The sequence below is a fragment of the Trichodesmium erythraeum IMS101 genome (genome assembly GCF_000014265.1).
GTDB classification, from domain to species: Bacteria; Cyanobacteriota; Cyanobacteriia; order Cyanobacteriales; family Microcoleaceae; genus Trichodesmium; species Trichodesmium erythraeum.
The window spans coordinates 5,695,759-6,157,131 of record NC_008312.1; the positions used below are offsets into that span (position 1 = coordinate 5,695,759).

269 protein-coding genes, 4 tRNA genes and 16 pseudogenes (2 of these 289 cut by a window edge) are annotated in these 461,373 nt (G+C 33.6%); 163 read left to right on the forward strand and 126 right to left on the reverse strand.

What is annotated here, in order from left to right:
* Window positions 1-314 carry the 3' end of an acetyl-CoA carboxylase biotin carboxylase subunit gene (gene accC / locus TERY_RS17810; protein ID WP_011613097.1) on the forward strand. 1,042 nt of this gene lie to the left of the window's left edge, so the window shows 314 of its 1,356 coding nt (coding positions 1,043-1,356); the start codon falls outside the window, past its left edge; the stop codon is at window positions 312-314.
* Between the two features lie 508 nt (window positions 315-822).
* Here the strand turns inward: accC and TERY_RS17815 are convergent.
* Window positions 823-1,107 (reverse strand): YggT family protein, encoded by a 285-nt coding sequence (locus tag TERY_RS17815; RefSeq protein ID WP_011613098.1) that lies wholly within the window; start codon window positions 1,105-1,107, stop codon window positions 823-825.
* A gap of 428 nt (window positions 1,108-1,535) precedes the next feature.
* Here TERY_RS17815 and psbX point away from each other — a divergent pair, with 428 nt between their 5' ends.
* The 11 genes from psbX to TERY_RS17865 all read left to right on the forward strand — a co-directional run bounded on the left by psbX (window position 1,536) and on the right by TERY_RS17865 (window position 13,672).
* Window positions 1,536-1,655, forward strand: coding sequence for a photosystem II reaction center protein PsbX (gene psbX, locus TERY_RS28615; RefSeq protein WP_071820701.1), 120 nt, complete (start codon window positions 1,536-1,538; stop codon window positions 1,653-1,655).
* 297 nt (window positions 1,656-1,952) lie between these two features.
* Window positions 1,953-2,840, forward strand: coding sequence for a Ycf66 family protein (locus TERY_RS17820; protein ID WP_011613099.1), 888 nt, complete (start codon window positions 1,953-1,955; stop codon window positions 2,838-2,840).
* A gap of 809 nt (window positions 2,841-3,649) precedes the next feature.
* On the forward strand, window positions 3,650-4,834 hold the full coding sequence (locus TERY_RS17825) for a trypsin-like peptidase domain-containing protein (protein WP_011613100.1): 1,185 nt from the start codon (window positions 3,650-3,652) through the stop codon (window positions 4,832-4,834).
* A 655-nt stretch (window positions 4,835-5,489) separates the two neighbouring features.
* Window positions 5,490-6,188, forward strand: coding sequence for a pre-peptidase C-terminal domain-containing protein (locus TERY_RS17830; RefSeq protein WP_011613101.1), 699 nt, complete (start codon window positions 5,490-5,492; stop codon window positions 6,186-6,188).
* A gap of 564 nt (window positions 6,189-6,752) precedes the next feature.
* Window positions 6,753-7,097 (forward strand): CU044_2847 family protein, encoded by a 345-nt coding sequence (locus TERY_RS17835; RefSeq protein WP_011613102.1) that lies wholly within the window; start codon window positions 6,753-6,755, stop codon window positions 7,095-7,097.
* The gene (locus tag TERY_RS17840; RefSeq protein WP_011613103.1) at window positions 7,094-8,017 is read left to right on the forward strand and encodes a trypsin-like peptidase domain-containing protein; all 924 of its coding nucleotides are present in this window, start codon (window positions 7,094-7,096) and stop codon (window positions 8,015-8,017) included. The genes TERY_RS17835 and TERY_RS17840 overlap by 4 nt, the downstream gene beginning before the upstream one ends.
* Window positions 8,018-8,046: 29 nt before the next feature.
* Entirely contained in the window at window positions 8,047-8,283 is a 237-nt protein-coding gene (locus TERY_RS17845; RefSeq protein WP_011613104.1) for a hypothetical protein, read from the forward strand.
* A gap of 566 nt (window positions 8,284-8,849) precedes the next feature.
* Complete coding sequence (locus TERY_RS17850) at window positions 8,850-9,935, forward strand: hypothetical protein (RefSeq protein ID WP_011613105.1); 1,086 nt, start codon at window positions 8,850-8,852, stop codon at window positions 9,933-9,935.
* Window positions 9,936-9,953: 18 nt separating this feature from the next.
* Complete coding sequence (locus tag TERY_RS17855) at window positions 9,954-10,949, forward strand: AAA family ATPase (RefSeq protein WP_011613106.1); 996 nt, start codon at window positions 9,954-9,956, stop codon at window positions 10,947-10,949.
* Between the two features lie 67 nt (window positions 10,950-11,016).
* Window positions 11,017-12,081, forward strand: a complete 1,065-nt coding sequence (locus TERY_RS17860; RefSeq protein WP_011613107.1) for a hypothetical protein — start codon at window positions 11,017-11,019, stop codon at window positions 12,079-12,081.
* Between the two features lie 7 nt (window positions 12,082-12,088).
* Window positions 12,089-13,672, forward strand: a complete 1,584-nt coding sequence (locus tag TERY_RS17865; RefSeq protein WP_011613108.1) for an SUMF1/EgtB/PvdO family nonheme iron enzyme — start codon at window positions 12,089-12,091, stop codon at window positions 13,670-13,672.
* 3,482 nt (window positions 13,673-17,154) lie between these two features.
* Here TERY_RS17865 and nagZ read toward each other — a convergent pair.
* Window positions 17,155-18,081, reverse strand: coding sequence for a beta-N-acetylhexosaminidase (gene nagZ / locus TERY_RS17870; RefSeq protein WP_011613112.1), 927 nt, complete (start codon window positions 18,079-18,081; stop codon window positions 17,155-17,157).
* A gap of 463 nt (window positions 18,082-18,544) precedes the next feature.
* Complete coding sequence (locus TERY_RS17875) at window positions 18,545-19,585, reverse strand: succinate dehydrogenase/fumarate reductase iron-sulfur subunit (protein WP_011613113.1); 1,041 nt, start codon at window positions 19,583-19,585, stop codon at window positions 18,545-18,547.
* Window positions 19,586-20,238: 653 nt separating this feature from the next.
* Here TERY_RS17875 and TERY_RS17880 point away from each other — a divergent pair.
* The 4 genes from TERY_RS17880 (at window position 20,239) to TERY_RS17890 (ending at window position 23,778) form a co-directional block, all read left to right on the forward strand.
* Entirely contained in the window at window positions 20,239-20,772 is a 534-nt protein-coding gene (locus tag TERY_RS17880) for an RDD family protein (protein ID WP_011613114.1), read from the forward strand.
* A 38-nt stretch (window positions 20,773-20,810) separates the two neighbouring features.
* On the forward strand, window positions 20,811-20,999 hold the full coding sequence (gene rpmG, locus TERY_RS28620; RefSeq protein WP_011613115.1) for a 50S ribosomal protein L33: 189 nt from the start codon (window positions 20,811-20,813) through the stop codon (window positions 20,997-20,999).
* A 162-nt stretch (window positions 21,000-21,161) separates the two neighbouring features.
* On the forward strand, window positions 21,162-21,380 hold the full coding sequence (gene rpsR / locus TERY_RS17885; RefSeq protein ID WP_011613116.1) for a 30S ribosomal protein S18: 219 nt from the start codon (window positions 21,162-21,164) through the stop codon (window positions 21,378-21,380).
* A 373-nt stretch (window positions 21,381-21,753) separates the two neighbouring features.
* Window positions 21,754-23,778, forward strand: coding sequence for an RNB domain-containing ribonuclease (locus TERY_RS17890; RefSeq protein WP_011613117.1), 2,025 nt, complete (start codon window positions 21,754-21,756; stop codon window positions 23,776-23,778).
* Between the two features lie 1,085 nt (window positions 23,779-24,863).
* On the opposite strand, the gene TERY_RS35320 is transcribed toward TERY_RS17890, so the two are convergent.
* The 3 genes from TERY_RS35320 to TERY_RS17900 form a co-directional block, all read right to left on the reverse strand.
* Window positions 24,864-25,019, reverse strand: coding sequence for a hypothetical protein (locus TERY_RS35320; RefSeq protein ID WP_196797107.1), 156 nt, complete (start codon window positions 25,017-25,019; stop codon window positions 24,864-24,866).
* Between the two features lie 1,386 nt (window positions 25,020-26,405).
* A complete protein-coding gene (gene hisA / locus TERY_RS17895; RefSeq protein WP_011613118.1) occupies window positions 26,406-27,179 on the reverse strand; it encodes a 1-(5-phosphoribosyl)-5-[(5-phosphoribosylamino)methylideneamino]imidazole-4-carboxamide isomerase in 774 nt (257 codons plus the stop codon).
* A 3,401-nt stretch (window positions 27,180-30,580) separates the two neighbouring features.
* The gene (locus TERY_RS17900; protein ID WP_011613119.1) at window positions 30,581-32,068 is read right to left on the reverse strand and encodes a DEAD/DEAH box helicase; all 1,488 of its coding nucleotides are present in this window, start codon (window positions 32,066-32,068) and stop codon (window positions 30,581-30,583) included.
* Window positions 32,069-32,190: 122 nt separating this feature from the next.
* Between TERY_RS17900 and TERY_RS37365 the strand changes: the two genes are divergently transcribed.
* Complete coding sequence (locus tag TERY_RS37365; protein ID WP_155994479.1) at window positions 32,191-32,343, forward strand: hypothetical protein; 153 nt, start codon at window positions 32,191-32,193, stop codon at window positions 32,341-32,343.
* A gap of 2,026 nt (window positions 32,344-34,369) precedes the next feature.
* Here TERY_RS37365 and rimO read toward each other — a convergent pair.
* A complete protein-coding gene (rimO, locus tag TERY_RS17905) occupies window positions 34,370-35,695 on the reverse strand; it encodes a 30S ribosomal protein S12 methylthiotransferase RimO (protein WP_011613120.1) in 1,326 nt (441 codons plus the stop codon).
* A 1,335-nt stretch (window positions 35,696-37,030) separates the two neighbouring features.
* Between rimO and TERY_RS17910 the strand changes: the two genes are divergently transcribed.
* Entirely contained in the window at window positions 37,031-37,939 is a 909-nt protein-coding gene (locus tag TERY_RS17910; RefSeq protein ID WP_011613121.1) for an OmpA family protein, read from the forward strand.
* 298 nt (window positions 37,940-38,237) lie between these two features.
* Entirely contained in the window at window positions 38,238-38,675 is a 438-nt protein-coding gene (locus TERY_RS17915; protein ID WP_011613122.1) for an NUDIX domain-containing protein, read from the forward strand.
* Between the two features lie 1,148 nt (window positions 38,676-39,823).
* On the opposite strand, the pseudogene TERY_RS35325 reads toward TERY_RS17915, so the two are convergent.
* The 4 genes and pseudogenes from TERY_RS35325 to TERY_RS37375 form a co-directional block, all read right to left on the reverse strand.
* Window positions 39,824-40,159 (reverse strand): annotated as a pseudogene (locus TERY_RS35325) (IS630 family transposase); the annotation flags it as partial.
* A gap of 205 nt (window positions 40,160-40,364) precedes the next feature.
* Window positions 40,365-40,652: a transposase family protein gene (locus TERY_RS37370; protein ID WP_370497270.1), complete on the reverse strand. Its 288-nt coding sequence runs from the start codon at window positions 40,650-40,652 to the stop codon at window positions 40,365-40,367.
* Window positions 40,653-40,858: 206 nt separating this feature from the next.
* Window positions 40,859-41,233 carry a transposase family protein gene (locus tag TERY_RS17930; RefSeq protein ID WP_011613123.1) on the reverse strand — a complete coding sequence of 125 codons (375 nt, stop codon included), beginning with the start codon at window positions 41,231-41,233 and terminating at the stop codon, window positions 40,859-40,861.
* 115 nt (window positions 41,234-41,348) lie between these two features.
* A pseudogene (locus tag TERY_RS37375) lies at window positions 41,349-42,092 on the reverse strand (transposase); the annotation flags it as partial.
* A gap of 127 nt (window positions 42,093-42,219) precedes the next feature.
* Between TERY_RS37375 and TERY_RS33475 the strand changes: the two are divergent.
* From TERY_RS33475 to TERY_RS35330, 3 genes and pseudogenes are all read left to right on the forward strand, one after another.
* Entirely contained in the window at window positions 42,220-42,348 is a 129-nt protein-coding gene (locus TERY_RS33475; RefSeq protein ID WP_370497272.1) for a hypothetical protein, read from the forward strand.
* Between the two features lie 22 nt (window positions 42,349-42,370).
* Window positions 42,371-42,796, forward strand: a pseudogene (locus TERY_RS33480) (formylglycine-generating enzyme family protein).
* Window positions 42,777-42,977, forward strand: a complete 201-nt coding sequence (locus TERY_RS35330) for a hypothetical protein (protein WP_196797109.1) — start codon at window positions 42,777-42,779, stop codon at window positions 42,975-42,977. The pseudogene TERY_RS33480 and the gene TERY_RS35330 overlap by 20 nt, the downstream one beginning before the upstream one ends.
* Window positions 42,978-43,335: 358 nt before the next feature.
* Here the strand turns inward: TERY_RS35330 and TERY_RS33485 are convergent.
* A pseudogene (locus tag TERY_RS33485) lies at window positions 43,336-43,659 on the reverse strand (C-terminal helicase domain-containing protein); the annotation flags it as partial.
* A 612-nt stretch (window positions 43,660-44,271) separates the two neighbouring features.
* Between TERY_RS33485 and TERY_RS33490 the strand changes: the two are divergent.
* From TERY_RS33490 to TERY_RS17970, 7 genes are all read left to right on the forward strand, one after another.
* Window positions 44,272-44,409: a hypothetical protein gene (locus TERY_RS33490; RefSeq protein WP_155994714.1), complete on the forward strand. Its 138-nt coding sequence runs from the start codon at window positions 44,272-44,274 to the stop codon at window positions 44,407-44,409.
* Window positions 44,410-44,731: 322 nt separating this feature from the next.
* Entirely contained in the window at window positions 44,732-44,830 is a 99-nt protein-coding gene (locus TERY_RS33495; protein ID WP_196797111.1) for a transposase, read from the forward strand.
* 892 nt (window positions 44,831-45,722) lie between these two features.
* A tRNA-Tyr gene (locus TERY_RS17950) sits at window positions 45,723-45,804 on the forward strand.
* 25 nt (window positions 45,805-45,829) lie between these two features.
* Window positions 45,830-45,901, forward strand: a tRNA-Thr gene (locus tag TERY_RS17955).
* Window positions 45,902-48,223: 2,322 nt separating this feature from the next.
* Window positions 48,224-49,174: a hypothetical protein gene (locus tag TERY_RS17960; protein ID WP_011613127.1), complete on the forward strand. Its 951-nt coding sequence runs from the start codon at window positions 48,224-48,226 to the stop codon at window positions 49,172-49,174.
* Between the two features lie 75 nt (window positions 49,175-49,249).
* Complete coding sequence (locus tag TERY_RS17965) at window positions 49,250-49,456, forward strand: hypothetical protein (protein WP_044136905.1); 207 nt, start codon at window positions 49,250-49,252, stop codon at window positions 49,454-49,456.
* Between the two features lie 479 nt (window positions 49,457-49,935).
* A complete protein-coding gene (locus tag TERY_RS17970; protein WP_011613128.1) occupies window positions 49,936-50,625 on the forward strand; it encodes a hypothetical protein in 690 nt (229 codons plus the stop codon).
* A 619-nt stretch (window positions 50,626-51,244) separates the two neighbouring features.
* Here the strand turns inward: TERY_RS17970 and TERY_RS17975 are convergent.
* Window positions 51,245-51,871 (reverse strand): precorrin-8X methylmutase, encoded by a 627-nt coding sequence (locus TERY_RS17975; RefSeq protein ID WP_011613129.1) that lies wholly within the window; start codon window positions 51,869-51,871, stop codon window positions 51,245-51,247.
* Window positions 51,872-52,177: 306 nt separating this feature from the next.
* Here TERY_RS17975 and TERY_RS33500 point away from each other — a divergent pair, with 306 nt between their 5' ends.
* Entirely contained in the window at window positions 52,178-52,315 is a 138-nt protein-coding gene (locus tag TERY_RS33500; protein ID WP_155994480.1) for a hypothetical protein, read from the forward strand.
* A 547-nt stretch (window positions 52,316-52,862) separates the two neighbouring features.
* Here the strand turns inward: TERY_RS33500 and TERY_RS17980 are convergent.
* Window positions 52,863-53,516, reverse strand: coding sequence for an ATP-binding cassette domain-containing protein (locus tag TERY_RS17980; RefSeq protein ID WP_011613130.1), 654 nt, complete (start codon window positions 53,514-53,516; stop codon window positions 52,863-52,865).
* 524 nt (window positions 53,517-54,040) lie between these two features.
* Between TERY_RS17980 and TERY_RS17985 the strand changes: the two genes are divergently transcribed.
* From TERY_RS17985 to TERY_RS18005, 5 genes are all read left to right on the forward strand, one after another.
* Complete coding sequence (locus TERY_RS17985; protein WP_011613131.1) at window positions 54,041-55,051, forward strand: Sll0314/Alr1548 family TPR repeat-containing protein; 1,011 nt, start codon at window positions 54,041-54,043, stop codon at window positions 55,049-55,051.
* Window positions 55,052-55,528: 477 nt separating this feature from the next.
* Window positions 55,529-55,981 (forward strand): DUF3531 family protein, encoded by a 453-nt coding sequence (locus tag TERY_RS17990; RefSeq protein ID WP_011613132.1) that lies wholly within the window; start codon window positions 55,529-55,531, stop codon window positions 55,979-55,981.
* Between the two features lie 33 nt (window positions 55,982-56,014).
* Window positions 56,015-56,446, forward strand: coding sequence for an NUDIX domain-containing protein (locus TERY_RS17995; RefSeq protein WP_011613133.1), 432 nt, complete (start codon window positions 56,015-56,017; stop codon window positions 56,444-56,446).
* A gap of 3 nt (window positions 56,447-56,449) precedes the next feature.
* On the forward strand, window positions 56,450-57,064 hold the full coding sequence (locus tag TERY_RS18000) for a tetratricopeptide repeat protein (RefSeq protein ID WP_011613134.1): 615 nt from the start codon (window positions 56,450-56,452) through the stop codon (window positions 57,062-57,064).
* 171 nt (window positions 57,065-57,235) lie between these two features.
* Complete coding sequence (locus TERY_RS18005) at window positions 57,236-57,517, forward strand: DUF3288 family protein (RefSeq protein WP_011613135.1); 282 nt, start codon at window positions 57,236-57,238, stop codon at window positions 57,515-57,517.
* 1,441 nt (window positions 57,518-58,958) lie between these two features.
* Here the strand turns inward: TERY_RS18005 and TERY_RS37380 are convergent.
* Together TERY_RS37380 and TERY_RS25670 are read right to left on the reverse strand one after the other, a co-directional pair.
* Complete coding sequence (locus tag TERY_RS37380) at window positions 58,959-66,431, reverse strand: methyltransferase domain-containing protein (protein WP_011613136.1); 7,473 nt, start codon at window positions 66,429-66,431, stop codon at window positions 58,959-58,961.
* A 140-nt stretch (window positions 66,432-66,571) separates the two neighbouring features.
* Window positions 66,572-68,281, reverse strand: a complete 1,710-nt coding sequence (locus TERY_RS25670) for an FkbM family methyltransferase (RefSeq protein ID WP_011613137.1) — start codon at window positions 68,279-68,281, stop codon at window positions 66,572-66,574.
* Between the two features lie 246 nt (window positions 68,282-68,527).
* Here TERY_RS25670 and ftsH3 point away from each other — a divergent pair, with 246 nt between their 5' ends.
* From ftsH3 to TERY_RS37385, 4 genes are all read left to right on the forward strand, one after another.
* Window positions 68,528-70,369, forward strand: coding sequence for an ATP-dependent zinc metalloprotease FtsH3 (gene ftsH3 / locus TERY_RS18025; protein WP_011613138.1), 1,842 nt, complete (start codon window positions 68,528-68,530; stop codon window positions 70,367-70,369).
* Window positions 70,370-70,540: 171 nt separating this feature from the next.
* The gene (locus tag TERY_RS33505) at window positions 70,541-70,681 is read left to right on the forward strand and encodes a zinc ribbon domain-containing protein (protein WP_155994481.1); all 141 of its coding nucleotides are present in this window, start codon (window positions 70,541-70,543) and stop codon (window positions 70,679-70,681) included.
* A gap of 4,059 nt (window positions 70,682-74,740) precedes the next feature.
* Window positions 74,741-74,956 carry a hypothetical protein gene (locus TERY_RS18030; RefSeq protein ID WP_044136906.1) on the forward strand — a complete coding sequence of 72 codons (216 nt, stop codon included), beginning with the start codon at window positions 74,741-74,743 and terminating at the stop codon, window positions 74,954-74,956.
* The gene (locus tag TERY_RS37385; RefSeq protein WP_081432561.1) at window positions 74,946-75,833 is read left to right on the forward strand and encodes a choice-of-anchor K domain-containing protein; all 888 of its coding nucleotides are present in this window, start codon (window positions 74,946-74,948) and stop codon (window positions 75,831-75,833) included. The genes TERY_RS18030 and TERY_RS37385 overlap by 11 nt, the downstream gene beginning before the upstream one ends.
* Window positions 75,834-76,221: 388 nt before the next feature.
* On the opposite strand, the gene TERY_RS33510 is transcribed toward TERY_RS37385, so the two are convergent.
* The 5 genes and pseudogenes from TERY_RS33510 to TERY_RS37395 all read right to left on the reverse strand — a co-directional run bounded on the left by TERY_RS33510 (window position 76,222) and on the right by TERY_RS37395 (window position 82,811).
* A complete protein-coding gene (locus tag TERY_RS33510) occupies window positions 76,222-76,374 on the reverse strand; it encodes a hypothetical protein (RefSeq protein ID WP_155994482.1) in 153 nt (50 codons plus the stop codon).
* Between the two features lie 126 nt (window positions 76,375-76,500).
* Entirely contained in the window at window positions 76,501-77,889 is a 1,389-nt protein-coding gene (locus TERY_RS18040; RefSeq protein WP_011613140.1) for a LeuA family protein, read from the reverse strand.
* A gap of 125 nt (window positions 77,890-78,014) precedes the next feature.
* Window positions 78,015-78,614, reverse strand: a pseudogene (locus tag TERY_RS37390) (SDR family oxidoreductase).
* 1,034 nt (window positions 78,615-79,648) lie between these two features.
* Window positions 79,649-81,391, reverse strand: coding sequence for a hypothetical protein (locus TERY_RS18050; protein WP_011613142.1), 1,743 nt, complete (start codon window positions 81,389-81,391; stop codon window positions 79,649-79,651).
* A 1,148-nt stretch (window positions 81,392-82,539) separates the two neighbouring features.
* Window positions 82,540-82,811, reverse strand: a pseudogene (locus tag TERY_RS37395) (transposase family protein).
* Between the two features lie 539 nt (window positions 82,812-83,350).
* Between TERY_RS37395 and TERY_RS37400 the strand changes: the two are divergent.
* The 4 genes from TERY_RS37400 (at window position 83,351) to TERY_RS33515 (ending at window position 90,299) form a co-directional block, all read left to right on the forward strand.
* Complete coding sequence (locus tag TERY_RS37400; RefSeq protein ID WP_370495792.1) at window positions 83,351-83,482, forward strand: hypothetical protein; 132 nt, start codon at window positions 83,351-83,353, stop codon at window positions 83,480-83,482.
* Window positions 83,483-86,961: 3,479 nt separating this feature from the next.
* Entirely contained in the window at window positions 86,962-87,999 is a 1,038-nt protein-coding gene (locus TERY_RS18060; RefSeq protein ID WP_011610772.1) for an IS630 family transposase, read from the forward strand.
* 393 nt (window positions 88,000-88,392) lie between these two features.
* Window positions 88,393-88,779: a DNA sulfur modification protein DndE gene (dndE, locus tag TERY_RS18065; RefSeq protein ID WP_011613143.1), complete on the forward strand. Its 387-nt coding sequence runs from the start codon at window positions 88,393-88,395 to the stop codon at window positions 88,777-88,779.
* Between the two features lie 1,376 nt (window positions 88,780-90,155).
* Entirely contained in the window at window positions 90,156-90,299 is a 144-nt protein-coding gene (locus tag TERY_RS33515) for a hypothetical protein (RefSeq protein ID WP_155994484.1), read from the forward strand.
* A 1,270-nt stretch (window positions 90,300-91,569) separates the two neighbouring features.
* Here TERY_RS33515 and thiD read toward each other — a convergent pair.
* From thiD to TERY_RS18085, 3 genes are all read right to left on the reverse strand, one after another.
* Window positions 91,570-92,406 carry a bifunctional hydroxymethylpyrimidine kinase/phosphomethylpyrimidine kinase gene (gene thiD / locus TERY_RS18075; RefSeq protein ID WP_011613144.1) on the reverse strand — a complete coding sequence of 279 codons (837 nt, stop codon included), beginning with the start codon at window positions 92,404-92,406 and terminating at the stop codon, window positions 91,570-91,572.
* Window positions 92,407-92,463: 57 nt separating this feature from the next.
* Window positions 92,464-93,735: a cell division protein FtsZ gene (ftsZ, locus tag TERY_RS18080; protein ID WP_011613145.1), complete on the reverse strand. Its 1,272-nt coding sequence runs from the start codon at window positions 93,733-93,735 to the stop codon at window positions 92,464-92,466.
* 189 nt (window positions 93,736-93,924) lie between these two features.
* A complete protein-coding gene (locus TERY_RS18085) occupies window positions 93,925-94,761 on the reverse strand; it encodes an FtsQ-type POTRA domain-containing protein (RefSeq protein ID WP_011613146.1) in 837 nt (278 codons plus the stop codon).
* Between the two features lie 582 nt (window positions 94,762-95,343).
* Here TERY_RS18085 and TERY_RS31185 point away from each other — a divergent pair.
* The 4 genes and pseudogenes from TERY_RS31185 to rsmG all read left to right on the forward strand — a co-directional run bounded on the left by TERY_RS31185 (window position 95,344) and on the right by rsmG (window position 105,927).
* Window positions 95,344-96,175 (forward strand): annotated as a pseudogene (locus TERY_RS31185) (IS630 transposase-related protein).
* Between the two features lie 535 nt (window positions 96,176-96,710).
* A complete protein-coding gene (locus TERY_RS18095; RefSeq protein WP_011613148.1) occupies window positions 96,711-98,078 on the forward strand; it encodes a P-loop NTPase fold protein in 1,368 nt (455 codons plus the stop codon).
* Window positions 98,079-98,186: 108 nt separating this feature from the next.
* Entirely contained in the window at window positions 98,187-103,781 is a 5,595-nt protein-coding gene (locus TERY_RS25675; RefSeq protein WP_196797113.1) for a hypothetical protein, read from the forward strand.
* A 1,378-nt stretch (window positions 103,782-105,159) separates the two neighbouring features.
* Complete coding sequence (gene rsmG / locus TERY_RS18105) at window positions 105,160-105,927, forward strand: 16S rRNA (guanine(527)-N(7))-methyltransferase RsmG (protein ID WP_011613150.1); 768 nt, start codon at window positions 105,160-105,162, stop codon at window positions 105,925-105,927.
* 697 nt (window positions 105,928-106,624) lie between these two features.
* On the opposite strand, the gene TERY_RS18110 is transcribed toward rsmG, so the two are convergent.
* Window positions 106,625-107,059 carry an ArsC/Spx/MgsR family protein gene (locus tag TERY_RS18110; RefSeq protein ID WP_011613151.1) on the reverse strand — a complete coding sequence of 145 codons (435 nt, stop codon included), beginning with the start codon at window positions 107,057-107,059 and terminating at the stop codon, window positions 106,625-106,627.
* Window positions 107,060-108,421: 1,362 nt separating this feature from the next.
* On the opposite strand from TERY_RS18110, the gene TERY_RS18115 reads away from it, so the two are divergent.
* Both TERY_RS18115 and TERY_RS18120 read left to right on the forward strand, forming a co-directional pair.
* The gene (locus TERY_RS18115; protein ID WP_011613152.1) at window positions 108,422-109,105 is read left to right on the forward strand and encodes a pentapeptide repeat-containing protein; all 684 of its coding nucleotides are present in this window, start codon (window positions 108,422-108,424) and stop codon (window positions 109,103-109,105) included.
* A gap of 677 nt (window positions 109,106-109,782) precedes the next feature.
* The gene (locus TERY_RS18120) at window positions 109,783-110,550 is read left to right on the forward strand and encodes a pentapeptide repeat-containing protein (RefSeq protein ID WP_011613153.1); all 768 of its coding nucleotides are present in this window, start codon (window positions 109,783-109,785) and stop codon (window positions 110,548-110,550) included.
* 481 nt (window positions 110,551-111,031) lie between these two features.
* Here TERY_RS18120 and TERY_RS18125 read toward each other — a convergent pair whose 3' ends face one another.
* The 4 genes from TERY_RS18125 to speB form a co-directional block, all read right to left on the reverse strand.
* Complete coding sequence (locus tag TERY_RS18125; protein ID WP_011613154.1) at window positions 111,032-112,138, reverse strand: geranylgeranyl reductase family protein; 1,107 nt, start codon at window positions 112,136-112,138, stop codon at window positions 111,032-111,034.
* A gap of 357 nt (window positions 112,139-112,495) precedes the next feature.
* Complete coding sequence (frr, locus tag TERY_RS18130) at window positions 112,496-113,044, reverse strand: ribosome recycling factor (protein WP_011613155.1); 549 nt, start codon at window positions 113,042-113,044, stop codon at window positions 112,496-112,498.
* Window positions 113,025-113,759, reverse strand: coding sequence for a UMP kinase (gene pyrH / locus TERY_RS18135; protein WP_011613156.1), 735 nt, complete (start codon window positions 113,757-113,759; stop codon window positions 113,025-113,027). The genes frr and pyrH overlap by 20 nt, the downstream gene beginning before the upstream one ends.
* A gap of 555 nt (window positions 113,760-114,314) precedes the next feature.
* Entirely contained in the window at window positions 114,315-115,226 is a 912-nt protein-coding gene (speB, locus tag TERY_RS18140) for an agmatinase (RefSeq protein WP_011613157.1), read from the reverse strand.
* Window positions 115,227-115,475: 249 nt separating this feature from the next.
* Between speB and TERY_RS18145 the strand changes: the two genes are divergently transcribed.
* Window positions 115,476-116,357 (forward strand): alpha/beta fold hydrolase, encoded by an 882-nt coding sequence (locus TERY_RS18145; protein WP_011613158.1) that lies wholly within the window; start codon window positions 115,476-115,478, stop codon window positions 116,355-116,357.
* 958 nt (window positions 116,358-117,315) lie between these two features.
* On the opposite strand, the gene TERY_RS18150 is transcribed toward TERY_RS18145, so the two are convergent.
* From TERY_RS18150 to TERY_RS18165, 4 genes are all read right to left on the reverse strand, one after another.
* Window positions 117,316-119,346 carry an ABC transporter ATP-binding protein gene (locus TERY_RS18150; protein ID WP_011613159.1) on the reverse strand — a complete coding sequence of 677 codons (2,031 nt, stop codon included), beginning with the start codon at window positions 119,344-119,346 and terminating at the stop codon, window positions 117,316-117,318.
* Between the two features lie 63 nt (window positions 119,347-119,409).
* Complete coding sequence (locus TERY_RS18155; protein WP_011613160.1) at window positions 119,410-120,594, reverse strand: glycosyltransferase; 1,185 nt, start codon at window positions 120,592-120,594, stop codon at window positions 119,410-119,412.
* Window positions 120,595-121,146: 552 nt separating this feature from the next.
* The gene (locus TERY_RS37405) at window positions 121,147-121,914 is read right to left on the reverse strand and encodes a polyprenol monophosphomannose synthase (RefSeq protein ID WP_370495800.1); all 768 of its coding nucleotides are present in this window, start codon (window positions 121,912-121,914) and stop codon (window positions 121,147-121,149) included.
* A gap of 325 nt (window positions 121,915-122,239) precedes the next feature.
* Window positions 122,240-122,452, reverse strand: coding sequence for a hypothetical protein (locus TERY_RS18165; protein WP_011613162.1), 213 nt, complete (start codon window positions 122,450-122,452; stop codon window positions 122,240-122,242).
* Between the two features lie 288 nt (window positions 122,453-122,740).
* Here TERY_RS18165 and gloB point away from each other — a divergent pair, with 288 nt between their 5' ends.
* On the forward strand, window positions 122,741-123,514 hold the full coding sequence (gene gloB / locus TERY_RS18170; protein WP_011613163.1) for a hydroxyacylglutathione hydrolase: 774 nt from the start codon (window positions 122,741-122,743) through the stop codon (window positions 123,512-123,514).
* Between the two features lie 583 nt (window positions 123,515-124,097).
* On the opposite strand, the pseudogene TERY_RS37410 reads toward gloB, so the two are convergent.
* Window positions 124,098-124,423, reverse strand: a pseudogene (locus TERY_RS37410) (transposase); the annotation flags it as partial.
* A gap of 669 nt (window positions 124,424-125,092) precedes the next feature.
* Between TERY_RS37410 and TERY_RS18185 the strand changes: the two are divergent.
* From TERY_RS18185 to TERY_RS18210, 7 genes are all read left to right on the forward strand, one after another.
* The gene (locus TERY_RS18185; RefSeq protein ID WP_011613164.1) at window positions 125,093-125,410 is read left to right on the forward strand and encodes a DUF2605 family protein; all 318 of its coding nucleotides are present in this window, start codon (window positions 125,093-125,095) and stop codon (window positions 125,408-125,410) included.
* A gap of 411 nt (window positions 125,411-125,821) precedes the next feature.
* Complete coding sequence (locus TERY_RS18190; protein ID WP_011613165.1) at window positions 125,822-126,139, forward strand: DUF2973 domain-containing protein; 318 nt, start codon at window positions 125,822-125,824, stop codon at window positions 126,137-126,139.
* Between the two features lie 187 nt (window positions 126,140-126,326).
* Window positions 126,327-126,464 carry a hypothetical protein gene (locus TERY_RS33520; RefSeq protein WP_155994485.1) on the forward strand — a complete coding sequence of 46 codons (138 nt, stop codon included), beginning with the start codon at window positions 126,327-126,329 and terminating at the stop codon, window positions 126,462-126,464.
* Window positions 126,465-127,703: 1,239 nt separating this feature from the next.
* Complete coding sequence (locus TERY_RS18195; RefSeq protein ID WP_011613166.1) at window positions 127,704-129,773, forward strand: DICT sensory domain-containing protein; 2,070 nt, start codon at window positions 127,704-127,706, stop codon at window positions 129,771-129,773.
* Between the two features lie 452 nt (window positions 129,774-130,225).
* Window positions 130,226-130,654, forward strand: coding sequence for a photosystem I reaction center subunit II (locus TERY_RS18200; RefSeq protein WP_011613167.1), 429 nt, complete (start codon window positions 130,226-130,228; stop codon window positions 130,652-130,654).
* Window positions 130,655-131,046: 392 nt separating this feature from the next.
* Window positions 131,047-132,582 (forward strand): anthranilate synthase component I, encoded by a 1,536-nt coding sequence (gene trpE, locus TERY_RS18205; RefSeq protein ID WP_011613168.1) that lies wholly within the window; start codon window positions 131,047-131,049, stop codon window positions 132,580-132,582.
* 144 nt (window positions 132,583-132,726) lie between these two features.
* A complete protein-coding gene (locus tag TERY_RS18210) occupies window positions 132,727-134,058 on the forward strand; it encodes a Rieske 2Fe-2S domain-containing protein (protein WP_011613169.1) in 1,332 nt (443 codons plus the stop codon).
* A 775-nt stretch (window positions 134,059-134,833) separates the two neighbouring features.
* Here TERY_RS18210 and TERY_RS18215 read toward each other — a convergent pair.
* Window positions 134,834-136,228: a carotenoid oxygenase family protein gene (locus TERY_RS18215; RefSeq protein WP_011613170.1), complete on the reverse strand. Its 1,395-nt coding sequence runs from the start codon at window positions 136,226-136,228 to the stop codon at window positions 134,834-134,836.
* A 285-nt stretch (window positions 136,229-136,513) separates the two neighbouring features.
* Window positions 136,514-136,840 carry a YbjQ family protein gene (locus tag TERY_RS18220; protein ID WP_011613171.1) on the reverse strand — a complete coding sequence of 109 codons (327 nt, stop codon included), beginning with the start codon at window positions 136,838-136,840 and terminating at the stop codon, window positions 136,514-136,516.
* A gap of 1,094 nt (window positions 136,841-137,934) precedes the next feature.
* Between TERY_RS18220 and TERY_RS18225 the strand changes: the two genes are divergently transcribed.
* Window positions 137,935-139,053, forward strand: coding sequence for a tetratricopeptide repeat protein (locus TERY_RS18225; protein WP_196797114.1), 1,119 nt, complete (start codon window positions 137,935-137,937; stop codon window positions 139,051-139,053).
* A gap of 361 nt (window positions 139,054-139,414) precedes the next feature.
* On the opposite strand, the pseudogene TERY_RS31190 reads toward TERY_RS18225, so the two are convergent.
* The 3 genes and pseudogenes from TERY_RS31190 to TERY_RS33525 form a co-directional block, all read right to left on the reverse strand.
* Window positions 139,415-139,732, reverse strand: a pseudogene (locus tag TERY_RS31190) (transposase); the annotation flags it as partial.
* A 302-nt stretch (window positions 139,733-140,034) separates the two neighbouring features.
* On the reverse strand, window positions 140,035-140,205 hold the full coding sequence (locus tag TERY_RS35365) for a hypothetical protein (RefSeq protein ID WP_196797115.1): 171 nt from the start codon (window positions 140,203-140,205) through the stop codon (window positions 140,035-140,037).
* Window positions 140,206-140,346, reverse strand: a pseudogene (locus TERY_RS33525) (RNA-guided endonuclease TnpB family protein); the annotation flags it as partial. It abuts the gene before it with no gap.
* 590 nt (window positions 140,347-140,936) lie between these two features.
* On the opposite strand from TERY_RS33525, the gene TERY_RS18235 reads away from it, so the two are divergent.
* A complete protein-coding gene (locus TERY_RS18235) occupies window positions 140,937-144,062 on the forward strand; it encodes a COR domain-containing protein (protein WP_011613173.1) in 3,126 nt (1,041 codons plus the stop codon).
* Window positions 144,063-144,233: 171 nt separating this feature from the next.
* Here the strand turns inward: TERY_RS18235 and TERY_RS18240 are convergent, their stop codons facing one another.
* Window positions 144,234-145,304, reverse strand: a complete 1,071-nt coding sequence (locus tag TERY_RS18240) for a glycerate kinase (protein ID WP_011613174.1) — start codon at window positions 145,302-145,304, stop codon at window positions 144,234-144,236.
* 360 nt (window positions 145,305-145,664) lie between these two features.
* Complete coding sequence (locus TERY_RS18245; protein ID WP_011613175.1) at window positions 145,665-145,997, reverse strand: DUF565 domain-containing protein; 333 nt, start codon at window positions 145,995-145,997, stop codon at window positions 145,665-145,667.
* 515 nt (window positions 145,998-146,512) lie between these two features.
* Between TERY_RS18245 and TERY_RS18250 the strand changes: the two genes are divergently transcribed.
* Window positions 146,513-148,513 carry a glycosyltransferase family 39 protein gene (locus TERY_RS18250; RefSeq protein ID WP_011613176.1) on the forward strand — a complete coding sequence of 667 codons (2,001 nt, stop codon included), beginning with the start codon at window positions 146,513-146,515 and terminating at the stop codon, window positions 148,511-148,513.
* A 314-nt stretch (window positions 148,514-148,827) separates the two neighbouring features.
* Here TERY_RS18250 and TERY_RS18255 read toward each other — a convergent pair whose 3' ends face one another.
* Window positions 148,828-152,193 carry an ATP-binding protein gene (locus TERY_RS18255; protein WP_011613177.1) on the reverse strand — a complete coding sequence of 1,122 codons (3,366 nt, stop codon included), beginning with the start codon at window positions 152,191-152,193 and terminating at the stop codon, window positions 148,828-148,830.
* Between the two features lie 402 nt (window positions 152,194-152,595).
* On the opposite strand from TERY_RS18255, the gene TERY_RS18260 reads away from it, so the two are divergent.
* The 3 genes from TERY_RS18260 (at window position 152,596) to kaiC (ending at window position 155,962) form a co-directional block, all read left to right on the forward strand.
* Window positions 152,596-153,573, forward strand: a complete 978-nt coding sequence (locus TERY_RS18260) for an Orn/Lys/Arg decarboxylase N-terminal domain-containing protein (RefSeq protein WP_011613178.1) — start codon at window positions 152,596-152,598, stop codon at window positions 153,571-153,573.
* 373 nt (window positions 153,574-153,946) lie between these two features.
* Window positions 153,947-154,261, forward strand: coding sequence for a circadian clock protein KaiB (gene kaiB, locus TERY_RS18265; RefSeq protein WP_011613179.1), 315 nt, complete (start codon window positions 153,947-153,949; stop codon window positions 154,259-154,261).
* Between the two features lie 141 nt (window positions 154,262-154,402).
* Window positions 154,403-155,962 carry a circadian clock protein KaiC gene (gene kaiC, locus TERY_RS18270; protein ID WP_011613180.1) on the forward strand — a complete coding sequence of 520 codons (1,560 nt, stop codon included), beginning with the start codon at window positions 154,403-154,405 and terminating at the stop codon, window positions 155,960-155,962.
* 800 nt (window positions 155,963-156,762) lie between these two features.
* Here kaiC and TERY_RS18275 read toward each other — a convergent pair.
* Window positions 156,763-156,834, reverse strand: a tRNA-Val gene (locus tag TERY_RS18275).
* A 113-nt stretch (window positions 156,835-156,947) separates the two neighbouring features.
* Here TERY_RS18275 and TERY_RS18280 point away from each other — a divergent pair.
* The 6 genes from TERY_RS18280 (at window position 156,948) to clpS (ending at window position 165,545) form a co-directional block, all read left to right on the forward strand.
* A complete protein-coding gene (locus TERY_RS18280) occupies window positions 156,948-157,565 on the forward strand; it encodes a DUF2227 family putative metal-binding protein (protein ID WP_011613181.1) in 618 nt (205 codons plus the stop codon).
* A gap of 893 nt (window positions 157,566-158,458) precedes the next feature.
* Window positions 158,459-159,547 (forward strand): permease, encoded by a 1,089-nt coding sequence (locus TERY_RS18285; protein WP_011613182.1) that lies wholly within the window; start codon window positions 158,459-158,461, stop codon window positions 159,545-159,547.
* Between the two features lie 34 nt (window positions 159,548-159,581).
* Window positions 159,582-160,388, forward strand: a complete 807-nt coding sequence (locus TERY_RS18290) for a TIGR03943 family putative permease subunit (RefSeq protein ID WP_011613183.1) — start codon at window positions 159,582-159,584, stop codon at window positions 160,386-160,388.
* A gap of 230 nt (window positions 160,389-160,618) precedes the next feature.
* The gene (locus TERY_RS18295; RefSeq protein WP_044136910.1) at window positions 160,619-162,175 is read left to right on the forward strand and encodes an ArnT family glycosyltransferase; all 1,557 of its coding nucleotides are present in this window, start codon (window positions 160,619-160,621) and stop codon (window positions 162,173-162,175) included.
* A gap of 820 nt (window positions 162,176-162,995) precedes the next feature.
* Window positions 162,996-164,510 carry a glycerol kinase GlpK gene (glpK, locus tag TERY_RS18300; protein WP_011613185.1) on the forward strand — a complete coding sequence of 505 codons (1,515 nt, stop codon included), beginning with the start codon at window positions 162,996-162,998 and terminating at the stop codon, window positions 164,508-164,510.
* A gap of 684 nt (window positions 164,511-165,194) precedes the next feature.
* Window positions 165,195-165,545 carry an ATP-dependent Clp protease adapter ClpS gene (gene clpS / locus TERY_RS18305; protein WP_011613186.1) on the forward strand — a complete coding sequence of 117 codons (351 nt, stop codon included), beginning with the start codon at window positions 165,195-165,197 and terminating at the stop codon, window positions 165,543-165,545.
* Between the two features lie 522 nt (window positions 165,546-166,067).
* Here clpS and bchB read toward each other — a convergent pair.
* A complete protein-coding gene (bchB, locus tag TERY_RS18310) occupies window positions 166,068-167,594 on the reverse strand; it encodes a ferredoxin:protochlorophyllide reductase (ATP-dependent) subunit B (protein WP_011613187.1) in 1,527 nt (508 codons plus the stop codon).
* Window positions 167,595-168,109: 515 nt separating this feature from the next.
* Here bchB and TERY_RS18315 point away from each other — a divergent pair.
* The 15 genes from TERY_RS18315 (at window position 168,110) to TERY_RS18395 (ending at window position 203,967) form a co-directional block, all read left to right on the forward strand.
* Complete coding sequence (locus tag TERY_RS18315; protein WP_011613188.1) at window positions 168,110-168,790, forward strand: methyltransferase domain-containing protein; 681 nt, start codon at window positions 168,110-168,112, stop codon at window positions 168,788-168,790.
* Window positions 168,791-169,114: 324 nt separating this feature from the next.
* Window positions 169,115-169,330, forward strand: coding sequence for a transposase (locus TERY_RS18320; protein ID WP_052845836.1), 216 nt, complete (start codon window positions 169,115-169,117; stop codon window positions 169,328-169,330).
* 733 nt (window positions 169,331-170,063) lie between these two features.
* Window positions 170,064-170,354, forward strand: a complete 291-nt coding sequence (locus TERY_RS18330; RefSeq protein WP_011613189.1) for a hypothetical protein — start codon at window positions 170,064-170,066, stop codon at window positions 170,352-170,354.
* A 986-nt stretch (window positions 170,355-171,340) separates the two neighbouring features.
* On the forward strand, window positions 171,341-171,526 hold the full coding sequence (locus tag TERY_RS18335) for a hypothetical protein (RefSeq protein WP_155994487.1): 186 nt from the start codon (window positions 171,341-171,343) through the stop codon (window positions 171,524-171,526).
* Between the two features lie 365 nt (window positions 171,527-171,891).
* Complete coding sequence (locus TERY_RS18340) at window positions 171,892-172,098, forward strand: hypothetical protein (protein WP_011613191.1); 207 nt, start codon at window positions 171,892-171,894, stop codon at window positions 172,096-172,098.
* 170 nt (window positions 172,099-172,268) lie between these two features.
* A complete protein-coding gene (locus tag TERY_RS18345) occupies window positions 172,269-173,462 on the forward strand; it encodes a glycosyltransferase (protein ID WP_011613192.1) in 1,194 nt (397 codons plus the stop codon).
* Between the two features lie 95 nt (window positions 173,463-173,557).
* A complete protein-coding gene (locus TERY_RS26450; RefSeq protein WP_011613193.1) occupies window positions 173,558-181,213 on the forward strand; it encodes a type I polyketide synthase in 7,656 nt (2,551 codons plus the stop codon).
* Entirely contained in the window at window positions 181,210-185,571 is a 4,362-nt protein-coding gene (locus TERY_RS25685) for a condensation domain-containing protein (protein ID WP_011613194.1), read from the forward strand. The genes TERY_RS26450 and TERY_RS25685 overlap by 4 nt, the downstream gene beginning before the upstream one ends.
* A gap of 113 nt (window positions 185,572-185,684) precedes the next feature.
* On the forward strand, window positions 185,685-191,414 hold the full coding sequence (locus tag TERY_RS18360) for a type I polyketide synthase (protein ID WP_011613195.1): 5,730 nt from the start codon (window positions 185,685-185,687) through the stop codon (window positions 191,412-191,414).
* A 164-nt stretch (window positions 191,415-191,578) separates the two neighbouring features.
* On the forward strand, window positions 191,579-195,643 hold the full coding sequence (locus TERY_RS18365) for a type I polyketide synthase (RefSeq protein WP_011613196.1): 4,065 nt from the start codon (window positions 191,579-191,581) through the stop codon (window positions 195,641-195,643).
* A 366-nt stretch (window positions 195,644-196,009) separates the two neighbouring features.
* Window positions 196,010-196,498 carry a lipocalin-like domain-containing protein gene (locus TERY_RS18370; protein ID WP_011613197.1) on the forward strand — a complete coding sequence of 163 codons (489 nt, stop codon included), beginning with the start codon at window positions 196,010-196,012 and terminating at the stop codon, window positions 196,496-196,498.
* A gap of 143 nt (window positions 196,499-196,641) precedes the next feature.
* On the forward strand, window positions 196,642-198,123 hold the full coding sequence (locus TERY_RS18375) for an NAD(P)-binding domain-containing protein (protein ID WP_011613198.1): 1,482 nt from the start codon (window positions 196,642-196,644) through the stop codon (window positions 198,121-198,123).
* A gap of 249 nt (window positions 198,124-198,372) precedes the next feature.
* Window positions 198,373-200,058, forward strand: coding sequence for a lipase family protein (locus tag TERY_RS18380; protein ID WP_011613199.1), 1,686 nt, complete (start codon window positions 198,373-198,375; stop codon window positions 200,056-200,058).
* A gap of 1,272 nt (window positions 200,059-201,330) precedes the next feature.
* A complete protein-coding gene (locus TERY_RS18390; protein WP_011613200.1) occupies window positions 201,331-203,247 on the forward strand; it encodes an NAD(P)-binding domain-containing protein in 1,917 nt (638 codons plus the stop codon).
* Window positions 203,248-203,763: 516 nt separating this feature from the next.
* Entirely contained in the window at window positions 203,764-203,967 is a 204-nt protein-coding gene (locus TERY_RS18395; RefSeq protein ID WP_044136913.1) for a hypothetical protein, read from the forward strand.
* A gap of 492 nt (window positions 203,968-204,459) precedes the next feature.
* Here TERY_RS18395 and TERY_RS18400 read toward each other — a convergent pair whose 3' ends face one another.
* Both TERY_RS18400 and TERY_RS18405 read right to left on the reverse strand, forming a co-directional pair.
* Complete coding sequence (locus TERY_RS18400; RefSeq protein ID WP_011613201.1) at window positions 204,460-206,235, reverse strand: AarF/UbiB family protein; 1,776 nt, start codon at window positions 206,233-206,235, stop codon at window positions 204,460-204,462.
* A 2,045-nt stretch (window positions 206,236-208,280) separates the two neighbouring features.
* Window positions 208,281-209,606 carry a hypothetical protein gene (locus TERY_RS18405; protein ID WP_011613202.1) on the reverse strand — a complete coding sequence of 442 codons (1,326 nt, stop codon included), beginning with the start codon at window positions 209,604-209,606 and terminating at the stop codon, window positions 208,281-208,283.
* Window positions 209,607-210,548: 942 nt separating this feature from the next.
* Here TERY_RS18405 and TERY_RS18410 point away from each other — a divergent pair.
* Window positions 210,549-221,162 (forward strand): CHAT domain-containing protein, encoded by a 10,614-nt coding sequence (locus TERY_RS18410; protein ID WP_011613203.1) that lies wholly within the window; start codon window positions 210,549-210,551, stop codon window positions 221,160-221,162.
* A gap of 345 nt (window positions 221,163-221,507) precedes the next feature.
* On the opposite strand, the gene TERY_RS18415 is transcribed toward TERY_RS18410, so the two are convergent.
* The 4 genes from TERY_RS18415 to glnA form a co-directional block, all read right to left on the reverse strand.
* Window positions 221,508-222,266, reverse strand: coding sequence for a lipoyl protein ligase domain-containing protein (locus TERY_RS18415; RefSeq protein WP_011613204.1), 759 nt, complete (start codon window positions 222,264-222,266; stop codon window positions 221,508-221,510).
* Between the two features lie 561 nt (window positions 222,267-222,827).
* A complete protein-coding gene (locus tag TERY_RS18420) occupies window positions 222,828-223,322 on the reverse strand; it encodes a YbjN domain-containing protein (protein ID WP_011613205.1) in 495 nt (164 codons plus the stop codon).
* A 96-nt stretch (window positions 223,323-223,418) separates the two neighbouring features.
* Complete coding sequence (locus TERY_RS18425) at window positions 223,419-224,510, reverse strand: methyltransferase domain-containing protein (protein ID WP_011613206.1); 1,092 nt, start codon at window positions 224,508-224,510, stop codon at window positions 223,419-223,421.
* Between the two features lie 501 nt (window positions 224,511-225,011).
* Window positions 225,012-226,433, reverse strand: coding sequence for a type I glutamate--ammonia ligase (glnA, locus tag TERY_RS18430; RefSeq protein ID WP_011613207.1), 1,422 nt, complete (start codon window positions 226,431-226,433; stop codon window positions 225,012-225,014).
* Between the two features lie 768 nt (window positions 226,434-227,201).
* On the opposite strand from glnA, the gene apcB reads away from it, so the two are divergent.
* The 5 genes from apcB to TERY_RS18450 all read left to right on the forward strand — a co-directional run bounded on the left by apcB (window position 227,202) and on the right by TERY_RS18450 (window position 231,361).
* Window positions 227,202-227,711, forward strand: a complete 510-nt coding sequence (apcB, locus tag TERY_RS18435; RefSeq protein ID WP_011613208.1) for an allophycocyanin subunit beta — start codon at window positions 227,202-227,204, stop codon at window positions 227,709-227,711.
* A gap of 274 nt (window positions 227,712-227,985) precedes the next feature.
* A complete protein-coding gene (locus tag TERY_RS18440; protein ID WP_011613209.1) occupies window positions 227,986-228,840 on the forward strand; it encodes a TlyA family rRNA (cytidine-2'-O)-methyltransferase in 855 nt (284 codons plus the stop codon).
* Window positions 228,841-229,156: 316 nt separating this feature from the next.
* Window positions 229,157-229,285: a hypothetical protein gene (locus tag TERY_RS37415; RefSeq protein WP_370495817.1), complete on the forward strand. Its 129-nt coding sequence runs from the start codon at window positions 229,157-229,159 to the stop codon at window positions 229,283-229,285.
* Window positions 229,286-229,459: 174 nt separating this feature from the next.
* Entirely contained in the window at window positions 229,460-229,912 is a 453-nt protein-coding gene (locus TERY_RS37420; RefSeq protein WP_370497275.1) for a TauD/TfdA dioxygenase family protein, read from the forward strand.
* Window positions 229,913-230,893: 981 nt separating this feature from the next.
* Window positions 230,894-231,361 (forward strand): hypothetical protein, encoded by a 468-nt coding sequence (locus TERY_RS18450; protein WP_370495819.1) that lies wholly within the window; start codon window positions 230,894-230,896, stop codon window positions 231,359-231,361.
* A 128-nt stretch (window positions 231,362-231,489) separates the two neighbouring features.
* On the opposite strand, the gene TERY_RS18455 is transcribed toward TERY_RS18450, so the two are convergent.
* The 4 genes from TERY_RS18455 to TERY_RS18470 all read right to left on the reverse strand — a co-directional run bounded on the left by TERY_RS18455 (window position 231,490) and on the right by TERY_RS18470 (window position 240,143).
* Window positions 231,490-232,935 carry a DUF697 domain-containing protein gene (locus TERY_RS18455; protein WP_011613211.1) on the reverse strand — a complete coding sequence of 482 codons (1,446 nt, stop codon included), beginning with the start codon at window positions 232,933-232,935 and terminating at the stop codon, window positions 231,490-231,492.
* A gap of 3,226 nt (window positions 232,936-236,161) precedes the next feature.
* Window positions 236,162-237,640, reverse strand: a complete 1,479-nt coding sequence (locus tag TERY_RS18460) for a slr1306 family protein (protein WP_011613212.1) — start codon at window positions 237,638-237,640, stop codon at window positions 236,162-236,164.
* Window positions 237,641-238,929: 1,289 nt separating this feature from the next.
* Window positions 238,930-239,085, reverse strand: a complete 156-nt coding sequence (locus tag TERY_RS33530) for a hypothetical protein (protein WP_155994489.1) — start codon at window positions 239,083-239,085, stop codon at window positions 238,930-238,932.
* A 476-nt stretch (window positions 239,086-239,561) separates the two neighbouring features.
* Window positions 239,562-240,143: a redoxin domain-containing protein gene (locus tag TERY_RS18470; protein ID WP_011613214.1), complete on the reverse strand. Its 582-nt coding sequence runs from the start codon at window positions 240,141-240,143 to the stop codon at window positions 239,562-239,564.
* Between the two features lie 128 nt (window positions 240,144-240,271).
* On the opposite strand from TERY_RS18470, the gene gatB reads away from it, so the two are divergent.
* The 3 genes from gatB to TERY_RS18485 all read left to right on the forward strand — a co-directional run bounded on the left by gatB (window position 240,272) and on the right by TERY_RS18485 (window position 247,164).
* Entirely contained in the window at window positions 240,272-241,756 is a 1,485-nt protein-coding gene (gatB, locus tag TERY_RS18475) for an Asp-tRNA(Asn)/Glu-tRNA(Gln) amidotransferase subunit GatB (RefSeq protein ID WP_011613215.1), read from the forward strand.
* 557 nt (window positions 241,757-242,313) lie between these two features.
* On the forward strand, window positions 242,314-242,799 hold the full coding sequence (locus tag TERY_RS25690) for a hypothetical protein (protein ID WP_052845838.1): 486 nt from the start codon (window positions 242,314-242,316) through the stop codon (window positions 242,797-242,799).
* 2,004 nt (window positions 242,800-244,803) lie between these two features.
* Window positions 244,804-247,164 (forward strand): alkaline phosphatase PhoX, encoded by a 2,361-nt coding sequence (locus TERY_RS18485; protein WP_011613217.1) that lies wholly within the window; start codon window positions 244,804-244,806, stop codon window positions 247,162-247,164.
* Between the two features lie 727 nt (window positions 247,165-247,891).
* On the opposite strand, the gene TERY_RS18490 is transcribed toward TERY_RS18485, so the two are convergent.
* The 8 genes from TERY_RS18490 to TERY_RS28690 all read right to left on the reverse strand — a co-directional run bounded on the left by TERY_RS18490 (window position 247,892) and on the right by TERY_RS28690 (window position 256,509).
* Window positions 247,892-248,668: a BMC domain-containing protein gene (locus tag TERY_RS18490; RefSeq protein ID WP_011613218.1), complete on the reverse strand. Its 777-nt coding sequence runs from the start codon at window positions 248,666-248,668 to the stop codon at window positions 247,892-247,894.
* 575 nt (window positions 248,669-249,243) lie between these two features.
* Complete coding sequence (locus TERY_RS25695) at window positions 249,244-250,158, reverse strand: hexapeptide repeat-containing transferase (RefSeq protein ID WP_011613219.1); 915 nt, start codon at window positions 250,156-250,158, stop codon at window positions 249,244-249,246.
* 222 nt (window positions 250,159-250,380) lie between these two features.
* Window positions 250,381-250,815 carry a low molecular weight phosphatase family protein gene (locus TERY_RS18500; RefSeq protein ID WP_011613220.1) on the reverse strand — a complete coding sequence of 145 codons (435 nt, stop codon included), beginning with the start codon at window positions 250,813-250,815 and terminating at the stop codon, window positions 250,381-250,383.
* Between the two features lie 394 nt (window positions 250,816-251,209).
* A complete protein-coding gene (locus TERY_RS18505) occupies window positions 251,210-253,228 on the reverse strand; it encodes a ribulose bisphosphate carboxylase small subunit (protein WP_011613221.1) in 2,019 nt (672 codons plus the stop codon).
* A gap of 132 nt (window positions 253,229-253,360) precedes the next feature.
* Window positions 253,361-253,663 carry a EutN/CcmL family microcompartment protein gene (locus TERY_RS18510; RefSeq protein ID WP_011613222.1) on the reverse strand — a complete coding sequence of 101 codons (303 nt, stop codon included), beginning with the start codon at window positions 253,661-253,663 and terminating at the stop codon, window positions 253,361-253,363.
* 527 nt (window positions 253,664-254,190) lie between these two features.
* The gene (locus TERY_RS18515; protein WP_011613223.1) at window positions 254,191-254,529 is read right to left on the reverse strand and encodes a BMC domain-containing protein; all 339 of its coding nucleotides are present in this window, start codon (window positions 254,527-254,529) and stop codon (window positions 254,191-254,193) included.
* Between the two features lie 872 nt (window positions 254,530-255,401).
* Entirely contained in the window at window positions 255,402-255,713 is a 312-nt protein-coding gene (locus tag TERY_RS18520; protein ID WP_011613224.1) for a carbon dioxide-concentrating mechanism protein CcmK, read from the reverse strand.
* Between the two features lie 580 nt (window positions 255,714-256,293).
* Complete coding sequence (locus TERY_RS28690) at window positions 256,294-256,509, reverse strand: zinc ribbon domain-containing protein (protein ID WP_081432488.1); 216 nt, start codon at window positions 256,507-256,509, stop codon at window positions 256,294-256,296.
* A gap of 361 nt (window positions 256,510-256,870) precedes the next feature.
* On the opposite strand from TERY_RS28690, the gene TERY_RS18525 reads away from it, so the two are divergent.
* The 9 genes and pseudogenes from TERY_RS18525 (at window position 256,871) to TERY_RS18555 (ending at window position 268,878) form a co-directional block, all read left to right on the forward strand.
* Entirely contained in the window at window positions 256,871-258,715 is a 1,845-nt protein-coding gene (locus TERY_RS18525; protein ID WP_011613225.1) for an NAD(P)H-quinone oxidoreductase subunit F, read from the forward strand.
* A 474-nt stretch (window positions 258,716-259,189) separates the two neighbouring features.
* The gene (locus tag TERY_RS18530) at window positions 259,190-259,471 is read left to right on the forward strand and encodes a helix-turn-helix domain-containing protein (protein ID WP_011613226.1); all 282 of its coding nucleotides are present in this window, start codon (window positions 259,190-259,192) and stop codon (window positions 259,469-259,471) included.
* 23 nt (window positions 259,472-259,494) lie between these two features.
* Window positions 259,495-259,665 carry a winged helix-turn-helix domain-containing protein gene (locus TERY_RS28695; RefSeq protein WP_370497277.1) on the forward strand — a complete coding sequence of 57 codons (171 nt, stop codon included), beginning with the start codon at window positions 259,495-259,497 and terminating at the stop codon, window positions 259,663-259,665.
* Window positions 259,666-261,122: 1,457 nt separating this feature from the next.
* Complete coding sequence (locus tag TERY_RS18535; RefSeq protein WP_044136917.1) at window positions 261,123-261,311, forward strand: hypothetical protein; 189 nt, start codon at window positions 261,123-261,125, stop codon at window positions 261,309-261,311.
* A gap of 755 nt (window positions 261,312-262,066) precedes the next feature.
* Window positions 262,067-262,912: pseudogene (locus TERY_RS31195) on the forward strand (IS1 family transposase).
* A gap of 856 nt (window positions 262,913-263,768) precedes the next feature.
* Complete coding sequence (locus TERY_RS18545; protein WP_011613228.1) at window positions 263,769-265,178, forward strand: glycoside-pentoside-hexuronide (GPH):cation symporter; 1,410 nt, start codon at window positions 263,769-263,771, stop codon at window positions 265,176-265,178.
* Between the two features lie 1,362 nt (window positions 265,179-266,540).
* Window positions 266,541-266,981: a hypothetical protein gene (locus tag TERY_RS18550; protein ID WP_155994490.1), complete on the forward strand. Its 441-nt coding sequence runs from the start codon at window positions 266,541-266,543 to the stop codon at window positions 266,979-266,981.
* A gap of 137 nt (window positions 266,982-267,118) precedes the next feature.
* Complete coding sequence (locus tag TERY_RS33535; protein WP_155994491.1) at window positions 267,119-267,277, forward strand: hypothetical protein; 159 nt, start codon at window positions 267,119-267,121, stop codon at window positions 267,275-267,277.
* Between the two features lie 740 nt (window positions 267,278-268,017).
* Complete coding sequence (locus TERY_RS18555) at window positions 268,018-268,878, forward strand: alpha/beta fold hydrolase (RefSeq protein ID WP_011613230.1); 861 nt, start codon at window positions 268,018-268,020, stop codon at window positions 268,876-268,878.
* 1,498 nt (window positions 268,879-270,376) lie between these two features.
* Here TERY_RS18555 and TERY_RS18560 read toward each other — a convergent pair.
* Entirely contained in the window at window positions 270,377-271,729 is a 1,353-nt protein-coding gene (locus TERY_RS18560) for an AAA-like domain-containing protein (protein WP_011613231.1), read from the reverse strand.
* 1,167 nt (window positions 271,730-272,896) lie between these two features.
* Here TERY_RS18560 and TERY_RS18565 point away from each other — a divergent pair.
* Entirely contained in the window at window positions 272,897-278,695 is a 5,799-nt protein-coding gene (locus tag TERY_RS18565) for an AAA family ATPase (RefSeq protein ID WP_011613232.1), read from the forward strand.
* Window positions 278,696-278,866: 171 nt separating this feature from the next.
* On the opposite strand, the gene TERY_RS18570 is transcribed toward TERY_RS18565, so the two are convergent.
* The 4 genes from TERY_RS18570 to glyQ form a co-directional block, all read right to left on the reverse strand.
* A tRNA-Ser gene (locus TERY_RS18570) sits at window positions 278,867-278,951 on the reverse strand.
* A 102-nt stretch (window positions 278,952-279,053) separates the two neighbouring features.
* On the reverse strand, window positions 279,054-281,504 hold the full coding sequence (locus TERY_RS18575; protein ID WP_011613233.1) for a ComEC/Rec2 family competence protein: 2,451 nt from the start codon (window positions 281,502-281,504) through the stop codon (window positions 279,054-279,056).
* Window positions 281,505-281,674: 170 nt separating this feature from the next.
* Complete coding sequence (locus tag TERY_RS18580; RefSeq protein WP_011613234.1) at window positions 281,675-282,151, reverse strand: DUF4079 family protein; 477 nt, start codon at window positions 282,149-282,151, stop codon at window positions 281,675-281,677.
* Window positions 282,152-282,302: 151 nt separating this feature from the next.
* Window positions 282,303-283,187: a glycine--tRNA ligase subunit alpha gene (gene glyQ / locus TERY_RS18585; protein ID WP_011613235.1), complete on the reverse strand. Its 885-nt coding sequence runs from the start codon at window positions 283,185-283,187 to the stop codon at window positions 282,303-282,305.
* Between the two features lie 294 nt (window positions 283,188-283,481).
* Between glyQ and TERY_RS37425 the strand changes: the two genes are divergently transcribed.
* Entirely contained in the window at window positions 283,482-283,748 is a 267-nt protein-coding gene (locus tag TERY_RS37425; RefSeq protein WP_011613236.1) for a hypothetical protein, read from the forward strand.
* Between the two features lie 3 nt (window positions 283,749-283,751).
* Entirely contained in the window at window positions 283,752-283,913 is a 162-nt protein-coding gene (locus TERY_RS37430; protein WP_370495830.1) for a hypothetical protein, read from the forward strand.
* A gap of 294 nt (window positions 283,914-284,207) precedes the next feature.
* Here TERY_RS37430 and TERY_RS18595 read toward each other — a convergent pair whose 3' ends face one another.
* Both TERY_RS18595 and TERY_RS18600 read right to left on the reverse strand, forming a co-directional pair.
* The gene (locus tag TERY_RS18595) at window positions 284,208-284,525 is read right to left on the reverse strand and encodes a tetratricopeptide repeat protein (protein WP_011613237.1); all 318 of its coding nucleotides are present in this window, start codon (window positions 284,523-284,525) and stop codon (window positions 284,208-284,210) included.
* A 255-nt stretch (window positions 284,526-284,780) separates the two neighbouring features.
* The gene (locus TERY_RS18600; protein WP_011613238.1) at window positions 284,781-289,442 is read right to left on the reverse strand and encodes an eIF2A-related protein; all 4,662 of its coding nucleotides are present in this window, start codon (window positions 289,440-289,442) and stop codon (window positions 284,781-284,783) included.
* A 634-nt stretch (window positions 289,443-290,076) separates the two neighbouring features.
* On the opposite strand from TERY_RS18600, the gene TERY_RS18605 reads away from it, so the two are divergent.
* Window positions 290,077-290,550 carry a hypothetical protein gene (locus TERY_RS18605; protein ID WP_011613239.1) on the forward strand — a complete coding sequence of 158 codons (474 nt, stop codon included), beginning with the start codon at window positions 290,077-290,079 and terminating at the stop codon, window positions 290,548-290,550.
* A 2,397-nt stretch (window positions 290,551-292,947) separates the two neighbouring features.
* Window positions 292,948-293,574: a PAP/fibrillin family protein gene (locus tag TERY_RS18610; protein WP_011613240.1), complete on the forward strand. Its 627-nt coding sequence runs from the start codon at window positions 292,948-292,950 to the stop codon at window positions 293,572-293,574.
* A gap of 257 nt (window positions 293,575-293,831) precedes the next feature.
* Here TERY_RS18610 and TERY_RS18615 read toward each other — a convergent pair whose 3' ends face one another.
* Window positions 293,832-294,308: a GNAT family N-acetyltransferase gene (locus TERY_RS18615; RefSeq protein WP_011613241.1), complete on the reverse strand. Its 477-nt coding sequence runs from the start codon at window positions 294,306-294,308 to the stop codon at window positions 293,832-293,834.
* Between the two features lie 119 nt (window positions 294,309-294,427).
* Here TERY_RS18615 and TERY_RS18620 point away from each other — a divergent pair, with 119 nt between their 5' ends.
* From TERY_RS18620 to sbcC, 4 genes are all read left to right on the forward strand, one after another.
* Window positions 294,428-295,210: an HAD-IIB family hydrolase gene (locus tag TERY_RS18620; protein ID WP_011613242.1), complete on the forward strand. Its 783-nt coding sequence runs from the start codon at window positions 294,428-294,430 to the stop codon at window positions 295,208-295,210.
* Between the two features lie 283 nt (window positions 295,211-295,493).
* Entirely contained in the window at window positions 295,494-296,240 is a 747-nt protein-coding gene (locus tag TERY_RS18625) for a TrmJ/YjtD family RNA methyltransferase (protein ID WP_011613243.1), read from the forward strand.
* Between the two features lie 848 nt (window positions 296,241-297,088).
* On the forward strand, window positions 297,089-298,495 hold the full coding sequence (locus tag TERY_RS18630) for a serine hydrolase (protein ID WP_011613244.1): 1,407 nt from the start codon (window positions 297,089-297,091) through the stop codon (window positions 298,493-298,495).
* A 1,384-nt stretch (window positions 298,496-299,879) separates the two neighbouring features.
* The gene (gene sbcC / locus TERY_RS18635; RefSeq protein WP_011613245.1) at window positions 299,880-302,930 is read left to right on the forward strand and encodes an exonuclease subunit SbcC; all 3,051 of its coding nucleotides are present in this window, start codon (window positions 299,880-299,882) and stop codon (window positions 302,928-302,930) included.
* Window positions 302,931-303,364: 434 nt separating this feature from the next.
* Here sbcC and TERY_RS18640 read toward each other — a convergent pair whose 3' ends face one another.
* The 6 genes from TERY_RS18640 to TERY_RS18660 form a co-directional block, all read right to left on the reverse strand.
* Window positions 303,365-305,494, reverse strand: a complete 2,130-nt coding sequence (locus TERY_RS18640) for a PLAT/LH2 domain-containing protein (RefSeq protein WP_011613246.1) — start codon at window positions 305,492-305,494, stop codon at window positions 303,365-303,367.
* A gap of 577 nt (window positions 305,495-306,071) precedes the next feature.
* Window positions 306,072-306,227 carry a hypothetical protein gene (locus TERY_RS33540; protein WP_155994492.1) on the reverse strand — a complete coding sequence of 52 codons (156 nt, stop codon included), beginning with the start codon at window positions 306,225-306,227 and terminating at the stop codon, window positions 306,072-306,074.
* Entirely contained in the window at window positions 306,209-306,619 is a 411-nt protein-coding gene (locus tag TERY_RS25705; RefSeq protein WP_155994493.1) for a hypothetical protein, read from the reverse strand. The genes TERY_RS33540 and TERY_RS25705 overlap by 19 nt, the downstream gene beginning before the upstream one ends.
* 598 nt (window positions 306,620-307,217) lie before the next feature.
* A complete protein-coding gene (locus TERY_RS18650) occupies window positions 307,218-308,267 on the reverse strand; it encodes a homogentisate phytyltransferase (RefSeq protein WP_011613248.1) in 1,050 nt (349 codons plus the stop codon).
* A gap of 432 nt (window positions 308,268-308,699) precedes the next feature.
* Complete coding sequence (locus TERY_RS18655) at window positions 308,700-309,398, reverse strand: NAD-binding protein (RefSeq protein WP_011613249.1); 699 nt, start codon at window positions 309,396-309,398, stop codon at window positions 308,700-308,702.
* Window positions 309,399-310,657: 1,259 nt separating this feature from the next.
* Window positions 310,658-311,989: a TrkH family potassium uptake protein gene (locus tag TERY_RS18660; RefSeq protein WP_011613250.1), complete on the reverse strand. Its 1,332-nt coding sequence runs from the start codon at window positions 311,987-311,989 to the stop codon at window positions 310,658-310,660.
* Between the two features lie 828 nt (window positions 311,990-312,817).
* Here TERY_RS18660 and TERY_RS18665 point away from each other — a divergent pair.
* From TERY_RS18665 to TERY_RS18690, 7 genes are all read left to right on the forward strand, one after another.
* On the forward strand, window positions 312,818-313,699 hold the full coding sequence (locus TERY_RS18665) for a methyltransferase domain-containing protein (protein WP_011613251.1): 882 nt from the start codon (window positions 312,818-312,820) through the stop codon (window positions 313,697-313,699).
* Window positions 313,700-313,927: 228 nt separating this feature from the next.
* Window positions 313,928-314,125, forward strand: a complete 198-nt coding sequence (locus TERY_RS18670; RefSeq protein ID WP_011613252.1) for a hypothetical protein — start codon at window positions 313,928-313,930, stop codon at window positions 314,123-314,125.
* Window positions 314,126-314,866: 741 nt separating this feature from the next.
* On the forward strand, window positions 314,867-315,340 hold the full coding sequence (locus tag TERY_RS18675) for a Tic20 family protein (RefSeq protein WP_011613253.1): 474 nt from the start codon (window positions 314,867-314,869) through the stop codon (window positions 315,338-315,340).
* Window positions 315,341-315,457: 117 nt separating this feature from the next.
* Window positions 315,458-315,811, forward strand: a complete 354-nt coding sequence (gene rpsF / locus TERY_RS18680; RefSeq protein WP_011613254.1) for a 30S ribosomal protein S6 — start codon at window positions 315,458-315,460, stop codon at window positions 315,809-315,811.
* A 776-nt stretch (window positions 315,812-316,587) separates the two neighbouring features.
* The gene (locus TERY_RS31200; protein WP_063823350.1) at window positions 316,588-316,866 is read left to right on the forward strand and encodes a hypothetical protein; all 279 of its coding nucleotides are present in this window, start codon (window positions 316,588-316,590) and stop codon (window positions 316,864-316,866) included.
* 110 nt (window positions 316,867-316,976) lie between these two features.
* Entirely contained in the window at window positions 316,977-317,138 is a 162-nt protein-coding gene (locus TERY_RS31205) for a transposase (RefSeq protein WP_081432489.1), read from the forward strand.
* Between the two features lie 868 nt (window positions 317,139-318,006).
* A complete protein-coding gene (locus TERY_RS18690) occupies window positions 318,007-318,564 on the forward strand; it encodes an Npun_F5560 family protein (RefSeq protein WP_370495839.1) in 558 nt (185 codons plus the stop codon).
* 462 nt (window positions 318,565-319,026) lie between these two features.
* On the opposite strand, the gene TERY_RS18695 is transcribed toward TERY_RS18690, so the two are convergent.
* Entirely contained in the window at window positions 319,027-319,380 is a 354-nt protein-coding gene (locus TERY_RS18695) for an STAS domain-containing protein (protein WP_052845840.1), read from the reverse strand.
* 1,233 nt (window positions 319,381-320,613) lie between these two features.
* Between TERY_RS18695 and TERY_RS31210 the strand changes: the two genes are divergently transcribed.
* On the forward strand, window positions 320,614-320,796 hold the full coding sequence (locus TERY_RS31210; protein WP_011613257.1) for a hypothetical protein: 183 nt from the start codon (window positions 320,614-320,616) through the stop codon (window positions 320,794-320,796).
* Window positions 320,797-321,115: 319 nt separating this feature from the next.
* On the forward strand, window positions 321,116-321,253 hold the full coding sequence (locus TERY_RS18705) for a photosystem II reaction center protein K (RefSeq protein ID WP_011613258.1): 138 nt from the start codon (window positions 321,116-321,118) through the stop codon (window positions 321,251-321,253).
* A 430-nt stretch (window positions 321,254-321,683) separates the two neighbouring features.
* On the opposite strand, the gene TERY_RS35375 is transcribed toward TERY_RS18705, so the two are convergent.
* The 5 genes from TERY_RS35375 to TERY_RS18725 form a co-directional block, all read right to left on the reverse strand.
* Window positions 321,684-322,112, reverse strand: coding sequence for a saccharopine dehydrogenase family protein (locus TERY_RS35375; RefSeq protein ID WP_196797119.1), 429 nt, complete (start codon window positions 322,110-322,112; stop codon window positions 321,684-321,686).
* A complete protein-coding gene (locus tag TERY_RS35380) occupies window positions 322,099-322,704 on the reverse strand; it encodes a saccharopine dehydrogenase family protein (protein ID WP_196797120.1) in 606 nt (201 codons plus the stop codon). Before TERY_RS35380 ends, TERY_RS35375 begins: the two co-directional genes overlap by 14 nt.
* Window positions 322,705-322,793: 89 nt before the next feature.
* Window positions 322,794-323,813 carry an alpha/beta fold hydrolase gene (locus TERY_RS18715; RefSeq protein WP_011613259.1) on the reverse strand — a complete coding sequence of 340 codons (1,020 nt, stop codon included), beginning with the start codon at window positions 323,811-323,813 and terminating at the stop codon, window positions 322,794-322,796.
* Window positions 323,814-324,694: 881 nt separating this feature from the next.
* Complete coding sequence (locus TERY_RS18720; RefSeq protein ID WP_011613260.1) at window positions 324,695-325,159, reverse strand: hypothetical protein; 465 nt, start codon at window positions 325,157-325,159, stop codon at window positions 324,695-324,697.
* Between the two features lie 15 nt (window positions 325,160-325,174).
* Complete coding sequence (locus tag TERY_RS18725) at window positions 325,175-325,798, reverse strand: MBL fold metallo-hydrolase (RefSeq protein WP_011613261.1); 624 nt, start codon at window positions 325,796-325,798, stop codon at window positions 325,175-325,177.
* A 71-nt stretch (window positions 325,799-325,869) separates the two neighbouring features.
* On the opposite strand from TERY_RS18725, the gene TERY_RS18730 reads away from it, so the two are divergent.
* Window positions 325,870-327,369 carry a site-2 protease family protein gene (locus TERY_RS18730; RefSeq protein ID WP_011613262.1) on the forward strand — a complete coding sequence of 500 codons (1,500 nt, stop codon included), beginning with the start codon at window positions 325,870-325,872 and terminating at the stop codon, window positions 327,367-327,369.
* 729 nt (window positions 327,370-328,098) lie between these two features.
* Here the strand turns inward: TERY_RS18730 and TERY_RS37435 are convergent.
* Window positions 328,099-328,308 (reverse strand): annotated as a pseudogene (locus tag TERY_RS37435) (ISKra4 family transposase); the annotation flags it as partial.
* Between the two features lie 226 nt (window positions 328,309-328,534).
* Entirely contained in the window at window positions 328,535-329,584 is a 1,050-nt protein-coding gene (locus tag TERY_RS18735; RefSeq protein WP_011613263.1) for a fatty acid desaturase, read from the reverse strand.
* 252 nt (window positions 329,585-329,836) lie between these two features.
* Here TERY_RS18735 and TERY_RS18740 point away from each other — a divergent pair, with 252 nt between their 5' ends.
* Window positions 329,837-330,400 (forward strand): NUDIX domain-containing protein, encoded by a 564-nt coding sequence (locus tag TERY_RS18740; protein WP_011613264.1) that lies wholly within the window; start codon window positions 329,837-329,839, stop codon window positions 330,398-330,400.
* 286 nt (window positions 330,401-330,686) lie between these two features.
* On the opposite strand, the gene TERY_RS18745 is transcribed toward TERY_RS18740, so the two are convergent.
* Window positions 330,687-330,989, reverse strand: a complete 303-nt coding sequence (locus tag TERY_RS18745) for a DUF6464 family protein (RefSeq protein ID WP_063823351.1) — start codon at window positions 330,987-330,989, stop codon at window positions 330,687-330,689.
* A 140-nt stretch (window positions 330,990-331,129) separates the two neighbouring features.
* On the opposite strand from TERY_RS18745, the gene TERY_RS37440 reads away from it, so the two are divergent.
* From TERY_RS37440 to TERY_RS18790, 10 genes and pseudogenes are all read left to right on the forward strand, one after another.
* Window positions 331,130-331,222 carry a hypothetical protein gene (locus TERY_RS37440; protein WP_370497280.1) on the forward strand — a complete coding sequence of 31 codons (93 nt, stop codon included), beginning with the start codon at window positions 331,130-331,132 and terminating at the stop codon, window positions 331,220-331,222.
* 178 nt (window positions 331,223-331,400) lie between these two features.
* Window positions 331,401-332,549, forward strand: coding sequence for a Ycf66 family protein (locus TERY_RS31215; protein WP_011613266.1), 1,149 nt, complete (start codon window positions 331,401-331,403; stop codon window positions 332,547-332,549).
* 2,472 nt (window positions 332,550-335,021) lie between these two features.
* Entirely contained in the window at window positions 335,022-335,171 is a 150-nt protein-coding gene (locus tag TERY_RS35385; RefSeq protein ID WP_196797121.1) for a hypothetical protein, read from the forward strand.
* A gap of 36 nt (window positions 335,172-335,207) precedes the next feature.
* Window positions 335,208-337,637, forward strand: coding sequence for a CHAT domain-containing protein (locus TERY_RS18760; RefSeq protein ID WP_011613267.1), 2,430 nt, complete (start codon window positions 335,208-335,210; stop codon window positions 337,635-337,637).
* A 2,007-nt stretch (window positions 337,638-339,644) separates the two neighbouring features.
* A complete protein-coding gene (locus TERY_RS18765) occupies window positions 339,645-341,144 on the forward strand; it encodes a reverse transcriptase N-terminal domain-containing protein (protein ID WP_052845841.1) in 1,500 nt (499 codons plus the stop codon).
* A gap of 310 nt (window positions 341,145-341,454) precedes the next feature.
* Window positions 341,455-342,252 (forward strand): annotated as a pseudogene (locus tag TERY_RS18770) (DNA adenine methylase); the annotation flags it as partial.
* Between the two features lie 990 nt (window positions 342,253-343,242).
* Window positions 343,243-344,502: a type II restriction enzyme gene (locus TERY_RS18775; RefSeq protein WP_011613269.1), complete on the forward strand. Its 1,260-nt coding sequence runs from the start codon at window positions 343,243-343,245 to the stop codon at window positions 344,500-344,502.
* 55 nt (window positions 344,503-344,557) lie between these two features.
* Window positions 344,558-344,761, forward strand: coding sequence for a DUF751 family protein (locus tag TERY_RS18780; RefSeq protein WP_044137813.1), 204 nt, complete (start codon window positions 344,558-344,560; stop codon window positions 344,759-344,761).
* A 434-nt stretch (window positions 344,762-345,195) separates the two neighbouring features.
* On the forward strand, window positions 345,196-345,786 hold the full coding sequence (locus TERY_RS18785) for a phycobiliprotein lyase (protein WP_011613271.1): 591 nt from the start codon (window positions 345,196-345,198) through the stop codon (window positions 345,784-345,786).
* A 289-nt stretch (window positions 345,787-346,075) separates the two neighbouring features.
* A complete protein-coding gene (locus tag TERY_RS18790; protein WP_011613272.1) occupies window positions 346,076-346,834 on the forward strand; it encodes a phycobilisome rod-core linker polypeptide in 759 nt (252 codons plus the stop codon).
* 603 nt (window positions 346,835-347,437) lie between these two features.
* Here the strand turns inward: TERY_RS18790 and TERY_RS37445 are convergent.
* The 3 genes and pseudogenes from TERY_RS37445 to TERY_RS18805 form a co-directional block, all read right to left on the reverse strand.
* Window positions 347,438-347,566, reverse strand: coding sequence for a hypothetical protein (locus tag TERY_RS37445; protein WP_370495847.1), 129 nt, complete (start codon window positions 347,564-347,566; stop codon window positions 347,438-347,440).
* A gap of 245 nt (window positions 347,567-347,811) precedes the next feature.
* A pseudogene (locus TERY_RS31220) lies at window positions 347,812-348,603 on the reverse strand (IS630 family transposase).
* A 339-nt stretch (window positions 348,604-348,942) separates the two neighbouring features.
* A complete protein-coding gene (locus TERY_RS18805) occupies window positions 348,943-350,331 on the reverse strand; it encodes an ATP-binding protein (RefSeq protein ID WP_011613274.1) in 1,389 nt (462 codons plus the stop codon).
* Window positions 350,332-350,516: 185 nt separating this feature from the next.
* On the opposite strand from TERY_RS18805, the gene TERY_RS18810 reads away from it, so the two are divergent.
* Complete coding sequence (locus tag TERY_RS18810; RefSeq protein WP_011613275.1) at window positions 350,517-350,855, forward strand: DUF3155 domain-containing protein; 339 nt, start codon at window positions 350,517-350,519, stop codon at window positions 350,853-350,855.
* A gap of 1,983 nt (window positions 350,856-352,838) precedes the next feature.
* Here the strand turns inward: TERY_RS18810 and TERY_RS18820 are convergent.
* The 4 genes from TERY_RS18820 to TERY_RS18840 form a co-directional block, all read right to left on the reverse strand.
* Window positions 352,839-353,372 (reverse strand): cofactor assembly of complex C subunit B, encoded by a 534-nt coding sequence (locus TERY_RS18820; protein WP_011613276.1) that lies wholly within the window; start codon window positions 353,370-353,372, stop codon window positions 352,839-352,841.
* Between the two features lie 231 nt (window positions 353,373-353,603).
* Window positions 353,604-353,966 (reverse strand): helix-turn-helix transcriptional regulator, encoded by a 363-nt coding sequence (locus TERY_RS18825; RefSeq protein WP_011613277.1) that lies wholly within the window; start codon window positions 353,964-353,966, stop codon window positions 353,604-353,606.
* A gap of 679 nt (window positions 353,967-354,645) precedes the next feature.
* Window positions 354,646-355,410 (reverse strand): sigma-70 family RNA polymerase sigma factor, encoded by a 765-nt coding sequence (locus TERY_RS18830; RefSeq protein WP_011613278.1) that lies wholly within the window; start codon window positions 355,408-355,410, stop codon window positions 354,646-354,648.
* 1,002 nt (window positions 355,411-356,412) lie between these two features.
* Window positions 356,413-357,249, reverse strand: a complete 837-nt coding sequence (locus TERY_RS18840; RefSeq protein ID WP_011613279.1) for a photosystem II manganese-stabilizing polypeptide — start codon at window positions 357,247-357,249, stop codon at window positions 356,413-356,415.
* Between the two features lie 562 nt (window positions 357,250-357,811).
* Here TERY_RS18840 and TERY_RS18845 point away from each other — a divergent pair.
* Window positions 357,812-358,123, forward strand: coding sequence for a hypothetical protein (locus tag TERY_RS18845; RefSeq protein WP_011613280.1), 312 nt, complete (start codon window positions 357,812-357,814; stop codon window positions 358,121-358,123).
* 132 nt (window positions 358,124-358,255) lie between these two features.
* On the opposite strand, the gene TERY_RS18850 is transcribed toward TERY_RS18845, so the two are convergent.
* Together TERY_RS18850 and TERY_RS18855 are read right to left on the reverse strand one after the other, a co-directional pair.
* Window positions 358,256-359,437 (reverse strand): calcium-binding protein, encoded by a 1,182-nt coding sequence (locus TERY_RS18850; protein ID WP_011613281.1) that lies wholly within the window; start codon window positions 359,435-359,437, stop codon window positions 358,256-358,258.
* 1,069 nt (window positions 359,438-360,506) lie between these two features.
* Window positions 360,507-361,199: a phosphoribosylanthranilate isomerase gene (locus tag TERY_RS18855; RefSeq protein ID WP_011613282.1), complete on the reverse strand. Its 693-nt coding sequence runs from the start codon at window positions 361,197-361,199 to the stop codon at window positions 360,507-360,509.
* Between the two features lie 185 nt (window positions 361,200-361,384).
* Between TERY_RS18855 and psaK the strand changes: the two genes are divergently transcribed.
* Together psaK and TERY_RS18865 are read left to right on the forward strand one after the other, a co-directional pair.
* On the forward strand, window positions 361,385-361,666 hold the full coding sequence (gene psaK / locus TERY_RS18860; RefSeq protein WP_011613283.1) for a photosystem I reaction center subunit PsaK: 282 nt from the start codon (window positions 361,385-361,387) through the stop codon (window positions 361,664-361,666).
* 544 nt (window positions 361,667-362,210) lie between these two features.
* The gene (locus TERY_RS18865; protein ID WP_011613284.1) at window positions 362,211-363,368 is read left to right on the forward strand and encodes a site-2 protease family protein; all 1,158 of its coding nucleotides are present in this window, start codon (window positions 362,211-362,213) and stop codon (window positions 363,366-363,368) included.
* 139 nt (window positions 363,369-363,507) lie between these two features.
* On the opposite strand, the gene TERY_RS18870 is transcribed toward TERY_RS18865, so the two are convergent.
* The 3 genes from TERY_RS18870 to TERY_RS18880 form a co-directional block, all read right to left on the reverse strand.
* Window positions 363,508-368,877, reverse strand: coding sequence for an eIF2A-related protein (locus TERY_RS18870; RefSeq protein WP_011613285.1), 5,370 nt, complete (start codon window positions 368,875-368,877; stop codon window positions 363,508-363,510).
* Window positions 368,874-370,190 (reverse strand): ATP-binding protein, encoded by a 1,317-nt coding sequence (locus TERY_RS18875; protein WP_011613286.1) that lies wholly within the window; start codon window positions 370,188-370,190, stop codon window positions 368,874-368,876. The genes TERY_RS18870 and TERY_RS18875 overlap by 4 nt, the downstream gene beginning before the upstream one ends.
* A 165-nt stretch (window positions 370,191-370,355) precedes the next feature.
* Window positions 370,356-371,786: a cryptochrome/photolyase family protein gene (locus tag TERY_RS18880; RefSeq protein WP_011613287.1), complete on the reverse strand. Its 1,431-nt coding sequence runs from the start codon at window positions 371,784-371,786 to the stop codon at window positions 370,356-370,358.
* A 399-nt stretch (window positions 371,787-372,185) separates the two neighbouring features.
* Here TERY_RS18880 and TERY_RS33550 point away from each other — a divergent pair, with 399 nt between their 5' ends.
* Together TERY_RS33550 and TERY_RS18890 are read left to right on the forward strand one after the other, a co-directional pair.
* A complete protein-coding gene (locus TERY_RS33550) occupies window positions 372,186-372,362 on the forward strand; it encodes a hypothetical protein (protein WP_155994495.1) in 177 nt (58 codons plus the stop codon).
* 161 nt (window positions 372,363-372,523) lie between these two features.
* Window positions 372,524-372,712: a hypothetical protein gene (locus TERY_RS18890; protein WP_044136924.1), complete on the forward strand. Its 189-nt coding sequence runs from the start codon at window positions 372,524-372,526 to the stop codon at window positions 372,710-372,712.
* Between the two features lie 768 nt (window positions 372,713-373,480).
* Here the strand turns inward: TERY_RS18890 and TERY_RS18895 are convergent.
* From TERY_RS18895 to rd, 4 genes are all read right to left on the reverse strand, one after another.
* Window positions 373,481-374,188 (reverse strand): SDR family NAD(P)-dependent oxidoreductase, encoded by a 708-nt coding sequence (locus TERY_RS18895; RefSeq protein WP_011613288.1) that lies wholly within the window; start codon window positions 374,186-374,188, stop codon window positions 373,481-373,483.
* A gap of 575 nt (window positions 374,189-374,763) precedes the next feature.
* Window positions 374,764-376,173 carry an NYN domain-containing protein gene (locus TERY_RS18900; RefSeq protein ID WP_011613289.1) on the reverse strand — a complete coding sequence of 470 codons (1,410 nt, stop codon included), beginning with the start codon at window positions 376,171-376,173 and terminating at the stop codon, window positions 374,764-374,766.
* Window positions 376,174-376,291: 118 nt separating this feature from the next.
* Window positions 376,292-377,533 (reverse strand): aminoacetone oxidase family FAD-binding enzyme, encoded by a 1,242-nt coding sequence (locus TERY_RS18905; RefSeq protein WP_011613290.1) that lies wholly within the window; start codon window positions 377,531-377,533, stop codon window positions 376,292-376,294.
* A 17-nt stretch (window positions 377,534-377,550) separates the two neighbouring features.
* On the reverse strand, window positions 377,551-377,712 hold the full coding sequence (gene rd, locus TERY_RS18910; RefSeq protein WP_011613291.1) for a rubredoxin: 162 nt from the start codon (window positions 377,710-377,712) through the stop codon (window positions 377,551-377,553).
* A gap of 976 nt (window positions 377,713-378,688) precedes the next feature.
* Between rd and TERY_RS35390 the strand changes: the two are divergent.
* From TERY_RS35390 to TERY_RS18935, 5 genes and pseudogenes are all read left to right on the forward strand, one after another.
* A pseudogene (locus tag TERY_RS35390) lies at window positions 378,689-378,811 on the forward strand (hypothetical protein); the annotation flags it as partial.
* Between the two features lie 107 nt (window positions 378,812-378,918).
* A complete protein-coding gene (locus TERY_RS18915) occupies window positions 378,919-379,593 on the forward strand; it encodes a polysaccharide deacetylase family protein (protein ID WP_011613292.1) in 675 nt (224 codons plus the stop codon).
* Between the two features lie 699 nt (window positions 379,594-380,292).
* Complete coding sequence (locus tag TERY_RS18925) at window positions 380,293-383,037, forward strand: S-layer homology domain-containing protein (RefSeq protein WP_011613293.1); 2,745 nt, start codon at window positions 380,293-380,295, stop codon at window positions 383,035-383,037.
* A 325-nt stretch (window positions 383,038-383,362) separates the two neighbouring features.
* Window positions 383,363-384,802 carry an ATP-binding protein gene (locus TERY_RS18930; protein ID WP_011613294.1) on the forward strand — a complete coding sequence of 480 codons (1,440 nt, stop codon included), beginning with the start codon at window positions 383,363-383,365 and terminating at the stop codon, window positions 384,800-384,802.
* A gap of 53 nt (window positions 384,803-384,855) precedes the next feature.
* Window positions 384,856-389,655, forward strand: coding sequence for a hypothetical protein (locus tag TERY_RS18935; protein ID WP_011613295.1), 4,800 nt, complete (start codon window positions 384,856-384,858; stop codon window positions 389,653-389,655).
* Window positions 389,656-389,910: 255 nt separating this feature from the next.
* Here TERY_RS18935 and TERY_RS18940 read toward each other — a convergent pair whose 3' ends face one another.
* Window positions 389,911-390,996: a retroviral-like aspartic protease family protein gene (locus tag TERY_RS18940; RefSeq protein WP_011613296.1), complete on the reverse strand. Its 1,086-nt coding sequence runs from the start codon at window positions 390,994-390,996 to the stop codon at window positions 389,911-389,913.
* Window positions 390,997-391,589: 593 nt separating this feature from the next.
* Window positions 391,590-394,619: a Calx-beta domain-containing protein gene (locus tag TERY_RS25710; protein ID WP_011613297.1), complete on the reverse strand. Its 3,030-nt coding sequence runs from the start codon at window positions 394,617-394,619 to the stop codon at window positions 391,590-391,592.
* 458 nt (window positions 394,620-395,077) lie between these two features.
* On the opposite strand from TERY_RS25710, the gene TERY_RS18950 reads away from it, so the two are divergent.
* Window positions 395,078-397,771 (forward strand): phospholipid carrier-dependent glycosyltransferase, encoded by a 2,694-nt coding sequence (locus TERY_RS18950; RefSeq protein ID WP_011613298.1) that lies wholly within the window; start codon window positions 395,078-395,080, stop codon window positions 397,769-397,771.
* 539 nt (window positions 397,772-398,310) lie between these two features.
* Window positions 398,311-398,538, forward strand: coding sequence for a photosystem II protein, Psb35-related (locus TERY_RS18955; protein ID WP_011613299.1), 228 nt, complete (start codon window positions 398,311-398,313; stop codon window positions 398,536-398,538).
* Window positions 398,539-402,151: 3,613 nt separating this feature from the next.
* Here TERY_RS18955 and TERY_RS33560 read toward each other — a convergent pair.
* Window positions 402,152-402,304 (reverse strand): hypothetical protein, encoded by a 153-nt coding sequence (locus tag TERY_RS33560; RefSeq protein WP_155994496.1) that lies wholly within the window; start codon window positions 402,302-402,304, stop codon window positions 402,152-402,154.
* Between the two features lie 799 nt (window positions 402,305-403,103).
* Between TERY_RS33560 and TERY_RS18960 the strand changes: the two genes are divergently transcribed.
* From TERY_RS18960 to TERY_RS18970, 3 genes are all read left to right on the forward strand, one after another.
* Window positions 403,104-404,033: an ABC transporter substrate-binding protein gene (locus TERY_RS18960; RefSeq protein WP_011613302.1), complete on the forward strand. Its 930-nt coding sequence runs from the start codon at window positions 403,104-403,106 to the stop codon at window positions 404,031-404,033.
* A 449-nt stretch (window positions 404,034-404,482) separates the two neighbouring features.
* Window positions 404,483-405,526: a glycoside hydrolase family 104 protein gene (locus TERY_RS25715; protein ID WP_011613303.1), complete on the forward strand. Its 1,044-nt coding sequence runs from the start codon at window positions 404,483-404,485 to the stop codon at window positions 405,524-405,526.
* 585 nt (window positions 405,527-406,111) lie between these two features.
* A complete protein-coding gene (locus TERY_RS18970; protein ID WP_011613304.1) occupies window positions 406,112-407,029 on the forward strand; it encodes a GUN4 domain-containing protein in 918 nt (305 codons plus the stop codon).
* A gap of 1,001 nt (window positions 407,030-408,030) precedes the next feature.
* Here the strand turns inward: TERY_RS18970 and TERY_RS31235 are convergent.
* Window positions 408,031-408,850: pseudogene (locus TERY_RS31235) on the reverse strand (transposase).
* 1,055 nt (window positions 408,851-409,905) lie between these two features.
* Between TERY_RS31235 and TERY_RS18975 the strand changes: the two are divergent.
* Window positions 409,906-410,829 (forward strand): thylakoid membrane protein ThyD, encoded by a 924-nt coding sequence (locus tag TERY_RS18975; protein WP_011613306.1) that lies wholly within the window; start codon window positions 409,906-409,908, stop codon window positions 410,827-410,829.
* Window positions 410,830-410,927: 98 nt separating this feature from the next.
* Here TERY_RS18975 and TERY_RS18980 read toward each other — a convergent pair whose 3' ends face one another.
* The 3 genes from TERY_RS18980 to TERY_RS18990 form a co-directional block, all read right to left on the reverse strand.
* Entirely contained in the window at window positions 410,928-411,146 is a 219-nt protein-coding gene (locus tag TERY_RS18980) for a hypothetical protein (RefSeq protein ID WP_011613307.1), read from the reverse strand.
* Window positions 411,147-411,801: 655 nt separating this feature from the next.
* Window positions 411,802-412,224 (reverse strand): hypothetical protein, encoded by a 423-nt coding sequence (locus TERY_RS18985; RefSeq protein WP_011613308.1) that lies wholly within the window; start codon window positions 412,222-412,224, stop codon window positions 411,802-411,804.
* 586 nt (window positions 412,225-412,810) lie between these two features.
* Complete coding sequence (locus TERY_RS18990; RefSeq protein WP_011613309.1) at window positions 412,811-413,167, reverse strand: iron-sulfur cluster assembly accessory protein; 357 nt, start codon at window positions 413,165-413,167, stop codon at window positions 412,811-412,813.
* A gap of 2,479 nt (window positions 413,168-415,646) precedes the next feature.
* Between TERY_RS18990 and TERY_RS18995 the strand changes: the two genes are divergently transcribed.
* The 4 genes from TERY_RS18995 to TERY_RS19010 all read left to right on the forward strand — a co-directional run bounded on the left by TERY_RS18995 (window position 415,647) and on the right by TERY_RS19010 (window position 421,991).
* A complete protein-coding gene (locus TERY_RS18995; RefSeq protein WP_011613310.1) occupies window positions 415,647-417,275 on the forward strand; it encodes a DUF6930 domain-containing protein in 1,629 nt (542 codons plus the stop codon).
* Window positions 417,276-418,222: 947 nt separating this feature from the next.
* Entirely contained in the window at window positions 418,223-419,674 is a 1,452-nt protein-coding gene (zds, locus tag TERY_RS19000; RefSeq protein WP_011613311.1) for a 9,9'-di-cis-zeta-carotene desaturase, read from the forward strand.
* A gap of 912 nt (window positions 419,675-420,586) precedes the next feature.
* Entirely contained in the window at window positions 420,587-420,757 is a 171-nt protein-coding gene (locus TERY_RS33565; protein ID WP_155994497.1) for a hypothetical protein, read from the forward strand.
* Between the two features lie 775 nt (window positions 420,758-421,532).
* Window positions 421,533-421,991 carry an SRPBCC family protein gene (locus TERY_RS19010; protein ID WP_011613312.1) on the forward strand — a complete coding sequence of 153 codons (459 nt, stop codon included), beginning with the start codon at window positions 421,533-421,535 and terminating at the stop codon, window positions 421,989-421,991.
* Between the two features lie 37 nt (window positions 421,992-422,028).
* Here TERY_RS19010 and TERY_RS19015 read toward each other — a convergent pair whose 3' ends face one another.
* The 4 genes from TERY_RS19015 to TERY_RS37450 form a co-directional block, all read right to left on the reverse strand.
* Window positions 422,029-422,262 (reverse strand): 2Fe-2S iron-sulfur cluster-binding protein, encoded by a 234-nt coding sequence (locus tag TERY_RS19015; RefSeq protein ID WP_011613313.1) that lies wholly within the window; start codon window positions 422,260-422,262, stop codon window positions 422,029-422,031.
* Window positions 422,237-422,377 carry a hypothetical protein gene (locus tag TERY_RS33570; protein WP_155994498.1) on the reverse strand — a complete coding sequence of 47 codons (141 nt, stop codon included), beginning with the start codon at window positions 422,375-422,377 and terminating at the stop codon, window positions 422,237-422,239. The genes TERY_RS19015 and TERY_RS33570 overlap by 26 nt, the downstream gene beginning before the upstream one ends.
* 182 nt (window positions 422,378-422,559) lie before the next feature.
* Complete coding sequence (cobQ, locus tag TERY_RS19020; RefSeq protein WP_011613314.1) at window positions 422,560-424,026, reverse strand: cobyric acid synthase CobQ; 1,467 nt, start codon at window positions 424,024-424,026, stop codon at window positions 422,560-422,562.
* An 83-nt stretch (window positions 424,027-424,109) separates the two neighbouring features.
* Window positions 424,110-424,289 carry an Npun_F0494 family protein gene (locus TERY_RS37450; protein WP_370497282.1) on the reverse strand — a complete coding sequence of 60 codons (180 nt, stop codon included), beginning with the start codon at window positions 424,287-424,289 and terminating at the stop codon, window positions 424,110-424,112.
* A gap of 573 nt (window positions 424,290-424,862) precedes the next feature.
* Between TERY_RS37450 and TERY_RS19030 the strand changes: the two genes are divergently transcribed.
* On the forward strand, window positions 424,863-425,303 hold the full coding sequence (locus tag TERY_RS19030) for a redoxin domain-containing protein (protein ID WP_011613315.1): 441 nt from the start codon (window positions 424,863-424,865) through the stop codon (window positions 425,301-425,303).
* A 1,071-nt stretch (window positions 425,304-426,374) separates the two neighbouring features.
* Here TERY_RS19030 and gyrB read toward each other — a convergent pair.
* Window positions 426,375-429,050, reverse strand: coding sequence for a DNA topoisomerase (ATP-hydrolyzing) subunit B (gene gyrB / locus TERY_RS19040; RefSeq protein WP_011613316.1), 2,676 nt, complete (start codon window positions 429,048-429,050; stop codon window positions 426,375-426,377).
* Window positions 429,051-429,424: 374 nt separating this feature from the next.
* Here gyrB and miaA point away from each other — a divergent pair, with 374 nt between their 5' ends.
* Together miaA and TERY_RS19050 are read left to right on the forward strand one after the other, a co-directional pair.
* Window positions 429,425-430,354, forward strand: coding sequence for a tRNA (adenosine(37)-N6)-dimethylallyltransferase MiaA (gene miaA, locus TERY_RS19045; protein ID WP_011613317.1), 930 nt, complete (start codon window positions 429,425-429,427; stop codon window positions 430,352-430,354).
* 257 nt (window positions 430,355-430,611) lie between these two features.
* Window positions 430,612-431,472 (forward strand): aldose 1-epimerase, encoded by an 861-nt coding sequence (locus TERY_RS19050; protein WP_011613318.1) that lies wholly within the window; start codon window positions 430,612-430,614, stop codon window positions 431,470-431,472.
* 428 nt (window positions 431,473-431,900) lie between these two features.
* On the opposite strand, the gene TERY_RS25725 is transcribed toward TERY_RS19050, so the two are convergent.
* The 4 genes from TERY_RS25725 to TERY_RS19075 all read right to left on the reverse strand — a co-directional run bounded on the left by TERY_RS25725 (window position 431,901) and on the right by TERY_RS19075 (window position 439,953).
* Entirely contained in the window at window positions 431,901-434,723 is a 2,823-nt protein-coding gene (locus TERY_RS25725; RefSeq protein WP_011613319.1) for a DUF4347 domain-containing protein, read from the reverse strand.
* 1,018 nt (window positions 434,724-435,741) lie between these two features.
* The gene (locus TERY_RS19065; RefSeq protein WP_011613320.1) at window positions 435,742-437,019 is read right to left on the reverse strand and encodes a tetratricopeptide repeat protein; all 1,278 of its coding nucleotides are present in this window, start codon (window positions 437,017-437,019) and stop codon (window positions 435,742-435,744) included.
* 1,068 nt (window positions 437,020-438,087) lie between these two features.
* Window positions 438,088-438,522 (reverse strand): hypothetical protein, encoded by a 435-nt coding sequence (locus tag TERY_RS19070; protein WP_011613321.1) that lies wholly within the window; start codon window positions 438,520-438,522, stop codon window positions 438,088-438,090.
* A 3-nt stretch (window positions 438,523-438,525) separates the two neighbouring features.
* Entirely contained in the window at window positions 438,526-439,953 is a 1,428-nt protein-coding gene (locus tag TERY_RS19075; protein ID WP_011613322.1) for a DASS family sodium-coupled anion symporter, read from the reverse strand.
* 510 nt (window positions 439,954-440,463) lie between these two features.
* Between TERY_RS19075 and cysC the strand changes: the two genes are divergently transcribed.
* The gene (gene cysC / locus TERY_RS19080) at window positions 440,464-441,045 is read left to right on the forward strand and encodes an adenylyl-sulfate kinase (protein ID WP_011613323.1); all 582 of its coding nucleotides are present in this window, start codon (window positions 440,464-440,466) and stop codon (window positions 441,043-441,045) included.
* 133 nt (window positions 441,046-441,178) lie between these two features.
* Here cysC and TERY_RS19085 read toward each other — a convergent pair whose 3' ends face one another.
* The 3 genes from TERY_RS19085 to TERY_RS19095 form a co-directional block, all read right to left on the reverse strand.
* Entirely contained in the window at window positions 441,179-442,327 is a 1,149-nt protein-coding gene (locus TERY_RS19085) for a phytanoyl-CoA dioxygenase family protein (protein WP_011613324.1), read from the reverse strand.
* A gap of 755 nt (window positions 442,328-443,082) precedes the next feature.
* Window positions 443,083-444,201 (reverse strand): RuBisCO accumulation factor 1, encoded by a 1,119-nt coding sequence (locus TERY_RS19090; RefSeq protein WP_011613325.1) that lies wholly within the window; start codon window positions 444,199-444,201, stop codon window positions 443,083-443,085.
* A gap of 244 nt (window positions 444,202-444,445) precedes the next feature.
* Complete coding sequence (locus TERY_RS19095) at window positions 444,446-444,619, reverse strand: hypothetical protein (RefSeq protein ID WP_155994499.1); 174 nt, start codon at window positions 444,617-444,619, stop codon at window positions 444,446-444,448.
* 1,523 nt (window positions 444,620-446,142) lie between these two features.
* Here TERY_RS19095 and TERY_RS19100 point away from each other — a divergent pair.
* The 4 genes from TERY_RS19100 to TERY_RS19115 all read left to right on the forward strand — a co-directional run bounded on the left by TERY_RS19100 (window position 446,143) and on the right by TERY_RS19115 (window position 449,578).
* Window positions 446,143-447,081, forward strand: a complete 939-nt coding sequence (locus TERY_RS19100) for a response regulator (RefSeq protein WP_011613326.1) — start codon at window positions 446,143-446,145, stop codon at window positions 447,079-447,081.
* A gap of 30 nt (window positions 447,082-447,111) precedes the next feature.
* Window positions 447,112-447,813, forward strand: a complete 702-nt coding sequence (ubiE, locus tag TERY_RS19105; protein ID WP_011613327.1) for a bifunctional demethylmenaquinone methyltransferase/2-methoxy-6-polyprenyl-1,4-benzoquinol methylase UbiE — start codon at window positions 447,112-447,114, stop codon at window positions 447,811-447,813.
* A 63-nt stretch (window positions 447,814-447,876) separates the two neighbouring features.
* Window positions 447,877-449,103, forward strand: coding sequence for a DUF445 domain-containing protein (locus TERY_RS19110; RefSeq protein WP_011613328.1), 1,227 nt, complete (start codon window positions 447,877-447,879; stop codon window positions 449,101-449,103).
* A 211-nt stretch (window positions 449,104-449,314) separates the two neighbouring features.
* Window positions 449,315-449,578 carry a photosystem II assembly family protein gene (locus TERY_RS19115; RefSeq protein WP_011613329.1) on the forward strand — a complete coding sequence of 88 codons (264 nt, stop codon included), beginning with the start codon at window positions 449,315-449,317 and terminating at the stop codon, window positions 449,576-449,578.
* Window positions 449,579-450,576: 998 nt separating this feature from the next.
* Here the strand turns inward: TERY_RS19115 and TERY_RS19120 are convergent.
* The 6 genes from TERY_RS19120 to TERY_RS19145 all read right to left on the reverse strand — a co-directional run bounded on the left by TERY_RS19120 (window position 450,577) and on the right by TERY_RS19145 (window position 461,154).
* Window positions 450,577-450,762, reverse strand: coding sequence for a hypothetical protein (locus TERY_RS19120; protein ID WP_011613330.1), 186 nt, complete (start codon window positions 450,760-450,762; stop codon window positions 450,577-450,579).
* 188 nt (window positions 450,763-450,950) lie between these two features.
* Entirely contained in the window at window positions 450,951-454,130 is a 3,180-nt protein-coding gene (gene infB, locus TERY_RS19125) for a translation initiation factor IF-2 (protein ID WP_011613331.1), read from the reverse strand.
* Window positions 454,131-455,518: 1,388 nt separating this feature from the next.
* The gene (locus tag TERY_RS19130; RefSeq protein WP_011613332.1) at window positions 455,519-455,773 is read right to left on the reverse strand and encodes a DUF448 domain-containing protein; all 255 of its coding nucleotides are present in this window, start codon (window positions 455,771-455,773) and stop codon (window positions 455,519-455,521) included.
* A 526-nt stretch (window positions 455,774-456,299) separates the two neighbouring features.
* Window positions 456,300-457,580 (reverse strand): transcription termination factor NusA, encoded by a 1,281-nt coding sequence (gene nusA / locus TERY_RS19135; RefSeq protein WP_011613333.1) that lies wholly within the window; start codon window positions 457,578-457,580, stop codon window positions 456,300-456,302.
* A gap of 840 nt (window positions 457,581-458,420) precedes the next feature.
* The gene (gene rimP / locus TERY_RS19140) at window positions 458,421-458,882 is read right to left on the reverse strand and encodes a ribosome maturation factor RimP (RefSeq protein WP_044137827.1); all 462 of its coding nucleotides are present in this window, start codon (window positions 458,880-458,882) and stop codon (window positions 458,421-458,423) included.
* An 838-nt stretch (window positions 458,883-459,720) separates the two neighbouring features.
* Complete coding sequence (locus TERY_RS19145) at window positions 459,721-461,154, reverse strand: hypothetical protein (RefSeq protein ID WP_011613335.1); 1,434 nt, start codon at window positions 461,152-461,154, stop codon at window positions 459,721-459,723.
* A 146-nt stretch (window positions 461,155-461,300) separates the two neighbouring features.
* On the opposite strand from TERY_RS19145, the gene TERY_RS19150 reads away from it, so the two are divergent.
* A protein-coding gene (locus TERY_RS19150; RefSeq protein ID WP_011613336.1) for a PEP-CTERM sorting domain-containing protein crosses the window boundary here: on the forward strand, window positions 461,301-461,373 show its 5' end (the start). 653 nt of this gene lie beyond the right edge of the window; 73 of the gene's 726 nt are visible here — the first part of the coding sequence; its start codon is at window positions 461,301-461,303; the stop codon falls past the right edge of the window.

Genomic DNA, 461,373 nt, shown 5'->3' on the forward strand with positions numbered 1-461,373 from the left:
ATTTTCGCCCCCATCCAGGTCGTATTAGTGGATATCTACCACCAGGAGGCCCTGGAGTCAGGATGGACTCTCATGTTTATACAGATTACGAGATTCCACCCTACTATGATTCTTTGATTGGTAAATTAATAGTTTGGGGGCACAACCGTCCCACTGCTATCCAGAGAATGAAACGTGCTTTAAGGGAATGTGCTGTTACGGGAGTTCCAACTACCATAGGTTTTCATCAAAGAATTTTAGAAACTCCTGAATTTGTTGATGGGGAAGTCTATACCAATTTTGTTGAAAATATTATGAACCAAGACCCAAAATAATTCCCAAATAATTGCTTGGAGTTGTCTTAAATGAGCTACTCAAATAAGTAGGTATTATATTGCCTTTCCATAAAGGCATTAAGATATTTTCAGGGAGATAAACTTTGATAGAGCTACTTTTATTCACCCATACTATAAGTGCTAAAAATTTTTAATAATGCAGAGTAAAACGTGTCTTAAATTGGGGGTATGTCGCAATGCCTATTGTGAAAACCTGTAGATGCTTTTAAGTATTTAGATCGCCTTGGTGCCTTGGTGCTTAAATAATTTTAATTATAAGGCCCAGCGGTTAGGCAACTTATCAGGAATTCTCTTGCTTAGTAGGTTGCTTCTACACTACAGTAGTTACTCTTACTATCTGAATTTTACTGCAATTAGTTAAGCTTGATAAGTATAGCCATATCAATATATATAAAGTTATATCAATAAAATTTCAGGAAATCAGTAATAGTTAAATAGCTCCTTCATAATTTCCGCAACGTTGAAAATAACTTTACTGTTCTTTTCGCTACAGCATGATTTTCAATAAACCTTGCTGACCTAAAAGCATCTCTCGCAGCAAGCTAAAAATAGCTACCCAAATAATTGGGCTAATATCTACCCCTCCCAAAGGGGGTACAATTTTTCTTGTGGGAGCTAAGAATGGTTCCGTAGGTAAAAATATCAAATTAAATGGAAATTGATTAATATTTACTTGAGGATACCATGTCAGAACAATTCGGAAAATAAATAAGAAAGTCATCAACCCTAGGGTAATGCTCAGAGTCCAATTAACTAATGTCATATAGTCCATAAAGCTAGAAATTAACTTTTGTAAAGAAAACTAATATTATTGTATTGCAAATTATTAAGCCATAACAATATAGCCAGGACTTACGAATGTCTTACAAAAAAACAAATTTATGCCCCTAATTGTGTTTTTTCCCTCTCGCTAAATTTCCTTAAGTAACCCAGTTTTTAGGATTTTAGCTGTATCGGTCCTACTAGCCTATCCATCACAACGAAGTTATAGAAGTAGTAAATTAAGCTAATATGCATTTAATTCTTATGTTTTTTTGTGTTCCTAGTTAATCGGCCAACGTTTATGACTTCTGATTTTTAAATCATGACAAAAGTCATAATTATAGATAATAGTAGATACTAGGGAAAAATTTTAAGTAAATGATAAATTAATATAGAGAAATAAGAGAAATCAATTTTTGTAACTAAGGGTAATAATTTATGACTCCTTCTTTATTAAACTTCGTCTTCAGTCTGTTGGCAGGAATTTTAATTGTAGTTATTCCAGCTACAGTTTTTTTGATCTTCGTCAGTCAAAAGGACAAAGTTAGCCGTTCTTAGGCTCCAAATATTTTTTTTTATAATTCAAAGGTTGATTATACAGTAATGTAGAAGACTTTCTTCTTTCAAATTAGCCTGCTCTTTATTTGAAACCTCAGCTAAAGTAGAGGGAAGACAGTAATAAAATTGTCAAATCCCAACAAACTGAGGTTTTTCTTTGTTAAGTTGAGAATGTATGATCAAACAAAGATTAAGTGTAATTTATATATAAGAAAACCTTAAAGCCCTAATAACTGCTCTGTTGGTAGAAATTGTCGACTTTAAAAGTTAACTTAATGACTGGTTAGGAGATTTATAATGGTAAATTTAGGATTTGGATTTCAGACTCTCATGGGAGTTATTTTGGCCTTAGCTGGAGCTGGCCTCTACTTTATGCGTGCATGGCGTCCGAAGTTAGCAAGAGATCATGATATTTTCTTTGCGGCAATTGGTCTATTATCTGGAGGTATTTTAATATTTCAAGGCTGGCGACTAGACCCAATTTTAGCTTTTGGTCAGTTCTTATTAACCGGTTCTACTATGTTCTTTGCAGCAGAAGCCATAAGTTTAAGGGGACTAACAACTAAGCAAGCGAAAGAACGCACATCTCCTATAGTAGATGAAGAACGCTCAGTTAGTCCTTTTTATAGCTATGGAGAAACAGGGTTTGATGAACTAGAGCCATTAGAAGAATATCCGCCCAAACGTCGCATTAGAGGCGCGCGAGATGATGGCTATTCTCGATCAGATTATTATGAAGATGACTACCGCCGTCGTCCGACTCGCAGAAGCAATTACGATCAACCAGGAGAACCAAAACCAAAATTACGCAAGCGTAGTACTCGTTCTGAAGATTATTCTAGATCATATCAAGATTGGGAAACTTCTGTAGATCCAGAAAATAGAGGACCTCGTTATGATAGTCGAGAGAACTTTCGTGATGACAATGGGCAGGAAAATATATCTTCTCCTTATAGAAGTCGAGATAGCTGGGAAACTTCAACTTATGAAGAAAAAGTATCCCGTAACCGTAGTGGTCAGTCTACGCCCATAGCAAGTTATTCAGAAGAAAAAACTCCTAGAACCAGAAAAATTCGTCCTCCAGAAGCATCATCTACTAGTAGAGAAGCGAACCCTACAAATTATGTAGAGTATACTCCCATGGACTATACTGATAATGATGTTGATGGTTCTACAAACTCTTAATAATAGTAGGAATAAGGCTAGGGTAGTTATAGCTATTAATGACAAAACTTTGTATAAGGGATATCTTAGGAAAACTTTAGCTCACTTTTGATGAAGTGTACCTTATTTTCATTGGCATTTCACTAGGGAAGTCAAAAGAAAAGTTTTTAGTTTCCTTATTCCTTGTATTGAAAAGCTAGCTTAATAGGAAGTTTTATTACTTAGATTGAGAATGACAAATGCTCAGAAATATAACTGAGTCATTTAGATTTAAATTATGATTTAGTTAAAGCTAACTAAAGATACCTTCTACATCCATAATAGTTATAATTCCAATTTTTCTAATCACTAAAACTATTTATATTTTATGAATTCCGTAAATCCTTATTTATTGAGATAAAAGAACTATTAGAAGGTAAATGACAGCAGAGTAAATATTGAAAATTATGTAGTTTGGGCATCTTTATCCCGTAGCTGTAATTTATAACAACAGAAAATGCTGTAATATATAGTTGATAGCAAGAAAAAATTTAATATAACTGGAAGAAAAATTGTATTTATTACTAACATCAGCCGCGATAAATTTTTGCTATAAATATTTAGTGCTGATTAGGAGTTAGGTATCAAACATTTGGAATTGCTGAGCTAAAGTTAGAAGGAATAGAATCGTAAATTCAAGCATTTTTTCTTTTTATGTTGATTATCTATTTTTACTCAAAGTAAAGATTAAAAGAAAATTATTTGATGGCTCAAGCTTGTTTGTCATATTATTTTTTAACCCTTAGTATAACAAAACAATTAGTTGTTTAAATTAGATTCCACTAGGAACAATGAAGGTCAAATTTTTGCAAAAAGCTACATCAAGAATATTAGCACTAGGGATAGGAGTAAGTGTAAATTTCACTAACTTTTCTGTTGTCAATGCTCAAATAAGAGCAGATAAAACTATAAAAATTCGGTACAAAAACCAAATAGAATCAATATTTGTTCAGAGTATAGAAGAACAAACTAATATTCGTGTTTATCAACAAACAAATCAAGCAGTAGTCTCCATAGATACAGATAAAGCAAACGGTAGTGGTACGATTATTTCCCGCGATGGAATGGTACTAACTAATGCTCATGTCGTGTCCCAAGGTGGTATTGTAAAAATCACTTTAGCAGATGGAAGAAAAGTTGAAGCAGATGTCATAGGTTTTGGTGAAAAAGGTTTAGACTTAGCAGTTCTAAAAATTAGAGGAGAAACAAATCTTCCTACCATTAGGATAGCTAGCTCTGGTGATATAAAAGTAGGTCAGCGAGCTTTTGCTATAGGTAATCCTTTTGGTAGATTTCAAGGTACTCTTACTGTAGGAATAGTTAGTCGTATAGATGAAGAAAGAGGTTTGATTCAAACAGATGCAGCTATTAATCCTGGTAACTCTGGGGGACCATTGTTAAATAGTGCTGGAGAACTCATCGGTGTTAATACTGCTATACTTACTCCTAGTCAATTAGGGGGTAATATTGGTATTGGCTTTGCTATATCTATAGATAAAGTCCCAGAGTTGCTCAAGGCAGTTCGAGAAAGACGAGCACCTTTAGTCGCTCAACATTCAAGAAGTAGGATGTTTGATGAGGACTTTGCTAAAAAATTAGACTTTGATGCTTTAATTGAAGTTCAAGGCAATTTAGATGGAGAATCTAATGTATTACCTGTAGATAATAGTTACTATGATCTTTATGCTTTTAAAGGTAGAGCAGGTCAAAAAATTTCTATTGATATGAGTAGTAATCAAATAGATTCTTACTTGATTTTATTAAACTCAGAAGATCAAGAATTAGCTCAAGATGATGATAGTGGGGAAGACAAAAATGCTAGGATTATAATTATATTACCAAAGGATGGAACTTATAAGTTATTAGCAAATTCTTATGAAGCAGGAGAGTCAGGAAAGTATGAGTTGAAAATTGAAGCAATTTCACCTAAAATGAGAATTTTATTTGAGCAAGAAAAGAGTAACTTTTATAGATAAATTGGATGATTTTTTCTCGAATACTTATTTATTAGGAAGAGAATATAACATTCAGAGAATAGAGTGGAGGTTGATTACTGATACCCAGTATCTCCATTGATGATTTTTTTTCAAGTTATAGCTATTGTTAAATAAATGATTGCGGGATAAGAAGATTATACTTTTAGTTTTAGATTTTATCTCAACTAAAAATATAATATATAGAAAAAATTTAATATATAATATATAGAAAAAAAATTTATAATTAACTAAGTTACGATAAATTTTTTCATAATTTGATTTTTAATAAGACTTAGGTAAGCATCTAAAATTATACACAAGAAGTATATGTTAAGGTTGTTCCCTCTACTAGATAAAGTGATGGATATGTATCCCACTTTTATTCATATTTAAACATTGATTTTAAACTCTGTTCTACTGATGAAGACAGTGTACCTATTGTGTAATTATCTTCATTGAATAACTTAATTTATGTTGAATGTTATTTTTTCCAGCTTATAATTACTAGGCTTATGTATAGGAATATTTTTAATAATTGTTATACATACTAACTAAAATCTTCAATAATGTTTTTTAGTTAATAATTATTTGTGGTTATTTCCTACTATGCTAGTAGACTAGTTGGATAATTTAATTAATATATTTGAGGTGATTAATGCATCAAACAAAATTTTGGGCGATCGCTCCTTTTGGTCTACTAACTATTTTGGGAAAACCTTTACTTTCCCCCGCACTTCCAATTCATCAGGCCGTTGTTAATTTTAGCTATGTAGATGAAAGTTCAACGAAGTCTGAAATTTTTGCCCAGGATACTTCATTTCCCAAAGTGACTCCATCACCAGAAATGACTCCGACTTTAGAGGACAGTCCATCACCAGAAATGACTCCGACTTTAGAGGACAGTCCATCACCAGAAATGACTCCGACTTTAGAGGACAGTCCATCACCAGAAATGACTCCGACTTTAGAAGACAGTCCATCACCAGAAATGATCCCTCCCACCCAAGAACCAGAAATAATCTTACAGCAACCAGGAATGCTTAGTGATGATGATTTAGTACTTCCATCTGATGAAAGTGTTTACGATGAACATACTTTTGAAGGGACAGAAGGTCAGGTAGTAACTGTAACTGTAGAAAGTCCTGATTTTGATACTTACTTAGCAGTTTTTAGTCCTGATACTAAACTACTGGGAGAACATGATGATATTAGTAAGAAAAATACAAACTCTCAACTAACAATTACTTTACCTATGACAGGTAAATACCGTGTAATAGTTAACTCTTACGATAAAACAGGTAGAGGTGAGTATAATTTACAAGTAATTCAATCAGGGCAAACATCAGATTTTTGAAGTTCTTCCCAAAGAAGCGTATTATTTACTGAATATTTTTGGCGTTGCTGAAGACAAGGGCTGAAAATAAGATTTGCTCTTCAAGCACTTTTTCCCTGCCAAGATCATGTTCTGTTGAATACACATAATAAAAGTTTTGTGTACACAAGTGTTGCTAAATTTATTCTGGGATAAGCTTTGTGGTGATTTATCATAATTAGATCTCTCGGAAAATTAATCTCAAATTTTTAAATTTACTAGGCTAAAACTTAGTTTACCCAGAGATCTATTTAATTCTGGTCAATGATAAGCACTTAGGTGAGAGCGATCGCGATGATCTAAAAACATCCTTACTCTAAAAGTAGTACGATCATATTTTTTTTTTCAACAACATTTTCACCAAATATTATTTTATCCTATTTGCTCTCTTTGTGCAACAAAGCTTTTGACTTGGTAAATTGAATTAGTAACTTGCTTGCTTTACAAGGCGATCACTACAGCTTTAAGTACGCTTTTGGTTAAACATTAGATTTTCATCATCTCACCAAAACTATTGAAAATAAAACCATAAGGATATATCAAACAATGGATAATGATTTAAATATTCAGGTTGTACCTGTAGAGTTAGAGAATGGCAATGTAGTAAGAGTTGAAGCTACTGTTCTTAATGCATCAGGAGATACTTCTGATCAAGAAATTGAATCAGATGTGGCAGCTAATATCAGACCGCTCAAAGAAGTAACTGATACAGTAAAGGAAATTGCTGCAACTGTGAAAGCTTCCATAGATCAAGTTAAACCAACTAAAGCTTCTGTTGAATTTGGCTTAGAATTTGGTTATGAGTCAGGAAAGCTAACAGCTATGATCGTGAAAGGAACGGCAAAAGCAAATCTAAAAATTACTCTACATTGGGAAAATATTTCAAAATGAGGAATAGTATAGATGCCGGACGCTTGTACGAGTTATTTCGTAGTTGCATAGTACGAATTAAAACCTCAAAGAGTTTTGGTACAGGCTTTTGGGTCACTCCTGGACATATTCTTACCTGTGTTCATGTTATTGAGGGGAATGATCACGATAGTATTGAAATTGTCTGGAAGCAAAATAATTATCAGTGTACAGAGATTAATATTTTTCAAGATGCTGACCTGGCTTTACTTAAGGTTGAAATAGAAAGTCATCCTTGTGTGTTTTTGGATGAAGACGCTTTACCAGGAGATGAGCTCTATAGTTATGGTTATCCTGAGCAAAAGCGAGATGGGGCTTCAATTACAATGATTTGTGAAGGGCCTACAGATAATAAGAGGTTTTTGACGGTTAAGGATGAGAATGTTAGACCTGGGTTTAGTGGCGCTCCTTTATTTAATCAAAGAACGTTCATGGTTTGTGGTGTGCTCAAGAGTGAACGTAAGTTTCCTGTTAATGGTAATGTACTACGGGCTTTGGGTGGACAAGCAATTCCAACTGCGAGAATTTTTGATAAGTGGCCTAATTTAAAAATATCTAATCAGGAGTTCCATCAAAAGTATCAAAGTTGGAGAAAAGAACTGGAAGTAACTAAACAGCAAGAACAAAATTCACCACAATATTCGGCACAATATTCTATAAATAGTTCTTCTGAAAATCCGAGAATTCAATCTTTAAAAAATCAGAAACAAAGAATAGAGTCTCAGATAGCTGAACTAGAAAAACTAAGTCATTTATGTAATCAAGATATAAAGGCAGAAACTAATTTGGCTAAAAGAAATCAGCTTCATACACAAATGGATAATTATTCGACAGAAATTAACGAGTTATATGACAAGGTTCAGCAAATTATAGCTCAAATTAATAAGTTTCAAAATACTTAGTTTATACAAGTAATTAAAAAGTTATTTAAATGTCAGATATTCAGAAATTAAAAAGTTTAGAAAATCGGCAACAAAGAATAGAGTCTCAGATAGCTGAACTAGAAAAACTAAGTCATTTATGTAATCAAGATATAAAGGCAGAAACTAATTTGGCTAAAAGAAATCAGCTTCATACACAAATGGATAATTATTCGACAGAAATTAACGAGTTATATGACAAGGTTCAGCAAATTATAGCTCAAATTAATAAGTTTCAAAATACTTAGTTTATACAAGTAATTAAAAAGTTATTTAAATGTCAGATAGTCAGAAATTAAAAAGTTTAGAAAATCGGCAACAAAGAATAGAGTTTTAAATAGCTGAACCAGAAAAATTAAGTAATTTATCTAATCAAGACATAAAGGCAGAAAGTAATTTGGTTAAAAGAACTCAGCTTCATACACAAATGGATAATTATTCGACAAAAATTAATGAATTATATGATAAATTTCAGCAAATTATAGCTCAAATTAATAAGTTTCAAAATACTTAGTTTATACAAGTAATTAAAAAGTTATTTAAATGTCAGATAGTCAGAAATTAAAAAGTTTGGAAAATCGGCAACAAAGAATAGAGTTTTAAATAGCATAGCTGAACCAGAAAAATTAAGTAATTTATCTAATCAAGACATAAAGGCAGAAAGTAATTTGGTTAAAAGAACTCAGCTTCATACACAAATGGATAATTATTCGACAAAAATTAATGAATTATATGATAAATTTCAGCAAATTATAGCTCAAATTAATAAGTTTCAAAATACTTAGTTTATACAAGTAATTAAAAAGTTATCTAAATGTCATATATTCAGAAATTAAAAAGTTTGGAAAATCAGAAACAAAGAATAGAGTCTCAAATAGCTGGACTAGAACAACTAAGCAATAAATGTAATCAAGAGATAAAGGCAGAAACTAGTTTAGCTCAAAGAACTCAGCTTAATACACAAATGGATAACTATTCGACAGAAATTAATGAACTATATAACAAACTTGATCATATTGAAAATGAAATTGAAAATCTCAAGTTAAAGGAGAAAAGTTTGAGTTCAAACGATTATTTAGACAACCCTAAAAATCAGCAATTATTAAAATTTGAGCAATACTTGTATGATATCGATTTTGAAAAAGCTTTAAAAACTTTTCAAAGAATTACATCTCAGTTTAATAAGGAGGGAGATGTAGCTTTGTTTTTCATAGAAAAATGTTTGACTAATCGAGGAGATTTATGTTTAAAAAGACTAAAAGATGACTTATTTTCAGAGACTTATAATATTCACAGGCAACATTTTCGTCCCTGTTTTGTCACATATACTTTAGGAAATTTAGAAGGAGTAATACAAGGAATAGCTAAATTTTTTGACGTTAAAAAAGAAGAAATGACTGTAGAATTAGTTATCAATAAAATAGGTAATTCTTTACAAAATAATTCGGTTTTGTTTATAGAAATTAATTGTGATATTAGTCAGCCTAGTGACATAGATCCATTAATACCTTGGTTTATTAATGTTTTTTGGAAACCTTTGAGAGAAAAAGTAAACGAAGTAGCTAAGGATTATGAAGGTATTAAAGTTGTAGCTGTAATAACTTCTAATCTATTACTTAATTCCAGATTTTCAAACTCAGAATTATCCTCCTACTATAATCGCAAAAGTAGAATTTTTTCTAGAGATAAATTAGTCAAAATACCTTTAGAAAAATGGAAAAAAGAAGATATTAAAAAATGGTTGACTAAATATGGTAATCCTCGTTTAAAAAACACAGATAAAGATACTATAGCTGAAAAAATTTATAATGCAACTGACAAAGGAAGACCTACAGATGTTTGCCTAGCTTTACAACAAAAACAATGGCAAAACTTAATATATTCAAACCCTACCTATTAAACAATTATAAGTTCAAAGATGAATTACCATTTTGAAAATAATCCTAAAAATCGTCCTTCTAAACCTCATTCTGATTCACCTAAAAAAGTTGAACCCTACATTGCGCCAGATGAGTTAATTGATGCAGTAAACTTAGCAATTTTTCTGCGCCGTCCTCTCTTATTAGAAGGAGAAGCAGGCTGTGGAAAAACTCGATTACCACTCGCAGTTGCTTATGAATTAGGATTACCTTTTTATCGTTGGAATATTCGTTCAACTGCTAAAGCACAAGAAGGTTTATATGAATATGATGCTATCCTCAGACTCCATGATGTTCAAACTCAAAAATTAGAAATAAAAAATAATAATCAAGACAAAGATAAAACTTATAGAAATCCTAGTAACCCTGAAAATTATCGAACTTTTGGAGCAATTGGTAATGCTTTTCTTTCAAATTGCCCGGCAATAGTTTTAATTGATGAAATAGATAAAGCTGACGTAGATTTTCCTAATGATTTACTAACAGTTTTAGATGAACCTTGGGAATTTAAAATTAGAGAAACTGGAGAAACAATTACCGCTAAAACTAATTGTCAGCCAATTGTAATTATTACTAGTAATAAAGAAAAAGGAAACTTACCAGCTCCTTTTCTACGTCGTTGTATTTATTATTATCTGAAATTTCCAGATGACCCTAAACAACTTCAAAAAATTGTTGATATTCACTATCAATATAAACCAGACTCAGAAATTCTCAAAAAAATTAATTCCTCAAATAATGAATTAGTACAACAAGCTGCTCAACTATTTATTAAAATTAGAGAAAATAAAGGCTTATTTAAAATTCCAGGTACAAGTGAATTTTTAGATTGGTTATATGCACTTTGTAGTTGTCAGACAAAACAAAATCCTCAGCTTCCTTATCCTCTTGAGAAATTAAAAGAAGGAGAATTAATTCCTTATCGAGAATTAATTTTTAAAATTCGTCAAGATTGGCAAAAAAATACCACTTTTCCTCAAACTAGTGATTTATAAAATATCTCAAACTTCAACTTATTTGAACTACATTTTATTCACTTAAGCACAAAACTTTCAACCACTCATGTTTGAACCTAACTCTTATTTAACAACTCTTTTTTATCATTTGCGTCAAGCAGGTTTTAATCTGAGTATTAAAGAATACTTTTCGGTAAAAGATGCAATTAAAGGAGGTTGGGGAACAAAAAATCAAGAAGACTTAAAAAAACTCCTACGCTTACTATGGTGTAACTCTTGGGAGCAACAACAGCATTTATCCCTAATATTTGATAGGATTTTTGAATCTGAAAAAACTCAAGAAACAACACCAAACCCCTCCACAAAAAATCAAAAAAATTTAAATTATGAACAACTTGAATCAGACTCATCAACTCCTATTTCTCCTACTACAAAATTTCAATCTTCTTCAACAGAAATAACTAAACCAACCACTGAAAAACTATCCCCACTACCTATCACTAATATTCAACCAATACGAGAACATGAAAACGACGCCGAATTTTATACTTATTATCCCATTTCTCGCCGTTTTATGGTTTATAGTTGGCGATATTTACGTCGCCCCATTGCTGACGGACTTAGAGATGTTTTAGATATTAAAATGACTGTTGAACAAGCTACAAAACAAGGATTTTTCTTACAACCAGTCTACCGTCGACGAGAAAAAAATCATGCTCATTTACTAATTTTCGTAGATCAAGAAGGTTCCATGACTCCCTTTCATCATTTCAGTCAAGACTTAGTAGAAACAGCTAAATATGAAAGCTCTATAGAAACAGTAGACGTTGCTTATTTTCATAACTTACCAGCAAAATATATTTATCAAGATCCTTTTTTGACTGATAAAATTTCCTTAGAAACTGTCTTAAATAAATGTGATAGTGAAACTAGAATTTTAATCATTAGTGATGCAGGTGCTGCTAGGGGGTATCGTCAGCGAACAAGAGTTTCAGGCACAACTGAAGTAATATGGGAAATTCAACAGCATACTAACTTAGTAGCATGGCTTAACCCAGTTCCAAAAATGCGTTGGAATAACACTACAGCTAGTATTATCTCTCATTTAATACCTATGTTTCCTATGGATCAAGAAGGTTTAAGACAAGCTATTTTGACTTTACAAAGATAATATAGAAATGACAGAAATAACAGATAAAATTATCGCTCAGAATAAAGTAGAACAATTTGTAAGTCGTTTTGAAGATTCCTATTTCTTATTAGCTTCCCATGTCGCTTTACCTCTAGTATTAACTCCAGAATTAGTCAATTATCTCAGAATTGAATTTCTCAAAAGTGAAAAAGTTCCTTGGATTTCTGAAGCTGATTTATTGTTATCTAATTTGTGTCGTCCAGTTGGTTATGAACTTTATGTAATGGATGAAGGAGTAAGAATTTATTTACTCCAAAAATTAGCAGAAAACCCAAAGTTTGGTCAGAAAAGAATTAAAGAAATTGCCCGTTTATTACTGAGCTATATTAAATATTTAGCTAAAACTAATCATTTTATTGGAGACAAAGAACTACAACTTCAGACATGGGGTGCAATGTTGTATTTAGATACAGAGAAAACTGTCAAGGAAATAGCTTTTGCTATCTCTCAATGTATAGATAAAGCAGAGTTAGCTCGTTTACTAAAAATTACCCAAGATTTTAAACAACAAATAGCTTCATCAGGACAATTTCAAGACTTTTTAGACTATGCTCAACTTTGTAATGAATTACTTAGAGAACCTGAAAAAGTAACCCTAGAAAAAATAACACATTCATACCAGGTCGCAAAGCTTGAATTAACTATACCAAAAATAGTTTTATCAAAAGAATTAGATCTAGGGGAATTATTTTATTTTGAAGTTGTAAAAGTTGATAATTTTGGCAATATTATTGAGCGTAGTCAGGAAAGCGCTAGGCAGAAAATAGAATATTTGGGTAATGAAATTAAATTGGAAATGGTTTATATTCCTGGGGGTACTTTTACCATGGGTTCTCCTAAAAGTGAAGTGGATAGCAGAGATAATGAACGGCCCCAACATCAGGTAACTGTTCCTTCCTTTTTTATGGGCAAATATCCAGTAACTCAAGGACAGTGGAAAGCGATCGCCTCTCGAACAGAATTAAAAGTAGAACGAGACCTAGACCCAGAGCCATCATATTTTAAAGAACCATACGAAAGTATAGATAGATGGCAGAGACCAGTGGAGCTGGTTAGTTGGAACCAAGCAGTAGAATTTTGTCAAAGACTATCAAAACTAACAGGAAGAAAGTACAGGTTACCCAGTGAAGCCGAATGGGAATATGCTTGTCGTGCAGGAACGAGTACACCATTCTACTTTGGAGAAACCATAACATCTGAGTTAGCTAACTATGATGGCAACCATACTTACGGCAAAGGGCCAAAAGGAGAAAATAGAGAGCAAACAACTCCTGTAGGTAAATTTCCACCAAATGCTTTTGGTTTATATGATATGCACGGAAACGTTGATGAATGGTGTGCTGACGACTGGTATGATAATTATGTAGGAGCTCCTACAGATGGAAGTGCTAGGATTAATAGTAATAAAAATAGTAATACTAATAGTACAAAAGTATTTCGTGGCGGCTCCTGGATCTACTATCCTTGGTGGTGTCGCTCTGCGCTCCGCGGCAACTTTAACTCGGACGAGGCGGACAGCATCTCTTTTGGTTTTCGTCTTGTGAGTTTCCCCCCCAGGACTTTTGAATAGCCCTTTGCCCTCTTGCCCTCTTGCCCTATTTAGTCTCGCCTTTGGCGAGCCGAATTTTTTTGAGAAATTATCAAATGGCCACCAAATCAATAGATTTAATAGATATAACAATAGAAAAAAGCTCAGAACACTAAATTATGCAAAATTTTGTTTAAAAGCCGAAATTAATGACTTAAACTGTGCTTCGACTGGTATCATAAATATGAAGCTTAGGCTCAAAAACCTAAAATTTAGGGCAGGAAGAAAATTCCCAGAAAATTTATCCTCTTATCCCGTAATTAAATAAAGACACCCAGGTTTAAACCCGTAGTCAAAGTCTGGAATGCTAGTGTCTACTTGCAAAAAATAGTAGTATTATTTTTAGGTTGAATTTCCTTAAGTTCAAGTTTTTTGTTTTACCTTAGCAAGCATATTAATTTATACAACTAGATAATAGTGTTGCTTCTCAGGAAAATTTCTGAATACTTGATTATCTCTTACTAACGAATTTTTGTTGAATAAAAAGTCATGTATATAGGCAAGTTTCTCCATCTAATCTTATAATATCACAAAAAAAAATCTGAGAAGGGGAGGAAAGATTTTGCGCCGCGTCGCTTTTTCGGAGCTCCAGAAAATGAAATAAAAGTTGGCGATTTTCTACTGAGGAAGAATAAATGGAAAAATTCGACTATGGGAAAAAAATAGAGGGGTGCTTCACAGAATGAGTTAAATAAATTAGTCTTACTTTTGGGAAAATTATTAAATGCTTGATTCTATTTTCCTAAAAAAAAGAGTTGAATAAAAAGTCATGTATATAGGCAAGTTTCTCCATCTAATCTTATAATATCACAAAAAAAATCTGAGAAGGGGAGGAAAGATTTTGCGCCGCGCCTCTTTTTCGGAGCTTCAGAAAATGAAAAAAAAAGTTGTTGATTTTCTACTGAGGAAGAATAAATGGAAAAGTTCGGCGGTGGGAAAGAATATTGGAGTGCTTCACAGAATGAGTTAAATGAATTAGTCTTGCTTTTGGGAAAATTATTAAATCCTTGATTGTATTTTCCTGAAAAAAAAGAGCTGAATAAAAAGTCATGTATATAGGCAAGCTTCTCCATCTAATCTTATAATATCACAAAAAAAATCTGAGAAGGGGAGAAAAATTTCTGCGCCGCGCCGTTTTTTCGGAGCCCCAGAAGATGAAATAAAAGTTGGCGATTTTCTACTAAGGAAGAATAAATGGAAAATTTCCGCGATGGGAAAGAATATTGGAGTGCTTCAGAACATGAGCTAAATGAGTTAAATGAATTAGCCTTGCTTTTGGGAAAATTATTAAATCCTTGATTGTATTTTCCTGAAAAAAAAGAGTTGAATAAAAAGTCATGTATATAGGCAAGCTTTTCCATCTAATCTTATAATATCACAAAAAAAATCTGAGAAGGGGAGAAAAATTTCTGCGCCGCGCCGCTTTTTTGGAGCCTCAGAAGATGAAATAAAAGTTGGTGATTTTCTACTAAGGAAGAATAAATGGAAAAATTCGGCGATGGGAAAGAATATTGGAGTGCTTCAGAACATGAGCTAAATGAGTTAAATGAATTAGCCTTGCTTTTGGGAAAATTATTAAATGCTTGATTGTATTTTCCTGAAAAAAAAGAGTTGAATAAAAAGTCATATATATAGGCAAGCTTCTCCATCTAATCTTATAATATCACAAAAAAAATCTGAGAAGGGGAGAAAAATTTCTGCGCCGCGCCTCTTTTTCGGAGCTCCATAAGATGAAATAAAAGTTGGTGATTTTCCGCTGAGGAAGAATAAATGGAAAAATTCGGCGAAGGGAAAGAATAGCGGAGTGCTTTACAGGATGAGTTAAATGATCTGAATGAGCTAAATAAATTAGTCTTGCTTTTGGGAAAATTATTAAATCCTTGATTGTATTTTCCTAAAAAAAAAGAGTTGAATAAAAAGTCATATATATAGGCAGGCTTCTCCATCTAATAAGATCACAAAAAAAATCTGAGAAGGGGAGGAAAGATTTTGCGCCGCGCCGCTTTTTCGGAGCCTCAGAAGATGAAATAAAAGTTGGTGATTTTCTACTAAGGAAGAATAAATGGAAAAATTCGGCGATGGGAAAGAATATTGGAGTGCTTCAGAACATGAGCTAAATGATCTAAATGAATTAGCCTTGCTTTTGGGAAAATTATTAAATGCTTGATTGTATTTTCCTAAAAAAAAAGAGTTGAATAAAAAGTCATATATATAGGCAAGTTTCTCCATCTAATCTTATAATATCACAAAAAAAATCTGAGAAGGGGAGAAAAATTTCTGCGCCGCGCCTCTTTTTCGGAGCTCCAGAAAATGAAAAAAAAGTTGGTGATTTTCTACTAAAGAAGAATAAATGGAAAATTTCGGCGATGGGAAAGGATATTGGAGTGCTTCACAAAATGAGTTAAATGAATTAGTCTTGCTTTTGGGAAAATTATTAAATGCTTGATTATATTTTCCTAAAAAAAAGAGTTGAATAAAAAGTCATACATATAGGCAAGGTTCCACATCTAATCTTATAGTATCACAAAAAAATCTGAGGAGGGGAGGGAAAATTTTGCGTCGCGTCGCTTTTTCAGAGCTCCAGAAAATGAAGCCAAAATGGTGATCTCCTCTGAGGAAGAATATGTGAGAGAGAATAGCGGAGTGCTTCACAGGATAAGCCAAATGAATTAGTCTTGCTTTTGGGAAAACTATTAAATCCTTGATTGTATTTTCCTAAAAAAAAGAGTTGAATAAAAAGTCATGTATATAGGCAAGCTTCCTATTTAATCTTATATTATCACAAAAAATCTGAGAAGGGGAGGAAAGATTTTTCGACGCGCTACTTTCCCGGAGCTCCAGAGAATGAAATAAAATGGTTTGTGACTTTTCACTAAAGAAGAATAAATGAAAAAATTCGACTATGGGAAAAAAATAGAGGGGTGCTTCACAGAATGAGTTAAATAAATTAGTCTTACTTTTGGGAAAATTATTAAATGCTTGATTCTATTTTCCTAAAAAAAAGAGTTGAATAAAAAGTCATGTATATAGGCAAGCTTTCCATCTAACCTTATAATATCACAAAAAAATCTGAGAAGAGGAGGAAAGACTTTGCGCCGCGCCTCTTTTTCGGAGCCACAGAAGATGAAATAAAAGTTGATGATTTTCTACTAAGGAAGAATAAATGGAAAATTCGACCATGGGAAAGAATAGCTAAGTGCTTCACAGAATGAGCCAAAAGAATGGGAAAATTATTAAATCCTTGATTGTATTTTCCTAAAAAAAAGAGTTGAATAAAAAGTCATGTATATAGGCAATATTCCCCATCTAATCTTATATTATCATAAAAAATCTGAAAATGGAAGGGAAATTTCTGTAGCGCGCCGCTTTTTTTTTTGGAGCTTCAGAGAATGAAAAAAAATCATTTGTGACTTTTCATTAAAGAGGAATAGATAGAAAAATTCGACTATAATTCTCCCCTTAATTTAAGATATTTTTGAACTAAATAATATCGGTTTTACAGGAGTAATATTATCTGCTAAAAATTCCATATCTTCTAACTTGCCATCACAATATAATGCTAAATCGCAACCTGCTTTTAATGAGCGATTAACTTTCGTAACTAAATCTCCTGATAAAGCCTTCATAGTTAAGTCATCAGTAACTAATATACCTTCAAAACCAATTTGCTTACGGATAATTTCTTGTATAATAGTAGGTGAAACAGTAGCACAATTTTCAGAATCAATAGCAGTATAAATAACATGAGCGCTCATGGCCCAAGTAACAGATTTTGCTAAAGCTTTAAAAGGTAAAAAATCACATTCAGATAATTCTTTTAGAGAAGTTTCAACCACTGGTAAAGCTTTATGACTATCTACTAAAGCACGACCATGACCGGGGATGTGTTTAATTACAGGCATAACTCCTTCCTCTTGAAAACCTTCAATAACAGCTTTAGCCATTGTGATAATTTCTGAAGGTGAATTACTATAAGCTCTTGTACCAATTACTAGATCCGCTTCAGGTATAGGACAATCAAGTACAGGAGAACAATTAACATTAATACCAATGTTTTGTAAATCTTGAGCTATGTGTTTAGCATCTATTTTTGCTCTATGTGCAGCATCATTAAGATCATTAATTTCTTGAAGATAAGAGGAAGCAGAAGGTGCAACCCACCAATGGGGAGGCTGTAAACGAGCAACTCGACCTCCTTCTTGATCAATTAAGATAGGAATGTCTTTTTGGTTAATACATTTTCTCAAAGTATCAGTTAATTGTTTAACTTGAGTAGGGTGTTCACAGTTGCGTTGAAATAGAATAAAACCAGCAGGTTGAGAGCGAGTAAATAATTGTTTTTCAGCCTCAGATAAAATTGTTCCAGCGAGTGAAAAAATTATAGGTAACATATTTGTTTGAGAATTCGATATAAGAAAAGAGTGCTTGAAAAGTTTAAATTATCCCTTTAATTTCCAAAATTCAACCTGAAAAGCTCCTAATTTTTTGATAATTTTAATCAAAGATTGATAGGTTTTTGTGTCATGTTTTAATAATCTATTAGTTATAGGTGCTAGTGGTTTAGGAAATTGGTAATATATTAGTAAGAAATATTTGATATTTTGTTGAAAATAAGTCTTACATATATCATCTTAGTGTAAATTTAGAATACGAAAAAATAAGAAACGTTCGACCATCAAAATATTTCCTTTTTCCGTCTTATTATGATCATATTAGGATCAAGATTTTAGTACATCAAATACTGAATCTTTTGAAGGATTATTAAATGGATGATTTCTATCCTTCAGTTTTCAGAAGGTAGATGAACAAAATAACTACTTTTTTAGTGCTACCAAAAACCAAAAAATATAAAAATTATTGCTTGCTCCCAGTAAATTTATTATCTAAGCTTTTAACTGATTCAATCAGCGATCGCACAGTTTCAGTTCCTTGAGAAGGTTCAAAAATCAAAGGAAACTTACCTTTAGCCAACATCCTTAATCCTAAAGGGCCCAAACTATATAAACCTTTAAGATCTCGAAAATAATTACCCACTACTTGAATACCAAATTTTCTTTCATCAATCCAACCTCCATTCTTAACCAAATCAATTAAAACTTTTCGGTGGCGAATAGAACGACTAGCTTGTTGATCTTTACGAGCCAGAACCTCCTGCTTAATCTTACCTATTTGATCCATAGGTGAAACTTCCATGGGGCAGACAGAATTACAATAATAACAACGAGTACAGCCCCAAACTCCAGCAGTATCAAGATTATATTTTTCTAATCTTTCTGTTGTTTGGTTGTCCCGTGAATCAGCTATCATCCTATAAGCTTTCCCTAAGGCGTGTGGCCCTACAAAATCTGGATTTACTTCACGAGCATTACATTCAGAATAACAAGCCCCACAGAGAATACAATTACCTGTTTGATTGAGTTTATCCCGTTCACTAGGAGTCTGTAAAAATTCCCGTTCTGGAATCTTTCGTGCTTCTGTACTTACATAAGGTTGAACCGCTTCTAGATTTTGCCAAAAGCTGTTCATATCTACAATCAAATCTTTAATTACTGGCATATTTCCCATAGGAGAAATAGTGATTTCTGGAATAGATTTTACAGTAGTATTGGTGACATAATCATGATGATTGTTAGTTGCTATTTTTTCGAGTCTAGCTAATTCATTTCTAATATTTTCTTTGCAAGCTAAAGCTGAACGACCGTTGATTCGCATTGCACAACTACCACAAATAGTATTTCGGCAGTTTTTCCTAAAAGCTAAACTTCCATCTTGCTCCCACTTAATCCGGTTTAGGCATTCTAAAATTGTATTGCCTGGTTCAATTTCTAGGGTGTAACTTTGAATTTTTGGCTGAGTATTTTGATTTTGCCTAACAATATTAAAATTAACTTTCATAAGTAATAATTTTACTGAAGTTTTCTATACTATCTAAGTTTTAGTTTAATTATCTTTATTCTGCATTCTGTTAAAGTTTTTTCATAACTTATGCAAAAACTATATATATGAATTAAAGTTTTTGCCAATTATCTTTCATAAGTTAGGTTAATTAATCAGTTTTCAAGCAATATTAATCACTTGCTATATTTACTTTCTCCTAAAAAATGACTATTTACAGCATATTTCGGGTCTATAAGGTACAAGATGAATACTGAAAATTATATAGCACAGGTATCTTGCTCACGTTAGTGTACCTTATCAGAATGTCAAGTTCTGTATATACCACTAGGAAATTAACAACAGTAATTTATAATAGAAAAACAGTAAATAAAACATTTATACAGCATATTTCGACCATATAACTGCAGGGTAAATATTGAAAATTATGTGTTGCAGGCATCTTGTCCGCCTGGGTGTACTTCATAACAAGGTCAAGCGCTGTATTTATAGCTGCATTTAAAAGGCACAAAGTCACAAGTCAGAAGGCGCAAAGTTAAATTTGTAGCAAGGACTAAATTTGAGAAGTGGGAGATTCTCTTGATAAGTGACATGGTAACTGTTGTAAATATTGCTAAAAAGACAAAATAATTGAAGCAGATAAATATAACATAATGAGAGACTATATTGTACCCCAATTGCCAAAAGCTCCTCTATCTCGTCGTGCACTAGCATTCAGTATAGATGCAGGAATAGTTTGGTTCCTTAGTGCCATTATTAGTAATAATTGGTTCACATTTATTTTATTTTTTGTGGTATTTTGGATAGCTATACGAGTTGTAATGGTCTACAAAAATCAAGGTCAGAGCATCGGCCATTTTGCTCTGGATATGAAAGTTTTAGATAGTAAGTACCAAAGAGCTCCTGATATCCTAGAATTATCAAAGCGAGAAGGAATTTTAGCACTAGCTGGATCATTAGCAATGCTAGGCATGAGTAATTTGACATCTGGAAATGCTGCTGTTTTACTACTAATAATGCCCTTGTTTTTAGATTTTACAGTAGCTTTGGTAGATATTGAAAGGTATCAGCAAGCTTTCCATGACAGAATATCTCATACGATAGTAGTGGGAACTATGCGTGGTTATTCCCTAGATATTAAGCTTAGATGGTTACTTGACGAAGCCAAGCGTTATATGATAAAATAAAGTTTTGGTTTGTGTTTAGCATTAATGGAAAGTGACATATGGCTAAAGGAGTAAGAATTATTATTACACTAGAGTGTACAGAGTGTAGAACTAATCCTAATAAACGTTCACAAGGTGTTTCTAGGTACACAAGTACTAAAAACCGTAGGAATACAACATCAAGATTAGAGTTGAAGAAATTTTGTACTCACTGTAATAGACATACAGTTCATAAAGAAATTAAGTAAAAATTTAGTGAGTATTAAACTATAGTAAAGTGCTTAATAAGCTATAAACAAAGTGTTAGGAGTTTGATACAATTTAGACTTTTATAGGTAAAAGTTTTGATTGATATGAATTCTGAATTAAGTTAAAACGTAAATAAAAATTATTAGCAGATAATACGCGCTATGGCAAATTACTACCGGAAAAGAGTATCACCTATTAAACCAGGAGATCCCATTGATTACAAAGATGTTGAGTTACTCAAAAAATATATTACTGAAAGAGGAAAAATTATGCCAAGAAGAATTACAGGTTTAACATCTAAACAGCAAAGAGATTTGACAAAAAGTATTAAAAGAGCCAGATTAGTGGCATTATTGCCTTACGTTAATAAAGAAAGCTAAGGCTAGGACTGTGTGAAATTTCATAATGTTGGGAAAAATGATCAAGTCTTTTGAGTGAGGCATCTAGTTAAGGAATAGTTGAGCATTTAAGGGCTGAGGAGTTGTCAGCTCTTGAAATAGAGAGCTGAATTATCAAACAAATAATTGATTGTAAAAATTATTATAAAGGTTAATTTTTAGTTAAGATTTAAAATCTTTTGAGTTAAGAGAGACCAAATGCTAGCAAAGATGAATGGGCAAGGGGGCTACTCTTAAGATGGTAAGAGCCATTACTTTAATCAGTGATGCTACATTGATTCAACGTGCAGAGCTTTGAGTAGGTTGAAGATTGCACAAAGCTCAAGAAAACTTAAACTATATACATTAAGAGCAAGTGGAGAAGGGAAAATTAATAGAATTTAGACTGCACGGAGAGCGTAGACTAGCTGTGGCAGATCGTCCAGACGGTAAAAAAAATTGGGTCGTGATAGAAGCAAATGGTAAGTCTAATAGTATACCCCCAAAGCAAATAAGTTATGAAGTAGGAGGAGAAAGTTATCAATCATCAGAAATTCCCCAGTTTATTCAGGAGGTAAAAACTTACCTGGATCCTTCTAGTTTAGAAGTAGCATGGGAATTGCTAGTAGAAGAAGCAGAAGCAGTAAATCCAGAAGAAATGGCCCTATTGCTATTTTCAGAACAAACACCGATCCAATGTTATGCAGCTTATATATTATTATCGGATGATAAACTCTACTTTAAGCAAAAAGGCGATCGTTACGAACCCCGCTCTGTAGCCCAAGTAGCAGAAATTAAACATCAACAAGAAGTCCAAAAACAACGAAAAGAAGAATTAGAGAACTTTTTACTGCGGGTGCATAACCGACTAGCAGGGGAAAAGGTAGAATGGGAACAAAGTGATTATAACCGCCTAGACATCATAGAAAAATTTGCGACTCATGGAGAAGAAACTTCCCATCGTAGTCAGGCCATGGAAACTTTGGCTACCTTAAAAGTACCAGAAACTTCAGAAGCAGCATTTAAACTATTAGTGGATCTAGGTATATGGAGTGAGCATGAAAATCTATATTTGCGACGTAGCCAGATCCCAAAATGTTTTTCTACCAAGGTACTAGAAGTGGCCAAAAGCTGCCTGCAATCCCTCCCACCAGATCCAGAAACAAACCGTTTGGATTTAACTCATTTAAAAGTCTATACAATTGATGATGAAAGTACCCAAGAAATAGATGATGGCCTGAGCATAGAATTTTTAGAAGATGGTCAACACAGGATATGGGTACATATAGCTGACCCAACTCGTTTACTTATTCCTGGTGATGAGTTAGACCTAGAGGCCAGACGCAGAACGACTACTTTATATTTACCTACTGGTATGGTTCCTATGTTTCCCCCAGAGTTGGCCACAGGGCCAATGAGTCTAATTCAGGGACAAGTGTGCAGAGCTTTGAGTTTTGGCATTCTTTTAGATGAAAGTGGGGCAGTTATAGATTATATAATTCATGCCAGCTTAATCAAACCGACTTACCGTCTTACTTATGATGATGTGGATGAAATGCTACAGTTGAAGATTAAGCTAGAACCAGAAATTCATGCTCTGAATGATTGGGCTAAACAAAGATTTAAGTGGCGACAGTCACAAGGCTCGATTAGTATTTATATGCCAGAGTCGGTAATTAAAGTGAAAGGTGAAGGTGAAGAAATTACGGTAGAAGTATTGGATGATTCACCTTCAAGACAGCTAGTAGCGGAAATGATGATTTTGGCAGGGGAAGTGGGGGCAAAATATGGTCAAGAAAATAATATTCCTCTACCCTATCGTAGTCAACCTCAACCTGAACTTCCACCAGATGCAGAACTAATGTTGTTGCCAGCAGGACCAGTTCGTTCTACAGCTATGCGTCGATGTATGCCTAAAAGTGAAATGGGTACTATACCAGCTCGTCATGCAAGTTTGGCTTTAGAAACTTATGTTCAGGTTACTTCTCCTATTCGGCGTTATAGTGATTTATTGGCCCACTTTCAGATTAAGGCTCATTTGCGGGGTGATCCGTTACCTTTTACTCTAGAACAAATGCAAGAAATGGTAATGAGTTTAGTTCCGGCGGTGAAGGAAGCTTCTAGTGTGGAAAGGTTTACTAACCGTTATTGGGGTTTGGAATATTTACGCCGTAATTCTGGTGAGGTTTGGCAGGCATTGGTAATTCGGTGGTTGAAAGAAGAAATTAATTTAGGGTTGGTGTTGTTGGAAGAGTTGGGGTTAGAGTTGGCTATGCGGTTTGGTAGATCAGTTGAAGTGGGCGATCGCTTAGAGGTAAAGGTTGCTCATGCTGACCCTCGTAGAGATGAGATTGTATTTCAAGAAATTGTGAATAACGTTGCAGAAAAAGTTAATAATTAAGCAAATCAAAAGTCAGAAGTTAAAATTTAAATTATTCAGAAACTGGGTTTGTCGGAGACGGAGATGGCTATGGTAGGGCATTTAATACAAACCCGGTTTCTATGCTTTAGTTATATCCTAGATTTATACTACAAAAAGTAGTATGTAACAGAGAAAAAATTTGAGTAAGTATTTAGACTTAACCGAAAAAATCTTGAACTATACAACAGAATCAACTCTATGTCTAAAATATTTTATTGTTCTTTCTGATACCAATTTTCTATGAAGCTGTGCTTAATATAAATTAACAAGATGTAATAGTGAAGAAAATAATAGAGCGATCGCCAGCCTAAACATTGGCCATTAATAAAGTATTGGTAATAAATTCCCAGCCAGTTATTTGAGATATTACTTTTTGAGTTAATTTATTTAAACTCTTAGTCAGAGCAATTTGTCATTTTTCTATACTGTCAAAATTAATTAACTTAAAATCTTCTTTAATGTATCACCACAATCTCTCTATATAATTAACTTGTGGACTATATGGTAGTTGAAATAATAGAATAATATTCTCAGGAAGATTTAAGTTTAAAGCTTTGTGTAAACGACTTATTTAAACTCTTAGTCAGAGCAATTTGTCATTTTTCTATACTGTCAAAATTAATTAACTTAAAATTTTCTTTAATGTATCACCACAATCTCTCTATATAATTAACTTGTGGACTATATGGTGGTTGAAATAATAGAATAATATTCTCAGGAAGATTTAAGTTTAAAGCTTTGTGTAAACGACTATTCTCTAACTAAATTATGTATATTTTATGAATTCAATTGCTATCCAAATAATTCAAAAAACTTTTCAAAGCCAATACAATTAATGAGAGTAAATTCCCAAAAAAAGCTTTCTCCTTTTAATGGTTATACTAACTATTATAACCATCTATATCAAAATTTTCATTGTTCTTTTCCTATCGATTTTACTCTTTTGAAAGTCACCTTTTATCCAGAAAAAGTTTTAATCTCAAAACGACTTTGATCCTGACACCAATCACGAATTTTTATACTATCTTTCAACATTTATTGATTTTTATCTAACAGAGATTGAATTAGACCTGGTAGTTTTTTTTCCAGTTATTTACAGCATCTTTTTCTTGTTTGATATTAACTGGACGTGGAACTGTGAGTTTGGTTTTTAATTGATAATGAGCTATTTTAGATATAGTTCCATAACTTGCTGGGATATTATAAACACTCAATACCATTTATAAATTTCAGTATAACTATAAAAACCTTCTGGACCTTCTAATTCTCCTTTTAATTAATCTTTAAATATTTCTGGAATTAAAGATTGACGACCATAACTGGTATCAATTGTTAATAGTTTTTCTATTCTACCTTTACAGTAACTTAACTATCTAGAATTTGCTTATGATATTTTTTTTTCAAGGGGATAGGAAAATACTGTGAAGTGCTCTACTTGCTGTGAGGATTATTTTGTATTTTTTTTAGAAGTTTAAAGATAGGATATATTACTACTAGTTGTTATCTTAAATTACTAGCCCCTTTATAAGTCAAAATATTTCAATATACAGGTGAAACTTTCTTGTTACAATATACTAACCATTAATATATTGATATTCTAGTATTGAGCCTTATCCAAAATCAGGACTAATCCTGAAGTAAGGCGGAATAAATTTTCTGTCATTATTTTCAATAAAGGAAACTAGAATAAAAGTCAGCTTAACTCCTTGAAACTCAAAAATATTTATATGTCTTTGCGTTTACTTTTTGATTTTATTAGCAGGATAAAATAATTACTGAATTTTGATATTTTTACAATTTTATGTACTAATACTCATGTATAATAATATTTATAATATTTCTACTTGAGATGAACTCAAATTTTGCTTAATATGGTTTTTATAAAACCCTAATATCTTCACTTTTATTGATTTTTATTTGTAATTACTAACCATTTTTTATCTTAATATTTAAGTCTTTCAAAAGTTCCCGAAATAAGTAAATAATCAACCAAAAGTAGTAGTGTAGTGTGTTTTCTCCGCAAACGCACTACACCTCAAAATTTCTCAATAAGCGTTGTCTTTTAGTTGAATTACTATTAAGTTATCGAAAGTAAATCTATTTCTAGATATAGCTTTCAGCTAGCTTTTCACATCATAAGGATATTAATCTTAACCAAGTCTGGAAATAATGGTGTATTTTTTCTTCAACTTGAGCAAGTAAATATATTTACAGCTATTTTAAATAAGTACTGCTTCACTGGAGAATGGATGTTGCTGAACCAAGGGATGAGTTTTTTGCAGAATTTGCAGAAAAGGTCAATCCTATATTTGACTTCCTCTTTCTCTAAAACTGTAATTAATCTCGTAAATATGCAAAGCCCGAGAATAGGGTTTAAAATTTTTTGAGAAATGGTAGAGTATCTCCAGTGTATAAGGTATAACCAACAATCGGACCTTTAACACAAATAATTTTTCATGCTATGAAACTGAACAAATTGGTAATTTAATTAATACTACCAGAAACCATCACACTGAATACCGACCACAATAACTAACTCCTTGAATGCTTTTATCAAAGGAAGTATTACAAACTACCCATGAGCAACACCAATTATCTGATTAGGATTAGACAAATGTAGAAGAGCCCAAATTTGGAGGTACATCTTGCCAACGCCCTTGACCTACTGCTTGATTTGCTTCTTTAAGACTAATACCTCCAGTATACAAGGCACGACCAACAATCGCACCTTTAACGCCAATGGTTTCTAATGCTAGTAAATTTAATAAATCGTTAATTGAACTAATTCCGCCAGAAGCAATTACTGGAATACTAACCGCAGTAGCTAACTCCCTTAATGCTTCTATATTAGGTCCTTTGAGAGTACCATCCCGGTGAATATCAGTATAGATAATTGCTGCAACTTTCAATTTGGCCATTTGAAGTGCTAGGTCAGTTGCTAACACTTGTGAAGTTTCTAACCAACCTTTAGTGGCAACCTTGCCATCTCTAGCATCAATACCTACAATAATTTGACCAGGAAACTTTTGGCAAAAATCAGAAACTAACTCAGGTTGTTCTATAGCAACAGTACCCAAAATAGCCTGCTGTACTCCAAGAGCAAGTAGACTCGCAACTGTGGAATAGTTCCGTAACCCACCGCCTACTTGTATTGGTATATCTACTGCTTTGATGATTGCTTCAATAGTCTTTTGATTGACAGGTTGACCTACTTTAGCAGCGTCTAAGTCTACTAGGTGTAGCTTAGTTGCCCCTTCATCTGCCCACCTTTTTGCTACATCAACTGGATTATCATTAAAGATTTGGGTTTGCTTATAATCTCCTTGATACAATCTTACACAACGTCCACCTAATATGTCGATCGCTGGAATTATATTCATAGATTCTATGTTTTGTATACAAAACTACTAACTTTGTCAATAGTTGCACCGACTGTTAACATAATACACAATCGAAACTATAAAGAAATTTTTACTCCTGCTCACATCAAAACTTTTGTAGTCCAATTATTGACAGCTCTTAAAATTGAATAAGTATCTTTTGCTCCATAAAAATCAAATAATCAAGGTTTATAGTTATACTTTTGAGATTTTCTTGAGTATAAAAATGGGAATAATTATTAGACTTGTCGCTAAATAAAACTCTGAAAGTGGGACTCGCAAAATTATAGTTTTACTTCATCCACCTATGCTGGCATTCGATAGAAATTATAGAATCCTACAAAAGTTAATATGAAGCGAATAAAAAAACGCATACACTGATTTTTTGGCTGCCTTAAGTGCTGTTGTACCGAGTAAAAGACATAAAGCATTAGGAAAAGAAATAGGAGAGACTTTTTGCATTAAGCGATTGAATAATACCATTTTGATAAAGGTTATCTAGGCCTTTGGGAAAAGCTTTGTTTTTGGGAGAGTGGTTTGTGTAAGGGAGCAATTGTGGCAGCTATATCCCCACCTTAGTGCAAAAAAGCCAGAAAAAGATATAAGCTTTTTGATTTCCCAATGATTAAAATTAAGGATTTTGAGGCTTTTCAGGGATAAAAATTGAAAGAAAAGACATCAGTACAGGACAAAACATTTTAAAACGTTATGAAAATCAGCTATTTTGCTAGGTATATTCAAGAAAATATTACCCAAAAATATTCTGACTTCACCAACGGCTAAATTGCTAAAAATCACTCTTAAAGGTAAATATCAGCTTCCATCAACAATTAAGTCTGTGTGATAAATCCTGATAGAAAACCCCCAATTAAACGAAAGATATTTAAACCATTGTTTACATAGAAATTCTCTATATCCTGTTAGGTATGCTGTTAGGTATGCTACTCACTCCTTACTTAATAGGGCAGCAAATTTCTCCATTACATTTATTCGTTTAGTAGTTTGGGAACTTCCTTTTTTCGGCAAAGTCTCCCAAATTATGGGAATTGCCAAGCCATGCTTAGAAATTCCTAATATGATAATTTTGTATGTTTTCAAGCTACTATTGAGTTCAGTAATTACTCAAAACCCATTTTTATGAGCAGTTCATAATGGTGATCAAAGTCTAGAGGAATTTTCTGGTATCTATGTCAAAGTTAGGGAAAACCTTTGTAAGGGTTTGTAATTAGAACTTACTTGGGCATTAGATGAGAATGCAGTTGCTATTTGTACCTGGTTAATACTTTTGACTTGAAATATAACCTAGATAAATAAAAGAAGAAATTTGACTCTGGCTTCATGCTAATAAAAGTAGTGTTTAAAGTTTTTTGTAGTCAACTCTGGAGGGGTAATAGGCAAGACTAAAAAGCTGACATAAAATGGTTTGTAGCTTTTATAATTCTCTGATAATTGAGCCATTTTTGAGAGTTATTGGCTATCAATTCCTCTGTTTATTCTGCAAACATGAACAAGGAATTTAACCAATATTGACCTCTATTTCCTGTATAAATATAGCTATTTTGTTTATATTTTATTCCTTTTTAAATTGGATAATTTACATAATTTACGACTCTTTTTTGACAATGTATTTTTCAAAAATTAATAATTAATAGGAAGCTAAAGTCATCAATAATATGATAGAAATTAATATTTTACCTTAACTTTAGTTACTTCCAAATTATAGCCTATTGTATTAAGAAATGGGAACATTTATTCAATACCTATTCGTTTTTTATAGGTATTTATTTTCATTTATAAATCCCATAAATTTGTAATTATAAATTATGGCTGTTTTACTATATTTTTTTCGATTTTAAGACAATATTGATTGATATAAAATACTTAGATTGATTGATTTTTTTATTGTAAATATATAGATATATTCAGCTTTATTTATAATAATATTATAGCTATATATAGTTATATTTATATATACAATCTTTTTTTTCTCTAAAATAAAAACATGTCTTTTATTGATTTTTAACTATTTAGCTAGTTCCATAATATAGAATAATCTATTTCATAAAGCTACTTTTTGGCAATCATCAAATCGAGCTAAAACTATCGGGATAAAACTTTAGATAAATATTCTTGCTTTCCTCTAAAATTACTATTACTTTTTTTGTCAATATTAGTAATATAAAATTGACTTACATATATCGCAATTGTTGATATTTATCTATATTTTTTTCTATTTTAAGACAATATTTATTGATATAAAATACTTAGATTTATTGATTTTTTTTTATTGTAAATATATAGATATATTCGGCTTTATTCATAATTATATTATAGCTATATATAGTTATAGTTATATTTATATATACAATCTTTTTTTTCTCTAAAATAAAAACATGTCTTTTATTGATTTTTAACTATTTAGCTAGTTCCATAATATAGAATAATCTATTTCATAAAGCTACTTTTTGGCAATCATCAAATCGAGCTAAAACTATCGGGATAAAACTTTAGATAAATATTCTTGCTTTCCTCTAAAATTACTATTACTTTTTTTGTCAATATTAGTAATATAAATCGGCATACTATTAAGTTTATAAATTAGGCTTATTAATAATAAATTTACCCAATTAAATTGACTTACATATATCGCAATTGTTGGTATTTATCTAGCTTCAAAGTTTGATTAAAAAAAATATTTGAAAATTAGAAAACATAAAGTTTAAAATATTAGTATTTTTAATGATAAAAACCTTTGCATAGAACGAAGACAGCTCTCAAAATTTATATATTTTGGTATTTTATTTGCCAGAGTTTCTCAAGGTATTCATCGAGATTATTGAATGATAGCAATCAAAGCTTTCAACATTAACCAAAATTGAATTTTGATTGACTTTTTAAATGTTTATGGTGGGATAAAGGTAGTTTATTAGTTATTATTAAATAAGCCTTGTTGAGAATATCTAGGCTCATCTTTTTTGATCATTTTTTGGTTAATTCTTGATACTGAAGACTTTTTAACCTTTTTGTCATTCCCCCAGGTAGTAAACTAATCTCCCAAATCTTTAGGTTTCATGGACATTATGCTTTAAGTTATATGAAACCTTTTCCCCCATTAGAAAGTCAAGCTTTTTGTCCTGTACTTAGAGAAAATACTTTCAACTACATCCTCTGTTATTCCCATTTATCCTAACTTCGGATCTTTGTAACAACCTTCTTGCTAATTCCGTGCCGACCTACCTCTTACCATTACCAATAAAACTTATTCAACAAAGCCTAATTAAAATAAGTAAATATTTTTGCACAGACACTTATTTATATAACGAGATTCTATATAAAAAAATTAGAGACGTTGGCAATAGCGTCTCTAAAAATCCTATTCGACCATTTGAGTCACAAATAACTTAATTATTCTGTGGCAGAGATGCTTCTTCTACATATATTTCATCCTTTAAATTCTTATTTTTATCAGAATAACTTTTATTATTAGACTTCTTAGGTAACTGCTTTTTCAACCTTGGTTTAGGAGTTTCGTACATAGGCTCATCTTCCTCCTGAGAATAATCAAGTCCCATCCAAGCAGGACGAGTTTCATCATAAGCTATCTGTAAAGCTGCAGCCGCGATCGCATGGGGATCATATTCTTTACCTAACTGAGAAATTAAGGGCAAGAAAGAAGCCATCCGCTCACCACTCAGAGCACTTCGCACTTTATCCTGTAATTTCTGTAACTGTCGAGCTTCAATTTGAGACCGCTTAGGAATTGAACGAGTGTTCAAACGTTGACGTAAATGACGTTCTATTAACCGCAACTTCCGCTTATCTACAGGATGAATCAAGGAAATTGCTGTTCCTTCCCGACCTGCACGACCTGTACGACCAATGCGATGAACATAACTATCTACACTATCAGGCAAATCGTAATTAATCACATGAGTTAAATGATCTACATCTAAACCACGAGCTGCAATATCAGTTGCCACAACCCAACGTACCTGTTGATTCCGAAAGCGAGTTAACAACCGTTCTCGTTGAGACTGGTTTAAGTTACCGTGATACTCATCAACACTATGACCTGCTGATTGTAATTGATTTGTTAGTTCTGCTGCAGCTTGCCTTGTGCGGACAAATATCAAAGCTGCTTCTGGGTCTTCTAGTTCTAAAATTGGCTGTAGAGCTTTTCCTTTAGACCAACCACGAGGTAATATGTATACAGTTTGAGTGATGCGCTTAGGAGTAGTTTTTTGTTGGGCAACTTTAACTGTTACTGGTGATTGCAAATACTTATTAACTAGTTTCCGGATTGAATAATCCATAGTAGCGGAAAAGAAAGCTGTTTGACGTTCAGCAGGTGCTGCTTCCAGAATTTTTTCCACATCTTGAATAAAACCCATGCTCAACATTTCATCAGCTTCGTCTAAAACCATCATTTTCAAATGATCTAGTTTCAAGCTATTTCGATTCAGCATATCTATAATTCGCCCTGGTGTTCCCACTACAATATGAACACCCTTTTGCAGACGCTGGCTCTGACGTTCAATAGACTGACCACCATAAACCGTTAAAACAAATAACCGCCGTTTAGTAGGACCTTTACTATTAATTCCAGTAAATTGACGAATCGCTTCTGTCACTTGCAGTGCTAACTCACGAGTGGGAGTTAAAATTAATGCTTGAACTGCATTAGTATCTATATCAATTTGCTCCAATATTGGTAACGAAAACGCTGCAGTTTTACCTGTTCCTGTTTGAGCTTGACCCACAATATCCTTTCCCTCTAGCAAAGGGGGTATTGCTTGAGCTTGGATAGGGGTAGGTTCAGTAAAACCAATTGTTTCCAGATGATTTGCACGTTCCTCTGAAATTCCTAAACTTGCAAATGACAAATCCATTCATTCTGCTCCATAAAACTTATACAAAACCTCACAACATGACAATTTGATGTTTACTTCCTGCTTCAAACGAGACTATTGGCAGCACTTTGTCTACAGGCGTTAACGGCTAAGCAAACCGTATGAACTTAATTGATAAAAGCATTCAAGTTTCTTGTTTATCCGGTTGTGACGTTACGTTAATTCAATCTCTGGTTCCTGAGTCACCCAACTTGGAGGCGGATTTACCTTCAACCATAAGCGATCATAAACCCTTGCTAACTATCAACTATTAGACCATAGTTATAGATAATAGATAACATCTTGGTAGGGCAATATGCCTTTGCCGCCAACAATTTCCACTAAACTGATAGCACCAGAGTTAACTATTACCAGTTAAGCGGTGTCTGTGTATTCTCTCAAAGAGACATAATTTTTGGCCCAATGCCCTTTTCCTTTTTCCCTAGTTGGGTAGAGTTAAATACCCATTTGTTGAAATCTTAAGTTGGAACCTCTATTTAAGAATAGTTGCCTGTGATGAATCTTAAAATCGCCCATTGGAAGAATTTAGTTTCAACGAGCACTTCAGATAATCTACAGTTTACTGTTAGTGGCCTTTCTTAAGCTTTATAATCATTTACATAATAACAAATGACTTAACATTAAGTGTATTGTTTAAACATTTTTCTTAGTGTACCTTTTTTGTGATATAGTTTTACATCCAAAAAATACATTATATTAAATCTGGTAATATTAGTTGGTATAAATAGGATGTGCTCAAAAAGTATTTTTAGGGATTAGGGAGTCGGGAGAATCATACATGAGGTAACACTAAAAATTATCCCTTAATCTTTTTACCCAAATTTTTCCAAAATGCTAGTGGCTTTTCGGACTTACAACTAGGCATTTTTCACACTTCCATAAAATTAAAACCTTTCTATATTTAAATGCTTTTAGAGTTAATCACCTAGCCATAAATAAAATATGGAAACCGAGGAAAGTACTAGATGGCCTACTATACTAACATCTGTATCCGATAAACTCCTTTTCTTATAAGATTTCAAAGCAAGTAGATTTAATCTTATCCAATTTTTGGACTCACATGTCTTTATTCGATATTAAATTCAGATAGCTACCAATTTAAGCCTGGACAGCCTAATAAAGGTTTAGGCCCACAGTGATAGAAGCTATTTGCAGAGGGGAACTTGTCCAGTGTTAGGTTGGTAACCGTTAAAATAATTAGGGTTTACTGAAAAACTCAACAGTACAAAGTTATCCTAAAAAAAACCAGTAGTTTTAAAGGCTGAAAGTATTATAGGAATTTGCTTACAGCATTTATATTTGTTTTGAGAAAGTTTCTAACCTTGAAATAGCTGTAAGCCAAAGCTCGCAAAGTTATTCCCATAATTTCCCGCAATAAAAGTGAAAAAGTATTTTTAGGGAGTAGAGAGTCAAGAGAAATATAGAATAGGTAAGAGTAATAATTATCCCTTAATCTTTCTGCGCAAGTATATCCAAAATAATAACTTTATGTGAGCTTTTTGAACTTAAAAGCTGAGGATATTTTCATTCCCAGACGGCTCAAGCTTTTATCTTTAAATCCTTTGATAGTTAATTAGCAAGCCAAGTCTCATTGATAATGAGAAGCAGGAGGGTACAAATAAATAGCCTATATGTATAAAATCTTAAAAGCCTTACCCACCAATTTTTTCATTTTTTATTTCCTAGTAGTGGAATTAAACTAACTTGATGATTTTTGATTACCTCAAAAGTATATACAAAAAAGACTTAATGACTTGGAACCTTCGGAGTCTTTTCACCTTTTAATTTAATAAAATCTACAAACTACCCGTACTACCTTAGTAGGAACTTACCAGAGAAGATTATACCCTAATTAGGATTATTAGCGATCGCTTTACAGAAAAATTTGGTTTAGAGCCTTACTCAATAGGGGACAACTTTATTTTATGGTCACCAAAAGTAGAAAAGCTCATGGGAAATATCTGAGCAACAGGTACAAGAGAACCAACTTTTTTTTTAGTTTGAACTGTATCCTTGTATTCTCTAAAAGTTGATTTAATAATTAATCTATTAAATGTCCCCCCAAATATAATCAATTTAGTTTCAACCCATAATTTTAAAATTTAAAAACCACTAAGAGAATTTGGGAAAAGACTTTTAGAATGAACCAAAACATACAGAAAATTAATATTTCCAGATTAGATATATCAAGGTCTTTAATCTCAGTGGACTCAATGAATAAATAATCCCAGTCAATTAATAAATAATCTAAAGTTTCAGCAAAATCTCTGGGCTCCGCCTTTAGGCCGCAGAGCTTATCAAACAACCATACAAATCGTAAATATCAGCATCTGTAATCATCACTGGAACAATACATCCTAACCTAGCTTCCCCTTTCACATAAATAAGTCCATCAACTTCTGGAGAAAACCGTGGGGATCGACCAATTAACTCTCCTGTTTGAGGATTTTCTTGTTCAATCAATACATCAACTAATTGCCCCACTAATTTTTGATTCTGTTGCCAAGATATGGACTGCTGAACTTCCATAATTTCTTGACGACGAGCGTCCATAACTTCTTGGGGCAACTGATTGGGCAAATTATAAGCAGGAGTTCCCTCTTCTGGAGAAAAAGTAAAGACTCCGACATGATCAAACTCATGACGCTTGACAAATTCCACTAAGTGTGAGTGATGTTCTTCAGTTTCACCAGGAAAACCTACTATAAAACTTGTCCGTAATACAGCATTAGGCATAGCTGTTTTTATTCTTTTAATTATATCATCATTAACCTGACCTTGCCAAGGTCTATTCATAGCCCTGAGAATTTCGGGATGAGAATGTTGTAGAGGTAAATCAAGATAAGGTAAAATATTGGGAGTATCTTGGATGGCAGTTATAACCTTGGGTGTCAAACCAGTGGGATAAGCATAGTGCATTCTAATCCAGGGTATATCAACTTTTCCGAGGGCCTCAAGCAGATCTGCCAATTTAGGTTGACCGTAAATATCAATTCCATAATTAGTTGTTATTTGGGAAATGAGGATGATTTCTTTCACACCCTGGTCCGCTAGTTTTTGAGCTTCGACGACAATAGATTCTATGGTGCGTGATCGTGCTTTCCCCCGGAGATGAGGAATAATACAGAAAGCGCAACGATAATCACATCCTTCGGCGATCCGCACATAAGCAACACCTTCAGATGTTGTGCGGTACCGGGGGGTAGTTTCGTCAGCGATGTAAGTAGGTTCTGCAGTAACTTCTTTGACACGATCCCCTTTTTCTACCCGTTGCATCACATCTACTATTTTATGATAATCACCAGTCCCCACCAGTGCTATTGCTTCTGGCAACTCAGCTAGTAATTCTTCAGGGAAGTGTTGTGCCATACAACCTGCGATGACTATTTTTTTATTAGCTTCAGCTAATTCTACTAAAGTTTTGACAGACTCTTCTCTAGCAGCTTGGATAAAACTACAAGTATTGACAACAACATAATCTGCTAATTCTTCGTTAGCATCTACTTCATAACCTGCCTGTACAAGTAAACCAATGATATGTTCAGTATCAATGCGGTTTTTTTCGCATCCCAGGTGAGTAAATGCAATAGTAGGTTTTGTCGACATTTCCGTTATATATCTCTATTAGCAACAGTTTTTTAATATAGCACATTTATCACATCAAAGTACTGAATTTTATCCTGAAGTAAAGCATTCAATTAAGTTAATTTACTTTGACTAAATTTTCCCAAAACAGTAATTTTAAATTTTGGTAATTGTCTTTTTTTGAAAATTTTATCTATTTCAAGTGTTAATGTATTGGGGAGTAAATTTTATTGCAACTATTTGATAGTTTTGATATCAGATAAGCACCATTATACTTATTATTTACCTACTCTATTTTGACGTGAAATATATAGTATAAGAGGTTTAGTCTCAAATATAGGTGTAATTAATTTTGTATACCTGCTTATTATCTAGGATAACTTCAACAAAATCAAGCCATAGATAGGTAAAATCTTTGATATCAAAAAGGAATAAATTCAAGGATATTAGCAGTTATAAGCATTTTTAGGGATTGAGGTAATTTTTATGTTCTTGAGTGACTTTGGCTGTTTTTTGTTTAGCTATAAAATCTTTAATTACTACTAGTTAATGTCTATATTTTTAATTTTTTTTTACTTCTAATTAACCATGTTTTTTTATATAAAAATTTATTTTTTTTATTAATTATTAGATAAAAATGAATTATTTTTTTTCATTTGTAACGTAAAAAAAGTATTATTTATTAGATAAAAAAATGCTGGGATTAATAAATATAAAATTTAGCTATAGATTGTTTAAGATTGCTTATAAAGATTGTATTTATGGATAAATAAATATAGCTTTTAAAATTTGTAATATTTTAGTTTTAAAACCTAAACTTTAACCACAATTTATAGATATTTTTATCCTGTATATTCATATATCTATAAGCTACATACATTTCATAACCCAAGCTAATTAATAACAATTTTTCAAGCAGTATAAAGAGATAAAATTAATCTCAAAATAGTCTCTAATTTTTTCTAAAGCTTTTGCTTATATAGAATTCTACAAAGACTTACAATAGCATATATATCTGACAATTATCAAAAATATTTAGTCAAAAGACGAAATGACTTCGACAATTTTTGGAGAGGTCAAATGCATAATTTTCTTGAATTGGTATAATAGCGTTTCACTATTTCAGGAGAGCAAAATTCAATGGAATATAAAGAACTTAAAAAAATACATTACGGTTTATATAGCTTCTCATAAAATCTTGCTATAAATGTTATAAACAAGGTCAAGAATCTTCAAGTTTTAACCACTACTAAAATTTGGTTTAATTGGGAGATTCTATCAACCCCAATCATTATATTGTCAGGTTAGTTCAATAAAAACAATAATACTAATCTATTTTGGAGTTATATTTTAGATATGAGTACAGAAAAACAAATAGATGACCAAACAGATGACCAACAAGTTTTAGGCCCTATAATTTTAACACTGTTTATGGGCTTGATGATCATTTGTGCCTGGGCTTTTGCTCGTCCTAACGCTTTTAAACGTCCCGATATTGATGTTCAATTAACTGAAAATATAGATTCGGAAAATGTAAATTCTCAAACAGAAGAAAATCAAGTAACAGAAACCTTAGAAACTGAAACAACTAAAACTACAACCATAGAAACAAAAGACGCCGAAACAACAACAACTGCTAAAATTATATATAAACCCTCAAAGGTAAACATAGAAACAACAACCTCTACAAAAAACCCTGCTACTGATAGGACAGAAACAACAACTTCTGCCCAACAACCTACTGCTAATACGAATAGGATAGAGACAAGAACTTCTAGGGATACCGAACAACCTACCACTGATAAGATAGAAACTACTACTAACACTATAGAATCAACTGCTGCATCACAAGCAAAACCTGAAACAGTCAGCGGTCAAACAGATATAGTGGCAACATCTGACTCACAAGAAAAATATTTAACTGAAGCAAAAACTTTAGGTCAAATTAAATTTGAGATCAATGAAGTTGAATTATCTTCCCCAGCAAAGCAAACTGTAAATAGTCTCATTCCAGAAATTAATAAATACGATCCTAATAGAGTTACCATTAAAGTTGAAGGTCATACATCTAGGGTTGGTGATGCTCAGTTAAATAAAGAAATTTCTCAAGACCGAGCAAATGTCGTAGTCGCATATTTAAAAGAGAAGAATTTACCACATCAGGTTATTAGCGAAGGAATGGGTTATTCTCAACCATTGCCTAATAGTAATCCTGCTAGCGATATAAATCAACGCACAGTAATTATTTTAATACCTGCTAATTAACTTGATCCTTTTCTGATCAAATAAATATTAATTCTTGACTAATAAATAAGGTCTCAAACTTCTGCTATTTCAAGAAGATTAAAAAAAATCAGATTTCAAGCCTGGGGTTTTAATGGTAAGTACTGATAACTGATAATTAATAATTAGAGAAATTAGAGAAATTAGATAACTGAAATAACTCTTATTTTGAAGCTGGCAGATTCCAATTTTTAGGATTTTTGCCAGTTTTTTTATGTTTAAATTTTATATAATTTAAAGCTGAATACTAGTTGCTAAATAGATAGGTATATTAAATTAAATGACTCGCAAAAAACCTTTTTCTCCAGAAGAGTTTAAACTTTTATATTCTCAAGTTCCCAGACTTGTTGTAGAAGTAATTGTGAAAACTGAAATAGGTGTGGCATTAACTCTTAGAAAAGATACTGCTTGGAATAATCTTTGGCATATTCCAGGAGGTACGGTTTTTTATCAAGAATATATTGAGGATGCTATTAAGAGAATTGCTGAAGAAGAGTTGAGTATTACAGTTGTAAAACAAAAGTTATTAGGATATTTAGAATATCCTAGTGAAGTAAAACAAAGGGGTTTTGGTTGGTCGGTAGGGTTAGTATTTTTATGTACTACTAATTCTCTCCTTCCTTCAGAAAATCAAGAAGGAGAAAAAATTCAACTTTTTGATTATATTCCCGAAAATATTGTTGAAGAACACAAAAATATATTAAATCAGCTTTTTTAGTTAAGTTGTACAAACTCCCCATCAAATAAAACAAACTTTTAAAATAGTTAGTAATAGTCAAAGGAGCGGTAATAAGAGCATCTAAATTAGCTAAAGTAAAATTCTAAATTATCAGTAATAGCCTGGTTAATTTTCTTACCTACTTACTCACTCCTATTATCAACTATTGGACTATCTTGGTCAAAATTCAAGGAGTTTCTCGGTTCTTGTAAAGCTCGAACGCAAGAAGAAATAAATCAAGTTATGAAAGAGGCGATCGCTTCACTTTACTGAAGATAATATCTTATGAAAGAAGCGATCGCTTTACTTTACTGACTAGTTGATAAAATATTCAATAAGATAGATCGATATCAAAACAAGTCCTTAACCATTGCTGAATTTAACCATAGTTTTAGAAACCTTCCGGGTTATGCTATTGTGCTTCTAATTTTTCGATTACATTTAGTGGAATTTAACTTAGCTTTCCTCCTAGATTTTTCTTTGGTTGTAGTAAAATATTTAGTCCACCTGTAGGATATTTACCTAACAATTTTTTTACTTTTACTCAATTGGGTTTTAATATTATCCCAATTTCTTTTACTATTTCTACTGTTTGAGTTTTCAACTAGTAAATAGCTTGAATTCTTTCCTTTTCTTGAGCTGTACTCGAACTTTTTCAAATTTTTTTGAGAGTTTCTACTGACCCATTGATCTCAATTTTTATTACTCCTGATATGGGGATACTTTCTATAATAAATAACTTCTAAAAATGTAGCCGAAGTTTATTAAATTGGTATTATATGATTTATCTAGATAATTTTATAACTAAGAATTAAAATGACTCAATATTTAAATCATAACTGTTTAAAAGTTAATGAGCCACAAGCAAATTTATGTACTGTGGTAAAAGATTAGTTTTAATAAAGCGTTATCGTGCTTTAAAAATCATTAGCCAAGGAATTTTTGGCAGGAATTTTAAATGCATAGATGAATCTAAATCTTCAAATAATTTTTGTATAATAAAACAATTTTTTCTTCTTTCAAAAGGAAGCAAAGATTTAGAAATAGGTACTAATCTATTTTTTCAAAAGTATGAATTTTTCTATTATTTTAGTATTGCTTAAATAATCCCTGAAGTTTTAGACTATTTTACTAGTAATATAGCAATCCTATTTAAGTTGTGGCAAAATTCCATACTGAAAAAGTTTTGGAAAATCAAAGATTTGAACGTCTGCAAAAAAAATTAAATTGCCACTTAACTATTTTAAAAGAACTACAAAGATGATAAAATTGCCTAATGAAGTTTTTGGTTTGTAACTAAATATCTTCTACAAAGTTTTTTATGGGGCATTCGGAGCAAATTTTAGACAATTTATCAACCATTTTTCTTCGGGTTTTTCTTAATTAATTAACATCAAATATTCTCGAAAATATTGAGAGTTATAATAACTTGCACCGACCCAAAATATTGCCAATCTTTTTCCCGGTCTTTGCTCTTTTAAATATTAGACATCTCCAAAAATTAACAAAGCCTTTCCTTGACTTGATCTTAGCCTAGTTGCCATATCAAGCATCTTTGGTCCTAAAATACGCAATCATAAATCTTTGAGATATTTTCTCTTACTAATTCAACATTTATTTCCCCCCATTTTCACTTTATTCTCTTAATTTATTATCTTCTTTTTATACTAAAATTAATGCTCCTATTCTTCATCTCACTAATCCACATACTACCATTATTACTTTCTCATAACTTTTCTCTTTTAATCTAAATCTTTCTCTCGCAATTCCAAATATTTTTAGTAATCTAATTACATGTTCTACGAATATTCTTTTTTGGGCTTTTTGTTGATTTTTCTCTTTTATTTCTTCTGGCATTTCTTTTTTTCTTGGTTTCTTTTTTGGTTTGCTTGTTCTTTCTGCTCCTTGATCTGCTTTATCCCCTTGAAAATATTGATTATCCTTAAATTTTTCCCGTTGTTTGTTTAATAAATTTATATCACTTAATGGTCCCCTTTATCCGATAATTACATCCACTATTTCTGTTCCTTTTGGCGTCGTTATTATTTGATTTTTAAAGGTATGATTTTTCTTGTTTCCTGAATAATATTTTTCTGGTTTTTCAGATTATTTTGGTCTTTCTCTACTTTGTTCTGAGCTATCTACTATTAATTCTAATTCCATTAACGCTTCTTTTACCCATTCTAATTCATCTTCTTTTTTTTGACTTGTTCTAATAAACTAGCTGGTAATAAATCTGGTAAAATATTTATCCAGTAATGGAATATATTATTGGCTGTTGATTCACTAACTCCAAAATTTATTCCTAATAATTGAAAACTTGGTATATGATGTAAATAATATAGCGTTAAAAATATTTCGTCTGTTTTAGTTAAAGTCTTTTTTCTGCCTCCACCTGGTTTAATTAATCTTATTTCTTTCTCGGCAATTACCTGGAAATTTTCTGATTCTTTGATAATTGCATTTTCTATTAATTGTGTTAGCTGTTCATAAGTAATCCCTATAATTCTTTTTATTTCTTTCGGATAATTATGAATGTACTCTAAAGTTTTATTCATTGGTATAGCTACCTAAATAAAATTATAAATGAACATGACAATCTTATCTTATTTTCTATTTTGGAGATGTCTATTTAACAAACTCCATAGTATTTTCAGTCTTTCCACTTCTTTAATTATTGCACAATAAATTCCTCAGTTTAATAATAATTTGCTCCATAATAAGTTTGTCTTTCTCTTTCATTTTTAATAGGAATTTCTATTTGTTTATCTTTTATTCCCCAAGAAGAATTTAGGAGATAAACCCATAATAAATGACATTCGTGAACCATAAATATTACAAACTTTTCAGCTTTTATTTATGATTGCCATGTGACCAATAGTTTCTCTATTTCTTTTTTTTTGCTTTCACTAATTCATCATTTTTAGCCGGATTTATATGAGTGAGTTTTTTTCCAAGTTATTCCCGCTTCTTTGAGTAAGTTATAATAACTTTGATTAGACTAAAAAAACACATCATATTGCTTCTTTAAATATTTTTCAAATCTTATAATCTTAAGTAACCTTGTATCCTCATCCACTCAATTATTTGCTCTTTTTCGACAACTTTTAAGTAACCTTGTATTCCAATATAATTGAAGCTTTAAACTTTCTACACAATGAAACATTACTTGATTTTTCCATTCACTAATAAAACTGCTGAGTTACATTTAATAATTCTTTAATTTCACGGTAGGATTTTCCCGAAAAAATCATTTTGACATGCCTTGGCTCTTTTTATTTCTTTTGACTATGCATGTTTTATTTATAAAATCGTCTAGTTCATCTAAAATATTCATTTTTTGTCTAGTGAAGTGGATATATTATTATTATATCTGTTGCGACCTATGCGCGGATTACTATAGTACACAATATATATTTCAATAATTTATTGAAAGAAAAAGTTTAAAAAATGAAATAGAAAAGTCATGTGCTTTTAATCAAAATTAAATATTAGAGTTGTTAATAAATATATTGCCTGTTTTAAAATTTATTTATTACAAATTATTCATAGAGATATTAAGTATAAAAATATTATAAGGAGAAGTAAAAATAATAAATTGTTATTAGTAGATTTTGGTTATACTAAATATCCTACAACGACCGCCATATCAAAAATAGGAACTGCAAAATAAAGTAATTATTCAGACTTTTTATATGAGCAAATACCCTGTTACTCAAGAACAATACCAAATCATTATGGGTAAAAATATTTCATATTTTAAAAGAGAAAACCGCCCTATAGAAAAAGTTAGTTGGAATGATGCTACAGAGTTTTATCAAAAGTTATCTAAGAAAATGGGTGAAAAATACAGTTTACCAAGTGAGAGTCAGTGAGAATATGCTTGCCATGCAAGAAGAACTACACCATTCTATTTTGGAGAAACTATAACATCTGATTGAGTTAACTACTATGGGCATTATACTTATGGCAACAGTTCTAAGGGAGAATTTAGAAGACAAACAACTCCTCGATGTCAATTTCCACCAAATGTTTTTGGTTTATATGATATGCATGGGAATATCTCGGAATTCTGTACTGATGATTTCCATCACAATTACAATGGTGATCCTAATAGATGAAACTTTTTGGATTATTAGTAATAAAAAAGATAATACTAAAATTTATAAAGTAATTTGTGATGGGTCCTGGGACGTTCTTCCTTTGAGGTATCGCTCTGCGAGTCGCAACGTCTATATCTCCGTCGAGGACGACTTCGATATTGGTTTTCGTCTTGTGAGTGTTCCCCCCCAGGACTCTTGAATAGCCCTCTTGCCCTCTTGCTCTTTTGCCCTATTTAGTCTCACCTAAGGCGAGTCGAAAATTTTTCCATAGAGCCGTATTGCTTATGTAGTATATGCTTGTTTTAGAGCAATTAGTGACTGTTAAATTTAGTGCTTTTCTTCATAGTACTTAGTTATTTGTTTTTGAAGTTTAGCAAGTTTATTGCTTTCAAAAGTGATGTTTTTTCCAGACAAAATAATATCAACAGTCTTAGACTTTGACTGAAGCAAAGCATCAACTACTTTGTCTATTTATCCTAGCTGAGGCTAGTAAATATTAGCAGTTTTTGTCTGACCAATAAAGCATCAACTACTTTGTCTATTTATCCTAGCTAAAGCTAGTAAATATTAGCAGTTTTTGTCTGACCAATTCGGTGAATTATGTCTTCTGCTTGTTCAGTGTCTCCAGAAGTCCAAGGCATGTCAAGAACAATTAAATTGCTAAAATTAGTTAAAGTTAGCCCAACACCACCAGCTTTCGTACTTCCTATGAATACCTCATACTTGCTTTTTTGAAAATCTTGAATATCTTGTGTAGGAATTAATATAGAAGAAGCACCTGTTAATTTTCTACAAGAAATATTTGCTTTCCTCAGTTTAGAATAAACGTCATTTATACTAGATAAAAATTCGCAAAAAACGACTACTTTGTGACATTCTGAAACTAAATATTCTACAGCTTCTAAGCACTAATCAACTTTAAGCTCAGAGTTACACTGTCTAAGAATATTAGTTTTAACTAAAGCTTAAGTACCTACCTTGATTTAATTAAAACTTACATTTTTTTGATGTAAACTCCAGATAAAAAAGTATTTAGAAAAATATTTTTTTTCACATAAAAGTTGTAGTAATAACAATTTAATAAACTTCAGCTAAACTTTTAAAATTTATTTGAGGTAGAAAACAACCATTTCAGGAGTAGTAAAAATTGAGATAAATGAATCAGTATAAACTCTCAAAAAAAATGAAAAAGTTATATTATATTTCAAGAAAAGGAAAGACTTTAAATTATTTACTGCTCGAAAAATTAAACATTATAAATAGTAAAAAAAATTGAGATAATTTTAGGATATAATCAAGTAACAGTACAAAAATAGTTAGGTAAACATCCTACAGGTAGACTCAAGTTTTTACTATAACCAGAGAAAAATATAGGAAAGAGACTAAGTTAAATTTCACCAAATGTCATCGAAAAATTAGGACCACAATTATAAATCCCAGAAGGTTTTCAAAGCTGTGGTGAAATCCAGAAGTAGTTAACAACTTATTTTGACATCTATCTATCTTATAGAACAGTTCATCAACTAGTCAGATATAAATTAAAAAGTAAATTAAAAGTTCCACATCCAAATCACATCAAACAAAATAAAGAAGCTCAAGAAAACTTTAAAAAAAACTCTCATCTCAACTAGAAGATAAAATTGCTGTTTCCCTATTAGTTTCAAGACGCAACTTTAATGAGATTAAAAACTATAACAGCTAAAGTCATTAATGCTTGTAGTGTTAAGCCCATTAGCTTATATCAATAGTTATTTAAATATCTATGGATTTATGGTGTAGTAGAACCAAAAATAGGAGATTCCTTCTTTGATAAATTTATTTATCCAGATACCCCTTGCATTGAAAAATTTTTAGAGCTTTTTTATCAAAAATATCCAGCCAGAAATTCTAATTACTTAACTAGATAGCAGGGGAGATTATCTAGGCAATAATTTAGGAAGTAATAATATTATTTTGCTATTCCAAACTCCTTATTTTCCAGAATTTAATCCCATTGAAAGACTGTGGAAAGACGTGAAAAAAATCTGGAAAAATAGATCTTTCAATTCCTGAGATTTCTTACGCATAATTCTAAGAAATAGATTAACTAAATTTAGTCAAAAATATATTGTTTCTTGTACAAGATATAATTTTATTCTTGAAGCATTATCTGTAGTTGGACTTTAAGAAATTAATATTAGAATCTAGTTTTTCCTAATTGAAGAGACAAAGACGTAGGGAAAGAAACAGGTTTAACGCCTAAAAAGCAAAAGATTAAAGAACACTTGAGGTCAAAGAATTTCTCGGTTAGTCAGAAAGAATACTTGTCCTTTAGCTTAACCAGCTCATAAGATAAGTCCCAAAAACTAGGGATAACTAAATGTAATCATGCAGGTTAAATTCCCGCCCTTCGGGATAGGTCCTTGACTTCAGTTGTTCAGAATTCGGTCAGTAACAACTTGGTCTAGAGTTGCTAGGAGGCTAACTGCAACAAGAAATGATATGCTGGAGATGAAATAACCCCAAATAACTCTCAGACCTCAAGCTCTGAGTAGGAAAAGTTTAACATAAGTCTTCTAGGGACAAAGATTACCCAAGCAAGCTTGTCTGAATAAATGTTCAAAATATTTAGACGTGGGGAGGTAAGAAGGTTGGTGGGAAACAGAAACTGTTGGAAAGGCAAATTTAGCGTCCAAGGTGTGAAGTAGAAGCTTTGCCCACTATAAATCAAAAATAAATGTCTTACAGGTCAAAATCCACCGTACTAAAATGTAAAACCCTAGAACTATTGAAACAAAGGTTTTTGAAGGGAGTATAGGACCCATATATTTATAGAAAAAAATCAACTCAAAAGTCGATCTATAAGGGCGAGACAATAGAGGTCCAATTTTTTATAAAATATTTTTTTCATAAAACTGTTGCAATAAATATTTTTTGTGTTATTATATATAGATGTGAATAACAAGGGTCGATGCCCGAGTGGTTAATGGGGGCGGACTGTAAATCCGCTGGCTACGCCTACGCTGGTTCAAATCCAGCTCGGCCCATTCACTAAAAGGATTGAAGAAAAACGCCCGTGTGGCTCAGTGGTAGAGCACACCCTTGGTAAGGGTGAGGTCACGAGTTCAATCCTCGTCACGGGCTTTGATATATATATGTATGAAGTTATTTCAAATTTGTAGTCTTTACTTATTTAATTGATCATCATAAATTTGTGAAGTATCAAAAAGTAATTTTTATTATGAATACTAATTCTGAAAGCTTTGATTACTTTATTCAAAGACCTTTGAAATACCAAAATTTTATTAATAAACTTAGGAAGCAATACTCATAGCATAAGTGTAAATCATAAATAGGATAGCTTCAACTAAAAATAATAAATTAGTCCCGCTCAAGAACCAAGAAAAAAGAAATAAGAAATATTATCTAATAACTGGGTACTTGATTAGCCGATAAAATTTCTAACTTATAAATAATTTGTGTTGCAAGGATTTAAAGCAATATTAATTAGTTGAGTCTATGCTCATTAAAATTGCCATAAATGTCTATTTATAAATCTAACAAAAGAAACTTTATATTGGAAAGGTTAAATTTTTCATTGTAAATACTTTAGCTATAAGGGATATTGCTATTATAATGGCGCCAACAAAATTTTGAGATTAAATTTGTTGAATAGTACAAGAAAAGTTATAAAGAGATTTAGGCAAATATAGTTCAAGTATTGACCTATGTCTTCATTGGTTTTTACTAGACATCAACTAAATATTTGACAAAACTTAATCATTAAGTTATTAAGTTTAATGGTACAGTAAAGACACCTGAAAGTTTAAGGCTAAATAACGATAATAAAGATTAATTAATGCTCGAATCAATCATGTAATTTTAGCTTATTGATTTACAAGATTAATACTGGAAGCTCATAATTCAACAAAATCATCGGTTATATCGTGAAATTCACCGACTGTGTTTCTGCTATAAAAATCTTTATCAATATGCTTATTATTTAATTCTTTAGTATTTTGTTTTTGAGAAAAATTATTATTAATTACAAAAACTGTACAAAACAGTAAACCCTATAAAGCTTCCAGCCAAAACCTCTCTACAAATATTGATAATTTTAGAGAGAAACTCGAAGACTTTTTCACCCAATTTATAAAGCTTATAAATAAAACCTATCAAAGTTGAAAAGCTAGCCTTGTCTATCTAGATATAAAAATAAAATAATAGGGATAAACATCCTAGTTTATACTGTACTTGGTCTTAGTAAACTTTAATTAAAACAAGGAATAATCAACTCTAGTAAAAATGAGATTTATTTGCCAACTAAAGTTGATACTTGAGAATTCAAACAAGTCCGCATCCTTTCTTGGCTTAAGTATAAGGAATAATCAACTATAGTAAAAATGAATGAGATTTATTTGCCAACTAAAGTTGATACTTGAGAATTCAAACAAGCCCGCATCCTTTCTTGGGTTAAATATTATGTGATTAAGGTAATTTATAAAGCTAAAAAAATAATATCTCTTAGAACAAAACCGTGTTGCTAGTATTGATATTGGATTAAAAAATTTAGCTAAATTTTTATGGAGTCTACAGCCGAAACTTATAATATAAGAGGAATTAATCCACTATTGATAAGTTGAAAATAGCTAAAATATATTAATCAAGACACTTAAATATTGTTAAAAATTTCCTACAATCTCTTATATCATAAAATTGATTAAGTAAGAGAATGAAAAACTTTATAATTAAATAAAATTTAAAATCAATGATTATCTCACTCATGGCGTCCCATTTAATTATTGAGAACCTAATGAATAAAATATAGAGGAACTTCGATAATTGGCTATAGTCCAGACTCGAAATAGAATGTTAACCGACTCGTATAATTAAGTAGATACGCATTAAAATTTTTTCCTATGTAAAAAACTGTCAATTTACTCTTAAATTAATTGTCTAGAGGAGCTTGTGGTTACTTGATAAAATTTTATATAGTTAAGCAATTTCTATGCCTACCTACTGAGGTTAATTGATTGGGTTATCTTATCAAGTTAAAATGGTAGAAATTAAAGTAATTATAACTAAGAAATCTTGTACCTCTAAATTCCATTTTATAGAGAAAAAAAAATTCAAGTTGATAAAAAAGGTAAGAAAAATCAAGCTACTTATTTACTATCTTTAGAGTAAAAAGAGGTTTTTACTGTCACACAAGCAAAGAATTAATCAAAGAGTAGTGTGAACGTTTAAGAGAGTATTATGAGAAAATTATTCGCAAACGCCTTTAATTATGGGAATTAGGAGGCAGTAACTAGGCCGGTTTCCCTGACTTAAAACTGTTGTGGTATCGTGGTATTGTAGTTAACACAATCAGGTTAATACCTGCAAAATAAGGATATGTCTTATGTGACTATATTTTTATAAACTATAGCAAAATAAATAAATAAACTATTTGTTGGGGAAGGTGGTATGACGCCTACAAAGTTGTCAGATTCAGAAAAATTAGAAATTATTGAACTGTATCAAACTACACAAGAGAATACTATTACTCTAGCAGACCGCTATGGAGTGAGTAGTTCTACAATTAGAAGGATATTACAAAGTAGCATACCAGAATATGAATATAAAGAGCTAGTTCAACAGAAGCAAAAGCGTCCATCTCGTTCCCCAAGAAATATCGGTCATGATACTGAGGAGAACTTGGATGAATCAGTAGATGGGGGTAATTTAGAGTTAGAAGAATCAGGTTATAGGGCAAATGAAGTAGATGGGATGGTAAAAAGACGACGCCGACGTTCTTCTTCATCTAGTGATGCTGAAACTGAAGAACTAACAGAATTGCCCAAATTGTCTTTGACTTCTGAATATACTGAGAAATCAAACAATGCATTTGAGGGTAGTTATGATTCCCCTACTAAAGAAATACAAGAGATTTTAGCAGTAGATTTACGAGAGAAACCTCAAAATTTAGATGATTTTGAGAATGATGATTTAGAAGATTTTGATGAGGAGTTTGATGATGAAGATAAGGATAAGCTTGAAGGAGAAGTTGAAGTTGAAGAAGTAGTAGACACTTCTTATAATATATCTATTCAGAATTCTAGTTACTCTGAAGTTAAAGTATATAATCTGACTGAGGCAGTTCTGCCAAAAATTTGTTACTTGGTAGTAGATAAATTTACAGAGTTAGTGACTAAACCGTTGATAGCTTTTGGGGAATTAGGACAAATACCTGTGGAAGAGTCTCAGAAAAAAACTTTACCAGTTTTTAACAATCATCGAGTAGCTCATCGATTTTCAGCCCGCAACCAAAGGGTTCTGAAGGTTCCTGATGGTAGAATGTTACAAAAAACTACCGTCTATTTGCAAGCGAAAGGAATTACTCGACTACTAATTGATGGTCAAGTGTACAAGTTATAATGAGAACTAAAGAAGTGTTGAGGAAAAATCAATTAATCGTGAATTCAAAAAATCCTGCTTTGTAGCTAAAGCATTATGTCTGCAGCATATCATTTTGGTGATTACCTGATCAGCTTATCAGTTTTTCCGACTGAAGTTAAAGACTTGATAGCAAGTCTGGGCATAAAAGCAGGCTGGTCCTATCTACCAATACCTTATTTAGAGAAAGGCTGTAACTTGAAAAAAGACCTTCTCACATTTGGTGGATTTGATATGAGACTTGATGTTTTTTTTCAGTACTAAAACTAAGCCAAATTTATAGTTTCTCCTAAAATCAAAAATTTTTTTGATGATCTTTTATTTGTTCAAGATGAAATAAGGATGGCAAGATAATTGAACTAATGATAACTCCTATACTCACGCTAAAGGACAATATTACTCCTATAGGAATCTCGATAGATTGGAAACTGAGAAATTTTAAAGATATTGGCGTAGCATTCTGAACTGAGAGTATTGCAATAGAGCTCACCCAAAGTGCCAGGATTATACTGCTGATAATTGGCGGGATCAACTTTTGCATAAGGTATTTGTTTGATTAATATAAATAATTATAATTTAATCCTACCATGAATAATCAAAACAATTAAACCAATTTTACCTTAAGAATATATAGTTTCCCAATCCTCCAATCCTACTCCCTAATATGTGTATTTACTTAATTGAGTAAGAAACTGCTGTAAATTACATATAAATTTAATTAATCTACACTTTTAAACTGAGAAATGCTAGTTCCTTTAACACGTAAAACATTTGAACAATTAATTCCAATTGTAGCTACAGGCGATCAATATAAATATTATTGGGGTAGGTTATCTGAAGTTTTGAAACGAGCTTTAATTTCTGCTGTTTCAGTTTTGGTAATTGTTTTAATTAATGTGCTTGTTCATGATGATGGTGATCCTTTATTCTTATTGGTTGGTATTACTGCTGGTCTTTATTGGTTCTGGGGACCTGTTTTATTAGCTAGTTTTCAGAATGTTGAATTGAGAAGATACCCATATAGTGGTTTATGGCAAGGAAAGGTTTTCGATGTATATCTTAGTGAAGAAGTAGTCGGTCAAGAAGAAAAAGTTAATAAAAAGGGGGAATTAATAATAGTAGAAAATTTAGAGCAACGAATAAATTTAGAATTGCAGGATAAAACAGGGTTTAAAGTTGAAATACAAGCTCCTCTACGTCGTTATCATCAAGGTATTTCTCGAGGTCAGATAGCTGTAATGTTGGTAATGTCTTATCAACAAGATTTAGAGAAAATTGCTAAATATTCAGATGTTTATCTTCCTACTGTAAATTTATGGGTTAGTAATTATCCATATCTTAGAAAAGATGTGTTTGTTGAGGTAATTAATCAGGTGCGTTCATCTCGCAGAAAAAATAAACAACATCAACAACCTAATTTTAAATTTGAGTAATAAATGCTAAGTAAGCATTCAGCTATTAGCTGTCAGCTTTCAGTTTTTTTTTAGTGAATAAAGCAAGCTTTCCCATTCACTTATACTACATTTAACTAATTATTATAAATCTCTCAATTGCTTTTTCCTCCTTTTAGGATAAATATTGCGCATAGCGAATAAATGATCGCTGAATGCTTATAATGCCCTAAATATTTCTGATAGTTGAGTGCTGAATAAGTAAGTCGGTGTTGAAATTGGTTGCTATGTAACAAAATGTAAATTGACTTCAAATCAACTCTGTAGAGGAACTTGAAGTCAGTCTACAAACCTTAATATAGCTAATTTTTTCATGCCTACCTACTTACTTGCTATTAATTAAGAGTTACTGATTAAATCTAAAAGCATTGACTGATATTGAATTCAGCTTTTTTTTAGCCTTTAAAAATTTCCTGGTTGTCGGTATCTTGAGCTGAAAAAGTTATCATTTTTTTTTGCCGAAAATGGCAGAGGTAAGCCAGGGGAAAATAGATCCGACTACCTCCTCCATAAATTCCCCGTTTCTCTTAATTGTAGGGACTTTAGATGCCAAGTTCCTACCTATTCCTCTACTCCTTAAAAAGACAAAGAAGAGCACATCCTAATTACCTGGACTTTTTTGGCCATAAGCCTGCCAGGCCAAGTCTACTAAACCATTAATAATAGCAACTGCTACCACAGCACTACCCTTACGGCCATCAATTCTAATGTGAGGAATCATCGAATCATATAAACGTGACTTAGCTACATCCACCCCTACAAAACCAGAAGGAGTCCCAATAACTAAAGCCGGTCTAATTTCGTCGGCTTCAATTAAATCAACAATTGCACAGAGAGCAGTTTGAGCCTGACCAATAACAAAGATGCCTTCTGGATAACGTCTAGCTAAAGTTTCAATTCCCCAGGCAGCGGTAGTTTTTTCCTTCTGGGGTCTAGTAATAGCATCCATTGAACAGTAAACAGGGTTAACAAAGGTATTTTGGATAACTGGGGTAATACCCACTTGTAACATTGGCACATCCACTACAATGGTTGTACGGGCTGCTAAAGCAGCAGCTCCAGACTGTAAAGCATGTTCAGAAAAACTAACCAGAGACTTATATTCAAAGTCTGCCGTAGCATATATTACCCGTTTAACTATCTCATACTCTGCGGGAGATAAAGTATGAAGACCGATTTCCTTGTCAATAATTCTTAAGCTTTGGGCGTCTGTAATATGCCATTCCATATCAGATTAATCCCCTATATTATAGTTATAGTTAGAATAGTTAGATAGAGTTTTAATTGGGCTATCGTCAACTATACTTCACTTAAACTAAACTAATATATAAATGCTCAACTGTTGTAGATTTTTACTAATCTCTACCTTGGTTGATAGTAGGTTAGTCCCTAATAATTCATTCTTAGTTGTGGCTAAATAGAGGAAAAAAAATAGCCCCAACCTAGACATAGCAATAATTTCAAGTCTTTTTTTACTTGCTAATGGCTAAAACTTTTACAAAACAAGCTTTTTGGTAATTTTTCAAGTGATAAAGTGACAAGTCTAATACTAAAATCAAAAGCCAACTCATTACCTGCACCAGGAATTATTATTTTAGACAAGATTTATCAAATTTTCTATGAAGTTGCTAGTGGAGATATTTTTGCTAGAAGAAGGAAGAGCGCTAATTAGAAGTCGGAGCTAAAATTTCGCTGCTAAAATTTCGCTGGCTATAATGTATTTGATTTTTTTCTTCCTGCTCCTACCAGATAGATCCCCAACCAGACGGCTAATCTTGTTGCCAGAACTATGTCCACAAGCATTGACAGTTAAGCCAACTATTAGCAGGATAGGGATTTAATTTGAGCGATCAGCTTCTGATTACCTTTAACTTTTAACTTTTATCTAAAAGGACTTACCAAGAGCTACTTTATATCTGATTAATTAACGGTCGTTGACCACTAAATATAGTATATGATTTGATATTTGGGATATTACCCTAAATCAATAACTCCTGTAATAAATTTAGGAGATATTTATAATAGTAAAAGACTAACTCCATTAACTTCAGAATTAGATTATTAACTTCAGAATTAGATTTAATTGAATAACTTAAAGCTAAGGAGGAGTTAAAAATAAATACTATTAGATAGTAGGAATTTGATTTGAGCGATCGCCTTGATAAATTTTAACTTTTATATAAATTTTAGGAGATATCTATAAAAAAATACTACCTCCATTAACTTTTAATTTCTAATTTATCCTGTGACTTTTCCTCCAAATGACCCTTATTTAAGATCCAGTATTTATCTGCTATTGATAAAAGGTCACTAGAATCATGAGTGACAACCAATAAACTCCAATGATTTTTTAGTTTAGCTAATAAATTTACTAGTTGTTTTCGTATTGACCAATCTAATCCAGCAGTTGGTTCATCTAACATTAAAAGATGAGGTTGCCTAATTAATTGTACTGCCAAAGCGAGACGTCTTTGCTGACCCCCACTTAATGCTTGGGGCGAAGTGCTTAATGGCAACTCCTGAAGTCCTACTTCTTCTAAAGCGGAAGATATTTGTTCTAATCGTAATTCTGGATGACCTAATCGTAATTCTTCTAAAATAGTACTGCCACAAAAATGTCTTTCTGGGAATTGAAATACTAAACCACCTAGTTGTTGTAAATTTTCGGAGGTTAATTTTTGCTCTCGCCAGTATATTTCTCCTTGGGAGCATTTAGCTAGGCCGGCTAATATTTCTAATAATGTAGTTTTGCCCGAACCACTACGACCGATAATTAAACCCATTTCTTTGGGTGCTAGTTCCATATTAATGTTTTCGAGGATAGGGATAAGGCTAGCTGCTGGATGATAATATAGGTTTTTTAGATGTAGCATTTATAAGTCAAAGGGTCTTTTAGTTTGAAGATATGTGGAAGTTACTGCTCGACGAACTCAAATGAATTATGCTCATCGAACTGGAAATATTTAGTCGATGAGAATTTGTCTCAAGCTCAGAAGATTAAAGTTGTTTAAGATAACTTCAATACTCATGTGAAGGTATCTCTCTACAAAGCATTTATCCCATCTGAAACCTGTAGGATTTTAAACTTGTTGAAATTTTATTATACTCCCAAACATGGCAGTTGGTTGAAGATGAAAGAAATAGAGTTAAGTGCATATTACCGATAATGCTTAGGGGGAAGAATTTATTCTCCAGAAGTTTTCAAAGAGGAAGTGACAGCTTGGGAAAATTGAAGAAATGAAAGGGCTTCGGTGGTAGATTGGTAATTTATCTCCAAGGAGGCTCAGGTTAAATTGAAGCAGTTATATCTGTCAATTACTTTTGACAGACCAATAGCCTAGCTGAAGTAATAACAATTTGTTCAATTGAAAATCATAGTTAGTATTAAATAGGACTTATGCTAAAAACATTATTTAGCTGGTGTAAAAATTTTCCAGTATTGAAGAAAATATCAGTTTTTTATAGTGTAACTTTAGTTGGTTTCAACTTTTGGGTAACTCCAGCTATAGGAGATCCATTTCGTAAAATAAATCCTATTGAAATAGGAGAAAAAACCGAAGCAGCTTTTGAAGCTATGTTTGAAGAAGGAAATTATAAAGAAGCAAGAGACTATCTTAAAATAGCTGAATGTGAAGAGATAGGTGAGCCTCTTATTTATGCTATGATTTCTTCCTTGCATTACTTAGATAAAAATTGGGATTCACTAAAATTATATGCTCAAAAAACTACTGAGGTAGCAGAAAATTTAATTGCAATTGATCCAGTTCGTGGTAATATTTATGCTGCAACAGGTTACTTTCTAGAAGGTGCTTATATTATATCTACTGAAGGTACATTAAAGGGAGCCCCAAAAGCTTTAGAAAAACTTAGAAAAGTTTTGAGTCATTTTGAGTCAGCAGAAAGAATAAATTCATCGGACCCAGAGTTAAATTTGCTCAAGGGATATATGGATTTAATGTTAGCAGTAAATTTGCCATTTTCTGACATTAGTAAAGCAATAGAAATATTAGAAAATAAAGCTTATCCTCATCATTTAGCTTATCGGGGATTGGCAGTAGCTCATCGAGATTTAGATGATTTCAAAAAAGCTCTACAATATGTAGATAAAGCTTTGTCAGAAGTTCCAGAAAATCCAGAGGTACATTACCTAAAAGCACAAATTTTAGTTGCTCAGGCTCGGGAGAAAGATAACAATTTATCTCTTAGAAAAAAAGCTAAAAAAAACTTTGATAAAGCTTTGGCAAAGTCAGAACAAATGCCGAGACGTTTGGTAGCACAAATATTTTTTGAACAATGTAAAAATATTAATAATATAGATGATAGAAAACGAAGTTGTGACTCAATGCGAGATATAATTAGAGATGGTTCAGGTACATGGGGGCCTCAAGAGTTACCAGCTCTTCGCTAATTCTAAATTTAATTAAAATTAATTTATCATAAATTTTTATACTGGTGAGCTAGACATCTCCAGTTTTTAGGAAACAGAAAATAGAGAATAGGAGAAACAAAATAATAAAAATAAATTTATACTCAAAAAATGAGTAAGTTTATATCTTAACTCAATAGTTTGTAGCTAGAAAGTTTGATTTATATTGGTCAGGTTTCTGTTTTTTTATACGTCTATCTATGGAAGTATAAACAAATTTTGGCTAATTACTTTGTAAGTTTAATACAGGAGTTATAGTAAATTGTCTGAAAAACTTTAGAGTTTAATTGCAGACTTAAAAAACTATTTAAAAATCTAGTTTTCTCTATTTCATAAATCACTGAATTATCTGTAAAATTTATAGAAAATTTTATATAAGTTAAGTACAATATTATCAGAAAAAATGTCGGTAGGATAGAGTTGTCTCTATTAATTAGGAAATTTATTTGTTAAATATTTATGGAAGTACAATTTCGGGAATTTAATCCTTTTGATGTGTGGATTTGGTTAGAGTTTAGTACTGTTCCTTCTATGGCAGAAAAACATTACATAGAAGAACTATTTGATTCATGGTTTTTATTAGGTAAATTGGGTGGTTTTAATGCTGAAAATTTACAAGTTCAAGAGGTAGGAATAGAGATTAGTTATATGGAATATAGTTATAATGTTGCTAGTCAAAGTATGATGGCTGTTATGCACAATATGGGAGATGTAGAATATGAAGGATTATGGGGTCGTTGTTGGTTTGACTTGGGAACTAGCGATGCTTTAGCAATTGATATTTTGGTGAATAGTTTTCAACAGTTAAGTAAAGAGTTGGTCAAGATAGAAAAACTGATTATTGGTGGTCAAAATGAAGATTGGCTAGTACCAGAAAATAATTATGAAAAGGGCTGGTTTGATGAAAATTAATTGTATTGTCTCTTTTATTTATATGATAAAATTATGAGTAAAAAGAATAAAATTAGGGTGCTAGCTTTGGGGTTAATTAGGGATGGTGATCGCTTGTTTATTTCTCAAGGTTATGATTCTATAAAACAGGAAACTTTTTATCGGGTTATGGGTGGAGGTGTTGATTTTGGAGAATATAGTCGCGATGCTTTACAAAGAGAGTTTAAAGAAGAGATTGAAGCTGAGTTGACTAATATTAAATATTTGGGTTGTATGGAAAATATTTTTATGTTTGATGGAGAGGAAAGACATGAATTAATTCAATTATATAAGTGTGATTTTGCTGACTTTAAGTTTTATCAAATAGAGGAGTTAACTTTTTGGGAAAAGGAACGAAAAAAAAAGGCGCTCTGGGTTTCAATAGATAGATTTAAATCGAGAGAGTTGAAAATAGTTCCAGAAAATTTTTTAGAATACTGCGATTAGAATATGAATCAAAATTTACAAGATAAAAACACTTTTCAACAGAATAATAAATCTCAAAATTATAGCGAATTAAGTCAAGTAACAAACTATTACTCAGAGTTAAGTAAATATGAACAAGATGATGTTGATACTATTAATAAGTTAGCGGAGACTTATTATAATAAAAGAAATTTTACATCAGCGATCGCTCTTTGTCACAAAGCATTAAAAAAACAAGCAAATTTTGCTCCAGTCTACAAAACTTTGGGAAATATTCTACAAGCACAAAATAAAATAGATGCTGCTATTCGTGCTTATTCATTAGCCATAAAAATTAATCCAAATTTTATTGAAGCTATTGTCAATTTAGCCAGTATGTTTTATAAGAAAGGGCAAATTGATGCAGCAATGATTAATTATAGAAAAGCAATTAAAATAAAACCTGATTTCGGGGTAGCTTATTGGAATTTAGGGAAGGTTTTAGAGCAAGAGGGCAGATTTTATGAGGCATTTTTTTTTCAAGAAAAAGCTTTAAAACTCCAGCCAAGTTTAGTTGATAATACTCAAAATAATCATCAAGATAGTCATTTTCAAAAGTGGAATAATTTAGAAGGTAAAATAGGTGGTGGTACATTTTAATGGAAGTCTATTATAATTATTTTGCTCAAGAACAAAGGAAGTATCCTTTGCGGTAGTGTTGTTCATCAATATCTAGCATTTTGCGAGTAGGAGAGCCGAATAGGTTTTCTTAGAAATTTGAAGGACTCATAATTGAATTACTCTTACTCTTTTTCTTTCTTCCTTAGTTTTATGAAATCAGAAGAACAACAGCATCCTCAATATCATAAAGATAGAGAAATAGTTAATACCCTATTAGCAGAAGAAAATACTTCTTATAACTTAGCAGAATTAGCAAGATTAAAAATTCGTTATCAAGGTTTTCCTGGAGCAAAAGATATTCAGAAAGATCTAGAGGAAGTATTAGCAAAGTGGAAAATAACTGAAGAAAAACTTTATGAAAAAACTCGTGATATTCATCGGAAAGGTAAGGCATATAAACAGAAAAATACTGACAAAGAAGATTGGCTTTAGGTCAGCTATCAGCTATCAGCTATCAGCTTAAAATAGATTTTTTTGATTTTTAAAAATTTAAAATTATCAAAATTTTACTCTATCTTACTAGATAGTATTTTTAGTATTTTAAGACTGAAAAAAACTATAAATTCTGACTGAATTTTGGTTTTAGTCTTTTTTTTCTTAATTCCCAAAAATTCTAATAACTATAGCAATATACAAATAGAGTAGAAACATTTATATAGCATTTTTCAAGGAACAGTCAGTACAGTTTTTTTATTCTTTTTTCTACCCTATTTTCCTTATTTTACTTGCTTACTATTCTTTAAGGGATGTTGCATACAGCTTCCCTACTAAAACAAATAAATTTTGTACCTTAACAGTGTGGAAACTGCTATATAGTAAAGTGTGCTTGTATATTTACAATTTTTGTTATAAAGACTTACTTTAGAGGGTTTAAACTGTCTTTAGAGAATTTGAACCAATATGCCAGATATCACTGCTATAAATACTCATACTTATAGCAGCGACTTCTAACTTCTGACTTACGTGTCGCTCTATATTTTTGATTTGAGCAGACCTGAAGATTTATTTTTGTAGATACCTTCCTGAAGATTTATTTTTATAGATACCTTCTTATCAATTCTATTTTTTTCTATAAATATGAAACTTTTGGCTATTATGTATAGTTTCAAAAATGAATCTAGCTTGTTCCATAGTTTCTTCTTTTTTCCATTGTTTAATGTAATTCAATTTCAGTTTTTGTTGAGCTAATATTTCCCAATTTTTTTTGCGCTAATATTTCTCAATTTTTATTGAAAAAATAATTTTTATCAATGGATTTAATGTCGTCATTTTTCCCAATTTTTTATATCTTCTGAGAGTAAAGAATTCTTGTAGCTAGATTTTGTTGATAATTTTTATGTTCTTCTTGAATACTTAATAGTAATAAACCGTTTTTATACAGGTGTTTAGCAATATTAATAATCTCTTAATCTCCTCATCAATATCCTTTGTATGACTTCCTAAGTCTATCTGATCGTCTTGTTTGTTTATTTACCAAACCCCTCCATTATAAATAGCAATATCAAAAGTTTCTTGGAGATCCATATCATAGACATCTGCTTCTACTAATTTTCCCTATTTTCCTAATCTCTTTTTATCAATGTCAAGCATTGATGAGGTAGTATTTACTCCCATAAATTCAACCTTGGGAGTAAGTAATCTTAATTTTTCTGTTAATAGCCCTATTCCTTTCTTACACCTAATTAAACTATTTTTTTCGAGGCACCTTTCATCCAAGGATAGACTTCTTTGGGAAGTTTTTAATAACCATAATAGCTTTGTATAATCAAAAGAAATAATCAGTAATACCAGTACATTATACTCATAGTTAATTTTCTACTACAATTAGTATGTTAGTTAACCATACCAGAATAATATAATTGCAAAAAAAACATCAGTTTCCAATAAACTTTTGATAGTCTGAAAGTAACCATTGAGGTAACTTAGTTGCATCCTCAATTCGTAATTGTTCTGGACGACAATATAAAATTGCGGCTAGTAAATAATTTATAGCTTTCGGCGCTTCTATTCCTTGAGAAAGTTGGGTAGCTAACTGTTGTAAAAATTCCTGTTCACTTTCTATTAAAGATTGATTTTGAATCTCACTATTAAGTAATGCTTGATAAGCTTTACCCATCTCACCTAAGTAAAAATTTTCTAGCTTTTGTGGTTCTAAATTTATCCAAAAATCAGCCATTTGTTTACGAAGTTGACGCAACTCTTTAACAACAGACTCATCAGAAGGATCTATATAATAAAGATTCACATTACCTAATAATTGATTTAGAAACTTAGAGATGACAAAATCTAAATTATCTGCCTTATTTTCTGTTAAAAATATATTCTTTTCAGTTTGAACTTCAGCAATTTTTATGGGTTTGCTTACTAAATCTCTACTAATAGAATCTTCTGAAAAATGAGGTAACTTAGTTTGAAAATCTTTTTCCAATTTCTGTACAACTTCTCTACTTTCAAATACCTGTTGATAATCATTAATCAACCATTCTGGCAAACGATTTTTAGCATCTCTGACTAACATTTTACCTGGTAAAAAATATAGCATTCCTCCTAAAAGTGCATTAATTGATTTAGAATTAGTTAAACCCATACTTATATCAGTTAATTCTTTGATAAATTTCTCTTCTTTTTCTGTTTGAGGTTCGTTTTGAATTCCACTTGATAATAAACTTAGATATGCTTGTCGAACTTTACCTTGATAAATAATCTCTAATTTTTGGGGATTTGTATCTAACCAAAAATTAGCTATTTGTTTACGAATTTGACGTAATTCTTCGATTAAAGATTGGTCATTTGGGTCAATTTTGTAGAGGTTGACACAACCAACTAAACGATTAATAAATTCAGAAGTTAGAGAATTATTATCTTGAGATTCTATAGTTTTTGGTGCATGAATATTTTGCCATTTTTGGAATAATTCTTGGAACAATTTACCTATCTCTGCAGAATAACTACGACTGTCTAAAAATGCCGGGTTTTGCTGCATTTTTTCCTTAATTTCTTGCCGTTTTTGTTGTCGCCACTCGGAATTAGTTGCCAATTTTACTGCCAAATTAATATAACTCTCTTCTCCATCAGCAATAAGATCCTCTATATTAATTTCCCGCAACAAAGCGGGCCCTTGCCTAAACCTTAAGGCATTTCCTTCCACAACAACTGGTGGTAGTCCTAGCATTAAGGGATCTAGTAGAGAAGTTGCCCCACCGTAAGGGAAAGAGTCTAAATAAATATCTGCTAACTCTAAGCATTTTTTAATATCTGATTTGCTCGGTAGTGGTTTAATGACAACCAAGCGCTTACTATGAATACCATGTCGTTCTAAAGTACCTCGCATCTGTTGGATAAAAGATCCAACTGGATAAGAATTTGTCCAATTGGGGTTAAAAGGATACAAAACTAAAATCGAATTGGGCACGGCACGGAGAATTTTGGCCCAAGTCTCCCGTATCTCGGGTATAATTTTGTAGAAATTGGCACCTGAAATAAAAATGGTAGTTTCGTTTGTTGCCCCCCAACTGGAGCGGAGGGGTTGCACTACTGGAAGAGTTTCGGCGATGGGATCTTGGAAACATAGTCCGGAACCTTCTAGGTTGACCAATTTTTCTGTATAGTGTTCCTTGGTCATTTCTGTTGGGGCGGTTAATTTGCCAGAAATGTAATAGTCTATAGATGCCATCCCGGTAGTAGTGGGAGAATTAATGGATGTTACTTGAACTCTTGCTAATCGGTGAGTTGCTAGTAAGGTAGAATTTTTGATAGTAGCAGTAATATTAGAACCGAAGAACAAAATATCGAGATTGTCATCACGAATGGTTTGTACTTGATTTTTTAGTTCATTTGGTAGTTGCAGGAATTTATCAGCACGACTTTGGCAATATTGTTCTAAGGGGTGTCCGTTAGATTTTATTGCATAAAGAAATATCTCAAATTTACTCCGATCTAAATGTTCAAATACTGGGAGTAAAGAGTATGTTTCTGTTTGAGGAGTATAGTGATCTTTGATAATTCCTAAGCGAATTTTTGAGCGGTTAAATTGATAAGGAGGCATAGTATAATTTAGCTCTAACCCAAGTTTTTTTAGAGCAAATTCAATAATTTCTGCCCGTTTGATGTAGAGATTTTTTAAATTTGGCCGAGTCGTAAAATATAGAGGTATCCAATTAGCATTTTCGACAAAAATCCTAGCGATCGCTTGCCATAATTCCGACTCTGAATTAATCGATATGTTATTATGAACATAACTCAACCATCCAGTCATAAAATGATAGTAATTATCTGTTTCTCCTATTTCCTGGAAAACCTGAGGAGAAGCAAACATAAAATTTAAATAGTCTATAGCAAACCATTTAGGAATTGGAGCTTTCTCATATTTAACTTCCAGTTGATCTGCTCTTTGATAAAGCATACCTGCCAAAAGATACTTAATGTCTAAAGGTTCCTTAAATCCTTTAACAATATTAGCTTTTATTTGAGTGACAATTTTTTTCTCAGTTTCGGTTAAGCTTTCATCTGTAATACTGCTTGTTAATAAGGCTTTATGTATTTGACAAAAATCTCCTAAATAAGCAATTTTTAGATTTTCTAAGGTATCTATACTTAACCAAAAATATGCAATTTTTTTTCTTATTTCCTGCAACTTAACTAAAGCAGATTTATCCAACTGGTTTTGTTTGTAAAGCTCAATCTCTTTGTTGATTTCTGCCAGAGAAGGTAATAAATTAGTTTCAACTTTATGTGGGGTTTTTTTTGATTCTATTAACTGAGGTTCTAAAGATAGTAGATGCTGACTTGTTGCTTGAATTAAAGAAGTTTCAGCCTCCGTTTCTGCATTAATCAAAATAGAAACCAATAAATTAATTACCGAGGAAGAATTACTGCATTTAAGACCTTCGCGCATTTGAGCGATCGCTCCATTATTATTACCTATTTTCAACATCGAAGCAGCCATTTTCATTGCTTCAATTCCATAATGTTCCCTAGCTTGATTTGATAATTCAGCAGCCATATTTCTTGGTAAATAAGTTTGAGTAATTTCTATAGCTTTCCTCGCATTTTCTATATTACCTCCAGACTGCATTAAGCGGGAAGTTTCCGAAGAAGAATGTAAACGGAAACAGGCCAAAATTTCTGGTTCAAACCAAATAGGATAAAAAGCAGCTATTCGCTTCCAAATTTCCCAGTCAGCAGCCGAAGCAGCTTGGGAACAAAAACCACCCAAATGTTCATAAACCTCACGTTTAACAACCATTCCCACAACCTGAATACGTTGCTCAACGGTAATCTTTTCTATAAACTTTTCTATAACACCAGGAGTGTCTCTTTCCAATACAGATAAATACTTTTTATGGTCATTTTCATCTATATAATAGTGACGACAAAATGCTGCTCCTAGTGTTGTATTTTTTTCTATTCCACGACGCAATTTTTCATAAAAACCAGGCAAGACAAAATCATCATCATGGAGTAGATGAACCCAATATCCTTTTGCTCGTTGTAGACAAATATTAAAAATAGGAGCTTGACCAATATCTTGTGGGAAATGCCGATAACAATTAATTCTTTCACCCCCTACTTTTCGGACAATAGCTTCTATTTCAGCTTGAATTTTATAATCAGGACAATCATTAACTACTTCAATCTGCATTTCCTCTGGAGGAGGAGCTTGTTGCAATACACTTTTTAGAGTTTGTTCTAAATATTTTACCTTTTTATAAGTAGGAATCATCACAGACCAAAATGGTCTATCTTTATTGTATGATAATCGATTAATTTCTGGATACTCAATACCCATTTGGTTATTTTTTAGGGTAACTATTTGAGGTATTTTTTCTACACCTACTTCTACTTGTTGTTCACGCCTTGCCGTTGCCCAAATCCAAGGTTTAGCAGATTTTAAAGAAACTAAATTAAACCCTGCTGCAATTAATAAATCTTTTAATTGTTCTTCAGTATAAGCATTGCCAGAAAAATAATATTGTTGATCTTTTGCTCCTTCTTCATCAAATTTTCCTAAACTTTCAGCACTATAATCATGTACTTGAATTCTAAAATATCCCCCCATTTTTAAGACCCGAAATATTTCACGAAAATAATTTTTGACAATAGAAATAGAACGGATGTGCTGAAAAACTATTGTCGAAAAAACAAAGTCATAATTTTCATCAGGCAACTGTTGTAAATCATAGCCATTATTAACATATACTTCTCCATTTTGTTTCCCATCGGCTAAATATTGCCGTGCAAACTGAATCATATTTTCAGAAATATCTACACCATCTACCCGCGCAAATTTTGCTCGTAAATACTTAATAAGACGACCAACACCACAGCCAATTTCTAATACTTTCCACTCTGGTTTAGTAGGGATACCTTCCATAATTTGTGGCACCCAATTTTCTATTGACTTTTCCCAAGCTTGCTTTTTTTCTTCTGGGGAAAGCGTATCCATTCCGTTATAAGCTAACACCCGCCCAAACATAGCTTCATCTAGAGAATTTACATTCCAAAAATGGCGCTGCATTTCTAACTGTCCATGATTTATTTTAAATTGAATTTCCCCTAAATTTTTCCTGTCTTCCATAGTAGATAATCTCTTTGCTTTAATCTGATTAAAAGTCTGAATAAATACGTCACTCATAATCTTAGCCATTTGAGACCAAGAAAACTTTTGAGCTTGTGCTAAACCAGCAGTAATTAATTTTTGCTGAACTTCAGATTTTTGCACTTCACCCAAAGCATTTACTAAGCTATTAATATCATTATCATTTATATATAAAGCTGCTGTTCCTGCCACTTCTGGAATTGAAGAATTTTTACAAGTAATAACAGGACAACCACAAGCCATTGCTTCTAAAATAGGCAGTCCAAAACCTTCATATTTTGAGGGATAAACTAAAGCGATCGCTGCCGAGTAAGCTGATTTTAATTCTTGGTCACTTAGTTGTAATAAATGGATTTTACTACCTGAGATATATTTACTTAATTCTGGCTCTAGTTTTCTATTTCCTCCTATACAAACAATATCAAATTCTGTGGATTTCTTTAATTTAGAAAAAGCTTGAAAGAATAAAATAGTATTTTTATAACCTAACCAACCTATTCTCTCACCCACTATTAAAAAGTATGGCTTATTAATGTGATATTTTGACTTAAAACTAGCAACTTCTTGAGGAGTTGTTCTGGAAAATTTAGCTTCAATTCCACAGGGAGCTACCCTGATATAATTTGCAGGTATTTGAGGAAAATATTTTATCAAATCCCGAGCTGTATTTTCTGAAATTGCAACATAAGAAATTGCCTGTCGAATACTACGATGTTTTTCTTGCCATGAAGGGTTATTAAGATTTTTGGCTAAAACTTCTGGAATCATATCATAAGCCATAAATACAGATGGCGTTAAGATAGGTGTTGTGTAATAAGTAGAAATGAAAATATCAGCATTTTCTTCATCACATATTGTCTGCAACATTTGACGATCTGCATCTATTTTTCCGTAGTTATATCCAGGCACAGACCGATAGTTGATACCCGGAATTTTTGGTGCTGTTTTTGCTCTATCAAGCACTAATATATTTTTAGCAAAACTATCTTTTGACCATACTTCTAATAAAGATTTCCAAACACGGGCAATACCTGTATTATTGATTTGGAAAAATACACCATCTATAAGAAGTTTTAAATCCAATTGCTGCTGATTTTTTTTCTTTTTTTCTGTAACTTTTTCATGGTCTAGTTGAGTTAAAGTTTTTTTCCTGTTCTCAGGTTTATATCTAGCCACCTTAAAGATGTTTTGAAACTCGCTATGTGATAAACTTTTCTCTGTTAACAGGTGTAAAGATTCTCCATCTGAATATAAGTTAAGTTTAAACTTTTGACCAATTACAGATAATGCTTTTGTGGTGTATATAGAAATATGTTGACCTTCTTCCAGAGCATAATACCACCAATCATTAGGATGAGGATTATTAGGTGGTAGTAGCTTTGTACTAAATAAAATATTTCTAGTGTGTTGCAGTATATTCTCAATTTCTGCCAGAGGATTTATGAAATGTTCAAATACTTCAAAAGCTGTAATTATTTCATATTTCTGCTGCTTATTTATTTCTCCTTCCCATCCTTGATAAAAAATATTTTGGCAATACTTATCATATCCATAAAAATCTAACCCTAAGTCACGCATCATGCGGACAAATAAACCATATCCACAACCATAATCTAGGAATTTACTATTAGTATTAAATAAATTAAGAATTAAGTTTTCTGTAATCAGAGAAAAGTTTTGATTTCTAGATACCAGACCTACATCACTACTAGCAATTGCTTCTTTATAAGCTTCAGCTAACCAATAAGGATTTTCCGTTTGTACAAACCCACAATTAGAACATTGAAAATATTCAACATTATATTTATTTAAAACCTTAGCGTCATCAAATTTACAAGATATTGAACCACAAACTTTGCAATGAACATTTTGGAGCTGTAAACTACCACTAAACATTGTTTTTTCTGTAAATTCGTCAGCTTCAATATTTCGGATAATAGAGGGAGGATGATTCAGAGGAAAAATCATTTCTTCTGTAGACATATTGGCAAATTTATTGATACTTAAAGTGTGGGTAGCTTCCTCACCAAAACCAATATTAGAAACTAAATTAACCTTGGGTAAAATAATTAAACTATGATGATTCCAAGAGGCAAATATCCAAGCATAAGCCCAAGAATTAAACCCTTGATAATTATTCTGAAAAATCTTTGACCAATACTGAACTGCGTGACTATTTTGCAGAATATTTTCTAACCACTTACTATCTCTAAGTTTCGGCCATAGCTGCATCTGATTATCATAATTTTTCCACGCTCTTCGCCAAGTTGCCCAACCCCAACAATGAGGATAACGAGAGAAATAATAACTATATTCTATTGAATTATTACCAAACTGAAAATTATCCCCAGATATAGCCATTACTTTATTATTATCTTGATATATATCTAATAACTCCTGACAAAATCGAAAAAAGGTTAGATGAGGTACACAGTCATCCTCCAAAATAATCGCTGATTCTACTAAACTAAAAGCCCAATTTAATCCACTATAAATACGCTCTCTGCAACCTAAATTAACCTCAGCATAATTAGTTAAAACTTCACATTTCCAATCAACAAGATCAACTATCTTTCTTGCTGCTATACATTTCTCAACTTCTCCTGGTTTATCGGGGCGAGGAGCATCAGCTATTACAAGTAATTGAGGGGGCTTTACTTGACGAATTCTCTGAAATACTTTTTCTGTTGTATCTGGTCGATTAAATATAATTATAACTACAGGAGTTGTTAATTGAAATTGAGTCATTTTTAGCTTTCTTTCACCCTCAAATCTTATATATCACCCGGTTATATTATACGGTATATATTTATAATTCTATAATTACTTCAATATTTAATCTCCCCAGGTCCCTACTTCCCCATCTCCTCCAACTATATAATAAGTATTTAACGGGATTTGATATTAGTAGCTTTATATAAGATATCTTGATAAGACCGTTCCGGTAGAGTCTGATTTATAGAATCAGATAGTACTGCAATAGGTTCATATAATGGTTTTAAAAAAGAGTCAATTGTTTTTCTATCTCTTAAACGTACTTCTATTAACATAAATTTGGGTTGGTATTTATCAAAGTCAATACCTTGCAACACACCTAATTCAAAACCTTCAACATCTAACGAAAACAAATCTATATTTTCAACTCCATACTTGTCAATAATTGCAGTTAATGTCGTTGCTGGTACATTTATTTCATAACTATGATTAATGTTTTGGACTTGGCAACCCGCCTTTAAGTGAACCTTTTTTTCCTCCTCCGACTTCATAGCTCCATCAACAAAAGACATCAGATTACAATAGTACAATTTTATATAATCTTGACCATAATCAAAAGGAACTAAAGCATAATTTTCTACTACTGATTTAGAGCGATTAACTCTACATTTTTCCGCTAACTCTGGTATTGCTTCTATCAGGATACCTTGCCAGTTTTTATATTTTTCAAAATATAAAGTGTTACTTTGACTTATCCCATCATTCGCTCCAGCTTCAATAAAAAATCCATTTTCCCAAGTTAAGTAAGGGGCAAGTTTAAGATCTAGCTGATTCAAAGCAAATGATTTTACAGTTAGATCTCGTTCAGTTTCTAATGCTTTTTGCCGATAAATATTCGCCTCAGATAATCTGCCCTGTTGTTGTAAAATCTGACTAATACCCCAATATATATCTGCCGATTTTGGTTCAAGTGTAATAACTTTCTGATAATAAGCGATCGCCTCTTGTAGCTGAGACTTTTGGTAATAAATTTTGCCTAGCTTTGCATAAACTACTGCCAAATCTGGTTGTAATTCTATTGCTTTCTTGTAAGAACGAATAGACTTTTCAATTTGACCTTGGGAATAACACATATCCCCTAATCTCTGGTAAGCTTCAGCAAAATAGGGTTGATTTTTAATAGCTTCGTAACAAGCTAAAATCTGATTATCTTGACTAGCTTTATTTTTATTTTTTCTTTTATTTATTGCCTCAACTTGCCCTAAAGAAATACCCAAACAAGAATTTTTTTTACTAGGCAAACTAGCCCGATTAAATAGTTCTTCATCCTGCCAAAAAATAGAAGTACAAATCTTATATTTTTGAGTAGGAAGTAATCCGTAAAAATCTAACCGTTTAAATTTTCTTTCTTGGAGAAACTCCAGGGACGCATCACTTTCTTCTCGATCCGAATTATCAAAAATTATCAAGCCATTTGCTGTTAATTTCCGATAACACAACTCAGCACAACGTCCCCTATTAATTCCATCAATTACAATTATATCAAAATAACTATCATTATATCTATTAATTTCAGCAGCATATTTTTCTTGATCTTCCAATAAAGAAAGTATGACATTTTCTGGGGTATAACTTTTTATTTGACAAAAATAATCAGGATTATGTTCTACAGAAATTACCTCTTTTACTCTTTGAGCATACCACAAAGTTGATTGCCCACTCCCATATTCAAATACTCGGAAATCACTCTTTAATTTATCTTCAATAAATTCAATAGCAGGATAAGAATACCAAGGCAAAGGATTAGAATTGTAATCTATTGATTTTCCCTCTTTTAACGACTTCAGCCATCCTGAAGTTTCTAGATAGTTCAAATTAGTCATGTCAGTTATTACTTATGGCAGTTAAGGCAAAGATTAAGGCACTTATAAATGCTAAAGTTCAGTCAGGTATGACTCCTTAATGATTTAAATCTTGAATTTTGAATTTTGAATTTTAACTCCTGACTTGCCCGTAGCACTATAGTTAGGAATGTGATAAAATATTAAAGATAAGTTAACATAAGTTAATATACAAAGATTGAATAAAATAGATCCCATATCCTAAAAAACTAAGAGGAGTAACTAATTGTGAATAATAAAAAGTGGAGAAACGCTGGCCTGTATGCCCTATTGGCAATAGTGGTCATCGCTTTAGCAACAGCATTCTTCGATCAACAACCCCAAGCTCGCGAAACCTGGAAATACAGTCAGTTTATTCAGCAAGTAGAAAACAAAAATGTAGAGAAAGTAGATATAAGCGCTGACCGGACAGTAGCTAGAGTCAAAGTAGCTGACGGCAGTGTAGTCCGAGTTAATCTACCTAATGACCCGGACCTAATTAACATACTCACTCAAAACAATATAGATATTTCAGTACTACCTCAGAATGAAGAAGGTTTCTGGGTCAGAGCATTAAGCAGTTTATTCTTCCCTATCCTATTGTTGGTAGGATTGTTCTTCCTACTACGACGGGCTCAAAGTGGACCTGGTAGTCAAGCGATGAACTTTGGCAAATCTAAAGCTAGAGTGCAAATGGAACCTCAAACCCAAGTCACATTTAGCGATGTAGCAGGTATTGAACAGGCCAAACTAGAACTAACAGAAGTAGTAGACTTCCTCAAAAATGCCGATCGCTTCACAGCAATAGGAGCCAAAATTCCTAAAGGTGTACTATTAGTAGGCCCTCCCGGAACAGGTAAAACTCTATTAGCTAAGGCTGTTGCTGGGGAAGCAGGAGTACCATTCTTCTCCATCTCCGGCTCTGAATTTGTAGAAATGTTTGTAGGTGTAGGTGCTTCCCGGGTTCGAGACCTATTTGAACAGGCCAAGTCTAGTGCTCCCTGTATCGTATTTATAGATGAAATAGATGCAGTAGGTCGTCAAAGAGGTGCTGGTTTAGGTGGTGGTAATGATGAAAGAGAACAAACTTTGAACCAGCTACTCACCGAGATGGATGGCTTTGAAGGAAACACAGGTATTATTATTATAGCTGCTACTAACCGCCCTGATGTTTTAGACGCTGCCCTACTCCGCCCTGGTCGTTTTGACCGCCAGGTAGTAGTAGACCGCCCCGACTATGCAGGTCGTCTTGAAATTCTCAACGTTCATGCTCGTGGCAAAAGTCTCTCCAAAGATGTAGACTTAGAAAAAATTGCCCGTCGGACACCAGGGTTTACTGGTGCAGATTTATCTAATCTATTAAATGAGGGAGCTATTCTAGCAGCTCGTCGCAATTTAACTGAAATTTCTATGGATGAAGTTAATGATTCCATTGATCGGGTATTGGCTGGCCCAGAAAAGAAAGATCGAGTAATGAGCGAGAAGCGTAAGGAGTTAGTGGCATATCATGAGGCTGGTCATGCTTTGGTTGGAGCTTTAATGCCTGATTATGACCCAGTACAGAAGATTAGTATTATTCCTCGTGGTAGAGCTGGTGGTTTAACTTGGTTTACTCCTAGTGAAGACCGAATGGACTCTGGTTTGTATTCTCGCGCTTACCTACAAAATCAGATGGCTGTAGCTTTGGGTGGTCGTCTTGCTGAGGAAATTGTTTTTGGTGATGAAGAGGTCACCACTGGAGCTTCTAATGATTTGCAGCAAGTGGCTCGTGTGGCCCGCCAGATGGTAACTAGGTTTGGAATGAGCGATCGCCTCGGTCCTGTAGCTCTTGGTCGTCAGAACGGTAATATGTTCTTAGGTAGAGATATTATGTCTGAGCGTGATTTTTCTGAGGAAACTGCTGCTGCTATTGATGATGAGGTTAGTAATTTGGTAGACCAAGCTTATCGTCGTGCTAAAGAAGTTTTAGTAGGCAACCGTCATATTTTGGATAGGTTGGCAGAGATGTTGGTTGATAAGGAGACTGTTGACTCTGATGAGTTACAGGAGTTGTTGGCAACTAATGATGTGAAAATGGCAGCTTTAATTTAGCAGTTATCTTGTAAGGTAGGATGCGTTAATAGAATATAACGCACCACCTCTGCCAAATATTTTTATCCCAAATATTTTGGTTAGTACGTTATGCTTCCTAAATATTAGTCTCCCGATAATAGTAAGTTCTTACCCAATGGTCAGTCAGTCAAATTAGGATTAAATAAGTCTTTGCAGGGTGCAGCCTTTAGTCAGTTTCTTCAAATTTTAGAGTATGTAGCCTGGAAGCTTGGCAAAAAAATTATCAAAGTAGACCCAATAGGTACATCTCAAAATTGTTGGGAATACTTAAACAAAGTCTCGAAAAGCTGATCAGAGCCTTTCGCTGTGCGACACGAAACCTATTCATATCCTAAATTTAGACAGAAACTAGACAGAGACAATAAATGACCCACCCCTTCAGCTAGGAGTGGGTAGTATTTTTATAAAAAAAAGAGGAATACATTACCTCAGCTCAAAATAGCAGTCAAAGCCCCTCTAGTTGAAGATACCCACATTGTCCCGTAAGCGTAACTTCCAGAATATTTCAAATCTAATCATCCTAAAGAAACAAAAACATATCTACCCATTTAATTTTTATTCTTCTCTTCCATAGAAATTTCTATTTGCCTAATATCTTTTTCTAATTCATCAAACACTACTTACTCATCAATTATTTTACCTCACTTTAGTTATTCAATTACAATTGAAATAGAAAGTATAAATTGTTTAAATATTCCTTGATAAACCTTTTCTATCTCTGCGAATAATTATCATTATTTTAACCCACAAATGCCAGATTATCCTGATAGTTTAAACTCTCCATTTATGGTTAAAAAAATTGTTTTATATCTGGCGTTTAGACAATATTTATAGTTTTACTTATTACTAGAATTTAAACTAATTTAAGCTAACCTGAAACTTGTCGAACTCACCGAAAGACAAGCATCAAAACTTACTAAAACTCTTTCAAGCATCAGCATTATAATAGCTTTTAAGTTTATTTTTCCCAGCCTGTCCTATAGAAAAAATTAAGCGATCGCAAAACTTTTGAAATAATTTGAATAATACAAATATTATCCAAACTCATCAAAAAAGACAAATAATATTAATCACTAGACACCTCCAAAAATTTTTCAAATCCTTCTTTCCCTTGACTAAGGATTCTTAATAATTGTAAAAAATACATTATCTAATCGAACGCCATTCTAAATATTTAGAGTATTTATTATTAATAATTCAATATTTTATTGCCTCTTTTTTTTAAACTAAATTCTTTTGAATTTATACTAAAATCAAGCTTCCTATTCTTAATCTAACTAAGCCACATATTCTTATAAATACTTTTTTATAATTACCATCTCTTAACCTGAAGCTTTCCCTAACTAATCAAAATATTTTTATCAATCTAATCATATATTCTATAAAGATTATTTTTTTTCGCTTTTTTTAAATTTTATTGTTTGATTTATAGTGAAATTTATATTTTTTATTGCCTTTTTATTAGCTTTATGTATCGTGATTTTTAAGGCAATGGCAATTTTATATAATTTATCGACCTATTTTTTTAATTTGGATTAAATTATTTGGTTATTTTTTAAGTAAATTCATATCAATTTTTTACCCTCCTTATTATATGAATACATCTACTATTTATCTTATTCAATAGTATTTATTACTTTATTTTTAAATGTATACTTTTTCTTTTTTTTCAGATTTTTTTGTTCTTGTTATCATCATTCAGCCTACTTATACTTTATTTTGTGCTATCTAAAATTAATTCTTATTCTATTCTTAATCTGAAGCCTTCCCTAACTAATCAAAATATTTTTATCAATCTAATCATATATTCTATAAAGATTATTTTTTTTCGCTTTTTTTAAATTTTATTGTTTGATTTATAGTGAAATTTATATTTTTTATTGCCGTTTTATTACCTTTATGTATCGTGATTTTTAAGGCAATGGCAATTTTATATAATTTATCGACCTATTTTTTTTATTTGGATTAAATTCTTTGGTTATTTTTTAAGTAAACTTATATCAATTTTTTACCCTCCTTATTATATGAATACATCTACTATTTATCTTATTCAAGAGTAGTTATTACTTTATTTTTAAATGTATACCTTTTATTTTTTTTCAGATTTTTTTGTTCTTGTTATCATCATTCAGCCTACTTATACTTTATTTTGTGCTATCTAAAATTAATTCTTATTCTATTCTTAATCTGAAGCCTTCCCTAACTAATCAAAATATTTTTATCAATCTAATCATATATTCTATAAAGATTATTTTTTTTCGCTTTTTTTAAATTTTATTGTTTGATTTATAGTGAAATTTATATTTTTTATTGCCGTTTTATTAGCTTTATGTATCGTGATTTTTAAGGCAATGGCAATTTTATATAATTTATCGACCTATTTTTTTTATTTGGATTAAATTCTTTGGTTATTTTTTAAGTAAATTTATATCAATTTTTTACCCTCCTTATTATAAGAATACATCTACTATTTATCTTATTCAATAGTAGTTATTACTTTATTTTTAAATGTATACCTTTTCTTTTTTTTCAGATTTTTTTTGTTCTTGTTCTAATCATTCAGCCTACTTATACTTTATTTTGTGCTATCTAAAATTAATTCTTATTCTATTCTTAATCTGAAGCTTTCCCTATCTAATCAAAATATTTTTATCAATCTAATCATATATTCTATAAAGATTATTTTTTTTCGCTTTTTTTAAATTTTATTGTTTGATTTATAGTGAAATTTATATTTTTTATTGCCGTTTTATTAGCTTTATGTATCGTGATTTTTAAGGCAATGGCAATTTTATATAATTTATCGACCTATTTTTTTTATTTGGATTAAATTATTTGGTTATTTTTTAAGTAAATTCATATCAATTTTTTACCCTCCTTATTATATGAATACATCTACTATTTATCTTATTCAATAGTAGTTATTACTTTATTTTTAAATGTATACCTTTTCTTTTTTTTCAGATTTTTTTGTTCTTGTTATCATCATTCAGCCTACTTATACTTTATTTTGTGCTATCTAAAATTAATTCTTATTCTCTTCTTAATCTGAAGCCTTCCCTAACTAATCAAAATATTTTTATCAATCTAATCATATATTCTATAAAGATTATTTTTTTTCGCTTTTTTTAAATTTTATTGTTTGATTTATAGTGAAATTTATATTTTTTATTGCCGTTTTATTAGCTTTATGTATCGTACTTTTTAAGGCAATGGCAATTTTATATAATTTATCGACCTATTTTTTTTATTTGGATTAAATTATTTGGTTATTTTTTAAGTAAATTTATATCAATTTTTTACCCTCCTTATTATATGAATACATCTACTATTTATCTTATTCAATAGTAGTTATTACTTTATTTTTAAATGTATACTTTTTCTTGTTTTTCAGATTTTTTTGTTCTTGTTATCATCATTCAGCCTACTTATACTTTATTTTGTGCTATCTAAAATTAATTCTTATTCTATTAAAAATTATTGTATCCATAAATATTTATCTTCTTTTTCTGATAATTTTTATAATCAACTTTGTAGCAATAATTATCTCCACATCTACCCAAGAATAAAACATATTTTTAGCAGTTAATTCAGTTGCTTCAAAGTTAATTTATAGGATTTAAAATATTTGTATATGATGTAAATCGTATAAAAGTAAAATAATTTATTATTCCACTTTTAATCTTTTTTTCTACCAACCTCTGATGTTATAAATCATTTTTTTATCTGAGCTAAATAGGTAAGTATAAAAACTTAGATATCTTAATCTTTTTATACTGACTTTAAGAGCTTCTGCACAGTTAATTTGAAGTGAATTTATATCATCTTAATCGTAAAAAAAATCAAAATATACTTATTTATTGATTTATGCTCTTTTATTTTCAGATATAAATTGAGAATTTCCTATTAATTTTTTAAATCACTTAGTATTAATATCTATAACTATTTTGGCTTCTTTTGGGTAGTAATTTATATACTCTAATATTTTGTTCATTAGTATATTTTTTCACAAATTAACCCCAAGATTATAGCTTAATTTTGATTTTGGAGACATCTACTTATTACATACCAAAAGCTTATATTAATCTTTAGTTATAAGTATCATGTTAACATCCTTCTCAGATTTATTTTTTCCTTGCTCCCAGAATTTAGTCTCAACTCCAGTTATTATCTAAATATTCTTTTGATACTAATGACAAAAAATACAATAAATATTTATTTAAAATAACTCAGATATTGTTCATATAAAAAGCAAATATAAAAAAAAGTATACAAATATTATCAATAATATTTTTATGGAATTAAATTATCAATAAAACTTCTTCAATTTCATCAAATAATTTATTCATTATGGCACTTAAATTTGCAGGCTTCTTTAATAGTAAATGGGGAGAACCTATTCCAGGGAAAGATAACCAAGCTCCAGTTTTTGTAGGTGTTGATACTCACTCATTTAAATGGGGATCTCCAGCAAACTCTCGAACATACCCAAATGAACTGAGCTTTGTCATCGATCCTTTTTCCACTCAACTAAAAGTTCAAAGTAGGAGATTTAATCTACTTTAATGGCTCAGTTAATACTAATACAAGTGTTGAATTAGTACCCCTGGATATAGAACTAGAATTATATGACCCAATTAGACGTACCGAATCTTTTGAGTTTGACTTTGATATTGTTGCAACAACTAACACCAGCAACCCTCAAGAAAGTGCTGATTTTGTTTTTCCTCTTAACAAAGTTACTGATAGTAGTTTCAAATATAAAGGAAAAGATTATACTATTAGAATACTCGGCTTTAGTCAAGATAAAGGTCGAACATTTACCCGAGAATTTCGAGTATTAGAAGACGCAAGAACAACAGCAGGTCTGTACGCCAAAATAGAACTTGATAAAGGAATAGGAACTAGTAGAGCAGACAAACTTACAGGTAGTAACAGAGACGAAAGATTAGATGGAAGAGGAGGAAATGATCAACTCATAGGTAGAGGAGGAGATGATATCCTCATTGGAGGAAGCGGTAAAGATAGACTCAACGGAGGAAGTGGTAATGACAAGCTTAATGGTGGGGCAGGAAATGATACTTTGACTGGTGCTGCAGGTGTAGATACTTTTGTTTATGACACAGGTCGTAATTTTCGGAGACGAGATATAGGTGTAGATAAAATAGTAGATTTCATGTTAGATGAAGATACCATTGTTTTGTCTCGAACAACCTTCAGCAAAATAGAAAGTTTAGCTGGAAGTATACTTCAAGAATTTGAGGTTGTTGATAGTAACAATGCTGCGATAAAAAGTAATGCTTTTATTGTCTATAATCAAAGTAATGGCAATTTATATTACAACCAAAATGGTAGTAATAATGGGTTTGGTAGTGGTGGTTTATTTGCTCGTTTAGAAGGAAGACCTGCACTAGAAGCAACTGACTTTTTTATTGATAATTAGACTCTAGAAATTTGTAAGTATTTAGCTGGAAAATATACTATTTGTCAACTCATCTTAACAATGATTGACAAATAGTATATTTTCTAATCTTATTGCCCTGATAGCTTTTGAGATTAATTTAGTGACGAAAGTACATTCCAATTGTTAAGCTGGGAAAATCAATAAGATGAAAATTCTCTGATATTTATAATTCCTTGAAAAAATTGTATTGCGATAGAATTATAAAAATATTTATTTGTCAATAAAATTTTAGATGAGCTTACCCTGGGAAAATATACCCCATTAATTAGTAACTGCTATTAACAAAGAATATGTATCCTTAATGAGTGAACTTGACCACTATCACTGCTAATATTTTCCTTGGCATAATCCCAATAATTCAGTTATTTTATTGTTCTGACACAATATCAATAGGTTTCTCTTTCTTAACTATAAAATTTCTTAGCAGAGGGGCAACAAACAGGAGAATTAACATTCGAGTAAGTTGAATTCCCAAGACTAAACCAGCATCGCCACCTAATTCATTAACCGTAGCAATCATTGCCTCCAATTTCTGCCAAAAACTTTACATGTAGCAGCCCCCATTAATCTTAGAACATTCTCACACCTCTCAATTTTAGTCATAGCAAGAATTTAACTTCTGAGTTCTGAATTCTGAGTCCTGAGCTCAGCTATAACTATTGCTAGATATATCTAAAGGTTCTAAAAGACTATCATTATAAGAACCAGAAAGAACGTGGTTTATGCAAAAGCCACTACCATTAAGAATTCGATAAGTGTGAGCTACACCTGCTGGAATAAACACACTTGCTGGACTATCAATTTTTTGAACAACTTGTCCTAGACATACTTCAACCTGCAATCCTTTCATACCAAGTTCGTGACCTAAAAACAAGAACAAGCTATCTACATAAAGAGTCTGAACATCCACATAAGCAAGAGGTTTTTCTTCCACCACTCTTATTTCACGTACAATACAAGATTGCCGACAGTTTGGAACCATGCACTCATCAATCATCAAATGTCCTACACTATCTCCATATCTATGATATCCAAGCTCACTAGCACACTTTACTATTGGTGTAAGAAATAAAGAATGAACAGAGGGTATGCTTTTACCAGATAACTCCATAGTTTTCCCCACATATTCTGGCAAAATCCAGCTATAGCTAGAAGGATCACGTTTGACTGCTTTTTGATGTAGATGAGCAGTGTGAATAAAAGCATTCCCCCCTGAGATTGGTTGGTTAAAATTAACAGGGTAACGCGAAAAAGCTGCTACATACTTACTTGTTCGTTGAATTATCTCTCCTGACGGTAGGGAACGCAGTCCCTTATAATAAAGATTAACTAACAGACCTAATGTATCAGTTATGCCACATCTTTCCCCTAACCCGTTAACAGAAGAAGAAATCCTTTCTGCGCCAGCATCAGAAGCAGCAAGAGCATTAGCCATTGCCAAACCCCGATCATTATGAAAATGGACTTCTAAAGGTACTGTTGAAAAATCACTCTTCAACTTTTCAATCGTCTCAGTAACCTCATTAGGCTCCATGATTCCTACTGTATCAGAAAAGCAAATGCAATCTGCACCAGCTTCTATAGCTACACTATAAACGCTTTTTAGCAAACAATAGTCAGTGCGAGAAGCATCTTCAGCAGTATATCTTACCTTCAAACCAAGGGTTTTGGCATACATTACTGACTCTTTGATGCAGTTAAAAATTTTGCTAATAGTCCATCTCGCACGAGTCAGCCTAGTTTCTTCATTAATTCCCAAGAATATACCAACCCATTGAGCCGATGTTTCTTTGACTGCCTCAATATCAGCTAAATTAGCACGTGCATGAGCAATAACTGGGCAGAGATTTGAAGCTACAATTTCTCGGACAATTTGTTTTTGCTCAATAGAAACAACAGGGTGGCAGACTTCAATTATATCAATGCCCAGACTATGAAGTAGTTTAGCAATCTTCAGGGATTGTTCCCAACTAAAATTTATCCCAGGGGCAGTCTGCCTTCCTTCTCTTAGGGTGCTATCTACAATTTGAACCATTGTTGATTTTTTTTTGTTAAATATAGTTATTTGCAATTAACAGTCTATAGATTGACGTCTAGGCCAAAGTTTTTCAGGTAAATTAGGCCAAGGTAAAAGTCCAATTTATATTAGGAGTAGAGTTGTTAAATAATTGGATCTAAATGGGCAGTAATTATCAAGCCACCACCATTAACATTAATAACTTGACCATTAACAAAGCCACTACAATCTGAAGCAATGTACAAACAAGTTTCAACTATATCTTGACAAGAAGCAAGACGACCCACAGGAATCATTTTTTCCATAATTTCGTATTTAGTGTCTAAATTGGGGTAATCTTTAGAAATACGGATAGTATCAATTGTCCCTGGACTAACCCTCTTTGCAGTAATTCCGTAAGGTCCAAATTATGTAGCGATCGCTTTAGCAAAAGCATTAAGACCTCCTTTACAGGTAACATTATGAGCTTGGTATAGTGTACCTATTGAACCATAATAACCAGAAATATAAATAATCCGACCCCATCTTCTAGCTTTCATCCCTGGAATTATAGCCTTAGCTAGATAGAATGCAGAATTAAGGTTCGTTTTAATTACTTCATGCCAATCTTTAAGGGAGATATCTAAAAAATTTTGTCTTTTTTCCAGGGAAATATTAGAGACAGCAATATCAACTGCACCAAACTTTTCAATAGCAAAATCAACCATTTTTTGTACTGTATCAGGATTATTCACACCAGCCATCACCGCTATTTCTTGATCCCCCTAAATCACGAGTTTTTTCAGCAACTTCTTCCATCGCTTTTTAATTGCGATGACCATCAATCACTACATTGGCACCAGATGAGGCAAATAATAACGCGATCGCTCTTCCAATATTCTGGCCTTAATCTGTCAGTCTAGCGGTTCTACCTTGTAATGTCTTATTTCTATCTTTCATTATTTTGTGATTATCAAGACTTGAATTATTTTACAGTACGCTGATTAATTAATACTCCTCTGATATTCTGGTATTTTAGAAAATTAATTAACTATTGCTCTATACGCAATAGTCAGAAAATTTCTAGACTCATCTCTGGTATCTTGGTGCTTCAGAAAATGAATGAATTAACTATTGCGCAATAGTTGGAATATATTATAACTTACCCCTGACATCGTGGTGCTTCAGAAAATGAATGAATTAACTATTGCGCAATAGTTGGAAGACATTATAACTTATCTCTGGCATCGTGGTGCTTCAGAAAATGAATGAATTAACTATTGCGCAATAGTTGGAATATATTATAACTTACCCCTGACATCATGGTGCTTCAGAAAATGAATGAATTAACTATTGCGCAATAGTTGGAAGACATTATAACTTATCTCTGGCATCGTGGTGCTTCAGAAAATGAATGAATTAACTATTGCGCAATAGTTGGAAAACATTATAACTTATCTCTGACATCGTGGTGCTTCAGAAAATGAATGAATTAACTATTGCGCAATAGTTGGAAGACATTATAACTTATCTCTGGCATCGTAATGCTTCAGAAAATGAATGAATTAACTATTGCGCAATAGTTGGAAAACATTATAACTTATCCCTGGCATCGTGGTGCTTCAGGAAATGAATGAATTATAGTTATATTCACTCTTCATCCCCTCTAATGGAGTATTTTATGGAATTACTTACTATTCTAGCAAGAGAAAGTCATTTAAAAATTTGCTATTGCATCGTTTTAGATGCAATAGCCCACTACTCTACTAGACTAACTCCTCTCACACTTCCCTACTTCCTACTCCCCTACACCCTTCCTAAGTATACAATTAGCATCCAAAACAAATAAACTATCACTCTGAAAAACAACACAATTAGATATAGTTGTTGCCAAAGCAGGAATATTTCCTAACTGCAAAAAAGTAACCGCCTCTTGTGCAAATTTATATTGCATTAACCAACTATTATCCTCAACATATTCTGGCGTAAAAGCACCACGATGTACCATCCAAAAATCAATTCCATACTTTTGAATAAAATCTTTAACATCCGTTAAATCCGAACTATATTGAGCCACAATTAAATCTATAGTTCGTTCGCGAAATTGACTATAATAACCAACTTGATAAGGAATAGCATATTCCCTACCCAACAAAATAGAACGTTGAGCAAATGTAGGTAATAAATTCGCCTCTTCTTCCAAAGAAGCAATCAGAATATCTTTAGGTTGTTCTTGAAAAAAATCATATAAATATGTAGCCCTTCCCACCTTATATTTAACCAGAGGAAAACCTTTAACAAAAGAAGGATATAACACCAGAGATGCCAGAATTAAACCTATTAAACTTAAAGAAATAATACCCCGAAATGCAACAGGAAACTTGTGTATATTTTTTGCCCAATTAAATAAAGCATCAATAATCAAAGTAAGAGCGATCGCCGTTGCCAAAGCAATAATTATGCGGAAACTTAATCCTGTATATCTACTAGGAAGATGTAGTCGAAAAAGTAAGACGTGGGCAATAAAAAACATTCCCAAAGATGACAATAATAAATGCAGTAATAACCAAATACGGCTAGTAATATTTTTAATTAAAGGAAAAGCAGAACCAAAAGACAATAAAAAGGGTAATACTAACCCCGCACATTGAGTAGCAGGAGTAAACAAAGACTTAGGAAACATTCCACTACGTTTGCCAGTTAACCAAAAATCTTTTGGATGAACATGAAAAAATGTACTCCTCCCATTGGGATAAAATTCTCTTAATTTCATTGCTGCTTCTCGACTAATAGCAGGTCCGAATTCCGAAGAAGTTAAAGCATAAGGTAATAAAATAAAAAATGCCATACTTAAACCCACTCCACAAAATATAAAATCTTGTTTTTTCGATGAGAATTGAAACCTGCCATTTCTCCAGCAAATCAACCTCAAAATTAACATTCCAGAAGCCACAAAAACATACTGTGGATAAAATAATCCCACCAGAGCGATCGCTATCCCCATTCTGACTAAAGAACCACAGATTAAATAATATAAAAAAGCCATAAAAAATGGATAAACAAATGCTCTAGGCGTAGCCGAAGCCACATCATCTTTCATCCAAATAGCCTGATTCATTACCAAAGTAGCAATAAACCCTGCCATTGGGACCGGCAATATTTCTAAAGTAATTCTAAAAATATAGTAAGTACAGATTAAACCCAAGATAAAAGGAATAATTTTTGCTAAAATCAACGGATTAATTCCTACAAATGCTGCACTTTTATAAAGCCAAGTATATCCGGCTGGAGCCACCGACTGAAAATAGTCAGCAATTAAATCATTAGGAAATAAATCAGGATCAAAAAAACGTTGCATCCAAAAAATATGTTGTCTAGCATCATCTTGAACACTAAGGCTACTAATAAAAGCTTTTTTAACTGCTAAAAAACCATAAATAACAGCAAAAGTCATGCTAATACTAAACCAAAATATCACCCCTTGATAGGATTTTTTATTAATAGGATGAGTCAAAAATTTATGTAAATTTGAAATTACCATTTACTAGGAAAAATTTATTAATTAAGCTAATTTTAATAGATATTTAAAATATTTTTTTCTAATTTATTAAGCTAATCTTGAATCTAAACAGTTTCACCAAGATTGACAATAACTACCCCTAGTCCCCCATTCAATCTATATTATCTCTTCCCCTTTAACAATTAGTCTATTGCTAGTAGTTTGAAGCCCTACCTATCTTCTGCCTTTGATCATCCCTTTAACTAATTCCCTCAGTCCAACCAATGTAATTGATTTCGAGTACTTTGAGTCCGTCTCTATGTTTACTTTACTTCTACCCTAAAAGCAGAATGACTGTTCCATAGAGCTTCCTTAGCTGTGTCCAACCCATACCCAGATTTTCATGAAACTGCTAGATTCTTCGCTAATATCAATCCCACCCTATTAGACATCTCCAAAAATACTCAAACGCTTATACTAACTATTTTTAGTGGAGCGTTAGCTCACCTTGAAGATAGTTAATTTGTACAGTTTTATGGGCATTAGAGATACTTCGTATTACTAATTCAAATATTTATTAGACTTTGATTTATTATTTTTATCTCAGTTTTTGATGATTTTTAATAATATAAATGAGCCAATTATTATTCACACTAAACCACATATTGTTAAAATTAATTTTTGATAATTATTATCTTTTAATCTAAATCTTTATCTAGGAAATTTAAATATTTTAATTAATCTTATTACATGTTATACAAATATTATTTTTTTTGCTTTTTCTTGATTTTCTTCTTTGATTTATGGTAGCATTTATTTTTTTCTTAGTTTCTTTTTTAGTGTAGTAGTTCTTTCTACTCCTTCATCAGCTTTATCTCCTTAAAATTTTTGTTTTTCATCAAATTTATCCGGTTGTTTTCTTAATATTTTTACATCACTTACTGGACCTTTTTCTCCTACTATTACATCCACTATTTCTGTTCATTTTAGTGTCGTTATTATTTTATTTTTAAAAGTATAATTTTTCTTTTTTCATATTTGATATTTTTCTTGGTTTTTATATTTAATTAGTCTTTCTATGCCTTGTTATGTACTATCTACAATTAATTATAATTCTGTTAATATCTCCTTTACCCATTCCAATTCATTTTCTTTTTTTTTACTTGTTATAATAAACTTGCTGGCAGTAATTATCTGAGAATATCTATCCAGTAATGAAAAATATTATTAGCACTTCATTCACTTATACCAAAGTTAATTCCTAATGTTTGAAAACTTGGTATTTGATGTAAATAAAATCATGTTAAAATTATTTATTCTTCCTTTGTTAAATTCTTTTTTCTGACTCCACCTGCTTTAATTAATCTTTTTTCTGTTTTCGCGATCGCCGACTTTTTTATGATTCTATTCTTGGGGCATTTTCTATTAATTTTATTAGCTGTTCATAAGTAATACCAATAATTCTTTTTGTTTATTTTGGATGATTATAAATATATTCTAAAGTTGGATTCATTTGGGAGACTGTATACATAAATGGTTTTGATAATTTTACCTTATTTTCTATTTTAGAGATGTCTATTAGATTTTGCCAAGACTTTAAGCTTTATAGAGTACTGCAGTAGATAGGCAAAACCCTGCAAAGTGATACACAATATCAGCATTTTTCTGTAACCGAGATCAAGTTTGTTCTCAGTAGCAAAGGAGAGCGTTCATCCCAAGTTTTACTGTAGAAATATATAGTAAGGGACATATTAATTAGGACATCGTATTTTGATTAAAAGGCAACAGAAAAAAGGCAACTGCCAACAAGAAAGTATCTTAACAGTTGTGGCGGCTGCTATATATAGTTTTACGCATTAAAATTAAGACATTAACTATCATAGATAAAACCTTAAAAATTTATTTTATGAGTATGCCTAGCCAGTATCTCATGACTATTATCTCTGAAGCAAAGCAATTAAAGCAGTAAAAAGAAGACAAAAAAAGCAACATGAGTCTCAAATGCTAAATATTAGCCATAATACAGATTTATGGTTAAGTAAAGAAGAAGAGGTAGGGGATGATCAAGCAATTACCAAGAAAAGAAGACCACAAAGACTTAAAGACGAAGAAAAACTAAACAATTTATCATAGAAAATAAAGACAAAAATCAACAGCAAATGGCAAAACTATGGGGAGATAATATTACTCAAAAAAATATTAGCTATTTCTGTCGAAAAATAGGAATTATGCGTAAAAAAAATTATGGATATGAATAAATAGACAAATAAAAAAGACAAAAATTTAGGGGAAAATATCAAAATTAGAGAAAAATAAACTTTTTTTATGTTTATGAATAACCACTTTATAATTGAAACAATTATTCTGATAGGTATAGTCATAAAAGGGAGAAAATTTATACCTTAAAATTAGGAAAAAAAAGAGAGAGAAGAAGTTAAATTTCTGGGAGGTGAAAAAAAATTGAAAAAGCCTTCAATATCAAATAGCACAACTAAAATATGATCAAAAAAGATGAGCCTATATATTCTAAATAAGACTTATTTAATAATAATTAATAAACTAGATTATTTATATAATAAACATTTAAAAAAATAAATTAAAATTCAATTTTTGGTTAATGTTAAAAGTTTTGATTGCTATAATTAAAGAATACCGATAAATAAGTTGATAAAGTCTGGCAAATTAAATGGAAAACATATAAATTTTTAGAGTCGTTATCGTGCTATGCAAAGGTTTTTATAATTAAAAATACTAAGATTTTAAATTCTATGATTTTCAATTTTAGTTGTCGTGCTATGAAAGGTTTTACCATTAAAAATACTAAAATTTAAAACTCTATAGTTTCCAATTTTAAAAGATTAAATTCAATCAAACTTTGAAGCTAGGAAAATTCTAACAATTGCGATAGATATAAATCAATTTAATTAGTAAATTCATGATTTATAAGCCCATTTTATAACCGTCATAGCATATAAATTTACATTACTAATTTTGACAAAAAAGGAAGTTCAGCTCATCTTAACAATCATTGAAAAATAGTATTTTTTATGAGTCTATGAGCCTAACAGATTTTGAGATTAATTTAGTAACGAAAATATATTCCAATTATTAGGTGGCAAAAACCGATAAGATGAAAATTATGTGATATTTATAATTTCTTGAAAAGATTGTATTGCAAGCAGATAATCAAAATATTGATTTGTCAATAAAATTTTAGATGAGCTTGCCCTGGAGAAAAAAAAGGAATAGTAATTTTAGGAGACAGCAAGAATCTTTATCTAAAGTTTTAGCTTTATTTTCTGATTTCCAAAAAGTAGTTTTAAGAGATAAATAATTTTGTAGTATGAAACTATCTAAATATTTAAAATTCAATAAAAGACATATTTTTGTTTTATCTTGAAAAAAAGCTTGTATATAAAAATATCAAAATAACTGTAGATAGCTCTAATAGAATTAGGAATAAAGCCGAGAATATCTTTATATTTTGAATGAAACAATATTAAGAACTTCAAGTTTTTTATGCTGATAAATATTGCAAAAAAAATACAATAAAAATATAGAGAAAATATGACAGGAAAGGCATAATTTATATTAACAAATTCATGTGATTTAGAAATAACAATAAATGCTTATGAAAAAAATACGGATATGTATTGAATAAATGTTTTAGCATTTTAAGAAATTAGGGTATAATTGGAAAAAGATTCAAGTCAAAGGTGAAGGATTAATTTCCATCACATTATTGATGACTTTAGCTTATTGTTAATACTTAATTTTTGGAAAAAGAACTTGTGAAAAAGGAGTAGGAAATTATGTAAATTGTCTAACTTAAAAAGGAAGAAAATATCGACGAAATAGCCATTTTCCTATAGTAAATAAAGGTCAATTTTAGTTAAATTCCTTGTTTATGTTTGTAGAAGAAGCAGAGGAATTGATAGCCAATTACCCTCAAAAAACGGCTCAATTATCAGAGAGGTATAAAAGCTACAAACCATGTTATGTCAACTTTTTAGTCCTACCTATGACCCCTTCAGGTAAAATTGGGACCTCAAGAGAGAAAAAGTTATTTGGACCTTAAACCTTTGAAGGTTAATATAATCGTTATTTATTTGAGTTTTGGCTGTAGTTTTATCTCATACCTTTCAGAAAGGGGAGAAAATAAAAAAATGTTAGAGGAAGCAGTTTGTGAAGCTTGGTATCTGCTACCTTCTTCCCTAAAATTAAACAAAATTGAAAACTAGTGGGCAGTTTTAAAGATATAGATAAAACAAAGATTAAAGGAATTTGAGAAAGTTTCAAATTGTGTCGATAGTGCCTTCAAAAATTGTCCGAAAGTTTTTGGGTAAAACTATAAAATTGGGGCTTATACTATCGACTATCTATACACAAAACTTATCTTTATAGCACCTACTTTTCATAGGCTAGAAAATATTTTTGATTCTCCTTATATATATGATGAATAAAACATTTCCAGATTTATATCCTCAATTAGAATATGTACTAAAGTATAAAGAAATAAAAGAGTATCCTAATAGAATAAAAAAATCATTAAAAAGTTGTGTTTCTTAGAGACTATTTGTAAAAAAAAAGCTAAAGATAGCTATCAAAAAGTATTCAAGGTAGGAAAGTAGAAAAAATCATGATAATTGTCACATAAATTTCTTGAAAATCTTTAGCCAGGGCTCTAAGCCCTCGCCAGTGAGAACTACTCGAACCTCTACTAAAAAAACCTCTCTCAATGAGGGCCAAAACCAAATGCTAATCAATAGTATATTCTATATTCTTTACTCTAGTTTTCATTGGCGTTCTTTGCCCCAGAAGCTACAACCTTGGCAAACTGTCTCGACAAAATTTCGTAAATGCCACGGATAGGATATGGTGCTTGGGAACAAATCAATCATATGATAAAAATAACATTAATCTTTTTTTGCTGTTACAACAGATTTTGGGCAAATTATGTATATGTATTTTGTCAAAATCATGTAGTGCAAGCATATTGACCGAATTAGAGTACCTCATAATAACAGAAAGCGCTGTATGTTATTACTGAATTTATTGCTATAATTATTGGTGTGATTTTGGCAGGGTTTATCGTACATTTTATTACATAGTAAAATTATGACTTTTCGTAAGCTGTCTCTTCTGAAAAATATGTATAAAAATTCAAAGTTATATTAGTACTTTATAAATTAAAACTGGAAAATACAAAGTTCTTCTAAAAAACTATTAGCTATAAAGACTGAAAGTATTATAGGAATAGCTAAAGAAACTGGTTTAACTACCTACAAGTGAAAGATTAAACAATACTTTGACTTCAAATAATTTATCGCACAATGTTAGGAAAACTTGATCTTTATTCTCAGAAGGCGCGAAAATTACTTGGGTGCTATGAGAATATTTTATTAATCATTATAATCAGGCAATGGCTTCACCGTAATTTGATCATACAGGAATACCAAGCATATATAGTAATTAAACATTTTAGGCAGAAATAAGCACTTATAAAAAAATTACCCTCAGTAATTTTATGTGATATTCTAATATATAGCAATCCCATATTGGTCGCAACAGATATAATAGTAAGAATAACAGATCTAAGAAAAAGACAAAAAATGAATATTATAGATAAACTAAATGATTTTATTAATCAAACAAAAGAGTCTAAAGAAATTAAAAGGGCCTTGGCCGTAAAAATGACCTTGTCAGGAAAATCCTACCATGAAGTCAAAGAATTATTAAATGTTTCTCACAGTTTTATTAGTGAATGGAAAAACCAAGCATTATTTCATGGTGTAGAAAGTTTAAGGCTTCAGTATCAAGGGAGACAAGGTTACTTAAAAACGGTCGAAAAAGAGAAAACAATTGAGTGGTTGAGAGCACAAGATTATCTTAGGTTATCAGATTTAAAAAACTACTTACAGGAGCAATATGATGTGGTTTTTGAGTCTAATCAAAGTTACTATAACTTGTTTAAAGAAGCGGGCATAAGTTGGAAAAAAACTCAAAAAAAGAATCCTGCTAAAAATGATGAATTAGTAGAAGTTAAAAGAAAAGAAATACAGGAATTTTTAGCTAAATGGCAACCAGAAATAGAAACTGGAAAGCTTACAGTGTTTATGATTGATGAATGTCATCTTCTATGGGGAGACATATTAGGTTATGCTTGGGGAAAAACAGATGAAAGAATAGAAATTGCAATTAAAAATGAAAAAGAAAGACAGACTTATTATGGAGCTTTAGACTATAAAACCAAGGAATTTCTTGTGCAAGAATATGAGAGTGGAAATACTAAAAATACTATTGAATTTATTAAATATTTGCAGAAGCAAAGACCGGGCAACAAATTGGCAATATTTTGGGATGGGGCAACTTACCATAACTCTCAAGAATTTCGAGAATATTTAATGACAATTAATCAATACTTATCAGAAGAAGAATTGTTGATAAATTGTACAAGATTTGCTCCCAATGCTCCGGAGCAAAATCCTGTTGAAGATATTTGGTTACAAACCAAAAATTTCAGTATTACTTTTTATCATCTTTGCAGTTCTTTTAAAGTAGTTAAGTGGCTATTTAAGTTTTTTGCGGATGGTCAAATATTCAATTTCCCAAAACTTTTTCAGTATGAAATTTTGCCGCAACCTACTTAGGATTGCTATATAGATATATGGTATAAAAGATTCAACTTTAAAAAATGTGTAATTAATTTTGTTGATCTGTTTTCTAATATATAGATATATAGTATAAAAGATTTAACTTTAAAAAATGTGTAATTAATTTTGTTGATCTGTTTTCTAATATATAGATATATAGTATAAAAGATTTAACTTTAAAAAATGTGTAATTAATTTTGTTGACCTATTTACAAAGCTATAAATTTTGATTTGTATCAATAATCTCTAAAGATATTTTTAGTAACTAAACTATTCGATAAACAACTTAATTGCAGCTATCTAATAAACATAGAATTATCCTACTATTTATTGCGGCTAAAAAAAATCTAATTTTATCCTAATTACCTACAGCTATATCTCATAAATTTTATGGAACCACCAATTGAAAGAATACGACTTTCTCAAGTAGCTAAAGAACAGTTAACTAAGCTTAAACGTAATACTAAAATTGACCAGTGGAATATCCTTTGCCGTTGGGCATTCTGTTGTTCTTTGGCAGAATTAAGCATTCCCTCTCCAGTGCCAATTCCTGCTGATAGCAATTTAGAATTAACATGGAGAATTTTTGGAGGGAAATTTGCTGATATTCTTTTAGTAGCTCTTAAGCAACGTTGCCATAATGATGGAATAGGTATAGATCAAGAAACCCTAGCTAGTCAATTTCGTCTACACTTACATCGAGGTATTGGATATTTAGCTGGTGATCCAAACATCAAAAATATAGAAAAGTTAATCGTAACTGTTCTTGACTCATAAATTAAATCAAATACAAAGCATTTTATTCAGAATCTGAAGTAGAAAGTTAGGAAAATTGAGCTAAGATTATAATTGCTACCGTCGTCAAAATAAAATTTACTTAATCTCAAGAAAAGTGTGAAAACGATAGGATAAGTATCATTCCTAAATACTCTAAATTATTATGGAATGTTCTTTATTATGGAATGTTCTTTTTGTGGCCATAAGAGAATTCATAAGCATGGAAAGACTCGTAATGTTATCAACGATATTATTGTCCTTAATGCCTACAAACTTTCACCTACAATGCTGACACTTTCTACTACTGGCAAAAAGCTGGACATAAGAAAATTTCCATGGTTCTACAGACTCATGTTGAAGGTAATAGCTTAAGATGAATTAGTCGAACAGTGAATCTGGCCTATAATACAGTAGTCAGTTTGGTGAGGGCAGCCTCTTAAGAAAAACAAATGATTCATAATGGCCGTGTAGAAAATATGAAAACCTCACAGGTTAGCAATAATGAATTTTGGTTATTTGCGCAAAAAAAACAAAAACATTGTCACATGAATGAATTGACAGAAGGTAACTGTTGGAGAGGTATGACTTAAGCCTCATTCAGTCAATTAATTTTTGGGTAAGCGAATAAGTTAACATACTGACCAGTTTATTTAAATTAATTCTCAATACAGAAGGGAAAACTAGCTGTAAACAATGGCATACATATAATTGGGGAGAGTATAAACGAGCCCTAACCCGAGAAACAGAGCACATTATTGATCAAAACAAAACCCAGCATAGGCATGGGGAAATTTGGAAAAGTCTGGCCACATCATAGAGAGAACCATTAGGTTAGCTCACCCTTACTTCAATTAGATTTGGATCCATACTCGTAAAGACAATACAGCAGTATAGAGGTTAGGATGAGCAATTATACCGTGGAGTTGGAATGACTTAACTCATCATCCCAAACCTTGCGCTCTGGACTAACCTCTCAGGAAGCCTTTGAATTAGCAGGAATGATTGAAATTGGTGTAAGTCTTGGAGGAATAATAGTTAGCTAAAAACCAAAATAGACATCTAATTATCTAGCTTGAAAAAGTCTTTCCTTTCCAAAAAATTTGCTAAATAACTTGACAAAATTTAAAAAGTAAAGTTTAATATAATTTTAAAAAAAGTTACTGAGTAAAATTAGTCTATGATGCTTGTTCAATAAGGACTTTACCTCAAAGATTTCATTCGATGAGACAAACAACTCCTAATGCCATGCCTCCTTGCTTTTAAAGATGGTACCGATAGTTTGACAATTCTTGGAAAAATCCACCTCAAAAAATAAGATTCTCTGTCATGGTATAGGTAGATTACTAGGAGATAGTTAAAGGAAAAATATATTCTAAATGGCCAATAAATCCATTGGAGTAGTTTATAACTGGCTACATCATTTAATCCCAGATTCTCCTTGGGAACCTACTAAAATCAATCAACCTCGCCTAGAAAGAATGAATAAACCTTCTCAAACTAAATCGTTTTTTGTGGAGTAGGAACAATACATTGGAGAAATGGGTAAATTAGATCAACATTTAAGTTTTTTGCCAGAGCTCAAAGATGATAAAATTTTTTAGAAAAAACAGGATTAAGGAATAGTATAAATAGACTTTACTCTGACCAGAGCTATAGACTTTTAGACTTTACTCTGACCAGAGCTCATCGTTTAAGAATAGTCTTAATTCATTCTGGATTAAGCAATAATACAAGATTTTTGAAAAAACTTGAAGACTGGGAATTAAAATATGCGCGGAGGCATCACCAAAAATTTAAAAATAGTAGTTAAACAAAAATTATCTCAAGAAATAGAAGCTAGAAGAGATGAAGCCCTCTAAAATTAGACCAATAAAATAATTTTAGCCAGTTATCTTAAGTGTAGAAAAACTAAAAATAGTTTGGGTGAGTAAATTTAAAGGTTGAATTTCACCTCTTCAATATGAATTCTATTTATATAGAAAAAGCAACAGAAATTAATTATTTTATTACCAATATTGAAAGATAAAAAGTGACATCTGAATGGATAGCAAATACCTACTCAAACAGAAACTGGATAGAGGTTTTGTACTGAGAGAGGCTTATGATGGCTGAGATTAAAATAATATCAAGTAAGAAATAAATGGAGACAAGATAGACATCTTATATTAGTATGTAACTGCTTATAATTTTATCACTTAGGATAAGCTAAATGGAGGATAACAAAGGTAATGTAGGAATAAACCTTTGAAGATATTTACTGATGCTGATAAAGTTTTTCGTACAGCTATATCTTTCCGTTTTTTTAATTGGTTAACTAATAATCGTATTCGTTTTTGCCTCTCACAGAAAAAGTTTGGGCTATATTTGAGGTTAAAAGTTGTGTAATTCCCACTATAAAGTACATATTTAGTAACTTGTGTAACAAGAGAATACTCCTGCCCAACTAAGAGCTAAAAGACATCAAAACAAAAGATATGGTTAGTTATAAGTTAAGGTAAATTAAAAAAAAATAGACATTGGTGTTGTTATAGTGAGAAGAGCGAGTAAGGCAAATTCTCCAAACTATCAACCACAATTTTCTTACCATCAAACAGCAAAACAATGCTTACAATTATCCTCAGTCTAATTGATGATGCTTACAGATTTAAATTGTAAGCTTTGATGTGGTTAAATTTGCCACGAATTATTATTGAGACTTAATCAGGGTTTGTTGTTCTTAGTATGTTTAAGAACTAGGAGACCAAAATACTAATCCTAACCAATTTCCCCACCTACTTCCCCCAAATGAGGTCAACTGCTCTTAATATAATTGTTTAAGAGCAAAGGAAAAAAATGCCCTATAGGGCCTTGACCTTGACCAATTTCTAAAGCATACTGTAGAGAACTTGTGACATAATTCTTAGCCATTGTAACTGCGGAAAATAAATCTTGTCCTTGAGCTAAATTGGCAGCGATCGCTGCTGAAAGAGTACAACCAGTACCATGAGTATTATTAGTATCAACTGTAGAAGTTTTCAAAGTTTCAAAAGACTCCCCATCAAACCAAACATCTACTCCTCGTAAATTATGCTTCAGAGCACCTCCCTTAACCAGAACAGTATTAACTCCAAACTTATGAATTTTCTCAGCCGCCAATTTCATATCATTAATATTGTTAATATCTAAACCCGCCAAAATCTGGGCCTCATAAATATTAGGAGTAACAATACTGGCCTTTGGAAGCAAAAAATCCCGTAAAGCAGCCACAGCAGAATTATCAATCAACTGAACACCTGCACGGGATACCATTACCGGGTCTACCACCAATTGTTTTAAACTTAAAGTTTCCAACACCTCAGCCACAACCAAAATAATATCTTGGTTAAGTAACATTCCTGTTTTAGTCGCCTGAACACCTATATCTTGAACAACCGCTTCAATTTGAGCTTTAACCACCTCTGGCAACAAAGCATCAAGCCTATTCACTCCCAAAGTATTCTGAGCAGTAATACAAGTCAAAGCACTTGTACCATGAACACAGTGAAAAGCAAAAGTACGCAAGTCCGCCTGAATGCCTGCTCCACCGCCACTATCGGAACCAGCAATAGTCAAAGCAACAGGAATACTTGATGCCATAAAATCAGCCATAACAATTAATATAATTTATAGAGAGTTAGATATCAAGAAATTTCCTTTGCTTTAATCTTACTTATTAGATGGATTTCGTCGCCTTTGCAGAAAGTCAGGAATATCTAATCCTGGCAACTTTCTTTGTGGTTCTGGTGTAGAATTAGGATTCTGGGTAGGATTTGGTACTGGTCGTCTTGGTTGTACTTTTTCCTGGATAGGTTGAGTTTGTACTTCCCCACTAAAACCAGTAGCTATGACAGTGATTTTAATTTCTCCCTGAAGTTTATCATCAATTACAGCCCCAAAAATAATATTAGCATTAGGATCTACAACTTCATAGATAATTTCAGCAGCAGCATTAACCTCATGTAAAGTTAAATCAGTACCACCAGTAATATTAAATACAACCCCTTTTGCTCCTTCAATGGAAGACTCAAGCAAAGGAGAAGAAATTGCCGCATTTGCTGCTTCCCTTGCCCTAGACTTACCAGACCCCATACCAATTCCCATCAATGCCGAACCAGCATCGGCCATAACTGCTCTAACATCAGCAAAGTCAACATTTACTAATCCAGGTACAGTAATAATATCTGAAATTCCCTGTATACCTTGACGTAAGATATCATCTGCAATTATGAAAGCCTCCTGTACTGGAGTTTGGTCATTAATTACAGATAGCAAACGATTATTGGGGATCACAATTAAAGTATCTACTCTAGTTTGTAGAGCAGTAATTCCTTCATCAGCCTGAGTAATTCGGCGTCGTCCCTCAAAAGTAAAAGGGCGAGTCACAACACCCACCGTCAAAGAACCTGCTTCTTTAGCAATTTCAGCTATAACTGGAGCTGCACCAGTACCTGTACCACCTCCCATTCCAGCAGTAATAAATACTAGATCTGGATGGTCTAAAGCATTAGCTATTTCATCTCTAGATTCTTCAGCAGCTTTTTGACCAATAGCGGGATTACCCCCTGCCCCCAAACCTCTTGTGAGCTTTTGTCCAAGTTGTAAGCGTTTAGGAGCGCGTGAGAGAGTTAATGCTTGGGCATCTGTATTAACCGTCCAAAATTCTATACCAGATACCTCACTAGCAATCATTCGGTTAACAGCATTGCCGCCACCTCCTCCTACGCCAATTACTTTAATTTTTGCCGTATTACTTGGCACAATATCATCACTCCTGGATTCTTCCTTTATTATACCTTTGGGGTCATAATTTTGTTCTCCATAAAATCCTGAGCTATTACGAAATGGGTTAGATACATTGTTTGGCAATGGAAAATTTCCTTGTCCTTGATATTGGGGACTTTCATAGTATTTGACCCCTTGTTTATTATTAACTATCATTATTGGAGATGGTAGATATACAGTTTTTTCTCTCAGTCGGTTTATAGTTTACCAGGATAGCTCTTAACTATAGATTAATGAATCATATTCTAAAATATGTTGTACTATAATCCAAGAATCTGAGTATGTTTATTAATTTTTCTTTGTTCTTAGCTAGCTGAAGGGTATCTTTCGTGAATTTTTATAGATTTAATTTGACTGAATTTTAATTGCTTTAAATTTATTAGGTAACTGAATTAAAGGAGAGTCTGGATTTTTAAGATTGATATAGGCCATTTGGCGAACATCAATTTTATTAGGTAATTCTCGCATCCGGTCTAGGACATTTAATTGTTCACTAAATCTAGAGCTGTATGGTCCGAGATGTACTATTCCTAATTCAGTTGTCAAAATTAAATTTCCTGGATCTTGCCAATTAATCTCAAATACTTTAACAGGGCTACGACTTAAACTTTGGTATAGAGAATGCCAATATTGACGATACTGTCCAGTAAAACCAATTACTTTTAGAGTAGGTAAAGATCCTGTTCTTTCAAGAGCAGAAAAGCTCTCAAGAGGTATCCAGTTTCCATGAGTATCTAACCACCCCATTTTTTGTGAGTTATTAATACCTACCTGATTTTTGAATTGAGTAATTGCAACAGGACGTCTTTCTATAATCTTAATATTTAAACTTGGGGGAAATAAACGACGGCTAATTCTTGCCTTAGCAATTGGACTCTGTGACTCTAAATTCTGAGCTAATATTTGTGTTTTAATTACCCAAAGAGACTGAGGATAATCTAAAGAAATTAGAGACAATATTGCTCGGTCTGAAAGCAATTGATTACCTTCTACGGTTAATTGCTCTTGTTTAGTTATTAGCCAAATTGGTTGAGTAATTGCCCAAAGTAAAGCTGCACCTAAACCACCAACTGCTAGTACTTGCCATACTATAACTAATAACTTTAAACGTCGTTGAAGCCGTAATTTTTGTCTACGACTTACTAAATCTGATTCAGAAACTGATCCAATATTATTAGCCATTTACTTAGAAGATATCTATAAAATAAATATTAAAGGGATACTCAAAGGCTACATTTTTTGGTTCACACCAACCATAGCAGCTTACTATCAAGTTTAACTATTAATTTACCCCTAGCCCACTCTAATAGAATGTTTCATCTAAAATGGTGTGTGGTGAAAGATTTTTAAATACATTTCACAGCTTAAATTTTAGCTGTCAATACTCAGGATACAAGTTTGACACTAAGCTCTAGTGTTGGTCCACTAGAAGAATAAATCGTTTTAGCTATCTCTGTTTACTAAACTATATTAATTTAAACCTCACTGAGAGCTGATGGCTAACAATAGCAAACTCTAAAAAAGTAGTTGTTAAATTCAGTATAAATGTTTCATAACTCCCATCAATTAGAGCTTACTGAAAAAATACTTTGGTAAAGGCACAGAATAGGTAATATTATGTCCAATTGAATCTTTAGACTTTAAATTTAATCTTTGTACTTTATATTAAGTAGCTCGGAATATTTGTTAAATATAGTCTATTTAACTTAAGAATGAAACAAAAAGAGTGTAAGATTGAACAGAGAAGATATGGGAGTATAAATCATAGCTTATAGTTTAGATTTAAGACAAAAAGTAATAGTAATAATAGAACATAGCGGTAGAGTCACCAAAGCGACGTAAGTGTTTGGAATAGGAATAGCGTCAATGTACAGATGGCTTGAGAGAAAGGAGCTGTCAGCAACAAAGGTAAAATATATCTAGCATTCGCTAGATATAAGAGAATTGTCAATAAATTGACAAGAAAATCCAGAAACTAGATTAAAACAGAAAGCTGAAAAATACTGCAATTTTTAAGGCTATCAAAAAAATGAAAATAGCCAGAAAAAAAAGAAGTACGTTATTGCACAAAGTAGTAGATAATAATGGATAAAATATTATGATGATTTACCGAAATTAATCAAAATATATGGGGTTACAAGTTTAGTATTGGTTTTGGAGTTAGGACTTGAATAATTTCTAAATTGTATTTATGTGTGGTAAAAAAGGGGGAAAAATTTATGGAGATAGGCAAGGAAAGAGGAGAAAAAGAGAAAACTTAGTCCCTGGTAGAAGAAAAGGAAAAAAAGATTTAATTCCACCAATGATATTCACAGAAAGTTTGAATACAGAAGATTTTGAAGGCTGGTTATCAATATATTTATTACCATCATTAACCATCACATCAGTTTTGATTATGGATAATGCACCAATTCATCGAAAAACAGTGATTAAACAAATAGTTGAAGATGGAGGTTATCAGGTCATATTCCTCCCTAAGTATTCTCCTGATTTGAATAATATTGAACATAATTTTAGTGCCTTAAAGAGAGCCAGAATTTATGCTCATTCAAATACACCCTTAGATGAAATCATCCGTGATTATTGTGTAGTTTAATGTCTCATTCTTAAGTTAAATAACTATAAGTTAGAGACATTACATAGAACATTTGTAAGAAAGACTTAAGTTAAAAAAATCTCTAAAAAAAAAGGATATTAATAGAGATAACCGCTCTTTTATGAATAAGAGATGTTCTTTTTAAGCTACTAGAATAGTATAATTAACATTCACAATTATGTACTTTTTTTCTACCCTTAGTAGTTAGAGTCAGGAATCACCAAGGGAATCAAAGATACTTACCACAAAAAGTTTTTTAATGGCTGATTATCCGGATATAAGATAAGGGGAGATGAGTAATAACTATACTATCTATTTATTTATTTTTCGTCTTAACTAACGGGAAAAATATCAGTAAAAATATCAATTTTTTGAGCCTTCTTTAGTAATTTTCTGACAACTGATAATTGATTATTGCAGGGTGAGGATAATCTATGGTTTTACCCCTAGGTATTGACATACCCCTTGTATAGATTCAAAGAATTCAGGAAAATAGTACTAAGCAACATTACACAATATTGCTTTTTATTTATATATGGAGGTAAAAAAACTCTTGAGTAAATTAGACTTAATTAGATTTTATAAAGCTTGTAATCCAAGCAAGACCTTGATAGTAGGAAATGCAGAAGATCAGCAATATTATATAGATTTTGCCAGTGTTAGAGGTAGCGATATAATTAAAGAATTAGAAAGAACTATAATACTATTATCAGGAAATCAGCCGACTTGTCAACTATTTACAGGCCACATAGGTTGTGGTAAGTCTACCGAATTATTTCGACTTAAAGATAAATTAGAAAAACAAGGATATCATGTTGTTTACTTTGAGTCTTCAGAAGACTTAGATATGGGAGACGTAGATATTAGCGATATTTTGCTAGCGATTGCTCGTCAAGTCAGTGAAAGCATGGAACAAGCTAAAATTCAAATCAAACCAAGTTACTTCCAAAAGTTATTTGGTGAAATATCAGAACTGTTACAAACTCCCATAGAACTTTCCGCAGAAGCAGAGCTATCTGTTGGTATTGCTAAAATTACTGCTAAAACCAAAGATTCCCCTAAACTACGTTCTCAGTTAAGACAATACCTCGAACCCCGAACTAGCACTATTCTAGAATCAATCAATCAAGAATTATTAGAACGTACCAATATAGAGCTCAAGAGACGAGATAAAAAAGGACTTGTTGTGATTGTTGATAATCTAGACCGTGTAGATAACTCACCCAAATCTTGGGGACGTACTCAACCAGAATATTTATTTGTAGACCGAGGCGAGCAACTCAAAAAACTCAACTGTCATGTCGTCTACACAATTCCTCTTACATTAATGTTCTCTAATGATTATGGCAGATTATCTAGTCGATTTGGAGTGAAACCAAAAATATTACCAATGGTGCCTGTACAGATTAGGTCTAAAAAACCGACAATAGCCCCAAATGACTATGAGACAGGAATAAAATTATTACGAGAAATGGTATTAGCTAGAGCTTTTCCAGAAATACCATCCCAAAAACGTCTAGAATTTATTCCCGCTCTATTTGAAACTTCAGAAACCCTTGATAGACTTTGTCGAGTTAGTGGGGGTCACATGCGAAAACTGTTAATGTTGCTCTATAGTTGTCTGCAACAAGAAGATCCTCCTTTTTCTAGTGAATGTTTAGAAAATGTGATTCAGGAATATCGAGATGATCTAACTAGAGCTATTACTGTTGACGAATGGGAGTTGCTATTTAAAGTAGTACAAAATCAAAGAGTAACAGGAGAAGAAGAATGCCAAGCTTTACTCAGAAGTATGTTTGTTTTTGAATATCGAGATCGGGATGGTCATTGGTTTGGAATTAATCCATTGTTGGCAGAAACTAAAAAATATGCTAGTTGGGTTAATAGTAATTATCAGGAGTGAGGGAATAGGGAATAGAGTTTTAAACTATATATGTATATATGTGAAATAATTTCCCGACATGACTGAGGGGGTCAAAGCTTTGCTCCAATAAAATCTTAATCTTAACTTTTGACTTTTAAATTTCCTATGGAACCTTTAAAATATCCGGAAGAAAGTATTATTTATAATAAGCGATCGCTCACAAGATTGATGAGATCTGTCACCATTTCTCAGGGACAGTTTTCGTTGATTTTAGCCTGCTGTAACTACCAACACTTCCAGCAAAGAATGATGATGGAAGTGAAAAAAATGTTATCAGTAGAACTGCAAGAAATAGTATTATCAAAAACTGTCACTACTCTTTATACAACTATCGATCAACAATTAGAAAAGTTCCCCGAAGCTCCTGCAGTAATGATCTTAAACTTAGATAAAGTAGAAGCAATAGATGAACTACTAATATCGACTAATCAGGTAAGAGACGAATTTAGGAAAAAATTTAGCTTTCCTCTAATTTTGTGGATTACAGATAAATTATTGGCTAAACTAATTAGATTAGCACCTGATTTTAAAAGTTGGGCAGCAGCTACAATTAAATTTGAGTTTGCGACTTCCGATTTAATACATTTACTAAAAATGGCAATAGATAGTTATTGGATAAATGAATCGGCAAATGAACAACAACAATTAATAAAATCATCATCAAATTCTACAAAATATAATTTTTTAGTCCCTAGTTTTCTCGATCAATCTAATTGTTATTATGGTAAGAAGTTATCTCAAAATAAACATCAAGAAATTCAATTAGCTTTCAAAGATTTAAAAGAACGTGAACAGCATTTAGAAACAACTCTTAAAGCAAAGATAGAATTTATTATTGGTCGAGATTACTTCTATAACAACAATATAGATTCTGCTCTCGAACATTATCAAGAAAGTCTAAATTTATGGGAGTATAAAATTGGGTCATTAGAGTATCCTAAATCATCAATAATTAGCGAGAGGTTTATCCTAGAACAAAAAGGAATAGTTTTATATAATATTGCCTTGTGTTATTATCTGCAATCTACCCAAAACCCCTTAGATAATTATCAAGAATTAGAAAAGGCAAAACTGAAGCTTGAAGAATCAAAACAACTTTTTGAAGAAGTGAATAATTTTGTCTTGGTAGCTGAGGTAATTACAACATTAGGACAAGCTATAAAGCAGATGAAAGCTTGGGGAGAATTAGAAGCTATTGCCTTAGAAGGACTACAATTACATCACAAATATGGAAATGATTTACAAATAGCACAAGATTATGGTTTTTTGGCAGAAGTTGCCCTACAAAAATCCAATTGGGTTGAGGCTCAGAAGCTATCTGAAAGAGCCCTTAATATTTTGTTTTATGCTAAAGATATAACATTACCAACGGAAAAAAATAAATACCTGTTATTATTAGCAAAAAGTCTCAAAAATTTATATCGTCAAGCAGAAGCTATTGAGTATTTAGAAATTGCCGAGTTAACAGAGCAAGAGGCAATTAAAAATAGTTTGAAAACTCAGGAAAATAGAGACCCAAAACTTTACATTGAGCTGTTAACGGAGTTGGGATCACTTTATTATAATCAAGGAAAATATTTACAAGCATTTCGCTTAAAAAAAGCTCAAAGAAAAATTGCGCATCAGTACGGACTTTTAGCTTTTATTGGCGCATCTCAGTTACAACCACAAAAACAAAGTTATATCAAAGAATCATTAGATTACCAAAATACTTTACCCTCAGAAATAACTGCTTCTGGTCGTCAAAAAGATATTAATAATCTCCTGGAAAGAATAAGTCGAAATGACTGTAAATTAACAATTATTCATGGTCGTTCTGGTGTAGGAAAAAGTTCTTTAGTTAATGCTGGATTAATACCAGCTTTAAAAAATATTAGTATTTCAGCACGAGATACAGTACTAGTAGCAGTACAAAGATATAATGATTGGCTAGAAGTATTAGCATATTCTCTCAATAAATCATTACAAAAAAAATGTAAGTTGCGAAATAATAATAATCTCTTCAAACTCAAAAAAGATTATATAAAAAATCAAGAATCAATTTTTTCTATAAGAGGAAAAAATTTGAATTCAGAAGTAGAAAAAACTTATGATTCTGAACTTAAAGATGAATTTCAGTGTATAGAATCATGTGTTATAGCTCAATTAAAAAACAATTCAGAGAATAATTTATTAACAGTAATAGTATTTGATCAATTTGAAGAATTTTTCTTTTTTAACAATAGTAGTGAAGATAGAGAAGTTTTCTACAGATTTATATGTAATTGTCTAAACCTACCCTTTGTGAAAGTAATCTTATCTATGAGAGAAGATTATTTACATTATTTATTAGAATGGGACTTTATCAGCGATCTAGATGTTATTAATAATAATATCTTAGATAAAGATATCCGTTACCATTTAAGAGATTTTTCTAGAGAAGATGCTTATACTGTTATAGAATGTTTAACAAAGAGAGCTAAATTTAATTTAGAACCTCAATTGATTGATGTAATTGTTGATGGTTTAGCAGATGAAAAACAGCAAATTCGCCCAATAGAATTACAAGTAGTAGGAAGTCAACTGCAAGAAGAAAAACCTCAGATTCAAACTTTAGATCAATTTCAAAAAAAGTTTGACATTAATCCAAAAAAAGCGAAAGCAAAACTAATAAAAAATTTTTTAGAGCAAGTAATTATAGATTGTGGTCAGGAAAATGAAGAAGCTACTATGCAAGTTTTATTTGCACTAACTAATGATAATTTAACTAGAGCTACTCGTACAAAAAAAGAGTTATTAGAAATAGTAAAAACATGTATAGAAACAAGTTTTTTAGTAAATGTTGATTCTAGTAAATTTGTCGAAAATCAAATTAATTATAATGAAAAGATAGAAGGATTGCTAAATTTAATTTTAGAAATATTAGTAGATTCAGGATTATTATTTATTCGGCAAGAATGCAATGAAAAAAACTACCAGCTAGTTCACGATTATCTAGTAAAACCAATCCGTAAAAGGTTTGACTTAGAAAATAGATTACAGCAGGCTGAGGTAGAGATAAAAAATGCTGAAATTGCTAAAAACAAGGCAGAAACAGATAAAATAACTAGCCAAGCAAAACTAAATATACTTTTAAAACGACAACTAGCAGTAGCAATCCTGGGAATTATATTAATGTCAATGTCAACTATTGCTACACTGGGTTTTTGGCAGAAAACAAGATTTCAAAAACAAGTAGCAACTGCTCAAAAAGAGCGTGCAGATATTAATAGCATGACTGCTTTTTCAGAAGCATTATTTTTTTCAGGTTATAAATTTGATGCTTTGATAGAAAGTATTAAAGCAGGTAAAAAATGGCAAAAGATAAAACAATTATTAGGAGAACAAAATCTCTCAAATGATACAGAATATCGAATTGCAGCTTCTCTTCAGCAAGCAGTTTATGGAGTGAACAAATATAACCATTTGGAAGGACATAATAATATAGTTTGGAGTGTCATCTTTCATCCTGAAGGAAACTTAATTGCTTCTGCTAGTGCAGATAAAACTATTAAATTATGGAGTCGAGATGGCAAATTACAAAAAACTCTAACAAATCATAAAAATAGGGTGAGCAAAATTAGCTTTAGTTCGGATGGGAAATACTTGGCTTCAGCTTCCCATGATTCCACAGTTAAAATTTGGGATCTTCAGCAACTAGAAATGAAACCTCTATCTCTCAAGAGTCATAGTGATTCGGTGGTAACAATCAACTTTAGTCCGAATAATAAAATGTTAGCATCAGGTTCACTTGACAAAACTATCAAAATTTGGAACTATACGGGCGTATTACTTAGAACAATTAGGACTAAATCAGTAGTTAAATGGGTTAGCTTTAGTCCAAATGGAAAAATGATTGCTGCTGCTAATGCAAATGGAACTGTACAGCTGTGGAATCTTAATGGGAAGCTTTTGAAAACCTTAAAACATGGAGCTGGAAATCATAATTACCCAGTTTACAGTGCCAATTTTTCTCCTGACGGTAAGAGAATGGTGACAGCAAGCGGAGATCAAACAGTCAAAATTTGGCGTTTTTTCAGAAATATACCGATTTTAGAAAAAACAATAACAGGACACAAAAAACAAGTTATCAATGCCAGTTTTTCTCCTGATGGAAAAATAATAGCTTCCTCTAGTACAGACAAAACTATCAAAGTTTGGCAGCTAGACGGAACCCTCTTGAAAACTTTTTCGGGTCATGGAGACACAGTTACTCAGGTTACTTTCAGTCCTGATGGCGAAACTCTGGCTTCAGCTAGCTATGATAAAACTATTAAGTTCTGGAGTCTCAAAAACGATTCTCTAAATGTTCTACAAGGTCATAAACATAGAGTTCTTGGTGTGAGTTTCAGTCCAGATGGTCAAATCTTGGCTTCTGCATCTCAAGACAATACTATTAAATTGTGGAGTCCCACAGGTAAGTTATTAAATAATCTTGAGGGGCATACTGATAGAGTAGCAAGTGTTAGTTTTAGCTCAGATGCTCAGATTCTTGCTTCTGGTAGTTATGATAATACAGTAAAGTTATGGTACCTCAATTCTCCAAATCAAATCTGGAACTGGAAATTCCTTGAAGATCCTAAAAGTTGGCAATTGTTAGGCAAAAATCATCAGCTTTTTACTCTCAAGAATGAAAAAAACAAGTTATATTTAGTAGAACAGGTAAAGTTTTTAGAGAATTTTTTGTCAACTAATTTAAATTGTTTTCTAAATGCGAGGAGTTTTTGTCTTGTTCCCTGGGGAAAAATTACTTCCTTCTTTCCTAGAAATTTTTCTTTACTGCCACGTCAGTTTCTTGAAGAACTAAAATACCAAAGTTGGTTTGAGATCGCTGCCGATAATCAAGTAAAAGTTCAATGTAGACTTCTACAGTGCTTGCAAAATGAGATCATAACTGTTGGTGTTGATTGGAATTGGAACACAGATGATTACTTGATTGATTTTACCTCTAAAAGTATTAATCTTATAGGACATACTGATAGTTTGCTGAGTGTTAGCTTTAGTCCAAATAATCAAGTTATTGCTTCTAGTGGCAAAGACAAAACGATAAGGTTGTGGAACCGGGAAGGTAAGCTGCTGAAAACTTTAGTTGGACATAATGAATGGGTTAGTAGTGTCAGTTTTAGTCCTGATGGCAAAATACTCGCTTCTGCTAGCGATGATGGCACCGTCAAACTATGGACTCAAAAAGGTGTGCTTTTAAAAACTATTAATGCTCATAGTGGTTGGGTTTTGGGGGTAAGTTTTAGTCCAAATGGTCAGGCGATCGCTACAGCAAGTTATGATAATACGGTTAAGCTTTGGAGTCTTGACGGTGAGTTGCTCAGAACTTTTTTGAAGGGTGCTAGCGATAGTGTTACCAGTGTGAGTTTTAGTCCGGATGGTCAGGCCATTGCTTCATCTAGTTATGATGGTAAGGTTAAGCTCTGGAGTCTTTATGATGGTAGTTTATTAAAAACTTTGAACGGTCATCAGGATAGTGTGATGAGTGTAAGTTTTAGTCCTGATGGTAAGTTGTTAGCTTCTGGTAGTAGAGATAAAACTGTAATTTTGTGGGATTTGGCTTTGGATAGTTTGTTAGATCAAGGTTGTAGTTGGGTTCGTGATTATTTACGGACTAACCCTCATGTTTCTCAGAGTGATCGGCAACTTTGTGAAAAATAAAATTATGGGGAATAGAGAATGAAAATTAGTATTTAACTGTCAGGTGTTTATAACTTATAGCTCAAAGTGCACTCTAGAAAAGGGGTTAAAAAATAATGTTTAATATGGCATCATTTGTGTATAGAATTAATTCACAATGAAAACTACTGCTCCTGACCATAATTCTGGTAGCAAAAAATGTTCAATAAATAGAATGAAGTTCTTTATTATCTATTGAATTATTTATTGTCATTAGTGCTACTGCTTATTTCATATTTGTTACAGCAATTACTTTAACTTTTTGACCTTGATAAAATACCTTATTTTCATATATCCTAGTTTTCTTAGCATGAGCATGCATCAGTTCTTGTTAAACCAGAATTATACGAGTTTCATCTATAAATACTAAATTTTCTGTACTAAATTTTATGGGTCTATATATTTTACCAATTTTTTCTTCTTCTTCTCTCAATTTTTTTACTTTTTCTCTCCTAGCTTGGCTAATAAAGTAATAGTCGTTGTTATCTATTGATAAATGAAACCTCTTTACAATTTCTCAAGTACTTGCTGTTAGTATCTTTATTGGAGCGATCGCCAGCTCTTCCAAATAGTAATTCTAGATAGTGATTTTTTATGTGATGAATAAGTATAATACTATTTCTCAAAAAATTTTGCTATAGTCAAATTTTCTATTTCTAAATACTATTTATTGATGCAGTTTTTCTTTGGTAAAAACCTCTGTTATTTTTCTAGTTATTTTTACTACCTTCCAAAAATAGAATAGCATTACTTTTGAGAAACAGTATTATAACAATTTTAGAAGTGGCTGCTGTAGAAAAAATAATATCAGGCAATGGTTTTTAGATGCTCATTTGTAATATTTTTTTTCAAAATAGTATTAGACCTCTCCAAAAATGCCAATTTTAGAACGGTGGGGCAAGGGTTTGAGAACCCTTTCTGGAGATGTCTATTACAGACAGTTGCTATTCACTTTTACTACTTTTACAATTTTTTTTATGATTTTATTTTCCTGTATAAAGTATAATATTTAACAATATAAATACTCTGATTTTTAATCAAAACAAAGCACCTTTTTTTTGAATAACTTTTTCATAATATGAATTTTTATCATGATACTCCAAATATTTTTATTATCCTGATTAAATATAATACAAATATTCTTTTTGAGATATTTTTCAATTCTCTTTCTTGACTAAATCAAACACTATATGGATTATTTTTTTGTGTTAAGTATTTCCCCACCTTAATATCCTTTACCCCCTTAATTTTTTTTATTTTGCCAACTTTTTTTGTTATTTTTTTGAATAAAATGTGATTATATAACTGCATTTTTTTCTTTATTCTTCCTTCTACCTTCAAATAATAGTTAACAAGTGAAATGAACGATAATAATATACAAGTTTTACCAGAAATGAGTTCGGTTTGGCAGGAAACATTAAATTGGCAGCCAACAGTAGAGCAAAAACAACAATTTCAGAAACTTTATGAGTTAATTATTCTAGGAAATAAAAAGTTAAATTTAACTAGAATTACTAAACCCGAAGAGTTTTGGGAAAAACATCTTTGGGATTCCCTGAGAGGAATTAAATTTATCTTAGAAAATAAAATACATTGGTCAGAAGAAAAAAAGGTTATTGATATTGGAACAGGTGCTGGTTTTCCAGGATTACTAGTTGCAATTATCCTACCTCAATATGCTGTTACTTTACTAGATTCAACCCGCAAAAAAATTAGTTTTATTGAAAATATTTTAACAGATTTAAACATCAAAAATGCTTTAACTATAACTAATAGAGTTGAACAAATTGGTCGTCTCTTTAAATATAGAGAAACTTATGATATTGGTCTTTTGAGGGCTGTTGCATCTACAGTAGTATGTGCTGAATATGCTTTGCCATTACTAAAAATAGGTGGAATTGCAATTTTGTATCGAGGAAATATAACAACTGATGAACAGGCTAATTTACCAGAAGTTGTCAAACTTTTGGGAGGCAAAATAGAAAGGATTGAGGAATTTAAAACTCCCTTAAGTAATAGTATTCGTAATTGTATATATTTACGGAAAGTAGGTAAAACTCCAATAAATTATCCGCGTTCAGTTGGTGTGCCTAATCAAAAACCTTTACTTAGTTTAAAAAAAATCTAAAAATTTGCTAATATTATGTCTGCTTAAATATTCATCATATTTGTGAATATAAGTAATACCAATTTGAAAAAAATTTCTACATATTATTGCTTGGGTAGGTTGGGGATTAGAGTAAAATTAAGAATAATATATAATTAGTAATTATGCTAAATTCAGTGCACGAATGGAGGCTTATTGCTTACTAAATATTATTGGTTGGGTAGGTTGGGAATTAGAGTAAAATTAAGAATAATATATAATTAGTAATTATGCTAAATTCAGTGAACGAAGGGAGACTTATTGCTTAGGTAAGGAAGAATAGTGAAAAAGATTTAGAAAAACCAGCTTTTTATAACCTAATTTAGTATTATTTATTAGCAGCATTATACTATATAGGCTTTAAATATAAACCATATTTAATCATAACATTGGTGTTAAAAAAAATGTATTCAACAGATAAAATAATTATCTAAAATTATCATTTACTATAAGTAGGTAGGCATCAAAAAAACTTAGCTATATTAATATTTATACACTAACGATAAACTACTCCACACAGGTAACTTGAGGTAAATTTACATCTTCTTAAATAGGGATAAATTTAAGACCAATTACTTAGTATTTCTGTAATCTATAAGGTATAGAAATATCTCCCGTCAGAAAATTATCTAACGAGAGATTAGTTAAATTTAAATATAAAAATAGGTTTTTTTAGACTCTAATGATGATGATTATTCGGACAAGCTTGCAAGTCTTGACTCATCAACTCCTCACTTTTTACCTTTTGGGTTTCATCTACAGCTTCTAAACCAACCCAATTATTAACAATTTCAATATCAAATCCCACTTCTCTACGCTCGCCTACTTGTATTAGAGGACGACGGATTAATAATGGGTCGTTGAGCATCATTGTTAGAGCAGTTTCTCCATCAATTTTTTCAGGAACTACTTCTCCAGATTTAACTTTTGGAGCAGCTTTATTAAACCACTCTGCTACTGGGCGATCGCCAAAAAATAAACGTAAATTATCTTTTGTCCAAGGTTCAGTCAACAAATTATGAGCTTCTAATTGATGACCTGCTGCTTTTAACAAAGTCTTTTGCTTTGTATTGTTTTTGCAACCTGGTTTTTCATAAAAAATTACCTTTGCCATTGTCTTATATCCTCAGCAGTTTTTTTGGTAATTTTTTAATCTTAATACCTGATTAAATAGCAAATTGTAAGCAATTATCAAAAAAAATTATTCTTATGTATGATATAATTATATATTACAACTTTAAACAAAAGTAAATATTTATCAAAAAGAAAATTTATATAGTTATACCAGTTTGATAAATGTTTCCTAACAATTGTAGAGTATCTTGAGTGGGCATCAAATTATTCATATTATTGAGGGATAATATATGCCATCTTCCTGTGTTTTTATTGCTTATTCTTTTGATGAAGTTTTCCCTATTTATCCAAATCAAAATTGGAAATAATTTTCTAATATAACGGAAATAATTAATCAATTATATGATAGCAAAATAAGTCCTATTGCTAGCCACAGTATTTTTTTATTAGGAACAGTTTGCCAACAAAATAAAAACTTGAGTAAGTTTGCTTGAATTCCCAAAAATTATTTAAATTTTGAAAATTATGATTGTATTTTGTAATTAGAAAATCTTCACTGATATCAATCTGTTGACATTACTATTGCTAGTGACAAAAATACACAACTTTTACATCATTTTTTTGAACTAAAAAAAAGTAAATTTCCTGAGCAAAGCTTTAGATAATCTCTGAAAATATAGCAACTTTCACCCATAAATGAGGTACTATATCTAATGATTCAGCTATCAGCTTCTGATATCAAGCATGAAAAAACAATATTATGCAATGCTTTACCCAAGTGAAGCTTCAATTCTTAAGTGATTAACACGTTCCCAATAGCTTTTTGATAACTAGTACCTCAAAATTGTGTTAATTTTAGATTTTGTTTGAGGAGCGTTGTCTGCCATTTCTCTACTTACTTCCCCTGCTGGTAGTATTTATAGGTAGGTCTCCTAATTAAGAAAGTGTAATAATTAGTATGAGATATCTCTAAATTTCCCACCACAAAACTTTATTGTTTAACAATTCAAACTAGTGGTTCTTGTGCTTTAATTTCAGGGTTATTTTATTCTTGAGGTTAAATGAAGCTTTGAGTAATTGGAAGACAAGGGCGATCAATATTATTTGTTTATATTTAATCATTTGTGAAGAATAAAGTGGTAAAACTATCTCTAAATCTTGGGTTTGTCTGTTCCAAAAATTAGAATGAAACAGCCGTTTCAATATCAATTCTATGGTTAAAAATCTAATGGTTGCTTTATTCACTAAAAAGCTGATATCTGAATGCTTACAGTATAATTTTCTGAATTAATCTTGAAATACCCATATCAAAATAATGAGGCAGGATAAATTTGAGTTAAAAAATTAACAAAATAAAATCCTGTTTATCAATTCTGCTGGGAGTATATTTCAAATAAAATTTATGATTAACCAAATTATGAAAATAGAAGAATTATTAAGGCAATATGCAATAGGAGAAAAAAATTTTAGTGGCCTATACTTACAGGAAGCACATTTACTAAAAGCTAATTTAGAAGGTGCTAATTTTTTTGAAGCTAACTTAACAGGTGCTAACCTCAGTCAGGCCAATCTCAGTCGAGTAAATCTGGCCAAAGCGAATCTGACTGGAGCAAATCTAATTGGAACTGATTTAAGCGAAGCAAACTTGTCGGACACTCTTCTAGTAGGAGCTAAATTTAACAAAGCCGATCTAACAAGGGCAAAACTTATCAGAGCAGACCTAAGTTGTGCTGACTTTAGCCAAGTTAATATGGTAGATGCTGACCTCTCAAGAGCTATTTTGTATGAAATAGATTTACATGGAGCTAACCTATATGGGGTCAATTTCCGACGAGCTATTCTTAACAAAGCTGACTTAATTGGCGCTAATCTTATTAGAGCTAATATGACTGGAGTAGACTTAATTGAAGCAAATCTAACAAGAGCAAACTTAACAGAGGCTATTTTAAGCGGTGCTGATTTAAATGGGGCAAGTCTTTTGGGTGCTAATATTTCTGATGTTAATTTAGTTGGAGCAGCTCTTCAAGCAGTAATTATGCCCGATGGTACAGGTTATGAAGAAATTAGCACATCTATTCAAAATTAATAGATTATCAAGTTATTTTAATATTGAGTTCGATGGACTAAACAAAGCAAAAAAAAAGGGGGCTCGAATTAGTTTAAAGAAATATTTACTCAGCCTACTAATGATGACTGATATTGTATAATTTTTAGACATTACCTAAATTTTTGGTGACATTGATGAGTTTTGCAAATTATTTCAACACTATTGGCAACAATAGTTGCAACTCTCCTCCTTACCTGGAGAATGTCACTGTCATCTTAAGTCTCATTAATTAGCCATAATAAAAATGCTTTTCTCATATTAATTTCTCCCAATTCTCAATTCCCTAAAATATTTCCACAGTGGGTATTTACATAGACCAGAAAAATTTTTATTCCTTAATAATATTAAGTATGAGAAAAGAATGCTTTTTGGACTGAAACTTTAATTATTAAGTAACTAACACGTTCCTAATAGCTTTTTTTGATAATAAAAAGCCAAAAGCGTATTAATTTTATAAGTTTTTACTTACTTCACCTACTCCCCTACTCCCCTGTTCAATAAACTATAATAAACATTTATTCAATTGGTGTAATTACTAGATTTGGTGATTAATATGGTATAGTTAATGAGGCAATTTTTTTTTTGCTTGTTCTCTATGCTTTGACTTGCCTTTACTATTCTCTACTGCCTAATATCCTATTTTTAAATATTTAAAAATGAGAGTTAAAATTTTTTCCGCTGTTTTAGTTTTTACTACAGTTTTTCCTAATCTTACAGCCATTGGTGAAAATATCCAACATACACAAAGATTATTATCTAGTAAACAATGTCCTAATTGCGAACTAATAGGTGTTGGTTTGGTATTGGCAAATCTTCAAGGTGCTAATCTAGAGGGAGCTAATTTAAGTGGAGCTAATCTCAGTCGTGCAAATTTAACAGGTGCTAATTTATCTGGTGCTAATTTGGCTGGTACAAGTTTATTTGGTGCAAATTTAACAGGGGCAAATTTATCTGGTGCTAATTTAGCTGGTACAGATTTAAGAAGTGCTTATTTAACAGGTGCTAATTTAACAGATGTTGACCTAAAAAATGCTTTTTTGTTAGGTGTTGTAGGAATGCCATCTAATATAGGTGAAGCTGAAGATTTTTATCGGTTAGGAATTGCAGAAGCAAAGGCAGGAAATTATAAAGATGCTGTTAGATATTACAACCAAGCTATTAGTATGAAATCAGATTTAGCAGCTGCTTATTTTGCTAGAAGTATGTCTCTTGCTGACCTGGGAAATCTTAATGCAGCTATTGCAGATGCTCAAAAGTCTCGGGATATTTTTGTTTCTAAAGGTAGTAAAGAAGGTGAAGAATTATCACAATATTTGGTTGAAATTATTGACCTACGTTTGAATCCTCCAAAACCAGAAAAACCTAATCAATTTGTACACGCTATTGGTTCTTTACTTCCTGCTTTATTAAGGTTGGCGTTTTAGTATGGTTTTTTGAAACTCAATTTTTTTTGTTTGGCTTTGGTGAATGGTGAATGCTAATTATTAGGAATTAGCACAGTTTTTGTTTCCCTCCGACTAAGGGGATAGAATTTAGTCTGAGTTCTGAGAATTTAACATGATTAAATTTTATACCTATTTCTTGATGAAATTAACATTAAAATTTCTAACCCAACAAATACAATATAATCCAATTAAAACCAGCTCTAATTATAGTGTCAATATCTGAAATAATAATAGTTCAAAAATATACCATATATAATGGTACTGCGTATATCCGAATTGTAAACTGTTGAGCATTTTAATTATGAACACAACTGTTGTGGAATGCAACAGACAACAGGCAAGAGAGAAGACAAAATCTAGATGAAATTGCAATTAGGGAATTATGTAAAAAATTAAGCTTCTTCTTCTTTACTTTATAAATTAGCTATACTCTAGGAAATAGAAATTTAACCTAATCTATTCATGGTAAAAAACTACTAGTTAGCTTTTTAATTGCAGTATTAGCAATATCCGCATAACGCATTTCTCCACACATAATTTTACTCATTACTGTAGTAGCTGCTGGTAACTTAACCCCCACTTTATAAGCTACCTTAGGAAACCGATAAAATGCTCCTGCTAAACGACCCGCCCAAGCCATATCTGTACCCCATTCCTCATTAACTATCTGAGTGTATTTTTTCAGAGCATCCCCATTACCACCTAAAGCTTCATCTATAGCTTCAGCGGCTTTGACACCACTAAAAATTGAAGGGCGAATTCCTTCTGCTGATAAAGGGTCTGATAAACTTGCTGCTTCTCCTGCCAATATCGCATTTTGAGTATGAAGATTTTTCTCTCCATCCCATAGAGAAATATAATGTTCTAATAATTGATTTTGACTTACATTTACACCAATTTGTTGAACGTATCCCATCAAATCTTTAGATAGATTTTTGGATTCCCCGCCCCTAAAAGTCGCAATACTAATAGAGCAGGAATCTGCTTTGGGGAAACCCCAAATATTACCATTTTTAACTGAACCAAATTCAAAGGTAGCTTTTTTATTTGACTCATTTAATGGTGCTTCAAAAACTAGACTTTGCCGTTTTTTAGATTCTTTAAAACCTAACCATTTAGACATTGGTCCTTTGGCTCCATCAGCAGCAATTAAATAACGACCAACAACAGGTTCCTTAATTGTTTTAACTTCCCAAGAATCACGTTTAAATTCAATACCTGTAACTTCTGTTTTGTCTCTTAATTCTGCACCTTGTTCTGTAGCTTTTTGGATGAGAAAATAGTCGAAAACATCTCGTTTTACCATCCACATAGGAACGGGTAAATCTGCTTCAATAGGGTCTTCTAATTTCCATGTATAACGAATTTTATTAACCTTGAGAGAAATAGCTGGAGTTAAATCAAAGTCAAACCATTGAGCGATCGCTGGAGATACCCCACCACCACAAGCTTTAACTCTAGGGAAAGATTCCTTTTCTATCACTAAAACAGAACGTCCTTTCTTAGCCAAATGATAAGCTGCTGTACTTCCTGCTGGACCTGCCCCTATAATTATACAATCAAACATTTTTTATTACTTTGATACTGAAATTTTTTCTAATTTCCTAGAAGAGGAAAAAGTCAGTTAATTAGAGGCAGTTTCTAATAGATATAGATAAATAATTGACTTACTTAAACTATCTATAAAACTACCCCCTATAAAAGTTACGAGTCTCCAATTTCCCATGATTCTATAAGATACTCAATTTTGAATACCTTGTGGATTTCAAAGAATGAAGCAACTACAAATATTAGAGTTATGATTAATTTCATTTATAGCAAGTAACTTATCCATGGAGACTGATTTTTATTTCCCAGATAATTATTTAATAAATAATAGCTAATAGTTAATAGCTGATAGCTTTTTTATCTGTGGTATTTTTTTTTAAACTGTAGTCATATCCTTCTCTTTAGCAGCTAGTAACTCATCTATTTTGGCAATATATTTATCAGTCTTCTTTTGAACTTTGTCTTGCAAATCTCGTGATTCATCTTTAGAAATATCACTATTTTTTTCTTGTTTACGAATTGAATCTACCGCATCACGACGAATATTCCGGATAGAAACTTTCCCCTCTTCAGCAAGTTTTGCTGTTTTTTTAACCATTTCTTGACGACGTTCAGCTGTTAGTGCTGGTATATTTAACCGTATAATAGACCCATCATTGTTAGGAGTTAAACCAACATCTGACATATTAATAGCTTTTTCAATCAAGCCGAGACTGGTTTTATCATAAGGTTGAATAGTAATTGTACTAGCATCTGGGATGCCAATATTTGCCATAGATTTGAGTTGAGTTGGGGATCCATAATACTCCACCATTACTCTGTCCAAAAGAGAAGCATTAGCTCTTCCAGTTCTAACAGTATTGAAGGAATTTTTAGTCGCTTCAATAGCTTTTTGCATTTTCTCTTCAGCTTCTTTTAGATTCATGAAAACCTCCTACAATAGTTCCAATTTTTTCTCCCATAACAGCTTTACAGATATTACCCGAAACTGAAAGGTTAAATACAATAATTGGGATATTATTTTCTTTACAAAGAGCGATCGCCGTACTATCCATCACCCGTAAATCTAGAGTTAATACTTCCCCATAACTTAGGGACTCGTACCGTTTGGCCTCTTGATTCTTATGTGGGTCAGAATCATAGACCCCATCGACTTTGGTAGCCTTAAAAATTACCTCTGCCTCAATTTCTGCTGCCCTCAGAGCAGCAGTAGTGTCAGTAGTAAAAAATGGATTACCAGAACCTGCACCAAAAACTACCACTCGACCTTTTTCTAGATGGCGAATGGCTCGGCGACGAATATAAGGTTCGGCCAATTCCTGCATAGCAATCGCTGTTTGGACCCTTGTTGGTACCCCTACTTGTTCTAGAGCGTCCTGTAAAGTGATAGCATTCATCACAGTGGCAATCATACCAACATAATCTGCTGTGGCCCTGTCCATTCCCTTAGAGGCTGCTTTCACCCCTCTAAAAATATTACCGCCTCCAACAACAATTGCTATTTGGATTCCTGTGGCCGCAACTTCGGCCACTTCCTGAGCAATACCTTGGACTACCGCTGGGTCAATGCCATAGCCCAGACTACCCATCAAGGCTTCGCCACTTAACTTGAGCAAAACCCGTTGATAAATTTTCCTCATAATGTGAATGCTTTCTCAACTAAAGTTGCTTCCACAATACGATACCAGTTGAGTTACTTTTTTTAAGTATCTTAAAATTTTTGATAATTACAGCAGATTGAGTAATTAATTTAGTATGTCATAATTCATAACTTAGAATTTGTAAGGATCACGAAACTCCTTACTCAATTTATAAGGCCCTAAAAATTCAGAAACTAATAGCTTCTGTCCTAGAGATAGTTAATACCTCACCCTCAAGAAGTTGAGCGATCGCCCCACATAAATAAGCAACTTTGACTATTTCGAGCTAATTCAAATAATCGTCCATTAAAGCACCATATCGTAAATTAGCCAAAAATTTGGTTTAAAGCCCTGCCCGACTATTAAGGGACTTAGGGAATTATTTTTTTCAATAATTATGTTTCAATTCTAATAAATTATTGGTCTTGAAAATCTCTATTCTAGTTGTTTAATTCATACATTGAGTGAATTTACTTCTAGACATTGATTACTCAAAAAAATGAGACAAACAAATTAAAAATTTTCTAAGTATTTAGCTAAATACTGATCATCTTTCTACCAGTCTTGAGCTAATGCTTGATAACCAACAAGTTTATAAACTAATTTTGCTGCAGTAAACTCAGATACTACCGAATCAGTAATTGGAGCCAACTCCATAATGTCACAACCTAATACTTGATATAATTCAAATATTCTTCGTAAAAATGTAGTTAAAGAATACCAATTTAGTCCTCCTGGTTCTGGTGTGCCAACTCCAGGAATTAATGTTGGGTCAATTCCATCTAAATCTATCGTTAAAAACACATTTTTAGTCTGAATACTAGAGATTACTCTTTCCATCCAATCTGGCTGAATAGCTATTTCTCTTGCTTTAAAAACAGTTAAATTTTTATCCTTTATTAAATCAGCTTCTTCTTTACAAATTGCCCGAATACCTATTTGTACCATTGGTAACCCCATCTCAAATATCCGCCGCATTACACAGGCATGATTATATATTGAACCTTCATATTCATATCGCAAATCTCCATGAGCATCTATTTGAATCACGGTAAAAGGTTCATCAAAATATAATTTTTTATAAGCTTTTACTATCCCATTTGTAATACTATGTTCTCCACCTATAGCAATCACAAACTTTCCATCACTAACTAATTTTTCCACTGTTTCTTGAGTTACTTTTAGCATATCTAATGGAGTAATTTTTTTTCCATTACGAGTATCTGCTATAGGTTCGTGAGTATAGATACCAACTTCCAAACCTGTTTCCCTATCTAATTCTTCGTCATAACATTCTAACTGTTGAGATGCATTTAATAATACTGCTGGACCATTAACACAACCTCTTCTATAAGTAGTAGTTGCCTCATAAGGAATTGGTACAATTACTACTTTAGCGGTAGTGTAATCTGGCTCAATTTCTGAACCAATGAATGGTAGAAGCAAGGTAGAGTAAATTGTTGACATTTTTTTGACTATATTAATTTTCTAATAAAGGTCTAAAAACTGATAGAATTTATCTGATTATTATAAATGTTAAATACGACTTACCTCATATCAATAAATAACTTAAGTATGTAAAAGTTGAGCTTGAATGAGTAAAAAACAAAGTCTCAACTTTCCCCTTTTTCCCCTTTTCAGGGGATAAAAAGAATAAGAATAAACTTCCGTCTTTTAAGCATAAGCTTTCGTCGGTACTGATAATTGATAACTAAAATGATGACTACAAAAAGTTGGACATGGCGAAGCTGGCCGATATGCTACCAAAGCCAAGGAGAAGAGGGACCTCCTGTGATATTAATACATGGTTTTGGAGCTTCTTTGGGGCATTGGCGCAAAAATATTCCTGTATTAGCTGCAAGCTGTCGCTGTTATGCTATTGACTTACTTGGTTTTGGTGGTTCAGCTAAACCTACCCCAAATCAAGATGTTACCTACACATTTGAAACCTGGAGTCAACAAATTAGTGATTTTTGTAGAGAAATAGTTGGGGCCCCTGCTTTTCTTGTCGGAAATTCTATTGGTTGTATTGTGGCAATGCAAACAGCAGTTGATCATCCCAATATTGTTTTAGGGGTAGGAATTATCAATTGTTCTTTGAGGCTTCTACACGAAAGGAAACGATCTAATCTTCCTTGGTATCGTAGTCAAGGAGCATCTTTACTACAAAACCTATTAAAAGTCAAGTGGATAAGTCAGTTATTTTTTAACCAGTTGGCGACAAAGAAAACTGTTAAACGAGTATTATTACAGGCATATAAACGTTCTGAAGCGGTTACTGACGAATTAATTGATTTATTATTAAAACCTGCAAAAGATGAGGGAGCAGTTGACATTTTTGTTGCTTTTACCGGTTATTCTCAAGGACCTTTACCGGAAGATTTATTACCCATATTACCCTGTTCAGCCATAATTTTATGGGGGGAAGAAGACCCTTGGGAAAATATTGAATTGGGAAAAGAATTTGCCAATTTTAAAAATGTAGAAAAATTTATTCCTTTGCCTGGAGTTGGCCATTGTCCTCAAGACGAAGCACCAGAGTTAGTCAACCCTATTTTACAAGAATGGATATTAGAAAAGTGGGAGTCTAAAGTTTAGTTATTAGATGATCAAAATTTTTGATATTTACATTGATTTTGATTGATAAAAAAAATTCAGATACTATCTGATTATAATTAATATAAGTCAAGACTTATCCAAAGACAATATATAAGTATGTATGGTTGTCGAGAGCGATAGTCAAAAAATTATAGCTATCCCCGAGTTTTCTCTATCTTACAAATTGATAAAAACTTAAACAACTGTCATTTTAATTCTCGGATATCTTAGTTCAGAAACTAGATATTTATATCAGAATTTATGTTTCAGTTCATCAATAGTTTATTACCCATAGATATGCCATTTATTTTGAAATAATTCCACACGAACATAGCATAAGTAATGTGGTTTTTTTGAATTTTTTTACGACGACATTGGCAAAATTAAAACCCTCGCGTGTTATTTGATTTCTCTGTCTGTGTAATTCCTCAACTTTCCACCTAAAGGCAAATCTCAAACTCAATTTTTCCGTACTTTCATAACTGATTTGTAGCAATATATTCTGCTGAAGTTTCGGAAACAGTATGCCAGAATAATTTGACCTTTTTATATTACTGGAATTTCTTTAAAATTAATCATCTTTCCTGATGCTAACTCCCACTTATTCCATTTTAATTATTAACAGTTTTTGATATTTTTTAGACCAACACTATCCTCTAAAGGTGAATATCATAAGAGTATCTTGATGTAAGTTATGTCAGTAATAAAAATCTAAAATCAATGCTGAGTAAAGTTGATAAATCCTGATGAATAAAAATGCTTTATAAAAAAAATTAAGTCTCAATTCTTTTTTTTTCAGAGAATAAAAAAAATAAAAATAAATATTTTAAGCCTCTGACTTAAGTAATTTTTAGTATTAACCAAAAAATGCAATTTAATATAATAACATAGTTACTATGTCTAAGCTTAATAATTTTTCAATATATTGAGGCATAAATATAGTGACTCATTTAGAGTTTTATAAGCCAGATTTATTATGCTTTGCTATTAGATTTTCAAATATCTCTAAGGTTTTGAGAAGAGAAGTTGATGAGCGAAAAGCTTCTTCAGTAAGTTCTATTTTTTCTTCAGGTTTATCAAATGTTTCATCAGCCAGTAATGTTAAAGAGCCAATAATTGTGTTGAGAAAACTACGAGCGTCATAAGATGCTTTAGTTAAAACCTGCTGGTCAATATATTTATCCAGTTCAGACTGATTTCCAAACTGTACATAATAGAGATTTCGATAGTAACCATTTTCTTTTTCTAAAAGTTCTGAATGAGTACCCATCTCAACTAATTTTCCCCGATCTAAAACAGCTATTTGATCAGCATTTTGAATTGTTGAGAGACGGTGGGCAATAACTAAAACTGTGCGATCGCGACTTAATTTATCAATAGCCTCCTGCACCAAACGTTCAGAAACTGTATCAAGGGCACTAGTGGCCTCATCTAAGATTAATATTTCTGGATTTTGCAATAAGGCCCTAGCAATAGCCAATCGTTGTTGTTGACCTCCCGAAAGCATAACACCGCGATCGCCTATTTCTGTGTCCCATTGCTTAGGCAAGTCCATAATAAAATCATAAGCATTAGCTTGTCTAACCGCATCAATAATTTTATCCTCTGTAGCATCAGGACAAGCATAAATAACATTATTTTTGATAGTATCGTTAAACAAATAAGTATCTTGACTAACAATACCAGTTTTCTTCCTGAGACTATTAATATCAAACTCACGCAAGTCAATGCCGTCTATAGTAATAGAACCAGAAGTAGGGTCATAAAGTCTTGGTAGTAGATCAGCAAACGTTGATTTACCTGCTCCTGAAGCTCCTACTAATGCCAAAGTTTTACCTCTAGGTAAGGATATATCAACATTTTGGATAATTAAATTATCATTACCTGGATAAGCGAAGGAAATTTTCTCAAAATGAATTTTATTTTTCACTTCATGAAAAGGTATAAAACCTGTTTTCATAATTGGTTTGTTATCCCTTCTCCATAAGTCTACAGCCGTATTAAAACTAGCAACACCCTTAGCAATTGCATTACGACTGCTATTAATTTGAGATACAATAGGCAGTAAGCGAAATAGAACTAAAAGATAAGTAAGTAGGATAGGAGAAGCATTTGTAATTTGATTGGCAAATAAATATCTACCTAATAATAGAATACTAATTACCGTAATCATGCTTATCACTTCATTGACTGGAGCTATTAATGCTGAATTCATTTTTTCTTTCAGTGCTATATCTTCTAGGGAAAGCATTAATTTTCTTAACTGTTTATATTCTCTATTTTCACTATTTACTGATTTAATTAACCGAATACCAGTGAGAACTTCAATAACCTTTATGTAATATTTTTTTTGTTCCTGATTTAAAACCACTCCAAATTTCTTTGAACGACGAATAAATAGCTGATTAATTACTGCTATAAAAACTACCAATAGAGAAGAAATTAAAGTAAGCTGCCAAGAAATAGAAATTAGTATGCTGACAAACAAAGAAAGAATTATCAACTGAGTTACTAGATTAATATAACCATTAATAGTTTGGGTGCATTGAGCTGTATCTGAACCTAAACGTTTTGTTAAATCTCCAACTTTGACTTTTGTGAAAAAATCTAAATCACTATCCATTAATGTTTGGAACATTTCTGATTTAATATTATTTGTAAGACTACGATCAAAAACTACCATCAACAAACTTCTTAAATATGCCGTTAAATTTTTCAGAACAATAGTGAGTATAACTACTAAAAGCATTACGATAAGGCGATAATTTTCTGGAACTCCTTCAAAAGGATATAGTAAAAATTTAATTATCGGCGGAGAACCTGTAATCTCAATTTCTTGCCCAGAAATTTGTAATAATATAGGTACTATTAGAGTTGTATTAACTCCATTAAATAATCCGCTAGCAAATCCTAATATAATATTTCCAATAACTTGAAAATTAAACGGCTTACGAAGAATAAATTTTAATATAAATTCTTTTCCAGACATTGATATTTTCCTAGCCTCTAAGATTATATTCTTTCAATTATTACGATTTTTAATATCTCTTGTTTAAACTTTGATTAAGTCTGATAAAATAGTAGCCATAGCATCAATACTATAATATTTAATACATCTTTCTCTAGCCTTAATACCTTTAGAATTTGCTGCTTTTAAATCATTAAATATTAATTCAATTTGTGCTGCTATTTGTTCAGGAGAACTAGGTTCGACCAAATAGCCAGTATCACCTAAAATTTCGGGAATATCACCCACTTTTGTTGCTATAATTGGCTTAGACATTGCCATGCCATCTGTTAGTTTTAATGGAAATTGTGCCTTAGCTTCGGGAGTATCTCTTTGAGGAACCACTATTATATGGGCGGCAGCTACAATTTCTGGCATGACTGTAGGTGGATGCTTAGGCATTTGAATAATTCTGAGTCCCCATTTTTCTTTTAATTGATGATCATAATCATCATAAGGACTACCACCTACAATTACCAATCTTAAATCTGGCTGATTGAGTTTATCTAAAGCCATTAAAACATCCTCAACTCCTTTATATGGTCGGGGAGCTCCTGGAAACATCAAAATTCTATAACCACCCAAGCCATAATGAGTTCTACTTACCTCTGGATCGTACTTATGAGGGTCAAATAAATTTGTATCCTTACCATTTGGTAAATAAATACCACCAAAACGTTTTTTGAGAAATTGATTGTGTAGAGTAACCTGGTCTGATTTTGAGACCAAACTTTCAATCCATTTTAAATAGAAGGGATGGTCTGGTTGTCTTAATGCTCCTTCTGGCTTCAAAATGTCTCTAGCTAACTGTTTAATACTGGGACGATATTCCCAATTATCTCCTCCATGCCAACTTAACTCCCAATCATCAATATCTAAAAATACTGGGCGACTAGTCTGTATTTTTTTGATTAGGGCTAAACCAAGACTACTTGGTTTAAGTTTATAAGCATAAATAATATCTCCACTAATTTTTTCTAATAATTTTTTAGCAGAAAGTAAAAATCCTGGATAATATTTGTTGGTATAGTTTGTATAAATAGGAACAATGGAGATTTCTGTTTGACTAGTACTAATACTTATGGGTAAACTTGTATCAACAAAGCCTAATATTTCTACATCACATCCAATCTTTTTTAGAGCTTGAGATAATAAAAAGGGACGGACAGCCCCTCCCCATCTACCTGCTCCATTGCTAGATAAGTCGCTAGCTATTATAGAAATTTTCACCAAACCTCTAACCCTCCAAATTATGGGTTAATAGAATAATTATTCTAACTACATATAATAGCGATCGCCATTTAAAATAGATATGTAATATTGTCTGAAGTGTATAGATACTCTAGCTAAAATCTTTCTATATATCTACTTTTTGTAACTCCAAAACTCAGTCTCATATTTATTTATAATTTCCCAAAGACACCATAGTAATTGCTATTAACAGATATATATATTGATTAACTCTTATTAAATTAAATAGTAAATAAAAAATTAACAATACCTTTATTTAAGGTTAAAGCTATTAAACAGATTATATTGAATTTCCGAAATATTTTAACTGTCTTTAAGCCACCCTGTTACTTTCGAGACATTGAGACATCAAACTAAAAGTCCTTATGTCATCCCATAGAAAATTGTTAATAATTCCTACCCCACGGAAATAAAATACTACAGATAGCGAGAGACCCTAGCCTAAAACCTCAAGCAATAAATAAAATATTGCCACATCAACAAATATACTTCTCAATTCTTTCCATAACAAATTGGATAAATCTAAATTTGTCATTTAACAAATCTTAAAGTTAATAAGTGTTGTAAATATTCTACATATTGTTTCCAGGTAACTTTGCTTTCTCCTCCTAGTCGTTCTTGGAAAACATAACCTACTTCTGAAACAGAATAAATATTACCTCGGCCTAAAACTTCAATTAGGATTTTGTATCCTACCGGGCTCAGAGTTTGGCCAGCGATCGCCTGACGATTGACCATAAAGTAGCCGCTCATGGGGTCAGAGACTCGCCCTATTACTTCAGGTAAAATAATTAATCCCAAAAGTTGAGCCCCACGAGACAAAAATCTTCTAACTATATTCCAGTCACTAACCCCTCCATCATCAACATGACGACTAGCCACTACTAAATCAAAACCTTTTTCCATTTCTGCTAATAGTTTTAAAAGAGTTTCTAGAGGATGTTGTAAGTCAGCATCAATAACCCCTAATATTCCTCCTTTTGCTACTTGCCAACCACGAACCACTGCGGTAGAAAGTCCTCTTTCTTTTTTTCTACACATTACCCGGAGTTGGGGGTATTCTCGTGCCATGTTCTGAGCTATCTCCCAGGTTAAGTCTGGGCTATTGTCATCTACTATGATTAACTCATAAGCATTAGGAATTTTAGTATCTAATATAATGGTTATTTTTTCAACAATTGTTGGTAGATTTTGACTTTCTTTATATGTAGGAATAACTAGAGAAAGTTTAATTTCTGGGCTACCTGGTTTTGTCGTCTTATTTTCTATAGTTGAAACCTTTAATAAACCAGTTGGCACTGTTAGTAATAAGTTTGGTTTACTCCTTATCATTAATTGATTTTATTTAATTTTTCCTAGCTTAGTTTTAGTCAATAATATCAAAAACATAAAGATTTTTTTGACTCTTCAATCCTCATATTTACTTTAATGTTTTAGTTCATCTGACAGCAAGTTAGGTGGTAATTAGGCTACAAACATTAAGATGTAAGATATATATTTGTATTATTGTCATATTCTCACCACCAATGAGTATAGATAAAGATGAAAAATGCTTTCAAAAGATTAGCTCAAATCACAAATTTAATTGTAGATTGTATATTTATTCATCAAATTAAGATAAATATTAATTATCATAAATTAAATTAATTTTACCCATTTTAATCAAATCAAATATCTGATTAATTTTGCTTCGTTCTTCATCTGTTATTTGTTTGCCAGATAAAATTGAGGAAGTAAGTTGTAAGTGTTCCTGACGATTAAGTTTACCCGATGTCATAATTCGGTTCACCATTTGATTGATTGTCACCTTTGGTTTATTTTGTTCACTCCATAACATAAATCACTTGTATATAAATTTTTTATCTATTACTGTATGTATAATAATACATATAAGTACTATGAAGTTAATAATATAACAGTCCCCAGTGTAGTTGTACAGAAAATATATTGAAATAGGGAAAAAAGTAATAAGTTCAGAGTTTTGATGTATAGCAGATATAAGATTAACGTGATAAAATTAAATAATTAAATTCCTCCCAGCTTGTTCCCTATCATCTGACTAGTTATCCCTCTAAATTTCCCGACAACGAAAATATTTGGTTCGGAGATATTAAATTTAGTTTTTATGGACATTTATAGATTACCAGCACTTTCAGACAACTATATTTTCTTATTGCATGACCCAAATCAAAATATTGGGGCTGTAGTCGATCCTGCCGAAGTTAGGCCAGTAATAGACAAACTAGAATCCTTGGGAGCTGAGTTGGTGACTATTTTTAATACTCACCATCATTTCGATCATGTAGGTGCTAATAAACAGTTAATCCAAAAGTTTCCCCAATTGAAAGTTTATGGTGGAGTAGAAGACCGAGGCAGAATTCCTGGACAACAAGTATTTTTACAGGAAGGCGATCGTGTCCACTTTGCCGATAGAGTAGGAGAGGTTTTATTTGTTCCTGGCCATACAATTGGCCATATTGCTTATTATTTTCCTTCTGTAGCTTTTGGGGAAACAGGAGAATTATTTTGTGGTGATACTTTATTTGCTGGTGGTTGTGGTCGTTTATTTGAAGGTACACCAGCCCAAATGGTAGATTCTTTGAACAAATTACGCAACTTACCTGACAATACTCGAATATGGTGTGCCCATGAATATACTTTAAAAAACTTACAGTTTGCGATAACCGTTGATAAGGACAATACTGATTTACAATCTCGTTGGGCTGAGGTTAAGACAGCACGTGGTCGTAATGAAGCAACTGTACCATCAATGATAGGTGTAGAAAAACGCACAAATCCTTTTCTGCGCTGGGAGCAACCTGCCCTACAATTAGCAGTTCAAAGTCAAGATCCAGTACAAACTTTCGCTCGTCTGCGAGGAAGGAAAGATAGATTTTAACTCAAGGTTTTGATATATTCCTGGGGTAAACGTGCGGGGCAGTATCAAGAAATAAGAATTCAAATTTCAACAAGTCTACTTAAATTAAATTGCTATGACTACATCAAAGTATTAAGAATTTTCCTCTCCCTAAGCGTTTATTCTATTTCAATAATCTGTTTCTGTATCCCCTACGATAGAGTTGAAACATTCAAAAAACTTTGGTTCTCTGGCACTTGTTGCTTAGAACCTTTCTGACTAAAAGCATTAGGTGTAGTAAACCCCATAAATCTAGTTTAATAGTTGCAAACACTATATAATAGTAGCTATATATTATAGGCTTTTAAAGCTGTTTCAGACAAAAGTAATTTTTTTATTGCAACAAAAAGTCCCCCTAAAAGCTCGGCTTTAAACCAAATTTTGCGGTAAGGAATTGGATTTAAAGGAAGGAATAGGTCTCATCACATTTCCCCTTTACAGAGTTTAAAAATCGAAGCAAAGGTTAGGATATTAACAAAAACAGCATACATCAACTCTATCTTGTTAATCTTCTATTGTTCCTTCCTAGGGACATTGCATAAGAGCGTCCCTACTGACTCAGTTTTTAATGGAAAAAGCAATAATGTTCTATTTCATTTAACTCAGGAGAATATGTTGGTAAATATTTAATGTAGGGAGGTTGCATCAAGGTGTCCGTAATGATTTTATTAATTCTCTAATTTTTGGGGACTTGTCAAAGCTTGCATTTTCTCATACTACTAATTGTCCTTTTTTTGATTCTAGTAATAATTTTTCTGCTAACCATTTTTCAAAAAGTAAATAATTACAAGAAACCTCAAATGTTAATGGAGTAAATAATTTTTCCTGATACAAACCACTTATAGTACTTAAATAAAGAATTCTTTTTCCTGGCTTGAAATGATAATATCTTTATTGATCGGTTTATATATTTTTAACTATAATCTTCTTCCTTTGTCAATTCCAGGATTTCATCTACCCCTCTTGCTCCCCTAATTTGTCTATCAAAGTAATTGGGACGAAAGCTCTGCCTTGACGAAATGTTTTTGGAGGGTTACTCACTTTCATAACCTTACAAAAACAACTTATGGATTCTAAATTCTGAGTTATAAATTCTGAGTTCTGACTTATTTTTAGAGGGTTGCTCACTCCCATATCATTACAAAAACAACTTCTAGCTTCTTGAGTTTTGATGATAGCATTGTCTTTTGTTTTCTGCGAGCTTAGCTTAGGTTTTACATATTAAGAGGATAGTATATCAAATGGAGGTAAGAGGTGGGAATTATTACCACTTCCTAAGAGTATCCCACTTATGGGTCAGGTTTTAAAACCATTTTATTATTCAAAATTAACAAAAATTATTGTAAGCATTAAGATTTTTGGTACCTTGAGTATGTATAAATAAGTAAGGTTTGATTAACAACATAATTATATTAGGCAACTAATTTTGGCTGTGAAACCAATCCTGGTTTATTTTAAAATGTCAAGACTAATGTTAATATTGAAATATTTATTAAGCAAAATGTTAAAAATTGTAAAGAGTGTTAAGATTAGCTTAGAATAATAAACTAATTTAGAAAAATGCTAAACCCTAAATTACCAGAGCCAGACTTACTTAAAACCTTACTGCAGCCTTTATTAGATGATTTTAGGTATTGGTTTGAATGTTCCCGCGAGTTATTGGAGAGAGAAAAAATTCCTTTTCTAAGTAGCAGTGAACACTTAGACTTACTTAATAGGGTAAAGCAAGCTCAACAGGAAGTTAATACAGTACAAGCTCTTTTTCAAGCAACTGGAGGTCAAGTTGGGGTAGAAACTACAATGCTTATGCCTTGGCATAAGCTACTAACCGAATGTTGGCAAGTTGCGATGAGGTTTCGCAAAGAGCAATCTAGATAAAATGTAAAATTATAATTAAATTTAGTCCAAGCCTAGAAACTGGAATGATGATCGCAATTCTATATGATATTGCGAGCTTTACCAGACGAGGATAACAGCAATAATTTAAAAATATGATGCCATAAAGATTGAAAGTGGATAGCTTTGAGAAGGTTAGATGTTAAATTGAATATTTTGAATCATTCTGAACCAAGAAGTATGTTGATGTTACTTTTTAACAGGAAATAGCTTTGAAGTTGATATTGTTAATCTATAGTAATGACACTGTTTCTTATGAAAAGAATGATGAAATATCTACATAAGACAACTTCTGCTAATAAAATTTATCTAAAGTCAAACTAATAAAATCATAAAAGCTGTTTTATTTAAAAAAAAATTACTGAGTAGCTATTTAGCTTTGAGGAAAACACTATGTTACATCTGCTTTATATTTTAGCCTTCACTACTATTGCTGTTTTGGCTGTTCGTAATTTAATCAGTAGTCTATTAACAGTGGGACTTGAGTCTCAATCTTTGTCCTCGAAACGAGGGTGGTCTACTCCTGAGCCTTCTTCTCAGTCTAGTAGAACTCCACATCCAGAACTATTAGATGAATCTGGGAATTTTATTGATGAACCTTTGTTAGTAATGCGCTCTGTTAATGTACAAGAAGCTCGTGAAAAGTTGGATGCCATTTATAATTCCCAGCTTGGTTCCAGTGGTGAAACCCAAGATGAAAAGAGAAAGTGATTAGCATAAAATTAATAAAATGTCAAATTCTTGCTATTAGTTTGTTGCAAAAACTGATTACTAGGGAATATTTAAAAGGCTCTCAATATAATCTTTGATGTGGGACTTATTGGCTAAAAAAATAGCTAAAGCGCTATTTATAATAAGCCTTTGATGGTTAATGATCAAGGAGATTAAAATTCAACCCATGAAAGATTCTTATTTCCTTAGTCGTAAAATTCTACTACCTCGTTGTTGGATAGAAAGTATATTCCACAAAGTAATGAATGAACATCAAAGCTGTGAAACTGCTATAAACGGGGTCAAAGCTTTAACTACTAGATAAGTGAGGCCCCTAGCAGAGGCTGACAAGTGGATTAATAGGAAGGTAATTAAACTCTTGTAATTTATAATTCATTCCCAAGATAGCTGGGTCATGTAGGTTAAAACACAGAGGGTTAATGGATAATAATATATTATTATTAGAGCTATAATCAATAATTATGCTAAACTCTCCGGGAGAGTTTATCCCACGCTCATTAGTTATAACAAAGGAGGAAGGGAATGAGGAAACTTCTATTTGACTCCTAAGCATTATAGGTAAAGAACAAAGGTGTGTAATTCTTGGTCAGTCTACCTATAGAGGCATAGATTTTAGGCAGAGTATGATTGGGTAAAAAGCCATCGCGGAGATATGACCACTCTTAGATGTAGTGTAACCTAACTATTAGCGATGAAAAAGGCTAGAAATTTTGAGAGAAGACTGAGTAACTCATAGTCCCTTTGAAGTGTGGTATGAGATACAAAGGGTTTGCTGAAATAAATCAGTGTCAATCTAAATCTCAAGTGGAAGGATGTAGATTTTTAACAGGCCCTTGAATAATGTATTTAAGTTGTAAAAGTTAATTTACAAATTATCCAGAGGTGGTGAAGTTCACTTCGGGGTGTAAATACTAAAGACTAATGACTGGACTTATTGGAGTAACACAACCAAGAAATATCTAGTCGTAAGGAAAGAAGTTACAATGAGCTTTGAAACGGTAAAAGAATAAATTTGTATCTTGTGGACTAAAATTTAGGTCAACGGTATAAATTGAATTTAACTACATCCTTCCCTGGTCTAAAGGCGGTAACAGCACATAAAAAAACAAATAATTGTTACATTAACATTGCCACGAGTCCAAAACTGTCAATGACTTAAAAGTAGTTAAAGATGTACCTTTTAATTGGGACGTATGGGAGAGGATCTCAGAAGGAGATGAAAATCTCACGTCCGGTTATGAATACGAGTCTGGTAGGGTAACTTACCTGACGAAGGTTTAACTGACTGAGAGATTAATGGTAGTTCAATAATTATGGTTTTCTATGGAATTTTCCGCAAACGATGCCATAATTATTGACAAATAAGCAAAAGTTATAAAATTACTAACTAACCCTAAGTAAATTTCAGTCTACCTGTATTTGGGATTCAGTCTGAAAAAGTGTGTAATTAATTTTGTGTATCTGCTTATTAATAGTGAGAATGTAAAATCAACCATATATATTTTTTGTTATTCAGTGCAATAGTTGAAAAATCAATCGCCAGATGACCATTCCTAAATCCGTATTGGCAGAACTGGTGCTAGAGGTTCCGCAGATAAAACCACAAATTTACTTTAAGTCATCCCTGACTGCTCTCTCTCATGCAATGGAAGACCAGGTTTTAGCAAGCTCCGATCAACCTCTGGTAATAGCGACCTTCCAGAAAGAAAGTTTTTATCGTCAGGAGGCTCACCGTTATCGACGAATAGGAAACCTAACATCCCAAGTATATGTACTAGCTGCACCAGAAACGGAGTTTAAACATTCTTCTGAGTATCACGAAACGGTGGCTTTTAATAGTAAAGATGCTTTAAGTAGAGAATGGAATTTATTGGTGCTTGGTCAAGGATATTCAAGTTGTTTGATTTCTAATGAGTGTGATAATTCTGGCCTAGCTAAGAAAATATCTCAGTTCAATGGAATTGATCAAATACGTAGGTTTGAAGGTATCTGGACTTTTGAGCGTCAGGTATGTCTCGAATCTGCAATTTTATTACTGACTCGAATTCTTAACTATAGACCAGAGTTAAAGGAAAAAGTTCAAAGAGCTACAGAAGTTTATGGTATCAATTTGGATTTAAGGAAGGGAAAAAAATCTGTTAAGAGTAAGTCTAGCTATAGTTGTACTAATTTTCAGAAAGCCTCAGAAGTAATCGAAAATAATAACTTTAATTATCCTTTTGCCCAACGTTTAGTGACTTATTTGCAAGCAAGTCAGTATAAGTTGATTAAAGCTTATCGCTCAATTGCGGCTCAGGAAAAAAAACAACGCTTGATTAATATTATTTCTTCTGCTATTAGGCGATCGCTAGATCCTGATGAGATTATCAAAGTGGCAGTGGAAGAGCTGGGAAAAGCACTTTTAGCCAGCCGCTGTTTGATCTACCAGTGTAGGCCTACGGATAAAATAGCAATTATTACTTACGAGTATTTGGGCCGATCAGTAAAATCTTTGCTGAATCAGGTATGGCCTTTAAAGGATAATTATTTGTTTGAGGAAGCTATTCAAACTCAAGGGCGAGTTTATATAGAAGATACAAGCTTGCTACCTGAGTCTTTAGTGCCACAAACATCAGAAACTGCTAAATCTGAGGGTAAAAATTATCTAGAAAACTTAATATCTCAATGGGAGATTTCGAGTTGGTTGATGATACCCCTACTGTACCAAGGACGAGTATTAGGTATGGTGGAACTACATAATTGTGGATCATGTGACCATAACTGGTCTGAAGAACAAATAGATTTAGTAGAAGCAATCGCTACTCAGTTAAGTATGACTTTAATTCATACAGAAACTTATGCTCATCTAGAAGAATTAAATCAACAATTAGAGGCTCTTGACCGGACTCGCAGTAATTTAATTGCTATTACTGGCCATGAGCTACGAACTCCTCTGTCAACTATCCAAGTTTGCCTGGAAAGTTTGAGTCAAGAACCAGATATGCCTGAAGAGTTACGTCAGGTAATGCTAGAAACTGCATTGGGAGATGCAAATAGAATGCGAAATCTTATACAAGATTTCTTAACATTGTCTCACTTAGAAAGTGGTAGAGCTCAATGGAATATAGAATATCTACCTCTACTAGAATGTGTTGATTTAGCTTTAAGTAGTGTTCGTGGTCACAACTTAGAGAAGGAGTTACCGAATATTACTACCCAGGTATCGGCAGAACTACCTTTGGTATTGGCCGATGGAGAATGGCTAGTAGAAGTTTTGTCAAAACTATTGGACAATGCTTGTAAGTTTACTCAGGCTGCAGGAAGAGTAATAATTACAGCTACTTCCAATAGTGAAAATATGTTGGAGGTGACGATTTCTGATACTGGCCGTGGGATTGAAACTGATAGGTTAGAGGCTGTATTTGATCGTTTCTATCAAGAGGAAGGTGCTTTACGTCGTAGTGTTGGTGGTACTGGTTTGGGTTTAGCTATTTGTCGTCAGATTATTAGTCGTTTAGGAGGAAAAATTTGGGCTGAGTCGGCGGGTAAAGATCAGGGCAGTCAGTTTCATTTTACTATTCCAATTGTTGATCATACTCAGAAGCAAAAAGAAAGACAAAAGGAACTTAATTAAGTTGACATAGCAGTCAAATTAAAGAGAATTGAATAGTTAAATAAAAATTTACTATACCTCTTTAAAATTACAGGTCTATAGGAATATTGTCTGAGTATGAGTAATGAGCGAAAGTATGAGAATGATTAGCCTGAGCTTCCTGATAATTTTTTTTGCCTGGGTCTTAGATAAGTTACAGACTGCAGTCAGTTGTATATTCCTGAAACACGGAAGCTAGCTCCAAAACTTATGCAATTACGCTTATGTAAGTTTAGGTAGGTTTAGTAGAACAGCTTATTACTAAATGCTGAAATTCAGTCATAGATTATTTGTGATTTCTGAGTTCTGACTTGTGCCTCAGGGTGTTGTGTGGCCATACTTTCAATCATCCTTTTGTAACAGAACCTTACAATTGTTTTAACTTGAGTAATCCTGGTGATAGGATTCAATCAAAAGGTTCATATAAGAAATCTATGGCAGACGAACTAATAGGCAAACCTCCAATTTTTGGTGGCAGCACTGGTGGCTTGCTCACCAAGGCGGAAGTTGAAGAAAAGTACGCTATTACCTGGACTAGCTCTAAAGAACAGGTTTTTGAAATGCCTACAGGCGGGGCAGCTATTATGAATCAAGGTGAAAACCTACTCTATTTAGCCCGCAAAGAGCAATGCTTGGCCCTCGGTACTCAATTACGGACTAAATTTAAGCCCAAAATTGATAACTTCAAAATCTATCGGGTTTTCCCCGATGGTTCTAATGAATATCTACATCCGAAAGATGGTGTCTTTCCTGAGAAGGTTAATGAAGGCCGTCCCTATGCAGGAAAGATTAATCGTAATATTGGAAGTAATCCAGAACCTGCTACCCTTAAGTTTTCTGGTAAAAACCCCTATGACGAATAGGCTCGGATCTATCATTTAGGTATGGAATAGAATTAGCCCTAAATAATATAGGCATTTAAGGCTATAAATATTCTTTGCATTTTTATTTCTTTATTATTAATACCTCGGCTTTTAGATATTTTATGTAAAGCTGAGGTTTTAATTTTTCTGGGTTTTCTGTTTATTTAAGAGAGATTTAAAGTGACAAAAACTTATGGTTAAGCTGATGGTAGTGTAGTTGCTATGGAAAAGTCTTTATCTGTAAATGCTTTCAGTTTTTTTCTTTAACATATTATTTGTTAAAAAGCAATATTAATTGGTATTCTAATATAGCGAGACTATGACAAATCCCAACATTAAAATAAAATAGTTATAATTTTTTAATCTAATACCAATTTCAAAATTTTTGAAATATGATTTTTCCAGACTTCTCTGAATTTTCCCGACTAGCAAAACAAGGTAACTTTGTCCCTGTCTACCAAGAATGGATAGCAGACCTTGATACTCCTGTTTCTTCTTGGTATCGGGTGTGTAAGGATCAACCCTACAGTTTTTTACTAGAATCAGTTGAAGGTGGGGAAAAAATCGGACGTTATAGTTTTCTAGGTTGTGATCCATTGTGGATCTTAGAAGCTAGGGGCGATCATACTACCCAAACTTATCGGGATGGCAAAGTTAAAACTTTTGAGGGGAATCCCTTTGATGTTCTAAATAACTGTCTCCAAGACTATAAACCTGTAAAGTTACCTCAATTGCCTTCTGGTATTGGGGGGTTATTTGGTTTCTGGGGTTATGAGTTAATTCGGTGGATCGAACCTCGTGTTGGGGTTTATCCTGCTACTGAAAATGATTTGCCTGATGGTTTGTGGATGCAGGTGGATAATTTGTTGGTTTTTGACCAGGTAAAGCGGAAGATTTTGGCGATCGCTTACGCGGATATACGTTCTCCAGAGGCAAACTTAGAATTAGCTTATCAACAAACTTGCGATCGCGTTTCTGAGTTAGTAGATAAATTACGATCTCCCCTATCACGACAAAATACTTTACTAGAATGGCAACCGCCTGAAGGAAAAGACAAAGAATTTACAGATATACATACCAGCAACACACCCCGTGCAAAATTTTGTGCTAATGTGGAAAAAGCGAAAGAATACATCAAAGCAGGAGATATTTTTCAGGTAGTTATTTCCCAACAACTTTCTACCGAATATACAGGAGAACCTTTTGCTTTGTATCGTTCCCTGCGACTAATAAACCCTTCCCCATATATGGCTTATTTTAATTTTGGTAATTGGCAAGTTATTGGTTCAAGTCCAGAAGTTATGGTGAAAGCGGAAAAAACCCCTGATGGCAAACGCCTTGCAACTGTTAGACCTATTGCTGGTACTCGTCGTCGTGGTAAAACTTACGCAGAAGATAATGCTTTAGCTGAGGAGTTGTTGCAAGATCCGAAGGAAAGAGCAGAACATATTATGTTAGTTGATCTAGGTCGGAATGATTTGGGGCGGGTTTGTCAAGTGGGAACAGTAAAGGTTGATCAGTTAATGGTAATTGAACGTTATTCTCATGTGATGCATATTGTGAGTAATGTAGTGGGAGAATTGGCAGATGATCGAACTGCTTGGGATTTATTGAAAGCTTGTTTTCCTGCGGGAACTGTGAGTGGTGCGCCGAAAATTCGAGCGATGGAAATAATTAATGAATTGGAACCTTGTCGGCGGGGTGTTTATTCTGGAGTTTATGGCTATTATGATTTTGAGGGTCAGTTGAATAGTGCTATTACTATTAGAACTATGGTTGTGAGGCCGAAAAATAATGGAACGCACACTGTAACTGTGCAAGCGGGAGCTGGTTTAGTTGCAGATTCTGTAGCGGAAACAGAGTACGAAGAAACTATTAATAAAGCTAGAGGTTTGTTAGAGGCAATTAGGTGTTTGAATAGTAATTAAATAATTAGTTTTTGTTGATAAAGTTGGTAAGATTAAATTTATTGATATTTTTCCTAAACTGTAATTTTTGGAATTATCAAAAGAATTAAATTTAGTGATATTTTTCCTAAACTGTAATTTTTTGAATTATCAAAAGAAATAAAAATGCAAACCGAGTTTAACTTTTTTCAGCATTGGTATCCCCTTTCTCCTGTTGAAGACCTTGACCCAGAAATTCCTGTTTCTATAACTTTGTTGGGAATGGGTTTAGTAATTTGGAAGCCAAGATATTCTCAGAATTACCAGGTATTTTTAGATGTTTGTCCTCATCGTCTCGCACCTTTAAGCGAGGGTCGTGTGGATGAAAAAACTGGGAATTTAATGTGTAGTTATCATGGTTGGCAATTTAATTCTGAAGGTATCTGTACTGATATTCCCCAAGCTGAAAATCAGGAAATTATAGAAAAAAATCGGCAAAATTTCTGTGTAACTTCGTTGCCAGTACGTCAAGAAAATGATTTACTATGGGTTTGGCCTGATAGGAAAACAGCAGACTTAGCTGCTAGTACACCCCTACCATTATCACCACAAATAGATGCTGAGAAAGGTTTTGTGTGGTCTTCTTATGTTCGCGATCTAGAATATGATTGGGAAACTCTAGTAGAAAATGTCGCAGATCCGAGTCATGTTCCTTTTTCTCATCACGGAGTACAAGGTAATAGAAACAAAGCTAGACCAATAGTTATGGAGATTTTACAATCAACGATCAATGTAATTAAAGTTTCTATTTCGAGAGGTTTACCTACAATAATTACTTTTGAACCACCTTGTCGTTTAGAATATGAAATTAGTATTGGTAAGGATGGCAAAAAAATAGGACTAGTTACTTATTGTTTGCCAGTATCTCCTGGAAAATCTAGAATTGTGGCTCAATTTCCTAGGAACTTTGCGAAAATAATTCATCGGTTGACACCCCGTTGGTGGGACCACATTCAAAATCGCAATTTGGTTCTTGATGGAGATATGGTTTTACTAAATCAGCAAGAGTATTTACTGCAGCAAAAACAATCAAGTAAAAGTTGGAAAACAGCTTATCAATTACCTACAAGTGCAGACCGTTTAGTAATTGAGTTTAGAAATTGGTTTGATAAATATTCTCATGGTCAATTACCTTGGAGTGAAGTTGGAGTTAGTGATTCAAATAATTCTTTAGTAAATAATAATCATGGCTCACTATTAAATCGTTATCAACAACATACTCAGCATTGTAGTAGTTGTCGGCAGGCATTAAAAAATCTAAAAAGGTTACAAATTTTCCTGATAACTTATTTCGTAGTTACTGTTTCTGGAGTTGCTATATTGCCTGATAATTTACGGATTAAAATAGGTTTACCTTTAATAATTACAGCAGTTTTAGGAATGGGAATTTATGCTGGATTGCAATTTTGGTTGATTCCTCAATTTTACTTTGTTGATTATATCCATGCTCGAAAATGAATGAGTTAGAAATTATCTGATTTATGAAAAAAAATTAGCATTTTGTCAAGATATAATTTGCGGATTAAAATAGATTAAATTTTAATAATTATAGCAGTTTTAAAGATTGGGATTTATGTGGGATTAAAATTGTGTTTAATTCCTCAAATTTTACTTTGTTGATTATATCTATGCTTGAAAATGAATGAGTTATAAATCAGATAATTTATGAAAAAAAATTAGCATTTTGTCAAGATATAATTTACGGATTAAAATAGATTAAATTTTAATAATTACAGCAGTTTTAAAGATTGGGATTTATGTGGGATTAAAATTGTGTTTAATTCCTCAAATTTTACTTTGTTGATTATATCTATGCTTGAAAATGAATGAGTTAGGAATTATCAGATTTATGAAAAAAAAATTCGATATTTTCATTGCTCAAGCTTTATGAGAGTAAAAAATAATAGTCAGGAAAATTAACCAGGTTTGTAATTTTGATGCATAAGTTTTGTTGCTCTCAAAAGGTAACCACTTAATAACTGGGTGCTTGCCTGAAAAGTATTCAAGAATATGTGATCAGATCAAATCAGATAAAATCAGATAAAATTTGATATCAAAGACAAATACAGCTCCCTGGTGTTCTTTACCTCAAGGAAAAAAAACTGTAAGCATTGACTAGAACTCAGCAATAAGCTCATTTTTTTTGAGTGTGGGAGAAGGATATTTTAACCCTTAGCTCCCAAAGATGATAGCTGAATGCTAAAAGCCGATAAGATAACTATTTAATTATTTGTTAGTTACTTGCTATCAACTGCATTTCAGATACCCAAGTACCATGAAAACCATAAGGTACTCTCTGAGGTAACATTACCCGTGCTACAGGCTCTCCCATAATATCCTGAGCATCTATAACCAATAATTCAGAATGTTTCTCTTTTTCATCATATACAAAGGTTAACAACCAACCATCGTCTTCATCAATAGAACCTATTCTCGGAGCAAAGGTTGTGGCGCCCCCATAACGACCTTCACCAAAGTCATGGGATAGGGATCTACCAGTACTGAAGTCATATTTAATAATTCCATCAAACAATGGTCGCAAGGATGCCATTCTAGAAGTATAACCATAGCGCATTTGCCGACCGACAAACCTATGATTAATACAAGGAAATTCGGAGGGTCTCTTGTCTAACATCCCTTCTCTAACAGCACCGGTTTTGAGATTAAATGCCCATCCATACATGCGGGGAATATTCTCATTGGGGTCTCTAGCAGTACCAGGATACCAATAAGTTGAACTCATGCGACAACCGTATAATATTATTTCATCTTCAAATTCGTAAGCATTGAGAATATGATTCATATAGCAAGGTTGAGCTTCAAACCAGTGAATGTCTTCATTGTTTCCACAGCGAGGTAAAATACCAAAACGACTGGGGACTCCAGTTTCAAACATCCAAGCGGGTAAACCTTGTTTTTCTCTTTCTGGACGGAAGCGTAATGGTAAGTCCATTAAAATTGTATAATTTTTTGTGATGGCAAAATCATGGGGACCACTTGGAACGGGTATATTAATTGGTGTTATCTGTAATAGCTCGCCTCTAGCTGAGATTATACCATATTTTAAATATGGAGCTACATCAAGGGCGTAACCAAAAAATATTAATTCTCCGGTCATGGGGTCAATTTTTGGATGAGCAGTAAAAGCAGAGTCTAAGTAACCATCACACAAATATGGTCCTGTTGTTTCTAGGCTGGGAACTCTAATTTCATAAGGTAAACCTGCTTCCCAAAGGGCTAATAGTTTTCCGTTGTGAAAAGTTAGACCATTATTGGCCACGTTTTTATATGGGCCATAGGGATTATTCATTTGGGGAGGTTCTAATCTGCCGCTCCAGACGGCATAACCTAAGTCTTTTTCTACTTCAAATCCTCCCGTCCTTACATAGCGGTTTCGATATTCTGCTCTACCACCACTAATTCTTACTCCATGTATCATTCCATCGCCATCCATCCAATCATATTTACCTAAAGGGGTAAATTGAGGATTTGGGCCATTTCTAAGATACATTCCTGATAAGTCTCTAGGGAGTTCACCTTTAATTTCTAGGTTGTTAGTGGTTATTTCTTTGCTGACTGGGGCAAAATTACTCATTAAGTAGGGGTTAAATTTTGTTGTTGTAGTCATTAGAAGTCGCTCCTATAGAAAAAAATTAAGCTTCTATTAAAAGCTTATGACCACTTTTCGATTCTGTATAGTCTTGTCAAGATTTACATATAAGGATCCTAAATGATATTAGAGAAAGTCTTGATCATAAAAATGTGGTTAGATTTTGTATAATAAAAAGTTTATCTTTTTTATGATGTCTGATTTATATTCAAAATCATTTAGGGTTAGTTTCGCCTTAAGCTAAAAATTAGAAATAAGTCATAAATAATAAGTCATAAGTCATTAATTATGAGCTAAAAATATTTATGCTAATTTGACTGCTGTTCCTATTGCAGTTATTAATAGCAAGGCACCTTTTTCATCGACATTAATGGTGCCTGTATCTATTTCTATTCCTACAACTGCATTGGCTCCCATGCGTCTAGCACGTTTTTCTAATTCGGCGATCGCTTCTTCTTGGCCCTGTTTAAACAATTCCTCATAACTACCGGTACGACCTCCAATAATGTCTCTAATTCCAGCAAAGAAGTCTCTAAGAGCATTACTACCATAAACTACTTCAGCAGTTACAATTCCTAAATATTCTTCAACTTCAGATCCTTGAATTACATCAGTTGTAGTTATAATCATCTTTGAATTATTACCAGTTAATTTTTTTGAGCTGACCCAACTTTATTTTTTCCTGTAGAAATACTATAGGAACTGAATAAGTTATTACTTTACTAAGTTATCGTAATCCGCTAATAAGTTATAAAAACTCAAAAAATAGAAATAAATTTCCAATCTATTGCTCTTTGGCCCTAAGTCTATGCTCAAGAATTTGTAAGACTTTGGAAAATATCAAAATAGGGTTTCTAGATTAGGGAAAATCAATTAAGACAATTAAATTTCAACAAAATAAGTATTTTTTTCAGAGCCAATACTGCTGTTTAACTTAGGATTAAGTTAATAGATTTTCTGGTCTATTTTTTTGCTTTTAAATTGGTATTATACTACTTTTAAAGGTTGCTAATTTTGGTATATTTATTACTATTAAATAATTCATTTTTACTGATTATTTACATCTTTTTTTTATGGAAATAATTACACTATTTTTGACTATAAAACCCTTTTCATAATATTTTTTAATAGTCTGATACTACTTTGGAAATTAATTACAAGTGTATGAAAAATATTTTTTTTTTACATTTTAAAATCAAAAATAATTAAGGCAGAATAATTATTTTACTGATTTACTTAATAGTAATATCTTGGGTAAATAAAACTTTCAAAATACTTAAATTGATGATTTAAAGTCTTATTGAACTATTTTAAAAATATGAAAATTCTACTTTTGCTAAGATAAAGCCTGTTGAGAATTGATAATAATTCTGGCAAAATGACAATTTTTAAAGTAGTATAACAATGAGGATGTACCGAATGGTGACGAAATAATTTATATGTGACATACTGTCAGGTTGACAAACCTTAATCCCTGAGATATTGATAACTTATAACTCAAATATTGAGTTTTGAAAAATAATTTTAACCTTGTTAAAGGATAGAAATAGGCGATCGCTAATACAGCTCAGTATAGACAAGATTTTCAAGGTAAGTTTTGGTTAATTCTTTGTAGATAATTCATGAACAAGCTGATATGATTAATAACTTATGTAAACATTATTAATGTTAACTTTAGGCTGGCCGTGTACAAACAAAAAATACCAATACTTAATAGTGTAATAGTGGGTCTTATTTTGGCCACTATTCCTTCTATTGCTTACGGAGCTCCTTGTGAACAAATAAGGAAGACAAATGAAACCTCAATTACTTTTCCAAGTTGTGGGGACAAATTATGGGCTCGAGTTGATCAAACTGCGGGTTCAGAACTAGATGAACTACTACGTCAGGGACGAGAATTAGCAGATGAGAAAAAATATCAAGAAGCCATAAGAATATATCAACAGGCAGTACGTTTAGACCCCAAAAATGCTACGATATATTCGGGTATTGCTTACTTGGAAGCAGTGCAAGAAAATTTCCAAGCGGCAGCTCTATTTTACCAACAGGCGATAGCTATAGATCCTCATAATGCAAAGTTTCAATATGGTTTAGGATATGCTATGGCAAAATTGGAAAATTATCAGGCGGCAGTTGAGGCTTATCGCCGTGCTTCTCTCCTAGACCGAAATAATGTTAATACTCATTTAGGTTTGGGTGCTGCATTGTTTCGCCTGGAGAAATATGGTGAGGCAAGGGTTGCATATGAAGTAGCAATTAAATCTAATCCTAAAAATCCTGAAGCTTATGCTGCGATGGGCTTAGTGTTACTTAAGGAAAGACTTTTTCCTGAAGCATTAGTACATTTACGAGAGGCTGAAAAGTTATCTCCTAGAAATGCGGAGATACAAATTAAGTTGGCGACTGCTTTATTAGCGGCTGCAGATACTAAGGGCGCTTTGGTAGCTCTGGAGTTAGCTTCTCGTTTGGAACCTCGAAATGCAGATATTCAGTTTCAAGTTGGGGAAATTTATCAGGCGCAGAATAATACTGAAGGTGCTTTGAGGGCTTATAAAAGAGCTTTTTATGTTGACCGATCGTTGTTGAAAGCTAAGTTTGCTGCTGCGGGGATACTTTTAGAACAGCAGAATTATTTAGAGGCAATAATTATTTATCGGCGAGTTATTCAAGCTGATCCTGAGAATGCAGATGCTCATTATAAAATGGGGTTGGCTCTTCAAGGTAGAGAACGCAAAGGGGAAGCATTAAGAGCTTTTGAAACTGCTTTAAAATTATTTGAGGAACAGGATAATTTTGAGGGTAAGGAAATGGTGGAAAGTATGATGGTGGAGTTGGAAGATTAATTTTAGGCTTTTGTTGTTGCTGACAAAGGTAGTTAATATTTTCCCCGGCTGTTAGGTACTAGGTTTTTGACTGAGCCTTAGCCGCTCGGCGGGTTGACATGTTGGAGCTGCTGCTAGTTTGGCAGTGGTTTGATGCTGGTCGACCGGTCGGTTTTTTGTCTCGGTATGCCTACCCGCGACTAATATATTTTTTGCTGCGTTTTTGTCTGGATAGAATTCTGTTCCGCTACGGGACGATGTTTAGATACACAATGTAGGATGTTTGGACTCACGAGTTGATAAGTCTCAGTTTTCTACTTTTAAACCCACAACAACTGAGGGATGTTGTATGGAAGTTCTGTATGATGTGGGCTCTTAATGGCTAGTTACTTTTAGCTCCTGAATGTATTTTTTTGCTTTTCCTTTTAAAAATGTCGGGATTTTTCTGGGGTTGTTTTTCATAAATAGCTGTTGATAATTTCTGATTTTTAACTATTCTAGAAATGTGCAAGTCTTCTAAAACAGTTGTTTGGTTTTCACGAATTATTTTGCTAGATAATTTGTGTGGAAAGTCTCTCTTTGTATCTTTCAGTTTTCTATGAAGTTTAGCTATTTTTAGTCTGGCTTTTTTATCTTTTTTAGAGTTGTTAGTTTTTTTAGAGAATGAGTTAGTTGGTTTTCGGTGCTTTTTAATTTTTTTTTTAGTGTTTTTGGTGCATCAATTTTTTTTCTATGCACGGAGGTTGCATAACAAAAATTTGTTTGATGTCGGGTAGGGAAATGTTCCTATAGTGGCAAAAGTTTTAATTCCTAAATCTCTACTTACTGAATTATCGGTTTTAGGGAATACTTATGGCAAAATTTCTACTACAAAGTTTAGGAAATATTGATGAGCTGAATTTTTGATTACTGTTTCTGATAATGGAGTAGGGGGTAGTTCTTTTAATGACAAATTTTTCAGCTTTCGTATTTTAGCTAAGTAAATTTTATGGTGACTAATTTTCAATCCACTTTTTGTAAGTCTAGCTGTTGGCTTTGACTTTCTATTCTTAAGTTTAGGAAATTTGATGGGTTGACTTTTTCTGTTGTCTTGAGTTGATGAAAAAAGTTTTGTTCAGCCTGTTTGAAATGGTTGAAAGATTGCTGTAGTGGTATGGCATAAACTTCTGACAACTAAGTTCTTTGTTCAGTTTTTTTGGTCTGAGTAATAAACTGTTTTTGTAGTTCAGTGTTAGTGGGTTTTTTCTTTCCTAGTTTGTATTTTTCCTGACGGCAAGTTTGACTATCATTCCAGATAAGACGGACACAACTAAATAGTTTTGCTAATGGGTGTTTTTATCTCAATGTTGGATATATAGGGTATTTAAATCTGGTTTTCATAGAATGACTTTTGAACTAAAAAGCTGAATAAGATAAGGTGTGAAAAAAAATAAACTAAAAAGTTGCTTTAGAAGGGGGAAGGTTTAAAGTAAATTTTTCGGTAGAAGCCCGAAAGGAAATAGATTATCTGCTGAAGTTGGTGGTTGATGTAAGTATTCTGCTGTTGGTTATTAGTTATTAGTTATTAGTTATTAGCTAGAAGGAAAAGTTAGTTTATAAGAAGGGTTAAAGGTTGGAGAGGAGGTAAATTATCTGCTCAATTTGGTGGTTGATTATTTTGATGCATCTTTTGGCGCGGTATTACTTAGGAAAATGTTTTGAGCTGACTGTTAAAGTGCTGGATTTTTTCAAGTAATTAGCCTGCTTTGGTTAAAATAATTCCGGCTGTTTTTGTTAGTTTGGTGTAGTTAGTTTTTAGCTGTTAGTTGAAGAGCGATCGCTTATAATTTAGTTTTTTTTCTTTTTTAGGGCTGCCTTTTTCTATTTTATTATGTAAAATATGAGAAAAATTATTTTATCCAGTTATGACTTATTCTGAAACAAGCGAGCAGTACTATATATCAGAGGATGTAAAAAAAAGAATACAAGAAGCTAAATATCAAAAGCTTAAGTGGTTATATTTAAGCGGGTGTAAATTAACTGAAGTTCCTGGTGATGTTTGGGAATTAGAGCAGTTAGAAGTATTAGATTTAGGCAGCAATGAATTAACAAGTCTGCCGGAATCAATTGGCAAACTCTCCAATTTAACTTCGCTTTATTTAGTCAATAATAAATTAACAAGTCTGCCGGAATCAATCACCAAACTCTCCAATTTAACTGAGCTTTATTTAGATGGCAATCAATTAACAAGTCTGCCGGAATCAATCACCAAACTCTCCAATTTAACTGAGCTTTATTTAAGTGTTAATAAATTAACAAGTCTGCCGGAATCAATTGGCAAACTCTCCAATTTAACTTCGCTTGATTTAGGTGGTAATCAATTAACAAGTCTGCCGGAATCAATCACCAAACTCTCCAATTTAACTGAGCTTTATTTAGGTCACAATCAATTAACAAGTCTGCCGGAATCAATCACCAAATTATCCAATTTAACTGAGCTTTATTTAGGTCACAATCAATTAACAAGTCTGCCGGAATCAATCACCAAATTATCCAATTTAACTTCGCTTGATTTAAGCTGGAATAAATTAACAAGTCTGCCGGAATCAATCACCAAACTATCCAATTTAACTTCGCTTTATTTAGGTAGTAATCAATTAACAAGTCTGCCGGAATCAATCACCACACTCTCCAATTTAACTGTGCTTGATTTAGGTAGTAATCAATTAACAAGTATGCCGGAATCAATCACCAAACTCTCCAATTTAACTGAGCTTTATTTAGATGGCAATCAATTAACAAGACTGCCGGAATCAATCACCAAACTCTCCAATTTAACTAAGCTTGATTTAAGGAATAATCAATTAACAAGACTGCCGGAATCAATCACCAAACTCTCCAATTTAACTAAGCTTAATTTAAGCTGGAATAAATTAACAAGTCTGCCGGAATCAATTGGCAAACTCTCCAATTTAACTTCGCTTTATTTAAGGGATAATCAATTAACAATTCTGCCGGAATCAATCACCACACTCTCCAATTTAGGATGGCTTTATTTAAACAATAACCCCCTCGAAAACCCACCAATAGAAATTGCTACAAAAGGAATACAAGAAATTAGAGACTATTTCCAGCAAGAACGAGAAAAAGGAATAGATTATATCTATGAAGCAAAGTTACTAATTGTTGGAGAAGGTGGAGCCGGCAAAACAACTTTAGCAAATAAAATTCTCGACCAAAACTATCAACTCAAAGATGAAGATACAACCAAAGGAATTGAAGTTCATCAGTACAAATTTCAGACAAAAAACCAAAATGACTTTCAAATAAATATTTGGGATTTTGGCGGACAAGAAATTTATCACGCTACCCACCAATTTTTCCTGACCAAACGCTCCCTATATACCCTTGTCGCTGATACCCGCAAAGAAGATACAGACTTTTATTATTGGCTCAATGTAGTAGAATTATTAAGCGGTAATAGCCCCTTATTAATAGTTAAAAATGAGAAACAAGAACGGAAACGAGAAATTAATCAACGGGCATTACAAGGGCAATTTACTAATATTAAAGAAGTCTTAGCTACCAACCTTAAAACTAATCGTGGCTTAGAAGAAATTATCAGAGAAATCGAACATCATATTAGTAAGTTACCCCATGTTGGCAGTCGTTTACCTAAAACTTGGAAACAAGTCCGGGAAATATTAGAATTAGATTCCCGTAACTATATTAGTCTAGAAGAATATTTATCTATTTGTGAACAAAATGGCTTTGAAAAAAGGGAATATAAATTACAATTAAGTGGCTATTTACACGACTTAGGAATTTGTCTTCATTTTCAGGATGACCCACTCTTAAATAAAACAGTTATTCTCAAACCAGAATGGGGAACAGCGGCAGTTTATAAAGCCTTAGATAATCAGACAGTTCGTAATAATTTCGGCGAATTCACCAAAGATGATTTAGCCAATATCTGGAATGAAGAAAAATATGTGAATATGCGGGATGAACTGCTGCAATTAATGATTAGATTTAAACTTTGTTATAAAATTTATGGCAATTCTCAGACCTATATTGCTCCTCAACTCTTAACAGAAAATCAACCAGAATATGACTGGGATGAAAGTAATAATTTGATTTTACGTTACACCTACGAATTTCTGCCCAAAGGAATTATTACTCAGTTTATTGTAGCTATGCATAAAGATATTGAAGAACAGAAATATGTCTGGAAAAGCGGAGTTATTCTCAAGAAAAATGAAACAAGAGCAGAAGTAATTGAATATTACAACATAAGAGAAATAAAAATCAGAGTTTCTGGGCGGGAAAAACAGTATTTAATGACTATCGTAACTTACGAATTCGATAAAATTCACAGTTCCTATAATAATCGACTAAAATATAATCAGTTAATTCCTTGTAATTGTAATGTTTGTCAAAATAATCAGAACCCAACATCATACAAATTTGAAATTTTAAAGAACCGAATAAATAATGGTAAGGAAACAATTGAATGTGATTATCCTCCCTTCTATGAAGTTAATATAAAAAGCTTAATTGATGATGTAATAAATATAAGTGAGTATGATAAACTCTCACAGTCTAACTCTCATCCAAATAATGTATATAATAAATATTATAGTTATACTAATTATGGCGGAGACTGGAATATAGACGCCAAAGACACTAATAGTCAAATTATGGGAAATAAAACCATGAATAAAAACATTGACAAAAGCCGAAAAATCGAAAATAAAGACGGAAATATTACAGGTAATGTACTGGGTGACGAAAGTAATATCGAAGGAAATATAACCACACATTCTCCGGCGCCAAAAACCGAAAAACCCGATAAATTTGGATGGCTAGATTTTTTGACTTGGGCGCAGAATGGGCAAATGATTTTCTATTTAGCTTCTGCCACTATCGGCATTTTTGTACTTATTATTTATCCGAAACTATTTCCATCTGGTTTCCCTAAATTAATAGAGAAAGTTCAAGAGATATTTCCAGCTCCGCAAGAAGAAATTGAGTCCGAACAAAATCAATAATATCTAAGAGATTAAACCCTATTTCTCACTAACTAACTTGACAAACTTTGAAAACTAAATTGGAAGTCAAAAATTGAGCTTTAGCAAAAATTAGAAAAACCTTAGCTCAGTATATTCTCTTTTTCTGAAAGTTCCCTATAAAATTATCTGAAACTAACAGAAAAATCCTATTCAAGACTTGGGCTGATAAATATTTTCCCAAGAATGATCCGAATTAATTTCTATCACTAAATCTACCAACTCTTGATTATTGATAAGTGGCTTAATAAACAACTCTGGATGTAATGCTTGCCAAAAATAATCCACAAACCTTTCAATTTCATCATCGCTCATTCCAGATTTTCCTAAAGCAATCATTTGTTTTTCTGCTTCCTTTCGCCATTTTTTAGAAAAACGATAATCAGTAGGATATAAAATAATTAAACTATCTAACCTTTCCCAAAGAGGTAAATATTGCATCAAATTTTTATTCATATCACGGGCAAACTTTCGGTCTGCCTCTGTAATAATTGGTAGTAGTTTTGCCATATCAAAAACTTTATCCTCAACGGGTCGAACTCCCACAAACCAACCCTCAAATAAAATAATATCAACCTTACTTACTATTTCCGGTTCAACTCGATCTCCAGCACCATTAAAAAGAGACTTATTAAATCTAGGAATAGCAATTAAACCATCAGAATTTTCACTTTTAGATTGACGTAACTTATCCAAAACTTCAATTCCTAAACTAACATCATGGGTGCCAGGAGGACCGCGCCAAATTAATCTCGAATCTTGCCTTTGTAAAAGTTGACGTTCAGCGTAAGTTTTATAAATATCATCAATAGAAAAGCTAATAGTTTTATATCCAAGCTTATCTAAAACTAACACTAAAATTTTTGCCAGAGTAGTCTTACCAGTTCCTTGCCCCCCTAAAATTCCTTGAATGAATGGGCGACTTAAACCTTGACATTTACTAGCTAACTTTATTCCTAAAGGTAACCATAATTTCCATAAAATTGCTAAAGTATTATAGTCTCTGAGAGGAAACTTATCATAGTCAGAAATTACAGACTGAAATAGAAGCGATCGCTCCATAATTACTTCCCTCACATTAGCCGAAGTAATATTAAAAACATGAGCACGTTTTTTATCTATTAATTCCTGACTTGCTAAAATTTCTAATTCTTTTTTCTCCAGAGAATTACCCTGCTGTAAAAACTGTAAAATTTGCCCTACTTCAAAATCAAAAAAACCCATAAAAATTATAGATACTATCTAAGAATTAAGCTAAATACTTATAACATCATATCCTTTTTCAAATTAATAAAGTAGCTACTTAATAAGAGGCAAAAACCTATTTTTTTTTTCAGATACTTAGCTAAGTGTAAAAATCGTCAAAATTTTCAGACAAAAAATTCTGTAAAACTCATATTAAAATTCAAAATATGAGAAAAAAATCTAGATAAACTAGGTAAACAGCTAGCCATTGAAAACTTACTAGCAAATCAAAAAAGAAACTGTGCTATTATAGTCAATAATAATTATAAAAATAGCACCACAGAAAAGAAACCCAAACAAACTAATAACCCATAACTGATACCTAATAACTAATAACCCTTAAGAACCTAACTTAAAAGCCTCCAAAAATAGACCATAAATAAAACCTATTTTCAAACTATTTAAAATATCTATTATCAAAAAACGTGCTACTTTCCCTCTGCGACCATAAACCAACCAGTTTAATGCCTCAGTAATGAACAAACAAGCTAAAGTATATAAAACATCTAAATATCCTTCTTGCCCAGCAATAGTAGAAACGGCACTTGCTGCAAAATTACCAAACAACAAACTAATAAGTAATATAGAAATTCGACGCCAAGGATTAACCAACCATTGTTCAAACCTCTTAAGAATAACATTAAATAATCTATTAAGACGGGTACTTTGCATAAATGATATTAAATATATTTTTAATTTCTATAAATCTCAAATTAAAGATACTAATATTAGTTTAATACAAGTAGGTGCACAAAGTTAATTACACTTATATGTGAGACCGAACATCTTATATTATATACCTCACGTCAAACTAGAATAAGTCAATAATTTTGTCTAGGTCTTCAGCAAAACCACAACCTATAATATTTCCGGTCAAAAAAATCAGGATACTTAATTATCCTATAAAAGTTTTCTACATTTTCTTTAGCTGGAAAATAGGGGGGGATACTCATTAAAAATTATTATTTCTTAGCCCAAGTAAGTACAAAAAAATAATTACATATTTTTCAGACCAAATCCCTTATACAAAAAGCACCATATCAAATTACTCTAGGTAAACAATGAGTGTAATAGTACCAATTCTTTTTCTAAAGTTAATTTAAAGACCATAAAAACAATAGCTACTTGACAAAAATCCAGCTAAATTAGAACTTAAGCATTAAAACTTATAAGAGTAAATTATCTAAATGAAACTAATACAACAGTTAGAAAATTTCAAAAAAATTAAAGCCAAACAAAAAAAATATCTTTTAATATTAACACTTTCTATTTTATACCTCTGTTTACTTGCTTCCTTAGCCTTCTTCTATAACCTTGGTAATATTGGTTTAATTGATGAAACAGAACCAATTTTTGCCGAAACTGCTCGTCAAATGGTAAAAACTGGAGATTGGATTACACCTTATTTTAATGGAGAAACTCGCTTTGATAAACCACCTTTAATTTATTGGTTAATAGCAATTTCTTATCATCTTTTTGGTATTAATGAATGGTCTGTCCGTCTCCCATCAGCAATATCTGGAACCGGCTTAATGTGCCTTGGTTTTTATACCCTCTACAGATATGGTTATTATCACCTGAATCCTCAAATATATACCCCTAAAAATAAACTTTTAATAGTGAAATTATTAATAGGATATATTGGGGCAGCGATGATAGCCATAAATCCAGAAACTATTGTTTGGGGACGTATAGGAGTTTCTGATATGTTATTAACAAGCTGTATGTGTTCAGCACTACTAGCCTTTTTTATAGGATATGCTTCACAAACAGAAAATGCTCTTATACATCAGCAAAAAAACAGCAAAATCATCATACAGAAAACCTCTTATTTACCAAATCAAAATCAATCCTCAAAACCTAGAAAATCTCCCCTATTCAACAAGTGGTATTTAGCCTTTTATATACTAATATCTTTAGCAGTTCTCACCAAAGGTCCCATTGGAATTGTTTTACCAGGAATAATTATTGGTTCCTTTTTATTATATGTAGGTAGACTTTTTAAAGTCTTGCAAGAAATCAAAATTTGGTATGGAATTTTAATTTTTTTTACCATTACATTCCCTTGGTATTATCTAGTTACCTTGGTAAATGGAAAAGAATACATTGATAGTTTTTTTGGGTATCACAATTTTGAACGTTTTACCAGAGTTGTGAATCACCATCAAGGACCGTGGTATTTTTACTTTTTAGTCGTACTAATTGGTTTCGCTCCCTGGTCTATTTATTTACCAGTAGCCATAGCTAAAACTAAGTTTTGGCAACCCTATTATTGGCGTCATAAACCGAGAAATAAACAGTTAGGTTTATTTGCCTTTTTCTGGTTTATTTGTATCTTTGCTTTCTTCTCCATCTCTGCTACTAAACTACCTAGCTATGTCTTACCAATAATGCCCGCCGCAGCAATATTATTAGCACTATTTTGGAGTAATATTATTCTTCACAGATATTCTCTATCTAGTCAGACTAATAAACCTGAAAATAACTCCACTCAATCATCATTTAAAGCCACAAATAACCCTACTCAACCTATTTCCAGATTAACGAGAAATACTTCTAAATCAAAAAGTAAATTTTTATCTTTCTCAGTTGTCGCCAACATTATTTTTTTGTTGATTTTAGCCTTAGCAATTATCTACAGTTTTAACTGGTTAGATAGAGACCCAGCCATGCCATATTTCTCAGAAATAATTAGAAAATCTGGCTTATTAATTCGTGGTGGCTTAATTTTAATAACCACAGCAATAGTCATTGGATTTTTTGTCATAAAAAAACAAAATTCTTGGGTTTGGAGTGCTAATTTTATTGGGTTAGTAGCTTGTTTAATTTTTACTATTAACCCGATCATGTTTTTAGTAGATCAAGAACGTCAATTACCTTTACGTCAGCTAGCTCAAACTATTATTCAAGCCAGACAACCAGGAGAAGAAATAATTATGGTTAGCTTTGAAAAACCTAGTTTAGTTTTTTATACTAGGCAACAAGTAAAATTTTTTCGACGTGCTACAGATGCCAGAGAATATCTAGGGAAAAATCTCTCAAAAAACTCTTCTGATAATGTATTGATAATTGGCTACCCAAAAAAGTTTATTCATATAGGATTAAAACCAGGGCAATATCAATATTTAGACAGTCGTGGTGCTTATCAATTAGGTAAAGCTCCTAAAAATATCTTTTTACCAAAATAAGCCAGTAGAACTGACACCTTCCTTGCTTATTGCTTGCTGATAGTGTAGCGGAAATACCCCACGCGTTTACCCTGGGAAATATGGCAATAGGGTTAGCCAAATTATTTTGGATCCACTGATAATGTATATTTTTCCGCTACTCCCGACTCTCTAATTTTTGCTCTCTAATCTCTGAAAAACATTAAATTAATTTAACATAAATACTTGTACTTACTCAACAACTTTCAAGAACTATTTACCAACAGAAAATTAACAGATACTTATCTCTCAGGCTACAAAAATTACAGCAAAAATATTGAAGACTTTCCTCTTTTCTATTCCCTTATTAAATGACCCTTAATTTCCTCCAATAAATCAGCTATTGATAAATCAAAAGGTAAAATTTTTCTCGCAATCTTACTTAAGGCTAAATTGAGATTTTCTAGTGTCATATTTTTGGGTAATTGATAATTAGGATACTTTAACACTAATATAGGAGGTTTTGTAACTATTTTGTCTAAATCAAACAATGCTTTATCTAAAGCAGACGGTAAATTTCCCCGTAAACAAATTAATAATAAATCTACACTCTGATTTTGTAATTGTGACAAAACTTCAACCCAAGATTTAGCAATTAAACCTTTAAATCCATAAGTTTGAATATACTGAACTAATACCTGTGTACTTTCAATTGGTAATTTTGTTTGTTGAAAATTATTTATATTTTGATTAGCCACCTCTAAATCAGAAATAAAATTGGGAAAATTGGAATAATTCAAACTATCTTTTAAGTTTATATTCTTTTGTTCTGAGGTAAAATCTGATAAATCAACAACACTTTCCTCAGAAAAAACCTCTGTCAAAGGTACTATAAAATCTTTGATATTTGCTACATCCATAACCAATATAGTAGGTAGCCAACTCATGCCTGCAGCAATAGAAATCACTTGACATAATCGCGAATTAAAATATTCATAATTAAGCTTCCTTTCGGTTAAATAATTATCATTTTTATCAAAAGCCAAATAAGGAAACACAGACAATTTTTTGACTTGATTAGCAGCTTGAGTAATTTCGGAATCCATAGTTACCAAAGGAATAGCCGCCAAAGCAGAATATTGACTTAACTTGTTAATAAATTCAACCGGAGTCATTGAATTATATCTTCTTTCTATAAGGATAACATTAGGCTGCCAAATCTTAGCAAGTAAATTAGCTTGAGCTAAATCATCTGCCTCTATTATTCTGTATTCAGTAGGAAGCGAAAAAAACTTATCCTCATAAATAGAATCTTCTGTCATAGGCTGCTTAAAATCATAACTACCAGGAATTAAACGGAGAATTACTAACTTTTGATAATCCTGTTTCTTTGATGGTAAATCAGTAAATTCTGTTAATACTTCTTCTAACGCTGATAGTTCTACAGGTAAACTTAAAAATTGATTCGCTCCATTAACTATCCCTCGTTCCTTCTCTCCTATTGTAGAAGTTATTACCACAGGAATATGACAAGTATCAGTATCCTTTTTCAGAAGAGTTAACACATCCCAACCTGATAACAGTGGCAATAATGGATTGAGAAATATTAACTTTGGTTGTAACTTTCGCGCCTTTTCAACTGCTTCTGTACCAGAACGTGCAATAACAACTCGATAACCATTACCTGTTAATTTATTTTTTAAATCTTCAATAAACCCCGGAACCGCTTCAACAATTAGAACTAAACGAGATGAATAATTAACGACAGGTAAATGGTAATTATTAACAGGTAACTTACTATCTTTTTTCCTACGAACTTCATTTTCTTTAGTAGGAATTAATCCCTGTTCTTTGAGATAATCATTTGTTTCCCATCCTTCAATTCTTAAATCCTTTGGAGGTGGAATAGGTGGTAATATTAATGTAAACTCACTTCCTTTACCTTCCTGAGAAATGAAAGTAACATCCCCACCATGTAAACGAGCTAAACGTTGAGTTAATACTAAACCTAAACCAGTTCCTTCAAACTCACGAATCAAAGGATTTTCTAATTGTTGAAACTTTTGAAAAATCAAATGTTGCTTGTTTGCTGGTATACCAATACCAAAATCCCAAACAGTAAAAGTTATCCACTTTTCCCATCTAGCTACTTTCAATCCCATCTTGCCATCTATTGGAGTAAACTTCAAAGCATTAGATAATAAATTTACCAACATCTGACGCAAACGCAACTCATCTGCAATTATAATATCTAGATCCTTCTCTATTTCTAAAGTATACTTAGCTCGGATAGAATCACTAAATATAGCAGAAGATTGACCTTGAGGACGCTTATGCTGAAGTTGTAAAGCCTCCTGAAAAGCGCGATCGCAAACTTTCCGAATTTCAACTGGTTCTGGGATCAACTCCATTTGACCAGTTTCCATGCGAGTTAAATCTAGAATATCATTAATCACAGCCATTAAATGACGGCCACTCTGATGGATAAGTGTAGCATAATGAGTTTGACGTTTATTGAGAGCTCCCAGAGTCTGATCTTTCAATAAACTAGATAAACCCAGTACAGCAGTTAACGGTGTTTTTAATTCATGGCTAATACAAGCCAAGAACTCGTCCTTAAGTCGGTTAAGCCGAATCAAATCAGTATTTTTATCCTGTAATTCCTTTGCCACCAAGTGTTGTTTTGTGACATCCTGAGCTAAAACTAACGTCAGGTCAAACAATTGCTGACTACTAAAGTGCCATACTCGTTCTTGACCATTTTTTTGAGGACAAGTACAAACATAAGTACCTGGATGAGTATAATAACACCAACTAGAAGCAGAATTTGACTGTGGAACCTGAGCTCGTTTTTGTAAAAGTTTAGCAGGGGAAACCCTCCCATTAGTTTTTATTGGACACGAAAATGCAACACCATCTTCCAAGATAGCTATAGAGTCTGGTATTTTGGCTTGTGTCGGCTGTTGTTGAGTATTTTTAGTATTTTTAGCCAATAAACCCATAACTGCATCTACAATTTCTATTAAATCCGGTTCTTTTCCGATATGAGAACGCCATGCTAAATTCTGATTTATTACTTTGCCATCATTGCTCTGTAACATCAGAGGTAGAGGTAATTTTTCTAAAAGCTCTATTAATGAATAGATATAGGAAGAAGTCTCTACTTTTTCTTGCTTTTCTTGTTCTTGATCAAGCAAATCTTTTGTAACTATTTGCTCCACTTCTGGCGAATTTTCTAATTCAGAGATATTTAGCTTCAGGTTCTCAGTTGTGGAAATAAACTCTAATAGACGCCAACTATCTAACAACCCTAAAAATTTACCTTCTCCATCTACAACAGCAATAGGCAACCTCAAAGACTCTTGCTCTATCTCGTTTTCCGATTCTGGTTGGATATATGGCCATAATTTGTCAACAGTTAAATCTGCTGGTAATATTCTTAAACTACTCAATGCCAAAGAACTTACTTCAGATAGAGGTTGTTGCCAATTTCCTACAGAAGTATCAGTTTTAAGTATTTTGGTTTCTGAGTTTGATGTTAGATAAGGAATTAAACTATGTAAGTAAATTAATCCTAGTGGTTGGTGTTGAAGATTTACTATTACTAACTCGTTACATTTTTCTCTAGAGAAAATTGACCATACTACTTGCAAATTTTCTGTATCTAAGCAAACTGGTATAGGAGATATAATTTTTTTTAAAGTCGTGTAGGGCATTAACATGACAGTTCAGATATATAAGCTGAAATATATTCATTAAGGGTATGTTGACTAATCGGACTACAATCTAGGCCATTTTGAATGGAAACCCTTATCCCTACATCTGTCCACAAATAATTAAGTAAACATCTCACAGGAAAATCCTATTACGTTTATAGCTAGCTTAAATTTTGACTTTAGTGGTAATGATATTTAGTACACAGATATAGGATTAATGTTCCTACTTTAATTTACTGCTATTTATGAGGTATTTTGAGAGAATTTAAAGATAACCTTGCTCAACTATTATTTATATTTAGACAAGCTATTCATGAATTCCTCTTAACCCAAAAAATATAAAAGTTATATATGTTAATATTATTACAGTATATGTTTAAATCTTTGATGTAATAAAATTCTTTTGTAATGAAGATTTCTCGGATTACAGATTCTCAAATCAACCCAGACTTACCTACTGTACCTAAAACTTTGTCTACTAAACTATTTATTTGTATATATTTACATGATGATAAATTTGCCACTTCAGTAACCAAGTTACTGAGTCAAGATCGCTACCTTGTGGCATTGACCAAATCTGATCGAGAATTTGTCCAGCTTATTGAGGAGAATACTAATATAGATTGTCTCCTCTTCCAAGAGGATCCTGAACTAACTTCTTTGATACATAAGTTACACCATAGATCTATTTTATTACCTGCTGTTATTATTAAAAAATCTGAATCAGAAAATTCTCTGGAAAATCAGCAGTTAACTGACACTGATAATAATTTTACTGAATATACTACACAGCATAATTATCAACCCTTTATTTACCATCAAGCAGAAGCTTCATTATTAATCAATCAACTAGGCAAAATAGATTTTTATGTTGAGCAAGCAATTCAAAAATTTCTCAAACTTTCTCCTGCTAGTTCCTCAAAAGATAAATCTCAAATATCTAGTCAAGCCACTGATGATTATACTAAAAATATACTTCATCAACAGCAACACAGATTATATGCAAAATTAAGGGAAAGATTAGGATACCTAGGTGTGTATTACAAAAGGAATCCCACAAATTTTATTAGGAATATGGCTCCAGGGGAGCGTGATAAGTTTGTAGACCAACTTAAGCTAGAATATCGTCATATTGTTCTCAAATATTTTTCTCAGGATAATTCTCTAAACAATAATATAGATGACTTTGTTAACCTATGTTTTTTCTCAGATATTCCTGTAACACAAGTTGTGGAAATTCACATGGATTTAATGGATGAATTTGCTATACAACTAAGGTTGGAAGGACGTAGTGAGGAAATGTTATTGGACTATAGATTAACTCTTATAGATACAATAGCACACTTATGTGAAATGTATCGACGTTCTATTCCTAGAGAATCTTGAAAACTAGATTATTAAATAAAAATTAACTAGGAAAAGATTACATTAAGCTAATGTTAACATCAGAAAATGTGTTAGGAATTAAATAAGTTTAATAATTTCAAAGTATCTAATAAGAAAAACCGATCAATAACTTTTATTTTATTTGAAATTTAGCACCCAAAGTACGATGGTTTTGCTCAACTTGAATATTTCCAACTTGGAAAAGCTAAATGCTAACTGTAAAAATGGTTACGTCAATATATTTAATCAATAATTTAATTAATCCCTAAACAAAAAAAACTCTGTTTGAATTGAGGTTAAAATATTATTAAATCGGTTTTTAATCTAGGAAAAACTATTCAAAAAATCTGAAAAAAACTACTTGATAATAATTATGAGTCCTCTAAAGAAAACCTATGTTTTGAAGTTATACGTTGCTGGAAATACTCCTAATTCTGTGCGGGCATTAAAAACACTCAAAGAAATTCTGGAACAAGAATTTCAAGGGGTTTATGCCTTAAAAGTAATAGACGTATTGAAAAATCCTCAACTAGCAGAAGAAGATAAAATATTGGCAACACCAACTTTGTCCAAAATATTACCTCCACCCGTTAGAAAAATCATTGGTGATCTCTCAGATCGAGAAAAGGTCTTAATTGGGTTGGATCTACTTTATGAAGAACTCAACGAAGACGAATACAATCTTTAAACAAACTTCTAGATCCGATTGATATTAACTTTAGTATTTTGTGATATAAATATCTCGCACCCATAATATCTTGAGGTAGCAACACAGGAATAAATATATTCGCAGATAGTCAAATTTTTCATTCCAAGAGATTTTAAAGATATGAATCAAAATAGTGAGTCTGTTAAAAAGGACAGAATAGCAACTGTAGGAGTTGAAAAAATTAAGACCATGATTGAGGGTTTTGACGACATAAGTCATGGAGGTATGCCAGTTGGCAGAACAACATTAGTAAGTGGTACATCTGGAACTGGTAAAACATTGTTTGCTATTCAATTTCTTTATAATGGAATTACTTATTTTGATGAACCAGGAGTATTCGTAACTTTTGAAGAATCTCCCCAAGATATCATTAAAAATGCTTATAGTTTTGGTTGGAATTTACAGCAATTAGTTGATCATGGGAAATTATTTATATTGGATGCTTCCCCAGATCCAGAGGGACAAGATATAGTTGGCAATTTTGACTTATCTGCCTTAATAGAAAGAATTCAATATGCTATTCTTAAATACAAAGCTAGAAGAGTTTCTATAGATTCAGTAACTGCTGTATTTCAACAATATGATGCGGCTTCGGTAGTTAGAAGAGAAATATTTCGTTTAGTCGCACGACTCAAACAAGTTGGGGCAACAACTATTATGACTACAGAAAGAGTAGAAGAATATGGCCCTGTAGCTAGATTTGGAGTAGAAGAATTTGTCTCGGATAATGTTGTTATTGTGCGTAATGCTCTTGAAGGTGAACGTAGACGTAGGACAATAGAAATACTAAAACTTCGGGGTACAACCCACATGAAGGGAGAATATCCATTTACCATTACCAATGATGGTGTAAATATATTTCCACTTGGAGCCATGAGATTAACTCAACGTTCTTCTAATGTTAGGGTTTCCTCTGGGGATGAAATTCTTGATAAAATGTGTGGTGGGGGTTTCTTTAAAGATTCAATTATATTAGCAACTGGAGCTACAGGTACAGGTAAAACCCTTTTAGTAAGTAAATTTATTGAAGATGGTTGTATGAATAATGAACCTGCTATGCTTTTTGCTTATGAAGAGTCCCGGGCTCAATTATTTCGTAATGCTTTTTCTTGGGGCATAGATTTTGAAGAACTAGAAAAAAAAGGATTATTAAGAATTCTGTGTAGCTACCCAGAATCAGCAGGTTTAGAAGATCACCTACAAATTATTAAATCAGAAATTGCCGAATTTAAACCATCAAGAATAGCTATTGACTCTTTATCTGCTTTGGCAAGAGGGGTAAGTAATAATGCCTTTAGACAATTTGTAATTGGAGTCACTGGTTTCGCTAAACAAGAAGAAATAACAGGCTTTTTTACTAACACCACAGATCAGTTTATGGGATCTAATTCTATTACAGACTCCCATATTTCTACTATTACTGATACTATCCTGATGCTCCAGTATGTAGAGATTCGTGGTGAAATGTCCCGTGCTATCAATGTCTTCAAAATGCGTGGTTCATGGCATGATAAGGGAATTAGAGAATATACAATTACATCTCAGGGTCCTGATATAAGAGACTCTTTCCGCAGCTATGAAGGAATTATTAGCGGTTCTCCAACTCGAACTACTGTTAATGAGAAGAGTGAATTATCTAGAATTATTCAAGGAGTCCAAGAAAAGACAACAGATGACTAGATGTTTGGTTGCAAAAATTAGTAATATGAAATATGATACTATTCTAAACTACCTTTGATTCAAAGCTTTTTGATCGGCTCAATAAATATATTAATTTATGGAATTATATACATTTGAGGAAAGTTTACCAAATAATTAGTTGGGCTTAAAGCATCACCCAAATTTTCAGTTATTTTTTAAATACAATTAAGATTCTCGTTCCTAACTTCCAAATAATATCTAAGTATAATCGAATTAAACATCCCTGATATGCACATCTAAGTCAAGTTTCTCAGAGAGTAATTTTTCAATACTTATGGAGATTGTGTAAGAATAAATGACAAAAAAGATTACCCAGAGAAGTTTTAAAATGTTGGTAACAGTTTTAGATAAACCGTATAAAGCTAGTAGAAAAATAGCAAAAGAATTTCAATAAACTATAAGGAGCATATTTTATCAAAACTTACCTTAAAGGAATTAAAAACTTGCTTGAGTACAAATATCTCTAATTTCAGTTATTGTTTAATTTCCTTTTTTAAAGGACATCAAACAGTAAGAAAAGAAATAGAAAAAATTATGATATGGAATGATTCAGTAGTACTAGTAATTAAAAACAAAGAAAATTGATGGAAAGGAAAAACAAGTCCATCTATATAATATATTTTATTTATTAAAAATAATCAAAATAATCATATCACTAGTATCATTTCGCACTTTGTTCATTCTTACAATCAATAATTACTTATTTAGCAAATCAGAACAATTATAAAGTAATACATCTACATATAAATAATATATAGATTAGATAGATTAGATAATCATGGGCGGTACTGGATTTGAACCAGTGACATCCTGCTTGTAAGGCAGGCGCTCTACCACTGAGCTAACCGCCCAACCTTTTATTACTATAACACATCTTATTAAATGTGCAAGTAAAAAAATCACATTTTATCTGGTAAGTTTGATAAATATAAATTATATATTTTTGGCCTAGATTAAATCTGTTATGCCTAGTGGTCCTACCCATGACCGAATAACCTTGTGGAGTTTGCCCATTGTAATCATCTTAAGCTATGTGTTAGTTCGTAGTACCCACTTAACGTTATTTGTTTCTGGAGGGTTTTTATTTAGTGGCCTAATGTTTGGCCCAGACCTTGATATTAATTCTCGGCAATTCCAACGTTGGGGTTGGTTTAGGTGGCTTTGGCGACCATACCAAACCAGTCTTAATCATCGCTCCTTTTTATCTCATGGACCAATAATTGGTACTGCATTACGGTTACTATACTTGTTAAACTGGTCAGCAGTTTTGGCTATGTTAGGTTTAATTGTAGATAAATTATTGGGCTTAGATTTAAGTGTTTTAGGGTTGGTTATAAGTTTGTGGCGATCGCTTTCCCAGCATTATCAAGAAGTAGTTGCCTTGTTAGTTGGTCTAGAACTTGGTGCCATGAGCCATTCTTTAAGTGACTGGAGTTGTTCTGCTTATAAACGCTTTAAAACTAAAGGTTTATCTAGTTTACTCCCCAAAATAAAACTTAAAAAACGAGTGGTTAAGAACTCTCGCAGGTCTACCTGCTCAAAGGTTGGTTCTAATACTAGTCGTCATCGTACTAAAAAATAAAATATCAACACCTTATACATTGTTAATTCAGTAGATCTGAAAAATGACCTCAAGGTATGAATAAGCTCCTATAGAACCTATTTTAGCTTTTCTTGCATAAGAATTTACGCTGACAGTTGATTGGTGTCAACTATTATTTTAGTATAAATCGTTGTATAAATAGTTTAAAATCGGCCATTATCAGTTCTGAAGTTGGTTGATATAATAAATATTTCAAATTAAACTTATCTATGATAGTGTATTGTGGACAAATTTCGTTATTCTATGAAAAAATAGTATTGTTGAATTATTTTACTGGTCTTTCCATGAATAAGAGTTTCGTAAGAACTACACACACACAGAGGAGCTTGTATGATCATTGAAAGTTCTTAGGGATCATAATCTTATCATCATTCCCAAATTTTCTCAATGCACTACCAAAACTTTCATCAAACTTAACTGTAGAAAAAGATCGGCAAATTAATGAATTTATAATTCTGTGAAGTCTCAGATAAAATTGATATAAAGTGTGCAACTTAAGTAGATAGTTAGCGAATAATCTTGATCATCTAAATAATTATAAATTTGATATCTTCCCCGGCTATTAGGTGGGAGGAAATTCTACCGAGGGTAAACTTTCTCTATGGGTTGATTTTTTTTCTGATACAGCGACTTTTCTTGTGGCGAGAGGGAAACTTGACCCTAGTCAAACTCTTTGCCTGGTCTGTCTGTTTTTTGTCTGGTAACTGCCCGCCTGCGACCAATTAATTAATATTAATTTAAGTTAACATAATGTTCAAAAAAACAACTAAAAAGTTACTTAATGGGCGGGGAAAGCTTTAACCCCAATTTTTCGGTAAGTAACATCAAAAAAAAATCAAGTTATTAAGTAGATTTTAAAGATAACATCAATAATGATAAATCAGTTGAATAGTTCTTTCACCCTCTTTCTCAGCTTATTAGTAGAAGCAATGCCATTTTTGCTGTTAGGGGTTATTTTTTCTGGAATATTACAGTGGTTCATTGACGAACGAAAATTAATTACATATCTGCCTAAAAATCCACTTTTAGGAGCATTTGTAGGGAGTTTAATTGGTTTTTTGTTCCCAGTGTGTGAATGTGGCAATGTTCCAGTTGCACGACGTTTATTGATACAAGGTATCCCCATCTCAGTGGCAATTGGATTTTTATTGGCAGCTCCAACAATTAATCCCATAGTTATCTGGGCAACTTGGACTGCCTTTAGAGACCAACCAGAAATTGTGGTGTTGCGAGTATTATTTTCTCTAACTATCGCAACAATTGTTGGTTGGGTATTTAGTTTTCAGAAGGATATACGACCAATTTTACAGCCTACAACTGCTCGTTTATTGCCTAGAGCGAAACCTTTAGTTTCTCAAAAGTTGGATGCTTCTCCCCTTCTACAGTCAGGAACATTTTTTTTAGGTCGATCTAGTACATCTTTACCCCTAGAGTCTATGGGGCTTTTGCAAGGATCAATGACGACACCTGTTGAGAGTCAGTTTATAGGAGTTAGTGATCAAATAACTATTAATAAAAATATAAATTTGAAATCTCTTTTCCTTGCCCCTAATAGACAAAGACTTTTATCTTTGTTAGATAGTATAGTGCAGGAATTACGAGAGTTGGGAGGAGTATTAGTAGTTGGGAGTGCGATCGCTGCCATCATTCAAGTTGCTGCTCCTAGAGAGTTAATTCTTAATCTTGGTCAAGGCTCAATTAGTTCAATTATTGCTATGCTAACTTTGGCAGCAGTAGTTTCCATTTGTTCTACTGTAGATGCTTTTTTTGCTTTGTCATTTGCTGCAACTTTTACTAGTGGTTCGTTGTTAGCTTTTCTGGTTTTTGGACCGATGATTGATATTAAAGCTGTTGGTTTGTTATTATCATTTTTTCGCTCGCGAGCTGTAGTTTATTTGATAATATTGGCAGCACAGTTAACATTTATTATGGCTGTGGGAGTCAACTTATACTTGAGTTAAATTAGCTTTTTGTTGATCGAAATAAGTTTTTTATATGAAAGTAGCAAAATCATTATTTTATATACTCAAAAAATATGAATCTTGGTTGGATGCTGGAGCAATTTTTACTTGGGGCTTTTTATTAATAAATTATTGGTTGACAGGAAAGTTATATATATTGATTCATCCCCGTTATTTTGGTTTAACTATTGCTGCTGGCATTGGGTTATTAATATTAGGTGGATGGAAATTATTGCAGTTATGGAATATCAATAAAAACCACCAAATATCTAGGCAATCAAAAGAAAAAGTTAGTCTAATTAAAAATGAACATATTAACTTTTTTGCTCCTGGTTGGAGTAGTTTTTTACTGTTAGTATCTGCTCTACTAGCTTTAACAATTACCCCTCAAGTCTTTGGGAGTCAAACTGCTTTGCAAAGAGGGTTAACAGAATCTTTGCCAGTAACTAGAACTCAACCTCAAAAATTTCGTAGTACGATTAAACCAGAAGAGCGATCTCTAATTGAATGGATTAGGACTTTAAATGTTTATCCAGAACCAGATGCTTATAATGGTCAAAAAGTTGAAGTAAGTGGTTTTGTAATTTATCCTAGGGGATTATCTGAGCAATATATGTGGATATCTAGATTTATTCTAACTTGCTGTGCTGCTGATGCTTATCCAGTGGGATTACCAGTTAAATTACCAGCAAGCAAAAGTCGGAGTGAATATCCTCAAGATGGTTGGTTTAAAGTAGAAGGAATAATGATTACTGATGAGTTTAACGGTAAACGTAAATTAACAATTTTGCCAACAGAAATAGAATCAATTCCTAAGCCTAAAAATCCTTATGATTATTAGATAAAATAGAATGATAAACTTCATAAGTATGAAAAGTAAATAAATTTTTTTTTCCTTAAATAAAGATTTTCAGATTGTACAATTGAGGATAAAATTTTAGAAGTTGCCCATACCTACTATAGTCTATAATTTTTATCAATATGCTCAAAAATATAAACCAAAAACTAATAATTTTTATTGGGTTTCTTCTATTATCATTCTTTCTCAGATTTTGGACTTTATTTGTATCTGTGTTAGACAAAGATGAAAGTATTTATATATTAGGAGCAGATAGTTTATTAAATGGTAATCTCCCCTATACAGAAATTTGGGATAATAAACCTCCTGGTATTTTTATATTGTTTTCCCTAGCAATGCTAATTTTTGATAGGTCTATAGTATCAATCAGAATTATATCTATTCTGGCTACAACTTTTACCAGCTATTTTTTATATAGAATTGGGGCAACGATTGATCAAAAGCAAGGAGAAAAGATAGGATTATTAGCAGGTGTTTTATATGCTATTTTTTCTTTACATAATGATGGTGCTGCTGCCAATGCAGAAATTTTCTTTGCTCCTTTTGTTACAGTAGGATTTTTATTGTTATTTCGGAATAGACAATTATCAAATATTAAAGTATTTATGATAGGTCTAATTTTTGGGATAGGGATGCAAATTAAATATTTGGTGATTATGGATACCTTGGCATTGGTTTTATTAGGGACTTGGTTTAGGAAAGAAAGAAAAATAAAAGAAAAGGAAAAAGAAGGGCTTATAAAAAAATTGAATTCCACATTAAAGTTTTATCTAATTTTCGGTATAGGCTTAATTTTACCTGCAATTTTTATTGCATTTATTTATCAATTTTATGGGTATTTTGATGAATATATCTATGCAACTATAAGTGCTAATAGTAAGTATGTAGCGATGTTAGATTTTTCTTTTTCAGACCTTTTAAGTAGACTCAGAAAACAGGTATTAGGAAATATTTTGTTATGGTTATGTTTGTTCTGGAGTCCGATTTATTTTTTTGTATTTGCTAGGGGTAAGTTTAAACAAGAGCGCAATTTAATCTATTTATTTTTGTGGTTTAGCTGTGCTTTTTTGGCAGTTTTGTTATCTAAGCGATTTTATAATCATTACTTTTTACAATTATTACCTCCATTATGTTTAATTAGTGGATATATCATTATTAAATCTGTTTTTTTACCTCAAAATCTGGTAAATGAACATCATTATGGAGAAGCAATAAAAATGAAAAAAAATAGTACTCAAGCTCAAATAAATGCTTTGATTAATTACCAATTAAATGTAATTATCCGCCCTTATTTAGCTAATATATTTTTGTTCTTTATTTTGATATATCCTTTTGCTCAAGCTGGTTACAATAAGTTAAGTAAGAATTGGGAATTTATCTATTATCGATACATTCAAAAAATAGATACGTGGGATGACAGAGAAGCTTTGATTGCTAAATATTTGAGACAAAGAATAAAATCAAATGATTATATATATGTAGTTAATTATGAACCCATAATTTATTATTTAGTGCCCACAAAAGTTCCGACAAAATATGCTTTTCCTAGTCATTTAACAGCTATGCATCAGATTTTGCCTACTAATTATCTACAAGAATTAGATAACATTATGGCGAAAAATCCTAGTTATATTTTACTTGCGGAAAAAGATAATATTAGCCCTGAATATAGAAATGCTCTCAATCAATATTTAGAGGCAAGTTTTTTTCTGGAAACTACAATTAAAAATGTAAAATTATATCGGATAAATGTAAGTAGCAGTGATTAAATAATAGGGAGTATAGTAATAGAAAATAATGGTATTCTCTAAGTACAAAAATCAAGTTAATGTAGCAATATTTTTGCAAATGCAACAATCTTAATTGTCAGATTACAGAAGAGTTGGAATAATATACCCCAATTTATAATTTATATTAATAGATAGCAATCTATTATGATATTAGAGAAAGTATCATCTGTCGTCAAATTAGGTACTCTAAATAGTAGAATTGTATTTTTCCATAAAACCTCATTTCTATTCAAAATTATTTAGAATTAGTCTAGAAATCTGCCTATGGATTGTAATATTTTATCTAAAGTTTTTTGACAAATCATTAACATTGCTATAGTTCTATAATTGCTAAACTTATACGGTTTTGAAAAAACTTTTATAAACGGGCTACACGGGTTATTTAGCAGGAGTAAGAATTTTGTATTTAATATCCGTACAATACCACCTAAAATTAAGATTAACTTAGCTGGCTTTGAGAAAAAAAGTTATCCCCTTTGTGTGAAGTAAATAGAAATGAAAAAGCTTAATTATCTTAAGATTTATATAGTAACTCAAAGATATTCCAAATAGTTGATTTAAGAGTTTATTGGCATTTTATTACACAGGGCAAATACACCAACTTACTCAATTACATAATAACTGAAGTGCTACCTAGATATAGAATTAGTGGATGACAATTAATATTATAAGAAAAGAAAGAGGTAAAGCGATCGCTTCAAGCAAATAATAAGAAAAGTTGATTTTTTTGTATTTTCACTAAAAATTATGGTAAATAAAAAAACCTAATTGGCTATTACTATTAAAAAAATCATTTCTTATGACCACAAACACAGAAAAATATATTCTTGCTCTTGACCTCGGTACCACTGGTAACCGAGCAATATTATTCAATTCTCAAGGTGCTAGTGTCGCTCAAGCATATAAAGAACTCTCCCAATATTATCCACACCCAGGCTGGTTAGAGCATAATGCCGAAGAAATATGGGAAGACACTTATGCAATGATCAAGGATGTTTTCCGAGATACTGGTGTTTCCAGCTCTAATGTGGAAGCGATCGGTTTAACAGTACAACGAGAAACCTGTCTCCTCTGGGATAAAACTACAGGCAAACCCCTTCACAAAGCCATTGTTTGGCAAGACCGTCGCACCGCATCTTTATGTCAAGAGTTAGCAGCAAAAGGTGAAGCAGAAAAAATCAAAACGCGCACCGGATTAGTTTTAGATGCTTACTTTTCAGCTACTAAACTATCATGGTTGCTAGACTGGGTCAAGGAAGAAAAACCTAATCTTGACCTCAAAAATGTTTTAGCAGGTACCATTGATACTTGGGTTTTGTGGAAACTAACTGGTGGAAAAGTTCATGCTACTGACCACAGTAACGCCAGTCGTACAATGTTAATGAATATCGAATCTCTAAATTGGGACCAGGAATTATTAGACCTGTTTCAAATTCCTAGAGAAATGATGCCACAAATTCAACCTAGTTTCAGTATATTTGGCAAGAGTGAACCAGATTTATTAGGTGGATCAATTCCCATTGCTGCAGTCTTAGGAGACCAACAAGCTGCTTTATTTGCTCATGGTTGCAATTTCCCAGGAATGTCAAAATGCACCTATGGTACAGGTAGCTTCTTAATTGCAAATACTGGAAATCATGTCACCAAATCGCAAAATCAATTATTATCAACTATAGCTTGGACTCAGTTAGTCAAAGGGAAACTGCAAGCAACTTATGCTTTAGAAGGAGCAATGTTTACTACGGGAGCTTGTATTCAGTGGTTGCGCGACGGGATAAAATTAATTGACTCTGTGGCAGAAACAGAAAATTTAGCTTTACAAGTGGAAGACACTAATGGTGTTTATTTTGTACCTGCTTTAAGTGGTCTTGGCGCGCCCCACTGGGATATGGATGCTCGTGGTGCAATTTTGGGAATTACTGGGGGAGTGCAGCGAGAAAATATTATCAGAGCAGTTTTGGAGTCAATTGCTTTTCAAGTAAAAGAGGTTGTGGATGCAGTGAATAAGGATAGCGGAATTCCTATGAGTCATTTGAAAGTTGATGGTGGAGTTTCGCAGAATAATTTTTTAATGCAATATCAGGCGAATTTGTTGGGTATTCCAGTTGAACGCCCTGCTTTTATTGATGCGACTGCTCAAGGCGCTGCTTTTGCTGCTGGTCTCACAATAGGTTTATGGAATAATTATCAGAAATTGCTGAGTAATAATAAAGTAGGACAGGTGTTTGAACCTAATAAAAATGCGACCAAAGTACAAGAAAGTTTTGTGGTTTGGCAAAAAGCAGTTAGTAGAGCCAAAAATTGGATTAATTAAAGTCAGTTATCAGTATCAGTTTGCTTTGGAGTGTGATCAGAAATAGGGTTGACAGGAGGTAGGTGTTAGTATGGTGGGAGATTTATATGCAAATACGTTAAGACAATTTTTAAATGCTGGATCTATTTTGATATCACTGTTTCAAACTCGGAAAATTTTGGTTGCATCTATGTTTTTTATGGCAGCTCACCAATTTTCTATTTTATTTAAATTAGGTGAATAGGGAGGTCAATAATATATAGAATATCTCTTTTTAATTAGTCATAATTATATGTCTTAAAAAATTAACCTCATATATAGCAGTGAAAGAAAAGGAGGCAGACATTTATAAATTCTCAAACTTGGTCATATATTACTTTTGAATTTTAAATTTTGACTTTTAAATTTTGACTTTTGACTTGGTTCAGGACTGACCCATAACCACCATTATTTAGTAGGGGAGGAACAGTCTTAAAACCTATATATTGTGTATAAATATGGGTGGATAAGTTCTTTTTGTTGACAATTTTCCTAATAATATGATAGTATATAGTTTAAATTAAATCGACCGCAAATGCCTGTGAAAGAGTTGTGGCCGGAAATAAAAGCCATTAGATTGGTGACGTATAAACTTTAGCAGGAAGTAAACATCAAATTGTCACTTATTGTGACCCTTTGTATTCAGTTTTATGAATCAGCAGTAGCATGAGTCTTGGAATATCTATTATAGGAATTATAGAAAATATAGCAGTTAGAGGAGGGGCTAGTTCCCCTACAACTCTTGCTCCTAAAAAGGATAGTCAAGTTGTTAACAAGCCATATCCCAACTATAAAGTAATTGTTTTAAATGATGATGTAAATACATTTAAGCACGTTGCTGAATGTCTACAAAAATATATTCCCGGCATGACCAGTGATCGTGCTTGGGAACTAACTTATCAAGTGCATAACGAAGGTCAGGCGATCGTCTGGGTCGGGCCTCTAGAACAGGCAGAATTGTACCATCAACAGTTGAGTCGGGCTGGTTTAACAATGGCCCCCTTAGAAAAAGCGTGAACGAAGATTGTCGCTTTTAGGTTCAATAATATACATTAACAGGATCATTAGTCTCTATGCTTATCTAATCTATCTAGTAACTTTTTGAGTTACTAAAGTTGATCAGTTTACATCCCCCATTCGGTTGCTGTATCCCCCTTCCGGAAATAATATTTGTTTAATGGCACTTGAACTTCCGACTCAGGGACAAGCTTCCAATAGGTTATGATTTCTTTTAAAATTAGCTTCAAATTTCTCCAAAAGATTTTGATTGGCTAGGTCTACGATAGTTTAGGCTGCTAAATAAAAAAAACTGTATCGGCTTTATATTTTTGTATTCAATGATCGCCCTTTCAAAATTGTCTAAATCGTCAATATAGCCATAGACGATATTAATTTTATCCACTTCCCCTTTCTAATTAGACTTTTGGCTGATATGATTGCCCATACTTAGTACAGTCAAATTTTAATCTTGATTCTCGATCCGAGATTGTTTGAGCATAGAAGGTGGGTTTTTCCCACCCTAAAACTAACAAAAATTAACTAGGCACCAACAGCTTCTTTTGCCGCATACATAACTTCCAAAGAAATATCCAGAATACCACGTTCTCTAGCAAACTTTTCTGTATTTCGCTTCACTTTACCCCTTACAAAACCAGGGACTTTATTCAACTCTGCCTTTGCTTCCTTCATCCAATTCAAATCAGAATCAGCAGAAATTCCTTTATGAATAACCTCCTTAGTATCGTGTCCGCCAAATATTTCTAATAGATGATCTTCCATTCCCAAAGTAAAGGAATTATAAACCAAGTCAGCAATTTGATTAGTACCTTCATAACCCATAAACGGTTTATAACCAATGGGGAAATTCTGAATATGAATAGGTGCAGCAATAACACCACAAGGAATATCTAAACGTTTACCAACATGACGCTCCATTTGGGTACCAAAAATTGCCGAAGGTTCCACACGAGCGATCGCATCTCCAATCTCCCCATTATCCTCACTAATGATAACCTGATCACAATATTCACTCACCTGTTCCCGAAACCAGTCAGCATCATACTTACAATAAGTACCTGCCCAAACTACATGAATACCCATTTCCCGCGCCAAAATCTTCGTCATAGCAGCAGCATGAGTATTATCACCAAATACCACCGCTTTTTTACCTGTTAAATTTTGACAGTCAATGGAACGAGAAAACCAAGCTGCTTGAGAAACATGCAAAGTTTGATTATCAATAAACTCCTCATAGTCAACATTAGCACCTTGAGCATTAACCACCTGCTGAATTTTCCGAATACAACGAGCAGTTTCCACCACACCCATAGGTGTTATATCAATATAAGGTGTGCCAAACTCAGACTCTAAATATTCAGCTGCCATTAACCCTATTTCTCGATAAGGTATAAGGTTAAACCAAGCACGAGGCAGATTTTTTAAATTGTGAACCGAAGCACTTTCAGGAATGACTTCATTAACTTCAATACCTAAGTCTGCCATCAATCGTTTTAACTCAGTGCAGTCATGTTGGTTATGGAAACCAAGGGTAGAAATACCAATAATATTTACAGAAGGTTTCTCAGTTTTTCCTTCTGGAAGGTCCCCTTTCTTTTTCGCTTTTTTAATATAAAATTTAACAATTTGCTCCAAAGTACGGTCTGCTGCTTGTAACTCATTGACACGATAATGATTAACATCTGCCAACATTACATCACCTTTAGTATCCTGTGAAGCACGTTCAACAAAATTTTCTAAGTCTTCTTGCAAAATGCTAGAAGTGCAGGTGGGAGTAAGAACAACTAAATCTGGAGTTTCTTCTCTATCTTTGCGGATGATGTTATCTACTACTTTTTCCTGGGAACCCCGCGCCAATACATTCCGGTCAACTACACTGGCAGTCACAGGGGTATAATTTCTTTCTCTTTCTAACATGGAACGCATGACATTAAAGTAGTCATCTCCAAGGGGAGCGTGCATAATGGCGTGAACGTTTTTAAAAGAACTGGCAACACGCAATGTACCAATGTGAGCCGGGCCTGCATACATCCAGTAAGCTAATTTCATATAATTTTCTCCATTTTTTCATTAACAATTATGAATTTGTTTCTTTGATTGTCTCAAGTTTTGATATTAATTTAACGGGACTTTTTGAACAATCTTTTTTTAGGTTATTTTATTAACTAGAAACTTAAGTTTCTCAGTAAAATAATAAAATTTTGTTTTCTTTAAGTATTTTTAACTTTTAAGTTAAATTGTGTTAATTGAGGACAGAAAAGCTTGACATTTTTTAGGTTTAGATATAGAAAATTGAGTCTTTTTATAAAATATATGTAAAGTTCTGATATTTAATTATAGGGGATAGTTTTTTAACTTAATTATTGTTGATTTTTTTTTAGTTTGGATATATTTAAGCATTGAGCTATTGAATGTTTACCTAAAACTATTACCTCGCTATTCCCAAATAAGTATTTAGGGAAAAGTCTAATAGGCAAGAGGAGAAATATACTTACTAAAAGTAAACTATATTTTTGACTTTATTCGGGTAAAATTAAGGATAAAAAATTAGGTTAGGAAATATAATGATTGAACAACAACCAGAAGATATTCAAGAAAAAGTAAAGAAGTTGGCAACTGAATCACAAAAAACAAATCCCACTGGATGGTTTGATGTTTTATATTCTGAAGCTGAAGGTAATGCTGGAAAAATACCTTGGGCGCGTTTAACTACACATCCCTATCTACAAAAGTGGTTAGATATTTCTAAACTACAAGGAAAAGGACGCACTGCTTTAGTGATCGGATGTGGTCTGGGGGATGATGCAGAAGCTTTGGCAAAGTTGGATTTTCAGGTGACGGCTTTTGATATTTCAACTAAGGCGATCGCTTGGTGCCAGGAAAGATTTCCTAATTCTTCAGTTAACTATTTAGTTGCTGATCTGTTGGCTTTAGATGCTCAATGGCATCGTAAATTTGATCTAGTATTGGAGTCGCGGACTATTCAGGCTTTGCCAATAGAAATGCGATCGCAAGTTATTAAATCTATTGTTCCTTTAGTGGCAAGTGGGGGTACACTTTTGGTAATTACTCGCATACGGGAGTATGATGCTATGCTTGATGGTCCTCCTTGGGCTTTATCAGAGAAAGAACTTGGCGAATTTATTAACTTAGGGTTAAAAGAAGTTCAGCGGGATGTATTCTTATCGGAAGTGGGGGAAAAGAAGATTAAACAAGTTTGCATTGAATATTGTTTGAAGACTTAAAAAAAAATTGACGTTTTTGAGATAGGAGTTAGAAGTTGAGGATACTTTGGTTTAGCAAAAAGGATTTGATCCCTACACCTGACTCCCTGTTGCCTTTTTTACTATAACTATTTTAAATGTTTGATTATTGGAGATGAACTAGAAGCCATAGAATAAAAAGCAAAGAAAAATTTGCTACTCATTTATAGTCTTTTATACTCAGGACTTATGCAAAGACAATGTATATAGTTCATGATAATTATTGAATTTATGGTGACTCTACAATTATTGTCTAGTCTTTCCGGAAAACAAAGCAAAAGTTTTGTAGAGTATAGATTTGACTAGATGGAATTGGATTTACCGGTACCTGGCTATGGCACTGTAATATCCGATCGCTTGGCAAAACTGAATGTTCAAGTGCAATTTTACAAAATTAATGAACCCCTTCATTTAGTAGTAAATTATACAAGAGTGAAAGTTTATGGGGGAAGACCAAGGAAGACAAGAGTTCATGGTGTCAGTAAACGGCGTACATGGCGTAAATTACATCTGGGAGGGTAGGAAACCATGTGGGAGCGAGGTAGTGGGGTCGTGAATACTAATGATATAAGTGATGACCAAGTATTTTCTGAGCTGTTAGGTGGACTAGATGGATAAATAGCCTAAGTATTAGGAGACGGTCCATAAGAAAAGTATAAGTGTTAGGAAAAAGCTAGGTGACCAGGAGCAAAAGCAACAGTTCCACCAAATACAAATGAGGTAATAAGTCAACTAGGTAATTAAAGCCTACCTGATCCCAGAGATGAAAGCCTACCTCAGCAGAATCAGAAAAGTAGGACCCCGGAAATGGAAACGTAAAGCTACCATCGACCTTCCCTATATGAAACTAATTATGTTTAGGCTCAAAGTGATATTTGGAGAGAAGTTACGAAGACTCAAATTTGATGCTCAGGCAGTGGAGTTATCCATACAATGTGCCATGATAAACCTTATGATTCGAATAGGTAAACCTAAAAGCTATATGGGTTGAAATCTAGCTAATTTCGAGTCAAGGGGTTGGCTGAAAACCCAAATTTCATGCAACAAGGCCTAACAAAATCAATGAAATGAAATCAATGAAATGGACCAGTGATAATACACTTGACATAAGGATTCAAATGCTTTAACATCATTTTATAGTACAGAAAAATTTGTATTGCTTCTAAGTCAATAATTTTTTGTACAAAACATGATCACAAAACAGTAACTTAGTGTATAGTGTAAAATAATTCTGTATACAAGGAGAATTATAAATATGGCCAGTGACAAGAAGAAAGCAAAGTCAGTGACTGTCTTGCGTAGTGATAGTGACTTTGGTGGTAGTCCAGATAAAATATCTGGTGGAAAGAGCAAGAAGAAAAAGAAAAAACAGTCTCTAGGAATGGTAGAGAAGCCGATCTTTAATCTTGCTAAGCAATTTGATAAAGTAACTACTACATACCGGGACTCTCACGAAAATTCTAATTCCAAGAAAAGGGATGGTTGGATTAAAGATTTGCCTAAAAATACTACAAAGGCTCTAGGTAAATTTAAAATTCCATTCTAAGTTCCATTCTCCTTAATAAGGTTAAAAGAAAACCTACTCTATTATGAGTAAGTATGAGAGAGTAATACTATCAGCCCTAATCTAAAAAAACAGCACCAGCTAAGATAAATAACTATACTGCTCGAGTAGTATTAGTAAAATAAAAACTTGAAATAATAAGAACTGTATATCTTATTTTATTATCTCCTATACACTATATTTATGTATGGAGTGCTTGATATAAATAAGATATTTTTACTGAAATCAGTGACTTTGATAAATAACTATGCTGCTCGAGTAGTATTAGTAAAGTAAAAACTTGAAATAACAAGAACTGTATATCTTATTGTATTAGCTCCTGTACACTATATTTATGTATGGAGTGCTTCATATAAGTAAGATATTTGTACTAAAATCAGTGACTTTGCTTAAGTCATGTTATGGTCTTAATCTTAGGTTGGTATAATTTCAAGTGTTTTAAAAGCTTTATTTATAAGTTGCATAAGAAATTGTGATTGATATTATCTTGCGTGTTAGTTATTTTATCCCTTGATAATGTTACACTCAGTATAGCAATCAGAGAAGAAAGAAAAAACCTATAAGTCTAAGTACTACAATTTAAGTAAATTGTTTATTTATCTTGTAGTTAACTGCTAAAGTATTAAGTAAAAAAATACTAAAATCGAAATCAAGAATTTAGTATAAAAATTCAACTGCAATCTCTAAAAATATTTTAAAAATATTTTGATATAGGGCAAACGCATCTGATAGGTCTACTGTAGTTAATTATCAATAGACTACTGTTAACTGTACTAACTGTACTAGTTGACTATATCCCAATATATATGTATATAGTGTTTAGCATTATGTGACAAACACTCTATGTTGGATGCGTTTGCTCTTTCCTGTTATGCTACTTCCAGAGTAGATTTTGGAATAGGTAGTATTTAACTAAAAAATTTGATGAGGAGAAATCAAAAATGGTAATGTCAGGAGAAAGAATAGGTATGGATCAAAACGCAAATACTATTATTATGACAATGTCAGCAGACAGCGACGATATTAAGGATCTGCGTCGTGGTGAAGGTAAGTTATTCAAGAAAATAAAGTATCAAATAGAAGAAATCAAAAATGATTCTTCTGAAGTGGATGAAAAAATACAACCTATAATTGTCATTTTCAAACAGAAATAGAGAAGGAGGATTATTAGGTTAAGAAATTAAGATTCAGAGTAGTTGTTAACCAAGAGTAATTCGGAAAATCTACTAAAAAAAAAAGACTCCTTTTAATCTTGCTTCAAGTTTTGGAGAGTTCATTCCTTGATTCAGTAACGCCAAAGAATCAACAAAAAGTCAAATCTTCTATAGGTGAGGACTACAAAAAATGTGCCTAGTTACTAAAAAAATTAGTTGAAAGCATTGCCTAAGAATGGTCGCTTTGAATTAACTATTTTAGTAAATATGTTAGTCCGCGGAGGGCATTCATATCCGAAATTAGAGTTTCGATTGTGAATCAGTGATAGCATTCAATTAAAAATTTTGATGAGGAGAAAGAAAACATGGTAAAATCTCAAGAAACTGCAGTCCAAGAAGCGAACACCATTATTCTTGAACTTTCAGGAGATAAGGACGACTATAGTGAATTGATTAAAGGAAAAGGCAAGGTATTTGACAAACTGAGGCGAACAATTACCAAACTTAAAGATCAAGGTGAAATTTTAGAAGATGCACAACCTATATGTGTGGTAGTTAAAAAGAAAAGATAAAGATGATTAGGTTGATTAATAGATTGAGATTTACAGTAGTTGTTAACTCATAGTAACTCGGAACAGCTACTTAGAAAGAAAGAATACCCTTTTTTTTAAGGGTATCTAAAATAACTCAAACAAAAAATAAATCAAGCACCTCAGATAAACAAGGAATTGAAATATACCAAGTGAAGATACTATTAGTCTGTACAGAAAAATTACCAGTACCTTGTATACGAGGTGGAGCTATTCAAACATATATAGATGGTATTTTACCTTACCTAAAACGAGAGCATGAAATTACAGTGTTCTCAGTGGCAGATCCAGAACTACCAGATAGGGAAACTAGAGAAAATATTCGCTATGAACGTGCCGGTAGAGAAAGTTCTGAGGAATACTATCAAGCTGTAGCAAATTTTGTAGCAAATAGACAATTTGATTGGATAGTAATATATAATCGCCCTAAATATTTACCTATAGTGGCTAAGGCTGCCCCAAGTAGTCGCTTTCTACTGAGTATGCACAACGAAATGTTCCATGATAAAAAGATTGAACCTGAAGTTGCAACTGTATGTTTGGAGCGAGTAGAAAAAGTAGTCACAGTGAGTAAATTTATTGCTAATGGTATTTGCGAGTTATTTCCAGAATATAAACATAAGCTACAACCTGTATATGCGGGAGTAGACCTGAAACGCTTTCAGCCTAAGTGGACAAAATTAGGAGAAGAAAAACGAAAAGAAATTTTGGCAGCTCATGGTTTAGAAGGTAAACAAGTAATCCTTTGTGTGGGTAGGTTAACAAATAAAAAAGGACCACATCTGTTAATACCTGCGATCACTAAAGTAATCAAAAAACACCCATCTGCTGTATTATTGTTAGTAGGTAGTAAATGGTATGGTAACAATAATGAAAATGATTATGTCCGTGAAATTAAAACGGAGGCAGAAAAGTTGGGAGCAGCAGTTCAGATGACAGGTTTTATTTCACCATCTGAAATTGCGGATTACTTTCTGTTAGGTGATATATTTATATGTGCATCTCAGTGGGAAGAACCTCTAGCTAGGGTACATTACGAGGCTATGGCAACTGGACTATGTACGATTACTACTGCCAGGGGGGGAAACCCTGAAGTAATTGTTCCAGGTAAAAATGGTATTGTAATTACAGACTACGAAAACCCTGATGCCTTTGCTACTCAGATAGACTACTTATTGTCGAGACCAGAGGAGAGTGAAGAGATGGGAAGAACAGGACGCGAGCTAGCTGAATTACATTACAGTTGGTCAAGGGTAGCTTGGGATATTTTGAGTATTATTAATGACTCAAAATCAACGTCTTTAGAGAAAATGGGGTTAATAGAGCAAGCTCAGGAAGCTGGATAAATTGAAGCTGATTTTTTCCAGACTAAGGCTCAGATCAGTAAAGATTATAAATCAAGACCTAAAACGTAGGAAAATGAAATATTTGAGTTGATTCTATGAAACAACAACAAAAGAGGGAATTAGTAGCTATTATTGGCATGGCATGTCGATTTCCAGGAGCAAATGACTATGGTCAGTTCTGGAAAAATATGGAAGCTGGAGTAAATAGTATAAGTGAAATACCCTCCCAAAGGTGGGAAGCAGAAAAGTATTATGCTCCTATTCCTAATCAACAAAATAAGACGATAAGTAAATGGGCAGGGTTGATAGAAGGAATAGATGAGTTTGATGCCGAGTTTTTTAGTATCTCTCCTAGAGAAGCAAGAAAGGTAGATCCACAACAGAGAGTTATATTGGAATTGAGTTGGTCTTGTATAGAAGACGCGGGTTATTCACCATCTCAGCTTTCAGGAAAAGATGTAGGTGTTTTTATGGGTGCTTGTAATTATGACTCTATTCTCTTGATGAACCGAAATCAAGAAAATATAGAAGGTCATAGTGGAACAGGAACCTGGACTTGTATGATTCCCAACCGTATCTCTTCATTTTTTAACTGGCACGGTCCAAGTATTCCTATAGATACAGCTTGTTCAAGCTCACTGGTAGCTATTCATTATGCACTTAAATCTCTCAAAGAATCAGAGTGTGAAATGGCATTGGTAGGTGGTATAAGTGTGTTATTCACCTCAACAACATACATCCAGATGAGTCAACTAGGGATGTTGTCGCCAACAGGACAATGTAGAACATTTAGCAGCGATGCCAATGGTTATGTGAGGGGAGAAGGAGCTGGAGTAGTTTTATTAAAACCTCTAACAAAAGCTATAGTAGATGGCGATCATATTTATGGTGTAATTCAAGGGAGTGCAATTAATCACGGAGGAAAAGCTAGAACTATAACATCTCCTAATGTCTACGCCCAAGCTAAAGTAATTCGTTCAGCCTACATTAACGCTAATATTTCTCCGGATACAGTATCTTATATAGAATCTCATGGAACAGGCACACCATTAGGAGACCCAATAGAAATTAATGCTTTGAAAAGAGCCTACAAGCAACTTGCTCAGCAGTATGGAGTCGAAAAAACAGAGAAACCCTACTGTGGTATAGGAGCAGTTAAAAGTAATATAGGACATTTAGAAGGAGCTGCTGGAATTGCTGGATTAATCAAAGTATTATTAGCAATGAAGTATAAAAAGCTCCCCAAAATTCTCAACTTCAAGGAATTGAATCCACGCATTAAGATTAAAGATACTCCTTTCTATATCATAGAGGAAAATCAAGAGTGGAAACGATTAAAAAATGAGTTAGGAGAAGAGATTCCCAGACGTGCAGGTTTAAGTTCTTTTGGTATTGGGGGCGTTAATGCTCATATTGTATTGGAAGAACCTCTAGAAGAAGTAAAAATTAATTTAAGTGATACTTTAGAGCGTCCACAAGAGATTTTAACTCTCTCAGCGAAGACAGAGAAAGCACTGAGAGAATTAGCCACAAAATATCAAACTTATTTACAATTAGACAGTGAAGCATCGCTATCAGATATATGCTTCAGCGCTAATAAAGGTCAGACACATTTTACAAAAAGATTAGCAATAGTAGCAGAGTCAAAGAGGGATTTACAGCAAAAATTAGCAGGTTTTCTCCAGGATAATGCGACTCAGGGAGTATTTACAGGAAATTCAGACACTCAGACGATAGCTTTTCTCTTTACTGGTCAAGGTTCCCAATATGCTGAAATGGGAAGGCAGTTATACGATACTCAACCTACTTTTAAGAAAATTATTGACCAGTGCAGTAAAATTCTGGAAAAATATCTAGAAGTTTCTTTACTAGATGTACTTTATCCTAATCTCACTATAAAAAAGGAAGAGGTTTCATCTTTAATAGACCAAACAGCTTATACCCAACCTGCTATATTTGTAATAGAATACGCTCTAGCTAAATTATGGGAATCTTGGGGAATTAAACCAGATGTAGTTATGGGTCACAGTGTTGGTGAATATGTAGCAGCAACAGTAGCAGGTATTTTTAGTTTAGAAGATGGTCTCAAACTGATTGCAGCAAGGGGACGGTTAATGCAACAGTTACCCGCAGGTGGAGAAATGGTAGCTGTGATGGCATCAGAAGCAAAAGTGAAAAAGCTCCTCAGACCTTATGCAGAAAAAGTAGCCATCGCAGCAATAAACGGACCAAAAAGTGTAGTTATTTCTGGTGAGGCGACAGCAGTCAGGGAAATTGTCAGCAGTTTAGAGTCAGAAAAAATTAAAACTAAACAATTACAGGTATCTCACGCCTTCCATTCACCATTGATGGAACCAATGTTGGCGGAATGGGAAGCAGTAGCTAAGGAACTAACTTATCATCAACCAGAGATTCCAGTGATATCTAACGTCACGGGAACAATAGCAGATAAAAGCATCACAACAGCCAAATATTGGGTAGATCATGTACGTCTACCAGTCAGGTTTACTGAAGGTATGGATGCTTTACAGAAACAGGGCGTTGAAATTTTCTTAGAAGTCGGACCGAAACCAATATTGTTGGGTATGGGTCGCCGATGTCTGCCTAAAGATGTAGGTGTTTGGTTACCATCATTGCGTCTGGGAGTAGATGAGTGGCAACAGATGTTATCAAGTTTAGGGGAGTTGTATGTACAAGGAGCGAAAGTAGATTGGTCAGGGTTTGACTCCGACTATAGTCGTCAGAAAGTAGCATTACCCACATATCCATTCCAACGAGAACGTTATTGGGTAGAAGAAAATGGATATGGGAAAAAGTTATTAAGTAAACAGCAAACAGTAAAGGAACTTCATCCATTATTAGGTTACAAAATAAATATTGCAGGTCAACAGCAGATATTTGAATCATTCTTGGGAGCAGAAAAACCAGAATATCTGAAAGACCACAGGGTATTTGACGAACCTCTATTCCCGACAACAGGATACCTAGAAATAGCCCTAGCAGCCGGGCAAAACCAGTATAAAACCTCTTGGATAGAAGTAGAAGACCTGAGGATAGAAAAAGGCTTAGTATTACTAGAGGGAGAGGTAGAAACAGTTCAGACTATACTAACTCCCCAAGAAAATCAAACCTATCAATTCCAAATATTTTCTCAAGAGCAACAGGGAGGAACTCAACAATGGGTACTCCATGTAGCCGGAAAAATACAGCAGGCAGCACAACAAGTAGAAGAAGAAAAATTAGATATAGAGAAATATTTAGGAGAGTGTGATCGCTCCATAGAAATCAAACAACACTATCAACGTTGTCAGTCCATGGGAATTAGCTATGGTTCAAGCTTCCAAGGGATAAAACAACTGTGGAAAGGAGAAAATCAGGCATTAGCCAAACTCGCTATCCCAGAAGCACTAGCAGGAGAAATGGGGGAATATAACATACATCCAGTTATATTAGATGCAGCACTGCAAGTAATATTCAATGCACTGCCAGAAGCAGAAAACGAAAATCAAACCACATATCTGCCAGTAGGTGTAGAAAAATTAACAACCTACAGCAGCCCAGAGGAGTCAATGTATGCTTACGGAGTGGTAGATGGAACAGGTGGAGGAAATTGGAAAGCAAACGTCATCCTCAGCACCGAAACAGGAAAGATAGTTGGGAAAATATCAGGGTTACGAGTAAAAGCAGCAAGTAAAGAAGCCTTACTAGGAAGCAAACAAGAAACAATTAAAGACTTGCTGTATGAAATAGAATGGAGAAGCAAAGGTCGCTTGGGAAGACTACTACCACCAGATTATTTGCTGGCACCAACAAAAATAGAACAGCAACTACAACCAACCATAAGAGAATTAATAGCTCAGGCGAATCTAGAAAGCTATCAAGAAATACCAGGAAAATTAGAAGAGTTAAGCCTGGAGTATGTACTCCAAGCAATTAAGGAACTGGGGTGGTATTACAAAGTAGGAGATAAGTTGAACAGTGAACAGGAAATAGAACGGCTAAGTATAGTACCAAGTCAAAAACAACTATTCAAGCGAATGCTACAAATGTTAGGAGAAGCAGGAATAATTGAGCCAGTTGTTGGTACAGATGAGTGGAATGTAGTGCAAACATTAGACAACAGTGAAGAACAAGGGCCGAAAAAAGGTGAAAAATTCCTGAGTGAGTATCCCCAAGCAGCAGCAGAGCTAACACTATTAAACCGTTGTGGCACGGAACTAAGTGGAGTATTGCAAGGAGCAACAGACCCAGTAGAGTTAGTGTTTCCATCAGGAGATTTGACTGCGGCTACCAGGGTATATCAAGACTCCACCCTCGCTAAATTTATGAACTCCTTAGTAGAAAAAACTATTGCTACAGCAATTGAGAAGTTACCAAAGGATCAAGGGATAAGGTTATTAGAAATAGGAGCAGGAACAGGAGGAACGACCAGTTATATTTTACCGACTCTACCAGAAACTAATACAGAGTATGTATTTACAGACTTGGGAGTCTTATTTACTACAAAAGCCAAAGAAAGATTCCAGGATTATCCTTATGTAGAATATCGGACATTAGATATAGAAGTAGACCCGACAACTCAAGGCTATAATGCTCATCAATATGATGTGATTATTGCAGCTAACGTCCTTCATGCAACAACTAATATCAAGGAAATACTGTCTAATGTGCGAAAACTCCTAGCACCAGGTGGGATATTAGTATTATTTGAAATTACAAGCCGTCAACGATGGCTAGATTTAGTATTCGGACTATTGGAAGGATGGTGGAGATTTGAAGATCTAGACATACGACCAGACTATCCATTACTGAGTCGCTCTCAGTGGCAAGAGGTATTGATGGGAACAGGGTTTACAGAAGTAGCCACCTTGCCAGAAGTAGAAGGAATGCCACAGGTATTATCTCAGCAATCTGTTATTATTGCTCAAGCAGACTCAACGGCCTCAGTACCAGATGCAAAGGGTTGGTTGATCCTAGCAGATAAACAAGGAATTGGCCAACACTTAGCAAGACAACTGGAGTCTTTTGGAGGTGTTTGTACTGTAGTATTTGCTGGTGAGAAATATCAACAAATCACTCCAGAAGAGTTTACTATTAATCCTGATCGCCCAGAAGACTACGAGCAACTGATGACAGCAGTGGTAGATAAGTCACCGGCATTGTCTGGAGTTGTGCAATGCTGGACAACAGAATTTGCAGCCACAAAAGAAATAAAAGATTTATCTCGATGGGGATGCGGAACAACATTATTTTTAGTGCAAGCCTTACTTAAAAGTCGATTACAGCGATTGCCACAGTTATGGTTAGTTACTTCAGGATCTCAACCAGTACCGTTAAATAGTCCTTTGATTCCTGGAGTCAGTCATTCTTCCCTATGGGGAATGGGGAAAGTTATTAACTTAGAACATCCAGAACTCAATTGTGTTCGTATAGATTTAGACCCAGAAGCAACTGTCGAGAGTAATGCCAACCTACTATTTAATGAAATCTGGTCAGAGGATAAAGAAGACCAAGTAGCATTACGGGAGAATTCACGCTATGTAGCTCGATTAGTAGCCAGTCATCATCAGCGAGTAGCAACAGGGGGACTGACAATACCATCACAACCATATAAACTCGGCATATCAGAAAAAAGCAGTTTAGACAAGCTTATTTTAGAGCCGATTAACAGAAATGCTCCAGCAGCAGGGGAAGTAGAAATTCAAGTCATGGCAACAGGACTGAATTTCCTAGATTTGGTAGCAACATTAGGATTAGTACCAGATGAAGTAGACGGCGTGTCTCAAAAACACCTGGTAGATATCAATAGATTTGGGGTAGAATGTAGTGGTTATGTAGTTGCAGTGGGAGAAGGAGTCAAAGGATTAGAAGTAGGAGATATGGCGATCGCTATGGCTCAGGGTAGCTTCAGCCAATATGTCACAGTCAATGCTAGTTATGTAGTGCCGAAGCCAGAAAATATAACTTTTGAAGAAGCAGCATCAATACCAGCTAACTTCTTAACTGCTTATTATGCCTTACATCACATTGCCAAGATTACTAAAGGCCAACGTATCCTGATTCATGCAGCAGCCGGGGGTACAGGTATGGCAGCCGTGCAAATAGCTCAAAAAGCAGGTGCAGAAGTTTTTGCGACAGCAAGTCCTCCTAAATGGGAAACTCTACGGAAAATGGGAGTCAAATATATTATGAACTCCCGGACTGTGGAGTTTGCCGACCAGGTAATGGAATTTACCGAAGGGCAAGGGGTGGATATAGTGCTGAACTCCCTAACTTCAGGAGATTTTGTCAGGAAAGGTTTATCAGTAGTCAGTCCTCAAGGTAGGTTTATAGAAATAGCCAAGCGGGGGGTATGGAAATCTAGCCAAGTAGCAGAAGTAAGGCCAGATATATCCTATTCTATAGTAGATTTGCTGCGAAAGTCTCAGGAAGAACCAGAATTAATCAATTCCATGTTGCAGGAGTTAACAGCAGATTTCTCCAATAGCTTACTCAAACCAACACCATTAAAAGTATTCCCCATAGAGGAAGTCATCAGTGCCTTCCGTTATATGCAGCAAGCTAAACATATAGGAAAAATTGTCGTTACTCAGCCAAAACAACCAGACAAACCAGTAAGTTTCCGTGGTGATGCTGCATACTTAATTACAGGAGGTATGGGCGGTTTAGGCTTACTAATATCTCGTTGGATGGTGTCCAAAGGAGCTAAACACTTAGTTTTACTGGGGCGTCGGGCACCGAATGAGGTAGTCAAAGAAAAACTGGTCGAATTGGAAGCAGCAGGGGCATCAGTGACAGTAGAAACATTAGATGTGTCAGACTGGGAAGGGATGAAAGGAGTGATAGAGAGGATTAATAACTCAGGCACACCATTAGCAGGGGTAATGCACTCAGTGGGTGTATTATCAGATGGGGTGCTAGAAAATCAAACCTGGTCAAGTTTTGAGCAAGTCATGGCTCCCAAAGTTCAGGGTAGTTGGTATCTACACCAGTTGACTCAAAATCAATCCTTAGACTTTTTCCTTGTGTTCTCTTCAGTAGCATCTTTATTTGGTTCCTCTGCTCAGGCAAATCATTCAGCAGCTAACGCTTTTCTGGATGGTTTAGCTCACTATCGTCGCTCTCTAGGATTACCAGGATTAAGTATTCATTGGAGTACTATTTCCCAAGTGGGAGAGGCAGCAGAAAGAGGTGCTGATGTGAGGTTGCAAAAACAGGGTATAGCTGCTTTGACTCCCACTGAGGTATTAGAATCTCTAGAAGTGTTAATGAGTAGTAACGCTAACACTGAGGTAGCAGTAGTAGATATTGATTGGTCAAAGTGGCAAGAAAGAGCATCCCAATGGAGGTTTTTAGCAGATTGGGAGGGAGTTGTTGCGGGAGTTATAGGCACAGAAACTAGGCTTTTAGAACAACTAAAAGAATCCTCATCAGAGGAGCAAGAAAAAATGTTAGTGGATTACCTCAAAGGTAAAGTAGCTAATATTTTTGGCACAACAACTGGCAAAATCATGGATATAGAGCAACCATTAACTACTATGGGACTTGACTCTTTGATGGCAGTTGAGCTACGGAATCTCATCCAAAGGGAATTGGGATTTGATATACCTATGCAAACAATAATTGAAGGTATTAGTATTTCGGAAATAGTCGATCTAGTATCTGAGCAGCTATTGTTAGAACAAGTTAGTTACTCAAATACTTCACCAACTGAAGAAATCGATGAAGATATGGAGGAAATTACTCTATGAAACTGACCCAAATTCTGTCTCAAATCTCTAGCCAAGGCATTAAATTATGGGCTGAAGGTGATGAGTTAAAAATCCGCGCTCCCAAGGGGACACTAACAGCAGAAATTCGTGATTTATTATCCCAAAATAAACTCGAATTACTCCAGTTACTTCAGCAAAAGAGTAGTAATATTAGTGCCACATCTGTGCCTTTAGTTCCTGTTGGTAGGGATAAAGATTTGCCAGTTACTTATCAACAGGAGCGTCTCTGGACTATAGATCAGTTAATGGGAAATAAGCTGAATCTCAATGTTTCTACAGCCCTAAGAATTGAAGGTTTAATAGATGTCCAACTACTACAAAAAAGTTGGAATGAAATGATGAGTCGTCATGAAACTTTGAGGACTACTTTTAGTTTTGCTGAAGGGTCATTAATTCAAGTGGTTCTTCCTAGTTTAGATTCTGAGATTTCAGTAGTAGATTATCAAGGTTTAAGTAAGACTGAGCAAGCAAGTGTAATTCAAGAGGCTATTGAACAGGAAGCCCAACAATATTTTGATTTATCTGAAGGCCCACTGTTAAACGTAAAACTTTTCAGATGTAGCGAGCGAGAAGGAGTATTGCTATTAGTATCTCATCATATTATTAGTGATGGTTTATCTCACAATTTTTTATTTCGCGAACATATACTTTTGTATGATTCTTATCTGAGTAAAAAACCATCTCCTTTAGAAGAATTAGATATTCAATATGGAGATTATTCTGTTTGGCAGCGACAGTGGCTACAAGGAGAGGTGTTACAAAAGGGAATAGATTTTTGGAAAAAAGAACTGGCAGATATTTCTACTTTATATCCAGTACCATCTGATATTTTTCAAGTATCTCCAGGCTTTAAAGCTATTAAGAAGACTTTTTCAATACCCAATAATATATTGTCTTTAGTGCAAAAGGTAAGTAATCAATATAGTGTTACTCCTGTAGTTATTTTCCTTTCAGTGTTTTATGTATTGATATTTCAATACTCTCTAAAACAGGATATTGTTGTTGGTCTCCCAGTTTCGGGAAGGTTACATCATAAACTACAATCTGCCGTTGGTTACTTTACTGATACTATCCTATTACGAGCCAAAATATCTGATAATTTTATTACATTTAAAGAATTACTTAACAAAGTTAAAGAAATTACCATTAAAGCTTATGCCAACCAACATATTCCTCTCAACTTTGTAGCAGAATTCCTGAATCAGCAAAACAATCAACAATATAGAAATTTATTTCAGATTTTCTTTGACTATATTGACTTTGGAGGAGAAGATAAGATCGAATATCCTAATTTGACAGGAACTTCAATAGAGGAAAAGTTCCCTTCAGATATAGATTTGTTCTTTCTTTTATTAAAATTTGAACAGGAGCTAAAAGGGTCTTTTAGTTACAATCCTGAATTATTTGAAGAAGAAACAATTACAGCTTTAATAGATTCCTATTTGTTGCTTCTAGAAAAAGCAATTAATGCTCCAGAGACACAAATAAATGATTTAGAAATATCAGAAAATCTGGCAAAACGTAAGACTGAGATTCACAGTCAATCAAGAAAAATAAATCTGATAGAAACTGGTTTAAAATCTATTTCTGAAGTTAAAGAGTCTGCTGTTTTGACTAGGGATAATCAACTGGTTGCTTATGTGGTTATTACCGATGATTATTCTGTAGAGAAAGTACAATCTTTCCTAGAATCTCATCTATCTTCCGAGTTTCTCACTGATGCTTATATACCTGTTTCTACTCTACCAAAAACAGAATCTGGAGAAATAGATGAAACTGCTTTAACAAGTTTAGAAGTTATTGACTCAGAATTAATTAATCGTTGGGAAGAAAAACTGCGATCGCATCCCGAAATAGAAGAAGTGGCGGTAGTTGTGCAGCGCAAACAAGCTTACCCAGTTATACCAGTAATTCAGGAAACAACAGTAGAAAAGAATGGTAAGGATAACACAAAAGACTTAAAAATTGCCGAAGAAAATATTGCAGATACTACCCCTGCTGAGGTAGACGAGGTTGCTGCATCTGTAGAATTTGAAACTTGGGCAGATTTATTACCAGGTACAAATGAACCAGCGATATATAGCACTGACGGTCGTAAACCTCTTACTCATGCACAACTAAAAGATTTTGTACAGTCACCGCCAGACAAGGCCAGTCTCAGCTATTTGGGGATTAAAATAACTGACCGTGTATGTGCTGCTACTCCCAATGGACCAGAAGCAGCAATAGCATTTTTGTCCTTAGCACAACAGTGTGTGTTTGCACCTATTAGCACTTCTCTGACGGAAAAGCAAGTTCAGTTTGAGTTGGAAGACCTGGGTGCAGTAGCTTTGTTATTGCAAAAGGGAGAAGCTAACAGTAGTGATAATGCAAAGTTAAAAGCTTGTGCGGAAAGTTTAGGGGTGCGGGTTATTGAGCTAATACCTGATGCTTCAGTATGTGGCTTATTTAGCTTGGAAGAAATTACTACAAATAAGGAAGAGCATCAACCAATAACAGAAGGTAATAATAAACCTACTCGTGACCATATAGCTTTAGTGCTGCATACTAGCGGTACAACAAGAAAACCCAAGACAGTACCTTTGACTCATGGGAATTTAACAGCAGGTTCTTTAACTATTAGTCAGACTATACAACTAACTCCAGAAGATACCTGTATCAATATCATGCCTTTGTTCCACATTCACGGTCTTTCTGTTAATATTCTGGCCTCACTGTTAGCTGGTGCTAGTGTACTTTGCATGCCAGGGTTATACGCAACAGAAAAAGGAGTAAGTGATTTCTTTGAGTGGTTGAAACCGGACGAGGGAAGCGATAGAAAGAAAGTAACTTGGTATTCTGCTGTACCAACCATGCACCAAGCAATTTTGGAATATGCAGAACAAGCATTAGCGGAAACAGGTAAAGCTCCTGAACACTCTCTGCGTTTAATTCGTAACTGTTCCGCAGCACTGCTACCAGCTATTGCCGACCGGATGGCAAAAGCATTTAAATGTGAAGTATTGCCTACCTATGCAATGACAGAATCTATGCCTATTTGTAGTCCAGAAGTAGGTAAGGGGTTACTCAAGCGTGGCTCTGTAGGTCGCGCTGCTGGTCCGAAAGTAATTATTGGAGATGTCAAACTAGATGGAAAAGGCAAATCAGTTCTAAGTGTGCTAGAACCTTATGCTGAGGGGGAGGTAATGGTTCAAGGTGCCTGTGTGACTGCTGGATATGAGTTAAGGGAATGGATGGATTATAATCCTAATAAGGAAGCCTTTATTGACGGTTGGTTAAGGACTGGGGATAAGGGTTATAAAGATAAAGATGGTTATGTTTATCTGGTAGGTCGGTTCAAAGAAATTATTAACCGAGCAGGGGAAAAAATTAGTCCGATGACAGTGGAAGATGTATTGCAGCGTCATCCAGCAGTAGGTCAGGTGGTTGTATTTGCTGCCCCCCATGAACTTTTTGGTGAAGTAGTGGGAGCAGCAATAGTACCAGTTCCCAACCAGACACGACCAACTCTAGCAGCATTACGTCAGTTTGCTATGAAGCAAAAAGAACTGGAAACCCAGTATTTGCCAGAATGCTTAGTTTGGATGAATGCTATTCCTAAAGGTCTGACAGGGAAACCTGCGCGAATAGGTTTAGCCAAAAGGTTAGGAATACCTATTCTGACGACTGATGTGACAGCATCACCTCGAACTTTTGTGGCCACAAAAGGAGGGGATGGTAAGTATGTTTTAGAAATATTGGAGAGTCAAATTGAGAATGGAAAAGGAAGTTGTCAGAGCTTACAACAGTTGACTGTTTATTTTACTTCTAAGACAACAGAGTTTTCTTTAAGTCAGTTGTCAGAGTTTGAAGTACGCGATCGCTTTGGTACTCTCAGTCAAATCATGCCTTATGCTTTCGTCCAGTTAGACACATTACCATTAACATCTGATGGAAAAATAGACCGGAAACGGTTACAAAACCCTGAGAAAGATGGTGGTTCTCAAATTGTACAACAAGGAAATGAGACTGAGCAAAAGATTGCTGCTATTTGGAAAGAGGTACTGCAAATAGAAGAAGTTGGGATTTATGATAACTTCTTTGAATTAGGAGGTAAGTCTGTACTACTAATTCAGGTGTATGCCAAGTTACAAGAAATATTTGATATGAATAACTTGAAGGTTGTTGACTTGCTAGCTAACCCTACAGTTTATTCATTAAGTCAGTTTATTATCAATGGCGGTACAGCAGAATCAAACAAACAGAGCCAAGTTAGTTATCAGAAGCGTTTAACTAAACGTCTCTCTAAGAAAAGTGAAAGGGGTAATATGCGGAAAAAACTCCGTTCTCAAAAATAGATAATAGGGAGTAAGGAAAAAACACAAAATTTATTTTGCTTGAATTTACCTGAAATTTAATACCTCTAAAACCTAAAAGTTAAAATCTAAAACCTAAATATATAATAAAAATTATGAATCAGCCAGAAGAACCACAACAATATAATGATAATGAAATTGCTATCATAGGAATGTCTGGACGGTTTCCAGGGGCAAAAAACGTGGAGGATTTTTGGGATAATCTCAAGAATGGTGTTGAATCTATCTCATTATTATCAGATAAACAGTTGAGCAAGTCTGGTGTTGCACCCGAAATACTTAATAATCCCAACTATGTTAAAGTTAATTCTATGGTCTCAGACATCGATATGTTTGATGCTAATTTTTTTAACTACAGTCCTAGAGAAGCAGAAGAAATAGACCCGCAACAACGACTTTTTTTAGAGTGCGCCTGGGAAGCAATAGAAAGTAGTGGTTATAACCCAGAAAACTATGAAGGTTCAATCGGGGTATATGCTGGAGGTGGACTGCCTACCTATTTAATGTATAACCTGGAAGACCAAGATTTTATTCTACTGGGTAATCGCTACTTTACCCAAATGGTAGGTAATGACAAAGATTACTTAGCAACCCGCACCGCTTACAAACTAAATCTTACTGGACCAGCGCTCAATATTCAAACAGCTTGCTCCACTTCATTAGTTGCAGTACATTTAGCATGTCAAAGTTTGCTCAATGGAGAATGTGACATGGCTCTGGCAGGTGGTGTTTCGATCCAAATCCCTCAAAATGTGGGATACTTACATCAGGAAGGATTGATCGGCTCTCACGATGGTCATTGTCGAGCCTTTGATGCCAGAAGTTCGGGAACAGTTTTTGGTAATGGTGTAGGAGTTGTGTTACTTAAACCACTGCAAGATGCTATAGCAGATGGAGATTGTATTCATGCTGTAATTAAGGGTTCGGCGATTAATAATGATGGTTCTTTGAAACTGGGTTATACTGCTCCCAGTGTTGATGGTCAAGCTGCAGTTATTTCTGAAGCTCAAGCTGTTGCTAGTGTAACTCCAGAAACAATTACATATATAGAAGCTCATGGCACGGGTACGGAACTAGGAGATCCGATTGAGATTGAAGCTTTAACAAAAGCCTTTTCAGAGCATACTGATAAAAAACAATTTTGCGCCATAGGTTCCCTAAAAACAAATGTGGGACACATGAATACGGCGGCAGGGATAGGAGCATTGATTAAAACTGTTTTGACTCTCAAACATAATTTAATACCTCCCAGTCTACACTACGAAAAACCTAATCCCCAGATTAATTTTAGCGATAGTCCGTTTTACGTCAACAGTACTTTATCTGAATGGAAACGCAACGGCACTCCTCTACGAGCAGGAGTTAGTTCTTTTGGTATAGGTGGAACTAACTCTCACGTTGTATTGGAAGAAGCTCCCAGTCAGGTTAAAGAAGAAGATGATTTGCAACGTCCCGTTCATATATTAACTTTGTCAGCTAAGACTCCAACAGCTTTAGCAGATTTAGTAGATAGTTATCATCATTATCTAGAAACTAATCTAGATTTGGATCTAGGAGATGTTTGTTACACTGCAAATACAGGAAGAGTTCATTTTAACCACAGATTAGCAGTTGTTGCTGAGAAACAAACAGAATTAACTGAAAAACTGCGACAGTTTAAATTAGAAGATAAAGTAGAGGGTATCTGTTCTGGGAAACTGTTAATCAACGCTACTGCTCCTAAAGTCGCCTTCCTATTCACAGGTCAAGGTTCCCAATATGTTAATATGGGCAAGGAGTTATACGAACAAGCACCAGTATTCAGAGCGGCACTTGATGAATGTGAGGAAATATTAGAGGAACTGGGTGTAAATTCTATATTAGAAATTATTTATCCTGAAGGTGGAGAGACATCACCCCTAGACCAAACAGCTTATACCCAACCTGCTATATTTGCCATAGAATACGCCCTAGCTAAATTATGGGAATCTTGGGGAATTAAACCAGATGTAGTGATGGGTCATAGTGTAGGTGAATATATAGCAGCAACAGTAGCTGGAATATTTAGTTTAGAAGATGGTCTGAAACTCATTGCAGCAAGGGGACGGTTAATGCAACAGTTACCCGCAGGTGGAGAAATGGTAGCTGTGATGGCATCAGAAGCAAAAGTGAAAAAGCTCCTCAGACCTTATGCAGAAAAAGTAGCTATCGCAGCAATAAACGGACCAAAAAGTGTAGTTATTTCTGGTGAGGCGACAGCAGTCAGGGAAATTGTCAGCAGTTTAGAATCAGAAAAAATTAAAACCAAACAATTACAGGTATCTCACGCCTTCCATTCACCATTGATGGAACCAATGTTGGCAGAATGGGAAGCAGTAGCTAAGGAACTAACTTATCATCAACCAGAGATTCCAGTCATATCTAATGTCACGGGAACAATAGCAGATAAAAGCATCACAACAGCCAAATATTGGGTAGATCATGTACGTCTACCAGTCAGGTTTGCTGAAGGTATGGATGCTTTACAGAAACAGGGCGTTGAAATTTTCTTAGAAGTCGGACCGAAACCAATATTGTTGGGTATGGGTCGCCGATGTCTGCCTAAAGATGTAGGTGTTTGGTTGCCATCATTACGTCCTGAGCACATCCCTCTCCAGTCCTCCTTAGAAAGCGCGAGGTCAGAGGATTTTTCACAGATGCTTTCTTCTCTGGGAGAGTTATATGTGCGGGGAGTAAAGGTAGACTGGGTAGAATATGATGGAGAGTATAGTCGTCAGAAAGTAATATTACCTACTTACCCATTCCAACGACAAAGATACTGGATAGATAACTATTCGCGGGGGAGAAATTCTGTTTCAGTCAGTAGCAATAATGGTTTTGTCACTGAGGAGGGAACATCAAATCCTTTATTAGGTCGTAAATTACTTTTACCCTTTGCACAACAATTCCGCTTTCAGACTAAATTAACTCCTGAGTTTCCTTCTTATGTGAAAGACCACAGATATTACGGCAAAATAGTTGTAGCTGGTGCGTCTCACATTGTTCTTGGTCTCCTTGCTGGTAAAGAAGCACTAAACAGTGATTCTTGCGTTGTCGAAAATATTGAATTTTTGCAGATATTGGGAGCAGATGAAACTTCTAGTCGTACAGTGCAAATACTTCTGGATCAAGAAAAAGAAACAGAATATACTTATCAATTGATAAGTTGTGAAGCAGGAACAGAATACGACCCATCAACAGTTTGGACGGTTCACGCTAAGGCAAAAGTTCGCTCTGTTAATAACTCAGAGTTACCGAAAGAAAATATTGATATTGCAGCAGTAAAAAACCGATGTATTCAGTCTCTTTCCAGTGATGAATATTACTCAACTGCACTGGAACCCATGAAAGGAGACTTTCACCTAGGACCGACATTTCAATGGACAGAACAAGCTTGGATAAGTAGTACAGAAGGCTTAGTCAAAGTAAAAGCAGGTGAAAACAATGAAGAGATGCAGGAATATTGGCCTCATCCGGGTATGGTTGATTCTGGAATTGTGCCAGTAGCTCTGTTGTCAATACTTAGGGAGTTGTCTCAGAATACTGAGAATAATGGTAATGGCAAAAAAAATGCCATTGATAGTGAAATGGAAATTCCTACCTACGCATTTGCTGGAGCTAAGAGCTTTAAGTTTTTTGATAATTTTGACATTGATGATGATTTGTGGTATTACACCAAAATTGACGAGTCAAGTTCTTATGATCGAGGAGAACTTCTAGGTGAGACTTACTTGCTCAATGGAGATGGCAAAGTATTAGCAGAATATAGTGGTATAGACTTCCGTCAATTAAGTCGCAAGTTATTGTTGAGGAGCTTTGGACTAGATTTCAGTCAGTGGTACTATCAAACAGAATGGCAACCTGCTGCTTTGATGCCTGGTGAGACACAGGAAACAGGAACTTATCTGCTATTTTGCCCTACAGGAGAATCAAATAGTAAGTTAAAAGAATGGAGCGATAGCCTGAACTCCCAATTATTAGACCAAGGTCATCAATGTATTGTTGTTTATCCAGCAGATAGTTACAAAAAGTTATCCTCTGAAGGCAAAAAACAGATAATTCAATTATCTCCAACACAACCAGAACATTTCCAAAAGTTACTTGATGAGGTAAATGAATTAACAGAAGAGTTACCTTTGAAGGGTGTTATTCACCTGTGGAGTTTAGATACAGATGTTGAGGAGTTGACAAAAACAGAAGAGATAATTTGTGGTAGTATCATTAACTTCTTGCAAGGGATGCGATCGCTAGAAAAATTACCTCCTCTTTTGTTAGTGACTCAAGGAGCTTCATTAGAAGTCAGAAGCAAGGAGTCAGGAGTCAGTATTAACGCTCAACCGCAACAAGCTCTTTTATGGGGGGTAGGCAAAGTCATAACTATGGAGTATCCGCAGTTAGACTGTCGTTGTTTAGACCTAGACCCTAATGCTGATGAACAAGAAACTTTAAAAGTTTTACTTGATGAGGTCGCTAACCATCAGACATCAACCAGTGTGGAAAATCAAATCCGCTATTGTCAAGGAAAACGTCAAGTAGCAAGACTAACTCAACCCAGGTTAGATACTGATGCTAAGTTAGCTATTCAGACGGAAGCAAGTTATTTGATTACTGGTGGTTTAGGTGCTTTGGGGTTAGAAGTGGCTCAATTACTCGTACAGCAGGGCGTTAAGAGTATAGCCTTAGTAGGGCGCAACTCTCCCTCAGAAACCGCCCAGGAAAGTATCCAAGAATTAGAAGCAGCAGGAACTCAAGTTTCAGTATTCTTAGGGGATGTCTCTGTGGAAAAAGATATGGTTAATATTTTCCAAAAGATACAGACATCCTTACCTCCCCTTAAAGGTGTAATTCATGCTGCCGGAGTTTTAGATGACGGTTTCATACAACAAATGACTTGGCAACAATTCACAAAAGTTACTGCTCCCAAAGTTACTGGAACTTGGAATCTACATAAATTAACAAAAGATATACCATTAGATTTCTTTGTTTGCTTCTCCTCCCTTGCATCAGTGTTAGGTTCCCCTGGTCAAAGTAACTATGCCGCAGCTAACGCCTTTATGGATGCAGTGGCCCAATATCGTCAGAATTTAGGATTACCAGGATTGAGTATTAACTGGGGACCTTGGGCAAATGTTGGCATCGCCGCTCGGATGGGGGCACAACAACAAGGTCGTCTACAAAGTCAAGGTTTGCAAGGGATTCAAACAGAGCAAGGGTTACAAGCTTTAGAAGAAGTATTGGCGACCGATGAAGCACAAATAGCAATATTTAATATTGACTGGCCACACTTGTTGAGTCAGTTTGGACAGATGACTCCAGCATTTCTATCGGAAATAGCAAGTCAGCATCCACTCCAAGGTAAAGCAAATCAGGGACCTAAACAACGGGAGTTGTTAGAACAAATGAAGGTGGCAACAACTGACCAACGACAAAGGTTAATGGTTGATTACTTGATCGGTGTTGTGGCTAAAGTATTGAGGCGGGGTAAAAATGATTTACCAGACCCAGAGGAAGGATTCTTTAATTTAGGAATGGATTCGCTGATGGCATTGGATTTTGGGCAAATGATTCAGGTTGATTTAGGTATTACTTTGTCCTCAACTTCTACTTTTGAGTATCCAAATATTCAGGCATTAGCTGAGTATCTAGAGGAAATAATTCCGAAAGTGGATGAAAAAGAGGCTGAGTATGAAACAGATGATACTGCTATTGATGCAGAAAGTCTAATTACAGAGATTAGTCAGCTTTCAGAAGACAAAATGGATGAAGCTATTGATGAAGCTCTGACTCAACTTTATCAGTTTATATAGAATTGAGAATTTAGAATTGAGAATTCAGAATTGAGAATTAAGGAGTTAGGAGTCAGTTATCAGCTCACAGTTATTAGTCTTGCCTAAAGATACTGAACTCCTCCACTCCCCCCCCCACTCCAATACTCCCTATTCCCTAATATTTACTAAAGAAGGAATTAAACATGGAACCTAGCTCCGAAACTATTCAACTCTCAAATCAGCAACGTCTTTTATTAGCAGTTAAACAAGCAACTGCTAAATTAAATGAAATAGAAACAGCAACCACCGAACCAATAGCAATTATTGGTACTGCTTGTCGTTTTCCAGGGGGTGTTGATACTCCAGAGTCTTACTGGGAATTTCTCAGGGAATCAATAGATGGCAGAGTAGAGATTCCTAAAGAGCGATGGGATAATGACCTCTACTACAACCCCGACCCAGAAGCACCAGGTCAAATATACGTTCGTCATGGTTATTTTCTCCAACAACCAGTAGACCAGTTTGACCCCGCTTTTTTCAGTATTTCTGGGGTAGAAGCAAATAAGATGGACCCATCACAACGACTTTTGTTGGAGGTAACTTGGGAAGCATTAGAAAATGCAGGTATTTCACCCAGGAGTTTGAAAAATACTGATACTGGAGTATATATAGGTCAATGTTTTAATGATTATGCCTTGATTGGTATAAATGCTTTACCTAATAACTTTGGTGATTTTTATTTAGGTCTAGGTACAGCGATGAATACTTCATCGGGTCGGGTGGCTTATGCTTTTGGGTTACAAGGACCAACTTTTACTCTGGATACAACTTGCTCCTCGTCCTTAGTTACTTTGCACATAGCTTGTCAGAGTTTGCGGAGTGGAGAATCTAACCTTGCTCTGGTGGGTGGAGTAAATTTAATGCTTCATCCCAATGTTACTCATGGATTCTGTAAAGGTCGAGCATTATCCCCTGATAGTCGTTGTAAGACTTTTGATGCTAGTGCTGATGGTTATGCTAGGGGAGAGGGTTGTGGTATTATTGTTGCCAAACGTCTTCGGGATGCTGTGGCAGATGGCGATCGCATTTTGGCTCTGGTGAAAGGTTCTGCTATTAACCATGATGGCCCTAGTAGTGGACTGACAGTTCCTAATCAACAGGCACAAAAGAAGGTAATTCGGCAAGCTTTGGTAAATGCTAAGGTAGACCCGTTAGCAGTTGACTATGTTGAATGTCACGGTACGGGAACTTCTCTGGGAGATCCTCTGGAGGTCAAAGCTATTGATGAGGTTTATTGTCGAGAAAGAAGTAAGGATGACCCTCTGGTTTTGGGTGCGGTTAAAAGTAATGTGGGGCACTTAGAAGCTGCTGCCGGGGTTGCAGGTTTAATTAAAATTATTTTGGCTCTGCAAAACAAGGAAATTCCACCTAATCTTCATTTTAATCAACCTAACCCTCAAATTGATTGGGATAAAATTCCGGTGCAGGTGGCAACAAGTGTTGTACCTTGGGAAAAACCAGGTAAACCTCTTTTGGCAGGAATTAGCGGATTTGGTATGAGTGGGACTAATGCTCATGTAATTTTACAGGAAGCACCAGAACAAGTTAAAAGTAAAAATGATACAGATAGATCCCTTCATTTATTAACTCTGTCAGCTAAAACTAAAAAAGCTTTGGAGAAGTCGGTTGTTCGTTATCAAAATTATCTAGCACAAGAGAATAATGGGAATGAGTTAGCTGATATTTGTTATACAGCTAACACAGGACGTACCCATTTCAATCATAGGTTAGCAGTTATCGCAGCTAATCAAGCAGAATTATTGGAGAAATTAAGCGCTGGTTTAACTGGGGAGGAAATATTCTCTGGACAGGTATCTAGTAGCAGTTTACCAAAGGTGGCTTTCTTATTCACTGGTCAAGGTTCCCAATACGTTAATATGGGTCGGAGATTATATGAGCAAGCACCAGTTTTCCGACAGGCGATCGACCAATGTAATCAAATTTTCACTACAATTGTTGAGGAGCAAGCAGAATCAGAGGAAATGTCTCTGTTAGATGTCATATATTCTGATACTACAGAAGATTCTGATTCATCTCCACTACACCAAACTGCTTATACTCAACCAGCACTATTTTCTATTGAATATGCTTTGGCTAAATTATGGCAGTCTTGGGGAATTCAACCAGATGTAGTCATGGGCCATAGTGTGGGTGAATATGTTGCAGCAACAATAGCAGGAATTTTTAGTTTAGAAGACGGATTAAAGTTAATTACTGCTAGGGGACAATTAATGCAACAGTTACCTTCTGGTGGTGAAATGGTTTCTGTTATGGCCTCAGAGTCAAAAATACGCCCTCTCCTAAAAAATTACACAGATCAAGTGGCTATGGCAGCGATTAATGGGCCAGCAAGTGTGGTGATTTCTGGAGAGTCAGAAGGGGTAAGAGCGATCGCTACTAAGTTAAAGTCGGAAAGAATTAAAACGAAACAACTGCAAGTATCCCATGCTTTTCATTCACCTCTAATGGAACCAATGTTATCTGAGTTTGAAGCTATAGCTAATCAAATTGATTATAGTATACCCAGGATACCGATAATATCTAACGTCACTGGGGCAAAGGCAGATAGTAGTATTACTACTGCTAAATATTGGGTAAATCATGTCCGACAACCAGTTAAGTTTGCCCAAAGTATGAATGCTTTACACCAACAGGGAGTTGATATTTTCCTAGAAGTCGGAGCAAAACCAATATTATTAGGTATGGGCCGTCGGTGTTTACCAGAAGATGTAGGTGTGTGGTTACCATCATTACGCCCTAATGTGGATGAATGGCAGCAAATACTTTCTAGTCTATCAGAATTATACGTTCGGGGAGCCAAAATAGATTGGTCAGGGTTTGATGGAGATTATCAGCGACAAAAAGTGACTTTACCTAATTATCCTTTCGAACGTCAACGGTATTGGATAGAAAGTGAGAAGTCAGGGTTATCAGGATCGACTGTTTCTCAAATAACAGAAACGGCAACAGAAACTTTAACTAAGCAACTGGCAGAAACTGGTAATCTTTCAGCAAGCGAACTGAAGTTAGTGCCAAAAATACTGGATTTGCTCAAACAACAACAGTTAAAATCTGTTACAGAGTCGGACCAAAAGTATACAGAATTAGAAGACTTAGTTTCCCCTTCGTCAATAATAGATATTGAGAAGTTTCAAGCTGCTTCGAGAAAAGAACAGAAGTTGATGATAGTAGAGTATTTGCAAGAATTGGCAATGAAGGTACTGCAACTGAATACTTCTGAGGTTTTAGACCCCAATGAATCTGTTCTAGAACTAGGTTTTGATTCTTTGAGCGTTGTAGAACTTCGGAGCAAAGTCGAAAAACAACTAGCAGTAACTATTCCTGCCAGCTTAATTTTGCAAGGTCCTAGCATTATGGAATTAGCAGAAGCATTGGTTGAACAATTAACTAATAGCGGCTCATCTGACCAAGGTCCCGTTAAGAGCAAAAAAGGAAGTGGTTGGATTGCATACCACAAACCTAAACTTAATGCAAGTACCCGTTTATTCTGTTTTCACCCATGGGGTGCTAGTGCTTCTATGTATCAACAATGGTCTGATGCTTTGCCTCCAGAAATAGAAGTTTTACCCATTCAACTACCAGGTAGGCAAAGGCGTATTCAGGAAAAACCATTTACAGATTTTGCAAGTCTAATAGAGGTTTTAGCAGATTTCCTTTCTCCTTATTTGGATAAACCTTTTGCTTTCTTTGGTCATAGCATGGGAGGGTTCATTGCTTTTGAGCTTGCCTATTTTCTGGAAAAACAATATAATTTGAAACCAAGACACTTATTTTTGAGTGGTGTTGTTCCACCATCAGACAATACTTTCTTAGAAAAAATAGGATCTCTTTCAGAAACAGAACGACTTAATTATCTTCTAGAAATTTCAGAAATTCCAGAAAGTATTACTGAAGATTCATCCCTTTTCCATGAGTTAATGAATATCTTTAAGGCAGATTTTCAACTGTTACAAAGTTATCGTTATCTAGAGAAAAAGCCACTAGATTTCCCAATCTCCAGTTTTAGTGGAGTAGATGATTATACGATTAGCGATCGCCAACTTAATAATTGGTCTAAGTATACTACCAGCAACCTAAAAATAGATAGGATACCTGGTAAACATATGTTTATGTTCTTGAAAGATAGCCAAAAATTACTTTTGGAGCTGATTTCTCAAGAACTTTTACCACAATTAATTGCTCAATAAATTATTAGGGTGCAGATTTTGCACCCTTTTTGAATAAAATTAGGGAGTATTGACTTAATCAAAGAATAACGATTTAATTCTTCAAAAGTATACTTTTAGACAGGTTTATAGTATAAGCCAGTTTGTATAACCGTGTTATACCATTTCTCAAAAAAAATTCTACATTTTTTGCAGTATGAGAGTAGGGAATTAGAGAAGTAAGGGAATAGTAAACATAAGAATAACTAACATTAACTTAGCTAAATAGAGTAGTAAAGTTATTAATTATTTAAGAACTGAAGTTTTACTTAAGTTTAGTATTCATTTTGGTAATTTGTATAATGCTTGTATTTATAACAAAATACAACCAAACTAGGAGAAAAAAGAATGAGTGATAATTTAATCTCAAAAGATAATTTAGTTGGTACTTGGAAACTTGCTGATTTTTATACTATTGATTCAAAACAAAAAATTGCTTACCCCTTTGGTAAAAATCCTACAGGCTATCTTATATATACTGAAAATGGATATATGTCTGTGTTAATTATGACGACTAATCGCCCACTTCTTGGCCTATCAGTGGAAGAAATGCAAGATTTGAAAAGTCCTAAGTTAGGAATAAAATTAATTGCTAATCTTGGTAAATATATTAAGGCTACTTTGAGATATTTTAGTGCTGGTAGAAATTGTCTTTCTTACAGTGGTAGGTATGAAATACGAGACAGTACAGTTATTCACCATATTGAAGTTAGCCTAGTTCCTGATTGGGTTGGTTTAGACTTTGAACGTAATGTAGAATTTTCAGAAGGCCAAATTATACTTACTAATATGTTAAGAGATACATCCTTTAACTTAACTTGGAAACTGGTTCCTTAAGATCTTTGATTAAAAATAATTTGATGTTCCATAATTAGGCAAAGTTAGAATAGTTGTATAGCCTGTTTGTTATATTTTCTGATCTAAATGCTTACCTCAATAAATATACATACAATATATAAAAAATTGTTAGAGCAATTATAATGAATAATCAAATTTCTAGTAACCCAGACCAAAACTTAGAAATTGCTATCATTGGTGCTGGAATATCTGGTCTGTGTATGGCAATTAATCTCAGAAAAGCTGGCATTACAACTTTCAAAATTTTTGAAAAATCAGATAATGTAGGCGGTACATGGCACGATAATACATACCCTAGTTGTGGTTGTGATACACCATCTATTTTATATTCATTTTCCTTTGAACCTAAAAGTGACTGGACGCGACACTTTCCCAAACAACCAGAAATTCTAGAATATCTAGAACACTGTTCTAAGAAATATGATATCAGAAAACATATTACTTTTAATACAGAAATTAGTAGCGCTTTTTTTGACTCAGAAAAAAATATTTGGCGTATTTATAGTGCCTCTGGGGAAGAATTTTCTGCGAATATTTTAGTTAGTGGTTGCGGACAATTAAATAAACCCAAAATTCCTCATCTTGATGGTCTAGAAACATTTTCGGGAACTCAATTTCATTGCGCTCGTTGGAATCACGAACACGATCTAAAAGATGAAACAGTAGCAGTAATTGGTACTGGTGCAAGTGCAATTCAGTTTATTCCTATTATTGCTGAACAGGTGAAAAAGTTAATTGTTTTTCAACGTAGCGCGCCATGGATCGCACCTAAACCAGATTTTAAATTTACAAATTTTATTCATTGGTTAGGCAAGAGTTTCCCATTTATTCTTAGATTTTACCGATGGTTATTGTATTTAGTCCTAGAATATTTTGTTGTTTATTTAACAATAAAACAAAATACTATCGTTGGAAAACTTGTTAGTACTTTCCTCAACTTCCAAAGGGAGAAAATTATCAAAGATGAAAATCTTAAATCTATTCTAAAACCTAACTATGAAGTTGGTTGTAAGCGCATTTTAATTTCCAATGATTATTATCCAGCTCTACAACTTCCTAATGTAGAGGTAGTTGCTCAGGATATTAAAGGGATTAATCAGAATCAAATTATTACCAAAGAAGGGAGAGAATATCCCGTAGATACTTTGATATTTGCTACAGGATTTGATACCAAACTTTTGTCCTCAATTAAAATTGTTGGTTTAAACAATCAATTGCTACAGGACAAATGGCAAGATGGAGCAGAAGCCTATAAAGGCATTATGATTCCCGAATTTCCAAATTTGTTTATGTTGTATGGACCTAATACAAATACAGGAACTCAGTCAATTATTTTCATGGTTGAATGTCAAGTTAATTACATTATTTCTTGTATCAAAATGATGCAGAATAAATCGCAGAAATATTTGGATGTGAAGCCTGATATTAATTCTGAGTATAACCAAAAATTACAAGTTGCAGCTAGTCAAACCGTGTGGAATAGTGGTTGTAGCAGTTGGTACAAAACAAAAACAGGCAAAATCGTCAATAACTGGCCTTTTTCAACTGTACGTTATTGGCTCACAACTTCTCAAGCTGATCCCAAAGACTTTAATTTTTCTTAACCTGTTCTTAAAGGCGATAATTATTTTGTCAAAATACTTTTGCGTAGATCAAAAAAATCTTATATACTTAAAGAGAGTACAGTTTTTGTTTTTAACAAAAAATAATAAGGACAAAATGAATTATTAATTAATTGGGTCTATATTTGATTTTACAGCCAGCTTGTATGTGTTCTCCTCAGGCCTTATCTTGTCAATGCTTTTTTCAAATTATCCAGTTTTGCACCACTAATTAATTAAGGAGAGATCATAGTGGCAACAACATATCAAACTTTACAAAAAAAACCTAAAGCACCTAAAGCACCATCAACAGAATACACTTGGGAACAGATAGTTATATCCCATATATGGATAATATACTGCATTTCATTCCCTTATTCTTATGTAGGTTCAAAAGAATATTTACAACAACTATCTACTGAATCAGTTCAGAGAATTTTAGCTAATCCAAGAGTTAAAAAGTTGATTGGAAAATGGGAACTTGTATGGGGTATGTCTATTTATCAATTCCCAGGTTCTGGAGTGAATGACAATACACTCTACATTGCCAAGTACAATGATAACAATCCAGAAAAAGATACTTATGTTCTTTCTGTAGCTGGAACAAATATGAAGTCATTTTACAGTATTCTTTGTGAAGACGGCGGTGTGTTCTCAACTAAAGAATGGAACAATGGTCAACCCTGGAACAGCCCACCAAACTTTCAATCTACTACTGAACCATCAATATCTACAGGATTTACAAGGACCTTGGATAAGTTATTTAATAAGACTAAGGATAGTAATGGTACTCTTGTTATGGAAGCTCTCCAAAAAATAACCAGCAGCTCTAGCAAGCCAGTAGATTTGATAGTAGTAGGTCACAGTTTAGCTGGTACTATGTCTCCACTTGTGGCTCTAGCATTATTTGAACGTCAGTCAGAGTGGGATAGCAAAGGTATCGCTACAATCAAAGAAGTTTGGGCTATAGCCGGACCAACTCCGGGAAATCCAGCTCTTCAGGAATATTATACATCAAAACTTGGTGACAAAACTCAAAGTTTATGGTCTGAGCTTGACATTGTTCCTAATTGTTTCGCTAGGGAAGGTATGACTGGAGTGGCTAGCTTATATGAGCCTGACATTCCCTCTAGTCCTTTGGTTGAGATTATTATGCAGGCATTTAATAAGTCAATTGAACGTCATAACTATCAACATATCATCCCTCAGCCTGCTTATACTGGAAAGGTTAATAATGACTTCCGCATTGAAAATATTAACAAATATCCTGAAGTTAAAGAGTTTATTGCGGATCAGTGTGCTGCAATGCTACTCTACGCTTTTCTAAGTAGCTTAGAAGATATGTCTAATGTAATAGAAGACATTCCATTTGTCGGTAGAGCTTTTGAACCCCTTAAAGGTAAATTAGATTATCTCGTAAAATCATCCACTTTTATCGTCTCAAAGTTTTTTGCTCAAGTTATTGATGCAGGTGTAACAGTAGTCCTTATTGAGGATAAAATTGAGTCAGTTTTTGAGGAAGTACTCGATCACATTGGTCTTACAGTGCCTATCTCTGTTGTTATGTCTGTTCTTCCTGGTGATTTAATTCTTGGTCATAACATTATTAATTTGATGGATTGGTATATGCAGTTCTATTTCCAGCACGTAGACCAATATGTTGGATATTATGGTGTTGATGAACTTTACGGTATCAAGGCAGATATTACAAGTGAAGTAGAGGCAAGACTTGGAAAGGAAGAGAACAAGAAGCAAGAAGCTAATACTATTCTTCTGAATTATGGTAAAGCCAAAAATGACGATATTAAAGATTTGTATCGTGGGGAAGGTAAGCTACTTGATGGAATATCTGATGTTGTTGCGGAATTGAAGCAGTCAGGTGATGTAGAGAAGAATGCACAACCTCTAGTTGTAATAGTTGAGAAAAAGAGAGACTAGTGAGTATTTAAGCTTGTCGCTATGACCTCTAGCTAGTACGGTAAAATTCCGGCGGACAGGAGGGGGGCAACCAATTTCCTAGGACGGCTGAAAGTAAACAAGTAGCTAAAGCAGCGATTTATTACTACAACATCTTGAGTAAAACCACTCTTTTAGCTAACTAAAAAAAGTAACCTCACAGATTTTTGTCTATGCCGAGGAATTTAGAAGTCTGTTGACAGGCTTGAAGCAAATGTGGATTTATCCCATGTGCGGTAGATTAAGCAGGTAATCCAGAGTGTTTCAACCTCTATAAATGTCAAAATATTCTCAGTTGCAACTAACACATAAATATAATTTTGGGAACAGGGTTATACTTGTTCCTTGACTTTAAAATTATTTAATGTCCGGAGATTATACTTGGGGCTTGTAACTGTTATTTAGAAGTTATTTATCAGCAGGTATAATCTCTAATAATTTCCAATTATCTATTCATGTTACGAGGTTTAAAATCAGATATTCATAGATTTTCTTGATTTTTTGAGAGCTCTGGGAAAAGATGATATAACTTTCTTATTGTGTTTCATTTCCTACATTTTATAGAGATACTCTTGAATAAAACGATTGATGCAGTATAGTTCGTAGCGAAGATAAATTGGTTCAGTTTGAAAGGTTATAACTCAAGTTAATACTAAGCTTTAAAAAGAGGTATTACTGAAGGATAAGTATGATTTTATGGCTAAGGGAGTACTTCATTTCAATAGGTAAAAATAGTGTAGATAGTGAATATTTATAAATTACATATAGATTATGCAACAAAAAAAATAATAAAATTTGAGAAACCTAAGACTTTGATTGTAAATTATCCTAAGTTTAAAAATAATAGAGTTAAAGCTTTATCTTGTAGAAAGGATAAGTTATATAGAATAATTGCTATATATATAGCAAAAAATCAATTATCAAAGCTGGTAAATCGCAATAAATAATCTTTTTAGTTGTTGACAAAAAGAAAAAATATGGGAGATTTTTTTGGTTAATTTAGATAAGACTTTTAGGTTATAGTTATACGCTATAGTTATACGCTATAGATTATTCTGAATTATCAGTAAAAAATAGAAATGATTGAGGGAAAATTTGGTCATATTTCCTCCTGTTTTGCTTGCCATATTTTCTCATAAAGTCTATCGTAATATCCAAAAACAAGAGTATTGACAAATAAGAAATAATGAATCATCATTATATAATGGAAATTAAATAACTCTTAAACCAAAATTTGAAAAAACTTTAACAGTGATGATAGAAACAAAACGAGCTATAGTCGTAGGAGCTGGATCGTCTGGTCTAATAGCAGCTAAAGAACTTTTAGATACTGGCTTAGACTTGACTATCTTAGAAAAGGAAGCATCTTTGGGTGGTGTATGGCACAAATATTGCTGGAAGACTTCAACTCTCACTTCTTCCAAGTGGATGACAGAATATGGCTGTTACCCAGCACCAAAAGAATATGCTGACTTTATGAAGCCAGAAGAAATGATGGAATATCTCAGCTCATTTACGAAGCATTATGGGTTAGAAGATAAAGTTCACTTTGGTGTACAAGTAAAAGCGATCGCTCGTAGCACAGATGGCAAATATGATGTAATTACTGATGGAGAAACTTACAGTGGCTACGATTATGTAGTAATTAGCACTGGATTACATGGTGAACCAGTTATTAGGGACGTTCCAGGAATAGAGAAGTTTACTGGTACTATAATGCACGGATTCAAATACAAAGACCCAGAAGCATTTCGGGACAAAAAAGTAGTGTGCATGGGTCTTGGTGAAAGTGGCATTGGTATTAGTTCTGAAATTAGCAGTGTAGCAGCTAAAACTGTTGTAGCAGCAGGTAATTTTAATTTTGCTCCCCGGGTTTATCCTTACAGTAATAAGCCTTTTGATCAAATCCAGTTCTGGCCAATGGGTCAATACATTAAGGACTACCAAGAATTATTAAGTGCCCAAATGAGTTGGATTACTCGCCTACCAGAACCATTACGAACTGCTTATGCAAATATGCATCCCTGGTTACGCGATCTTCCTAAAGAATGGCTACCAACGGCTTATGTTCCCCACTATTGGGCAGGTAAATACTGGCCTAAACCTAACAACAATTTTGGGGATATGAGTGGTAATTTGACCCGACCTAGTACTGCTCCTGATGATATTATATATTTGGTTCATAGTGGTAAGATTACAGCAAAGGGTAAGGTAGAGCGCTTTGATGAAACAGGAGTTTATTTCCCAGATGGCACCAGAGAAGAAGTTGATATGGTGGTAGCTAATACAGGGTTTAAGCCTGGAGCTGCTTTAATTGAGTTTCCTGATAACTGGCAATACCGACACCAAGAATTGTATAAAGGTTGTTTGCATCCTGATATGCCTAATCTAGCATTTGTAGGGTTTGTTAGACCTACTATCGGTTCTATCCCTGCTATGGCAGAAATGCAGTCACGGTTTGTCGCTCAAGTTTTCTCTGGTGGGTATAAGTTGCCAGAAAAAGAAAAATTGAAAAAACTAATTAAAAAAGAAGCTGATGCTCACGCTCGGAAAAATCCAAAGATGACAGAGCGTTGGCCTCATATCTACTTTTTTGATCAATGGATGGAAGAAATGGCAGAACTACTTGGTACTCAACCTAAAATTTGGCAGCACCTAAGTTCTTGGAAGCAACTTCAGGGCTTTCTATTTGGGGCTCCGATGCCTATACGTTTTCGTCAATATGGCTCTGGAGTAGTTGCAGGTGCTAAGGAACGTTACGCTGATAGGATTAATCAACTATATGGAACTCGCCCTCAGTCCTATATAATACCTTACCTGACAATTAGTCTTTTCTTCCCTTACATCTTATCTTTAATTATTTCTGCAGTTTGTTATTGGGGAGCTAACTTATCTCCATTAATTAGTATTGGTTCGGGTTTACTTTTCTATACTTTATATATGACAGTGGATTTATTCCGCTTTGTGGTAGGATTTTTACCGATCACATTACCTAGTCTAATGGCTCTAGAGCAAAGTCTGCCTTGGCGTAATTGTGACAATGATAGTATGATGTTTTTAATGTCTTTTCCTGAGAAAGATAGGATGAATTATGCTAATCCTAGAGTCTTTGAAAATGACGGGCTTCCTAAAAGTGAACTATTAGACCGTGAAATAGCTGTTAAAAATTAATTATTGGGTTCGTCGATCTCATTCAATATTATTGGTTATGGCCTCATACATCGGTCTGCTAAGATAATGTATAAATACCTGTTAGGATTATCAATAATCTTTACAGGTATTTATAATTAATGAGGCGATCGACTACTAGAGATTTCCTTATCCACTTTTTGGACATTATTTAAGTTTTTACAACACAAAAAATAGAAAGTAAGTATTATTATGGCAAAACTACAGAAAGAAAAATTTAATCTAGATATAGATCAACCAGAAATATAAAATGAAGGCTATTTCAAAAATGATGATGATTCACCAACAAAGCATCTATGGGATAGGAAAATATTGTCTTTGATTTGACTTTCCTATTGTGTTTCTTTTCCTAAGCTTTATACGGGTAAAGAAATATATCTATCGAATTTAGCTACTAGAGCTGTTAAGAATACTTTCGAGAAGAAAAAAATTAAGAGGTTAACTGGAGAATGGGATATTCTCTGGTTTGTTAGTGTTGAGCGAAGATCAGTTTCTAATGTGGCAGATGGTACGATGTTTGTTGCTAAGTATAAGCTCTATAAAAGCATTAAGAGTAATGTTAAAGATGGCTTTAATACTGATGATAGTGACAATAAAGATGATTATATTTTCAGATATGTCATTTCCATTGCTGGAACAAAGCCTTTCTCAATTTTTGCCGCTGTGTTTCAAGATTTAAGCATATTTAAAACTCGCCCTTAGAACAAACGTGAACCTTGGAGTAAGGCCATTAGAGATAAAACATTAAAAAACAATAAACCTACTATATCTTCAGGAATTAGAAAAAGATTGAAACTTCTTTTAACAAATATTTAAGGTGCTTGTGGTACATTTGCCCAGTTTAATGCCAATTTATTAGATAATAACAACGTAGTGGAAATGATGAATTGGTATGTACAATTTGTTGATCAACATGTTGCCCAATACGAAAAATATTTAGAGATAGAAGAGTTTACCAAGGAGATGAGATAAATTACTGATAAATTCTACAAAGGAATGAAGTATAGCTCGAAGAGGAGACTACAATAGGTACCTCTATCAATCACAAAAACTTTGTTTAAATTTGTTTTAGGGAAATTTTATGGAATTCCCCTAAATTATTTTTTAGAAATGTCTCCAGGTCAAGAGGGAAAAGCCAAAAAGGATAATAAGAGTAATATTAAACTGTACTTTAATATCTTCTTTTAGCTAACCTTAAATATTTAACTCTTTGCGTCCTAAGATTTTTGCACAAACTAATAAAACTTGGAAAATCAATCCTACAACAATTAATATTCCCACCCACTCCAAGTATGGTATATATGGGAACTTACTAACTATTTCATCAATCATTTGAATATTAATTGGCCGAATAATTTGAAAATAGTGTTGATAAAGGAATACATACAGTGCACCAAATTCAGCGACCAGCACTAGATAAGATGACCTCCTCAAAATCACTACCATTGAGAGAGCAAACTGATTAACTGTCAATTCATAAGCATTTGTTCGCTTTCTAACTTCTGGCAAGACTAAATAATTATACTGATTAACAATATCTGAAGCTTGGTTAACCCATTTAAGAATATTCTCAGGACGTAGATTATTTACTAAAGCACGACGCCGTGCTTGTTTGTTATACTTATTAATAACTTCAAAGACATCTATATCTGGCCATAGATATTGCAGTGAACCATCTAATGCTAGAACAGACCTAGTAAGTTTTAAAAAATCCCAGTTAGTAGGGATTTTATAACCAAAAGCTACATCAGTTACTCCTTTAATAGCTCCACCTAAAGATTTTTGCCGAAACGGTACTCCTTTAACTTGAGATCTGACATACCAGTTCTCAAACTGACGCCCCATCTCTACTCGCACTCTATCAATATCAACTTTAGGAATACCAACACCAAATCGAATATAGTAATCAGCTGCTTTGGTAAAATTTCCTTCCCCTAAACCATTAACATAATTCAAGTAAGTATTCCTTAATTCTGCTTCCAAAGAACCTGTACTACCATGATCAATGAGTACAAACTTGTTATTACGCAACAATATTATATTACCTGGATGTAAGTCAGCATGAAATAGATTGTCTTCAAATAGTTGTCGGAACAAGGACAAGTATAACCTTTCCCCAAGTTTGACTCTATCAATGTTATTTTCCTCCTCCCACTTCGCAGCTAGAGAACGTTGACTTGCTAGGGCAGTAATATAGTCTGACATCATTACACCATTTATAAATTCCATTACCAAAATCCGACGTTTAGAATATTTTTCGTATATCTTTGGAACGAAAACTTTATGTTCTTTAAGGGACTTTCTCATCCTAATAGTACTGCTTGCTTCATATCTGAAATCTAGTTCTTCTTTAAAGGTTTTATCTAACTCTGCAATAAATTCACCCCAACCTAAATAAGTAGCAATATTCAAGAAAATTAATAGATTAACCAGACCCTTAATAACATTTAAATCTCGCTGGAAAGCATCTTCTAAACCAGGACGCTGAACTTTCACGACTACAGGGATTTGTTTTTTACGCAAAACCGCAGTATGAACTTGAGCAATAGAAGCTGCTGCTAAGGGTTCCTCATCAAAAACGGCAAAAACTTTCTTCAAAGGAACACCCAATTCTGACTCAATAGTTGAGCGTACAATATCAAAAGGAAAACCAAGTGCTTCAGACTGTAAACTTTGTAAGGCATCACATATAGGTTCTGGTAAAATATCTGTTCGTAGTGCTAAAACCTGACCTGCTTTTACCCAAAAACCACCAAAATCTTCAAATATTTCTCGCAATTGAGTTGCTGTTTTTTCCATATTTGCTTTGCCAGTAAATCTGCGCCACTGTAGGGCTAAAAAATAAATAATGAATCGCCGAATAACATAAGGAGTCGTGACTCGTCGCTTATCTATTTTTTCTACAATCTTTACTTTTTTCTTTTTCTTTTTCTCAATCAGCGGTGTTGGAATATATTTCTTGTTTAGCATCCTATTATATCTTAGACAAGACGTAGCTTTCTGTTTATAATTTTGAATTACAAATCTCTAGAAATCTAAATATAGTTTAGATTCAGCATATTTATAGATCAATTTAATTGCAACAGTTCAATAATGAAAATAGTAAACATTCAGTTTTTTGGTAAAAATTAGTGAGTTCACTTATAGCAAACACCTCTCAAAGCTAATTCATAAACTTAGCTGTTGTTGCAGCATTCCCCAGGAAAGCTCTTATTTTACCTAGTGTTAAATTATTAAAGTTATAGTAAAGCATAACTAACAAAACACAATACTAGCAAGAAACTTATACTCTTAATATTTACTTAAAAATTAGCTATCGTATTTTGAGATCACGAATAGCTGAACAATTTAACTATCAACAATAAATCAGCAAACTAACTTCCTATTCTTCCCTAGAGAAAAACCAAAAAGTTTATCACTAAATTATATTTATTATCATACTAACGATTGTCAGTAAAAAAAAAATAAATAATTAATTAATTATTCATTTATTTATTTATTTATTTATTTATTTATTTATTTATTTATTCATTAATATATAGTTATTATAGTAATTGTTTTTGATAAGGAAAACACTATTATTCTGCTTTAACCAAACAAATTTATCTAAATAAATGCTTGACAAAAATTGATTAACCTTCTTATACATTAAAGAGTCTGAATTATCCGGAATAGTCATCCCAGCAACTATACCAAGGTAAATCCAACCCAAGGAGTACTACTTAAAAAAATAACTTTATTAAACAAAAAATTTGGACTGGTCTTACTGCTTTCTTGATATTTTCTAATGCCAGTCTAGGTTAGTGTTATGTCAGTATTTTCAGGGAAGGCCAAATTTATTGGCCGAACGAACCAATAGATAGAAGTTGAGAAACAAATGATAATTCACACAAAACCCTTGCTAGCAGGCAAACAAATGTTATAATACTGTCTTTAAAATAGAATCCTCTACTTAAATAGGACCGAAAAACAGTAAATAGACCAGATAATCTGATAATAATCTTTAGCTGTTCTTGATCAACGCTTTTTCCTAGTTTGAGAACAAATCTTTTGAAAAAATTCTAGATACTTCATCACACAAGGGATATAGTTTTTTTGAACCCATATTCTGTATAACAAAATGTAGTATTTAAAAGCCAAAAAAACTTGAGCAAATATTTATACTGTAAAAAAACTTTTTTCCTGTAACTAATTGTAAATTAAACTATCAGTATACTAAAGTATGAGGTATCAAGTAGAAACCTCTCCGTGCCTAAAGCTATGCTTTATCAACATTTTTCTTACAATTATGATTGACAAAAGTGGAAAAATTATGTCCTTTTCCTAAAGGAATACCAAAGAAAAGTAAATCTGTTTAAAAATAGGTTTATTCTAACTCTATAATTTGATTCTTCCCTTGCCCTCCTACTCCACATCTCCCTAAAATTTATGGGGCAGTAACATGGATAGTATTATAATCTAATTACCAGTTGACGACCAAGCTCAAGTCTCAGAATTAGTAGCTCAATGCCAAATCAGCTAATAGCCTCAAAATTTATAATGTGTGCAATTAAGCTGATTTGATCTGAATTCCCAGAATCATAAAAAAAGTTATGTTTCAACTCATAAAATTAATTCTGATGTAATTATTTCCTTTATAAGTACTTTTTTTCTACTATAAATAAACCTACAGTGATTATTTTATATCAATCATATATCCACACAATTGATGATTATTGATGATTTTTGTAAAATAATTAACTTAATTTTTGATAATTGAATATCTCTATTCAGCTTTATTGAACTTCTCTCCATTTCCCAAGATAGATATGCCAAATTTCCTAACCTTTTCCCTGTATTATTATGGGGTGCTGAATAGAAAATAGGGAGTTAAGAGTTCAAAAAACTTGTTTTTCAAGCATTATTTAACAGCATTATTTAGAAGATTTACAAGTATCTCTCACCTAAATATTTAGAGCTAAGAAGTTAATCCCTACATCCTTGCCAAAATCCCTATTTTATCTCCTAATTTCAAGTTATAAATTTTTCTGTTTATCTTTTGCAAATTTCAATAATTCTTGAGCTTGTTGATAAAAAGTTGTTTCTGGTTTTACATTTTCTAACTGATTAATAATTTCTTGTAACTTACTAGCAAGTAAACCTCGATCAGAATTATTAATTGCAGACTTTTTCCAATCTGCAATTAAATCTTTACCCCGCTTAAAAGCTGTTCCTGAGTCCCTTTCTGCTTGTAATCGCATTTTCACATTAGCGAGGTTAAGCTGATATTCTGCTATTTTGCTCTGAGCTGCCAAATAACTAGGATTATCTGCTGATATTTTCTGTAATTGATTAATTGCTTGCTCCCATAAATCTACTATTACTTGCCATCGTTGATCTGAATGGGGTCCATTTTGAGCAGCTTCAGCCGCCTTTAAACCAAATTTTTTTGCCACTTCTATAAAAGTGAAACTGAGTTTATTACCATCTGCTAAACCTACCTCTTTCTCAAAATCTCGTTTAGCTGCTGCTAATTGTGGTTGTGCTATTTTTTTAGCAACAGTAGTAGGTGGAATTTGTGCTAACCTATCTATTCCACTTTGCCAGTTAGCGATCGCCTGCTGTTTTTCTGTTGAGGTTGTAGCTTCCAGATATTGTTGTTTAGCAGTGGCAATTGTTTGTTCCGCCTCCGCTAAGAATGTTTGAGCATTGTTTTCTTGAAATACCTTTGCCTGCATTCGCCCTACCTGTTTTCTTGCGGTTTCAAATTCATCTAATGTGAATTTCCAAGAACAACTGAAAAACGTACAATATCTTTTAGGATAAAAATCTAAAAACCATACTGGCAATTCATTAAGATGCTTCTGTGCTAAAGCAACTTTATTAGCGCCTAAATTAATATCTGCACTGGAAGTTGCTTTATTAATTAGTTGATCTGCTTGTTCAATATTAGCGATCGCTTCTCTATAGTTATAATCCATATTTATATAGCTTGGTAGCAAAACTATTGGTGCTACTCTAGACACAGGTTTACGAATCATGGGATAGGGTAAATTTGCTACCCAAACGATCCCTGCCATTCCCACTAATGCAGCAGGTATCCACATAATTTTACTTAATATTTTAGGTTGCTTATTTATTTTAATTGCTTTCTGAATAACTGTGTCACTAAAATTAGGAAATTGGTCTTTTACTATATAACTTAATTCTTCTACTTTTAGGGTCTCTCCTGATTGAAATCGTAACTTATCCAGTCTTTTCATTACTATTTTTTTTCCCACTTCCCCAACCAAATCTTCTTTGGCACGTTTGTCAACTTCTACTTTTAATAGTTTATAGGCTCGGCTATTTAAACGTGACATATTTTTACCTCTAGATTTATTACTTATATTGTAACATTTTGATGACTCATCAGTTAAATATCCAATTTCATATAATAGGAGATATACCCAATGTTTGCCTAACCTCAAAGCCTAATAATCACTTCCAAGAATATTTATAATAGGAGGAAAAACAACCGATTAAATATGAATTTTTTGCCATCACTGGGAGAACTGGGAACTATTCGTCATAATGATATTGCAGTTAATTTTACTACAATCTTCAAAAATTATCTGAGAGCTAAAGCATATAAAGAATGAATTGCATATGCTAAACTTAAATTTTCAGAAGTTAGATGTTTCTTTTTTCTCTCTGTTTCTTTGGGTGCAATTATTCATCCTCACCCTTTCTTGAGTATAATTAGGTATTGCTTAATTCAGGTGCACCCGAAAAATGATTCAATTCTCCCTCAGAATTTAGTATTTATTTTAGATATAACTCAGTGACAAAATCTAAGACCCCGTCTTTAAGGACTGAGTTTAATATGATAAAAAAACAGAACTTTACTAATACAAGTAAAATATTTTCATTCATAAAGTAACTAGTAATTTAACTGAATAAAAAGCAGTAATTCATCACTAAGCTCTGGATTTTATACGAATTTTTATCTGATAAATTGAAGTGCAGAATGTGGGATATAACAATTATTAAAAAATTGCCTATAAGAGCTTTGACTCATTTAAGGTTTACCCCAGTTAAATAAATAGTTTTATGGCCCCTTATCCCCCTGATAGGTTGGACGAAGTTTCGTCTTATAAAGCCGAGCTAATTTATACACTAATATAAGCGCTTATGATTGAAATGACAAATAAATTTTAAATAATTTATTGATTTTTGTATTGTAAGGCTTTACAGCTATATCTATAAATTAAATAAAAAGTCAATATAATTTTCAACATCTACCACAATAACAAAAGCCTGTGATGAAACCTAATAGCTCAAAACTCTGCACCATAAAAGCTCTGAGTTTAATACTAGGCACATTAGCCACCACTCCCGCCAACTCCCAGCCCATAACCCCGGCTAAGGACGGTACCAATACTACTGTTACTCCACAGGGCCAACAATTTCATATTAAAGGTGGGACTCGCAGTGGTACTAATGTATTTCACAGCTTTGATAAGTTTAATGTGCACTCTGGTCAAACTGCCAACTTTGTCACGACCCCGGATACTCGCAACGTTCTCGGACGAGTTAAGGGAGGCGCTTCTTATATTAATGGTCTTATTCAGGTTCTAGGTAGCAGCTCTAACCTCTTCTTAATGAACCCCGCAGGCATAATGTTTGGCCCAAACGCCAGCCTCAATGTACCTGCGTCATTCAGTGTTACTACTGCTACTGGTATTGGTTTTGACCAGAATAATTTCTGGTTCAAGGCTATGGGCACTAATGACTATTCAAATTTGGTCGGAAACCCTAGTGGTTATAGGTTTGATGTTTCTAAGCCTGGTTCTATTGTTAATGAAGGGAATTTAACTTTAAAACCCCAAGGAAATTTAACTTTGTCGGGTGGAACTGTTGTTAATACAGGGGAACTCTCTAGCCCTGGGGGTAATATTACTGTCACTGCTGTCGAAGGTGGTAGTACCCTGAAAATATCTCAACCAGGACATTTGTTAAGTTTAGAAGTACCCCTAGAGGATGGAGAAAATATTTCTAATATTGATCCTCTATCTTTACCAGAGTTATTAGCTGGTGGAGGAGATATCGTTGAGGCTACATCTGTCGTTGTTAAAGAGAATGGTGATGTGGTTTTGAATGGTTCAAATACTATGGTGGCTGAGACTCCGGGAACGGCAACTATTTCGGGAAAGATAGATGTATCAACTACTGCTACTTCTCTTAAGGAGAAGGGGCGTGTTCCTAGTCAGAGAAAGAAGGAGGGTGCTGCTAGTCCAGGAAAGATAGATGTTCCTCCTTCCCTCAAGGAGAAGAGAGATGTTGCTAAGGCCGGTAAAGTTAATGTGTGGGGCGATCGCGTGGCTCTTATAGATACAAATATCAAGGCTGATGGCAAAAATGGGGGTGGAACTGTATTAATAGGAGGAGATTTTCAAGGGTTGGGTATAGTTCCTAATTCTCAGCATACTTTTGTTAATAATAATTCATTTATTTCTGCGGATGCTATCACAAATGGTGATGGAGGTCAAGTTAGAATTTGGTCGGATGGTATTACTAATTTTGCGGGAAATATTAGTGCTAAAGGCGGCACATCTTCGGGAAATGGAGGGTTGGTTAAAATTGGGGGAAAAGAACAATTAATCTTTGATGGAAAGGTGGATGTTACTGCGGCTTTAGGAACTAAAGGTAGGATTTTATTAGACCCAGAAAGTGTGACGGTGGGAGAGGATAATTCGGAAGGTGAAAAGGAAATTGTCGAGGATAATTCGGAGGTTTCTGAGACAGAAAATACTGATAATTATGATGGGGAAATTATTGAGGATAATTCCGAGGTTTCTGAGACAGAAAATACTGATAATTATAATGGGGAAATTGTCGAGGATAATTCCGAGGTTTCTGAGACCGAAAATACTGATAATTCCACAACAAAAAATACTGATAATTTAGAAGATAAAGAAACAGAAAATCCTCTTGATCCTTTTGCTGCTGATGAGAATTCTGATGTGACTATTTCGGCGGATAATTTAGGGGAATTATCGGGGAATGTGATTATTGATGCTGATAATGATATTACGATAAATGAAAGGATAGAAACTGATTCTTCTGTGGAGTTAAAGGCGGGTCGAAGTATTAATATAAATGCAGATATTGATACTAAGAGTGGAAATGGAAATATTGATTTATTGGGTAATAATGATGAGATGAATTTGGCTAACCGTTCTGATGGGAAAGCTTCGATAAATCAATTGGATGGAACAATTTTAAATGCTGGAAGTGGTGGAATTAATATTAAGTTGGGAAGTTTAGGAGAGGTAGGTGATATAAATCTGGGAAATTTAAGGACGACAGGGAAGGTTTTGGTTGATGCAAATGGGGGAAATATTGTTAGAGTTTCTGAGAATTCTTTGATAAATGCGGGGAGTGTTTTGTTTAGAACTTCTGGGAATGGAGGTATAGGTTTTCTTGGTCAACCTTTGCGGTTAGATGTGCAGAATTTGGAGGCGGTTTCTGGTAGTGGTGGGGTGTTTTTTGAGTCGTTGAAAAATGTGAATATTGGTGGTGTAAGTGAGGATGTGGATGGTATTGCTACTTTTGGAGGAGATGTTGATATTAAGAGCGCGGGAAATGTGACTTTAAATGAAACTATTTCTAGCAATGAGGTTGTAGAGAATAATTCTGAGGCGACATCTACAGAAAATACGGAGGTTGTTGATGGAGGTGGTGGGATAAATATTGAAGCGGCGGGAGATATTGTGGCTACGGGTAGTGGTATTAAAGGTGGTGGGGAAGCTGTTTCTTTGTCTGGGACTAATATTAGGATAAATGATGAATTTAATGAGACTTCTGGGGATGCGGATGTTAAGTTGTCGGCGACAAATGATATTGTTGTTGAGGATATAGAGGATGATGCATTGGAGTTTATGCCTGGGAATGGGGAGATAGAATTTCGTGCGGATGTGGATGGGGATGGGTTTGGTCTTGTGGAGATTTTGGATAATAAGCCGGATGTTGGGAGTAACCCTGATGTTTTTGATAATGGGGCGGATACTATTAAGACTAATGGGCGAGGTTTGACTATTGCTGGTGCTGGTGTGGTTTTGGGGAATGTTGATACTTCTTGGTTGCCTGTTTATTCTGGTGGGGAGCTATTGAAGGCGATCGATGTGGATAAGGGGGGGGCGATACCTCCGGTAGGTACAGAAGGCACTGCAACATTTACTTTTACTGTAGATGGTGACTTGGGAACTATAAAAAATATAGATGTTCGCTTTTCTGCAAAACATACTTACAATAAGCAGTTAGACGTTAGTCTGGAATCACCCCAAAAAACGAAAGTACAATTGTTTGCAGAGGTTGGTAATAGGGGAGATAACTTTCAGGATACTGTATTGGATGATGATGCTTCTACAATTATTAGTATGGGCAGTGTTCCGTTTGATGGTACGTATCATCCCCAAGGAAGTTTAACAGATTTTAATGGAGAAACTCCGAATGGAAGGTGGAATTTGAAGGTAACTGATACCTCTGAGGGATACGATGGCACTTTATACAGAGCTGGTGAGCAGGCTCCCTGGGGAACTGCTATAGGTACACAACTGTTGCTGCGTAACCCTCTTGTTCAGAGTGGTGGAGGAAGAGGAAGTGGAAATGGTGGAGCGATAAACCTAAAAGCAACTCATGGTGATATTAGTGTAGGAAATATTCGTAGTTTGAGCGAAGCTGCTAATGGGGGAAGAATTGACCTGAATGCTAATAACAATATTATTACTGGTCTGATTAATTCTAGTTCTGTGCAAAGGAATGGAGGAGCAATTGATTTGGTAGCTGGTGGGAATATCACTACACAAGACCTTTATTCCTATTCCTGGTCCAGCTCAGGCAACTCAGAAAATGGAGGAGTAATTGATTTAGATGCTGGTAGCAATATCACTATACAATCCCTCTATTCCTATTCCTATTCCAGCTTAGGCAAATCAGGAGACGGAGGAGCCATTAATTTGGATGCTGATGGCAATATCACTACACAATCCCTTAGTTCGAGGTCTTATTCCCCTTCAGGTTCAGGAAATGGAGGAGCAATTAATTTGGATGCTGGTGGCAATATTACTATACAATCCCTCCATTCCAGGTCCACTGCCAGATCATTCTCAGGAAATGGAGGAGCAATTGATTTGGATGCTGGTGGCAATATCACTACACAAGAACTCTATTCCTATTCCTATTCCAGCTTAGACAACTCAGGAAATGGAGGAGCAATTAGTTTGGATGCTGGTGGCAATATCACTACACCATCTCTCAATGCATATTCTTTTTCCCCCTCAGGCAACTCAGGAAATGGAGGAGCAATTAGTTTGGATGCTGGTGGCAATATCACTACACAATCCCTCAATTCTTATTCCTATTTGTCTTCAGAAAAAGGGAACTCAGGAAATGGAGGAGCAATTAGTTTGGATGCTGGTGGCAATATCACTACACAATCCCTCAATTCCTTTTCCTCTTCAGAAAAAGGTAACTCAGAAAATGGAGGAAAAATTGATTTGGACGCTGGTGACTATATCACTACACAAGATCTCAAGTCCTATTCTTTTTCTCCCTCAGGCAACTCAGGAAATGGAGGAGCAATTAATTTGGATGCTGGTGACTATATCACTACACAAGACCTTGATTCGAGATCCTCTTCCAGCTCAGTCTCAGGAAATGGAGGAGCAATTAATTTGGATGCTGGTGACTATATCACTACACAAGGCCTTGATTCCTATTCGTACTCAGAAAAAGGCAACTCAAGAAATGGAGGAGACATAAAACTGAATGCCAATAAAATAAAACCAACCTCGGATAATGAAGAAAAACTAACAATACATACATTTTCATTCAGGAAAAATAAGTTTGGGGAAGGAAAAGGTGGAGACGTTAACATTACCACTAACAATCTCAGCAAGACAGAAATATTTACACTATCTTCCCGCTCAGAATCAGGAAAAGTAACCATAGAAAGTAAGACACAAGAACCACTTCAAATCAATGACTCATCCATTACTACAAGTGTACAAGTAAGCGTACAAATATGTTCCTCCTGTGGAACAAGACTAGTTGGTGAAATAGGAGATACTCGATCAGGCGAAGTCTCTATCAATAGTTCCGGCGACCTCAGCCTCAACAACGTCACCATAGAAAGCGACACCAAAAGTAACCAAGCCGCAGGAGACGTCAACATCTACAGCATTGGCAACATTACACTTGACAAGACGGATATCATCAGTACTACCAACTCCCAAGGCAAAGCCGGCCAAATCAACTTAGAAACCAAGCAAAACATAGAACTCACCAACAACAGCAAAATCTTAGCCAACACAGAAGGAACCGGAAACGCAGGTCAAATAAACATAGAAGCTAACAACCTCATCCTAGACCAAAACACCAAACTAATCACAGAAACCGCAAGAGCTGGAAACCCCGGAGACATAAATATCCAAGCTAACACCATAGAGATAGGAGAAGGCGCTAAAGCCAGCACCACAGTCTTAACAGGTTCAACCAGCACCGGAGAAGGAGGCAACATCACCATCAACACAAACGAACTCAACGTCACAGGAAAACTCGGAATATTTGCCGAAACCGAAGCGAGCAAAAACGCCGGTATCCTTCGTATATCACCCTACAAAAACAACCCCAACCTAGACATCATCTTCAAAAACGAGGGCTTCATCTCCGCCTCTACCTCATCCACAGGCAACGGAGGCAGCATATTCATACAAGCCCCAGAAAACATAAAAATAACAGGCAAAGGATTCATTGCCACAGAAACATCAGGTACAGGTAACGCCGGAATTATTGATATCAAAACCAACAACCTGAGAATATCCAATGGAGTCAAAATCAATGCTTCCACAGAGGACCAAGGCAACGCCGGCGAAATCAAAATCAACACCACAGACTTCACCCTAGAAAAAGGAACAAGTCTAACAACAGAAACCAACAGCGCCGGACTAGCTGGAAACATAGAAATAAACACCAAAAAACTCACAATAGGAAAAAACGCCCAAATAAGTGCCACAGCACTAGAAAGAGCCAGCAACAAAGAAGCAGGCGCAGGCGGCAACATCACCATCAACGCCAACAACCTAGAAATCTCAGGAAAACTAGGAATATTCGCCGAAACCGCAGGAGAAAGTCCCGCAGGCACCCTCACCCTGAAACCATATAAAAACAACCCCAACCTAAATATAGAATTCAAACAACAAGGCTTCATTTCTGCTCGCACCAGCTCCAGTGGCAACGGAGGCAACATAAATATTCAAGCACCAGAAAAAATAAACATTACAGGAGACGGAAAAATATCAGCGGAAACCACAGGGAGTGGAAACGCAGGCACCATCAATATCCAAACAGAAAACCTCAACCTATTAGAGCAAGTAGCCATAAGCGCCGAAACCAACAGTCAAGGTCAAGCCGGAAATATTGAAATTAACTCCCAAACAGTTACCATAGGAAAAGGCACAGAAATAAGTGCGACAGCCGGAAAAAAAGCAACAAGCACCGGAGATGGAGGCAACATCACTATCAACACCAACGACTTAGAAATCTCAGGAAAATTAGGAATATTTGCTGAAACTAAAGGAGTATCAAATGCTGGCACTTTAACCCTCACCCCTTACAAAACTAACCCAAACCTCAATATTACGTTCACCGACCAAGGCTTCATTTCTGCTCGCACCAAATCTCTAGGAAAGGGAGGTGATATCAATATATTGGCACCAGAAAACATAAATATTACAGGAGATGGTCAGATAACAGTTGAAACCAAAGGTAGTGGAGATGCAGGCATTATTAACATTGAAACAGAAAACCTGAAAATAGCCGAAAATACAAAAATATCAGCATCCACATCTGACAGCGGAAACGGAGGCGAAATCAAAATTAATTCTAGTGAAACATTCCAACTGCAAGGCCGAATATTAACAGAAACCAGAGGAACAGGAGATGGAGGTATTATCAATATTGAAGCAGGAGAAATAACTGCGCCTAACAGTAGGATATCAGCTAAAAGTACCGACGCCGGCAACGCAGGTACAATAGATATTACCGCCCAAGGAGATATTACCACAGGAGCTGTTACCTCCGCCGCCAAAAATGACATGGAAACCTCTGACGGAGGTAGTATCAGTATTACCAGTGAACAAGGAAAAATTAACGCTACCCGAGCAATTCAATCATTTTCAGAAGGAGGGAACGCCGGAGATGTTACCCTCAAAGCCCAAACAGACATAACCGCCAAAACCATAAGTTCTCACGGAAAGCAAGAGGGTGGTCAAATAACCATCACATCAGAAACCGGAAACATTGACACCAGTAGTGGTAACCTCTTAGCCAACTATTCAGGAGGCGGTGATGCCGGAGACATTACAATGGAAGCACCCCAAGGAAATATTACCACAAATGATATCTATTCCTACGCCGACGGAGACGGAGGTCAAATAAGTATTAAAGCCGGAAACAATATTAATATAAAAGTAAACAGTAATATTATTTCCGCATCAGAACCACCAAATGAGGGGAACAGTGACAAACAAGGACAAGGAGGAGATATTACTCTAGAAGCAGGCAACAATATTAATACTACAACAGCTAAAATATATTCTGGTGCCAACGAGGGCGACACAGGAAAAATTGATATTACTGCAGATAACGCAATAGAAACAGGCAAAATAGACTTAGCATCAGGTTTTGTCAGACAACAAGAAAAAGTCAACGAAAACTTTACTATTATTCCCAAACCAGAAGGAGAAGCAACTCAAGGAAAAGCCAGAGAGATCCGACTCCGCAGCAGAAACAGTACAATAGATACTACAGGCGGCACAATAAATTCTCGTTCCCCAGACGGTACTGGAGATATTATTATCAATGCCAAAGGAAATATTAGCACAGGGAAATTAGAAGCCAGCGCCCTTAACCCAGACAAGCCTACCACAGGTGGAGACGTTAATATTATCAGTGAGCAAGGAGAAATTAATGCAACTCAAAACATAGAAACCTTCTCAGAAAAAGGTACAGCAGGAGATGTAAATATTACTGCAGTTGGTCAGATCCAGACAAATAATATTCTTTCTCAGGGAATGGAACGGGGGGGTAATATTCAAGTCAAGAGTGAAGGAGTAGAAATTCATTCCAGGGGTAATATAGACTCATATTCAGAACAAGGAAGAGGAGGAAGTGTCAAAGTAGATGCCCCAGAAAGAGTAAATTTAGCAAATGTATCATCCTACGGTATGACAGAAAGTGGTGACTTAATTATTCAGAGCCAACAAGCAGAAGTTAATACAGTTAATGTCACAACACAAGCTCCGGAGGGATATAGTGGTCGTATAGTTATCAACGGAACAGAAGTAGGTACGGGAAATTTAAGTTCTATCGCTAGAACAAGTGCCGGGGAAATTAATGTAGAAGCGACAGATGGTTCCATTGCCACCTATGATATAGAAATGACATCAGATGGAACAATAGGAGCTTTAACACTGAGAGCAAGAGAAAATATTACTACAGAAGATGTTACTCAAAATGCTGGAGAGGGAAATGTAGATATTAATATTGAGTCAGGAAGAGATCAAAATATCGGCAATACTACTCAAATAGCAAAAACAGGGGATACTAATAATGTTCAAACTGCAGGCCGCGACCAAAATAGTGGGAATATGAATCAGAATTCTGGAGGTAATGCTAACAATATTCAAACTGCAGGTCGCGACCAAAATGGTAGGAATATGAATCAGAATTCTGGAGGTAATGCTAACAATATTCAAACTGCAGGTCGCGACCAAAATGGTAGGAATATGAATCAAAATTCTGGAGGTAATGCTAACAATATTCAAACTGCAGGTCGCGACCAAAATATTGAAAATGTGAATCAAAATTCTGGAGGTAATGCTAACAATATTCAAACTGCAGGTCGCGACCAAAATATTGAAAATGTGAATCAAAATTCTGGAGGTAATGCTAACAATATTCAAGCTGCAGGTCGCGACCAAAATATTGAAAATGTGAATCAAAATTCTGGAGGTAATGCTAACAATATTCAAACTGCAGGTCGCGACCAAAATATTGAAAATGTGAATCAAAATTCTGGAGGTAATGCTAACAATATTCAAACTGCAGGTCGTGACCAAAATATTGAAAATGTGAATCAAAATTCTGGAGGTAATGCTAACAATATTCAAACTGCAGGTGGGGAGAAAAATATTGGGCAAGTCACTCAAAATGCCGAGAATAATACCATTAATATTCAAACCGCAAGTGGGGAGCAAAATATTGAACAAATTAATCAAACTTTTGGCAACGAATCTATCAACATTCAAGATCAAGAAATTAATCAAAGTCTAGATACTACTTCAGCAATTTCTAATAACAATGTACCTAATAATCAAGTACTTAATCAAGAAGATTTCTCTAATAATAACAATAACAATATCGAAGATAATTTCACTACAAATCCCTCAAATAATAAAAACATTTTATCAAACCTTACCCAGTCTCAAAGGTCTGAATTAATTTCAAATTCTACCCCCAGCAACAATAACCAAACAACTAATACAAACACAGCCCAAGAACAAACAGAATCATCTATTAATAGTACAACAGATACAAAAAAAATCTTAAACACAATTAATGCTATAAATACCAATTATCTCACAGTTTCTGCCAATTTAGAGGAAGCAGTAACAGTATTAGAACAAAGCCGTACTAACGAATATTCAAATTATTTTGGAACAGATTTTAAAGAACAATTTATAAACCAAAAAACACCCCGAGAAATATTAACAGATATGGCTGCTAAAATAGGAAAAGAATCTGCAGTTGTTTATATTAATGCTTATCCAGAGGAATTACAAATAATCTTATATACCAAAGATGGTCAGCCTATTCTTAAAACTATCCCCGAAGCTAACCGTAAAAAATTAGAGAAAGTAGTTATAAATTTCCTCAAATTAACGACAAGTCCTGCCTATCGTGATTCTAATAGTTATCTATCACCAGCAAAACAATTATATGATTGGTTTATTGCACCTATATCAGCAGAATTAGAAGCAGCAAATCTCGATACCTTATTGTTCAGTATGGGTGAAGGTTTGCGTATTTTACCAGTGGCAGCATTACATGATGGAGAACAATTTTTAATTGAGAAATATAGCCTAAGTTTAATTCCGAGTATCAGCTTAATGGATACAAATTATCGCCCACTTCAAGGTACTCAAGTATTAGCTATGGGAGCTAGTCAGTTTATCAATGAAGAACCTTTACCAGCAGTACCTGTGGAGGTAGAAACAATTTCTGAAAAGCTATGGGAAGGTAGTAAATTTTTGAACGAAGAATTTACCCAGAATAATTTGTTAACTCAAAGAAAAAATTATCCCTATCCTATTATTCACCTAGCTACCCATGCAACATTTAATAGAGGAAAACCTAGTAATTCTTACATTCAGCTATGGGGTAATGAACAAATAAAGTTAAACCAAGTGCGGGAGTTGGGTTGGAGTAACCCATCGGTTGACTTGTTGGTATTGTCTGCTTGTCGCACTGCTGTAGGAAATAGAGAAGCGGAATTAGGGTTTGCAGGGTTAGCAGTAGCAGCGGGAGTGAAGTCAGCTTTAACGAGTCTTTGGAGTGTGAGTGATGAAGGGACATTGGCCTTAATGACAGAGTTTTATACTTATTTAAATGATGCTAAGATCAAGTCAGAGGCATTAAGACAGGCGCAGTTAGCAATGTTGCAAGGGAAGGTGGTTATTACAGGTGGGGAGTTGAGGGGAAGCAGCACTCGTGGTGAGGTGAAGCTACCTTCGGCGTTGGCAAATGTCAATAATCAAAATTTATCTCATCCTTATTATTGGGCAGGGTTTACTATAGTTGGTAGTCCTTGGTAATAAAATTGTTGAGTTCACAACGGGATCGAAACTTTATAGCCGTTTTCAGATAACTTCTGATGGACGATAAACTTCTACCTTCATTTCTATTGGGTAAGTATTCAGCAATTTAGCAGTGAGCTCAAGCGCTTTTGTCTGTTAATAGCGTGCAAAAAGATGAAGTCAAACTAATTGTTTTTTCGTTCAGACTTTTAATTCTTTTTGGAGACAAACTCCTCCTTCTAGCTGATAGCTAACAGCTGAATGCTTCTCTGTTTTAGATACCAGTAGATACTCTTGCAAACTTACCCACCTTTAGTAATTCAAGAGTTTTTCTCATCTGTCTAAAAGAATTAAGGTTCAGACTCAACATAAATTAGTATTAGCAAAATTATGGATTTCTAACCATTCTTTATCTGATAAAGGTTCAGTAATTAACTGAATTTTAAAACATTCACTTGCTGCTATAATTAATACTTCAATAATCTTATTAATCAAACTTTCTCCCATATCATTTGTAGATAAAAAAGATGTAAAAATATCAGAAACTCCAGAGAATACTTCAGAGTTAAAAACATACCTAAAAAACTCAATATCAGGTTCTAACATCATCGAACCATGTTGTAATATTGCTCCTTTTTTTCTAAGTTGCGCACTACCGATGAATTTTCTCCCATCAGGTAAAACTAAATCTGCACCTGTAGAAGTTCCAAAACAGTTTGGGTTCTTAATATAACCTCTTCCTGTACTGCCATAAGCTAAGTCAATACCAAGCGATCGCCATCCCCAGATTAAAAATTCACAAATAGCCCGATAAGACTCAATGGGACTACCACTAAAACCAGAACTTATCAGACTATAAGTTAAGTCCCCTTGATGTAAAACTGCCCTCCCACCAGTAGGGCGACGCACAATATCTATAGGAGTACCTTGCCTAGTAAGATTTTGCCAATATTCGGGGTATGATTTTTGATGATAACCCAGAGAAATAGCAACTGGTTGCCAAATATAAAAACGAAGAGTCGGTGGAATATTTCCTTGGAGATGTTGTTGTAGCAACCATTCATCTATTGCCATTTGTAATTTTCCCGTTGTTGTTAGTAGGGGTATGAGTCGCCAAAACATAATCAAGTACGAATTTAATTTTTGTAGTTCTTTCTTCTCTCAATAGACTACCCTTAATTGAGGTATCATTGCCAAACTTATCAGGTAGGTTAGAGGCTAAAATTTAGACTTTAAAAAGCATTCAAAAATCTGTCGTTATGCACCATTAAATATGTGTTTATTCACTACTCTTAATTGAGGAAATCATATAACACCAATGTAATAAATTTTTATTAAACTTTATTGAGTAACATACCTACCCCTAACCCCGACTGTGAAAAGGTAAAAAGTTCCTGAAAACTTGATAAAATTAATACGTTTTTAGGGTGCTAACTATTAAAAAAGCTGTGGGGAAAGTTTTAATTACTTAGCAATTGAAGTTTGACCAAAGTTCAGGATTTTATGTTTTACCCAACCCAAAATAAAAAGGTAAAAAAGAGGGTAAAAAATGATAAATTTTCTCCCTCCAAATTAAGAATTTTATACAAACAATTAGCCGTAAAGAAATCTAGAGATATTCCATAAAAAATCTCTACAAAAGTTGTAACAAAAAGCTTTTTAATATCTGGAAGTATATTTTATTTATTGGCCAAATTCTGCAACTAAAAGTTCATCATTATCATCAGCAAGAGTCGCAACAATAGTAATAGCCCGCGAAATTTCTCCAGGAGATAATTCTGCCACAGTACGAGTTGCCACAACTACAATTTGATTGTCCACAATGGCAAAATGAGATTCCATTGTTGATAACCAATTCATTTGTAATAATTTACGCATCAACTCTGGTTCATTTTTAGCAGGTAACTTCAATACATAAGACCAAACCGTTAAATTATCATCATCAGTTTCCCCAGTCAGTCTGACATATACATCCACACTGCCATATTTAAACTTCCACAAATGGCCCGCTTCATTTTGAGCCACCATAACTTTTTGCTCTTCTGCCATACCGGCAATAACAGTCTCAATATTTTCTATGTAACCAAGACTAGTTTCATCTTCGGTTAGTTCGTTAATATTTGCTTCCTCAATAGAAGCATTGTCCACAGAAACCGTTTCAGGGTTGTTAGTCGTCATAATTACTTATACCCAGTTCATATAGTACTTGTCTATTCTTAAAAATCTTAACCGAGAATCAAACAATATAGCTCTGAACCATTTTTCTTTTCTTCCTTAGTTGTCAATATTAAGATCAGGTTTATAAGCAACCCAATATTTACTAACAAAATGAACTTCCGTGGCAATATTTACAAACCCTGCTTTCTCCAAACGTTCTTCTAAATTATCTGTAATATAATTTTTAAAATAAGGTTCATGGAACATCGCCGGAAAATTTTCTAACATACCGGTAAAATCAGGTTCATCACATGTTTGAATAGAATCACAAATTACAAAAACTCCTCCTGGCTGAATTACTCGAAAAGCTTCCTCTAAAACTTTTGTACGTACCATTGGAGGTAATTCATGAAAAGTAAAGACACAAGTTATACCCTGAAAATATTTTTCTTGGAAAGGTAAATTCTCTGCATTTCCTTGCAAAAGCTGAGGTAATTCTCCCAATTCTTCAGATAGTAATTTATTTGCTTTTTTCAAGTAATTAGCTGACAAATCAATACCATAAATAGAAGCTTTTGGCAAGCTAGCGCGAATCAATTTTAATGTTCTGCCAGTACCACAAGCTATGTCTAAAACCCGTAATTTTTGAGGAGCGATCGCATCTAAATTTTGTCCAGAAAACAATTTTTCTAACCCCATTTTTAATGGAGCTAAAACTCGTCTGCGCATCACATCAGCAGTACCATTAAATAGAATCTCTACCTGTAAATCATAGAGATTAGCTGACATCTCGCTTAAATAACCATCAGTTTGATAATGAAAATTTTGTAAATAATAACTAGGATAACCTTGAATCTTGATCTGTGGTGAAAAATATTGATATTTTTTTTGTTGAATTCTTTCCCAAACCTGTGGTAGTTCTAGCCAAATATTAAGATAGAAACTGAAAAAATCCGACCAGGGATGATCAAAAATAATATTCGTTGGATATATACCCTTTTCACCATCTGCCAAATCTTTTTCTATGATCTCATCCATACGTTGCTGTATTTTTTGAATAACTTTCGCAGACAAAGGCTTAGTTTTCAGACGTAAATTTGGAGCAATAAAACCTTGCAGATAAGTAGAAATTTTTTTATGAGCTAAAGCCAGGCCGGCTTTACTTTTTTGAAATGTTTGATAAGTAAATTTGGTAATTGTATCTGACATGAGATGACCTGAGTCAATTTAAGGATTTATGAGATTTTAATTAAGAATTGTACACAGTTAAGATATTTTAATATCTTTTTTATAGCACTACATCTTTTGTTTACAAATGGGTAATTGGGGTTAGTTAACTATTGTTGATTTACTAATATTTATTCACATAAGTTTAGATATATAGTAAGAAGGATAAAAGACTTGATAGGATATGTCCATTTAATAAAAAAAGCTAAACATAGCACTGAAGCCATTCATTTTGATTCCTGACTTCTAAATTCTTGGCCTCTAACTCCTGAGTCCTCAAGAATTCTCTAGTAATAAAACAAAAATTCATCAAGTTAATATAATTTAACAGAAAATAAAGAAAAAAAAACAGAATAATGTCAAACATTTATTTGCCTAGAAATAGATTATCTTAGGGATTTTTTTTAAATAGACAAAAAAAAGCCTCCACCAAAGGAGGCCATAGAAGAATCAAATTACTTATATCAATTAACAGGCTATAATTTAGCAATCATAGTACATAGAAAACTCATAGGGATGAGGTCGCAGACGCATCGGTTTAACCTCATTCTCCATCTTGTAATCAATCCAAGTTTGAATCAAATCTTCCGTAAATACCCCACCAGCAGTCAAAAACTCATGATCTTTTTCCAAAGCTTCCAAAGCACCTTCTAGGGAACCAGGAGTAGAAGGAATCTTACTCAACTCTTCAGGACTTAGGTCATAAATATCCACATCCAAAGATGGACCAGGGTCAATTTCATTCAATATCCCATCAATACCAGCACAAAGCATAGCCGCAAAAGCAAGATATGGGTTACAAGTAGCATCAGGACAACGAAATTCTAAGCGTTTTGCCTTAGGATTAGTACCAGTTAAAGGAATTCGGACAGAAGCGGACCGGTTTCCTTGAGAATAGGCCAAATTTACTGGAGCTTCAAATCCAGGAACTAATCGCTTATAAGAATTAGTAGAAGGATTAGAGAAACCTAATATTGCTGGAGCGTGCTTCAGGATACCACCGATATAATGAAGAGCCATCTTACTCAAATTAGCATAACCATCACCCCAGAATAGAGGCTCTCCGTCTTTCCAAATTGACTGGTGAACATGCATTCCAGAACCATTATCATTAAAGATTGGCTTAGGCATAAAAGTAATAGTCTTGCCATACTTTCTACCCACATTCTTGATAACATACTTATAAATCATCAAGTTATCTGCAGCTTCTACCAATTTACCAAAGCGGAAGCCTAATTCATTCTGACCACCTGTAGCTACTTCGTGGTGATGCTTCTCAATAGGGACTCCACACTTAGCCATTGTTAATAGCATCTCTGTGCGTAAGTCTTGCATAGTATCTGTAGGAGGTACTGGGAAATAACCTCCTTTGTAGTCAGGTTTATAAGCTTTGTTACCTCCATCTTCCTCTCTTCCAGAGTTCCAACGACCCTCTATACTATCAACATAATAGTATGCTTTATTTTCTGTTTGGTCGAAACGAGCATCCTCAAACACAAAAAATTCAGCTTCTGGACCAAAATATACAGTATCCCCAATACCTTGAGTTTTTAAAAAATCAACTGCTTTCTGAGCTATAACTCTTGGGCAACGACTGTACCATTCACCAGTTCGAGGTTCTTTAATACTACAGGTGATACTTAGTGTAGGTTCGGCCATAAAAGGTTCAATCCAAGCAGTAGTTGGATCGAGCACCATCATCATGTCTGACTCGTTAATACTTTTCCAACCACGAATACTAGAACCATCAAAAGCAACTCCATCTGTAAAAGAGCTTTCATCAATTTGACTTTGATGAACTGTTAAATGCTGCCAAATACCAGGTAAGTCAATAAACTTCAAGTCAATAACTTGAATGTCTTGACTCTTAATCCAGTTCAATACATCTTGGGCTGTTTTTACCATCATTAGCTCCTAAATCTTAAATTTTAATTTTCTGAATAGACTTAACAGCTACTGCTATTACCCTAGAAAACTTTAATAAAACATGACAAAGTTACACATTGATTTTATACCATAAGTTTGTATGTAAAGTTCTCATGATTTCAACTAAATTTTGAAACCAAGCAATGGCCTAAAAATCACTGCAGCTCTAAGACTAATACACTCAAATAATAATAAGAATTTAAATTGAATGTTTGTATCGGGTGTTACGCTCATCCTATAATTAACCTTAACGATTCTGCTAGGTATGAATCTATCTTAACGTTATTTTGTTTGAAGATTTATACTCTCCTTATCACTCCTTGAGAGCAATAAGAAAAACAATTAATCTTGTGGTATATTCAGCTTTGGTGATAGGCCTACTCATATATATATGAACAGACAGGCTAACTGAGAAAAAGTACCAATTTCCAGCATGGGTAACACCGCACCAAAGATCAGTAGCTCAAGGAAGAGTAATAGTCATTGGGAACGCTCCATGCTTGAGCTCAACACATACAACAAAAAGTTTTTTTGTTTAAGTATTTAGGCTGCTGGGCTAGCAGTATTAGTTGGCGGAGTGGCCATAAGAACCAAAGGGAGTCATCTCTGAGGGCGAGTACGCGAGAAGCACCAAAGACTATTACAGTAATGGTTAGAAATTCCGCGTTGTCTCTCAAGTGCAACCTTGGAAAGATGTAAAAGTAGGATCATCAGGTAAATTTAAAAAATTATTAGGAGAATGATTTTATGCAGGACACTATAACTAGCTTAATAAAAAATTACGATATTAAAGGTCGTTATTTGGACCAAAATGGGATTGATCAATTAAAATCTTATTTTGAAACTGGTACTGCAAGAGTACAAGCTGCAACCCTAATTAATTCTCAGGCAGCTAGTTTAGTAAAACAAGCTGCAATTACTTTGTTTGCAGAACAACCAGAATTAATCCGTCCCGGTGGTAATGCTTATACAACTCGTCGTTATGCAGCTTGTCTGCGGGACATGGACTATTATCTACGCTATGCTACTTATGCTTTAGTAGCAGGTAATACAGACGTTTTAGATGAGCGTGTGTTGCAAGGGCTTCGGGAAACTTATAATTCTTTAGGAGTACCTATTGGACCTACTTTGATAGGTATTAGCATTCTTAAAGAACTTATTAAGTCTAAGGTAGAGGCTGCAGGTATTCAAACTGGTGCTTTTTTGGCCGAACCCTTCGATCATCTAATTAATGAGTTGGCAGAAAAGGATATTTAATATTCTTTTTTTTGTAGTCGTAAAGCGCGGGTTGAATCAAAAGATATATCAAACCCGCTTGCTGATTAAAATCAGATTTTTTTGTATGAATGGTTTTTTAACTTCTCTAAAAAGAGTAATTTTTTGATAAATATCGTATTTGAATATACGCACAATTATTATCAAACACAATAGATATCTCCAGAAACTAAGTTTTTACTCAGGTATTCCACAGATTTGAGATTAATTATCGGAGAGATATAATTTAGGTAAGCATTTAAGTCAAGTAAAATTTGTGCCTAAACAAAGATTAGATGTTTTATTAGTAGAACGAAACTTATGCAGTTCTCGACAAAAAGCTCAGGTTTTGATTAGAGCAGGGGAAGTAATGGTAAATCAACAAATAGTTGATAAACCTGGAACTGAAGTTGACTTGGAGTCGAATATTAAGGTTAAACAAAAATCTTTATATGTTTCTAGAGGAGGCTACAAACTTGCTAAGGCATTAGAGTATTTTTCTATTTCTATTTCTAATAGAATATGTCTTGATGGTGGTATATCTACAGGAGGTTTTACAGATTGTTTATTACAAGCAGGCGCTAAATTAATTTATGGTATTGATGTTGGTTACGGACAAGTTGACTGGAAGTTGCGTAACGACTCCAGAGTAATTTTGAAAGAGAGAACTAATATACGTTATTTAACTCCTCAAGAATTATATGGTGACTCACTAATATTAAATTATGAACTACAAGAAAATACAAAAGAAATATATCCTAGTTTAGCTGTAGTTGATGTTTCTTTTATTTCTCTGGCTAAAATATTACCTGCTTTATGGGAATTACTTATTCCACCTCGTGAAACAATTTTGTTGGTAAAACCTCAGTTTGAAGTAGGAAAAGAAAGAGTCGGAAAAAAAGGTGTGGTACGTTCCTATAATGACCAAGCTGAGGCAATTTTTCAGGTATGTTGTAGTGCTAATAATTTAGGATGGAAATACGCAGGTTTAACTTGGTCTCCTATACAAGGTCCTGCTGGTAATATAGAATATTTATTATGGTTAAATTTAGACAGTGAACTTTTAGTTGATAGGTCGGCGATCGCTGATATCACAAAATTAGCTCGGCAAAAATTTAATCATAACTTATAATTAAAATTTGACTTTTAAAATTGCCATATTTATTAATATTTAATATTAAACACAAATAGTTATTTATTATCTAGTCTGAATCAGAAAAATTCTGATCTAAATTTAGATATCCTGGAGATAGTATTTAATTCAAATAATTGCTACAGTCAAATTCAAAAAGTGATTTAGATGAATTCTGAATGCTATTAGCTCAAATATTAGTATTGAAAAATCTCAAAATTCTAGACTTGGTAAATAAATTTTTTCGGGCCGTAATCTTCTGAATTTAAGTCCCAAACAAATAGCAGAATTAAAGCAAAATCTGTAAAAAAATGGTGTGATTTTTATCCGCAACCAAAATCTGACGGCATCTAAGTTAACAGAATTTGCCAAACAGACCTTTAGAAATTCAAGCCTTGGTCATCGCCGCCCAAAACCTGTAGATCCTGAAATTCCTGCATACTGACAAAGTTCAGGGTCTGCTATTTTAGGAAATTCTAAAAGATTATCTCATAATGTAGTAGGTAAAATTGATTGGCAATGGCATCACGACAAAGACCTTCTCCCAACAACTAATGGGTTAAAGATGAATACTCCTTATGTTGTCATGTTATATAGTATAATAACTTCCCCATAAGGCATTGACGGACAGCCCCATAGAACTGACTTTCTAGATATGATACAAGCTGATAATAACTTTGAATCTCAATATCAACAGCAGTTAGAAAAGCTTTCGATGTATCATTTTTCTCCTGTACCTCCACCACCAGGGATAGATATTCCTAGGAAACTGCATCCTCTAGTATCAACCCATCAAATAACTGGACATAAAGGTTTATATTTAGGTTCAGACACTTCTACTATACAGGGACTTGAAGATAAACTTGATTTGGCAAAGCAATATTGGGTAGAGTTATTTGAAAAAATTCTTAATTTTACACCTTTTTATAGCTATCTTTGGCAAGCTGGAGATATTGTATTTTGGAATAACTCTCAAGTTATGCACACTGGTAAAGCGTACAAATATACTAAGTATCAACGCATTGCTTTGCGTATTGGCGTCGTGAATAATGGTGATAACTATAACTGCTAAACCGACAATAAATCACATATTCTTGGTTTATAAGTCTTCATAAGTCGATAAAGGCGCGAAAGTGATAAATTCAAAAGTATTGCATTTTCTTGAGCTGGGAGCTGGGGAGTAGGGGAATAGATAGAGACGTTGCATACAACCTCGGTACAGAGAAGTAAAAAATAAAAAATAATTGACACTAATCTTAATGTTTGTACTCTTTCTGTTGAAGTGGAAGAATCTAATTAGATCAAATCCAGCAGCATTGGTATAATTCTATATTGAAGAGTAATAAGTTGAAATTCTAGGAATGAGCAAACTTTTCTTTTGTCCCTAATGATGATAGGAATTATATTACTCCGAAGCCAACAAATTTGATATGACCTATCCCACACTTTGACGCACTACTTAATTGCCCGTATATCAGCGTTCCAATTTCTTTTACCCCCGAGCACAGTGGCAGAATTAGTTTTTTTAACATTTCACACTGTAAGTCAGTTAAATTACTTGGATAGTTCCTTCATTCCATAGATCGGGAGAGTTACTTGAATTATTGTCTTCTCACTTAACATCTAAGCGATCGCTCTTAAGAATACCTTACAAACAACCTCTAAACGGCAAACACCTATATTTTTCGGTATTATTTAATTTTAATTGCTGACTTCGGTATTTCCTTGTATTAATAGAAATCTCAGATTTATCAATAAAACTTTAACGCTAAAGCATTATTCTACAATAATATGAGGATATAAATATTTTTTTTGCTCTAACCATTTAATTTCCATGTTAATCCGAAAAATTAGTATATATTTTATTTTTTTTATTAAACTATCTATTTACATATTTTGTACTTCATTTATTTTTAGCATAATAGTTTCAGCAAAAATAATATCTATTAAATTAGCTGATAATTTTCTATACAATTTAATACTTTTTGGTGATTTTTTAAGAGGTATAGAAATCGTTGAAATTTTCAATATTATTGCTTTTGCTGTAGTTGGAATGGGTTTTGGCTTGGCGACGGTTTTGTTACCTAAATATTTGGGCCGTTATGTCAGCACAATTTTATTAGTAATTTTAGTCCCAATAATTTTTATTACAACTCAAATAGTGAGATATGATATTTGGGTAGAACAAGTAGCGGAGAATGAAAAATTATCATTTAATCAAGCTGAATTACTCATTGATTCATTTTTAAATAAAAGAGTAGGAAAAGATGGTATATATGGCTTCTATTTATATACTGCTAAATTTCCAGTTCTCCCTGATAAAAAAGTACAGATTAACAACTTAGATAGATTAGAGAAGAGTGTTAATTCTAAGTTTGTACGATTAATTGGAGTTCCTCCAGGAGTAATTTATTGGACTATGAGTTTATGTTTTTGGGTAATTAGAATATTTTATTTTGTGATAGCAGTAGTAACTACAATTTTTCACTTCAGAGAAGGTTTAAGGATAGTTAAATGTTGAATAATAATGTTTTACTTCAATCATTTATTCTTGATAGCAAAAATTACTTGCATATTTAGTTATTAATTATTATGATCAGATTAGTATAAATTACTATATATGCTAACTTCTTCCTCCTTCCTTATTACTTATTTATTGAATAATTCCTGTTGTAAACGATAAATTATTGTATCAGGTTCCATCTGACTTAAAATATCCTGAATAACTATATCTTGCCCCAAATCTCCCCAAGTACAACCATTTTCCAAATAAACTTTAGCAGCACTGCCAATCGCATAAGTTCCATAAGCAGCTACAGAAGCTTGAGTAATAGCAACTCCTGTATAAGAAATAATATTAACCTTTCCTAAACCTAATAATAAACTAGTTCCCAAATCACCCAACAATATACCACCAGCACTAAAAATAATTATTTTCCAAAGTTTGCCTGCTTCATAGCTAGTCATCGGTAAATTATAAAGACGAGACAAAGAGCGAATTAAAGCTAAATCTATTACTGTCGTTCCAACTACATCAATAATAGTAATAGGATTAAAAGCAATAGCTAAAGCTTTATATTTAGCAAAATCCCAGATTAAATCATCAGCTTCATTTTGTTTAATCTTAACAGTTTTCTGAGCAATACTTACTTCAGCTTTTCTAGCTTGAAGTAACGCATTTAAAGCTAAAAGTGATCGTCCTTCCCTCTCTAAAATAGTAATTATTTTCTGTCGCAACTCATCTATTTTAGGAGATGGAGTTTCCCATTCATGAGTCACTTTACCATCAGGCATTTCTATTATTACAGGTAAAGGAGTTGGTTCTGCTGCCACCATTACTACTTCAAAAGTTGGGTAAATATTATCTAATTCTCCTGACTGAAAAACAGCAATATTTTGTAAATTCTTATAGATTTCCTGTCGTTCCACCTCTGAATATAAATCTATTTTATTAAACACTAAAATTAACGGCTTTTTAGATTTTTTTAACTCATACAAAGCATCATATTCAGTGCGAGTAATATCTCCAGAAACAACAAATAAAATTAAATCAGCTTGGCGAGTAACTTCCTTCGCCATTTCTCCACGAACTTGATCTGCTACTTCATCTAATCCTGGAGTATCTATTAAGTCTACTTTTGCTACTTCTTGTTGATGGAAATTAACGAAAATATTAGGAGTCCATCTAATCGAACGTGGCCATTTAGTTACACCATTAAGAGGACCTGTTTCTAATATTTTTTCACCTAATAAAGCATTTAATACTGCTGACTTACCGCGACTGACCAGACCAAATACAGCTATTTGAATTACTCCTTGGTCAAGCTTATCAATATTTGATTTTAATAATTCTAATTGGGTTTTAACAGTAGATGAGAATTCAGGGTTAGTTGTTTTATACGAGGCATTTTGCCATACAGAATATCTATTTAAAGCTCTTTGTAAACTTGCTTTAGCCCGTTTCCAATGAATTTTACTTTGTTTACAATAACTTTCTGTTGACTGAGAATTTTCTGTAATTATTTCTGGATATATATTTGAGTGATTCAAGGTTAGACTTGCCTTAGATAATTTAGTAGGAAATAAAAGTATCATTAGTAATGATATAATTTTATCAAATCAACTGACATAATTTCTAAAAGATTCCTGGTTTAGTCACCGAAAAGTTTATAATTGGTATAAGTTACTTTTTGAGATAAACATGAGTAAAAGTTCCAAGAATTTAGAGTTGATAATAGTGATAAATGCTTTTAATATATCAGTTATTTTGGGATGTCTATCAAATTAAGAAAATTTGGTAAGAGCTGAAGCTCAAAAGACTTTTGAGAAAAATAGTTATCAAATTTCTTAGAGTAAGAGAAAAAAATATTTTTTAATACAGAGTTTTTATCAATAGATATTGAGCAATAAAATTTTGATAATTTGGTAAATCTCAGAAATTTAAAAAATTGTTCATAAGTAATCTTAAATAAATGATCAGAGAAAATTCTACTTAAATATATTATGAATTGAGAACGAATTTTTTACAAGTAGCAATAAATAAAGAAAACTATAAAAATTTTACAGGTCTTTTTCTAATTTCTCAACTTTGATAAAATTAGTATCTGTGGGAGTAAGAAAATATTTTGCTCAGTATATATATCTTAGTCTTCTGAAATAAGAGTCGCTACTGAAAAATTATCAGTATACTTAATTATTTACCAGAGGGAATTATCATCTATTGCCACATTATTTGGTCAGAGCTGAGATAAATTTGAGCTACTTTATGGCACCGGATATGAGATAAATTCCAATTGTTTCTCCTGTGGCAAAATATGACTCATTACCTGAGTGATAACCTGAGTGTTCAAAGACTTTAAGAAATTATTTTTTGAGTTCTGCTAAATATATTTTGACCAACTTTTCCTAATTTCTCAACTTTGATAAAATTAGTATCTGTGGGAGTAAGAAAATATTTTGCTCAGTATATATATCTTAGTCTTCTGAGATAAGAGTCCCTACTAAAAAATTATCAGTATACTTAATTATTTACTAGAGGTAATTATCATCTATTGCCACATTATTTGGTCAGAGCCTCTGTGGCAAAATATGACTCATTACCTGAGTGACAAAAGACTTCAATAAATTATTTTTTGAGTTGTGCTAAATATCTTTTTACCAACTTTTCCTAATTTCTCAACTTTGATAAAATTAGTATCTGTGGGAGTAAGAAAATATTTTGCTCAGTATATATATCTTAGTCTTCTGAGATAAGAGTCGCTACTAAAAAATTATCAGTATACTTAATTATTTACTAGAGGTAATTATCATCTATTGCCACATTATTTGGTCGGAGCCAAGGCAAATTTGAACTGCTTTATTGCGCCGGAGATGAGATAAATTCCAATTGTTTCTCCTGTGGCAAAATATGACTCATTACCTGAGTGATAACCTGAGTGTTCAAAGACTTTAATAAATTATTTTTTGAGTTGTGCTAAATATCTTTTTACCAACTTTTCCTAATTTCTCAACTTTGATAAAATTAGTATCTGTGGGAGTAAGAAAATATTTTGCTCAGTATATATATCTTAGTCTTCTGGGATAAGATTCGCTACTAAAAAATTATCAGTATACTTAATTATTTACGAGAGGTAATCATTATCTATTGCCACATTATTTGTTCGGATCTAAGGCAAATTTGAACTGCTTTATTCCGCCGGAGATGAGACAAATTCTAATTGTTTCCCCTGTGGAAAAATATGACTCATTACCTGAGTGATAAAAGACTTCAATAAATTATTTTTTGAGTTGTGCTAAATATCTTTTTACCAACTTTTCCTAATTTCTCAACTTTGATAAAATTAGTATCTGTGGGAGTAAGAAAATATTTTGCTCAGTATATATATCTTAGTCTTCTGAGATAAGAGTCGCTACTAAAAAATTATCAGTATACTTAATTATTTACTAGAGGTAATTATCATCTATTGCCACATTATTTGGTCGGAGCCAAGGCAAATTTGAACTGCTTTATTGCGCCGGAGATGAGATAAATTCCAATTGTTTCTCCTGTGGCAAAATATGACTCATTACCTGAGTGATAACCTGAGTGATAAAAGACTTTAATAAATTATTTTTTGAGTTGTGCTAAATATCTTTTGACCAACTTTTCCTAATTTCTCAACTTTGATAAAATTAGTATCTGTGGGAGTAAGAAAATATTTTGCTCAGTATATATATCTTAGTCTTCTGCGATAAGATTCGCTACTAAAAAATCATCAGTATACTTAATTATTTACGAGAGGTAATCATTATCTATTGCCACATTATTTGGTCGGAGCCAAGGCAAATTTGAACTGCTTTATTCCGCCGGAGATGAGACAAATTCTAATTGTTTCCCCTGTGGAAAAATATGACTCATTACCTGAGTGATAACCTGAGTGTTCAAAGACTTCAATAAATTATTTTTTGAGTTGTGCTAAATATCTTTTTACCAACTTTTCCTAATTTCTCAACTTTGATAAAATTAGTATCTGTGGGAGATAAGAAAATATTTTGCTCAGTATATATATCTTAGTCTTCTGGGATAAGGTTCGCCACTGAAAAATTATCAGTATACTTAATTATTTACGAGAGGTAATCATTATCTATTGCCACATTATTTGGTCAGAGTCAAGGCAAATTTTAACTGCTTTATTCCGCCGGAGATGAGACAAATTCTAATTGTTTCTCCTGTGGCAAAATATGACTCATTACCTGAATGATAACCTGAGTGTTCAAAGACTTTAAGAAATTATTTTTTGAGTTGTGCTAAATATCTTTTGACCAACTTTTCCTAATTTCTCAACTTTGATAAAATTAGTATCTGTGGGAGATAAGAAAATATTTTGCTCAGTATATATATCTTAGTCTTCTGGGATAAGGTTCGCCACTGAAAAATTATTAGTATACTTAATTATTTACGAGAGGTAATCATCATCTATTGCCACATTATTTGGTCAGAGCTGAGATAAATTTGAGCTGCTTTATTGCGCCGGATATGAGACAAATTCTAATTGTTTCTTCTGTGGCAAAATATGACTCATTACCTGAGTGACAAAAGACTTCAATAAATTATTTTTTGAGTTGTGCTAAATATCTTTTTACCAACTTTTCCTAATTTCTCAACTTGGATCAAATTAGTATCTGTAGGAGATAAGAAAATATTTTGCTCAGTATATATATCTTAGTCTTCTGCGATAAGAGTCGCTACTAAAAAATTACCAGTATACTTAATTATTTACTAGAGGTAATTATCATCTATTGCCACATTATTTGGTCGGAGCCAAGGCAAGTTTGAACTGCTTTATTGCGCCGGAGATGAGACAAATTCTAATTGTTTTCCCTGTGGCAAAATATGACTCATTACCTGAGTAACAAAAGACTTCAAGAAATTATTTTCTTGGGTTTTACTAAATACACCTTGAATAATTGTTCCTAATTGATCAATATTCACGGAATTAGTATCTGCTTGAGTAGTCAAATATTCTACTAAACTCATACCTGCTACTCTTGTCAAATAAGCAGCACTTACTGCTTGAAATGCACCACCAGCAACAAAAGTTAAACTGTTACTTTTAAGTAGAGTAGTTAATGTTTTGGTAGATAGTTCTACTAGTCCTAGTTTTAACATTAACTCTGCCATAGTACCTGCTACTTGTTTACCTTTTTCTATAGAAAATTTTTGCTCATATATAGCACTTAAGTCTACTACTAATTGAGTATTTATAGCTGCTGTTGCTAATAAGTCTAAAGCTGGAACTGGATTAGCAAATGCTGTAGCAGCAGCTATCCATTGATATTTTTCAATGACAGGAAGCGCTCGTTCTTTTCTGATTTTATTTAAAATATTTTGAGCTTCTAATCTAAATATTTCCGCTTTTCTTATAGTAGTTGCCCAGACTAACTTTTCTCTTTCTTCCTCTAATAGTTGGTTTAGTTTTTCTGTTAATTGAGATATTTCTGGTAATGGTTGTTCTATAGATTCTTGAATAGTGCCATCTTGCTGATATTTTCGCACTTTAATAGGGTTAGGTTTTACAGAAATTCCTACTAAATTTTTCTCTGAGTTAATAGTAGATAATGTCTCTTTAATTTTTTGGATGACTTGTGGTTTTTGGTCTGGTAAATATAAGTCTTGTTTATTCCAAATTAAGATAAAACGTTGACCAAGAGTTGTTAGTTTTGATAAAGCTTGAAATTCTGAATCTATTAAGTCACCTGTAGTCAAAAATAATATCAAATCGTAAGGCGATAGAGGATTAACTTTAGCATATTCATTGTTTGTTGCCCATTCTGGCTCCCAAGTTATATCAACAACTTTTATTTTTGGTGATTTTTTAGAGTTCCATTGAGACTTTAATATTTCAGTAAAAGTAGTTTTGCCAACTCCTTTATTGCCTGTAATAACTATACTTAATTCTTGCCTTTCTAATTCCTGAGTAATAATTTTTACTTGCTGATGTAGTTGAGTAATATCATTACTTATTTTTTCAGAGTTATTAATACCTTCTACTGTCATAGAAACCTTATCTATAGTAATAGATAATAAACCGATCGCCTCTTCTGCTGCTTGTTTTGTAGGTGATACGATTATACTTGGTTTATGGGAAGGTAGATATTTTGGTCTTTTTAATAACCAAACCCCCAGACTGACTACTATAATTCCTAAAATAGTAGGTTCACTATTGTCTGTTATAAAATTTTGGACCTCTGAGAGTAGCCATAACAGTAGAGATAAACCTATTCCCCCTACTAAAATTGGTCGTTTTAATTTTACAGCCATTTTTATTTTCCTCAAAATTCCCTTTATTGTTAATTTTATCTTAACTATCCTTTTTCCATTATGGGTTATCAGTTAACTTTTTAGGTCGGAGCTTCACTTTTCATCTCTGGTAGGGAAATAGTTATCTACTCAAATAGAATACTTAAAAATACTAAGTTTTCTTTAAAATACTAAGTTTTCTTTTTTACTCCCCTTAAAAAATATATCTGGCAACTAAAAATTTGGTGCTGGAGTTGCCAATATCCCCATTATTGAAGTTATTAGTATAATTTTTATTTTAACTTTTTATAAGAGGAAGACTTGAAATACTGAACGTTCTTTTTTTTACCGTCTTAGGTAGGTGTGAAAAAACTTAGTTATATTAAGATTCGTTTACTGACTCTAAGTTCTTCCACACAGTTTACTTGAGATAAATTTACATTTTGTTAAATAGCGACAAATTTTAACACCGATCTACTTAAATGGTTATACAAAATTAATTGTATATTTTCTGCCAAATTAATTCAAAATATTTTTGACTGCATTTACTCAACTCCCATAACTTTTATAAGTTTCTATTTGTAACCATTTATATCTGATAAAATACTATTATATTTTTATAATATTTATTTGAGGATAATATGTTGGCAATTACAAAAATAATCAATTTTTTTATAAGCATTATTTTTATTTTTACCAAAATAAACTATTTTGATATATCGGTGAATTATCTCTTACTAATACTATTTTTTTTATTGATGTTTTCACAAAAAATATTTATGCAACATAAAACTATGCCACTACTGATGCAACACTAAAATATGTATGCTTATAGTTAATAATCTCTACTGAAAAATCCCGATAAATTTAATCACTTCTTTTTTAACTTTTGATTCATAGTTTGCTTCCCTTTTGTGATTATCTATAAGTATAAATCAATTTAAATTTAAATAGTCACCTACTTTTATCCATATATCTAATCTTTATTTACTTTCTACCCATGTTGTAATTTTAATTCTTCTATTGATGTAATTTTTTTCTGATTAAATTATGGTAGTGTCTTTCTATCCTGCTCTTTTTTCTTAACTCCATTCTACCCTATATTCACTGAATTGTTAGCTTCTTTCATTTCTTTTCTAATTCCTTGGATAAAATTTTTTAAGTTAGCTTTTCGGTCTACTTTTCCTAGTGAACCGAAATTAAATCTCAGAGCTAAATCTCATTTAACTACATCTATATTTGGAGATTTTTTGGCAAATTCAACTAAAATTTTACTAAAAAAAATTAGAAACTTATTCCATTTCTAAATCTCAGACATAATGATCAATTTCACTATATGTTTTATCCACTGCAGAAAATATATAATTTTTGGCGATCGCTAAGTCAAAAATTAGAGTATTTTTATCTATTTTAATACCTTTATCATAATACCCATGAACTTTGAATCCCTTATTTATGTGCTTCATCAATTAACCAAACTCACCATTGTTCATTAAGTTCATTCCGATAAATTTTTGCTCCTAATACTTTTTTCAATACTTTACTTTTGTAGATATTGCAGCTATTTACCTCAACTCCATGAATGATAATATTAAATCCTTCTTTTTCTCATAAAAACTATTGCGCAGATTGTTTTTGCTTTAAAATTATTAGATAATCGATAAAAATAAGTTTATTAAAAATTAGTTATAAATGAAACTATATCAAAGGTTTGAAAAAGGACAATATATCCTTTCCCAACCATTGATTTATTTAATTAATTGCAAAATCTTAACTATTCAGGCAATAAAATCAAACTTGTTTAGAGAAGTATAATTTATGAAAGGCTAAAAACTGATAAATACTTGATTCTGCACGAAGAATAAGGTTAGTATTCTGTCAGACTTCTCTGAGTAAAGCAAATACATAAAATCATCTGTTAATATCACATCTTTTTTCACCTCTAACCAAAATAAGAAGGCTCATTTCCTGCTTTCCATTTAATATTACAACCTACACTAGGCTTTTGTTCTTCCTCTATATTTTTTCCTGCTAAAACTGTATCTAAAGCTGCTCGTAAATCACTTCCAGTTACAGGTTTTTCATTACTAGGACGACTATCATCTAATTGCCCTCTATATACTAATTTATAATCAACATCAAATAAGAAAAAGTCAGGAGTACAAGCAGCAATATAAGACTTTGCAACCTCCTGAGTTTCATCAAAACAATAGGGAAAATTAAACTCTAATTCTGATGCCATTTCTTTTAGTTTATCTGGAGCATCATCAGGATGACTTTCAATATTATTGGAACTAATAGCGACAATTCCCACATCTTTTGGAACATAATCTTTGCCAATTTTAGCCAACTCTAATTGAATGTGTTTTACAAATGGGCAATGACGACAAATAAACATTACTAATAATGCTTTTTTCCCCTTAAATGTTGATGGGGAAATTATATTCCCGGAGACCACATCTGGCAGCTCAAAATTTGGTGCTATAGTTCCCAATTTTAGCATTGTAGACTCTGTTAAAACCATAGTATCATTCCTCTATAACTTGACTTTCTAGAAAAAGAATACTACCTTTTTTGTTAAATGCACAATAGACATTTCTGACTAATTTTGGGTATAAGATCAGATGTAATACTTTTTCGACTTATTTTAATATGACCACCACTGTACCAGTTAAAACAAAGTATGAAGCCATTATTGGCCTAGAAACCCATTGTCAGCTTAGTACCCAAACTAAAATTTTCTCTAATTCCTCCACAGAATTTGGTGCCACGCCTAATACCAACATTGACCCAATATGTATGGGAATGCCAGGAGTATTACCTGTACTTAATGAAAAAGTTTTAGAATATGCTGTCAAAGCAGGGTTGGCCCTAAATTGTGAAATTGCACTCTACAGTAAATTTGACCGGAAACAATATTTCTATCCAGACTTACCTAAAAACTATCAAATTTCTCAGTATGATTTGCCGATCGCTGAACATGGTTGGTTAGAAATAGAAATAGTAGAAGAGGATGGTAATGCAACTCGTAAAAAAATTGGTATTACTAGACTGCATATGGAGGAAGATGCAGGTAAGTTAGTCCACGGAGGTAGCGATCGCTTATCTGGTTCGACTTATTCAATGGTAGATTACAACCGTGCTGGTGTACCATTAATAGAAATTGTATCAGAACCGGATATCCGTTCTGGAATAGAAGCTGCCGAATATGCTCAAGAATTAAGGCGAATTGTTCGCTATCTTGGAGTTAGTGATGGAAATATGCAGGAAGGTTCCTTGCGATGTGATGTAAATGTTTCTGTGCGACCTGTTGGCCAAAAAGAATTTGGCACAAAGGTAGAAATTAAAAACATGAACTCCTTCAGCGCCATACAACGAGCGATCGAATATGAAATTGAGCGGCAAACTGAAGCTATTGAAACAGGGGAGAAAATTATTCAAGAAACTCGACTCTGGGAAGAGGCCTCTCAATGTACTGTTAGCATGAGGACTAAAGAGGGCTCTAGTGACTATCGTTATTTTCCAGAACCTGACATTCCACCTATTGAAGTCTCAACTCAGCAGCTAGATACTTGGAAAGCTGAATTACCAGAATTACCTGCACAAAAACGTTACCTTTATGAAAGTAAGTTAGGTTTATCTGCTTATGATACTCGTGTTCTGACTGACGACTTTAATGTGGCAAAATATTTTGAAGCGGCAGTTGCAGCAGGTGGAAACTCTAAACAAGTAGCTAACTGGGTAATGGGAGATATTACGGCTTTTTTGAAAAATGAAAAAATTAGTATTAATGATATTACTCTAAAACCTGATAATTTGGCCGAGCTAGTCACAATTATTGATGATGGTACTATCAGTGGTAAAATTGCTAAGGATATACTGCCAGAGTTATTATCTAAAGGTGGGTCGCCCAAGGAATTAGTAGAGAAAAAAGGCTTGATTCAAATTTCAGATATTAAGGCAATAGAAGCAATTATAGATGAAGTTTTAGCAGCACATCCGGAAGAGTTAGCAAAATATCGCGGCGGTAAAACAAAACTCAAAGGTTTCTTTGTTGGGCAAGTGATGAAAAAAACACAAGGTCGTGCTGATCCAAAGATGACAAATCAATTAATTAGTAAGAAGTTAGAAGGGTAAAAGTTTGAGGTATAAGGTGTTGAAAAACCCTTGGTCGATTCTTGCATAATGCTCAAGTACAAATTATAGTATTATAGTGGTGCATTAAGTTCTATATGGTTCCAATGTAATTGCTTATGTGATTACTTAATTTGTGCGAAAATGATAAGGTTTTTCACACCCTATTTTCGACAGGTTTTACCATTGTGTTATTCAACCTTTCTACATAAATGGTTTTATCTGTCTCCTTAGCTACTATTTGATGCCCTATTGAAGGTAAAATCACTTCATACTTCCTAAAATTCAGTATAGCAAGTTGTACATTTACGATCGATGTATTTTAGGAAATTTCTAATAGGTAATCCCTTAGTCAAAGTTATCAAATAAAGTTGAAAAATTTCATGCTATTCTAAATTCAACTTGGGTTGAATTTGATTGTAATTATTATTGGTATTGGCTAAAGTATGATGTCAATTTATATGTATGCTGCCAAATTTAACTATAGGTCAATGAATTTATATTCTCGTATTTTATCGACCATAATATTCACATTAGCTAATCTTTTAATAAGCACAATTATGGTCTTAGCATCTGCAAAAAATATTACTCTTTCGATAGATTCTAACGAAAATAACTATTATAATATTTTGGTAAAAAACGCAGAAGATTTAGCTAAAAAGACTATTAATCAAGAATTTGACAATAATCCAGAAATCACTAGTTTTACTATTACTATATTAGGAGAACGTAAAGGTCAAATAGTACCTGTGATCCGTTCTACTGTCTCTCGTGCGGAATGGCAAAATAATCCTAATATTGATAATTTTACTAGATATTTTGCCGATGCTAAATTGCTATTAAAGTTTGAGGATGAGAGTGATATTTCTGAAGGACAACCTCAACTTCCCAATCCTTCTCCTCAAATTCCTGCTCCACCTCCCCCATTACCTAATTCTCAACCAAAAGCTCCTCAACCTCAAAATAAATCCCCTAGACAAAGACCTTCATCTACTTCTCCCAGATTTCCTACTGATGAAGATGACCCAAGAATAATAGATGATTAGTAAGTATTGAACTATTAGCTAAGTAGGTAAAAATTTGACTTAGTTGATAACTTACATTATTGGAGTGAACTTTATATTAATTATTTAGTTATAAGTAAAACTCAAAATTTTTAGGAATAAATATTAGAACTAGAGCTAGCCTCTAAAATTTGTACTTATATATAAGTGTAAGATATTAATTTAGGGATTGCTGTTAGGTGCAAATATAAATAGATCAAATCATTCTCCACTTAAGTGTTAGAGAATTTGTGTCTTAATATAAGTAACTACAACAGAAAATACTATCAGTTTTCCAGATAATGCTTTCGTTATTTTTTTAGGAGAAAAGTTTAGGTTTACCATTCTCCTATCTAGGGACTAAATGTAGAGCTCTCTCTAGAATCAGATATTTTTATTATAATCAACAGGAATTACGCATACACAATATGTACAGGGTACTTTTATATTGAATTATCAATACTATAATTCGTTATATTTTCGGATAAATATTACTTTGAATATATATTATTTGGGAACAAAAAAATCACAAAATATCTAAAATTAAATTACAAATTTTTCAATTAGTTTAATAATAATCATTAGATCATCATGACATAATTATATTACTGTTAAAAATATGGATTTTAATTATGTTTTCACTTATCAATATTTACTCAAATATTATAGGTATTGTATAATCAAAAACTTAGCAAATCGAAAATATTAGTTCCGATAAAATAAATTCTTATTGAATAACAGAGTGTTTAAATTGATAATTCCGATAAAAAATGTAAAAAAAAATATGCCTATCGACAACAGGATATTTAATATTTGATGACACAGTAATAAAACAAAAAATGTGCATAAAATTTAAAATATGCGACGACAATATAGTGGTAATAAACATTCAGAAAATTCAGCTACAAAGCTCGTGACATAGAAATAGTTAATTCTATATATTTTAATCTTCAAACTTAACAATTATAGATTATATAATTTATGAGACAGATACTGACAAAAAACGAAAATAGATCATGTAAAAAAAAATCATAATCAATTCTATCAACAATAACATTATTTAAAAATCTATTGATGTCAAGTTTGGATACAATACAAAGATTAATAGTTTTAACAGATAATTTAGGAACGGTTTACTATTTTTATTTAAAAATTAACCCTGCTTGTTAATAATACAAGTAGTGTAGAAAAATACAAGCTTATTCAAGATTTAACGAGGAGGTGAAACTCAAAATTATGAGGAAAAATAATTAAAATTCAAGGCTTTCCACGAGATAAAAAAGTAAAAATATTTTGGTAATAGTGTTTCTTCCAACTTCAGCAGAATATCTTTTTACTAATAAGCTCAATCAATCATCACGCTGATAATATAGATTTGAATCTAAAACTAAATGTAAAATAGAAGATATCAATTTAGAAATTAAGCAATTAAACAATTAACAGGTCTATAATGTGGTCAGTTTCGTTTGGGAATAGCTCAAAAAAAATCTTATGAATTTTGCTATGGAGCGTGTGGAAATTATGAAAAAAATTACTGTAACAATAGGAAAAAGTATTGATCAGGATGGGTCTTGAATTATTATCATCTGGGTCTGACCTCAGGATTGAAATATTCTTAAATTAAAAGAAAGCAAATTTTAACTTGAATAACTAAAGTATTTTTTAAAGTGTTTTTAATAAAAATGGTTAAGGGTTCGCAGAGTTTTTCCTCAGCCGTATCACACAAAAATATAGTGAATATCTCCGAATTTTTCATGCACTATATTAATATTGTCTTGGCGCAAATCCTGCTCAATTAACTAACAATTAATTCAAATTTTAACCAAAGCTTAAACGAAATTTAAACCAGTTTTAAACTAATAATCAATATTTATGAGCTAAACTATCTGAGGTGATATTAAATAGACATCAAATAAGAGGTCAAAAATACAGCTAGTAGCTGTTAGTAATATATCTCAAGTCTATATCTACCACTCGGATCAGAGAGAGAAATTAGAAATTTTTTTTATGTCCAGGCTAACTCGCAGAAAACTGTTAATGTTCTTCGGATGTAGCGCAGCTGCTACAGCACTATCACCAAAAATTGAAAATTTTTTGGGTAGTAACTCTGAAGTGGCTCTTGCTCAAACTCAAGGTTTGAGTTTCACACCCCTGAAACTGGCGCATCCTTTAGAAGCTTATGAAAAACATTCTAGCTTTGTACCTTTAGGAACTGGTGGAGAAGGAGCAACTTTAGGAGCAGGTGTAGATGTAGCACTACAATCATATCAGTACTTTGATGATGTAATAGTACCTCCCGAATATGAAAGGTATGTAATTGTTAGTTGGGGCGATCGCGTATTCCCTGACTCTGAAGAGTACTTTGGTTATAATGCTGACTATGTAAGTTTTATTCCTGTTAATGGTAATCCTGATGATGGTTACTTATGGACTAACCATGAGTATGTCTCATATCCAATGTCACCATTATTAGCACGTAGTGATGACTTAGAAGGTTTCCCCACAACAGACAAACTTGTACTAGGTTTAGATTTATCTCAGTCTAGTATCTCCACCTTAGGTGAATTTGGTTATAACCAAGGTGGTTCTATTGTCAGAATTAAAAAAGGTAGTAACGGTCAATATGCTACTGTAGCAGACAGTGCTAATCGTCGAATACACCTCTTATCTGGACTAGGAATTAACTCCGAACGTTCTGATAACTATCAAAGAGTTACATCTTGGGGTACAGCTAGCTATCAGACTGGAGACAAAAACTTCTTAATTGGTACTGGACCTGCTGCTGTTGAAGTATTCCCTCTAAGTTCTGATGGACTGGGTAATAAAATCATTGGTACAGCATTCAACTGTTCTGGTGGTACAACTCCCTGGGGAACAGTTCTAACTGCAGAAGAGAACTTCCAAGGTAGCGTTACCGAAGCTGTATCACCTAATGGTACTCAAACTGGTTATAAGGAAGAGGGTATAGGTTTTACTTTTGGTTTAGTTGGTGAAAAGTATGGCTGGATGGTAGAAGTTTCTCCAGCAGACCCAAGTTTCCAAAATAAGAAACATACAGCTTTAGGTCGTTTTCGCCATGAAAATATTGCGTTCCGAGTAGAAGCAGGTAAACCGTTAGCAGCTTATATGGGAGATGACCGTCGTGGTGGTCACACATGGAAGTTTGTGAGTGATGGTATTGTTTCTAATCCTACCGATCCAAGTAACAGCAGATTATTTAATAGCGGAACTCTCTATGCTGCACGCTTAAATCCTGATGGTTCTGGTCAATGGATTCCATTAATTCCTGCCACACGTACTAACCCTCTATCACCAAGAGAACTTGCTGAAGCTGAATTAAATGTTTTTGGTAAAGCTCAAAGAGATGGTCGCATCCGCTTACCTCAACGTCTTGGTATTGCTGGAGGAGAAGAAAATGGTGGGTATTTCATTGTAGACTTAACAAATGAAAGTGCATTATCTGATTATCAAGGCAAAACTCTAGCAGATTTCTACGACAGCCAAGGTGCGATTTTAGTTGATGCTTTCTTAGCTGCTAACTTAGTAGGTGCCACTCCTACTGCTCGTCCTGAAGATTTAGAAGTTCACCCTGGTGATGGTAGTGTATTTATTGCTTATACCGATAATGGACCTGGTGGAGATGGATATCCAGATTCCAGAGTCTTTGTTGTGAGTAAATACTCTGCAGATGTTAATGCTGCTCAACCTTTTGGTGGTATCTACCGAATCATTGAAACAAACAGTGATGTTACCAGTACCACTTTTACCTGGTCAGCGTTTGAGCAGAGTGGAGAAAATGGTGCTGTTAATGGTCCAGGTTTTGCCAATGTAGACAACCTAGAAATTGATACTTTGGGTAATATTTGGGGCGTAACAGATATGTCTACTAGTAGTCATAATGGTTTCAATACTGGCGCTGCTGGAGAGATAAAAGAGATTGACCACACTCAAACAGGAAGTGTTGGTAACTTGAGAGGAACATTTGGTAACAACTGGTTATTCTATATTCCTGTCGTCGGAGAAAACGCTGGAATGGTTATACCTTTTGCTTATGGTCCCCCTCGTTGTGAAATCACTGGACCATACTTTATCAAAAATCGTAGTGGTGTAAATGAAACTCTGCTATTAGCTGTACAACACCCTGGTGAAAGTTGTCCTATTGGAGATGAAGTTAAACTAGGTCGTAATATCGAGATGTTAAACTTAGATGGTAGCCTTTTTACTCAGCAACGAAGCGTACCTCGTGGAAGTAATTGGCCTAGTAACACAGGGTATGTAGGTAATCCTGGAGGCTTTTTTAATGGTTTACTGCCACCAAGACCTTCTGTCATTGGTGTTACTCGTAGAGACGGTGGTAAGTTTGTTTAATATACTTTAAAGTTTTGCTTACCGAACAACGGGAGATTCTTCAGTTAAAGAAAAACTGATGGTAGTTTTAAGGCGAGCCTGTGTCTACCAAAACCATAATAAAATACCTCCTGCTTGTTAAGGGGAGCGAAACGTTTTATTTATGGAAATATCCAACTGTTGATATTAGCTTTCCTTCCAATGCTCCTTTTCAATAGACTGGGGGACTTTCCCCCAGAAAATTTCAATCTTCAGATAGACTGGCACATCCAAAATAGTGTATTAGCTTTTTCCTTTTGACATTCTCCCCAGCTCTTGACATAGAGGTAGTTTTACTGAGCTGAAGCTCAAAAGCAGGTTGACATTTCATCTGCTACTGTCTAACTCCAGTAGGATGTATGACCATTTTCTGCTGAATGGGACACAAATACCTTTCATTTGCCAAAGTTTAACGTACCGCAAAAATTATATATTATATGCAGCATTTTCTGAGCGTTCTGTTATTATATAAACTTAGGAATAAGAATTTGATAATATAGTTATGAAGTCAGATCCAAAATAACAAAACATTTAAATTATTTATTGAACATTTTTGACTACCAGAGTTATGGATAATTTACCTCCACATAAACTAGCATTAATTAAACATAAAATAGTATCAGTAGGATAAAGAGTTCTAAAACCTTATCAGCAACTAAAAGCGCTATATTTTTCTAAATTTTGACTCTAAACAACATCTGGAAGTCTATTATTTATCCTTAAGTTCTTCTTTGATCGGTAAAGGAAGTTGGGAAAAATCTGGTAATCTTACAAGCTCTTTTTCCTGATCTTTAACTGCTATTGGTAAACGTAAAGGTTCAGGTTTTTCTTTAATCAGATGACCAGCTATAGGTAATGTTTTTTCTAAATCATCTAATGCTCTAGGAATTACCATTACAGCATTTAATTCTCCAATTCTTTCTGCTTCGTACATACCAGTTTCTATAGCTACCGCTACATTAGAAACCGAACCACGAACAATAGCAGTACATAAACCTGCACCTGTAGTTTGATAAGCAGTCAACTGTACATCAGCAGATTTGAGCATCGCGTCACAAGCTCCCACCATTGCCGGAAAACCTCTAGTCTCTATTAGACCAACTGCTTTATGTCTAAACTCATCAGACACTCTACCTTGAGATAGTTTAAGTAAAAGGCTACCAATAGGTAATACAACTTCTAAATTAGGCAAAGGTCGAGGAATAACAGTCTTAGAAATCAGTTGTCCAAACTTTTCAGCAGTTTTTGCTCCAGACTCTACCGCTAAACGAACATCAGCAATACCACCACGAACTACCGCCGTACAATATCCACTACCAATTTTTTCATAGCCTACCAAAATTACACCAGATGACTTTAGCATCATATCAGCAGTACCAACTATGGCCGGAAAACTCCTAGTTGTCACTAAACCAAGAGCAGCATCTCCAAACTGAATTGGGGATTCGATAGATTCTAGCTTATTATAGTTATTGTGGGTTTGCATATTTATTTTCTACCTCTTTACTCCGGCGTAGTTATTAACCCACCTAACTCTCTCCAACATTCTAGCTGATGGTCTTTAGGGCTACCCTAGGAATTTTTAGACAAAATTAAAAATATAAACTAGGTAAGAAAATCCGAAAGTTACAGTTAAACTCTCACCAGTAAGAGTTTTCAGATATATAAGTTAATTGTTAGAGATTATGAATCACTTTTAGTCCCTGAATGAAAGATAGAAAGTTTTTTAGGTATGTTTCTACTTAATTTTAGATTATATTATATTTTTTTGATAATAATCAAGTTATCTCTTACAAAAAAAATGTGTTCTTGTCAAACAGAAATTTTCTATTTATTTGCTAAAAACTCAGTAGCTCCAAATTTAGTATCAAGTTTGAGTAGCTTTTTATTCTAGAATCTTGTTCAAAATCCAGTTTCTCCTAATTTAAAAGATAGCGATAATAATTTTACTCCCTAGAAGCTGGGTTTTTGTTTGAAGTAATTGTCAAAGCAATTTGATATCAACTCATGTTTCCCAGTGTTCTAATTTACATATTTCCACATAATTATTGACGATATATTTCAGTCTTCATCATCAGGATGAGAACTCAAAGAATTTTTATAAGGAAATAAAGTCTGCATTATTTTGTTTACATATTCTTTACCATAAATTTGAGCATCAATGTTTGGAGGTGACTCTTCTTGTAGTTGGGTGTTAGCCTTTTCAGTTTCTGTTGGAGTTTCTTCAACAGGTAAAGAAGTATTAGCTAATGGTAATTGAGTGTTAGCCTTTTCAGTTTCTGTTGGAGTTTCTTCAACAGGTAAAGAAGTATTAGCTAATGGTAATTGAGTGTTAGCCTTTTCAGTTTCTGTTGGAGTTTCTTCAGCAGGTAAAGAAGTATTAGCCAATGGTAATTGAGTGTTAGCCTTTTCAGTTTCTGTTGGAGTTTCTTCAGCAGGTAAAGAAGTATTAGCCAATGGTAATTGAGTGTTAGCCTTTTCAGTTTCTGTTGAAGTTTCCTCAGTAGATGAAGCAGTATTAGCTAAATTTAAACTATAACTACTTTCTTGAGTTTCATTTGAGAATAGATAGCTTTGATTTGAATCTTGATCAGGTAAAGATATAGTAGAATTGTCTGAGAACTGTCGCCCTGAGTTACCAATAATAGAAGCAGGTAATACAACTTTCTCTGATTCTAAATTCTGTTCCAGAATAGTTGCCAAAGAACCAATACAAACATTAGCTCCAATCTTACTTTTACCAACTAATAAAACTCCTGAACCAATAGTAGCTCCCGATTCAATTTCAATATTACCACTGTAAGCATGAATAATAACTCCCATACCAATACAAACCCCCGCTCCAATAATAATCTGACAGTTACTAGCAGCTTGAAGAATAACACCAGGAGCGATCGCCGCACTTGGGTCAATTTTTACATCACCACTAACAAAAGGCTCAATATTTGCAAAAGGTTGTAGTGGTGGCAACTGCATAGATACTCCTTTTTTTAATAATTTTAACCATAGGTAATAAAAGTTAAAGAAGTGCTTAGGACTCAGCAATTAGTAGAATCATTTTTTTGAGGTAGGAGAAGGAAATTTTAAACTATCCAGCGCTTGGGCTTCTGGGGACTTTAACCCAGACAAATAAAAGTTGTTAAGCGAGTTCACAATTCAGGAAGCTAGCTAAATGATCAAAGCTGATAATTAATTAATTTAATCTAATTTTTCCAAAAGTAAATGAATATTATTTTGTAGTTGCAAAAGAGGAGGTTGATCAGGATGCTCATCCAAATCTTTAACTCCCCAATATTCAACCTTATCAACCCATTCAGGAAACTTAGACTGCATTAAAGGACGATGAGCAACTTCATCAACAGCAATAATTTCAGTAGCATTTTCTAAATCTGTTTGTTTCACCTGCATTGGTTCCCTCAAAGACACAGAGTCAATCTGAAGACCTAAAGATGCTAAAGTTTTGAGCACCTCCGATGAAATAGCTCCCACATTACCAGATTTTGGGTCAACATTTAAACCCCGTGAATCTGCTTGCCATTTTATTCCTTTTTTTGAGGCTAAATCATTGAATAAATACTCACTAAATCTACTTCGGTAATAATTACCTGTACAAAGAAAGAGAATTTTTTGCATAAAAATTAATTGATTAATTATGACAATCCTAAATTTTATGTAGAATTATATGCTTTCTTAAAAATAGCTCTAATTCCTATTCTTTCTGTTTTCCGCCTTCAGCCTCAAAGCAGCCCATTTTTTTACTTTTTAGATAGTATTGCTACATACAGTTATACAGAATAAGCACCATTAGACTGATTGTTTACCTACTCTAGTTTGACTGATGGTATATAGTATAAGAGTTTCAATCTCACACAAAAAATGTGTCATTAATTTTGTGTAGCTGCTTACTTGTAAATTAATGGGGTTTAATGCCCATTAATTTACCATAGATTTATCTCATACACTTCTCATAAATTATAGGGTGAGGCTTATCGACGCCCTAGCTAGAACCTACAACCTCACAGCTACTTCAGTTAGCCTTACCGTTAGGTTGTTGAATAATCTTTTCTAAGACTCGGCGTTTCGCTTTTGGATCTATACCTATCAAGCGGACATATTCTCCCTCATGGTGAGCCAGACTTTCTTCAAGCACTGGAAAAACATCAGCCTCTCGTTTACCATCTATTTGAATATCTGTTTTCCAAGAGCTAGTTTTAAAACGACGTTTATCAGCATATTCTGTACCAATTTTATAACCACCTGCAATCAAAGAACGAATTTCTTCCACAGCCTCTTGACTTAATTTATGGGCTATTGTTGTAGCCACTTGACTACTAGAAACAGGAGATTGTTGAGTAGTATTGACTACTCCATTAGAAGTAGCCTTAAGAGAAGCAGATCTTTCACCTTTACCATTGGGTTGTTGAATCAAACTTTCCATGACCCGACGTTTAGCTTGAGTATCGATACCAATTAAACGTACATATTCCCCATTATATTCTGCTAAAACTTGTTCTAATTCAGCTATTGCTTGAGAATGGTTAGTAGCAGAAATGGGAGCGCAACTTATCCAGGAGCTAGTTTTAAAGCGACGTTCATTAGCGTGTTCTAAGCTAATTCTATATCCTTGATTAAATAATGAACGTACTTGCTCTACAACTTCCTGACTTAATCGAGTATTAATTCCTGCATGAGTAGATACAGGAGCTTGATAACTTGGAGAAGTAGATACACATTGTTGAATTGGGCTATCGCCTGGTCGTTGAATTATTATTTCTGCAACACGACGTTTAACTTTAGAGTCTATACCAATTAAACGTACATATTCACCACTGTGTTCTGCTAAAAATTTTTCTAGAGCAGCCAAAACTTGTGCAGAATTAGTCTCAGAAATAGTCGGACCGTTTTGCCAAGAGCTAGTTTTAAAACGACGTTCATTGGCATACTCCGTACCAATCTTGTATCCTTGAGACAGCAAAGAATTAACTTGGGTTACTACTTCTGGAGTTAGACCTGTAGTATTGGGGGTAGTAGTACTTCCAACCCTAGTAGTACCAGTAGCAGCAGGAACACTGTAGTTACCAGTCGTTGATTTTTGAGCAACTTTTTTACCATCAGGACGTTGAATCATAATTGGAGATATACGACGTTTAGCTTTAGGGTCTATACCAAACATCCGCACATACTCTGTAGAATGTTCTTGTATACAAGCTTCTAGAGCTGCTACTACTTCTGAAGAGTGACTACTTTGAATTGGAGAACAAGTTTTCCAGGAACCTGTTTTGAAGTGACGGGTGTCAGCGTGTTCTGTACCAACATAATATCCTTGGGATACTAACTGGTTTACATGAGCAACTACTTCTGGGGTTAGTCTACCAGTTGTTCCTGAAGGGTTGTAACCGTTACCATTTTTATAATTAATATTCATTTCATTTCTAATAGGGGTAATGCAAGATATATTATTCGCACACAGATAACCTTGTCGTAAAGATTCGTTAATTCCCACTACATGATGGGCAAATTTTATATCATCGGGTAGTACATCTGACAAACGATTTACTTGCTGTTGATTTGTAATAATTGCTCCTGAAGGCACATACTTACCGGGAGGAATTTCCACGTCCTGGATCAGAGCGTGAAGCATAACTATACATCCTTCACCAATGCGGGAGTTAAAAACTGTAGAACGAAAGCCGATAAAACAGTCATCACCGATATAGCAAGGACCATGAACTAAAGCTTTATGAGTGATAGAAACATTTGTACCTATCCATACAGAATAGTTTTGTTGGTCATCTCCTATAACTCGTCCTTGTTCTAAACCATGTATAACTACTCCATCTTGGATATTAGTTCCTGCTCCAATAAAGAAGGGAGTACCTTCATCTGCACGAATTGATGTGCCCGGAGCTACTAATACATTAGCTCCAACACGGACATCTCCAATGATATTGGAAAAGGAGTGAATATAAGCTGTGTCATCAATCTTCGGCTGTGCCAAGTTTTTTGACCAGGGGGTGGGTGGAGCTGGTTGTTTGCGGTGTGGCATACTTTATTTTTTCCTTCTCAGTTAAATGTTGGGTATTTAGTAAATTTATTATTATCAGGCCTCACCCTCAACAGTGAGGTTGAAATTAAATAGTTCAGCATCCAACAGTTCAACAGCTTAGTAGTAGAATATTCAACGATATTCGTCTTTTTTACCGTAGATCATGCGATTGTCCACAGTTATCGTGTCAATAATAGCTACTACTCTAGCATCTACAGGAAGTTTTTCACTCCCTGGTATTTCACGAGCTGCTCCACCACGGCTAACCAAAACCCATTCATTGATTCCGGCACCGACATTATCGGCTGCTACTTCATACTTTGGTAGTAGATGGCCTTCTTCATCTATGAATTGCAGCAGAAGTAATTTTGTTCCTTTTAAGTTAGGCTCTTTCTGAGTGCTGACAACGGTACCACGAACTTTGGCAATTTGCATGATCTATTTGAATTACATGATTTTAGATTTTAGATTTTAGATTTTTACCTGAACAAAGTTTTTAGGTTTACCAATATTAATGTTTGTAGATTTATTGTGTTTCATCAAATTTATATAAAACTTCACGGGTTTAGACACTTTAATCTTCACCTCCTGCTTTTACGGTAACAGTCGGCAGCATAACCTCCACAAGCATTAACGGTTCAGCAAATCCCATTCTCACTTTTTATACTTGCATATCATCAGCAGTCTAAATATCAAATATGCAGCTACCATTGGTTAAAAAACGAATGGCATATCAATTGTATGATCAGCTTGAAGTTGTATTAGAAGATGGAAAAAATATATCCACCACACCACTAATAAATATAGTATCTGTCAGGGCGGTTAGAACATTCTCGTTCCTCTTATAATTTATTCACAGTAAGAATTTAATTTCTGAGTTATGAGTTATGACTTCAGCTATGTTTTAGAGTCTCTTTTTCAGTTCTATCTCAAATCTGTCATCCGAAATCAAATTACTTCTATTATCTGTTTACTGAACGAACTGCAGTAGTACTGTCGCGGAACTGAGAAACCTCCTCAGTATAACGAATAGGCAGAACATATTCTAGGTTTTCATGAGGACGGGCAATGATATGAGTTGACATAACTTGGCCTCCATTCACCCGTCTAACGTTATCAACTCCTGCTGCTACTGAAGCTTGTACTTCTGATACATCTCCACGAATAATTACGGTTACACGACCACTACCAATTTTTTCATAGCCAACAAGAGTTACCCGTGCCGCTTTCACCATTGCATCTGCCGCTTCTACAACTGCTGGAAAGCCTAGGGTTTCTACCATTCCCACCGCAATTGACATTATCTTTACTCCATGATATTTTTTTACAGGCTTATTTGGTTTCTAATAGTGCTAATTCACATTCTCTTCAGCCCAAATAAGCGAAAGTTCCTTCTTAGCCATAGCTCTTCGGCGAGTTAACGTTTCATCGGTTGCTGCTACCTTAACAAAGGTAGTCTTACACTTTCCTTCACGTTTCTTTAAAGTCTGGGAATTCCGTCCCGCGACTATATGTATCGCTTAGTTCAAAAGCATTAAATAATACTTTTGTTTTTGTCTCCAGGATGGATCTGCTATTGCTCTTTAATCTTTCCCTCTTGCTAGTTCAGCCTTGCTTTCACACCATAAAGGTGATATGTCGACTGAAACACGCACATGGAAATTTCAACCAACAATATTGTTTCAATTGTCGTCCTGGAAGGACGGGGCTTGAATACTATTGTTTCAGTCAATATTATAGATTTTTCCAATGCTTTTGGATTTTTTTCTAGCCTTAACTATAAACAAACAATATAAGGAAGGTTTCCCAACTTTATGGATATAGATTTCTACTAAGTTAGTTGTTTACAAAGGCGTACTAATTTTTACTGAGCTTTCAGAATTAGAAGCTAGTTTTAAGTACTAGTGATTCACTTGTTTTAAGCTAATGGTTTTTTTTAATCACAGCTACTTTTAATATTAAATATATAGCATTGACAGTCTTCAAACTCTACCCAAACATTAAATTTTCTCAAGTCAAACATTTTTTCCAAAAAGCAATAACGTTTTGACTGACAAAATTTGTTTAACTGTAGAGTTTAAATAATCTATTCCTGGTTCTCCAAACAAAATCTTCCTCAATAGAGGTTTAGGCTAAAAATTTAAAGTAAGCTCGAGTGCTTCCAATAATTAGGTTAATAAGTTCGGAACTGCTCTACCTCTTCGGTATATCGAATTGGCAAGACATACTCTAAGTTTTCGTGGGGACGAGCAATAATATGAGTTGATACTACCTCACCACCATCAACTCTTTTAGCTGACTCTATTCCCGCTGCGACAGAAGCTTGTACTTCCGAAACATCTCCTCGGACAATTACTGTTACACGAGCACTACCTATTTTTTCATAACCTACTAGGGTAACTCTAGCTGCTTTCACCATAGCATCAGCAGCTTCTACTACTGCTGGAAAGCCTCTAGTTTCAATCATTCCCACAGCAATTGGCATTCTTTTCTCTCCTATTGACAGAAGTTAACTTAAGCATTGAGGCCATTATTGTCTCTAGATAGGTTTGAAGAAAATTCTCATTTTGACAATCAAAATCTATCAAATGCTATACTTTCAGCATAGAGAAACATGGCATCATTGACAACATCAACTATTATCATAATTCATAATCGCAGCTATTGATAAAAATAAATTTTCTCAGAGAGTGAATCTTTGGACTTAATTATAAATTTAGAGCTCCTTGACTTCTAGCTGAAAAATCCCAAATTTTTTTTATTACTTTTATAGCTATACCTTAACTTTCATTTGAAAAAAAATAAGTATATGTGCTTATGATAATATTTCAAAGCTATATCAATAGTATGTATATGTTTATTCTTAAATGGGAAAGTTGACATTCTCTCCACCTTAAAAGGAAGGAGATTTCTCCTACTACATTACTGTAAGATTTTCCTATTTCATTGAATCAGTTGACTTCTAGGAGTGTCCTCCCCTCAAACAGAGGTTAGTATTTCTAGAGGTGTTACTTTTCCAGTGTCCCAGAATAGTTGGTAGTTCTCTTAACACTAATAGAAGTATATTAATTACTGCATTGAATGTCCCTGTTTATTTGATAAACACAATTAGGAAATCTATGTATCCTAGAACTTAGTGTTTTGACAAAAGTTTTATAATAACTTGGGCAATTTTGAGAAGTATATGCAGATTCTACAGCCACTAAAGGAACTCTATAAACACTTCCAAAATACTCCAACCATTCTCTCGACTTATACCATGCTGTATCTAGACTATGAATTTGGCCAGTTTATAGCTTTTAACTATGTTGCTCACTTTCAAGTTTTTAACCAATGAAGTACTGAGGCTTTATGAAGTGTTGTGGCATCTTAAGATGCTTTGTGCCTAATTTATATCATGGCTTTTCTTATATTTTCATTACCTTTTTCAGTACGAGATCAACAATGCTGTAGTTTTTTGATTTTTTTGCCTTTTTTCTCACAAAAATCTAGGATGATTTACTTTTTCATCGTTAAAATCTGTATAAAAATGATTTTAACCAACATCTAAACCTACATACTTTCTCTGGGGAGTTTACTTTCTTCTCTAGTATAGTTTTGATAGTTATTAGAGCCAATTTATTTTATTGATTAAAAAATATAATGATTGAATTTCTCACTGAACACTTTTGGTGGATACCTTTTTATGGTTTAGTTGGAGCCATTTCGACTTTGCCATGGTCAACAGGAATTATCCAGCTAACTGGGCCCAGGCCTGCAGCTTATTTTAATTTGTTTATGACTTTATTGGCCTTAATTCATAGTTCTATTGTCTATAAAGCTTTATGGAATCAAGAACCACAAGAAATAATATTCAACTGGCTAGAAACTGCAGATCTGAACCTATCCTTTGCCTTCAATGTATCGTCAGTAACTATTGGGGCCATAGATGTTGTGACAGCTCTCAGTTTATTGACCCAAGTTTATGCTTTGGGATATCTAGAAAAAGATTGGGCATTGGCTAGGTTTTTTTGTCTAATGGGATTTTTTGAAGCGGCAATAAGTGGCTTGACAATCAGCAATTCTTTGTTTGTTTCCTATGCATTACTAGAAATGCTAACTCTTTCTACATATCTATTAGTTGGTTTTTGGTATGCTCAACCTCTGGTAATAACAGCAGCTAGAGATGCTTTTTTAACCAAGCGGGTAGGAGATATTTTACTACTCATGGGGGTAGTTGCCATTTCAGCTTTGGCTGGAAGTATGAACTTTAGCGATCTATATGAGTGGGCCGAAAGAGTAGAAATTTCTCCCATAACGGCCAATTTGTTAGGCCTGGCTCTAATTGCTGGACCAATAGGTAAGTGTGCTCAATTTCCTCTACATCTATGGCTAGATGAAGCGATGGAAGGTCCCAACCCTGCTTCTATTTTGCGAAACACTGTGGTGGTTTCTATTGGAGCTTATGTATTGATCCAAATCCAGCCAATTTTAATTATTGCCCCTATAGCTTTAGATGTATTAGTGATAATTGGAACTGTAACTGCTATCGGAGCTTCTTTAGTTGCTCTGGCTCAAATCGATCTTAAGCGTACTTTATCTCATTCTACAAGTGCTTATCTCGGGTTAGTTTTCATTGCTGTTGGTACACAATGGACATCTTTTGGCTTGTTATTACTTTTGGCACACGGTATTGCTAAAGCACTATTGTTTATGAGTGCTGGGGGCATAATATTAACTACTAATAGTCAAGACCTCACGGAAATGGGTGGTTTATGGTCCCGAATGCCTGCAACTACTACTTCTTTTTTGGTGGGAACTGCTGGTTTAGTAGGGTTGTTACCTTTGGGTGGTTTTTGGGCATTGCGAGAAGGGTTGGATGTTTTTTGGATTATCGATCCTTGGGTAGTACCTGTTTTGTTGTTTGTTAATTTCTTGAGTGCTTTAAACTTAACTCGTGTTTTCCGTTTGGTATTCTTAGGTGAGCCTCAACCTAAAACTAGGCGAGCGCCAGAAGTTCCTTGGTCTATGGCTGTGCCGATGGTATCTTTAATTATTCTTACTCTGTTAACTCCAATTATGATGCAACGGTTATCACTTTTGCCTGATCAGGGTTATCTGAATTTGTATGTTGTGATTTTATTGGTGAGCTCTGGTTTGTTTGGTGTTGTTATTGGTAGCAAGATAGATTTAGGTAGAACTTGGTCTCGATCTATACAAGTTCCTTTGCGTTTTGTTCAAGATTTGCTTGCTTATGATTTTTATGTCGATCGCTTTTATGATCAAACTATAGTTCTTGCGGTTAGTCAACTCTCAAAGTTAAATGCTTGGTGTGATCGTTATATTGTTGATGGAGTGGTTAATTTGGTTGGTTTGGCGACTATTTTTAGCGGGCAAGGTTTGAAGTACGGGGTATCTGGTAAAGGTCAATCTTATATTGCCACTATTTTGCTCGGAATTAGTGTATTGGGAATTTTGTTGCTTTGGTTTATTAATTTCAGGTTTTAAACTTGATCAGGGCTTACACACCTATACAATAAACTTGGTTGATTTTTCTGATTATTGTTTTTGACATCACCAGGACTTGGACAAAATATAAAATCACACACCACCTGTAGGGGTATTTCATGTTGCGAAGCACCCCACAACAGGTCACATAAGAGTAATGGTGATTCTGCGTAAGTCCTAGCTATTTCAGATGAAATCCGATTATATAGTTATCTATAGCATTAAAAGAAGACCCACGCTTATAAAAAAAATTTGTGTAGGGTCTTCTTTTGTGGCTTGGTTTAATTCTTACTTTCTTTTGCTTTGATTGAATCCTTCCTTTTTTTTCTTACTTCCTTCCCCTTAGAAAATTACCTATTATTTAATAATATATATTACATGATAAATAATAAGGGATGAATCATGATTAAATCTTTAGGGAATAGAACTTTTAGGTTAGGCGATCGCCAATTATATTTAGAATTGTGGTCATAATTGTACTACAAGTTTCAAAAAGAATATTTAAGGAAAAGATTATTGGCAATTAAATACTTGTATGAAGGAAAAACTAGAACAGAAGTATCAGATTTATTAGATTGTCATTATCAAACTTTATCTACTTGGATAGATAAATTTTTAGAAGGAGGGTTAAAGAATTTAATACAACTAATCACTCACCAAGTATCATCAAGATTAAATATAAAACAGAATCAAACAGAAACAGGAATTAAAAAGAATGATACTGGAAGAATTGCCCAGAGATTATGTGGTAGATAGAAACAAATGGAGCTGGTAAAATTATTAGTAATGTTATTGAATTAAGATGGGGAGTAAAACTGAAAACAACAAGAATATATGAAATTTTAAATGAATTAAATTTATCAGCTCAAAAAGCCCATAGAAATTATGCTAATACCAGCCAAGAACAGCAAAAAACATTTATTTTAAGTCTAAAAAAAATTGGCATCTAAAAAAGAGAAAGAAAAAATAGTATTTTTTGTGGATGGGCAGAAAACAATACAGCTCCCGAAGTACTGAGTAATGAGAAGGGAGGTAGAAATAAATTGAATAAAATGATTTTAGTTGATGCCTTTACAGCTCAAGAGTATTTAAAATTAAAAGAAAAATCTAAAACAGAGGACGTTTCGGATTATTTTTTACAATGAGCTCAAGATTTTTTAACAGAAGGATTTGATAAGTTGACTATTATTTTAGATTAGGACTCGACAGATAAAAATAAAATGAAATCTCAATTAAAGTTTCATCTCATTAATGCTCAAATATTCAGATAAAATTCTTGTAGATTTTATTCATACTCTAACATATTCTCCTAATTTTAATTGAGTTGAATATATTATTCATCTTTTAAGACTTAAACTGTTGTATAACCTTTCCTGGGATGTAAATATTCAACAAGTTTAAGATAAATTAGAAAAATTTTTCCAATTTAATCAACTTCAGACACCTTAACAAATCCAAAATATAATTCGGCATATTTGTGTACTTTTAGCATAGCTAGATTAAAGTATAAATAACTACCAATAATTGTTCTGATAAATATTCTTTTTGGGGTTTGTATTATAGTTTTTGCCGTAACTCAGTGTCTAAGATAGCGATCATTGAACCATTCTATCGGATAAAGGTTTTATCGTTTTGATGCTATAATTGACTTTTGTAATATTTATACTACACAATAGGCAATCTTCTAGGGGGAAATAAGCAAATATATTGTTAAAGCGATCGCACTACCGATGAAAACAAGAGGGTATGACCACTGAAGTTGTTTCTTTCATTGGACTTTTCCCTGGGAGTAATTAACGTAAAATGGTTATAAACTATATATTATAACCTTTTTTTTTACTATTTTTTCACTAAAGTCTTGTTAAAACAAGAATACTTTTGTTGAGATTCTATACTGAATAAAAGTAGTTACTCACCCCTTTGTTAAGAACATACCCCTATGAGGGGATAAAGGGGAGGGCTTTTTCATTCTCAGCGATCGCAAAAAAAATAAAAGCGCTTTTTTTTTATTTTATTAAAAAAGAGCATTTAACTTTTATTTTAAATATATTATGATTAATACTCTACTTGAGAGGTTTAAAAAAGTCAAAGACTTACGCCCAAATTAGGGTAAAATAAATGAAATTTTGGTAGTACTAAGCATAATATTATTAAGTATTTTAACCGAAAATTGTAGTTATAGACAAATATAAATGTTTAGTAATAACAATCAGGAGCAACTAATAAATATATTAAATATACCCTCAAAAAAATTACCTTCATATAGTACAATATTGAAAGTAAAAATGATTATTTGATTACAGTAAAAGCCAACCAAATCAAGTTATTTAATCACTTAAAATACTTAGCAAAAGTAGAGGATCCTATATATATCAAGAAATAAACAAAAGTCATGGACGCCAAATAAGTGGGAAAAATTAGTGTATTTAAAGCCGAAAATATTAAACAAAAAAAATATCCTCATATTCAAAGTTTTATAAAGGTAGAGAGAACAGGACTAAGAGGAAAAAAAATTCTGAATAAACTTTGTCTTATATTAGTAGTAAAGTATGACGATCAAAAAAAATTGCAGCAAAAATTAGAGGAGATTGGTTAATAGGAAATCAAGCACATTGGGTAAAAGATTTGATTTTTAATGAAGATAAATCAAAGATAAAAGAACTACAAGCAGCTCGAAATATTTCACTTTTGTGCACAATAATTATGAATGTTTACCGAAGTTTTGGTTTTCACTCAATAAAATAAGGAATATATTGGTTAGGAAATAATTGGAATAAAATTTTAAAATTGTCTGTTTAAATAGACAATAAAAATATATTTTTAGTAAACAAAATCGGATAAAAAATAATAATAATAAAACGACAAGAACTTATCTAAAAAAAAATTAAATTAAGTTTTTTATTTTTGAGATAAAAAAAATTATTTCCCGGAAAAATTAGAATTAATTAAATTAGAACTGAGCAATATTAGGGAGGAAAAAACATAACTTTTCTCCAAAAATTGACTACTAATTTTGGAGAATGAAAAAGCTCCCAGATAAAGGGGGATTGACTTTTGACTTATATTGTTATATTAAATTTTATTCCACAATAATGTAGGTTAAATAGATTCATTGGGTCCGAATGCCTAAAGAGCATCAAGTAATTCAAGGTATAGGAGTAGTTAACCATGTTTATTTTTACCATTCAGTGAACAGTTTTGGTTATGAGATTATAGAGTTTATGATCCAGATACTGACAAAAAAACTAAAATAGATTATGTTGAGGAAATAATTTTTCATACTGTAAACCATAAAAAAATAGGTAGTGCATCAAGAAAGCGTGGGAATGGTAATATAATTGTTTTACTTAAATACTTTCTATTATCATGGAATGTCCTATATGTGGCCATCGGAAAACTCATAAACATGGAAAAATCAGTAATCTTGTCAACGATATTATTCTCCTGAATACCTACAAACTTTCACCGATACTTTTGACACTTTCTACTACCATAGAACAATTCAACCTGAACAAATGCCCATGGTTTTAGAGGCTCACGTTGAGGGCAGTAGTTTAAGAGTGATTAGTCCAACAGTGAATTTGGCCGATAATACAGTAATTAGTTTGGTGAGAGCTGCCTGTGAAAAAGGACAAATGATTCATAATGCTCATCTCCAGAATATCAATACCTCACAAATGAGCAGTGATGAGTTTTGGTCACTCATCCAAAAAAAACAAAAACAGTGCCAGTATCAGGAATTGACAGAAGGAGATTCTTGGGTTGGCAAGCCCCTAGGCTTCATCCAGTAGATTAATTCTGAGTGGTAGAGTAAGTAAACATACTGACCAGTTCATTGAGGAATTGGTCGTCAAGACAGAAGGGAAAACTAGCTGTCAAAAATGGCTAACTGATGATGGGGGAGGGTATGAACGAGTATTGCCCTGTAATAGAACAAATTATTGGTAAAAATCATTGCCCTGTAATTGGAACTCACAAATGGAATTATCAGACAGCAGCTCGGTCGATGGCATCGCCGACAGAATAAGTTTGCCAAGCTCTGGCAACCAACTGAGGTAACAGTGAGGTTGGCGAGGGCCTACTTTAATTAGATTTGGGTTCATAGTCGCAAAGAAAATACTGCTGTGCAAAGAGCTGAGGAACGCGATCGCTCCTGGGAGTTAGAACGACTTAATTACTTATCCCACACTTTACTAACGCACTACACTATTAGGCTTAAAGGTTGAAAGTATTATAGAAATTAGCTGACAGCATTTATAGTTGTTTTGAGAAAGTTTCTAACCTTAAGATATCTGTCAGCCAAAGCTCACAATAGCTCTTCCCAGAACTTCCCACTGTCTGGAAAATGTAAATTTACCTCAAATCAACTGTGTGGAGAAGCTTGGAGTAAGTAAATAAATCTTAATATAGCTCAGTTTTTTTTCATGCCTACCTACTTATCACAATTAGGAGAATGTCAATTCCCCTAGAAATAAGTAGTGAAATTAGGCAAGTAGATATTTTTTTCACCATCAACTCAACCAAAAACTTTACCATCTAAGTGCTCAAGATCTACTGCTTCATTATCGCCAGGCGACAAATGTCACCAAATGTACCCATTACCAAATAATTTGGTTATTAATGACAGGAAAAACACCATTAAAAGTGGCCCATGTTAATGGTTACAGTAAAACTTGGATTTATCAGTTAGTCAAAGGTAGTTTGCGAGCCTAGCTGCCACACTTGCTCCACCAACGCCATCTTTTTGGCCATAAAGTTTGAATAGTTCTACTGTAATGATTCTGGTTTTATGATAAGTGATCATCCAAACATGATATAAGGTATTTCATATAAGATATTTGATCACTTGAGAGTGCAAAGCTCTCCTAAAAAAAAATTTTGGCTTTAAAGGCTGAAAGTATTATAGGAATTTACTTACAGCATTTATAGTTGTTTTGACAAAGTTTCTAATCTTGAGATGGCCGTAAGGTAAAGCTCGCGATAGTTTTTCCTAAACTTCCCACTATCTAGTTTATTAGATTGGAGCAGATTAAAAAAGTAACGAAATGAATTTATGAATAATCATTCTATCCAAACCGAAAAACTTAATTTTTGGACAAAATTAGCTTATGGTGCTGGTGATTTCGGTCCTGCTATTTGTGCTAATATCCAGTTATTTTTCTTATTGCCTTTTTTCACTAACGTTGTTGGTTTACCTGCTGATATCGCAGGTAGTATTTTGATGATTGGAAAAATTTCTGATGCTGTTAATGACCCTATAATTGGAGTGATGAGTGATCGCACTGTTCATCCTTGGGGAAGGCGTTATCCTTGGATGGTTTTTGGAGCTATTCCTTTTGGAGTTTTGTTCTGTTTGCAATGGATAGTTCCTAGTACAAATCAGTCTTTTTTATTTTGGTATTATGTAGTGATAGCGGTTTTATTTAATATTGCTTATACTGTTGTTAATTTGCCCTACGCTGCCCTAACTCCAGAACTAACGCAAGATTTCGATGAACGTACTAGTTTAAATAGTTTTAGATTTGCATTTTCTATTGGTGGTAGTATTCTTTCTTTGGTTATTGTTAAATTGATTTTTTCTCTTTTTCAGGATAATCCTATTCAAAAATATTTCTTGGTTGGCTTGGTCTGTGCTATAATTTCTGTTTTACCTATTTATTGGTGTTTTTTTGGTACCCGCGATCGCGCACTTTCTCATAATGGAAAACAGAAAGAAGATAATAATACAAATTTACCAATTGTTGAACAAATTCGTGTAGCTTTTAGTAATCGTCCATTTCTATTTGTGATCGGAATTTATCTGTGTTCTTGGTTAGCAGTACAATTAACAAGTTCAGTTTTGTATTACTTTGTAATAAATTGGATGCAGCTACCAGAAGTGACTCATCCCAATGTTGCGATCACTGTGCAAGGTACTGCTTTAATTATGTTATTTTTCTGGAGTTTTGTTAGTAAAAAGGTAGGTAAAAAAGCAGTTTATTTTATGGGTATTTGTTTATGGATAATTGCTCAGTGTGGATTATTTTTTATCCAACCAGGACAAGTTGCTTTAATGTATTTTTTGGCAGTAATAGCAGGTTTTGGAGTATCAACTGCTTATTTAGTTCCTTGGTCAATGATACCAGATGTTATTGATTTAGATGAGTTAAATACAGGGCAAAGAAGGGAAGGAATTTTTTATTCTTTTATGGTTTTTTTGCAAAAGCTAGGGTTAGCTATTGGGTTGTTTTTAGTAGGAGTAGCTTTAGATCTTGCTGGGTTTATTGAAACTATCCCTGGGGAAACTCCACCTATTCAACCAGAGTCAGCACTTATAGCAATTCGAGTAGCGATCGCTCCCTTACCTACTATATTTTTAATGCTTGGATTATTGTTAACTTATCTATATCCTATTACACGAGAAATACATAATGAAATATTGTTGAAATTGGGGGAAAGAAAACAAAAAAGAGGTAAGACTTGAATAAATGTTTTAGTTGGATATTTTAAATATTTAATAGTTTGACAAAGACTATAGAAATTAATATATAATGCCGATTAAAAGTTATCCGTTTTAGGGGTAGCTCTAGATTTGCTTCCTTTCACCCCTTTCGAGTCTCTGGAAACTTATAATATGATATTCGGATATAGGAGTGCTTAAAAAATATATAATTTTTAGTATAGTTTGGATAATATCTATCTTATTGCTAGATCAATACTACTAGATTTAATCATAACTATTATGCCATTTTTAATCAGTACTGTTACAGTATTTTATCCTTTTTATAGGAGTTTTGATATTAATACTGTAACGACTTTTTGAATTTGGTAATCGACATCCCCAATAATAAAAAATCAAATTGACTATTAGTAAGAAGATGGAAATATACAGGGCTTTCCATTGTTATACGACCACGCGGGCAATATGCTCGCACAACAAAATTTTCATAATATAGCCGATTATTTGCCCGAAATATGCTGTGTCTAAGCAAAGATCGAAAAGGTTTATTTATAAGAACTTTACTTTCTATTCCCTACTCTTGATATTTTTATATGAGAGCTTAATTAAAAAATTATTTATTTGTATAAAATCAATATTCTTTTTTAGCCAATTGATAAACTGATAATCTTCGCTTTTGTCTGTTTTTTTTATTAATTAATTCCGTTTCTATGTTGGCTTTTATTATATCTGGAGTTGTAGATAATAATATAGAATTATTATCATAATTAGGACGAGCTGATTAGGGAAAATTATTACAATAAAATACCTCTTTAGTTGAATCTTTTTATATAAAAATATACAAATTTTTCAAAAAAATTACTCCAAGAAACTAATAGCATTAATTTATATTTGTAGTTTAAAGGCTAATCCTGAATATTTGATCAAAATAACTGTAATAGGGCAAGAAGGAACCAGAAATGTTGCCGAAATGAAGAAAATAGAGATAAAAATATCATAATTGAAAATATTATATATATTGTAGCATATGTTACTTTTAATTGGGTAAAAAATGCTAAAATTGTCATTCAATAACGATTAATACATTTATTTAGTTAACTGATACTTTGAAAAACATCTGAATAGAGATAATAGGTATCAAATTTTTCTTGAAATCAAATTTCAAAAGAATGATATTTGATAAGTATATCTTACTATTAAGTATCAACGCATTAAGTTAATAAGTCTATGGTTAGCTTATTTTGACATGTATTAGCATCAAACCAGCCGATAAAAGTATAAAAAAAAGTATAAAGTAAATACTTTTTTTTATTTATTATTAATTTTTTAGCTCCAATAATGTAGAGCACGGCGAACTTATTCATTTATTTACAAGAGGACTAAACTGTGAATTTTATTAAAACTAATCAACAGTTCTTAAAATTAGGATTATTGACGATGATTGTATTTCTTTCATCTATATTTTCATCTAAGGTTCTAGCATCTAGCAAAAATCTGGAGGGAAAGCGAAACACAACATTATTAACTAAATCTCATTCCAATAATAAGCGTATTTGTTCCCAACGTGGACTCAACTGGTCTGAGGTAAATTATTTTGAATCAAAGAACTATTTTGCTAATATTTGTCGTCAACCAAATGGCAAATTAATGTTAATTGCTGGTAGAGTTTCGAATCCGAATCAAGTTTTAGAGTTGCCTGTAGAATTTAACAAAGGATATTTTGCGATTCATGGTAACAAAACTTTTATGGTGAGCGATGGCTCTTTGAGTATGGCAATTAATGGTCTAGTTGTACAGGAAGAACAAATTATCTATCAAGGAAAATAAAAAATAAATAAGGGTAGTATTTACTGATAAAATACATCAAAAACTTAAAAATATATTTCTCTATATTTAGAGTATATGTATTTAAACTTGCTATATCAAAATTTAATTAAACTTGTCGTTAATCAAATGGCAAATTAATGTTAATTACTGGCAGAATTTATAATCCGAATCAAGCTTTAGAGTTGCCTGTAGAATTTAACAAAGGATATTTTGAGGTTCATAATAATAGAACTTTTATAGTGAGTGATGGTTCTTTGAGTATGACAATCAATGGTCTAGTTCTGAAGGCAGAATAAATTATCTATCAAGGAAAATAAATAAGGGCAGTATTTACTGACAAAATAATCAAAAACTTAGAAATATATTTCTCTAGGTTGACTAGATTTACAGTATGTATATTTAAGCTTGCTAGCTTACAATTTCATGAAAATTGTTGTTTTTATTATCAATAAATTCATCTGCTTCAAATCAACAATCTTTAGTTGATAATATTATAGTTTTGATAATTATTTAATGATAGCGATTTTTGGTATTGCGAGCATGATTCCCCATCTACATTATATCCCTAGATTATTCAATGATATCAAATCCGGTTATATAGTACATGTTTATAATGCTATAATTACTTCAATCTCTCCTGCTCCCCACCTCTAACCATACAATAACTATTCAACCGGATTTGATCTAAGAGAATTAACAATGACTTGAGAATTGCGATCACGATTTAGATTTAGTCACGCATATGGTATGATCATGAAATAACTATTCTTTAAGCTTGAAAAAAAATATCCCAACAGCCTGAATATAGGTTTTATGTGTATAGCGATCCTCAGCATGATATTGTCCATAGTCTTACCATTTTTTGGTATGGGAGCTTGGGGTTAATGCTCAATGGGGGAGAGTTTCGGAGTTTATTTCTAGTTTTTGAATTTTGACAACCTTTTGATCAGATTGCTGCTATATTATACTGAGTATGAGGATGTCAATGAAGGCGACTATACCTGGTTGCTGACTGCTTTTGAATTTATCAAAAAAAATGCGAGCTAAAATACGAGATACAGAAATCTATTTTGATATTGAAGGTGCTGCCCTAATTCCAGATGGTGATCGGATGCAAGAAAAACCTATTGCTTTTGTAATTCACGGCGGCCCTGGTGCAGATCATACTTCTTATAAACCTACCTTTTCTCCTCTTAGTCAAAAATTACAATTAGTATATTTTGACCACCGGGGACAAGGGCGATCGGCAAGGGGGCTAAAAGAAAGTTATACCCTAGAAAATAATGTGGAAGATATGGAGGCATTACGTCAATATTTGGGCATAGAAAAAATTGTTCTTATTGGTACTTCTTACGGCGGAATGGTTGCCCTTAGCTATGCAGTACGTTATCCAGAAAGTGTTCAATCTTTAATTGTCATTGCTACAGCTGCAAGTTATCGTTTTTTGGAATTGGCAAAAGTTAATCTAGCTAAAAAAGGAACAACAGAACAACAAGCGATCGCTCAACTTTTATGGGATGGTAAATTTGAAAATGAGGCACAACTCAAAGAATATTTTCAGGTGATGATGTCTATGTATTCAATTACCTATAAAGCAGAAACATCAGGGAAAAGTTGGAATGGAGCTATTTTATCTCCCGATGCTATTAATGTTGCCTTCGGTGGTTTTTTGCGTTCTTACAATGTACTCGATCAACTACATAAAATTACTGCTCCTACTTTAGTAATAGGGGGCAAACATGATTGGATCTGTCCCCCGGAATTATCAGAACAAATTGCTGCAGCTATTCCTAATACAGATTTAAGAATCTTTGAAAACAGCGGTCATTTAATTCGGGTTGATGAACCAGAAGCACTTCTAGATGCAATTATGGTTTTTTTAGTGAACAAGGGATAAAATAGGAATTTCTTACAGACTAGCAATACTTAGATCAACTCTATCTGCTACATCAATAATGTTTCTTAGGTTATTATAGCAATTCTAAATCATTTGTAAAATTAGATAAAGTCTGAAAAATAGCTTCAGCCCCTGTTCCTTATGCCTTCTACATTAGCATATCGCAGCATATTCTCTGCACATTTATAATTATTGTAGCTCATGGTAATACTGATACTAGCAGTAATAAAGGGTTGATGAGTATCTAATGTTATAGATCTAGCGATCGCTGTTTGTCTCCAACTTACGAAGCTGATAGCATAAAAGCCCTATTCCACTAAAGCGTTTCCTAGTCGTAAACAAGTTTTAATCTGTTTAGTAATTTTAACTAAAAATTTCTCCTCCATAGGGTTATTATGACTTTCATGAACAAGTTGTAATCAAGCTAAATTAACAATTAGAAAAGTAAACTTTTCAGATTTATTTCCTATTTCAGGGTTATATTTTATTTATACTTAATAATTTTATTTAAATTTATAATCAATGAATACTAGTATAGTTTTTCTTTTTGCTAATAATAATCTCTAAAATTAATAGCTTTTTAACATTACTTTGAAGACAAAATATTGACTTTATATTAACTTGATATTTTAAAAAATTAATGTTAGTAAAATTAACAAATTATGTTGGGTATAACAAACTAGATAAAAGAGTTAAAATTCAGCATTCTCGGCAATTATGATAATTGTTTTTCCAAGAACAAAAAAACAATATTTATTATATTAAATTCTTACTCTGATTATCCGTTCTCAAGTAGGTATAGCTACTCTTTTATTTGCTCTTTTTCATCGACTGTTAGATGGTAGTAAGCAAGTAATAATAAATTATAGTTATGAATAAGATCCCAAATAGCACCAATCTAATTTTCAATTAAGATAAGAAGAGATAGATTTGGTTTTTCGCACATTCCATGGATCTTATTTGCCATCAGGCATTATTCTATCGCCTAATGTCAAAAGTATTCCCTGTTTCTTTTGTCACTAGTTGATTTCGTTTACTAGTATGGAAGCCACAAAAATGAGATGAAGAGAAATCATACAAATTTCAGAAACTTAAGCTAAACAGCTTTTTTACTTAATACATGGCTTGACTTAATAAGATTACTTAGTTAGGAAATTCTTGATTATGATGTGTCATCATAATTAAGAAAATTGCTATTATTAAAGTACATAATTATATCGTTTTTAATGGGTATTAAAATGTAAAAAAAAAATTAATTAGGAAATATATAAAACGAAAAAAATTATAGATACATATGAACAAGAAAAATCCCAGTATTAATAGTATATCTATAACTATTTTCTCCAATTGATAGATATTCCTTAATCATAATAGATAATTCAAAGGTTTATAATTTTATTTATTAATTAATTATTCTAAATATCCTCAGCTATAAGTATCTAAAGCATTAGACATAATTATAGCATTATTGCAACTTTAATAAGAATTTAATTTGATATTAAGTCAATGTTTTCATACAGTTATTGTATACAATCTGGAAATATTCTTTATATAATGGACAACTAACTGTTGCTTTATTGTTAAATAAATTAATTAACCCCATACTGTTGAGCTTATAGGCAATAATTGGGTCTAAAAAAACGGGTTCAGCTGAGTGACAAACTGTTTGAAAAGCATTTGCTAATTCTGGGTTTTTTTTCAAAGCTAGCCAATGACGCTGTAAATGATGTCCATAAATCCCCGTTTGAGTTACGGAAGTTACTAATAATTCCTTAAAAGTTATTTTTTTGTGGCTAACATAATAAAGTGCCAAATGAATTAAAGCAGGATGCCCCCTGACTAACTCTATCAATTGTTGAATTTCTTCATTATTTTGACTGTTTAATTGGTATTTTGTTACCAACTTTTTTACCTCTTCTTGACTAAAAAATTCTAACTCAATAGGTAATCCAATATTAAAAGGAGACTGTTCTAACTGAAGCGGAATATAAATCTCAGTACTATGAACAACGATTAAACGAAAATCTTGCCAAATAATATTTTTTTTGGCTTCTTCATAACAAGAACGTAATAAAGGTAAAAAATCTTCAGAAACTTTAGGATGTTCAAATACCTGATTAAGCTCATCTAAAGCTAAAACCAAAGGACTATCAATTTCTTCTAAAAGATACTCTTCAAAATAAATTGTCCAACTCATTTTACTACCAAGATCATCATCCCAATAGAGATCTAAATTTGGTTTTAATCCTAGTTCTCGAGCACAATTAATACATAACCAGCGCAAGAATTGATTAATGTTTTTGAAGATATTTTGATCAGTTTTTTGTAAGTTTAAATTAACTGTTTTATAACCTAAGTTTTTTTGACAATCATTTAAAACTCTCAATAATAAAGAAGTTTTTCCCATTTCTTGAGGAGCTTTTATTCGCACCAACCCCCCTGGCTTACTAATTTCTTTAATAATTTGTTGTTTTAGAGAAGGTTTTTCTAAATAAAAAGGAGAATTAAGAGGAATTGCCCCACAGGGATAACTAGGTAAATTAGTTAACTCTTCTAACTCTGGTGTTAATTGATCTTGTGCCGTAAAATGTGACTCTAATATGGCTCGACATCTTTTCTTAGTTACTCGTTTTCCTATCACCTCGGAAATTTTTCTATACAATTCTGGTGCAACTACATTAGCCACATAGAAAGAACTGTAACCTTCTTGTCGAGCTATTTCATGATATGTCTTTTTTTGCCAGACACCTTGTAAGACCAAGCCTTCGGCTTCATTGAGACAATTATTTTCTAGTTCGAGTAGTTGCTTATTGAGATTATATTTGATTTCCTCTAAATTCATAAAGTTCATAGTAATAATATTTAGTTATTGATAGTACAAAGTTATGCTAAAAAAATATTTGCTTTAAAGGATGAAAGCTTTCTATAAAGTTGCTTACAGCATTTATAGTTGTTTTGAGAAAGCTTCTTACGATGAATTGTATTCTCTCTTAGCCTCAAGACGTGCTTTTGAATAAGTGGAGAAATATTATTAGTATTACCTAATTATTAACATAAAAAAACAAAAAAATCAATTAAAAATACTAAAGAATATTAAAAAATAACATGGGTTAAAAACCTGTGCCTAGTTATTCAAGTAGAGGATAGATAACTCTTAGTAATTTGTCTAAAATAGTCATTAAGCCTCAGATTTTAAAGCCAATTTATATCAACAACTAAGTACAGAAAATATTTTTTTTCAGCATCAAGACCGGCTTTATTTAATTAAATATTGGAAGAATTATTAATCAAATAGATATCTAAATTAGTAGATTTTAATAGAAAATAAAACTACATTTATGTTTTATTTCAGTATTATCAAAGTGCCACCTTCAGAAAGCTATTCAATAACATTAAAACGGTAATAAGTAGAAGATTAAGAAAATAATTTGAAGAACAAACTGACAATATTTACTGGAAAAATATTCTGGGAAACAATTCTGATTTTATTGCTTCTTGTTGTAGAGCAACAATTTATACTTTAAAAAATTACATTGAATATCAAAAAAACAAGAATATTATTATCAATAAATGGGGCGTTTATCTTCATTTCTTGACAGTCAATTCATCTCACGCCATAATCTTTAACTTATCGTGATGCTTCTGAACAATTTAGCTAACTTTTCCCGGTCATTTTTGAGTTTTTTTTGATTCCCAAATTACTTTTAAAGTCTAGCAGATAAAATATTTTTTCATAATTATTCAGGTATAGCTAAAGAGCAAACCTTGCAAAGGTTTATAAACACGTCTTAAGTACTTATGAACTAATTTGAGAGTATTAGCTGGACTTAAATTGGGATAAATATTATACTAAAAGGATAGATATTGCTCTTCTAATATTTCAAGAGGTGATATATAAAGCAAATACTAGTGTAACCCTAAGTATTCTAGTTTTAAAGATGTCTAACAAAATTTTTAGAAGAAGCTGGAATCATAGCTGACTTATTGAAAAGATTATTGAAGCTCAATAAATAATAAAATGGAAACTAACTATAAACTTACTAAGCAAATATATGAAAGTCCTAATTCCTTAGTTTTTCAAGGCTTATTAAAACCAAATAATCAACCTATTATTCTGAAGTTTCTTAAAGAAAACTATCCTACACCTTCAGAACTAACTCGTTATAAACAAGAATATGAAATTACTCGTTCTTTAAATAAGAGAGAGCAGATAATTATCGTTTATGATTTACACCGATATAACAATAGTTTAGTCATACTTTTAGAAGACTTTGGCGGTAAATCTTTAAAGTTATTATTACCCCAAACTCAATTCACATTAGAAGAATTTCTCACTATTGCTATTCAGATAACTAAAGGTTTAGCAGTAATTCATACAAATAATATCATCCACAAAGATATCAACCCTTCCAATATTATCTATAATCCTCAAACAGGTCAACTAAAAATCATCGACTTTGGCATTTCTACCCGCTTATCCCAAGAATTTATCAAAGTTTTTCCCCCTCATCAACTAGAAGGAACTTTAGCATATATCGCCCCAGAACAAACAGGTAGAATGAACCGAGGAATAGATTATCGCAGTGACTTTTATGCTCTTGGCGTGACTTTTTATGAGCTTTTAACCAATCAACTTCCTTTTGAAACAAATGACTCAATAGAGTTAGTTCATTGTCATATTGCACAACAACCTTTACCACCCCATAAACTAAATCCTAATATTCCTAATTCTCTATCTAATATCATCATCAAATTGTTAGCTAAATCTCCAGAAGAAAGATATCAAAATGCTTTAGGAATTGAAGCTGACTTAAAAAAATGTCTCAGTCAGTTAGAATCTTTAGGAAAAATTTCTGAGTTTACTTTAGGTAGTCAAGATATTTCTAAAAAGTTTCATATTTCCCAAAAACTCTATGGTCGAGAACAGGAAATAGCTCAACTTTTAAACACATTTGAGAAGGTTACTCAAGGAACAACAGAAATGATTCTAATTTCTGGTTATTCAGGAATTGGTAAATCTGCTTTAGTTAATGAAATTCACAAACCTATTACACAAAAACGAGGACAATTTATTAAGGGAAAATTCGACCAATTACAGCGAGATATTCCCTATTCAGCTATTTCTCAAGCTTTTCACGACTTAATCTATCAACTACTAAGTGAAGCAGAAATAACCCTAAAAATTTGGGAAAAAAAGATTCTAGAAGCTGTAGGAAATAATGGTCAAATTCTGATTGATGTAATTCCTGAACTCGAAAAAATTATCGGGCAGCAACCACCAGTTGAACACCTAGATAGAAGTGAAAGTCAAAATCGTTTTAATTTATATTTTCAAAGATTTCTGAAAGTTTTTTGTGAGAAAGAACACCCTCTAGTTATCTTTATTGATGATTTACAATGGGCAGACTTACCCTCTCTAAATTTAATAGAGCAATTAATGTCAAATTCTGACAACCAATATTTTCTGATGCTGGGGGCATATAGAAATAATGAAGTTAGTTCAACCCATCCTTTAGTAAATACCTTAAATAAAATTAAGCAAGGAAAAGTTATAGTTAATGAAATTAGCCTTTCGCCCTTAAAATTTACCCACATTAATCAATTAATTGCTGATACCCTCAGTTGCAGCTCAGAAATTTCAAAACCTTTAGCTAAGTTAATTGGGAAAAAAACCAATGGTAATCCTTTTTTCCTAACTCAACTTCTCTATTATTTGTATCAAGAAAGTTTGCTAGTATTTCAGGACCCTCAGTCTTTAATTAATACAAAAAAACATCAAAAATGTTATTGGCAATGGGATATAGAAAAGATTAAAAGGGTATCTATTACCGATAATGTAGTAGAATTGATGGTAAGTAAAATTGAAAAATTAGAGCTAAAAACTCAAAATATTCTCAAATTAGCAGCTTGTATTGGTAACCAATTTAATTTAGAAATTCTTTCGATTATTAATAGAAAATCTCAAATAATTACTGCCCAAGAATTAGAATATGCAATTCAGGAAGGACTAATAAATCCTCTGGATAATAACTATAAAATCGTTTTACTTTGGAATGCTGAAGAATTATCAAATGAGCTACTAGAAAACTATTTGGAATCAGCCAAGTACGTCCCCTACAAATTTTTGCATGACCGAGTTCAACAAGCTGCCTATTCTTTAATTCCAGAAGATCAGAAAAATAAATTACATTTACAAATAGGTCGTCTACTACTGAGAAATATTGGAGAAGATGAGTTAGAAAAGAAGATATTTGATATTGTTAATCAATTGAATGAAGGGAGTGCTTTAATAACTAAAAAATCAGAAAGATATGAATTAGTTAAACTTAATCTTAAAGCAGGTAAAAAAGCTAAAGCTTCAACAGCTTATGCACCAGCTTTAAGATACTTAGAAACTGGTTTAGAACTATTAGAGGAAAATAGCTGGCAGAATCATTATCAATTGACTTTAGAACTTCATGTAGAAACCTTAGAAATTTTATATTTAAATGCCAAGTGGGAGCAAACTGAAGAATTATCTAGAACTATTCTGCAAAAAGGTCAAAATATTCTTGATAAGGTTAAAGTTTATGAGTTAATTATTATGTCTTATTTTGCTCAATTTAAGACACAGAAAGCAATTAATACTGCTTTGAAAGCTTTAACAAAACTGGGTGTATCTTTATCCCAAGAAGTTGTTAGTGAAAGTGAAATAAAAAATAGGATTAAACAAGAAAATGAATCACTAAAATTGAAATTAAAAAGAAAAACAATTGCCGAATTAGCTGATTTGCCAGAATTAACTGATCCTTATAAACTAGCAGCCATATCAATATTGCAGCAAGTTAGGACTTCAACAGTGACAACAAATATGTCATTATTTGTAGAGATACTTTTAACTCAACTAAGTCTTTGTATAAAATATAATAATCCTCCTCAAGCTGCTGCTATTTATGTTTCTTATGGAGCGCTTCTATATGGAGTAATAGGAGATATTGATTCTGGGTATCAGTTTGGAAAACTGTCTCTCAGATTACTAGAGAAATACAATGTTACTAAATTTGAAGCTTTAGTAATTCATAACTTTTTTGCATATATATGGCATTGGAGAAAGCTGATAAATGACAAGATAGTAGAAGAAAAATTACTTAATACTATACAGAAAGGTATCAATATAGGAAGTAATGAATATGTTTGTTATACCTGTTTGTTATATTGCCTTCTCAGGTTTTTTAGAGGAGTTAATTTAGAGCAAGTTAAGGAGGATTTTATAACATATACTGAGGTAGTTAAAAAAATTGATCAAAAATTTTCTATCAATCAGATAGAAATGCTGAAAAATATTACGGAAAACTTAAGAAATGAAAGCCAATATAAATACTGTTTGTTGCTGGGAAATTCTCAAGATGAAGAGGATGCATATTTAGAAATACATAAGAATAAGATGAATGTTTATTTGCTGTTTGTTTACTATTTTAGTAAAACACTTGTTTCTTATTTTTTGAAAGATTACTTGATAGCTTTTAAGAGTAGTCAAGATGCTAGAAAATATGTGATGGAACAGATGGGGCATTTAATAAAACCACAATATAATTTCTATTCTTCTCTTTCTTTGATAGCTTATTACAATAATGCTAATACAAAACAGCAAAAAGAATTACTAGAACAGGTAGGCAAAAATCAGGAGAGTATGAAAATATGGAGTCAATATTGCCCAGAAAACTTTCAACATAAATATGATTTAGTAGCAGCAGAAAAAGCCAGAATATTAGGGCAAAATTGGCGAGCACAAGAATTTTATGAAAAAGCGATTCAAGGAGCAAAAAAATATGAATTTATCCACGAAGAGGCTTTAGCTTACGAACGAGCATCTGAATTTTATTTTACCTTTGGGAGAGAAGAAATCGGTCAATTGTACTTAAGAAATGCTTATCATTGTTACATCCGTTGGAGAGCAAAAGCTAAAGTTAAACAATTAGAATCAGAATATCCTCAGTATTTATTAGGAATAACGAATCAGAATAAATCTCAAGGGTTAAGTACGACGATATCTACAACAGGAAATGATGGAGAAATTCTCGACTTAACTACAGTTATTAAAGCATCTCAAGCAATTTCTGGTGAAATTAAGTTAGAAAATCTCCTGCACAATTTAATGAAAATTGTGATTGAAAATGCTGGGGCTCAAAAAGGCTTTTTAATTCTTAACCATAAAGGTAGTTGGGTTATTGAAGCCCAAGGAAATGTAACAGAAGAAGAAGTTACTATTTTGCAATCAATTCCGATTAAGTTGAAGGAACATGATAATTCAAATCTAATATTACCTGATAGTATCATTAATTATGTTGCTCGTACTCAAGAATATGTAGTACTAGATGAAGCATTTTCTGAAGGTCAATTTATTAATGATCCTTACATTATTGCGAACCAAACTAAGTCTATTCTCTCTACTCCTTTACTTAATCAAGGTGAATTAAAAGGTATTGTTTATTTAGAGAATAATTTAACTACAGGGGCATTTACTTCACAACGAATAGAACTATTAAATATCCTATCTGCTCAAGCTGCTATTTCTATTGATAATTCAAGACTATACCAAACTTTAGAACAAAGAGTAGAAAAACGGACTAAAGAACTATCACAAACATTAAGTGTTCTCAAAGCAACTCAAGCAGAATTAATTTTTGAAAATGACTTACTAAAAGATAATACACAACTTTCTAGTTTCGATTATCAAGTAGGAGGAAGTTTGCCTATGGACGCACCAACTTATGTGGTACGACAGGGGGATAGAACCCTTTACAAAGGGTTAAAACAAGGTCAGTTTTGTTATATTTTTAATTCTCGACAAATGGGTAAATCTAGTCTAATGATCAGAATGATGAACCATTTAAAGCATGAAGGATATAAATGTGTAGCCATAGATTTAACTCGTATTGGGACTTCTAATGTTACTGTTGAACAATGGTATAAAGGATTAATAGTTGATTTATTACGAAGTTTTGGGTTACGCAGAAAAGTTGATTTTAAAGCTTGGTGGAATGAGCGGTTAGATATTTCTCCTGTGCAAAGGTTTGGTCAATTTCTGGAAGATTTATTGTTAGTTGAAGTCAATTCAGAGCATCAAGAGTCGCCTCAAAAAATATTCATTTTTATTGATGAAGTTGATAGTATTTTACGGTTAAATTTCCCAGTTGATGACTTTTTTGCTTTGATTCGTTCCTGTTATAATGAACGAATGATTAATCCAGAATCTAGGTATCATTATCTTACTTTTATTGTTCTAGGAGTTACGACTCCTTCAGAATTGATAAAAGATCGTAAAAAAACTCCTTTTAATATTGGTCAAGCTGTTGAATTGGAAAGTTTTAAAATCCATGAAGCACAGCCTTTATTATATGGATTAACTGAGAAAGTAAGTAATCCTCAAACCATCCTTAAAGAAATCTTAAATTGGACAGGAGGACAGCCTTTTTTAACCCAAAAATTATGTCGAATAATTCGTAATATCGAAACTGAGATTCCAACTAATGATGAAAGTAAATGGATTGAAAATTTAGTCCAAGAAAAATTTATTCATAATTGGGAAAGTCAGGATCAACCAGAGCATTTAAGAACTATTAGAGATAGAATTTTACACAGCAAAAATAGTCAAAAACTTCTCTCCCTTTATCAAGAAATATTAGAGGAAAGAAAAGTAATTTTTATTCATACTTCAGAAGAAGAGGAATTACGTTTATTAGGACTGGTGATTAAGGAAAATGGTTTTCTGAAAGTTCATAACCGTATCTATGAATTGATTTTTAATTCTCATTGGGTTGAGTCCCAAAAGTCTTGAATTTGATTTTCATAGTAAGTATTGAGGATGATGGTAAATAATAGCTAAATTAGAAGGTAATAATTAATTTTTTTTCAATAGGTCTCTTTGTTTGTGTAGCTGAAAGAGAGCTTGTTGAATTTTAATACTAAAATTTAAAATTTATTGGAAAAAAAATCAGGTTAATTTCAACGGAGAGGGTGGGATTCGAACCCACGGAAGGTCTCCCTTCAACAAATTTCGAGTTTGCCGCATTCGACCACTCTGCCACCTCTCCCTAAAACAATAAAAGTTAAAAGTCCAAACTTAGATATTAAAAGTTATTTTGGAGTTTTGACTATTTATTTTGATGATTTAAAGTATCATATTTTTGATTATATCACAGGAAAGAACTATCAGACTGATCTAATTCTAAAGTACTTTGAAAGCCAGTAATAGGAGTCCATTGAATGGCGCCATCACGACCTGTCCAAAATAGAGGAATATTATTTTCTTGAAAAAATTCAATCATATCTGGATGGACAGAGTCTGAAGAAGCGATCGCTACTTTTGGCCGAATAATATTCAATAACTCTGCATTCAGCTTATTCCCGGACCACCAAAGCACTTCTGTTGGCTGAAAACTTTTTTCTGCTAATAACTTACTTTGTTGAGATAGCTCAGTATTCCCCAATAATAACCAACTTTGGCCATGAATCATAAATTTTACGATTGGGGTCTCAGAGTTAATTAATTTCATCTGGGTAGAACCTAAGTCAACATTTTGATTCTTTATCACAGTATAGTAATTAGCTTTAATCTTTTGCAGAGCATTAAACACGGGTTGATTATTAGTTTGATAACCTTTTTCCTCATCAGTTTCCACATCATAAAAAGTTTTAATTTTCAAGCTTTCAAAAACATATGGCCACCCACGACTTAGACCTTTTTGGGAATGAAGATCAATAGACCAATCAATTTTATTAATACCTTGCTGCCGTAAGAATGGTAACACTTTAAACCTGGCTGTATTTTCATCTCCAGCATTGACCAAAATTACTTTACCTTGATCTTGAATAACAAAAACTGGTTTGGAGGGTGAGTCAAGAATGGTAGCTTGAAATACAGAGGTCCGAGTATACCACAGAGGAATAATAATAATAGCGATCGCCAAGAGCAAACTCCACTGCCAAAGCTTCAGAGAGAACTTTTTCTTCTTACCCTTGTCTACTTCTGGAGTTTTACTTTCCAAAAACCATGTGGTAAAAATCAACCCATATAGCACAACTAACTGATAAACGGATATTGCTCCCACTGCAACTTGATTTCCTGGTAACCTGCTAAAAAACTGTACAATTTCAATCAAAATCTTAACTGGAAAATGTAAAATCATAGCGCTCAAGCTCCCTGCATCGGGGTAAATTAAGGCTAGCATTGCACTAATAAATCCACCTACAGTAATTACAGTCACCAGAGGTGCAACAATAATATTCACTAAAATAGCATAGGGCGAAACTACATAAAACACAGATAACAATAGAGGTAACACCCAAACAGAAGCAGAAATATAAATAGCAGCTAAATAGGCAATACCGGAGGGCAACATATTTAAGCGTTTTGTTAAAGGTGGCAATGTTACCAATAGCCCAAGAGTCGCCAAAAAACTCAACTGAAACCCTAAATTCCAAATCCACAAGGGATTAATTAATAACAGCAAAGTAGCAGCTAAAAGTAGAGAAACTAATGGTTTAACCATGCGTTGGAAAACAATTCCTAGCAAAGTGGCTAAACCCATCAAAGCTGCTCGCAATACTGAAGGTACAAAACCTGTAAAAGCGACGTATATACTTAGGAGCAGGATACCAAAACTAAATCTTTTTCCTGAAGACATTTTTTTAGTTAAGGTCAGGACTGCACCCAAAATTAGGGAAACATGAAAACCTGATGCTGCCAATATATGAGCTAAACCTACCTGTATAAATTGGTCTCGTAGTTGATAGGAAAAATCTACGGCCTTACGCCCTAAAACCATAGCACTTACTAGAGGACCTTCTGGCACACCTAAGAACTTTACCTGAGCGCGAATAATTCTCTGCCGAATTTTATATAAACCCCAAACATTATTTTCTTGGTTCAGCTCAGTAATTTTATAACCTGTAACTCCGGCAAAAGCACCTTCTCTAGCTAAATAAGCGCGAAAATCAAAGCCTCCAGGGTTAGTTGCTGGTGATGGTCTATATAAAGAGCCGGTTATTGCTACTAATTCATTAGGATAAATACCTGTTGCTTGCAAAAGTGGTATTGTAACGTAAACCTTTCCTGTCACATCTTGGTGTACGTTTGCGGAGCCGCCAGTACCAACTACTTCACTAACTTGAGATGCTTTTAACCAAAGTTGGGCTTTTCCTGAGCGAGTTGTGCGGGGAACAGAAAGAACTTTGCCTCGAACAATAACTACTTGTTGTTGAGACTCTCCATCAAGTGAAATAATTTTACTAATGTCGCTTGCTGTGGGTTGGGGTACTCGCCATTGAAAATAAATACTTGCCAGCAGAGCGATCGCTCCTGCAGTTATCCACAACCAATTTGAGTTTAGTAAGTTTTTTCTAGTTCTTCTGGTGAGTAAGTCTTGAAGTTTATTACTTCTGAGTAAGTCTTCAGAACTTATTTCTTGCTCAGAAGCTGTCATTTCTCTAGTTAACTTACGTAAATTTTGTCGGTATATTTGTTGTGCAATAGTTGCTAATAATAATCCTATAGTTACTACAGCATATATACCCCAAGGTAAAATAGTAGATAATAGCCCCATTATATAAGCTAGGCAGATAACGATCACTACAGCTTGATTCATTTTTGTCGTTAGACTTTAGCTTCTTCAACTTAAATATACATTGCTGGATCCTAACTACTACCCTTATTTATTTTTTGTAGTTAGACTTTAGCCCCTTCAACTGAGAATATGTATTGCTTAAGCCCAACTACTAGCTTGATTTATTATTTGTAGTTGAGCTCAAGCTCCATTTAGATCGCTAAACCTAGTCTTAAACCTAGAATTGCATGAACAAACATAATACATAGTGCGATGCTACCCAGGTAAGCGTGAGTAGTACGCAATGCAATTTGATTTCCACCAAATTTTGTCAGGGAAATGAAGCCGTTGGCTGCTAGCAATGTCAATACTATTGAACCGGTCCAAAAATGGGGACTTTCAAATATCTGCTGTTCTTGCATTACGAGAGATAATACCCCACCTGTATAACCTAATGCCATAAATAGAAACATTAATGGTGCCATTTTCTGATGATTAGATCCGTTTTTAATGGCTACTTCTTCATTTGTGGCTATTCGTCTACGCCATCCGGTAAAACCAACAAAACTACCTACGACAAATACAACTGTTCCCATCATTGCTGGGTGTCCCCAATGTACGATGGGTTCAGGGACGTTAAAACTACGAAATATGTCAGCTATTGGTTCTAAGTATTGTCTGATTTCCATTTTTTTTTCTCTCTGGGTTTCTGGTGTTAAGTTTATTAGTCTAGCACAACTTACCTATCTAAATAATAAACCGGGTTTATTGATCTGATTATTTGTTGGCTCTCAGGAATTTTCCTGGAGCAACCTGGTTTCTGTTTTTTTTTCAGTAAGTTTAGGCTGCTTCCATGGTTTCTTTGAGCAGTGGAAAGTTAAGCTTTTCCCGTTGTTGCAAGTAAAGTTGACCTACTTGCCGCGCTAAATTACGAATTCGGCCAATATAACGGGTGCGTTCGGTGACGGAAATTACTCCTCTGGCATCAAGTAAGTTAAAACTGTGGGAACATTTGAGAACATAGTCTAAACTTGGTAAGACTAATTCTCGTTTTATGAGTTGTTTGGCTTCTTGTTCATAAAGACCAAATAAGTTAAACAAAAAATCAGGGCTAGATGCTTCAAAGTTATAGCTACATTGTTCAATTTCTCCCTGAAGGTAAACGTCTCCATAAGTGATGTTGTCAGTCCATGCTATTTTAGTGATAGCATCAACTTCCTGGAGATACATGGCAAGGCGTTCTAAACCATAGGTGATTTCGATGGAAACTGGCCGACAGTCAATGCTACCACATTGTTGAAAGTAAGTAAATTGGGTGATTTCCATGCCATCAAGCCATACTTCCCAACCAACACCCCAAGCTCCTAGGGTGGGGGACTCCCAGTTGTCTTCTACAAATCGAATATCATGATCTTCTGGACGGATACCTAGAGCACGGAGAGAGTCTAGGTAAAGGTCTTGAATGTTATTGGGGGAGGGTTTCATTAAGACTTGATATTGATAGTAGTGTTGAAAGCGGTTGGGGTTTTCTCCATAACGCCCATCTGTGGGACGCCGACAGGGTTCAACATAGGCTACTGACCAAGGTTCAGGACCGATCGCCCGCAGAAAGGTGTGGGGGTTCATTGTACCTGCTCCTTTTTCGGTATCATAAGATTGAGCGATTAGACAGCCGCGATCGCTCCAGAATTGATTTAAGGTGGCTATGACTGATTGGAAGTTCACTTAATTTTTTTAGCTCTTGAGTTTACCTAATGTTAGGGCATTTTTGGGATTTTTTAGAGCAAAATACTCTGTTATTTTTTCCCATTTATTATATAACATAAAACTATTTTATTGTCAACTATAAAAAGGGATATTTTTGAGTATAATTTAATTAGGAATTATCAGGGGTAATTAGGAATGATTATATCTCTAATTTTTGGGCAATAATCAACAGAATATGGTTGAGAAGTTTGGATTAAAAATGCTTGAGAAAAGACAGAATGGGTAGATGGGAAGTTATTAGATAAAAATGGTATGCTTTTTAAGCATGGTCTGATTCAAAGAAATGTTTATTTTTATTGGAGAGGTTATCAATATTCTAGTGGGGAAGGTGGAAAGGTTGATGCTGATGTATTTTGTCTTACAAACAAGCAAGGTGGTTATTCTGATGTGGCTTATCTTACTTGGAAATTGGATACAAATTTTGGCAATGAAAAAGTTTTGCCTCAAGGTTTTCCTTTAAGTGCTGAGGTTGTTTATCCAACAGATTTGGCTGAGGATGTTATTGCTAAAGCACAATAATATTTGGAGTCTGGAGGGAAAGAAGTTTGGTTAGTATTTCCTGAGAATAAATCGGTAATTGTTGTGACTTTAGAATCAAATATTATTTTTATTTCTGGGCAGGTTGTTAATACTCAAAAAGTTTTAGGTGGTTTTAGTATTCTGGTAGATGAGTTATTAGTTTAATGGCAATTATTTTTGTATTCTGACTGGGAGAATTTACAGTTTATTCTCTTTTGGTAAGGTAATTTTTTCAAGAATAGATAGGGAGGTTGCATACAAGGTTCCGGCGGAGGAAAAAAGGAATTTACTCACCTTAACCCTGACTGTGGAGGAGAAAGGTCCGTAGTCGGATATTTTGTTCTTTGATTTTTCTGCATCGGTTCATGAAATATAGAAACATTTTCCATTTTTTTGGGGTCATAATGGTGGGTGATGGTGGATTATTAAATACTTTTGATAGTCAGTAATTAATGTTGTCTAATCATACATCCAGTCTCTATTATATTCCAACTCCTTCAATACTTCAGAAGTAAAGGGATTTTCTCCTTTTTTCAAAGTCTCTATCCAACCCTCAACTTTTGCTTTTTCATCCTCATCTTTGGTAGTATCTACTAATACTTGAAAATCCTCAATTGCTCCCTGATAATTTCCTGTTAATGTTCTTGCTAAACCTCGATAATTCCGGATTTTTCTATCATTTGGTTTCAATTTAACAGCTTTTTCACAGGCAAACATAACATCTTGATCCTGATTATTTAAGCTGCCAAACAAACATAATTCTCCCCAATTTTCCACATCTATTTCGACATCTGAATCTAATTTTTGTGCTTGATTATAAAGATTAATTGTTTGTTCTATTTTTCCCTCTTTTGCTAATTTTTTACCTTCTTTTACTTTGGCAGAAGCAGCAATTTTGTTTGCTACAAGTTGGGGGTCTGTTTCTCTAGTTTCTGTATCAGGATCGAGGTCAATTTCTGGTGATAATTTTTGGGCTTCTTTAAACAGAGAAATTGCCTCTTCTATTTTTCCCTCTATTGCTAATTTTTTACCTTATTTTAATTTGGCAGAAGCAGCAAGTTTATTTGCTACAAGTTGGGGGTCTGTTTCTCTAGTTTCTGTATCAGGATCGAGGTCAATTTCTGGTTCCAATTCTAGAGCTTTTTTGAAGATAGAAATTGCCTGTTTGATTTTCGGTTTTTCCCCTGTTTTTGCAAGATTTTTAGCTTCTGCAATTAAACTAGGATGAACGGGAATATTTTTGCAAGTTTTCTGATATGTCTCCAAGTCGCTGTTGATATACTGCTGCCACTCCTCTGCTGTTAAATTCCGACTCAGACGGCGACAACCTTCTTGAATTAAGCCTTTTGGTGTTGTCCAATGGAGGCGGGCGGTTTTGTCAGAACTTGCAGTTGCAATGGTTTTGCCGTCGGGGCTAAAGGCTACTGCATTTACCGAGGACTGGTGGTTGAGAGTAGCTAATACTTTGCCATTCTCAGTATCCCAGAGGCGGGCGGTTTTGTCATAACTTGCAGTTGCAATGGTTTTGCCGTCGGGGCTAAAGGCTACTGCATTTACCGAGGACTGGTGGTTGAGAGTAGCTAATACTTTGCCATTCTCAGTATCCCAGAGGCGGGCGGTTTTGTCATAACTTGCAGTTGCAATGGTTTTGCCGTCGGGGCTAAAGGCTACTGCAAATACCCTGGACTGGTGGTTGAGAGTAGCTAATACTTTGCCATTCTCAGTATCCCAGAGGCGGGCGGTTTTGTCAGAAGTTGCAGTAGCAATGGTTTTGCCGTCGGGGCTAAAGGCTACTGCATTTATATCGAGCTGGTGGTTGAGAGTAGCTAATACTTTGCCATTCTCAGTATCCCAGAGGCGGGCGGTTTTGTCTCTACTTGCAGTAGCAATGGTTTTGCCGTCGGGGCTAAAGGCTACTGCTATTACCCAGTCCTGGTGGTTGAGAGTAGCTAATTCTTTGCGAGTCTTAGTATCCCAGAGGCGGGCGGTATTGTCATAACTTGCAGTTGCAATGGTTTTGCCGTCGGGGCTAAAGGCTACTGCTCTTACCCAGTCCTGGTGGTTGAGAGTAGCTAATTCAAAGCCATTCTCAGTATCCCAGAGGCGGGCGGTTTTGTCTAAACTTGCAGTTGCAATGGTTTTGCCGTCGGGGCTAAAGGCTACTGCCCATACCCTGTCCTGGTGGTTGAGAGTAGCTAATTCTTTGCCATTCTCAGTATCCCAGAGGCGGGCGGTATTGTCTCTACTTGCAGTAGCAATGGTTTTGCCGTCGGGGCTAAAGGCTACTGCATTTACCGAGGACTGGTGGTTGAGAGTAGCTAATTCTTTGCCATTCTCAGTATCCCAGAGGCGGGCGGTTTTGTCATCACTTGCAGTAGCAATGGTTTTGCCGTCGGGGCTAAAGGCTACTGCCCATACCCTGTCCTGGTGGTTGAGAGTAGCTAATTCAAAGCCATTCTCAGTATCCCAGAGGCGGGCGGTATTGTCAGAACTTGCAGTAGCAATGGTTTTGCCGTCGGGGCTAAAGGCTACTGCATTTACCCAGAACTGGTGGTTGAGAGTAGCTAATTCTTTGCCATTCTCAGTATCCCAGAGGCGGGCGGTTTTGTCATAACTTGCAGTTGCAATGGTTTTGCCGTCGGGGCTAAAGGCTACTGCTCTTACCCTGGACTGGTGGTTGAGAGTAGCTAATACATTGCCATTCTCAGTATCCCAGAGGCGGGCGGTTTTGTCAGAAGTTGCAGTAGCAATGGTTTTGCCGTCGGGGCTAAAGGCTACTGCTCTTACCGAGTCCTGGTGGTTGAGAGTAGCTAATTCTTTGCCATTCTCAGTATCCCAGAGGCGGGCGGTTTTGTCATTACTTGCAGTAGCAATGGTTTTGCCGTCGGGGCTAAAGGCTACTGCTCTTACCGAGTCCTGGTGGTTGAGAGTAGCTAATTCTTTGCCATTCTCAGTATCCCAGAGGCGGGCGGTTTTGTCAGAACTTGCAGTTGCAATGGTTTTGCCGTCGGGGCTAAAGGCTACTGCTCTTACCCTGGACTGGTGGTTGAGAGTAGCTAATACATTGCCATTCTCAGTATCCCAGAGGCGGGCGGTATTGTCATAACTTGCAGTTGCAATGGTTTTGCCGTCGGGGCTAAAGGCTACTGCTATTACCCTGTCCTGGTGGTTGAGAGTATGGAGATGATCAGGCAGTTGAGTTAACCCTTTGCGAATAGCTCCATCAGCGGCATTTTGAGGTATATCTGAGAACTGACTCCCTAAAAATTTCCTAACCACTTTTCGCCACCCAGAGTCTTGCCATTCTTTAAATTCTTGAATTCTGTTCATTGACTGGACTCCCAACAAAACAGTTGTGTCATAACTGTTATAAGTTGTCAATAATTCTGCTTTTGCCGCTAACTGACGGGTAAAGAATATTTCACTATTATGTTTAGCTATGTTTTGCTGCATCCAAGCATAACCAGATACCCCAGTCATTAAAACCAAAGAAACACCCAAAATTTGATTCCGTCTTTGAGCTAATTTTCTAGCTTTCTTTTCTTGCTCTAACTCCCTTTCTTTACGTTCCTTTTCTTCCTTTTCCTCACGAATTCTCAACTCCTGACTCGCCTCAATAAATTCATAAGCCAACCCATCCAACAAACCCATATCCCCATACTTTGTCACATATTCTTCTGCCTTAGTTAACTGAGTTTCTCGTAATAACAAACCCTCATTTTTTCCATCCTTTTCCCACCCAGCCGCATCAGCCTCAATTTTCCTTTCCACCGGCAAAGCCTCTTGATATTCCTCCACCCATTTCCTCAAAGTTTTCCAACTTCTAATTAAGTCCTCATGAATAATATCTAATAATGTTCCTGCCTCTGACTTATCCTTAGTAATTAATCGATTATTTGGGTCAGCCAAATTATCACTAACCTCCAATAAAAGCTCTAAAGTATGTTCTTTATTAGGCAACTTTTCCAAAATTACTCGCCGCCGAGTATCCGTTACCTTGAGAAAATTAACTGACCGTTCCCCAGGCTGAACTAACTCTAAAAATATCCTCTTGGCAACCGACTTTTTCTCTTTATTCAAACTCTCATAAACTGCATCAGCTTGCTTCGTCAAAGTACCCTGAATTCCACCCAACTTTTCATAACTTGCCAGAGTTAAATATTGACTTTTATCCTCCCCTTGAGTAGCAGATTTCCACAGAGCATCCAAAGTATATTGTAACAGAGGTAAACTACCAGGATTACGCAAAAAATCTGCTGCCATTTGAGCAACTAACTTAGGTTCTACTCCCATTCCCACTAATTCCGCCGGCTTCTTAATTGCTTCCTCTATCTCATCCTTTTCCAAAGGAGTTACTAATAATTGATGCTCCTTAATTTCTGTTGCCAACCCAGAATATTTTGAACATTGGTCAAGAAAATCTGCCCGCATTCCTAAGACCAAACAAAACTTATTTTTAGTTTTTTCATTTGCCAAAACAGACAAAAAACAATCAAAAAATTCCCGTCGTTTTTCATCAGTTTCACAGAGAGTAAAAGACTCCTCAAATTGGTCAATTACCATCAAGACTTTTTCCGCCTTTACTTCATTAATAAAATCGATCAGTTTTTCCGTTAAATTCTCTATTTTTTCACTCTTTATATTAACTGCCTTTTGCAGACTTTCCAGAGGAGAAGAACTCGGAGTAAAAGGCTTAATATATAACCATCTGTCACTTCCAGATATTTTCTGCCCCCGCTTCAATTGATATAACAAACCCGCCCGTAACAAAGAAGACTTTCCACTACCCGAAGCCCCCAAAACCGCCACAAAATTATTAGTTCTAACTCGGTCAATTAACTCATCAGTCAACTGAGTTCTACCATAAAAAAATACCCCATCTTTTTCCTGTTCAGTAAAATAAGATAAAGCCCGATAAGGAGGAGTTTTTTTCCAACGTCCGTCTAGAGATTTAGTCTGAGTATTAGTAGTCAGAATAATCGCATCTCCTGAATTATGAAAAACAGGAGATTGAGAAATATTCAGCATATTATTCTTAATAGAATCTGCCAAAATATAGTTAGTAACCCAACCATCAATAGAACTTTCTGGATTTAAACCTTTAAGTAAATTAGCCGTAAAAACACCATGTTTTCCATCTATTTCTGACACACTTTTTTCAAAAGAACGAGAAGAAGTAATAAAACAGCGACTTACTTCTTTTCCAGTACCAGGGTCAGCCTCTTGAGAATTTAATAATTCCCCACCAAAACAACAGTCTAACCAAACAATTTGTTTTTTCACCGGACTTTGGCGTAATAAATCTTTCAACCAACTTAAAGATATGCCATAAATATCCCTTTTTAATTGCACATCACTAGTTACTAAAAATCCTTCTCTAACACCCCCTTCTGTTGTTACAAAACCATGACCAGCAAAAAAGAATAAAGCCACATCAGGAATTTCATTTTTTGAGATAGGATTAAATAAATTACTAACTTTTATTTTGAGGTTTTTCCTATAAACAAAGCCATCAGATATAAATCTTTCCCTACCAGTTTCATCATAATCTTTTGGCAAACCTTGAACATGAAAATTGCCATACTTTTCCAACATTTCAGCAATAGCTTCAGCATCTTTAACTGGAGCTTTAAGGTTTAAACCAGGTTCAAATACATGTTCATTAATTCCAACAACTAAAGCTTCTATACGCATAGTTAAAACTGTTTAGTAGTAATACTTTTCTATTAGTACTTAGACATTTTCTGACAGAAGAAATGCATAAAAGTCCATTTAAACAAGGGAATTACAGCCATTCACCTGATTATGAGGTACACCCACGGGAGCTTGATCCTAGCACTACATAATTTTTACAATTTACCCTGTACCTTATACATCCGAAATCTGCTGTATGTCGACGTCCTCAAGGCTAGGGCTAGAACCTCGGCAGCCAGACTTAGACATTTTTGAAGCCCAAAGCTTTTACTAGTCTATATTTAAGCCGATTTTTTTTCCCCAGACTTTGTTGAAGTCTCACTATTAATAATAAAACCTACGCAAGTTCACTTAGGTCCGCTATGTTTAGAGCTGAATAGCATTCCTCCTCACCGTCAGGACCTGCCCGGGGGTAAGTACTGAATAATCAAAATTTTAGGTTACAATAGTTGACAACTATTCAAGTGTATTTTACATTTTTTATTTTGTAAAGATAATTTAGGATCAGCCTCTCAACATCTTAGGTTTGAAAAGGCGGAGTTAGAGACAGAATTATTTTGATAATTAAGCAACTCCAAACTTAGAAATATTAGCTTGAATAGGGAAAAAAATAATTGATAAAAGGATAACTAACATGAACAATTCTATGGACAAATTCTTATTATCTTTAATGTATGCAATCAAAGAATTAGAAACCCCTTTAACTTCAGAGGAAAAAAAACAACTCAAAAGTGCTGGTAAACAATTAGAGACTGACCCCACAGCTTGGGAAACTTATACTAAACCCATGTTAAAAGAAGTAATTAGCAAGAACTCATCTCTGAATAAAATCTTTCAAAATATTCATTCAAACCTCGAAAAAATCAGCGATAATTCTCAATATTTTATCCAACCCACCGAAGATTTAGTAACAGTTACCCCAAGGGAAAGTTCATTAGAAGAACGCCCACTTATTAAACCGGATCCTGAAGAGGAAGATAATTATGAACTTCTCAATATGTCTATTCAGGTTTTACAATTTCCAGAGCCACAAGAAAAAGTAAAAAAAATTAGTAAGCTTGAGAAATTCTGGAATTTGATTTCTCAAAATAATTCCGACAAGAAATAAAATAAAGCTTCAAATATTAGGAGTCATCTCATTTTTTTTAAGCCTTGATTTAGGGTGGGTTTCAGCTATCTAAAAAACCAGAGACAATTCTATTAACTAAGACAATTTGATAGATTTTCTAACCCGCCATTATTTGCCTTCAACTTCTGGAAAAATAACATTCTGGAAAAACAATATTCTGGAAAAATAACATTCTGGAAAAATAACATTCTGGAAAAACAATATTCTGGAAAAATAACATTCTGGAAAAACAATATTCTGGAAAAATAAGATTCTGGAAAAACAATATTCTGGAAAAATAAGATTCTGGAAAAATAATATTTAGGTATTATCGATAAGACAATTTGATAGATTTTCTAACCCGCCATTATTTGCCTTCAAATTCTGGAAAAATAAGATTCTGGAAAAATAAGATTCTGGAAAAACAACATTCTGGAAAAACAATATTCTGGAAAAACAATATTCTGGAAAAATAACATTCTGGAAAAACAATATTCTGGAAAAACAACATTCTGGAAAAATAAGATTCTGGAAAAACAATATTCCGGAAAAATAATATTCTGGAAAAATAATATTTAGGCATTATCGATCAGACAATTTGATAGATTTTCTAACCCGCCATTATTTGCCTTCAAATTCTGGAAAAATAAGATTCTGGAAAAACAACATTCTGGAAAAATAAGATTCTGGAAAAACAATATTCTGGAAAAATAATATTCTGGAAAAATAATATTTAGGCATTATCGATCAGACAATTTGATAGATTTTCTAACCCGCCATTATTTGCCTTCAAATTCTGGAAAAATAAGATTCTGGAAAAACAACATTCTGGAAAAATAAGATTCTGGAAAAACAATATTCTGGAAAAATAATATTCTGGAAAAATAATATTTAGGCATTATCGATCAGACAATTTGATAGATTTTCTAACCCGCCATTATTTGCCTTCAAATTCTGGAAAAATAAGATTCTGGAAAAACAACATTCTGGAAAAATAATATTCTGGAAAAATAAGATTTAGGCATTATCGATCAGACAATTTGATAGATTTTCTAACCCGCCATTATTTGCCTTCAAATTCTGGAAAAACAATATTCTGGAAAAACAACATTCTGGAAAAATAAGATTCTGGAAAAATAAGATTCTGGAAAAATAAGATTCTGGAAAAATAAGATTCTCGAAAAACAATATTCTGGAAAAATAACATTCTGGAAAAATAAGATTCTGGACAAACAATATTTAGGTATTATCGATAAGACAATTTGATAGATTTTCTAACCCGCCATTATTTGCCTTCAAATTCTGGAAAAATAAGATTCTGGAAAAACAATATTCTGGAAAAACAATATTCTGGAAAAATAAGATTCTGGAAAAATAAGATTCTGGAAAAATAATATTTAGGCATTATCGATCAGACAATTTGATAGATTTTCTAACCCGCCATTATTTGCCTTCAAATTCTGGAAAAACAATATTCTGGAAAAACAACATTCTGGAAAAATAAGATTCTGGAAAAACAATATTCTGGAAAAATAAGATTCTGGAAAAATAAGATTCTGGAAAAACAAGATTCTGGAAAAATAACATTCTGGAAAAATAACATTCTGGAAAAACAATATTCTGGAAAAATAAGATTCTGGAAAAATAAGATTCTGGAAAAATAATATTTAGGTATTATCGAAACGAAAACCCGAAATTTTTCATGGTACTAATTTGATAACAAATATATTTATATTTTCCCTATCGGAAGTAACTATGGTTAGCGATCGCTCTATCAGTTAGTTCTCAGAAAAAAACCGAAATAACTCATTACCACCAGTAGAGTCAGTAACAAAATTAAACTTAGTAATTATGAATTATTTTTCAACTGCCCTAATGCCTGAAAAATCAAGAAATTTTCTCATTTGTTCAAACTTTTTATCTAACCCTTAAATCGTGATTTTTTTTTCTCATTTTTCATAAAACCTACGAACACTTAAAAATCATTAACTTCTCCCTAAAAATCTCTATTTAATAAGAAAATCTTGACTTTTATTGAATAAATTATCAAAACTATAGTGGGCAATATGAAAAAGTTTATACTGATTCACCTTTTCCCCCAAACAAGCAAAGTCATTACCCTGATATTGCTAATCTTACTTCAGAATTAGAGACAGAATTTGGCAATAAAAAAGTCTGACCTCAAAGTTTTCTAATAAACTCTAAAACTATTTATTCTACATATTTAGCTGAAGATACTATTGCCAAAATTTCAAGCTTCCCGCTTTAGTAAGAAATACCGTTTCACTACAAAACACAAAAATGCAGTTTTGCGCCCAAAAAGCCAACTGATAACTGATAGCTGAAATATCTAATAAGACATCAGTGTCACAAAAAATTATACAAATACTTTATTTTATGAATAATCAAATTTTGAAGAAAAAATTACAAGAAAAAATCAAAAATATTCAAACTAGAAATGATGGTTCTCCTGTTACTAACTTGAAGATAGAAAAAACTTTAGAGAAAGAAATTGAGCAGTTAACAAAAGAACTAGAAAATCTAAATCCTCATCCTCAACCTCTCTTATCTGCTCCTAATTTATTAGAGGGAACTTGGCAACTGCAATACTCTACAGCTAGAGAAATTCGTTCTTTAGATTCCCTACCATTAGGATTAAAAGTAGGTAAAATTTATCAAGTAATTAATATTGAAGATAAAGCATTTTTCAACCTAGCTCAAGTAAAATATCCTCTAAAATTAATATCAGGATATGTAAAAGTAACTGCTAGTTTTGAACCTGCTATAAATACACTTGGTTTAGTAGATAAACGTATCAATGTATATTTTGACCAACGTTATTTAGCAATAGAGAAAATTTTAGGTATTGACACCCCTAAACTCAATCCCTTTAAAGTTATAAAAGCTAATAATCCTCAAGGTAGAGTCGCTACACTTGATATTACTTATATAGACGAAAATTTCAGAGTAGGACGTGGGGGAGATGAAAGTTTATTTATTCTCAATAAAGCTAATATTTTATAGTAAGTATTTCAGTTATTAGTTATTAGTTTTTAGTACCTCATTCTGACTGAATTAGGAGTAAATAAAATCATAACCTTTCTTCTTTTTTTATCTCCTTTAAAATCGCTATTTATCTTATTTATTGACTAGTTTTTTTTGATAAAACATCCCTCAGCTAAAGCAGCAAAAATGCAGATAAATTAATATTATAAACGTAATTATTCAGCTAAATTTTTACCATATTCACTTTCCTTACCAACAAAATTTTTGAGTAATACCTAATTATAATTAATTAATTTATTTCCTTTATATTCCATAATTATCATAGGAATTTTGAATATTTTTCTGCCTAATTGAGAGATGCCAAATTTAAACTTTAAAGATTTAGGTGATTCGGCTAAAGAAATAGGAACAAAATCTAAACGACTGTAAAAAGATTCTAATTTTTTACCTAAACATTCCAGATATAAAGGTTTAGTTGCTTGTTCAATCAGATATTTTGCAAGTGTTGTACCTAGCCCACATTTTTGCCAAGATTTTACAACTACTAAACTACCTAATTCTTGTGCATCCTCAAAATTACGCAACTGTCCACAAGCTACTAATTTTCCCTCACATTCAATTAGCAAAAATTGTTCCCAACGTAATTGAGTCGGGTCAAGTTTAGCAGTGAAAACTAACTTACGGATAGACCAGATATCCTTAGCAGATGCAAGTCTTAAATTACAGGAATTTGGCAATACTATTTCTGTCATTTTCAACAAATAAAAATCTTAGATATCTTCATTATAATGAATATAGTTATTTGCTCTACTTTATAAGAAAGATTATATAATCTAAAAAGTTCAGAAATAATAATTAAAAAATATTGATTATGCCTTTTACTCCTATCTCTGAAAACGTAGCAAAAACTAGCCTAAAAAATATTCAACTTATAGCTACTGATATGGATGGTACATTAACAAAAAATGGTAAATTTACCTCTGATCTTTTTCTTGCTTTAGAAAAATTAGCGGCAGCAAAAATTCAGGTATTAGTAATTACAGGTCGTTCTGCTGGTTGGGTGCAAGCAATCAAAAATTATTTACCTATAGTAGGAGCGATCGCTGAAAATGGCGGTCTATTTTATCCTATTCATAGTGAAACACCTCAATTTTTAATTTCCATACCAAATATTACTCTACACCGACAAAATTTAGCCAATATTTTCCAATACTTAAAAAGTCAATTTCCCCTAATTGAACCATCTGTTGATAATCAGTTTAGATTAACAGACTGGACTTTTGATATACAGAATTTGAGTATCTCGGAACTAACAAAAATGGCAGATATTTGTCAAAGCAAAGGTTATGGTTTTACCTATAGCACTGTGCAATGTCATATCAAACCTTTACAGCAAAATAAAGCAAGTGGACTATGCAAAATTATTTCAGAATACTTCCCTAATTTAACAACAGAAAAAGTCATTACGGTTGGTGATAGTCCTAATGATGAAAGTCTATTTGAAGAGAGTAAATTTCCTTTTTCAGTGGGAGTAGCAAATATTCTCGAATATGCCAATAAAATAAATCATCAGCCAGTCTATGTTACTAGTAAAAAAGAAGCAGAAGGTTTTTGTGAATTAGCAGAATTAATATTAAGTATTGATCAACATTAATATCTATATACTATCATATTTTAGGCAAAATATCTATCTAAAATATGGTAAATTATTTTCAATACCAGCCATTAATAAATATTAATATACTTAAAATTATCTGGTTAAAATTATGATTAAAAAGAGCTATAATTACAGAAAAAGGCATCCAGCTTTTGTTGTCAGATTTAATTCTGCTTCTATTAATAAAACTTGATCTAAAACTAAAAACAATAGCCGCATTGTGCAGTTTCTCCCTAGGAGGTTAGCTGATGACTAACGGCTGAATTATTATAAATTAATTATGCTAAAATTAGAATCAACACAAATTAGGATAGTATTAGTAGAAGCCAAAGGGCCACTCAATGTCGGTTCTGTAGCAAGGATTATGAAAAACATGGGCTTAAATCATTTGGTCTTAGTTAATCCTCAATGCGACCCTTATGGAGCAGAAGCCCGACAAATGGCGGTTCATGGGGTAGAAATTTTAGAAAAGGCGACAATCGTTCCCACATTACCAGAAGCTCTAAAAGGATGTCACAGAGCGATCGCCACTACATCCCTAGACCGTTCATTGCCCACCCACCTAGAAAACCCTAAACATTCTCTACCTTGGCTACTGGGATATTCAGGAGCTTTAATATTTGGAAGAGAAGATCGAGGCTTAACTAATGTAGAATTAAATTATGCCCAAAGATTTGTCCGTATTCAATCTGATGACTCCTATCCCTCTCTAAACCTAGCTCAAGCAGTAGCCATATGTTGTTATGAGCTATATCAGGCACAACTTAATCAGGAGAATAATCCTCAAAGCCAAGCAAATCGTGATTTAGAAGCCTCCCTAGATGTTCTAGAAGCATATTATCAGGATTTAGAAACCATATTGTTGAAAATAGGTTATCTTTATCCCCATACAGCATCCAGCAGAATGGAAAAATTTCGCCGTCTATATAACCGCGCCTATCCCTCCACTCAAGAAGTGGCAATGTTACGAGGAATGATTAGACAAATCAATTGGGCACTATCTAATTATGATCATGATGGTACTTAATTTTTATCTTTGGCTATTCATATATTGTCAGGACTGACGCACCCAAACAAGAAAACAGGTTTATTGCCCTGATGATTGTTTTTTGCCCAGTGACCCGAAATTTCCTCCCTCAAAACGGTTTTTGCATAAGTCCTAATTTTCAAAGGTTATTCTTAACTATTTAATTAAGGATATTTTTTGTGCAAATCTGTAACAGAAGTCCATATTTATTCTGTTGGTTTAATTAATTTTGCTATTATCTAAAACGTATTAAGTTAAGAAGAAAAGTCCCAAAATAGCAATAGGTTTAAAAGGATTTTAAGCCTGTTGTTGAAAGTAAGTTACATACTGTACTCAGTATTCTTACGCAAAAGAGGAACTGAGCTGCCAAAACTCTCTGAGATAAATTTGGGTAATATTAATAGAACGGTATAGATACCAAGAACTTAAAATTTATCCATGATTTTACTCCAAAGAGTAGTCAACTAAAGCTAGGCATGTGAGGTCAAGTTATTCTGTTTAAAGCTAGTTTTCTAGTAACTTTAACAAAGAACTTAGTCCTAATAATAAAATAGGTACGCACAATAAATATCCTATTAAAAAAAGCATACTATAGTAAAAAAGACTTGGCAGAGCTTGTAATTAATTTGTGTACTTGCTGATGAGACTAATTCACTATCAAAAAACTCAAAATCTATCATAAATTAATAGAAATAGTTGTCTGGGTTTCCTCTAATTTTTTGGATATCCAATCACAGACAAAATCATTTTTTTTTGAGCTAGCTTTTGAGATTTTTACCCATAGTATAAAACCTCGCCCTTAAGAGTGAGAGCTGATAAAATTATAGTTATATATTAAGGTGTTTGGAGTGGTTCAAAGGTTTCCTAATCCATCAATTCTTTCAGTGGTATCTTCTACTTCTAAGTCCGACTCTCAGTCGCAAAAATCTAGTAGGAGAAAAAATACTAATCAACTGCAACCGCAGCTACCTCTCAGGAAAAAGGGTAATGTAGCTAAGTTTCCACTGCCAGGTGACGAGAGAACATCTCTCAGGCCAGTGCCTCCAAAAAAGAAAACTGTTGTACCTAGAGTTTCAAAACCAGAGATTCCTAAATTTCAATCTCATAGGGCTAGACGTAGCCGAAGAGAGGAACTCGCTAGATTGAGGAAGCTCGCAGAACAACAACCCACATCATCTGTTCAACCTCGTAAACGACCAGAAAAAGCTCAATCTTTTATTTCTGAGTTACTACCATCTAAAAAATCACTAGTTACCAGTCCTAATTATTTCCGTTCCCCTTCTTTGCTGTTATATATAACTCGGATGTTAATCTTAGGTGTAGGAATAGCAGTTATTATGGGAACAGTGCTATCAATATTAAAGCCAGGAAGTAATTATAGTCTGGTATCTCGCGCAGCAGATAATAAGGGACAGATAAATACTGAATGGAAATCTCCCCCAATTGTACCTTTAGTAGTACAACAAACTAGGGAAATTACAGCTTTAAAAACAGAGTTAGATACAATAATCACTAAATTCCCAAGCCTAACACCAGGGGTATTTCTGATTGATACTGATACTGGCGCTTATGTAGATATTAATGGAGATGCTACTATGGCGGCAGCGAGTACGATCAAGTTACCGATATTAGTCGCTTTTTTCCAGGCAGTGGATCAGGGCAGAATCAAATTGAATGATCTGCTAACAATGAAGGAATCTCATGTTGCTGAGGGTTCCGGAAATATGCAGTTTCGTAATCCTGGAAGCAAATATACGGCTTTACAAACTGTAAGAAAGATGATCATTATTAGTGATAATACAGCAACTAATATGTTAATTGAAGAACTGGGAGGAGCTGAAATTTTAAATCAGTCATTTCAGAGCTGGGGTTTAAAGAATACTGTAATTAATAATTCTTTACCAGATTTGTCAGGAACAAATACAACAACTTCCAAGGATTTGATCAATTTAATCTCACAGATAAATCAAGGTGGTTTGGTGTCTTTGAAGTCTCGCGATCGCTTGTTCCGGATCATGGAGAGAACTCAGAACAATTCTTTGCTGCCTAGGGGGGTAGGTAGAGGTTCTGTAGTTGCTCACAAGACAGGTAATCTAAAATCTATGTTGGCAGATGTGGGTATGATTGATTTAGTTAATGGCAGGCGTTATCTATTGGCTGTACTGGTGAAGCGTCCGGATGAGGATCAGGATGCTGTAGATTTAATTCGCAGGGTATCTAAAGAAACTTATAAATATCTTAAATCCTCACAATAGTATTGATTTCAGAACTTACCAGTGATACTCATTCTGAATCCGGTTTATAGATATGGGGTGTGATGTTTAGAGAGGATTTTGAAAAAGAACATACATTAACAACCGGATTTAGTATGATAATAGTGGCAAGTTCTTGAGTGCCCAAAAACTTTAGACTATAGAAGCTTGATGGTATTTTTTAGCCCTTAAATCCTGAAAAGTTTATAGATTAAGTTTTTGGGCGTTTTCAATTTTCCCACACCCAGCAACTCTAATATAATTAGCAGATGTATTCAAAAAAAAACAGTTAAAAAGTCTCTTGATAGGCGGGGGAAACTTTAAGATCAAATCCGGTTGGATAGTTATTCTATAGTTGGAGGTGGAGAGGTGGGGAATAAGGGAATAATTATAGAGTCATGACTTATTCATTACAGTTATATATAATGTATTTGTGGTAAGAATTTCAGATTTTAAAACTACAATTAGTGCCTTAAGTTCTGAAAATTATAAACATATACTATGTAACCGGATTTTATATAAACCTAATTTTTCTCTATTCTGATATTTTCCAGAATAATTGTTCTGAATTAACATTGAAAATCCTAGGCACAAGTTTATAGAAACTCAAATCCTATCTTTTATTTGTCAGGCTTAAGTTTTTTTAGGAGTCAGGAGTAGGCAGTAATAGAAAGCTCAAAGTAAGATTTTAAAAATTCAAAAATTCAAAAATTCAAAAGTTAAAAATCTTAAAGCGCTCAGTAATTTTACCAAATTATTTCACATATATTTTTAAACTATTTTTAAACTATTTTTAAGATTCTTTTTTTTTTCATCCTTGGTATCATACAGTTCTCAAACGGGTTTTATATGGTTTAGACCTGAGTAATATTGAATCTGGTTAAAAAACTTCACGATTAACCTAGCTAAAATCCTGATAAATAGTATTAAATTTTCATTATTGTTAAGCTAGTCTCTTAGAACTACTTTACAAATTATACTTTACTAGAAATAAGCTGTATATAGTGTAAATCAATAATTAATCACACTAAATATAGAGAAAAACTGGATTAAGTTTACAATTGAAAAATCAATAGTTTATATTGATACATAGAACTATAAGAACAATAGTTATTATTTTGTGTTAATGTAAAATGTGAAAAATCAACTAAAAAAAAGTAAGAAAATGAATATAGCAGTTGTTTAAAACAACGAAAAAAAGACAGCAAAAACCAAGGAGTCTATTTCACAAAGAATAATTTTTGAGGATTTCACGATTTTTATATTACCTAAATATGAAAGCTTCAAAAATAGTGGGATAGGTTTAAGAAAAGTCTACATCAACTAAATAATAATCACTCAGTAAGAAATTATCGCTAAATTCGACAAATATCACCACTATAGCAAAATGATTCCTCAAAAACTACAACTCAAAAATTTTCTCAGCTATCACCAAGCGACTTTAGATTTCACAGGTCTGCACACTGCCTGCATTTGCGGACCTAACGGTGCTGGAAAATCTTCCCTACTAGAAGCGATCGCTTGGGCAATATGGGGAAATAGTCGGGCTGCCACTGAAGATGATATTATCAGTCTGGGAGAAAAAGAAACACGGGTAGACTTTACATTCTCCACTCACGGTAATATTTACCGTGTTATTCGTGGTCGTCGTCGCGGTCAGTCACCCACCCTAGAATTTCAAGTTAATACAGGTTCACAGTTTAAAAGTCTAACTCAAAAAGGTGTCCGAGCAACCCAACAAAGCATTATCGAATATATCAAGCTTGACTATGAGACATTCGTAAATTCAGCATATTTACGTCAAGGTAGGGCAGATGAGTTTATGCTTAAACGCCCAAATGAACGAAAAGAAATTTTGGCAAGTCTCCTAAAACTTGACCAATATGACACCCTGGGAGAAAAAGCAAAAGATATTGCTCGGCAGTTTAAAGCAAAAGTCGAAATACTTGAACAAAGTCTAGAAGCGAACGAAAAACAGCTAGAACAGAAAGAAGCGATCGCTCAACAACAAAATAACCTGAAAGCAATTTTAGCTCAACTGCAACAAAAACAAGAAACTGACAGACAACAACTCAAAGAACTTCAAACCAAACAACATGAGCGCCAAACCTGGCAAAAATTACTGCAAGGTCAACAACAACAATATGACAAACTTGTGCAAGAATGTTCTCGTCTCAAACAGGAACTAAAAGCTACTCAACAACAACAAGATGAACTTATAGCAGTATTGCAACAAGAAAATGAAATCAATGCTGGATATGTTCATTTCCAAAACTTGCAAGCTACTGAAGAAAGTTTATCTGCTAAGTTCAAAAAACACCAGAATGCTCTCAAGCAAAGTCAACAACTCCAGGAAAAACAACGGCAAGAACTCCAGAAATTAGAAAACAACATTCAGCAATTTCGAGGGCAGTTAAATTCCCTCAAAGAGCAGGAACAAGAAAATCTAAATGTTCTAAGTAAGCGTACCGATATTGAAACGGCTTTAGCAGAACTACAAGCAGCAAGGGTCAAATTAAATGAGCTGGATAAGTTACAAGTAGAAGTTACTCCTCTGGTGCAACAACGCCAGAAATTACAAACCGAACTCGAAAAGAGGCAGGCACGTTTGAGCGTAAGGTTGGAAGAACTTAATTCTCGAGTTTGTCAACTACGACAAACTCAACAGCAAAAGCAACCACAACTACAGGCAACTTTGCAGGAGGTTGTAGCAGAAATTGCTGTACTGGATAATAAGCGGGTTTATCAAGAACGGGTCAGGGAAAAAGGGCAGGAAAGACATCAGTTTCTGGAACGTTTAATTGGCAATAAAAAAGATTATGAAACCAGACTGGCAGAGTTGGGGCAAAAGTTACAGTTATTAAATATAGGTAGTAATAATGGTAAAGTAGAAGTTAAAGAATATCCACCTTGTCCTTTATGCGATCGCCCCTTGGATGAACATCACTGGCATTTGGTGGTAGATAAACATCAAACTCAGCAAAAGGAAATTAGAGATCTGTTGTGGGTGACACGGGAGCAACTGACTATTTCTGAACGAGAAATTCAGGTTTTAAGAACAGAATATCGGCAAATAGACGAGGAGTTAGGTAAATATGATCAGTTGCGGGAGAGCCGGGGTGGTTTACAGGTACAGTTGGATAATATTAAACAGGATGAAAGTTTGGTGCAAGAATTAGTAGAGGAAGTGGCAAAAGTTGAGCGATCGCTACATACGGGTGATTTTGCTGTGAATTTATATGCTGAACTTAGCACTTTAGAGCAGCAAATTCAACAATTTAATTATGATGAGCGCAGTCATAGTTTAGCGAGGGAAGAGGAAAAAAAATTAAGATGGGCAGAAATTAAGTATGGGCAAATTAAAGATGCAGAGATAAAGTTAGGAAAAGTTCGCGCTCTGATGCCAGAAATTGAAGAAAAAATAGTTGGCTTAAAACAAGATTTGGAGCTACAAAAACAAAGTTCTCAAATACAACAAGAAATTGTGGTTATTGAGAGAGAAATTGCTGAAATTGGGTATGATTTAGAGTTACATAATAATGTGAGATTGGAGTTGAGAAAAGCACAGTTTTGGCTAACTAAAATTGAAAAATTACGTCAAGCTCATAAACAATATCCTTACTTAATTGAAAGGATAAATGAGTTAAAGGCAGTTATAGAAAATCGACAGCAAGATTTAACAGATATTAAAAGTCAAGTTTCTATTTTAAATCAACAGTTAGAAAAAACTCCAGAGTTGGATGAAAAAATTATCTATTTAGACAAAAAAATTCAAGTTCGTCGCCAGGAATTAGATGAAACATTGGGAAGTTTAGGCTCATTGGAACAGCAGTTAAAACATTTAGAAAATTTGCAACTTCAAAACGGTAAACAATTAGAAGAATTACAAACTACGAAACGGCAATATAGAGTTTATCAGGAGTTAAGTTTAGCTTTTGGGAAAAAGGGAATTCAGGCATTAATGATTGAAAATATTTTGCCTCAGTTAGAGGCAGAAACTAATCAAATTTTGGCGAGATTAAGTGCGAATCAACTGCATATTCAATTTGTGACGCAAAAAGCTACAAAAGGAAGTAAGAAAAATGCTAGATGGATAGATACATTAGATATTTTAATTGCAGATGCCAAAGGAACAAGACCTTATGAAACTTATTCGGGAGGAGAAGCTTTTAGAGTTAATTTTGCAATTCGTTTAGCTTTATCAAAATTGTTGGCACAACGTTCAGGCACTGCTTTACAAATGTTGATTATTGATGAAGGTTTTGGAACTCAAGATGCTGAAGGATGTGACAGATTAATTGCGGCTATTAATGCTATTGCTACTGATTTTTCTTGTATTTTAACAGTGACTCATATTCCTCATTTTAAAGAGGCTTTTCAGGCTAGAATTGAGGTGAGTAAAACTGCCCAAGGTTCACAAATTATTTTGTCTGTATGATTCATCCTAAATTATGATTAGGGATAAAAAAATCATCATACTTCCCAATGGAAATATAAATGAAAATATCAACATTATGAATTATCTTACCAATTTCATCTATTCAATTTTATCTATGATAGCCCTATCAGATAATTTTGCAAGGAGACTCCCGCGATAATCTTTGATTTAGCCGTCAGATAAATTACAAAAAGTAGTTCACAACTACTAACATATTTACCTTTCTTTTCTGTCAGCCAATTTTGTCAAAAATCACCCTTCGGCAACTCATTTTTCACAATAATTTATGTAAGAATTTTGATAGATTCTACTAATTTAAACACGACTTACGCAAAGATATTATATCATCAAAAATTAAGCAAGTCTCCTTCTAAATTTTGGACGATTTCCTATTTCGTAAGTCCTGTTAATAATGGAATTCTAATTCTACTGCTTTAAACTCTAAGTATAAAGTTTTCTGAACTTAATTCAGGAGCTACAGTGGCAAAATCACCACCTGTTCCGAACCCTGAAGCACTACCATTTTGATTGTAGAACAAATTACCAGTTTCTGTGCTGTGAACAATGATAGCTTCTGAACTAGCTGCACTTTCATCTGTTTCTACTACTTCAAACTCTTCAACACGACTAAACCCTGGATTTTTTCTGCTGCTTGAGTCACTTTCAATGGCATCAAAAGTAGATTTATCCAATAGGATAAAGTCTTGATCAACCTTAAAGTCAGTTATGATATCCTTACCCAAGTCTTCTTCATTAAATGGTCGGTTTGTGTTAAAAATGAAGAAATCTATACTGCCACCACCTATAAGCTCGTCGTTTCCTGGTCCACCATTGAGGCGATCGCGACCGATACCACCTTCGAGAGTATCGTCACCCTTTCCCCCCAATAAAATATCGTTACCAGAGCGACCTATTAAATAGTCATCCCCAGATTGTCCGAATATTTTGTCATTGCCTGGACCGCTATTGAGTGTATCGTTACCACCTTTACCTATAATTTTATCATTGCCTGGACCACTATTTAAGGAATCATCATTTTCACTACCTCTCATTATATCATCGCCGCTTTTATCGACTTCTGGTTGTAAGTTTTCGTCGAAAAATAAAGCTCTGTTCTGTGGAAACTTTTCATTCAGTAAGTCGTAGAATGAATTTTTTGTTGTGGGATATGAGTTAGGATCAAAGAAGGTCTCTATATCTAGGTTTGTTAGTTCCGCTAAACCATCTTCATTTCTCCGTTTTGATTCCCCTGCGTAATCAGTGCCTTCGAATAAATTTATAGCAACATCTATCGCATAATCATGCCACTGCTCCTGGGGAACGGGTTGTTCGTAAATCATTATACCATATTGACCCAAATCCTGATAATTAGTAACATTGAGATATAGGTCAAAGTCACCTGCAGGCCAATCATATCCATATAGCGTTTCAGAATGGATAACATAAACATTTTCAGCATCATCCTCAGAAAGCCGAGCATTGGGCTGATCAGGTAAAAAATCACTGAAAGGTTCAACGCCGCCAGGATCCAGGCCAATAATTCGATCCATTTCTACCCTTTGCCCAACTAGTCCAGCAATTTGAGCACCAAGACTGTGACCTACGAATGTTAGCTTTTCAGGATTTACGTTATATCTTGTGATATATTCTACTATATCGTCAGTGATCTTGGAAAGGTTTGCCCGTGCCTCAGCATAATTCAAGGCCAGTGCCTCGAGATTTATATCCAACTTGTAATTTTTTTCAGCCCAATCTACGAAAAGAATATTAGCATTTGGATCGTATTGGCGAATCGCTTTTGATAAGCTTGTTTCCCTGCTTGTTTCCCTCTCACCATTAGAGATGTTGATGTTATTTTCTGGTATCCAACTATTTCCCGCTCCACGAGAGAATCCGTGTGTCACAAAATATGTATTTTGTTCTTGATCAATTCTTCCTAATTTATCTCTTAAGTTATTGATATCAAGCTCACCCTTGTCCAAGACATGAAACCAAGTACCATCAATAATATCATTGCTACCACCAACCAAATCTATTGGAACAACGGTTCCTGGAAAGTTTTCGGTTTCTTTAACATCAAATTTTTTTGTTTCACTAACATCAAACAAGTACGACTCTTCTCCTGATAGTTCTGAAGTATCAAAGTATTTCTGACCATCAGAGATCGTAAAAGATTCTAATCCCCAGCCATCAATATCCAAGCTTTCTAAATCCGATGTTTCATCCCCTTCTAATACCCCATCGAACTTCCCATCGAATATCCCTGCTTTTTCTAACTCCAATAATACAGGACCCAACGTCACATCGCTTTCTGATAGAGGATCAAGCTTCTGACCGTTTTGTAATTTTAGACGAAACTCTACTGCTTCTAAATCGCCAATATTCAATTTTCCCAGATGAAAAGTTCTGTTTTGGTTTTTTTCCCATGGGATATCATCAAAGCTCGTAAGTTCCATATATTCAGTAGTGTTTTGACTACCGAACAGTTTTACCTCTACATCGTTACGTGTCCCACTCAAAGGACTAGACCCCGTTTCTATGTAAATACTGTAAAATTCAGTCATGAGTTTATCCTTAAAACTACTTTTTTACTAGCAAATATAGATATCCTTTTCCTGGCGCCAGATTATAATCAGGAGATTATTGAAGTATACACTTCAAGTAACTAGCGTAGTTACTCAAACTAGCGTAAGAAGAATAACTACAAATTTATTGCAATATACTCAACATTATAATATATTACAATTGATAACAAAAGGTAAGGCTTATTAATAATAACCTCTGGCTTATTAATCTTCGGGAAGGTTTATCCTGGGCTGATGCCTAATATCCAGAATTTACGCAAAATTTTCAGATTAGACAATATCTATAGTAGGGGTAAAAGGTAGTCCACAAACTAAGCACAGGACAAAAATTTTAAAACCCTATAAAAAATTAGCTATTTTGCTAGGTATATCAAAGAATATATTACGCCAAAAATCTAGACCATATGGAAAAAATTTGAGCTTTACCCCCATGTTTTTTTACCAGCATAGGACGATGCTCATCTAACCAAACACCTACTTGGTGTGCCCAAAACAGTATCAAAATTAATAAAAATATCATTTTAGTTAGACGTTCTGATTTAATTATATCAGTTGACTAAAGGTCAAAACCTATACTTTTGAAGCAACCAAACAACATTTCAATGTGCCAGCGATGAACATAACCATAATATTGAATCCCACTTGCCCCTGGGCAAGCCCTAACTACAATTAACAGTTCTCCTAATTCCAACTTCAAAGCTGATACATACATACACATTCCCCAAATACAACGACGTTTAAACAAATTTCTAATTTCACTAATGGTGAAACTGCTAAAAACCACGAAAAAGCGAAATATTGGTCTCCACCACCAATTAAGCCTGTGTGAAAAATCCTGATAGAAAACCCCCAATTAGCAGAAAGATATTTAAACCATTGTTTGCCCACAAATTCTCTATCTGCTGTTAGATATCCTACTCTTTGGTAACTAAACAATGGGGCAAATTTCTCTATCACATCTAGACCTTCTGCTGTTTGGGAATTTCCTTTTTTGGATAACATCTGCCCAACTATGGGAATTGCCAAACCGTACTCAGCAATTCCTAACATGAGAATATTGTATGTATGTTTACCAACCTGCCATTGAGTTCGGTAATTACTCAAAACCAATTTTTGCGAGCAGTCCATGATGACGATCACAGCCTGGACAAATTCCCTAGTATCTATGACAAAGTGGGAGAAAAACCTTTGTAGGTGTTTGTAATTAGAACTTACTTCAACATTAGAGGAAAATGCAGTTACTATTTGTGCTAAGTTAATATTTCTTGAAATACAGCCTAGATAAATAAAGGGATAAATTTAATTCTGGCTCCATGGCAAGAACAGTGGTAATTTAGAAGTTGTTTGTAGTCAACTAATCTCCCAAATGTTCAGGTTTCATGGAGATTATGGTTTAATTCTATGAACCTTTTCCTGTTCTATAAGTCAAGCTTTTTGTCCTGTGCTTAGGATAGACTATTAGAATATTTTTATTTGGTTAGCGATCGCTTATTGTAATTCCATGCATATTTCCTCCTTTGCTTCTAGTCTAGTCTTTATAAATATTTGGCAGCACCTCTGACAAAGCCAGAAGTACTACCTATCTTGGTATCGTTGATCTAGAAACAGTTTTGATGTGGCAGTGCTGGATATCCCGGACCTATCTAGTCTAGTCATTAAAAATCAGACAAAATTATCAACCTTCTGACTTTTGACTTCCAACTTAAAAAAAACAAGCCATAGGAAAAATTAGATATTCCAGGAAAAATAATTTCCAAATAAATTGATAAAAATCAGCGATCGCCTTTTTATCATGCAGATCTACCCTTTGACTAAACCACCACATTATACCCAAAGCCAATAAATGACTAATCACCAAAAAAAATAAATTAACACTCGCCAACCAAACTACACCCACCATCACCATACCCAGATAGCAAAAAGTCAATACCCACCTTGCCAAATTAAAAACAGCAAATGCTCCCAACTTAATCGTAAACGTATTAATATTATATTGACGGTCACCCTCAATATCTGGAATATCCTTAAAAATAGCAATAGCAAAAGTAAATACTATCACAAACAAAGTTAAAGCCCATACCGTCAGAGGAATTTCTGGAACCATCAAGCTTTTTTGAAGTAGAACAACCTCACCCAACTCACCCATCCATTTAATTAAACCTCCTGAAACCTCCTCAACCTTTTCAAACCCCCAAACAAAGCTTAAAAATATACCCAAATTAACAATAACTCCCCGCACAGTAAAAATACATAATGCGGCCAAAACAGGAAATCTTTTTAATCGAATAGGAGGTAAAGAATAAGCCGTACCAATTGCCAAACTTATCCCCACTGTACCCAACAAAAAAGGTCCCCCCAACCCGGCAAAACTCAAAGCCAAAATACCCGTTATTACCACAATTATTTGACCAGAAAAACGAGAAAACTCACCAGCAGCTATAGGGAGATGAGGCTTATTAATCCTATCTATTTCTATATCCTCTAATTGATTTAATCCTACTATATAAATATTTCCACATAAACAACTAATCCAAGTTATCAATAACAGAATTAAGCTGTATAAAAAAAAATATTTGTCAAAAAAATTAGAGCGATCGCCCATGGCAATTATATATAAAGCCAGCACACTTAACGATGTACCAATAATCGTATGTGGGCGAGCAAACTTCCAAAAACTATAAAGCCATGGCACATATTTTTGTAGCCAATTCGTTGTAATTTTTCCCTGTTGAGAACCAGCAATTTTTCCCATAATTACCTGTGAAATTATTTAAATTTAAAGTTCTTAGTGAAACCAAGAGAAAAGACATTAAAAAACTCACTAAATTTCTTAGCAGAAATCACCCTTTTTATCAAGAAAACAATAACAGTAACAATTAAGCTAAATACTGAAAGCTTGCTAAAAAAACATGCATATTTTCAAGTAGTTCAGAACTCAGGAGTCAAGAATAATGGAAAGTAATTAAGATGTAGTCAGATATATTTTCCCTGATATCCCTCTGCCGTAGTCAGCCCAAAATACTAACATTTGTGAGCTTTTTAGGCTGAAAATATTGCATTTTTTTCACACAAAAATATACTTGCCAATATCAGTCAATACTTTAATAATTAATCAGGAAATTCTACTGAATTATTATTACTTACTGATGACTTATTTATTTCTATAAATATGACTTTTTTAACCTTAATTCGGCAAGCGATTAATATCTTGATTAGAACCAAGTACAACTATTATTCTTCCTTTTTTTAAAATTGTACTTGGCTTAGGATTAATTGTAAATTTTTTATCTTGAGAATTGATTGCTAATAAATTCAAACCATATTTATTCCGTATTTGTAAATCAGCAATAGTTTTACCATCAAACTTATCCGGTACAACAGTTTCTACGATACTATGTTCTGGGCCAATATCAAATTGATCGATTACTTTAGGCTTAGTTAATAATCGTGCCACTTCACAACCCATTTCTTTTTCTGGAAATACCACATAATCTGCTCCAACCTTTTCCAAAAGTTTTCTATGAGTTTCAGAAGAAGCTTTAGCTACCACAGACTTAATCCCCAATTCTTTAAGATTTAGAGTAGTAATAATACTTTCTGCCAAATAATTACCAATTGCCACAATTACTGTATCAAAGTCTAAAACACCAGCCTGTTTAATCGCATTAATTTCTGTCGAATCTAATTTAAAAGCATGAGAAGAAATTTCATCAGCTATAGCCCGATTTACCATTTTTTCTTCTTTATCAATAGCCAACACTTCATAGCCTAAATTATGTAATGTTTCACAAACAGCTCTACCAAATCTGCCTAAACCAATTACAGCAAATTGTTTATTTTCCGGGCGCAAATTTTGCCAAAAATTCCAAGATGATAATTTCACTATAATTCAGGGTTATACTTGGTTTAATAGCCAAGAAAACTCTGCCTCCAAATATATACTTTTAGATTTTACCAATTAAATAAAAAAATTGAACAACTGAATTTATAAAATTAGTTATTCCTAATTTTGTTTTAGTTTTAGCATAACCATTAATAAATCCAATAATCTTATTACATACTTATTAAATTAAAAAAAATCATCGCTAATAGCTATAATTTATGATCCTGTTAATCTACTTAATATTGAAGTTTACAATCAAATAAAATCCTGATATTAAGTCTCATTAATTAGGCATAATAAAAAAAAATGATTACATAAACTGCTTCCAATTAGCAATTGCCAATTTCCAAATAATTGCCGAGAGTTAATAAAAAAAATATCACATTATATATCCCCAAAATCACAATAGCTTTTACCCCTATTTTATAACATTTATTAAATGTATAAACTTACGTTAATTTTATCTTTTTGGATAGAATTTAAAAACCAAAAAATCACTCAAAAATGAATTTTAAACTTTTACTTTATCCTTTAGACTATGCTTTAAAAAAATCTTTATTCACATAAAAATTGATAAAAGAGAATAATTATAGATTGGCAATTAATTCCAAATCCAGTTTTTCAAGTTACTTTATAAAAAATTACTTCTTTTTTTTTCATTAGTAGACTATAAAAATAACAAGTGCATAAAAACAAAATTTCCAATAAATAAATATTTAGTAAAATTGACTGATATCCTCCCCGACTGTCATACCATTTATCAAAAAAAAATATAAATTTTCTTGAGTAGGAAACTAGAGAAATAGGAAATTCAAAAAGAAATAAATATAATAATAATAATTAACATTAACTTGGGTAAAGAGAGTCAAAAAAGTTATTTATTTTATATTAATTATTTACAGCATATTTCGGGCAAATGATGTAAAGGGTCAATAGTGAAAATTATGTACTATAGGTATCTTACCCGGGTAGCTATAACTTATAACAATCGAAAGCCCTATAATAACTAAATTTTTACAAAAAGTTAGCATTAATGCACAATAATTGGTATTAGATACAGGGGCTTCTTAGGAGCCGAAGCCCAAGGGGAAGAGTAAAAATAAATTTTTTCTGCCAGAGGTGAGAGATCATTCTTTACCCTTTCTCCCATCTTCCTATCCCCCTATCATAAAAGAATTTTAAGAAACTAATAATGGATAGATATAGTAGGTATTAACTTTTAATTTAACCCTAGTACTACATAATCTAAAATAAAATAATTATACAAATAAATTTTCCTCTGGATATTCAACCGCACTAGGTTTTTGTTGCGCAAAAACAGTAGAAACCAACAATAATACACCCACTCTACCTATATACATTATTGTAATTAAAACTAATTGTCCTGGAATTGTAAAATTAGAAGTCACCCCTTTAGATAAACCCACCGTAGCAAAAGCAGATACAACCTCAAAGAAAATCTCAGTCAATTCTAACTGTCGGTCAGTAAATGCAATTACAGTAGTAGCAAAAACCACTAATAAACTTGATGCAAAAACTATACCAATAGCCTTAATAATAACTATCATAGGAATCTTGCGTTGATAACATAATACTTCATCCCTACCTTGTAGAGCTGCTTTAGTACTATTAAATAATATAGTAAAAGTTGTAGTTTTAATACCTCCTCCAGTGCTACCCGGACTAGCACCAATAAACATTAAAGCAATTGTCAAAAACAAACCAGCATCAGTAAAATTATCAATATCAATAGTATGAAAACCAGCAGTTCTAGTAGTAACAGATTGAAACCAAGCAGCAATTAATTTTTCCCCTAAATTTAAATTTTCTAGAGTATTAGGATTATGAAATTCAGCAATAAAAAACGCAATCAAACCAACTATTAACAGAAAAATAGTAGTACTAGTAACTACTTTAAAATGTAGAGAAAAAGAGTGAAAAGCTTGTTTTCCTTGGCAACGATCTTTAACCCATGAATACATTTCCATAATCACCTGATAGCCCAATCCACCAAATATAATCAAACCAGTAATCACAAAATTTAGTAAAGGAGACTTTACAAATTGAACAAAGCTATCCGAATACAAACTAAAACCAGCATTATTAAAAGAATTAACACTATGAAAAATAGAATACCAAAGACCTTCTTGAAAGCCATAAATTGGCACAAAAACTAACAATAATAACAAAATACCAGTCAACTCAAACACAATTGTTGTTGCTAAAATTGACTTAATTAAACCCTCCACACCTGCTAGTCCCACCTGTTCCAAAGATTGCTGAACAGCAACTTTTTGCCGAAGACCAAATTTATGACCCAGCAACAACAAAAGAACAGTCGTAGCAGTCATATAACCCAAAGCTCCAATTTGAACCAATAATAACAGGAATAACTGTCCCCAAAATGAATAATATTCCCCCACATTTACAACAGATAGTCCAGTTACACAAACAGCAGAAGTAGCTGTAAATAAAGCAGTTACAGGATGACTCCAATTCCCATTACTCATAGAGATAGGTAGCATTAGTAATATACTGCCAATAGTAATGACAATAACAAAGCCTTGACAAATCCTTCGAGCTACAGTCATTGCAATTTTTTAGTATGTATGTTTACATTTTTAGCTTGATCCCCTGTTAGGGTTAGCTCCTCCTTAAGAGGTAATACCTATTTCATCAACTTAAAACTTCAGTTGTAAAAGTAATAATTTCAAACTTGAAAGCCAAGATGTCAAATTATATTTAATCTAACTTGAGGAAATTGGTATAAGAGGCAAGAGATAGGGTCAGCATGAGATGAACACTGGATACAGGCCAGTGTAGCTTGATTTTCTATAAACCTTTTCAACACAAAATCCTGACTCTATCGCAACGCCACAAAAAGATGCAGTACTTTTCGTTGTTTAATAGTACAGTAATAACACTTAGCAAACCAATTTTTTAAATGTTGAGGACTCGTTAACTTAAGTGTCGCTTCCAGATAATTATATCAACCATTTCTTTACTTTATTAGGCAAAAACTCCTTCAAAAATATTTCAACTACTACCACCTTAATTTCTTAAGAATTAAAGTCCGGCGAATATACAGATAAATTTAAAACTTTTTATCCTATGGATTCTATTCCATGTTTAATTGATGCTAGTTTATTTGAAGGTAAATTATCCATCACAACTACATTTCTTATTTTATAGCGTAAGTCCTGTATATATTAAACTTGTATCACATAAATAAGAAGTGTACTTAACCAATATTTTTATCTATAGACAAGTCAAAACCAAAATTAGTCTATAATTATAGCTACAAAGAAACATATCAAACTTCCCTTTTCAAAGAGATAAAAAAGAAAATTATGGTTTTCAAGTCTCTAGCTTAAGAGGTTAGTGCTGATCAGGTGATAACTGATAAGGTAATAACTGAAATGACCTCAACTCTAATCGAAAAAATTCAAAAATTCTATGATGCTTCCTCCAGTCTGTGGGAACAGGCATGGGGCGAACATATGCATCACGGTTACTATGGTCCAGATGGCAAACAGAAAAAAACCAGGCGACAAGCTCAAATAGATATGATTGAGGAACTACTTCACTGGGGATCTGAAAATCAAGCATCAAGTTTATGGCCCCCTACCTCAATTCTTGATGTAGGTTGTGGCATCGGTGGTAGTACACTGTACTTAGCCGAAAAGTTTAACGCTACTGCTACTGGCATCACCCTTTCTCCTGTGCAAGCCAAAAGAGCTGAGGAACGTGCAGAGTCAGCTAACTTAAGTCAACAGACCAATTTTATAGTGGCAGATGCTTTAGATATGCCCTTTACTGATCAGTCTTATGATTTGGTTTGGTCTTTAGAAAGTGGAGAGCATATGCCTAATAAAAAGAAATTTTTGCAAGAATGTCATCGAGTATTGAAACCTGGTGGTAGGATAATTATGGCAACTTGGTGTCATCGTACACTAGATGGCTATTTAGGACAACTGACTGATGATGAACGCAGACACTTAGCTGACATTTATCGGGTTTATGCTTTACCTTATGTTATTTCTTTGTCAGAGTATGAAGCGATCGCCGAGAATATTAGCTTTCAAAATATCTCTATTGCTGACTGGTCAACTGCTGTTGCCCCCTTTTGGGATGTGGTAATTGAATCAGCTTTTGACCCTAAAGTTATTGTTAGTTTACTCTTCAGTAATTGGACAACTATTCAAGCAGCTATTTCCCTAGAATTAATGAGCCGTGGCTATGAACGAGGATTAATTAAATTTGGCCTCTTGCGTGGCAATAAACAATTAATAAATACTTAACTTGATTTTCAGTTGGTATAAATCAGTAGAAAATTTATAAAATTTTCATGAGATTACCCTTTACTTTACTTTGAATAAAATATCCTAAATGTTAATTTCTTAAATGTTAATTTAAGGTATGAAATATTAAATTATATACCCATTTTCTTCTATATAGCTTAATTCATGGTTTTAATTAGAATTAAAAAATCAGATGGGATATTCTGAGATATTCTAATAAGTTTAATTATGTTAGTTATTCTAATAGAAAATCAGCTTTTGGCTCCTCAAAGAATTTGTCAAGGTTGTTTATTAGCATATCAAAGTAGTCAACTCCGTTGGAAAAGTGGTCAACTTAGCTGTAGTCATCTAGTTCCTAAATTAATAGAAACTAAACCAGGTCAGTATGAGTGTAAAATGGGTTTTCGTATTGACAGGATAGAATAATTACTTTTGATTAGATTAATTCAAATTTTGTGGCATTTAGTCGTGACAAATATCATCGAAAATTCAACAGAAAATTTCTGGCTTGATTTATGTATAATCACCCTTAAAAGATTTCAACCTGCTATTAAATTGCATAATTTTCTGAACTTAGCTTTGACCTAAAAAAGCAAGTGAAACCCTATTATTTATTTATTTATTTATTTATTTATTTGGAGTTTATCGTTGCAACTTCGCTCATAAGAATTATTAAACAAGCTAATAGGAAGCTAATAGGGCATAAAAAAATTCTACTCAAAGCTTTGATTAAAGAACTTCCTATCAATTGAAACCGCTAATTCCACAGTGAAATTATTTGGGTAATTAGATATAGTTGAGACCTTTTATATCAAGGTTGATTAAAGACCATGGCTCTCATACAAGATATACTTGAGATGGAAGCTAATAATAATTGCAGTTTCTACAAATTTTGTGCTACTATAAAACTATAGTCAGGTACGTTTACTTATAATCTCAGTCTGTAAAAAGACCTTAAGAGAAAAAATTAAGATTAGCCAGGTAAGTAACTAATAAGACATAATAATAGGTCTTTAGGTTTGGCCACTTATTTCTTTTTTATCCAAGGGTAACCGAAGGGAAACGTGATTATTAAAGTCGTCAACTAAGTGTCGGAATTTACATAATTACTGCGCTATCCTGAATTTATATGTATTTGTATATAACCAAATTTAGGAGAAGTCTATCATGACTTGGCGTGGTTCCACAACGGTTCAAGACCGAATTTTTGCCTGTTTACCTTACCTATTACCCTTACTAGATGGATTAGAGTATGGAAGATACTTATTTCAACAGTTTCCTCCCTTAAAACTAATTTTAATCCCTCTTCTACCTTTATTACAAATTTACCAAGGTATACCTTTCTCTGGCTTCATTATATTTCTGGCTTTATTTTTACTCGTAGTTAGAAATAATAATATATCTCACTTTATTCGTTTTAATACGATGCAGGCCATTCTATTGGATATTGTTTTGATTTTATGTTCTCTAATTCTATCAGTATTAGGCAGTGCTTTAGGAGGATTTATTCTGGAGACTCTTTCTAATATGATATTCCTAGGAATTTTAGGATCATTCATCTATACAGTAATTCAGTCAGCAATTGGCCGTTATGCAGAAATACCAACTATTTCTGATGCTGTTTATATGCAAGTCCGCTAAAAATTTTTCAGATAAGCACTAAAATTGTTAGCAAAAATTTTCTCAGCTTAAACATCCTTGCTTCTTCCAATTATAGGTTTTATTAGAAGCCATGTAGTCCAAAAGGAGATTATTTTCATGAATAAATTCATTTACGAAACAATGTATATCCTGCGCCCAGATATGACTGAAGAAAAAGTAGAGCAGGCAATTACAAAATATAAAAGTATGTTAGAGGAACAGGGAGCTTACGATATCAAAATTCAACATCGTGGTAAACTTCGTTTAGCTTATGAGATCAATAACCAACGCGAAGGTATATATATTCAGATGAACTACCAAGGGCCTCCTACTCAAATAGCAATTTTAGAGAGGGCAATGCGTTTAAGTGAAGAAGTGATTCGTTACTTAACAGTTAAACAGGAACTACCCAAAACTCCTGAAACAGATACTCAAAAAAACTTAGAGCCAGCAGTAGCATTAGCAGAATAGTAGCTAATTGTGCATTGTAATTTTTTCTACAAGAGTATAGTCAGAGTTTCAACTACCATTCAGCATTACTAAAAAATTTGGTTTAAAGCCTCATCCATAAGCTGGCAAATGTTTAGTTGTTTTTTTTGAAGAAACACAGATGTTATACTAAGCATTAATTAATTATTCTCAGCTTGATAGCTTGAGACAAAAAATAGGTGTGGAGGCAAGGAGTTTAACTAGGGTCAAGTTTTACTCTCACGACATAAAAAGCAGAAGCATAAAAAGCGCAGAGGGTGTAGTAAGTTCAAAACATCAACCTGTCGAGGACGCTCAACCTTAGTTTCAGTCTCCTTGCCTTTAGCCTAGGGAGAATTTCAATAAAGTAGGATTAACATCTCAAAAACTATTCCTGAATATTGCCATATATATGATAGCTTCGGTGGAAACGAAAAGCTTCAGTACACTAAGTAAGACTAGTAACTACTATCTATAATGCGCTATTATTTATAATAATCTCCAATTCTCTATTTCTATCTATATGTTACTAGGATATAAAACTAAGTTAGACCCAAATAACTAACAAAAAAACCTTACTTTTTAAACACAAGCTCTGTAGCCCGTGATGCAAATAAATTGGGGTTTATGGTTAATCATAAATATATAGAATCATAACCAACATAATCGCAGTAGTAAAATTAAATTTTCTACTGTTATAGACTTGCATAAACTCCTGGTATCAATAGTTAAACCTAAGAATTATTAGTACTATTAATTGTTTAAATGCGCTCCTAAATATGCTTTCAGGTACTCATCAGAAGTTTGGAAATATTGCTTTGCTCAAATATCTGGTCAGTAGGAGGGGAGCAAGAGGGGTAGTTTGTATTAAATTACCAATAATTGGAGGGGTTAAAACTTATAAAATCTTGCCAGATAATATAACTCCTAAATTTGTAACTATCAGCAGAAAAGCAAGCCCTTGTTTTGCAAGCTTTAAAATAGAAACAGCAACCAAAATTCTTGATAAATTAGTAGATGTAGTTGACGTAGATTTAGGTATGAAATTGATTGACTGATAAAGTATTTAAAAGTGCTAAATTAATCTGAAAGTTATAATCTAAACTCTATTTATTGCAATATTTGAATAGGCGTAAAACTAAGTTTTTGATTCTTCAATTCAAAGAAAATACAACTCAAGATAACTCAGTTAAACAACAGGATAACTAATATCAGAAAAGATGCATTACATAAATTAACTACTTATTTGGTTCTTAACCACAAGCAAATAGTAATAGAAGACTTAAATTTATCACGAATGATGTTACATCATAACCCATCCCCGCACTAAGAGCTGAGCCCTAATATGGGTTTTTACAAGTTTAGAATAAAGGCGCAATTACAAATTTGAATTATACGCTTGTCAACTAATAATTAATTGTTGGGAAATAGTATCCTAGCTTTTTGACCTGCTCTAATTGTGGAAATATGAAAAAGTCCTTGTATTGAATGGAGAGTGTTATAAATTTTGAACATTCCGGTTTTAGTTACAATTGAGATTTAAATGCTAGTGTGAATCAAGCTTAGATGGGCAGTTGATCCTCGTGTGCAGGGATATCTGGAAACCCCAACGTTGCTAGGTATAAACAGGGATAGAACAAGTTATCTATAATATAATGATAAGATAATCCTGGATTTATATAGATAATTATAGGTTTCTCAGAAAGGATATATGCTAGTAATACAACCAATGCGATCTTGCGATCTTTGCAACCAATAGCTATCACTTCAACCAATTATGCTTACAAATTCAAATATTCAGATCTTTAAGTAGGTTAAATGTTTACTGCCTAGTATTAATATAACAAGACTAAACCTATTGTAATAATTTTAAACACCTCACAGCACTTCACTATATTCGTGAGATAAGTATTTAGAGAGCAAGATGACCAGAGTATAATAGTTTTACTATTTACCTCTTGTATAACTTCTGTCCAAGCTAATGCTGTCAAGACAATTGCTATACATCACCTAGTCTATCAGAATTTAGACTCAAATATTTAATAGTTTTTGATTAACTCAAAAATAAAAACTGTAACATTAAGGATAAAGGGAAAACTTTCCTCACTTCCAGTAATTTATTATTTTATTAGTTATTGGGGCTATACAATTTAGAAATAGTATAAAAGAATTACTGAATAATAAGGAACTAAACTAAAGTGAGCCAAATGCAAAAATTAAATTCACAACAACTTCAAGGTGAACTTTCTCGCCTTAACGAAGAACTACAAATGCGAGACCAATTAATTCAACAATTGTCTCAAGAACTTTTTCGCTTAGTTAAGGGAAATACAAGTATTGTACCAAAACCTATTATTCCTGAAGCTTATCAGTCTCAAATGCAAAGCTTAAAGGAACAACTCAATGAAGTTGAACAACAAGTAACTTTTTATCAAGAACAAATTTCTGAGCGAGATGCAGAAATATATAATTTGCGTCATTCTGTACAAGAATTAACAGACCGCTCCCAAATGCTAGAACAAGTAGTACAAGAACTACCAGAAGTATATCGTCAGAAATTTTCTGATCGACTTACACAAGTGCTGGAAAAAGTTGAAATGTTGCAAAAGGAAAACCGTCAGCTTCATACAGAGTTACAAAGTGTTAGTTATCGTCTAGCAGTTAGAAACCGTCAAACTAGTGGTCTTGATCTACCTGCTTTTGATCCTGCTCAGTCTGATTCTTCTGTAGAAATGCCTACACTTGGTAATGCTTGATTTTAGTAAGTATGGCCAGGGGTTGATACCAATTTTTCTCTAACCATCACTAAAAAGCCAAATAAATTAGATTGGCAAAGTAGGCCATATAGAATTGCTATGCTTAAAGCATATGGAAGACTAATCTCACCAATAATTATATTTTCTCGGCCATCCCTGAGTGTCTCTCAATCAAAATTGGAAAGAGAAGTCATTGCGTTTACCAGTAACTAGGGGTAAAGTGACTGGTAGCTATGACTGCTAGTTATGGTGTTGTTCTTCAGCAAGATTTTTGAGCGTTATACAAATCCTTAATCACTCAAAGTCCTTCGGCTCTTGATTTCTATTTCTTGAGGGGTTGGCGGAGAAAGTGTGGGAGCTATGATCGCTTTTCTTAGGAGTATAATCTCTTTCTTGTAAATTATCTCTAATTTCTGTATTTAAGTAATTGGGACAATTTTATTGGCCTTTACACCATTATGCTTACTTTAAGTTAAAGTACGAAAAAATTTCATCAAGATTACTAAACATTTGAAAAACTCTATCTAATTGAGCAATCTCAAAAGCTAGCTTAACTGTAGGATGATTTAGGTTACAAATCACTAAACGATAACCATCTTTACGAGCTATGTCTAAACCAGTAAGTAATACACTTAAACCAGAACTATCTATAGACTCGACATTTGCCATATCAACAATCCAAAAATTGGATGGTTTTCCTCGTAGAGATATAAATTGCTCCTTCATATCATTTGCGTGGTTCAGGTCTAAGTGTTGGTGCGGAACTAAAATAATATATTTGATATCAATATCAACAGTTTTCATAGGTATCACCATTAATCAAAAAGAAGTAGTTTAGTTTTTTAGTTTACTCTAAAAATAAGGATAAAATAGAAGATAATTTTTGTAGTGCAAAATCACGGAAGTACAACTCAAAATTCAAAAATGAAAAGTATTGATTTGTAAGGCTTTGATTCTTTTTATTATCCCTATTAATATTAGAACTGCTATATCTCTTATCTACATCAAGATGACTTAAGTCATAAGTTAGTTCCTCCTATTCTACTAACTAACATGATCGTAAAAAATAAATAAATAAATAATAAATTTTATGGTAATTCTGTAGATATACTTATGTTTATAAGTAAACTTTTTTCACTCTCAGAAGTCTAACTACAGAAATCACTACTTGTACACCACTATCAATTTTATTAAGTCAACTTTGGAAGTAAAGTCCTATTTAATAATAATTTGTATCACTATACACAAATCAGCTCATAGCTGATCAATATAGTTAACTAGCTATTTTATTGGGGATAGCCTTGGAAAAAAATGTAGATATACCTATACCAGAAGAAAAAATGGTTACTCTTTTCAGAGGTTTTCCTCCTTGGAATGGAGGTTAACTTATTGGTAGATTTGGGTTGTACAATTATGGGAACTATACTCGGTAATAGTTGTGGACATTAGCTTTGCAAGTATGGTGGTTGACCATTCCGGATTAAGAAGCAAAACTTCTGAGTGTTAAAAATTCGCTTCAGTAAAAATCTAGCTGATTTTAATAGATTTGTGATTTTATGAAGCATTTTTGTTGTACTTTTAGCTAGAAACGCTCAAATGCTTCATTGGAAATTCTTATTATGTAATTTGATCACAGCAACTCTTTGAGAATTGATAATGGGAAGTTTATCTTTTTTGTACTGGACAAGATGATCGTCATAGAATGATTAGAGTAAAATGGCCATTAGCTCCTAGAATATAGACTTTTATCTTTAATACTTAATAGCATTGATCCCAGTACATGTCATCAATTCAAGGGGTTGACATTTACGGTATATTATGATATGAAAGAATACTTATAACCATAATTATGTACGCCGACTGCTCTAAACGACAATACATGACTAGACATTATAGAAAAAGGAACGACTAATAAGAATCCATTCAAAATTTACTACTAGGGCGTGAAGAAACTTGAGGGAGGACAGCAGCAGACAAACACCTCTTTGTGAAAGTTATTTTATATGTGTATAGACATGGAATTCCGAACCAGAGACTTACCAAAAAGATTTGGGGACTAAGGCAAACGTCAATACTCGTTTTAGTCGTTGGAGCTATTCAGGGGTATGGGAAAAACTATTTCAAACTCTAGCTGAGAATTTAGAAAACGAACATGACATGATCAATGGCATTATTAGTACTCATCAACATAGTGCAGGAAAAAAAGACAAAGGATTTTGGGGATTTTTATAAGTTATAAAGCAACAAGTCTATGGCTTATAAATTCCCATAAATTCCAGCATAGTTATATCCTAAGATTTTGTGTTATTCCCAGATTATTAGAAATGCTTAAACATTTTATTTGGCTGTTAATTCACTACCTCAAGTTTTAATATGTTTTTGTCCCTCAAAGATTCATTGCATTGCTACATTTATAAAGGCCAATATTTCTATTACTTGAGATTTAAATTTTTAGATTTTCAAAGATATAAATTTTGAGATAAAGAGTGCACATTAAGATATACTAAATGTTATAAAATTTTTTTTGTGGAAAAAAAGGTAGGTTGATGTTATGGAATTAGCAATGCTATTGGCAAAACTGCCAGAAGCTTACTCAGTTTTTAATCCGTTAGTCGATGTTTTACCAGTAATTCCTGTATTCTTTTTGTTGCTAGCTTTTGTATGGCAAGCAGCAGTAGGTTTCAGATAAAAATAAAATCTCTCAAAAGTTATTTGCTTCCTTTTTCATTGTTAGTAAAATTGTGAACATAATACTGTGGAAGCTTACAGATACTAAGTTTTTCATCTAGAGAGGTAAATTCTCTCTGGATTTTTCATTTTGCTTGATTTTTGTTTTATTTCTTGATTGAAGTGTTGTGGGAGGGTGGGCGACAACTATATCCCTTTGCTTGGTTATAATTCTATTTTTACAAATCACCTCTAATTTCTGTATTTAAGTAATTGGGATAATTTTGTTAGCTGCTAACCTGAATTTTTACTTTATAGACCAAAAAGCGTTGGTAAATTCAGGTATGATTTGTATTTTTTGGTAGTTGCTAAACTATTGAATAATAAATATTCGGAATTATTCAATTTTTATTTTCATACTTTGTTAGACCTAGACCGACCTAGACCAAAATTCATCTAAAATCTACTAGGGTTCTGTCTTTTTGGGTATAGTACCAACCAAAGCGATTGGCCAGGAAAGCATCTAAGCTAATCTGCTCTTGTTTGAGGAAACGACTTTGGATGATTTTTCCATTGAGATACATATCCAACACAGCGCAAAGGGAGGCAGAAGTTGTAAGCTGGATAGCACTCCATATTTCTCCATACAAGCTTATGGGGTAAATCTTGCGGACATCGCTGATTTGTTCAAGATAACCATTTCTCCAACCATTTACAGAACAGAAGATAACTATTACATCTTGCTTCGTCATAGGTATAGCATTTTCCAATATTTCTTGAAGAAGTTCTCGGCGGTCACTTAAACCCAATTCATTGGTTAAAAATTTCATCAGATATTGATGACCGGGATAACCCAGGGTCTTATAGTTAAGATTGCGCACTTGGCCCTCGAGAGTTTCGCAAAGAGTTCCCACCAGAAGTATTAAATGCTTCGTAATTTTCTCCATCTAGGGAGAAAGACTCCTCTTCTTCTAAGGGTATGGCCTCAACTTTACGACCATTATGAATAACTTCACAAGGATTACAGTATTCATTAATTAAACCGGTTGTAGACCAGGTGAGGTTATACATCATCATATTAGATGGGTACTGCGGTAGAGCACCTACACGCATTTTTAAATCTTCAAGCTTCTCAAAACCACTACACAGGTGATTAGCAAGGATACCGATAAACCCAGGGGCAAGTCCGCACTGAGGTACAAAGATAGAACTATTAGGACTTGTTTTGGCAATAGAACGAACTACATTGGTAGTTGCTACATCTTCAGTCAAGTCAAAATAACTGACCCTAGCTTTAGCTGCAGCCCTAGCAATGATAGGATTGACTTCATAGGAGCAAGCAGAGACAACACAATCTTGGCCTTCTAGTTTTTTTGTCAGAGTAGTTTCATCACTTATATCTATGGAAAAGGCATTGACAGGCAAAGATGCTGTTAAGCTTTCTAAAGCTTCAGGTTCTATATCCCTAACCATTATGATTTAATCACTGCTGTAATGTAAAAGTTTAGCGATCGCCGACCCAATTTTTCCAGTTCCTAATATAGTGACATGGTACATAGTTTTTACAATCTGAATTTAATTTGGTTCAACATAAATTGGATGTGCAAATTAATTACATCTTGATATGTATCCACGGATTTCCTATCCCAAAGATTGTGTCCTGCATCAAGTATATGCAACTTACATTTTTCGTCATTTTCTGCAAATTCCTGCAGCTTATGAAGATACTGAGGAAATAAATTGAAAGGGTCGCCCAAGCTAACCAAAATTAGGATTGGAGATAGAGATGGTCTAGATGGATAATTAAAGTTCGGTGTGAAAGTCTTGTAGGCTTCCCAACTATAATCGTGTAAAGTGACACCTGGAGCATGGAGAAGATCTGCTAGAATTCCAGCTTTCTCCTCCAAATATTGAACAGTAAATTGAAATAGTTCTGGATCTGGATGTGGTGGATTAACTGCTATTGCTCCAGCCAAGTCATGATAATGTTGTGCATACATTATACCTGCTATACCACCTTGACTACGTCCAGCAATAAAAACTGGGCGATCAGGATAAAGTCGCGACAATACAAGATGAACATGGCGAATTATTGTCATAAGACCATGCTCGCTGGCAAATTCAAATGGAGCATCTGAACCCATGCCGTTAAGTGGAAGATCGGCAGGAAAAGAAGCCACACGGAATGTCTCACCCTCAGGTAATAATTCAGTTAATAAACTTTGGTTGCTTTTTCGTCCAGTTCCACGATTCTTGCTTTTTCGGCCATGAAAAGTGCCTGCAACATCGCATAAGGTCTCGGCAACAGAAAAGGTTGTTCCTGTACCAGGTAATAGGATTTGGATTGCACGATGAGTCTTATCAACTAACTTCTTTGGTTCTAAGATACCTGTGAAGGCCATCGGCAGATATAATTTAGTGAATGGAAGACTTTGTGTAGGTTTGTTTGTAGCACCAACTCGATGAACCAATTCTTGGCTCTCTTGAATCACTTTCATACCTAGTAATTCATGGCGGGTTAAATTAGGAACTCTTACCAATTCTTCATTTATCTGCTCGAGCCTTTTCAATTCTGAACTCATTGTTTCCGAATTTTGTACGCTAAAAGATAAATAGGGTCATCGTAAATTGGCATCACTTTAGAATCAATAGGAGTCCATTCTGGTTGGTCTAGGACTTTCTGAAGTTTAGGTAAGAAACTCTGGCGTGCCGTTAAAACTAATACACCTTCAGGGTGGATATTGTCTTGAATTTTGTTAAGTTCTACCTCATCAAAATTTTTACTGGAACAGATCTACTTTAACTACTCGTTTGCTTCTTGGTTAGATATTCTTCTCCCATTTGATATTTCATCAAATTCACAGGGTATATTCTAGGTTTTCTTCAAAACTGGTACTTTTAACCCGGATTTGGCAGAATATACCTAAAATTGTGCAGAGCGCTTTTTTCTTTCGTGTTTAGTTACAGCTAAAAAGCAAATATATGTGAGGTTTGCTAGCCCACTTTTAAATTTATTAAATTCTCAGGCTTTATTTTATTCCTCATTGGTAGAAATACTAAAACATTATTTGTTGGCTGTTAATTTACCGAAAAATTTGGTTTCAAGCTCCACCCTTCTAGGACAACTTTTTAGTTTTTTTGAATAAATTAATGTTATCTTTATTGTTGTTAGTTACAGGACCGGCAGTCTGAGACAAAAGACAGACGTGGAAGCCAACGAAAAATTTGCATATAGTTAGTATCTGCTAAAATGGGTTAGACCATGTAAGAACTCAGAACTCAGAATTAATCAGGGTTATATTCTTACACATAAACAGAAAAAAATATGCAGTTTAAATGCATAACAGCTTACTTTAAGGTTAGTATTCAGCAATAAAAGTGAATAAACCACGAGGCTTGGTGTATTAGTCCAAATAATTCTTGACGAGTTGAAAATTTCAAGATATCCCGGTAATTGCTGCTATTAAAGAACTTTGTGAGTATATTCGTGTTGCTTAACATTGTCATCATTACTAACAATGTTTTCTGCATTTAATATTCGTTTACGTTCTAGAGAATAGTTGAAGTCATCACGACGACTTCCTAGAGGAACCAAAGATTTAACTTCAGGATGAATTTTATATGTGCGAGTAGCAGCGATCGCTCTCTCAGCAAAATTATCTGAGAATTGAGCTTCTGGGGGAAAATCTTTAGGTAGTAAAGGTGTTTCTCCAGATAATACTTTGCCTAAAGTTGTTCCACAAGCTATTTCATATGAAGTGGGTATTCCTTTAACAATAGCTTCAAGAGCTGCTGATGGTATTGGTTCAACAATTTTTACTTGAGAGATTTCACCATCTTGTTTGACAAAGCAGGTTGCTAGACCAATAACTAAATAATCACTAGCAGATAAATCTGGGGCATTGGGATAAGCGGTGATAGTTGCCATAGAGTATTATAATTTTTAGTTCCTAGAAACTAACTTATCATAAGCTGAGTCAATTACTCGCTTACCTCTCAAGGCACCAGTATTAGCACCAGGGCAAATATACTTTAAAGTTTCACAAGAAAATCGGTCAATCAAAAATTTAACACTTTGAACCTGTCTAGGCCAATGGAAAGTTTTAGGAATACGTAATGGGACAGGTTCCCCCTGAGGATTCGGCAATAAATGCCGACCTGTAAATAATACCCCTCCATTCCCCGAATAATATAGACAAGATGAACCTGGAGAATGACCAGGAGTCCAGAAAACACTAGTATGTGGACTTAAATTAAACTCATACTCAAAAGTCGTTGGTTTTAGTCCAGGCAATAAATAAGCTTCTTGTTCTTGAATTAGAATCTCACATTTGAAAGCTGCTTGAATTGCTTTTGCCTTGCCAATAGCACTACGATTGGTAATATACAACCACTTTATTCCTCCTTGTGCCATTATAAATTTTTGATTTGTTTCATTATTAGCAGGACAATCAATCAGAATGTTGTTTTGATTCTCTACAATAAAATAAGAAGTTCCTCCTAGAGTATCCCGATTTGGCGAAAAAGCAAAAATATTTTCTAGGACAAACTGGGGAGCTTTAGACATAAAGGGCTGTTGTATCAAGACAGTATGATTACTTAATTAGAAATAGACAATATCAGCAAAACAAATATATTATGCTTTTTTTATTAATTTTAATTTTGTTGGGGTTAATTACATACTTTATATTGCAGCGTAGTGTAAGTCAAATTACTCATACTCCTATCTGGATATTATGGCTAATTATGATGACACCGTCTTTAATATGGACAACTTGGATGTTAATCTATCCTCAAAAACAAGTACCACCAGGGTTAATTATTATTCCTTTTGTTTTGTGTCCTTGTCTATATTGGTTATTGCTACAATGGGGGCGTAATGTACCAAGTAAATCAGATAAATCAAAAATCGAAAATAGTAGCTACAATAGTCAAACTGAAATCGACTCTACTCAAACTACCAAGCAAACTTTACCAAAACTAGCAATAGACAAAACAGAAGAAACCAACCTCCGAAATTGTTTTCCTTGGACAGTTTACTATCTACGGAACTTAGAGTATAAACCTCAAGCAGTTATTTGTCGAGGTCAGTTACGTTCTAACTCTGAAGTTGCTTATAAAACTGTACGAGAAAATGTAGAAGGAAAATTTGGCGATCGCTTCTTAGTAGTATTTCAAAATAGCTTTCAAGGTAAACCTTTCTTTGCCCTAGTTCCTAACCCTGGTTGTAGTAAGAATAAAACTCAAGATTCTACTGAATATAAAAAAGGTATAATTTTGGCTTTAGGATTATTACTAATTACTTTATTCACTACTACATTAGTAGGAGCTAAAGAAATAGTTGGTGTTTCTGAGAATACTATAAAATATAACCCTAGCTCATTAATCCAAGGTTTACCTTACGCAGTTGCTCTAATTTTTATTCTAGGATGCCATGAATTTGGTCACTATATAATAGCTCAACTATACAAAATTCCTATAACTCTACCATGTTTTATTCCAGCACCGTTTTGGTTTGGAACTTTTGGAGCATTTACTCGGTGGCAAAGTCCCGTACCTAATCGTAAGTCTTTATTTGATGTTAGTATAGCAGGCCCTATACTCGGATTAATAGTTACAATACCCCTATTAATTTGGGGTTTATCTCACTCTAGTATTGTTCCTCTTTCTGAAGATTCAGGAATCTCATCTCTAGATTCCTTAAATCCCACTTTTTCTTTTTTATTAACTATATTGAGCAAATTAGCATTAGGTGCAAAGTTAACTTATAATAAAGCTATAAATCTACATCCAGTAGGAGTAGCTGGTTATATAGGTTTAATAGTAACTGCATATAATTTAATGCCTATTGGACCACTTGATGGTGGTCATATAGTGCATGCTATGTTTGGGCAACGCACTGCCATGGTAATTGGTCAAATTTCGCGTTTTTTATTATTACTATTAGCTTTTATAAATAAGGAATATTTATTCTTAGCAATCTTTTTATTTTTACTGCCTCTTGCTGATGAACCTGCTCTTAATGATGTTAGTGAACTAAATCATCAACGTGACTTTTTAGGATTGTTAATGCTAGGTTTATTAGTATTAATTTTATTGCCTGCTCCAAAGATGGTAATACAATGGTTAAGTTTATAGTTTTAAATTATAGATTATTCATAATTTTATTTAGGCAAAAAAACACAGTTATTTGAGTAATTATTCTCATAAAAATGGTAATGTTAATAACGCTTAATATATCAATAGATGGTAAAGCATTAATAGTTTTTGTAGAATATTTTTTGATGCCTAATTTAGGGTAAAGAATAGTAGTAATAATGGCAAATATACCTAGCTATAAATTGAAAATAATTGAACCATTAATTAAATCAGTTAGCACAAGTATAATTAATTTACAACCCTAATCACTAAACTTTAATCCCATAGAATTATAGTAGGTACTCCTAAGTCAAAAGTTTTTTGCGTGGTTTGTATACACCACAGCCAAGCTAAAATGCTCAATCTAATATTTGCTAGTTTTTAATTATTAGATAATAACCACTGCAAAAACTATTTTTAATATTGTTGCTACTGTACCTTATTAACTACAGAATATGTTGTAAATAAGATAAATTGAGAACAAAAATTTTCTTTAATTAAAAGCTAATATTGATGTTCTGCTAAATTTTTTTTTTGCTTAGTATTGATAGGAAAAATAGTAAACTTTTCATAAAACTTTAACTAGGTTCATCTCAATTTATTAAGGGATAAATAACTGTACTCAAGAAGAGGGAATACTTAAACCATTTAGTTAATTTATTGGTAAACTTGAACTGTAAAGCATCCTTGTTTTTTGGCTTTTGCGATCGCATTTATCCAACATTAAAATCAAGCAGCAAAAGCACCATTAAGATAAGCACACCAATGCTGAAGTATACGGGACAAATTTTTTTGTGACCATTTTGCCCCTAATAATTTAAGCCATAAACCAATTTGTTTGACTAGAGATTAAACAGCTCCTGAACCTATTGAATTTCCTATTGCTTGCCTGGCTTGGTAGTTAATAATGGGAAATTGATGCTTTATCAAGTATCGTATAATGAGTTTTTTTTATATGATCAAAGTTTATTTATATTAGATAATGGGAAATTCTGGGAATAACTATTGCGAACTTTAGCTCAGAGCTATCTCAAGGTAAGAAACTTTTTCAAAACAACTATAAATAATCTAAGCTAGCTATATTGCTATAAAACTATTAGCTTTAAAAGCTAATAGTTTTTTGGGAAAACTTTGTACTCTCCAGTATCTATAGTTTTTATAATTATTAATTTGAAGGCAGATTATTTTGAGGATAAATAATCTGATTATTTGAAGTAAATTCTAAGAGTTTAGTTTCGCATATCAAAGCAGAATAACGACTTAACAAGAAGGTTTCATATAAATAACTATGCTCAAATTTCATTAAAGGAAGATTATAAGTTTCTAAAACTCCTTGAATACGATGAAAAGCGTCTGGCAAATTATTAAAAGGGATACCAGGAAAAGCATGATGAACTCCATGATAATTTAACCCTCCTATTAACCATCCAATAATATCATTTTCCTGAAGATTACGAGAGGCATAAAGTTGAGTAAGTTGATAAGTTTTAGCTTTGCCCCAAAGTCCATAATGTTCTAAATGGTCACGGGTTTGCATCACAATACCAATTACTCTTTCTAAGATTAACCAAAATAGTAAATAGCGCAATAGTAACCCATTTGTAATGACAAAACCGAGCATAACTCCATGGAATAATGCCATCCCTCCTACATCTAGAAATATTTTTTGCTGGAGGCGAGAAAGTAACTTTCGGTAACGCCAACCATAAATGAAGGTTTTCATAATTAACCCTACTCCTCCTGCCAGAAAAATATCAATACTACATTGATGACGCACATACCATTGTACAAGAAGACAAGAATTGTGATATTCTTCCCAGGTCCACTGTACCCTTTCTGGGTCTCGTAAGTCACTGCCATTCCAGCTGTGATGTAGTTGGTGCAGTGCAGCATAAATGCTATAAGGCCACAGCATCGGCCAACTTATTAGTCTAGGCATAATACTGTCAAACCATCTCCACCCAGTTAAAGTTTGATGAGTCATATCATGGGTACAAATTAACCAGAAAGCATACACGAGTGCTGCAAAAATGCTAATGCCTGAAAATAAAAAATTATTAGATGTTGACCATGCTATTGTAACTAAACTGAAGAAAGCAAAACCTAATACAATAAAGCGAATTAGTCCAGTAAAAGAGTTAATTTGATGCAAGTCGGAGGTTACTTTTTGTAAATCTCGGGTTAGTCTAGTTGAGTTTATTAAATGCTTACTCATATCTATTGATTTATAACTGATTTACTTTAAAAAAATGGAAGCTTTTACGGTCTAGGTTAGTAATTAATTAATCATTAATGGTGTTAGGTAAGATATGATGAAATTGAGTTACCGAATGGTGAAATGAAATTATAGATAATTTTTTTGTTAATGTTAGACAAGATATTCTTCTTGTTCTTGTTTTTCCTATGGTTGATCAGCAATAAATTGTATTTTTCTGTCAATATAGATATGGAGTAGGTGAAGTTTTATATGACTAATTTAAAAAAATGGAAGCTTTTACAATCTAGGTTAGTAATTAATCATCAATGGTGTCAAGTAAGACAGGATGAAGTTGAGTTACCGAATGGTAAAATTATAGATGATTTTTTTGTTAATGTTAGGCAAGATATTGTTCTTGTTTTTCCTGTGACTGATCAGCAAGAAATTGTATTTGTCCGTCAATATAGACATGGAGTAGGTAAAGTTTTATTAGAGTTACCGGCAGGATATTTTAATCCTCAAGTAGAGTTTCCTGAAGTAGCTGCGATGAGAGAATTGAGAGAAGAAACTGGATATGTTGCCGAGAAATTAATTAAATTAAAAACTTTATATGATAATCCTGTTAAAGATACTAATTCTATTCATTTCTTTGCTGCTAAAAATGTGATCAAATCTCAAAAACAAGAGCTTGATATTACAGAAGAAATTGAAGTGGTCTTAATACCTGTTTCTGAGGTTCTTCAGAGAGTATTGATGACAGACATAAATGTTTGTGGAACTATCGCAGCTATATTTTTAGGATTAGAATACTTGCGCAACAATAAATTAGGATGAACTATTTCCCTAGTTGACTTTATTTTTAGTTATATTGGTTATATCATTATATCAAATTTATTTGAATTTATTTGATTTATAAAGTTTGAGATGATCAGTATAAGTTTATAAGTAATTACTTTTGAGAGAAGTTGGTATTATAGGGCTTTTCAAGTTACTGAGGTATAGTTTTTTTCTGAATTTTCTATTCCTACCAAATGCAAATTATTGCTCCCTACTTCCTAAAACCAAGGAACTTTGTATCTCACTCATTACCAGAGATAGAAATTCCTATAAATCACTTAAACTAATCAATATCTATTGACTGATAATGACCACAACCTTTACATGGTCCAATAGGGTTAACTGCACAACGAATATAAGAAGACCTAGCATTAAATTTACAAGTTAGGTCTCCTATTATGTATCCTACTCCTTCAATATACTCTTGTTCTGGTTGACTAGATATAGCTCTTATTTCTCTATAGTTTACAACTAATCTAGCTGAGTTAAGTCTTTCCATAGTCCTTGCTTCCAGCTTATGGAAAGTCCATGCATAAAATAAGCAAGGAGTTATGCTTATCAAAAAAATTAGTAATATTCCAAACACATTTATTCTGAGTTTATTACAAGTGCAAATCTATTCTATCAATCTTAAATTATTGGTGGATAAATGTTTAGAGATTTGTCATCTTTGAAAACTGAAAACTTTCTTCTTGTATTTATGTAGTATAGGAATTAGCTCGAAATATCAGGGAGTGGAATTGTCCAGAATGTTGTAGTCGTCGTGATAGGGATATAAACCCAAGCATCAATATTTTGGCTGCTGGAAGAGTAGTGTAAGTCTGGGTCGCGACTGTAAGACCTGAAGGGAGTAAATTTCGGAAGGCAGGCGCTATCAGACAGAAAGCCACCAACAGTAATGTTAGGGAAGCCTGCCCTGTCTCGTAGAGCAGCGTCGGGAGAATGTCAATGAACGATAAAATGACCCAATGTGCAAATAGTGGGAATATTTAAACTTATGCTTACATACATACTGGCCTTAGCTGTTGGTCTTGGTAGTTTAGCTTTGTATATAGTGGCCTTTTTCTTTCCAGAGGTCCATCGGAAAAACGATTTTATCTGGAGTGGTGTAGGTCTTTTCTATGCCTTGGTATTGTGGTTTTGTGCAGGTAGAATTACAGGTGCGGTGTTACTGGGTCAAGTGGCAAGTGTAGCTTTATTAGGTTGGTTTACTTCAGAAAGTTTAATGTTGCGTCGCCAAGTGACTCCAGTTGTAGAGCAAACCAAAATATCAACTGAGAAAAGTACTGAAGATTATACTCAGAAAAAATCAAAAATTGTTTCTGAAACAACATCTATATCAGAAGTAGAGAATATGGAAAAATTAGATTTATCTGATTCCCCAATAACCTCTACCAAACAGTCAGAAAATATTACTACTGAAGAGTTGGTGAATATTGTTAAAACAGGAGAAACTGAATCTGAATTACTATCATCTGAAACTACTTCAGACTTAAGTAAAATAATCAAAGAATCTGAAGCAGAGACAACTGAAAGTATGACAGAAAAAAATGTTTTAACTGATGCTAAAACTGAATTAGATACATCTCAGAAATTAGATAAAAGTTTATCTAAAAAAGCTCGTGGTTTTGCTCAGTTATTGACACCTATGAGTGGAATATTGAGTAATATTAAAAATGTCATTCAAGGTAGAGATAATAAAAATACTGATTCTGACTCAATATCTACACAAAATCAAGCTGATACTGAGAAATTAACTTCTATTGAGGAGGTAAATACTGAAGTTAATGAGACTATAAGTCAGACAGAAGATACTCAAGCTAAACAAGAATCTTTAATAGAGAAAGAAGAGTCTATAGTATCTGATGTTAAAACAGATAAAACTACTTTGACAGAAGTTGAAAAGGAAGCAAACTCGTCTTCAAAATTAGAATCTACACCTACTGAAAAACCTGCTACGGAAACTTCTAAATTAGCTGAAGTTTCTGCGCTTGAAGATAGCTCTTCTTCACCAGAAATAATAACTACTCAAGATAGTCAGAATCAGGAAGAAAATTTGACTGCTATTTCTTCTGAGGAGAAAAATGAGACTGATAATTCAACATCAGATTTATCAAAAGATAGTCAAAATAAGTCAGTAGATTAGTAACACAAAAATTGAAAAGGGTAACAACAAACAACAAATAATAATACATACGAAATATACAGGGAATTTGAAGGTAAAATGTAAGGTTTCAGTCTTTAGCTGTTAGCTATTGATAAAATGTTTATTAATTGAGCTAGAATTAACTCTTACTAGAAAAAGGGGGCTCTTTTGCTGAGAGCTAATAGTTGAATACTTACGGTAAAACTACAGCTCAATTCCCTTTTTCTAACTATTCACTCGAAGTTAATGTTAAGAGTGTGGAAAAATAATTTGTTAAAATAGTAAAGGCGATAAAAATACGAACTGAAGAGATATGTTTGACTGACTAAAAAGATGATTTTATACCTAAAAAAGAGTCTTGAAATAATTTATTCTGCGGAGTTAATTATGAATTATAGGTTATCAAAAATTGTCTATTGATTTATAGTAAATATTTATTTTCTTGGTATTACAGGAGGTGTATTTTTGACTAAAAATATAAGCTATTAAATAATAAATAAAACCGAAAAAATTAGTTCTGAGTTTTGAGTTCTCAGTTTGGAGTTTTGTTCTTTGTAATAAACATTTATTACCCTTGGTATTATTAAGAGACGGTTTGTCAAAAAAAGGTAAAAATGGCCATGAAGAAGTATTGAAGGTAAAGGTAGGAGAAAACAATGCTCACTGTCAAATAAATGTCGGTAAAAATTTTTAGCCAGCGATCGCGCAGGTACGCGAGTAGAAACTACTCGAACCTCTGCTACCGAAACCTCTCTGAATGAGGGCCAAAACCAAGTGCTAATCTCACAGAAGTAGTAAATATTCTATATCCTTTACTGTGGTTTTCATTGGCGTTCTTTGTCCCACGATCTACTACCAAGGCAAACGTCAACAAAATTTCCTAAATGGTCGTGACATGGTGTTGGGGAAAAAATCAATCATAACTCTATGGTGATAGACAAGAGTCCAAGAAGCACAACATCCAGAACCTACTGTAACATTTGTTAATTCTTTGATGGTAAAAACAAAAGCAAAAAGGCTCAAGTATATGGCTTAGATGTTGGTAAAAAATTAAAAGGTTGTAAGCGTCATATCTTGGTTGATACTCAAGGAAGACTACTAGTTAAATTCACGATTATTGCAACGGGTGATAGTATGGTAGCGATATCCAATTTAAAAATTTCGAGGTTTTCTGACCATTTATTTGATACCTTTGAGTATTTGGAGTTGGAAATATAATTAGAAAATAATTCTCAACATATTCGGTGCTCTAAATTCTTATTAGATATCTCCAGAAATTAAATTTTGACCCAGGTACGAAAGGATTTAAGATTAATTATGGTCGAAGTCTATTGAGTATGTGTCAGTAATGTAGTAGAGTGATGCGAAAAATTTCTGGCCTTGTAGAACGAACTCAAACTCAACTATAGCTTTATTGTCATTAGGTTTTGTCCCTCAACTAAACCTATGCTTATTACTGTAGGGACGTTGTATGTAACGTCCCTACAAATTTGTAGTTTATTTGAGGATAATGTAACTGAGCTTTTGCTAATAGTTATTCGAGAATTAATTGATAATCAAAATCTAATTTATCCATTGAGTATAAAGAAAATAATTGACACTCTACTGAATCTTTATTATTAAACAAAGTTATTGATCAGATGTTCATTGCTTAATAATTGAAGTATCTCCTAACCATAGTGTTAATGTATGATAATTGGTATTATAGTAAATTAACAAAAGGTCGCTACTGTATTAATCTCAACACTCTTAGTAACAGACTTTAGCATTGTAACAGTATTTTTTTAAGTACTATATCTTATAAGTAGTGATGCCGAATTAATTACACATATATACAAGCTCAATTATTAGCCTTCTTATCAGCTGAAATAATTAGGGTGAACTGAAAAAAAAACTGAAAGTATTTACTTAAATATTACTAAGGTTTTCTTGTGGAGAAAATTTACATTTTTGGGGCTCAGGTTTGTTTAAAATTATTAAATTTGAGCGACTAAGGATAGAAAAATCGAAAAAAAAATGTTTCCCAAGATATCTTTTGTAATTCACATTTATTCCTGCTTCTATACCTCAATATTTTCTCGCTCTGTGTTTTCTGCTCTTACTTATAATCTTACTTATAAAATGTATTCAGCAAGTCTTAATTAAAGTAGGTAAATAATAATGTAATGAAACTTAAGAGAAATCAATGGACAGAAAAATCGAAAAAAAAAATGTTTCCCAATATATCTTTTGTAATTCACATTTATTCCTGCTTCTATACCTCAATATTTTCTCGCTCTGTGTTTTCTGCCCTTACTTATAACCTTACTTATAAAATGTATTCAGCAAGTCTTAATTCAAGTAGGTAAATAATAATGTAACGAAATTTAAGAGAAATTAATACGCATAAAAAATTTAGTTATTAAAATGATAATTTGGAAAAATTTGAGGTTAGTTATATCTATTGTATGTCTATTAATTGTTCCTCCATCTATGATAGTCGATAAAAAAGCGAATATAAATTCACAAGCACTGACAAAGCCGACAAAAAATGAGAGTTATTATATTTCACAAAATAATCTAAAAACTGAAATACAGAAACTTGAGCAACAAGCAACTGAAGAATTTAATAATGGTAAATAAGAGAAATTAATACGCATAAAAAATTTAGTTATTAAAATGATAATTTGGAAAAATTTGAGGTTAGTTATATCTATTGTATGTCTATTAATTGTTCCTCCATCTATGATAGTCGATAAAAAAGCGAATATAAATTCACAAGCACTGACAAAGCCGACAAAAAATGAGAGTTATTATATTTCACAAAATAATCTAAAAACTGAAATACAGAAACTTGAGCAACAAGCAACTGAAGAATTTAATAATGGTAAATTTGAGGTTGCTTTAGAACAATTTAAACAAGTATTAGAAATTTATACTCAACAGAGCGATCGCTTTGGAATTATTCAAACTTTAGATAAAATTGCTGTTGTTTATGATGCTCAAGGTAAATATCTGAAAGCTTTAGAATTTTATCAGAAAACATTAGAAAAGACTCAACAGGAGAAAAGTAGTGAAGATATTAGTGCTATTTTAAGTAAGATTGGTTTAGTTTATTCCCAGTTAGGTCAGTATGAAAAAGCTATAGATTTTTATCAGCAATCTTTAAATAAAAATTATCCAGAACAAGCTATTATTTTAAATAAAATTGGAACAATTTATTACCATTTAAAACAATTTTCTAAAGCTTTAGAATATTATCAACGAGCTTTAGAGGTTAATCGGAAAAATAAAGATAATACTGGTATAGCAAAAACTCTAGATAATATAGGTGTAACTTATCGAGAACAGGAAAAATATTCTGAAGCATTAAAATATCATCAAGAAGCATTAGCTATTAAAGAAAAAATTGGTGATAACTATAATAATTCAGCTACTCTTCATCATATTGGCTTAGTTTATAGAGAATTAAATAAACATTCAGAAGCTCTAAAATTTTTAACTAAAACTTTGATTATTGAACGACAACTTGGGCACCAAGATAAAGAGAGAATTACTCTTGCTAATATAGGTAAATTATTAGAAAGAAAGAATCAAGATCAATTAGCAATAATTTTTTATAAACAATCAATTAATATTACTGAAAATATTAGGAAAGATTTAAAAAAATTACCAGTAGAACGGCAAAATTTACATATAAAAAGTATTCTTGAAATCTATCGTATTTTGGCTGACTTATTGCTCCAACAAAAACGTGCTTTAGAAGCACATCAAATCTTAGATTTACAGCAAGTACAAGAAATATTTGAATATATGGGGAACTTACAAACTGATGAATATGAATATAGTGAAGTTCCATTGCTAGAGTCAGAAAAAGTGTTTTGGGAAAAATATACTCAGCTAATAGATGAAGTTGATAAAAGCCATAAACAAAATCCAAATCACTTAGAGGAAAAATTAGTAAAAATTCAGCAATTTTTTGATAGTGAGGAAGTAAAATCTATAATTTCAGAATTAGAGAAAAATGCTAGGAGTCAAAAGCTAAATTCAGATATAGTACTTTGGTTACAGTCTGAACTAAAGGAGCATAAGCAAAAAAATACTGTAGTCTTATATCCATTACTTTTAGAAAATCGATTAGAATTAGTATTAGTTAGTGCTAATTATCCTCCATTTCATCGAACTGTTTTAGTAAATGAGAAAGAGTTTAATCAAACAATATTTCGATTAAGAGGAAAATTAACAAATAAAAATAAGTCTAATCAAATAGTTATGCAGGAAGGATTAAAACTATATAATTGGTTGATTAAACCTATAGAAATTTACCTCAAACTTATTCAAGCTCAAACAATTATTTATGCACCTGACCAGAAACTACGTTATATTCCATTGGCAGCACTATATGATGGAAAAAAATGGTTAGTAGAAAGATTTAAGGTTAATAATATTACTGCTGCAAGTTTAATGGACTTAGAACCTAGAGAAAGATTTAAACCTACAATTTTAGCAGGTGCTTTAACAGAAGGAAGTTATAATTTTGAAGTTGGTAAACAAAAGTTTGAATTTGAATCATTACCCTTCGCTGGAGTAGAGGTAGAGGAAATAGAGAAGATATTTCCTGATACAAATAAATTGTTAGGCAATGGCTTTACTAAAGAAGCAGCAGAATCAAAAATGAATAGCTATAATATTGTACATTTTGCTACTCATTCTGCTTTTATAACTGGTCATCCAGAAGAATCTTTTATATTATTTGGAGATGGCGCTCTCGCTACTTTACGAGATGTAGAAAATTGGAATTTACAGGATGTAGAATTAGTAGTTTTGAGTGCTTGTCAAACTGCTTTAGTAGAACAGACAGCAAATGGTCAAGAAATACTCGGTTTTGGTTATAAGATACAAGAAGCTGGAGCAGCGGCAAGTATAGCAACTCTATGGCGAGTTGATGATCAAGGTACTCAAGAATTTATGAATGATTTTTATACGGCTTTGAAGAATGGAGAAAGCAAGACAGTAGCATTACAAAAGGCACAAATTTCTATGATTAATAGTGAGTACAGTCACCCCTCTTATTGGGCACCATTTATTTTAATTGGAAATGGGCTGTGAGTAGGTTTTGGAGGTTAGGAGCCAGAACTTAGAACTCAGAACTCAGAATAAATAACTTAAATGGTATTTCTTAGTTCATAAATTATATTTTAGTTCAAAATACATATACTATAAATCATTTTAATAACTCTAATGATTCATAATATTCTTTTTTTTAATTAGTAGAATATACCGAACAGCAAAAAAATTAAACTTTTGCAATAGTTGTGATTGCTTCCCTATAAAATTAACGATTTTTGAATCCTAATTGAGATAACCTACCCTCTAAAAATATAATCGACTCAAAGCATTTGAAAATAAAATAAAGTACCTTTTTAGGTTTTAAAAAAATGCTATATTTTAAATATAAAAAGTTGTGATTGCTTCCCTATAAAATTAACGATTTTTGAATCCTAATTGAGATAACCTACCCCTAAAAATATAATCGACATCAAATTAACGATTTGTGAATCCTAATTGAGATAACCTACCCTCTAAAAATATAATCGACTCAAAGCATTTGAAAATAAAATAAAGTACCTTTTTAGGTTTTAAAAAAATGCTATATTTTAAATATAAAAAGTTGTGATTGCTTCCCTATAAAATTAACGATTTTTGAATCCTAATTGAGATAACCTACCCCTAAAAATATAATCGACATCAAATTAACGATTTGTGAATCCTAATTGAGATAATCTACCCTCTAAAAATATAATCGACTCAAAGCATTTGAAAATAAAATAAAGTACCTTTTTAGGTTTTAAAAAAATGCTATATTTTAAATATAAAAAGTTGTGATTGCTTCCCTATAAAATTAACGATTTTTGAATCCTAATTGAGATAACCTACCCCTAAAAATATAATCGACATAAAATTAACGATTTGTGAATCCTAATTGAGATAACCTACCCTCTAAAAATATAATCGAATCAAAGCATTTGAAAATAAAATAAAGTACCTTTTTAGGTTTTAAAAAAATGCTATATTTTAAATATAAAAAGTTGTGATTGCTTCCCTATAAAATTAACTATTTTTGAATCCTAATTGAAATAACCTACCCCTAAAAATATAATCAACTCAAAGCATTTAAAAATAAAATAAAGTACCTTTTTAGATTTTAAAAAAATGCTATATTTTAAGTATAAAAAGTTAAAGACATAAAATATAATGTTTTTTTAATAGACCTTTCCACAAAACCTAATTAATCCTAAAACTTAAATTTGATCAGATAATTTAAGTAAAGATACTATATCTTTAAAAACACAGAAAAAAAACACAAGTTATTTGAGAAAAATTAATCTACTTTAAGAGATGACTTTTCTTATTTAATAAGTAAAATAATAAGAGCATAAAAAACTATGCAGTCTTATTTAATTCTGAAATACAGAGGTATTTTTTAGTGCGTAAAAATCCAATAATTAAACCTTTTTTAAAATGGGCAGGAGGCAGTGCGGTTCGTTAGGTCCAAAACCGCTCCGGGAGCGGGGGAGGACTTGGGCCTGATCTCCGTGGGTCAGACTCAACTGTAGAGAGTTTCTAGGTTAAAGTCCTAGTATCAAGGTGTCTAGATTAACTCCATTATCCTTGCCAAGGAGACTGGCCGTCAAATAGGTAAAGCAGGATAAAAAGCAGGTAAGAGCTAACCTATCTAAGCTACATCCCTGCAAGGGAGGTTGAAAGGGTAAACGAAAGTGAACTGATGTTTGAAGCGTCGTCAGCCCAAGACTGTGGACACGATAGGTAAAGTCCTAGTCGACTATGAATGAGGAGCAATGAGTTACCTCTCGTTGTTTAGACATCCTTCTCTTGCCTGCAAGAGCATTCATCGGCGTATAGTCAGTACCCGACCCAACCAGATAAAACCTCTACGGAACGAAATAATTCTAGCAAAGTTCTCTCAGAGTAGGCAGCCAAGCCATAAACTTTGTCGGGAAAAGATGATGTCAGAAGCCAATGCCCTGAGTAACATCAGGGATATGCAGACGGACATCCCTAAGTCTAGAGAGTAGAAACCTAGTAGGAAGTAAAATGTCCAATACGAGGGAGACAACTACGGTGGAAATGGAATGGCACAAAGTTAATTGGAAAGCAGTTAACAGAGCAATATTCCGGCTTCAGAAAAGAATCTACAAAGCGTCACACAATGGTGATACTAAGGCTGTCAAGAAACTCCAGAAGTTATTGGTCAAGTCCAAGTCAGCTAGACTGCTTGCTGTCAGGAAAGTCACTCAAGACAACACAGGTAAGAAAACACCAGGTATAGATGGGGTAGGGGAATTAGCACCATTACAAAAACTGGAATTAGCCCGAAATCTTAAATTGAATGGCAAGGCTAAACCTGTGAGGAGGATAGAAATTCCCAAGTCTGGCAGAAAGAAGAGAAAGCGACTAGGCGTGCCAACAAGGTTAGATAGAGCAAAGCAGGCTCTAGCCAAGCTAGCTTTAGAGCCAGAATGGGAGGCTAAATTTGAAGCGAATTCATTCGGCTTCAGACCAGGGAGGAGTACTAAGGACGCCATTAGGGAGATTTGCAGCGATATTAACCAAGGGAGTTACTATGTCCTGGATGCCCATATTGAAAAGTGCTTTGACGGAATAAATTATAGGAAACTGTTAAATAAGCTTAATACTTATCCAGGTATGCGCCGACAGGTTAAAGCTTGGCTTAAGTCAGGGTTTATTGAAGAAGATGTCTTTTATTCGAATGAAAGTAGGACTCCTCAAAGTGGCCTAATTTATCCGTTACTGGTCAATATAACTTTACATGGAATGCAGGAGGCATTACATGAGGAATTCTACAGGAAATACACCACCAAGGCGATCGCTCCTAAGTATAGTATTAGACCTGGCACTTTATTTCACCCTCCTCTCTTTCATAGGTATGCATTTGATTTGGTTCTGTTGCATAAAAGTAGGAAGGTGATAGAGGAGTCTCAGGTAATTATCAATGACTGGTTAAGGTCTATGGGGCTCCAATTGAAGGACTCAAAGACAAAACTGGCCCATACCTTAGGCGATGGAAAAGTCCAAACCGGATTTGACTATCTAGGGTTCAATGTTAGGCAATACCCAGTCAAGGATATTAACTGTGACACTGACAGGCAGGGGAAAAAGTTACGGTTTAAAATTCTAATAAAACCCTCTAAAGAGGCAATAAAACGCCATACCAGAGTCCTTAAGCACACAATTAGACTATACCGCAATGCTTCACAGGAGAAACTAATAGAAATACTCACTCCCAAGATAAGGGCATGGAGTAACTATTATGATTCTGTGGTAAGCTTAAAAGTTTTTGGTAAGCTTGACAATATTCTCTTTTATCAGCTTCTCAGATGGGGTTATTACTGCGCCCCAATGCAGGGCAAGAAGCAAGTGGTAGATAAATACTGGGGAGTAGACAAAGGGAAAGGGTGGAAGTTTATAACATCTGAGGGCAAACAACTCCGATGGCACAAGGATACTCCCATCAAAAGGTTTGTAAGACTGCAAGAAAACAAGTCTCCTTACCATGAAGACTGGGCTCACTAGATACAAGGGCCCTCTAGTTACATAGTAGTAAAGAGGGAAGTTGCAATACTAACTGTAAGCAGTACTTTACTAAGGAGAATAGTCTGGAGGTGGATCATATTATTCTGTTCTCAAAAGGAGGAGGGGACAATATGGGCAGTAAACAGCTGACTTATAATTACTTTCACCATACCAAGACTGTCTCTGATGTAGCCATAGACGCAAAGAAACTGACTAGGAGGAGCCGAGTGAGGGGGAACTCTCACGCTCGGTTTTGAAGGAGAGGATGGAATAGTGATATTCTATTCGACTCTAATAAAGACAATTATTATCTGAATTAACAAAATATATCGACCAAAAATCCCTAAAGAAATGTACATATTATGAACCTTTTATTGGTGGAGGAGCGCTTTTATTTGAATTGCAACCAACCAGAGCAGTTATTAATGATCAAAATAAGGAATTAATTAACTGTTACGAGGTAGTTAGAGATTCATTGGATGATTTAATTGAAGAGTTAAGAGAACATGAAAAACATAATAATGCTGATTATTTTTATGAAATTAGAGATTTAGATCGTTCACCAGAAAACTATAAAAGTCTCTCAGCAGTAAAAAGAGCAGCCAGAATTATTTATTTGAATAAAACTTGTTATAATGGTTTATTCAGAGTTAATTCTCAGGGGCAGTTTAATGTTCCTTTTGGTAGGTACAAAAAACCGAATATTTTAGATGAAGCTGTTTTAAAATCTGTGAGTCTTTATTTAAAGAAAACTAAAGTAAAGATATTAGATAAGGATTTTGCTGAAGCAGTTAAAAATGCTAAAAAAGGTGACTTTATTTATTTAGATCCCCCTTACGATCCTCTTTCTAATACCTCGTCTTTCACAGGATATGATATCAATGGTTTTAACAGGAATGAACAAAAAAGACTAAGGGAAGTTTTTGATGAATTAAACGAGAAAGGTTGCCTGGTTATTTTAAGTAATTCTCAAACAGATTTTATTATGGGTTTGTATCAAGATTATCAGGATAAAATTAAGGTAGTCAGGGCAGCAAGAAGTATTAATTCTAAAGGCTTAAAAAGAGGTAGAATCAATGAAATTATAGTGTTAAATTTTTCAGCATAGCTAGGATTAAATATGATGAAAGATTATTAACTATGTGAAAGTTTATTTCACGGATACCAAAAATTAAGAGCGGTCTATTAAAATAGTTTATTTACGCTGGAAGGCATCTCAATTAACATCCTACTAGCATCAAATCAAAAATTATGATCAGAATTCCTGTCTATTAAAATAACTGAAGTTTTATTAGACTAGGTATAAGGGTTGATAAGTCTTTGGGAGTTCCTGGCTTAGAGCAAGTGTTACGTTTTTCAACTTGTCTATTTAATACTCTCGGACTGCCCGCCCGCGACATCTTTCAAAAATGGTTAGTTGGACGAGATTTTTAACTGCTATTGCTTCGACTATTTTAATTTTGGTAAAAGTGAATAATTTCTACAATATTGATAGTAACTTTTATCTTTTATAGTGTGAAAAATACCACAATTAAAGCAAGTCTATTCTCTGAGATCTAATTCTTTTTGACTTCTTTTAAAAATACAATAATATTTCGGCTTATTGACTGCTATCTATAGTATTAATTACTCTAAAATCACGACTATACTTTTTTCAATTAGTTTCATTTATAATTTTACATTGTCTCTTTGTCAATTGATGCGCTCCAGCAAGAGACTTTCTATTTATTCAAGATATTGAGGTCGGTTAATATTAATCAGAAAGTTAACATCCTCCAACTACATTTCAAAAATAATGGTTAGTAGAAATAATGCTGCGTTACTAAAAAATCTTACGAGCTGAAGAAATATTTATATTGCCGAATTAACACACTCTTTAATTGCTAGTTTAGCTCTAATATCAGTCCTCATAAACGAAGATAATTTTTTTGAGGATATTTTGATTCTAATTTCTTTATATCTCTAATATTTAAATCAATCAATGCTACATTGAAACCCTCAGTAAGCTAACTTATGAATAGTTGCAGCACCAATTCCATAAAAAAAGTTAATGAAATTGTAGTATTAAATTTTTTCAGTAGAGACAAATTTTAGAAATATGACTAAAAATGATGAAGCATGGGAAAAGCTATTTGAGAGATATAAGATATTAGAGGAGGTCAATAAAAACGGCTGTTTTAAAATACAAACATCTCAAATTAATCAGGAACGAGAAAGTCGACTTATGGCAAAATTTGACCATGTTGTTCACTTACCAAAAATTTTCAGAGATAATAATTTATCAATTCTACCACTTTCTCGTTATCAATATATTATTGGTCACTTTTGTACACACTTTCCAGTTAAATATAACCTCAAAATCAAAACTATTTCTTGGCAGTTTCCCAGAGAAATAGAAACCATAGATTACACTAATTTATATTCTGAAAGTTCCGCATTACTTTGTGCATTTAATATAGGTATTCTCCATGACTTAGTTGGCTCAGAAACTAAATTTACTGTTTCAGGCAGAATGTCTACTGGAATTTTTGACTTTTACATTAAAAATTATCTGAACAATCAGCTATATACAATCAATGTTACTAATTCTCAGTGCGAAATAGATGGAGGTTTTGAAACTGATAACTTTTTAATTTTAATCGAAGCTAAAAACTACAAAGTTGAGGATTTTTTAATCAGACAACTCTATTATCCTTATAGATTATGGTCAAAGAAAATTAGCAAGAAAGTTATACCAGTATTAATGACTTACTCCAACGATATTTTCAGTTTTTTTATTTATGATTTTGTAGATATATTAGACTATAATTCTATCACCTTGATAGAACAAAAAAATTATGAAATTGCTTCAGAAAAAATACAGTCAAGTGAGATAAACTTACTACTCAGTAAAATTAAAGTTGTTCCTGATCCAGTAAAAATTCCATTTCCACAAGCAGATAAATTTGACAGACTAATAGACTTAATTTCCCTACTATTAGAAAATGGTTTGACTTCAGATGATATCACAGAAAATTATCAGTTTGACAAAAGACAAACAGATTATTATACAAGTGCTGGAAAATATTTAGGACTCATAGAAAAACAAGGAAAAATATTTACTTTGACCGATGAAGCCAAATATATTTGGCGTCAACCACATCAACTAAAATATTTGAAGTTAATCGAAAAAATTTTGGTACACGAAGTATTTTATCAAGTATTTCAGTTATCTTTAAAATATGGTGATATTCCCTCAAAAGAAAAAATTACTCAACTTATGTATGAAAGTAATTTAGAAATCCGAAATACAACAATAGATAGACGAGCTTCTACTGTAAAAGGATGGATATATTGGATCTGGTCACAAATTGACTAAGTAGATATTAAACTAAATAATGTTATGTAGAGTTGAATTTATATCTAATAAAATTATGCAAGAATTCTTTAACAACGTTTCCCGCTATCCACGATACTTCATTACCATTACCCTTGGTATATTCTTCTTTCTCTTTGACCAACTGAAACCACTTCTAAATAAGCCTATTACGGCGATCGCTCTTATTGGCTTAATTATTGGGACATTTATTTTTCTGGCCTTAACTCTACAAGCTATGTTAGGTATAAATCCAATTTAACGAATCTCAAAACATAAACATTTACCTATTAGCTATGAGAAAATGTAGAAAGAAGACCCATATTATAATCCTTTTATCCAAATTCTTTCATCAAAATGTAGATAATATGTTAAGATAACTATTTAAAGCTTTGTATAATTATCATATATATTATGTAAAAATAAAATATAAATTTATAAAGGCAAAGGTTAATATTAATTTGATGAAGCCGAACCTCAATATCCTCAAGGTTTAGAGTTTAAATATAGCTCTACCCATAACTAACTCATGATACATTGTAATCTATGAATTGATTTTTAATATCTAAATGCTCCCCAAAAAGGATTGACTAATGTCTAGGCTATATGTTAAGTAGTGCGACAAAAGCGCTTAAGTCATAAGGTAATTAGGTGAGAAATAACCTCATAAAAAGTTAAAAAATGGAGTATAGGCTAATGAACGCAATGGAATTTTTTCAAAGAAGTGCTGGTAAATGGCGATCGCAACGTACAACTCATCACCTAGCTTTTAGACAAGCAGAAATTGGACACTCAGATATTGAAGTGATCAACCTGGATGCTAAGGATCCAAAAATACTGGAAATCTGTAAAATGCACGAAATTGATCCAAGTTTAGCTGCAGGAGGGGCTTTTGTAACTTGGGATGGTTCTATGGCATGGGATAAAGATGATGAAAATCATAAGGGGTCAACTGTATTTGCTATTGTTCCTGACTCAGAAAATCCAAGATCTGGCAGAATGTTACGAGAGCGTGGCTATGCTGAAATTATCCCGGTGGTGGGACGTTTTGAGATGGATGATGAAGATGGGTTAAATCTAATTACTGAATATGAAACTATGAGTTCTATTGAAAGATTTTGGTTTACCAGTCCTAATTTGAGGATGCGAAGTAGTGCAGTAAAGAGGTTTGGTGGATTTAATACTTCGACTTTTTGCACAGAGGTACGCTTAGTTGAAAGTAACTCAGATTCACAAACAGAAACACCCCATGTTGATTTAGAATATTACTCTGCTTTTGGTTGGTAAATTAAGAGAAGTCCTATAGCCCCATTAGCTGTATTTAAAAGGATAGAAAATACCCTAATTCCCCTGGTGAGATGCTATAAAAAAATTATCTTGAGAATTATTAAATATCTATCAAGAATATTACAGATTGTTGCGTAAATAAATAAAAGTAAGACCTGAATTCCCTCAATCCCTTAATCTATAAGTTGGGCTCTTAACAGAACTTTCGGGAATCCCAATCAAGTGTAATGTACTATGGCCACACTTGATAAATTATATTTATATTTAATAATTTTAAGGAGATGACGACGTGGCAATTCCATTATTAGAGTACAGACCCAAAAGTCAAAATTCACGGGTTCCAGGTTATGTAGTGCCTGGTGACGACCAACCAATTATTTATTCTGCCGAACTTTTACCCTCAGCGGTAGAGTGGGATGAGTTAATTTGGGCAGCTTATCGCCAAATTTATAGTGAACATCAAATTTTGAAGAGCGATCGCCAAACGTTCCTAGAATCTCAGCTCAAGAATGGCCAAATTACAGTTCGAGATTTTATTCGAGGTTTGCTAACTTCTCCGGCCTTCCGTCGGAACAACTACGAAACAAATAGTAACTATCGCTTTGTTGAGTTATGCGTTCAAAGAGTGTTAGGTCGTGATGTTTATAACGAAGGGGAAAAGCTTGCTTGGTCTATAATTATAGCTACCAAGGGTATTGAAGGTTTTATTGATAAGTTGCTTGATAGTGAAGAATACCTCGACAACTTTGGCTTTGAAACTGTACCCTACCAACGTCGTCGGGTTCTACCCCAGCGTAGCGTCGGAGAAACACCTTTTAATCTGAAGACACCTCGTTATGGGTCTTACTACCGTGGTGTTTTAGGCTTTCCTAAATTTATGTATCAAAATCAAATATTTACCTTTACTCCTCAAGAAAAGAAAGCTAAAGCAGGAGATCCTTCTCTATACTTGAATTTGGTACGGAGTCTTAAGGTACAAGAGCCCGTAGCAAAGACACCAGACCTAGGTAGTGTTAATCTGGATATGGTACCTTATCGTAAGAGATAAAAAAAAGGAAAATTTTGCTTAAAAGTCCGTTCCTTATGGTATGACTTTTGTTAAACAAGAAAAAACCTCTTGCTAGGTTGAAGGATAATTTTATTCCTTAATCTTTATCTTTCAACAGCACAGACTTACCTTCCCCACCTTATAAAGGTAAAATTTATGCTGAAGAATTAAGCAAGAGGTTTAAATTTAGATGCTCCTGATGTACTAACTCCCTAGATATTTCCTACTTCCCAAAAAGGAATGGGTTGTAGGATAACTGAACTTACAAAGGTTTTTAATAAGCTTTGTAGAAGTTCATAGTTCGTCTGTACTATGTCTATATTAGTACTATGTTTAATCAAATTCAATTGGGTTATTACAATAGCCCGATTTTATCCTATGGTTTCGTCATAATCAATTAGTAATATCTAATAGCAAAATTTATCTAAACAAAAGTAAATTTATAGCAATCGAAGTAAAGGTTAGGATGTCAACTTAATAGCATACATCAACTCTACCTTTTTAATCTTCTCTTGTTCCTTCGTATTCACTCAATATGATGGGGTAGGCAATGATTTATAGTTACCAAGACCAACCAAAGGAATGAAGAAAGGAGCGATACAGCTAACGCCACCCTCCGCAAACGTAAATAATAGTTGCCACAGCAGGAATATTCATGGTCTGAGAAATGCGATCATGTACATATTCAAAAAAGCTTGATCCTAGCTTACGAGTAGTAGCAACCAGGAACATAAAAGTATCCTAAGATGCAGTCTCCTCCATCGTCTGAGTTTCATAACTGATTTTGAAAAGTTCTAAAAATTCAGAGTGTAGCCTTAAGGCAGTCGAAAGTTTGGGAGAATCTGTTAAAGGCCAGTAACACTCGGTATCATACCAAAAATAATCCAAGAATTGTTGGAGGAGTTTTTGATAATAATTAACCTTGGGAGTTATAGCACAATCGAAGCAAAGGTTAGGATGTTAACTTAACAGCATAATCAACTCTCAATGCGAAAATTTTCTCTTGTTCCAACGGACTTTCTGAGGAGGTTTTTAATTGGAAACCAATAATTTTCTATTTCATTTAAGTCAGGAGAATATGGTGATAAATATTCAATTTCACTTTGGCACTGATTCTATTAACTCTCTAATTTTTGGGGATTTATGAAAACTTGCATTGTCTAAATACTACTAATTGTCCTATTTTTAATTGTGGCCGCAATTTTTCTGCCAACCATTTTTCAAAAACTACACGGTTATAAGAGCCTTCAAATTGTCTTATGGAGCAACTAATTTGCCCTGACACAAACCACTTATAACACTTACCCTTAGACTTCTTTTTCCTGACTTAAAATCGTAATATCTTTTTCCCAATTCATTCGATCCATAACCATAATCTTCTCTATTGTCCATACCTGATTTATCTATATACACCAACTGTTCCGACCTTTTATCGCGCAATCTTGGCCAGAAATTTTTTTCTTTTGTCTTTATCTCTTTCTCTGTAACCGTAAGTTTTTTTTCTTGTATAACCAATTTTTTTTAACGCTTTACTTATGGTGCGATCGCTTACTGATTCTGGCCATTCAGAAGCCATTTCTTTTTGAGTTTTACTGCCATTAATCTTGGCAAATGCTCGCTTATTGTTCTAAGTCTGGTATTTTGGGATTATATTCTTTTTGATAACCTGTTAATGCTATTATATCCCCAGTTTCTCTTCTTCTATGTAACCAAGTATTTATGGTATTACGACTAATCTTAAATATAGAACTTACTTGAGTTGTACTCATCCCAACATAAATAGCCTTTTAAACTTTTTGTCTTAAGTCATAGCTATAAGGAAAAGGCATAATCTTTCCTAGATAATTTTTCGAGCATTATTTCCTAATATTTGCTTCGACTACTATACCAAAATACTAAAACAGCCTTAGAAAATAGGATATACCAAAAACAAAAATTACAGGATTTACCTGAAGGATATATATCAGTAAACAATATGTTGATATTAGATAAGGAAGGATATACCCATGACTTGAGACATTTAACAGAGGAGCCAGATGAGGTTAAAGTCTCAAGTCCGGTTTTGAAGACGAGTCGGGTAAGGTAACTTACCTGGCGAATGTTTAACATTATTCGCAACGCAACCATATAATAACTGTAGTACCACCATTAATTACTAAATCTTGCTCTTTTAAATAACTAGGTAACCATTCAGTCTCTACAGGAGAATATACTTGAATTTTACCTTGCATTTCATTTATCAAATCACGAGCAATAGCTAATCCTAATCCTGTTCCTGGAATATTTGTTTTAGCTTTTTCTCCTCGATAGTTTCGTTCAAATAAGTGTTCTAAATCTTTTGCTGAAATGCCATAACCTGTATCGCTAACAGCTATAGCTAACATTTCTTCTGTTTCACTATTAATTGATTTATGATGACTTGTTTGCGGAGCTAAAGTTGCTAACTTAATATAAATATTTCCTTGAATAGGAGTATATTTTAAAGCATTATCAATAATATTACTTAATACTTCTCGTAAAGCTTTAGAATTAGCTTTTATGGTTGGTAAACTATCAGGAAAATCAACTTGTAAATCTATATTATTTTCATTAGCAATTGCTTTAGCAGAAACTAATAAAGGTTCTAAAACTTGTTGTACAAAAACTGATTCTAAAAAATTCGCTCCAGGTAAAAGTCCCAGAGGTTTATATTTTTGATTAGCTTCTTGATGAACATCTATGATTTCTTCACCTTGAAAATACTGATTTTCAGCAGAAATACTCAATATTTCTTTCCCAGCATCAACAGTTTCATCAATTTGTTCAATTAATTCTCTAAGTCGATCACTTTCCCGTAAAATACTATTAGTTATATTCCAGTTTTTGTCTTCTGGTAAAAATTTTTTTAGTAATAACTTACCAAAAGTTCGTAGGGCAGTTAATGGACTTTTTAACTGATGCAGTATATTATGCATCGTATCAAACTGTTGGACTTGCAACTCCTGTTGTTGCTGAAATTGCTGTTTTAACCATTGAGAACGTTGATCTAGAATACAGGCTACAGTAATAGTATGAGCTACTTTTTGAATTTGAGTTTCTTCTTTTTGAGTCCAGGGTCGGTCTTCTCTTGCTGTTACCAGTAATCCTATAACTACTCCATCATGGATTAAGGGTAAAACAATTTGACATTTTGGCCAAGGATGATTTTGACTCCCAGAATTTGATTCTTTTGTATAATTGCTTGCTTCTAAAATCGGATAATTTTTGCCCATCATTAGGGGGGCTGCTGACAATTTTGGAAGGTTATCTAGTGTTTGTATTTCTGAGTTGACCTTTAAAACTGAAGTTTTTTTCTCATCTTGGGGTATTTCTGGATATACAATAATAGGAATTAGCTTGGCTTCACCCCCTTCAGCCAGTTTTTCTGTCAAGTAAACTATACTTAAAGTTGCACCCAAACTAGATACCAGAGATATCTGGGTTCTACAAAGTCCAATAAATTCTGTACTTGTGGGCATGAGAATTAGAGCTATTTGTCGTATTTTCCACGGTTATATCAGTATTTTTTAGATTTTAGATAACGCAGCTTATATTTTGTATCAAAATATTAAAAACACTTGAGTTTTTCTGTTATAATTTATATAATTTTATCAAATTTGGTAGCCATAACTACACTCATCGGGTAACACAGGAGGTAAGGAAATTGGCTAGAAGACGTAAGCGTAAAAGTCGTCGAAGACAAGAAGGACGCAGGATACTTGAGCAAGTTGCTCAGTATAGTATAGAAAGTGGTGAAGATAAACCAGTGACTGCAGCTCGCAAGTTTATCCATTCACAAGGTATTGTCCCACCTGCTGTACTTCTAGTTAGAAGAAATGAGCATACTACTGATAGGTACTTCTGGGCCGAAAAAGGTTTATTTGGAGCCCAGTATGTTGAAGAAAATCATTTCTTGTTTCCTAGCTTAAAAGTTTTGATAGAACTTCAAACACCTGATAAAAAACAGGTACTTAGTTCTACTTCAACTATAACTCAAGTTTAAAGGCCTTGTATTATATTAAACGTTTTTTTATGGGTAAGCTAGTAAGTTTTTTTTGAGTTACTAGCAACAAGCACCAAATTCTAATTAAATTAAGCAAGAGAATAATAATAAACTAACCATTCCAAGCTTGTTTAACTTAGTAGTATATAGTTCAATATATTATTGCCTGAGAAGGTTCAATGAACTAAGATTTTAAGTTTCCATCTGCCAATGGACTTAAACTCTTAGTTATTTTTATAGCTTACCAAAATAAACTACCGATAATGTTTTAATAACATTTTTTAACAATGAACAACATAAATATCTACTGAAAGGTTTAGCTTTACTTATCTGCATCTGAAAAAAGAGGATTAATTACTTGAGACAAAAATTAAGCTTCAATATACAAATAAACTTAAGCTATAAGAATTCAGGCGAGAGTAATTACGATTTACCTCAATATCTGTAACTAGTTAATTCCTGATACAGATTGACTAAACAATCAAAGGATGATATGATACATAATTAAAATTGAGTTATATTTATTACAGATATTTAACTACAAAGAACCGTATATAAATTTTCAAAAAAAGGAACTGACAAATATCATATTATAGATAAAAAAATATAAAAATTCAAACTTAAAATAGATTTATAGAGTAATGCTTGTTACCAGTTACTATCAACTAAACCGCTAATAATTTACTGACTTTACTACAAATCTGTGGTAGCCAATAAATTTATGCAATTAATGTGTTTGATTAGTATTTAAATACAAGTAAATGAAATAACTTGTAAATATTACTTATAATGGTCTTTTTTTAATTCCTACATATCTAAAATTCATTATTGGGAAAGATTGACATATCATAGTAGCACCAATATATCTTCTTTCGCCTAAATCTTTAACTTAATACTTTAAAAATATCTTAGTTATTTCTTATAACTATAGCTTACCAAAAAAAAACTACCTATATAGTTTTGATAACATTTTTTAACAATACATTTCTAGCCGTTTAGTTAAAATTTTCCTTGCTGCATTATGCTCTCTATCAGGTTTATAATCGTAGTTTATAAATTCGTGAGTTCCCTCCAGATCATGATCCCAATGTATTTGACCACAATTTGAACATTCTTGAGACGTAAAGACGTAAAATGTGGATGTACCGCAACAAAAACAATTCTGTCCAACTTAGTATAATATTCAAACCATTCTGTGTTAAGCTTAATCAGCTAGCTTATCCAACACAACTAGTCTTCAGAAACGTAGGTAATACTTTTACCTGATCATATCTACTCTCCTAAAAGTTCAAACTAAAGGCTACATTCATTTCTTCATATTAACATATTGTCTACCCATAAATACTCTTGAGATAGTTCCTTTAATTTTTGGTTTGGGATATTCTTTCTTATTTAGGGCAGATTTTTGACCGTGGTTATGTAGGTATAACAGTTGCTCATTATTTTGTTTGTTGTCATTGCCTTTTGAACTTGAAATAAATTCTTTCCTGTTTGTATACTTTTCAACCTCTGCTAGAAGTCTCACTTATTTGATGGATCAAAACTTTGACCCTATTTAGACCAGCTTCACGAGTTGATGTTTAGTTGTTACTATATGGCCTATGGTGCAAACCTAACAATAGGGCATTAGGAATTTTAGCAACAAGGAAATAAAACTTTTTTGAGTAACCGTATATTTAAACTCCTTTAAGAATAGTATCAAGTTTACCTCACCCGGTTATTCAAGCCTTTACCCTAGGCAGACTAAATTTTCAAATCTCTTTATTTGCCTACCAAGCAATAGAAATTGTAACTGGCCTCTCATCTCGACCTATTGCAACCAACTATTGCAACCAAAATAATTGACTTGAAAAAAATCAGCTATACTGACTATTTAAACACAAAGTACGAGTTTTAGTTAGATTTACTGTAAGTCTTGATCTTTGTTAGTTTTTGTCACAAAATAGGCCAAAGTTAATCAGCTTGATATTACTTTTAGATTGATTATTGGTATCCTTTCAAGCTTAAGGCTGTTTGTAAAGCTGCTAATTCATCCCTATGACCTGTTATTGAAAGTAAACTTTTGGTTTGAGAACCCTCAGTCAATATTCCTTCGAGCTTTAGTTCGACTTTTTCTGGACGTTTAGACTTTTGCCAATAAAAAATACCGGCTAAAGGTGATACTAAAACTAGCCATAGAAGGTATTTACTAGATTCAGGAACCAACATTGATATAGCAAGCCCAAAACATAAAGCTCCTAGTGCGGCTAATAGTGTTAAAAAAAATGCCAAGAACCAACTAGGACGAACTATTCCTTCAAAAGTAAGTTGATTATTAGCTGCATTAACATCAATAATTCGGTATGCGCGATCGCTAAAATATTCTTTGAGTTGCTTTAAAAGTAAGTCTGCTTCTTGTTCAGCTATCAATTTCAGATTTTTAGTTCTAGGTTTGACTGATGCCTTAATAAAAAAAATCAGACCAATACTAGATAAAAATGTCAGTATAAATGATGATATTAGAGCTGTATTATTCATGCAATTTTAGATTTTAATTGTTTTTTATCTATTCTTTTTTACAAATATTTATAACTTTAAAAAAAATATTACCTGCTTTGTGCTCAACTACAGTTAGACCGTATAGGTATATTTTCAATATGTGAAAAGTTGGTACAAAAAAATTAAAGCTTTAATTTTTTTCCCAAAATCAGCAGTAAAATTGCTCTCACTTGATATTATTATCATCAGCTTTTTTTACAAAATGGGTGGTTAAATTTGAGGCCGAATATGAGGATGATTAGTATATTCAGACCAAAGTCTTGCTAAATTTATAGCTTGGGGTCGCCACTGAGGAATAAGTTGATACATTTTCCGTGGACGTCCTCTTCCTCCCACTTTTTTCCAATAGCCAATAACTATACCTTGGTCTTCCAGAAATTTTAGAGCACTATACAACACAGTATCGGAAAGTCGATAAATAGGATAGTCTCTTTTTACTTGGCCAATCAATTCGGTTCCATAAGAGTCTCTTTGCAATAGTATAAATAGGACATAGCATACTGCTAGTTCTTTATTTAGATAGAATGGAGGGGGACTTTGGAAAAATTGATAAATTTCCTCAAAAGAAGTCATCTGAATTTACCAAAAAATTGGGTTAAAAGCCTCGTCCTTCTTGGACGACTTTTTGGTTTTTTTGAAAAACTATAGTTATTATTATGTCAAGTAAATGTTATAATAATTTATATATTAGGAAAAATACAGATTTAGCATCCTCAATAGCTTGAACACAGTAGATGAAAGCCAAAATATAATATATGGCTTTTAATCAAGACTGGAATATAACCAAATAAGGTTTAGATGATAACATTTCTCTAAAATTAGAACTTTTCTACTTAGCTAAGTTCGGTGGTAGGAGCGAAATAATTGAATATTGCTACAAAATACAGAAGAAGAATTAACATTAACGATAGGGAGCAGGGATAAGGAAGGTTATTCTCTTTGTATTAATTACTTAAATTTCTGAAGCGCTGCCCCAGTTTAGTATTAATGTATGGGAGTTAGTATAAAATTAAAACTATTATAGTATGGAAGCATGATTATGAGCTTTTGAGATTACACCAAGTGCTAAAAAAATTCTTAACTAAATCATATTAGAATATTATCAAAAATTCAACTTACCCAATTACTAGATGTGGGAAAGGTTTATACTATTAAGAGTTAGGGAATGATAGAAAATCCAAAAATAATTAAATAAGCTAATAAATATTATTTGCTAATTAGTAGTATCATTCTGGAATTAATCCATTAAGTGCTATTGCATTATCTTTTGCAGACATTTTAAGCCATTTTTGACTCTCCGAGATACAGTAACAGCACTAATTCCCATTCGCTCGGCTGTTTCCTTTTGAGTCAAGTCACAGAGAAAAACAAACTCCAAAACCTTACGAGTGCTCTCCTCCAATTTAGACAATGCTTGCTGTAAACGAATTTGGTCTTCTTGAGCTAACTGAAAACTACGATACTGACTATCCGGGACTAATTCTCCCAAACTAGTAGATCCATAAGCTTGATCTTGAACTGGAGCATCTAAACTCAGAGGAGCAAGGTTACGACAGGCCATTTGAATTTTATGCCACTGGTCTAAAGAAATACCTAGAGCAGAAGCTACTTCTTGATCTGTAGGTTTTCGCTGGAACTTCATTCTCAGGTCTTGTATCACTTTCGTGGCCTGCCGATCTATAGCTAACCAATTTCTGGGGATGCGTACAGAAGGGCTTTTATCTCTTAAATAATGCTTAATTTCTCCTCTGATATAAGGAGTAGCAAAAGAACTGAAGGCTCGTGCCTTAGAAACATCAAATCGTTCAATTGCTAGAATTAATCCAATATATCCGACTTGGAGTAAATCATCATAAGTTTCGCTACATTTATTTAACCAATGATAAGCTTCTTTTCTTACAAGTCCAACATTAAGTTGAACTAATTTGTTCCGAAGTTCATAAGAAGGAAACTGTTGATATTGCTGTAACAGTTTTATGGTTTCACTTTTTAGTTCTTGAGTGATGTTGGTAGACATAGATATATTATCGTTTATACAATCTACCGCTTATCGTAGATTGCATATATATTATATTAATAGATTTATCAAATAAATGCTGTGAAACAAGGAGCATTAGACTGTGATATCAAACACAACTAGATAATCATAGCTTTAGTTAATGATGCTTATTTGGAGCTTTTATTAAAAAAGTTTGGTTTCTAGCTTTGCCCCTCCATTGGGTAACTAGTTGTTTTTCTAGTTGTTTTTTTTGAATGTATATCTTAATAGTAAATACTAATTAATTAGTTTAGTCGCGGGGCATTCCTGGAAAAAAAACTGACTTACTAGCTAAGGGGTTTGACTAAAGTCAAGCTAGAAATAGACTAACTGATAGGTAAGGGGGAGTTTATGTGAAAACTTTAAAGCACCGAGTTGCTTTGGCTAAACAAGAACTTTCTCAAGAACTTGACATCCGGGTGGGGAGGATGTCTAAACTTATGCTTTTCAGTTTTAGAGTATTTGTAATGAATTTGTATCATTACTCATTATATTAGACGGCAGATGAGCAAACAAATGACGTATTGGGTAAATGGTGAAAATATTGTATCGTAGTGCACATATTAACCCGCTAGCAATTGATTATGTTACCTGACTGGTAAAGAAAATCTTTACCCGGAAAATGTTCTCAAGGAAATATCATAAGAAAATCAAAAACCCAGAACACCTTTGATAGTATTAAGAATTCTACTTGGTGTTAGTTATTTGATATACTTCTAAGACAGATTTTGATATTTATAATTCTAATATAATTTTATATCATTAAGTGATTATTATTCACCCCGACAAATTAAATATTATGTCGGGGCAATATGTTAATCAGCCTAATATAGTAAATACACAAGTAAAGATTAAGACAGCTAGAGTTCTTAATTTTGTTGGGCTAGGGCAGAAAGTTAATAGTTGGGGATCGAGAATATATAATATTGCCAGACTACCCACCCTACACCAAAAATTTAATATTCCTTTAACAAATAGTTGCTAAGAAATTGTGTCGGTGTCTACCCGACCGTAAAAATTACCACGAACTTTAACTTCTAGAGCTTCTTTTGCTCCTAAATCTGTATCAGAAGGCTGAATGGCCTCAAATATACCAACAACTTCACCTGTTTCGCCGTCTACTTTAGTAATTTGAAGGGACATTTCACCAGCTTTGAGAAGAGTCTCTGCCGACTTAACATTGGCTTTAACAAGCCCTTGAGAATCTGAACTAGCTGGCAAAGCTACTGCATTATCATATCCTGAAGTGACACCACGACCTTTAGGGTCTAAGAAACTAGAGCCTCGGTAGGAAGGAACATTGTATAGTCCCTGAAAATCAGTAGAAGTATTGATAGCAGTAATATTAGGCTGGCTCTTAGCACTAAGTCCTTTGACAGTAAATAGAAACGGTACTTCTTCTCCACCTGGTAAAAGAATAGTTATAGGTTGAAAATCAATACCATATTGTTCGTTAAATGTCAAAGAATTATCTTCATTAAAAACGAGTTCACCTGTTATTTGATCTAAGGTAGAAGTGTAACGAGTTAATTTTTTTCCTTGAATAAACTCTGCTTTTTGGCGTTTATTAGTTGGTTCTTCCTTAACGAAATAGGTCGTTGGCTTCAAACACAAATCTGTTAAGGTATAAGATTGACTTTGGTCAATGGCAATAAAACCACGAGCAGTTTCTGGTAATTCTGGACAGTTGTTGGCCAAGCCAGTATTTACAATGTCTTCATAAGTAAGTGGTTTATTGCTATCAGGGGTTTCTGAACAGGCAGTTAAAACACTCAAACACACAGCTAATAGTAGAGCAATTAAAGTGCGATACTTCATTGTTAACCTCAAAATTCAATATTCAATATTTGACATTGCTACTGCGTTCTATAGTTGATGCAGTATCAATGATTTGTTTTAGATTTTAGATTTTATGGGAGAGTCAGGACAAATAAAATAGGATAAAGTTATTCTTCACATTCTCAATTGACTTGTGCGAGAGTAGATTTATCTTTAAGTTGCATTGACCCAAAATAGTATTTTACATTGTTGGTTACTTTTTCCTAAATTGAGTTATGTAAATTAAATTTGTATGAGTATATATATTTATAGTTAATAATTCAAAAGGGAGAGTGACTGATAATTTTTTTATTTGCTAAGACTTACTGATATATTATGATAATATAAACTATGGTTATTTCACTTCAGAAAGCTATAATTAGCCTTCAGATGAAGTGCGACTTAAAAGGACTGCCTGGAATTTCGACTAAAATTGTTGTAGAAAGGTTTTCTTTCTAGCATATTGGGAGATATCCCCTCAGCAAACTCATCTTGTTGTGAATTGCTAGCAAATGGCTCGCAAAATAGTATTAAATTACTCAAGTTCCTCTTAAGTAGTAATATGAACAGAAATATAGAAAGTGAGTCAAAAAAAAAATTATACAGTGATTTAGGAGTATTAGCAGATTCAGTAAAAGCTATAACCGAAAATCATCAGGACGATCCAATAGCAATATTAGCTATCCTAAGATGTCTAGAAAGTTTACATAAAGAACTCAGAGAAGGTTCATTTCAAAAAACATTACCAGATGATCGTCAGTCACTTTGCAATTTACTTAAGGATATTGAGGCAGAGGGAGGTTGGCCTTATATTCCTAGGTTAAAATTACGGTATTTGTTGGAAAACTATCTTGATGATACTGAAGAATTATAAAACTTCATCAGTATTACTAGAATCAAAATCAAGTAAAGGTTGGCTAACATCTATGAAGTCTTTCTCTGAAATTATGGAGGTAGGTTAAAATTACGGTATTTGTTGGAAAACTATCTTGATGATACTGAAGAATTATAAAACTTCATTGCCAGTATACTTAGAATCAAAATCAAGTAAAGGTTGGCTAACATCTATGAAGTCTTTCTCTGAAATTATGGAGGCTGGAACATTTACTAATATGGCTAATAATCTGTCATTATTAATAGTGATTAATGTATCTCTGAAGTTTAAGCCAGTTTGTTGTTGAAAACTTAAATCCTCAAAAGTTAAATTACCACTTAAAGCTAAGAAATCTTCTAAGGGATTAAAATCATTAATTATATCAATACTACCTAGTTCTCCAGGTAGTACAAAAGTGTCTTCTCCCTCACCACCAGTTAATGTATCTTCTCCCCCACCTCCAAATAATATATCGTTGCCTAGATCCCCTAACAAAGAGTCATTACCATCACTACCTTGAAGGGTATCATTATTCTTTCCACCAAACAATGTATCATCACCAATACCACCAATAACTAGGTCGTTGTTTGAGTCACCGAAGAGAGAGTCATTCTCAAGTTCTCCAAATATTGTATCATTACCTTTTCCACCACGAAGATTATCTGCATTTTCTCCACCAAAAACTTGATCGTTACCCCTATTACCATTAATAAAATCACTGCCAATAATGCCAAATAGAGAATCGTTACCTGATTCACCAAATATAGTATCATTACCACTACCTCCGTCTAAAGAGTCATCACCATCACCACCTAAAAGAGAATCATTACCTGTACCTCCACTGCCAGTATCGTTTCCTTGGTCCCCAAATATTAGATCATCATCAACATTTCCAACTAGACTATCATTCCCTTGATTACCTCTTAATGTATCGTTACCTCCTCCTCCAATAATATAATCAAGTCCTTGGCTACCTATTATAAGGTCATCTCCAGTTTCTCCAAATAAAGAGTCGTTGCCATTTTCTCCTGTTAGGGTATCATTTCCGGGACCACCTTCAATACTATCATCTCCAGGACCTCCAAATGCTAAGTCGCGTCCATCTTCTGCTTTTAGAAAATCGTTATCTTCACCACCAATTAAAGAATCAGATCCAATGCCACCAAAAATTTCGTCGACTCCATCTCCTCCGCTTTGAGTATCATCTCCTTTTTCACCAAAAATAGTGTCATTTCCACCAAAACCTTCCATAAGGTCAGGTTCTGGAGAACCTATTAAGAAGTTATTATTGTCATCTCCTAAAATATTTGCCATATTATTTGGATGCTCCTATGGTGTTATTAGTTTGATTATAGAAAAAGTAAGGTTTGGAGAAAAATATACAAAGATTCTAAGTTTAAGGATTGTATTTTTTTCTGATGTGGCATTTTACTTTGGCGTTCAAGATGCCCCTATCCTTACGAGTTACTTGTGACTTAAAGTTCAAGGATTTTGTTTCCTATCTCTGTAAATATTTAGCTTTTGTTTGGATTAAAATTTTCATTGTTTGTGAATAGTGAAAGTTAGATTATATGTTGTCAGTTTTACTGTGTTTTTTTTAGATATTAAGGATAATTGCTACTTGATTTAGTTATGAACTTAATTGCTAATGGCAGAATATTTTCCTAAAACTTAATTGTTTCAGTTGATGGGATATACAGATATTAGTTATATGACTTGAATTCAGTTAAGTATCAAAACTATTATTGCTGTCTATTTACCTCTTTTAATTATAGGTTTGCTTGATATTATGTTGCTAATAACTAGATTTTTTTTAGAATATAACCAAATAGGCTATTGGTTAAATAAAGTTATCATAATATTTGTTTATTTCTGGTTATTACCAATTTTTTATTTTTATATAAATTACATTAATGGAGATTTACTAAAGGCATAAGAAAGCTGTTACCGATATTATTTTTTTTCGTTAATTTTCTTGGATTAAATTCAATTAAAAACTAGTAATTTTTTTTATCTTACTTTTATATCAATATTTTTTGGTATTTGGATAGGTTTTGGTTTTATAGGGATACTGTTATAATTGATGGTTTTTTACTTGTAAATGTAGTTGGGTATATTTGATGGTTGACTAAAGGGTATTTTTGGTGAGTTACTATATTTAAATTAGTTTGATTTTTAGTTAAATTTTTGATAAGAATTCTATTCTTATAAGATTATCGTTTAAGTTCTAGTTTTTGCAAATTTTAAGAGAATAATACTATGAATATTTAGCTATTTTTTAGTCATGGTTTAGCTTTATTTGTAAAATTAGGTGGAAAATTTATTATGAATATTTGAGGAAGATACTATGAAGTTTTACTATATATAATACTTGGTATTATTTCTACTTTTTCATCGTAAGTGTTGCCAAACTACTGAATAATTTTCTGACTTTTACTAAGTTTTTATCCCCTGGTGCTGTCTCTACACCACTAGATAGATCTATGCCACAAAAGTTATGATTAAATTTGTGATTAGATTCTATTTGAGTTTGAGAGACTAATATGAATTTTTGTATTGCTTTTGTTACATTTTCTGGGGTTAAACCACCTGCTAATAACCAAGGAGAAGTAGGATGAAATTCTTCAATGATTTTCCAGTCTAAGGTTTTACCAGTGCCACCTAATTTTTCTGGATGATAAGCATCTAGAAGTAAAGTATCAATATAGTTTTCATAAATATTTGCTTTTTTTAGGTCTTGAGGAGATTTAATTCTGAGGGCTTTAATTATTTCTATATTATTTGGTATTGAATGACGTAGCTGATTACAAAATTCTGGGGATTCGTCACCATGTAGTTGTATTCCATTTAGTTGGGTATTAGTAATTATTTCTGATAATAAGTCTATTTTAGGATTAACAAATACTCCTATTTTGTCAATATTTATTGGTAGTTTCTGGATAATATTTTTGATGTTTTCTGGGGTAATATAGCGGGGTGATTTGGGAACACAGATAAATCCTAGAGCTGTTGCTCCTATCTCGGCGATCGCTTGTCCTTGGTCTAGTTTTGTAATTCCACAAATTTTGATGCGCATTAATTATACCTACTACTAATTAAGTTTAATACTTCTGTATTAAATTTTAAAATTACTGTTAATTATTAACACAAATTATAGCTTTTAACTCAAGTTTCTTGATAATTTTAAAAATATAAGTTGATTTAAAGACCGCTATGAAGGGCGAGTTATTTTAATTTTTTTGAATTTAAGGAGTTCAGAAGTTGATTCACTCTTACTTAACTTTAGTATTACAATCTCACCCTCTTTCTGTAGAGTGGTCACTAAAAGTAGCAATTATCATGATAACTTGTAACTTAGTGTCAGTTGTCATTGGCTACTATGCTATTTCAGAGAAAAATCGTGGACAAGGGCCGGATTTACCTTTCTCCTTACCTGGAGTTTTTAATGGTTTTGGGGTACCAGAATTATTAGCCACTACCAGTCTTGGGCATATTTTGGGAGCAGGAATGATTTTAGGACTTGGTAGCGCTGGTATGCTATAAGTAATTATATAATCTGATTTTAGTGATAAGGTATGGGGAATTCTCTTTTGGTATTAAGAGAGTTCCCTATTTTTACCTTGTAATTTTTCAATGTCCTAATTAGGTATTGATGGTTATTATTGAGCATAAAATCAGGTCTCGAGTTTTTACTTTTAAAGGCTAGGGAAAGAGGTGCCTTTTGTATTTCAAGTCTTTGGCTTTAGTCGGGGTACTGATAAGGGCTGTATATTGTTTGCCCAAGGTTTAGCTGTAAGTTATGGCTGGGGAATTGCTAAATGAAAAATACTATGTGTCTTTTTTTTCTGTGTTATTGAATTTTATTTTTGATTGAGTTAAATATAGATTTATTATAGTTGTTCTTTTGAAGAGTTTTGAGGGTGTTGCTTACCAAAACTAGTTTCCAGATTTTCTGAAGAATGAGATTATTTACTACAATAAAAATAACTAGGAATTATCGGCTTATGGGGGAGACTTTAAACTAAGTTTTTTGGTAAAATTTTGGTAGATTGAGTTAAAGTTTGAATAAAAAACCAAAAAAAATATCATGCAGGCAGGTTGGCGAATTGGAAGTTTATTTGGTATTTCTTTATTGTTGGATTATTCCTGGTTTATAATTCTAATTTTGGCAGCATATTTTCATGGTCAATATTACCAACAGGAATGGGGGAGTTTTTTGGCTTGGGGTGCGGGATTGGTAATTGCTATATTACTATTTTGCTCTGTAGTTTTACATGAATTGGGTCATAGTTTAGTTACTATTTCTCAAGGGATAAAGATTAATTCTATAAGGTTGTTTCTATTTGGTGGAGTTGCTTTAAGAGAGAGGGATTATAGGAGTCCTGGAGAGGCTTTTCAGGTGGCGATCGCTGGACCTTTGGTGAGTTTGGTTTTGTTCTTTTTATTAGGTGTAATAAGTTTACTATTTCCAACATCAAGTTTAATTGGGGAGTTAATTAATAGGGTAGCAGAAATAAATTTGATTTTAGGGGTTTTTAATATAATTCCTGGGTTACCTTTGGATGGGGGACAAATATTAAAGGCGGTTGTTTGGAAAATAACTGGTAGTCGTTTTACTGGTATAAGATGGGCTGCTAAGGGGGGTAAGGGTTTAGGATGGTTTGGGGTTGGTTTGGGGTTGATAATAGTTTTTATGACTAGAGATTACAATGTTTTTTTGATGGCTTTAATTGGCTGGTTTGCTTTGCGTAATGCTAGAATTTATCAGTACATGACTGATTTAAAGTCGACCTTAATTCATATTAAGGCTGTAGAGGTAATGACTAGAAACTTTCGTGTAGTAGATGCAGATTTAACTCTGAGTCAGTTTCTGAGGAAATACCGTTTAAAAAGTTCTAAGTTTTCAACTTATTTTGCTGCTAGTATGGGTCGTTATGTTGGTTTTGTTTCTGCTGATGCTATTCCCTATATTGAAAAAAGTTATCGGGATACTCAAACTTTAAGGATGATTATTTGCCCTCTAAGTCATATGGTTACTGTGTCAGAAAAGGTGAGTTTATTAGAGGTTCTTAAGAAGATGGAATGTCATCAACAAAAGCAAATAACTGTGCTTTCTCCTGCTGGAACAGTGGCGGGAATAATTGATCAAGGTGATATTGTTCGAGGAATGGCTAAATACTTGAAGTTGAATATTTCAGAGGCGGAAATTAAGCTTGTGAAAACGGAGGGGGTGAGGAGGGGATAGAGTTGAGAAATATTTGGCAATGATTGAATATGGAATGTTTTTTGATTCTGAATGAAGGCAGATCTAATCGTTCTATTGCCCTATTTATAATACTTTTCAAATTATCCCCATGCTCTAAAGTCTGTAAAGTTTCTCGCCACTACCTCAACTCTTTCAACAGTTTATCGGTAAATGGGTTTTCTCCTGCCTGAAGTGCTTTTATCCATTCTTGTCGTTGTGCTTTTTTCTCTTCATTGCTTGTCCAGTCTACATAGGCTTGAAAATCTGCGATCGCTCCTTCAATATCCCCTGTTAATGCTCTGGCCAGTCCGCGACTATCAATAAGATTGACCTCTTTTGGGTTAAGAGCAACTGCTTTTTCACAGGCGAACATAACACCATCAGCTTTTTTATAAAGACTACCATACCGACAAAGTGTATTCCAATAACTAGCAGAAATTTGGGTGGGGTCGATTTTTTCTGCTTTTTGGTAGGAGGCGATCGCTTCTTTAACTTTACCGACCGTGACAAGTGTCAGCCCTTTATTCAACAACGCATCCACTGCCTGATATCTAGCTTTAGCTTCTGGGTCAAGATTTTGCCAAGTAGGGATAAATGCTATTTTATCAAGTTCTTTTGCTCGTTGGTATTTTTCCACTGCCGCCTCTATTTTTTCTTCTTCTGCTAATGTAGTTCCTTCCTCCATCAGTCTTTCTGCCTCAGCTAATGATGCTGCCAAACCTTTGAAATTTTGGTTAAGCTTGAGGTCTGGGTTCCATTTCAGTGCTTTCTTAAATGTGGCAACTGCCTCTTTAACCTTTCCTTCCCTTGCCAGCTTCTCTCCCTCTATTACCCAACTACTAGCAGCTAATTCCTTGTGTTTGTCAGTCTGGCAAATTTCGAGTTCCTCTAACTCCTGGGGATGGCTAATCAAATAATCATTTAACCACTGGCAACCACGTTTAGTTAAATCTTCTATTCGCCAACCTGTCCACAACTTCACTGTTTTGTCAGCACTTGCAGTTGCAATAGTCTTTCCATCGGGACTAAATGCTACAGCTTCGACCGAACTCTCATGGCCGGTGAGAGTCTGCAATAATTTCCCCTGACGGTTCCACAACTTCACTGTATTGTCACGACTGGCAGAAGCAATAGTCTCTCCATCGGGACTAAATGCTATACCATAGACCGAATTCTTATGGCCGGTGAGAGTCTGCAATAATTTCCCCTGACGGTTCCACAACTTCACTGTATTGTCACGACTAGCAGTTGCTATAGTCTCTCCATCGGGACTAAATGCTATACCATAGACCGAATTCTCATAGCCGGTGAGAGTCTGCAATAATTTCCCCTCACGGTTCCACAACTTCACTGTTGTCCCACTGGCAGAAGCGATAGTCTTTCCATCGGGACTAAATGCTATACCCCGGACCTCCTTCTCATGGCTGGTGAGAGTCTGCAATAAATTCCCCTCACGGTTCCACAACTTCACTGTTTTGTCACGACTTGCAGAAGCAATAGTCTCTCCATCGGGACTAAATGCTATACCCAAGACCCAATTCTTATGGCCGGTGAGAGTCTGCAATAATTTCCCCTGACGGTTCCACAACTTCACTGTTTTGTCATGACTGGCAGTTGCAATAGTCTCTCCATCGGGACTAAATGCTATACCATTGACCCCATTCTCATGGCCGGTGAGAGTCTGCAATAATTTCCCCTGACCGTTCCACAACTTCACTGTTTTGTCACCACCAGCAGTTGCAATAGTCTCTCCATCGGGACTAAATGCTATACCATAGACCGAATTCTCATGGCCGCTGAGAGTCTGCAATAATTTCCCCTGACGGTTCCACAACTTCACTGTTTTGTCACCACCAGCAGTTGCAATAGTCTCTCCATCGGGACTAAATGCTATACCAAAGACCCCATTCTCATGGCCGGTGAGAGTCTGCAATAATTTCCCCTGACGGTTCCACAACTTCACTGTTTTGTCACCACCAGCAGTTGCAATAGTCTCTCCATCGGGACTAAATGTTATACCCCAGACCGAATCCTTATGGCCGGTGAGAGTCTGCAATAATTTCCCCTGACGGTTCCACAACTTCACTGTATTGTCACCACTTGCAGAAGCAATAGTCTCTCCATCGGGACTAAATGCTATACCATAGACCCCCTTCTCATGGCCGGTGAGAGTCTGCAATAAATTCCCCTGACGGTTCCACAACTTCACTGTATTGTCACCACCAGCAGTTGCAATAGTCTCTCCATCGGGACTAAATGCTATACCATAGACCCAATTCTCATGGCCGGTGAGAGTCTGCAATAAATTCCCCTGACGGTTCCACAACTTCACTGTATTGTCACCACCAGCAGTTGCAATAGTCTCTCCATCGGGACTAAATGCTATATCCCAGACCCCCTTCTCATGGCCGGTGAGAGTCTGCAATAATTTCCCCTCACGGTTCCACAACTTCACTGTTTTGTCATGACTGGCAGTTGCAATAGTCTCTCCATCGGGACTAAATGCTATATCCCAGACCCCCTTCTCATGGCCGGTGAGAGTCTGCAATAATTTCCCCTCACGGTTCCACAACTTCACTGTATTGTCAGCACTTGCAGAAGCAATAGTCTCTCCATCGGGACTAAATGCTATACCATAGACCTCATTCTCATGGCCCTGAATACGATTAATTTCTCTAAATTCATCATCTTTGTTGCGTTTGTAAACTGCGAAGCGGAGGGCATTTGTAATCTCACTAGCTTCATCAGTTGCTGGAAATTCACTATCAATTTGTTTTTGCCTTGCTTTCATAGCAGTCATCAACCCATCCCATCGCTGACCTGAAAGAGATAACTCTCTAGACTTATTTGCCTCAGTAATAGCATTTTTCTTTTTTTCTTGTCTAGATAGTTTCAGTTCCTCTATTATTTTATCTCCTTTCCTTTGCCGAATGAACCAAACCAAATAATCATGTACTAACTGATAACGAGCTGCTGGTTTTTTTGGCAGCAAAAATACTAACCCCGAACCCACAAAAATATTTAATGCTAACTCTAACTTCTCCGGATTTAATTGGCTTTCTTTCACCAACTCAGCCTTAGTTTTCAGAGGTCGAGTATTATTTTCATCCGTCAATAACCACAACACCACCCAAGCCAATTTTTCATTTTCTTCCCCACAGTCTTTCACTACTGATTTTAAAGAGCTCTCTACCAATTCTACTTGAGGATTATCTCCTAATTCTTGATATTTTGCCAAAGTCGTAATTTGATCTTCCTGGAGTTGTGCCCCTACTACTTGTAACTCAATAGGACGAATTTCTCCAGACTGCTTTCCTAAGTCTTCCAGTAACTTTTCTGTTAGATTTTTCTCTATTTTAAATAGAGAATTTTCTGTTAATCTTTCAATAACTAATTTGGCGTTATCCGGTGAAAAATTACCCAGAAAATAAAGTATATTTTTACTTAAAATATCATTATTAATTGCATCTAAATTACCCAAACGATTAAGCTCTAATAAATAATGAATATAATCTTCTCTCAATGAAAAAACTATTTTCAAAAAAGGTATTTCCAAACATTTTTGGAGAAACTCAGCAAATAGTCGTTTATCTTTTGGTTCCATATTGGTCTTGGCAAAGAAAAATTCCTCAAATTGATCAAAAATGATTACCGTCAGTAGATTTAATTTATCATTACCATTATTTTTCAACTGATCAAAAATTGCTTCAGGGGAATTTAGACTCTCTGAATTAACTTTTAAATTGGGAATTATTTGTAATTTTTCCGCTAAAATTGTTCCTAATTCGGAAATCCAATTAACATAAACTCGTTGTAAAACTACTACTACATCACGAGTATTAATTGGTTTTGCCTCTAAAATCGGAACTAATCCAGCTTGTAAAATTGAACTCTTGCCTACCCCTGATTCCCCATAAATAACTATTAATTTATGGTCATTACGACTAATTCTTTCCAGCAATTTTTCCACATCAAGTTCTCGTCCAGATGCTGCTATTTCTTGTGTAAGTTTTTGTTGATTAATTCTCTGTTTTGACTGAGGTAAAGCCAAATTGATATTTTCTTTTATATCTCTCAAATAATTAGGACCAATAAAAGCTATCAATCCAAATTGTTGTTTTATTTTTTGTATTTCTTGCTTTAATTCAAAAGCCTTTAAATATTCTTTTTGTTGATAATATATTTCTCGTAATTCTGTGATAATTTTGATGCAAAATTCATGATTATACTTAGGGTTTATCGTAGATTTAGCCAGTTCCAAAGTGGCTATAGCTGATTTGATTTTACCATTACCTTTTTCAGATTTTGCCAAAGAAAATAAATATCTACCTTGATGATAATAGCGTTCCCAATCTAAGGTTTTTTTATCCTCATTTGAAGTAGGAGAAGATGCATAATCTAGAGTTTGGTTAAAAATTTTTATAGCAGTTTCAGAAAATTTTTTAGCTTTTTTATAATTGCTATTTGCCAATTCAAACTCAGCTAGAAAATTGTAAGCACGAGCTTCTCGAAATGGATAAGAATAGGCTTTATGTAATTCTATTGCCCTATTCCCCACAGTATTCAACTCATCCCAACGTTTCAAAGTCTGCAAAATTGTTCCCCAAGCGTTGATAAACTTAGCAACTAAATCTCGACGGTTAACTGTTTCAAAGCCTTCTATTACCTGTTGAAAATAAGAGCAAGCTTTCTCATAAGCCATATTTTTTTCTGCTTTATGTTCAAACCCGTAAGTCTGCCACCATAAACCCAGATAATAATAAGTGTGAGCTACTCGCAACGGGTTATTAAGTTGTTGCCAAAGTTCCAGACTCCGTTCATAATGGTCTAGTGCTATTTTAGTAGAATTATCTGCCATCCTACCTAAAACAAATTCCAGACTTGCCTCCAATTCTGACTCTAGGCTGATTCCTCTATTTGTCAATTCTTGCTGTGCGTCTAACAATTTTTGATAAGTAGACTCTACCAAACCCAGGTCAGCATCATCTAAAAATATTCCTTCCCCACTTTCTAATATTTTCTGATAAACACTCTCACTCGTCTGCTGAATAAAATCTCTTAATTCTGGAGTAGTAGTTTCAAATACAGTCAGACTTGTCCAACTTTCAAAATCAGGAATTAAGCGAATAAACTTCCGGGAAATCTCTTGATCTATCCACAAAAGTATTGGGAATTGATAATTATTTTTAAACTCTTCACGCACTAACCCCATTGATACCAGTATTTGATCAATATTCCGGTTCGACTCCAAACCCCAAACCATTAACCCATCTGGTTGTTGCTCTCCTAAATGTTGGCCAATAGTAGTATAAAGTTTTTCAACTGACGCATCCACCTCCAATATTGCTAAATCTCCAGAAAAAGAAGTCTGGAGCTTTTCCATTAGCCGTCGACGCTGAGTTTGATAATTACAACTGGCTAAAAATAGTCGAAAGTCTCCTTGAGACATTTCCAGAGCAAATATTAGCTCAGATAATAATTCGACTTCATTTTGATCAGGATCAATCATTTTTTCAATTCCACTGCATCTTTCAATATAGGATTAATATCAAACCAAGATCCTTCATCATCTCGGTATTCATAGACAAACATACTCCGAATCAACTTTTGATATCCATCATCACCTGTAACTTTTTTAGTTTGTGCTACTTGGCGCAACAACTCCCACTCTTGATCATCTACTGCCAGAGTACGTTCATTGCGAAAATTTTGAATTACCTTGTTCAGGTTTTCACTGGATATCGGCAACCCTTTTTGCTTTTTAATAGCCTCATTGAGTATCCGCAATATATTTCTCACATGACCCCCACTCATTTTACATAGATGATCTAAAGTTTCGGTACTGTCAAAAATTTCAGTTATTTTCTCTAGACGTTGTTGTTCTCCCAAATGGGGAAATGCTCTTGCTAAAACTAACTGCCTGAGTTTTGCCATTCCTTCTCCAAATTCCTTACCATCCCGCAACTGCATAGAAACCATTGGCAAGACTTGGGGGTCGGTTTTGAAGCGTTGAGTTAATCTATTATAGTCATTGGAAAATCGCAGTGCTAGAGGTAGAGTATAAATTACATGACAATGGAGACTTGCTAGTTGTTCGCCGCGATCAACAAATAGATATTCTGGTTGAGATCGCCCCCAAGGTTTTGGGGCACTATCAACTTTATCAAGGTTGTCAACTATAACTACTAATCCCTTTTTGTCGCGCTGCTTCAGCTTTTCGTGAGCTGGTTCGAGTAACTCTTGGTTTATTGTTTCAATAATTCCATTGCTACGAGGCCCGAGATAGTCTCTGAGTTTGCTGCGGAGTTGGGGACTAGCTTTGGCCTGAGCAGTTATTTTGGCAATTCCAAAAGAAAGCTCAACTCCAGGAGATATTTCTATTTCTGTCTGCAATAGTCTCATAGCTCCCTCAATTTGACGTTTGAATCTTGTGGGTTCACCTAAATTGAGCTTCTCCCGGGTCTTCAAACTTTCGATGACTTGTCGAGCTATAGTTAGAAGAATATCACTGACGTCTATATCTCCCATTTCTAGGTCTTTGTCTGACTCAAAATAGACGACGTGAAAGCCTTCTGCTTCTAATAGTTGTTTGAGTAGCCAGAGTTCGGTAGATTTACCACAACCAATATGTCCGGTGAATAGTTGACAGGTAGGTTCGTCGGGAAACCACATAGCAATATTGTCTTTGAGGTCTTCTATTATTTTTCCCCCCCGTACTGAGGAGAAGTCAATATAGTATTTTTCCTCTATTTCCTGGTTATCTTTGAATAGGGCTTTACCAGGGTTTGTTGCCTGAAAGAAAGCTTTGACATTTACGCTCATAATATTTATTGATTTATATGTACTTCATTGATTTTATAATATACATCTCCAGATTTAGTTAAGACAATATTAAATAATAAAAGGCCAAATTTTTGACTCTGAAATAGTAATTTTTTTCTGGATTTTGTAATTTATTTGGTGGATTTTATGTGGAGAAAAAAACTGTTAAATTTTACTTAAAATTAATTTCATTCTAGGGTTATCTTTGAGCTGAGATTTATTATTTTTTAAAAATTGCCAATATCTGTCTGTCCATAGTTTTATCCACCCATTATCTTTATAATCTGACATTTTTTTGATATAAGCACCCCCAGAAATATATGGTTTAGTGGCAAAAAAACCACCATCTGCAAATAAACCCATTCCGTAAACATTGGGAACCATTACCCACTCGTATGCATCTACAAATTGAGATAAAAACCACTCATAACATTCTTTAGGATTATAGGAGTTTAAAGTCATCCAATTTGATAATATCATTAACCTCTCAATATGATGTGCCCAACTAAGTTTAGACACTTTTTCTATGGCTAATGTTAGGGGGATATTTTCTGGTAAATCTTTTAAGTCATAAAAGTAGTCTGGTAATTTTTCTTGAGCTTTAAAGAAATTGAGTTCCCTAAAGTTTTCATCGTATTTAAACTCATATAAAAGTTTCATCCATTCCCTCCAGCCAATAATTTGCCGAATAAAACCTTCTATGGAATTATAAAAGTCTTCTAAATTATTGTTTTTTTCAACATAATTTAAAACTTCTTGCAAGACATAACTGGGTGTTAATAATCCATTATTTAACATCGGACTTAAGACAGAATGAAAAACAAAATTATCTCGATTAGTAAGAGCATCTTCATAGTTTCCAAACAGTCTGAAACGGGTTTCTAAGAATTCTTGTAGTTTTTGTTTAGCTTGTTTGTGATTGATGGGTAACCAACTTTTTTGCAAATCTAAATATCCGGGATTATTCGTATATAATTCGGAAATTGTTTGGGCGACATTTTGGTAATTATTTGACTTAAATTCCCAAATTGAAGATGGTAAACTTACATTTTTTGGTAGCTTTTTTCTATTTTCTGAGTCGAAAGACCATTTGCCAAATTTAGGTTTGTTCTGGTCAACAAAGATATTTAGTCTTTTTCTCTGCCAAATATAAAAGCTATTCATTAAATATTTCTGTTTGGAATGCTCTAGGTATTTTTGAAAGTCTAGGTTTGTAGTTAAAAAAGAGGGTGATTGTAATTCTTGGGATTCTAATTTTAAATTGTGGATAATTTCCCCGATCAATTTTCTAACTGGTTTATCTGAAATTGAGGTAAATTGAAGTTTTGTATAACTAAATTCTTTAACTAACTTTTTGATAGCATCTTCAAAATTCAGGTGTTGATTTAATTCAAAATAATAGACTTTTTTACCTTTTGAAATAAGTAAATCTCGATATTCTCTCAGACAGGTTAATATATAGGTAAGTTTAAACTTATGATAGTTGAGGCGGTTGCACAGCTCCTTTGACTCTACTAATACAAAATCTGTATCAGTCTCGAAAGCTGGATGAGACTCAAAAAGCTGGTTAGCAAGAATTAAAGTTAAAGTTTTCATCTAAGTACAGAACAAAAAGCTTGGCTTATAGAACAGGAAAAGGTTTCATAGAACTTAAACCATAATCTCCATGAAACCTAAATCTTTGAAAAATTAGTCTACTACAAACAACTTTAAAAAACCACTTTTCTTGCCATAGATCCACAATTAAATTTCTCCATTTATTTATCATAGCTGTATTTAGAGAAATATCAACTTGGCACAAATAGCAACTGCATTTTCATCTAATGCTCAAGTAAGTTCTAATTACAAACACCTACAAAGGTTTTTCCCCATTTTGACATAGATAACAGAGAATTCCTCCAGGCTATGACTGCTATCATAGACTGCTCGCAAAAATGGGTTTTGAGTAATTACCGAACTCAGTGGTAGCTTGGTAAACATACATACAATATTCTCATGTTAGGAATTATTTATCAAGGCTTGGCAATTCCCATAGTTGGGCAGATGTTACCCAACTATGGGAATTCCCAAACATCAGAACGTCTAAATATGATGGAGAAATTTGCCTTTTTATTAGGTCACCAAAGAGTCGGATATCTAAAAGTAGATAGAGAATTTTTGGGCAAACAATAGTTTAAATATCTTTCTGGTAATGGGGGGTTTCCCATCAGTATTCGTCACACAGACTTAATTGGTGAGAGACCCCAATATTTGCCTTTTTCGTAATTTTTAGCAATTTAACCATTGGTTAAATTAGAAGTTTCTCCAAACCTCCTCGTATTTGGGGAATGTGGATGTATATATCAGCCTTAATACTAGAATTACAAGAACTATTGATAGTGGTAGCGTTGGCAGAGGGTAACGGTGGCAACTATATCGCTCAGGGGCTAGTGAGATTTAATATTATGGTCGTCGCTGGCAGATGGAAACCTTGTTTGGTTGCGTTCAAAGTAGAGGTTTTGACCTTGAGTCTATTCATATAACTAAGCCTGAACATCTAACTAAATGATATTTTTATTGACTTTGAAACTGTGTTGGGCACACCAGGCAGGTGTTGGCTTAGGTGAGTATCGTCCTGTGCTCGTCAAAAAACATGGGGGTAAAATTCAAATTTTTTTTCCTATGATCTAGATTTTTGGTGTAATATTTTCTTGGATATACTTAGCAAAATAGCTAATTTTCATTTAGAGTAAATCTTAGTTTTAATTTGATATGTATAGTTTTGGAAGATTAAATAAACACTCTATGTTGTTGGAAATTAAGCAAAAAAAAATGCTAAAGCCCAAATTAAGTCAAAGTTTATAGTGCTTTTAATTCCTCACATACTGAAAAGCTGATATAGTTAAATTTTAAGCCTTTTCAATTTTCACAATTCCCACAACTCTACTGTATGTGGAAAGTATATTCAATAGAAGTGCCATAAACCAGGGTTTATTAAGAAGGACTTAGAGTTTATTTAACAGATGTGTTAGCCTTGCCTCCTAAGGGGGAAGTCAAAAGTAATCTCACTGATCAAGCTTTCGAGCTCTAAATGCTCTGAAAATAAGATTTGTCAATATCCACACTCTTTTTAGGATAGTGGTATATTGACTATGATTATCTGATCAAAATACTATAAGCTGTTTAATATTTCAACTATATATCTTAAATTTTTGACAAAAAGTAAGACCAGAACTGAGAAAGAAAAGCAGATAAAGATAAAATTATTTGTCTTAACTGATCGAAAATAACCATTGAAAAATATTCAACTTTTAGAAAAATAAGTGACTATCTGGTTGAATATTAATTTCCATGGGTACTGCTTGGGGTTCTGCATTGAGAGCAAACATAATTGCATCAGCAGCAGTTTCTGAACTCAGCATTTTTGAGCGATCGACTTTCAGACTAACATTATCCCAAAAAGGCGTATTTACTCCTCCGAAATAGAAAAGAGTTACTTTAATACCATAACGCCGTAATTCATCTGCCATACATTTGCTTAATCCTACCAAACCAAATTTAGAAGCACAATAAACGCTTCCCATTGCCATTGAATGTTTGCCAAGAATTCCAATAACGTTACAAATATGGCCTGATTTTTGTCCTTTCATAATATTGGCAGCAGCTTGACAAGTATAAAAACTGCCTTTCAAATTCAGGTCAAGCATAATGTCAAGGTCAGCAGGTTCAATTTTGTTCCATTGCTTGAGAATACCTGCTCCTGCTGCATTGACCAAGATATCTATTTTACCAAAATGCTGGGAAGCCTTTTCCATTAAAGCTTCTACTTCCTGTGGGTTGGTGATGTTTGTTGGTATAGTAATAGTTTCGGTGGTAGATAGTTGGGTTGCTAAAGTATCTAATTTGTTCTTATCTTGAGCGACCAAAACTAAATTGGCGCCAGAATTGGCCAGTTTTTGTGCCACTGCTGAACCTATACCTCCAGTGGCACCGACTATGACCACAACTTTGTTCTTCATTGACTTTTTCTTTACTTTTATTTACATTCTTCTTTATCATATAGCACTTCTTCAGAAGGAATAGAGGGTCCGATAGAAGTAAAATATGGTGTTGGTCATTGGTAAGATGATTTTCTACTAGGGGTGATGCCCATCATTTACTCTGGTAAGATACTTAAAGGTATTAGAAACAGGTTACTCTTAAAGCTTCATTTCTTGATTTACCAATGCCTAAAATATTGCCCCTGTAAGTGGTATTGCATAAATGTAGGATAATTTTCAGGGCTTTGTACCATGGATATATTATCAATTCCCTATATTTTGAGGTGGCCACTTGTATTAAGATATTGATTCAGCAATGGCCGGTCATTTGCAGCACAAACTCAGTAGATTTACGGATTTCAAATATGTAAGATACAAATATTAATGTTTAATCATAACCATAGTAATACGGGAATTTTGGCAGCTCAAAAATGCGCCTAACACTAAATGAAATTTTCTATAATCTGAAATCCGCTGTATTTTTACAAAAAATCAATTAGATGTCAACTTTTAGATTCATTTGTGGAGAGGAAAAACTTTTTAACTTTTGATTTTTAACTTAAGCTGACAAACCAACGACCTTCTTGAGATTGATACAACTGCAGAGCACTACATAACTCCAAAAACTTAGGAAACTTTTTACTTGGTTGAAACTGCTTAATAGCTGTTGTAATTGGTTGACCATATAACCGATAAAACTCACTGCCCAGATTAGAAATAGGAATATAACTTCCTGGAGATTCAGCAGTTAAGTTGCTCAAAATTTTAACTAATACTTTTTCGATATCTTCCTGAGAAGTAATCTGAGAAATATTTGTGACTGTAGTGTTGTTTTCTACCTTATTTAGAGGAGGATGATTTTTTTTTTTTTCGGGTTTAAATTGGTTAAAAATACTTACATAAGTTTGAGATTTTTCTGATGGCTTATGAAGTGCAAAATAAACTGGATAGTTGATAAATATATGATTTGAATTTTGACTAGGAAAGTAGGTTTGAACTACATCTTTAAGATTTAACTTATAAGTTTCCTTATACAAAGCAGAAATTCTGGAGAATTTAATCCATTGCTGTCCAATTTTTACTGCTTCTGTTCTAATTAATTCCTGCAATTGAATAATAAATTTATTAATACTAGGAATTTCTGGTTCCGACAAAGCATATATTTTTGATTCTCCAGTTTTACTATTTAAAACTGTAATTTGATTTTTATATTTTCGCACCTGATACACAGTTAACCCATGAGATTGTAAAGTAGTACCAAGATGAGTTAATCCTCGGTCAGAAGAACAAACTAAAATCTCCTTAGCTTTGGGATAATTGAGAAAAATAGAAGCACCTACCGTTGCCATTTTTAAGTCAGCACTATCTTTTCCACGAGGAACATGAATTAGTTGATAACCACGTTGATGAAATTCTTCATCTTTTTTACCCATACTGTGCCAGTTGGCAAAAGCAACTTTAATTTGAATTGGATAATTGCAGATATCTACAAGAATTTTTTCTGCTTCCAAATCAAGTGGTAAATTTTCTACATCTAATAGTAAAATAGCAATTCCTGACTCTACTAATTTAGTGCCATTTGTAGAGAAATTAGATGCTTTATAATTGGTAATTTTATCTGATGAAACTAGGGTTATTTCTGAATAAATATGTTTGTCTATTTCAGAAATTAAAACATCATATTGAGCAGAGTTAATAAATTCTGGAGTGAAGATGATTTGGAGATAATTTTTTACTTTTAGCTTTAAAACATCTTTACTTTTAACATGAGAAAGCCCTTTTCTAAATTTATTAGTTAAAGTAGACTGATACTTGGGATCCTGCCAAGGAATACTCCTATACTTTGAGGTTATCAACTCTGGATGTTGCTTTTGAATAGAAACAATAGTTTGGTAAATATAGCGGCTGATAGCGCTAATAGCAGTAGAATTATTAGTCACTAGTAAACCAGAATTATGTGACATGGCCTATTGCCTAATTTATATAGGCTTGAATAAAACGTCTTGAGAAATATATATTTTAATAATACAAGATCAAGATGACATTAGGCTATTTTTTGATATTTTATTGAGGGCTGATAATCTAGATATTTGGTAAAAGTTTCATATTTTGACCCGCTAACCATCCAGTTGTCCATGCACTTTGAAAATTAAAACCACCTGTAATTCCATCAATATCTAAAATTTCTCCTGCAAAATGCAACCCCTGACAACAACGACTTTCCATCGTTTTAAAATTAATTTCTTTTAAATTTACCCCACCACAAGAAACAAACTCTTCCTTAAAAGCTCCTTTTCCTCGAATTTCATATTTACCTTGAGTCAATTCCAAAATTAACTTATTAATACCTTTATTTGATAACTCTGCCCAAGGTTTTTGAGAGTCAATATCCGCAGCAATAACTAAACGTTCCCATAAACGACGTGGTAAAGAAAACGGACAACTATTAATGATTGCTTTTTTCTTCAAACTTTTACATTCTAATAACTTAGTTCGTATCTCCTCTGGATGAACCTCCGATAACCAATTAATTAATAAATCAGATTGATAATTATTTTCATAAAGAAATCTGGCACCCCAAGCAGATAACCTTAAGGTTACTGGTCCACTTAAACCCCAATGAGTCACCAACACAGGGCCAGTTTGTTTGAACTTAGTCTTTGGAAGTTGCAAACAGACATTTTCAACCGAAATACCTGCTAAATCTTTGAGACGCGGGTCAGAGAGCTTGAAGGTAAATAAAGAAGGAACAGGGGAAACAATTTTTAGGCCTAACCCTTTTGCCAAATTATGGCCAATAGGACTACTGCCAGTTGCTAAGAGTAAGCGATCGCACTCCAGAAATTCCCCCGATCTTAACTCGACTACAAATAAATTATCTCTCCCTTGTGTCGTTTTGCATTTGACTGAAACTACTGCTGCACCTGTACGAATATTTACACCCTTAGACAAAGCAGTCTTAGTTAAACATTCAACTATTGTGGCAGAGTCATCAGTTGTTGGAAACATCCGTCCATCTGCTTCAGTTTTTAACTGTACGCCCCTAGCAGCAAACCATTCTACAGTATCGCGAGCTTGAAATCTAGTGAATGCTCCCCGAAGTGCTTTGCTACCTCTGGGGTAGTTTTGGATAAATATTGCTGGATCGAAACAGGCGTGGGTAACATTACAACGTCCACCTCCAGAGATGCGAACTTTTGCCAGAGGTTGTCGCCCTGCTTCTAAAATAGTCACATAGTTGTGGGGGGTTGCTGCTGCCAACGCTCCAAAAAAACCGGCTGCACCTCCACCAACAACTACAATTTTAAGGGATGGGAAAGACATTTTATCTGTATTAGTTACTATTCCACTGGTTCAAATTCTTCTTTGTCTACTCCACAAACTGGACAAAGCCAATCATCGGAAATATTTTCAAAGGGAGTGCCTGGACTTATACCACTATCTGGGTCTCCTTCTTCCGGGTCATATATATATCCACAGACATTACAAATATACTTTTTCATCTTAACTTATTTCTCTCTGAGTAGTTCATCTGGATTTTACAAGTTTTTGGTCTGAAGATTATACTATCAAGTTATAAAGTTTTGTTAAGTTTTTCCTAGTTAGCTAGGGCAAGCTTATTAACTCTTAAAGAATTGTAATTATTAGAAAATATACAGGATCCGTGAGGTTTACAACCTGTTAAGCTCTAATAGAGATAGTCAATTTTGGGTCAGTTTTGACCAATTCATTTTCAAGATATTACAAATAGTTTCCAACTTTAAATGCCAAATAATTTCCTGAAATTACTGAGGGAGTCAAAGTTTTAAGCTTATAAAATCTTAATGCATAATTTTTGGCTTTTGAATGCATAATTTCTGTGAAACGGTATTAGCATTTTGGGCAGATAAGGGCATAACAACCAATGAACAATTCTTACTCCTAAAAAATTACCATTTCTTTAGACTCCTCATTATTCCCTACTTCCTAAAAAGACTTTTTGAGCAAACTATAGCTATAAATATACAAAGCTTACCATTGCCCATTATGTAAAAATTTACGGAGCAAGATGTACTAGTACTACAATAGTTTTACCCTTCACCCCCCATACATTATTTTATAATTTGATGCTGTATATATTTAATTTCAATTAGGGAAAATTACTAATTGTTGGCTGAACTTAGCTTCAGCTCTAATTTAATTCTAAGTTAAGTACATTTTTAAGAGGAGGTAATAAATGGAAAACTAATTCACTCCTAATGGCATAAGACTTACTCGCCAGTGATAATGCTGAGGTGATCGCTCTGTTTTCTGAAGAACCGGTTAATTTTCGCGATGGGTTCTTAGCTATTGTTGGCGATAAAGGGTTATAGGGTATTCATACTCAGAGATAATTCTGGAAAACTGGGGCGATGATAGCCTGAGTAGTGGAGGTGGCAGGGATACTTTTATGGTAATAAAGACAATGACACAGTAGAAAATAGTAAAAGTGATAACTTAGTTTGTGGCGATCGTGAAGATGATGTTATCAAGGGAGGAAATGGTGGTGATAGTTTATTTGGAAGCAGAAAGAATGATCGCCTATTTGGAAACTGGAGTAATGATACTTTTTCAGCGGCCTGAAGGTTTGCAGCCCTCAGAATATTTTTTCAAATTTATTTTGTTATCTACTCTTTATTCTCTAAATTTTATATGATATAATTTAAAGTTAAGAGTTTAGATATATATCAATGGCATTAGCACCTTTACTTCCAATTTTACATCCAATATTAAAGTCAGCTTTTCCTAATTGTTTATGGCAGGGAAATACAAAAAACTCAGAAATTGCTCTTAGCTTTGATGATGGGCCTCACCCAGAATATACACCTCAATTATTAGAAGTTCTAGATAAGTATCAAATTAAAGCCAGTTTTTTTTTATTAGGTGTATTTGTAGACCGTTATCCAGAAATAACTAAAATAATATATGAAAAAGGTCATTGGATTGGTTTACATGGCTATGAACATATATCATTTCCTAAACTCACTGCTCTTCAACTTAAATCTAGTTTAGAAAAAACACAATTTGCTATTTATAAAGCTTGTGGATTAGCAACAAAATTAATTTCTGATGTTCGTCCTCCATATGGCGTAGTTATACCTCAAAATCTCAAATTATTAGAGGAGTGGAAATATAGAACTGTTATGTGGACTGTAGTACCTGTAGATTGGGTTAGGCCAGGAATTTCGGTAGTTGTTAATCGAGTAGTTAAGCAAACTTTTAATGGTTCAATTATTGTCTTACATGATGGAAATAATGGTGGTCAGGATGTCACTAAAACTGCTGCAGAAATTATTCCTATTTTACTAGAAAAAAATTATCAATTTATTACTATAGATAAAATGTGGTCATTAAATTCAAAATAAAATATTTAAAACTGGAATAAGTAAAAATAAATAGATCAATATTATTATTTTAACTCTATCTAAATTTTTTAATACTGTTTATAAACTAAATATTAAAGTAGAATAGGGAGTGTAAAAATTTGAGGTTTTCACCACTCTTTACTTTGGTTACTAAAGCTAAATTTAAAATTGGTGGTATTAGATATTAGTTTGTTTAAATGGTAGTCCTATTGATGTAATGATATTTACAATTAAACTCCTTTTATTGCTAGGAGTTTAACTACAAAAAATCATTACTTTGATTTTGCATTAGTACCGTTTCAATTAATATTGTTGCTTTTTCTAGTTAATTATTTTCAGAAGAAAGGAACTAAATTAATTTTATTTAGTCAAAGCTTAATAAAGGGGCTAAAATAAGAAATTATTAATTTGTGGTCAAAGGTTTCATAAAATTATAGTCTTTGGTCTTGTGAAGTTATACTATCACAAGTATTGCTAAATCTCCTTGATCATAGATAGGGATGTTCATGCAAAATCTCTATAGAGTATGGTTTTTAGGGATAAGATTTCTTGGCTCAAAAACAAAAGAATCTAAAATAACATTGCTTGTAGTTATTTATTGCTTAATAACTACAGTCTTGAGGAAGGTCTTGCAATATAAATGGGAATTAGTATAACACAAGGGTCTTTTCAAAATTTCAAAGTGGTGGAGAAATATTGATGATGAAAATTTATAAGTGGCATCCTATACTTGCTTTATTTCTATGGTTAAGTATTATAATTAGTCCGGAATTATTGGACCGCAAAAAAATCACACCAGCACTTGCGGAAACAACTTTACAAGATATTAAAAATCATTTTGCTCAAGGTTGTATTGATAGTTTATTAGACAAAAAAATAATATTGGGTGACTACAAAAATAAAACTTTTCGTGCTAATACACCTGTAACTAGAGCTGAATTTGCTGCAATGATTACTCAAGCTTTTCCAGATACAAAAATTGTGCGAAATCCGATAAATTTTGTAGATATTCCCCAAGACTATTGGGGTTATGATGCGATTAAAAAATCTTATGAAATGGGTTTTTTATCGGCATATATTGGCAAAACTTTTAACCCGACTTTCAAGATTAAACGCTGGCAAGTTTTGACAGCTTTAAGTAGGGGATTAAATTATCAAGCAAGTTCATCTTCAACACAGAAGTTAAATAAAATTTTTGATGATGCAGCAGAAATTCCTGAAGAGGTAAAAAAGTCTATTGCAGCAGCAACAGAAAAAGGTATTGTTGTTAATTATCCAAATGTTAGGCTGCTTAATCCTAATGAAAATGCTACCCGCTCAGATGTAGCTACTTTTCTGTGTCAAGCTATTGTCAATAATCAAAAAAATAGTAATGAAGTAATTGTTCAAGTTCCTTCAGAATATATTGCAAGTTTTGATAAAAATACTCAATTAAAAACTAGAGATACTTTACCTAAAAATACTATAGAAACAATAAAAAATAGAGAAAATTCTAATTTAAAAACAACTGGGGAAACTTCTTTAGAAAATACAAATATTCCTGGAATAGTAGAAAGGTTTGATGATGGCAATTTACAAGCTGAAATTATTTACAGACAAGCTAATAATACAGATTTAGTGAGTGATTTATATCTGAAAATTATCAGAGGTGGAAAAACTATTTTAAATCAACCAATACCAGTCGAATCTTTAGCCAGTGCATCTGATAGTACAATGGCATTATTAGCAGGTAGATTTGTGAAAGTACAATTATTAGATCTCGATGGGGACAAAGAATCGGAGGTATTAGTAGATTTATTCACAATAAATAATAGTAATGCTCCATTTATAGGTGGTACTTATTCTTTTATTTATCGTTATGAACCGAAAGAAAATCAATATACTATGCTGCGCCATTACTGGGGAAATATTAATTATCGGGTTACAGATTTAGATAATGATAATATTCCAGAATTTAAAAGTTTTGATAGTAGATTTGCTAATGTGTTTTCTAATTTAAATGATTCATTTTTTCCCGTCCGCATTTTCCAGTACTATCAAGGAGAAATATTGGATGTAACTAAGAAATATCCAGTCCAAATAAACAGCGATGCTTCAGAAATGTGGCTAGAATTTTACAGGCGTTTAAATAAAAAACAAAATATAAAAGGAGTATTGGCTGCTTACCTGGCAAATAAATATATGTTAGGTGAAAAAGAAGAGGGCTGGAAATCAATAGAAAGTGCATATCAAGGTAGCGATCGCTCAACTTATTTTGCCAATTTGCGTAATTTTTTGACTGAGAAAGGTTATGACACTAATCAACAAATTCAACCCCAAACTATGCTGGAAAATTTTAATCCGGAAAGTCAAGATAATGTTTCTTCTTTTACCAATAAAACTTCACCCAAAGTAACAACAAACAATACAGAAAATACGGAAATAAAAATAAAACGACCACCTCAAAGTTCATACTCAAGAACAATACCAGCAATTCCTAAAACTTTATCACCGACTGAAAATTCTGTAAATTCAGAAACCTTAAGACAGGCAGATATTACTAATAATATTGTGCTTGCACCTAAATTAGTTACTTCTATATCTAATAAGCAACCAGATTCTATTTTATCTTTAACAATTAGTTTTAATGGCAAAATATTAGCTAGTAGCAGCGGTAAAAACATTCAGTTATGGAACTTAGAAACTGCTAAACTACTAGATACTTTATCAAGTCATACCACTAATGTGCGCTCGGTAGCAATTAGTCCAGATGGTAAAACTTTAGCAAGTGGAAGTGAGGATGGTACAGTAAAATTGTGGGATATTTCTACAGGAAAAGTGTTGACCAGCTTTGACCATTCTGGTTTGATAACTGCTGTGGGTTTTACTGCTGATGGCAGAGCAGTGATAGGATGCAGCTCTGATAGCGGGATGAAATTGTGGGATATTGAGACAGGGGAACTACTACACAGGATGAATGGTACTCAACCTATTGCTTTTGGTGTTGATGGTCTGCAAATGGCGGCCAGTGGCGGACCGAGATATATTCGTCTTTGGAATGTCGCCGAGGGGCAACTGTTGAAAAATCTGCCTATACCTAGTAGAAATAATAATCAAGGGATACAGGCGATCGCTTTTAGTCAGGATGGACAAACTCTTGCTCATGCAATGCGGGGAGAAAGTCAGGTTTTAGTCTGGAATGTGGAAACCTGGGAAGTGCGTCACACTCTCAAAGAACATTCTCAGGCAATTCAGGCGATCGCTATTAGTCCGGATGGTAAAATTCTTGCGAGTAGCGGCGAGGATGGTAAAATTTATCTGTGGGATATGGCTAGTGGAAAATTATTGAGGAGTATTAAAGGTTACGGTGCAATTGTTTTTAGTCCTGATAGTCAGCAGCTTGTCAGTGTTACAGAGGATAATATGATTCAGCTTTGGCAAATTTATGGGTCGGCGAGGGAGTAATGAGTTGTTTGAGCTTTCAGTTATGAAGTACACTTATGGGGGCAAGTAGACACAGGGTGGCAATTAGAGCTATGGGGGTGAGATCCACCCAATACATAATTTTCACAATTTCCCCTGTAGTTCAAAAGACACAAAAAACTTACCGCGCTTTTCTGATAATATATTATAGTAAGGAAACGATATCAAATTTTTTCTGAAAAACTTTAAACTAGCTTTAACAATAAACCTCTATAAAAAAAAGGATAAGAGCTTGCTAGATGGGTTAGTTCTGCCTAAGTCCTGATAAAATAGATTAGTGTGTTTATATAAAATTAAATAAAATATTATGACCAAAAATATTATAAATACTATGACCATAGATGCTGATACCTTTTTTCAGGCAATAAACCCTAGGGTTCCTCTGTTTATAGATAATGCGGAAATTGACAAAAAATACTATATTGACTTTTCTCCGGTGCGTGGGCAACAGGTGATTAAGGATTTGAAGTCTACTATTACTCGTTGGTCTAAAGGTAAACCTACCTGTCAATTATTTACTGGACATATTGGTTGTGGTAAGTCTACAGAACTCTGGCGACTGAAGCAACAGTTGGAAACAGCAGGTTATCATGTTGTTTATTTTGAGTCTGAAAAAAACCTGGAAATGGTAGATGTGGATGTTAGTGATATTCTTTTGACTATTGCCCAAAAGGTGAGTGAAAGTTTGGAGAAGTTAGAAAGATTAAATTTGGAAGAGCCAAAAAGGCTAAAAGGTCTACTTCAGAGTATTGTTAAATTATTACAGACAGAAATTGAATTTTCGGCAGAAACTACTGTTCCTGGTGTGGGTAAGTTGTCAGCTAGCAGTGATGGTTCATTTTCGGCAGATTTAGGAATAGTTGAAGTGAAGGCTGATGAGGAAGGGTTAGAGTTTGTGGCTTCAGGTATTGGTAAAATTTCTGCACAGGCAAAGGGTAGCCCGGAACTCCGCACTAAACTGAGGGAATATCTGGGACCTCGCACCCCTGGAATTATTGAGATGATCAACAAAGAGTTGCTTGAACCTGCTGATCAGAAGTTGAAAGAGTATGGTAAAAAGGGGTTGGTTGTGATCGCTGATAGTCTTGATAAGGTTGATAGTTCCCCAAAACCTTGGGGTAGAAATCAGCAGGAATATTTGTTTGTAGACCGAGGAGAGCAACTAACAAGCCTTCAGTGTCATCTGATTTATACTTTACCTATAGCACTGCGTTTTTCTAATGACTACGGTACTTTAACTCAAAGGTTTGATGCTCCTAAGATATTGCCGATGGTAGCTACACAGTTACAGGATGGCAGTGAATGTATTGCTGGAATGGAGTTAATGCGACAGTTGGTTTTGGCTAGGGCTTTTCCAGAGTTAACACCACAGGAAAGGTTGGCAAGGGTGACGGAAGTGTTTGATAGTCAGGAAACTTTAGACTATTTATGTTGGGTTAGTGGGGGTCATGTCAGGAATATGTTCCGAATGGTACTTGATGCTCTCAAGGAGGAGGATGACTTACCTATTTCTCGTGGGAGTGTTGACAATGTAGTGAGAAATTATCGCAATGAACAACTTTTGGCTATAGATGATCACGAGTGGGAGTTATTACGGCAGGTAGTTCAAACAAAAAAAGTAACGGGTGATGACGGATACCAAATTTTAATCCGGAGCATGTTTGTTTATGAGTATCAATATGACCAGAGTTCTTGGTTTAATATTAATCCTCTTTTGAAAGATGCACCAGAATTGAAGATAAGTTAATAGATAGGGAGGTTGCATCAGGTATTATTAAGATAGTAGGAAGTTAAAAAATTATGTCTAATAGTGGTAATATAGAAAAGTTGCTTCGAGGCTTGAAGATGTCTAAAGGAAGATTCTCGCCTTTTTTGGCTCGTTATAGTTATGTGAGTCAGCGCGATCGCTTAATTGAAAATTTCCGAGCATCTTTTCCTGGTGTATTGAAAGTATTGGCCTTGGATGAGTCTGTGACCCAAATTTATACAACTGTCAGAAAATATTTAGAAGGCAAAGAGCTGGATGTTTTGATGGTCTGTGGTTGGGAGTCGTTGAGGAATATTAATGAATTATTAGTGGCAATGGGATATGTGCGGGAAGAGTTTAGAAAACATTGCCCTCTACCAATAGTTTTTTGGGTAGATGGGAACGTTTCCCGGAAATTTATTCGGTTAATTCCAGATTTTTACAATTGGGTGAGTCTGACTGTATTTGAATCTGCTAATGATGAATTAATTGATTTTATTCAGCAAACGAGTGAGAATGTTTATCAGAAGGTTTTGGAAAGTGGGGTAGGAATATTTTTAGATTATACTGACCTGGGTTTGCCAGAGTCTAGTTATCAAGATTTGTTAGAGGCTCGGCAAGAGTTGGCCAATAGAGGAATTACTTTAGAAGCAGAACTAGAGGCGAGTCTGGAATTTGTTTTAGGTAGGTTGACAGATGATTTTGAGGAAACAGCCCGAGATCATTATCAACGGAGTCTTGAACTTTGGCAACAACTTAAGAACCCGTTGCGAGTTGCTCATACTTATTATTATTTGGGTTTGTGGTGGCAGAGTTATGGGGTGACACATCGAACAGAAAAAAAGATAGCTGACAAGAATGCTGGGGATTATTTTCAACAGTCAGTAGAAGGTTTTGAGGCAATTAAGCGTCTAGACTTAGTTGCTAAATTTATCAATGGTTGGGGAGAAGTTTTGCAGGTTTTGGAGAGTTGGGAGCAGTTGGAAACTGTTGCGAATAGAGCAATAGAAGTTTTAGATACCTCCCAGCCTTCTTTTAGACTAGCCCGTGCTTATGATTTTCTTGCCGAATGTGAACTAGCTAAAGGTAACTATAAACAAGCCAAACAACTTGCTGAAACTGCTATAGAAATTTTCAACAATACTCAAAGCGCTGCATCTGTTCTTACCTCAGAAAAAGATCAAAAAACTTTAGATCGGGAAAAGTATTATCATCGGGGTAGATATTTATTTTCTTTGGCAAAAGCTGAAAAAGGTAGTGGTAAAATTAAATCAGCTATAGATACTTTGGAAAAAGCTAAAAAGAGGACGAAGCCTGAATATAACCCGGATTTTTACATCAATATTATTGAGAAATTACGAGAAATATATTACCAAGAAAAAGAATATCTTAAAGCTTTTAAATTAAAGCAAGAACGACAAAGAATAGAACAACTATTTGGGTTTATAGCTTTTGTTGGGGCGAAGACTTTGGGCTCTATAAAATCTAATATTCATCTCGCTTTACCTTATTTAAAACCAAACAATAATCAACAAAAAATAACTCAGGAAATAGCAGCATCTGGACGAGAATTTGATGTCAAAATATTACTGGAAAGGTTGAGTCAACCTCAACATAAGCTTATAGTTCTTTATGGAGAATCAGGAGTTGGTAAAAGTTCGACTTTGCAGGCTGGATTAATTCCTGTTTTAGAGAAAAAATCAATTGATACTCGTGATGTCGTGGTGGTTTTACAGCGAGTTTATGTTAATTGGATTTGCCAACTAGGAAAAGGTTTAGCTAAACAACTGGAAACAACTAAAAATTTAGCTGTTAATTCAGAGAAACTAACCTCAATTGAAGGAATTTTTGCTCAGTTAAAAAAGAATGAACAATTAAATCTAATGACGGTTATTATTTTTGATCAATTTGAGGAATTTTTCTTTGTTAATAGGGAACTTCAGGATAGACGAGAATTTGCTCAGTTTCTCCAAAATTGTTTAGAAATACCTTTTGTGACAATTATTTTATCATTGAGAAAAGATTATATTCATTATTTGTTAGATTTTAGTCGTTGGGCTAATTTAGAAGTAATTAATGAGAATATTTTAGACAAAAATATCCTCTATTACTTAGGGAATTTAAGACCTTCACAGGCAAAAATAGTCATTGAAAAATTAACAGCAAATTCTCAGTTTAAAATAGACTCAGCACTGACAGAAAAATTGGTAGAAAACTTAGCACAGGAGTTGGGAGAAGTTCGTCCTATTGAGTTACAAGTAGTGGGGGCACAACTCCAGGAAGATCAGATTACGACTTTGGCAAAATATCAAGAATTAGGAAATATTCCTCAAGTAGAATTGGTAGAGAGATCTTTAAAGTCAGTGGTGAAAGACTGTGGAGAAGAAAATGAAAAATTTGCCTGGGTGGTGTTGTGGTTATTAACGGATGAAAATAATACTCGACCTCTGAAAACTCAAGCTGAGTTGGTGAAAGAAAGTGACTTTAATCCGGAGAAGTTAGAGTTAGTATTAAATATTTTTGTAGGTTCGGGATTAGTATTTTTATTGCCAGAAAAACCAGCAGCTCGTTATCAGTTAGTACATGATTATTTAGTTTGGTTTATTCGACAAAGAAAAGGAAATAAAATACAAGAGGAGCTCAAACAGGAACGGGAAAAACGGCAGCAGTTGCAGACGTGGTTAGTTAGGGGTTCTGTTGCTGTTTCCTTGGTGATGGCGATATTGGTAGGGGCGATATATATGTCTGTAAGGGAGGAACATAAGGAAAAAATTATTTCTCAAGCTAATGAGTCTAGAGCGTTATCTATTTCTGGTCAGCGATGGGATGGGTTGATGACTGCGATGAATGTTAGGCAAAAACAAATTGATGCTAAAATTAAACCAATAGGTAAAGCTAGCAAGATTACAAATGCCCTCCGAGTCGCAGTTTACAGCTACGATAAAGATGATGAGTTTCGAGAAATTAATCGTACTCAGGCCCATGAGAATTGGGTAAATGGTATAGCATTTAGTCCCGATGAAGAAACTATTGCTTCTGGAAGTTATGACAACACAATGAAGTTGTGGAACCATCAGGGAAATTTATTGCAGACTCTAAAAGGTCATGAGAATTGGGTAAATGGTATGGCTTTTAGTCCCGATGGAGGAACTGTAAAGTTGTGGAACCACCAGGGGAAATTATTGCAGACTCTAAAAGGTCATGAGAATTCGGTCTATGGTATAGCATTTAGTTTTGATGGAGAAACTATTGCAACTGCTGGTGCTGACAAAACAGTGAAGTTGTGGAACCCTCAGGGAAAATTATTGCAGACTATCACCGGCCATGATAACTGGGTCTATGGTATAGCATTTAGTCCTGATGGAGAGACTATTGCTTCTGCTAGCTGGAAAACAGTGAAGTTGTGGAACCGTCAGGGGAAATTATTGCAGACTCTCACCGGCCATGAGAATTGGGTCTATGGTGTAGCATTTAGTCCTGATGGAAAGACTATTGCAACTGCTGGTGGTGACAAAACAGTGAAGTTGTGGAACCGTCAGGGGAAATTATTGCAGACTATCATCGGTCATGAGAATTGGGTCTATGGTGTAGCATTTAGTCCTGATGGAAAGACTATTGCAACTGCCAGTGGTGACAAAACAGTGAAGTTGTGGAACCGTCAGGGGAAATTATTGCAGACTCTAAAGGATCATGATAATTGGGTATATGGTGTAGCATTTAGTCTTGATGGAAAGACTGTTGCAACTGCCAGTGGTGACAAAACAGTGAAGTTGTGGAACCGTCAGGGGAAATTATTGCAGACTCTAAAAGGTCATGATAACTGGGTCTATGGTGTAGCATTTAGTCCCGATAAAGAGACTATTGCAACTGCCAGTGGTGACAAAACAGTGAAGTTGTGGAACCGTCAGGGGAAATTATTGCAGACTCTCACCGGCCATGAGAATTCGGTTTATGGTGTAGCGTTTAGTCCTGATGGAAAGACTATTGCAACTGCCAGTGGTGATCAAACAGTGAAGCTGTGGACAAATTGGCGGATAGAAGATTTAACTAAGCATGGTTGCGAGCGGTTAAATAATCATTTAGTTGCCCATCCCCAGAAGTTAGAGGAACTCAGAATTTGCCAAACTGACGAACGCAAGAAATTAGCTGCTAGTAGTTGGGTAATAGAGGGAGAAAAGTTGGCAAGGGAAGGGAAGGTTAAGGAGGCAGTTGCCACGTTTAAGAAAGCAGCAAAATGGAATTCTGATATCAACATCAACTCAAATTTTCTAGTTTGGGCAAAATTATTAGCTGAGGCAGAAACACTGATGGAGGAAGGAACGGAATTAGCAAAAGAAGAAAAAATAGAGGCTGCAGTGGAAAAATACCAACGAGCAAAAGAACTTGATCAAGTGGCATTTACCCCTACTTGGCAAAATGTTGACCCAGAAGCTAAAGCTAAATATCAGGCAGTGGATGCTTTGTTGAATAAAGGGGATGAACTTCTGAGGAAGAGAAAGGTTAAAGAAGCGATCGCCTCCTACGAAAAAGCAGAAAGGATCGACTCCACCCAAATTTCTGCTTTTAACTGGAATAAACTTTGTCGGGATGGTAGTCTTGATCAAAAAGCTGCTGATGTTATGTTTGCCTGTGAAAAAGCAGTTGCCATGAGCCCGCAAGATGGCAAAATTATTGATAGTCGCGGACTTGCTAGGGCATTAACAGGGAATATTGAGGGAGCGATCGCTGATTTTCAAGTCTATGTAGAATGGACGAGAAATGAGGAGAAAAAAGCACAACGACAACAATGGATAAAAGCACTTCAGGCAGGGGAAAACCCATTTACTGATAAGCTGTTGGAAGAGTTAAGGTAGTATGATTTTAAAATAAGTTTAGCTCTATATTCAAATGAAAACCCTAAGTACAGAACAAAGTTTTTAAAACCCTATAAAAATCAGCTATTTTGCTAGGTATATTGAATAAAATATTATACAACAAATTTAGACTATAGGGAAAAAAACTTTGAGCTTTACCCGCAAAAAGTTTTGAGAACCCTAACCTAAACTAGATCAGGGTCAAAAATGAAAATAACCTGACTCAGTACAAGTTTTGTATGTAAAAATTGCCACCTACTGCCTACTCTGTTTTAATAATAAACTTCCTCCTGAAGGAAATTCTTCATTTTTTTGATCAAAGCGCCAATGTTGTTGATAATTATTAAAAAAGTTTTGCCCTAAAATTCCATCAACTTCTAATAACTCTAATACCGGGGAAGATAAAATTACTGTTTCTAATTTTCTCAACTCATAATTTCCCATTTTCACCTGAGCTAAGGAAGCTAATTCTGCCATTTCAATGCCACAAAAACCCTGGACTCGAACTGCCTGTCTTTCGGCAGCAGTAATTTTTAACTGACTAGCTAATTTCTGAGAAATAAAAATACTTTCTGCTCCCGTATCTAACATAAAAATAAACGGACCGTTGCCATTAATTTCTACCTCGGCTAACATGACTCCTAATTTAGATTTAAGTGGGATAGCATCTTTAATATTTTTAGCGGGTATGATCGTGGGAGATAGTAACCGTAACTCTTGGGTTTTAGGGTTTATTTCTACATCAAAATTACTTAAAATATCCATCCCCAAAACTCCTGATAATTCTCCTGGCATTATAGTAGTAGTAAACTCTAAACCAGCTAATTTTTCGACTTTAACATCATCAATTTTTAACACAGGTAAACGATGCAAATTAGCTTTCATTTCGGGGCACTCATCTCCAGCTACTGCATAAGTTAAAAGTTCTTTTGGTATAGGTTCTCCTTTTAATCCTAATTCTTTGACTATTTTTGTAGAAATCATTGTAGTAGAAGCTCCTGTATCTAATAAAAAATCACCGGATTTTTTCCCTAAAGTAGCTGTTAAAGTAAATGCTGTTCCACTGTCTAAAAATTTGAGAGGAATAGTGGTAATTCCAGTTACTTTCGGCCGTGGTAAGTTGAGACCTTCTAGTTGTACAATAGCTCCAGTTGATATTTGTGGAGTTGTGGCAATATAATTTCTTTCAGGACTTCTAACACTTGTAGTTTTTTGGGGAGCGATCGCTATATTTTGTTTCCCAATAACAGGTCTGAATAAAGCAAAAGTTGGGGAAATAATTATAGAGGTAATAGCTGCTATAATAATAGTTTTGACGGTCTTTTTTGTACTGTTTCTCATAAAGCTTACTAATATATTCCAGAAAAAAAAAATTAAGTCATTAATAAAATACTATAACAATATTACTTAAAATATGAAGCGGTGTAGGTATCTGAAAAAGTATATTTATAAACCTTAGTTACAAATATTTTAAAAATCATTTCATATAGTTTCCAACCTGAAGAAAATGAAACAGTTTTAGACGTGAAGGGGGGAGTTTAGTTTAGTGAAATAGTAACACCCAAAAACACCTTATTTAATCTTATTATCCCAGTCAACATTCTATCATCATATCCAATTATTTTAGATGTCTTTTCTGTCTAGCAAGCAACAGACGGAAAAAATGGAACCAAACCAAAAGCTATATGAAATTGTACTGTTACCATTTCTGTTCCTGTAGATAAAGTAGAAGAAAAAGCCCGAGTTCTTCTTACAGATATCAATATAATAGAGCATTTCATGTAAACCCCGAATAATATGCTTTATTTCTAGGGAAACTAAAACACATTTTTTTGATTCTCCTCTAACCTGTCTGCCTCCTGCCCTCTACCTTCTACGTTACCTTCATAAATATTAGTTAGTGTCTAAACCCGACATCCTATATAATGCCTCTTCTAAAGTAAGTTGAGGCTGAGACGGTAGTCCGTGCGACTGGCACCTTGGGGATATACCCGAACATAGTAAGTACCTGGGTCTAATGTAGTCACAATACTTTCTCGTTCGATACCGCTATTTTTAGACTGGTTGATCACTTCTTCCTCGCTACCATATAAACCAATATTAGCATCTTGTAATAAATTGTCAAGGAATAGTACAAAAGCACTTTCTTTATCTGTTTGGAAGGTATAAAAGTCGTTGGTATTGCGATATATTCCCCTGCTAAAACCGACTTCGTCAGTTCTCACCACTTCCCCTGTGAATTGCCCTAAGTTGATGGCAGTCTGGAAACTTTCCCCTGGCTGTTCCCCACCTCGATCATTATCTTTAATAGTACCAATGGCGCCCTTGTCTCCCAACCTAGCATTTTTAGGTTTCCTGAGATTAACTGTAAAGTTTTCGCTGCTTTCCTCCGAGAGATCCCCAAGAATAGGAACTGTTACTGTTTTTTTCTTCTGGTTCGGTTGAAAAATAAGTTTGCCTTGAGTTTTTTGGTAGTCCGAACCTTCTTTCGCAGTTCCGTCAGCAGTAGCATAACTTACCTCAACTCTTTTTTGAGTTTTAGCATTGAGGGTGACATCAAATGTTAGTTGTTTTTTGCCATCATCACCCTCAGTTATTTCCCGATCTTTGATGAATAGTTTAGGCAAGTCGTTATTGCGGATGGTGCCAATGCCTCGTCTGTCCTTAAGTTGGGCATTTCGGGGTTTGCTGAGGTTGAGTTGGAAAGTTTCGTCATTTTCTATTTTATTATCCCCAAAAATAGGAACAGTAATGGTTTTACGGGTTTGACCAGGTCTGAAGGTGAGGGTACCTTTGGTGGGTTTGTAGTCTTGGTTTGCTTTCGCAGTTTGATTGCGAGTACCATAGTCTACCTGAACTGTTTCTATTGGTTTGGCATCCAGAGTGACAGTGAATTTGGCGTTTTTGCGTCCTCGGTTGCCTTCGACTATTTTGGTGTCGCTAATGGATATTTGGGGCGGGTTTTTTTTGTCGTCGTTGGTAATAGTCCCAAGACCGACTTTATCCTTGAGTCTGGCATTTTTGGGTTTGCTGAGGTTGAGGTTGAAAGTTTCGTTAGGTTCTACTTTGTTATCTCCCAGGATGGGAACGGTAATATTTTTTTGAGTTTCCCCAGGCTTGAAAGTGAGGGTGCCCTTAGTGGGTTTGTAGTCTTCGTTCCCTTTGGCGGTTTTATTCGCGGTGGCGTAGTTGACTTTTACTGTTTGGTCGCTTTCATTGTCGAGGGTAACAGTAAATTTGGCATTTTTGCGTCCCTTGTCGCCTTCAGTTATTTTGGTGTCAGAGATAGCAATGTTGGGAAATATTGCCATTTTGGTGGTATTTAGTAAAATGGATATGGTATCAGAAGCGCCATTAGTTGTCGCAATATCTAGCTTACCATCAGCATTAAAATCTTCTACTACAACATCTTCAGGTGCATCCCCCACCTGAAAATTAATTGCACTACCAAAGCTTCCTTTTCCTTGTCCTGGTAATATTGAGATATTATTTGACTCCCTATTAACTGTAACAATATCCAACTTGCGATCGCCATTCAAATCTCCAATAGCGATATCCTCAGGACTATTTCCCACAGGGAAACTATTTGGAAACCCAAAACGTCCGTCTCCGAGACCGAACAGGACAGAAACCTTGTCTGAGTCTTCCATGTTTATCACAATGTCCTGCTTCTTGTCTCCGTTCACGTCTTTCGCGACAATACCGCTCGGCGTATCTCCTCCCGCGATAAAGCTAGTGAGGAAGTCAAAGCCACCATCTCTATTTCCCAACAGCACCGAAACGTTATTAGAATTACCATTTGCTGTCACAATATCCAGCTTACCATCACCGTTAAAATCTTTGACGACTAAATTTGCAGGAAGATCTGCTCCTACCTGATAGCTAATGCTTTCAGCAAAACTACCATTGCCGCTTCCTAACAATACTGAAACATTATCGGAACCACTATTCCCGGTTACAATATCTAGCTTACGGTCTTGGTTGACATCAGCTACCGCTAGTTGAGATGGGCCATCACCTACAGGAAATTCGCTAGGACTACTAAACCGACCTTTCCCATCTCCTAACAAAACTGCTACAGTATCGTCATCTTGGTTTGTTGTTGCGATATCTGGGTTGCGGTCTCTGTTAAAATCTCCCACTGCCGCATAAACAGGCTTACCTCCCACTTCATGTGTAGTTGCAGTTAATGCCCCTCCCTTGCCATCACCAAACAACACTGATACTGTTGTAGACCCAACGTTTGCCGCCACAATATCCTTAAAACCATCCTTATCAAAATCTGCTACCGCCATCCCAAAAGGTTGATCACCCGTTGGGAAGTTGCTGATCTTGAAGCTCAACTCTGAACTTGCCTCCACCTCAACCAACCCATTTAAAATTTTTACCATATCATCCTCGCCGCGCAAACCCTCAACTTCCTCCACACTCAACACATCACCGCGAACCAACGCCGCAAACCACTCTCCCTCATCTCCAGGAGTATCTATTGTATTCAACTTTGAGTCAATGTAATGTCCTAACTCCTCTGCCAGTACATCCGTCAGATGTGGAAACTGCCTCGTTTCACTTCCAATAACAGAATTCTCGTTAATCAAACTATCCGTCAAATACACCATACCAGTCAGAGAGTCAAAACCCCCCGCCGCACCGTTCATCAGCTCTACTGGCACAATATTTATCTGTGGCAAGTTCTCACCCTTTGCCAAAGTATCAACAATAGTTTTTCCCAGATCAACTTTCCCCGACTCCCCAAAGACATTTAACATATCCGCCTCAAAAGTCTCAGAAGCAGCAAAGTTCGTTAAATTTTCCTGAAATTGAGCTAACCCCTCTTCAATTATCTCCACCGCTGGCAATACTTCCACAGATACTTGCCCCAGAAAAGTTATAGGAGGAATATTGTTGATGTGTTTGAGCTCCAAGTCGGACATTATATCAAGGAATTCACTATCGTCTGTCATGGTTTTTTTCTAAGAAATTTATACTTATGAAATTATAGCGCTTTGATGATCTTACGTCAACGGTTTCACTGTAAAATTCAATGTCAAACTGTCAAATATTATAGGTGCATGGGAAGAGCCTCAAGAGTAACCCAAACAAAATAAAATCTGTGTTCAGTTTCACCTGTTTCTACCCAACCTACAGTTATTACTGATAACTCAAATTCCGGTTAAACTGTCAAATATTATAGGTACAGAGGAAGAACCTCAAGAGTAACCCAACCAAAATAAATTCTGTGTTAGGTTTCACCTGTTTCTACCCAACCTACAGTTATTACTGATAACTCAAATTCCGGTTAAACTGTCAAATATTATAGGTACAGAGGAAGAACCTCAAGAGTAACCCAACCAAAATAAAGTCTGTGTTCGGTTTCACTTAGTTCTACCCAACCTACACTTATTACTGATAACTCAAATTTATGACTGCCCAAGAAAAAAAACAACCCAATATTAATCATATTCTCACCCTAGCTATCCTGTGGTCATTAGGGGCCGTGAGCGATCGCCTCTGGTTTACCTTCGATAAATCAGTTCCAGCTTGGGATCAGGCCGACTATCTCACAAGTTCCCTAACCTACTGGCGTGCTTTGCAAAACCTACAATTATTCTCTGGAGAATGGTGGAAAAACCTTTGGCAGCTTTCCCCAAAAGTACCCCCCTTAACTTATATTCTTGCAGTTCCCTTTCAAAATATTTTTGGTAGAGGAGCTGACCAAGCCACCTTAGTACATCTATTATTTAGTGCTATTTTACTAACCTCAGTTTACAGTTTAGGCAGCAAACTATTTAATCAAAAAGTAGGTTTTTGGGCAGCAGTATTATGTATATTATTTCCAGGGTTATATAGATATCGTTTACAATTTTTACTCGACTATCCCCTAACAGCAATAGTAACCTTAAGCTTCACTTGTTTAACACTTTGGTATTTTTCAAAACCGAATCATAAACAGGAAATAGACAACAGCGAAAAGACAACAAAAAAAACCGAAAAAAAAGCAATTAACTTAGACTTAGAAAAAACCAACCTTACCAAAACCAACATCACAAAAATATCTCCTCAAATAGATCAACTATCTCAATCCAAAAATCTCAAAAATTGGCTATTAGCAACTGCTTTTGGCTTAACTTTTGGCCTAGCAATTTTAGTTAAGCAAACCACAATATTTTTTCTGTTTTTTCCCTTACTTTGGGTAACTATAAATATTCTCAAAAAAAAGCAATGGAACCAACTAATTCAACTCACTTACTCTCTATGCTTATCCATCACAATTTTTTACCCTTGGGCAAGAACAAATTGGCTATTAATGTTAACCTCCGGTAAACGAGCAACAATAGACTCTGCCATAGCCGAAGGAGACCCCAACCTATTAAGTTTAGATGCTTGGATTTATTATGGAAAACTACTCCCCAACCATATTTCCTTACCTCTATTAATCATTCCAATTAGTGGATTAATTTTTTACTTAATCCGGCTCAATAAAAAACAAAAAAACCTTTCCACTCAGCTCCATTCTTTTCAATGGCTATCCATATTTTTAATCGGCGGATATCTAATTTGCTCCCTCAACATCAACAAAGACTTTCGTTACACCTTACCATTATTGCCAACCTTATCAATTTTATTAGCCTTTGGTTTAATGCAATTTCCAAGAAAAGTAGGAAAACAAATTCGCTATCTTACTATTAGTTTAGCAATTATTTTAATGCTATTAAATATCTGGTCTGTAGGTGGAAACTTCCCCAGAAAAATCACCGCTTGGTTAAGTCCTGGTGCAGCTTATTCTGCTCATTTAGGCAAAGAATGGCCCCATAAACAAATAATTGCTGAAATCATCAAAACTAACCCCTATTTACGGTCAACCTTAGGAGTTTTACCTTCCACTCCAGAAATTAATCAACATAACTTAAATTATTACGGTGCTCTGCAAAACTTACAAGTCTATGGTCGGCAAGTAGGAACCAACTTCAAACAAGTAGAACAAGATGCGCGATCGCTATCTTGGTTTATCACAAAAACCGATGAACAAGGTTCTGTCAAAAGAATCAAAAAAGCTCAAGCTGCTATTGTTAACCTCATCGAAAAACACCCAAACTTTCAACTACAAAAAAGCTGGCAGTTACCAGATAATAGTAACTTAAATCTATATCATAATCAGTTTTTACCAGTAGAAGTTCATCCCCTGACCAAACCACAAAAAAAAGTGAAACTAGACTATATAATTTTATCCCCAAAAATTCGCTCAGGAACAACCATACCTATTACCTACAAATGGTCCGGTTCTTGGCAAAAACTACAGTCAGGTTTAGTCTTATTAACCTATCGCCGAGAAAATATTAATCAAACAGAACTTCAGCCATTAACTTCTAACAATAATGCATCAGAAAAACCTCTTACCAAATTCATTCACGACCACGGTATCGGCATGGGCAGTTTACACCCTAGTCTACTTCAAGCAAATAAGTCTGAAGTCGGGTTCGAAATTATTGAACGAACAGGAATGTTACTCCCATCTAACATTGTACCGGGAACTTATATATTAGAAGCCACCTATCTTAACCGAGAAACCGGGGAAAATTATCCCATTTCTGTAGAACCAACCCTGCGAGTACAGGTTGAACCCCAAGCACAAGCGTTACCAGCACCAGAACTAGATCTAGTAACCCAGTTGCGGACGTGGGGCCAAAAGTTACCCCAGGGAATAAAAGGTTTGGAAACCATATTTGCGGAAGTAGCGCGAGTTAACCAATACGATCCAGTTCAAGACTATACTCAGCAAGCAGAAAAAACTTTAACCTATCGTTTGCAACAGGAACCAGATAATTTAGAGTGGCTCTATAGTTTAGCTTTAGCCCAAGTTTTACAAAAAGATGCCCAGGGAGCGATCGCTACCTTAACTAGAGTAACTAAACTAGATGCTCAAAACGCCTTTGCTCATGCTTATTTAGCTTTTGTCTATTTATACGATCTTAATCCTGGAGCAGCGAAAATAGCATTAAAGTCAGCTTTAGAAATTGATCCCCATCAACCAGAAATTAGGTCATTAAATGGTATTGCTGCTTTAATGCAAGGAAATTTTATTCAAGCATGGCATAACTTGATAACTCAAAAATAAACCCCTGCTTACAGCCTATCCCCGAGCCCTAACCTCTGAAAACCTTGTGGATATTAGAAGAAAAGAGAGAAAGAGTATTGTCGTCTTAAAAAAAATATCTTTTTCAATACACTTTTTCTCCCGAAACACCCTCTTAAAACACCTACCCATAACTTTTATATTTTTTTTCAAACTTGATATTAGGAAAAATATTTATAAAAATATTTATAAAGCATAGCTTTCAGGGGGTGAACTCAAAAATTAAAACTAATTCTAGTAATTCTAGTGTAGCTCTAGAAATACACTTGTAATTACCACTTCAAGCAAGCTATCTCTAAAAGCTTCTTATTGCTTCCTCTTACCTCACTTCAGTATGACTTACATTAAAAAAAAATTTTACTTACATCATATCATAATTTAACATTTATATCAAGTCTTAACAGGTATAAATTTTCATAGCTTTTTATCTGGTTTTCCACACAAGCATAAACTAGACACTCCAAGCAAGAATTTGTTACATTTATTTACAGTAAAGTTAATAAATATAAACAAAATAAATTATGGTTATCGTTATTTCACTATTTGTAATTGCTTGGTTAGCTGCTGCAGTAATAGGAAGTCAAGCTTACTTCTTAGGTGAGCAAACAAAGCCTATCCACGAGCGTAACTGGAATTCTCAATCTTTTGAAAGCTTATCTGAATCTTTTACAGGCAATAGATTAGACTACAACAAGCGGGTACCCGCATATAGTATGGATGCCTATGCAAGTCAGAGTTTTAATAGTTGAAATGTTTAGTTAATAGTCATTTCAGTTATCAATTATCAATTATCACCTACCCTTATCTAGACTTTTTCTCTTGTTTCTGAAAGCTTGAATTATTTGACATTAACTATGGATGCCTATGTAAGTCAGAGTTTTAATAGTTGAAATGCTTAGTTAATAGTCATTTCAGTTATCAATTATCAATTATCAACTACCCTTATCTAGACTTTTTTTTTGTTTCTGAAAGCTTAAATTATTTGACATTAACTATGGATGCCTATGCAAGTCAGAGTTTTAATAGTTGAAATGCTTAGTTAATAGTCATTTCAGTTATCAATTATCAATTATCAACTACCCTTATCTAGACTTTTTTTTTGTTTCTGAAAGCTTAAATTATTTGACATTAACTATGGATGCCTATGCAAGTCAGAGTTTTAATAGTTGAAATGCTTAGTTAATAGTCATTTCAGTTATCAATTATCAATTATCAACTACCCTTATCTAGACTTTTTCTTTTGTTTCTGAAAGCTTGAATTATTTGACATTAACTATGGATGCCTATGCAAGTCAGAGTTTTAATAGTTGAAATGCTTAGTTAATAGTCATTTCAGTTATCAATTATCAATTATCAACTAACCTTATCTAGACTTTTTCTTTTGTTTCTGAAAGCTTAAATTATTTGACATTAACTATGGATGCCTATGCAAGTCAGAGTTTTAATAGTTGAAGTGCTTAGTTAATAGTCATTTCAGTTATCAATTATCAATTATCAACTAACCTTATCTAGACTTTTTCTTTTGTTTCTGAAAGCTTAAATTATTTGACATTAACTATGGATGCCTATGCAAGTCAGAGTTTTAATAGTTGAAATGCTTATTTAATAGTCATTTCAGTTATCAATTATCAATTATCAACTACCCTTATCTAGACTTTTTCTCTTGTTTCTGGAAGCTTAAATTATTTGACATTAGCTCTAGCAGATATATTCTGTTAGAGCCATTTTTTTTTAATTCAATAAAGCATAGTCATTTCATTTATCAATTATCAATTATCAACTACCCTTATCTAGACTTTTTCTCTTGTTTTTGGAAGCTTAAATTATTTGACATTAGCTCTAGCAGATATATTCTGTTAGAGCCATTTTTTTTTAATTCAATAAAGCATAGTCATTTCATTTATCAATTATCAATTATCAACTACCCTTATCTAGACTTTTTCTCTTGTTTTTGGAAGCTTAAATTATTTGACATTAGCTATGGATGCTTATGCAAGTCAGAGTGTTAATGATTGAAATGCTTAGTTAATAGTCATTTCAGTTATCAATTATCAATTATCAACTACCCTTATCTAGACTTTTTCTCTTGTTTCTGGAAGCTTAAATTATTTGACATTAGCTCTAGCAGATATATTCTGTTAGAGCCATTTTTTTTTAATTCAATAAAGCATAGTCATTTCATTTATCAATTATCAATTATCAACTACCCTTATCTAGACTTTTTCTCTTGTTTCTGGAAGCTTAAATTATTTGACATTAGCTCTAGCAGATATATTCTGTTAGAGCCATTTTTTTTTAATTCAATAAAGCATAGTCATTTCATTTATCAATTATCAATTATCAACTACCCTTATCTAGACTTTTTCTCTTGTTTTTGGAAGCTTAAATTATTTGAAATTAGCTCTAGCAGATATATTCTGTTAGAGCCATTTTTTTTTAATTCAATAAAGCATAGTCATTTCATTTATCAATTATCAATTATCAACTACCCTTATCTAGACTTTTTCTCTTGTTTTTGGAAGCTTAAATTATTTGACATTAGCTCTAGCAGATATATTCTGTTAGAGCCATTTTTTTTTAATTCAATAAAGCATAGTCATTTCATTTATCAATTATCAATTATCAACTACCCTTATCTAGACTTTTTCTCTTGTTTTTGGAAGCTTAAATTATTTGACATTAGCTCTAGCAGATATATTCTGTTAGAGCCATTTTTTTTTAATTCAATAAAGCATAGTCATTTCATTTATCAATTATCAATTATTAACTACCCTTATCTAGACTTTTTCTCTTGTTTCTGGAAGCTTAAATTATTTGACATTAGCTATGGATGCTTATGCAAGTCAGAGTGTTAATGATTGAAATGCTTAGTTAATAGTCATTTCATTTATCAATTATCCATTATCAACTACCCTTATCTAGACTTTTTCTCTTGTTTCTGGAAGCTTAAATTATTTGAAATTAGCTCTAGCAGATATATTCTGTTAGAGCCATTTTTTTTTAATTCAATAAAGCATAGTCATTTCATTTATCAATTATCAATTATTAACTACCCTTATCTAGACTTTTTCTCTTGTTTCTGGAAGCTTAAATTATTTGACATTAGCTCTAGCAGATATATTCTGTTAGAGCCATTTTTTTTTAATTCAATAAAGCATAGTCATTTCATTTATCAATTATCAATTATTAACTACCCTTATCTAGACTTTTTCTCTTGTTTTTGGAAGCTTAAATTATTTGAAATTAGCTCTAGCAGATATATTCTGTTAGAGCCATTTTTTTTTAATTCAATAAAGCATAGTCATTTCATTTATCAATTATCAATTATCAACTACCCTTATCTAGACTTTTTCTCTTGTTTTTGGAAGCTTAAATTATTTGACATTAGCTCTAGCAGATATATTCTGTTAGAGCCATTTTTTTTTAATTCAATAAAGCATAGTCATTTCATTTATCAATTATCAATTATCAACTACCCTTATCTAGACTTTTTCTCTTGTTTCTGGAAGCTTAAATTATTTGAAATTAGCTCTAGCAGATATATTCTGTTAGAGCCATTTTTTTTTAATTCAATAAAGCATAGTCATTTCATTTATCAATTATCAATTATCAACTACCCTTATCTAGACTTTTTCTCTTGTTTCTGGAAGCTTAAATTATTTGAAATTAGCTCTAGCAGATATATTCTGTTAGAGCCATTTTTTTTTAATTCAATAAAGCATAGTCATTTCATTTATCAATTATCAATTATCAACTACCCTTATCTAGACTTTTTCTCTTGTTTCTGGAAGCTTAAATTATTTGACATTAGCTATGGATGCTTATGCAAGTCAGAGTGTTAATGATTGAAATGCTTAGTTAATAGTCATTTCAGTTATCAATTATCAACTACCCTTATCTAGACTTTTTCTTTTGTTTCTGAAAGCTTGAATTATTTGACATTAGCTATGGATGCTTATGCAAGTCAGAGTGTTAATGATTGAAATGCTTAGTTAATAGTCATTTCAGTTATCAATTATCAATTATCAACTACCCTTATCTAGACTTTTTCTCTTGTTTCTGGAAGCTTAAATTATTTGACATTAGCTATGGATGCTTATGCAAGTCAGAGTGTTAATGATTGAAATGCTTAGTTAATAGTCATTTCAGTTATCAATTATCAATTATCAACTACCCTTATCTAGACTTTTTCTCTTGTTTTTGGAAGCTTAAATTATTTGACATTAGCTCTAGCAGATATATTCTGTTAGAGCCATTTTTTTTTAATTCAATAAAGCTTGGATAAATACAATTTAGTTATTAGTTATGCCTTATTTTTTATCCCTTATCAGTACCTCCAATGTTAGCCAGAAGCTTGAGACCTTATTCCTCCTTAATACAGCCCTTTTCAAATTGATGAACTACATCGCCATAACCAAAACCTTGCTGTAGTCTAGCAACATTAAAACTGCTGTAAGCCAGCCCTATAGATGTAATACTCAAACTTCTATCAGGGGATATAGCTACCGTACTCACTCCCCATGGGCAGATCCCAGAGCAAATAAAACAAATTATTCAATTATGAAACTAATTCTTTCTAGTAATAACTTATCAATCATAGTTTGAGTTTTATCATTCTTGAACTTTTTCTAATTATAAGAAACAAATTATATTACCGTTCTGAAAAACATAAGATTATCTAAATGAACCTTTAATTTTTATCTAAATAATTAGTTCCATTCCTAGTTCACCCTAGCATGATCAGCGTTATCCAGTTTCCCCGGCAAAAATTAATTATCCTTTGATTTTTATCTAAATAATTAGTTCCATTCCTAGTTCACCCTAGCATGATCAGCATTATCCAGTTTCCCCGGCAAAAATTTCGGAACTAGGAATTAAAATTAATAGCTAAACTTAACACTAAATTCAAGTGTTTATCACAACTAAAACCACATTATTCACATCTCTAAACAAGTTCTGAGCAAAATAGAAAATGCTTGACATTACTCTAAAAGCTAGGGCATGTTAATTCATAATTTGACATATTTTCAGCTTTTTCTTTACTATAGTAAATAGTAAATAATAAATGCTAAAACTACTAGTATCTCAATCTGAAATTTACTAAGGTAAACTAATAGTACCTCTGTCGCCTAAAAATTTATATTACCATTAGTATAATTTTTAGAACTGCTTGACCTTATCCAAGCTAAATTCAATCACATTATCTTTTACTCTAGCTAATATTTCTCAGTACTATTTTCCCAAAACACTAGTAAAATTATCGTAAGGCTTAATTTTTTATCAAGAACAGCAACCTCTATATACTTAGGATAAAATGAGCATAAATCAACCATTGAAAATTGTTTCTCTAATTCCTAGCGCTACAGAAACTATTGCAGCATTAGGATTAACTAAAGCTATTGTTGGTAGAAGTCACGAATGTAACTATCCTCCAGAAATTCAAAACTTGCCCGTTTGTACTAAACCTAAATTTAACCCTGATGGTAATAGTCGGGAAATTCACGAACGCGCTACGGAGTTATTACAGTCTGCTTTAAGTGTCTACCTTGTGGAATTAGAAACATTAGAAAAATTACAACCTACTCATATTATTACTCAAGCTCAATGTGATGTTTGTGCCGTTAGTTTGGCAGATGTAGAAACAGCCGTCAAAAGTTTAACAAAAACCAATCCTCAAGTTATCTCTTTAGAGCCTAATTTATTAGCAGAAGTTTGGGCAGATATGGAACGAGTAGCAAATATTTTAGGAGTGAATGGGAATGAAGTAATTTCTCAGTTGAAAAAAAGGGTAGCAGCTTGTGCAGAAAAAACGCAAAATTTAGCAACTAATAACATTCCAAAAGTAGCTTGTATTGAGTGGAGTAACCCACTAATGGCAGCCGGAAACTGGATACCTGAATTAGTACAAATTGCTGGTGGAAATTCATTATTTGGAGAGTTGGGAAAACATTCTCCATGGTTAAAATTTGAGGAGTTATTAACTGCTAATCCAGATGTTATAATTTTTATGCCTTGTGGCTTTGATTTAGAACGTACTCGCCAAGATACTTTAGACTTAATTAAAAGCTCAGAATGGCAAGATTTACCTGTAGTTAAATCAGGAAAAGTTTATATTACTGATGGTAATTCTTATTTCAATCGTCCGGGACCAAGATTAGTAGATTCTTTAGAAATTTTAGCAGAAATTTTACACCCAGAATTGTTTAATTTTGGTTATCAAGGGATAGGCTGGGTGAAGTTATAGTAATCCTATTTTAGTTGTAATATTTATTTTGGTAGTAGCTAAATAAGATTTGTAGAAAAAAGTTTTATAAGTCAGATTAAAACTCAGAATTTATAACTTAGGAGAAATAATAATTAATTAGGATATCCTTGATATCCTTCTTCAAAATAGCAATCAAAAATACCAAACTTGGTAAACATAGCAAGGATTTGAAAAACAATTATTAAGACTTTTAATTCGTTTTTATAAATTTTAATTTACTCATACTTTATCTTGCTACTACATCTAAAGTAAAATCATTATTTTTTTAAATAAAAATACGACTATATTAAAGATTTTTTTTACACTTATCAAAGTATGGAAAGCTTATAATTATAGTTTAATACCTAAAAATTTTTGCTATTATATCAACTATATTGCCCGATAATTCATCTGTGTAATCTTAATCTCAAAAAATCAGATAATTTATTATGTATAGCCAACAAGTACAACAAATAAATCAACCCCAAAAAAATTCAGATATTCAATTAATAAATATGTGGTTACAACAAATTCATCCCATACAGCAAAATTCTCATTTATATATAGCTCAAATGTTTCTAAAATTTATCAAAAAACCACTAAAAAAAGTAACTTCAGCAGATGTTATAGCATTTGCAAATGTGTATGGTGTTCGCTCTCATAACTCCCATTCCAATCAACAAAAACGAATAGAAACTATTAATTCCCTGCTAAAATTTGGTCAAGAAGCTGGCATACTTCCTAGAAATCAAAAAAAAACATTCTCTCCAAATACCACAAACTTCAAAACATCAGTTTATTCTCAAAATAAAATTAAGAATTACCGAACTACTGGGAAACAGCAAAAAAAGCCATTAAACTGGTCCCAATTATTTAACCTACAGCTAGCTTCCTCCGTATTAATTGTTTTCATATTACTTATGGCAATCTTACAACTATTTCGACAAGTGAGTGGAAGTACAAATGCTAATCAAAATAAGTCAGTAACATCAGTAGTTATGCCTAAAATAGATCCAACCAAAAATTGGGCTTATCCAGTAAATGTTCCTAGGATCAGAGCTTTTCTAGATACGATCGCTGTTACAGAAGGGACAACAGGACCGAAAGGTTATTATCGTCAATATACAGGTAGTCATTTCTTAAGCTTTGAAGACCATCCTAGAGAACTTAAATGTGCCAATAGTAATGGCAAGAAACTTTGTTCTGATGCAGCTGGTAGATATCAGTTTTTGAGTACTTCCTGGGATAGGTTTGCTCCTGTGGTCAAAGCTCAGAACTTTAGTCCTACCTATCAAGACCGTGTAGCTATAGAATTAATTCGAGACAAAAATGCTCTGAAAGATATTGAAGAAGGGAGAGTAAAAGAAGCTTTTCAAAAGTTATATATGGTCTGGCCTTCATTTGGAGAAACTGAAACAGATGTGGAACAACTCATGCCTAAACTTGTAGGAACTTATGAACAGAAATTAGCTCTTTATCAAATCAAAAATTAGAATTAATTTCTGGGAAATCAAAAGTTATAAGTAATCTCTAACTAAATTTGATCATCTATAAATATCTAAGCCCTATCTGGGAATCAAAAGTCAATCTCCATCTTATATAAAATCCAGTTGAATAGTTATTGTTTTGTTGGGGTTAAGAAGTAAGAGACCTAACCCTAACTACTACCACCAATAGGAGTAGATAAAATTGAAATTAATGATATATAAACCGATAGCTAGATGAGACCTCGGGAGAAACTTACCAAAAGTTCAAATAGCTAGATGAGACCTCGGGAGAAACTTACCAACAGTGCAAAACAAAAAATTATCAAATTTATCCCACAATCATTTGAGTACATTAATTAACTATCAGTAATATGATCTTTTCTCATCAAAAATTACACTCAGCTTTTAACTACAATTCTCCTCCCAATCTTATAAACTTAGTTATATTTTCTGATTTTTCATCCTCCAGCCCCGTTATAGAAGAAGAAAATACCTGAGAGAATTTGAATCTTTATAAATTTAAAATTCCCCCCCTACTTGCGTAGCGTTATAGAATATTTGTTTTTACTAATTTTAATTAACAAAAAAATTATGTTATGCCCTATTTGCGGTACAGAATACCTTGAAACAGTGCCAGAATCTTGCTCTATTTGTGAATGGAATTTAACATCTGAATCTGCTTTCTTTGCTACGGCAGAAATTTACCAAAAAAAAGAACAAGCACAGTTGAACTGGGCTAGAAAAACTTGGCAAATGCTACAAGCCAAAGAACATTCTAGCCATCATAATCACAATTCTGGTTTACCAAATGTAGCAGCAGATAAAATAAATGACAAACAGAATTACTTAGCCATTCAAAAACAACTAGATCAAATACAAGCTCAATTACATCAGGCAACAATAGAACGCCTTCAACTTCATTCTCAACTAGAATGGGTACTTTATCATCTCGAACAACTTAACTCAGAGACTTTAGCACAAACCCTATATCGTATTGATGAAAAGTTGCATTCCATACCAACTCCAGAACCGCCAATGTCAGAAGTGGGGATAAACTATAACCCGTTAATAAATCTTTTGGCTGCTAGAAAATGGCGAAAAGCAGATGAACTTACTTGGGAACTGCTGCTGCAAGCTACTTTGAGAGAGGAAGAAGGTTGGCTACACTTAGCAGACATTGAGAATTTTCCTTGCACAGACCTTTGTACTATTAATTGGCTTTGGGAATATTATAGTGATGGATTGTTTGGCTTAAATACGCAACAACGTATATGGGAAAGTGTGAGTGGGCAATATGAAGATTTTTGCGATCGCTTGGGATGGCGAGATGGAGAAAATTGGAAATATTATGATGAACTCTCTTTTAACCTGGAAGCTCCAGAAGGTCACTTACCTATAATTATATGGCGACGACGTGCTTGTTATGGGGTAGGTCAAATGATGGCTGGAGAAACTTTTTTGGCTTTGAGAAGACGGGTGACAACTTGTACTGGTATGACTACGGACTAAATTTCAAATAGATGAGAATTTTTTAATAGTAATAGTGACTACTATTTGTTACTTATATAAGCAAAATAAATATTTATGAAAGAATAATTTTAAAATTTCCATGTTAAGCAAATTATGAACAAATGTAAAAATAGAGGGTTTATTGACACTATTCTCAATTATTTTACGACTTTACTTGATTTGGAGTCTATGATATGATTTTCTAAATTCACAGGCTTGGTTTGACTAACTTATTAAAAAAAAGCTGCAAACTATCTTAAATTGGTATAATGTTAAGCAATATTAAATATAATCTCGGGACGAAAAAAACAAATTTTCCAGAAACAACTTAACATATAGAAGCCCAAAATTTGACAAAAACATATACTTATGCATACATAATTTTGCTAAACCAACGTTTTTTGTAATAAGCCATCAATTTTTTTTGGAGGGATGAGCTATAATAAAAAATATTCACTCCTTAGCATTACCATTTATTTCTGTTCTTACCAAGAACGAACTACTTCCTCAAAAATTAGATTTTTTTTCCACTTGAGTGATAAAAATCAACTAGTAAAGTCAATATTAGGGTTAGTTAACTTTGAGTGATTTGATGATATTTTTTTGATATAAATCTATATATACTTAAGAGTACAAAGTTAAGTTCTCCTAAAAAAACTATTAGCCTTAAAAGCTGAAAGTATTATAGGAAAAGGCTTACCGTATTTATCGTTACTTTGAGAAAGTGTCTCACCTTGAGATAGCTATAAGCCAAAGCTCGCAATAGTTATTCCCAGAACTTCCCACTGTCTAGTACATATACTTATACAGCTATAACTTATCAAACTTAACTGATTGATTGTGGTTAAATTAGACCAAAAGAGTAATTTGTGGTGTAGACTCAACCCACCGCCTAACCAGATTTCTGATAAATTGCCTAACTGCAAGACTTTGTAATTAAAACTTCTATGAGCGCCAACCCACCTAAGCGACATATAGTTATTTTAAATAAAACTGAGACACTATTTGGCACAATAATTACGAATAACTTCATCAAGAGATGTCTTGATAGGTGAATAAATTCTAGCTCTTTTTAATGCACTAAAATCATGTTCTTAGTCATTTAAATCAGGAGAGTATTTTGGCAAAAATAGTAATTGGTGACCCCCTGCTTCTACTAATTCTCTAATAACGTTTTTTCGTAATTAATAGGTGAATTATCCGTGCAGCAGTACACTGGGAATTTTTAATAATGGTAATAAATGTTTATCTAACCATTGTTCAAATCCCGCGACATTTATACTTCCTTTGAATATAATTGGTGCTATTAAATCTTTTTCCTTTTTTCTTCTCCCGGCTACTAAATTTTCTCTTTTACCTCGTTTTCCCTCTTGCTCACCATAAACTTTTTTCTCTTTTTTTGACCAGGCATAAATACAGTCTTAATTATCTTTAAATCCTGATTCATCAATAAATACAAGGCTTTTACTTCCAAATTTTTTTATCAAATTTCGTAGTTTCTGATAATATTTTATCCTTTCTTCTATATTTCTTTCTCTATAACAAAGTTGTTGATTTTTTCAAGGAAAATTCATTTTTTTTAAAGCATAAAATATAGCTGGTTGATTAACTCCAAATTTTTTAGCTCTGTCTGACAATAAGCAACTCTAGATTTGCTGTTACAACTTTTTCTAATTCTTTCCAATCTAATTTTATTTGACAACTTTTTACCTTAGTTGCTGACAATTTTGGCCTAAATAAACATCTATATATCGAAGCTATTCCTATCACAAATGTATGAGCTGCTTTAGTAATTGTACCGCCATTTTCTACAAAATTTATTACTTTTTATCTGAAGCCTAAACTGTCAGGCATAGTTCAAAATATTTTCTAGTTGACTTAATTTTATTATACCCAATTCTTGTTTCAATCTTAATTAAAACTACTATAAATGTTTAAAAGCAAAGACTTTCTTGTTGGCATTAGGAGATACCCCATAGTAATTTAATCTTACTGTCCATTGTTCACAATCATTAGCACTAATAGTATTGGCTACTCATTGTTGTATCAGTAATAGCAGCTTCAGTTACTGAAAGACAAGTAGCAACAAAGCTATTATCAAAGGAAAGAAATAACAGACATAAATCTACCTTGTGGTTATTACTATTTTTGCCAATGCTGCCTTGACGGAAGAAGATTTCATAAAGTTAATCATAGATTTTTTTTGCTTAATCATCGAAAAACTTTTATGTCCAAAAGAAACTATATGGCTTTAAGATTTGACTCAAACGATGGGTAAAACGAAAAAACATAATGTTGGTTTAATTTGTAGAGAAGATTCAACAAGTATGAATAGAGAAATGCTACTAGAGAATAGTCCCCAGAAATAAATTTTTTATACCATCCTCTAACATTATCTACACTTTTGTTCGGCTTCCCTCACAGTTATAGGAATCGCCATTACTATATAATTAAACATATGGGGGTTAATAATTAACTCTCAAAGTCTTTCATTATATTGGCTAAAGCCTTTTGCTTTTGCTAATCGAAAAAAGAGCCAAAGGGAAGGATAAAATCAGTTCATAATTATAGGATTAATGAGGCAGAATAATTCTGAAGGCTTTAAGGGACAAATGCATCCCACTACCTCCTTCATTTCCCGTTTCGTCCTAATGCTCTTAAATGCAACGTCCGTAGAAAATGTGAATAATTTATATCCTCCATGGGTGCGGTTGGAGCAAAAAAGCTGTTAGTTCATTTCTTAATAGTTGCAATTTCACATAAGCATAGTATTATTTTTTCCTTCTTTACTATAAGGAGGGAGGGTTTGCTCCTAACTTCAGCTATAATCCAACTTATTGTATAAATAAATAGTATCTTAGATAGATTTTTGAGCAATGAAAATAGCTATTACAGGAGCAACAGGGTTTGTAGGGACTCGCTTAGTGGAGCGTCTACATTCAGAGGGAGAAAAAATATTAGTATTAACCCGCAACCTAGAAAAAGGAAAACGCATTTTTCCATCTTCAGCATATCCTAATCTAGAGGTAATAGGTTACGAACCACAAAAGTCTGGTGCTTGGCAAAAATCTATAGATGGCTGTGACGGTGTCGTTAATCTAGCGGGTGCTAGTATTGCCGATGAACGTTGGAGTGCCAGTCGCAAGAAAGAGATTATGGGTAGTCGCAAGGTAACTACAGAAAAATTGGTCGAGGCGATCGCTCAATCTAATTCTAAACCATCAGTATTAGTAAGTGGTTCAGCTATTGGTTATTATGGCATGAGCGAAACGGCAACTTTTGACGAACAGAGCAATAGTGGGAATGATTTTTTGGCAGAAGTTTGTCAGAAATGGGAAGCTGCTGCTCAACCTGTAAAGAATGTAGGAGTAAGACTAGTTATTTTACGGATCGGTATTGTATTGGGTTTAGGAGGCACTATCTCAAAAATGCTTGCTCCGTTTAAATTATTCGCTGGTGGTCCTATTGGTAATGGCAGGCAATGGTTTTCTTGGGTACATATTGACGACCTAGTTGGTTTAATTCTGCATTCTCTACGCAACCCAGAAATGCAAGGAGTATTCAATGCTACTTCTCCTAATCCTGTACGAATGGAAGAATTTTGTCAAGGTTTAGGAGAAGCTTTAAATCGACCCTCTTGGTTACCCGTACCTGATTTTGCCATTGAATTGTTGTTGGGAGATGGTGCAGTAGTTGTATTGGAAGGTCAAAAAGTTTTACCGAAGCAGACTCAAGCTTCTGGATTTGAGTATCAATATCCTACTGTTAAACCTGCCCTAAAAAATATTTTAGCTCCTTGAATTTTGTCAAAAAAAACAAGCTGCCATTATTTAATTTGCAAGGCAGCTTGCCCAAATCATTTTTTAATCTCAAGATAGTTTCAAAAACCTTTATTCCTTTATTTATAAAGGGTTGCTGATTCTTCCATTAATTCTTTTGTTTCTTTTAAGTTATCTGGATCTACATAATGACATACTGCATCATCTAGACAGATTAAAGCCCAACCAGATTCATCTATACTCATTAGTTTATAATCACCTTCCTGAATAAAAAATCCTTTGTGGTTACGAGTTTCCGGCTTAACATTAACGTCATTAAGATCATTATTAAATGTCATGGTATTTCAACTCCTTAGCATTATTCAAAAAACGGTTTTAGTGTCTTCAAGCTTATATCATTTCGATACTTGATATTACTTCGTCTTCGGTGGTAATCTAAATACAAACGTCACCTCATAAGAAACGTTTTTAACTGATAAGTCGATTGTTAACTTACTTTTTCTTCTTCCCTACTCATTTTTTTTGACTGTGAGCAATTTTTTGATATTCTCATACTATCTTTACCTATAATTATGACAATAATTTCCCTTAACTATAATCACTTCGTAGAATATTGATTGAATTATTAACTTCTAAGTTTTATACTTAGATTTAAGTTTTGTCAATCATCTTCTTTAAGCTTGAACTTGAAATTTGAAGCCTAAACTAGCATTTTTCAAGTTTTTGATCAATTATGATCGAGGTACTCACGGTAAGCCATAAGCCTTTAGGAATTTTCTACTTTTATGATTGATGATTAAGTAATCTCTGAAGTTATAAAGATAATAACATAACTCCTTCAGTTTGTTCGTAAAGTTTTTATATTAATCATTAAGTTTTTTAAATATTATATCTTTCTCATCCTACCCTAGTTATTATTAGTACCTTTGGGTAAATCAGGACTCTTAAAAGCTTATTTATGTTTTAACTATTTAATTTAGTAAAAAAATCAGCTTAAATATCAAATAACCATTGTTTAATTCGAGCCAGTGCTGGCCATTCACCTCTTCTATCAAAACCATCCTTAATATTATTTTTAATTTCTTTGAGCCAATCTTCATCAGCCATAATCAATTGTTGGGCTTTCTCTACATGAGGTCTAACACCCTTTTTTTCTATTTCTAACATTGCTAAAGCCAAATTAATTCTCCCCTGTGGATCGTCTGGGTTAAGCTTAAATCCTTCCTTAGCTGCTTTATGAGCTGATTTAGGTTTTTTCTCTAATAAATATAACCACGATAAACTAATCCAACTACTACTACTTTTAGGAGAGCGATCTGTAATTTCTTTAAATAGTGGAATTAAAGTACCTGCCTTTTCTCCAGCTTTATATCTTTCTAGCCCTTCTTTATATAGTTCTTCTGGTGTCTTAGTCATAATAATATTTTTCGAGGTTTTCTAATTTAGAAAATTATAACACGTTTGATTTCACCCAGGTAAAGTACAAGGGGGCAAGATGCGTATTCTATATATTTTTTTAGGATTAATAGTGATATCTCATATCACCCTCCCTTTACCGGTCGAGTTTCTTAAGTTAAAAGGTTTATGGGAGCTAAATATTAGTATTAGTATGAGCATTTAATACTTTTCAATGAATAATATATTTTGGAGTTGTTGGCTGTAAAAAAAATAAACTTTTCAAAAGCTTGCTCTATAATGGTTTCATTATTTTCATCCTTGAAAACGCTTAAACATGAATTTATTTTGAGTTGAAGCTATTTTTTCGGCTTAATTCCCGACAACTCTTTTATTTCTACTTTATTTCTACCAAAATCACCAAATTTGATCTCACATACAAGGAATATACTATAATTGCTATACCAAAATTTACTTCATAATCAGGGGAACAGTATTATTTGCTCCCCCAATATTGATTTTTCTATGCTCCTATATATAATTCCAGAAGACACAGAAAATACAAAACCTAGATCTTCTCAGAAACTAGATTTTTTTGAAATTAATTTTAAGCAGAAAAGGAATTACCACAACCACAGGTTTGAGTTGCATTAGGATTAGTAAATTGGAACCCACCGCCAATTAAAGCATCACTATAATCAAGCATCAAACCATAAAGATAAAGGATACTCTTGCGATCGCAAACCACCTTAAATCCATCATAATCAAAAACTTCATCATCCTCTCTAATTGTGCTAGGGTCGGCAAAATCCATCATATAAGACATTCCAGAACATCCGCCTTGACGTACCCCTACTCGTAGGCAAAGGTCTTTTCCTTGTTTATCTCTCAAGGATAGAACCTGCTTTACAGCAGTTTCGCTCATCATAATTCCTTTTTGTTGAGACTGAGTAGTTTTTGTCATTTGTTTTTAGCTCCTTATATTGTTATAGCTGTCGAATAATAATTTGTAACTACTTAGATATATTACTTCTTATGTTATCCTGAAAACTGAAATTTTAACTACCTTAAATAATTGTTATCAATCAAAAATATTTTTTCAATGGTCTGCATTTAAAACTGAATTGTAACTCTTACCTGATGTTATGTAAGATATACTTTAGTTAGGATTTAGCTTAAAAATGTGTAATTAATTTTATACAGTGCCTTATACTTAATTTCCCTTTAATACTATTCAATTCTTAAATATTATACCTCTGATAATAATACTGATTTGGGAATTATTGATAAAAGTTTGAGAACCTTTTCTTGTGAGGTCTATTAAGAACAATAGCAAGAACTAGAAATGATAATGGATATAAACATTTAGGGTTTACACCAAAAAGTTGAAGAGTGAGTTCAGGGAATGGGGTATGGGCAATCAAGCGTTAAACTTTTAAACGGCGTATTGTAAATTTCAAAAAAAACAGTATATTTTTTACTCTACAGCACTTTTGCTGGAATTAGCTGTTGTTATAGTAAGTAATCTAAATGTTTAAAACCTTAGTTGCAGCAGATTAATTTTTCTACATTTTTATTCTTTAGGTCAAGGAACACCCGAAGTACCACAATTATTATTTGCTTATTTTTTTTTGCACTTTTCTGACAATAAGTCACTACCAACAGTTATGTATCATTAAGACTATAACAGTCTGTATATTGGTTTTGGCAAAATTCCATACTGAAAAAGTTTGGGAAAGTCAAATATTTGACCATAGCACAAAAAAACTGACAGCAGTTACCGTTACTAGTAAGGTACACCAAGTGCAAGCAAAATGATTGTAATAGAATGCTTTCACCATTTATACTGTACTTCATTTTCTTGCTTATCCGCTCTCTATAGCCACTCTACTATTTTAAAATAACTGCAAAGACGATCAAGTTGTCTTCTGAAATTTTGGGATTTTCACATAATATCTTCAACGAGGTTTTGCTCAGGGGCATTCAGAGGGATTTTTGTACAATTTATCCACCATTCTGATTCGGGTTTTTCAGTATTAATTTTAATTAAATATTCTCGAAATTATCTCAAATTATGAGCAGTGACTCTATCTCCAAATATTACTCATCTTTTTGCCTACTTTTGTGGCTATAAATAGTTAAATAAATTCCATAGTTTTTTCAGTATTTATACTTCTTTTTAAGGTCAACAAATTATTGGCTTTTATCATCTAGGTCACCAGAATAAGCAGGCCTTTATTTTTCATTTTTATTCTTTATCTTTGTTCTTTTGTCGCCATAAAATCAAAGATAAATACATAGGATATGACACTACTAAATCCTAAACAATTCCTACTTCATGGGTTATCTTTGTAGTTTCTCTTTTGCTAATTTATTCTCTATAACTTTTTTCTGCTTTCACTAGTTCATCATTTTTAGTAGTATTGTGTTTACAAGTTTTTTCTAAAACTCCTAACCCCTTTTTTTAGTATCTTTATAATAACTTTGATTAGATTCAAAAACTACACTATATTGTGTTGATAAATAATTTTATCAGTCTGATAGTCTTAGATAATCTTGTGCTCCATACCCAGAAATTGTATTCTCTTTTTATACTGGCATTAATGTGGCATATTCATCCTTGAGAGTTGAAGCCTGAAACTTTCTACGCCTAAAAAAAGTTCTGAGTCTTTCAACTTCAAATCTGGAAACTTTGAGACACCTTAAATCATTCTTTGTATTTCTATTTTAGTTTTTTTGACTAAATCATTTTTGCCCCTTTGCCCCCAAGTCTCTTGTTACTTATTTGGCCTCTTTTGTCTGAAGCAGAAAATTATCTAGTTCATTTATAATATTTATTCTTTATCTTTTAAGTCGGGATATTATTTTTACTATTATATCTGTTAGGGCTTATTTGAGATTGCTATATTGAGATTGCCATATATATATATTGATTTATTCAGAATATAAATATTTAGTCCAATCTTGCATTTCTACATCTTGGAATCCACCAATAGCAATGGTCGGTATATATATAACTAATGGCGATTTGTACTCTCTATTGACAAGTACCACGCACTTTTCAAATTTAGTGATGGATAGGGTTACCTTTGAATTTTTAGTTATAACTAGTTAATGTCATACAGTGATGAATAAATACTCATTTATACTTTTTTGGCAAATAACATTAACTACTGTATGGTATAATTATATAAAATAAAATATATATATAAATTATATAGTAAGTTTGAATACTTTCGTATGATTATATTGCTTAATTGTTCCTAGTAATTGTTTAGATAGTCAAATAGACAATTCTTCTCATGCTGGCAAGGCCGTTAATTCTTCTCATGCTAGCAAGGCCGTTAGAGAAAAATGTATATAAAAATACATTAATCAAAATATGGTTTAAGGTTAAGAGAAAAAAATATCCCGCAATTGCTTCACTTTCACAGGCTTAATTTATGGTAGCTCTCAATCCTTCAACAGTTCGTAGGTTACAAAAATTACAACAAATTCCAAGTGTGTGGGAGGGCGATCGCCGTCCTATATCTTCAGACTCTAGCTCGAACCCAGAATTAGAGTCAGAAACAACAAACGAATGTATTATCTGGGTAGATGGCTCCCATGGCATGGTCAGAGCAATGGATATGGTAATGCCAGATACAGGCCCGGAAGCAATTGTAAGGACATTACTGCGAGCTATGGAAAATCCTCAAAGTCCAGCTCCAGCAATTAGGCCACAAAAGATAGTAGTTAAAGACCGAGAAATTCAATTTTTTCTCAGGGGTGTGTTACAAAATTTAGGAATTACAATTGATTATGTACCAGATTTACCTCTAATTGACGAAATATTTCGGGGACTACAGGAAGTATCAGATAATCGCCCGCCTCAGTTACCTCCTGAATATGCAGAAGCTTTAGTAGAAAAAGCAGATCAAATTTGGGATGATGCACCTTGGGAAATATTAGGAGAGCATCAAATAATTTCTATAGAGCTGAAGCAATGGGATATTGAAAATTTATATGTCTGTGTTTTGGGTAAATTGGGTATGGACTATGGAATTTTGTTGTATCGTTCTCTAGATTCTCTTAAAAGGTTCAGAGAAAGAGTAGCTTATGAAAAATCTTATGAAAATTTAGAGGAAGCTTTTTTAGGACAAGATTGCCTTTTCATTACCTATGATAGTTATCAGGAAGAAGATAATCAGAATAAGGAAAAAAACCTAGAAAATTTATCAGTATCTGAAATTCAGGCCAATTTTGGTAATTTACATCCTTTAGAAGGTTTAAGGTCTATTCTTTATGAAGAGGAAGCAGTAACAACATTAGTTACTTTAGAAGCACTGCATCGCTTTTTGCGAGCATCCCGCAAGAAAATGAAAGGTGATAAATTCCCTAGTATTAGTAGTCGCTACCGCATTCCTATACCTCAATTAAATGAGGTGGCCTCAATTAAAGTAGCAACTATGCCAGAAGTAGCAAAAGAATTATATGAAATGGCTGCGGAGGCTGATGTACAGGATGATGAAGAAGTGGAAATTGAAATGCCTATGCTCAAGGATGATTTAGTACCGCCAAATTCTTTTTTAAGTTTGGGGGTAGTTCCTTGGGATACAGTAGCATACTTGCGGGATAATACTAAACGCCATCAAGCAGCAGAAGAAGATCTTGAAATATCAGGAGAGGGTTTACCAGTTATTTTAATTCAAACTTCTTTGCCGAAAGCAACTAAGTTGATCAAAGATTTGGAAGAAGCTCAGGGACTTCATGGTATAGGATTTAATCTAGGGCAAGACCCTATGGAAGAAAAAAATTATGATTTGGGCATATTAAAAACTTATGATGGTGTACTACATTTATTTGGTGAGTTTATGCAAAATGACCCTGTACACCAGGAAGCTAGAGAAAAATGGGATGAGCGTTGCATTGCTACTCATGGTTGGTGTGGTTTGATTATTGCTAGAGGTATTACAGGTGCTTCCCGTGGTCAACCTGAATTTAAGGATATGATGGCTTTGTTTGAGGTCCGATCCCTTTCATCTCAAGACTTAGGGGTTGGGCCGTTAAAGTTGGTGCCAGTATCTTTTTGAAAAAGAGAATAGAGAAGAAAAGACGACTGAAGTGAGTTAGGAATTAAGGTTTTTATCGTCGCCTTCTCCACCCCCCCCTGGCTAACCCAGAGTCTCTAATATGATAAAAATTTTGTATCCTTTGAAATTTTGTACATCTTGCTAGAATTAATTAACCAAAAAGATAGGATTGTAAATATTTTTGCTAGGAAAAATAATTAGCTGTGCTGCTAGCCACCTTTTGACAAGGGCTGTATCTAAAAATAATGGTGTTAGGGATTTTTGGAAAATGTATCTAGGCCAGAGTTAAAATTATACAAAAATACAACTAAATTTACTGATATTTGGAGGATGATTTTGATAAAAGCCTGAGTGTAATTTCTTATGAATGAATTAAAATAATTGTGGGATAAATTTAGTGATTTTTCGTTTTCACACTTTGGAGAAATTTATCTCAAGAATCTGTATGTAAATTAGTTATTTGAGATTTTTGAAACCGAAAATGGAGCATTACCTACTCATATCCTCGTCTCCACAGCTCCCCATATTTCTTTGAAAATAAATGTTACAGCCCTGCCCTTTGATACTCTCCTTGATCAATAGATTAGAGCACATAAAATTTGACAAAGTACACAAATTATAATAGGTATATTTGTGAAATAAAAAAAGTATTCTTATACATTTTTTCAATTGGACTGAAAAGAGTTTTGTCTCGCTACTATACTCTTTCTTCCTGCTCCCCTACATTTTTTCAATTTTCTTCCTGCTCCCTACATTTTTTCTTCAGTTCCCCTTCTACCCTCGGGGTTAAAGGTATCCACAAGGTTTGACTGAAGTTTCTACTCCCGGATAGCATTTAATAAGAGGAAATAAAAGGTGGGATGGAAAAGGTGAGATGGATGAGTGACAATAAATTTGGTAGAATTATTAATTAATATTTGTAAAAAAACTGAGTAAGGACATAAAGAATGCGAGTTGCGATCGCAGGTGCAGGATTAGCAGGAATGGCCACAGCAGTTGAATTGGCTGATGCTGGACATCAAGTGGAAATATTTGAATCTCGCCCCTTTGTTGGAGGTAAAGTAGGTAGTTGGGTAGATAAGAATGGAAACCATGTAGAAATGGGTTTGCACGTTTTCTTTGGCTGTTACTATCAACTTTTTGAGTTAATGAAAAAAGTAGGGGCCTTTAAAAACCTCCGCCTCAAAGAACATAGTCATAATTTTATTAATAAAGGGGGCAAAACAGGTGCTCTAGATTTTCGCTTCCTCACGGGAGCGCCTTTTAATGGATTAAAAGCTTTTTTTACCACATCCCAGCTGTCTGCGCAAGACAAACTACAAAATGCAATAGCCCTCGGCACCAGTCCTATAGTCAGAGGGTTGATAGATTTTGATGGGGCAATGAAAACTATCCGAGATTTGGATAAAGTTAGTTTTGGAGAGTGGTTCCGTCGCCAAGGTGGGAGTAATGGAAGTATCAAAAGAATGTGGAACCCTATTGCTTATGCTTTGGGTTTCATTGATGCAGATAATATTTCTGCCCGATGTATGTTGACAATATTCCAGTTTTTTGCTGCTAAAACAGAAGCATCTGTATTGCGGATGTTGAATGGTTCTCCTTATGAATATCTCCACAAACCTATTGTTGATTATTTGGAGGCACGGGGCACTAAAATCTATACTAGAAAAAAAGTTAGGCAAATACAATTTTTAGAGAATGATGGAGAAACTCGTGTTAGTGGAATAGTTATAGCTAATGGGGATACTGAAGTTACTATTACTGCTGATGCTTATGTTTTTGCCTGCGATGTACCAGGTATTCAGCGTATTCTACCTGAAGCTTGGCGAAAATGGCCAGAGTTTGACAATATCTATAAATTAGATGCAGTACCAGTTGCTACAGTACAGTTAAGATTTGATGGTTGGGTAACCGAACTACATAATAAAAACCAACGTCAACAATTAGATCATGCTGCTGGTATTGATAATTTACTTTATACTCCAGATGCTGATTTTTCCTGTTTTGCTGATTTGGCATTAACAAGTCCAGAAGATTATTATCGGCAAGGAGAAGGTTCTTTATTACAGTTGGTATTAACACCAGGAGATCCTTTTATTAAAGAAAATAATGAGGCGATCGCTCACCATGTTTTAAAACAAGTCCATGAATTATTTCCTTCATCACGGGAGTTAAATATGACTTGGTATAGTGTGGTGAAATTAGCTCAGTCTTTATATCGGGAAGCTCCAGGTATGGATCCATATCGTCCGAACCAAAAAACACCAGTGCCTAACTTTTTTCTGGCAGGTAGCTATACTCAACAAGATTATATTGATAGTATGGAGGGGGCAACTATTTCTGGGAAACAAGCTGCTCAGATAATTTTGACAAATGTGGAAAAGATTTTGGGGCAATAGTATAATTTATCAAGTCAAGTTTATGGCTTTACTAAGTTGGATAAAAATTTCAATTTAATTGAAGCTAAAACTTTAGAATTTACACACTTTCTTTTAGAACCAGGTTTATTACCCTAATTTAATGCTTAATACTATAAACTTTAGTTCATAAACCCGGTTTTTAAGTTTTTATCCTATAATACATAATACAAATTTAGTTATTATAAGCTAATTATAGGGTTTTCCCCAATCAAAAGAATTCAAAAAGATTCTGTATTATTTGAACCATGCATCGTGGATGAAAAATTTGTCAATTGGGAGATAACCCCGAAGCAGGTTAATTTTCCTTTGCATTATTAAAGATTGCGAGCATACTCATTGTATTAGAATAACTATAGATATCTATAACTCAGCTTTTTACTCATCAGATTTGGTATAAAGTTTCGTCAATGACTTCGCTAAAGTGCTATAGTAATGATATCTTTACGTTGTCCAAAATCTATCTGCATTTTTAAGCATAAGGAAGAGGAGTTAGGTCAAAAAACAAGATTTTCGGAGTTTATTTCTAGCTTTTGAATTTTTACGACCAGGGAAATTGGATTGCTATATAATTTATAAGTCTTTGAGGTTCTTAGTATTTAAGACTGCTCTATCTACTAAAAAATTTAAAGGTTAATGTAGCAATATTTTTTGAAGTTTCTACTAAACAATAGTTTTGATCAATTCCATTGTTGACTAGATAACTAATTATCTACATATTGTCTAAATTTGTTTAGGTTTAGTTAGTAGAAAGTTCAAGTATATTTTTCCCGTTTTCCTGGCTATATATATTCTTGATTCTTTAACTTACAATAATTAGGGTTTGCTGATTAATTCTCAAAGCATTGACACAAATTATCCTCCTAGCAAAATTTTGAATGGGCGAAAAGTACGATGATTTCGGTCATACCGGCAGCAGAAAAATCAGGGAAAAATTCTTACTGCACCGGAGCTGGTGACTTTACTATTTATCAGTGCTTCTTTGCTGCCGTCCAACAATTATCAGGTTATTGGACAATAGATATGAGCAACCTTATTAGATTTGACTTTCTAAGTAGTTTGTAAGTAGGTTGATTCATTGGTCTACCTAACTATGTAGAGTTAGTAGGGGGGTGAGTAGGAAGGTTGTATGAAACCTCTCTAAAAGCTGAAAATTTATAAAAGAGGTAGTTGGATATGTAGTTGGATATATTTATACTAGCTGCTTTCTGCTATGAGAGCGCCTAAAATACTAATTTTTGAAGCTGGAAGGGCGGAAAGCTTGGCACAATTTTAAGAGTTCAAAAAGGCTAAAACCAATATTATTCGATGCTTTGATATTTAATCAGCTAACCTTAATTAAATAGGGCTGGCTCAGTAAACGTATAATCGTGATCATGCATCAGTTTAAGTGGTGCTTTGACTATTAAGTGATGTTTTGCCTATTAAAATTTGCCAAAAAATTTGCCAAAAAATTTGCCAAAAAATTTGCCAAAAAATTACTAAATGAATATTCCCTCCCTTGTAATTTTCGCTTAATGTGAGTGGGAAAAATACGGAAAAATATACATACTGCAAATATTGCTGATATGCCATTGTCTATAGCTCATTCCTTGCTCTCAATAACAGACTTTTTGAGCAAACATAAATAATGAGACTTACAAAATACAGTAACAGAAAATCTCCAAATAGAAACAAACACAGGTTTTTATGTCAAAAAAGTATAAATCCTTAATAATCAAGGGTTTTAGCCGTTTTTCTGTCGTTAACGTAATTCTCCTGTCTAGACTGACTGTCAAGGGTTTTTTATTCCAGAAAATATTTAAGTACTAATAATTATAATCAATTAATTAATAATTTTATGAGTAATTGGCTAGAACATAGTGTACAGATAGAGGTAGATGCTCCAATTGATTTAGTATGGAATCTTTGGTCTGACTTAGAACAAATGCCACAATGGATGAAGTGGATTAAATCTGTTGAAGTTCTTCAGGATAATCCGGAATTATCAAGGTGGAAGTTAGCTAGTGGTAATTTTGAGTTTAGCTGGCTTTCCCGGATTAAGAAAATAGTTACCCATCAAATTATTCAGTGGGAGTCTGTAGATGGTTTACCTAACCGAGGTGCCATCCGTTTTTATGATCGTTATGATAGTAGTATTATTAAGTTAACTGTAGCTTATGGAGCTCCTGGGTGGTTAATTAAGATTATGGATAATTTATTTTTAGGTAGGATAGTAGAATCTACTTTGATGGCAGATATGGAAAGATTTCGTCAATATGTTATTGGTCTAAAACAGAAGGAAAACGAAGAAAGTTAATTATTAAAGCTCCAAAAGCATGCATTGTGCCTCTAAATTACCAGTCTACGTCTACAGATAGGTTAATGGTCATTTCTTTTTCTCCAGGAGGAATGGCTGTAATACAAGCACAAATAATTTGACCATCATTAAGTTCTACTTCGCAAGCATGACAAGAACCCATTAAGCAACCTGTTGGAATATTTACTCCAGCATCTTCGGCTACTTCTAGAAGTGGTGTTCCTGCCTCTGCATCAATAGTAATATTATCTGGCAAAAAAAGTATTTTCATCTTTGTCTGATTTGAACTTGTGATTTACTTGATAATTTTCTGGCGATCGCTTGATTAATGGATATCTATTCAAGCCTTTAATCTTAAATATACCACTTCTTTGAGTTTGATTCATTCCATTATTAATAGTATTAATAACTTTTTATCTAAAATTGCAGCTATAAGAAGTAGACGTAATCTTTCCTAGATAATTTTTCGAGAATTATTTCTTAATATGTGCTTCAATTACTATAACTAATAACTGATAACTGATAACTAATAAATAACTGGTTTGACGTTTATTGTAATTGTCAAATTTTATGTTAAAACTGGTTTTAAATCTAGATGCTCATTAACTTTATCTGCGATTGAATCTAAAATAATTTCTCGTTGTTCTCTATAATTAGAAATACTAGTTGGTAAACTGTTTAATCCCCGTTTGTGACGTAGGATATTTAACCAAGAACGACGCCAAGAACCATTATCAAATATTCCATGTAAATAGTTTCCCCAGATAGAATCATAACTATCGACAAAACCCAAATCATAGTCATTAAATAAAGGCTTAACTATATCTGGTTTTGTAACTATAGTTCTACCTTGATGAATTTCATAACCTATGACTGGTAAATTTCCTAAGGGATAATTAGCAATAACTTGTCGCTGACTGGCAATTTTTTTAGGAGTAATTGTAGTTATTAAGGGTAGTAATTCTAATCCTTTATATTCTCCTTGTTTTCCTTCTAAACCTTGAGAGTCAATTAAAACTTCACCAAGCATTTGAAATCCACCACAAATTCCCATTACTATACCACCAGAACTTTGGTAAGATTTGATGGCTTCTGCCATACCACTTTTTTGTAATACTAATAAATCGTTTATAGTAGTTTTAGTACCAGGGATAATTATGGCATCAGGATCACCCAAACTATCATTAGGATGAATATATTTAATTTTGACACTAGACTCTGCTTCTAAAGGTTCAAAATCAGTAAAATTAGAAATTCTTGGTAATCTAATGATAGCAATTGTAATATCAGTTGTATGTTTATTATAACGTTGTTCTAAAATACTCAAAGAATCTTCTGCGGGAAAGGCTTCATTAATCCAAGGAATGACACCTATTACAGGAATATTAGTTTTTTTTTCTAACCAGTGAATACCTGAGTCTAAGAGAGATCTTTGTCCTCTAAATTTGTTAATTACTATTCCTTTGATTAAATTTCTTTCTTCTGGTTCTAGTAATTCTAATGTACCAATAATATGAGCAAAAGCACCTCCTCGGTCAATATCAACTACTAAAATTGTAGAGGCATTCAAATGTTTGGCGACTCGCATATTAGTTAGATCTCGGTGCTTCAGATTTATTTCTGCTGGACTACCGGCTCCTTCACAAACTATCATGTTAAACTCTTGAGATAAAGTTTCTAAAGATTCTTGGATGGCATTCCAACCAATATCAAAATACTGCTGATAATAATCTACAGCTCCTACAGTACCACTAGCTTTTCCTTTAATAATAACTTGAGAAGTCATATCTCCTTGAGGCTTTAATAAAATTGGGTTCATTTCTATTGCAGGAGTTACACCTGCGGCCCAAGCTTGTACTGCTTGAGCATGACCCATTTCTCCACCGGTAGATGTGACATAGGAGTTCAAAGCCATATTTTGTCCTTTGAAGGGGGTGACTTTCCAACCACGACGTGATAAAATTCTACAGATGGCTGTAGTAATTAGAGATTTTCCGGCATGGGAAGTAGTTCCCACTACCATAATTGCTTTCATAGTTTTTTTTAGTTCTGTTTGATAGGGAGAGAGTTTAAAGAGGAATTCTAAACCAAGGAGCTATGAATTTATTCAGGCGATCGCTAATTGAAGGTTGAGGCTAGTTTCCAATTGAGAGTGTATTTTTTAACTAATTGATGACCCATAGGAGTTAGACGAAAACTGTCTGTAATTCCTTGTCTATCAACTTCCTTTCTTAGTACGCCTACCTGAATTAGCCATAAAAGATAATTTTCACTTTTCGAGTTCTGATCAAGGGAAATTTATGTAGGAATTTTTAAGCTAATTTCAGAGATTTTTGATTTTAATCCCACACTTTGAACCCCCATTGTGACAAATAAGTTAATTTGAAATAGACTACAACTCAGTGCTTTTTCTGCCCTTTTTACAGTACAAGTTGGATATTGAAGTGAAATTAGATTGGGACATTCTACAGAGGCCATGTTAATTTTATATATCAAGAACATTTATATTTTTAAGTTAACAAAAATTATAGTTTAAGGTCTCAAATCAAGGATTTTGAGCTCATATCATATATATAAATTATTTGATGTTATTTTAAATACAAAAAAGGAATTGACTATAAATTAAAAATTTATTTTTGCTAATCATTATTTTTTCTAATAATATAGATCAGAAAATACAGCATCGGATAAGACAAATCATTTACCAGGTATGAATAGTAAAACTCTTGTAGTGTAGTTATTTTGCTTACTAGGTGTATATTTCTGAGCAGGGGGAAGTTCTGTTTAAAATAGATTTGGAAGTAACAAGTTTTCAAGAATCCCAGAATACCCTAGAGTAATAATAGTTTTTAAAGATAAAAGAAGGATTCTATGGCACTATCTGTTGGCACTAAAGCACCTGAATTCACAGTAAAAGATACTAACGGCAAGACTGTTTCCTTATCTGATTTTGCTGGTAAAACAGTGGTTATGTATTTTTACCCTAAAGATGATACCCCTGGTTGCACCAAGGAAGCTCAAAGTTTCCGAGACAACTACGCTGAATATCAAGGTAAAGATATGGTTGTTCTTGGTGTAAGTATGGATGATGAAGCTTCTCACAAAGCTTTTACTGAGAAATATGGTTTACCATTCCAATTATTAGCAGATGTTGATGGTGCTATCACTAAAGCTTATGATGTTGAGGGTGGTGGATATCCTAAGCGTGTTACTTATATTATTGACGCTGAAGGAAACATTTCTCACGTTGATCAAAATGTGAAAACGGGTAGTCATGCCCAAGATATTTTAGAGGTCATTGGTAAAAAATAATGTTGTCCTAATTAGGAATTGCTGATTAACTCTCAAGGTATTAACTGATTTTGGCAAGTTTCTTTTTGTCTTGAAAAAAGTGCAAGTTTTTCAGTCTAGAAAACTGACGGATATTAGTACTTTGGGCTGACCATAGTAGAGGACGGCAAGGGGCAAATATATCTAATTAATTTCCATTTCGACTTAGGGACGTTGCATACAACGTCCCTGTCTACTCCTGAGTTCTGAGTTATACGCGGATCCATGTATGCTTTTTTAGCAAGCTCTGATTTTTTATGAGTAGGATGGGCTTCAACTGTCGCACTGGATAAAAACGGTCAAATTTAGGTGACAAAATAGGAAGATGCTGTAGGTCACAATCAATTTTGATGATTATCGGTACCGCAAAAGGAGAAAGGTTAATGCAGCTTGATTTTAGTTGTGGTATTCATGAAAAAGTTTTTGCCCCTAATAAATAGTTTAGGAACAGTCGGAAAAATTGTTAGTGAGGTCTGAGATACTTTAATTGAATGGGAACCTCGTATTAATATTTTAGATGTTGATACTACTCAAGAGCCACAGAAACCTAAAGAAACCTAATTTCATTTCCATTCTGGTAAATTATCAAGTCTGTGCTGCGAATAATATTTTTAACTTAGTTTATCTTTTTTATTTACAGTAATTTATGATGACTTCTTTATCTCCCAAAATTGACCAGGGCAGAAAAAAAGAAAAAAACAGAATTACATCTGTGTTGATTTTCAAAGAAAGTTTTTTAGACTGTGATCAAACCAAAGAAGCTATTGTGATGAGCTAAAACATGAATGTCTACTTATGTATTTTCATGGTATAGGTTTGAGGGCAATTGGAAGAGTTAAAGGTATAAGTATTCATAATAGTAAGTTTTCAGTAAGACCGTCGACTAAAAACCTACAAAAAAAGCTATCCTTAAAGGGGAATACTTGAGACCAAATTTTACTGTCAAAAGAATTTTATCTAGCTAAACTGCTATAGTGCTGATCACCATTCTAGAGTAAGCAAATGTTGAGTGACACCATCCAAAATCAACTCACATTTGCCAACCTTAAGGGATTATATATCCAAATCAGTAATTTTCAATTTCGGCCCGTAAGTCTCAATAAACTCACGCCTCGGTGCCACCCGATCGCCCATCAAAACTGTAAATATCCGATCCGCTTCTGCAGCATCTTCAATTTCCACCCGTTTCAAAGTCCGAGTTTCAGGGTTCATGGTTGTATCCCACAACTGAACTGGCATCATTTCACCCAAACCTTTAAATCTTTGGATAGTATAGTTAGCATTATCCGGAAACTCATTTTGAATCAGTTCATTAAGTTCACGATCGCTATAACAATAATAATGATTTCGACCCCGTTCTACCTTGTACAATGGGGGGCAAGCAATATAGATATAACCCTGGTCTACTAAGGCCCGTTGGTATCGATAGAAAAACGTTAACAATAAGGTGCGGATGTGGGAACCATCAACATCAGCGTCAGTCATAATAATTACCTTATGATACCGCAGTTGAGAAGCGTCAAATTCATCTCCTTTGATGCCCAAACCCAAAGCTGTAATCATTGATTGAATTTCATTATTTTTGTAGATTTTGGCATCATCGGTTTTTTCAATATTGATAATTTTACCCCGCAACGGTAATATAGCTTGGAAACGGCGGTCGCGGCCTTGTTTTGCACTATTATGAACAAAAACTCCACTAGCTAAGGCAAAATTATGAGTATTGGGAACTTCAATATCATAAACATCTAACCGCTCCTCAAGGGGTTCAATAGAAACAACCCGATAATTATAGTGATCATTATAGTTAGGAATGATATCCCGCGCTAAAAATTCGTCCCTTTCAGAACAGCGATATGCCAACTCAAGATTTGTCTTATGGAATTCCAAGTGTTTCTCAGTTAGCAGCCCCTCAGTCTTGGTAGAATTGAGTTTCTTAAAGCCAACATGATAACAAGAGTCTCCATTTGCTGACTGATATACTCCTGCTTTTAAGTTATAAAAATCTGGCAATAAATGAGTATAAATCCAACTTTCTTTTTGAGGGCTCCAAACCATTTCATAACCATCTAATTCCTGGCTATTTTCTGTCTTTTGAGATGACTTTTGAGACAGGGGCATTAAAGAATCATTTCCTGTTAATAAAGCTGCTGGTTTATAACTACCATCCCTGAGCATAAAAAGATGGTCTGGAGTACAAATTATAGTTTCATTATTATCCAAAATTATCTTAATAACTGAGGCATTTTTTTTGGTTATTCTAGCATTAATTATCCTTTCAATGGCAACATTTCCACTCTGATTAATTGTATAACAAAAATGTTCTTTACCCTCAGCTTGTTCGGCTACTATTTCTGCAAAACTCAGTCTACGTCCATCAGCTAAAATAACTTTTTGATTCCCAGCAAAGCATCCAGAAGCACTGTCACCTTCCACTAGGTATATCTCCGATTCTTCTGGGTTTTTTGTACTGCAGTCTGCTAGTTTTCCTGGTAATGGAGAAGATTCTAAAACAGATTTTCTCCGCACTAAATCCCTGGCTCTACGGGCTGCTTCTGCTGCTTTAAAAGCTTGAATTGCTTTATCTAAAACTGCATCAGCAACTTGAGGATTAAAATCTAAATATTCACTTAAAACCTCTCCGACCAAAGAATCAACAATACCCCTAACTTCAGTATTGCCTAACTTAGTTTTGGTTTGACCTTCAAATTCTGGTTCTGGAACTTTTACAGAAATAACTGCCGTCAAACCTTCCCGAACATTTTCACCACCTAAATTTGGATCACTATCTTTGAGCTTATTGCGCTTGCGAGCAATACCATTCATTGTTCTAGTTAAAACTGTCTTTAACCCTTCCAAATGAGTACCACCATCGATAGTCCGAATATTGTTGGCAAAACCGAGAACATTATCACTAAAAGCATCTATGCACCATTGCAAAGCTACTTCTACTTGTACATCATTCTTTTCCCCTCGGACAAAAATCACTTCTTCATGGAGAGACTGTTTTTCCCGGTTCATGTAGGTGACATATTCCTTAATACCACCCTCATAACAATAAGATTCTACTTTCGGTTCATCGCTTTTGACTAACTCCAGGCGGTTATCTGTAATTGTAATCTTGACACCTGCATTTAAATATGCTAGCTCTCGCAAACGACCAATTATGGTATTATAATCAAATTGTATGCCTGTAGTAAAAATTTCCTGATCTGGGAGAAACTGTACTGATGTACCTGTGCGCTTTTCTTTGTTAGGTTTAGATTTTAAGTCTCCAGTAGGTTGGCCCCGTTCGTAACCTTGGATATGGGTTTTTTTATCACGCCAGACTGTTACCTCTACCCACTCGGATAAGGCATTGACTACGGAAACCCCCACACCGTGTAGTCCCCCAGAAACTTTATACCCACCTCCACCAAATTTACCTCCAGCATGGAGAACAGTCATTACTGTTTCTAAGGCTGACTTACCTGTTTTTGAATGGGTATCGACTGGAATACCTCGGCCATCATCCGTAACTTTGACAGAACCATCTTTGTTCAGGTCAACTTCTATGTGAGTACAATAACCGGCTAGGGCCTCATCGATGGAGTTGTCAACAACTTCATAGACTAGATGATGGAGTCCACGAGGCCCAGTGGTTCCGATGTACATTCCCGGTCGCTTGCGTACTGCTTCGAGACCTTCCAAAACTTGTATTTGTTCAGCACCGTAATTGTTGCTGGCCATATCAATATATCTCCCAATAATGGCTTTAATACTAACTTTCGTTAATAAATGACTTTTTTCTCATAAATTATAGCATAATAGCCTTAAAAGCTACTCTAGGCTATTTTCAGGATAAATTTATTTAGGGTATGCAGATACTATAGATTAATCGAAGTACGTCGTTTTATTTATGAATTTTTAATTTTTGATTTTAATTTTTGATTTTAATTTTTAATTTTTGATTTTTGATTTTTGATTTTTCCAATTTTAAAGTTTGTGTTTTGAAATACAGAATTTAGGTTTGAAAGGTATTTTCGGCAATTGTGATGTTTGGTAAAATTGAAACTAAAATAGAATACTATAGATAAGTTAATAATTTCTCTGAGTTTTGGCTTTTGACTTTAATTACTATTTGCGGTCCAACTGCTACAGGTAAGTCTGGATTGGCCTTAGATTTGGCCCATAGGTTGGGTTCAATAATTCTGAGTGCAGACTCCCGTCAGATATATAAATATTTTAACATTGGAACGGCAAAACCAACTATAAAAGAACAACAGTTAGTATCTCATTATTTAATAGATATCTGTGAACCTACAGAGATTTTGACTTTAGCAGAATACCAGAAACAGGCGCAAAGCTTTATTCAGTCTCCTGGTTCTCAAACTGATGTGGTATTGCCAACATTATTGGTGGGGGGTACTGGTTTATACATTAAGGCAATAGTTAAGGGTTTGAAAATTCCTAGGGTGGGGCCTAATGAAAAGTTGCGATCGCAATTAGCAAATTTAGGTCAAAAACAATGTTACAAAATGTTGCAGCAGGTTGATCAGGTTGCCGTTGAGAAAATTCACCCGAATGATGTGGTCCGAACTTTACGAGCATTGGAGGTATTTTATGTGAGTGGGAAACCAATTTCTCAACAGCAGGGAGAAGACCTTCCAAATTATCCAATTTTGCAAATAGGGTTAGACTGTGATGTAGAAGTTTTGGGGGAACGTATTCGTGATCGGACTGAGAAAATGGTGGAAGTTGGGTTAGTGGAGGAAGTCAAGTGTTTGTGTGAAAAATATGGTGAGAAGTTGCCTTTATTAAATACTTTAGGTTATGCAGAAATGAAACAATATTTGGCGGGAGATATTTCCTTGGCTGAAGCGATCAAAGCAACAGTTTTACATACTCGTCAGTTTGCCAAGCGACAACGCACTTGGTTTCGAGGATATCCAGAAATTGAATGGTTTGATGGGAATGCCCCAAATTTATTGGACAAGGTTTGGGAGCGGGTGAGGGAGTTTACTAGAATACTGGCAGAAAAGACACAGGAGTGAGGCACCTGAGTGCAGAAAGTCGGTTGTTAGACTGATATTACTTAGACTTCTTAATTTTACAGCAAATTCTAAGTATATAAAGTATAAACATTAACTATCAAAATAAATATTAACTATCAAACCTTTCCAGTGCCGCCAGGATGACTGTTATTGCCTGACAAATAAGAATTCCTGATCAGCTAAATTTTTTCCAAAATGAACAGTTTTGTGGAAAATTATGTGAGATTTTAATATCAGTTGTTTTAGGTAATTTTTTTATGGTTACTAGCCTTGTCAAAAATCAACCCTACATTCTTTCTGATGAACCTACTCAGTCTCTAGTTGTTGTTTGCCCAGGAAGAGGGGGCATTGTCACTGAGTGGCGCACTCAAGACCAAAAAATATTTTACATGGATAAGGAGCGTTTTGCTGACCCGGCTCTTTCGGTGCGCGGTGGTATTCCTCTATTATTCCCTATTTGCGGTAACTTACCTGAGGATACCTACACCCTAGACGGAGAAAGTTACAAACTTAAGCAACATGGTTTTGCTCGTAACCTCCCTTGGCAAGTTACACAACAGTCTGGGGAGAATGGCGCTAGTATTACTTTGGCTCTGTCCAGTAATGATCAAACTTGGGAGATATATCCATTTAATTTTGAGTTGAATTATACTTATATATTGCGGGGTAATACTCTAGAAATGCGATTTTCTCACACAAATTTATCTCAAAAACCTATGCCATTTTCTACAGGTATTCACCCTTATTTTGCTGTGAATGATAAGAGTCAATTAGAGTTTGATTTACCTTCAAATGAGTATCAGGTCAAAGGGGAACAAACTGTTAATACTTTTTCTGGAAAGTTTGATTTTAACTCTGAAGAAATTGATTGGGCGTTTATTAATTTGGCAAAACAGTCAGCTGTAGTTACTGATAAAAGTCGCAATTTAAAGTTGACTATTAATTATGATAGTAATTACTCGACTTTAGTTTTTTGGACTCTAAAAGGTAAGGATTTTTATTGTTTAGAACCTTGGACTGGTCCTCGGAATGCGATGAATACTGGTGAACATTTATTAATTGCTGAACCTGGTAGAACTGTGGAAACAGTAATTAGTATGACAGCAGAATTGGGTTAGTTGAAAACTTAACTTTTTTTAGGGGCAATTCATAAATTGCCTCTACTTACCAAAGCGAAATATGACTGTAAAATTATTATCTGATCAAGTTTGCTAAATTCGGTGAAAAATTACTGTTTCCACAAGATTTTATTTTCAGCAAAGATGCATTTTTTTTTTAAGTTCTCTTTCCTCCTAATTCCTAATTCCAGTTTTCTTCATTCCGCTCTTCCTCATTGACTGCAATTTGCGTGGATGGTGAGGCACAGTAGAAAGTTAATTTCTCTTATCTATTTAAGAAAAAGTTATCAAACTTTGTACCTCACGCGCCTCCGAAACTACTCTAAGTTTTATTGTGTAATTCCTATTAGACTTCTGATGATCATTAATCTCAAAGTCTTGAAATTATTGGGTAAAAATTTGGTTTCCGCAGACGTATATTAAGTAAATTACATCCCAACTACATCCCAAGTTGAACTGAACCTTGCGGGGTTAAGTCCACTATCCTTTGTGCCCTCATCGTTCATCAACCAAATTCTGTTAGCTCCATTTGGGTGATGCCAGAAAATGTCTGCGACTCCGTCAGTATTGAAATCTGCGACTCCCGCTACATCCCAAGCTGACCTGAAGCTTCCGGGGTTAAGTCTACTATCCCGTGTGCCCTCATCGTTCATCAACCAAATTCTGTTAGCTCCATTTGGGTGACGCCAGAAAATGTCTGCGACTCCGTCAGTATTGAAATCTGCAACCCCCGCTACATCCCAAGCTTTACCAAACTTTCCGGGGCTAACTGTACTATCCCGTGTGCCCTCATCGTTCATCAACCAAATTCTGTTAGCTCCATTTGGGTGATGCCAGAAAATGTCTGCGACTCCGTCAGTATTGAAATCTGCAACTCCAGCGACATCCCAAGCTTTACCAAACTTTCCGGGGTTAACTGTACTATCCCGTGTGCCCTCATCGTTCATCAACCAAATTCTGTTAGCTCCATTTGGGTGATGCCAGAAAATGTCTGCGACTCCGTCAGTATTGAAATCTGCGACTCCAGCGACATCCCAAGCCTTGCCAAACTTTCCGGGGTTAACTGTACTATCCCGTGTGCCCTCATCGTTCATCAACCAAATTCTGTTAGCTCCATTTGGGTGACGCCAAAAAATGTCTGCGACTCCGTCAGTATTGAAATCTGCGACTCCAGCGACATCCCAAGCTTTGCCAAACTTTCCGGGGTCAACTGTACTATCCCGTGTGCCCTCATCGTTCATCAACCAAATTCTGTTAGCTCCATTTGGGTGACGCCAGAAAATGTCTGCGACTCCATCGGCATTGAAGTCAAACCGGGTTGGTTCAGTGTCGGTGGGAGGGGGGCTAGTTTGGGGGGAGCTAGTTTGTTCCGATAATTTTATGACAAAACCATCCCCGAAGCCATTAGAGGTAAAATCATTGTTCCCATCGCCGTCGATGTCAATGTTGCCATAAAAAGAACCCCCCACGAAGACATTGTCGCTGCTGTCTGTGGTTATGCTATTAGCATAGTCCAAACTGCTACCGCCGATCTGTTTAGCCCAGACCAAATTGCCATTGCTGTCGAACTTGGCTACATAACCATCCGTGAATCCATTAGAGGTCAAATCATTGTTTCTATCGCCGTCGATGTCAATGTTGGCGGAAAAAATACCCCCCACGAAGACATTGCCACTGCTGTCTGTGGCTATGCTATTAGCATAGTCATCACTGCTACCGCCGATCTGTTTAGCCCAGACCAAATTGCCATTGCTGTCGAACTTGGCTACATAACCATCCGTGAATCCATTAGAGGTAAAATCATTGTTCCCATCGTCGTCGATGTCAATGTTGCCATCAAAATAACCCCCCACCAAGACATTGCCGCTGCTGTCTGTGGTTATGCTATTAACATTGTCCCAATTGCTACCGCCGAGCTGTTTAGCCCAGACCAAATTGCCATTGCTGTCGAACTTGGCTACATAACCATCCAGGTCGCCATTAGAGGTCAAATCATTGTTCCAATCGCCGTCGATGTCAATGTTGCTCCGAAAAGAACCCCCCACCAAGACATTGCCACTGCTGTCTGTGGTTATGCTATAAACATTGCCACTGCTGTCTGTGGTTATGCTATAAGGAGAGTCCCAATTGCTACCGCCGATCTGTTTAGCCCAGACCAAATTGCCATTGCTGTCGAACTTGGCTACATAACCATCCCCGAAGCCATCAGGGATCAAATCAATGCTCCCATCGCCGTCGATGTCAATGTAGCTCTCAAAAGAACCCCCCACCAAGACATTGCCGCTGCTGTCTGTGGCTATGCTATTAGCATTGTCCCAATAGCTACCGCCGATCTGTTTAGCCCAGACCAAATTGCCATTGCTGTCGAACTTGGCTACATAACCATCCCCACCATCCCCGAAGCCGTTAGAGGTAAAATCATTGTTCCCATCGCCGTCGATATCAATGTTGCTCCGAAAACTGCCCCCCACCAAGACATTGCCGCTGCTGTCTGTGGTTATGCTATTAACATAGTCATCAATGCTACCGCCGATCTGTTTAGCCCAGACCAAATTGCCATTGCTGTCGAGCTTGGCTGCATAAATATCCCAGTCGTTATTAGAGGTCAAATCATTGTTCCCATCGCCGTCGATGTCAATGTTGCCCTGAAAAAGACCCCCCACCAAGACATTACCGTTGCTGTCTGTGGTTATGCTACTAACGTCGCCAGAGCTGCTAGCGCCGATCTGTTTAGCCCATTCAAATTGCAGGTTGAGGGTATCGGAGTAGCTGGCCATCGTTTCTACTTGCAATGCTAGAGAGAGCTTGCTTTTACCCGTCCTCACCTCCAACTCCCAGTTCCCCCCTTTAACTGCCGCCCCAGTCAAAGACTTAGAAGCCGCTATCTCAGCCCCCGTCAACCGATGCAACTTATCAATAAACTCTTCCCCCCCATCCCCGGCAGCGACGTTACAACCATAGAGCAGAAGGTTGTCTAGTTGCCATTGTTGCAGTTGGGACTCATAGCCCTTGAGAGTATCCAAACTCAATTGGCTATTTCCCAGATACAGACAACCAGGAGAACCGTGGGAGATAATATGAAGGGTATCCGTTTCTGGATTTTTTTGGAGGATATCCCCTATCTGTTGGATACCGTCAGTGTCGCCGCCGAGGAGAAAAGGTTTAACTCCCGTAACGACTCCCTTTAATAGTTGCTGGTAGTTTTCTACACTAGCATCTATTATTACTATACTTTTTGTGTTTAGTTTCATTATTTTTGAGAGATAAATTAAATTTTTAGATATTTTGGGGTCTGAAATTTCCTATGGGGTCTAACTGCGATATAGCTGCTGTACTTGCCGCTTTACCCAAGCTTTCCCAAAAAGGAAGTACCATTGGGGCCCAAAACAGACAAACCTAAGATAATCTACATAAATCTTTTGTTTTCTATAAAAAATCACTCCTATTCCTGGTAATAGTCTGCCAGTCAACTAAAGCATTTGCTGAAGAAGGTACCTAGTTTGACAGTAAAAGTATCAGCCGAAAAAATATTAGTGATACCAGTACCGTGAGCGCTATCTTTAACAGGGTTAATATTGAAACTATTAGGATATCCTAAACCAGTGAACCCCTCTACAGTAATAGTGCCTAGACCAGACAGAGTTCTGTAAACTATTAGGGTTAGCAGGATAGTAGTTAAAAGCAGTAGCAGAAGCATGTTTCCTATATCTGAACATTACTATTCTCAATGCTAAAAAGTGCAGAACCTAAAACACCACTTTCACAAGTACGAGCTACAGTAGCACACCTCAAAGCGCTCCAAGAACTAGTCTGCTAACTACAGTGAAGCAAGAAATGATTTGGTTTTTCATTTTCAACTTTTTTAATTCCGAGGTAACTTCTGTTTTCTAATCTTAAAATAATTTTTGTTTTCAGGTAACGTAAATTCTATAGTATTTTTTAATGACATATACTATTTATATTTATATTATTTATGTAAAAAGTTATATAATTTATCTAGTTTAATTTTTTTTTAAATAACAAAATTTTCCAAAAAATGCAATAAAATAATCTGTGTAAACAATGTTAAAAAAGCCTTAAATTCTATTTCAGAATACATATCAAACGGTCAAAAGAAAGTATGTAAGCATTCAGCCATTGAATGCTTATCTAAGTTGACGGTAAACTTGGAGTAGGAAAAAAAATATTTAGCCCGAATAAAATCACAACTAAATTTTATAAAACTACAGCAAACTTGTTATCAAATATATAAATCAAAAACAGTCAAGTTCAGCTCTTTTGCCGCCAATCAGATATAACCTTTTCCAAATACCAAATCCGAGCTCTACCCGGATATTTTTCCTCAACTTTTGCAATCAACCTTTCTGCGATTTCCCAATGCCCGCCAACCATTCTTAACAACTTTTGTTCCAATTGCTCATACTTAGTATCCTCATTAATATTCTGACTTTGAATAGGAACAGATGTCTGAATTTTCTTCAAATTATCCAAAGTTTTTTGATAATTATTCCAGTCTTCAGCATCCCCAAATAATTGAGCAGCATTCTGATAGTTATCTATAGCTTTTTTGATATCTTCTAAACAAGAATAAACAATACCCCGGTTATAAAAAGCCTTAGCTTCATTAGAATTAATTTGTAATGCTTGATCATAATCTTTAATTGCCTCTTGGTAAGCACCAATATCCCGATAAACATTCCCTCTATTCACATAAATAACTGAATTATTTGGTTCAATATTTAAAGCCGCATTACAATCAGCGATCGCTCCTTTAAAATCACCTATTTGACCACGAACAATACCCCGATATTGATAAGCTAAAACACTTTGATTATTAAGTTGCAAAGCCTCATTAAAATCTGACATTGCCCCAAAATCATCCCCTTGTTTATAACGAATAATACCTCGAAAACAATAAGCTTCATAATCATATTTATCAACTTTTAATGCCCAGTTTAAATCCGCCATTACCCCCTGGACATTCCCTTTTTCAAACCTGCTCAAAATTTCATTTAAAAAAGTCTTACTATCACCTTTTTTCCACTGAAAATTACCATCATTTTTTACAGAAGCAGGAACAAAATTTTGTAACTTTTTAATACTATCCAAACATTGCCGACAATTCACAGCATCCTTCTGTTCTAAATACAACTCTGCACCCCGTTTCAAACTAGCAATTGCATCTGCTTGATTACCTTGTTTATCATAAGCATTACCCAATAACTTATATGCCGGAGCATACTTATCATCAATCCCAATTATCTGATGAGCATCCATAATAGTCCCAGCAATATTTCCTACTATTAACCTAGCAATACCACGACCAAAATAAGCATTAATATAATTAGAATTAATTGCCAAAGCCTCAGTATAATCTGCAATAGCTTCTTCCCAATTTCCTAAATCAAACTCTGCCAAACCTCTGCGATAATAAGCTTCAGCAAAACTAGGATTAATTTCTATAACTCGACTCAAATCTTGAATTGCTCCTTCATAGTCTCCAGCACAAGATTTTGCTACAGCCTGACTATATATTTCCTGTTCCATTTTTTTCTATTAAAGGTAAATTTAAATAAAAGTTTAACTAATTTCACTATCCCATTGTATGGCAGCTATCTGCTATTTGCCAAACAACCTTCCCTTATTCCTTGCCCCTTTTATTATGCCCCTTCTCTTATTCTGTAGGCGATCGCCACTTAAACTTATCTATCAAATAGTGGGAAAACTTTTAAATTAATAAACCATTATCCAGGAAGCAATACTAAGCCATCACCAGAAAACCTACCGACCTCTGTATAAACTTTTTCTATTAATTCTCAGATTAATATGCTTTGAGTTTCTGAGCCAAAAACTCAGTATTCAGGAAAACCAAAATCTTGATATTTAACTATTTTAATAATCTAATATTTATCTCTTTGTAAATATCCAAAAAAAGCAATTTTAACAACCTAATAAAAGAAGAAAAATAGACAACAAAACACTATTTTTTTGTCAGAAATTTTGAATTTGTTATTCTCTGATAATAGTCAAATTCGGATAGTAATTTTTAGGTTTACCTCTCACCTTTAATTCCAAAATTTTGTAATATTTATTTTTACTTATAAGCTTCATAGTTATGCATGGCTTTTAATCACTAGTTTTATATACTATATTTTGACCTGCACAATGTAAGATATAAATATCAGATAGGCTTTTTAAACTATAAAGCCGCAAAAAAAATTCCTAGGAACAAGAATCAAATATGATCCACAAACCTTGGCGCTTAAGCATTGCACAGAAATGCTCCTGTACAGAAAATCTAGAAGTTAATAAATTCTGATTCCTAAACTAAACTGTATTGGTTTAAAATATAGTTTATACAGCTATATTGAATCTAATTGTAACTTAATTTTATACACAAATGATGCTACCGGAGGGGAAATAAACCTTTAAAGACATTTGCTGATGCTTAGAAACTTTTTGTATAGCCATGCCTTTCCATTTTACTGATTAACCAACAAAATTAACGTCCTTACCTTTCAAACAAAAGTTTGGGCTACATTCGAGCTTAAAAGTTGTGTAAGTCCAGCCATTAGTAAACCTGAGTACAAAAAAAAATAACTACATTAGGTCTAACTAATCTTCCTCAATATACTCTGCTATATGAGGTAATTCTCCCATTTTAGCAGTAAGTAACTGGGGACCAGCAACCACAATTTTTGTTGCACCTTCCTCCACAAGCTCAAACAAAAACTTATCTATTAACGGTCTTTCTATTATTTCCTGAGATTCTAATTCTACATCCTTTTCTTTTGCCTTACGTTTCACCCGTTTCAAAACATCACCAGCTAAAGCGCGATAACCTTCCAACATTGAGCTTTGTAATTTATGCAAAGGATTAGATCCCAACCAACCACTCTGCCCCAACTCACCAATAATATCATGAATTGAGTTATTATTAATAAAAAATACAACCCTCAAATTACCTTGATGTTCTTGTGTTGCTGAAACTGCTTTCCACATTGCTTTATCATAAGCGTAAGGATTTGCAATTACTAACCAGATACTCATATTTTACACTCCCCACCCAAATAAAGGCCAATAAAATTTCGCCATTGCCAAGAAGATCAAAGTTCCCACTAATTTTAGCAATAAGCCGCGCTTAAAAGCTTCAGCAGGCGACACATAACCACTACCCATAATAATAGCCATTACCGGAGTACTGACTGGTAAAAGAAAAGCTAAACCCGATGGTAGAGTAATACCCAACGTCATTGCCCTTGGGTCTATTCCATATTTAGCAGCCAAAGCAAGTCCCACTGGCATCAAAACAGCTACTGCAGCAGCATTACTCATTCCCTCCGTCAAAAAAGTAATAATTAAAACCATTGCCACAAAACAAACAAAACCAGAATTTATCCATGACCCCAACAAATTTTCTGCCAATGCTTGTGCTGCCCCCGTATCCCTTAAAACTGCACTTAGAGCAATAGCACTACCATACATCAAAAAAATACCCCAGTTAACATCCTCTTCTACCTCTTGCCAAGTTGCCAAACCACAAACGAAGCTACACATAACCCCAAAGAAAGCTATTGTATCCAGTCCCCAAGCTTTTCCCTTAAAAACCCATAATAAAACTATTCCCGTCACTAACGCTAATGTACCAATTTCCCTAGATGAAATTGTCCCAAGACTTTGCGATCTAACTTCAAGAAACTTTCGGGCACTAGATAAAGAAACTACTATACCTTTACCTATTTGTAATAGCACAAGATAAGCCACTATTAACATCAGCACAACTAAGGGAACAGACCAAAGAAACCACTCCACAAAAGTGATATCATATTCTCCTTTTGTTGTGCTGCGAAGTACTCCTAATGCTAGAGGAGCTCTTGCGCCCCCCAGTAAAGTAGCGATACCACCAATACCGCAACCCCACCCCAAAGCCAAAAATGCTGCTAGACCAAAACGTCCACCAGACTTTGCACCTGCTGCTTGAACCACTTCTATGACCACTGGGAATAACATAGCTGTGACAGCATAGGAACTAATTACAAAAGACATCAAAGCTGAAAGAATTAAGATAGAGGCAATTAGAGTATTTTGGCTATTACCAAAACGGGAAACTACTGTGAGAGCCAGACGAGTGCTAAGTCCTGAACGTTGAATAGGGCTGGCTAGAATAAATGCTCCCAATACAAAGAATACTGCTTTATTGCCAAAATAGGCGTATGTGTCCGTAGCAGACATACTGCCACTTAGGGGAATTAAAAATAGTACCATCAAGCCTGTAACTGCTACTGGTAGAGTATTAGTTGCCCAGAGGAAGGCTGTGACTCCAAACACCGCTAAAGCTCCTTTTGCTTCTTTTTCGACTCCTGCCATTGGAAACAGAAGAATACCTAAATAAATTAGTGCTGCGGCTACAAACCAAAGCCAACGGTACTGAGGTTGACGAGATATGCGTAACCAAGTACGAAGATATTTGATATTTTCCATTGTATATGTATGAATAATTTTTGACGTAGAGATTTGATTATACTTTTTATAAAACTAGAGAACAGAAAAGAGGAAATGAAAAAATAAAAATCAAATTTTTCTTTCAAACTTTTACTCAAAGATTCAGATCATCTTTTGAGTTGACAACTACTTTGATCACTGATTTAGTATTTACATCTGAGAAAATTAGATTTTAATTATTATAAGCTAAGTATTAAATTTATCACATAAAACCTTTTTTTGTCAATCTATATAAATAGACTTTTCCAGAAAAGGTTCTCAAACCCTTATACTACTCTTTCCCAATTGATACTTTTGCCAAAGGTCTAATAGAGCCAGGACTTAAGTACCCAAACAATAAACTTGATTTATTGCCCTAGTTATTGTTTTTTTACTCTAGTTAATTAACCAATAAATATCCTGGATAAATCCTGTCTCTGCCGAAGTATTAATAACTTTAAATCTTTTTTTATCAGGATTTAAATTTTGTTTTTCAGAGGATGAATGTGAATGGAAAATAACAATCAAACTGGTGTAACAGTATGGTTTACTGGTTTAAGCTGTGCGGGCAAAACAACTCTCAGTTTTGCTATTGCAGAAGAATTGCAATCGCTCAATTACACAGTAGAAATTCTTGATAGTACTATTGTACGTCAAAACATTGGTAAAAGCTTGGGTTTTAATAAAGCTGATCGAGATGAAAATATCCGCAGAATTAGCTTTTTAGCCCATCTTTTAACTCGTAATCGTGTGATTGTTTTAGTATCTGCTATTTCTCCTTATAATCAAATTCGTTGTGAGGCTAAAAAACGCATTGGTAACTTTATTGAAGTATATGTTAATGCACCTCTAGAAATTTGTGAAGCCAGAGATAAAAAAGGACTTTACCAACTTGCTAGAGCTAAAAAAATTAAAGAATTTACTGGTATTGACTTACCATATGAAGCACCACTTAATCCTGACGTTGAATGTCGCACTGACTTAGAAACAGTCGCAGAAAGTAAAGAAAAAGTTATCCTAAAAATGGTAAATTTAGGTTATTTAAAACCTCGGAATTTTTCCCATAGTAGTGCTTATTTTTTCGATATTTAGAAGTTAAATTATATCCGGAATATTTCATTTCATAATACCAGAGTAGGGGGTTGCCCCTACCAGATTTTAGTTATGACATTGTTTTGAGTTTTTATTCTCTAAAATAGTTAAAAATTAATCCGATAAATTTGAATCAAGTATTCTGATACAATTTAATTCTTAATCTTTTTAATTCTGTCTCCAATAGCTGATTTTGAGATTTTAATAACCCCAATTCTGCTTGAGAATCATATAGCCTACTTCGTAACTTTTCTAATTCTGACTCAACAGTTTGAAGCTGAGGTTTTAAAACATTCAGTTCATCCTGAGACTCCATTGCTATAGGTCGCAGTTTTACTAATTCCTCCTCAAATTGTAAGAGTTGATATTTTAATCTTTCTATCTCATATTCTTCTGGATTAATTTCTATTTTATCTTGATTATAAACATGATTAACTACTTCTCCTGTAATTATATTCTTAACTTCCTTGAAATGAACTCTACATAAAAATGGGTCAGATAGCAAAGGAATATAATACATACAATCAGAAAAATAATAATGTGTCACCTGACTATATCTAGTCCTATTTTTATCTAAAACTGGACTACCTCCATGAAGTAAATTTGCTGCCCAAATTAAAGCTTGACCTTTCTTAACATAAAGTTCTACTTTTTTTAAACCATTGTATTCAATTAATGACTGTAAAAACTCTTCATATACAGGATAAATATCATAAGGTTTATTCTGATAACTACCTGTAATTCCTAAATCATTTAAATCAAAAATTGGTAATTTATGACTCCCAGGATAATAATGCAGCGGACCATTATTAGCATCTATATCTTCCAAAGCCACCCAAACTCCACACATAAATCTAGCTGGAACTGAACTAAAATGTATGCTATCACTATGAGTAGATTGTTCAGTACCAAACCTGAAATTTAGAGTTTGAAAAGGGATTGGTTCTCGCTGATAAAGTATTTTTAATAGATTAATAATATGGGGAGCCGTAGCAATTTTTTTAACATCTTGATTAAAAGTCCAAGCATCTTGAATTCTATCATTATAAATCCAAGCTGATTTTACTTTCCCTTTTTCTCCATATATGGGAGTTAAATCTTTAACTATGCGATCTACAATTTCTGAAATATTTTCTATACCTAAGTCATCTATAATTACATATCCTTGTTCTGCAAATTGTTTGACAATTTCTCTAGTATAATTGTCTAAATTTAACTGATTGAAAATTTGTTCAAAAAAAGGAGAATCTACCCAAGGCAAATTCATTTCAGGAATAGTCATTTTTCTATATTTTGTTTAGCTCAATTATTTATTAATAATAGAACGTCAGCAGCAAGCTATCAATAGAGTTATTGTTAAATAGAGATAAAAAATAACTTCAACCTAGACATAGCAATAATTTCAAATTTTTTCCTTATCAATAACTACAATCTTTACAGAACAAACTTTTTAGTTATGTTTTAAGTAATAAAGCGACAAGTATAATAATTAACTTACAGTATATTCCACGCGTTATCAAGTAGAAATATTAACAATCAAACTTTTGTAGTGCTAGCATCATGCTAGGGACAGCATTACCTCAAGTTTAATCAAATGTTTTGTATTCTCAGATATGCTTTAACAGAGAAATAAAAGTTAAATTACTAATCTTAGCTATGCCAAAATCAGGCTTGTTCTATCACCCAAACCCTTACTTAGCAAAACCTATCACTCAAAAAAAAAAGAAGAACCTCTCACACTTGGCGTATTTAATATTATATCATGTTCGAGTCATCAGTAATCAAAAAAAAATTCTGGTGATCAGTGCTAACTCTATCCTACTGCTGATATCCACAAAACCTCCTGCCTTAACTCCTCCAAAACGTAAGTATATAATATTGATCAAATCCCCTGGCAATAGAAGCATTAGAAGAAACCGGGTTTATAGGAGAATGCTAGTCAGTATGGTAGGAAATCTAATACAAACCCCGTTTCTGTTTCAGTATTTTTAGGCTCTAGCTTCAGCTATCGGTACTGATAACTAATAACTGAAATAACTATTCTTCAATTTGCCATAAGTCTTTAATAAGCTCTTCATCAAGAATCTTTTTAGGTCTTAAGATTAACAAAGCTCGTCCAAGCAACGGTACATTAGGCTCCTCATCAAACCACTGCATGATTATTTTACCCCCTTGGTCTACAATAAAATAACCATCTTTATTCCATTGACGTTGACTTCTATCTATAATCAATAAAACTTCCTCAGTAGCACCTGGTATAGGAGTAGGCAAGCGATCGCTATTTTCAATTATCGCCACTGGATCAACCGCATGGATGACAACTTGCCATCCAGGTATCGCTACCCAAGCACCTGCTCCACCAGAAAATTTAACCATTCTAAATGGTTCGACTTCTTCCACAAGAGGTACTGCCTTAAAATCTTCTGTCTTCAGCGGTAATTTTCCGATCACAGGTAAAATGCGAGGTAAATCTTCTTCTAACTCTAGTCGATAAACTGGCAGACGGGGAGCAGGTCTTTGAGAAACAACAGTAAAATCAGTTAATAGTTCTTCAAGCTGTTTTCTAGCTGTTTGAGAATCCACCAATTTTAGACCTTTAGCAATCAGACGAGACCTATGTTGTAGCTCGCTTTGTTGCCTAGCTTGTTTCCAACATTGATACCCTACTATATCTCCAGGAGAATCAGAAAATCCTTCTGGTATTGTTTTCATCTGAGCAAAATCTTTGATCGCTTTTACTACATCTTTGACATCATCAACATCAAGATCGTGAGCAACTATAAACTCACTTGCAATGATTCTTTGTTCCTGACTTAAAACCCTCAACTCGTAAAGAATATCACTACCTGTTCTCTCAAAGCGTGATAAAATATCAGCTTTGCTTAGTTTGAGAACATTTTTTTTAATGTCAGCATTGACAAGACTTGCATATACTTGAGACCCGACTATCACCTGATTTTGGTGTATCGGTTCAAACCCTGTTTCCTCAAAAATGTTCTGAGAAGTATATCCAGCTTTTTGTAGAGCAGCACAAGCGTTTCCCCATTCTACCCAACTACCTTCTTTGCGACGCAGCAAACCAATTAAGTTTTCTGGATCTACTAGATTTGTTAATTGTTGTTCCTGGTTAGGTGAGTTTTGTGGTGTTTCAGTCATAATTTAGAATGTTTTGTTTACAAATGAATATACTTTTGACAAAAAAAATCAGGTTAATAGCTTTCCCTATTTAAGGGGATGAGAAAAATCAACTTCAGTATTTCAAGTCTCTGGCTTCAAAAGTCGGTACTGATAACTGATAACTGGTATGACCATACTACCAAAATTTTAGTTCCAGATCATAACCAAGCAATTTTAAATGTTCTCAGAAATATATATACAAAAATCAGCTAACTTTTATAATTTAGGAGTCAAAATTCAGCCATAAGAAATAGGAACAAGAGAAGATCGCCTTGCCCTTATCAATAGAATTTTCACCAGTTCCTTTTTTGACAACTGGTAAATCATTTTCTGAGGTTAGCAGTGGCCGTAGCTGACCCATATCCTTACTTTCACTATAGTTTGATTTTCTAGTCATTGAAGTGAATATTCCCATAAGTTAGAGGCTTATGATCACCGAAGTATTCACAGAGTAAGTGCGACAGCTACATCGCTCTCACTTGAATTTTTACATTCAAGACTTAAGTAAAAACCCGGTTGTCAAACATACAGCAGATTTCTGGCCAATTATCTAAAGGGTAAATGGTGAAAATTATGTAGTGGGAGTATCTTGCCCTATAGCTGGACCTGATAACAACAGAAAGCGCTATAAAATTTCAACCAATTAAGGCCATCAACTCTTGGTTTCTTGTAGTAGTACGTTATTTCTGATAATTACAGAACTTACTGCTAATGTGTCAGGTACACACTTAGGGTGTAAAATCTGCCAATACAATAGCTTTACTATTCACTCCTTCTAATTATGATATCTGCTCCAATCCTCCATCTCACTAACTTTATCTTACAGTTTTAAGCAATCGGAATACGAGATTTATACCATAGTCTTATTCTGCTATAGTAATATGAAATATATTAATTTTTACTACCAAATATTGATGGGAAGATAGGTAAACAGTGTGGGAATTACTATATAGTAGTCCGTCCATTAGTTGTGACAAAATTCTATACTAAAAAAGTTTGGGAAAGTCTAATATTTGACCAGAACGCAAAAAAAATTCAAATAACTTAAGTAAGTCGGTGTTGACATTGGTTGCTATGTAACAAAATTTAAATTGAACTCAAATCAACTCTTTAGAGGAGCTTGAAGTCAGTATACAAATCTTAATATAGCTAATTTTTTTCATTCCTACCTACTTATCTATAGATGGAGTAACATCTTTCCATCAATTATAGGAATTTATTTGATGTATCTATCCATTAACTTAGAGCAGTTTTGACCACTATTTTCTCAGGATTAATAGTTAGAATATCATTGTTTTTCAAACAAAATTACAAAAGAAAAATTAGCTAATGAATTACCTGTTATAGTAATTAAAACTATATCTATTAAATCATAAGTAAAATCCTTAGCCAACTCTAGTATATTTTAGGTATCATTTCCCTATTTTTATTTATATATCATTCCCCCATTTTTTAAGTCTATTTATATTAGTATTTATCAGGAAAATTTATTTTTATATTTGATAATTTTTCAAGTTTTTCCCTTTTTATAAAATTTATAAAAATTGATTTATTAATATTTATTAATGATAAAACTAATATTCAGTAGCGATCGCTGCTAGAGATTATACTAAATTGTACAGTATAATTTTGGGGGCAGCACTGCTGGCTGAAGTATTTACAAATTTCAGCTCAAAGTGCACTCAAGAATTGGTTGACAAAATATAATGTATAAAGTTAGCAAAATATACTGTTATAGTTAGTCTAAACTCCAGTAGTTAATGTGGCCTATAATAATTTTCGGCTTAATTAATAAAGATAAATGGCTGGAAATAGTACTTAATAGGTAGATAATTATTTAAAAGTATATCTTTGTTCCTAATTTATAAATAGAATTTATATTATGTTACTTTAAAGATACGATTTAAGGGGTTTGTTTGAATGGAAGTAATTCCTCAACAGTTAGATAGTATTAGAAATCAACTGATGAGCCTAACCAGAAAAAAGAAACCATTAATGCTGGTAGTAGATGATGAACCAGATAATTTGGACTTACTATACCGGGCTTTTCGACGAGATTTTAATGTTCTCAAAGCTGAAAGCGGGATCAAGGCCTTAGAAATTTTAGCTTTAGAGGGAGAGGTGGCAATTATTATATCCGATCAACGAATGCCAGAAATGAAAGGTACAGAGTTTTTAAGTAAAACTTTGCCCCAGTTTCCTAATACAATTAGAATTATTCTGACCGGATTTACTGATGTTGAAGACTTAGTAGAGGCCATAAACTATGGACAGGTATATAAATATATTACTAAGCCTTGGGATCCAAATGAACTCAAGAAAGTTGTACAAAAGGCTGCACAAACTTATCAAGTTTTAAATCAACGTACTGAATATCTGGAAAAGTATCAAACTCAATTGCATTTATTGAACACTGTTGTCCATATTTCTCAGAAATCTGAGAGCATTGAAGAAGCTTTGGCAGAAATTTCATCCATCTATAATGAAACTTTTTCTACAGATGTATGTATTTTACAATTGGTTGAGAATAATAGTTTAAGCTCAATTCAAGGATTTAGTAGTAGAGTTGGCCAGGTGGATAACTGGTTGACTAACGATCCCCTGGCAATTGAAGCGATCACTTCTGGGAATGTACAATCAGTGATAAATGTTTCAGAAAATACTAAGCTTTCTGATGTTGTACATTATCAGGCTTTAGGAATAGAGACTCATCTTGTCATTCCAATTTTCCACCGCCAAAAACTTCTAGCGTTAATGTCACTGCAATGGCAAAAAAACAATACACTAGACCCAGAAGAACTGAGTACAATTAATATCTCAGCTCAATTACTAGCATTGAGTTTGAATAACTTTAAATAGCTTGAAACTAGGAAATTTTGACTTAATTTTATGACTGATGATTCCATAGAAGTTAAAGCTATATTTAACAAGATAGCTCCAGTCTATGACCAACTGAATGATTTATTAAGTCTGGGAATACATAAAGTCTGGAAACAAATGGCTGTAAGATGGAGTGAGCCTGACTATGGCTCTACTTGTCTAGATTTATGTTGTGGTAGTGGCGATTTAGCTTATATGCTGGCCAAGCATGTAGGAAATACAGGTCACGTCTTTGGAGTCGATTTTTCTCGGGAGCAGTTAGCGATCGCTCGCAACCGCGAACCCCCTCTATTGAATAAAATTAGTCCTATTCATTGGGTTGAAGCTAACGCTTTAAGTCTACCTTTTCCTCATAATTATTTCGATTGTGCTACAATGGGATATGGCCTGCGTAATGTATCCAATATTCCCCTTTGTTTGCAAGAGTTATATCGGGTCTTAAAGCCTAATGCTAAGGCAGCAATTCTAGATATGCATTGTCCCAGTAGTTCGACTATACGATGGTTTCAAAAGTGGTATCTAGATACAGTTGTAGTTCCTGTGGCTAGTAATTTGGGTTTAACTAAGGAATATGCTTATATTAGTCCTAGTTTAACCAAATTTCTCACAGGTAAAGACCAGGTAGCTCTGGCATATAAATTAGGATTTGTCAATGCTAAACATTACCCCATTATTGGGGGTATGATGGGAATATTAGTAATTACAAAATAATTTATCCTAAATTGTAGCAAAGAATAGACAGCGCTTTACAACTTTGCTCTTAGGTAATTAAAATTGTCTAATATCTGGCTTTATTTTGTACCACCAATTGCAGGTGGAATTATTGGCTATTTCACTAATGATATAGCCATAAAAATGTTATTTCGTCCTTATCGTCCTTATTATATTTTTAGGCGAAAGCTACCCTTTACTCCAGGATTAATTCCTGCTAACCAAGAACGTTTAGCAAAACGGGTTGCTGATACCATCATGGGATCTTTGTTAACTCCATCAGAGTTACAAAACTTAGCACGTCGTTTATTACAAACTGAACGGATGGAAGCAGCTATTCTGTGGCTGCTGCAAATGTCTTTAGACCAATTAAAGCTCAATACAGATACCAAGAGTACCAAAATTTTGGCAAATATTCTACGGGATTTATTGGGTCAATCTTTGCCACGACTTCTTAAAGTCTGGGCGAAGAGAGAATATTTTTTAGAAGCTCAAATAAACCAAATTTTTGACCAGATTTTGCTAGAGTTTCAACTAACTGAAATACAAGCAGCCCAACTATCAGATTGGCTGCTTAAAGTAGTTGTGCCACCAGATGTATTAAGAAAGACTTTAATTGATTTTCTCACAGATCAAAATATTTCCATTATTGATGAAGGTTTTCGAGAAAAAGCTAGTGGTACTTATTGGGTAGTAGCTAATTTGTTTGGGCTGCGTAATACTTTAACTAGGTTAAGGACTTTTTGTTTAGATGAGAGAGATTTAACTAATCAACGCTTAATGGAATTAATTACTGCATTGGCTGTTAAAGAAAGAATTACTGAATGGTTACACAGTCTTTCAATGCAAAATTTACCTGTTTCTACAGTACGCGAGTTAAGAAACACAATGCAGAATAGTGTACGTTTATATCTACAAGAAAATGGTACTGATTTGATTCAAGCTTTAAGTTTATCTGTTGCATGGGAACATATTGCAGATTTAATCATTAATCGTTTACAGGCTTCATCAATAATGAATAGTTCTCTGGAGTTAGTAAGTCGAGAACTAGCGTTAATTTTAGAACGTTACTTGGAGCGAGATTTAGAAAATATAGTCGCTCTGGCAATTCCTATTTTAAATATAGATCAAGTGATTATTGATCGTATCAAGGGTACTTCTGCTGAAGAATTGGAAGTTGCTGTTAATGTAATTGTTAAAAATGAGTTGCAAGCTATTGTTAATTTGGGTGGAGTTTTAGGTGTTGTTGTTGGCTCGTTTCAGACGATTTTGTTAGTACTACAAAGGTGAGGTTAACTTAGAATGAAATGAAGGATGAATGCAAAAAAACCTTCTACAATAAAGAAGTCATAAGGGAGTATTGAGGGACTGAAATCCCATTTTCAACTCTGGGTTATTTCAGTTATCAATTAGCTGAAACCAAAACCTTAAAATACTGAAAAAAATTTTACTCTCTGAGCTGCAACTATTGAAAATATTAATAAGTCTGTTTCTTAACACTATGCCAACTTCAAACTTAAACAACTCTCATCCTCAAACTAAACTTAATCCAGAAAAATATGCTCGCCTTAAAGCTGAACTAGATGCTCCTTATCGAGGATTACGAAAATTTATCTATGTGGCTTTTGCCATTTCGGGTTTTATTGGAGCTTTTATCTATTTAGCCCAAATTATTGCTGGCAACAATATCGGTTCTGCTTTTCCTAACTTTGCTTTACAAGTAGGAGTCATGGTCTTGATGATTTGGTTATTTCGTTTGGAGTAATAATAATTCTTTTGTATTAAAGCTAACTTTTTGTCAAACTTCAGTTATTAAATAATAACTAATATAAAAAAAATCACTTTTTTACTCTCTTGAGCTAAGTTAATGTTAATCATTATTATGTTTATTTCTTCTCTACTAATATACTTACCTACTTTTCTACTCAATAAAATGTAGACAAGTTTTTGATAAATACTATAACAGGCTAAGACTTTTCTTCTAGTGTCTAATTGTCAAAATTAGTAATAGTATTTTTAAGTTAAGCATCTTTGACTTCACATTTTTTTTCTGAATAAAAAAGCCTAGGGCTTGGGTTTCTCAAGTTATAAATCTGTGAACTTCTCAATTACTTACTTAATGGCCATTAAAATATAACTATTAGCAGTATTTTATAAATATATTTACTTTTACAATTAGACACTAGTATAGTAATACGCAAATAGGTTAAAAAATTTATCAATGCTCAAAGTTAGTTAGAGACTACTTCTGAGTTCTGACTTGCCTATAGCGCTATAAGTCATGATTCCTCTTATATTTCAAGTAATAAAAGTTTATATTTGGTAACAAGGATATATACTTGGCCATAAAAATATAGAAAAATAAAGAAAATATTATGAAACTAGAGATTCCTGTAATTTTATTGTCAAATAGTAAGTATAAATAAATTGAGGTCAGCTAATATAAAGACCTTAAACTTTAATTGGGGTTAACTAATATAAAAACCCTAAATATAAAAAGTCAGTTTTTAAACACGAAATGAAATGCCTAGATCATATTTATGGGACTAGGCATTTTGTGTTTTACAATTCTATTGTTGATGTACGAGTTTAATTCTAGTGTCAGGCACACTAGAAGCGGGTAAGATGCCCGCACAAAAGGGATTTGAATGTTAATATTTATTCCTTACATATTTATGCCTTACATACTTTGGAATTTGCTCTTTATAATTATGCCAAAATTAAAAAATAAATTAACAAAACTTTAACATAGCTTACTTTTTTTTAATAAGCTAGTGTTTCCAGAGTTTCTCGTAAATATAAACTAACTTGTCTATCTAACAGTATATTTTGCTGATCATTACTATTAACTTTATGTTCTAATTGCCATCTCTTAAAGCCCGAAGTTAAAGCTATCGCTTGCTTCAAACTATCCCAAACTTCAATTGAAGTAACATTAATATTACTCATAACATTTACCTGATTTACGGAAGGACACTCTGAGAAATTGCTGATATTTCAACTTTTTCTTTAATTTAAAGATAGCTCACTAACCACAAACCAAGCATTTATATCATATTATATTGTCACCAAACCTTGACTTTATTAGATAATAAAACTACTCTAGTCTTTCCGAATTCTGTCCAATACTAACTATTTTAGGTAGACAGTTTCCGACGCTTAGTTACCATTTGATAGGCCTCAATTATATCACCTTCACTCCAATTATTAAAGTTGTCGAAACTAACACCACATTCATAACCTGCATTCACTTCTTTAACATCATCCTTCATACGTCTAAGGGAGTCCAATATACCTTGATATACAATTTCTCCATTGCGACGTACTCGTACTTTGCAATTACGGACAACTTTACCAGATAGCACATAGCAACCAGCAACAGCACCACGGTTAATTGTAAATACAGCACGGACTTCTACTTGACCTAATGGTTCTTCTATAAGTTCAGGATCTAACAAACCTTCCATTGCCCCTTGGATATCATCCAAGAGTTTATAGATAACATTATATTCACGCACATCAACTCCAGCCGCATCTGCTGCCTGACGTGCTCCTGATGCCATGGTCGTATTAAAGCCAATAATTACAGCTTCACTAGCTGCTGCTAAGTCAATATCTGTCTCTGTCACTTCTCCAGCTCCAGATAACAGTAACCTTAGTTGAACTTCTTTTTGAGGTAGTTGTCGTAGAGCTGCAACAATAGCCTCTATTGAACCTTGAACATCCCCTTTTAGTATCAAGTTAAGTTCCTTGAGCTCTCCTTCCTGTGCACGAACTGAAACAGCACCCAAACTAGTTCTACGCATTATCCGAGATTCTCTTTTCGCATCTGCTCTTTCTGTCGTAATAGCTGAAGCTTCTTTTTCATTCTTAAACACTTTAAACTCATCACCAGCCTGAGGCACATCTCTAAGACCCAAAACTTCTACAGCAAAGGATGGACTAGCCTTGTCTACTCGATAGCCTCGATCATCAATCATGGCCCGCACTTTTCCATAGACTGAGCCTGCAACTATAATATCTCCTACTTTTAAAGTCCCATTTTGTACTAATAAAGTAGCTACTGGGCCTCTAGCTTTATCCAAATTAGCCTCAATCACTGTACCTTTAGCTAAACGCTCTGGATTAGCTTGTAAATCTTCTACCTCCGACACCAGTAAAATCATTTCCAGTAAGGTATCCAAATTTTGTTTCTGGATAGCACTAACTGGGACCATAATTGCATCTCCACCCCACTCTTCAGGTACTAGACCATGTTCCATCAATTCTTGTTTAACACGATCTGGGTTAGCTTCTTCCTTATCAATTTTGTTAATTGCTACTATCAGTGGTACTTCTGCTGCTTTAGCATGGCTAATAGCTTCTATAGTTTGTGGTTGTACCCCATCATCCGCAGCAACAACCAAAACAGCAACATCTGTAACTCTTGCACCCCTAGCCCTCATTGCAGTAAAAGCTTCGTGACCAGGAGTATCTAAAAATACAACTTGCTGCATTTGGCCTTCATGTTCCACGTCAACATGGTAAGCTCCTATATGCTGAGTAATACCACCTGCTTCCCCGGCTGCTACTTTAGTTGCACGAATTGAGTCTAAAAGACTGGTTTTTCCATGATCGACGTGTCCCATAATTGTTACGACTGGAGGACGACGTTGAAGACTTGCCAAGTCTGTCTCCTCAAGTATTTCAGTTGTTTTCTTAGCTGCTGATTGCTCTTCTGGGACTTCTATTGGAATTCCTTCTTCTTTTACCACCATTTCTATGGTAGGAATATCTAAGCTTTCAGTAATATTAACTGCTATACCCTTCATAAACAGTCTTCTGATAATTTCTGTTTCTGGTATTGCTAAAGCCAATGCTAATTCCTGAACTGTCATAGAGGCACTTATCACTAACTTTTCTACGGGTTTTAGTTCTGCAGATTGAGTTTGTTCATTACTTTCAGACTGGACGGACTCATGGGATTGACTAGATTTCTTTTTAAGATTAGAAATATTACTACCAGGCTGGGGTTTATTTTTTTCAGTAAAACTTTTTGGCTTTGCCGGACGAGCTAAAGATAAACTCATTGTTACTGGTGCAGGTTTATTCAAAAGTTCTGCTAATTCTTCATCTTCATCTTCTAGCAATGGTTTTAGACGAAGACGTTTATTCTTTGCACTAGATTTAGCATTTTTCTGAATAACTTCGCTAGTATCTTCTTCTTCTTCTTCCCACTTTGAAACTTTCTTATCTTTCGTTAAAGTCGGCTTACTTGGAGCTATAGTTTTTCGCCTTGGTTTTTCTAAATCATAACTTACAGTTTCTGCTACATTATCTTCAGGCTCTTTCCCTTCTAAATCTAAACCTAAGTTAACGTCTGTTGATTCTTCTTTCAAAGGTGTTGTTAGTTTAGGTTTTGGTGCAAGTTGAGGTTTTTGTTCTTGTTTGAGTTTAACTGTCGGCTTCTCTCTATGTTTTGGCTTGAGTTGAGAAGAAGTGTCAGAAGCAGATGTTTTTACACTTTCTCTATTTTGGAAAGTATCTTTATTTTCTTTTTTAGATGCAATAGTAGGCTTTTCAATGGAAGTATCTTTATTTTCTTTTTTAGATACAATAGCAGGTTTTTCAAAAGGTTTTTCTTCCTTATCCTTTCTTTTCTTACCTTCTTGCTTTGGTTTTTTATTTTTTTGATTCGGCTTGTTAACACCAGTATTTCGTAAATTTCGATTCAAGCTAGGAGGTGCTGGTCTTGCAGGAGGAGCTACTAACTTAGGCACTTCTACTTTGGACTTTTCATTACTATCTGTTTTCTGAGGAACATAATTTTCCTTAACAGTATTGTCTTTATTTAATGGTCTATTGGGATGTTGCACTAGAGAATTATCGCCTACTTCTGAGTTATCTTTTAGTGTCTCTGACTTTAAAGATGAGTTTGGTCTTGATATACCAACTCGTTCAACTTGATTATTTAAGACTGAGGTATTTGGAGGAGTTGTCACTAAATTATTGTTTATTTTGCTGTGATTTTTTTGTTGAGATTTTTCTAATAATGGTTTAGGTTTACGTACTTCTAGTATCTGCTGTTTTTTCTGTTCGTTATAACCAATACCTGAATCTTGATTTTGAGAGTTACTTTTTTCTGGAGCAGCAGATAGACTAGGAGAGTGGGGTAAGTTTTCTGCTGTAGTGCGAATTAGTTCTGCTTCTGATTCTGTAATAGTGCTACTATGACTCTTCACTGATATGTTGAGCCTTTGACAAACTGCCAATATATCTTTGTTTTCCAAATTTAATTCCTTTGATAATTCGTAAATTCTTACTTTTCCATTGTTCATCCACTCTACCCTCTCTTTAAAAAATTTATTTTTACATTGTCATAATATTGATTTTAAGATTACACTACAATCATACTAGATTTATGTTCAGTTGTGTTGCCGAAAAGGTTTTTTTCAGTTTTTACTCTAGCACTTTCACATTCAGATGGAATAATTCCTAGTTGATGTCCTTACCGGAGAAATTTCTAAGAAGCCGAAGCTTCTCTGTCAACTATTTAATATTTCACAGGGTCCCTTACATCATCCATCCTTTTTGTTGCCCTCCCAGAGGCAGAGTCTATTTATCGTCTTGTTACTAGAGAAAAATCTAAAAAGGGTAAAAATCCCGTATCAAGCCAAAGTTACTCAACATAAAGTATAAGATTACAAACATCTTCTGACCATTTCAGAAATAGCCCTGCCTCAAGGAAATGGTACAGTGTGAGATAACACTTTTCTCCACATCTTCTTTTATCTTCGTTTCGCTTTTACCCCATAAAACTCGACATGAGAAGGAAATATCCTCTGCAAGGGATAGCTTGTCGGAACAATATATGATCTGCCCAAGGAGCGACCAATGTATCTATGGCTACATTTATATCACAGTCCTGTTTAGTCCCACAGTTGCGAACAAAACTATATCTTTAACTAAAAAGTCTAACTTTCCTCCTGGAAATTCACAACACCAGGAAGCTTGAGATTTGGGTTCCCTTCTATATAATTACTTTAAAATCACAACTATCTGTTTCCGCTTTTCCTTATATAAATTCTCGTATAAGTCGCTAGACTAGATCCTACGGTACTCAAAAGAATTTATGGCCTTTTTGTGCTCAATTCTATAACAACTCTTGTCATTGGCGGTGCCACACTGCTTTTTGATCATTTCATAATTCAAATCCTCTCAAACAATTTTTTGGAAGTTGGCTGAATTTCAGTATATAATTTATACAGAAAATATTAAGTATGTATTTCAATTTGGCCATATTTTTTAGTAAATAGTAGTACTTTTTTACAGGATTTTGACCCTCTACTTTTCTCAAGATGTTCAGTATTTCAACTAAAACATTCGATTCCTACTGTCAAAGGAAATAGGCAGCAGACAATAGGAAATATAAAGTCTAAATTAGTCTAATCTTAACATAAAGCTATAGTAGAGGTAGAATCTCATTCTAGACAACGCCTTTCCAAACAAATATTTCTGCACCTAAGAATTTAGCTGTCAGCCATCAGCTTATTTATGATGCTTAAATCTAGCTTTAGTGACTAAGTAGGTAGGCATAAAAAACCTAGCTATATTAATATCTATGTACTGACTTCAAGCTCCTCTATACAGTTTATTTGAGGTTAATTTACATTCTGTTAGATAACGACAAATTTCAACACTGACCTACTTGGACTGTAGTTTTCGATCATAAACTTTCTAATCTTTGCCATAATGATTGATATATTTCTGGTGATACATAAGCTTTTAGTGAACGACCCAACTTATTTTTTTTATGAGCAATTTTCAAACATTCTATTTGTCCACAACAAATGTAAGCTGAACGACCTTCTCCTTGATCTAATTTAATAGTATCAGATTTCTTGCTCCGAACAACTCGCCAAAATTCCTCTTTAGGAGCCAGTTTTTTGCAACTAACACATCTACGGTAATTGGGTTTCATTTTAACTCCCTTTGTAACTAATTTTTTCAGTCAATTATGAGCGCCCTTTCTGTGGGAATTTATTGGAATAACGATTGTAAGCTTTAACTTTCAGCCATCTCAAAGCTCTTAACTGTCTCCCAATAAATATAGTTAATATTGTACCTATTCCTTTATAACTTGCACTATTAAAAGTAAGTTGTTTTTAGAAAAACTTTCTACTTTTAGATATTCATATTTTTTCAATTCATAATCAGTTAATCTAAAATTATAGTTTTTTCTACTTGATGAAGTAACTATATTCATAATTATAGTATAGTAGAGAATAGGGAGCCTACTAGATGAATTGGAGAAATAGGAAATAATCCCCAAATATTTACTTTGTGAATTATACCGAATCTGCTGTAATTTACAAATTCAGACCCAGAGAAGTTGCTATTAAATAGTAAAGTTGTTCTTAATTAAGAAAATCTTCTCTGAGTAATAAATGTTAATTATTTCATCAAATGCGAGGAGATAAAATTAATTAGATTAATTGTAATTTGAATTAAAAAGAATCATCTGGTTCATTAAAATTTTTGTCGAAAGTATTTTCTATTACTTCTAATTCTGATTCCTCAATTTTATTTTCTTCTTGTTCAGCTAACGCTTGACGATGAGAGACTTCAGCCGCAACTTTGCTATCTTCTTCAGCATGGTCATATCTATTTGTGTCCTTAATATCAATTTTCCACCCTGTCAAACGAGCAGCTAAACGCACATTTTGTCCTTCCTTGCCGATAGCCAAACTAAGTTGGTCTTCAGACACCAAAATATGAGACCTCCTTTCCTCTGGATCAATTAAACGAACTTCATCTACTCTAGCTGGACTAAGAGAATTAGCTATATATATAGAAGGGTCTGGAGACCAGCGAATTACATCTATTTTTTCACCTCTCAACTCATTCACAACTACCTGAATTCTTGAGCCCCTTGCACCAATGCAAGCTCCCACTGGATCTACATCCCTTTCTAAAGTATCAACTGCTATTTTAGTTCTGGGACCAACATGCCGAGATGGGGGATTTGCCTCTCTAGCAACTGCCACAATTCTTACGACTTCATCTTCAATTTCTGGGACTTCATTTTCAAATAAATAAACCACTAAGCCGGCATCAGCTCTAGACACAAGTAATTGAGGCCCACGAGTTGACCCTTCACAAACTCGCTTCAAATAGACTTTAAAAGTAGCATTAGCACGGTAGTTATCATTAGGTAGTTGTTCTTTTTTAGGCAGTTCAGCTTCTACTTCTAGTCTACCAAATCCACTACTTACAGCTAAGATAACTGACTGTTTTTCAAATCTCAAAACTCTGGCTTGGAGAACTTCTCCTTCTAAATCTTGAAATTCTTCTTGAATCATTTTTCGTTGTTGATCTCGTAGCTTTTGAGCTAATACTTGTTTAGTCTGTATAGCAGCCATGCGACCAAATTCATTTTTTTCGGGTGTCACATCCAAGAATACTGTATCATTTAACTGAGCTTCTGAGGCTACTTCTAAAACTTCTTGGAGAGCTATATGATGATCTGGATTTGTTACTTCTTCAACAATAGTTTTTGTAGCTAATACTCGATAACCTTCTTCTTCAATATCCAGTTCTATTTCAAAATTTTCGAAGTAATCATCTGTGAAGTTGACTCCATCTACACGTTGAGTTCGTCTGTAGCGTTCATATCCTTTTAATAGAGCTTCTCGTAAAGCAGTCTGAACTGCTTGTTTTGGTAAATTACGTTCTTTACTAATATTTCCGATTAACTCTTTAAGTCCAGGCAAACTAACCATTGACATATTTTTTTATCCTCTAAATTGTTATGAATTATTGTTATTGAGGCTAATTTATTTAAATCTTGGTGATATTAGGGCATTAATAATCTGGGTTACTCTAGATATTTTTTTATTTTTTTAAAAGCTAGATGTTGAAAATAGAAAAAACAAAGATAAATATGAAGTACTGGTTTTGAATTTGTATTTAGTTGAAACTCATACATTTTCAGGAGACTACTAGGATCTTGATTGTCCTTTCCAGTCAAATCCTAATTATTGATTCTCAATTTGTAAGTCCTACAAATTATCAAATAAAAAAGCATCACCATAATATTTGCTGCTTAAACATTTTCGATTTTCTGCAAGGTATGCAAAGTGCAAAGAGAGTATAGCAAAATATTATTTGTTAAAAAAACTGAGTAAAATCATTGGCCTTATAAAATTTGGATTCTTAGTCCAAATTCAAACATCCCCTTTCACACTCTGAAAAATCTAAATACTGAGTATTGACAAACAAATCAGGTCAATAGCCTCCCGTTGAATACTATGCTTTATCAACATTTTTCTTAAGAAAATACTTGACAAAATAAATTATGTGTCAAGTATTTTTAGAATCAAAGGTGTATTATGTGGAAAAATACATTTTTTTGAAATTTAAGTAGTTTTGCCCAATTACTATCTCTTTCGCCCTTATTCCCCAGTCCCCTTATTCTCACAAGGTTTTCATCAGTTCCTGATCAGGGATAGCCTTGGATAGGGGATTAAAAAAATTAACTTTATTATTTCAGGCTTATGGAGGGCTAGCTCAGTACCGATAACTGATAACTGATAACTGATAACTGAAATAGCCGTTTTTTTTTATTTTTACCTTCCTTCTTGTAGTTCAACGGTATTAATGAGAGAACGTGGAATACTTGCTTGTCGACCTTTTTGGTTAATGTAAACAGCTGTTTGATCGCGACTAACCAGTTGTCCTATCCAGTAATTTTTACCTTTATAGGGTTCGCTTGTATTCACAGCTACATTAAAGCCTTTAAAGGCAATGAAATCTCGGTCATTATCCAAAAACTTAGAAATACCAGGACTAGATATTTCTAACAGATATGGTTCAGGAATTATATTTGCTGCATCTAGTTGTTCTCCTATGGCATTACTCATTCGTTCACAGTCATCTAAACCTGTGTCTTGATGAGGGTGTCTAATGTCCAATCTGAGAATTGGTGGATGCTGGTTTGTATGAAATACTGCTCCTACTAATTCTAATCCTAGAGATTTAGCAATAGGAGTAGCAAATTTAATGATTTGTGGTACTAATGGATGACTCATGACAAATGCAATAAAAAAAGTGGGCTTTACCCACTCCCCATTGACAATTGTTAACACTTTAATTAACCTCTAATATTGTATATCTTTTTGGTTTTATGTTGACATTTTTGCTTTGTAAAATTGAAAAAATTTGATAATTAAGTTAAGTTTCTAATTCTTAAGAGATTTTTTAGTTATTTTTTTAAATATATCTGTTATTGCATTTTTTAATTAATTAGTGGAAGTTGTTGGCCACTAAGTCATTAAATAAATATAAATGGCCATTAAGAGTCAACAAATGAGGATAACCTCGACTTGTGAATAACTCTTATTACCTTGTAGGCGAGATTTATATTTTAAGGTATATCAAGGTAAAAAGTAATAAATCCCTTTATGACAGCGACTGGAATTATTTGACCAATAGTATAAAAATCAGGGGAAAATTCTTACTCGGTATTTCTTCTATAATTCTTATTTATCTGTACTCTCCAAAAAGACTTTTTCAAGAAAACCTAGATCATTAAATACTTATATTATGATCACTTTTGGTAACAAGCAAGATTCTTTTGTTCTCTGGTTATGATAGTTTTAATTTCCCTCACTATAGATATTATATGACGGTTTTTATAATTAGTAGATAAAAACAGTAGCAACTTTCTATTAAATATCAATACAGGGTTTTGGTTGTCATTTGAACTTGTTACATACAATGCTAAAAACTGCACTTCAGTACAGGTAAATAAAAGGGTAAAATACTTGAGGATAAGAAAAATCTTTGATGAGAAGTAGATATTTAAGAAGGTTTTCTACAGTACTATACCAACAAATATAATATTAATGATTTTGAGGTTATAGCATCTTAAAATTTATTAGATTTAAGCTGTAATTGTCTGGTTTCTTCTAAAATTTTCTCAATATCTTCCTGACTCATTGCCATTACATAGTTAATCTTTACTTCTTCGAGAAATGCTGAGACTAAGGATTGAAGTTCTTCTAAGGTTTGTTCCTGTTGTAATTCTACACCTACCACTTTGCTGAAGTGTTGAACTAACTGTTCAGATAGTTTTATTCCCTCTGGATCTGCCATGGCAGCTTTAATTATTTCATAGGCATTTTGAGGTCCTTCAGTGGCAATATTGGATAATTGTTTGACTAATCTTTCTGATAATTGATTGGCTAGGTTTTCTATTCCAGGTATTTGCTGAAATCTCTTAAACGTCGGTGATTCAGAAACTATTTTTTCTACGTTATAACGGATTATAGCTTCTATATCTGGTTGAATTTGAGGTATTACTTTACAGACAGTTATTTGTACTAATTTAGTGGCGATCGCTTCGATTTCATTGATGTTATTTAGATCGATATAAGTTCTATCTTGATAGGAAAATATTCGCTTGGCTAATTTACCGTTTTTTACATCTTTTTGTACTTGATTAATTACTTGCATTATTACTACTTCTGTTAGTTCTTGAGCAATGGAAGCAAGAAAACCTCGGCTAGCTTGTGCCCTAATTGTTTCTAGGTCTATAATTTTAGATTCATTGAGGCGAATTGCCACAGGAATTATGCGCAATATTTGTAGAAATGGCAATAGTAAAAAAATATCATACCAACGCCATAACATTGCTTCTAGCCAATTAACACTGGGATAACGGCGACTAATAAAAAATGTTCTACCTAAAAATTCTAAAGTAAATATAATAATGAATGGTAAATCAATTATACTGAAATAATCAGTTAATCTTCCACTTTCACTAATGCCTCGATAATAATTTTTAGCCATTAATGGTTTAATTTCTTTTTGAAACCAATCAAGTTCTTCATTCCATTTATTTTTTGTTAAGTATTCTTCACTCCAAAAAGTTGTAAATGATTCTTTAGCAGAATATTCTGGATTAGAAACTCGATCTCGCATCCGATTTTTTATTTTTTCTAAATAACCACTTTTATTAGCAATAGTAAAAGGATTTTGATTTATCATTTCTATAGAAAGTTCTCCTAGTTCCTCTAATTTTTTCTGTACTACTAAAGAATCAATACCTCTAATAATTTTTGTTTTCAATTCTTCAAAACTATCTAGGTATTTTTCTGTGTCGCGATGAGTTGTAATTCCTTTAAGAGGGTCGTATATTTTTATGAGACTAGGAATATAATCAAAATAGAAATCTCTAAGACTAATATATGTTAAATCAAATAATACCAAGATGAAATTTACTAGGGCTAAAAATGCCATAATTTTTTTGAATACTGATACCCGGCGAGTTTGGGAATGAATATATTTTGTAGTTGCCATTTGTGATTTACTTGTTCATATATTTGTTTACGAGATTTAAGATTTTATATTTTTATATTTTTTGAGATTCTGAAATATTTTAGTAATCTCTTTGTATTATAGATTAGTATCAAGTATATTCCACATCATAAAGTTAGATTTAATTGATGGAAAACTTTGAAATGAAGAAATTACTGAATAGCTTAATCATTGGCACTATTGCTTTAGGTATTGGCCAAC

What these genes read in the sequence shown, in the direction of transcription:
- TERY_RS19115 (WP_011613329.1), top strand. Translation starts at nt 449,315, where the DNA reads ATGCCAACTTCAAACTTAAACAACTCTCATCCTCAAACTAAACTTAAT.
- TERY_RS19065 (WP_011613320.1), bottom strand. Translation starts at nt 437,019, where the DNA reads ATGGAACAGGAAATATATAGTCAGGCTGTAGCAAAATCTTGTGCTGGA.
- TERY_RS26450 (WP_011613193.1), top strand. Translation starts at nt 173,558, where the DNA reads ATGAAACAACAACAAAAGAGGGAATTAGTAGCTATTATTGGCATGGCA.
- TERY_RS18855 (WP_011613282.1), bottom strand. Translation starts at nt 361,199, where the DNA reads ATGCGCATCAAAATTTGTGGAATTACAAAACTAGACCAAGGACAAGCG.
- TERY_RS17970 (WP_011613128.1), top strand. Translation starts at nt 49,936, where the DNA reads ATGCTAGTTCCTTTAACACGTAAAACATTTGAACAATTAATTCCAATT.
- TERY_RS18415 (WP_011613204.1), bottom strand. Translation starts at nt 222,266, where the DNA reads ATGTTTTGGCGACTCATACCCCTACTAACAACAACGGGAAAATTACAA.
- TERY_RS18200 (WP_011613167.1), top strand. Translation starts at nt 130,226, where the DNA reads ATGGCAGACGAACTAATAGGCAAACCTCCAATTTTTGGTGGCAGCACT.
- TERY_RS17975 (WP_011613129.1), bottom strand. Translation starts at nt 51,871, where the DNA reads ATGGAATGGCATATTACAGACGCCCAAAGCTTAAGAATTATTGACAAG.
- rimO (WP_011613120.1), bottom strand. Translation starts at nt 35,695, where the DNA reads ATGTCGACAAAACCTACTATTGCATTTACTCACCTGGGATGCGAAAAA.
- TERY_RS19100 (WP_011613326.1), top strand. Translation starts at nt 446,143, where the DNA reads ATGGAAGTAATTCCTCAACAGTTAGATAGTATTAGAAATCAACTGATG.
- TERY_RS18525 (WP_011613225.1), top strand. Translation starts at nt 256,871, where the DNA reads ATGATTGAATTTCTCACTGAACACTTTTGGTGGATACCTTTTTATGGT.
- TERY_RS18125 (WP_011613154.1), bottom strand. Translation starts at nt 112,138, where the DNA reads ATGTTTGATTGTATAATTATAGGGGCAGGTCCAGCAGGAAGTACAGCA.
- TERY_RS18975 (WP_011613306.1), top strand. Translation starts at nt 409,906, where the DNA reads ATGAAAATAGCTATTACAGGAGCAACAGGGTTTGTAGGGACTCGCTTA.
- TERY_RS35320 (WP_196797107.1), bottom strand. Translation starts at nt 25,019, where the DNA reads ATGGTATTGAGTGTTTATAATATCCCAGCAAGTTATGGAACTATATCT.
- TERY_RS18740 (WP_011613264.1), top strand. Translation starts at nt 329,837, where the DNA reads ATGACTAATTTAAAAAAATGGAAGCTTTTACAATCTAGGTTAGTAATT.
- TERY_RS19015 (WP_011613313.1), bottom strand. Translation starts at nt 422,262, where the DNA reads ATGAAAATACTTTTTTTGCCAGATAATATTACTATTGATGCAGAGGCA.
- clpS (WP_011613186.1), top strand. Translation starts at nt 165,195, where the DNA reads ATGAGTCTTGGAATATCTATTATAGGAATTATAGAAAATATAGCAGTT.
- TERY_RS25690 (WP_052845838.1), top strand. Translation starts at nt 242,314, where the DNA reads ATGGTCTTAGCATCTGCAAAAAATATTACTCTTTCGATAGATTCTAAC.
- zds (WP_011613311.1), top strand. Translation starts at nt 418,223, where the DNA reads ATGCGAGTTGCGATCGCAGGTGCAGGATTAGCAGGAATGGCCACAGCA.
- TERY_RS18000 (WP_011613134.1), top strand. Translation starts at nt 56,450, where the DNA reads ATGAATCAAAATTTACAAGATAAAAACACTTTTCAACAGAATAATAAA.
- TERY_RS18285 (WP_011613182.1), top strand. Translation starts at nt 158,459, where the DNA reads ATGATAAATCAGTTGAATAGTTCTTTCACCCTCTTTCTCAGCTTATTA.
- TERY_RS18890 (WP_044136924.1), top strand. Translation starts at nt 372,524, where the DNA reads ATGTATATATCAGCCTTAATACTAGAATTACAAGAACTATTGATAGTG.
- TERY_RS18730 (WP_011613262.1), top strand. Translation starts at nt 325,870, where the DNA reads ATGCTTTTTTTATTAATTTTAATTTTGTTGGGGTTAATTACATACTTT.
- TERY_RS18340 (WP_011613191.1), top strand. Translation starts at nt 171,892, where the DNA reads ATGGTAAAATCTCAAGAAACTGCAGTCCAAGAAGCGAACACCATTATT.
- TERY_RS18235 (WP_011613173.1), top strand. Translation starts at nt 140,937, where the DNA reads ATGACTTATTCTGAAACAAGCGAGCAGTACTATATATCAGAGGATGTA.
- TERY_RS33570 (WP_155994498.1), bottom strand. Translation starts at nt 422,377, where the DNA reads ATGAATCAAACTCAAAGAAGTGGTATATTTAAGATTAAAGGCTTGAAT.
- TERY_RS19085 (WP_011613324.1), bottom strand. Translation starts at nt 442,327, where the DNA reads ATGACTATTCCTGAAATGAATTTGCCTTGGGTAGATTCTCCTTTTTTT.
- rsmG (WP_011613150.1), top strand. Translation starts at nt 105,160, where the DNA reads ATGAACGATAATAATATACAAGTTTTACCAGAAATGAGTTCGGTTTGG.
- TERY_RS25670 (WP_011613137.1), bottom strand. Translation starts at nt 68,281, where the DNA reads ATGACTAATTTGAACTATCTAGAAACTTCAGGATGGCTGAAGTCGTTA.
- TERY_RS33510 (WP_155994482.1), bottom strand. Translation starts at nt 76,374, where the DNA reads ATGATTGCTACGGTTAATGAATTAGGTGGCGATGCTGGTTTAGTCTTG.
- TERY_RS18665 (WP_011613251.1), top strand. Translation starts at nt 312,818, where the DNA reads ATGACCTCAACTCTAATCGAAAAAATTCAAAAATTCTATGATGCTTCC.
- glpK (WP_011613185.1), top strand. Translation starts at nt 162,996, where the DNA reads ATGACCACAAACACAGAAAAATATATTCTTGCTCTTGACCTCGGTACC.
- TERY_RS18050 (WP_011613142.1), bottom strand. Translation starts at nt 81,391, where the DNA reads ATGGTAATTTCAAATTTACATAAATTTTTGACTCATCCTATTAATAAA.
- TERY_RS35380 (WP_196797120.1), bottom strand. Translation starts at nt 322,704, where the DNA reads ATGGTTAGGGATATAGAACCTGAAGCTTTAGAAAGCTTAACAGCATCT.
- TERY_RS17990 (WP_011613132.1), top strand. Translation starts at nt 55,529, where the DNA reads ATGGAAGTACAATTTCGGGAATTTAATCCTTTTGATGTGTGGATTTGG.
- TERY_RS18895 (WP_011613288.1), bottom strand. Translation starts at nt 374,188, where the DNA reads ATGAAGAACAAAGTTGTGGTCATAGTCGGTGCCACTGGAGGTATAGGT.
- TERY_RS18785 (WP_011613271.1), top strand. Translation starts at nt 345,196, where the DNA reads ATGAACGCAATGGAATTTTTTCAAAGAAGTGCTGGTAAATGGCGATCG.
- TERY_RS18375 (WP_011613198.1), top strand. Translation starts at nt 196,642, where the DNA reads ATGAATAATCAAATTTCTAGTAACCCAGACCAAAACTTAGAAATTGCT.
- TERY_RS18650 (WP_011613248.1), bottom strand. Translation starts at nt 308,267, where the DNA reads ATGGGAAAAATTGCTGGTTCTCAACAGGGAAAAATTACAACGAATTGG.
- TERY_RS18060 (WP_011610772.1), top strand. Translation starts at nt 86,962, where the DNA reads ATGAATATTATAGATAAACTAAATGATTTTATTAATCAAACAAAAGAG.
- gyrB (WP_011613316.1), bottom strand. Translation starts at nt 429,050, where the DNA reads ATGGCCAGCAACAATTACGGTGCTGAACAAATACAAGTTTTGGAAGGT.
- trpE (WP_011613168.1), top strand. Translation starts at nt 131,047, where the DNA reads ATGATTTTTCCAGACTTCTCTGAATTTTCCCGACTAGCAAAACAAGGT.
- TERY_RS17815 (WP_011613098.1), bottom strand. Translation starts at nt 1,107, where the DNA reads ATGGACTATATGACATTAGTTAATTGGACTCTGAGCATTACCCTAGGG.
- TERY_RS18995 (WP_011613310.1), top strand. Translation starts at nt 415,647, where the DNA reads ATGGTAGCTCTCAATCCTTCAACAGTTCGTAGGTTACAAAAATTACAA.
- TERY_RS18850 (WP_011613281.1), bottom strand. Translation starts at nt 359,437, where the DNA reads ATGGCAAATATTTTAGGAGATGACAATAATAACTTCTTAATAGGTTCT.
- kaiC (WP_011613180.1), top strand. Translation starts at nt 154,403, where the DNA reads ATGAATCAAAATAGTGAGTCTGTTAAAAAGGACAGAATAGCAACTGTA.
- gloB (WP_011613163.1), top strand. Translation starts at nt 122,741, where the DNA reads ATGGACATTTATAGATTACCAGCACTTTCAGACAACTATATTTTCTTA.
- TERY_RS18450 (WP_370495819.1), top strand. Translation starts at nt 230,894, where the DNA reads ATGGGTTTTGGCTTGGCGACGGTTTTGTTACCTAAATATTTGGGCCGT.
- TERY_RS37380 (WP_011613136.1), bottom strand. Translation starts at nt 66,431, where the DNA reads ATGACTCAATTTCAATTAACAACTCCTGTAGTTATAATTATATTTAAT.
- TERY_RS18335 (WP_155994487.1), top strand. Translation starts at nt 171,341, where the DNA reads ATGGATCAAAACGCAAATACTATTATTATGACAATGTCAGCAGACAGC.
- TERY_RS17965 (WP_044136905.1), top strand. Translation starts at nt 49,250, where the DNA reads ATGTCTGCAGCATATCATTTTGGTGATTACCTGATCAGCTTATCAGTT.
- thiD (WP_011613144.1), bottom strand. Translation starts at nt 92,406, where the DNA reads ATGGCTGATTTTATGGCATCAAGTATTCCTGTTGCTTTGACTATTGCT.
- TERY_RS35330 (WP_196797109.1), top strand. Translation starts at nt 42,777, where the DNA reads ATGGTGATCCTAATAGATGAAACTTTTTGGATTATTAGTAATAAAAAA.
- TERY_RS18605 (WP_011613239.1), top strand. Translation starts at nt 290,077, where the DNA reads ATGAACAATTCTATGGACAAATTCTTATTATCTTTAATGTATGCAATC.
- TERY_RS18560 (WP_011613231.1), bottom strand. Translation starts at nt 271,729, where the DNA reads ATGAACTTTATGAATTTAGAGGAAATCAAATATAATCTCAATAAGCAA.
- TERY_RS18505 (WP_011613221.1), bottom strand. Translation starts at nt 253,228, where the DNA reads ATGCCACACCGCAAACAACCAGCTCCACCCACCCCCTGGTCAAAAAAC.
- TERY_RS18515 (WP_011613223.1), bottom strand. Translation starts at nt 254,529, where the DNA reads ATGTCAATTGCGGTGGGAATGGTAGAAACCCTAGGCTTTCCAGCAGTT.
- TERY_RS18500 (WP_011613220.1), bottom strand. Translation starts at nt 250,815, where the DNA reads ATGCAAAAAATTCTCTTTCTTTGTACAGGTAATTATTACCGAAGTAGA.
- TERY_RS18775 (WP_011613269.1), top strand. Translation starts at nt 343,243, where the DNA reads ATGACTAAAAATGATGAAGCATGGGAAAAGCTATTTGAGAGATATAAG.
- TERY_RS18290 (WP_011613183.1), top strand. Translation starts at nt 159,582, where the DNA reads ATGAAAGTAGCAAAATCATTATTTTATATACTCAAAAAATATGAATCT.
- TERY_RS18840 (WP_011613279.1), bottom strand. Translation starts at nt 357,249, where the DNA reads ATGAAGTATCGCACTTTAATTGCTCTACTATTAGCTGTGTGTTTGAGT.
- TERY_RS18555 (WP_011613230.1), top strand. Translation starts at nt 268,018, where the DNA reads ATGCGAGCTAAAATACGAGATACAGAAATCTATTTTGATATTGAAGGT.
- TERY_RS18955 (WP_011613299.1), top strand. Translation starts at nt 398,311, where the DNA reads ATGGTTATCGTTATTTCACTATTTGTAATTGCTTGGTTAGCTGCTGCA.
- TERY_RS18360 (WP_011613195.1), top strand. Translation starts at nt 185,685, where the DNA reads ATGAATCAGCCAGAAGAACCACAACAATATAATGATAATGAAATTGCT.
- TERY_RS18640 (WP_011613246.1), bottom strand. Translation starts at nt 305,494, where the DNA reads ATGACTGAATTTTACAGTATTTACATAGAAACGGGGTCTAGTCCTTTG.
- TERY_RS19120 (WP_011613330.1), bottom strand. Translation starts at nt 450,762, where the DNA reads ATGAGTAATATTAATGTTACTTCAATTGAAGTTTGGGATAGTTTGAAG.
- TERY_RS17855 (WP_011613106.1), top strand. Translation starts at nt 9,954, where the DNA reads ATGAATTACCATTTTGAAAATAATCCTAAAAATCGTCCTTCTAAACCT.
- TERY_RS18805 (WP_011613274.1), bottom strand. Translation starts at nt 350,331, where the DNA reads ATGCCCACAAGTACAGAATTTATTGGACTTTGTAGAACCCAGATATCT.
- TERY_RS37445 (WP_370495847.1), bottom strand. Translation starts at nt 347,566, where the DNA reads ATGTTCCTGGTTGCTACTACTCGTAAGCTAGGATCAAGCTTTTTTGAA.
- TERY_RS18470 (WP_011613214.1), bottom strand. Translation starts at nt 240,143, where the DNA reads ATGGTTTTAACAGAGTCTACAATGCTAAAATTGGGAACTATAGCACCA.
- TERY_RS18110 (WP_011613151.1), bottom strand. Translation starts at nt 107,059, where the DNA reads ATGGCAAAGGTAATTTTTTATGAAAAACCAGGTTGCAAAAACAATACA.
- TERY_RS18220 (WP_011613171.1), bottom strand. Translation starts at nt 136,840, where the DNA reads ATGATTATAACTACAACTGATGTAATTCAAGGATCTGAAGTTGAAGAA.
- TERY_RS18240 (WP_011613174.1), bottom strand. Translation starts at nt 145,304, where the DNA reads ATGGGTTTTTTTGATTTTGAAGTAGGGCAAATTTTACAGTTTTTACAG.
- TERY_RS18735 (WP_011613263.1), bottom strand. Translation starts at nt 329,584, where the DNA reads ATGAGTAAGCATTTAATAAACTCAACTAGACTAACCCGAGATTTACAA.
- TERY_RS17960 (WP_011613127.1), top strand. Translation starts at nt 48,224, where the DNA reads ATGACGCCTACAAAGTTGTCAGATTCAGAAAAATTAGAAATTATTGAA.
- TERY_RS18720 (WP_011613260.1), bottom strand. Translation starts at nt 325,159, where the DNA reads ATGGCAACTATCACCGCTTATCCCAATGCCCCAGATTTATCTGCTAGT.
- TERY_RS18210 (WP_011613169.1), top strand. Translation starts at nt 132,727, where the DNA reads ATGCAAACCGAGTTTAACTTTTTTCAGCATTGGTATCCCCTTTCTCCT.
- TERY_RS18950 (WP_011613298.1), top strand. Translation starts at nt 395,078, where the DNA reads ATGACTGCCCAAGAAAAAAAACAACCCAATATTAATCATATTCTCACC.
- TERY_RS17930 (WP_011613123.1), bottom strand. Translation starts at nt 41,233, where the DNA reads ATGAATAAAACTTTAGAGTACATTCATAATTATCCGAAAGAAATAAAA.
- TERY_RS18330 (WP_011613189.1), top strand. Translation starts at nt 170,064, where the DNA reads ATGGCCAGTGACAAGAAGAAAGCAAAGTCAGTGACTGTCTTGCGTAGT.
- TERY_RS18150 (WP_011613159.1), bottom strand. Translation starts at nt 119,346, where the DNA reads ATGTCTGGAAAAGAATTTATATTAAAATTTATTCTTCGTAAGCCGTTT.
- TERY_RS18960 (WP_011613302.1), top strand. Translation starts at nt 403,104, where the DNA reads ATGAGCATAAATCAACCATTGAAAATTGTTTCTCTAATTCCTAGCGCT.
- TERY_RS18875 (WP_011613286.1), bottom strand. Translation starts at nt 370,190, where the DNA reads ATGAGCGTAAATGTCAAAGCTTTCTTTCAGGCAACAAACCCTGGTAAA.
- TERY_RS17845 (WP_011613104.1), top strand. Translation starts at nt 8,047, where the DNA reads ATGTCAGATATTCAGAAATTAAAAAGTTTAGAAAATCGGCAACAAAGA.
- cysC (WP_011613323.1), top strand. Translation starts at nt 440,464, where the DNA reads ATGGAAAATAACAATCAAACTGGTGTAACAGTATGGTTTACTGGTTTA.
- TERY_RS18765 (WP_052845841.1), top strand. Translation starts at nt 339,645, where the DNA reads ATGTCCAATACGAGGGAGACAACTACGGTGGAAATGGAATGGCACAAA.
- TERY_RS19095 (WP_155994499.1), bottom strand. Translation starts at nt 444,619, where the DNA reads ATGACTAGAAAATCAAACTATAGTGAAAGTAAGGATATGGGTCAGCTA.
- TERY_RS17835 (WP_011613102.1), top strand. Translation starts at nt 6,753, where the DNA reads ATGGATAATGATTTAAATATTCAGGTTGTACCTGTAGAGTTAGAGAAT.
- TERY_RS18970 (WP_011613304.1), top strand. Translation starts at nt 406,112, where the DNA reads ATGTTATGCCCTATTTGCGGTACAGAATACCTTGAAACAGTGCCAGAA.
- TERY_RS18190 (WP_011613165.1), top strand. Translation starts at nt 125,822, where the DNA reads ATGTTACATCTGCTTTATATTTTAGCCTTCACTACTATTGCTGTTTTG.
- TERY_RS33540 (WP_155994492.1), bottom strand. Translation starts at nt 306,227, where the DNA reads ATGTATGTATCAGCTTTGAAGTTGGAATTAGGAGAACTGTTAATTGTA.
- dndE (WP_011613143.1), top strand. Translation starts at nt 88,393, where the DNA reads ATGGAACCACCAATTGAAAGAATACGACTTTCTCAAGTAGCTAAAGAA.
- infB (WP_011613331.1), bottom strand. Translation starts at nt 454,130, where the DNA reads ATGAACAATGGAAAAGTAAGAATTTACGAATTATCAAAGGAATTAAAT.
- TERY_RS18520 (WP_011613224.1), bottom strand. Translation starts at nt 255,713, where the DNA reads ATGCCAATTGCTGTGGGAATGATTGAAACTAGAGGCTTTCCAGCAGTA.
- gatB (WP_011613215.1), top strand. Translation starts at nt 240,272, where the DNA reads ATGACCACCACTGTACCAGTTAAAACAAAGTATGAAGCCATTATTGGC.
- TERY_RS18865 (WP_011613284.1), top strand. Translation starts at nt 362,211, where the DNA reads ATGCAGGCAGGTTGGCGAATTGGAAGTTTATTTGGTATTTCTTTATTG.
- TERY_RS19010 (WP_011613312.1), top strand. Translation starts at nt 421,533, where the DNA reads ATGAGTAATTGGCTAGAACATAGTGTACAGATAGAGGTAGATGCTCCA.
- TERY_RS19130 (WP_011613332.1), bottom strand. Translation starts at nt 455,773, where the DNA reads ATGAAACCCAATTACCGTAGATGTGTTAGTTGCAAAAAACTGGCTCCT.
- TERY_RS17910 (WP_011613121.1), top strand. Translation starts at nt 37,031, where the DNA reads ATGAGTACAGAAAAACAAATAGATGACCAAACAGATGACCAACAAGTT.
- TERY_RS18600 (WP_011613238.1), bottom strand. Translation starts at nt 289,442, where the DNA reads ATGCGTATAGAAGCTTTAGTTGTTGGAATTAATGAACATGTATTTGAA.
- TERY_RS18040 (WP_011613140.1), bottom strand. Translation starts at nt 77,889, where the DNA reads ATGGTTCAAATTGTAGATAGCACCCTAAGAGAAGGAAGGCAGACTGCC.
- TERY_RS25685 (WP_011613194.1), top strand. Translation starts at nt 181,210, where the DNA reads ATGAAACTGACCCAAATTCTGTCTCAAATCTCTAGCCAAGGCATTAAA.
- TERY_RS18615 (WP_011613241.1), bottom strand. Translation starts at nt 294,308, where the DNA reads ATGACAGAAATAGTATTGCCAAATTCCTGTAATTTAAGACTTGCATCT.
- TERY_RS18195 (WP_011613166.1), top strand. Translation starts at nt 127,704, where the DNA reads ATGACCATTCCTAAATCCGTATTGGCAGAACTGGTGCTAGAGGTTCCG.
- TERY_RS37425 (WP_011613236.1), top strand. Translation starts at nt 283,482, where the DNA reads ATGCTTTTTAAGCATGGTCTGATTCAAAGAAATGTTTATTTTTATTGG.
- TERY_RS18845 (WP_011613280.1), top strand. Translation starts at nt 357,812, where the DNA reads ATGAACAGAAATATAGAAAGTGAGTCAAAAAAAAAATTATACAGTGAT.
- TERY_RS18280 (WP_011613181.1), top strand. Translation starts at nt 156,948, where the DNA reads ATGCCTAGTGGTCCTACCCATGACCGAATAACCTTGTGGAGTTTGCCC.
- TERY_RS18610 (WP_011613240.1), top strand. Translation starts at nt 292,948, where the DNA reads ATGAATAATCAAATTTTGAAGAAAAAATTACAAGAAAAAATCAAAAAT.
- TERY_RS37400 (WP_370495792.1), top strand. Translation starts at nt 83,351, where the DNA reads ATGCTAAATATTAGCCATAATACAGATTTATGGTTAAGTAAAGAAGAA.
- TERY_RS18185 (WP_011613164.1), top strand. Translation starts at nt 125,093, where the DNA reads ATGCTAAACCCTAAATTACCAGAGCCAGACTTACTTAAAACCTTACTG.
- TERY_RS17980 (WP_011613130.1), bottom strand. Translation starts at nt 53,516, where the DNA reads ATGCTACATCTAAAAAACCTATATTATCATCCAGCAGCTAGCCTTATC.
- TERY_RS17850 (WP_011613105.1), top strand. Translation starts at nt 8,850, where the DNA reads ATGTCATATATTCAGAAATTAAAAAGTTTGGAAAATCAGAAACAAAGA.
- TERY_RS18980 (WP_011613307.1), bottom strand. Translation starts at nt 411,146, where the DNA reads ATGACATTTAATAATGATCTTAATGACGTTAATGTTAAGCCGGAAACT.
- TERY_RS18930 (WP_011613294.1), top strand. Translation starts at nt 383,363, where the DNA reads ATGACCAAAAATATTATAAATACTATGACCATAGATGCTGATACCTTT.
- TERY_RS31200 (WP_063823350.1), top strand. Translation starts at nt 316,588, where the DNA reads ATGCTTTCAGGTACTCATCAGAAGTTTGGAAATATTGCTTTGCTCAAA.
- TERY_RS18085 (WP_011613146.1), bottom strand. Translation starts at nt 94,761, where the DNA reads ATGGCTAATAATATTGGATCAGTTTCTGAATCAGATTTAGTAAGTCGT.
- rpmG (WP_011613115.1), top strand. Translation starts at nt 20,811, where the DNA reads ATGGCTAAAGGAGTAAGAATTATTATTACACTAGAGTGTACAGAGTGT.
- rimP (WP_044137827.1), bottom strand. Translation starts at nt 458,882, where the DNA reads ATGAGTCATCCATTAGTACCACAAATCATTAAATTTGCTACTCCTATT.
- TERY_RS18905 (WP_011613290.1), bottom strand. Translation starts at nt 377,533, where the DNA reads ATGTCTTTCCCATCCCTTAAAATTGTAGTTGTTGGTGGAGGTGCAGCC.
- TERY_RS18250 (WP_011613176.1), top strand. Translation starts at nt 146,513, where the DNA reads ATGAAACTAATACAACAGTTAGAAAATTTCAAAAAAATTAAAGCCAAA.
- TERY_RS18455 (WP_011613211.1), bottom strand. Translation starts at nt 232,935, where the DNA reads ATGATACTTTTATTTCCTACTAAATTATCTAAGGCAAGTCTAACCTTG.
- apcB (WP_011613208.1), top strand. Translation starts at nt 227,202, where the DNA reads ATGCAGGACACTATAACTAGCTTAATAAAAAATTACGATATTAAAGGT.
- TERY_RS18255 (WP_011613177.1), bottom strand. Translation starts at nt 152,193, where the DNA reads ATGTTAATGCCCTACACGACTTTAAAAAAAATTATATCTCCTATACCA.
- nagZ (WP_011613112.1), bottom strand. Translation starts at nt 18,081, where the DNA reads ATGTTACCTATAATTTTTTCACTCGCTGGAACAATTTTATCTGAGGCT.
- TERY_RS18935 (WP_011613295.1), top strand. Translation starts at nt 384,856, where the DNA reads ATGTCTAATAGTGGTAATATAGAAAAGTTGCTTCGAGGCTTGAAGATG.
- bchB (WP_011613187.1), bottom strand. Translation starts at nt 167,594, where the DNA reads ATGAAATTAGCTTACTGGATGTATGCAGGCCCGGCTCACATTGGTACA.
- TERY_RS18830 (WP_011613278.1), bottom strand. Translation starts at nt 355,410, where the DNA reads ATGTCTACCAACATCACTCAAGAACTAAAAAGTGAAACCATAAAACTG.
- TERY_RS17900 (WP_011613119.1), bottom strand. Translation starts at nt 32,068, where the DNA reads ATGGATTTGTCATTTGCAAGTTTAGGAATTTCAGAGGAACGTGCAAAT.
- TERY_RS18410 (WP_011613203.1), top strand. Translation starts at nt 210,549, where the DNA reads ATGAAACCTAATAGCTCAAAACTCTGCACCATAAAAGCTCTGAGTTTA.
- TERY_RS18925 (WP_011613293.1), top strand. Translation starts at nt 380,293, where the DNA reads ATGATGAAAATTTATAAGTGGCATCCTATACTTGCTTTATTTCTATGG.
- TERY_RS18245 (WP_011613175.1), bottom strand. Translation starts at nt 145,997, where the DNA reads ATGCAAAGTACCCGTCTTAATAGATTATTTAATGTTATTCTTAAGAGG.
- rpsR (WP_011613116.1), top strand. Translation starts at nt 21,162, where the DNA reads ATGGCAAATTACTACCGGAAAAGAGTATCACCTATTAAACCAGGAGAT.
- TERY_RS18990 (WP_011613309.1), bottom strand. Translation starts at nt 413,167, where the DNA reads ATGACAAAAACTACTCAGTCTCAACAAAAAGGAATTATGATGAGCGAA.
- TERY_RS18420 (WP_011613205.1), bottom strand. Translation starts at nt 223,322, where the DNA reads ATGACGACTAACAACCCTGAAACGGTTTCTGTGGACAATGCTTCTATT.
- TERY_RS18825 (WP_011613277.1), bottom strand. Translation starts at nt 353,966, where the DNA reads ATGACTTCTTTTGAGGAAATTTATCAATTTTTCCAAAGTCCCCCTCCA.
- TERY_RS18390 (WP_011613200.1), top strand. Translation starts at nt 201,331, where the DNA reads ATGATAGAAACAAAACGAGCTATAGTCGTAGGAGCTGGATCGTCTGGT.
- TERY_RS18485 (WP_011613217.1), top strand. Translation starts at nt 244,804, where the DNA reads ATGTCCAGGCTAACTCGCAGAAAACTGTTAATGTTCTTCGGATGTAGC.
- TERY_RS18870 (WP_011613285.1), bottom strand. Translation starts at nt 368,877, where the DNA reads ATGATTGATCCTGATCAAAATGAAGTCGAATTATTATCTGAGCTAATA.
- TERY_RS18620 (WP_011613242.1), top strand. Translation starts at nt 294,428, where the DNA reads ATGCCTTTTACTCCTATCTCTGAAAACGTAGCAAAAACTAGCCTAAAA.
- TERY_RS18880 (WP_011613287.1), bottom strand. Translation starts at nt 371,786, where the DNA reads ATGAAAACTTTAACTTTAATTCTTGCTAACCAGCTTTTTGAGTCTCAT.
- hisA (WP_011613118.1), bottom strand. Translation starts at nt 27,179, where the DNA reads ATGAATATAATTCCAGCGATCGACATATTAGGTGGACGTTGTGTAAGA.
- TERY_RS18820 (WP_011613276.1), bottom strand. Translation starts at nt 353,372, where the DNA reads ATGAATAATACAGCTCTAATATCATCATTTATACTGACATTTTTATCT.
- TERY_RS18575 (WP_011613233.1), bottom strand. Translation starts at nt 281,504, where the DNA reads ATGAATCAAGCTGTAGTGATCGTTATCTGCCTAGCTTATATAATGGGG.
- speB (WP_011613157.1), bottom strand. Translation starts at nt 115,226, where the DNA reads ATGTCAACAATTTACTCTACCTTGCTTCTACCATTCATTGGTTCAGAA.
- TERY_RS17985 (WP_011613131.1), top strand. Translation starts at nt 54,041, where the DNA reads ATGCTAAAAACATTATTTAGCTGGTGTAAAAATTTTCCAGTATTGAAG.
- TERY_RS17825 (WP_011613100.1), top strand. Translation starts at nt 3,650, where the DNA reads ATGAAGGTCAAATTTTTGCAAAAAGCTACATCAAGAATATTAGCACTA.
- TERY_RS25710 (WP_011613297.1), bottom strand. Translation starts at nt 394,619, where the DNA reads ATGACAGACGATAGTGAATTCCTTGATATAATGTCCGACTTGGAGCTC.
- TERY_RS18005 (WP_011613135.1), top strand. Translation starts at nt 57,236, where the DNA reads ATGAAATCAGAAGAACAACAGCATCCTCAATATCATAAAGATAGAGAA.
- cobQ (WP_011613314.1), bottom strand. Translation starts at nt 424,026, where the DNA reads ATGAAAGCAATTATGGTAGTGGGAACTACTTCCCATGCCGGAAAATCT.
- TERY_RS33520 (WP_155994485.1), top strand. Translation starts at nt 126,327, where the DNA reads ATGAAAGATTCTTATTTCCTTAGTCGTAAAATTCTACTACCTCGTTGT.
- TERY_RS18725 (WP_011613261.1), bottom strand. Translation starts at nt 325,798, where the DNA reads ATGTCTAAAGCTCCCCAGTTTGTCCTAGAAAATATTTTTGCTTTTTCG.
- TERY_RS18425 (WP_011613206.1), bottom strand. Translation starts at nt 224,510, where the DNA reads ATGTCAGATACAATTACCAAATTTACTTATCAAACATTTCAAAAAAGT.
- TERY_RS17865 (WP_011613108.1), top strand. Translation starts at nt 12,089, where the DNA reads ATGACAGAAATAACAGATAAAATTATCGCTCAGAATAAAGTAGAACAA.
- TERY_RS25695 (WP_011613219.1), bottom strand. Translation starts at nt 250,158, where the DNA reads ATGCAGTTGCCACCACTACAACCTTTTGCAAATATTGAGCCTTTTGTT.
- TERY_RS35385 (WP_196797121.1), top strand. Translation starts at nt 335,022, where the DNA reads ATGATAGTCGATAAAAAAGCGAATATAAATTCACAAGCACTGACAAAG.
- TERY_RS19050 (WP_011613318.1), top strand. Translation starts at nt 430,612, where the DNA reads ATGGTTACTAGCCTTGTCAAAAATCAACCCTACATTCTTTCTGATGAA.
- TERY_RS18460 (WP_011613212.1), bottom strand. Translation starts at nt 237,640, where the DNA reads ATGGCTGTAAAATTAAAACGACCAATTTTAGTAGGGGGAATAGGTTTA.
- TERY_RS18675 (WP_011613253.1), top strand. Translation starts at nt 314,867, where the DNA reads ATGACTTGGCGTGGTTCCACAACGGTTCAAGACCGAATTTTTGCCTGT.
- TERY_RS18565 (WP_011613232.1), top strand. Translation starts at nt 272,897, where the DNA reads ATGGAAACTAACTATAAACTTACTAAGCAAATATATGAAAGTCCTAAT.
- psbX (WP_071820701.1), top strand. Translation starts at nt 1,536, where the DNA reads ATGACTCCTTCTTTATTAAACTTCGTCTTCAGTCTGTTGGCAGGAATT.
- TERY_RS18715 (WP_011613259.1), bottom strand. Translation starts at nt 323,813, where the DNA reads ATGAGTTCAGAATTGAAAAGGCTCGAGCAGATAAATGAAGAATTGGTA.
- TERY_RS31215 (WP_011613266.1), top strand. Translation starts at nt 331,401, where the DNA reads ATGCTTACATACATACTGGCCTTAGCTGTTGGTCTTGGTAGTTTAGCT.
- TERY_RS19070 (WP_011613321.1), bottom strand. Translation starts at nt 438,522, where the DNA reads ATGAGTATCTGGTTAGTAATTGCAAATCCTTACGCTTATGATAAAGCA.
- TERY_RS18400 (WP_011613201.1), bottom strand. Translation starts at nt 206,235, where the DNA reads ATGCTAAACAAGAAATATATTCCAACACCGCTGATTGAGAAAAAGAAA.
- TERY_RS18625 (WP_011613243.1), top strand. Translation starts at nt 295,494, where the DNA reads ATGCTAAAATTAGAATCAACACAAATTAGGATAGTATTAGTAGAAGCC.
- TERY_RS18705 (WP_011613258.1), top strand. Translation starts at nt 321,116, where the DNA reads ATGGAATTAGCAATGCTATTGGCAAAACTGCCAGAAGCTTACTCAGTT.
- TERY_RS17875 (WP_011613113.1), bottom strand. Translation starts at nt 19,585, where the DNA reads ATGAAAGTTAATTTTAATATTGTTAGGCAAAATCAAAATACTCAGCCA.
- TERY_RS17830 (WP_011613101.1), top strand. Translation starts at nt 5,490, where the DNA reads ATGCATCAAACAAAATTTTGGGCGATCGCTCCTTTTGGTCTACTAACT.
- TERY_RS18780 (WP_044137813.1), top strand. Translation starts at nt 344,558, where the DNA reads ATGCAAGAATTCTTTAACAACGTTTCCCGCTATCCACGATACTTCATT.
- TERY_RS33530 (WP_155994489.1), bottom strand. Translation starts at nt 239,085, where the DNA reads ATGAAGCACATAAATAAGGGATTCAAAGTTCATGGGTATTATGATAAA.
- TERY_RS18215 (WP_011613170.1), bottom strand. Translation starts at nt 136,228, where the DNA reads ATGACTACAACAACAAAATTTAACCCCTACTTAATGAGTAATTTTGCC.
- TERY_RS17820 (WP_011613099.1), top strand. Translation starts at nt 1,953, where the DNA reads ATGGTAAATTTAGGATTTGGATTTCAGACTCTCATGGGAGTTATTTTG.
- TERY_RS18165 (WP_011613162.1), bottom strand. Translation starts at nt 122,452, where the DNA reads ATGTTATGGAGTGAACAAAATAAACCAAAGGTGACAATCAATCAAATG.
- TERY_RS17880 (WP_011613114.1), top strand. Translation starts at nt 20,239, where the DNA reads ATGAGAGACTATATTGTACCCCAATTGCCAAAAGCTCCTCTATCTCGT.
- TERY_RS17860 (WP_011613107.1), top strand. Translation starts at nt 11,017, where the DNA reads ATGTTTGAACCTAACTCTTATTTAACAACTCTTTTTTATCATTTGCGT.
- TERY_RS18370 (WP_011613197.1), top strand. Translation starts at nt 196,010, where the DNA reads ATGAGTGATAATTTAATCTCAAAAGATAATTTAGTTGGTACTTGGAAA.
- TERY_RS19090 (WP_011613325.1), bottom strand. Translation starts at nt 444,201, where the DNA reads ATGACTGAAACACCACAAAACTCACCTAACCAGGAACAACAATTAACA.
- TERY_RS18985 (WP_011613308.1), bottom strand. Translation starts at nt 412,224, where the DNA reads ATGACTAAGACACCAGAAGAACTATATAAAGAAGGGCTAGAAAGATAT.
- rpsF (WP_011613254.1), top strand. Translation starts at nt 315,458, where the DNA reads ATGAATAAATTCATTTACGAAACAATGTATATCCTGCGCCCAGATATG.
- TERY_RS18940 (WP_011613296.1), bottom strand. Translation starts at nt 390,996, where the DNA reads ATGAGAAACAGTACAAAAAAGACCGTCAAAACTATTATTATAGCAGCT.
- ubiE (WP_011613327.1), top strand. Translation starts at nt 447,112, where the DNA reads ATGACTGATGATTCCATAGAAGTTAAAGCTATATTTAACAAGATAGCT.
- rd (WP_011613291.1), bottom strand. Translation starts at nt 377,712, where the DNA reads ATGAAAAAGTATATTTGTAATGTCTGTGGATATATATATGACCCGGAA.
- TERY_RS18510 (WP_011613222.1), bottom strand. Translation starts at nt 253,663, where the DNA reads ATGCAAATTGCCAAAGTTCGTGGTACCGTTGTCAGCACTCAGAAAGAG.
- TERY_RS18365 (WP_011613196.1), top strand. Translation starts at nt 191,579, where the DNA reads ATGGAACCTAGCTCCGAAACTATTCAACTCTCAAATCAGCAACGTCTT.
- TERY_RS18315 (WP_011613188.1), top strand. Translation starts at nt 168,110, where the DNA reads ATGATTGAACAACAACCAGAAGATATTCAAGAAAAAGTAAAGAAGTTG.
- TERY_RS18115 (WP_011613152.1), top strand. Translation starts at nt 108,422, where the DNA reads ATGATTAACCAAATTATGAAAATAGAAGAATTATTAAGGCAATATGCA.
- TERY_RS18490 (WP_011613218.1), bottom strand. Translation starts at nt 248,668, where the DNA reads ATGCAAACCCACAATAACTATAATAAGCTAGAATCTATCGAATCCCCA.
- TERY_RS18260 (WP_011613178.1), top strand. Translation starts at nt 152,596, where the DNA reads ATGAAGATTTCTCGGATTACAGATTCTCAAATCAACCCAGACTTACCT.
- frr (WP_011613155.1), bottom strand. Translation starts at nt 113,044, where the DNA reads ATGAATCTAAAAGAAGCTGAAGAGAAAATGCAAAAAGCTATTGAAGCG.
- sbcC (WP_011613245.1), top strand. Translation starts at nt 299,880, where the DNA reads ATGATTCCTCAAAAACTACAACTCAAAAATTTTCTCAGCTATCACCAA.
- TERY_RS18030 (WP_044136906.1), top strand. Translation starts at nt 74,741, where the DNA reads ATGGCACTTAAATTTGCAGGCTTCTTTAATAGTAAATGGGGAGAACCT.
- TERY_RS18095 (WP_011613148.1), top strand. Translation starts at nt 96,711, where the DNA reads ATGGAGGTAAAAAAACTCTTGAGTAAATTAGACTTAATTAGATTTTAT.
- TERY_RS19145 (WP_011613335.1), bottom strand. Translation starts at nt 461,154, where the DNA reads ATGGCAACTACAAAATATATTCATTCCCAAACTCGCCGGGTATCAGTA.
- TERY_RS18145 (WP_011613158.1), top strand. Translation starts at nt 115,476, where the DNA reads ATGATGACTACAAAAAGTTGGACATGGCGAAGCTGGCCGATATGCTAC.
- TERY_RS33515 (WP_155994484.1), top strand. Translation starts at nt 90,156, where the DNA reads ATGGCCAATAAATCCATTGGAGTAGTTTATAACTGGCTACATCATTTA.
- TERY_RS19030 (WP_011613315.1), top strand. Translation starts at nt 424,863, where the DNA reads ATGGCACTATCTGTTGGCACTAAAGCACCTGAATTCACAGTAAAAGAT.
- glnA (WP_011613207.1), bottom strand. Translation starts at nt 226,433, where the DNA reads ATGGTAAAAACAGCCCAAGATGTATTGAACTGGATTAAGAGTCAAGAC.
- TERY_RS18580 (WP_011613234.1), bottom strand. Translation starts at nt 282,151, where the DNA reads ATGGAAATCAGACAATACTTAGAACCAATAGCTGACATATTTCGTAGT.
- TERY_RS33565 (WP_155994497.1), top strand. Translation starts at nt 420,587, where the DNA reads ATGATTTCGGTCATACCGGCAGCAGAAAAATCAGGGAAAAATTCTTAC.
- TERY_RS18320 (WP_052845836.1), top strand. Translation starts at nt 169,115, where the DNA reads ATGGAATTGGATTTACCGGTACCTGGCTATGGCACTGTAATATCCGAT.
- TERY_RS37365 (WP_155994479.1), top strand. Translation starts at nt 32,191, where the DNA reads ATGAACTTAATTGATAAAAGCATTCAAGTTTCTTGTTTATCCGGTTGT.
- TERY_RS33535 (WP_155994491.1), top strand. Translation starts at nt 267,119, where the DNA reads ATGTTAATTACTGGCAGAATTTATAATCCGAATCAAGCTTTAGAGTTG.
- TERY_RS17915 (WP_011613122.1), top strand. Translation starts at nt 38,238, where the DNA reads ATGACTCGCAAAAAACCTTTTTCTCCAGAAGAGTTTAAACTTTTATAT.
- TERY_RS18545 (WP_011613228.1), top strand. Translation starts at nt 263,769, where the DNA reads ATGAATAATCATTCTATCCAAACCGAAAAACTTAATTTTTGGACAAAA.
- TERY_RS18900 (WP_011613289.1), bottom strand. Translation starts at nt 376,173, where the DNA reads ATGTCACATAATTCTGGTTTACTAGTGACTAATAATTCTACTGCTATT.
- TERY_RS18760 (WP_011613267.1), top strand. Translation starts at nt 335,208, where the DNA reads ATGATAATTTGGAAAAATTTGAGGTTAGTTATATCTATTGTATGTCTA.
- kaiB (WP_011613179.1), top strand. Translation starts at nt 153,947, where the DNA reads ATGAGTCCTCTAAAGAAAACCTATGTTTTGAAGTTATACGTTGCTGGA.
- TERY_RS18915 (WP_011613292.1), top strand. Translation starts at nt 378,919, where the DNA reads ATGGCATTAGCACCTTTACTTCCAATTTTACATCCAATATTAAAGTCA.
- pyrH (WP_011613156.1), bottom strand. Translation starts at nt 113,759, where the DNA reads ATGAGGAAAATTTATCAACGGGTTTTGCTCAAGTTAAGTGGCGAAGCC.
- TERY_RS17995 (WP_011613133.1), top strand. Translation starts at nt 56,015, where the DNA reads ATGAGTAAAAAGAATAAAATTAGGGTGCTAGCTTTGGGGTTAATTAGG.
- TERY_RS25715 (WP_011613303.1), top strand. Translation starts at nt 404,483, where the DNA reads ATGTATAGCCAACAAGTACAACAAATAAATCAACCCCAAAAAAATTCA.
- TERY_RS25725 (WP_011613319.1), bottom strand. Translation starts at nt 434,723, where the DNA reads ATGAAACTAAACACAAAAAGTATAGTAATAATAGATGCTAGTGTAGAA.
- TERY_RS19075 (WP_011613322.1), bottom strand. Translation starts at nt 439,953, where the DNA reads ATGGAAAATATCAAATATCTTCGTACTTGGTTACGCATATCTCGTCAA.
- TERY_RS18670 (WP_011613252.1), top strand. Translation starts at nt 313,928, where the DNA reads ATGTTAGTTATTCTAATAGAAAATCAGCTTTTGGCTCCTCAAAGAATT.
- TERY_RS18405 (WP_011613202.1), bottom strand. Translation starts at nt 209,606, where the DNA reads ATGTCACGTTTAAATAGCCGAGCCTATAAACTATTAAAAGTAGAAGTT.
- TERY_RS17840 (WP_011613103.1), top strand. Translation starts at nt 7,094, where the DNA reads ATGAGGAATAGTATAGATGCCGGACGCTTGTACGAGTTATTTCGTAGT.
- nusA (WP_011613333.1), bottom strand. Translation starts at nt 457,580, where the DNA reads ATGTCAATGGTTAGTTTGCCTGGACTTAAAGAGTTAATCGGAAATATT.
- TERY_RS18695 (WP_052845840.1), bottom strand. Translation starts at nt 319,380, where the DNA reads ATGGTGATACCTATGAAAACTGTTGATATTGATATCAAATATATTATT.
- TERY_RS18660 (WP_011613250.1), bottom strand. Translation starts at nt 311,989, where the DNA reads ATGACTGTAGCTCGAAGGATTTGTCAAGGCTTTGTTATTGTCATTACT.
- ftsZ (WP_011613145.1), bottom strand. Translation starts at nt 93,735, where the DNA reads ATGATAGTTAATAATAAACAAGGGGTCAAATACTATGAAAGTCCCCAA.
- TERY_RS18120 (WP_011613153.1), top strand. Translation starts at nt 109,783, where the DNA reads ATGAGAGTTAAAATTTTTTCCGCTGTTTTAGTTTTTACTACAGTTTTT.
- TERY_RS33550 (WP_155994495.1), top strand. Translation starts at nt 372,186, where the DNA reads ATGTTAGGAATTATTTATCAAGGCTTGGCAATTCCCATAGTTGGGCAG.